This window comes from Streptomyces bluensis (assembly GCF_014650715.1).
Lineage (GTDB): Bacteria > Actinomycetota > Actinomycetes > Streptomycetales > Streptomycetaceae > Streptomyces > Streptomyces bluensis.
In genome coordinates this window covers 1-461,373 of record NZ_BMVM01000002.1, presented here as the reverse complement: position 1 = coordinate 461,373, position 461,373 = coordinate 1, and the positions used below count along the sequence as shown (strand labels likewise).

The following is a 461,373-nucleotide window of genomic DNA, read 5'->3' as shown; positions in this document are numbered from 1 at the left end:
CCCAGAAGGTGTCGCACCATGACAGTCGCCATCGACCGCGCGACCGGCAAACGCCGCGGTGAGCGGACCCCGCGCCCCGGTCCGCTGACGCGTCTGAAGCACACGTACCAGAAGTACTGGTACGCGTACGCCATGATCGCCCCCGTGGCCGTCGTGCTCGGCGTCCTCGTGCTCTATCCCCTGGCGTACGGCTTCTACCTGTCGCTCACCGACGCCGACAGCCTCAACTCGGCCCGCACCATCGGCGTCAACCGGATCGAGGCCACCTACACGTTCATCGGCCTCGACAACTACGCCGACATCCTGTGGGGCGACACCGCGTACGACCGGTTCTGGTCGCACTTCGTCTGGACCATCGTCTGGACCGCCGCCTGTGTGACGCTCCACTACGTGATCGGCCTTGGCCTCGCGCTGCTGCTCAACCAGAGGATCCGCGGCCGGACCCTGTACCGCCTCGTCCTGGTCCTGCCGTGGGCCGTGCCCACCTTCGTCACCGTCTTCGGCTGGCGCTTCATGCTGGCCGACACCGGCCTCATCAACTCGGCCCTCGACGCCCTCCACCTGCCGACCCCCCTGTGGCTGGAGGACACCTTCTGGCAGCGGTTCGCCGCGATCATGGTCAACACCTGGTGCGGCGTGCCGTTCATGATGCTCTCGCTGCTCGGCGGACTGCAGTCCATCGACACGTCCCTGTACGAGGCCGCCGAGATGGACGGCGCGAGCGCCTGGCAGCGGTTCCGGTACGTCACCCTGCCGGGCCTGAGGTCCGTCAGCTCCACCGTCGTCCTGCTCGGCGTGATCTGGACCTTCAACCAGTTCGCCATCATCTTCCTGCTGTTCGGCGGTACCGCCCCGGACGCCGACATCCTCGTGACGTGGGCGTACTACCTGGGCTTCGGCCAGCAGCCGCGCGACTTCGCGCAGTCGGCCGCGTACGGCATGCTGCTCCTCTCCGTCCTGGTCGTCTTCACCGCCTTCTACCGCCGCTGGCTGAACCGCGACGAGCCGCAGCTCGCGAACTGAGGCAGGAGATCTTTTGCCATGAGCACCACGACCCTCAAGACCTCCTCCGCGACGGACCCGGCCCCCTCCACCGCCGCGCCGCGCAAGGGGCGCCGACGCGGTGAGCGGAGCCCCGGCGCCCTGCTCGCCACGCACGGCGTCCTCGCCGTCGCGAGCCTCATCGCGCTCTTCCCGGTCGCCTGGCTGGTCTTCCTGTCCCTCGGCCCGGACAAGGACGACTACCTCCACCCCGGGCGGATCTTCGGGAAGATGACGCTCGACAACTACGTCTTCGTGCTCCAGGAGACCAAGTTCTTCGACTGGCTCACGAGCACGCTCGTCGTCTCGCTCGGCACCACGGTCATCGGCGTCCTGGTCGCCGCGACGACCGGCTACGCCGTGTCGCGCATGCGCTTTCCGGGCTACAAGAAGTTCATGTGGGTGCTTCTGCTGACCCAGATGTTCCCGATCGCCGTACTCATCGTGCCGATGTACCAGATTCTGTCGGAACTCCAGCTCATCGACAGTTACCTTGGCCTCATCCTCGTCTACTGCTCGACCGCCGTGCCGTACTGCGCCTGGCTCCTCAAGGGCTACTTCGACACGATCCCGTTCGAGATCGACGAGGCGGGGCGCGTCGACGGGCTGACCCCCTTCGGCACGTTCGCGCGGCTGATCCTGCCGCTGGCCAAACCCGGCCTGGCGGTGGCCGCGTTCTACAGCTTCATCACCGCGTTCGGCGAGGTCGCCTTCGCCTCGACGTTCATGCTGTCCGACACGAAGTACACCTTCGCGGTCGGTCTGCAGAGCTTCGTCAGCGAGCACGACGCACAGCGCCAGTACATGGCCGCGACAGCCGTGCTGGTCGCCGTCCCCGTCTCGGTGTTCTTCTACCTCGTGCAGAAGAACCTGGTGACGGGGCTGACGGCGGGCGGCACGAAGGGCTGACGTCCCCGGACCGGCTCCCGCGCGGACTCCCACGTGGACTCCCGCGTGCCGTGCCGCCCGGTCACCCCGCCCGCGACCCCGATGGCCCGAACCCGACCCCGAACCCGACCCCGACTACGCACCAAGGACGATATGAGCCAGCACTCCGCCGACCCTGCCCCGTCCCCGGCCCCCTCCTCGACGACAGCCGTCGCCACCGTTGCCGGACACCGCGACTGGTGGCGCGACGCGGTGATCTACCAGGTGTACCCGCGCAGCTTCGCCGACAGCGACGGCGACGGCATGGGCGACCTGGAGGGCGTACGCTCCCGCCTGCCGTACCTGCGCGACCTCGGCGTGGACGCCGTGTGGCTGTCCCCCTTCTACTCCTCGCCGCAGGCCGACGCCGGCTACGACGTGGCCGACTACCGCGCCGTGGACCCCATGTTCGGCAACCTCCTCGACGCCGACGCCCTGATCCGCGACGCCCACGCGCTGGGCCTGAGGATCATCGTCGACCTCGTCCCCAACCACTCCTCCGACCAGCACGAGTGGTTCAAACGGGCGCTCACGGAGGGCCCCGGCTCCCCGCTCCGCGACCGCTACCACTTCCGCCCCGGCAAGGGCCCGGCCGGCGAACTCCCGCCCAACGACTGGGAGTCCATCTTCGGCGGCCCGGCGTGGACACGCGTCACCGAACCGGACGGCACGCCCGGCGAGTGGTACCTCCACCTCTTCGCACCCGAACAGCCGGACTTCAACTGGGACCACCCGGCAGTCGGCGACGAGTTCCGCTCGATCCTCCGCTTCTGGCTCGACATGGGCGTGGACGGCTTCCGCATCGATGTCGCGCACGGCATGGTGAAGGCGGCCGGACTGCCGGACATCGGAGGCCACGACCAGGTGAAGCTCCTGGGCAACGATGTCATGCCGTTCTTCGACCAGGACGGCGTGCACGAGATCTACCGCGCATGGCGCCTGATCCTCGACGAGTACGCGGGCGAGCGCATCTTCGTGGCGGAGGCCTGGACCCCGACGATCGAGCGCACCGCGAACTACGTACGCCCCGACGAACTGCACCAGGCCTTCAACTTCCAGTACCTGAGCACCCACTGGGACGCCGCCGAGCTCCGCTCCGTCATCGACCGCACCCTGGACGCGATGCGCCCGGTCGGCGCCCCCGCCACCTGGGTGCTGTCCAACCACGACGTCACCCGCCACGCCACACGCTTCGCCAACGAGGCCGGCCTCGGCACACAGATCCGCTCGGCGGGCAACCGCGAGCTGGGCCTGCGCAGGGCACGCGCGGCGACGCTGCTGATGCTGGCCCTGCCCGGCTCTGCCTACATCTACCAGGGCGAGGAACTGGGCCTGCCCGACGTGGTGGACCTGCCCGACGAGGTACGCCAGGACCCCGCGTACTTCCGGGGCGCCGGACAGGACGGCTTCCGCGACGGCTGCCGGGTGCCGATCCCGTGGACGCGCGAGGGCTCGTCGTACGGCTTCGGAGCGGGTGGTTCATGGCTTCCGCAGCCGGAGGGCTGGGGCGACCTGAGCGTCGAGGCCCAGACGGGCGAGCCGGACTCGACACTGGAGCTCTACCGCACCGCGCTCGCCGCACGCCGCGAACAGCCCGACCTGGGCGCGGGCGACGCGGTGGAGTGGCTGAAGTCCCCCGAGGGCGTCCTCGCCTTCCGCCGCGGCGGCTTCGTGTGCGTCGCGAACACCACGAGCGAGACGGTACGGATCCCGGCGTACGGGCGTGTCCTGGTCGCGAGTGGTGAGGTGACGATCGCGTCGGCGGAGGACGAGGCGAAGGTGGCGGGGGATACGACTGTGTGGTGGGCGACGGACTGAGGATTGTCAAAAGGTCGGTCTCGCAACGACCCTCGGTTGCGCTTCAGGGTCCGCCGCCCGGTCGTGGGTGGCGGACCCTGCTGTGGGGGGAGCCAGGACGCTGAGCAAAAGCGTCGGCCGGGGCTTGGGGCGCCGAAGTGGGTTGTTGGCGTGCCCGTTCATGCGGCGAGGGCGAGCCTGTACCTGCGGGCGACGGCTTGGACGGCGTGGTGGAGGCCGTCGCCGCGCTGCCCAGTCCCGGAGGATCTTGTAGCTCTGTTCAGCGATACGCCCTGCCGCGTACATAGGCAATGACGAGGGTGATCGCGGTGATGGCGCACAGCAGCATGCCGAAGGTCAGGAAGGCGATGCCTGCCTCGCTGATGCCCGGTTCGGTGGTCACTATGGTCATGCCCTGACCGTCGTGGGTCCGGTGTTCCTTGTCCGGGTGGTCCGCGATGTAGAAGATCATCGCGGGGATCGCTGCCGCGCAGGCCGCGGCTCCTGCCAGCGGCCAACTGCCCGCCCGGCCGTACCAGGGGATCCGCGGTTTCAGAGCGACGTGCGGGCACTGTGTCAGCAGGGCGCGTCCCAGGTCGCCGGCGCGTTCGGTGAGCCCGTCAGCCCGGAGCCGGGTGCCGTCGTCGAGGTCGATCTCAATGCGGTAGCCGTTGCCGAGTCGGGTCGCAATGCCGTTCACCGCGTCGCCGTCGATGTGAAGCGAGGTGACGCGGGTCCAGGGCCAACCCGCGGCTCCCCGCTGGGATCCGTGGACCAGACCACCCTGGCGCACCTCGAAATACTCGCCGCGCTCGCCGCGCAGGGCCCGCGCGATCTGGGTCGCCGCGATCGCTATGGCGCCCAGCGCAAGGCCGAGCAGCAGACCGATCGCCCTGTTGCTGCCGGTCGACCCCTCGCCGGTTGCCGACCAGCCCCACACGCCCAGCCAGCCGGACGGGATGGCTATAAGCAGTGCGCAGCCTGCGTTCACCCATCGCTTCCGGTGGTCCACCGTGTGCCGGCTGACCAGCGGGCCGAGGCCGTCGAACGCGTTGGATCCTTCAGTCACCGGGGAAGTGAAGCATCCGAGCCGTCAGCTCCACAAGATCAGCTATTCCCGCGTAGCGGTTCCAACTGGCCCGCACGCTGATGGCCACCGCTCAACTCGCTGCCTCGCGCACCCAGCGCGTCGTCCTCACCCGTGACAGCCGGTCCGGACACCTGTTCCTCGATGCCGCCACCGGCGCCTGGGCGGTGGTGTGGGAGAGGCATGGTCGTGAATGGTCCGGCAGAGCCGCCAGTCCCGCATCTGGGGACGCCGTGACCGCGCACTACGCTCACACCCTCTACTTGCGGTCGAGGGCCCAAGAGTTCGTCGCGTCGCTGCGGGATGCCGACTCCGGCCAACGCAGTTCTCGGTGTACGGCGGCGGCCCGTCGATAGGTAAAACCGCAGATGCGACACATTTCCCGGATGTGTCACATCCCGGTAGGTGCACCACCCGGGAACGCGCGGCTATCGGTAGCGGCTGACGGATTCAGCCCGTGCTGAGCGGCTCGGCTCACTCGGATTCAAGTTGGTGGTCTGCCCAGACATAGCTGTCGGGCAGCAAGTCGGTGATGAGGACGGTTCGGGTGCGATCGTCTTGGCCGACGATGACCTTGAGGGTGGGGAAGTAGTCGAGAAGGACCTGACGGCACCTGCCGCACGGGGGAACGACTCCGCGGTCGCGGTCGCCCATGGCGACGATGGTGTCCAGCTCGTAGGCGCCCTGGGCGGCGGCCGTGCCGATGAGGACCAGCTCGGCGCAGGGGCATCCCGTGAAGTGGTAGGCGTTCACCGCGGTGATGATCCGGCCGTCGCCGGCCCGGGCCGCGGCTGCCATGGTGTGGTTGTCTCCCCGGCAGCGCGTGCGCGCGGTGTGGGCCGCGGCCTGGATGAGTTCGTGGTCGATGTGCTGGATCTGCGGTGTCATCTTCCCTCCATGGAATCAGTCGCGTGAGGTCTCGCTTCAACTGCGTCCAGAGGGTTGACCAGTTGGACAAGAGACTCATACCGTCTGCTCGACTGAAATATTTCAGTCGTCTTTCAGCAAGAACCTTCAATGCCATCCTCCACCCTCCATGGCACCTTCGACGAAGAAGGACCCCCACATGGCCAGCAGAATCCTCTCCGGCGCCCTCGCCCTGACGGCAGCGGCGGCCGCTCTTGTCATGTCCCCGACTTCCGCCCAGGCCTCCCCGCCGGGCAGCAAGGACGTCACCGCCGTCCTCTTCGAGTGGAAGTTCGACTCGGTGGCGAAGGAGTGCACGAACACCCTCGGTCCCGCCGGGTACGGCTACGTCCAGGTCTCCCCGCCCGCCGAGCACATACAGGGCTCCCAGTGGTGGACCTCGTACCAGCCGGTGAGCTACAAGATCGCCGGACGGCTCGGTGACGCGACCGCGTTCCGGAACATGGTCAACACCTGCCACGCGGCCGGTGTGAAGGTCGTCGTCGACACGGTCATCAACCACATGTCGGCGGGCAGCGGCACGGGCACGGGCGGCTCCTCGTACAGCAAGTACACCTACCCCGGCCTGTACTCCTCGTACGACTTCGACGACTGCACCTCGCAGATCACCAACTACCAGGACCGCTGGAACGTCCAGCGCTGCGAACTCGTCGGTCTCGCGGACCTGGACACCGGTGAGGAGTACGTCCGCTCGGCGGTCGCCGGCTACATGAACAGCCTGCTCGGGTACGGCGTCGACGGCTTCCGCATCGACGCGGCCAAGCACATGGACACCGCCGACCTCGCCACCATCAAGTCGCGGCTGACCAACCCGAACGCGTACTGGAAGCAGGAGGTCATCTACGGCAGCGGGGAGGCGGTGCAGCCCACCGAGTACACCCGCAACGGCGACGTCCAGGAGTTCCGCTACGCCTACGACCTCAAGCGGGTCTTCAACAACGAGAACCTCGCCTACCTCAAGAACTACGGCGAGGGCTGGGGCTATATGAGCAGCTCCGTCGCAGGAGTCTTCGTCGACAACCACGACACCGAGCGCAACGGCTCCACACTCAGCTACAAGGACAACGCCAACTACACGCTGGCCAACGTCTTCATGCTCGCCTGGCCGTACGGCGCGCCCGACATCAACTCCGGTTACGAGTTCTCCGACACGGACGCCGGCCCGCCGAACGGCGGCACCGTGAACGCCTGCTGGCAGAACGGCTGGAAGTGCCAGCACGCCTGGCCCGAGATCCAGCGCATGGTCGCCTTCCGCAACGCCACCCGTGGCGAGTCCGTCACCAACTGGTGGGACAACGGCGGCGACGCCATCGCCTTCGGGCGGGGCAGCAAGGGGTACGTGGCCATCAACCACGAAGCCGGCTCCCTGACCCGTACGTACCAGACCTCGCTGCCCGCGGGGACGTACTGCAACGTGCAGAACAACACGACCGTGACGGTGAACGGTTCGGGTCAGCTCACCGCGACCCTTGGCTCCAACACCGCGCTGGCCGTGTACGCGGGGAAGTCGAGCTGCTGAGCCGACCGGGTCCGGACGGTTCGCTGTCCGGACCCGGCCCCGGACCGGGACCTGGGCCCGGACTCGGTGTCGGTGCTGGTCGATCACCCGACATGGAAATTTCTTGCTGCCTGTTTCAAGACTCTTGCTGCAAGGCTTTCGTCGGCGATACGGTCGCGCGGGCGCCCGGCGCAGGAGCCGTGCCGCGGCGTGGGGCCGGACCTGTTCGAGCCGTCGTCGCAAGGAGTTCAGAGCTGTGATACCGAGATGGCCGGCGCCCCGGACGCGCCGTACGCACCGTGCCGGAAGAGTCGCGGCGGTCACCGCGGCCGTGACCGCGGGCGCCCTCGCCGCAGTCCTCGTCCAGCCCCTCGCGGCACGGGCCGGCACCCCGCCTCCGCCTCCGTCCGACGCATCCCTCGCGAAGGCCGCGAGCCGCCACGACCTCACTCGCGAGCAGTTCTACTTCGTCCTGCCGGACCGTTTCGCCAACGGTGACGCGTCCAACGACAAGGGCGGGCTGACCGGTTCACGCCTCAGCACCGGCTACGACCCCACCGACAAGGGCTTCTACCAGGGTGGCGACCTCAAGGGCCTGACCCGGAAGCTCGACTACATCAAGGGGCTGGGGACCACCGCCATCTGGATGGCACCCCTCTTCAAGAACCAGCCCGTGCAGGGCACCGGCAGCAACGCCTCCGCCGGCTACCACGGTTACTGGATCACCGACTTCACCCAGGTAGACCCGCACTTCGGGACGAACAAGGACCTGGAGAACCTGATTTCCAAGGCGCACGCCAAGGGGATGAAGGTCTTCTTCGACGTCATCACCAACCACACCGCCGATGTCGTCGACTATGAGGAGAAGTCCTACGACTACCTCTCCAAGGGCGCCTTCCCGTACCTGACGAAGGACGGCGAGCCCTTCGACGACGCGGACTACGCGGGCGCTTCCCGGTTCCCCGCGGTCGACGCCGCCGCCTTTCCACGGAAGCCGAAGGTCACCCGGGACACCAAGGTCCCGTCCTGGCTCAACGACCCGACGATGTACCACAACCGGGGCGATTCGACATACGCGGGGGAGTCGACGACCCACGGAGACTTCTCCGGCCTCGACGACCTGTGGACCGAGCGGCCCGAGGTCGTCGCGGGCATGGAGAAGATCTACCAGCGCTGGGTCAGGGACTTCGACATCGACGGCTTCCGGATCGACACCGTGAAGCACGTCAACATGGAGTTCTGGACCCAGTGGGCCACCGCCCTGGACGCCTACGCGGCCGGACAAGGGCGCGACGACTTCTTCATGTTCGGTGAGGTCTACTCCGCCGACACCTCCGTCACCGCGCCGTACGTCACCCAGGGCCGCCTCGACTCCACGCTCGACTTCCCCTTCCAGGACGCGGCACGGTCGTACGCCTCCCAGGGCGGCAGCGCCAAGAAGCTGGCCTCCGTCTTCGGCGACGACTACAAGTACACGACCGACAAGGCCAACGCGTATGAGCAGGTCACCTTCCTCGGCAACCACGACATGGGCCGTGTGGGGTACTTCCTCAAGCAGGACAACCCGAACGCGTCCGACGCCGAACTGCTGAAGAAGGACCGGTTCGCCAATGAGCTGATGTTCCTCAGCCGCGGCAACCCTGTCGTCTATTACGGCGACGAGCAGGGCTTCACCGGTTCCGGCGGTGACAAGGACGCCCGGCAGACGATGTTCGCCTCCCGTACGGCCGACTACCTCGACGACGACCAGATCGGCACGGACCGCACCCACGCCGACGACGCGTACGACACGAGAGCACCGCTCTATCAGCAGATCAGTGCTCTCGCCGAGCTCCGCAAGGCCAACCCCGCGCTCGCCGACGGTGTGCAGACGCAGCGGTACGCGGCTGACGGCGCGGGTGTGTACGCCTTCTCCCGTACGGACGCGAAGACCGGCACCGAATACGTCGTCGCCTTCAACAACGCCGAGGACGCCAAGACGGCCACCTTCGCGACCGGTTCGGCGGAGATGAGGTTCCGGGGCATCTACGGGACGGACACGTCCCTCACCAGCGGCTCCGACAGGACGATCACCGTCACCGTCCCGGCCGGCTCCTCGGTCGTCCTCAAGGCAACCGACGGGCTCGCCCAGCCCGCCACCAAGCCCACCATCGCCCTCAAGGCTCCGGCCTCCGGCGCCACCGGCACCGTCGAGATCAGCGCCGACGTCGCGGGCGGGCAGCTCAACCGCGTCGTCTTCGCCGCCCAGATCGGCAACGGGGAGTGGAAGACGCTCGGGTCCGCCGACCACGCGCCGTACAAGGTCACCCAGACCATCGGCAAGGACGTACCGCCCGGAACCGCCCTGCGGTACAAGGCGGTTGTGGTGGACTCCGCCGGCCGTACGGTGAGCGCGACCGCCGCTTCGGCCACCGGCACCCCGCCCGCCCCCGAAATCCCCACCGCCTCCTCCCGCGACTACGCGATCGTCCACTACAAGCGCGCCGACGGCGACTACGACGACTGGGGCCTGTACGCCTGGGGCGACCTCGCCGACGGAGAGGGGACCACCTGGCCCGACAGCCATCCCTTCACCGGCCGTGACGCGTACGGCGCCTTCGCCTACGTCAAGCTCAAGCCGGGCGCCTCGACCGTGGGCTTCCTCGTCATCGACAAGGACGGAAACAAGGACGTCGCCGCCGACCGTTCGATCGACGTCACGAAGACCGGTGAGGTCTGGATCGAGCAGGGCGAGGAGGCCGTACGCACGCAGAAGCCGACGGCCGACTACCCGGAGCAGGACACGACCAAGGCGGTCCTCCACTACCAGCGCGCCGACGGGAACTACGACGGCTGGGGCCTGCACGTGTGGACCGGTGCCGCGCAGCCCACGGACTGGTCGAAGCCCCTGCAACCGGTGAGGACCGATGCCTACGGCGCCGTGTTCGAAGTGCCGCTCACCGACGGAGCCACCAGTCTCGGTTACATCATCCACAAGGGCGACGAGAAGGACCTCCCCACCGACCAGTCGCTCGACCTCAAGGCCGACGGCCACGAGGTGTGGCTCCTGAACGGGCAGGAGAAGTACCTGCTCCCGCAGCCGGCCGGCTCCGCCGCCGCCCTCGACCTGACCACCTCCAAGGCGGTCTGGATCGACCGGAACACCGTCGCCTGGAACGGCGGCGACACCGCCGCGTCCACCCAGTTGCTGTACTCGCGCACCGGCTCGATCACGGTGAGGGACTCCACGCTGACCAGCGACGACGAGCGCTGGCTGCGGCTGGAGAAGGCCGGCCTCACCGACGCCCAGAAGGCCAAGTTCCCGCACCTGAGCGCGTACACCGCCTGGTCCGTCGACCCGCGCGACCGTGACCGGGTCCGGGAGGCCCTGCGCGGCCAGGTCGTGGCCTCGCAGCGGGCCGCGACCGGCGCGGTGCTCGCGGCGACCGGCGTCCAGATCGCCGGAGTGCTGGACGACCTGTACGACGGGACCGGCGCCGACCTCGGACCGGTCTTCCGCGACGGCCGTCCCACGCTCGCCGTGTGGGCGCCCACCGCGCAGTCCGTGTCCCTGGACCTCGACGGCACCCGTGTGCCCATGAAGCGGGACGACACCACCGGCGTCTGGGCCGTCACCGGCAGCGGGTCCTGGAAGGGCAAGCCGTACCGGTACGTCGTCAAGGTCTGGGCCCCGAGCGTGGGGAAGGTCGTCACCAACCACGTCACCGACCCGTACTCGCTCGCCCTGACGGCCGACTCCGAGCGCAGCCTCGTCGTCGACCTGGACGACCGGTCACTGGCCCCGAGCGGCTGGTCGTCGTACCGGAAACCCGAGGCGGTGCCGCTGAAGGACGCGCAGATCCAGGAGCTGCACATCCGGGACTTCTCCGTCGCGGACAGCACCGTGCCGGCGAAGGACCGGGGCACCTACCTCGCCTTCAGCGACAAGGACAGCGACGGCTCGAAGCATCTGCGGAAGCTCGCCGCCTCCGGCACGTCGTACGTGCACCTGCTGCCCGCCTTCGACATCGCCACCATCCCCGAGAAGAAGGCGGACCAGACGACCGTCGACTGCGATCTCGGCTCGTACGCCCCCGACTCCCCAGAACAGCAGGAGTGCGTGGCGAAGGCCGCCGCGAAGGACGCATACGACTGGGGGTACGACCCGTACCACTACACGGTCCCGGAAGGCTCGTACGCGACCGACCCGGACGGCACCCGGCGCACGGTCGAGTTCCGGACTATGGTCAAGGCGCTCAATGACGACGGGCTCGGGGTCGTGATGGACGTGGTCTACAACCACACCACCGCCAGCGGGCAGGCCGCCACCTCCGTGCTCGACAAGGTGGTGCCCGGCTACTACCACCGGCTCCTCGCGGACGGCTCGGTGGCCACCTCCACCTGCTGCGCGAACACGGCGCCCGAGAACGCCATGATGGGCAAACTGGTCGTGGACTCGATCGTCACCTGGGCCAGGGAGTACAAGGTCGACGGGTTCCGCTTCGACCTGATGGGGCACCACCCGAAGGCCAACATCCTCGCCGTGCGCAAGGCACTGGACGCGCTCACCCTCGACAAGGACGGCGTGGACGGCAAGAAGATCATCCTGTACGGGGAGGGCTGGAACTTCGGCGAGGTCGCCGACGACGCCCGGTTCGTCCAGGCGACACAGCGGCACATGGCGGGCACGGGTGTCGCGACCTTCTCCGACCGGGCGCGTGACGCCGTCCGCGGCGGCGGCCCCTTCGACGACGACCCGGAGGTGCAGGGCTTCGCGTCCGGGCTGTACACCGACCCCAACTCATCGGCGGGCAACGGGAGTCCGGCCGAGCAGCGGGCGCGGCTGCTGCACTACCAGGACCTGATCAAGGTGGGACTCAGCGGCAACCTCGCCTCGTTCGCCTTCACCGACACCAGCGGCAAGCGGGTCAAGGGCTCCGAGGTCGACTACAACGGCTCGCCCGCCGGGTACGCCGATGCCCCCGGCGACGCCCTCGCCTACGCCGACGCCCACGACAACGAGTCACTGTTCGACGCGCTCGCCTACAAGCTGCCGGCATCCGTGAGCGCGGACGACCGGGCCCGGATGCAGGTTCTCGCCATGGCCACGGCCGCCCTCTCGCAGGGCCCGGCGCTGTCCCAGGCCGGCACCGACCTGCTGCGCTCCAAGTCACTGGACCGCAACTCGTACGACAGCGGCGACTGGTTCAACGCCGTCCAATGGGACTGCCGCGACGGCAACGGCTTCGGACGCGGACTGCCGATGGCCGCCGACAACGCGTCCAAGTGGCCCTACGCCAAGCCGCTGCTGCGATCGGTCGCGGTGGACTGCGAGCAGATCCGTGCGACCTCGGCCGCGTACCGGGACCTGCTGCGGATCCGTACGACCGAGGACGTCTTCTCGCTCGACACCGCGGGCCAGGTGCAGGCGGCGCTGTCCTTCCCGCTCTCCGGCAAGGACGAGACACCCGGTGTCCTCACCATGGAACTCGGCGGCCTGGTCGTCGTCCTGAACGCGACGCCCGAGCGGCAGGAGCAGCGGATCGCGGACCTGGCCGGGACGGCGTACGCGCTGCACCCGGTCCAGGCCACGGGCGCGGACCCGGTCGTGAGGACCTCGTCCTACGCGGCGGAATCCGGGACGTTCGCCGTTCCGGGACGTACCGTCGCGGTCTTCGCCCGGGGCACGCGGTAGGTGCCGGCCCCGCGGTTAGGGTGAGCTCAACCGGTCCCACCACAGGAGTGCCCATGCCGCAGATCACCGTCGACTACTCAGCGCCGCTCTCCGAGGGCTTCGACCGGCGTGGCTTCGCGCTCGCCCTGCACGATACGGTGGTGAGGATCGCGGCCGCGAAGTACGAGGCGTGCAAGACGCAGTTCCGTGCGACCGAGGACACGACCGTGGGGCGGGACGAGGACGGTCATGTGGTCGTCCATGTGACGCTCGGGTTGCTGGCGGGACGTACGGAGGAGACGAAGGCGCGGCTCACCGAGGCGGTGCTGGAACTGCTCCGCACGCATGTGAAGCCCGGTGCGGGGGCGGCGTTGCACGCGTCGGCCGAGGTGCGGGAGCTGGACGCGTCGTACCGGAAGTTCGACGCGTAGCCCGCACCGAGCGCCGCCCTCCTGGGAGCGCCCCCTACCGGGGCGCTCCCAGGGCCACCAGGCGGCCCACCAGGTCCGTGAACGGGCCGTCCGTCGGCTCGTCCTTGAGCATCCGGCGCAGGAGGTCCGCCATCTCCTCGTCGTACGCGGCGCTCACCGCCGCCAACGCGGCGAAGTCGTGGACGAGTTGGACCTCAAGTTCCTGGCGCGGGATGCGGCGGCCGTCCAGCCAGATCAGGGCCGTGGACTCGGCGAGGGAGATCCAGGAGCGGATCACCAGCTCCAGCCGGGCGGGTGGGGCGTCGATTCTCAGGTGGGCGAGGATCTGTTCGTACGCGGCCTGCCGCACGCCGTCGATGAGCGCGTTGGTGCGGGACACGGCGTCCCGGGAGCGGGGGCCGTCCCCGGAGACCGCCGGGCCGCCACGCATCAGCGCCGAGAAGCCGGGCCCGTGCTCCTCGACGAAGTCGAAGAAGCGGCGCATCACGCGCAGCAGCCGGGCACCCAGGGGGCCCTCCTGCGGTTCCAGGAAGCGCGCGGTCAGTTCCTCGGAGGCGCGCTTCAACGCGGCTTCGTAGAGGCTGAGCTTGCCGGGAAAGTAGTGGTAGACCAGCGGCCGTGAGATGCCCGCCGCGGACGCTATCTCGTCGATGGAGACCTCGTCGGGTGAGCGTCGGCTGAACAGGTCGAGGGCGACGCCGATCAACTGCTGCCGCCGCTCCTCGACACCCATTCTGCGGCGAACCCCGGTTGGCATACGAACACCTTACCGATTGGATTCGGCCTTCAACGCATCAGATCGGCCAAGATTGTTCACACTTTCGGCGCACCTGGTCACCGAACGCGCTCACTTCAGTCCGGAGATCCGACGGCCGTCGTCCAGAGTGCCCTTCAACCTGGCCTGGGCACCGCGCTGCGCGCGCAGGGCCAGCACATTGCCCTGGGCGGTTCCGCGGATCCCGCCCGTCGCGGTGACCGAGGTCGTGTCCCCGCTGCCGGCGGCGAGCAGGTACCAGGTGCCCGCACCCGACTTCCACAGCACACCGGCGAGGAGGTGCGGGTCACGGGCGCCGCACGCGGAGGAGTCGTCGGCCTTGGCGACGACCGCTCCCCACCGTGCGGCCGGCGCGTGGAACTGGGCCAGCACCCGGGTGCCGCCACCCCGCCAGGTCTCGGCCCGCGTGCACACCCAGGACGCCGTCCCGGTCGCGTCGGGCAGCGCCTGCCGGGCGTACTGCCAGGCGTTCACGGAGCGCACCCCCTGCGACCGCGCGGCGGCGAGCGAGCAGGCATACGGTGACCAGGCCCCGAGCGCCTTCGACGCATCACGCGGCGCGGACGGCCGCCCGGTGGTCAGACGCGCGGGGGTCAGTTCGGCGAGGTCGGTCAGCAGCCGGGGGCCCGACGCGCCGCTCAACTGGAGCGCGTTCCACGAGCGGCACGCGCCCTGGTGCAGCGCGGGACTCGCGAACGCGCCCGTCACCCCGTCCGCCGACACCGGCAGCGCCGACGTCCCGCCGGCCGGCTTCAGCAGGTCCCGTACGGCCGCCTTCGTCACCCAGGGAGCCATCAGATAGCGGACGTTGCCGTCGGCCCGGTTGAGCACCACCGCGCTCGCCTCGGCGCCCGTCGCCCCGTCCACCCGCGCGAAGTCCAGCGCGGCCCCGCCCGTGCCGTCCTTCGGCTCGGCGTACCGCGCGATGCGCAGCCCGTCGTACAGCAGCACGACGCGTGCGGAGTCCACCACGCCCGCGTACAGCAGCTGTGGCGGCCCGGGCGGGGCCCCGGCCGGAGTGCCGGGGGTCGCCGAGACCTGCACGGACTTTCCGGGCCGTGCCCACACGGCGAGGGCCCGCCGTAGTAGCGCCTTGTCTTCGGTGAGCGTTCCGCGTGCGGGCCACACGGAGAAACCGGTGCGCGCGGACGTCTTCCAGGCGGATGCCGACGCGGTCGTCAACCTGCCCGGGTCCAGGGCGGCTTCGGCGGCCGGGTTCCGCGCGTACGGGGGTGCGGCCGCCCCGTCGGGGCCCCAGCCGTCCCCGGGCATGACGAACAGCGCCCCGCACACGACCGCCGCGGCCGTGGCGGCGAGCGCGGCCTTCATGTGCTGTCGGCGCCGCATCAGGTCGGTCGGCCTGGCCTGGAGCGAACAGGGGTCGAACTCGGGGGAGCCGAGCAGGGCGTCCTGAGGCGGTACGCCACCCGCTTCCTTCAGCGCGGTCCCCGGGTCCTCGACTCCGGCCGCGTCCAGCACCTTCCGTACGTCGGCGTCGGACAGCTTCTCCAGGCCCCGCAGGACGTACGCGGCCCGTGCCGGGCCCGAGAGGGCCGACAGACGCTGGTCCAGGGCGAGCTCGTCGGCGCCGCCGGAGCGCGGGAACAGGCGCAGGCCCCACACCTGCGGCAGCAGCGGGGGCAGTTGCGCGCGCTTGGGCCAGGGCCGGAGCCTCAGCGGGCGGCCGGCCTCCAGTGCCGTGCGCAGGACCTGGAGGCGGACGTAGCCGTAGCCCGCGCCGCCGTCGCTTCCCGTCGCCGGTGCCGGGATCGCGGACTTCGACGTACGGCCCCGGGGGAGTGCCCGCTGGGTGAGGGCGTGCGCCGTCAGGACCCGGCGGGTGCGGCCGAGGGCGGGCGGCAGTACGAGGTAGGCGAGCCGGACGAGGCGTGGGTAGTGCTCGACGAGCGCGGCCTCGGCCTGTTCGACGTCGACGGCCGGTTCGGTGGAGGGGGCTGGGGGGCGTGGGGCGACATCCTGTGACTGCACGTTCAGCAGAACGAGCGAATCGTTCGATGGTCACCTTGCCGTAAGCGTCGGAGCAGCGGCCGATTGAGCGCCGAGCGTGCGGGAGCCGTATCGAAGACAGGGCCCCCGCCGGGGCTCTCAGCGGCGTGGGCCGGAACAGGACCCGGGGACCCGGAGGTACGGACGAATGAGTGTGACGAGGCAGAGGCTCGCGGTGAGCGCGGCAGCGGCGGTCGCGGCCCTGACGATGCTGACCGGCTGCGGCTCGGACGACGGCGCGAGCGGGGGCGGGGAGAAGAAGCTTCCCGAGACCGCGACCGGGAGTCTGGAGCACATCGCGAGCGAGGTGGGCTGCAAGCCGGACATGCAGACGGACGCGGACACGATCCGCCAGGCCATCTGCAAGAACAGCGACGGCGACTTCAACGGCAGGTTCGTCCTCGCGACCTTCGCCACCGACCGCGGCCAGCGCGAGTGGCTCAACGGGGCCAAGGACTACGGCGGCTACTACCTCGTCGGCCGCAAGTGGGTCGCCGTCGGCGAGCAGAAGACGGTCACGGCGCTGCGCGGCCGGCTCGGCGGGACCATGGAGGAGGGGTCCGCCCACATGAACGGCGGTCACTGACCGCGCGGCAGGTTCGAGCAGGAGGTCCGGCCAGGCAGGCGAAAGCCGGCGGTGGGAATGTCCCACCGCCGGCTTTCCCGTGTGCTGCCGGGTGCGCTACTGGCAGTCCTGGCCGCTGTTGATGCAGTCGACCACCTGGTTCATCGTGTTCTCGTCGAAGAAGTTGATGAAGTCGTTGTGGTCGGTGATCGGCTTGTGCAGCTGGTCCGGGAAGGAATCCACCGCGAACGCGTTCTGGACCTGCCCGTTCTGGATCTGCGGGGCCTGAACGTCGTAGACCAGGCGGACCTGGAGCTGGGGGATGGCCTGGAAACCGTTGCCGCAGCTGCCGTCCTGCTGGACGAAGGCCACGTGCGTGCGGTGGTTGGCGCTGTCGATGTTCTGGCCGTCCCAGCAGCTCTGGAAGTTGGACGTCCGCACCACGGAGCTGCCCTCGGGGCAGATCGGGTACTTGTCCGTCAGCTGCCGGTCCTCGAAGCCGGTGCAGCTCCAGTTCGTGTTGGCGTTGGCGAGGCCGTTCACGAAGGACTTGGCGTCACCGGTGATGATGCGCAGGGCCGTCGGCATCGCCACGACATCGCTCGTCTTGTTGCCGACGAACTTCAGCTGTGCCTCGCTGGGCTCCAGGATCTGGCCGACGTTGCCGTCCTGGCCACCACCGGCGGCGTTCGCGTCGAAGTCGTCCTGACCGTTCTGCACACGCAGCACCGGCCAGAAGTACGACGACTTGTCGCCCTGGTTCTGGCAGCTGGTCTCCGCCCCCGCCAGGTCCTGGTCGCTCGCGAAGGCGTTGTTGCTCTGGTTGCCGACGTAGTCGTGCTGGTGCTGCGCACCGTTGCTGACACCCGGGGCGACGATCACGTTGTCCGAGTTGTGGAGGTTGTTGCTGTTGGTGCCACAGCTCGTGGTGAAGGTGCCGGTCGAACCGCTGTCGCCGTTCGCGGGGAGGCCGTTTCCGCCGACGCCCTTCGGGCCGCCGTTCGGCTGGACCTGGGTGATGTCCTGGAAATCGCCCGCGTCCGGACCGTTACCGCCCTGACCCTGGCCCTGGTCCTGGCCCTGGTCCTGACCGCCCTGGTCCTGACCCTGGTCCTGGCCACCCTGGTTCTGGCCCTGGTCCTGACCGCCCTGGTTCTGGTCACCCTGGTTCTGACCGTCACCCTGGTTCTGGCCTTCACCGGCGGCGGGCTGCTCGACCTGCTTGCCCTGGCACTCGGCGAGCTGGTCGGTTCCCTGCGGAGGCTTACCGCCCGCGCGCTTGATGTTGATGCCGATCCGGTCGATGGTGGCCACCCGCTTGGACTTCAGCGGGCTGAGGATGGCGTTGTTGACGTAGTTGGCATCCCCGGCCTGGGCCTGGCGCGTGTCCGCGAGGCGCTTGTAGGCCTCGGTGACCTGCTGGTCGAGCTTCGCCAGTTCCTGGTCGACGCCCTGCCGGGCCCCGTCCGGCACATCGGTGAGCTGCTGGCCGACATCCGGGCAGTCGATCGTCGCGACCTGCGCGGCCGCGGCTTTGATGTTGTTCCGGTCCGAGGACTCGCCCGCCGAGGCGTAGAAGTTCGCCCAGACCAGCCCACCTCCGGCGACCGCCAGCGCCGCGGATGCGGCTACGGCGCGCACGGCCAGCGGCGAACGACGTTTTCTTGTGTTGCGTCCCATGGAACTCCTCTGACTTCCTTGCGGGGCATCGAGGCGCCCGACAGGAGTGAAGCGGCTCCCTCACATACGCAAGCGGATCGTGGGGTGTTCAGAAACCCTGGAAAAAATCAGAAGCCCCTGCTTCCATTTCGGGCGCAACGGGTACAGAGACCCATGTTTCAACGGCAGTTGAGGGGGGTAGCGAGTCGACTTTTGACGGAAATTCAGCGGCCGTGATCCGAATACGCCAGCACCGCGAGCACACGACGATTGTCGTCGTCCGACACCTCAAGTCCCCATTTCGCGAAGATATTGGAGGTGTGTTTGGCGATAGCCCGTTCCGTCACCACAAGTCGCTCGGCTATTGCCGCGTTCGAGCGGCCCCTGCGCCATCAGTTCCAGCACACACCCGGTCCTTCAGCAGATACCCGATCCCGCCCGTGCCGTCGGCGAGCAACTCCCGCGCGTACAGCTGCCCCTCGTCCGTGCACGAGGGCGGCAGCCCGCGCCGATCCGCGCCCCGCCCCTGCCGTTGTCGGTGACCGTGATCCGTATCAGGCCGCCGTCCCCCGCCACCTGGTGCAGGTCGACCCGGATCCGGGTTCCGGCGGTCACGGGGTGAAGCCCCCGGTCAGGGGGTGGTGCCGGCTACACCCTCCGCCGCGGCGAGCACCTTCGCCTCCACCTGCGGGTCGAGGCCCTTGCTGGTCCGGTCCGGCCGCTGCGGCGCCGTGCCGCCGATCGCCCGCAGCCACGCCCAGGTGTCGGCGACGGTCTCGCCGACGGGACGGCACACGAGACCCGTCGCCAGCGCCCGTGAGACGTCCCCGCGGTGCAGGGCGTCGTACAGGGCACTGCCCGGCGGAAGCCACACCGGCAGCTCGACCCACGGCTCGATCCCGGCGTCCAGGACGACCTGCGGATCGGTCCAGCACAGCCGCGCGTCCCCGCCGGTGGCTTCGACGCACGCCGTCAGGAGTCCGCCCATCGTGGTGTGGCCGGGCGGGCCGACCAGGTTGTACGGGCCGCCGAGCCCCCTCTCCACCGCGCGGAGCGTCCAGTCGGCGAGGTCGCGTACGTCGATGTACTGAAGGGGCAGGTCGCGCGGGCCGGGCGCGAGGACCGGGCCGCCGCGGGCGATCCGGGTCAGCCACCAGGGCAGCCGGCCGACGTTCTCGTACGGGCCGAGGATCAGCCCGGCCCGTACCAGCAGCGAGTCGTCCGCGCCGAACGCCTCGACGGCGGCCAGCTCGCCGCCCCGTTTGTCCCGCGCGTACTCGGTCTGCCCGGCGTCGGCCGAAGCCCCCTCGACCAGCAGCGCGTCCTCGGCGGTCCCGCCTGCCGGGGGATAGGCGTACACCGAGCGGCTGGACACGTACGCGTACCGGCCGGCGCGGCCCCGCAGCAGCCGCGCCGCCTCCCGCACGGCCCGGGGCGCCGCCGACCAGGTGTCGACGACCGCGTCCCACGGGCCGCCGTCGGCGAGCGCGGCGAGCCCGTCGTCGGCGGTGCGGTCGCCGTGCAACGACCGCACGCCCGGCGGGGGCGCGTGCCGTCCCCGGTGGAAGACGGTCACCTCCCAGCCGCGCCGGAGCGCCGACTCCACGACGGCCCGCCCCACGAACTCCGTACCGCCCAGCACGAGAAGTCTCATGGCGGTGACTCTGCCCGGTGCGGCGGCGGGGCGGAACCGTATCTGCCGAGGGCAGACAGCGATCCTGCCGGGCACCCGGAGGGCACCCGGAGGGCACCCGGACAGGGGCCCGGCGCGGGCCGGCCCGGTCAGCGCCCGGTCGGCGGTGCGTACTTGTAGCCGACCCGGCGCACCGTCTGGATGGCCTGCCGGTGCTCGGCGCCGAGCTTGCGGCGCAGCCGGGCGATGTGGACGTCGACGGTCCGGCCGTCGCCCACGTGCCCGTAGCCCCACACCGTGGTGACCAACTGGTCGCGGGTGTGCACCCGGTGCGGGTGCGTCACCAGGTGTGCGAGCAGCTCGAACTCCAGGTAGGTGAGGTCGAGCGGGCGCCCGTCGACCTCGGCGGTGCGCTGCACGGTGTCGATCCGGACGAGGGTGTCGTCGGCGTCGTCGGCCCCGGCCGGGTCGGCCACGGAGGGGCCCGGCACCGCGAACGGCGGCACCGGCGGCTGCTGGTCGGCGGGTACGAGGACCAGGTAGCCGATCATCGGCGGCTGCCCCGGCAGCGTGGGCAGGGTGTGCTGCGGCGCGGGCAGCCAGGTGGCGCCGGGCGGCAGGAAGTCCGCGACGTGGACCACCTCGTCGCGGTCCACGGCACGCAGCCGCTGCCGTGCGGTGCCGTTCGCCAGGGGAGAGGCAGGGGTGGCGGTGGAGACGGAACGAGTGGTCGCCATGAGAGGTCAGCTCTTTCGCGCGAGAGGTTCGTCGGGAGGGCGACGGCCGCGAGTTCGTGGTCGGGCTCGTCGGGACGTACGTCGTGCGCTCCGGCCGAAGGTCCGGTGTGCGGTTTCAGCAGGCCAGCGCGTTCGTCGCGCGGCAACACACCCGGTCGAAGTCATGGTGCTGACGGGAAGGCCAGAACGGCTCAAGGTCATGGCGACCCGTCGCGGTGTCCTTCTGGTGGCTGGCCATGGGCCCATTGAAGCAGACACCGGGCCGGGGGAGGGAGGCTCCTCTCACTGCTCGGACGCTTTCGCACGTGAGGTGGACGACACCGGCCGTGTGAAGGGCGACACGAAAGGCAACGCGACGAGCAACGCCAAGGGGGCGCCCACCGTTCGCGGTGGGCGCCCCCTCACGGAGCCGGGGTGGATCAGACGTGGTCAGACCTGACCGGCCTTCTCCAGGGCGGAGCAGCAGGTGTCGACCAGCAGACGCGTCACGACGTACGGGTCGACGTTGGCGTTCGGACGGCGGTCCTCGATGTAGCCCTTGCCGTCCTTCTCGACCTGCCACGGGATACGGACCGAGGCACCGCGGTTCGAGACGCCGTAGGAGTACTTGTCCCACGGGGCGGTCTCGTGCAGACCGGTCAGGCGGTCGTCGATGCCCGCGCCGTAGTTCTTGACGTGGTCGAGCGGCTTGGAGCCCTCGCCGAGCGACTCGCAGGCGGTGATGATCGCGTCGTAGCCCTCGCGCATCGCCTTGGTGGAGAAGTTGGTGTGCGCGCCGGCGCCGTTCCAGTCGCCCTTGACCGGCTTCGGGTCGAGGGTGGCGGAGACGCCGAAGTCCTCGGCGGTGCGGTAGAGCAGCCAGCGGGCCACCCACAGCTGGTCGGAGACCTCCAGCGGGGACAGCGGGCCGACCTGGAACTCCCACTGGCCGGGCATGACCTCGGCGTTGATGCCGGAGATGCCGAGGCCCGCCTTCAGGCAGTTGTCCAGGTGGGCCTCGACGACCTCACGGCCGAAGATCTCGTCGGCGCCGACACCGCAGTAGTAGCCGCCCTGCGGGGCCGGGAAGCCGCCCTCGGGGAAGCCCAGCGGGCGGGAGCCGTCGAAGAAGGTGTACTCCTGCTCGATGCCGAAGATCGGCTCCTGTGCGGCGAACCTCTCCGCGACCTCGGTCAGCGCGGCGCGGGTGTTGGACGCGTGCGGCGTGAAGTCGATGTTCAGGACCTCGCACAGGACGAGGATGTCGTCACCGCCGCGGATCGGGTCCGGGCAGGAGAAGACCGGCTTGAGGACACAGTCGGAGGCGTGGCCCTCGGCCTGGTTCGTGGAGGACCCGTCGAAGCCCCAGATCGGCAGCTCGGCACCCTTGGCGTCGTCGGCCAGGATCTTGGTCTTCGAACGCAGCTTGGCCGTCGGCTCGGTGCCGTCGATCCAGATGTACTCAGCCTTGAAGCTCACGGGCCACATCCTTCGGGTGTGTCTTGACGTCGCAGTCATGCGGGTGCTGCGGCGGCGCTGCGGCAGGGGACGCGCCGCGTGGGAAGATGCCCGGAAGCCTGTCAACAGGCGGTTTCCCGATCATTGCCCATGTGTGAACCCCGTGTTACCCGGGGCTTCTGTGGGTGGGATCACGCCGTCGGTTCCCGCTCGTCGTCGGCGCCCGGGTCGCATGACCGCGTGTGGGCCCTGCCGCACCTCGCCGGGTGCGGCAGGGCCCACAACGCCCGCAAACAGCCGCCGGCCTGCGGCCGCGTCACCCCACCCGCTCGATGACGGCCCGCCGGATCAGGAACTTGCCGGGTTCCCTGACCTCCTCGAACGCGGCGTTGTTCAGCAGAACGCAGCTGCCGGAGACCGACGTGACCTCCACCGTCGTGGACTTGTCGTTGTCCAGGTTGGTGACCTTCAGCTTCGTACCGGCCGGGAACTGGTTGCTGGACGCGGCCGGGGCGCCGTCCTCACCGGAGAGGGTGACGGTGGAGCCGTTGCAGACCTGCTCCCCGGAGCCCTGGGAGCCTTCGGAGCCCTGGGGGTCCTGAGCCGACCCCCCGGTGCCCGCGGCCCCGCCGGTCTGTCCGGCTTGGGCGCCCTGGGAGTCCTGGGCGTCCTGGGAGTCCTGAGCCGACTCCCCGGGCACGCAGCCGGACGCCTCCTGCTTGAGCTCGATCTCGGCGATGACCGCCTCGCGGTTGGCGATCCGGGCCTCCGACTGGGCGTCGGGGTTGGCCCGTTGCCCCTCGATGAACCGCTGGTTGTTGCCGAGCGCGGTGGCCAGGCCCTGGCAGACGGTCGAGTCCGCGGCGGTCTGCGCGGCGTTCGACGTGGCCGCCATCGCGAAGGCCCCGCCTCCCGCCACGGCCACCGCGCTCACCAGCAGTGCGACCTTCTTCTTCGTACCGATCGTTCTCCTACGCGACATGCGCGCCTCCTGTCCCCGGCCGTCTCGGCGGCCGGATCGGGTGAGTACGCCGGTAGGTACGAGATCTCGAACGAAGTTACTCAACGGTTACGGGGGATCTCTCAAGTAACGTGCGTCACACGCCACTTGGCGGTACGGCCGGAGTCACCGCTCCAAAGCGTCACGAACCGCTTCCTCCGAGCGCGCCACCACCGCGCTGCCGTCGTCGGCGGTGATGATCGGCCGCTGGATGAGCCCCGGATGCTCGGCGAGCGCCCGCACCCACCGGTCCCGCGACGCGGCGTCCCGGTCCCACGTCTTCATGTCCAGTTCCTTGGCGGCGGCCTCCTGGGTCCGTGTGATGTCCCACGGCTCCAGCCCGAGCCGCGCGAGCACGTCCCGGATCTCGTCCTCGGTCGGTACGTCCTCCAGATACCGCCGCACGGTGTACTCGGCGCCCTCCGCGTCCAGCAGGGTGAGTGCGCTGCGGCACTTCGAACAGGCGGGATTGATCCAGATCTCCATGGGGGACACGGTACGCGCGGTGCGGCAGGGGTGGGTGAGAGCGTCCCGGGGGTGCGTCAATTCCCTTGCTCACCTGGGCTTTTGGCGGGCTTCAGGGCTCCTGATTGTCAGTGGTGGCCAGTAAAATGGAAGCAGTGTTCGAGGGTGTTTCCGGAGATCCCGGGCGACGCCCTGACCGCGACAGGAGGATGCCCGTGCCCGCTGCCGCACTGACGTCGAAGCCGTTGCCCACCCAGTCCACGGCCAGGAGGCCGGTCCTGCTCGACGTTCCGTACGCGCCCGTCGAGAAGCGCCCGCTGCCGCCCGGCCGCCCCCGCGAGTGGTACGTCACGCACAACCGCCGGCTGAAGGCGATGCGTCTCGCCATCGCCCTGCTCGACTCCGGCGTCCACGTCCCGAACCAGGCCCGCAACGAGACGATCCGCAGCACGGCCGAACTCATCGGCGTCCACCCGCCGTCCGATACGACGTGCCACATGGTGCGGGCGCTGATGCGCTACAGCCGCTGAGGCCACGCGACCCACGCGAGTCTCCGGTGCCGTCCGCTCCGCGGGGGTGGGCGGCACCGGTGTGTTCGGGTGCGGGGGTGGCACCGGAGTATGGGGGCACCGGAGCGTGCGGGCCCAGAATCACTGGCCCCGAAGTCGGTCCGATCGCAGCAGAGTTCCAGGGTTCCAGAGTTGGCCGGAGATCGCCCTAGCCGCACCGCCCCGGGCTCCATACGATTCGGTCGCTCCCGGTCTTCACAGCACCTTCACAGGCTGGGGGTGATGCCAGTGATGCCCCTGCATGTTTGGCATGCGCATGACCATTCTTGCCTCTTCGGTCCGTGACGGCCCACCGCGCACGCGCTGGGCCGCACCCCCCAATGGATGGGAGAACCATGGCTCGTGGGCTCCTCCTGAGCGGCGCGATCGCCGCTCTGCTCGCCACCGCGTTCCCGGCGCAGGCCTCGTCCTCGTCGTCGCCGATCTTCACCGACCCGCCCCCGGACAAGATCGTCATCAAGGTCGCCACGGTGAACGGCTCCGGCTGTCCCCAGGGCACCGCGGCGGTCGCCGTCTCCCCGGACAACACCGCCTTCACCGTGACCTACAGCGACTACCTCGCCCAGGTCGGCGGCGGCGCCGACCCCACCGCGTTCCGCAAGAACTGCCAGCTCAACCTGAACGTCCACGTACCCGGGGGCTTCACCTACGCCATCGCCAGCGCCGACTACCGGGGCTTCGCCTCCCTCCAGCGCGGCGCGAGCAGCACGCAGAAGGCCTCGTACTACTTCCAGGGCTCCCCGGACACGGCCTCCAGGACCCACCCGTTCAGCGGCCCGTACGAGGACAACTGGCAGGCCACCGACGAAACCGACTGGGCCCAGCTCGTCTGGGCGCCCTGCGGTGAGTTGCGGAACTTCAACATCAACACCGAGCTGCGGGTCAACAAGGGCACGTCACCGGCCAACAGCACCAGCTTCATGACCATGGACTCGACTGACGGTGACATCAGTACGGTCTACCACCTGGCCTGGAAGGAGTGTCCGGCGAAGTGACCGCAGGTCGTCCCCGGGCGCGTGCGGGACCGCGCAGGACCCGGGGACGACAGCACGCCTCAGCTGGAGGCCAACTCCCGCTCCAGCGGCGTCCGGAACCGTGGCGTGATCCGCGTCCCGGCCACCCACGCGCACAACCGTGCCGCCTCCGCCTCGACCGCCGTATGCGCCTCACTTCCCACGCCCTGCGTCTCCAGCAGCCGCCACACGATCTCACCGTCCGGACGCTGCGCCCAGCCGCCGACCACCCGGCCGTTCCACCACACCGTCGGCCCGACGTTGCCACTCCTGTCGAACAGGGCGGGGCGGAGGGCGGGCGCGAGGTACCAGTCGCGGTCCTGCCAGCCCATCGCCGTCGGATCCAGGGCCGGAAGCAGCGCGGCCCACGGCTCGACGGCCCCGGCGACCGGCTCCCCGTCCCCGTCCGCCACGTATCCCGTGCCCCCGTCGTCCAGCGACACGGCCTGCGCCCCGATCGCGGCGAGCGCCTTGCGGACATCGGTCACCCTCCAGCCGGTCCACCACTTCAGATCCGCCTCCGTGGCGGGACCGCACGCCGTGAGCCACCGCCGCAGCAGATCCGACTGTGCCCCGGCGGGCGGCAACTCCGGGTGCGGGGGCGCCACCGCCCAGCGGAACCGGGTCGACGTCCACGAGCCGAGCGGCCGGCCGCGCACCACCCTGCCCTCCACGCCCAGCACCCGCATGAGCCGGGACGACACGGTGTGCTCGTACTTCCCGCCCGCCCCGTGCGTGAACTGCTCCCGCAACCGCGGCTCGTCGTGCACGAGTTCGTTCACCGTGGCCTGCCCGCGCCGGGCGAGCGCGGCGAGCGTGGCCGCCTCGACCTCCGCGAGCCACTCGGGGGTCAGCCGTCCGTCGCTGCCCGTGGTCATGTCCTTGACCAGAGCGGCCCGCGCCCGCGCCGCGACCGTGAGCCCCGTCGAGGCGTGCACCACCGCGGCCAGCTCCGTCGGGAACACGAACACGGTGTGCCGCATCCCGTGCATCCGCACCAGCGACCGCTCCTCGTACAGCGCCCGGTCGAGCCCCGTCACCGTCCCGCCCGCGTCCTCCAGACGCGCCCCGACCGCCAGGTACACCGTCGCCGGGTCCGTCCCGTGCAAGGCCACCAGCGCCCCGGCCACCTCTTCCGGTGTGGCCGCCCGCGCGCCCGGTGCCAGCCGGTGCCGCAGCGCGAGCCGGACCCGCCGTTCCGCCGTCGTCACCTGCCGCAGCCGCTCACCCATGCCGTCCCCATCCCGTCCCCGTCCCCCTCCTCGTCACCGAGCCGGACAGCACGTTACGCGTACCGCTCCAGCAGCCCCGCCACATACGCCTCCAGCCGCGCCCCCAGCACCTGAGGGGTCAGGTCGGTGCGGCCGAGCTCGCGCCAGGGCCCCGCGAGCTTCGTGGCGTCCGGCGCGTAGCCCAGCGCGTCCAGCAGCCGCCAGTACAGGTGATCCGGGTTCTCCGCGAGGCGACGGCCGCCCTGGGCCTCGTACCGTGCGCGGAACCCGAGCCCGTGCTCCGGCCCGTGCAGCAGCGCGAGCGCCGTCGAGCAGTGGGCGACGTCGAGGTCAGCGGGTCCCCACGAGGTCTCCACCCAGTCGACGACGCCGGTGATCCGCAGGGTCTCGCCGGACCCGGTGAACAGCACGTTCCCGGGGTGGAAGTCCCGGTGCAGGAAGCAACCCTCGTACGCGGGCGCCGCGCGCCGGACCACGTCCACCGCTCGCTCCCACAGCTCGCCGCCGGGCGAGCCGACGCGTTCGGGAGACGTCCATGCCTGATACGTACGGGGTCGTTCGTCCGGTACGACCGCGTGGACCCGGGCCAGCTGACCGGCCAGCAGGTCAAGGCGGGGTTCGAGGTCCTCGTCATCGACCCTGACGCTGCCCGGCAGCAGGGACATCAACAGCGAGGGATGGTCGGTGTGTTCGGCGGTGGCGTCGACCGCGCACAGCTCTGGCACCGCGATGCCGTCGTACGACGCGAGCAGCGTGAGCACGGACGCCTCGCGGGCCAGCAGCCCCGGCGCGTGCCGCCGGAAGAAGGGACGCACGAAGGAGCGCAGCACAAGACCGGAGCCGTCGTCGAGGGTGAGCCGGCGTATCTGGGAGCTCCAGCCTCCGCGCAGAACCGTCGTGTCACGCACACCGCGCCCTCGCGGCAACTGCTTGGCCACCCACGCCCGCGTCGCCGTCCACCCCTCGTCCCCCAGACCCGTCAGCACGGCGTCCACGAACTCCCGCCGGTCGTCGGCATGATCACGGAGCCACAGTCCCAGCCAGTGCTCCGCGTCCGGGAGTTCGAGCCGGGTGAACTGGGCGCGGGTGGACAGGGCATCAGCCACCGCCTCGGTCACGGCCGGCGGGATGATGTCGTCCCTCCCGGGCACGGCGAGCACCGCCCGGCCGGAGTACTCCCGGAACGCATCCAGCGCCGGGGACGCCCGCCAGCCCTCAGGCGCCCGGATGATGGTGCTGAACTCCCCGTCGCCCTCCCCGAACGGCAATGCCCACGCCTCGGCGGCGTACACCGCGGGGGCGCACAGACCGATCGCCGCCACCCGCTCCCCGTAGTGCCGGGCGAGATCGGCCACCGTCTGCCCGCTCATGCTGAACCCGACGAGGACCAGCGGCCCGTCTGCGGGCACCCGTGCGTCGATGACCGCGGCGGCCTGCTCGAAACGCCGCCGCAGACTCAGTTCCCGCAGCTCACCCGTGCTCTCGCCGTGCCCCGAGAAGTCGAGGGCGAGGCCCCGGCAGCCACGCGCCACGAACTCATCGAGCAGGGGGAGCAGGCGTTCCTTGCTGCCGTTGATACCGGCGCCGTGCAACAGGACGACGGTGGCCGCCGGCTCCCGGCCACCGTCGTCACCGCTGTCCACTCCGCTGAGTCGTTCGCCGTCGTGGTCGTGCGTGAAAGAGGAGAGTCGGCTCATCCCCACATTCACTCACGGAGTGCCCCGGCCCACCGCGGTCGTGCCGCTCCACAAGCCGCTCTACGAGCCCGGAACGCCCCAGATCGGGAACCAGCGGCTCAGGTCGGGCTCGATGCGAAGGTCGTCCTTGAGCAGGGCGGACATCTGCAGTTCCAGCGCGTTGTCGCGTTTCTGCTGCCCGGGGAGCCTGCACAGGGGGTAGAAGGTGCCGCGCTTGTACAGGTAGACGATCTCCAGCCGCCTGTCCCCGCCGCCGTCCTCGAAGCTCACCACGGAGCACAGCAGCTGCGGCCCGAACCCGCTGCTCTCCAGGGCGCTGTTGACCGCGTGCAGATCACCCACGAGCGCGGGCAGGTCCTCCGGTCCGCGCCGGGAGACCAGCCACGAGTAGCCGTACTCGTCCCGCACGGCCTCGACGGGCGGCCCCTGGCGTTCCGTGTCCGCGTCGAGCAGCGCCTGTACCTCCTCGCGGGCCTCGGCGAACGCCGCGCCCTCCACGGTGGCGAAGCACACCGAGCCCGTTCCCGTGGGCGTGAAGGACGCCGCCGCCTGAAGCGTCACCGCCGCGGATGGCAGCGCGAACAACTGGTCGAGATCGGGCGCGACCGGTTTCGTACGGCCGAGAAGGACGTCCAGGAACCCCATGGGATCTCAGCCTGCCTTTCCGGGTGCCGCCGCTTCCCCCAGCTCGGTCGAGATCCGCGCCAGCTGGTCGAGCCGCTGCTCCAGGCTCGGGTGGGTGGAGAAGACGCGCTGGAAGACGGGCGAGTCACCGAGTGCGGGGGTGAAATAGAAGGCGTTGAACGCCTGCGCGGTCCGCAGGTCACGGGTCGGGATCCGGGCGATCGCCCCGTCCACCTTCGTGAGCGCGGACGCCAGCGCCGAGGGCCGCCCGGTGAGCAGCGCGCCCGCCCGGTCGGCGGCCAGCTCCCGGTACCGCGACAGGGTCCGGATGAGCACGAAGCTGATCGCGTACACGGCGATGGAGACGCCGATGACTGCCGCGAACACGGCGAGGGTGTTCTGGTCCTTGCGCCCGCGCGCGAACATCTGCGAGTAGAAGGCGAACCGTACGATCAGCCCGGCGATCACACCCAGGAAGGACGCCACGGTGATCACGGCGACGTCCTTGTGCGCCACGTGGGACAGCTCGTGCGAGAGCACGCCCTCCAGTTCGTCCGGCTCCAGCCGCCTGAGCAGCCCCGTGGTCACGCACACCACGGCGTGATCCTGGTTCCGGCCCGTGGCGAATGCGTTGGGCATGTCCATGTCTGCCACGGCGACCTGCGGCTTCGGCATGTCCGCCACCGCGCACAGCCGGTCGACGACCCCGTGGAGCTGCGGATACTCGTCCCGCTCCACGATCCGTCCGCGCATCGCGTACAGCGCGATCCGGTCCGAGAACCAGTACTGCGCGCCCAGCAGCGCGGCGGCGAACACGATGACCAGCACAGCGCTCTTCAGCAGCACGATCAGGACGCCTACGAAGGCCACGTACAGCAGTCCGAGCAGGAACACCGTGAGTACCATCCGCGCGACCAGTCCGCGGTCGCTCCGGAAACGGTTCACCATCTGTATCACCCCGCACTCAGGCACTCGTCCCTCTGCCAGTGTGCACCCGAAAACCACCATAGAGCGGCCGCGGCCGACCCCAGGTGGTGCAAAGAGCCCTTTGAGCTTCCCTGGGGGCTGCCGCCCCCAGACCCCCGCTGGCGGGTTGGGGCGGGACGGTTCCGGGGGACATGTGCGGGTGGGTGGGGGCTTCATCTGCCTGACGGCCTCGTCCTCAAGCGCCGGACGGGCTGGGGGCAGCCGGCATCGGCTGGAAATACCCAGCTGGAAGATCCCGGCCTCAGATGGAGAGCGCCGGCCCGGCCGGAAAGTCCCGGCCTCAGCCGGAGGGCCCCGGCGTCAACCGGGAGGTCCCAGTCCTGGTCGGCAAACCAGCGGCGCCCGCACATCCAGTCCCTGCGCCAGCCCCTCTGCCGTTTGAGGAGCGGGGGTCCGGGGGCCGGCCCCCGAAACCGGGGTCCGGGGCAGAGCCCCGGGAGAGATGGGGGTCCCAGGGGGCGGAGCGCCCTGGTTCGGGGTCGAAGGGGCGGAAACCCCTGGGGATGGGACGGGTAGGGGCGGCGGGGGCGAGGAGAAGCCGACGGGGCTCGGGGCAGCAGAAAGCCGTCGGCCGTGCCCCCCGGCGGGGGAGGGCACGGCCGACGGCTCACAGGGTGACCCGGCGCTCCAGGGCGGAGCAGACGGTCAGGCGACCCGGCGACCGCCCGGACCCGGGCGATATCACACGTCGAAGTACAGCTCGAACTCGTGCGGGTGCGGCCGCAGCTGAAGCGGAGCGATCTCGTTCGTGCGCTTGTAGTCGATCCACGTCTCGATCAGGTCGGCGGTGAAGACGTCGCCCTGGAGAAGGAACTCGTGGTCGGCCTCAAGGGAGTCGAGGACGGCCGGAAGCGAGGTCGGGACCTGCGGAACGCCCGCGTGCTCCTCGGGAGCCAGCTCGTACAGGTCCTTGTCGATCGGCTCGGCCGGCTCGATCTTGTTCTTGATGCCGTCCAGACCCGCGAGGAGCAGTGCCGAGAAGGCCAGGTACGGGTTGCCGGAGGAGTCGGGCGCGCGGAACTCGACCCGCTTGGCCTTCGGGTTCGACCCCGTGATCGGGATACGCATGGCCGCGGAGCGGTTGCGCTGCGAGTACACCAGGTTGACCGGCGCCTCGAAGCCCGGCACCAGACGGTGGTACGAGTTCACCGTCGGGTTGGTGAAGGCCAGCAGCGACGGGGCGTGCTTGAGGATGCCGCCGATGTAGTAGCGGGCGGTGTCCGACAGGCCCGCGTAACCGGCCTCGTCGTAGAACAGCGGGGAGCCGCCCTGCCACAGGGACTGGTGGACGTGCATGCCCGAGCCGTTGTCACCGAAGATCGGCTTCGGCATGAAGGTCGCCGTCTTGCCGTTCTTCCACGCCACGTTCTTCACGATGTACTTGAAGAGCTGGAGGTCGTCGGCGGCGGCGAGCAGCGTGTTGAACTTGTAGTTGATCTCGGCCTGGCCTGCGGTGCCCACCTCGTGGTGCTGGCGCTCGACCTGCAGACCGGCCTTGTTCAGCTCCAGGGAGATCTCGGCGCGCAGGTCGGCGAAGTGGTCGACCGGCGGGACCGGGAAGTAACCGCCCTTGTACCGGACCTTGTAGCCGCGGTTGTCCTCCACGGCACCCGTGTTCCAGGCACCGGCCTCGGAGTCGATCTCGTAGAAGGCGCCGTTGGCCTTCGTCTCGAAGCGGGCCGAGTCGAAGACGTAGAACTCGGCCTCGGGGCCGAAGTACGCGGTGTCGGCGATGCCCGTCGAGGCGAGGTACGCCTCGGCCTTCTTGGCCACGTTGCGGGGGTCACGGGAGTACTGCTCACCCGTGATCGGGTCGTGGATGAAGAAGTTGATGTTGACCGTCTTGTCGCGGCGGAACGGGTCGACGCGCGCGGTGGACAGGTCGGCGCGGAGCGCCATGTCGGACTCGTGGATGGCCTGGAAGCCACGGATCGAGGAGCCGTCGAACGCGAGCTCCTCGGCCGGGTCGAAGGCCTCTGCCGGCACCGTGAAGTGCTGCATCACACCAGGCAGGTCGCAGAAGCGGACGTCGATGAACTTGACGTCCTCGTCCGCGATGAACTTCTTGGCCTCGTCGGCGTTCTGGAACATCCAGCTCCTCCTACTCCCGACCGTCCGTGCCGGGGTGGTAGTTCGTTCGTGCGGCCAGTGCGGTGGCACACGCTGACCTCGACACTAGGGACGGGTGATTACTCGGGTGTGACCCGTTTGTTTCGTTCAAGTTAACCGACCCGGGCCCCGCCCACCCCACCTGTGAGGATCCCCGTACGAGGGAAGTACGGTGGTCGGGTGGACAAGAGGCAAGCACTCGGATCGTGGCTCTCCGGCCCCCGCGCGGCCGCCGAGGACGCGGGCGTCGACTTCGGATACCCCGGTGAGCAGTTGGGTCTCCCGGAGTCCGGATCGGGCTCGATCGCACGCCCCGGCCGACGGCTCGGAGCCCTCGCCGTCGACTGGGCTCTGTGCGTCCTGATCGCATACAGCTTGATCACCGACGGCTACGGCCAGGCTACCGGCAACTGGGCGCTGCTGATCTTCTTCGTGCTCCAGGTCCTGACCGTCGGCACGGTCGGCTTCACCCCCGGCAAGCGTCTCTTCGGCATCCGCGTGGTGGCCCAGGACACCGGCACGGTGAACCCCCTCCGGGCCCTCCTCCGCTCGCTTCTGCTCTGCCTCGCCATCCCGCCCCTCATCTGGGACCGCGACGGCAGGGGCCTGCACGACCGCCTGGCCCGGACGGTGGAGCTCCGCATCTGAGCGTGCACATCTGAGCAACGCATCTGAGCGTGCAAGGGCCCGGGAAACCTTTCGGTTCCCCGGGCCTCGAAGTCGCTCAAGAAAGCCTTCGGCGAAGCTCTCACCGACGTTTCGGAAGCTCTCACCGAAGCTTCGGACCACCCCGCGGCATCTTCATCCCCTTCGGCATGGGCCCCTTCGGCAACGGCATGTTGCTCATCAGGTCCCCCATCGCCCGCAGACGGTCGTTCGTGGCCGTCACCTGGGGCCCGGTCAGCACACGCGGCAGCTTCAGCATCGTGGTGCGGAGCTTCTTCAGCGGGATCTGGTCCTCGCCGGTGCCCACGATCAGATCGTGCACCGGCACGTCCGCCACGATCCGGGTCATCTTCTTCTTCTCGGCGGCCAGCAGGCTCTTCACCCGGTTCGGGTTGCCCTCGGCGACCAGCACGATGCCCGCCTTGCCGACGGCGCGGTGCACCACGTCCTGGCTGCGGTTCATCGCCACCGCCGGAGTGGTCGTCCATCCGCGGCCGACGTTGTCGAGCACCGCGGCCGCGGCACCCGGCTGGCCCTCCATCTGACCGAACGCGGCCCGCTCGGCCCGCCGCCCGAAGACGATCGCCGTCGCGAGGAAGGCGAGCAGGAAGCCGAGAATGCCGAGATAGATGGGGTGACCGATCAAGAAACCGATCGCGAGGAAGACACCGAAGGTGACGATTCCGACAGCCGCGAGTACAAGACCGATCTTCTTGTCGGCCTTGCGGGTCATCTTGTAAGTCAGGGCGATCTGCTTGAGTCGCCCGGGGTTCGCAGCGTCCGCTGCGGTTTCCTTCCTCGCCATGCCACGAAGTCTACGTGGCCCGCCAGGCGAGGACGACGGCGGTGCCAACGCGGAGCGGGACGCGGTGCGGTGGAGGTCAGAGTCGCTGCGAGGTGACGGCCTCGTCGAGGACTCGCTGGGAGGTGACGGCCTCGTCGAGGACCCGCTGGGCCTCGATCCGGTCCTTGGCACGACGGCGGTCCTCCAGGACGGAGGTCCAGGCGTTGCGGCGGGCGGTGCGCTGGCCGCGGCTCATGAGCAGCGACTCGACGGCACGGAGTGCATCGGTGAACGACGGGATCGCGGTGGCGCGGACAGGTGCGGCCTGCATGATGGAGGTCCTTCTCAGGGATGGCGGCTCTGGTCAGGGCTCTACGTGATGTGAAACCAGGGTCACTGAATGGTGTTACCAGGGCGTGACCGACCGGTCAAACGCCAATGAAACCTTGTCCTGCGGCCCTTGAACCTTGACGCGGCCCTGAGGGTGCCCCCTGTCTGCGGGGATGGTCAGAGCCGCGTCGTCCTGGCCACTACTCGACAGTAGCCGCTTGTGCGCAGATTCACACCTGGGGAAGTGGCACGCAGTGCCACCACCCGCGGCGGTGCGGTACGCGACGTACGCCCGTACGTCGGGTCGGGTCAGACGGCCTGGGACGCCACGTACGCGCCCCGCCGCTCGACCGCCATCCGGTACAGCCGGCCGGCCCGGTACGAGGAGCGCACCAGCGGGCCGGACATCACTCCGGAGAAGCCGATCTCCTCGGCCTCCTCCTTCAGCTCCACGAACTCGTGCGGCTTGACCCAGCGCTCCACGGGGTGGTGGCGGACGCTCGGGCGCAGGTACTGCGTGATGGTGACGAGCTCGCAGCCGGCGTCGTGCAGCTGCTGGAGCGCCTCGCTGACCTCCTCGCGGGTCTCGCCCATGCCGAGGATCAGGTTCGACTTGGTGACCAGGCCGTAGTCGCGGGCCGCGGTGATGACCTGGAGCGAGCGTTCGTACCGGAAGCCGGGGCGGATCCGCTTGAAGATCCGCGGCACGGTCTCGACGTTGTGGGCGAAGACCTCGGGGCGGGAGGCGAAGACCTCCTCCAGCAGCTCCGGGACGGCGTTGAAGTCCGGGGCGAGAAGTTCGACCTTGGTGTGTCCGTCCGCCCGCTCCGCGGTCTGCTGGTGGATCTGCCGGACGGTCTCGGCGTACAGCCAGGCGCCGCCGTCGGGCAGGTCGTCGCGGGCGACGCCGGTGACCGTGGCGTAGTTGAGGTCCATGGTGACCACGGACTCGCCCACGCGGCGCGGCTCGTCGCGGTCCAGGGCCTCGGGCTTGCCCGTGTCGATCTGGCAGAAGTCGCAGCGCCGGGTGCACTGGTCGCCGCCGATGAGGAAGGTCGCCTCGCGGTCCTCCCAGCACTCGTAGATGTTGGGGCAGCCGGCTTCCTGGCAGACCGTGTGCAGGCCCTCGCTCTTCACGAGGTTCTGCATCTTCGTGTACTCGGGACCCATTTTCGCCCGGGTCTTGATCCACTCGGGCTTGCGCTCGATGGGGGTCTGGCTGTTCCGGACCTCCAGGCGCAGCATCTTGCGTCCGTCGGGTGAGACTGCGGACACATCGGCTCCCTGTAGCTTTGATTCTTCGGCGTACACCAGGGTACGCCCGTACGGTTCTCGGCCTCCGAGGTGGGCAACCTTCGGCTTGCGGGTGGCATTCCCGTCCTGGGGGCGCTCGGCTCCTCCGCCCCCGCCGGGCTACACCGCCGCCCGCTCCACCTCGCGCGGCTTCGGTTCCGCGTTCTCCAGCACGTCCCGCAGGTGCCGCTCCACCACCGGCAGGACCTCCGGGATCGTCAGGTCCCGGCCCAGTTCGGCGGCCAGGGAGGTGACGCCCGCGTCACGGATCCCGCAGGGGATGATCCGGTCGAACCAGGAGTTGTCGGGGTTCACGTTGAACGAGAAGCCGTGCATCGTGACGCCCTTGGCCACCCGGATGCCGATCGCGGCGATCTTGCGGTCCTCGCGCCGCTGCCCGGCGTTGGAGGGCGCGTACTCGGGCCCGTTGAGGCGCGGGTCGAACTCCTCGTCGTGCAGTCGCGGGTCGAAGTCCAGGGACAGTCCGCCGAGCGCGGGCCGCTGGTCCACGGGGTCGCCGAGCACCCACACACCGCTGCGGCCCTCGACCCGGGTGGTCTCCAGGCCGAACTCCGCGCACGTGCGGATCAGGGCGTCCTCAAGGCGCCGCACATGGGCCACCACGTCCACCGGGCGCGGCAGCTTCTGGATCGGGTAGCCCACGATCTGACCCGGACCGTGCCAGGTGATCTTGCCGCCGCGGTCCACGTCGACGACGGGTGTGCCGTCGAGCGGCCGCTCGTTGTCGGCCGTACGCCGGCCCGCCGTGTAGACCGGCGGATGCTCCAGCAGCAGCACGGTGTCGGGTACCTCGTCCGCGAACCGCGCCGCGTGCACCCGGCGCTGTTCGTCCCACGCCACCTGGTACTCGACGGCCTCGGCACCGAACCCCATGCGGACGAACCGCAGCTCACTCACGGCAAGCGCCTCCCTGGAAGCACTGGACGCGTGCACAGCGCCGACCGCGCCACGCACTCGTCCGAGTATTCGTCGGCGCGCGATGCGTTCGTCATGCATGTACGCGCCCAAGCCACTGTACGCCCGGCCGATGCGCGTCAGCCGCACGGCCAATCTTCACCCGATCGTATGAATAGAAGGCAAAGAATGTGATCAGCCGCTCACTCTCCGCTACATTCACGCCGTTCACGAGGCCATAAGGGCTGCTCACCGGCAATCCGGGCACCTCGCCGAAGATCGGGAAGGCAGGAGACCGCACCGCACATGACGGAACGACCCCCGCAGCGCACCCCCAACCGCCAGCTCGCCGCCCTCATCGCAGAAGCGGGGTTCTCCAACGCGGGGCTGGCGCGTCGTGTGGATCAGCTCGGCCTCGAACACGGACTCGACCTGAGATACGACAAGACATCGGTCACCCGCTGGCTGCGCGGCCAGCAGCCCAGGGGCACGACGCCCGCGTTGATCGCCGAGGTGTTCACGCGCCGCCTCGGCCGCCGGCTCTCCGCCCAGGACCTCGGCCTCGACGCGTGCGCGCCCGTCTACGCGGGCCTGGAGTTCGCCGCGACCCCCGAGGAGGCCATCGACATCGTCAGCGGGCTGTGGCGCAAGGACTCCGGCAGCCACGCCGAGCTCCGGAAGATCGCGTTCACCCCGGCGGGGCTCGTCGTGCCCAGCCGGGACTGGCTGATCGGCCGCGCCGACGACCGGGTGGGCCGGGGCGACCCGGGCGCCGGGCGCATTCCCGCGCAGGGCCGCCCCGCCCCCAAGCTCCCGGCTCTGCCCGAGCAGGGGGGACTCCCGTCCCGGCAGCGCAGCCAGACCGAGCGCGGCCCCGGCCAGCGGGTCACCGCGGGCGACATCGCAGCCCTCCGCTCGGTGGGCGAGCTCTTCCGCGCCCTCGACCACGCCTACGGCGGCGGCCACGCCCGCCAGGCCCTCGTCCGCTACCTGGAACACGAGGCCGAGCCGATGCTGCGGGGCGCGTACGGCGAGCAGACCGGCCGCCGCCTCTTCGCGGCCGCCGCGGACCTCACCCGGCTCGCCGGCTGGACCTCGTACGACATCGCCGCCCACGGACTCGCCCAGCGGTACTTCGTCCAGGCGCTGCGGCTCGCGCAGGCGGCCGGGGACCGGATGTACGGGTCGTACGTGCTCGTGACGATGAGCCGCCAGGCCATCTACCTCGGTCACGGGCGCGAGGCCGTCCAGCTGGCACGCGTGGCCCAGCAGGGCGTCGGATCGTCGGCACCGCCCGTCGTCCAGGCGCTGCTGCACTCCGTGGAGGCACGCGGGCACGGTGTGCTCGGCGAGGTGCGGGCCTGCACCGCCGCGCTCGTCCGGGCCGAGCGGGCCCTGGAGGCCGCCCAGCCCGGAGACGAGGTGCCGTACTGGGCGCGGTTCTTCGACCAGGCCCAGCTCGCCGACGATTTCGGGCACTGCCACCGTGACCTCCAGCAGTACCGGGCCGCGGCCCAGCACGCCGAGCGCTCCCTGCAACTGCGCGCCCCCGGTTACGCCCGCAGCCGTCTCTTCTGCCGCGTCGTCCTCGCCTCCGCCCGGCTCGGGCTCGGCGAACTCGACCAGGCCTGCCAACTGGGCGCGGAGGCCGCCGGACAGGCGGCCGAGATGCGGTCGGTCCGGGCGGTCGAGTACGTACGCGACTTCGAGCGCCGGCTGGAGCCGTACCGGGACGCGGCACCGGTACGGGGATACCGGGACCGGGTGGCGGCGCTCGGGTAGGGGCAGGGCGTACGGCGGCGGGGGGCGCCCGGACCGGCCGGGCGCCTCACGCCGCCGTTTCGAGGGGCTCCACCCCTGAGTCCGGTTGCGTGTCCAGGTCCGTGAGGACGGCGTGGGCGGCCCGGCGGGCGGAGCGGAGGGCGCCCTGGACGGTGCTCGTGTCGCGGTGGTCCCCGCAGACGTACAGGCCGGCGAGCAGCCGTACCGGGCGCCGGAGGTCGTGCGGCGGGGGCATCGCGGGCACGGCCTCCGGGTCGTGGTGGACCGCGAGGAGTTCCCAGCGGGTCGTCGACGTGCCGTAGAGGCGGGCGAGCTGGGAACGGACCGTGGCATCCAGATGGGCCGGGTCCGGCAGCGAGCCCAGCACGGTCGAGGAGATCAGCGCGCGGCCGGCCGGGGCCCGGGACGGGTCGACCTGGCTGATGACCGCCGTGTGGGAGACCGGGCCGCCGCGGTCGGCGTCCAGGAGCAAAGCCGGTTCGGTGAGCGGCGGTTCGTCCGTGGTGTGGTGCAGGACCGTCACCGGGTGGAAGGCGGGGACGCGCAGACCGGGGAGGAACTCGGCGGCGGCGCGTGCGCCCGTGGCCAACAGGACGGCACGGCAGGGGAGTTCGCCGTGGTCGGCCGTGGTGACGGAGGTGGTGCTGATGGATGTCACCCGTACGCCCGTCCGCACGCTGCCCGGCGGGAGTGTGGTCGCGAGGAGCTCCGGGAGCGTGTCGGCACCGCCCTCCGGGAGGCACAGGCGGCCCGTCGCGAAGGAGTGCAGGGCGAGGTCGGCACACCGGCTGGAGGTGAGGAGCGCGGGGTCGGCGAGCAGCGCGGTGAGCAGGGGGCGCAGGAAACCGTCGACGGCGCGTGCCGGGAAGCCTCGGCTCACCAGAGCCTGGGCGGCGGGGAGTTCCGTCCGCGTGAGGAGCTGTTCGGGCGGGGTGGCGGCGAGCCGGGCGAGGGCGGCGGCCAGGCGGGTCTGGTCCGCCGGGGTGCCGAGGGGGCCCGGACGGGGCGTGCGCGGGGCGCCCTGGGCGCGAGACATACGGGGGGCGCTCGCGAGGGCGCGTACGGCGGTGAGTGCGCCCCTTGAGCTTCGGGGGGTGGCCGGAGCCGTGTCGGCGCGGTGAAGGTGTCCGCCCGCGTGCAACAGGAGTGCCGGGGCGAAGGGGTGCAGGACCAGGGAGCCCAGGGCGGGGATACGGGTGAGTTCCGGGTACGACGTCGACAGCAGCGGGGCCGAGCGGTCGAGGCGGAAGCCGTCGACCTTCTCGGTGGCCATGCGGCCGCCCACGGCGGGGGCGGCCTCCAGTACGGTGACGCTCAGTCCTGCGCTGGTCAGATGGTGGGCGGCCGCGAGGCCGGCGACCCCGGCTCCCACGACGATGACGTCCACGGTTTCCGCTTGGTGCGCCGACTCAAGCACGGGCCCCTCCCGAGGTCGCGCGGCTGCTGGAGACGTCATGCCCCCAACAGGCTTGTGGAATACCCGAGTTCGGGATGAGGGTAGGTGGCTGGGCGGTCGGGAGGAGTCGCGCGTCGCCCTCGCACGGACGCATGGGGGGCGCGTCGGATGCTTCGACCGGCGCCACAATCCAGCCCCTCCGGCGTTTGAGGAGCGGGGGTTCGGGGGCTGGCCCCCGAGACGAGGGCCGGGGCGGAGCCCCGGAGCCGGGGGTCCAGGGGGCGGAGCCCCCTTGGCGGGGTCGAAGGGGCGGAGCCCTTGGGGATGGGACGGGCAGGGGCGGCGGGGGCGGATCACACCCCGTGCGGCTCAGCGCAGCGCTGCCCGTACCGCCGACTCCACCGTCGGGAACGCGAACGTGAAGCCGGAGTCCAGAAGCCGCGCCGGGACGGCCCGCGTGCTGCCGAGGACGTCACCGGCGACCTCACCGAGGACGAGCCGGAGCGCGGGGGAGGGGACCGAGAAGAGCGTCGGGCGACGCAGGACGCGCCCCATCACGGCCGTCACCTCGCGGTTGGTCACCGGCTCGGGCGCCGTCAGGTTCACCGGCCCCGACAGCGACGGCGTGTCGATGAGGTGCCGGAGGGCGGCCACCTCGTCGTGCAGGGAGATGAAGCTCCAGTACTGACGGCCGTTCCCGAGACGGCCCCCCAGACCCGCCTTGAACAGGGGGAACAGCGGACCCCACGCCCCACCGCCCCGCGCCACCACCAGACCCGTACGGGCGAGCACCGTCCGGACGCCCGCCTCCCGCGCCGCCGCCGTCGCCTCCTCCCACTCCACACAGAGGGAGGGCAGGAACCCCTCACCGGGTGGCGCCGACTCGTCGACCGTCCGGTCCCCCGTGTCCCCGTAGAACCCGATCGCACTGCCGTTGACGAAGACACGCGGCGGACCGTCGAGCGAGGCCACCGCCTCGGCGAGCGCCGCCGTACCCAGCACCCGCCCGGCCCGGAGCCTCACCTTGTACGCCGCCGTCCAGCGGTGCGACGCCACCCCGGCCCCGGCGAGGTTCACCACCGCCGCACACCCGGCCAGCCCCGCCGTGTCCACCCGCTGGGCTTCCGGGTCCCACCGCACCTCGTCCTCGCCCTGCGGCGCTCGTCGTACGAGCCGGACCACGCCGTACCCGTCCGACCGCAGCGAGCGCGCCAGTGCCGAACCGATCAGCCCCGAAGCCCCGGCGATCGCGATCCGGGAACCGGGAGCCGGTGCGTCCTCGCCGTCGTCGCCCAGCGACGCAGCGGTGTCGAGGGGTTCGTCGCCGTCCAGTGGTGCGTCAGCGTTCATGGCACCATCCTGCCGGGTGCGCCACCGCACCACAGGTCGGACTCCGCCGGTCGCCGTACTGTGGCCCCCATGCCGGTTCCGTACATACGCTTCGCCCTCCACGACGACGAGGACGCACTCGCCCGCCTCGACCGCGTGACCTGGTCCACGCTGCACTCCGTCCAGCCGCGCCCCCAGCCGCCGTACGACCCCTTCTTCAACGAGCGGTTCGGGCCGCGGGACCATCTCGTCGCCGAACTCGACGGGAAGCTCGCCGGCTACATCCGGCTGGGCTACCCGAGCACCCTCGCCTGCAACTCCCATGTGCGGCAGATCCAGGGCCTCGCGGTCGCCGAGACGGCGCGCGGAGCCGGGGTCGGCCGGGCGCTGCTGCGGGCCGTACGGGAGGAGGCCCGGCGGCAGGGCGCACGACGGCTCACCCTGCGCGTCCTCGGGCACAACACCCCGGCCAGGAAACTGTACGAGTCCGAGGGGTTCGCGGTGGAGGGCGTCCTTCCCGAGGAGTTCCTGCTCGACGGGGCGTACGTGGACGATGTCCTGATGGGCTGTCACCTCTGACTCGGGTCCCCCCGCAGCGGTGCCCGTGCGCTACGAGGCGATCAACGCGCCCGTGTCCACCGGCGTCGTCGCGTTCCTCGCCTGCTGGGCGTCCCCCGCGATCTCGTTCACCGTGAGGACGTAACCCGTCTCGTCGTCGGAGGTGGAGCGGGCGAAGACCACGCCGTACACGCTGCCGTCGGGCTTGAGGAGAGGGCCGCCGGAGTTGCCGGGGCGGACGGTGGAGCGGATGGAGTAGATCTCGCGGGTGACCGTGCCCGTGTTGTAGATGTTCTGGCCGGTCGCGTCGATGCGGCTGGCGACCGTCGCCGCCTGGAGGTCGAGGCCGCCGTCCTGCGGGTAACCGGCGACGACCGCGGAGTCGCCGCGCCCGGCGGAGTCGTCGAAACGGAGCACGGGTGCGTCGAGGTCCGGCACGTAGAGGACCGCCACGTCCTTCTCGGGGTCGAACAGCACGACCCGGGCCTCGTACGGGCGGCCCACGCCGCCGACGCGGACGGTCGGCTCGTCGATGCCCGCCACCACGTGGGCGTTGGTCATCACATGCCGCTTCGCGTACACGAAGCCGCTGCCCTCGCGGCCCTGGCCGTCGGCCGCGCCCTCCACCTTCACCGTGCTGCGCTTGGCCGCGTTCGTCGCGCTCGCCGTGACGCTGTCCCCGGAGGGCTTGGCCACCTGCGCCGTCGCCTCGTTCTCGAACGGGTTGAAGACCTGTGGGAAACCCGCCTCGGTGAGCGCGGAGGTGGCGCGCGAGAACCAGGTGGGGGTCGTCTCCGGCATGGTGTTCTGCACGGCGCCGAGCAGCGCCGAGTCGCGAATGGCCTGGGTCACCAGCGGGGACGAGGACGCGCCCAGCACACTGGCGGCCACCCAGGCGACGATGAGGACGGCGACCGTGTTGGCCGCGGCCCCGCCGACTCCGTCGGCCACCCGGAGCGGACCGCGATCCAACTCCCGACGCAGCAGCAGTCCCAGGCGCCCCGCCAACTCGTGCCCGACCACCGCCGGCGCCAGCACCGTCACCACGGCCGTGAGCGTCGCCGCCGGGGTCCCCGCCGTCACCAGGCCCATCACCCAGGGCAACACCCATACGCCGACGACCGCGCCGCCCACGAACCCGGCCAGCGAGATACAGCCGGCGACCAGGCCACGGCGGTAACCGGACGCCGCGTAGGCCAGGATCACCAGCAACAGCAGGATGTCGAGCACGTCCACTCCACGCGCCTTTCTCTTGGGCCCCCTAGTACGCGTGGGGCGGGCCCGGTGATCAGGCAGGCTCGGGCGGACCGGCGGAATCAGCCACACGCGCCTGGACCTGTAGAAACGCCCCGGACCCGGGCGATGGTTCCACCGGATGGCGCACCCCACGTCGCGGCGGGGCCGGGCCGGGGGCCGGACCGAGGCCATGCGTGTCTTCCGGACGGCGCGAATACGGCGACCGCGACGGGGCGGATACAAAGGGGCGGGGGGCGGTACGAGCCGCTCCCGTACGACCGTCGGGGGCCGCACGACGGCGGGACGGCCACACGCATCCCGTGCGTGGTCCGGTCCCGGGAGGCCCCCCGCGCCCGGAGGCCGCTGTCAGGCCCTGAACCGCTCCCAGAGCCTGGGATAGCGCTGCGCGAGCACGGCCTCGTTCTCGAAGTCCACGGGAGTGCCCTCGGGTTCCGGCGGTGCGGGCGTGATACCGAGGTCCGGGGCGACGGTGCCGGTGAGCTGTTCGTACGCCTCGTCCGCCGCGTACCCCAGTTCCTCGCCGTCCCCGTCGACCTCGTCGTCGAAGTCCTCCAGGAGATCGGCGAGCGAGTCCGGATCGTGCACCGCGCCTTCGAAGACCTCCCGGCCCTGACCGATCAGCCAGCACCGGAAGAAGTCGAACACGTCGTCACCGGCCCCGTGGAGCAGCACCCACGCGGCACCCCACACATCCCACTGGTACGCGCGGTTGTAGCGGGACTCGAAGTGCCGGGCGAAGTCCAGCACCGCGTCCGGGTCCAGCTGGACGAGCCGCTCGACGAGCAGGTCGGCCTGATCCTCGGGGTCGCCCTCGGCGGCCTCCCGGGTCGTGTCCACCAGCTCCCAGAACTCCGTCTCGTCCATCACGGGACCAGCATCGGCCCTCCGGCGGAGGGACGCACCTGGACGGGGCCCACAGGTCCATGACCCCACACCCGATCGCCCCACGGCGTCACGAGCCGTACAGCTCCGCCAGACGCGCCGCGTCGTCCGTGAACCGTTTCCGCAGGGTCGCCGGGGACAGCACCTCCACCTCCGGGCCCAGGGCCGTGAGCTGGTCGTGGGCGACCTCCTCGGACTCCACCGGCAGCGTCACGGTCACCCGCCCCCGCTCGTCCGGGTCACCCGCGGCCGCCAGGGCCTCCCGGGCGGACCGCGGATCCACGGTGTACGCCAGCCGCCGTACGCCCTCCCCGGTCAGCCGCACCACGACCTCGGCACGCAGGATCGACCGCGCGAACTGCGCGGCCCGCTCCTCCCAGAAGGCCGGCAGGTCGAACTCCTCGTCCCGCGCGAAGCGCTCCTCGCGGACGGTCACCGCGGTGAACCGGTCGATGCGGTACACCCGGAACGAGGCCCGGGACGAGCCTGCGTCCGCCACGCGTGCGCACAGGTACCAGGCACCTGCCTTCAGGACGAGCGCGTACGGCTCCAGCTCCCGCTCGACCTCGTCGTCCCCGCGCCGGTAGCGGGCCGTGATCCGCCGGTCGTCCCACACCGCGTCCGCGACCGTAGGCAGCAGCTCGGGTGTCTCGGGCTCCTTGAACCAGGCGGGGGCGTCCAGATGGAACCGTTGCGAGGCCGTGCGCGAGGCGTCGCGGAGGGAGGGCAGGAGGGCGGCGGACACCTTGAGCCGGGCGGCCGAGGCGGCGTCCTCCAGCCCCATCTCCCGGAGCGCGGCCGGCACGCCGCTGAGGAACAGTGCCTCGGCCTCGCCGCGGGCCAGGCCGGTCAGCCGGGTGCGGTACCCGCCGATGAGACGGTACCCGCCGGCTCGCCCGCGGTCCGCGTACACCGGGACGCCGGCCTCCGACAGCGCCTGCGCGTCCCGTGTCACCGTCCGCTCGGACACCTCCAGCTCGCGGGCCAGTTCGGCCGCGGTCATGGACGGTCGTGACTGGAGCAACAGCACCATCTTGATGAGCCGGGCAGCACGCATGGGTTCATGATGCCGGAGGGGCTGGACATCCAGCCCCTCCGGTGTTCTGAGGCCCCTACGACCTCACAGTCCGTACCGCTCCCGTGCCTCCTTCACCGCCGTCGCCTTGGCCTCGCCACGCCGGGCGAGCTGGGCGAGGGCGGCGACGACGATCGACTGCGCGTCGACACCGAAGTGGCGGCGAGCCGCGTCGCGGGTGTCCGAGAGACCGAAACCGTCCGCGCCGAGCGAGGAGTAGTCCTGCTCCACCCACTGCGCGATCTGGTCGGGAACCTGCCGCATGTAGTCGGAGACCGCGAGGACGGGACCCTCGGCGCCCTGGAGTGCCCTGCGTACGTACGGCACGCGGTCCTCGCCCCGCAGCAGCGCGGCGTCCGCCTCCAGCGCGTCGCGCCGCAGCTCCGTCCACGACGTCGCCGACCAGACGTCCGCCGCCACGCCCCACTCCTCGGCGAGCAGCTTCTGGGCGTCGAGGGCCCAGTGGATCGCCGTGCCGGAACCCAGCAGCTGGATGCGCGGGGCGTTGGCCACGAGCGACAGCCCCGCCGACTCCGCCGTGTTGAAGCGGTACAGGCCCTTGACGATGCCCTCGTCGATCGCGGGCACCGCCGGCTTCGCGGGCTGCGGCAGCGGCTCGTTGTAGACGGTGAGGTAGTAGAAGACGTTCGGGTCCTCACCCGGCGCCGCCTCGCCGTACATCCGGCGCAGACCGTCCTTCACGATCACCGCGATCTCGTACGCGAACGCCGGGTCGTACGTCAGGGCCGCCGGGTTGGTCGCGGCGATCACCGGCGAGTGGCCGTCGGCGTGCTGCAGGCCCTCGCCCGTCAGCGTCGTACGGCCCGCCGTCGCGCCGATGAGGAAGCCGCGGCCCAGCTGGTCGCCGAGCTGCCACATCTGGTCGGCCGTGCGCTGCCAGCCGAACATCGAGTAGAAGATGTAGAAGGGGATCATCGCCTCGCCGTGCGTCGCGTACGACGTGGAGGCGGCGATGAAGTCGGCCATGGAACCGGCCTCGGTGATCCCCTCGTTCAGGATCTGCCCGTCCTTGGCCTCCTTGTAGTACATCAGCTGGTCGCGGTCGACCGGCTCGTACGTCTGGCCCTTGGGCGAGTAGATGCCGAGGGAGGGGAAGAGGCTTTCCATGCCGAAGGTGCGCGCCTCGTCGGGGACGATCGGCACCCAGCGCCTGCCGCTCTGCTTGTCGCGGACCAGGTCCTTGACGAGGCGGACGAACGCCATGGTCGTCGCCACGTTCTGCGAGCCCGAGCCCTTGTCGAAGGACGCGAACGCCTTCTCGGCCGGTGCCGGCAGCGGGGCGAGCGCGTGCGTACGGCGCGCCGGGGCGGGGCCGCCCAGGGCCGCGCGGCGCTCCTGGAGGTAGCGGACCTCGGGGGAGTCGGCGCCCGGGTGGCCGTAGGGCACGACTCCGTCGGCGAACTGCGCGTCGGAGATCGGCAGCTCCAGCAGATCACGCATCGACTTGAACTCGTCCACCGTCAGCTTCTTCATCTGGTGGTTGGCGTTCTTCGACGCGAAGCCCTCGCCGAGCGTGAAGCCCTTGACGGTCTGGGCGAGGATGACGGTCGGGGCACCCTTGTGCTCCACGGCCGCCTTGTACGCGGCGTACACCTTGCGCGCCTCGTGACCACCACGCGAGAGGTGGAAGCATTCGAGGATCTTGTCGTCGGACAGCAGCTTGGCCATCTCGACGAGCGCGGGGTCGGCCCCGAAGAAGTCCTGGCGGATGTAGGCCGCGTCGCGGGTCTGGTACGTCTGCACCTGCGCGTCCGGCACCTCGCGCAGACGGCGTACCAGCGCGCCGGTGGTGTCGAGCTGGAACAGCTCGTCCCAGGCGGTGCCCCACAGGGTCTTGATGACGTTCCAGCCGGCGCCGCGGAACTGGGCCTCCAGCTCCTGCACGATCTTGAAGTTCGCGCGGACCGGGCCGTCGAGGCGCTGCAGGTTGCAGTTGATGACGAAGGTCAGGTTGTCCAGACCCTCGCGGGACGCCAGCGCGAGCGCGGCCGTCGACTCGGGCTCGTCCATCTCGCCGTCGCCGAGGAACGCCCAGACATGGGACTGGGAGACGTCCTTGATCCCGCGGCTGGTGAGGTAGCGGTTGAAGCGCGCCTGGTAGATCGCCGACAGCGGGCCGAGGCCCATCGACACCGTGGGGAACTCCCACAGCCAGGGGAGACGGCGCGGGTGCGGGTAGGACGGCAGACCGTTGCCCCCCGCCTCCTGGCGGAAGTTGTCCAGGTGGGCCTCGGTCAGGCGGCCGTCGAGGAACGCGCGGGCGTAGATGCCGGGGGAGGCGTGGCCCTGGATGTAGAGCTGGTCGCCGGAGCCGGGAGCGTCCTGGGAGTCCTTGCCCCGGAAGAAGTGGTTGAAGCCGGTCTCGTAGAGCCAGGCGGCCGAGGCGAAGGTGGCGATGTGCCCGCCGACGCCGAGTTTCGAGGCCCGGGTCACCATCGCGGCCGCGTTCCAGCGGTTCCACGCGGTGATACGGCGCTCCATCTCCTCGTCGCCGGGCACTGCGGGCTCGGCGGCGGTGGGGATGGTATTGACGTAGTCGGTCTCAAGGAGCTTGGGCAGCGAGAGTCCGCCCGCCTCGGCGCGCTCCAGCGTGCGCCGCATCAGGTACGCGGCGCGGTGCGGCCCGGCCGCCTGGGTGACGGCGTCCAGCGAGGCCCGCCACTCGGCGGTCTCCTCGGGGTCGCGGTCCGGGAGCTGGTCGAGCTCGCTCGGCTGGATTGCGGTGGGGTCGGTCATTGCGCCGCCTTCCGGATGCGGAGGGGGGTTCCCTCATCGGTAAGGGGTGTGGGGGTGCCCTTCGTCTTGGCAGGACAGGGCGGAGGCTCTGGTGGGAGCCCGTCGGCGACTCTAACTCCCTGATCGATGATCGATCAAAGGGTTGAGAGGCAAAACCTCTTGATCACGAGAAAGTCGGCACGGGGTGCCTTCGGCAGCGGCACCGGGTGTCGTGGTCTGCCCGGAGTTTTCGCAGGTGAGGGCACATATGAGCGGCCGTGTGCTCCGCTCGCGGTACGGCGTGGTGCGATGCCTCATGCGTGCGTACGGGGTCTCCTGCGCGTGGCGCGACGCACGGCGCACGATGCCTTATGCACGTTATGCACGTGGCGCGCAGCCCAGCACGTGGGCCTTCACGATGTCGGCGATCCTCGGGTCACGCCTGCGGAACGCCGCCACCAGTTCCTCGTGTTCCTCGGCGTACGACTGCTGGACGGTACCGAGCCAGCGGATGGACAGGGCCGTGAACACCTCGATGCCCAGGCCCTCCCAGGTGTGCAGGAGGACCGAGTTGCCCGCGGCCCGCACCAGTTCCCGGTGGAAGGCGACCGTGTGGCGCACCTGGCCCGTGCCGTCCGATCTGCGGTCCGCCTCGTACAGCGCGGCGACGTGCGGCTCCAGCGCCGAGCAGTCCTCGGCCAGCTTCTCCGCCGCGAGCTCGGCCGCGATGGCCTCAAGACCGGCCCGGACGGGGTAGCTCTCCTCCAGGTCGGCCGCTGTCAGGTTCCGTACGCGTACGCCCTTGTTCGGCGCCGACTCGATCAGCCGGAGCGACTCCAGTTCCCGCAGGGCCTCCCGTACGGGGGTCTGGCTGACCTCCAGCTCCGTCGCGATCCGCCGCTCGACGATCCGCTCACCCGGCTTCCATCGCCCGCTCACGATCCCCTCCACGATGTGCTCGCGGATCTGTTCGCGCAGCGAGTGGACGACGGGCGCGGTCATGAGGGGCTCCTTAGCGAGGGGCCGCCCATCGGCCCCGGGGGCGTTTGACGTTTAGACAATACGGCCGTGCGTCCCCGCGGGAGAGGCGCAGAGGGACGCTTTGGTGCAGGTGAGACGAGACTTACACAGGGGCTCTGGCGCCGTGGCCCTCGCATACGACGGTGCCCCGCCCGGGGAAGCCCGGACGGGGCACCGTACTGACAGATGCACTGACAGACGCACCGACAGCGTGTACTGGCTACAGGCCGAGCTCCACCTCGAACTCGCCCGCCTCCAGGATCGCCTTGACCGCCGTCAGGTAGCGGGCCGCGTCGGCACCGTCCACCAGGCGGTGGTCGTAGGACAGGGTCAGGTACGTCATGTCGCGGACGCCGATGACCGTGCCCTCCTCCGTCTCGATGACGGCGGGGCGCTTGACCGTGGCGCCGATGCCGAGGATCGCGACCTGGTTCGGCGGCACGATGATCGTGTCGAAGAGCGCGCCGCGCGAGCCGGTGTTGCTGATGGTGAAGGTCGCGCCGGAGAGCTCGTCCGGGGTGATCTTGCTGGCCCGGACCTTGCCCGCCAGGTCGGCGGTGGCCTTGGCGATACCGGCGATGTTCAGGTCGCCCGCGTTCTTGATGACCGGGGTCATCAGGCCCTTCTCGGAGTCCACGGCGATGCCGACGTTCTCCGTGTCGAAGTACGTGATGGTGCCCTCGGCCTCGTTGATCCGGGCGTTGATGGCCGGGTGGGCCTTCAGCGCCTGGGCCGCCGCCTTCACGAAGAACGGCATCGGGGAGAGCTTCACGCCTTCGCGGGCCGCGAACGAGTTCTTCGCCTGGTCGCGCAGCCGCATCAGACGCGTCACGTCGACCTCGACGACCGAGGACAGCTGGGCCTGCTCGTGCAGGGCCTTGACCATGTTGTCGCCGATGACCTTGCGGATCCGCGGCATCTTGACGGTCTGGCCACGCAGCGGGGAGGCCTCCAGGACGGGGGTCTTCCTCGCCGTGCCGACGGCCGGGGCGGCGGCGGCCGGAGCCGGGGCGGCAGCGGCGGCCTTCGCGGCCTCGGCGGCGGCGATGACGTCCTGCTTGCGGATGCGGCCCCCGACGCCGGTGCCCTTGACGGTGGACAGGTCGACGCCGTTCTCGGCGGCGAGCTTGCGCACCAGCGGGGTCACGTAGGCGCCCTCGTCGGTGGCCTCGGCGGCGGCCGGAGCGGCAGGAGCCGGGGTCACGGGAGCGGGAGCGGGCGCGGCCGGCGCGGGAGCCGGTGCGGCCGGAGCCGCGGCCTGGGCCGGAACCGGGGCGGGCGCCGCAGGAGCGGCAGGCGCCGGAGCGGCGGGGGCCGGGGCCGGGGCAGCGGGGGCAGCCGGAGCCGGAGCCGGAGCCGGAGCCGGGGCGGCCGGGGCCGCGGGGGCGGCGGCGGCCGGAGCGGCACCCGGGGCGCCGATGACGGCCAGCTTGGCGCCGACCTCGGCCGTCTCGTCCTCACCGACCACGATCTCCAGCAGCACGCCGGAGGCGGGCGCCGGGATCTCGGTGTCGACCTTGTCGGTGGACACCTCCAGCAGCGGCTCGTCGGCCTCCACGGTCTCGCCGACTTCCTTGAGCCAGCGGGTGACGGTGCCCTCGGTGACCGACTCGCCCAGAGCCGGCAGGACCACGTCGGTGCCCTCGGCGGCACCACCGGCCGGAGCGGCGGCGGCAGCGGGAGCCGGGGCCGCGGGGGCCTCGGCGGCCGGAGCCGCGGGGGCGGCCGGGGCCGGGGCCTCGGCGGCGGCCGGAGCGGGGGCGGCAGCGGGCGCGCCCGTGCCGTCGTCGATGACGGCCAGCTCGGCGCCGACCTCGACCGTCTCGTCCTCGGCGACCTTGATGGACGCCAGCACACCGGCGGCGGGGGAGGGGATCTCGGTGTCGACCTTGTCGGTGGACACCTCCAGCAGCGGCTCGTCGGCCTCGACGCGCTCGCCCTCGGCCTTCAGCCAGCGGGTGACAGTGCCCTCGGTGACGCTCTCACCGAGCGCCGGAAGGGTTACGGAAACCGCCATGGTTTCGGTTGCTCCTTAGGAATTGCGGAAGTCTGTGTCGTCGCAGGTTGTCGCGCCCGAAGACTGAAGGTGTCAGTCGTGGGAGTGGAGAGGCTTGCCCGCGAGGGCCAGGTGGGCCTCGCCGAGCGCCTCGTTCTGCGTCGGGTGGGCGTGGATGAGCTGGGCCACCTCGGCCGGCAGCGCCTCCCAGTTGTAGACCAGCTGGGCCTCGCCGACCTGCTCGCCCATGCGGTCGCCGACCATGTGGACGCCGACCACGGCACCGTCCTTGACCTGGACGAGCTTGATCTCGCCCGCGGTCTTGAGGATCTTGCTCTTGCCGTTGCCCGCGAGGTTGTACTTCAGAGCGACGACCTTGTCCGCGCCGTAGACCTCCTTGGCCTTGGCCTCGGTGATGCCCACGGAAGCGACCTCCGGGTGGCAGTACGTCACCCGCGGCACGCCGTCGTAGTCGATCGGGACGGTCTTCAGACCGGCCAGACGCTCCGCCACCAGGATGCCCTCGGCGAAGCCGACGTGGGCGAGCTGGAGCGTCGGGACCAGGTCACCGACGGCGGAGATCGTCGGGACGTTCGTCCGCATGTACTCGTCGACGAGGACGTAACCGCGGTCCATGGCGACCCCGGCCTCCTCGTAGCCCAGGCCCTGCGAGACCGGGCCGCGGCCGACGGCGACGAGGAGGATCTCCGCCTCGAACTCCTTGCCGTCGGCGAGCGTGACCTTGACACCGTCCGCCGTGTACTCGGCCTTCTGGAAGAAGGTGCCCAGGTTGAACTTGATGCCGCGCTTGCGGAACGCGCGCTCAAGAAGCTTCGAGCTGTTCTCGTCCTCGACCGGGACGAGGTGCTTCATACCCTCGATGATCGTGATGTCCGAGCCGAAGGACTTCCACGCGGAGGCGAACTCGACACCGATGACGCCGCCGCCGAGGACGATCGCGGACTTCGGCACACGGTCCAGGACGAGGGCGTGGTCCGAGGAGATGATGCGGTTGCCGTCGATCTCCAGGCCCGGCAGCGACTTCGGCACCGAGCCGGTCGCGAGGAGGATGTGACGGCCCTGGACGCGCCGGCCGTTGACGTCCACCGAGGTCGGGGAGGACAGACGCCCCTCACCCTCGATGTAGGTCACCTTGCGCGAGGCGACGAGCCCCTGGAGACCCTTGTACAGGCCCGAGATGACCTCGTCCTTGTACTTGTGGACCGCCGGGACGTCGATGCCCTCGAACGTGGCCTTCACGCCGAACTGCTCGCTCTCGCGGGCCTGGTCGGCGATCTCGCCCGCGTGCAGCAGGGCCTTGGTGGGGATGCATCCCCGGTGCAGGCAGGTACCGCCGACCTTGTCCTTCTCGATCAGGGCGACGTCCAGGCCCAGCTGCGCCCCGCGCAGGGCCGCGGCGTAACCACCGCTACCACCGCCGAGGATCACTAGGTCGAAAACGGTGCTGGCGTCGTTCGCCACGTCACGTCCTCCATGCATGTGCGCCGTGCGCCGGTCACCCCGTAGGGACAAGGGGTCCCATTCGGGGGGTGACCGGGCGGTCGACTGGTGTCCGGCCGCTCTTTTTGCTTCGGCCCTTCGGTGGGGCCCTGTCCTGCCGTGCCCCATCTTCGCACTTGTCGGTGGCGTCCGGGACGCGGGGCCGCGGTGTGAGACACCACACGTACGGGGGCGCCCCTCAAGGGGCGCGGGGAACTGCGCGACCAGCCACACACGACCCGCAGTCGCCCAAAGACAAAAAGGACCGAGCTAGTGGGCGACGGAGCCTGCACGAAAGCCCCGCCGCCCAAGAAACGTCAGCCCAGATCCCCGGAAGCCGCCAGCTCGGCAACCCGCACCAGAGTCCGCACAGCGGAACCCGTACCACCCTTCGGCGTGTAACCGAACGGCGCGGACTCGTTGAAGGCCGGCCCCGCGATGTCCAGGTGGGCCCAGGTGATCCCCTCGCCCACGAACTCCTTCAGGAACAGTCCGGCGACCAGCCCGCCCCCGTACCGCTCACCCATGTTCGCGATGTCGGCGGTGGGGGAGTCCATCCCCTTGCGCAGATGGTCCGGCAGCGGCATGGGCCAGGCACCTTCACCGACCTCCACCGCGGCCTCGTACACCGCGGAACGGAACGCGTCGTCGTTCGCCATGATCCCGAACGTGCGGTTGCCGAGCGCCAGCATCATCGCGCCCGTCAGCGTGGCCACGTCGATGATCGCGTCCGGCTTGTCCTCGGAGGCCTTCGCGATCGCGTCGGCCAGCACGAGGCGGCCCTCGGCGTCGGTGTTGAGGACCTCGACGGTCTTGCCGCTGTACATGCGCAGCACGTCACCCGGGCGGGTCGCGGAGCCGGACGGCATGTTCTCGGCGAGGGCGAGCCAGCCGGTGACGTTGACCTCAAGGCCGAGGCGCGCGGCGGCGACGACCGCGGCGAACACGGCGGCGGCGCCGCTCATGTCGCACTTCATCGTCTCGTTGTGCCCGGCGGGCTTCAGCGAGATGCCGCCCGAGTCGTACGTGATGCCCTTGCCGATGAACGCGAGGTGCTTCTTCGCCTTGGCGGAGGTGTACGACAGCTTCACCAGACGGGGTGCCGACGCCGACCCGGCGCCCACGCCGAGGATGCCGCCGTAGCCGCCCTTCTCCAACGCCTTCTCGTCGAGCACCTGCACCTTGATGCCGTGCTCCTTGGCCGCGGCCTGCGCGACGGCGGCGAACGCCTCCGGGTTGAGGTCGTTCGGCGGGGTGTTGATCAGGTCGCGGGCGCGGTTCAGCTCCTCGGTCACGGCGGTGGCCCGCTCCGCGGCGGCCTTGTGGGCACGGTCGCGGCTCTTGGCGCCGAGCAGGGTGACCTCGGCGAGAGGAGCCTTGCCGTTCTTCGCCTTGGCGGAGTTGCCCTTGGTGGAACTGCCCTTGGCGGAGCCGCCGTTGCCGGAGTTGCCCTTGTACGTGTCGAAGGAGTACGCGCCGAGCAGCGCGCCCTCGCCGACCGCGGCGACATCGCCGGCGTCCGTGATCGGCAGCGCGAACGCGGCCTTCTTCGAACCGGCCAGGGCCCGGGCCGCGGCACCGGCCGCGCGGCGCAGCGCCTCGGCCTCGAACGACGTGTCCTTCTTGGGCTCGGCTCCCAGGCCCACCGCGACCACGAGCGGCGCCTTGAAGCCGGACGGCGCGGGCAGCTTCGTCACCTCGCCCTCGGTACCCGAGGCGCCCAGGGTCTGGAGGACGCCCGCCAGCTTGCCGTCGTACGCCTTGTCCACGGCCTCGGCGCCCGGCGCGACGACCAGGTCCCCGGACCCCGATGCGGAGCCCTTCGCGACACCGACCACGATCGCGTCGGCGCGGATGCCGGGCGCGGTGGCGGTGCTGAGAGTGAGAGCAGTCACGGTGGTGAAATCTCGCTTCCGGTTAAGTGTCAGTGGCCGAACGGATGGGTCGACCGGCCCTGTGGGCGACCCTAGGGCCGGTGTCGGGAGGGGCGCGCCCTTCGGGCGGACGACGCCACTCTCGGCACAGGCCCCTAGGGCCTGTTCTGAGTTCCCCGCCTGCGCCCCGACGCCCGGCACGCACGCTCGCCGCGCGGCGCCGCAGGACAGGTGGCTCCGCCACATGACCTGCGACACCGCACGCCGATCGCACGCACCGACCGCCGCTGCGCCCGCGCTTCGCGCGGACGACGGGGAACTCAGAACAGGCCCTGATCCGCGGTGTGCAGCAACCCCGACCGGCCGGGGGAACCGCGGTGCGCGGCAGCCCCGGGCGGCCGGGGATCCGTGGCGCGCGGCGCCCACGGCCGGACCGGGAGTGCCGGGGACGAGCCTAGCCCTGTGCGGCCCGTCGGACCTGGGACGCGGGGGCCGGTCGCGTACTCCCCGGACCTTCCGGGCCGCTTGCCGGGGCCTGCGGTCCGGCTGTTCGTGCTCGTGGCTCCAGCCTCCACGAACTCCCGGCCCCACCCGCACAGGGAGATCCCCATGGCTTCCCCGTAGGGGGATCCCCATGGCCCGGACTACCGCCGTGCCCGGCACCGGTAACCCCGGGAGATCATCTTTGGGGCACACCGCCCCACGTACGTACCCCTTCGTACCGCTTCGTCCCCCTTGGAGCCCAACCGGTGAAACGTCCGCTCGTCCTGTGCGCCCTGCTTCTGCTGCTCACTGCCTGCACGACCGCCCCCGACGACAAGCCGGAGGCCGGTGCCGACCGCTGGCGGCCCCGCCCCGGCACCGCCTGGCAGTGGCAGCTCAGCGGGCGCCTGGACACCTCCGTCGACGTGCCCGTCTACGACATCGACGGCTTCGACCACTCGTCCGGCACGGTCGCCGGACTCCACCGCGACGGCCGCAAGGTCATCTGCTACCTGTCGACCGGCGCCTGGGAGGAGTTCCGTCCGGACGCGGACGAGTTCCCCGAGTCCGTCCTCGGCCGCGGCAACGGCTGGGAGGGCGAGCGCTGGCTCGACATCCGCCGCACCGACGTCCTGGAACCCCTCATGGCCGCCCGCCTCGACATGTGCGCGGAGAAGGGCTTCGACGCGGTGGAGCCGGACAACATGGACGGTTACCAGAACCGCACGGGCTTCCGCCTGACGGCCGCCGACCAGCTCCGCTACAACCGGCTCATCGCCCGCCTCGCCCACGAACGCGGCCTGGCCGTGGGCCTGAAGAACGACCTCGCCCAGATCCCGCGGCTGGTCGACGACTTCGACTTCGCGGTCAACGAACAGTGCGCCCAGTACCGGGAGTGCGACGAGATGACGCCCTTCATCGAGGCGGACAAGGCGGTCTTCCACGTCGAGTACGAACTCGGCACCGACAGCTTCTGCCCCGAGGCCCGGCGGCTGCGGCTGAGCTCGATGCTCAAGAAGTACGAGCTGGGGGTGTGGCGGCGAGCCTGCTGAGAGCCGCCGTCCACGTCATCCCAAGTCATCCGGAGCCTTCCGGGCAAGTCAGCAGGAGTCTTCCGGAGTCATCCGAACGAGAGCACGACCAGCGTCGCCGTCGCCGCCGTCTCCGCCAGCGCGCCGAACACATCACCCGTCACCCCGCCGAAGCGGCGCGTGCAGTGCCGCAGCAGCGCCTCGGCGGCGGCACAGGCGAGGGCGACCGCGAGGACGACCGGGAGGGCCGTACCGAGGGCGGCGTCGTACGGCCCGAGGAGCGTGCTCACCCCGGCCGCGGCGCACACCACCAGGCCCGCCACGAGAGCCGCGTACCGTGCGGGCACCGTGCCCGCCACCGCCGCGCCCAGCCCCTCGGGCCGGGCCGGCGGCACGCCCGTGCGCGCGGCCAGGGTCAGGGCGAGCCGGGCCGTGGTCGCCGCGACGACGGCGGCGAGGGCGCCCCGGGCCCAGGACTGCCCGTACGCCTCGGCCAGTGCGGCGACTTGGGCGAGGAGTACGAAGACCAGGGTGAGGACGCCGAACGGACCGATGTCCGACTGCTTCATGATCCGCAGCGCGTCCTCGGCGGGTTTGCCGCTGCCGAGCCCGTCGGCCGTGTCGGCGAGGCCGTCGAGATGCAGGCCCCGGGTCAGGACGGCGGACACGGCGGTGGTGGCGACGGCCGCGAGCAGGGGGCCCGCGCCGAGCAGGAGCGGCAGCAGTCCGAGTGCGGCGGAGAGGAGCCCGACGACCAGACCGGCGACCGGCGCGCACAGCATCCCGGCGCGTGCGGCGTCACGGTCCCAGCGGGTCACGGTGACGGGCAGCACGGTCAGGGTGCCGAAGGCGAAGCGCAGGCCGTCGGGGACGGAGGGCGTGGACACCGGCGTGGACATCGGCGCAGGGTATCCGGCGGCTTCGGGGCCACCGTCGGCGGGCCATGGAGCGGGTGGCGGCAGAAATCGTGACTAAAGTGCGCATATGGGTCATTGGTGGTACCGGAACATCATCGAGCCGGGCAAACTCCCCCTCCTGCTCGCCCTCACCGCCTTCGTGCTGACGTTCGTGATCACCCGGGTCGTCACCCGCATGATCCGCGCGGGCAAGGGGCCGTTCCGCAACATCGACTCCGGCGGTGTGCACATCCACCACGTGGTCCCCGGGGTCCTGCTGATGGTGGCCGGCGGCTTCGGCGCGGTGGCGAGCGGGCGGCAAGGGGTCGGCCCCGCCCTGTGCGCGGTGCTGTTCGGGGTGGGCGTGGGCCTGGTGCTGGACGAGTTCGCGCTGATCCTGCACCTCCACGACGTGTACTGGACCGAACAGGGCCGCAAGAGCGTCGAGATGGTCGTGATGACGGCGGCTCTCGTCGGCCTGGTGCTCTGCGGCTTCCTGCCGTTCGGCGTCAACGACGTGGGCCGGCAGGAACTGGCGGACCGCGGCTCGGCGATCCTCAGCGTCAGCCTGAACTTCCTCTTCGCGTTGCTCTCCCTCAGCAAGGGCAAGGCCCGCGTCGCGCTCTTCGGCGTGATCGTCCCCTTCATCGCGGTGATCGGGGCGATCCGGCTGGCCCGCCCCGACTCGCCGTGGGCCAGGCGCTTCTACCGCCGCCGCCCGCGTGCCCGCGCCAGATCCCAGCTGCGCGCCTTCCACCACGACCGCCGCTGGGCGGGGCTGAGCCGCAGGGTTCAGGACTGGATCGGCGGCGCGCCCGACGGCCCGACCGAAGCGTCCGTGCACACCGCCGACCGCCGCTGACGCCACTTCGAGACCGCGCACAGCACCAGCACCGCCGCGATCGCCGCCAGGTGCTCCCTGCCCGCGAGGTTGTCCTTCAGCAGCAGCTCGACGACCATCGCCACGACCACCGCGGCCGTCGTGACGTACGCCCGGTAGCGGCAGCCCACGAACACGGCGAGCCCGACCGCGGCGGCCGACGGCCCGGTGTCCACGATCCGCCCGTCCGACGCGGGCAGCCCGAAGAACATGTCCGGGCCGAGGGCGACGCCCACGCACGCGTACAGCGTGCCTGCCAGCGTGGCGACGTACGCGACGGCGAGTGTCCGCCGACGGCCCAGGGTGATCTCCGCGATCCCGAACACGACCAGGATCTGCAGGAGTCCGCCCCACACCGGCAGGTCCAGGGCCGGTACGAAGAGGGAGAGCGGCGTGCGCAGCAGGGCGAGCCAGAGGGGATCGTCGGCGCGTACGGCACCGACGTCCTGAACGAACCCGTACCCCCACGACCGGCCGTGCACGAAGTGCAGGAGCGCGCTGAGGCCCACCGAGGCGAGAGCCAGCGGCACGGCCCTGAAGCGCTCGCGCGCCACCACCGGGCACACGGTGTCGTACAGCCGCCCCCACTCGGCCCGGACCAGCCGCACGAGGGCGCTGTCGCGGTCGCTCGACCGCGTACTCATCCGCCGGCCCTCATCCGCCGCGCCGACTCTCATGCGCCCGTCCTCCGTCGCCGTCCGGCCCGCCCTTGCTGCCTGCCGTGTGCGAAGACCGAACGGCGCGGGGGCAAGTTGAGCGGGACCGGAGTGATCCCGCTCTCGCGGGCGGTGACGGACCTCGTACCCGGTCCGCTCAACGCGATGGTAGGTCGGCGGCGGCCGTCGGATCAGCCGGCCGCGGGCGAATTCTCCTGCTTCTCCGGCTCCGGCTGTTCCTCCGGCTCCGGCTGCTTCTCCGGCAGCTCCGCCACCAGGGCGGCCGCCGCCTGGACCAGCGGCAGGGCCAGGAGCGCGCCCGCGCCCTCCCCGACGCGCACGCCGTGGTCGAGGAGCGGCTCGATGGCCATGCGGTCGAGGGCCTTCGCCTGGGCCGGCTCACCGCTGTTGTGTCCGGCCAGCCACCAGTCCGGCGCCCGGAAGGCGACCCGCTGGCCGACGAGGGCGCACGCGGCCGAGACGACGCCGTCCAGGATCACCGGGGTCTTGCGTACGGCGCTCTGGAGCAGGAAGCCCGTCATCGCGGCCAGGTCGGCGCCGCCCACCGTCGCCAACAACTGCAACTGGTCCCCGAGCACCGGCCGGGCCCGCCGCAGGGCGTCCCGCACGGCCGCGCACTTCCGCATCCACGCCAGGTCGTCGATCGGCACCCCGCCCCGCCCGGTGACGACGGACGCGTCCGTGCCACACAGCGCCGCCACCAGCACCGCCGCCGCGGTGGTCCCCCCGACGCTCACATCCCCGAGGACCACCAGATCCGTACCCGAGTCGGCCTCCTCGTCCGCGACCGCGACCCCCGCCAGGAACGCCGCCTCCGCCTCCTGAAGGGTCAGCGCGTCCTCGACGTCGATCCGCCCGGACCCGCGCCGCACCCGGTGCCGTACGACCTCGTCCGGCAGCTCCTCCGGGGCGCAGTCCAGCGCCATGTCCACCACGCGTACGGGCACGTCGAGCCGCCGGGCCAGCACCGACACCGGGCTGCCGCCGTCGAGCACCGCCCGCACCAGCTCGTGCGCCGAGCCCGCGGGCCGCGAGGAGACGCCGAGCCCGGCGACGCCGTGGTCACCCGCGAACAGCACCACACGCGGCCGGGTGACCGGCCGCACCGGCACGGAGGCCTGCGCCGCCGCCAGCCACTCGCCCAGGTCGTCGAGGCGCCCCAGCGCGCCCGGCGGCACGATCTGCCGCTCCCGCCGCGCCTCGGCATCGCGGCGCACCCCGCCGTCGGGGCGCTCGATCAGATCGGTGAAGTCGTCGAGATTAAGCGAGCTCATTCGCCGAACAGTACCGGCAGCGCTCGAACACGGCGGCGCCACATCAACGCCACGTCATTGCACCAGGGATGGTGATCCCCTACGTTCCCTTTGTTCTGGAATGTCACAAATCTGCTCGACGAGGCAGGAGCCGCGATGTCGTTCCACGAGCCGTTCCACGCGCCGTTCCACGAACCGCGCCGCGACGACTGCCCCTGGTGCGGTGCGCGGCGACTGCGCACCCGCGTCCGTACCCCCGATCCTGGGCGGCGCACCCCGGGCACGTTCGCGGTCGACGAGTGCCGGGACTGCGGCCACACCTTCCAGAACCCGCGGCTCACCGAGGAGGCACTGGCCGCCAGGGACACCCGCGGGCGCCCCGACCCCTCCGTCGAACGCGTCCTCGGCGCCCGCGGCATCCGGCGGCGCCACCGGGCCGCCGCCCGCGCGATGCTCCCGTACGCCGAGCCCGAGAGCTGGCTCGACGTCGGCACCGGTCACGGGCAGTTCCCGGAGATCGCGAAGGAGGTGCACGCGTACACCTCCTTCGACGGGCTCGACGCCACACCGCGTGTCCAGCGGGCCCGTGCCGCCGGGCGGATCGAGGAGGCCCACCAGGGTCTGCTCGCCGACCCGGAGATCACCGGCCGGCTGCGCGGACGCTACGACGTGGTCAGCATGGTCCACCACCTGGAGCACAGCCCCGACCCGCGCGCGGAACTCCGCGCCGCCCTCGACGTGCTCCGCCCCGGCGGCCATCTCCTCGTCGAAGTCCCCGACCCCGCCTGCGCGTTCGGCACGCTGCTCGGCACCTGGTGGGTGGCGTACGACCAGCCGCGCCATCTGCACCTGATGCCACGGCGGAACCTGGTGCGGGAACTCCAGGCGCAGGGCTGCGAGGTCGTCGCCACGGACCGGCGCGCCCCGCACATCCCGTACGACCTGACCGGCGCCCTCTGTCTGGTGCTGGCCCGCCTGCGCGCCCGTACGGCGCTGACCCGGGCCTGCGCGCCCCTCCTGGCCTCGGCCGCGGCCCTGGACATCGGGCTCGCCCCGCTGCTGAGCCGTACCCGTTTCTCCAACGCGTACCGGATCATCGCGCGCCGGCCGGCCGGCAGCCCCGCGACATCAACCACGTAGCGGCAGCGCCTGCCCCGCCACCACCAGCAGCACATGCTCGCACTCGCCTGCGAACGCCGCGTTCAGACGCCCGAGTTCGTCCCGGTAGCGGCGCCCCGACGCCGTCGCGGGGACGATCCCCGAGCCCACCTCGTTCGACACCGCGACGACCGTGCGGCGGGTCTCGCGGACGGCCTCGGTCAGTTCCCGCACCCGCGCCCGCAGCGCCCGTTCGCCCCCGCCGGCCCACTCGGCGTCGTCCCAGGCGTCGACGGAGTCCATCGCGTCGGTCAGCCACAGCGACAGACAGTCGATCAGCAGGGGCGGACCGTCGTCCTTCAGCAGGGGCACCAGGTCGCAGGTCTCGACGGTGTGCCACGAGCCGGGCCGCCGCTCACGGTGGGCGGACACACGGGCCGCCCACTCGCTGTCCTCGTTCCGCGTCCCGCCGGTCGCCACGTACAGCACGTCAGGGAAGGACTCCAGGCGCCGCTCGGCCTCCACCGACTTCCCGGACCGTGCCCCGCCCAGCACGAGGGTGCGCCGGGGCACCTCCGGTACGTCCTGGTACACGCCCACGGTCAGCGTCGTACCGTCCGGCACGGCCCGTGCCCCGGCCGCCGCCAGTCGCCGGCCGAGTTCGGCGCCGGGCGGCACATCGTGGTCGAGGTGCACGGCGACCACGTCGGTCGCCGGCCCGAGGGCCCCCACCGCCCGCAGCCGCGCCAGCGCGTCCGGCCGTCCCGCGACATCGGCGAGGACCATGTCGTACGACTCGGCGGACTGCCCCTCGATCCCCGCGGGCGCGGCGCCCGGCGGCAGGTACAGCAGCCGCTGCCCGTCCGGTCCCGTCACCGCGTACCCCGTTCCCGGCGTGTCCATCGCCACCGCCCGCACCCGATGCCCGGTCAGCAGCGCCAACTCCCTTCCGTCCGGCACCCGTCCGGGCTGCGGCAGCCCCGCCGGGACCTCGACCGCGGGCCCGCCGTGCGGATGGGAGAGCAGCACCTGCCGTACGCCGGCCAGCGTGTGCCCGGAGCGGGCCGCGGCGAGGGCGGCGCCGGGCGTCAGGTCGAGCAGCAGCGTGCCGTCGACCAGCAGCGCGGTCGCCGCGCGCGCGTCGGCACCCAGCGAGTGCGCGCAGGCCGCGCAGGGGCAGTCGGGGCGGGGGAGGCCCTCAGGGGCGCCGGTGCCGAGCAGTGTCAGTTCCACGGCCCCGATTTTCCCGTGTCGTTCGCGGTGCCCGCAGGTCTTGTGCGTCCGACCAGGCTCAGGGCCGCCACACCAGTCGAAGATACTCCGGGCCGGAACCGGATCTTGCTCGGTACTGTGTATCGGTACCGGGTGGATTCCTATGGAGGCTCACATGGCGGCATGGACGTGGCGGTTCGAGAAGGCCGACGGGGCGGAGGTCCAGCCCGCGGTGCAGCCCGACGACTTCACCACGCAGGGGGATGCCGAGTCCTGGATCGGTGAGCACTGGAAGACCCTGCGCGAGGGGGGCGCGGACCAGGTCCGGCTGTTCGAGGACACGACGCAGGTCTACGGGCCGATGAACCTGCACGCGGAGTAGCTCCGCCGCGGGCCGTTCTGCGGGCCGTTCCGCCGGTGCGGGGTGCGGGCCTTGCCTTGGGGCCAGGGCCCTGAGCCATCGAAGGCGCCCTAACCCCGCACCCCGCACAGGTGCAGCAGAGCCGCGACCCCGCGGTACGGATCCGTCCGCCCGGCCCGTTCCTCCGCCGCCAGCAGCGCGGCCATGTTCTCGGGGTTCTGAGGGACAGGGGCGTCGTCCGACGCGAGGTCCGTGAAGATCCGGACGCCGTACCAGGTGTGGAGCGGGGCGCCGATGCCCGCGAGGGCCGACGTGAGGGCGTTCAGACGGTCGGCGCGGACGTCGACACCCAGTCGATTCGTGGAGGCGGTGGTGTCGAAGGAGGCCAGCGCCGTCGCCCAGTCCCCGGCCAGTCCCGGCCGCATGGCGAGCGCGTCCCCGTTCCGTACGAGGAGCGAGATAAGCCCCCCGGGCGCCAGCATCCGGGCCAGGCCCGCCAGCAGCGCGTCCGGGTTCTCGACGTACATCAGCACCCCGTGACACAGCACCACGTCGAAGCTGCCCGGCAGGAAGTGCACGCCCGTGTCCCGGCCGTCGCTCTCGACCAGCCGGACGCGGCTGCGTATCCCCTCGGGCTCGGCGGCGAGGGCCTCCCGGGCCAGGGCGAGCATCGTCGCGTCCTGCTCGACACCGGTCACCTTGTGACCGGCCCGGGCCAGCCGCAGCGCCTGGGTGCCCTGGCCCATGCCGACGTCCAGGACCCGCAGCCGCTGCCCGACGGGGAACCGCTCGGTCATCTGCTCGTCGAGCTGCCGGGCCACCAGCTCCTGCCGTACGACATCACGCAGCCCGCCCGGCCCGCTGTGCCGGGTCTGAGCCGCGTCCTCGGAGAAAGACGTCGTGCTCAGGGCCGCTCTCCGCGCTTGACCTGCGGCTTCGGCAGCCGGAGGCGACGCATCTGGAGGGTACGCATCAGGGCGTAGGCGACGGCTCCGCGCCTGTTCTGGTCGGGGAAACGCTCGGTCAGCTGCTTCCTCAGCCGGAAGCCGATCCAGATCGAGTCGACCACGATCAGCACGATCACGAAGAGCCACAGCAGCAGCGCGATGTTCTGCAGCGACGCCACCCGCACCATGCTCAGCACGAGGATGATCACGGCCAGCGGCAGGAAGAACTCGGCGATGGAGAACCGCGAGTCCACGAAGTCACGCGCGAACTTCCGCACCGGGCCCTTGTCACGGACGGGCAGGTAGCGCTCGTCACCACCTGCCAGCGCCTGGCGCTGCTTCTCCAGCGCGGCCCGGCGCTCGTCCCGAGCGCGCTTGGAGGCCTCCTTGCGCGTCGTCGGCGTGTTGGCGACGCTGCGGCGCTGGGCCTGGGCCTCACTGCGCTTGGGCGTGGGGCGGCCCTTGGGGGCCTGCGGGTCACGGGTCTGGGGGGAGTCGGTCACCGGCGCCTTGTCGGCCGCACGGTCCTTCTCGCTCTTGGCACGGCTACGGAACACAAAACCCAAGGGTACGGGGTTCCCTGGCATGGACCGCAGCCGGGCGGGGAACGATCCGGCAACACCGCTCGTCAAGTAATGGGGACAGAGTGGCCTGAAAAGGAAGGCCGGCGGTGGCCCGCTCCGAGGGAGCCTGAGGAATTCGGGGACCTACTCCCGTACACAACCCCGGGAGACACCTACTCCCTACGCCGGAGCAGTGCCGTACGCAGTCGTCCTTGGGGATGAGCGCATCCGTCCCCGAACAGTGCGGTAATGGATGCAGACCCCGTACCGTGGGATCTGTTGTAGTCGCTGGAGCTGGAGTCCGTCAGAAGGGGGCGCGCGAAGCCCATGAGCGGTGTCATGAAGCGTATGGGGATGATCTTCCGCGCGAAGGCGAACAAGGCCCTTGACCGGGCCGAGGACCCGCGCGAGACCCTCGATTACTCGTATCAGAAGCAGCTGGAGCTGCTCCAGAAGGTGCGTCGCGGAGTCGCCGACGTGGCGACCTCGCGCAAGCGCCTGGAACTGCAGCTGAACCAGCTCCAGTCCCAGTCGTCCAAGCTGGAGGACCAGGGCCGCAAGGCGCTCGCGCTGGGCCGGGAGGACCTGGCCCGTGAGGCGCTGTCGCGCCGTGCCGCGCTCCAGCAGCAGGTGACGGACCTGGAGACACAGCACCAGACGTTGCAGGGCGAGGAGGAGAAGCTCACCCTCGCGGCCCAGCGCCTCCAGGCGAAGGTGGACGCCTTCCGCACCAAGAAGGAGACCATCAAGGCGACGTACACGGCGGCCCAGGCGCAGACCCGGATCGGCGAGGCCTTCTCCGGCATCTCCGAGGAGATGGGCGACGTCGGCATGGCCATCCAGCGGGCCGAGGACAAGACGGCCCAGCTCCAGGCACGAGCGGGCGCCATCGACGAACTGCTCGCCTCGGGTGCCCTGGACGACTCCTCCGGCATGGCCAAGGACGACATCCAGGCCGAGCTGGACCGGCTCTCCGGTGGTACGGATGTGGAGCTGGAGCTGCAACGCATGAAGGCGGAACTGGCGGGCGGCTCGTCCTCGCAGCAGCAGGCGATCGAGGGCGGTACGGGCACGGGGAACGCCTCCCGTACACAGTCCACACAGTCCCAGCAGGACACCCCGGAGACTCCGCGTTTCGACAAGCAGTGACCGGCTGACGGTCCGCGTCCCACGCCTGAGGAGGGCGACATGATCGTACGGATCATGGGGGAGGGGCAGGTGAGGCTGGACGACAGCCACCTCACCGAACTGAACAAGCTCGACGAGGAACTGCTGGTGGAGGTGGAGAGCGGCGACGGTCCGGGGTTCCGGCGCACTCTCCACGCCCTTCTGGACAAGGTCCGCGAACTGGGCACGCCTCTGCCGGATGACGCCCTGGAGCCCTCCGAACTCATCCTCCCGTCTCCGGACGCGAGCCTTGAGAAGGTCCGCGAGTTCCTGCACGAGGAGGGTTTGATCCCGGGCTGACCGCGGCGCCACCCGCGCGACGGTCTGATCCTCCGCCCCCGCCGCCGCCCCTACCCGTCCCAACCCAGGGGCTCCGCCCCTTCGCCCCACCAGGGGGGCGCCCCCTGGCCCCGGGTCGCCTCCGCCCCGGTCCCCCTTTTCGGGGGCTCGGCCCCGGCCCGCACCCCGGGCTCTGCCCGAACCCGCCTCGGTCGGGGCTCCGACCTGGCCCCGGCTTCGGGGCTGTGCCCCGACCTCATTGCGGGGTTGCGTCCCGGCTCCCCTTTGAGCCCGGTCCAGCGCCTTCCAGCCCGTCCGGCGTTCGAGGACGAGGCCGTTCAGGCCGATGTATGTCCCCCTCAGCCCCGGACGACTCACCAACCTCAGCCACTGCCCACCCCCCGAGAGGGTCTGGGGGCGAAGCCCCCACGAGGGTGCCCCAGCACCGGGTACCGCCGACACCCGTTCCGCCCCCGGCAGGGCCCCCGTACCGTGTGAAGGCGTGAGCACCCTCCTCCGCGCCCGCCACTGGCTGAAGGCGCACCCCCTGGCGCTGGACGCGGCGCTGGCGACCGCCGTGCTGGTCTGCATGCTGGCCGGTTCGTTCGTCGACCCGAACGCCGAGCGCGGCGCGAAATGGGGTGCCCGCACCCCGGACGCCCTCGGCGTCACCCTGATGACGCTGAGCGCGGTCGCCCTCGTCCTGCGCCGCCGCGCCCCCAGGACCGTACTGGCGGTCACCGTCGCCCTCTCCGTTGTCGCGCTCACGACCGGCGAGCCCCGCGCCCCGGTCGCGATGTCCGCCGTGATCGCCCTCTACACGGTCGCCTCCACCACCGACCGCCCCACCACCTGGCGCGTCGGCCTGCTCACCATGACCGTCCTGACCGGCACCGCCATGCTCGCCGGCCCCCTGCCCTGGTACGAACAGGAGAACCTCGGCATCTTCGCCTGGACCGGCATGGCCGCCGCCGCCGGAGACGCCGTACGCAGCCGCCGCGCCTTCGTCCACGCCATCAGGGAGCGCGCCGAACGCGCCGAACGCACCCGCGAGGAGGAGGCCCGCCGCCGCGTCGCCGAGGAGCGTCTGCGCATCGCCCGCGACCTGCACGACGTCGTCGCCCACCACATCGCCCTGGTCAACGTCCAGGCCGGAGTCGCCGCCCACGTCATGGACAAGCGGCCCGACCAGGCGAAGGAAGCCCTGGCCCACGTCCGCGAGGCCAGCCGCTCCGCGCTGGGCGAACTCCGCGCCACGGTCGGCCTGCTGAGACAGTCCGGCGACCCGGAGGCCCCGACCGAGCCCGCCCCCGGTCTGAACCGGCTCGACGAACTCGCCGACACCTTCCGCAACGCCGGCCTCCCCGTCGAGGTCGCCCGCTCCGACCTCGGCACCACCCTCCCGGCCGCCGTCGACCTCGCCGCGTACCGCGTCATCCAGGAAGCCCTCACCAACGTCCAGAAACACGCCGGACCCGAAGCGAAGGCCGAGGTCAGCGTCGTACGGGTGGGACCGAACATCGAGGTCACCGTGCTCGACAACGGCACCGAAGAACACAAGCCCGTCGAGGAAAGTGACGGTGGTGGCCACGGGCTGATCGGCATGCGGGAACGCGTCACCGCTCTCGGCGGCAGCTGCACCGCGGGCCCCCGCTACGGAGGCGGCTTCCGCGTCCATGCGATCCTGCCCGTCAAGACGAGTACCGCCCGGCCTGACGACACAGCGTGACCGCCGCGGGCAGGACCGTACGACCGTCCCAGCTCAGAGCGCCCCAGGCCCAGAGCGACCCAGCCCAGAACGACCCAGGCCGACGACCGGGGGAACACCACATGACCATCCGCGTCCTGCTCGCCGACGACCAGGCGCTCCTGCGCAGCGCCTTCCGTGTGCTCGTCGACTCCGAGCCGGACATGGAGGTCGTGGGGGAGGCCTCGGACGGGGCGGAGGCCGTGGAACTCGCGCGGGCGGAACGGGCCGACGTCGTGCTGATGGACATCCGCATGCCGGGCACGGACGGGCTCGCCGCCACCCGGCTCATCACCGCCGACCCCGCGCTCGCCCATGTCCGCGTGGTCATGCTGACGACGTTCGAGGTCGACGAGTACGTGGTGCAGTCGCTGCGGGCGGGCGCCTCCGGCTTCCTCGGCAAGGGCTCGGAACCCGAGGAACTGCTGAACGCGATCCGGGTCGCGGCGGGCGGCGAGGCGCTGCTGTCGCCCGCCGCCACCAAGGGGCTCATCGCCAGGTTCCTCGCCCAGGGAAACGGTGCGCAGGACGAGGGCCGCGACCCCGCCCGCTCCGAGCGCCTCGCCTCCCTGACCGGCCGGGAGCGCGAGGTCCTCGTCCAGGTCGCCGGCGGCCACTCCAACGACGAGATCGCCGAACGCCTCGAAGTGAGCCCACTGACCGTGAAGACGCACGTCAACCGGGCCATGGCCAAGCTCGGCGCCCGCGACCGGGCCCAGCTCGTGGTCATCGCGTACGAGTCCGGACTCGTACGCCCAAGGGTGGACTGAGCTCCACCCGGGCGTACTGCGGCCGGAGTACTGGCCGATCAAGGAAATGGACCTGGGGCCTACGAATCGGCGTCCCGGGATGGCTCATGGTGTAGGGGCGGGTCCTCACCTGTGCTTCACATGTGCCGGTGAGCTTCACCCGCGCCGTGCGCTTCGCGCTCGCTCACTCGCTTCTGCCGCTCCCAGAAGAAAGACCCTCACCCATGTCCTGGCTGTCCCGATTCAGCCTCGCACAACGGGCCCTGATCGGCCTGATGTCGATCATCGCGCTTGCCTTCGGGGCGATCGCGATACCTCAGCTCAAGCAGCAGCTGCTGCCCACCATCGAACTGCCCATGGTGTCCGTCCTGGCGCCGTACCAGGGCGCGTCACCCGACGTCGTCGAGAAGCAGGTCGTCGAGCCCCTTGAGGACAGCCTCGAAGCCGTCGACGGCATCACGGGCGTCACCTCCACGGCCAGCGAGGGCAACGCCCTGATCATGGCCTCCTTCGACTACGGCCCCGGCACCGACCAGCTCGTCGCCGACGTCCAGCAGGCCGTGAACCGGGTTCGCGTCCAGCTCCCGGACGATGTCGACCCGCAGGTCATCGCCGGTTCGACGGACGACATCCCGACCGTCGTCCTCGCCGTCAGCTCCGGTTCGGGCCAGGACCAGCAGGCCCTTGCCGACAAGCTGGACCGGACCGTCGTACCCGACCTGAAGGCCATCGACGGCGTCGGCCAGGTGACGGTCGACGGCGTACGGGACCTCCAGGTCGCCGTCACTCCCGACGACAAGAAGCTCGCCGCGGCGGGCCTCACGCCGGCCGCGATCGGCCAGGCCCTGCAGTCCGGTGGTGCGACCATGCCGGCCGGCTCGTTCGACGAGGGCGGCTCCAACCGCACCGTCCAGGTCGGCGGCGGCTACACCTCGCTGAAGCAGATCGAGGACCTGATGGTCACCGGTCAGGGCGGCCAGGGCGGCCAGGGCGGTCCGCGTGCCGCGAAGCCCGTACGCCTCGGTGACGTCGCCACCGTCAAGGAGCAGGAGGCCCGCGCCACCTCCATCACGCGCACCGACGGCAAGCCGAGCCTCGCCGTCAGCGTCACCATGGACCGTGACGGCAGCGCGGTCGCCATCTCGGACGCGGTCAAGGACGCATTGCCCGGCATGCGCAAGGACCTCGGCTCGGGCACGGACATCACCGTCGTCAGCGACCAGGGCCCGGCGGTTGCCAAGTCCATCAGCGGCCTCACGACCGAGGGCACCCTGGGTCTCGTCTTCGCGGTCCTCGTCATCCTGGTCTTCCTGGCGTCGATCCGCTCGACGCTGGTGACGGCGGTGAGCATCCCGCTCTCCGTCGTCCTGGCCCTGATCGTCCTGTGGACCCGCGACCTCTCCCTGAACATGCTCACGCTCGGCGCGCTCACCATCGCCATCGGCCGGGTCGTCGACGACTCGATCGTGGTCCTGGAGAACATCAAGCGCCACCTCGGGTACGGCGAGGAGCGCCAGGAAGCGATCATCAAGGCGGTACGGGAGGTCGCGGGCGCGGTCACGTCCTCGACGCTGACCACGGTCGCCGTGTTCCTCCCCATCGGCCTGACCGGCGGCATGGTGGGCGAGCTGTTCGGCTCGTTCTCGCTGACGGTGACGGCGGCGCTCCTCGCCTCCCTCCTGGTGTCGCTGACGGTCGTCCCGGTGCTGTCGTACTGGTTCCTGCGCGCCCCGAAGGGCACGCCCGAGGACGCCGAGGAGGCCCGCCGCCAGGCGGAGGAGAAGGAGGCGAAGAGCCGGCTCCAGCGCCTCTACGTCCCGGTCCTGCGCTTCGCGACGCGCCGCCGCCTGACGAGTGTGGCGATCGCGGTGGTGGTCCTGATCGGCACCTTCGGCATGGCGCCGTTGCTGAAGACGAACTTCTTCGACCAGGGCGAGCAGGAAGTCCTCAACGTCAAGCAGGAGTTGAAGCCGGGCACGAGCCTGGCGGAGACGGACGAGGCGGCGCAGAAGGTCGAGAAGATGCTCGCGGGCATCGACGGCGTCAAGGACTACCAGGTCACGATCGGCTCGTCCGGCTTCATGGCGGCCTTCGGCGGCGGTACGGACACCAACCAGGCGTCGTACACGGTCATGCTGGAGGACACGGCCTCGGCCGAGGCCGTCCAGGGCCGTATCGAGGAGGGGCTCGGGAAGCTCTCCGGGATCGGTACGACGACGCTCGCGGCCGGGGACGGCTTCGGCAGCCAGGACCTCAGCGTGGTCGTGAAGGCGGCCGACGCCGACGTGCTGCGCAAGGCCGCCGACGAGGTCCGCGACGAGGTCGCGAAGCTCGACGACGTCACCGATGTCACGAGCGACCTGGCGCAGAGCGTGCCCAGGATCTCCGTACGGGCCAACGAGAAGGCGGCCGCGGCCGGCTTCGACAACACCACCCTCGGCGCGGCCGTCGCCCAGGCGGTACGCGGCACGACGAGCGGCAAGGCGACCCTGGACGACACGGAGCGCGACATCGTCATCAGGTCGGCGAAGCCGGCGGACACGATGGACGAGCTGAAGGCCCTCCGTCTGGGTGCGGTGAAGCTGGGCGACATCGCGGACGTGAACCTCGTCGACGGCCCGGTCTCGATGACCCGTATCGACGGTCAGCGGGCGGCCACCATCACGGCGAAGCCGACGGGTGACAACACGGGCGCGGTGAGCGCGGACCTCACGGCCAAGCTGAACGCGCTGAAGCTCCCGGCGGGCGCCACCGCCGAGATCGGCGGCGTGTCGCAGGACCAGGACGAGGCGTTCACGAACCTGGGCCTGGCCATGCTGGCGGCGATCGCGATCGTGTTCATGCTCCTGGTCGCCACCTTCCGCTCCCTGATCCAGCCGCTGATCCTCCTCGTCTCGATCCCCTTCGCGGCGACGGGCGCACTCGGACTGCTGGTCGCCACGGGTACCCCGATGGGCGTCCCCGCGATGATCGGCATGCTGATGCTCATCGGCATCGTGGTGACGAACGCGATCGTCCTGATCGACCTCATCAACCAGTACCGCAGGCAGGGTTACGGCGTCGTGGAGGCGGTCATTGAGGGAGGCCGCCACCGCCTGCGCCCGATCCTCATGACGGCCCTGGCGACGATCTTCGCGCTCCTGCCGATGGCGATGGGCATCACGGGCGAGGGCGGCTTCATCGCCCAGCCGCTGGCGGTGGTGGTCATCGGCGGCCTGATCACGTCGACGCTGCTGACGCTTCTCCTCGTCCCCACGCTCTACGCCATGATCGAACTCCGCAAGGAGCGGCGGGCGAAGAAGAAGGCGGACAAGCGGGCGAAGAAGTCCGGCGAGCCCACCCAGCCGACGCCGACCGCGGACGAGCCGGAGCCCGCGGGCGTGTGACGGTGCTCTGAGTAGCTGACGGCCGGGTCTCGTACGGAGACCCGGCCGTCAGTCTCTTACTACTCAGACTTCACGAAGCCGACGAACGTGTCCCAGACGGCGGCTGGGACGACGAGTACGGGGCCGTGGGGCTTCTTGCTGTCGCGGACGGGGACGAGGCCGGGGAAGTCCTCGGTGATTTCGACGCAATCGCCCCCGTTGGCGTTGCTGTAACTGCTCCGGCGCCACTGGGCGGAGCTCAGCTCGGGGGTGTGTCGCATGGCTTGTAGTCCTCCATCGCCTGTCGGATCAGCTCCGCCGAGGTGGTCGGTGGGAGGGCGTTGGCGCGCAGTACTTCATAGTGCCGCCGCCACTTCTTCGCCGAGTCCCGGTCCTCGTAGAGGTGGCCGACCTCGATGCCCTCCTCGTAGGCCATGGTGGAGCTGTTGGGAAGCGTCAGCAGGGTCAATGTGCCCCCCAACAGGTAGTGCGCACCAGCGCCGAAGGGCATCACCTGGACCTTGCTGTCCGGAGTATCCACCTGTTCGAGCAGCCGGGCCAGTTGTTTGAACATGCATTCCCTGCTGCCGAGCTGTCGTCGCAGGACGGATTCGTCGATGATCGCCCAGCGCAGGGGGCGTTGGGCGGAGCGCAGCCGGTCCTGCCGTGACAGGCGTGCGTTGACGCGTTGCTCCACCTCCTCCGGGGTCAGGTCCTCTCGGAGGCTGAGCTGCGCGTGGGCGTACTCCTGGGTCTGCAACAGCCCTGGGACGACATGCGCCACAAAGGTTTCGACGACCTCCGCCTGGGCCTCGAAGTCCATGAACCGCCGGTACTGGTCCGGATGGGCCTCGCGCTTGGCCAGTTCGTACAGCCCGTGGAAGTGCTTGTCCGAGCCGAACGCCGCGTCCAGCCGGTCCGGCAGATCCGGCGGCGGCATCAACTCCGCCGTCTCGATGCGTGCGAGCGTGCTCTTGCTGGAGTTGACGATGCCCGCGAGCTGTACGAGTGACAGGCCCGCGCTCTCGCGGTGGCGGCGCTGCTCGGCGCCGAAGTAGTGGCGCGCGGACAGGTACGGGGTCAGTGTCTGCGGCTTGAACGTCATCGGTCTCGCCTTCCTGCGGTTGTCGTCCCGTTCTCAACGTCGGGACGGGGCACTCCTGTTGTGGCCATATGTCATACAGCGACGATGGCAACACAAACAGTAACGGCGTTCAGGTCCGCAAACGGACCGGTTCGAAGGGAGCGGCACAGATGGTGATGCGAGACGGAACGGGCACCCCCTTGCGGCTGCTGCCGTGGACCACGCCGGACGGACGCCCCTGCTACCTGAGCGCGGAGGATCCCGGCAGCCGACTGTCCCGCATGGCCGATGAGTTGGAGGCGGAGCTGCTCGGCTCGGCCGCGTACGTACTGGCCGCCGCAAGGCCGCTGCTTGACGAACCCGGAGTGGGGAAACGGGAGTTGCGCTTCACGGGCGTACGACTGGCCGAGGCGCTGGGGGATGCGTTGCGGATCGCGGAGAGCAGGGGCGCTCGGTTGTCGGAGGAGTGAGTGGCTCCTCTGCCTCGGACCTGTTGTCAGTGGCCTGCGGCATGATGCGAGGCATGTGACGGCCCGTACGGCAGAGGGTCCCGGAGGCCGTCGGCGACGAAGGGGGGTGCCGTGCGCAGGCCGGTCACAGGCGAGGTGCATGTTCACTACAGTCAGATCTATGTCGAGAGTGATCCGGACAGCGTGATCCCGGACCTCTCCGAGGCGTTCGCAGGCCAGAGCGCGGGGCTGTGCGGGGCCGCGTTCCCGGGTGTGCTCTGGCTGATCACCGGACTGCACACGGGCAGCGTCGGCTTCATCGTCGAGGTCCACGACGAGGCCCCTCCGCTGGAACCGGTCTGGGAGGACGTGGTGGAGGTGTCCTTCTGCCCGGTGTCGGAACGCACGAATTTGGTGCAGTGGGCGGGCGAGGCCGCATGGGACCTGGATCTCGCCCGGACCGACTACCGGGTGCGATACTGCGCCCGGGGGATGGACGAGGGACGAGCGCTCGACACCAGAGGGGCCGGGCAGCCACAGGCGGACAGCTACCTCCTGCAGTTCTGGCCCGCGCCGCCCCGACCGGACCGCGTGGTCCGCCAGACCTCGCGGAACGCCGCGTACTGGCACCGCTACGCGCGCGAACTTCCGCCACCACCCACACCCGAGCAGCGCGCCGAGACCGAACGCCTGGCCCGCCAGGCGGAGGAACGGGCCGCAGAGGAGCGGCGACTGCACCGCGAGCAGTGGGAGTGGGGCGGACGGCTGCCGAGCGAGAGGCTGCGCGGTGTCGGCGGCAATGTCCGCGGTCTGCTCCGCTTCGACAGCGACTTGGTGCACGCGCTTGATGCCGCGAGTCCCGAGGTCCAGCGTGCGGTGGCGTCGCTGGCCGCACGGCGGGCCTGCGAGGCGGCGGGCCTGACCGACGTGCCGTGGGTCTCCGAGGCGCTCACCGCGTTGACGGGGAGACGTCCGCTGCCGCCGCTGTTCGACGACGCGGCCCGGCTGCGGGAGACCCTGCGCTCCGACCCGCGGGTCCCGAAGCAGTCGGTGTTCGAGGCGATACCTCCCGAGCGACCGCCATACCGCCCACCGACGCCCCCGGCGGCGGCCGGGTGGAAGTGGGTCCCGGCCGTGGAGTCGGGGGACAACACGCGAAGGCGGCGGGGCCTCGGCCGGGCACTGGGCGCTTTGGTACCGACGGTGCCCGCCGACGAGAAGCTGACACCGACCGGAGCCGTGGGGCACGCCGCCGCCGTGGTGGTGCATGCCTCCGGCAATCCGCGCGGCCCCGAGCGGATCTCACAGCCGCACTTCGCTCTTCCCGCCGTGCTTGCCGCCGCCGAGCCCGCCCCGCTGAGGGCGGCACTGGACGCGGTGTGGCACGCGGTGAACACGTACGGCGAGCACTACCCAGCGCTGCTGGAGGAGATCCGGGTGGCGTGCGCCGAGCAGGTGGGGGAGTAGGCAAAACGCGGGCGCCCCTTCCGTAGGGGCGCCCGGCATCGGCGTACGGCGGTGGGAAGGACGCTACGGCAGTGCCAGCATCCGCTCCAGTGCCAGCTTCGCGTACGTCTCGGTCTCCTTGTCGACCTGGATGCGGTTGACGAGGTTGCCCTCGGCCAGGGATTCCAGGGCCCACACCAGATGCGGCAGGTCGATGCGGTTCATGGTGGAGCAGAAGCAGACCGTCTTGTCGAGGAACACGATCTCCTTGCCCTCGGGCGCGAAACGATTCGCCAGCCGCCGGACGAGGTTCAGCTCCGTGCCGATCGCCCACTTGGAGCCCGCCGGGGCCGCCTCCAGGGCCTTGATGATGTACTCCGTGGAGCCCACGTGGTCCGCCGCCGCCACGACCTCGTGCTTGCACTCGGGGTGGACGAGGACGTTGACCCCCGGGATGCGCTCACGCACGTCGTTCACCGAGTCGAGGCTGAAGCGGCCGTGGACGGAGCAGTGGCCCCGCCAGAGGATCATCTTCGCGGCCCGGAGTTCGTCGACGCTCACGCCTCCACCCGGCTTGTGCGGGTTGTAGACCACGCAGTCGGCCGGCGACATCCCCATGTCCCGCACCGCCGTGTTGCGGCCGAGGTGCTGGTCCGGCAGGAAGAGCACCTTCTCACCCTGCTGGAAGGCCCACTCCAGGGCCCGCTTCGCGTTCGAGGACGTGCAGATCGTGCCGCCGTGCCTGCCCGTGAAGGCCTTGATGTCCGCCGAGGAGTTCATGTACGAGACGGGGACGACCTGCTGGGCGATCCCTGCCTCCGTCAGCACGTCCCAGCACTCGGCGACCTGTTCGGCCGTCGCCATGTCGGCCATGGAGCAGCCGGCGGCCAGGTCCGGCAGGACCACCTTCTGGTCGTCGCTCGTCAGGATGTCCGCGGACTCGGCCATGAAGTGCACGCCGCAGAACACGATGTACTCCGCCTCCGGGCGCGCCGCCGCCTCCCGGGCCAGCTTGAAGGAGTCACCCGTGACGTCCGCGAACTGGATGACCTCGTCGCGCTGGTAGTGGTGGCCGAGCACGAAGACCTTGTCCCCGAGCTTCGCCTTGGCCGCGCGGGCGCGCTCCACCAGGTCGGGGTCGGAGGGGGAGGGCAGGTCGCCGGGGCACTCGACACCGCGCTCGCTCCTCGGGTCGGCCTCACGGCCGAGCAGCAGCAGGGCGAGGGGCGTCGGCTGTACGTCGAGCTCCTGGGTCTGGGCGGTGGTCACTGCACGCACCCTTTCTGTTCTGCGGCTCGCCGGTCCGGGATTCCGGACCGGCGGGACATGCGGGACACCGTTACGGCTTTTCGTCGAATTGACGCTATCTATCATAACCGCTTCACGTCACTTTGACGATGGCCATAGCGTCGATGTGACATGAATCCCGGCGGCCCGCTCGACGGCCCGGCCACGTCGGTTCGGAGCTTCGCCTGGCGGCTCGCGACCGCTCCCGTCCACAGGGCGCTGCCCGCTCCACGGCCCATGTGCGAGCATGAAGAGAGACGCGAAGGAAACCGCCCGGCCCGGAATGAATCCGCGGCCCGGCCGGTTGGACACGTCGGCAAGCAGTCTCCGTACAAACCGGGAGAGATGTAGATGTCCGTATCGGACGAGACCACCACCGTCACCGACGGCATCATCCTGACCGACGCCGCCGCGGCCAAGGTCAAGGCCCTGCTCGACCAGGAAGGCCGTGACGACCTGGCGCTGCGCGTCGCCGTCCAGCCCGGCGGCTGCTCCGGCCTGCGGTACCAGCTGTTCTTCGACGAGCGTTCCCTCGACGGCGACGTCGAGAAGGACTTCGACGGAGTCAAGGTCGTCACCGACCGCATGAGCGCCCCGTACCTCGGCGGCGCCACCATCGACTTCGTCGACACCATCGAGAAGCAGGGCTTCACGATCGACAACCCGAACGCCACGGGTTCCTGCGCCTGCGGCGACTCCTTCAACTGAGCCGCCCGCCCTTCCGGCGCACGCAGCGGGCGTACCCCGCACGCACCCAGCGCGTACGAAGGCGGCGTCCCCCTCCGACGGGGACGCCGCCTTCGCGTGCGTACCGGTGACCTACCTGGCGCTCGGCGCACGGTCGGTGAGGCTCCCCTTCGGGATCTCCTTGCCGTTCGTGCCCACGACCTCCCGGCCGTCGAGCGGCTTGTCCAGCCGCACCGTGCGCTCCATGGCCTTCGCGATCAGGATGCAGACCTTGCCGGACGGCTTCTCGGTCACGGTGACCGTCACCTTTCCGTTCGCCTCGTCCGCCGACGCCGAGTACTCGCCGCACACCCCGCCCCAGAAGCTCACGGTCAGGTCCTTGCCCTTCGCCGTGTAGCCCTCGACCGGGACGTTGCGTGTCTTCGGCGCCGAGCCCGAGGGCTCGCCCGGGGTGAGCGGCGACGGCGTGACCGACGACGGCGGCTCGGGCGCGGTCAGGTACGCCGGGTCGACCGCCGGGTGCGTCACCGTGAAGCCCGCGCCGGCCCCCTCCGGCCGCACCTGGAACAGCCAGGACGGCACGAGCACCGGCCGGCCCTCCGTGAAGCGCGCGGCCAGCCCGAAGACGGCGTCGTCGACGACGGTGACCGGCTCCGGTGCCGGAGCCGCGGTCGCCGCCTCGCACGAAGCCTCGTCCTCGCCCTTCAGTGGTACGGGACTGGCGCAACCGCCGATGCCCTTGCGTGTGCTGCCGCCGGTGGCCTGGCCCCGTCCGTTCATCAGGTCCAGCGCCTTGTCCGCGCCGACGACGGGGTACGTGTCCCCCTTGACCGGTGTCTTCACGTTGCCGCTGCCGCCGGTCACTTGGCCGTCGGCGCCGACCTGGATGCCGGTCGTCCAGCCGTACGTGGGCAGCCCGCCGACCTCGGGCTCGGCGTTCACCGTCCGGACGGCGCCCGCGACCTGGGTGGCGTCCAGCTTCGCCGCGTCCTGGCCGACGGCCTTGAGCACCGGGGCGGCCGCCTCCTTCGCCGCGGCCTCGCTGACCGGGTCACCCCCGGCCGCGGTGCCCGGGGCCGAGGCGCAGACGTCGGCCTTCCGGCAGTTGTCGGTGCCGGGTGCGTACCGGCTGAACGTCCACGTGCCCGGCGCGTCCTTGTTCACCTGGAGGCTCGGCCCGGAACCGTCCTTCGAAGCGCCCACCTTCCAGGTGCCGTCCTCGATCTTCGGGGTTCCCTCGACACCGAGGGCCTTCGCGAGGCGGGCCACCTCGGCCGAGGTCACGTCGCCGGCCGACCGGTAGACGGGCGCGGAGTCCGGGCCGGCGGGGAGGGTGCCGTCGGCGCGGTAGGTCACGCCGTTGGGGTGGGGCTCGCCGGGGGCGATTCCGTTCGTACCGCCCTCGGTGTAGCCGTCGAGGGCCAGCGGCGGGGGAGTGCCGTCGCCGGCCGGGGCACCGGAGTCGCTGCCGCCGCCGGAACCGCCGGTGGTGCTCGCGGTGAGGTAGGCCCCGCCGCCTCCGACGAGCAGCACCGCGGCCGCCACGGAGGCGATGAGCACGGAGGAACGCCCACGCCGGACCTTGGGCTCATCGTCGCCCACAGTGCCCTCGACGCCCTTGACCTCCTCGACGCCGTTGACCTCCTTGACTCCCTTGACCTCCTTGACGCCTTCGGTGGCGTCGGCGCTCACGTCGCTTCCGGCGGGCGAGGGGGCTTTTGGACCCGCGGGTTCCTCGGGGCGCGCGGGCTGCCCGGGGCTCGCAGGCTCCTCGGTGCCCTTGGCCCCGCCGCTGTCGCCCTTGGCCTCAGCGGCCTCGGTGGCGTCGGGTTTCGCGTCGTTGTCGGGTCGCTCGGTGCTCACCGCATCGCTCCTTCAGCTCCACAGCTGTCCCAGGTGACCCGGTCCTGCCAGGTAGGAGGGGCACGGAAGGGTCGTAAACCGGATCCCCTTCAAGGGGGACAGCGATGGGACGCGGCGGGGGAGCGCGCGGTTCCCTGTCCGGGCGCCCCCTGTCACTCAGTCGCCGTAGTCGGACATCGCGTCCAGGAGGCGGGCCGACGCCGGGGGCACCGTCACCCCGTGGATGAGTGACGGGGACACCGGGAGGGCAGTGATCCGGTCGGGGGCCGCCCAGTGCGGCGCCATCCGGGCACAGTCGCCGCGCAGGTCCGCGAGACCGCCTTCCGTGTCGAGCGGGGCGGAGCGGTGGACCTCGCGGTCCTTGAGGTTCGTCATGGCGGAAACCGTATGCACCGTCGGAGTGGAGGAAAAAGACCTACTATCGGGTAGTTTCTCCCGCTTCAGTGCGGGAGGGCAACCCGATAGCGTGAACCGTCAATCCCCTCACGTCGCAGGAGCGTGTCCTAGCCGTGCGTATCGCAGTCACCGGCTCCATCGCCAACGACCACCTCATGACCTTCCCCGGCCGTTTCGCGGACCAGTTCGTCGCGGATCAGCTGCACACGGTCTCCCTCTCCTTCCTGGTCGACAAACTCGACGTCCGCAGGGGAGGAGTCGGCGCGAACATCGCCTTCGGCATGGGGCAGCTGGGCACGAAGCCGATCCTCGTCGGCGCGGCGGGCCAGGACTTCGACGACTACCGGGCATGGCTGGACCGGCACGGCGTCGACACGGCCTCGGTGCGCATCTCCGAGACGCTGCACACGGCCCGCTTCGTATGCACCACGGACGCCGACCACAACCAGATCGGCTCCTTCTACACCGGCGCCATGAGCGAGGCCCGCCTCATCGAGCTGAAGACCGTCGCCGACCGGGTCGGCGGCCTCGACCTCGTCTCCGTCGGCGCGGACGACCCCGAGGCGATGCTGCGCCACACCGAGGAGTGCCGCTCCCGGGGCATCCCCTTCGCCGCGGACTTCTCCCAGCAGATCGCGCGCATGGACGGCGACGAGATCCGCATACTGCTGGACGGCGCGACGTACCTCTTCTCCAACGAGTACGAGAAGGGCCTCATCGAGTCCAAGACGGGCTGGACGGACGCCGAGATCCTCTCCAAGGTCGGCCATCGCGTCACCACCCTCGGCGCGCAGGGCGTGCGCGTCGAGCGGGCCGGTGAGGCGCCGATCGAGGTCGGCTGCCCCGAGGAGGAGCGCAAGGCCGACCCGACGGGTGTCGGCGACGCCTTCCGCGCGGGCTTCCTCTCCGGTCTCGCCTGGGGCGTCTCCCTGGAGCGCGCGGCCCAGGTCGGCTGCATGCTCGCCACGCTCGTCATCGAGACGGTCGGCACCCAGGAGTACCGGCTGCGCCGCGCCCACTTCATGGAGCGCTTCGCCAAGGCGTACGGCGACGAGGCGGCCTCCGACGTGCGGGCGCACCTGAGCTGAGGCGTACCGGCTCCGGCCCGGAGCCGACAGCTACGACAGCTACGACAGCCGGCGGACCACGTAGGCCGAACCCCGCTCCGCCGGCTCCTCACCCACGTACTCCTGCCCCCGCATCTCGCACCACGCCGGAATGTCCAGACGCGCGGCCTCGTCGTCCGACAGGACGCGGACCGTGCCGCCGACCGGGACGTCCCCGATGACCTTGGCCAGCTCGATGACGGGGATCGGGCAGCGCCTGCCGAGCGAGTCCACGACGAGGGCGTCCTCCCGCGCGGTCGCCGCGGGGGCCGTGACCGGGGCGCCCAGCTTCTCGCGGACCGCCGACACCGCACCCGGCAGGACGTCGAGGAACCGTTCGACGTCCTCCTCCGGTGTGCCCGGCGGCAGCGAGACGCGGACGTTGCCCTCGCTCAGCACCCCCATCGCCTTCAGCACATGGCTCGGCGTCAGTGTGCTGCTCGTGCAGGACGAACCGGATGAAACGGAGAAGCCGGCCCGGTCCAGCTCGTGCAGCAATGTCTCCCCGTCGACATAGAGACAGGAGAAGGTGACCACGCCCGGCAGCCGCCGCACCGGATCCCCCACCACCTCCACGTCGGGCACCGACCCCGGCACCCGCGCCCGGATCCGCTCCGTCAACTCCCGCAGCCGCACCGCCTCCTGGGCCGCCTCGGCGTGTACGGCCCGCAGGGAGGCCGCCGCCGCCACGATCGCCGGGATGTTCTCGAACCCGGCCGCCCGCCCCGACTCCCGCTCGTCCACCGGGCCCAGGGGCGCGAACCGCACCCCCTTCCGTACGACGAGCAGCCCGACGCCCGACGGCCCGCCCCATTTGTGGGCACTCGCCGCCAGCAAGGACCAGTCACCCTCCACCGGCCCCCACGGCAACGACTGCGCCGCGTCCACCAGCAACGGCACCCCGGCCCCACGGCACACCGACGCGACCTCGGCCACCGGCTGCTCCGTACCCACCTCGTGGTTGGCCGACTGCAGACAGGCCAGGGCCGTGTCGGGGCGGAGCGCGGCGGTGTACGCGTCGGCGGTGACCGCACCCGCGCGGTCGACACCGACCCGCGTCACCGTGCCGCCCGCCGCCTCATGCGCCTCCGCTGCATGCAACACCGAAGAGTGTTCGACGCTTGACACGACCAGGTGCGTCCCGGCCCGGCGACGCCCCGCCAGGGCCCCCGCGATCCCGGAATGCACCGCCCGCGTACCGGAAGCGGTGAACACCAACTCGTCCGGCCGGCACCCCACGGCCTCGGCCGCCGCCTCCCGCGCCGCGTCGAGCAACAGCCGCGCCCGCCGCCCCTCCCGGTACAGCCGGGCAGGATCGGCCCACCCCTCGTCCAGCGAGGCGGTCAGCGCCTGCCGGGCAACAGGATGAAGAGGAGCAGCGGAAGCAGCGTCGAAGTAGGCCACACAGCAACGCTAAGCGCCCTGGAGGGGTGCGGGGCTGTGACATTTGCGGCTCCGCCGCGTGGGCGCGAGGAACCACGACAAACCCGCACCCGCCATCCAACCCGAACTCCCGAGTTCTCAGGCGCCCACACGACCCGCCACGCGTTGCCCACCCCTCCCGCAAGCCGCCGGACGGCGTCCAGTAGGGTTTGGTCCGCATAAACATCAAACCCCTGCCCGACGCAGGGCGGCGACCGACCAGCGAGAAGGCCGCAGCCAACAGCGCGGGCGAGACTCTCGGGAAGGCGCTACGTGAGTCCCAACGGCTCCGACCGCTCGCCGCGGCGCCCGATGCGGCGGAAGCTGCTGCAGGCACTGACCGCGGGCCTGGTCCTGGCGACCGCCACCGGTTGCACATACAAGGACTTCCCCCGCCTTGGCATGCCCACCCCGACCACGGAAGAGGCTCCCCGGATCCTCTCCCTGTGGCAGGGTTCGTGGGCGGCCGCGCTCGCCGTGGGCGTGCTGGTGTGGGGGCTGATCTGCTGGAGTGCTTTCTTCCACCGGCGCAGCCGCACCAAGGTCGAGGTTCCCCCGCAGACCCGGTACAACATGCCCATCGAGGCGCTGTACACGGTCGTTCCGCTGATCATCGTCTCGGTGTTGTTCTACTTCACCGCCCGCGACGAGACGAAGCTCCTCGACACCTCCAAGAAGCCGGACGTCACGGTCAACGTGGTCGGCTTCCAGTGGAGCTGGTGCTTCAACTACGTCGCGGACGTCAAGGGTTCCACCGGCGACGCGAAGACCGACAAGAACCTGGACGCCGTCCCGGACAAGTGGAAGAAGCAGTTCCCGGCGAACGCGGGCGGCGTCTACACCTGCGGCACCCCCGGTGAGCGGAACCCGCAGACCGGCAACCCCGGCCCGACCCTCTGGCTCCCCGAGGGCAAGACGGTCCGCTTCATCCTCACCTCGCGTGACGTCATCCACTCCTTCTGGGTGGTGCCGTTCCTGATGAAGCAGGACGTCATCCCGGGCCACACCAATGTCTTCCAGGTGACGCCCAACCGTGAGGGCACCTTCCTGGGCAAGTGCGCCGAACTCTGCGGCGTGGACCACTCCCGGATGCTCTTCAACGTGAAGGTCGTATCTCCGGAGCGCTACGAGGAGCACCTCAAGAAGCTCGCTGAGAACGGCCAGACGGGCTACGTTCCGTCCGGTATCGAGCAGACGGGCCCCGAGAAGAACCGGGAGACGACCCAACTGTGAGCATCCTCAATGAACCTCAGGGTGCTGCCACCGCCGAAGGCTCGTACGAGAACGAGCTGCCGGTACGGCGCAGGCAGCCCGGCAACGTCGTGGTGAAGTGGCTGACCACGACGGACCACAAGACGATCGGCACGCTCTACCTGGTGACGTCGTTCGCGTTCTTCTGCATCGGTGGCGTGATGGCGCTCTTCATGCGCGCCGAGCTGGCCCGTCCGGGCACGCAGATCATGTCGAACGAGCAGTTCAACCAGGCGTTCACGATGCACGGCACGATCATGCTGCTGATGTTCGCGACGCCGCTGTTCGCGGGCTTCACGAACTGGATCATGCCGCTGCAGATCGGCGCGCCGGACGTGGCCTTCCCGCGGCTGAACATGTTCGCCTACTGGCTGTACCTGTTCGGCTCGCTCATCGCGGTGGGTGGCTTCCTCACCCCGCAGGGCGCGGCCGACTTCGGCTGGTTCGCCTACTCCCCGCTGTCGGACGCGGTCCGCTCGCCGGGCATCGGCGCCGACATGTGGATCATGGGTCTGGCCCTCTCCGGCTTCGGCACCATCCTCGGCGCGGTCAACTTCATCACCACCATCATCTGCATGCGCGCACCCGGCATGACGATGTTCCGCATGCCGATCTTCACCTGGAACGTGCTGCTGACCGCGGTCCTGGTCCTGCTCGCCTTCCCCGTCCTCGCGGCGGCGCTGTTCGCGCTGGAGGCGGACCGCAAGTTCGGCGCGCACATCTTCGACGCGTCCAACGGCGGAGCCCTGCTGTGGCAACACCTCTTCTGGTTCTTCGGCCACCCAGAGGTGTACATCATCGCGCTGCCGTTCTTCGGCATCATCAGTGAGGTCATCCCGGTCTTCTCCCGCAAGCCGATGTTCGGCTACATGGGCCTGATCGGCGCCACCATCGCCATCGCGGGTCTCTCCGTGACGGTGTGGGCGCACCACATGTACGTCACCGGCGGTGTGCTCCTGCCGTTCTTCTCCTTCATGACGTTCCTCATCGCCGTCCCGACCGGCGTGAAGTTCTTCAACTGGATCGGCACCATGTGGAAGGGCTCACTGTCCTTCGAGACACCGATGCTCTGGGCGACCGGCTTCCTGATCACCTTCACCTTCGGTGGTCTGACCGGTGTCATCCTGGCCTCGCCCCCGATGGACTTCCACGTGTCCGACTCGTACTTCGTCGTGGCGCACTTCCACTACGTGGTGTTCGGCACCGTCGTCTTCGCGATGTTCTCCGGCTTCCACTTCTGGTGGCCCAAGTGGACGGGCAAGATGCTCGACGAGCGCCTGGGCAAGATCACGTTCTGGACGCTGTTCGTCGGATTCCACGGCACGTTCCTCGTCCAGCACTGGCTGGGTGCCGAGGGCATGCCGCGCCGTTACGCCGACTACCTGGCGGCCGACGGCTTCACCGCGCTGAACACGATCTCGACGATCAGCTCCTTCGTGCTGGGCCTGTCGATCCTGCCGTTCTTCTACAACGTCTGGAAGACCGCCAAGTACGGCAAGAAGGTCGAGGTCGACGACCCGTGGGGTTACGGCCGTTCGCTGGAGTGGGCGACCTCCTGCCCGCCGCCGCGGCACAACTTCCTCACCCTGCCGCGGATCCGCAGCGAATCCCCGGCGTTCGACCTGCACCACCCCGAGATCGCCGCGCTGGAGCAGCTCGGCCACGGCGGCCCGGCTGCCGGTGAGCTCGCGGGCAGCGGCAAGGAGGCCGGCAAGTGAAGATCCAGGGCAAGATGTTCATCTGGCTGAGCGTCTTCGTCCTCGCCATGGCGATCGTCTATGGCGTGTGGTCGAAGGAGCCGGCCGGCACCACGGCGCTCTTCCTCGCCTTCGGCCTGTGCATCATGGTCGGCTACTACCTGGCCTTCACGGCCCGGCGGGTCGACGTCGGCGCGCAGGACAACAAGGAGGCCGACGTCGCGGACGACGCGGGCGAGATGGGCTTCTTCAGCCCGCACAGCTGGCAGCCGCTCGCGCTCGGCGTCGGTGGCGCGCTCGCCTTCATGGGCGTCGTCTTCGGCTGGTGGCTGCTGTACTTCTCGGCCCCGATCATCCTGATCGGCCTGTGGGGCTGGGTCTTCGAGTACTACCGCGGTGAGAACCAGAACCAGTAACACGCGCTGAGCGCCGAGGGAGCCCGGACACTCCGCCAGGAGGGTCCGGGCTCCCTCGTTCGCCCCACCGGATTCCCCCGTTCGGCCCACTCACCGTGCCGCTCCCGGGGGTCGTTCCTAGCGTGAGGGCATGAGCCACTCTCCGCGAACCCGCACGGTCGCCGGCCGCATAGTGCCGGCACTCACCCTCGGCATAGCCATGGCCGCCTGCACCTCAGGCGGCCACCCGCTCTCCGCCGATCCGTACGACGCGGCGGACCAGATCTCGTTCAACACCCCCACCGGCGACGACAAGAAGGCCGACCCCGACAAGCCCCTGGAGATCAAAGCCGACGACGGCGGGCGGATCACCGACGTCACGGCCGTGGACGCCGCGGGACGCTATGTCGCGGGCGAACTCGCCGCCGACGGCCGACGCTGGCACAGCACCTCCCCGCTCGCCGCCAACGCCCACTACACGGTCCGCGTGAGCACCGAGGACGGCGACGGCGCCGTCGGCCGCAAGGTCCTCGACCTCAACACCGGCAAGCCCACCACCACGAAGCGGCTGAACGTCACCTTCGGCCCCAATGCGGGCACCTACGGCGTCGGCCAGCCCGTCACCGCCGAACTCAGCGAACCCGTCAAGGACAGCGCCTCACGGGCCGTCGTGGAACGCGCCCTGAAGGTCCAGTCGACGCCCGCCGTCGAGGGCGCCTGGTACTGGGTGGACGACAAGAAGCTCCACTTCCGCCCCAAGGAGTACTGGCCCACCAACGCCACGATCCAGGTGCACAGCAACCTGGACGGCATCAAGGTCGGAGACCGCCTCTGGGGCGGCACGGCCAAGCCTCTGAAGCTCACCACGGGCGACCGCCTCGTCGCCGTCACGGACTCCGCGACGCACCGGATGACCGTCTACAGGAACGGCGAGGTCATCAGGGAGATCCCGGTGACCACGGGCAAGCCCGGCTGGGACACCCGCAACGGCGTCAAGGTCATCCTGGCCAAGGAAGGCACCGTGCGCATGACCAGCGCCGGCATCGGTGCCTCGGACTTCTTCGACCTGCTCGTCCACAATTCCGTCAGGGTCACCAAGAGCGGCGAGTACGTCCACGCGGCCCCCTGGTCCACCGGCTCACAGGGCTACGCCAACGTCAGCCACGGCTGCACGGGCATGAGCAGCGCGAACGCCCAGTGGTTCTACGACACCGTACGTGAGGGCGACATCGTCCAGGTCGTCAACTCGAACGGCGAGATGATGGCCCCCTTCGGCAACGGCTTCGGCGACTGGAACCTGCCGTGGGACAAGTGGCGCGAGGGCAGCGCGCTGGTGTCCGGACCGTCGGCCCACCGTGACCAGGCTCTCCGCCTGACCCCCGAACCGGTCTGACCGAGCCCCCCGGATCCGCCCCGAGCCCCCCGGATCCGCCCCGAGTCCCCGCGCCCCTCTCACAGGGGGCGCGGGGACTCGGGTCTGACCGTCTCAGGCGCTCAGCGCATGCCGCCGCAGCAGCGAAGCCAGCGCGTCCGCGAACTCCACAGGCTCGACCGGCAGGGTCACCGCCGCGTCGGCCCGGCTCCACGTGGCCAGCCACGCGTCCTGGGGCCGCCCGATCAGCAGAAGCACCGGAGGGCAGTCGAAGATCTCGTCCTTGATCTGCCGGCACACGCCCATGCCCCCCATGGGCACGGCCTCCCCGTCCAGGACGCAGACGTCGATCCCGCCCTTGTCCAGTTCCCTGATCACAGCACCCGGAGTGGCACACTCCACGAACTCGACCAAGGGAACGTCCGCCGCAGGCCGGCGGCCGGCGGCCAACCGCACTTGTTCGCGGGTGTTGGAGTCGTCGCTGTAGACCAGCACCGTGGCGGTCGGCTGCATTCTTCCTCCGAGACGTCAGCGTCGTACGGACAAGCACCGTTGCGCGGATGCTACTCCCTTGAACACCACGTCAACAGCGGTCCGCACACCCCGGACACTCCGAACGGCACCCCCGGGAGTGAGGGCGGGATAAGCGACCGACATAATGTCGGGCGTGGCGACAGCAACGACAGTAGATACCGGGCACGCGCACCCGTCGGTCAACCGGCCGAACCTCACCAGCGTCGGAACCATCATCTGGTTGAGCTCCGAGCTGATGTTCTTCGCGGCCCTCTTCGCGATGTACTTCACCCTGCGTTCGGTGACGGGGGCCGATTTCTGGTCCGGGAAGGCCGACGCCCTGAACGTCCCGTTCTCGGCGGCGAACACCACGATCCTGGTGCTCTCCTCGCTCACCTGTCAGCTCGGCGTGTTCGCCGCCGAGCGCGGGGACGTGAAGAAGCTCCGGATGTGGTTCGTCGTGACCTTCATCATGGGTGCGATCTTCATCGGCGGTCAGGTCTTCGAGTACACCGAGCTGGTCAAGGTGGAGGGCATCTCGCTCTCGTCCGACCCGTGGGGCTCGGCGTTCTACCTGACCACCGGCTTCCACGGCCTGCACGTGACGGGCGGTCTCATCGCCTTCCTGCTGGTCCTCGGCCGTACCTACGCGGCCCGGAGGTTCACCCACGAGCAGGCGACCGCCGCCATCGTCGTGTCCTACTACTGGCACTTCGTCGATGTCGTCTGGATCGGCCTCTTCGCCACGATCTACTTGATCAAGTAATCGGGCTGCCGTCCGCGGCGGACCCGTCGGCCGCGGCCAACCGATCACAGCCAGAAGCATCGACGCAGAAGATCCTGACACCGGGGTAATCCGTGAAAAAGCTCTCCGCACGACGACGCCATCCGCTGGCGGCGGTCGTCGTCCTATTCATCGCGCTGGCGGCCTGCGCGGGGCTGTACACCGCCTTCGCGCCCGCGGACAAGGCGCAGGCCGATGAGACCGCGCAGTCCCTCGCCATCGAAGAGGGCAAGAAGCTCTACGCCGTGGGCTGCGCCAGCTGCCACGGCACCGGCGGTCAGGGCACCTCCGACGGGCCGAGCCTGGTGGGCGTGGGTGCCGCGGCCGTCGACTTCCAGGTCGGCACCGGCCGTATGCCGGCCCAGCAGCCGGGCGCACAGGTCCCGCGGAAGAAGGTCATCTACTCCCAGGCGGAGATCGACCAGCTCGCGGCCTACATCGCGTCGCTCGGCGCCGGTCCCTCCATCCCGACCAAGGAGGAGTACAGCCCCGAGGGCGCGGACGCCGCCAAGGGCGGCGAACTCTTCCGCACCAACTGCGCGCAGTGCCACAACTTCACCGGTAAGGGCGGTGCGCTGTCCAAGGGCAAGTACGCGCCGACTCTTGAGGGTGTCGACCCGAAGCACATCTACGAGGCCATGCAGACCGGCCCGCAGAACATGCCGTCCTTCCCCGACACCACGCTGACGGAGAAGAACAAGCAGGACATCATCGCGTACCTCGACGCGGTCAACAGCGACAAGACCGTGGAGCCCGGTGGCCTCAGCCTCGGCGGTCTCGGTCCGGTCAGCGAGGGCCTGTTCGCCTGGGTCTTCGGACTCGGCGGGCTGATCGCCGTCGCCGTGTGGGTCGCCGCTCGGACCGCAAAGGCCAAGAAGTCATGAGTAGCCAAGACAATTCCGAAGAGAACCTGCCCGCAGAGCGGGAGCACGCGCCCAACGCGGTGAGCGTCGCGGACGAGAAGCACCCGTTCGCCGACCCGGGCCTGCCGCCCCACGAGCACCGCGTCCAGGACATCGACGAGCGGGCCGCCAAGCGCTCCGAGCGTACGGTCGCCCTGCTGTTCACGGTGTCCATGCTCGCCACCGTCGGGTTCATCGCCTCGTACGTCACGATCGGCGTCGACACGTCGGTCTACGTCTGGCCGATCGGGCACACCAGCGCGCTGAACCTCGCGCTGGGCTCCTGCCTGGGCATCGCCCTGTTCTGCATCGGCGCCGGCGCGGTCCACTGGGCCCGCACACTGATGTCGGACGTGGAGATCGCCGACGAGCGCCACCCGATCGAGGCCACGCCCGAGGTCAAGGCCAAGGTCATGGCCGACTTCAGGGAGGGCGCCAAGGAATCCGCGCTCGGCCGCCGCAAGCTCATCCGCAACACGATGTTCGGCGCGCTGGCCCTGTTCCCGCTCTCCGGCGTCGTCCTCCTGCGCGACCTCGGCCCGCTGCCCGGCACCAAGCTGCGCCACACGATCTGGTCCAAGGGCAAGCTGCTCGTCAACATGAACACGAACGAGCCGCTGCGTCCCTCCGACATCGCGGTCGGCTCGCTGACCTTCGTCAAGCCCGAGGGACTGGAGGAGCACGACCACGACTTCCAGACCGAGATCGCCAAGGCCGCGACGATGATCGTCCGCATCCAGCCGGACAACATCAAGGACAAGCGCGAGCTTGAGTGGTCCTACCAGGGCATCGTGGCGTACTCGAAGATCTGCACCCACGTCGGTTGCCCGATCTCCCTGTACGAGCAGCAGACGCACCACGTGCTCTGCCCCTGCCACCAGTCCACCTTCGACCTGTCCGACGGCGGCCGGGTGATCTTCGGCCCGGCCGGCCACGCCCTGCCGCAGCTGCGCATCGGCGTGAACGACGAGGGTTACCTTGAGGCGCTCGGCGACTTCGAGGAGCCCGTCGGGCCTGCCTTCTGGGAGCGCGGATGAGCACTACGACAACCCCCGAGTCCCGCTCTCGCGGGAAGGCACCCGCCGGAGAGCGGGTCGCCGACTGGGCCGACGGCCGCCTGGGAATCTACTCCCTGGCCAAGGCCAACATGCGCAAGATCTTCCCCGACCACTGGTCGTTCATGCTGGGCGAGGTCTGCCTCTACACCTTCATCATCATCATCATCACGGGTGTCTACCTGACGCTGTTCTTCCACCCGTCGATGAACGAGGTCACGTACCACGGCTCGTACGTCCCGCTGCAGGGGCAGCTGATGTCCGAGGCGTTCAACTCGACGATGCACATCTCGTTCGACGTGCGCGGCGGTCTGCTGATCCGGCAGATCCACCACTGGGCGGCGCTGATCTTCCTCGCCGGCATGTTCGTGCACATGATGCGCGTGTTCTTCACCGGCGCGTTCCGCAAGCCGCGTGAGGTCAACTGGCTGTTCGGCTTCCTGCTGTTCGTCCTCGGCATGTTCACCGGCTTCACCGGTTACTCGCTCCCGGACGACCTGCTCTCCGGCACCGGTGTCCGCTTCATGCAGGGTGCGGTCCTGTCCGTGCCGGTCGTCGGCACGTACCTCTCCTTCTTCCTGTTCGGCGGAGAGTTCCCCGGCGGCGACTTCGTGGCCCGGTTCTACTCGGTCCACATCCTGCTGCTGCCGGGCATCATGCTCGGCCTCGTGGTGGCGCACCTGATCCTGGTCTTCTACCACAAGCACACGCAGTTCGCGGGACCCGGAAAGACGAACAACAACGTCGTCGGCATGCCGCTGCTGCCGGTCTACATGGCCAAGGCCGGAGGCTTCTTCTTCCTGGTCTTCGGCGTGATCGCGGTCATCTCCGCGATCGCCACGATCAACCCGATCTGGAGCCTGGGCCCGTACCGTCCGGACCAGGTGTCCACCGGTGCCCAGCCCGACTGGTACATGGGCTTCTCCGAGGGCCTGATCCGTGTCATGCCCGGCTGGGAGATCAACTTCGCGGGTCACACGCTCGTCCTGGGTGTGTTCATCCCGCTGGTGATCTTCCCGCTGGTGCTGGTCGCGATCGCGGTCTACCCCTTCATCGAAGCCTGGGTCACCGGCGACAAGCGTGAGCACCACATCCTGGACCGCCCGCGCAACGCGCCGACCCGTACCGCCTTCGGTGTCGCGTGGATCACCTGGTACATGGTGCTGCTGATCGGTGGTGGAAACGACCTCTGGGCCACCCACTTCCACCTGTCGATCAACGCCATCACCTGGTTCGTGCGGATCGCGTTCTTCGTGGGCCCGGTCATCGCGTTCGTCATCACCAAGCGCATCTGCCTCGGCCTCCAGCGCCGGGACCGCGACAAGGTGCTGCACGGCCGTGAGACGGGCATCATCAAGCGCCTGCCGCACGGTGAGTTCATCGAGGTCCACGAGCCGCTCAGCCAGGAGCAGCTGCACACGCTCACCGCGCACGAGCAGTACATTCCGGCCCAGGTCGGCCCGGCCGTCGACGAGAACGGCGTCAAGCGCAAGATCAAGGCTTCCGAGAAGCTGCGCGCCAAGCTCAGCAAGGCGTACTACAGCGAGGACAGCCAGATCCCGAAGCCGACCGTCGAGGAGTACAAGGAGATCACGAGCGGCCACGGCCACCACTGATCGCTGCGCCCGCCACGCGCAAGGCGAAGGGCCCCGTCCGTTGTACGGACGGGGCCCTTCGCCATGCCGCGGGGCTGGATAGGGTGGACCCGTTGAGACTCGTGATCTGTTGATCCATGACCCAGGAGCGGTTTATGAGCGCTGTGACCCCCGCTGGAGGCGACACCGCGGCGGGCCGCTCATGGCCCGCGTTGCTGAACGGACTGCTGGACGGGCGTGACCTCACGGCGGACGACACCGCCTGGGCGATGGATCTGATCATGCGCGGCGAGGCGACGGACGCGCAGATCGCCGGGTTCGTGGTGGCGCTCCGGGCCAAGGGCGAGACCGTCGAGGAGATCGGCGGGCTGGTACGCACGATGTACGAGCATGCGAACGTGATCGAGGTGCCCGGCGAGACCGTCGACATCGTCGGTACGGGCGGTGACGGCGCGAAGACGGTGAACATCTCCACGATGTCTTCGATCGTCATCGCGGGGACAGGTGCGAAGGTCGTCAAGCACGGCAACCGTGCCGCCTCCTCCGCATCCGGCGCCTCGGACGTCCTGGAGAAGCTCGGCGTCAATCTCGAACTGACCCCGCAGCGGGTGGCCGAGGTGGCGGAAGAGGCCGGGATCACCTTCTGCTTCGCGATCAAGTTCCATCCGGCGCTGCGCCATGTGGGCGCCGCGCGGGGGCAGTTGGGTATCCGTACGGTGTTCAACGTCCTCGGGCCGCTGACCAACCCCGCGAAGGTGCGGGCGCAGGCGGTCGGGGTCGCCGATCCGCGCATGGCGCCCATCGTCGCCGGTGTCTTCGCCGAGCGCGGCAACTCCTCGCTGGTGTTCCGTGGTGACGACGGGCTGGACGAGCTGACGACGACGTCGACGTCCCGGGTGTGGGTGGTCCGGGACGGCAAGGTGACGGAGGAGACCTTCGATCCGCGGGACGTCGGCATCGAACTGGTCCCCGTGGAGGCACTGCGGGGCGGCGACGCGTCGTACAACGCGGATGTGGCGCGGCGGCTGCTGAACGGTGAGACCGGGCCGGTACGGGACGCTGTGCTGCTGAACTCGGCTGCGGCGCTGGTGGCGTTGAAGCCGGGGGATGGTCCACTCGCGCTCCAGATCCGCGCGGCCATGGAGAAGGCCGCGGAGGCGATCGACTCGGGGGCGGCCAGGCGGGTGCTGGAGCGGTGGGTCTCGACGAGTAACGCGTAGCGGACCAGGGTTTTCCTCGCCCCCGCCGCCCCTACCCGTCCCATCCCCCAGGGGCTCCGCCCCTTCGACCCCGCCCGAGGGGGCTGTGCCCCTTCAGCCCGGCTGAGGGGGCTGAGTTCCGTCAGCCCGGCTGAGGGGTTGCGTCTCTTGGCCCCGGCTGAGGGGGTTGCGTTTCTTGGCCCCCGGCTGAGGGGGCTGCTGCGCCCCTTCAACCGGGCTGAGGGGGGTGCGTCTCTTGGCTCCGGCTGAGGGGGTTGCGTTTCTTGGCCCCCGGCTGAGGGGGCTGCTGCGCCCCTTCAACCGGGCTGAGGGGGGTGCGTCCCTTGGCCCCGGCTGAGGGGGTTGCCTCCCTTCAGCCCGGGCAAGGGGGCTGTGCCCCTTGGCCCCCGGGCCCTCGGGTTTCGGGGCTGCGCCCCCGCACCCTCTTCGGGGCTCCGCCCCGGCCCCCGGGCCCCGTTTCGGGGGCCGGCCCCCGGGCCCCTGCTCCTCAAACGCCGGAGGGGCTGAAAGATCCAGCCCGTCCGGCGTTTGAGGACGAGGCCGTCAGGCCGACGAGCCACCCACTCACCCGTACACGAACCCGCCCACCCCATCCGCCAACGGGGGTCTGGGGGCGGCAGCCCCCAGGGACGGGACGGGCAGGGGCGGCGGGGGCGGAAGAACCCTGCGGTACCGGCCGTGCCGTCCCGCCATCCGGACACCCCCCTTGCGCCCGAATGACCGTGTGGCAGGATGCTGGGCAGGTCATGAGCGACAGTCACAAGGCCCCGGCCGGCTGTCCGGCAACCCTCCGTCCGTGGCGGGGTGCCCCGGGTGAAGACCAGGCCGTAGGCAGCGAGGTCTGCGGCAAGCGCGGACCAGGGAGCCTTCCGTGAGCAAGCGAATGCGATAGGGCCGCAGAGCCCCGCCTCCGCATTTCCTCTCTTTCATCCGACCCGTGCCGTGGTCACCCCAGCGCCCGTCGCGCCGTCCGGCACGGTCGGAATTCCGCCTGCCTCCACGGGAGTTCAGCCATGTCCCTCTCCACCCCCGCCGCCACGTCGTCCTCCGCCTCCACCCCCGCCGCCGACCAGCCCGTTTGCGCCCCGCTGCCCGTACTGGGACGGGACGTCACCGTCCCGCTCGTGACGGGCGGCGAAGTGACGTACGCCGCGCTGGACTACGCCGCCAGCGCCCCGGCCCTACAGCGCGTCTGGGACGACGTGGCCGCGTACGCGCCGTACTACGGCAGCGTGCACCGCGGTGCCGGGTACCTGTCCCAGCTGTCCACCGATCTCTTCGAGAACGCCCGCACCACCGTCGCCGAGTTCCTCGACTGCCGCGGCGACGACCAGGTCGTCTTCACCCGCTCCACCACCGACTCGCTCAACCTCCTCGCCGCCGCGCTCCCCGCCGACTGCCAGGTCTTCGTGTTCGAGACCGAGCACCACGCCTCGCTGCTGCCCTGGCGGGACGCCCACGTCACCTACCTCAACGCCCCCCGCACCCCGGAAGAGGCCGTCGCCACCGTCGAGCGCGCCCTCGCCGGCCGCGACCCCCACGGACCCGCCCTCGTCTGCGTGACCGGCGCCTCGAACGTCACCGGCGAGCTGTGGCCCGTCCGCGAACTGGCCGCCGCCGCGCACGCCCACGGCGCCCGCATCGTCCTCGACGCAGCCCAGCTCGCGCCCCACCACCCCGTGTCCGTACGGGAGTTGGACGTCGACTGGGTCGCCTTCTCCGGGCACAAGCTGTACGCGCCCTTCGGCTCCGGCGTCCTCGCCGGGCGCGCCGACTGGCTGACCGAGGCCGAGCCGTACCTCGCGGGCGGGGGCGCGAGCCGGAAGGTCTCCCGGCGTACGGACGGGGGAGTGGACGTGGAGTGGCACGTCAGCGCGGCCCGCCACGAGGCCGGGTCCCCGAACGTCATCGGCGCCTACTCCATCGCCTCCGCCTGCAAGGCCCTCACCGAGGCCGGGTTCGACACGCTGGTCGCCCGCGAGCAGTACCTGATCGACACCGTCCGCGCGGGCCTCGCCGAGGTGCCCCAGGTGCGCGTCCTGTCCCTCTTCGGGGACGACGCCCCGCGTGTCGGCGTCCTCTCCTTCGTCGTCGACGGGTGGAACAGCTCGCACTTCGCGGCCGCCCTCTCCGCCGAGTACGGCATCGGCGTACGGGACGGGCTGTTCTGCGCCCACCCGCTGGTGCGGACGCTCCTCGGCAGTGACCCGGAAGCCCAGGGCGAGTGCGGCGCCCCCGAGGCCGCGCCCGGCGAGAAGTCCCTGAACGCGATCCGGGTGAGCTTCGGAGCCGGAACGCCGGACGAGCACATCGAGCGTTTCCTGGGCGCCGTCAAGGAACTCGTCCGGGACGGCGCCCAGTGGAACTACCGTACGGAGGAGGGCCGTTGCGTGCCCGACACCTCCGCGTGAACCGGTAGCCCAGTGCCTGCCGCGCCTGCCGCGCCTGCCGGCAGCCGGGTGCCGAGCCGGATCATCCGCAGGGCGCGCTCCGTCGCGTCCGTGAGGAGTTCCGAGGCCCGGACCAGTGCCTCGGCCAGCGCCATCGGGGCGGGCAGGATGCCGTGGCAGGCGTCCACGCCCGGCACCTCGTGCGCGCCCTCGCCGAGCGTGCCCGCCAGGGCGAGTACCGGCCGCCCGTGCAGCTTGGCGCGGCGGGCCACCTCGGCCGGGACCTTGCCGCGCGGCGTCTGGTGGTCCAGTGCGCCCTCGGCGGTGACGACCAGGTCGGCGCGGGCCAGACGGGCGTCCAGGTCGAGGTGGTCCAGCAGCACCTCGAAGCGGGGGAGCAGGCGGGCGCCGAGGGCGGCGAGGCCCGCGCCCAGGCCGCCGGAGGCTCCGGTGCCGGGGCCGCCGTACAGGTCGGTGCCGCCCGGGGCCAGGTCGCGGGTCAGTACGTAGGCCCAGTGGTCCAGGCCCGCCGACAGCTCCTCCACCTGTGCGGGGGTCGCGCCCTTCTGCGGGCCGAAGACGCGGGCCACCCCGCGCTCGCCGCACAGCACGTTGTACGGGTTGCAGGCGACCAGCAGTTCGACGTCCTTGAGGCGCGGGTCCAGGCCCGAGGGGTCGATGTGGTGCAGGCGAATCAATTCCTGGCCGCCGAGGGGGAGTTCGAAGCCGTCCGCGTCGAGCAGGCGGGCTCCGAGCGCCTGGAGGGCGCCCGCGCCCCCGTCGGACGTACCGGAGTCGCCGCAGCCCACCAGGACGCGTCGTACGCCCTGGTCGAGGGCCGCGCGGATCAGCTCGCCGACGCCGTACGTCGTCGTGGCGCCCGGGTCGCGGAGACGGTTCGGGACGAGGGAGAGGCCCGCGACCGCCGCCATCTCGACGACCGCCGTGTCCCGGGAGCCGAGCAGCGCGAAGTGGGTGCCGACGGGCTCACCGAGCGGGCCCGTGGCGGGCAGGGCGACCAGCCGGCCCCCGGTCGAGGCGGCCAGCGCGGCGGCCGTGCCCTCGCCGCCGTCCACCAGGGGGATGAGGTCGATCCGGGCCTCGGGCACCACCCGGCGGACACCCGCCGCGATGGCGTCGGCGGCGGCCTGGGCCGACAGGGACTCCTTGAAGCCGCTGGGGGCCACGGCGATACGGCTGAGCATGGGACGACCTCCTAGCGGGTCAGGGGCACGCCGAGCAGCGGCCACACCGCTACGGCGAAGAGCAGGACGAGGGCGGCGGTCAGCGGCGCCAGGACGGCGGACAGACGCAGCAGGTCGCGCGGGGTGTACGTGGGCGTCCCGGGGATCTCGGCGAAGAGCGTGACCGGTTTCGCGGAGGCGGGGAGCGTGTGACAGAAGCCCGCCGCCGCGGTGGAGGCGAGGGCGGCCGCGACCGGATTGACCCCGGCGCCCACGGCCGCCGCCACCACCAGCGGAACCAGCACCGACGAGCGCGCCGAACGGGACTGCAGGACCAGGTGCGCCGCCGTGCTGACCACGATCACCACGATCAGGAACACGGCCGGCGACACACCCCCGGGGAGGCCGGAGACCAGCCACTTCGCCGCGCCCGAGTCGGCCAGGGCGACGCCCATCGCCATCGTCGCGGCCATGAACAGCAGCAACGACCAGGGCACCGTCTTCAGCGCGTCCTTCAGCCGTACGGTGCCCAGGGCCGGCGAGGACGCGACGACCGCGCCTATCAGGGCCACGACCGCGGGCGGCACCCGGTGGAGCGGCTCGGCGCACCACAGGACGACGACCGTGGCGAGCAGCAGCGCGCACCGGGACTCGGCCTGCGACCAGGGGCCGGTGACCGGGCGGTCGCTGTGCTGCTGGATCTGCTCGGCGGTGATGTGCACGGGACCTCGGCGGTCCGCGCGCCGGGTGGTCGTCAGCAGGACGGCCTCGGCCGCCAGATGGGAGGACACCACGGCCAGCGGCAGGCCGAGCAGCAGCCACTCCGTGAAGCCGATCCGGTCACCGGTCGCCTCCCACAGCACCGACACCGTGATCAGATGCGCACCCGCCCCGATCAGGGTCGCCACCGCCGACAGAAGGATCACGGTCGGAAACAGCAACGCCAGCATCACGACCAGTCGTTTCCGGTCGCTCAGCGCCTTGGCGAGGGCGAGGAACACCGGCAGCGCGAGCGCCGCGCGGCCCGAGGTGGCGGGCACGGCGAACGCCGTGACCACGAGCGCGGCCGTCGTCAGGTGCGTCAGCTGCCGTACGGTGCGCGCACCGCCCACCAGGAACACCGCCGCCCGCCCCGCCAGACCCGTCCGGCTCACCGCCGCCGCCAGTACGAACGCGCAGATCAGCAGCCACACGGTCGAGTCGCCCAGGGTGCCGAAGAGCGTGTCACTGCTGATCACCCCGGTGACCGTCAGCGCGAGCCCGGCGCCCAGCGCGATGTACGTGTCGTCGATCGGCGTGGCGATCCAGGCGCAGGTGGCCAGGGCGAAGACCGCGAGCGTGAAACGGGCGTCACCGCCGAGGCCGGAGAAGTTGCCGGGGACCACGAGCAGCGCGCACAGGGACATCGCCACACACAGGGCCACGGTCATACGGAGGTTCAGGGTCACGTCATCGAGGGTCCTGCCGGGCCGTGAGCCGTCGATGAGTCGCAGATGAAGGAAACTTCACGCCATGTCACGCAACCTCATGCGACCTCATACAAACTCACACAGCCTCATGCAAATCGGAAAATGCGCGCGGGCGTTCACCGGTTACGCCGGCAACCGGTACCCCATCCCGCGAACCGTCTCCACCTGCTCCGAGCCCAGCTTCTTCCGCAGGGCGCGCACGTAGACGTCCACGATGTTGGAGCCGGGATCGAAGTCGTAGCCCCACACGTGCGACAGGATCTGCTCCCGGGACAGCACCTGTCCGGGATGCCTCAGGAACAGCTCCAGGAGCACGAACTCGCGGGCCGTCAGATCGACCGTCCGCTCCCCGGACCGCGCCCGCCGCGTCCGCAGGTCCAGGCTCAGCGAACCGGACCGCAGCACCGTCACCTCGGGCGCGCGTGCCGCCGTACGCAACCGCAGACGCACCCGCGCGAGGAGTTCCTCGAAGCGGAACGGCTTGGTCATCCAGTCGTCGGCGCCGCCCTCCAGACCGGCCACGGTGTCCCGTACGGAGTCCCGCGCCGTCAGCACGATCACGGGGATGGTCACCCGGGCCTCCCGCAGTTCGCGCAGGACCGTGAAGCCGTCCCGGCCGGGCAGCCCGATGTCGAGGACGACCAGGTCGAAGCCGCCGGTCAGCGCGTACTCGTACGCGGCCTCACCGTCGCCGACCACGGTGGTCGTGAACCCGCCCGCGCGCAGGCCCTTCTCCACGAAGGCGGCGATGCGTTCCTCGTCCTCGACGATCAGAATGCGGTTCACGGGCGTGCTTCCTCCAGACTCAGGACGAAGGTGGCGCCGCCGCCCTCCGTGTCGTGCAGACGGACCCGGCCGCCGTGGGCCTCCGCGATCGCCCGCACGATCGACAGCCCGAGCCCGGCCCCCGAGCCCCGGGCGCCGCGCCGGGCGGTCCCGCGCCGGAACCGCTCGAAGATGACCCGGGCGTCCTGCGGCTGGACGCCGGGCCCACAGTCCACGACGTACAACTCGACGCACGAGCCGTCGGCGCGGGAGCCGATGCGGATGGTCTGGCCGGCCGTGGTGTGCTGCACGGCGTTCTGCGCGAGCTGGACCATCGCCTGGGTGATCCGCTGGGGGTCCAGCTCCACCTCCCGGTCGGCGACTTCGTCGAGCTGCCAGTCGCGCTCGCCGAGGGTGCGGGCCTTGACGTAGACATCGGCGGTCAGTTCGGCGAGCTGGACCGGCTCCGGGGTGACGAAGTCGGGCCGCTCGGCCTTGGCGAGCAGCAGCAGGTCCTCGACGATGCGGCTCATCCGGTCGAGTTCGTCGGTGACGAGGCGGACGGTCTCCTCCCGCTCGGCGGGGTCGTCGCCCATCAGCTCCAGATGGCCGCGCACGATGGTGATGGGGGTGCGCAGCTCGTGACCGGCGTCGTCGACGAACTCCCGCTGGGCGGCGAAGGCGCGCTCCAGCCGGTCGAGCATGGCGTTGAACGTCTCGGCGAGCGCGGCCACGTCGTCCCGTCCGCGCACCGGGATACGGCGGGTGAGGTCCTGCTCGGTGAGCTGTGCCGCCGCGGCACGCACCAGCCGTACGGGCTGCAGGATCCGCCCGGCGACCACCCACCCGATCCCGGTCGTCAGCACCAGCGCCACCCCGGAGATGGCGAGCAGTATGCGGAACACCTCGTCCACGCCCTCCTGTTCGCCTCCCGGGTGGAAGGCGACGACGAACGCGGCGTCCGGTTCGCTGCCATGCCGGGCGACGGCGACCTTGGCCCAGCGGATCTCGCCCGCCGCCCGGTGCAGGACGCCGGTGGAGTCGGGCGAGTCGTAGATACGGCGCCGGGCGTCGGCGTCCTGGTGCAGGGGCACGGCGACCGGGATGTCGTGGGGCGGCTGGATGATCTGCGCGGGACCACGGCCGTCCCGGCCCACCAGCCCGATCAGCTCCTCCTCCGGGTCGGCGTACTGCCGCTCCAGGAAGACGTACAGCAGCCGCCCCGGATCCGTGAACGGCCGGCCGGTCTCCGGGTCGAGGCCCCGCTCCTCGAAGTTGGCGAACTCACCGGCCTCCTGGGCGAGCAGCCCGCTCACCCGGTGCTCGACGTCCCGCAGCAGTATCGACCGCGTCGTGGCCGCCACCGAGCCGAGGGCGACGGCCATCATGAGCAGCAGCCAGAGCAGGATGCGGACGCGTGCCGAGAGCGACCGTCGCGGCCGGTCATCCGTCGTCGCCGGGCCCGTCGTCGTCATCGTCATCATCCGCAGAGCTGTCCGTCACCGGAGGCCGTGACACCACCTCGTCACTGGGCGCCGGCGTCGGCGTGGCCGGGGTGGACGCCGGCGAGGAGGGCGATCCGCTGTCCAGTTCCACCTTGGGCGGCACTTTGGGCGACTCCGGACGATCACTGAGGGCAAAACTGGTGGCGGCGATCCCGAGCGGAATCACCACAACAGCGGCGAGGGCCGCCATCCGACGAGAGAAGACCATGGGCACAGCCTGCGTCGGGCACCCGACAGCAAGGATGAGCGAAAGATGAGGAACTCTTCATCCGAGGGGAACTGGAGGTTTTTTAGGGGCGCGGGGCTGTGTCGATGTGCGGCTCCGCCGCGTGGGCGCGACAAGCCACAACAAACCCGCAGTCGCCGGACAACCTCAGCTATCGAGCCCGATCGCGAACGCAGCCTCAAGATCATGCTGCGAATACGTCCGGAACGCCACATGCGTATCCGTGGCCTCAACCCCAGGAATCTTGCTGATCCGCCCCGGAATCACATCAGCGAGATCATCATGGGCCTTCACCCGAACCATGGCGATCAAGTCGTACGTACCGGTCACGGAGAACACCTCGCTGACGGAGTCCAGCGCGGCGATCGACTCGGCGATCTCGGGGATCCGGTCCACGCTGGTCTTGATGAGCACGATCGCGGTGATCACGGCGGGTTCTCTCCCTCGGCGGCGGACGCTGCGGATGTCACTCTAGTCGGCCGCATGTACCGCACCCACGCGTAGGCGAAGCCCAGACCGAACCCCACGACGTGCGCCAGGTAGGCCACCCCGGGCCCCCGCGTGGCCTGGCCGGCGGCGACCCACTGGAGGGCCACCCAGAACGGCAGGGTCACCCACGCCGGAAAGCGCAGCGGAAGGAAGAACAGGAACGGGAAGAGGCTGGTGACCCGCGCTCGGGGGAACAGGTACAGAAACGCGCCGAGGACCGCGGAGATCGCCCCCGACGCCCCGACCAGCGTCTGCGACGAGTCGGCGTTGGCGGCCGCGTACCCCAGCAGGGCGAGGCAGCCGCAGCCCGTGTAGAAGAGGGCGAACTCGATGTGGCCCATCCGCTCCTCGGCCATCGCCCCGAAGACGTACAGGAACAGCATGTTGCCGAGGAGGTGGAGCCAGCTCCCGTGGATGAACAACGCCGTCACGGGGGTGAGCGCGGCCCGCGGGTCGGCGCCGATCAGTTCGACGGGCACGACCCCCCAGTGCCGGAAGTACGCCCGCTGGGCCGTGAGCAGCCCGTCCCCGGTGCCGTACCCGGCGTTCATCCCGGACGCCGGGCCGATCAGGAAGATCACGCAGCAGGCGCCGATCAGTCCGTACGTCACCGGCGCCGGGTGTTCCCGTAGCGCCAGGCCCGCCCTCGCGCTCCACTCGCTGATCACGATCAGAGCATGACGTAACCGGACCGAAGCGCACAGACCGCCTCGCCGCCATGGCCGGACGGGCGTCAGGTACCCGCCAGGCCGTAGGGTTACGACCCATACGCACCAGGGAAACTGGCGCATCACGGAGACTGGAAGGAAGAGCAGCCACGATGACGACGGTTCCCCTGCCGACCGACACCACGCGCTGGCGCTGCACGCTCTGCGGCAACCTCACGCGGTTCGACGTGACCCGCTCGTCGAAGGTCGTCGAGTACGTGCATCTCGACCTGGCCGGGGAGCCGAAGGTCGAGGAGCGTGAGGTGCTCAGTGAGACGATCGAGTCGGTGCGCTGCCGCTGGTGCAACGCCGTGGACCAGGTGGAACTCGTGGACAGGCCGGGAGCCGGCTCCTGACGGGAGCGGCCCCCGCAGAGGTACCGGTACAGGTATTGGGGTGACGGATGGTGGAGACCACAGGCGGGGGGCCGGGCGACGGCGCCGCTGAGGTGCTCGACCGTCCGCTGCCCGAAGGCGTGCGCCGACGCGTCGTGCAGATCGTGTCCGACGGATTCGGCGGGCTGACCGTGTCGGAACTGCCCGCCCAGCTCAGACAGTACGCCCGGTTCGCTCCCAACCGGAGAGCCAAGTTCGCGGGCAACGCCATGGCGGCGGCCCTGGAGGGCGACACACTGTTCCGGCAGCGCATCGGGGAGCGGCTCAGAGAGGCCCAGCCCGAGCTCGCCGCCGCCCTCGACTCGGGCACCCCGCCCCCGGCCGCGGACCCGCTGGACGTGGCGGCCGCGGCCTATGTGCTGCGCCCCACGGGCTGGGTGAAGCTGGTCACCGCGGCCGGCGAGGAGGCGCAGCGGGCCGACGCGGAGCGCGCGGACGAGGAGAGCCGCGCCGAACTGGAGCGGCTGCGTGCCGAGCTCGCCGAGGCCCGCGACCACACGAGGGCCGAGACCGAGCGGCTGCGCGCGGAACTGGAGTCGGCCAAGAAGGAAACGGAGTCGCTGAACCGCAAGCTGCGCGCCGCACTCAGCGACATCAAGCGCGGCGAGGCCGCGATGCGCAAGGTGCACAGCGAGATCGAGGCCGTACGCGCCGAGAGCCACGCCCAGGTGTCGGCCGCCGAGAGCGAGACCCGACGGCTCAAGGCACGGCTGGTGGAGGCCGAGGCGGCGTTGGAGGCCACCCGGCGCGCCGCGCGCGAGGGGCGCAGCGTCGAGGACATGCGGGTACGGCTGCTCCTGGACACCGTGCTGGACGCGGCGCAAGGGCTGCGGCGGGAGCTGGCGTTGCCGCCGGTGTCCGTACGGCCCGCCGAGACCGTGGACGCGGTCGAACCCGGCCGTATGACGCCGAAGGACATCGCCGCCCGCGCGCTGTCCGAGAACGACCCCGCGATCCTCGACCAGTTGCTCGCGCTGCCGCAGGCGCATCTCGTCGTCGACGGCTACAACGTGACCAAGACCGGCTATCCGCAGATGCCGCTGGAGAAGCAGCGCCTGCGGCTCCTCGGGCAGCTCTCGCAGCTCGCCGCGCAGACGAACGCCGAGGTGACGTGTGTGTTCGACGGTGCCGAGCTGGCCGCGCCCGTGCTGCTCGCACCGCCGCGCGGGGTGCGCGTGCTGTTCTCCAAACCCGGTGTCACCGCTGATGAGTTGATCCGCCAGCTGGTGCGCGCCGAGCCGCCGGGGCGTCCGGTCATCGTCGCCTCCACCGACCGTGAGGTGGCCGACGGGGTGGCCAGGGCGGGCGCCCGGCCGGTGGCTTCGGCGGTCCTGCTGAAGCGGTTCTCACGCGGCTGAAACGGTGCGGAAGTCCGCTCCCTCTTGAACGCGCGGCCTTTCTGATCCGTACATCCCATGGGTCGCGTAGGTCGCAAGCGTGAGCTGTGAAGGGGATTGCCCCAATTGGGCAATCCGTCACGCAACGTAGTGTCAACGGGGTATCACCGCACGTGAGTTGGCGGCAAAGAATGCTGTGCGTCACATACTTTTTTCACGTGAGGATTTGAACTGATCACAAGAACGTCACTAGGGTCTGGCTTCGAACCTCCGCTCGGTTGATCACTCATGGGGAGTGACGGTGGAGGGGCACCGCCCGCCGGTGTGTCGGTAGGCGGCTGAAGGAAGAAGGAGCTCGCCTCCGTGGCGTCCCACCGTCGACCGAAGCAGCCGAACCGCGCACGTGTCACCGTGCTCACCACCGCGGCTGCTGCCGCTGTGGCCCTTTCCTCGCAGGCCGCCAACGCCGCGCCCAGCGAGAAGCCGAGCAAGGACGAGGTCAAGTCCAAGGTCGACGCGCTCTACGAAGAGGCGGGGCTGGCCACCGACAAGTACAACGGGGCCAAGGAGAAGCAGAAGAAGCTCGAAAAGGAGATCGAAACTCTCCAGGACCAGGTCGCACGCGGCCAGGGCGAGCTCAACGACCTGCGTGAGGGCCTCGGCCTGATGGCCAGCTCCCAGTACCGGACGGGAGGCATCGACCCCTCCGTCCAGCTCTTCCTCTCCGCCGACCCGGACGACTACCTCGACAAGGCGTCCACGATGGACCAGCTGAGCGCTCAGCAGATCGATGCGCTGAAGAAGGTCCAGGACAAGCAGCGGGTACTCGCCCAGCAGCGCCAGGAAGCCGCCGGGAAGCTCAAGGATCTCGCCGACACCCGCGAGTCCCTGGGCGAGAAGAAGAAGCAAGTCCAGGCCAAGCTCGCCGAGGCGCAGAAGCTCCTCAACACCCTGACCGCCGAGGAGAAGGCGGCGCTGGCGGACGAAGAGCAGCGCGCCAGCCGCTCCGCCGGGGAACGCGTCCAGCTCGGCAACGAGGTGCCGGCCTCCGAGCGTGGCGCCGCCGCGCTCGCCGCCGCCGACACCCAGCTCGGCAAGCCGTACGTCTCCGGTGGCAGCGGCCCCAACTCCTACGACTGCTCCGGGCTGACCCAGTGGGCGTACGCCCAGGCGGGGGTCCAGATCACCCGGACCACGTACACGCAGCAGAACGACGGCCCGAAGATCGGTCGCAGCCAGCTCAAGCCGGGCGACCTGGTCTTCTTCAACAACCTGGCGCATGTCGGCCTGTACGCGGGCAACAACACGGTCCTGCACTCCCCGAAGCCGGGTGCCGTGGTCCGCTACGAGTCGATGAACACCATCGGTTCCTTCCAGTTCGGCGTCCGTATCTGACCGGCCCTCCGGCCGCTCCCCGCCGTTCGCGGTCCCTTCACGATCAAGACGCCGTAGCGCCCGAACGGGCGAATTACCGCGACCCGCGCTGACCCCCCGCCCCGCTGATGACCTGCGTCTGAAGCGGGGCGTCACGCTGTGTGCCCGTTGTGTCCCCGATGAGGTCTTTGGTCGGCACCGGGCCACGGGGCTACTGTCTGGCCGTTTCCCCCGCACAGGGAAACGGTCCGTGTCCGCCAGCGAAGGGAGAGCGGCTTCCCGTGGTGTCCCACCATCGCCGCCTTGTACCGCCCGGGTTCAACCGGGGCGCGAGCGCAGCGCTCTGCGTACTGTCCGCCGCGGCCGCGGCTCTCGGTGCCGTACAGGTCGGACCGGCCGCCGCCGCGCCGTCCGACGACACCCGTGCCGAGGTGGACCGCCTCTACGAGGAGGCCGAGCGGGCCACCGAGGCGTTCAACAAGGCCGACGAACGCGCCGACGCCCTGCGCAGGCAGGTCGGTGCCGCCCAGGACCGGATCGCCCGCCACCAGGAGCGCGTCAACACCATGCGGGAGGCGCTCGGTTCGCTCGCGGTCGCCCAGTACCGCGCCGGCGGGATCGACCCCTCGCTCGTCCTGCTGCTCACCGAGGACCCCGCCGGCTACCTCGACAGGGCCGCCGCCCTCGACCGGATCAGCGCCCACCACGCCGGGGAACTCAAGGACCTCCAGCGGGCCCTGCGCGACCTCGCCCAGGAGCGCGAGGAGACGGCCGGCAGGCTGAAGCGGCTGGAGAAGAGCCGCAGGGCCGTCGCCCAGCACAAGCGCACCGTCGAGCACAAGCTCGCCAAGGCCCGGCGGGTGCTCAACTCCCTCCCGGCCGAGGAGCGCGCCGAGTACGAGCGGGTCTCCCGCGCCGGCGGCACCGACCGGTCCCACCTCGCGGGCGCCGCCGCATCCAGCCCCCGCGCGGCCGCCGCCGTCGCCGCGGCCCGCTCCGCTGTCGGCAGGCCGTACGTGTGGGGCGCCAACGGGCCCCACGGCTTCGACTGTTCGGGCCTCATGCAGTGGTCGTACGCCCAGGCCGGCGTCGGGCTGCCGCGCACCTCGCAGGCCCAGCGGTACGCCGGCCGCCAGGTGCCGCTGTCCCAGGCACAGCCCGGCGATCTGGTCCTCTACCGGGAGGACGCCAGTCACGTCGGCATGTACGCGGGCAACGGCCAGGTCATCCACGCCCCGTACCCGGGCGCGCCCGTCCGCTACGACCCGGTCGGCATGATGCCGGTCTCGGCGGTCACACGGGTCTGAAACCGGCGTGCCCCCCGTGCTGTGGGTCACCGTACGATCGGGAAGGTGGCTGGTCGACGGCGTGCGGTGTGGGCAGGGCTGTCCTTGGCGTTCACCCTGGTCGTGGGCTGCGGGGGCGGCCCCGCGCCTGACGCCGCCCGGGCCGACGTCCAGCACGTGCTGGACCGGCGGGCGGCGGCCGTGCTGGAGCGGAACGCGTCGGCGTACCGGGGGACACAGGCGCCGGTGTCCGGCAGCCGGGACCACCCTGCCGCCGAGCCGGGCGAGTTCGCGAACCTGCGCGGCCTTCCGCTCGCGTCCTGGTCGTACCGCCTGACCGGCTTCCACCGCTCCGGGGACCGGGCGACGGCCGAGGCGGAACTCCGCTACCGGATACGGGGGTACGACAAGGCCCCCGTCACCGCCGCCCGCGCGCTGACGCTGACCCGCGACGACGGCTCCTGGTACGTCGCCTCCGACGAGCCCGCCGAGAAGGCCGCCGAGCAACTGTGGGAGCAGGGCGCCGTCCGGGCCGTGAAGGGTGAGCGCAGCCTCGTCCTCGGCGTCGGGCAGCCGGCCGCCGCGCTGCGCGGGTACGCGGCGCTGGCGGACCGGGCCGTGCCCGTGGTGAGCGAGGCGTGGGGCGACGACTGGGCGGGGCGGGTCGTCGTCCTCGTACCTCGGTCGCTGGACGGGATGGCCGGGCTGCTCGGGGCACCCGCGTCCGGGTACCGGGGGATCGCGGCGGTCACCACCGGAGAGACGGGAGGCTCCCGGAAGGCGCCCGCGGACCGGATCATCGTCAACCCCGACGCGTACGGCGTCCTCGGCGGCCTCGGCCGGCAGGTCGTGCTCACCCACGAGACCACCCACGTCGCCACCCGCGCGGCCACGACCGCGGCCACCCCCCTGTGGCTCTCCGAGGGCTATGCCGACTGGGTCGGCTACCGGGGGGCCGGGCGCACGGCCGTCCAGATCGCCCCGGAACTGCGGCGTGCCGTGCTGGAGGGCCGCGCACCGAGCCGGTTGCCCAGGGACGCGGACTTCGGCTTCGGCGGCAACGCGACACAGCTCGCGCAGGCGTACGAGAGCGGGTGGCTGGCCTGCCGGATGATCGCGGACCGCTGGGGAGAGGTCCGGCTGAACGAGTTCTACCGGGCCGTGGGGGAGCACGAGAGGCGCGCGGGCGCCGTGGAGGGCGCGCTGCGGGACGTACTCGGCACCACGCCGGAACGGTTCGCGGAGCAGTGGCGGGCGTATCTGCGGGCCCAGCTGGGCTGAGCCCTACTGGCCAGGGGCCGTGGGATCGAGCAGCCCGTCCGGCGATGGAGGACGTGGCTCCTCGGGCCGGCGAACCACCTGTTCGCGCCGGAGACCGACCGTGTCCTGCCACAGCTCCAGCGCGGCGAACAGCGTCGCGAGGACAAGAAGGCCGTTGCGGGCGAAGAGCAGGAGGACGCCCAGCCAGTCGCTCGCGACCACATGGTCGAACCAGACGGGGAACTCCAGCACGGTCAGCAGGCACGCGGCCAGGACGAGGTACGCGGGCACCGTCATCCGGCCGGCCCTGAAGCACAGGCAGACCGCCGCGAGCCCGACCAGCCACACCATGTACTGCGGGCTGATGACCCGGCTCGTGGTCGTGAACATCAGCACCGCCACGAAGGCCGCCTCCGCGAGTGTGTGCGGCGCGAACCGCGTGGCGCGCAGCCGCCACAGCGCCAGCCAGCCGAAGGCCGCCGCGCTCAGCAGCAGGGCCGCCGTGCTGACGACGTCGACGTACGGGCCGAGGAACTCGACCGAGCCGTAGTTGAGCAGCACCTGGCCTTCCCAGCCGAACTGGCGGGCCAGGTGGAGGACGAGCGCGCCCAGGGACTCGATCTCCGTGCCCCTGTCGCGCTGGAAGGTCAGGAAGGCGAAGGCGCCCGGCATCCAGGCCGCGAACAGCGCCGCCAGCGCCGAGCCGGTCACCGCGGCGGAGAGCCAGGCCGCGCGCTTCCTCGCCGCCACGAGCAGCAGCACCGGCCACACCTTCAGCAGCGCGCCGAAGGCCGCGAGCGCCCCCATCGCGCGGGGGTGACGCGCTCCGGCGAGCAGCGCGGCCACCGCGACCGCCGTCACCATCACGTCGTACCGGGCGTACACGGTCGGCCCGAGCAGCGCCACACCCACCACCCACACCCAGGCGCCGCGCCGTGCCCCGCCGAGGCGCGTGCCCGCGTACGACAGCAGTGCGAGGACCACCAGGTCGGACAGGAGGACGAGGGCGAAGAACGCCGGCGCGTAGCCCAGGAACGGCAGCAGGGCGGGGGAGAGGATCGCGAGCGCGGCGCCGGGCGGGTACTGCCACGTCACATCGCCCAAGGGGTAGGTGCCGCCGCGCAGGACCTCGTACCAGCCCTGGTAGATCACCGAGACGTCGGTCGTCACGTCCGGGCCGGGGAAGACGAGGACCTTGAGGACGAGGAGCAGCAGGAGCATTCTGGTCGCGGTCCAGGCCGCGAGGAGCCCGACCGGGAACCGCTGTGTGCCCGTCGCCGCCATGTCCACCTCCGTCCCCGCTCGTGTGTCCCCTGTGTCCAGTGTTTCCTTCTGTTGCACATGTGTTCCTTGTGTTCCCTGTGTGGGGACATGATCCCCCGTTCGTCGGCGAGAGGGCTCGTGGCGTGGCCGGGCCCGGCTGGAGGGAACCCGGTCAGGTCCGGTGCGGGGACCCGCCCGGTAGGGTCGGCGGCGAGATGCACAAGACCCTGATCGTGACCAACGACTTCCCGCCCCGGCCCGGCGGCATCCAGGCCTTCCTGCACAACATGGCGCTGCGGCTGGACCCCGAGCGGCTGGTCGTCTACGCGTCCACGTGGAAGCGGAGCCGGGAGGGCGTCGAGGCGACGGCCGCCTTCGACGCCGAGCAGCCCTTCACCGTCGTACGCGACCGGACGACCATGCTGCTGCCGACGCCGGACGCCACACGGCGCGCCGTGTCGCTGCTGCGGGAGCACGGCTGCACCTCGGTGTGGTTCGGGGCCGCCGCTCCGCTCGGTCTGATGGCGCCCGCGCTGCGCAGGGCGGGCGCCGAGCGGCTCGTGGCGACGACCCACGGGCACGAGGCGGGCTGGGCACAGCTGCCCGCCGCCCGCCGGCTACTGCGCCGGATCGGGGAGTCCACGGACACGATCACGTACCTCGGCGAGTACACGCGCTCCCGGATCGCGACCGCGCTGACCCCGGCGGCGGCCGGGCGCATGGTGCAGCTCCCGCCCGGAGTGGACGAGAAGACCTTCCATCCCGGCTCGGGCGGCGACGAGGTCCGTGCCCGCCTCGGCCTGACCGACCGCCCGGTCGTGGTCTGCGTCTCCCGGCTGGTCCGGCGCAAGGGGCAGGACACGCTCATCCGGGCGCTGCCCCGCATCCTCGCCCGGCAGCCCGGGACGGTGCTGCTGATCGTCGGCGGCGGCCCCTACGAGAAGGACCTGCGCAGGCTCGCGCACGAGACCGGGGTCGCCGGCTCCGTCCACTTCACCGGAGCCGTGCCCTGGGCGGAGCTGCCCGCCCACTACGGCGCCGGAGACGTCTTCGCCATGCCCTGCCGTACGCGCCGGGGCGGACTGGACGTGGAGGGGCTCGGCATCGTGTACCTGGAGGCCTCCGCGACGGGTCTGCCGGTCGTCGCCGGGGACTCGGGAGGGGCCCCCGACGCGGTCCTCGACGGTGAGACCGGCTGGGTCGTCCGCGGCGGCTCCCCGGAGGAGGCGGCCGACCGGATCCTCACCCTCCTCGACGACCCGGAGTTGCGGCGCCGTATGGGGGAGCGGGGCCGGGAGTGGGTCGAGGAGAAGTGGCGGTGGGACCTGCTGGCGGAGAGGTTGAAGCAGTTGCTCTAGCGGCGCAAGGGGTGCAAGGGGCGCAAGGTTCTTAAGGGACTAAAGGGATATCGCGTATCTCTGGTAAGGATACGGGCATCCGAGCATTCTGTGCGCATGACAGAAAACTTGACGCACCGTCAGCTTTCCCGTCGTCGTCTGCTCGGTCTCGCCGCACTGCAGTCGGCCGCCGCCCTCGGTCTCACCCGGGTGGGCCTGACGTCCGCGCACGCCGTGGAGCCCGAGGCCGTCGACAACGCGCCCGCCATCGTGATCGGCTCCGGCTACGGCGCCGCCGTGGCCGCCCTGCGCCTCGGTCAGGCCGGCATCCGCACGCTCGTCATCGAGATGGGCAGACTCTGGAACACCGCCGGCTCCGACGGCAAGGTGTTCTGTCCCACCAACGCGCCCGACCAGAGATCGATGTGGTTCCGCACACGCACCGAGGCGCCGCTCGCCACCTTCCTCTGGCTGGACGTCGTCAACCGGGACATCAGCCCCTACCCCGGCGTTCTCGACCGGGTCCGCTTCGCCAACATGTCCGTGTACGTGGGACGCGGTGTCGGAGGCGGCTCACTGGTCAACGGCAGCATGGCCGTCACCCCCCTCCAGTCGTACTTCGCCGAGCAGTTCCCCACCGTCGACACCGCGGAGATGTACGGCACGTACTTCCCGCGCGCCCGCTCCATGCTCGGCGTCAACACGATCGACCCCGCCTGGTTCGAGTCCACGGAGTGGTACCGCTTCACCCGGATCTCCCGCAAGCACGCCGAGAACGCCGGTCTGAGGACCACGTTCGTCCCGAGCGTCTACGACTTCGCCTACATGCAGCGCGAGGCCGCCGGCACCGCCACCAGGTCCGCGCTCGGGGCCGAGGTCATCTACGGCAACAACCACGGCAAGCGCAGCCTCGACAAGACGTACCTCGCCTCGGCGCTCGGCACCGGCAACGTCACGATCCACACCATGGAGCGGGCCAGGGGGATACGCAGGGAGAGCGACGGGACGTACGTCGTGACCGTCGACCGCATCGACGACACCGGCACGGTCGTCGAGACCAAGGAGTACGGCTGCACCTACCTCTTCCTCGGCGCCGGCAGCGTCGGCACCACCGAACTCCTGGTCCGGGCACGGGCGAAGGGCACCCTGCCCGCCCTCGACGCGAGCGTCGGCAGCGGCTGGGGGACGAACGGCAACGTGATGCTCGGCCGGGCCAACCACCTCTGGGACACCGTCGGGGCGAACCAGTCCACCATGCCCGTCATGGGCATCGACGACTGGGCGAACACCGCCAACCCGGTCTTCGCCGAGATCGCCCCGCTGCCCACGGGCCTTGAGCACTGGGTCAGCCTCTACCTGGCGATCACCAAGAACCGGGAGCGCGCCTCGTTCACGTACGACGCGGCGAGCGACTCGGCGAAGCTCGGCTGGAGCGCCGCCCAGAGCGCGGTGTCCGTCTCCATGGCGAAGAAGCTCTTCGACCGGATCAACGCGGCCAACTCCACGATCTACCGCTACGACCTGTTCGGCTCGCCCAGCAAGGTCTTCGCCGACGACTTCACGTACCACCCGCTGGGCGGCTGCGTGCTGGGGAAGGCGACCGACGGCTACGGGCGCGTGAAGGGCTATGCGAAGCTGTACGTCACGGACGGCTCGCTGGTGCCCGGGTCGATCGGGGTCAACCCGTTCGTGACGATCACCGCGCTCGCGGAACGGACGATGGCGCGGGTCCTGGCCGAGGACACCGCGGCATGAGGGCCGGCCGGGCGGGGATCGGACCGGTGACGGTGCGGCGGCCCAACTCCAGCGACAGGGCCGAGGCTCAGCCCCGGTAGATCGCCTCGATCTCGTCCGCGAAGTCCTTCGCCACCACGCTGCGCTTGAGCTTCAGCGACGGCGTGAGGTGGCCCGAGTCCTCGGTGAACTGGGAGGGCAGAATGCGGAACTTCCGCACCGATTCCGCCTTCGACACCGCGGCGTTGCCGTCGTCGACCGCCGACTGGATCGCGGCCACGAGGTCGGCGTCCTCGTGCAGCGACGCCGCGGTGGAGCCCGCCGGCTTGCCGTGCTCGGCGGCCCAGCGGCCCAGGAACTCCTCGTCGAGGGTGACCAGCGCGCCCACGAACGGCCGCCCGTCGCCCACCACCATGCACTCAGCGACCAGCGCGTGCGCGCGGATACGGTCCTCGATCACGGCCGGGGCGACGTTCTTGCCGCCCGCGGTGACGATGATCTCCTTCTTGCGGCCCGTGATCCTCAGGTAGCCGTCCTCGTCCAGGGTGCCGATGTCACCGGTGTGGAACCAGCCGTCGGCCAGCGCCTCCTCGGTCGCCCCCGGGTTGTTCCAGTACTCCTTGAACAGGTGCTCGCCGTGCAGCAGCACCTCGCCGTCGTCGGCGATGCGGATCACCGAACCGGGCAGCGGCTGGCCGACCGTGCCGATCTTCTGCCGGTCCCAGGGGTTGAAGGCCGTCGCCGCGCAGGACTCGGTCAGTCCGTAGCCCTCCAGGACCGTGAAGCCGATGCCGCGGAAGAAGTGGCCGAGGCGCTCGCCCAACGGGGCGCCGCCCGAGATGGCGTACTCGCCCCTGCCGCCGAGGACGGCCCGCAGCTTGCTGTAGACGAGCGTGTCGAACACCTTGTGCCTGATCTTCAGGCCGAGCGACGGCCCGGACGGGGTGTCCAGGGCCTTGCTGTACGCGATGGCCGTGTCCGCCGCCCTGTCGAAGATCTTGCCCTTGCCGTCCGCCTGCGCCTTGGCACGCGCCCCGTTGTAGACCTTCTCGAAGACCCGCGGGACACCGAGGATCAGCGTCGGCCGGAACGCGGCGAGCTCGTCGGTGAGGTTCTTGATGTCCGGCAGGTTGCCCAGTTTGATCGGCGCCATCATCGGCGCGATCTGCACCAGTCGTCCGAAGACGTGCGCGAGCGGCAGGAAGAGGAGCACCGAGCACTCACCGGTACGGAACAGCGGACGCAGCCGTTCCACGATGTTCCCGCACTCGGCGAAGAAGCTGCGGTGGGTGAGCACACAGCCCTTCGGGCGGCCGGTCGTGCCGGACGTGTAGACGATGGTCGCCGGGTCGTCGGCCTTGGCCAGCGAACTGCGCTCCTCGACCGTCGCGTCGGTGACGTCCAGGCCGAGGCGGCCCAGTTCCTCCACGGCGCCGGCCTCGATCTGCCAGACGTTCTTGAGGGCGGGCAGCCGGTCGCGCACGGACTCGACGGCGGCCGCGTGGCCGTCCTGCTCCACGACGCAGGCGGTCGCGCCCGAGTCGCTGAGGATCCACTGGACCTGCTCGGGCGAGCTGGTCTCGTACACCGGCACGGTCACGGCGCCCGCGGACCAGATCGCGAAGTCGAACAGCGTCCACTCGTAGCGGGTACGGGACATCAGCGCGACCCGGTCACCCGGCTGGACCCCGGAGGCGATGAGCCCCTTGGCGGCGGCCCGCACCTCGGCCAGGAAGACGGCGGCGGTGACGTCCTGCCAGGCATCGCCCACCTTGCGGGCGATCACGGCGACTTCGGGCTGCTGCGCGGCGTTTCTCCGGACGATGTCGGTGAGATTGCCGTCCGTGGGGACCTCGTACAAAGCCGGAAGGCTGAACTCGCGCAAGACTGCTGCTCCTCATAGGGCGCCGGCACCCGACTCTGCGTGCTGCGACGGTCGGTCCAGGACTCGGGCAGGTGCTCTCGGATTGAGTTGTTGAAATCCTGAGCACAACTGGACTGCCCGGACGTTACCCGTCGGTATCCCTTCTATGACAGGGGGTCGGGCGAGATGTTTTCTCCGTCACACGTCAATAGGCTTTCCTTCGCGCACAGTAGTCCACGGGATTCGCAACTGGCCAGTAACCACAAGCCCGGCCGCCCTTGTTCACTTTTGCGCCACGCCCCTACGCTTGATCACCATGGCATCCACACCAGGCGGTAACAGCAGGACGCGCGTCCACGTGGTCAGTGACGTGCACGGCAACGCGCGCGACCTGGCCCGTGCGGGCGACGGCGCCGACGCCCTGGTCTGCCTCGGTGACCTGGTGCTCTTCCTCGACTATGCCGACCACTCGCGCGGTATCTTCCCCGACCTGTTCGGCGTCGAGAACGCCGACCGGATCGTCGACCTGCGCACCGCCCGCCGCTTCGAGGAGGCCCGCGCGTTCGGCGCCCGGCTCTGGGCCGGGATCGGCTCGGACCGGTCCGCCGTGATCGAGAAGGCGATACGCAAACAGTACGCCGAGCTGTTCGCCGCGTTCCCCGCGCCGACGTACGCCACCTACGGCAATGTCGACATGCCGACCCTGTGGCCGGAGTACGCCGGACCGGGCACCACGGTGCTGGACGGCGAGCGCGTGGAGATCGGCGGCTGGACCTTCGGCTTCGTGGGCGGCGGCCTGCGCACCCCCATGCGCACACCGTACGAGATCAGCGACGAGGAGTACGCGGCGAAGATCGAGGCCGTCGGCGAGGTGGACGTGCTGTGCACGCACATCCCGCCGGAGGTGCCGGAGCTGGTGTACGACACGGTGGCGCGCCGCTTCGAGCGGGGCAGCCGGGCGCTGCTGGACGCGATCCGCCGCACCCGCCCCCGCTACGCGCTCTTCGGCCACGTCCACCAGCCGCTGGTGCGGCGGATGCGGATCGGGGCGACCGAGTGCGTGAACGTCGGGCACTTCGCCGGGAGCGGGAAACCCTGGGCACTGGAGTGGTGACGCCCAGGTGGGGTGCCGATGGCCGGGCGGGCGCGCGGTAGCCTTAGGGCCTTCTGACGCTGCACACGCGTGCGTACGACCCTCCCTCACCGGACCGCATCTGGAGGAGCCACGGCGATGGCGGAACACACCAGTTCGAGCATCACGATCGAGGCGGCACCGGCCGACGTCATGGACGTGATCGCCGACTTCGCCCGCTACCCGGACTGGACGGGCGAGGTGAAGGAGGCGGAGGTCCTTCAGACCGACGACCAGGGCCGGGCCGAGCAGGTCCGTCTCGTCATGGACGCGGGCGCCATCAAGGACGACCAGGTCCTCGGGTACACCTGGACCGGCGACCACGAGGTCTCCTGGACCCTGGTCAAGTCCCAGATGCTGCGCTCCCTCGACGGCTCCTACCTCCTCAAGCCGGCCGGTGCCGGGGCGACCGAGGTGACGTACCAGCTGACGGTCGACGTCAAGATCCCCATGCTCGGCATGATCAAGCGCAAGGCGGAGAAGGTCATCATCGACCGCGCTCTGGCGGGCTTGAAGAAGAGGGTGGAGTCGGCCCCGAAGTAAGGGGCGAAGCCCCCCCGGGGGCGCGGGTGCAGATGGGGGCCCGGGGCGCAGCCCCGAAAGGGGCGCGGGGCTGTGTCGATATGCGGCTCCGCCGCGCGGGCGCGACCAGCCACAGCAAACCCGCAGCCGCCCACCGACCCCAACCCGGCAGACGAGACGACCCGGCAGACGAGACGACCCGGCCCCAAGGCGGAGCCCATGCGCACCATCCTGATCACCGGCCCCGGCGGCGCCGGCCGCACGACGATCGCCGCGGCCACCGCCCTCAAGGCCGCCCGCGAGGGTACCCGCACCCTCGTACTCAGCGCCGACCGCACCGACACCCTCGGCGCGACGCTCGGCGTGCCCACGGGCGCCCGCCCGGTGGAGGCGGCCACCGGACTCACCGCGTGGCGGCCGGACGCCGCGGAGGGCTTCCGCGAGGACCTGGTCGCCTTCCAGGAGCGGGCCACCTCGGTCCTGGACCTCCTCGGCGCCTCCCGCCTCGACGCCGAGGAACTCACCCCGCTGCCCGGCGCCGAGGAGCTCGCCCTCCTGCGCTCCCTGCGCGACGCGGTGCTCTCCGAGGCGTACGACCTGCTCGTCGTCGACCTGCCCCCGGGCCCGCAGGCCGTCGCGCTGCTCGGGCTCCCCGAGGAGCTCCGCCGCTATCTGCGCCGTCTGCTGCCCCCGGAGCGGCAGGCCGCCCGCGCCCTGCGTCCCGTGCTCGGCCGCCTCGCGGGCGTGCCGCTGCCCGCGGAGTGGCTGTACGACACGGCCGCCCGCTGGGACGGCGAACTGGCCGCCGTGCAGACCGTCCTTGAGCAGCGGTCCACGACCGTACGGCTGGTCGCCGAACCAGGACCGAACGGCACCGACCACGTCCGCACCGCCACCGTCGGCCTCGCCCTGCACCGCCTGCGCGTCGACGTGCTCGTCGCCAACCGCCTCCTGCCCCACACCACGCACGGCGCCTGGCTGTCCGGCCTCGTCGCCCAGCAGCGCAAGGCCCTGGAGAGCTGGCGGGACGCGTACGACGGCGGGCCGGGCGTCCACGAGGTCGCCCACCTCGGCAGCGACCCCCGCGGCGGCGACGACCTCACCGCGCTCGACCTGCCCGGCGTCGACCCGGACCCCGCCCCGGTCGAGTGGCCCGTCACCGAACAGCCCGCCGACGAGGGCGGCGGCCGGTGCTTCGTCTGGCACCTCCCCCTGCCCGGCGCGGTACGCGACGAGCTGGACCTCATCCGGCGCGGCGACGAACTCGTCGTCACCGCGGGGCAGTTCCGCCGTATCGTCCAGCTCCCGTCGGCCCTGCGCCGCTGCACGGTGGACGGCGCGTCCCTGCGCGAGGGCGAGCTCAGGATCCGGTTCGCCCCGGACCCGGAACTGTGGCCCGCGGGACGGTGAACGACGCACCGCCGTTCGGGTAACGTCGAAGGTACGAACCGTAGGCAGGAGTCCGCCATGAGCGAAGAGCGCCCCACGTCCGACGACGCTCGCCGGAAGGCTCAGGACGAGGCGGTCGAAGAGGTGCACGTCACCGACCCCGACGCCTGGGCGACGGCGTGCGAGGAGGACCTCGCGGCGGAGAAGGCCCGGCGCCGCGCCCAGTACGGCCCGCCCCCGGGCTCGGCCGCCGAGGAGCTGCGCAAGCTGGTCGACGCCGTCACCGACAAGCTGTCCGGCATCCAGTCACCGCTGTTCGGCGCGGTCGCCTCGGGCACGGCCCAGCAGATGCTGAACCAGGCCGTCCGGCAGGCGAAGGCCGCCGTCGAGCCCGTCATCGAGCGCAACCCCGACGTCTTCGACCACCTGGCCGCCGCCGGCTCCGAGCTGCTCGCCGCGTACCGCTCGGCCGTCGAGGGCCAGGAGAGGCGCTGGACCAACCCCGACACCGACCGCCGCGACCAGGGCGACGGCCCGGGCCCCGGGGAGCGCATCGACTTGGACTGATGTCCCAGTTGAGGCCCTGCCGACAGGAACCCGGCGGCAGGGCCTCCGGTACGGTTGGCCATAGCGGGGCTCGACCGAAACTGAGGGATTCATGGGACTCACCATCGGCGTCGACATCGGCGGCACGAAGATCGCGGCCGGTGTGGTCGACGAGGAAGGCAACATCCTCTCGACCCACAAGGTGCCGACTCCTGGCACGCCCGAGGCCATCGTGGACGCCATCGCCGCCGCCGTCGAGGGCGCCCGCGCCGGACACGAGATCGTCGGCGTGGGCATCGGCGCCGCCGGCTACGTCAACCGCCAGCGGTCCACGGTCTACTTCGCCCCCAACATCGACTGGCGCCAGGAGCCGCTGAAGGAGAAGGTCGAGGCACGCGTCCACCTGCCGGTCGTCGTGGAGAACGACGCGAACGCGGCGGCGTGGGGCGAGTACAAGTTCGGCGCGGGCAAGGGCCACCGCAACGTCATCTGCATCACGCTGGGCACCGGCCTCGGCGGCGGCATCATCATCGGCAACAAGCTGCGTCGCGGGCACTTCGGCGTGGCCGCCGAGTTCGGCCACATCCGCATGGTCCCGGACGGCCTGCTGTGCGGCTGCGGCTCGCAGGGCTGCTGGGAGCAGTACGCCTCCGGGCGCGCCCTCGTCAGATACGCCAAGCAGCGCGCCAAGGCGACCCCCGAGAACGCCGAGCTGCTGCTCTCCCTGGGCGACGGCACACCCGAGGGCGTCGAGGGCAAGCACATCTCCATGGCGGCCCGGCAGGGCGACCCCGTGGCCGTCGACTCGTACCGCGAGCTGGCCCGCTGGGCCGGCGCGGGCCTCGCGGACCTGGCCTCCCTCTTCGACCCCTCCGCCTTCATCGTCGGCGGTGGCCTCTCCGACGAGGGCGAGCTGGTCCTCGACCCGATCCGCAAGTCCTACAAGCGCTGGCTGGTGGGCGGCAACTGGCGCCCGGTGGCCGACGTGATCGCCGCCCAACTCGGCAACAAGGCGGGCCTGGTGGGCGCGGCGGACCTGGCCCGGGAGCCGGACCCGACCATGTGAGGGCCGCTTTTCGCGGTACGTCGGTCCCGCGCCCTTCGGGGGGCGCGGGACCGCATGTGTGTACCCGTATCAGTACCCGACCAGTACCCGCACCCTCAGTCGCAAACGGACAAAACCCCGAGTTGGTGGACGTTCCCTCCTCGGGCCCGGCATACATTGATCCGTATGCCGACCCCGCCGCCACCGCTCCCCAACTCCCGTACCGCCCCTGACGGTTCCGCCGTCATCCGCGTCCTCAGCTACAACATCCGCTCCATGCGGGACGACACCGCCGCCCTCGCCCGAGTGATCACCGCCTGCGCCCCCGACCTGGTTCTGGTGCAGGAGGCCCCTCGCTTCTTCCGCTGGCGCAAGAAGCTGGCGCGGCTGGCGGCGGCCTCGGGGCTGGTGACCCTCGCGGGCGGCGCCACCGCCTCCGGCCCGGCACTGCTGTGCTCCCTGCGGGCGACGGTCGAGCGAACGGAGGACGTGCTTCTGCCCCTCACCCCCGGCCTGCACCGGCGCGGCTTCGCGACGGCGGTCGTACGGTTCGGCGGTGCCCGGCTGGGTGTCCTCAGCTGTCACCTGAGTCTGCAGAAGGACGAGCGGTACGAGCAGGGCGGCATGCTCCTCGACCGGCTCGCCGGGATGGGCGTGGAGCACGCGATCGCGGGCGGCGACCTGAACGAGCGCCCGAACGGCCGCACCTTCAGGCGCCTCGCCGCCGACCTCCAGGACTGCTGGGCCACCGCCCCCTGGGGAGCGGAGCACACCTTCCCTTCCGCCGACCCCCGCCGGCGCATCGACGCGATCCTCGCCACGCGGGGCGTCGAGGTGCTGGGCTGTGGGGTGCCTCATGGCCACCCGGGGGTCGCCGAGAGCGATCTGAGGGCGGCCACGGACCATCTGCCGGTCCTGGCCGCCCTCAGGGTGCCCGCGAGGTAGCCGGTCCACGCCGGGGTCAGACGACCGCGCCGCGCCCGGGATCGTCGTCGTCCTCGTCGTCGCCGTTCATCCGCGTCACCAGCGTGGCGAAACCGCCGAGGAAGCCGCCGATACCGAGGGTGGCCAGCCACCAGGTCATCTCCCAGCCGAGCAGGACCGCGAGCAGCAGCAGGACGGGCCCGCCGAGCACCCCGAGCCAGGCGAACTTGGCGGTCGCGTCGGCCGCGGGCAACGGGGGCGGCTCCGGCGGTATGAAATGGCCCTCGTCGTCCTCGTCGAAGTCGTCCTCGCTCGGCTCCGGCGCCTGGTAGTCGCGTGGGCCGCTGCCGACGCCGGGAGCGAACGTGATGGAACTGCCCAGCGGGGTGGTGGCCGAAGGCCCGGCCTCGTCGGTGGACTGGTCCGCGGGCTTGTCGGAGCTCTCGCCGGACTTCTTGTCCAGGCTCTTGTCCAGGCTTTTGTCCAGGCTCTTGTGCGAGCTCTTGTCGGAGGGCTTGTCGGACAGCTTCTCGGGGGGTTTTCCCGCCGCCTTGTCGGAGGTGCCGTCCGGCTCGGACTCCAGCAGCGCCAGGTCCTCCACCGAGCGGAACGGCCGGGCACCGGGCGGGTCCGGCGGCTCCTCGCCGTACCCGGCGACGATCGCCTGCCACGCCGCGTCCTCGTCGAACGGCACGTGCTGCTCGCCGCCCGGCTCGTCCGGCCCGCCCGACGACTTGTCGCGCGAGTCACCGCGGCGCTCGCCGGGGAGCGCGCCCTTCTCCTCCGGCTCGCGCTCGGAGTCGTGCTCAGCCACCAGTGGCCGTCCCTTCCTGTTGGCCCACCTGTCCCGCACCGGTCGTCCCCTTGCCGACGCCGGGCGCGAGCCGGGCGATGAACGCGTAGCTCTCCTCGAAGATCCGCTCCGCGTCATTGTCCAACGTCGCCACGTGATAGCTCTGTTCCAGCAGGACCTCCGTGACGTCCGTGGACGACACCCGGCTGAGGATGCGCGCGGAGTCGGCCGGCGGCACCACATGGTCCTCGGGGCTGCGCAGCAGCAGCATCGGCTGGGTCACCTGGGGGAGCTCGCCGTCGACCAGCCGGCAGAACTGCCGCAGGGAGTGCGCCGCGTGCAGCGGGACCCGGTCGTATCCGACCTCGACGGCGCCCTCCTTCTTGATGTCGTTGGTGAGACCCTTCGTCGCCCGGACGAGGTGACGGAGCACCGGGAGGGCGTACGCCGACAGGCCGTGCACCTTGTTCGCCGGGTTGACGACCACGATGCCGCTGACGCCGTCCCCGTGCTTCGCGGCCAGGCGCAGGGTCAGCGCGCCGCCCATGGAGAGGCCGAGGACGAACACCTGAGCACAGCGCTCGTGCAGGGCCCGCAGTTCGCGGTCCACCTCCGCGTACCAGTCCTGCCAGCCGGTGAGCTGCATGTCCTCCCAGCGCGTGCCGTGGCCGGGCAGCAACGGCAGGGCGACGGTCAGACCGCGCTCGGCGAGGTACCGCGCCCAGGGGCGCAGCGACTGCGGGGAACCGGTGAAGCCGTGGCAGAGAAGGACGCCGATCTCCCCGCCCTCGTGGCGGTAGGGGTCGGCTCCAGGAAGGACCGGCACGTCGGTCTCCTGTTCGGTGAGGTAAGGACCGGGAACGACAGCAGGCACAACAACAGACTCAACGACAGACTCAACGCCAAGTACAACAAGGGGACATGCCCCGGGGGCCTCACATCACCTCTGTGGTTGGCGGGCTTCGAGGTGTACTTCACCGTACGCGACCGCACTGACACCGACCAGGCCCTTCAGTCACTCGGCCCGTACCCCCGGCCTCCCCCAAAACTGTCCGATCCCGGCCCACAGGGGCCTTTGACAGCGCTCCGGGTTAAGGTCTGATCGACAGACACAGGAGGCACTCGGTTGTTGTACGGCGCGATGAAGGTTTCCGTCGGAGGGCCGCTGAAGCTTGCCTTCCGGCCCTGGGTGGAGGGCCTGGAGAACGTTCCGGCCGAGGGCCCCGCGATCCTGGCGAGCAACCATCTGTCCTTCTCCGACTCGTTCTTCCTTCCCGCGGTCCTCGACCGGAAGGTCACGTTCATCGCGAAGGCCGAGTACTTCACGACGCCCGGCATCAAGGGCCGTTTGACGGCGGCCTTCTTCAAGGGTGTCGGTCAGCTCCCCGTGGACCGCTCCGGCGCGCGTGGCGCGGGTGAGGCGGCGATCAAGAGCGGTATCGAGGTCCTTGAGCGCGGCGAACTGTTCGGCATCTACCCAGAGGGCACCCGCTCGCCCGACGGCCGCCTCTACCGGGGCAAGCCCGGCGGCCTCGCACGCGTGACGCTCGCCACGGGTGCGCCCGTCATCCCGGTCGCCATGATCGACACGGAGAAGATCCAGCCGCCCGGGAAGATCATTCCGAAGCTGATGCGACCCGGCATCCGGATCGGCAAGCCCCTGGACTTCAGCCGCTACCAGGGCATGGAGCACGACCGTTTCGTGCTCCGCGCGGTGACCGACGAGGTCATGTACGAAATCATGAAGCTCTCCGGCCAGGAGTACGTCGACGTGTACGCCACCGCTGCCAAGCGGCAGATAGCGGAGGCCGCGAAGGCGGAGAAACAGGCCGGGAAGGAAGCGGAGAAGGCCGACAAGGCCGACAAGGCCGCGAAGGCGGCGCTGGCCAAGGCCGAGCAGGACCAGGCGGAGAAGGAACGGGCCGAAAGGGAACGGGCCGAAAGGGATCGGTCCCAGAACGAGCGCTGAGCGGGAGCGGGAGCAGCGGTCCGGCTGCGGGACGGACACTTCCTCAGGGGTTGGGTGGCGAGCGCCCCGGAGGCGAACGGCCCAAAAAAGGGGGGGGCATGCCCAAGCGCGAGAGAGTCATGAGGATGTCGGTCGAGCAGCCGCTGTGGCGTGCCCTGACCGGCTACCGCATCCTGACGATGCTGTACGCGATCGGCCTCTTCGTCAGCACGAACGACGAGTTCGCCCGCCCCTGGGTGGCCATCGCCTACTACGCCGTGCTCGCCGTGTGGACACTGGCCACCCTGCCCAGGGTCGCGAACGCGGCCAACTGCACCAAGGGGTTTCTCGCCGCCGACCTCGCCATCGCGCTCGCCGGCATCCTGCTCACCCGCGTCGCCGACGCACCCGAGCGGATCGACGGCGGCAACCCCACGCTGCCGTCGATATGGACCGCGGGCGCCGTCCTGGCCTTCGCGATCAAGGGTGGCTGGCGGTGGGCGGCCTTCGCCTCCACCCTCGTGGCCGCCGTCAACATCGCCGAGCGCGGTGCCCCGACCCGCGACACCGTCCACAATGTGCTGCTCGTCTGCATCGCCTCCATCGCCATCGGCTACGTAGTCGAGGTCGCCCGCGCCTCCGAGCGCACCCTCGCCCGAGCCCTGGAGATCGAGGCCGCCACCCGCGAACGCGAGCGGCTGGCCCGCGACATCCACGACAGCGTGCTCCAGGTCCTCGCCATGGTGCAGCGGCGCGGCACCGCGCTCGGCGGCGAAGCCGCGGAACTGGGCCGGCTGGCGGGCGAACAGGAAATCGCCCTGCGCACCCTGGTGTCCGGAGGGCTCGTTCCCGTATCGCGCGTCTCGGAGGACGCGGCCCAGGGAGCGGTCGTACGGGCGGTGGAGGAGCCGGACGACCCGCACGATCCGAATGCGCCGCACGACCCGAATGCGCCGGACGCGCCGGACGGAGAGGCGCACGCGGTCGACCTGCGCGCCCTGCTCGCCCCCTACGCCGGCTCCAAGGTCACCCTCTCCGAGCCCGGCGCCCCCGTGCGGCTCCCCCCGCTGACCGTGCGCGAGCTGACGGCGGCTGTCGGTGCGGCCCTGGACAACGTCCGCAGACACGCCGGAGAGAATGCCCGTGCCTGGATCCTGGTGGAGGACGAGCCGGACGAGGTGATCGTGACGGTGCGGGACGACGGTCCGGGCATCCCGGAGGGGCGGCTCGCTCAGGCCGAGGGCGAGGGCCGGCTCGGCGTGGCCCTGTCCATCCGGGGCCGACTGCGCGACATCGGCGGTACGGCCGACCTGATCTCGGTCCCGGGACAGGGCACGGAAGTCGAACTGAAGGTACCCAAGGCCCCGCGGAAGCCGAAGGCTCCACAGCATTCGAAGGACGTGCGGGGGAAGGCGGAGAAGCGGTGACGGAGAGCAGGCAGACGCGGACATCCGGGGCACCCGGGGGACAGGACCAGCGGGACCCGATCAAGGTCATGGTGGTCGACGACCACCCCATGTGGCGCGACGCCGTCGCCCGCGACCTCACCGAGTCCGGTTTCGACGTGGTCGCCACGGCCGGCGACGGCGAGCAGGCGGTGCGCCGAGCCCAGGCCGCCGCGCCCGACGTCCTGGTCCTGGACCTGAACCTGCCGGCGAAACCCGGGGTGCGGGTGTGCAAGGAACTGGTGGGAGCGAACCCGGCGCTGCGTGTCCTCGTCCTCTCGGCCAGCGGTGAGCACGCGGACGTGCTGGAAGCCGTGAAGTCCGGGGCGACCGGCTACCTCCTCAAATCGGCCTCCACCGAGGAACTGATCGACGCGGTGCGCCGCACGGCCGTCGGTGATCCCGTGTTCACGCCGGGGCTCGCGGGCCTGGTCCTCGGCGAGTACCGCCGCCTCGCCTCCGAGCCCGCCCCCGCCGCGGGCGCCGACGAGCCCAAGGCACCGCAGCTCACCGAGCGCGAGACCGAGGTGCTCCGCCTGGTCGCCAAGGGCCTGAGCTACAAGCAGATCGCGGAACGCCTGGTCATCTCGCACCGCACGGTCCAGAACCACGTGCAGAACACCCTCGGCAAGCTCCAGCTGCACAACCGCGTGGAGCTGGTCCGCTATGCCATAGAGCGGGGGCTCGACGAGGCGTAAACAGTCCGATACACCCGGACGAGTGATCCCGACTTGATCAACTCACCCACGATTCACCGGAATTGACCATCTGCCCCATGTTGAAGTGACCTGGATCACTATTAGCGTGGCTGACGTCAGATGTGGTGCGTCCGCGACGCGCGTCGGCGCGCGTATGGCGATCAGGCAGCGTAGGGCGAAGGGACATTTCCATGCGGGTCGGAGTACTGACCGGAGGCGGCGACTGCCCCGGGCTCAATGCCGTCATCCGGGGCATCGTCCGCAAGGGCGTGCAGGAGTACGGCTATGACTTCGTCGGCTTCCGGGACGGCTGGCGGGGGCCGCTCGAAAACGACACCCTGCGGCTCGACATTCCCACGGTGCGCGGCATCCTGCCGCGCGGCGGCACCATCCTCGGCTCCTCTCGGACCAATCCCCTCAAGCAGGAGGGCGGGATCCGAAGGATCAAGGAGAACCTCGCCAAGCAGGAGGTCGAGGCGCTTGTCGCGATCGGCGGCGAGGACACCCTGGGCGTGGCCGCGCGCCTCACGGACGAGTACGGCGTCCCCGTGGTCGGCGTCCCGAAGACGATCGACAACGACCTCTCGGCCACGGACTACACCTTCGGTTTCGACACCGCGGTGGGCATCGCGACGGAGGCGATCGACCGTCTGCACACGACGGCCGAGTCACACATGAGGGTTCTGGTGGTGGAGGTGATGGGCCGCCACGCCGGCTGGATCGCCCTGCACTCGGGCCTCGCGGGCGGCGCGAACGTCATCCTCATCCCGGAGCAGCGCTTCGACGTCGAGCAGGTCTGTGCCTGGGTGACCTCGCGCTTCCGGGCGTCGTACGCGCCGATCGTGGTGGTGGCGGAGGGAGCCATGCCCAAGGACGGCGACATGGTCCTGAAGGACGAGTCCCTCGACTCCTTCGGCCATGTCCGTCTCTCCGGAGTCGGAGAGTGGCTGGCCAAGGAGATCGAGAAGCGCACGGGCAAGGAGGCCCGTACGACGGTGTTGGGCCATGTCCAGCGGGGCGGCACTCCCAGTGCCTTCGACCGCTGGCTGGCCACCCGCTTCGGGCTGCACGCGATCGAGGCCGTACGTGACGGGGACTTCGGCAAGATGGTCGCCCTGCGTGGTACGGACATCGTCCGGGTTCCCATCGCGGAGGCCACGGCCAAGCTGAAGACGGTCGACCCCAAGCTGTACGAGGAGGTAGGCGTCTTCTTCGGCTGACCCCGGCCCGCCGCCCGGCCGTCCCGGGGCTTTTCCTCGCCCCCGCCGCCCCTACCCCTCCCATCCCCGGGGGCTGCGCCCCCGGACCCCGCTTCGGCCTGAACGGCCTCGTCCTCAAACGCCGGACGGGCTGGATCGTTCAGCCCCTCCGGCGTTTGAGGAGCGGGGGCCCGGGGGCCGGCCCCCGAAACGGGGTCCGGGACGGAGCCCGAGGTGGGTGCGGGGCGGAGCCCCCAAGCCGCCCCGGGGGTTCCAAGGGGCGCAGCCCCCTTGGCCGGGGTCGAAGGGGCGGAGCCCCTGGGGATGGGACGGGTAGGGGCGGCGGGGGCGAATCAACCCCCGGCTACGAACGCGGCCGCACCGCCCCCGCACCCCGAACCCCCACACCCCGTACCCCGCGCAGGTCCCGCAGTCCCCCGAGCAACTCCCGCACCACCACCGCACCGTTCAGCGTCAACACCGACTCGGGGTGGAACTGGACGCCGGCGAACCCGGGCCCGCGCAGAGCGTGCACCTCACCGTTCGCGGCCCGGCTCACCTCGACCCCATGGGCCCTCAACTCCTCGGCCGTCTCGTCGTCGCAGTACGCCACGAAGCTGTTGTAGAAACCCACCGTCTCCGCCCGCCCGAACAGATCGATCTCCGTCTGGGCACCCTGGTACGGGACGCGCTTGCGCACGATCTCCAGCCCCAACTCGGCCGCGATCAGCTCATGACCGAGGCAGACACCGAGAACCCCGTGCCGGTGCCCTCGCACGACATCAGCCGCCAGCCCTCGCAGGAACCGCATCTTGGGGTCACCCAGGTCGGAGGGATCCCCCGGACCGGGCCCCAGCACGACCGGCCCCTCGTGCGCGAGCACAACCTCCCGCAACCCCGGCTCGTCGTATCGCCGCACCGTCACCTCCAGCCCGGACGAACGCAGCACGTGCCCGAGCATCGCGGTGAAGGTGTCCTCACCGTCGACGACCAGAGCGTGACCCTCAAGAACGTCGGACCGTTCCTGCATCCGCAGCCAGAACGGGGCCAGCGAGGCCCGCCGCCCGTCGAGCGCCGCGCGCACCCGGGGATCGTCCGACAGCCGCGACCGCACCCGCTCCTCCCGGGGCCGGCCGGGCCGCACGCCCAGCGCGGCCAGCACACCCGCCACCTTCGCGTGCGTCTCGGCGACCTCGCTCACGGGATCCGAGCCCCGGACGAGCGTCGCCCCCACGGACACCCTGAGGCGCCCGTCCGCGTCGATGTCGGCGGTCCGGATGAGGATGGGCGAGTCCAGGGTCTGGGTCCCGCCCGCATCCCGGCCGAGCAGCGCCAGTGCCCCCGCGTAGTACCCGCGCCCACCCACCTCGTGCCGTTCGATCACCCGGCACGCGTTCTGCACGGGCGACCCCGTGACGGTCGCCGCGAACATGGTCTCCCGCAGCACGTCCCGTACGTCCAGCGACGACCGCCCCCGCAACTCGTACTCCGTGTGCGCGAGATGGGCCATCTCCTTCAGCCGTGGCCCGACCACGACCCCGCCCATGTCGCCGACGGTGCACATCATCTTGAGCTCCTCGTCGACGACCATGGAGAGCTCCTCGATCTCCTTTCCGTCGGCGAGGAACTCCAGCAGGTGCTCCGGCGTCGGCCCCTCGGCCGGGTAGCGGTACGTCCCGCTGATCGGGTTCATGACGACGGTCCCACCGGACATACGGACGTGCACTTCCGGGCTCGCCCCCACCAGCGTCCGCTCGCCGGTGTGCACCACGAACGTCCAGTACGCACCCCGCTCACCCTCCAGCAGCCGCCGGAACAGAGCCAGGGCGTCGGCGCGCCGGAATCCGGGGATCTCACCCTCGTACGTCCGCCGGATCACGAAGTTCGCGCCCTCGCCCCGCCCGATCTCCTCACGCAGCACCCGCCCGACGATCTCCGCGTACTCCTCGTCATCGACGTCGAAGCCGCCGGCGCTGACGCGGACGTCGTGGGCGGGAAGCTGGGCCAGCGCGTCTTCCAGCGTCAGCGTGTGCGTCTCCTCGGGCGTGAGCACCACCAGCGGTGTCCCGTCGTCCCGTACGTCGAAGCCGCGCTCGCGGATCTGGCGGAAGGGCACCAGGGCCAGGCCCTCGCCGGGGAGGTCGGCGAGATGGTCGTACGTGGAGACCGGGCCGAGCAGCACCTCCACGGTGTTCTCGTCGTGGCCGGGGGAGCGGCGGCGGAGCAGGGCGAAGGGGCGGTCGTCGTGCGCGAGCTGTGCCAGGTCCATGGGTTTCCTCGTCCGTCCTCAGTCGATGTCGTTGTCGATGTCGGTATCGATGGCCGTATCGATGCCGGTGAGGAACGACCCCGGAAACGCCGAAGGCCGCCCCTCGGGCGGCCTTCGCGAAGTCTTGCGTACGCGCAGTCAGTGGGCCGCCGGGTGAGCGGTCCACCACCAGTTCTGGGTCGAAAGCGCGAACATGCCCGAACCGTACACCACACGAGGGCACCGCCATGCCCCGCAGCATCTCGCAGCGCGTAACCGTCGTCTCACTTGATGGGCACGGGCCGGTGGCCCTGACACAACCCCGTAATCTTGTGGCGTGACCGTGAACGCTAAGTCCAGCGCGAGCGCTGGCAACACCTGGCGAGACCTGCCCGCGGCGCAGCAGCCCGAGTACCCCGACCCCGAGGCTCTGCGCGCAGTCGTTGCGGAGCTGGAGTCGTATCCGCCGCTCGTCTTCGCGGGCGAGTGCGACCAGCTGCGCGCCCGGATGGGAGCCGTCGCCAGGGGGGAGGCGTTCCTTCTCCAGGGCGGCGACTGCGCCGAGGCCTTTGACGGGGTGTCCGCCGACCACATCCGCAACAAGCTCAAGACGCTGCTCCAGATGGGCGCCGTGCTCACGTACGCGGCCTCCGTGCCCGTCGTGAAGGTCGGCCGGATCGCGGGGCAGTACTCCAAGCCGCGCTCCAAGCCGACCGAGACCCGCGACGGCGTGACGCTTCCGACCTACCGGGGCGACTCCGTCAACGGCTTCGACTTCACCGGGGCGGCCCGCGTCCCGGACCCCGAGCGCCTGAAGCGGATGTACCACGCGTCCGCGTCGACGCTCAACCTGGTGCGTGCCTTCACCACCGGCGGCTATGCCGACCTGCGCCAGGTGCATGCCTGGAACCAGGACTTCGTGAAGTCGTCCCCGTCCGGGCAGCGCTACGAGCAGCTGGCGCGCGAGATCGACAACGCGCTGAACTTCATGCACGCCTGCGGGACCGACCCGGAGGAGTTCAAGACCGTCGAGTTCTTCTCCTCGCACGAGGCGCTGCTGCTCGACTACGAGTCCGCCCTGACCCGGGTCGACTCGCGCACCGGCCAGCTGTACGACGTCTCCGGACACATGGTGTGGATCGGCGAGCGCACCCGGCAGCTGGACGGTGCCCACATCGAGTTCGCGTCGAAGATCCGCAACCCGATCGGGATCAAGCTCGGCCCCACGACGACGGCCGAGGAGGCGCTGCGGTACATCGAGCGTCTCGACCCCGAGCGCGACCCGGGCCGGCTGACCTTCATCGTCCGCATGGGCGCGGACAAGATCCGCGACAAGCTCCCCGAGCTGGTCGAGAAGGTCACGGCCTCCGGCGCGGTGGTGGCGTGGGTCACCGATCCGATGCACGGCAACACCTTCGAAGCGGCCTCCGGCCACAAGACCCGCCGCTTCGACGACGTACTCGACGAGGTGAAGGGCTTCTTCGAGGTCCACAAGGGCCTCGGCACCCACCCGGGCGGCATCCATGTGGAGCTGACCGGCGACGATGTCACCGAGTGCGTGGGCGGCGGCGACGAGATCTTCGTCGACGACCTGCACCAGCGGTACGAGACGGCCTGCGACCCCCGGCTCAACCGCAGCCAGTCGCTCGACCTGGCCTTCCTCGTCGCCGAGATGTACCGGGACCAGTAGGGGCCAGTAGGGGACCGATACGGTGGCCAGTCGATACTGGCTCGGCGCGAGCAGTGGGGCGCGGATCACATACGATCCGCGCCCCCTTCCGCTTTCGCAGCCCTGATGGCGTGGGTAAGGTTAGGTTAGCCTCACTGATCAGGTGGGGCGGCGGCAGTGGTCCGTAGTTGTCCGGCGGGAGGTGAACCGCGTGTACGTCTGCAGTTGCTTCGGTGTCACGGAGCAGCAGGTCAAGCAGCACGCGGAGAGCGGTGCCTGCACCCCCCGCCAGATAGCGTCCGCCTGCAAGGCGGGTACGGACTGCGGTTCGTGCGTACGCCGGATTCAGGCGATCCTCGGCCGCGGGGCGTGCCCGAGCCGAGAGCTGGTCGACGGGGGCCGGCCGGTGCTGTCGGAGCTCGAACGGCTTGAGGAAGCCGCCTAGGCTTTCGTACTCGGCCCTAGCTCTCGGGCTGCTCGATCACCTGGGCGATGTAGAGCGCCTCGCCGAGCTTGTCCACCAGCTCCAGCTGGGTGTCGAGGTAGTCGATGTGGTGCTCCTCGTCCGCGAGGATCGACTCGAAGATGTTCGCGGACGTGATGTCGCCCTTGTTGCGCATCACCTCGATGCCGCGTTTGAGGCGGTCGATCGCCTCGACCTCGATCTGCCGGTCGGCCTGGAACATCTCGGTCACCGTCTGCCCGACCCGCACATGGAACAGCCGCTGGTAGTTCGGCAGGCCCTCCAGGAAGAGGATGCGGTCGGTGAGCACCTCCGCGTGCTTCATCTCGTCGAACGACTCGGCCCGCGTGTACTTCGCGAGCTTCGTCCAGCCGAAGTTCTCCTGCATCTTCGCGTGCAGGAAGTACTGGTTGATCGCGGTGAGCTCGGCGGTCAGCTGTTCGTTGAGGAATTCGATGACCTCGGGGTCGCCCTGCATCGCAGAGGCTCCTTCCAAGCGGGGACTGGCAGGTTGCCGCATGATCCCACCGCTGTCGAGGAGCGTCCAGTAAGTGCACGCTTAGCGAGTAAGGGCATGCTTCGTGCATTTTGTCCGAGTTGAGGTGGGGTGGGGTGGGTCATCTCCATCGTTCGGGGTCTGCCAGGATGGAGTCATGGGTCAGCCGGTGGAGCGTGAATCTGGAGATCGCTCGTCTGGGGAGCGCGCATCGGGGGGTGCGGAGCAGCAGCAGCTTCCGCCGGGGCAGCGGCTCCAGCGCGGCTGGCCGGTCACGCACTACGGACCTGTCCCCAGGTTCCGCTCCGAGCGCTGGGAGTTCCGGGTCTTCGGTGCCACGGCCGACGGTGAGAAGCGCTGCTGGACGCACGAGGAGTTCACGGCCCTGCCGTACGCCGCGGTCGTGGCCGATCTGCACTGTGTCACCAAGTACAGCATGCTGGGCGCCGAGTGGGGTGGCGTCCCGGCCCGTACGTTCCTGGAGATCGCCCCGCCCGCGCCCGGTGTCACCCATGTCATGGTGTGGGCCGAGTACGGCTACAGCTCCAACCTCCGGCTCGCGGACTTCGCCGCCGAGGGCACGATCTTCGCCACCCACAAGGACGGTGAGCTGCTCACCGCGGAACACGGCTTTCCGGTGCGGCTCGTGGTGCCCCATCTGTACGCCTGGAAAGGACCCAAGTGGGTCCGTGGCGTGGAGTACATGACCGCCGACCGGCGCGGTTTCTGGGAGGAGCGCGGCTACCACAACATCGGCGATCCCTGGCGGGAGCAGCGCTACTCGTACCAGGAAGAGCCCGGGGACGGCCCCGAGCTCTGACCCTGGCTCCGTGCGCGTTGCCGTGCGTCAGTGGTGGTACTGGTGCACTACCGCGTGGCCCTTGCCGCGGCCGATCATCCACTTGTTGACCGGTGTGGTCGCCAGGAACGCGATCACGAAGGCCAGGGCGAGCGCCCACCAGAAGAGGGCGTCCGCGAGGTGGGCGTCCATCGCGCCCGGGACCAGCAGGATCACGCCGTTGTCGACGAGCTCCATCACGGCGATCGACACCGTGTCCGCGGCGAGCGCGACACCGATCGCGGCCCTCAGGGGCAGGCCCGCCTTCGTGACGGCGTACAGCGTCAACGAGTAGCCGAAGATGAAGGCCAGGACGATCGCGAGGATCATCGTCGGTACGTTGTGCCAGGCCAGCGCGGTGCCGATCACCATGCCGAGGATCTCGCCGATGGCGCAGCCGGTGAGGCAGTGGAGCGTGGCCTTGGTGGCGGTGCCCCAGGTGGTCGCGCCTGGAGCGTGTCCCTCGTGGCTGTGGTGCGCGTGGCTGTCGCGTGCGGACGTGCCGTGCTCCATGGTGGCCCCCAGTGTCAGGTGACGGTTCCTGTCGCAGAACAGCAACCGTATACCCCCTGGGGGTATTCCTCAATGTGTTTGCCGCTGCCTGGATACCGCTAGCTCTCCCTGAGCTTCTTGAGCCGTTCCACGTCCGTCGCGTGGCCCACCTTGCCGCCGGGCGTCTCGATGATCAGGGGGACACCCTCGGTGGCGGGATGGGCCATGAGCGCACGGAACGGGTCCTCACCGATGTGACCGGAGCCGATGTTCTCGTGGCGGTCCTTGTGGGCGCCGACGACGTCCTTCGAGTCATTGGCGTGGATCAGCTTGAGCCGCCCTTCCCCGACGGTGTCCACCAGCAGGTCGAGGGTCTGGTGCATGCCGGTGGGCCCGGTCAGATCGTGGCCCGCCGCGAAGATGTGGCAGGTGTCGAGGCAGACGCCCAGCCTCGGGTGGGAATCGAGCGCCTCGAAGTAGGGCGCGAAGTCCCAGGTGCGCGAGCAGAGTGAGGCGCCCTGGCCCGCGGTGGACTCCAGCAGGAGGAAAGGGTCGTCGGCGTGGGTCAGTTCGTCGAGCAGCGGCAGCATGTGCTCGCGCACCTGTTTGAGGGCGACGGAGCGCTCCCGGCCACCGGTCGCGCTCCCGGTGTGGACGACCACACCCAGAGCGCCGATCTCCCGGCCCCTGCGCAACGAGTGGCGCAGTGACTGCACCGACTTCTCGACCGTGGCCCCGGTGTGCGAACCAAAGTTGATCAGGTAGGGCGCGTGTACGTACACGGGGATCGACTCGGCGGCACACGTCTCGCGGAACGCCTCGTCCTGCCGCGGATTTCCCGGCGGCGTCGCCCACCCGCGCGGATTCGCCACGAACACCTGCACGGTCTCGGCCTTGAGATCGTGAGCGTAGGAGAGCCCCACGGAATGCAGCCCACCGGCCACGGGAACATGGCTGCCCACGGGATTGCGAAGGTACTTGCTGGTCACTCACTCAGGGTGTCACGGCGGCTTGGGGCGACCGCCGGGGGATCCGGGGGGACTCGGGGGGTCCGGGGGACCCGGGCGCGGAGACCTCCAGGGCGCAGGCCAGGGAGCGCCTCCTGCCTGCGGCCGACCAGGCTGCGCAGGCCAAGGGGCCGTCGCCTCCACCCCCCGGCCCGACCCCGGAGGGACCCGTCAGCGGATTTCGATCGTGATCGTGGAGCCCTTGGGGGCCGTCTTCCCGCCCTTGACCGACTGCTTCTTGACCTCGTCGCCGAAGAGCCCGATCAGGCCCCGGGACTCGTCGACCCGGAAGCCGGCGGCTTCGAGCTTCTGCCTGGCCTCGTCCACCCTGTCGCCCACGACGTCCGGGACCTCGACCATCTCGGGGCCCTTGGAGATCGTCAGGGTGATCGTGTCGCCCTGGGCGGCCTCCTGGCCCTCGCCCGGCGACTGCTGCGCGACCTCGCCCTTCTCGAACTCGGAACTGATCCGCTCCCCGGCGATCTCCACCTTCAGACCGGCGTCCTCCAGCTCCGCCCTCGCGTCCTGGACCGACTCGCCCGTGACGTCCGGCACCTCCACCGGCGTGCCCTTGCTGACGGTCAGCGCGATGACCGAGCCGGAGCGGCGCTCCGTGCCGGCCTCCGGGGCCGTGCTGATCACAGAGCCGCTGGGGACCTCCTCGCTGAACGCCCGTGTGACCAGACCCGGTTCGAGGCCCTGCTGCCGCAGCCGGGACTTCGCCTCGTTCAGCCGGAAGCCCTTCGTGTCCGGCACCTTCACCATCTCCGGTCCCCTGGAGACGGTCAGTGTCACCGTGTCGTTGTCCCGTATCCGGGCGTTCGGACCCGGATCGGTGCGGATCACCTCGCCGCGCCTGATGGTGTCGCTGAACGCGTACGTGATCCGTACCCGGAGGCCCGCGGCCTCGATCCGCTGCTTCGCCTGCGCCTCGGGCTGCGTCAGCACCGCCGGGACCTTGGTGAACTGGCCCGAGTTGATGTACCAGACACCCGTGCCGGCACCGAGCACCAGCAGGACGGCCACGACGATCGCCAGCGGTCCGCGCCGGACAGCGGTGGCGTTACGCCGGGGCGCGACCGGAGGGCTCTGGAACCGGCTCGTCCGGTTCATCCCCTCGTCGTCGTTGACCGGCAACGGCCGGGGCACCGACAGCGAGCGCGGGATGACGCTCGTGCGGTCCTCGCCGTTGTGGTGCTCCCCGGCGATCGCCTGCGGCGGGACCGCGTCCAGCTGCTCGGCGCTCAGCGCGGCCCGCGCGTCCCGGGTCTGCGCGAGCAGCGCCACCGCGTCGTGCGGGCGCAGCTCGGGATTGCGGGCGGTCGCGGAGGCGACCAACTCGTCCAGCTCGTACGGCAGTCCGGGCACCGCGGCGGACGGCGGCGGCACGTCCGCGTTCAGCGCCTGGTAGAGCACCCGCGCGGGGGAGTCCCCGGAGTGCGGTTTGCCGCCGGTCAGCATCTCGTAGAGGACGACCCCGCACGCGTACACGTCGACCCGGGTGTCCGCCGTGCCGTGCTCCAGCTGCTCCGGGGCGAGGTAGGAGACGGTGCCGAGGACCTGGCCCGTGGTGCTCGTCACCGTGTCCACGGCCCGTACGAGACCGAAGTCCGCCACCTTGACCCGGCCGTCGTCCCCTATCAGGACGTTCTCCGGCTTCATGTCGCGGTGCACGAACCCGGCCCGGTGCGCGGCACCCAGCGCGGCGAGCACCGGCTCCAGGATGTCGAGCGCGGCCCGCGGCTGCAGGGCACCGCGCTCGCGCAGCACATCACGCAGGGTGCACCCGGCGACGTACTCCATCGCGAGGTAGACGTACGACCCGTCGGTGCCCTGGTCGAAGACACCCACCACGTTCGGGTGGGAGAGCCGTGCCACGGACTTGGCCTCGCGGATGAAGCGCTCGACGAACGTGCCGTCGGCGGCCAGTGTCGGATGCATCACCTTGAGCGCGAGCACACGGTCGAGGCGGATGTCCATGGCCCGGTAGACCGTGGCCATCCCGCCGACCGCGATCCGCGCGTCGATCCGGTAGCGGCCGTCGAGCAACTGGCCGACAAGCGGGTCCTGAAGGGTCGTGTCCACGCAGGTGAGTCTAGGGGCCGCCACTGTCGGCGTGCCGTCAGTCGCGTGGCGCGGGAGACGGAATGCAGCCGACCTGTGACTGTTCGCGGCGGCAGAGGCGGCTGACCGGCCCTGGGGGCGCCAGGAGCCGGAACCGGGTCAGAACGCGGGGCGCTCGGGGTCGAGTCGCGCGCGGCCCTCCGTCGGCGACGACGCCTCCGCGAAATGACGCCGCGGAATGCGTCCCGCACGGTACGCGAGCCGGCCGGCCTCCACCGCGTGCCGCATCCCCTGGGCCATGAGCACCGGTTCCTGGGCCCGGGTCACCGCTGAGGCGAGCATCACACCCGCGCACCCCAGTTCCATGGCGAGCGCGGCGTCGGACGCCGTGCCCGCTCCCGCGTCCAGAATCACCGGCACGCGCGCGTGCTCCACGATCAGCTGGAAGTTGTGCGGGTTGCGGATGCCGAGCCCGGAGCCGATCGGCGAGCCCAGCGGCATGATCGCGGCACAGCCCACGTCCTGGAGCTTCCGCGCCAGCACCGGGTCGTCGTTGGTGTACGGCAGCACCGTGAAACCGTCGTCGACCAGGGTCTCGGCGGCGTCCAGCAGCTCGATCGGGTCGGGCAGCAGGGTGCGCTCGTCGGCGATGACCTCCAGCTTCACCAGGTCGGTGCCGAGCGCCTCGCGCGCGAGCCGGGCGGTCAGCACGGCCTCGCCCGCGGTGAAACAGCCCGCCGTGTTGGGCAGGACGCCGATGCCCAGCCTGCGCAGCACGGACAGCACCGAGCCGTGCGCCTCGGGGCTCACACGGCGCATCGCGACCGTCGTCAGCTCCGTGCCGGACGCCACGAGCGCGCGCTCCAGGACATCGAGGCTCGGCGCGCCGCCCGTGCCCATGATGAGGCGGGACGAGTACGTCGTACCGCCGAGGACGAAGGGGTCGTCGGCCATGGGTCAGCCTCCTTGGACGGCGGTGAGGACTTCGACGCGGTCCCCCTCGGAGAGGGGAGTGGACGGCCACTGCGCGCGGGGGACGACGGTTTCGTTGAGCGCGGCGGCGACGCCCGACGGGGCCGCGGTGAGGGATTTCACGAGGGTGTCGAGAGCGGTGCCGGCGGCGATCCGCTGCCGCTCCCCGTTGACGAAGACGTGCACGCCGGTCGGGTCGCCGGAGCCGAGGTCGTTCATGCCGGCTGCTCCTCGATCGCGGCGGCACTGAAGCGCCGGGGCGTGAAGTCACGTGCTTCCTCGGGGAGTTCACCCGTGGTGAGCACATGCGCCATGACGTCACCGGTGACGGGGGTGAGGAGCACGCCGTTGCGGTAGTGGCCGGTCGCGAGGAGCAGCCCCTCGCACGCGGTCGGGCCGAGCAGGGGCGCGTTGTCGGGAGAGCCGGGGCGCAGTCCCGCGCGCGTCTCGGTGAGCGGCAGTTCGGTGATCCCGGGGACCAGTTCGTGGGCGTCGCGGAGCAGTTCGTACACCCCGCCCGCGGTGACCGTGGTGTCCCAGCCGAGTTCCTCGCTGGTCGCGCCCACGACCAGCTCACCGTTCTCGCGGGGCACCAGGTAGACGTGGCTGCCGCGGACCACGGCGCGCACGGTCCGGTTCAGGAAGGGCGCGTACCGCTTCGGCACGGTCAGCCGCAGCACCTGCCCCTTCACGGGCCGTACGGGCGGCAGGGCGTCGTCCGGGACGCCCGCCAGCCGCCCGCTCAGGCTGCCCGCGGCGAGGACGACCCGCCCCGCGGCGAGGTCGGTGCCGTCGGCGGCCCTGATCCCGGCAGCCCGCTCCCGGACGACTGACAGCCTCTCGGCCCACATCCGATGGAAGACCACCCCGGCGCGCTCGCAGGCCGCGACAAGCGCCCTGGCGAGCCGCCTCGGGTCGATCTGGTGATCACCGTCGACGCGCAGTCCGCCGCGTACGCCCGGCGCGAGCATCGGCTCCAGCCGGCGGCAGTCCCGTCCGCTCAGCCACTCCGACTCCAGCCCCGACTGCCGTTGCAGCGCGTGCAGTTCACGCAGGTGCGCGCGGTCGTCGGCGTCGAGCGCGACCGCGATCGTGCCGCACCGGCGGTAGCCGAGGTCCAGGCCCGTCACCTCGGTCAGCTCGGCCGCGAAATCCGGGTAGCGGCGCGCGGACGCCAGGTTGAGGCCCAGCAGCGTCTGCTCCCCGTAGTGCAACTCGGTCACCGCGGCGAGCATCCCGGCCGCCACGCGCGCGGCCCCGCCGCCCGGCTCGGGGTCCACGACCGCCGTGGCGAACCCGCGTTGCGCGGCCCGCCACGCCGTCACGAGCCCGATGACGCCGCCCCCCACGACGAGGACGTCTGCTGTACGTGTACGCGACATGGGCGTCCAGCCCCTCCCTTCGCCGGCATGACCCGGATCAGGTTCGTACGGTCGGAGGCCGCCAGCCTCCCTCTCAGCCCGGTGCGTCCGGGCTCCCGCGAGTGCTCTACGTTGGCCACCCTAGCCCGTGCCGTCCGCCCCAGTAAGGGAGCCTCCGCTCATGACCCGCCCACCCCACCGATCTCTCGACGGCCTCGTCCTCGCCCCCGTCGCGGACCAGGCCCCAGGTCAGGTGGGCACCCGCACCCGGTTCACCTACCACGAGAAGGACGGCGAGATCTGGGCCGAGTACGCGGGCGGCGATGTCGTACGGGGCCACCTCGTGGGTACGCGGGACGGTGACCGGCTGGACTTCCGGTACGTGCAACTGAAGCGGGACGGCACGACGTCGTCAGGGCACTGCGTCTCCCTCGTGACCGAGCTCCCCGACGGGCGTGTGCGCCTGGCGGAGACCTGGGAGTGGGAGTCGCAGCCGGGCAGCGGAACCAGCGTTGTGGAACAGGTCACGGAGCCCGGCCGCTGACTGACGAATTGTCAGGTGTCTATGGTGATCAGGTGAGCGAGCAGACCGAGACACGAGGGACCCGGCGGGTCGTCGTCGTGGGTGCGGGCATGGCCGGGGTGCAGACCGCGGTCGTCCTGCGGGAGAAGGGCTTCAGCGGCCCCGTCACGTTGATCGGCGCGGAGCCGCACCAGCCCTACGACAGGCCGCCGCTGTCCAAGGCCGTCCTGCTCGGCAAGGCCGAGGGATCCGCCTTCGACGTCGACTTCGAGGCACTCGGCATCGAGCTCCAGCTCGGCCGCGAGGTGCTCGGCGTGCGCCCGGGGGACCACGAACTCGACACGGCGACGGGCCCGGTCCCATACGACGTCCTCGTCCTCGCGACCGGTGCGGAACCGATCCGGCTGCCGGGCGCCGAGGGCGTGCCCGGCGTGCACCTGCTGCGCACCCTGGACGACGCGGAGCGCCTGCGGCCCGTCCTGGCCCGGCAGCACGACATCGTGGTCGTGGGGGCCGGCTGGATCGGGGCGGAATTCGCCACCGCCGCGCGCGAGGCGGGCTGCGCGGTGACCGTCGTCGAGGCCGCCGACCGCCCGCTGGCCGGGGCCCTGCCCGCCGAGGTGGCCGCCCCCATGGCCGCCTGGTACGCCAACAGCGGGGCGGTCCTGCGCACCCACGCGCGCGTGGAGCGCGTCGAGGACGGGACGGTGGTCCTGGACGACGGCTCGCGCGTGTCGGCGGGCGCGGTGGTCGTGGGCATCGGGGCACGCCCGGCGACGGCGTGGCTGAAGGACTCGGGCATCGAGCTCGGCACCTACGGCGAGGTGGTGGCCGACGACCACCTGCGCACCTCGGCGCCGGACGTCCACGCCGTCGGCGACTGCGCGTCCTTCCCTTCGGGAAGGTACGGCGAACGCCTCCTCGTCCATCACTGGGACAACGCCCTCCAGGGCCCGCGCACCGTGGCCGCCAACATCATCGGCGAATCCCCGGAGCCCTACGATCCGGTCCCGTACTTCTGGTCGGAACAGTTCGGCCGCTTCGTCCAGTACGCCGGCCACCACGCCTCCGCCGACACGACCGTGTGGCGCGGCGACCCCACGGGTGCCGCCTGGTCGGTGTGCTGGCTGCGTGAGGGGCGCCTGGTCGCCCTCCTCGCGGTGGGCCGCCCCAGGGACCTGGCGCAGGGCCGGCGGCTGATCGAGGCGGGCACGGCCATGGACCCGGAGCTGCTGGCGGACCCCTCGCGCCCGCTGAAGAACGCGACGGCGTAGCCGGGCGGCTCCGAGTGCCAGGAGGAACGGCCCCCGCGGCGTCGCCCACCCCCCCGGTCGGCCCACTCAAGGCCCGCGCCGGAGGTGGCTCGGCTACCGACTGTCAGTCCGGGATGGCAGTCTTGATGGCGTGACCGAGATTGACGCAAAGATCGATGCTCTCGTCCCCGCGTGGCTGACCCTCCCCGACATCGCCGAGATGCTCGACGTCGAGGTGACCCGCGTGCGGCAGCTGGTCAAGGAGGGCCAGCTCATCGCCGTACGCCGGGGCGAGAATCGCGCGCTGCACGTCCCCGCAGCCTTCATCGACGGGGACAAGGTCGTCAAGGGCCTGTCCGGCACCTTGACGCTCCTGAGGGACGACGGCTTCACGGTGGAAGAGATGCTGGAGTGGCTCTTCACCCCCGACCCGAGCCTGCCGGGCACCCCGGCCCAGGCCCTGAGCGAGAATCGCGGCACGGAGGTCAAGCGCCGCGCCCAGGCGCTCGCCGTCTGACGCTCGTCGCCCCAACCCACCACCCACATGCGCCGTCCGGCGTACGGGACACGGCCGGGTCCCGCCCAGCCGTGTCCCGTACGCCACCGACACATGGCCGCAGGCCGTACGCCGTACGCCATCGACAACGGGGGAGCCTCACCGTGCCCGACACCGCCCGCCGACAACTCGCCGACGCCCGCGTCTACCTCTGCACGGACGCCCGCAGGCGCCAGGGCGACCTGCCGGAGTTCCTGGACGCGGTCCTGGCCGGCGGCGTCGACATCGTGCAGCTGCGTGACAAGGGCATGGAGGCCGCGGAGGAGCTGGAGCACCTCCAGGTGTTCGCCGACGCCTGCCGGCGCCACAGCAGGCTCCTCGCCGTGAACGACCGGGCGGACGTCGCCCACGCCGTCCGCTCCGACGTGCTGCACCTGGGCCAGGGGGATCTCCCGGTCCCGGCGGCCCGCGCCGTCCTCGGCGACGACGTCCTCATCGGCCGCTCCACCCACGCCGAGGCGGAGGCCGCCGCTGCCGCCGTCCAGGACGGCGTGGACTACTTCTGTACCGGCCCCTGCTGGCCCACTCCCACCAAGCCCGGCCGCCCCGCCCCCGGCCTCGGCCTGGTCCGGTACACGGCGGGCCTCGCCACCGACCGTCCCTGGTTCGCCATCGGCGGCATCGACCTCGGCAACCTCGACGAGGTCCTCGACGCGGGCGCCCGCCGCGTCGTCGTCGTCCGCGCGATCACGGAGGCCGACGACCCCGGAGCGGCGGCGGCCGAGTTCGCCAAGCGGCTGCGCGCGGCGTAGCCCCCAAAGGCACTGGCTGTCGGCCCACTGTCCGAGGACTGGACAGCGAGTGGACGAAACGGGGCGAAAATCCCTGCTCTGGTTGGGGGACCGGCCCGGCCTGGCTAACCTGCCGGTATGGCCCTAGGAACCGCGTCCACCAGGACAGACCGCGCGGCTACCGTGCGTGACATGCTCGCCGACGGCAAGACCACGTACTCCTTCGAGTTCTGGGCTCCCAAGACCGAGAAGGGCGAGCGCAACCTGTGGAACGCCCTCCGCAGGGTCGAGGCGGTCGCCCCCAGCTTCGTCTCCGTGACGTACGGGGCGGGCGGTTCCACCCGTTCCGGCACCGTGAAGGCGACCGAGCAGATCGCCTCCGACACCACGCTCACCCCCGTCGCCCACCTCACCGCCGTCAACCACTCCATAGCCGAACTGCGCAACATCATCGGCCAGTACGCCGACGCCGGTATCCGCAACATGCTCGCGGTGCGCGGCGACCCGCCGGGCGACCCCATGGGCGAGTGGGTGCCGCACCCGCAGGGACTGACGTACGCGGCGGAGCTCGTCCGGCTCATCAAGGAGTCGGGAGACTTCTGCGTGGGCGTCGCGGCCTTCCCGGAGATGCACCCGCGGTCCGCGGACTGGCACACCGACGTCGGCCACTTCGTCGACAAGTGCCGGGCCGGTGCCGACTACGCGATCACGCAGATGTTCTTCCACCCCGAGTCGTATCTGCGGCTGCGTGACCGTGTCGCCGCGGCCGGCTGTACGACCCCGGTGATCCCCGAAGTCATGCCGGTCACTAGTGTGAAGATGCTGGAACGGTTGCCGCAGCTCAGCAACGCTTCGTTCCCGGTCGCCCTGAAAGAGCGGATCCTCACAGCCAAAGACGATCCGGCGGCTGTACGCTCCATTGGCATCGAGTTCGCAACGGAGTTCTGCGCGAGGCTGCTGGACGAGGGAGTCCCCGGACTGCACTTCATCACGCTCAACAACTCGACCGCGACGCTGGAAATCTACGAGAATCTGGGTCTGCACCATCCACCGCAGGCCTGAGACCTGAGCCGCGTACGACGTAAAGGGCAGAGCGGCCACGGCCGCAGGGAGAGTGGCGTACATGGGCTGGACGATCCTCTACATCGCGTTCGGCATCGTCGCGCTGTGGCTGCTCGGCGAGGTGCTGCTGCAGTACAAGGCACGGCTGCGTTGGCGGCTGCTCGCGTTCGCGGGCTTCCTCGGTGTCGTCCTCGGCGTCCTGATGGCCAACGTCGTGGTCATCGGCCTCGGCGCCGCTGCCTTCGCGGTCGGGCAGACGTTCGTCACGCTGTCCTTCCGCCGCGGCTTCGTGGCCGGCTGGGCCTTCAAGCGCCCGGATGAGGACGGCGGCGGCAGCAAGCGCCGTCGCCGCGAACCGGAGCCCGAAGAGCCCGACCTGGAGGTCTCCGACCTCCGGGCGACAACTGCCGGAACGTACCGCCAGGACGACGAGCCCGACGGCGACGACGATGTCTTCGCCCGCCCCCAGCGGCCCGAGACCCCGGTCGAGAGCACCGTCTACTCGCCGCAGCCCCTGCCCGACGAGACCGGCACCTACGGCGTCTACAGCGAAACCGCCTACGCGGCCGCCGCTCAGGCCCAGTCACAGCCCCAGTCCCAGGACCAGGCCTTCGGGTACGAGGGCTACTCGGGCTACGACCAGCAGCAGTACGGCTACGACCCGGCGCAGCAGCAGTACGCCGCCTACTCCGACCCGTACAACGGCGCACAGTCCTACGGCGGCGGCTATGACGGCCAGCAGGCGTACGGCCAGCAGGGCTACGGCCAGGACCAGTACGCCACCGGCGGATACGGCGAGACCCCGCCGGGCGGCGTGTGGGTCCCGCAGCAGCGCACCACCGACGACCCGCTCGGCGGCGAACTCCCGCCGGAGCAGCCCTATCCGTACCAGGGGAACGTCCAGGGCAACGGCCAGGGGAACGGCGGGGGCCAGAACGGATACGACGAGCAGCGGTACAGGTACTAGCGGCACCGGCAGCATCGGCGGCACCGGCACTTCGGTCGGCGCTACTGGGAACCCCGGAAGTCCTGTCCCTCCACGATCAGACCCGCGACCAAGGCGCCCGACATGCCCGCGTGCGGCAGACCACCGCCGGGGTGCGCCCAGCCGCCGACCAGGTAGAGCCCGGGGAAGCGCGTCGTGTTGGCCGGGTGCAGGAAACGGCCCTCACCCGCGGCCAGCGCCGGCGGGGGTACGGCACCGCTCTCGACGCCGGTCTCCTGGGCGCTGTGGCCCGGGGTGCGGACCTCGCGCCACAGGAGACGCTCGCGCAGCCGGGGCACGGCGGCCTCGGCGGCGGCGACGAGAAGGTCCGCGAACCGCTCGGCCGTGTCGCCCGACGCCCAGCCGGCTCCGGCCGGTGCCGCCGCCGACAGGACCACGGACTCGTGCGCGTCGTCCGGGCACAGAGCCGGGTCGTCCGGACGCAGGACGGTCACCGTGGGACCCGCCGGCTTGGCGGCGCCGGTGGGGCGGCTGAGGTGGTCCAACTCGGCCGTGCGGTCCGGTGCGTGCACGACCGTGCGATGCGCGGCACCGGTCTCGCGACGCCCGCGCAGGGCCAGCAGCACTGTGAACCGCCCGGGGCACGGCGACACCCGGTCGGGGCGGACGTCCCCGTCGTCCTGGAGCACATGCCCGGTCAGGCCGCGCAGCCGCACCGGGTCGACTCCCGCGACCACGTGGTCCGCCTCGGTGACCGTCCCGTCGGCGAGTTCCAGGCCGGCCGCCCGGCCGTCCTTCTCGACGATCCCGGTGACCTCGGCGCCGAAGACGAACTCCACCCGGCGCGCCAGGCACCGTTCGTACACCGCGCGCGCCAACTCCCGTATCCCGCCCCGCACATACCAGGTGCCGAAGGCGTGCTCCATGTACGGCAGCACGGCCGCGCTCGCCGGGGCGGTCCGGGGATCCAGACCATGCGCGAGCGCGTGGCCGTCCAGCAGGGCGATGAGCCGGGGATCGCGCAGCTCCCAGGCGGCGACCTCGTCCAGAGTGCTCGCCCGGCGGGTGCGCAGCAGGCGCCTGTGGGGCACCGCGGGGTACGGCTCGCGCTCGCCGAGCACCTGCCAGTCCGACCAGAGGGGCTCCTCCAGGAGGGGACGGCGCGTCCGGTCCCAGGCCTCGCGTGCCCGCACCAGGAAGTCACCCCAGCGGTCGCCCGCGCCCGATCCGAGGGCCGTGTTCAGCGCGCTGACCGTGCCGGCGCGTGAGGCGTTGGGCAGCAGGACGTCCGTGCCGTCCGGGAACACGTGCCGCGACGCCGGGTCGACCTGGACGAGGTCCACGCATTCCTCAAGGGGCTGCTTGCCCGTCTTGAGGAACAGGTCGCGGTAGACAGCGGGGAGCGGCAGGAGGCCGGGGCCGGTGTCGAAGGCGAAGCCGTCCCGCTCGTACCGGGCCACGGCGCCGCCGTACGTTTCCGTCCGCTCGTAGACCGTCACCCGGTGGCCCGCGATGGCCAGCCGGGCGGCGGCCGCCATCGCGCCCATGCCGGCGCCGATCACCACGATCCGTCCCATGCCGGCGACTTTATCGGCCACCACCGACACACGCCCGGCCGCCCTGGGATCCCGCCCCCGCCGCCCCTACCCATCCCCTCCCCAGGGGCCCCGCCCCTTCGCCCCCGCCGGGAGGCCACGCCCCCTGAAACCCCCAGCACCGCGGACCCCGGCCCCGGCCCACGCTGCGCGCACGAGCCTGGCGCCGACCTCGGGGATCCGCCCGAACTTGCCTCGGTCGGGGCTGCGCCCGAACCTGCCTCGGCGAGGGCTGCGCCCGGAGGCGCCTCGGGGCTGCGCCCGGACCTGCCTGGGGGCTTGGCCCTGGTCGGCTACTTGGGCGTTCGCGCTGGGCCTGTGCTTCGGGCTTGGACCTGGCGTCGGCCTCGGGGATCCGCCAGAACCTGCCTCGGTCGGGGCTGCGCCGATCCTGCCTCGGCGGGGGCTGCGCCCGGAGGCGCCTCGGGGCTGCGCCCGGACCTGCCTGGGGGCTTGGCCCTGGTCGGCTACTTGGGCGTTCGCGCTGGGCCTGTGCTTCGGGCTTGGACCTGGCGTCGGCCTCGGGGATCCGCCAGAACCTGCCTCGGTCGGGGCTGCGCCGATCCTGCCTCGGCGGGGGCTGCACCCGGAGGCGCCTCGGGGCTGCGCCCGGACCTGCCTGGGGGCTTGGCCCTGGTCGGCTTCTTGGGGGTTGGGGCCTGGCCTGTGCTTCGGGCTTGGGCCTGGCGTCGGCCTCGGGGATCCGCCAGAACCTGCCTCGGTCGGGGCTGCGCCTCGAACCTGCCTCGGCGCTGCGCCCGGAGTCGCCTCGGGGCTTGGCCTTGGCTGCCTCTTGGGGGCTGTGGTTGGCCCGTGCTTCGAGGTTGGGCCTGGTGCTCGTCTCCGGGCTGCGCCCGGACCGCCTCGGGGCTCGGCCCCTCGTCGGGGCAATGCCTTGCTTCCCGTTTCGGGGGCCGCCCGTCGGCCCCCGGTACTCGAACGCCGGAGTGGCTGGATTGTGCGGGCGGGGACGGTGCTTTGCCGGTTGAGGGCGGGATCTTGCGGCTTGGGGCTTTCAGCTGAGGCTGGGTGCCGCCAGCCTGTCCGGCGTTTGAGGACGAGGCCGTCAGCCGAATGAACCCCCGCCCACCCGCTCACAACCACCCACCCCATCACGCCACCTGGGGGTCTGGGGGCGGCGGCCCCCAGGGATGGGACGGGTAGGGGCGGCGGGGGCGAGATCCAAGTCCCCCGGCCCGCAGAGTACGGACGCGGACGCGATCGTCACCAGTCGGCAACGGTGCGTTCTGAGGATGAGCGCGGAGGGCTGAGTATCCGTACCTAGCCGATGAGTTGAGTACGCGCACGGATGGGCCCCGACCTGCGTGAACGAGAGAGTGGAGACACGGAAAGGGGCGCGGATCCGGCACCGCCGACACGGGGCGGCGGAACGGCTCCCGCCCTTGACCGCTCCTTCCGCCGATGAGCCACCACCGTTCGGCGGGAGCGAGGCACGGGGGGAATCCCGGGGCGACCGTACGGGGGAAACACGGGGGTACGGGGGTACGGGGGAGTACGGGGGTACGGGGGTACGGCGAAGCGCCGGTTCGAGGTGGCCCGCGGGGGACGCGGGTCACAGCGGACCGGCGCTTTCGTCGGTACCAGATACCAGCAACCCGGAACCCGGAACCCGGAACCCGGTACCCGGTACCCGGTACCAGCGTGAGTGGCTACCGCCTCCCGCTCACCCGCCCCTGGAGGAGCCGGGACAGCGCCGAGTGGACATCGTCCAGGGAACGCTCCGGCTGGAACGACTGCCAGTCCAGCGCGGCCACCAGAACCATGCCCACCAACGCGGCCGCGGTCAGCGGAACGTCGAGCTCGTCGCTCAGCTCACCGCGCTCCACACCCTCCCGCAGCACGCCCTCGACGACGGCGACCGCCTCCTGCCGGACGACCATCAGCGTGGACTGCCAGGCCCGGTTGGTGCGCCACAACTCGGCCACGTACAGCTGCGTGAACGCCGGATAGCGTTCGATGAAGACGAGCCCAGCGCGGATCATCGAGTCGAGCGCGTCGACCGTCCGCCCGCCGTCCTTCGCCGTCTTCTCCGCCGCCTCCCGTAGGGAGGCGGTGAGGAGTCCCACTCCGTGCCGCAGCAACTCCTCGAAGAGGACCGATTTACTGGCGAAGTTGTAATAGACGGTGCCCTTCGCGACCCCGGCCCGCTCGGCGATCTCGTCCACCGTGGTGGCGGAGAACCCCTGTTCCGCGATCAGGGTGACGGCCGCCTCGTAGAGCTTCTGCCGGGTCGCGGCACGACGGCTGCTGCCGCCGCCCGTGACGGTGCTGCTTTCCATGCCCCGATTCTCACAGCAGCCGGTGCCCCGCGCGGTCACAGACTCAAGCCCGGGTGCAACCGGTCGAGGGTCCACACCTGCCTGCGGCGGGCCGACACGGCGGTCAGCGCAAGGGCGCCCGCGGTGAAGGCCGCGAGGACGCCGCACGCCTGCCAGACCGGGGACAGATCGCCGCCGGTGACGAGCCTCCTGAGCGCCTCCACGACATAGCTCATCGGCAGGAAGGGATGGATCGCGTTGAAGAAGTCCGGGCTGGTCTGCACGGGATACGTGCCGCCCGCCGACGTCAGCTGCAGCATCAGGACGGCCAGGACGAGGATCCGGCCCGCCGCTCCGAAACGTGCGTTCAGCCACTGCACGATCGCCGCGAAGCACGCCGTCACCAGGAACAGGAAGCCCACCGTGCCGGCCGCCCGCGTGGGCTCAAGGCCGACGGCCCAGCGGAGCACCGCCATGAGGGCGGCCGTCTGCAGCACCCCCAGGGCGGCCACCGGCAGCCAGCCCGCCAGCGCGATCCGCCACGCCGAGGCGCCCGCGGCCAGCGCACGCCGGTTGAGCGGCTGGATCAGCATGTACGCCACCATCGCGCCCACCCACAGGGACAGCGGGATGAAGTACGGGGCGAAGCCGGTGCCGTAGTTGGGCGCCTTGTGCAGGTCCCTGGAGGCCAGCTGCACCGGGTCGGCCATCACCCGGGTGTGCTGGTCACGGTCCTGCCGGTCGTAGTCGGGGATCCGCTCCGCCCCGTCGCGCAGCCCACCGGCGAGCTTCCCGGAGCCGTCGGCCAGCCGGTACATGCCGCCCTTGAGATCGATCGCGCCCGACGACAGCTCACCGAGGCCCGTGTCCAGGTCCGCCGCGCCCGTCTGCGCCGTACCGAGGCCGGTGTGCAGCGCCCGCGCGCCCCTGGCGACCTTCGCGGCGCCCTCGCTGAGGGCGTTCACCTTGGAGACGGCGTCGTCGAGGTTCTCGGAGAGGCGGGGCGCCGCCTCGGCGAGGGCCCTGGCCTGTCGTTGGAGGGTCGCCAGGTCCTTGTCGAGGGCCTTCATGTCGCCGTCGTAGTCCCGCACCACCGCGTTGACGTCCGCGGCGAGCCGTGCCGCGTCGGAGGCCGCGTCCTTGGCCTTCTTCAGGTCGCCGCAGGCCGGATCGGGCACGAGTTGCTTCTCGCAGCGCCTCGCGTAGACACCGTTCAGCGTCTCGGACGCCGTACGGGTGCCGCTCTCCGCGGCCGGGGCCGTCTTCACGAAGGCGTCGAGATGACCGCGGATCACGCCCGCCGAGTCGGCCACCAGGGTGGCGGTGGAGGCGATCGTGCGACCGTCGTCCTTCAGGAACGGCCGTACCTGGTCCGCGGCCCCGCTCACCTTCCCGGCGAGTGCCCGGGTGCCGTCCGCGACCTGCCGGGAACCCTGCTCCAGGGCGTCGGCACCGCGGTCCAGCCTGCTCAGGCCGCTTGACAGCGCGCCGCTGCCCTCCTTGGCCTTCCTCAGGCCGTCCGCGAGGTCCTCGGAGCCCTTCTCGGCCCTCCCGATGCCGTCCCTGAGGTCGTCGGCGCCCTTCGCGGCCTTCTCCGTCTCGGCGTGAATGCCGGAGAACGAGACGAAGATCCGGTCCAGGAAGGACCGCGACGCCTTCGTGGACGCGGCCGTGCGCACCTCCGAGAACACCGTCCTGGAGATCTGCCCGACGACGTAGTTGTTCGCGTCGTTCGTACGCACCTGGAGGGTGCCCGTCTCGGGGGAGTCCCCGGAACTGGACGCGATCCGCTCGCTGAAGTCCGACGGCATGGTCAGCGACAGGTAGTACGTGCCGTCCTCGACGCCCTCACGGGCCTCCTCGGCGCTCACCTCGCGCCAGTCGAAGACGTCGCTGTCGAGCAGCCTCTCGGCGATGTCGTCGCCCGCTGTGAGTTTCTCTCCGCCGGCGGTCGCCCCCTTGTCGTCGTTCACCAGCGCCACGGGGACGCGGTCGAGGCGGCCGTACGGGTCCCAGAACGACCACAGGTACAGCGCGCCGTACAGCAGCGGCAGCAACAGCAGCGAGACCAGTGCCGCGCGCGGGAGCCTCCCCCTGCCGAACCGCCTGAGCTCAAGCGTGGCCAGCTTCGGCGAGCGCATCGGCCGTCCCCTCGTCATCGTTCCGTGCTGTGCTGTCGTTGCTGTCGTGCTGCCGCGTGGACACGACCACGGCGCCTTCAGGTGCCTCGCTGCACACCGCCACCACCGTGGTCCCGGTTTCGGCGACCGATCTCAACAGGGCCCATGCCTCGGCCCGTTCGGCATCCGAGAGCTTCAGGTCGGTGTCGTCCACGCCGAGAAGGCGGGGGCGGCCGATCAGAGCCAGGGCGACCGACAGCCGCAGCGCCTGAATCCGCTCCAGATCGCGTACGGCGGTCCGGGCGCCCTTGGGCAGCGCCGTCAGGTCGAGTCCGGCGGCGGACAACGCGTCGTCGATGCGGGCCTTCGCATCGGCGGCACGTTCGGCGCGCGGCCGCACGAGTTCCCGTAGGGAACCACGCACGGAACCCCCGAACCTCCGCTCCAGCAGCGCCCGTTCGCGCAGGTGCTCGCCGACGGTCAGGGCCGGGTCCAGCTCGGTGACCCCCGGGACGTGGGCGAGCGCGCTGATCCGGCGTACCGCGGACATGCCCCCGGGAAGCCGGTGCGGGCCGACCGCAGCGTGCCCCTCGCCGGGCTTCATCCGGCCGGTGAGGGCCAGCAGCAGACAGGTGCGGCCGGACCCGGACGGTCCCTGGATCACGACGAGCGAGCCGGGCTCCGCCTGGAAGCCGACTCCCCGGAACGCCCAGCCGCGCGGCCCCCTGAGCCCGAAGTCCGCTGCCCCGACGGCGATTCCCGCCGCTTCACGCGGCGCATCCGGCTCGTCCGTGCCCCTCACGTCGTCCCCATCCCACGTTTTGAACTGACTGGTCAGTGCAAAAGCTACTCCGAACCTGTGAGCGAAGCAAAATCCCAGGTCAGAACGGATTGTCAGTGCCATACCTCACGATGAGCACATACGGCCACAGTGCCGTCACACAGACGACAGGAGGTCCGTCATGGCCAGCCCCCACGCAGCCGCCGCCCCTCGGCGCCGCGCCACCGGCCCTGCCCCCTCACTGACCGGCCCGGCGAGCGACGTGCACCCCGTGCTCCGCCGGGCGACGGCCCCGCCCGCCGCCCTCGACCTGCTCGCCCAGGCCCGCGCCGGCCTCGACGAGGCGGCCGTGCTGGAGACTCCCAACGAGCGGTACGCGACGGCCCATCTGGCCGCCCTGCGCACCGCCGCCGCCGTTCTCGCCGCCCGGGGCCGCCCGGAGCCCACCGCGCGGCGCCGCGCCAAGATCCGGAGCGCCTGGGAGGTGCTTCCCGAGATCGCGCCCGAACTCACCGAGTGGAGCGCGCTGTTCGCCTCCGGAGCCGCCCGCCGCGCCCGCGCCGAGGCCGGCATCCGGGGCGCGGCGAGCGCGCGCGACGCGGACGACCTGATACGGGATGTGGCGATGTTCCTCCGCCTCGTCGAGCGCCTGCTGGTCCTCCAGCCCGTCCTGCCACAGCCCCGACGGGACAGGCAGGGCAGGCCGGACAGGCAGGACAAGCAGGACAGTCAGGATGGCGACAGGCGGGGCGGTCAGGACGGGGGGCCGGAGGTGCCGAACGCGGGCTGAGCCCCGCGGGACCGGCCGTGTACTCCGCGCCCCTGGGGTGACCTGGCACGGAAGCAGTCCCCAGGGCCCGCCTCCCCCGGCGCGGGACACACGGCCGGGTACGGCTACGGAGGCAATAGGGTGGGAGTACCCGCAACTCTCCGCCGTGACCCCCGCCCGGCGGAGGCAAGACCATCGCTCCGCCGTACAGCAGGCGGTGCCGCGCCGAGGAGTCAACTGCCGTGTCGGACCCGATGCGCCCACCCGTCTCCCACCACCGCCCTCAAACGGCGTCGCTACGCTCCGACCCCTCCCGACCCCGCGCCTCGCTCCGGACCGCCGTGGTCTGGGACGTCCTGAAGGACGCCCTCGACCGCCGGGTCAAGGCCACGGGCCGCGACGCGCACATCGGCCTCGACGTCCTGGACACCGGGGGCGGCAGCGGCAACTTCGCGGTGCCCGTGGCCCGCCTCGGCCACCGCGTCACCGTCGTCGATCCCAGCCCCAACGCACTGTTCGCGCTGGAGCGCCGCGCCGCCGAGGCCGGCGTCGCCGACCGCGTACGAGGCGTCCAGGGCGACGCGCACGGCCTCTTCGACGTCGTCGAGCGCGGCGCCTACGACGCGGTGCTCTGCCACGGCGTCCTGGAGTACGTGGACGACCCCGCCGAGGGCATCGGCAACGCGGTCGCCGCGCTGCGCTCCGAGGGCGTCCTCAGCCTGCTCGCCTCGGGTCTGGGCGGAGCGGTGCTCGCCCGTGCCCTCGCCGGGCACTTCAAGGAGGCCAGGCACGCGCTCGACGACCCGAACGGGCGCTGGGGCGAGGGCGACCCCGTCCCGCACCGCTTCACCGCCGGGCAACTGACCGAGCTCGTCGAGGGCGCCGGCCTCAGGGTCGCCGCGGTGCACGGCGTGCGGGTCTTCGCCGACCTCGTTCCCGGTGTGCTCGTGGACACCGAGCCGGGCGCCCTGGACGCGCTGCTCAAGCTGGAGGCCGCGGCCGCCGAGCTGCCCGCGTTCCACTCCGTGGCGACCCAGCTTCATGTGCTCGGTGAGACGCCGGTGGCCACCGAGGCCTGAGTGGCCTCCTGGGAAGCGTGCCTGATCAGGGGCTCGACGGCGGATGGAGTACGCCACAGGCCGCCCGATCCCGCGCTCGGAGCCGTATGATCGAGTGAGACCGTCCGGCATGACGGGCCGTTCACTGGGGCATGTACGCCTCAGTGAATCGGAGTGCCATGGCGGATTTCGGTTGGCGAATTGGCGTAGAGGGGCGGGTTTCACGGGGGCGATTCCCTGCCTATCCTGAAGAGGACCCCCCGGGTCGCCCCGGCGACCGCACGATGAGGAGGACTCCGTGCCGCTCTCGGAGCACGAGCAGCGAATGCTCGAGCAGATGGAGCGAGCGCTGTACGCCGAAGATCCCAAGTTCGCGACAGCGCTTGAGGGAAGCGGGCTGCGTACGTATACCCGACGACGGGTTTACCAGGCGGTCGCGGGCTTCCTGGTGGGTATCGCGCTCCTCATGGCCGGAATGGTCGCACAGCAGATCTGGGTCAGCGTGGTGGGATTCCTCGTCATGCTGGGCTGCGCGGTGCTCGCCGTCACCGGTTGGCGCAAGGCCCCCAAGCCCGGGGAGCAGCCGTCCGGCGCTCCCGGCGCCCGTCGACACCCACGACAGCGCCGCTCCATGATGGACCGCATCGAGCAGCGCTGGCAGCGTCGGCGCGACGAACAGGGCCATTAGACTCCGCCGCTCTGCCCATCACCACAGACGTGTCCGAGGGGTGACCACCCATATGGCGGTCACCCCTCCTGCACGCCCGGGAGCGGGGCCCCGGGACCGGGCGACTGCCTCCCGTCGGCGCTCTCTCCGTGCTCCGCGGGGAGCCCAGCCCCGTCGTGCTCCGCACCGGGCAGTTCCAGCCAGTCTCACCGCGCGAGGCCACTCGAAGCAGCAGCCGCCGCCGCAACACGACCGCGCGCCGCCCGCCAGGGTGGGCCCCGGCGGACGGCGCGCGGCGCGGTGCTCCCGTACTCAGCCGTTCTGGCCCGACGGGCGCCGCAGGGTCGGGCGGCGGGCCGAGACGTCGGCCTTGAGCGCCGCCCATCGGGCCGAGGCCGCCCAGACGACCCGGACGGTCGAACGCGGGGCCAGGAGCGCGCGCAGGCGGGTGGAGCGGCTGACGTGGGCCCCGAGCGAGTCCGCCACCCGGCGGGCGTCCTCCGCGAGACCCGCCGTGGGGTGGGGACGGGGAGCGTAGAGCACCTGTTCCACCGCCGCCGCCAGCCGGTGCACCGCCGCCGTGGCCCCCTCGTCCAGATGACCGAGGCGTACGATCCGCGCGGCGGCCTTGCGGGGCGTCTGGGAGTCGTCCGGTCCGATCCCGAAGTCCCAGGCCGTGTCGGTGACCTCCGCCCAGACCGCCAGCGTATGAGCCGCCACACCCTCCGGCGTACGGCCGTGGGCGCCGAGCCGTACGGCCCGGACCCGCATCCGCCACAGCATCGGCAGCAGCGGCACCGTCAGCATCGCGAGCACAGCCAGGGCGACGCCCAGGAACAGGAGCCACTGCCCGGGATCGTGGTCCGACCCCGCCGCTGCCGCCGGGGAGTCACTCGCACACGCCTGGAGCTGCTGCTCCCGCCCGGCGCAGCTCTCGCTCGCCGACGGCTCGGAGGACGGCGCCGTGGACGCCGACTGCGTGGGCCGGGCCACGTCGGGGAGACCGGTGCCGCCCGACGCCTCCGGCTGTGTGTACGACGGCGCGCTGCCGCGGTTCGGGGTCGGCTCGAAGCGGGTCCAGCCCACACCCTCGAAGTACAGCTCCGGCCACGCGTGCGCGTCCCGCAGCCCCACGGTCATCGAACCGTCCGGCTGCGGTGACCCCGGTGTGAAGCCCACCGCGACCCGCGCCGGTATGCCCAGCGAGCGGGCCATCGACGCCATCGCGAACGAGAAGTGGACGCAGAATCCCTCCTTGTCCCGGAGGAACCGCGCTATCGCGGTCGAGTCGCTGCCCACCTTCACCTGAGTGTCGTACGTGAACCCGCCGCTCACCGAGAACCAGTCCTGCAGCTTGACCGCCCGCTCGTAGTTGTTCGCCGAGCCCGCGGTCACCTCGCGCGCCGTCCGGGCGACCACCTGCGGCAGCGAATTCGGCAGTGCGGTGTACTCGCGCTGCAGAGCCGGCGGCGGCTGAGGCGCCGAGGACAGCTGCTCCGCGGTCGGCTGCACGATCAGGCTCCTGACCGTGTACCGCAGGCCGCGGGTGTTCTGCCCGTGGTCGCCGACGAGTGTGCGGCCGGTCGGCTCGTACCGCCAGTCGCCCGCGATGTCCACGCCGGTCGCCGGGTACGGCATCGGCAGCCAGTCCTGGCCGTAGTCCTTCGCCGCCGCAATCCGGGTCTCGATCTCGGTGCGCTTGACGTCGGGGCCGAGACCGAGCGGCGTCGGGAACGTCTCCGGCACGCCCTCGATGCGGCGCTGGGACGGCTTCCACGCGGTGCCGTCGAACTCGTCCAGGGCGACGATCCGCAGGTACAGGTCCTCGGTGTTCTCGGTGTTCGTGCGATAGGACATGACCTGGCGGTCCTCGTCCACGTTCAGGCTGTCGCGCAGCGACACCAACGGGTTCACCGCCGAGATCGTGCCGCCGCCCCCGGAGCCGGAACCCACTCCCGTGCCCGCGGCGCCCAGCAGCCCCCCGTCCAGTGTCGGCAGCGGCAGCAGGGCGATGCCCAGCGCGACCACGCCGATGCGCCGCCCGGTCCGGACCGGGGCCACCGCTCCGGCCGCGGAGTCCGCCCCCGGCCCGCGGGGCGCCCCGCCGAAGACGCGGCCCCACTGCGACAGCCGCTCACGGCCCTCGGCGAGAAGCAGCATCAGATAGCCGGCCGCCGCGACCACGAACGACAGCCACTCCAGGTCGTCGGACAATCCCGCGGCGACCGAGTACAGCGCGAGCAGCGGCAGACCTGCGGGCGCGGCGCTGCGGAAGGTCACCGCGAGGGTGTCCACCGCGAGCCCGATCACCAGGACACCGCCGACCATCATCAGCCTGATGCCGTCGGTCAGCGGCGCCGGGGTCGTGTACTTCCCGACGTCCTCCGCGCCCGTCTGCAGCAGCGTCCAGAACTGCTGGAACGCCTCCGGCCCTGGGATCAGCCCGACCAGGGCCTGCTGCCGGGCGAAGACCAGCGTGAGCAGCAGCAGCGTCACCAGTGCCTGCGCCGCCACGGTCAGCGGCCGGGCCAGTGGCACCCGCCGCGTCAGCGCCCCCACCACGGTCTGCACGCCGAGCAGGAGCGCCGCCTGCAGGATCCAGGACAGCTGATCGACCAGCGGCAGCAGTGCGCACGCCGACGTGAGAGTGGCGGCCCAGGCGCCCAGCGCCAGCCTCGCCCGACCGCTCATGACCGTCCCTCCGTACCGCTACCGCTACCGCCACCGCTGCCCGCGGTCGCGCCCGTGCGCTGCCGGTCCGCCTGGCGCCACAGGTCCGCCAGTCCGGCGCCCCGCGGCACGCTCAGTGCCGTCCAGCCGGCCTCCTGGAGCATGCGCAGGGTCTCCTCGCTGCGGTTCTTCCCACCCGGGGCGGGCACGTCGGTCGGCTCACGCCCCCATGTGTCGCTGTCCAGCAGGAAGGCGACCGCCCCTCCGCTGCGCTGGCGCATCCTGCCGACCACGGCCGCCTGCTCCTCGTCCAGGTCGCCGAGGAAGGCCACCAGCAGCCCCTCGTTCCCGCCGCGCAGCATGTCGTACGCCGACGAGAGCCCCGTGCCGTCGGAGTGGTCGATCACCGCGAGCGTGTCCAGCATCAGCCCCGCGGCGTCGGCCGACTCCTGGCTCGCGCCCGCGAACCCGCCGGTCCCCTCGCCGGGCACCGAGTTGCCCGTGTCCGTCAACAGACGTACGGAGAAGCCTCGTTCGAGCAAGTGCGCCAGCACCGACGCCGTGCCGGAGACCGCCCACTCGAAGGCCGAGTCCGGGCCCGCGCCCTCGAAGGCCAGTCCCCGGGTGTCGAGCAGCACCGAGCAGCGGGCGCGCTGCGGCTGCTCCTCGCGCCGCACCATCAGCTCGCCATACCGGGCGGTCGAACGCCAGTGCACCCGGCGCAGGTCGTCGCCGTGCCGGTACCCGCGCGGGATCACGTCGTCCTCGCCGGCCAGCGCCAGCGAACGCTGCCGCCCGTCGCCGTACCCCTTGGCCTCGCCGCTGAGCCGAACCGGCGGCAGCGGCTCCACGCGCGGGATGACCGTGAGTGTGTCGTACGCGGAGAAGGAGCGGGTCAGCTCGCACATCCCGAACGGGTCGGACAGACGCAGTTGCAGCGGCCCCAGCGGATAGCGGCCGCGCAGGTCGGAGCGCACGCGGTACGACACCTCGCGGCGGCCGCCCGCCTCCACCCGGTCCAGGACGAACCGGGGGCGCGGCCCCAGCACGTACGGCACCCGGTCCTGGAGCATCAGCAGACCCGTGGGCAACCGCGAGACGTTGTCCATCCTCAGATGGACGCGGGCCTCGGAACCGGCGGGCACGCGCGCGGGGGACAGGCGCCGGCTCCCGGCGACCCGGTAGCGGGTGCGGTACAGCACGGTCGCGCAGATCAGCGGCAGCACGGTCAGCAGTAGACCGACCCGGAGCAGATCGCCCTGCCCGAGGACGTACGCGCAGACGGCGGCGGCCACCCCGGCGGCCAGGAAGGAGCGCCCGCGGGTGGTGAGGCCGGCGAGCGTCGTGCGCAGGCCGCCCTTTTCCTGCTCCGGGGCGGGCGCCTGCGCCGGGGTGGTCATCCAAGCCTCCGCGGCTGCTGCGGATACACGGGCGCCCCTCGGCCCACGCCGAAACCGCTCTGCGGCTGGGGCGCGGACGGAACGGGCGTGCGCTGGATGATCTCCTGGACGACCTGCTCCGCCGTACGGCGGTTCAGCTGGGCCTGGGCGGTGGGCAGCAGGCGGTGGGCCAGGACGGCGACGGCGAGGGCCTGAACATCGTCCGGCAGCGCGTACTCCCGGCCGCTCAGCGCCGCGGACGCCTTCGCCGCGCGCAGCAGGTGCAGCGTGGCACGCGGGGAGGCGCCCAGTCTGAGGTCGGGGTGGGTGCGGGTGGCGCCGACCAGGTCCACGGCGTACCGCCGGACCGTTTCCGCGACGTGGACGCCCCGGACGGCCTCGATCAGCTTCACGATCTCGTGCGCGTGCGCCACCGGCCGCAGGTCCTCCAGCGGTGACGCCCCGCCGTGAATGTCGAGCATCTGCAACTCGGCCTCCGGGCTGGGGTAGCCGACGGAGACCCGGGCCATGAAGCGGTCGCGCTGCGCCTCCGGCAGTGGGTAGGTGCCCTCCATCTCGACCGGGTTCTGCGTCGCCACCACCATGAAGGGGCTGGGCAGGTCGTAGGTCTTGCCGTCGATCGTGACCTGGCGCTCCTCCATGGACTCCAGGAGCGCGGACTGTGTCTTCGGCGAGGCGCGGTTGATCTCGTCACCGATCACGATCTGCGCGAAGATCGCCCCCGGTTTGAACTCGAAGTCCTTCCGCTGCTGGTCCCAGATGGACACACCCGTGATGTCCGACGGCAGCAGGTCGGGCGTGAACTGGATGCGCCGCACGGAGCAGTCGATGGACCGCGCCAGTGCCTTGGCGAGCATGGTCTTGCCGACGCCGGGAACATCCTCGATCAGAAGATGTCCCTCGGCGAGCAGCACTGTCAGCGAAAGCCGTACGACCTCAGGCTTGCCCTCGATCACTTCCTCGACCGAACTGCGCACACGCTCCACAGTGCTGGTCAGATCCGTAAGGCTCGCTCGATCGTCATAGGTCGTCACCCGGCCCTCCTCGGCCCGTACTTACTCCGGGCCGACGCTCTGCGATGCGGACCGGCCCACCCCGAACACGGGCACCACGCGGGAAAAGTTCCGCGTGACGCCACACCCGCATTCTTGCTGCCGTTACCGATTCGTGTCACTCGCCTGTGGATAACTGGCCGCGATATGTAGGGGCTTGCAGTGCTTTGAGCACCAGGTTGTCAGCAAACCGACAGCTGGCCGGGCTGAGCGAGGTGAGCACGGCGGGCCGGTTCGACGTGGTTCAGGCCGGGTCGACCTCGCGCAGCAGACCCGTCCGCACATCGAAGACGAACCCGCGGACGTCGTCGGTGTGCGGCAGGAAGGGCGAGGTGCGCACGCGCTGCATCGACTGGCGTACGTCCTGGTCGACGTCCCGGAAGGACTCCACCGCCCACGCCGGGCGCTGGCCGACCTCCAGCTCCAGCTCGTTGCGGAAGTCCTCGGTGAGGGCCTCCAGACCGCAGCCGGTGTGGTGGATGAGGACGACGCTGCGGGTGCCGAGCTTGCGCTGGCTGATGGTGAGGGAGCGGATCACGTCGTCGGTGACGACTCCGCCCGCGTTACGGATGGTGTGACAGTCGCCCAGCTCCAGGCCGAGCGCGGCGTGCAGGTCGAGCCGGGCGTCCATACAGGCCACGACGGCGACGTGAAGGACGGGACGGGCGTCCATCCCGGGGTCGGTGAACGCGTCGGCGTACCGCTCGTTCGCCTCGACGAGGCGGTCGGTGACGGTGCCGCCGCCGGTTATGGCGTCCTCGGGCCCTGTGGGAAGCGATGCGGAAGTCGTCATACCCATGACGGTACTGGTCACGGCCGCCGCGGGCGCGCAGTGAGGCGCGACAAAGAACGCCGTCGCGGCTTGTTGTGGGGTAACCCACAGGCGTGGCACGGTTGCATCCATATGGGTGGTTACGTTCCGCTTGGTGCTTCGAACACGAGGCCTGTCGCGACGCGCAGGCCGGTTGATTGACCGCGGGAAACCGTGGACTAAAGTGACGCGGAGCGGGAGGCGAGGTTCCCCCTGCTGGACTGACATCCCAGGAGACCCGGCGATTTTCCGGTGTCTCCCCACGTGCGCGGCGCGCACGTACGGCTCGGCCTCCTCCCGTTCCCGGTCGGCTGACACCTCCGGCCCCGGCGGGCCTCCCCGTCACCGGGGTCACCCCCAGCGTCGGCCGGGGGAGGGCGGGGACCCGGCGGTGCGTACGGCCGCGCCGGACCTGAGAGGGCCCCTTGACCAACAGCCGCCACGTCCCCGTCATGCTCCAGCGGTGCCTGGACATGCTGGCCCCGGCCCTCACGGAGCCCGGCGCCGTCGTGGTCGACTGCACCCTCGGTCTCGGCGGCCACAGCGAGGCTCTGCTCACCCGGTTTTCCGAGGCCCGGCTCGTCGCCCTCGACCGCGACAAGGAGGCTCTGCGTCTCTCCGGGGAGCGACTCGCTCGCTTCGGCGACCGCGCCACCCTGGTGCACGCCGTCTACGACGAACTCCCCGAGGTGCTCGACCGCCTGGGCACCCCCCGCGTGCAGGGCGTCCTGTTCGACCTCGGTGTCTCCTCCATGCAGCTCGACGAGGCCGACCGCGGGTTCGCGTACGCCCAGGACGCCCCGCTCGACATGCGCATGGACCAGACGACCGGCATGAGCGCGGCCGAGGTGCTCAACACCTACCCGCCCGGCGAGCTGGTGCGGATCCTCAGGGCGTACGGCGAGGAGAAGCAGGCCAAGCGGATCGTCGCCGCGATCGTGCGCGAGCGGGACAAGGAGCCGTTCAGCAACAGCGCGCGGCTCGTCGAGCTGATCCGCGACGCCCTGCCGCAGGCTGCCAAGCGCACCGGCGGCAACCCCGCCAAACGCACCTTCCAGGCGTTGCGCATCGAGGTCAACGGCGAACTCACCGTCCTCCAGAGGGCGATCCCCGCGGCCGTGCGGGCGCTCGCCGTGGGCGGCCGGATCGCCGTCCTGTCGTACCACTCGCTCGAAGACCGGCTGGTCAAGCAGGTGTTCACGGCCGGTGCCACCTCCACCGCGCCCGCCGGGCTCCCCGTCGTCCCCGAGCGCTACCAGCCCCGGCTCAAGCTGCTCACCCGCGGTGCCGAACTTCCCACCGAGGAGGAGGTCGCGGAGAACCGCCGGGCCGCTCCCGCGCGGCTGCGGGGCGCGGAGCGCATCCGTGAGGACGGTGAGTGAGTCGTATGAGGAGGAGGGCGGTGAGGAAGGCGGTGGATTTCCCGGCACAGTCCGTCGGCCGAGGGGCCCGCTTGGCTGGTCGAGCCCACGCGGCGCAGCCGCATATCGCCGTCCGTTGGGAATCCGAACCCGCGAGGAGGGTGCGTGAGTAGGAAACCCGAACTGAGGGGCCGGGCCGCTCGGCTCGCGCGGCTCTTCCCCGCGGGACCGGCCCAGGCGGCCCGCACCCCGTTCGTCCTCCTCGTCGTGTTCCTCCTGGGCGGCGGCCTCATCGGCCTGCTCGTGCTGAACTCCGCCCTCAGCGAAGGGGCGTTCAGGCTCGGCGACCTCAAGGACGACACGAAGAGCCTCACGGACGAGGAGCAGGCCCTCCAGCGCGACGTGGACGCCTACTCGGCCCCCGACGCCCTCCAGCGCCGCGCCCGCGAACTGGGCATGGTCCCCGGCGGCGACCCGGTCTTCCTGAACCCCGACGGCACCGTCAGGGGCGTCCCCGCCCCGGCCGCCCCGGAGGTCCCGGCGGTCTCCCTCATGCTCGCGCCCAAGGTGACCGCGAGCCCGCCACCCACCCCCGCGTCCCCGTCACCCGCCCCCACGCCCGCCTCGGCGCCGGACTCCGCCGCCGTACCCCCCGCCCCGTCCGCACAGGCCGCACAGTCCCAGCACGCCCCGACGAACCCCGGCAGGTGACGGAAGTGTCCGACAGGGAACCGCCGCGCCGCCGCGTGCCCGCCCCCGCCGGGCCCGTACGCCCGGGCAACCAGCGCCGTCCCGGCGCCCGCCCCGCCCGCCGCCCGGCCGCGGCCCGGCCCGCCGGCCCCAAGGCCCTTCGGCTCGGCAGCCCCCGGCCGCGCCTGCGCATGGTGAGCCTCGCCCTGACCCTGGTGTTGATCGCCTTCGTCGTACGGCTGCTCCAGGTGCAGGCCGTCGATGCCGGCGAGTACACGGCCAGGGCCGAGCGGGACCGGTATGTGGGACACGTCCTGGCGGCCGAGCGCGGCGAGATCACCGACCGCGACGGCGTCGCCCTGGCGATCAGCGTCGACGCGAACGACATCACGGCCGACCCGACGCTGTTCACCCGTGAGCAGACGAAGATCGCCGACGCCCCCGAGCAGGCTGCCGCGCTCCTCGCGCCGATCCTCGGCCAGGACGAGGAGGCGATCGCCGCGAAGCTCAAGGCGAAGAACACCCGGTACGTGCTGCTCGCCCGCCGTCAGATGCCCGAGGTCTGGAAACAGATCAGGGACCTGAAGACGGCGCTCGCGAAGAAGGCCGGGACGGACCCCGGCACGGCCAATGTCCTCGCGGGCGTCTTCCAGGACCCCAGCAGCAAGCGCGTGTACCCGAACGGCGGCCTCGCCGCCGGGATACTGGGCTGGGTCAACTCCGAGGGCGAGGGCGGCGGCGGGGTCGAGCGGAAGCTGGAGAAGGAACTCGCCGGCAAGAACGGCGAGATCCGCTACGCCCAGTCCGGCGGCCGCCAGGTGCCCACGGTGAGCGCCACCGAGACACCCGCCGTGCCGGGCTCCGACATCGAGCTCACCATCGACCGCGACATCCAGTGGGCCGCCCAGAACGCCATCACCGAGCAGGTGAAGAAGTCCAAGGCCGACCGCGGCTACGTGATCGTCCAGGACACCCGGACCGGAGAGATCCTCGCCCTGGCCAACGCGCCCGGCTTCGACCCGAACGACCTCTCGAAGGCGAACGGCGACGCCCTGGGCAACGCGGCCCTCCAGGACGCCTACGAGCCCGGCTCCACGGCCAAGGTCATGTCGATGGCCGCCGTCCTGGAGGAGAACGCCGCCACCCCGCTGACACACGTCACCGTGCCCAACCGGCTGCACCGCGGCGACCGCCTCTTCAAGGACGACGTCGACCACCCGACCTGGTACCTCACCCTCAACGGCGTGCTCGCCAAGTCCAGCAACATCGGCACCATCCTGGCCACCGGCCAGCTGGGAGAGACCCAGAAGCAGGCCAACCAGGTCCTCTACTCGTACCTGCGGAAGTTCGGCCTCGGCAGCTACAGCGGCCTCGGCTTCCCCGGCGAGACGAAGGGCATCCTCGCGCCGCCGGACACCTGGTCCACCTCACAGCAGTACACGATCCCTTTCGGCCAGGGCATGTCCATCAACGCGATGCAGGCGGCGTCGGTCTACTCGACGATCGCCAACGGCGGCGTACGGATCGAGCCCACGCTCGTACGGGGCAGCAAGGGACCCGACGGACGTTTCACACCCGCCCCCAAGCCCAAGGAGACGCGGGTCGTGAGCGAGAAGACGGCGAAGACCCTCGCCAGAATGCTGGAGTCGGTCGTCGACGACGTCGAGGGGACCGGCACCAAGGCGCGCATCCCCGGCTACCGGGTCGCGGGCAAGACGGGTACGGCCAACCGCGTGGATCCGGCCACCGGGCGGTACCGCGGCTACACGTCGTCGTTCGCCGGATTCGCGCCCGCCGACAACCCGCGGATCACCGTCTACTGCGCGATCCAGAACGCCACCAAGGGCGGCTACTTCGGCGGCCAGATCTGCGGACCCATCTACAAGGAGGTCATGGAGTTCGCCCTGAAGACCCTCCAGATCCCGCCCACCGGTGCGAAGGCCGCGAACCTGCCCGTCGCGTTCAAGCCCTGATCAGCACCACCGGAAAGACCGACCAGGAACCAGCTCGTGACGATGATCACCCCCGACCCCGGGAACCAGACCCCACCCCGTCCCTCGCTTCGCTCTGGCGGGGGTGAGCCCGGTACGCTCACCGCCGTGCCACACGCTGATCAGTCCCAAACCACCCAGAAGGGTGTTCCCGTGACCTATCCGGGACCGCCGCGGCCGACGCGGGTCTCCGCCACACCCCTCGCGGAGCTCGCCGGCCTGCTGGGGGCCGTGCAGCCGGAGACCCCGGAGAACGCCGTCGAGGTCACGGGCATCACCCACGACTCGCGCGCCGTGCGCCCCGGCGATCTGTACGCCGCCCTGCCCGGCGCCCGTCTCCACGGCGCCGACTTCGTGACCCAGGCGGCCGGCCTCGGCGCCGCCGCCGTGCTCACCGACCCGACGGGGGCCGAGCGCGCCGCCGCCACCGGCCTGCCGGTGCTCGTCGTCGACGACCCGCGGGGACGGATGGGTGAGCTGGCGGCCACGATCTACGGCCACCCGGGGCACGACCTGCTCCAGATCGGCATCACGGGGACCTCCGGCAAGACCACGACCGCGTACCTGGTGGAGGGCGGCCTGAAGGCCGTCCGCAGCACCGGGCTGATCGGCACCGTCGAGATGCGCATCGGTGACGAGCGCATCAAGTCCGAGCGGACCACCCCGGAGGCCACCGATCTCCAGGCCCTGTTCGCGGTCATGCGCGAGCGCGGCGTCGAGGCGGTGACCATGGAGGTCTCCAGCCACGCGCTGGTCCTCGGCCGGGTCGACGGCTGTGTCTTCGACATCGGCGTCTTCACCAACCTCAGCCCCGAACACATGGAGTTCCACTCCGGCATGGAGGACTACTTCGGGGCCAAGGCGCAGCTGTTCACGCCGAAACGCAGCAGGCTCGGAGTGATCAACGTCGACGACGAATACGGCCGCCGGCTGGTCAAGGAGGCCACCGTCCCCGTCGTCACCTTCTCCGCCGAGGGGCACCCCGACGCCGACTGGCGCGCCGAGGACGTCACCGTCGGCCCGATGGACTCGACGTTCACCGTGATCGGCCCGAAGGACGAGCGGATCGCCGCGAAGTCGCCGCTGCCGGGCCCCTTCAACGTCGCCAACACGCTCGCCGCGATCGTCGCCCTCGCCGCCGCCGGCCTCGACCCCCAGACCGCCGCCGACGGTATCGCCGCCGTGCCGGGCGTACCGGGCCGCCTGGAGCGCGTGGACGCCGGGCAGCCGTACCTCGCGGTCGTCGACTACGCACACAAGACGGACGCGGTCGAATCGGTCCTCAAAGCGCTCCGCAAGGTCACCGAGGGCAAGGTGCACATCGTGCTCGGCTGCGGCGGCGACCGGGACACGACCAAGCGCGGCCCCATGGGTGCCGCCGCCGCCCGGCTCGCCGACACCGCCGTACTGACCTCCGACAACCCGCGCTCCGAGGACCCCCTCGCGATCCTCGCGACCATGCTTGAGGGCGCGGCGTCCGTACCGGCGCACGAGCGCGGTGAGGTCCAGGTCTTCGAGGACCGGGCCGCCGCGATCGCCGCAGCCGTGGCCCGCGCACAGCCGGGGGACACCGTGCTGGTCGCCGGCAAGGGCCACGAGCAGGGACAGGACATCGCCGGGGTGGTGCGTCCCTTCGACGACCGCCAGGTGCTTCGCGAAGCTATCCAGCAGACCCAGGGATGAACTTGTGATCGCCCTCTCTCTCGCCGAGATCGCAGAAGTCGTCGGCGGGCAGACGTACGACATACCGGACCCGTCGGTCCGGGTCACCGGACCCGTCGTCAGGGACTCCCGCGAGGCGGGCCCAGGCAGCCTGTTCGTCGCGTTCGTCGGTGAGCGCGTGGACGGCCACGACTTCGCCCGGCAGGTCGTCGAGACGGGCGCCGTCGCCGTGCTGGCGTCCCGCCCCGTCGGTGTCCCCGCGATCGTCGTCGAGGACGTCCAGACGGCCCTCGGTGCCCTCGCACGCCATGTCGTCGCCAAGCTCGGCACGACCCTCGTGGCCCTGACCGGCTCCGCGGGCAAGACCAGCACCAAGGACCTCATCGCGCAGGTGCTCCAGCGCAAGGCGCCCACCGTGTGGACGCCCGGCTCGCTCAACAACGAGATCGGGCTGCCCCTCACCGCGCTCGGCGCCACCGAGGAGACGAGGTTCCTCGTCCTGGAGATGGGAGCCCGTGGAATCGGCCACATCCGGTACCTCGCCGGCCTGACCCCGCCGAAGATCGGGCTCGTCCTCAACGTCGGCAGCGCCCACATCGGCGAGTTCGGCGGCCGCGAGCAGATCGCCCTCGCCAAGGGCGAGCTGGTCGAGGCGCTGCCCGAAGAGGGTGCCGCGATCCTGAACGCCGACGACCCCCTCGTACGCGCCATGGCGTCCCGTACGAAGGCGAAGGTGCTCCTTTTCGGAGAGTCCGGCGAAGCGGACGTACGCGCCGAGAACGTGCGACTCACGGACAGCGGACAGCCCGCCTTCCGCCTTCACACACCCTCCGGTGCAAGCGATGTGACCATGCGCCTGTACGGTGAGCACCACGTGTCGAACGCGCTCGCCGCGGCCGCCGTCGCCCATGAGCTGGGCATGTCCGCGGAAGAGATCGCCACCGCGCTCTCCGAGGCAGGCTCCCTCTCCCGCTGGCGGATGGAGGTCACCGAGCGCCCTGACGGCGTGACCATCGTCAACGACGCCTACAACGCGAACCCCGAGTCCATGAGGGCCGCTCTGCGCGCGCTCGCCGCGATGGGAAACGGGCGTCGCACGTGGGCGGTGCTCGGCAAGATGGCCGAGCTCGGGGGCGAGGCGCTCGCCGAGCACGACGCGGTCGGACGGCTCGCCGTCCGGCTCAACGTCAGCAAGCTCGTCGCGGTCGGGGGCAGGGAAGCGTCCTGGCTGCAACTGGGCGCATATAACGAGGGTTCGTGGGGTGAGGAGTCGGTGCACGTGTCCGACGCACAGGCGGCGGTCGACCTGTTGCGCAGCGAGTTGCGCCCGGGAGACGTCGTACTCGTGAAGGCGTCCCGGTCGGTCGGGCTGGAGAGTGTGGCGCAGGCGCTGCTGGACAGCGGTGTCGAGGGTGAGGTTGCCGCCCGATGATGAAGCAGATCCTGTTCGCAGGAGTCATCGGCCTGTTCCTGACGCTGATCGGCACTCCGCTGCTGATCAAGCTGCTCGCCCGCAAGGGCTACGGCCAGTACATCCGTGACGACGGCCCGCGCGAGCACCACAGCAAGCGCGGTACGCCGACGATGGGTGGCATCGCCTTCATCCTGGCGACGATCGCCGCCTACTTCCTGTCCAAGGTCTTCACGGGCATGAGCGACACGGAGACACCGCCCCCGACCTTCTCGGGTGTGCTGGTGCTCTCCCTGATGGCGGGGATGGGGCTCGTCGGCTTCCTCGACGACTACATCAAGATCGTCAAGCGCCGGTCGCTGGGCCTCAGAGCCAAGGCCAAGATGGCCGGCCAGCTGATCGGCGGCATCGCGTTCGCCGTCCTCGCGCTGCAGTTCCCGGACAGCCGCGGCAACACCCCGGCCTCCACGAAGCTCTCCTTCGTCCAGGACTTCGGCTGGTCCATCGGCCCGGTGCTGTTCGTGATCTGGGCGCTGTTCATGATCCTCGCCATGTCCAACGGCGTGAACCTGACCGACGGTCTGGACGGTCTCGCCACCGGAGCCTCCGTGCTGGTCTTCGGCGCGTACACGTTCATCGGCGTCTGGCAGTTCCAGGAGGCCTGCGCCAACGCGGCCACGCTGATCAACCCGCAAGCCTGTTACGAGGTACGAGATCCCCTCGACCTCGCCGTCGTCGCCGCCGCCCTCATGGGCTCCTGTCTCGGCTTCCTGTGGTGGAACACCTCTCCCGCCAAGATCTTCATGGGCGACACCGGTTCGCTGGCCCTCGGCGGCGCGCTCGCGGGTCTCGCGATCTGCTCCCGCACCGAGCTGCTGCTCGCGCTGCTCGGCGGCCTGTTCGTCCTCATCACGATGTCGGTCGTCATCCAGGTCGGCTCCTTCCGCCTCACCGGAAAGCGCGTCTTCCGGATGGCCCCGCTCCAGCACCACTTCGAACTCAAGGGGTGGTCCGAGGTCCTTGTCGTGGTCCGCTTCTGGATCATCCAGGGCATCTGTGTGATTGTCGGACTCGGCATCTTCTACGCGGGATGGGCGGCCGACAAGTGACGTCCCCGGAGGGCATGTCCTGGCAGGGCATGCACATCACCGTCGCCGGCCTCGGAGTGAGCGGCATCAGCGCCGCCCGCGCCCTGGCCGGCCTCGGCGCGTCCGTCGTCGTGGTGGACGGCGGCGACTCGGAGGTGCTCCGGGAGAAGGCCGCCGCCCTCGAAAGCTCCCTCGAAGGCGTCCGGGTGCGGCTCGGCGACGGCGACACCCTCCCCGAGGGCACCGACCTGGTCGTCACCTCGCCCGGCTGGAAGCCCACCTCCCCGCTCTTCGCCGCGGCCGCCGAGGCGGGCGTGGACGTCGTCGGCGACGTGGAGATCGCCTGGCGGCTCCGCGGCCCCGACGCGCCCCCGTGGCTGGCCGTCACCGGCACCAACGGCAAGACGACCACCACCCGGATGCTCGCCTCGATCCTGCGCGCCGCGGGCCTGCGCACGGCCGCGGTCGGCAACATCGGCACGCCGATCATCGACATCGTGCTGGGGGAGGAGGCCTACAGCGATCTCGACGTACTGGCGGTGGAGCTGTCGAGCTACCAGCTCCACTGGGCGCCCTCCCTGCGCGCCCACTCCGCCGCCGTCCTCAACCTCGCCCCCGACCACCTCGACTGGCACGGCTCCATGGAGGCGTACGCCGCCGACAAGGGCCGTATCTACGAGGGCAATCGTGTCGCGTGCGTGTACAACGTCGCCGACAAGGCCACCGAGGACCTGGTGCGCGAGGCGGACGTCGAGGAGGGCTGCCGGGCCATCGGCTTCACGCTGGGCACGCCCGGGCCGTCCCAACTCGGCGTCGTGGAGGGCATCCTCGTCGACCGCGCCTTCGTCGAGGACCGGCAGAAGAACGCCCAGGAGCTCGCCGAGGTCGCGGACGTCAACCCGCCCGCCCCGCACAACATCGCCAACGCCCTCGCCGCCGCGGCCCTCGCCCGCGCCTTCGGAGTGCCCGCCAAGGCCGTACGGGACGGTCTGCGGGCCTTCCGGCCGGACGCGCACCGCATCGAGCACGTGGCGGACGTGGACCAGGTCGCGTACGTGGACGACTCCAAGGCCACCAACACGCATGCGGCGGAAGCCTCCTTGGCCGCGTACGAGTCGATCGTGTGGATCGCCGGCGGCCTGGCCAAGGGAGCGACCTTCGACGAACTGGTCGCCAAGTCGGCACAGCGGCTTCGCGGTGCCGTGCTGATCGGTGCCGACCGCGGCCTGATCCGGGAAGCGCTCGCGCGACACGCGCCCGAGGTGCCCGTCGTGGACCTCGACCGGACCGACACTGGGGCGATGCTCGCGGCCGTCCAGGAGGCGCGCGCGCTCGCGCGAGCGGGCGACACGGTGCTGCTGGCTCCTGCCTGTGCCTCCATGGACATGTTCGTCAACTACAACAAGCGCGGGGACGCGTTCGCGGAGGCCGTCCGCGAACTGCGGTCTGGCGACGGCTGACCCGGGTCCGCCTTGCCTGGCGGCGGAGCCGGGCGAACCTGGAGGGTACGCGTGACACGGATGTGGCGGGAGTTTCGTCGGCGGCCGTCCGCCGGTGGTACGGCGCTGGGGGTCCCCGATGGTCAGTAGCCGTACCGGCCGTCCTCCTCTCCCGCGCGTCACCCGCCGGCCGCCCGTCGCCCGCCCCCCGCGCGACAACCCCGTACGGCGGCTGGTGACGCGGGCCCGACGGGCCTGGGACCGGCCGCTCACCGCCTACTACCTGATCCTGGGCGGCAGTCTGCTGATCACCGTCCTGGGGCTGGTGATGGTGTACTCGGCCTCGCAGATCACGGCGTTGCAGCTGTCGCTGCCGGGGTCGTACTTCTTCCGGAAGCAGTTCCTGGCCGCGACGATCGGGGCCGGGCTGCTGTTCCTGGCCTCGCGGATGCCGGTGAAGCTGCACCGGGCGCTGGCGTACCCGATGCTGGCCGGCTCGGTCTTCCTGATGATCCTGGTCCAGATCCCGGGGATAGGGATGGCGGTCAACGGCAACCAGAACTGGATCTCCGTCGGCGGCCCCTTCCAGCTCCAGCCCAGCGAGTTCGGCAAGCTCGCGCTCGTGCTGTGGGGCGCCGACCTGCTCGCGCGCAAGCAGGACAAGCGGCTGCTGACGCAGTGGAAGCACATGCTGGTGCCGCTCGTCCCGGTGACGTTCATGCTGCTCGGGTTGATCATGCTGGGCGGCGACATGGGGACCGCGATCATCCTCACGGCCATCCTGTTCGGCCTGCTCTGGGTGGCGGGAGCGCCCACCCGGCTCTTCGTGGGCGTGCTGTCCGTGGCCGCGCTGATCGGCGTGCTCCTCATCAAGACCAGCGACAACCGCATGGCGCGGTTCACCTGTCTCGGCTCCACCGACGTCGACCAGTGCTGGCAGGCCGCGCACGGCATCTACGCGCTGGCCTCGGGCGGACTCTTCGGTTCCGGCCTTGGCGCCAGTGTGGAGAAATGGGGCCAACTGCCGGAAGCGCACACCGACTTCATCTTCGCCGTCACCGGTGAGGAACTGGGCCTCGCGGGGACGCTGTCGGTGCTCACCCTCTTCGCGGCTCTAGGCTATGCGGGTATCCGCGTGGCCGGACGCACGGAGGACCCCTTCGTGAGGTATGCCGCGGGAGGCGTGACCACCTGGATCACCGCGCAGGCGGTGATCAACATCGGTGCGGTGCTCGGTCTGCTGCCGATCGCCGGAGTCCCCCTCCCGCTGTTCTCCTACGGGGGATCCGCCCTGCTGCCGACCATGTTCGCCATCGGGTTGCTGATCGCCTTCGCGCGCGAAGAACCCGCTGCGCGGGCGGCGCTTGCGATGCGGCAACCTCGCTTTGGTAGAAAGCGGGCTGGAGGCCCCAAGGGGCCTCGGAGACAGAACACGATGCGACGGCGCGCCTCGGCGGCGCGCTCGTCCGGAGAGCGGTGAATTTCGGTGCATGTCGTCCTCGCCGGTGGCGGAACCGCCGGTCACATCGAGCCCGCGCTCGCCCTCGCGGACGCGCTGCGCAGGCAGGACCCGACCGTCGGGATCACGGCCCTGGGCACGGAGCGCGGCCTTGAGACCCGACTGGTGCCCGAGCGCGGTTACGAACTCGCGCTGATCCCCGCCGTGCCGCTGCCACGCAAGCCCACGCCCGAGCTGATCACCGTGCCCGGCCGGCTGCGCGGCACGATCAAGGCCGCCGAGCAGATCCTTGAGCGCACCAAGGCGGACGCCGTCGTCGGCTTCGGCGGCTACGTCGCCCTGCCCGGCTACCTCGCCGCCAAGCGCCTCGGTGTACCGATCGTCGTCCACGAGGCCAACGCCCGGCCGGGCCTGGCCAACAAGATCGGTTCGCGCTACGCGGCCCAGGTCGCCGTCTCCACCCCGGACAGCAAGCTGCGGGACGCCCGCTACATCGGCATCCCGCTGCGCCGCTCCATCGCGACCCTGGACCGCGCCCGGATGCGCCCCGAGGCCCGTGCCGCCTTCGGTCTCGACCCCTCCCTGCCGACGCTGCTCGTCTCCGGCGGCTCGCAGGGCGCCCGGCGCCTCAACGAGGTGGTCCAGCAGGTCGCGCCGTACCTTCAGCAGGCCGGCATCCAGATCCTGCACGCGGTCGGCCCGAAGAACGAACTGCCGCAGGTGCACCAGATGCCGGGAATGCCGCCCTACATCCCGGTACCGTACCTGGACCGGATGGACCTCGCGTACGCCGCGGCCGACATGATGCTCTGCCGCGCGGGCGCGATGACCGTCGCCGAACTCTCCGCCGTCGGGCTTCCGGCCGCGTACGTCCCGCTGCCCATCGGCAACGGCGAACAGCGGCTGAACGCCCAGCCGGTGGTCAAGGCCGGCGGCGGACTGCTGGTCGACGACGCGGAGCTCACGCCCCAGTGGGTGCAGCAGAACGTCCTGCCCGTGCTCGCCGACCCGCACCGGCTGTTCGAGATGTCCCGCGCCGCCAGCGAGTTCGGCCGCCGGGACGCCGACGAACTGCTCGTCGGCATGGTGTACGAGGCGATCGCCTCGCGTCACCGCTAGGCACATGTGAGAGAAGGCAGGGGAGAGTGGCCGGACCGACTACCGCCGAGCGCGGCGCAGCAGAGAACCTCCGGTCCGGCCCGTCTCCCCTGAGGAAGCTCCCCGGCCCTCGTACGCTCATCATCCTTATCGTCACTCTGGTGTTGCTCGGTGCGGCGACCGCGTGGGTGCTCTACGGCTCCTCATGGCTGCGGCTGGAGCGCGTATCGGTCTCGGGGACGCGGGTCCTTACCCAGGCGGAGGTGGACGAGACGGCCGAGGTGCCCCTCGGAGCACCCCTGATTTCCGTCGACACCGATGCGATTGAGGCGCGATTGCGCCAGAAACTGCCTCGAATTGACTCGGTTGAGGTCGCCCGTGACTGGCCGCACGGAATCGACCTGAAAGTGGTCGAGCGCACTCCGGTTCTCATTGTCGAAAACTCTGGAAATGGGAGCAAGTACGCCGAAGTGGACGCCAAGGGCGTGCGATTCGCCACGGTTCCCGAACCCCCGAAGGGTGTGCCGGTGCTGGAAATGGAGCTCGCACGATCCGCCGGCCTGCCCCGCTTCGGCACCGAACGGCTGATGCGGGCCGCGGTCCGCGTCGCCGGTGACCTTCCGGCCGCCGTCGCCCGGGACACCCGGTTCGTCAAGGTCCGTTCCTACGACTCCATCTCACTGGAGTTGGCCGATGGCCGGACCATCGCGTGGGGCAGCCGCGAGCAGGGCCGCGCGAAGGCCCGTACGCTCACCGCGCTGATGAAAGCCGCCCCCGGTGCCCGGCACTTCGACGTGAGTGTTCCCACCGCCCCTGCGTCATCGGTGAGTTGACGCACATTCGCGCAGGCCAGCACCCTGGTTGGGCATCGCTACGGCTGATCACATAGGGTGAAAAGAAAAACGGGAGGTTCGGCGTGTTCGTTGAACGTGCGCCACTTGTCGACTTAGTGTCCTGTTCGGAAGAGTCCAGGGAACAGGCACACTGGTAACCCTAAACTTCAGGGTTAGGGTTCGGGTCGGCGATACGGACCGTCCCCATCGGCATCCGTCGTCACCCCGTGGGCAACCGCGAAGTGGCGACCCGTAAATCGAGGCGAGAGGCCTTCGACGTGGCAGCACCGCAGAACTACCTCGCAGTCATCAAGGTCATCGGTGTCGGCGGCGGTGGTGTCAATGCCATCAACCGAATGATCGAGGTCGGTCTCAAGGGTGTCGAGTTCATCGCGATCAACACGGACGCCCAGGCGCTGTTGATGAGCGACGCAGACGTCAAACTCGACGTCGGCCGTGAACTCACCCGAGGACTCGGCGCCGGGGCCAACCCGGCCGTCGGCCGCAAGGCCGCCGAGGACCACCGAGAGGAGATCGAGGAGGTCCTCAAGGGGGCCGACATGGTCTTCGTGACGGCGGGCGAGGGCGGCGGCACCGGCACCGGCGGCGCGCCCGTCGTGGCCAACATCGCCCGCTCGCTCGGCGCCCTCACCATCGGCGTGGTCACCCGCCCGTTCACCTTCGAGGGACGGCGCCGTGCCAACCAGGCCGAGGACGGAATCGCCGAGCTCCGAGAAGAGGTCGACACCCTCATCGTCATCCCGAACGACCGGCTGCTGTCCATCTCGGACCGCCAGGTCTCGGTCCTCGACGCCTTCAAGTCGGCCGACCAGGTCCTGCTCTCCGGTGTCCAGGGCATCACCGACCTCATCACCACGCCCGGCCTGATCAACCTCGACTTCGCCGACGTCAAGTCCGTGATGTCCGAGGCCGGTTCGGCCCTCATGGGCATCGGCTCGGCCCGCGGCGACGACCGCGCGGTGGCCGCGGCCGAGATGGCGATCTCCTCGCCGCTCCTGGAGGCGTCCATCGACGGCGCCCGTGGCGTGCTGCTCTCCATCTCCGGTGGCTCCGACCTCGGCCTGTTCGAGATCAACGAGGCGGCCCAGCTGGTGAGCGAGGCCGCGCACCCCGAGGCCAACATCATCTTCGGCGCGGTCATCGACGACGCCCTCGGTGACGAGGTGCGGGTCACGGTGATCGCGGCCGGCTTCGACGGCGGCCAGCCCCCGGCCAAGCGGGAGAACATCCTGGGCTCGGCCTCCTCCAAGCGCGAGGACCCGGCCCCCGTGCGGCCGTCCGAGAGCCGTCCGTCGTTCGGCTCGCTCGGCAGCGTCAAGCCGAAGGAGGAGCCGGAGGTCAGGTCGGAGCCGGCGAAGGACCTGTCGGTCTCGCCGCCGGTCCCGCCGTCCCGGTCCTACACGGACAGCGGGGCCGAGGAACTGGACGTGCCGGACTTCCTCAAGTGATAGGACAGCCCGGCTCTGTGACCTCGGCCAGTGGCGCCCACTTCGCCTTCACCGACCGGTGGGGCGGGGTGAGCGCCGCTCCGTACGAGGAGCTCAACCTCGGCGGGGCGGTCGGGGACGACCCCGACGCCGTGCGCGCCAACCGCGAACTGGCCGCCAAGTCGCTGGGCCTGGACCCCGCCGAGGTGGTCTGGATGAACCAGGTGCACGGGGCGGACGTCGCGGTGGTCGACGGGCCGTGGGGCTCCTCGGAGGTTCCGCGCGTCGACGCGATCGTCACCGCCCGGCGCGGACTCGCCCTCGCCGTGCTCACCGCCGACTGCACGCCCGTGCTGCTCGCCGATCCCGTCGCCGGGGTCGCTGCCGCCGCCCACGCGGGACGGCCCGGCATGATCGCCGGAGTCGTGCCCGCCGCCGTACGCGCCATGAGGGAACTCGGTGCCGAACCGTCCCGGATCGTCGCCCGCACCGGGCCCGCCGTCTGCGGCCGGTGCTACGAGGTACCCGAGGCGATGCGCGCCGAGGTGTCCGCCGTCGAGCCGGCGGCGTACGCCGAAACGAGTTGGGGCACGCCCGCGGTCGATGTGAGCGCCGGAGTGCACGCGCAGCTCGAACGACTGGGGGTGCGCGACCGGGAGCAGTCGCCGGTGTGCACGCTGGAATCGGGCGATCACTTCTCGTACCGCCGCGACCGCACCACGGGGCGACTCGCGGGATATGTCTGGCTGGACTGATGGACATGAAGGACCGTAGGGCTCAACTCGCCATGAACCTGGCGAAGGTGGAGGACCGCATCGCGGCGGCGTGCGCGGCGGCCGGGCGGAAGCGCGAGGAGGTGACCCTGATCGTGGTCACCAAGACCTACCCCGCCGGTGATGTGCGGATCCTGTCGGAGTTGGGTGTGCGCCATGTCGCCGAGAACAAGGACCAGGACGCGGCACCCAAGGCGGCGGAATGCTCGGATCTGCCGCTTACATGGCATTTCGTTGGTCAGTTGCAGACCAACAAAGTCCGTTCTGTGGTGCGTTATGCGGATCTCGTGCAGTCCGTCGATCGTTCCAGGCTTGTCACAGCTCTGTCCAAGGAGGCTGAGCGGGCCGGGCGTGAGGTGGGATGTCTCATCCAGGTCGCGCTCGACGCGGAGGAGAGCGGCCGCGGGGAGCGAGGGGGAGTGGGGCCTGGCGGAATCGAGGAGTTGGGCGACCTCGTCGCGCGCTCGCCGGGGCTGCGGCTCGACGGACTGATGACCGTCGCGCCGCTCACCGGGCCGTACGCGGGTCGCCAACAGGCGGCCTTCGATCGGTTGATGGATTTGTCGACTGTACTGCGCCGAGCTCATCCGGCTGCGAACATGGTCTCGGCAGGGATGAGTGCGGACCTCGAACAGGCCGTGGCGGCCGGGGCGACACATGTGCGCGTCGGTACGGCGGTACTCGGAGTCCGCCCCAGGCTCGGGTAACGTCGCCAAGAAGTCGGACCACAGCAGAAAATATGGTCATTCCCGCTGGTAGCGGGCATAACGACCTCGTGGATCGCGGGAACTCGGCAACTAGTCGGTCGATCCACCACAGAGCGGAGGACTCAGAGCATGGCCGGCGCGATGCGCAAGATGGCGGTCTACCTCGGCCTCGTGGAGGACGATGGGTACGACGGCCGCGGTTTCGACCCCGATGACGACTTCGAGCCCGAGCTCGATCCGGAGCCCGAGCGTGACCGCAGGCGGCATGAACCGTCTCACCAGTCACACCAGCCCCAACGGGACGAATCGGTAAGAGTCGTACAGCCCTCCGTGCAGCGCGAACCGGCGGCGCATTCCGCCTCGGTGCCCGCCGAATCGCCGAGACCTGCCCGGATCGCGCCCGTGGCATCCATCACACAAGAACGCCAGAGTCTGGAGAAGAACGCGCCGGTGATCATGCCCAAGGTCGTGTCCGAACGGGAGCCTTACCGGATCACCACGTTGCACCCACGGACTTACAACGAGGCCCGTACCATCGGGGAACACTTCCGTGAGGGCACCCCGGTGATCATGAATCTGACGGAGATGGATGACACGGACGCGAAGCGACTTGTCGACTTCGCGGCTGGTCTGGTGTTCGGTCTCCACGGAAGCATCGAGCGGGTGACGCAGAAGGTGTTCCTGTTGTCGCCTGCTAACGTCGATGTCACGGCGGAGGACAAGGCCCGCATCGCAGAGGGCGGGTTCTTCAACCAGAGCTGAGACGCACGACCGGAAACGAAGCACGTACAGGGGAGAGGGAAGCACGGATCATGAGCGTGGTTTGGCAGGTGCTCTATGTCGCGCTGATGTGTTTTCTCATCGTGCTGATCTTCCGGTTGGTCATGGACTATGTGTTCCAGTTCGCCCGCTCATGGCAACCCGGCAAGGCGATGGTGGTCGTTCTGGAGGCCACCTACACTGTCACTGATCCACCGCTCAAGCTTCTGCGGCGGTTCATCCCGCCGCTACGTCTCGGGGGCGTGGCACTTGACCTGTCCTTCTTCGTCCTAATGATCATCGTCTACATCTTGATCTCCGTCGTGAGCAACCTCGCGAGGTGACTGTGGACGATACGGTCTTGCCGACTGCCGATGACTACGTTGAGGTGAAGAGATGCCGTTGACCCCCGAGGACGTGCGGAACAAGCAGTTCACGACCGTCCGCCTCCGAGAAGGCTATGACGAGGACGAGGTCGATGCCTTCCTCGACGAGGTCGAAGCCGAACTGACCCGCCTGCTCCGCGAGAACGAGGATCTGCGCGCCAAGCTGGCCGCCGCGACGCGTGCCGCCGCGCAGAACCAGCAGAACATGCGCAAGCCTCCGGAGGGCCCCGGCCCTCAGGACCAGCAGCAGGGCATGCGCGGTCCGGGCGCTCCCGTCCCCGCCGGGATATCGGGCCCGCCGCAGCAGCAGATGGGTGGCCCCATGGGTGGTCCGCCCCAGCTGCCGAGCGGTGCCCCGCAGCTGCCCGCGGGTCCGGGCGGTCAGGGTCAGCAGGGTCCCGGCCCCATGGGTCAGGGACCGATGGGTCAGGGACCGATGGGTCAGGGCCCGATGGGCCAGGGCGGCCCGATGCAGCAGCAGATGGGGGGCCCGATGGGCGGCCCCATGGGTGGCCCCGGCGGTCCGGGTGGACCTGGTGGTCCGATGGGCGGCCCCGGTCTGCCCGGTCAGGGCCCCGGTGGCGACAGCGCCGCGCGTGTGCTCTCGCTGGCCCAGCAGACCGCCGACCAGGCGATCGCCGAGGCCCGCTCCGAGGCCAACAAGATCGTCGGTGAGGCGCGCAGCCGTGCCGAAGGCCTGGAGCGCGACGCCCGTGCCAAGGCCGACGCCCTGGAGCGGGACGCGCAGGAGAAGCACCGTGTCGCGATGGGCTCCCTGGAGTCCGCCCGCGCCACGCTGGAGCGCAAGGTCGAGGACCTGCGTGGCTTCGAGCGCGAGTACCGCACCCGGCTGAAGTCGTACCTGGAGTCGCAGCTGCGTCAGCTGGAGACCCAGGCCGACGACTCGCTGGCCCCGCCGCGCACCCCGGCGGCCGCCTCTCTGCCGCCGTCCCCGGCGCCTTCCATGGCCCCGGCCGGCGCGGGCGCCCCGTCGTACGGCGGCAACCAGACGATGGGCGGTGGCATGGGCAGCGGTGGTCCCGCCCCGTCCGCGCCCTCCTACGGCGGCCAGCAGCAGATGTCCCCGGCCATGACCCAGCCGATGGCTCCGGTCCGCCCTCAGGGCCCGTCCCCGATGGGCCAGGCCCCCTCGCCGATGCGTGGCTTCCTGATCGACGAGGACGACAACTGACGGCCTCTAGTACGCCTTAGGCGTCGGCAGCGTTCAGGACGAGGCCCCCGGAATTCCGGGGGCCTCGTCCTTTGCGTTGTCTCCCGATGTGGGGTCTGCCGAAAACCAGTGGGGCGCGCTTCTGTGCGCGGCTAGGGTGCTTCAAGCGCTGGGGCGCGTAGCGCAGATGGTTGTCGCGCCTTGACGGCATCTAGGAGGACGCCGGTTCGAATCCGGCCCGCCCCAGCGTGCCCGTCGCCCTTCCGTGCGCCGAAGGCCCCGCTCCCATCAGGGAGCGGGGCCTTCGGCGTCCCTCTCTAGCTGATCTTCCGGAGGCGGAACGTCAGCGACAGGCCCTCGTCCGTGAACGGCTCCCCGTACGTGTCGTCACCCTCGCCGGACGCGAAGTCCGTGGCCAGGACCTCGTCGGAGATCAGCCCCGAGTGCTCGTTCAGGGCCGCGCTCACCTCCGTGTCCGTGGACGTCCAGCGCAGCGCGATCCGGTCGGCCACGTCCAAGCCGCTGTTCTTACGGGCCTCCTGGATCAGGCGGATCGCGTCACGGGCGAGACCCGCGCGGCGCAACTCCTCGGTGATCTCCAGGTCCAGGGCCACCGTCGCACCCGAGTCGGACGCCACGGACCAGCCCTCGCGCGGGGTTTCGGTGATGATCACCTCGTCCGGGGACAGGGTGACCGTCTCGCCGTCGACCTCGACCGAGGCCGTGCCCTCACGCAGGGCCAGGGACAGGGCGGCCGCGTCGGCGTTGGCGATGGCCTTGGCCACGTCCTGGACCCGCTTGCCGAAGCGCTTGCCCAGCGCACGGAAGTTCGCCTTCGCCGTGGTGTCCACCAGTGAGCCCCCGACCTCGCTCAGCGACGCGAGGGAGCTCACGTTCAGCTCCTCCGTGATCTGCGTGTGCAGTTCGGGATTCAGCGACTCGAAGCCGGCCGCCGCCACCAGGGCGCGCGACAGCGGCTGACGTGTCTTGACGCCCGACTCCGCGCGCGTGGCACGGCCCAGCTCCACGAGCCGGCGCACCAGCACCATCTGCTTCGACAGTTCCGGGTCGATGGCGGACAGGTCCGCCTCCGGCCAGGAGGCCAGGTGCACCGACTCCGGGGCGCCCGGCGCCACCGGCACGACCAGGTCCTGCCAGACCCGCTCGGTGATGAACGGGGTCAGCGGGGCCATCAGCTTCGTGACCGTTTCGACGACCTCGTGCAGTGTGCGCAGCGCCGCCTTGTCGCCCTGCCAGAAACGGCGGCGCGAGCGGCGTACGTACCAGTTGGACAGGTCGTCGACGAACGCCGACAGGAGCTTGCCGGCGCGCTGGGTGTCGTAGGTGTCGAGGGCCTGGGTCACCTGGTCGGTGAGCGCGTGGAGCTCGGACAGCAGCCAGCGGTCCAGGACCGGGCGGTCGGCCGGGGCCGGGTCCGCCCCGGACGGCGCCCAGTTCGACGTGCGCGCGTACAGGGCCTGGAAGGCGACCGTGTTCCAGTAGGTGAGGAGCGTCTTGCGGACGACTTCCTGGATGGTGCCGTGGCCCACGCGGCGGGCCGCCCACGGGGAGCCGCCGGCCGCCATGAACCAGCGGACCGCGTCGGCGCCGTGCTGGTCCATGAGCGGGATCGGCTGCAGGATGTTGCCCAGGTGCTTGGACATCTTGCGGCCGTCCTCGGCGAGGATGTGGCCGAGGCAGACCACGTTCTCGTAGCTGGACTTGTCGAAGACCAGCGTGCCGACCGCCATCAGGGTGTAGAACCAGCCGCGGGTCTGGTCGATGGCCTCACAGATGAACTGCGCCGGGTAGCGGGCCTCGAACAGTTCCTTGTTCTTGTACGGGTAGCCCCACTGTGCGAACGGCATCGAACCCGAGTCGTACCAGGCGTCGATGACCTCCGGTACGCGGGTGGCCGTGGTGCCGCAGCCGTCCTGGGGGCACGCGAAGGTGACCTCGTCGATGTACGGGCGGTGCGGGTCGAGGCCCGACTGGTCGGTGCCCGTCAGCTCGGTCAGCTCGGTGAGGGAACCCACGCAGGTCAGGTGGTCGTCCTCGCAGCGCCAGATCGGCAGGGGCGTGCCCCAGTAGCGGTTGCGGGACAGGGCCCAGTCGATGTTGTTGTTCAGCCAGTCCCCGTAGCGGCCGTGCTTGACCGAGTCCGGGAACCAGTTGGTCTTCTCGTTCTCCTGGAGGAGGCGGTCCTTGACGGCGGTGGTGCGGATGTACCAGGACGGCTGCGCGTAGTAGAGGAGCGCGGTGTGGCAGCGCCAGCAGTGCGGGTAACTGTGTTCGTACGGGATGTGCCTGAAGAGCAGACCGCGCTGCTGGAGGTCTTCGGTGAGCTTTTCGTCCGCCTTCTTGAAGAAGACCCCGCCCACGAGGGGGACGTCCTCCTCGAACGTGCCGTCGGGGCGGACCGGGTTCACCACCGGCAGACCGTACGCCCGGCAGACCTTGAGGTCGTCCTCACCGAATGCGGGGGACTGGTGGACCAGGCCCGTACCGTCTTCGGTCGTGACGTATTCGGCGTTGACGACGTAGTGCGTCTCGATGTCCGCCGGGAACTCGACGAGCTCGAACGGACGTTGGTAGGACCAGCGCTCCATCTCGGAGCCCGTGAAGGTCTGCCCGGTGGTCTCCCAGCCCTCACCGAGGGCCTTGGCGACGAGCGGCTCGGCGACGACGAGCTTCTCCTCGCCGTTCGTGGCCACGACGTACGTGACCTCGGGGTGGACGGCGACCGCGGTGTTGGACACCAGCGTCCACGGCGTGGTCGTCCACACCAGGAGCGCGGCCTCGCCCGCGAGCGGACCGGAGGTGAGCGGGAAACGGACGTACACCGAGGGGTCGACGACCGTCTCGTAGCCCTGCGCCAGCTCGTGGTCGGACAGGCCGGTGCCGCAGCGCGGACACCAGGGGGCGACGCGGTGGTCCTGGACCAGCAGGCCCTTGGTGAAGATCTCCTTGAGCGACCACCAGACCGACTCGATGTACTCGGGGTCCATCGTGCGGTAGGGGTCGGTGAGGTCGGTCCAGTACCCCATGCGGGTCGTGAGCTCTTCGAAGGCGTCGGTGTGCCGGGTCACGGACTCGCGGCACCTGGCGTTGAACTCCGCGATGCCGTACGCCTCGATGTCCTGCTTGCCGCTGAAGCCGAGTTCCTTCTCGACCGCCAGTTCCACCGGGAGGCCGTGGCAGTCCCAGCCGGCCTTGCGGGCCACGTGGTAGCCGCGCATGGTGCGGAAGCGGGGGAAGACGTCCTTGAAGACGCGGGCCTCGATGTGGTGGGCGCCCGGCATGCCGTTGGCGGTGGGCGGGCCCTCGTAGAACACCCACTCGGGGCGGCCCTCGGACTGTTCCAGGCTCTTGGCGAAGATCTTCTGCTCGCGCCAGAAGTCGAGAACCGCGTGCTCAAGCGCGGGCAGGTCGACCTGGGCGGGCACCTGGCGGTACATCGGCGCTGTCATCAGCGAGCTTCCTCCAACGGACTTTCTGCCTTCCGTCGGAGGGACGAGAGCCTTGTTTCTCCGGACGCCGTGTGCGGCGCGCTCCCGCGGTACCACCCTCCTTGGCTCCTCGGTGCCTCGTGCGCACCGACGAACCCTCTCATTGGGGTCACGAAGCCGGTTCTACTCGCCGCTGGTGCGCTCCTGGCCGCTGTCCCGCCTGGCTCGCGTCGGCTTTCTTCCGGCGGCTCCGGGGTGATCTTCACGTCGCGCTCGCCCCCGGGCTTCCACCGTCCCCGGGTCGCTCATGGCTGCGTACGGCGCTACTCGTCCCCATCCACGCTTTTCGCTCCGCCCAGTGTACGGCGCCTCGGGGACAGCGGCCGACCGGATTTCCGAGCCCGTGGGGTGCTGGGGGCGGTGGCCGTGCGACCTGCGGGGTGACCCGAATGGCACCGGTCCGGCGTCCGGATCCTGGTAGGCCCGGCGGGGCGGATTACCCGGCGGGGAGCTGGGCACAACGCATGCAGGCTCGCCGCGAGGCATCCTTGGGGCGAGCGGATCGGGCGGTGTGCCCCGTTGCCGCGGGACTCAAGTCGATTTATCGTCCCAGCACGATTCGCGAGCAAGATCACAATTTGTGAAGGGGCCGCGACCATGGTGGCGAAGAAGACCGCCGTACAGCAGTCGGCGTCCGGGAGATCCACGGCCGCGGGTGCCTCCGGCGGGGCTGCGGCCAAGGGTGCGGGCGGCAGGAAGCGTGCGCAGAAGGCTCCTGGCGGGCGCGCGGCCAGGACGGCGAAGACGGGTCCGGAGAAGACGGGCGCGGCGAAGGCGGCTGGGAAAAGGGCGAGCGCTGCCACGAAAGCCGACAAGAAGACAGCCGCAAAGAAGGTCGCCAAGAAGGCTGCCGAGCGGACAGGGGCTGCGCAGGAGCCCACCAAGAGGCCGGGGACTGCGAAGGCGGCGGCAGCCAGAGCAGGTACGACGAAGGAGGCGGCCAAGAAGGCGGGAGCGGCGAAGACGGCCGCCGTCGAGGAAGGGATCACCGAGGCGGGTGCCGGGGAAGTGGGCACTACGGCGGCCAAGAAGGGGGCAGTCAAGAAGGCAGCGGTCAAGAAGGCGGCGGCCAAGAAGGCCGCGGTCAAGAAGGTGGGTACCAAGAAGGTGGCGACTTCGAGAGCGGCTGCTTCGAAGAAGGCGGGCGCGGAGGAAGGGGCCGGTACACCGGTGGGCGAGAAGGCGGTCGGCAGGAAGGCGGCGGCGAAGAAGGCCGCCGCGAAGCGGCCCGCTGCCAAGAAGAGCGCCTCCACGACGGGCGCGGCCAAGAAGAGCACGGCCAAGAAGGCGGGTGCGGCCCAGGCCGCGAAGACGACGGGAGGCACGACAGTGGTTGCGAAGAAGACTCCTGGCATGGCCACGGCGGCGAAGAAGCCCACGGCCGTACCCAAGGCACGGGTCGCGGCGGCGGAACCCGGCGAGCTCGCGGTGCGCCCCGGTGAGAACCCCTGGACTCCGGACGAGGTCGCCGAGGCCCGTGCGGAACTGCAGTCCGAGGCGATGCGGCTGCACGCCGAACTCGACAACTCCGAGCGCGCCCTCGCGGGCCTGATGCGGGACTCCGGGGACGGGGCCGGCGACGACCAGGCCGACACCGGCACCAAGAACATCACGCGCGAGCACGAGATGGCGCTGGCCCACAACGCGCGCGAGATGCTCGACCAGACCGAGCGTGCCCTGGAGCGGCTCGACACGGGCACCTACGGGCTCTGCGAGAACTGCGGCAACCCCATCGGCAAGGCGCGCATGCAGGCCTTTCCCAGGGCCACCCTGTGCGTCGAGTGCAAGCAGAAGCAGGAACGCCGCTATTGAGGGCCGACTGAGCGCGTGGTCCCAAGGGCGGTGTCGTACTCTCGTCCTCAGTCAGGAACCTAGGTTGAAGGACTCACGTGGCAGAGGCGGAGCGCATCATCGGTACGCCGGACATCCCCGAGTCGGCGGGAGCCGAACCGGAGCAGTCCGACGGGAAGGCGGCCTCGGACGAGCGGTCCGGCTCCGGGGAGGCGGAGGCCCCGGACGGGCCGTCGGCCGAGGTGCACCGGACGGCGGGTGAGGCCGAGCAGCCCAGGGGCCGGCGCCGGATCGCCGTGCTGTTCGCCGTCGCCGCGTTCGCGTACGCCCTCGACCTGATCAGCAAGATGATCGTGGTCGCGAAGCTGGAACACCACGAGCCGATCGAGATCATCGGTGAGTGGCTGAAGTTCGAGGCGATCCGCAACGCGGGCGCGGCGTTCGGCTTCGGTGAGGCCTTCACCGTCATCTTCACGGTGATCGCGGCGGTCGTGATCGTGGTGATCATCCGTCTCGCGCGGAAGCTCTACAGTCTGCCCTGGGCCGTCGCGCTCGGGCTGCTGCTCGGCGGCGCCCTGGGCAATCTCACCGACCGGATCTTCCGCTCGCCCGGCGTCTTCGAGGGAGCGGTGGTGGACTTCATCGCGCCCAAGGGCTTCGCGGTCTTCAACCTCGCCGACTCCGCGATCGTCTGCGGCGGCATCCTCATCGTGATTCTCTCCTTCCGGGGCCTCGACCCGGACGGCACCGTCCACAAGGACTGAGCCGCACGGGGCGGCCGGAGGTTGTCCACAGGCTCCGGTCGGAGGTGCCGGAGCCGTCCGGCATACTCGACGGGTGAGCACGATTCCCGAGATCCGTACCCTGCCCGTGCCCGACGGACTGGAGGGCGAGCGCGTCGACGCCGCCATCTCCCGCATGTTCGGGTTCTCCCGTACCAGGGCCGCCGAACTGGCCGCGGCAGGCAAGGTGCTGGTCGACGGCGCCGCGGTCGGCAAGTCCGAGCGGGTGCGGGGCGGGTCCTGGCTGGAGGTCGAGATGCCGCAGGCGCCCGCGCCCGTGCAGATCGTCGCCGAGCCGGTCGAGGGCATGGAGATCGTGCACGACGACGATGACGTGGTCGTGATCGTCAAGCCTGTCGGAGTCGCCGCCCACCCGAGCCCCGGCTGGACCGGCCCCACGGTCATCGGCGGGCTCGCCGCCGCCGGGTACCGGATCTCGACCTCGGGCGCCGCCGAACGCCAGGGCATCGTGCACCGGCTCGACGTGGGCACGTCGGGGTTGATGGTGGTCGCCAAGTCGGAATACGCGTACACGTTCCTGAAGCGCCAGTTCAAGGAGCGCACGGTCGACAAGCGCTACCACGCGCTGGTCCAGGGCCACCCCGACCCGACGAGCGGCACGATCGACGCGCCCATCGGCCGGCACCCGAACCACGACTACAAGTGGGCGGTCACCGCCGACGGCAAACCGTCCGTCACGCACTACGACCTCGTCGAGGCGTTCCGCGCCGCCTCGCTGCTCGACATCAAGCTGGAGACGGGGCGCACCCACCAGATCCGCGTCCACATGGCGGCCCACCGGCATCCGTGCGTGGGCGACCTGACGTACGGCGCCGACCCCACCCTCGCCAAGCGGCTCGGACTGACCCGCCAGTGGCTGCACGCGGTGCGGCTCGGCTTCGAGCACCCCGGCGACGGGCGGTGGGTCGAGTTCGAGAGCGACTACCCCGAGGACCTGCAGAGGGCCCTGGACCAGGTCCACGAGGAGACGTACGCGTGAGCCCGTCGCACGCGAGCCCCTCGTATGCGGTACGGGTCGCGGAGAACCCGACGGACCGCGAGGCGTGCTTCGCGGTGCGCAAGGAGGTCTTCGTCGTCGAACAGGGTGTCCCGCAGGACATCGAGTACGACGCGTACGACAGCGACGCCGTGCACGTGCTGGCCGTGCGGGACGACGGGGTGCCGCTCGGCACGGGCCGGCTGCTGTACGGGGAGGCGGCCGCGGCGAAGACAGACGGCGACCTCACCGTGGGCTCGCTCGGACGGCTCGCCGTGACGCGCGAGGCGCGCGGGCTGGGCGTCGGGGCCGCCCTGGTGCGGGCCGTCGAGGAGGCGGCCCGTGAGCGTGGGCTGGCGGCGGTGGATCTGCACGCGCAGACGCATGCGCTCGCGTTCTACGAGCGGTTGGGATATGAGGCGTACGGGGCCGAGTTCCCCGATGCGGGGATACCGCATCGTGCGATGCGGCGCCTTCTTTAGCTTGTGGCTCGGGTGCCTTGGCGGGTTGTTTCCCCGCCTGCCCGCCCCCTTCCTGGGGCTGCCGCCCCCACACCCCCGCACGAGGGGCGCGTCCGGTGTCCCGTGTTGACGTCGGTCGTTTCGCGAACCGGCTTTGTACGATCACCCCATGGCTCGCAACGTGGTGATCAGTGGTGGTGGTACGGGGATCGGCCTCGCGGCCGCGCAGGCCTTCGCCGCGGACGGGGACCGCGTGCTGTTGGTCGGGCGGCGGGGCGAGGTGCTGGAGAAGGCCGGAGTGCCGGGGGCGCTGACGTACGCGGCCGACCTCAGCAAACCTCGCGGCGTACGCGGGGTGGAGCGGTTCGTGGCCGCGGAGCTCGGCACCGTGGACGTACTGATCCACAGCGCCGGAGGCTCCGGACGGCTGGAGCCCACGGTGGACAGCGACGAGCCGCTCGACGTCGTCCTGCACGACTGGGCCATCAACTTCGGACTCAACACCCTGACCGCGGTGCTGCTCACGGAGGCGCTGAAGGACCGGCTGGCCTACCCCGGCGGCCGTGTGCTGTTCCTCAGCTCCATCGCCGCCTACCGCGGCTCGGGCAGCGGCGCCTACGCGGCGTCCAAGGCCGCCCTGCACCCGTACGCGTTCGATCTGGCACGGCAGTTGGGCCCGCGGGGCGTCACCGTGAACCTGGTGGCGCCCGGCTACATCGAGGACACCGAGTTCTTCGGCGGGGGGATGGACGAGGAGCGCAGGGCACGGCTCGTCGCGGAGACCTCGACCGGGCGTGCGGGTACGCCGGGTGACGTCGCGAGCACGCTGCACTGGCTCGCCTCGCACGCCGCCGGGCACATCACCGCGCAGGTCATCCAGGTCAACGGCGGTGCGGAGCACGGTCACTGAGCCACCGGGCGCCGGTGGGGCCCCGGGCCCGGCGTGCTCAGCCCCGCCCCGGTCCGGTTCTCGGTGTTTCGTGGACGCGGCCCCGTGTCACACGGTGCGGCACCCCGTCAGCCCGGCTGTGGTCGTGCCCCGGGGGCAGGACCGCGTCGGCCGTGTTGACGCGGGGGAGGGCGTAGGCGTGCTCCCGGGCGAGCCAGCCGATCAGCTGTTCGCGGACCGTGACCCGTACCGTCCACAGGTCGTCCGGGTCCTTCGCCGTCACCAGCGCCCGCAGTTCCATGGTGCTGGGGGTCGAGTCGGTGACGGTCAGGTCGTAGTGGCGGCCGTCCCAGGCCGGGCACTCGCGCAGGATGTCACGGAGCCTCTCGCGCAGGGCGGGCAGCGGGGCGCAGTGGTCGACGTGGAAGAAGACCGTCCCGGTCATCTGGACGCCGCCCCGGGACCAGTTCTCGAACGGTTTCGACGTGAAGTAGGACACCGGCATCGTGATACGGCGCTCGTCCCATGTGCGCACCGTCAGGAACGTCAGGGTGATCTCCTCGACCGTGCCCCATTCGCCCTCCACCACGACCACGTCGCCCAGCCGCACCATGTCGCCGAAGGCGATCTGCAGCCCCGCGAACAGGTTGCTGAGCGTGGACTGCGCGGCGATACCGGCGACGATGCCCAGGATCCCGGCCGAAGCCAGCAGCGAGGCGCCGGCCGCGCGCATCGCCGGGAACGTCAGCAGCATGGACGCGGCCGCCACCACACCGACCACCGCGGCGACGACCCGCATGATCAGCGTCACCTGTGTCCGCACCCGGCGTATCCGGGCGGCATCGCGGTGGGTACTCGCGTAGCGGGTGTACGAGGTCTCGACGATCGCGGCCGCGATACGGATCACCAGCCACGCCGTCGACCCGATGAGGACCAGCGTCAGGATCCGTCCGATGGCCACCTGGTGGTTCACGAGGAGGTCCACCTGGTCGTAGGAACTTCTCAGCGCGGCCGCGCACAGCACGAGCTGGAAGGGGACGCGGCCGCGCCGGAGCAGGTCCCACAGGGGCGTGTCGCTGTGCCGCTCGTCCGCCTTGCGCAGCAGGCGGTCCACGGCCCACCCGACGAGCAGGGCGAGCAGGACGGAGCCGCCGCCGACGATCAGCGGACGCAGTACGTTCTCCATGCCTCCGAACGTAACCGGCTCCACGGGGTGATGAACATGTGACTTCGCCCCCATCGTGGGTACGGCCCCGGCCACGGCCGCGGTACCGCACCACCGTGACCCCGCGCTGTCGTACCCGGCTGGCACCATGAACGCATGGACATCATGCTCTTCCACTCGACCCATGGCCTCAGACCAGCGGTGCGCGACGCCGCGGACCGGCTGCGCGCCGCCGGACACGAGGTGTGGACGCCGGACCTCTTCGCGGGGCGGACGTTCGACACGGTCGAGGAGGGCATGGCTTTCAAGGACGAGACCGGGAAGGACGAGCTGCTCAAGCGTGCCGTCCTGGCCGCCGCGCCGTACTCGGAGCGGGGACTCGTCTACGGGGGCTTCTCCTTGGGCGCCGCCATCGCGCAGACGCTGGCGCTCGGCGACGAGAAGGCCCGCGGGCTGCTGCTCCTGCACGGCACCTCGGACATCGCCGAGAACGCCTCGGTGGACGAACTGCCCGTCCAGTTGCACGTCGCCGAGCCCGACCCCTTCGAGCCGGACGACTGGCTGAGCGCCTGGTACCTGCGGATGCGTGCGATCGGCGCGGACGTCGAGGTCTACCGGTACCGGGGAGCGGGGCACCTCTACACCGACCCCGGCCTGCCCGACTACGACGCGGAGGCCGCCGAGGCCACCTGGAAGGCGGCGCTCGGCTTCCTCGACACCCTGTGACGGTCACACGGGGTCACACGGATCACACGGGGTCGTAGGCGCGCTCCACCTTCTGCGTGCCGCTGCGCGTGCGGTACGAGCGGGCCCAGGACGAGGTCGCGGCGGCCTTCGTGCGGTCGGAGAGCACGTAGTAGTCCATCTGCGCCCGCTCGGCCGTGATGTCCAGGACGCCGTAGCCGTGCCGGTCGGTGTCGACCCAGTGGACGTGCCGGTTGGCGGCGCGGATCAGCGGGGAGGCCAGCGCGGTGCCGGTGCCCTCGGGGACCTTGAGGATGTCGTCGATGTTGTCGGAGGTGACCGAGGTGACCACGAACTCCGTGGCGGCCGAGGCGGACAGCGGGTACGTACCGGCGTTCAGCGGCACGTCGTTGGCCCACGCCATGTGGATGTCGCCGGTGAGGAAGACCGTGTTGCGGATCGCGTTGTCGCGCAGATGAGCGAGGAGTTCGCGGCGGTCGTCGGTGTAGCCGTCCCACTGGTCGGGGTTGAAGGCGAGTCCCTCCCGGGGCAGTCCGAGGAGCTCGGCGAGCGGCTTCAGGAGGTCGGCGGTGAGCGACCCGATGGCGAACGGTGCGATCATCACCGAGTTGCCGACCAGCCTCCAGGTGGTGTCCGAGGTCTTCAACCCGCTCTTGAGCCAGTCGAGTTGGGCGCGACCGGTGATTGTACGGTCCGGGTCGTCCACCTGGCCGTCGCCGACCGACACCTGCTGTGAGCGGAACGAGCGCAGGTCGAGCAGCGAGAGGTCGGCCAGCTTGCCGAAGCGCAGCCGGCGGTAGGTGCTGCCGGAGACGGCCGGACGCACCGGCATCCACTCGAAGTACGCCTGCTTGGCCGCGGACCGGCGCGCCGCCCAGGTGCCCTCCGCGCCCTCGGTGTGGTTCTCGGCACCGCCCGACCAGGCGTCGTTGGCGATCTCGTGGTCGTCCCAGATGGCTATGACGGGGGCCGCCGCGTGCAGGGCTTGCAGGTCGGCGTCCGTCTTGTAACGGCCGTGCCGGGTGCGGTAGTCGGCCAGCGTGAGGATCTCGTGCGCGGGCGCGTGCGGGCGTACGACGGTGTCGCGCGTGCCGAACTCGCCGGTGCCGTACTCGTAGATGTAGTCGCCCAGGTGCAGCCATGCGTCCAGGTCGCCGCGCGTGGCCAGGTGGCGGTACGCGGCGAAGTGGCCGCCCTCCCAGTTGGCGCAGGAGACCACGCCGAAGCGCACGAAGGTCACGGCGGCGTCGGGGGCCGGGGCGGTGCGGGTGCGGGCGGCGGGGGAGTCGGTGCCGCCGGAGGAGAAGCGGAACCAGTAGTCGGTGGCGGGGGCGAGACCGCGGATGTCGGCCTTCACCGTGTGGTCGGTGGCGGCGGATGCGGTCGCCCGGCCCTTGGCGACGATGGTCGTGAACGCCTTGTCCAGGGCGACCGTCCAGCTCACCTCGACGTCCGGGCCGAGCCCGGAGCCGGGTACCGCCTCCGGTGCGGGCGTCACCCGGGTCCACAGCAGGACGCCGTCGGGCAGCGGATCGCCGGAGGCGACGCCGTGCAGGAACGCGGGCGCCTCGGCGGCACGGGCGGCAACCGCGGCGGCCGGTGAGGCCGCGAGGACCGCGCCTGCCGCGGCCGCCTTGACGACCGTACGGCGGCGCGGGCTGGGAGAGTTGGGGCCGGCGTGGGATCTGATGCGACTGGTCACGGCCGAGCAGATTACTGGTCGGTAAGTGAAGAGGTAAGGCAGACGACGCGAAGTGCGGGCGACTCGTGAAGAGTTCGCCCGCACTTCGGCCGTGCGTCACCTGACAGGCCGCCTGACGCGCCTCAGGCGCGGGTCACTTCGTGACGCCCGCGTCCTTGAGCGCCGTCTCCCACTGGGCGACCGTGGACGGGTTGTCGATCTTCTTGTCGTTGATCTTGATGGTCGGGGTTGAGTCCACGTCCTTGGCGTCGTCGAAGGTCTTGCTCATCTTCATCGCCCAGGCGTCGTAGGTGCCCTTCTCGACGGCGTTCTGGAACGTCTTGTTGTTTTTCAGCGCGTCGACCGTGTCGGCCACCTTGATCAGATAGCTGTTCTTGGCGAACTCGTCGGTCGACTCCTGCGGGTGGTACTTCGCCGAGTACAGCGCGGCCTTGTACTCCAGGAACGCGTCGGGACCGACGTTCAGCGCGGCGCCGAGCGCGCTCAGCGCGTTCTTGGAGCCGTCGCCGCCGAGATTGCCGTCGAGGAAGGTGCCGAGGGTGAAGGAGAGCTTGTAGTCGCCGTCCTTCATGCCCTTGTTGACGCTCTCGCCGACGGTCTGCTCGAACTGGGCGCAGGCCGGGCAGCGCGGGTCCTCGTAGAGGTGCACCGTGTTCTTGGACTTCGAGTCGCCGATCACGACGGTGGTGCCGTTCTTGCCCGAGGTGTTGGCGGGCGCGACCACCTTCGCGTCGGCGGCCTGCTCCCACTTCGTGGGCTTGTTGTTCTGCACGACGGCGTACCCGACGCCGCCCGCTATCGCGAGGACCGCGACCATCGAACCGGCGACGACGAGCTGTCGCCTGACCTTGGCGCGCTTGGCCTGGCGCTCGCGCTCCTGGCGCAGGCGCTCACGGGCCGCCCTCTTCGCCTCCTGGCTGTTCCGCTTGCTCATAGTGGTGATCTCCATGTGGGACGCGCACACGTCGTACGCGGGATACGTGTGGGGACTGGTCGTGCTCAGGTGCTGTCTCTCAGGCGACAGCGACCGAGCACGGCGGTCCACGCCGTCCCAGGGAGTGCGCGTACAGGAGGGTGCGCGCGGTGGCCGTACGGAGCACCGGGCGCGGCATCCGGCGCGCGGCCGGTACGAGCCGCACCGTCACCGCCGCGACGGCCATCAGCAGCGGCCGGAAGCCCGCCGCGACCGCGGCCCCGAGCAACTGGACCAGCGCCCGCTCGCCCCGTCGCAGCCACGCGGTGGCGAGGAGCCCTACGCCGATGTGCGCGGCGAGCAGCAGCCAGGCGGCGGCCGGGTCCGCGTTGTCGAGGAGGGCCGCGGCGTGGGAGGAGTCGCCGGTGACCCCGGCCAGCGGGGTGCCGACCTCGCCACCGCACAGGATGCCGAGGCCGACCTGGCGCAGCGGGCCGGTGACCGGGCCGCCGACCCGGCCGTAACAGGCGTGCTGGCCGGCCGTGAACAGCGTGTCGGCAGCCAGCTCCAGGGGGATCAGCAGCGCCGCGATCCTCCCGAAGCCGCGCTCGCGGCCCGCCAGCGCGTACGCGAGGACGAAGACGGCGCCGGCGAGGGCGGCCACCGTGGTGAGGGGCAACGGGACCCGGGACAGCAGCACGTGCGACGCGGTGCTGAGTGTCACGACGAGTGCCGTGAACAGCGCCGCGCGCACGGCTCTGAGGTGGGTCCCGGATATGTCCATACCGTTACAGAGTCTCCCATGGGCTCACGTAAAGGCCCCCTAAAGGGCACCTGTGAGCCTGCGGACCTACAGGCCGGGGATCCGGCCGTTGCGGAACAGGTCGACGAAGATCTGGTGGTCCGCACGCGCGCGTGCCCCGTACTCGTGCGCGAAGTCCACCAGGAGCGGTGCGAAGCCGTCCTCGTCGGCCGCGATGGCCGCGTCGATGGCCCGCTCCGTGGAGAACGGCACCAGGGACTGACCGGAGAGGTCGTCCGCCGCCGCGTGCATCGTGGCCGTCGCCCGCCCCAGGTCGCCGACGACCGCCGCGATCTCCTCCGGGTCGTCGATGTCGCTCCAGTCCAGGTCCACCGCGTACGGCGACACCTCGGCGACCAGCTGGCCCGCGCCGTCCAGCTCGGTCCAGCCCAGCCACGGGTCGGCGTGCGCCTGGAGGGCGCGCTGCGAGATCACCGTGCGGTGGCCCTCGTGCTGGAAGTAGTCGCGGATCGCCGGGTCCGTGACGTGGCGGGAGACGGCCGGGGTCTGGGCCTGCTTGATGTAGATCACCACATCGTTCTCCAGGGCGTCGGTGGCGCCCTCCAGGAGGATGTTGTACGACGGCAGGCCCGCGGAGCCGATGCCGATACCGCGGCGGCCGACGACGTCCTTCACGCGGTACGAGTCGGGGCGGGCGAGCGACGACTCCGGGAGCGTCTCCAGATAGCCGTCGAAGGCCGCCAGGACCTTGTAGCGGGTGGCCGCGTCCAGCTCGATGGAGCCGCCGCCGGGCGCGAAGCGGCGCTCGAAGTCACGGATCTCCGTCATCGACTCCAGCAGCCCGAAGCGGGTCAGCGAGCGGGCGTCACGCAGCGCGTCCAGCAGCGGGCCCTGGGCGGTGTCCAGCGTGAAGGGCGGCACCTCGTCGCTCTTGGCGCCGGTAGCGACGGCGTGGATCCGCTCGCGGTACGCGCCCGCGTACACCCGCACCAGCTCGGTGATCTGCTCGTCGCTCAGCGCCTTCGCGTACCCGACCAGTGCCACGGAGGCCGCGAAACGCTTCAGGTCCCAGGTGAAGGGGCCGACGTACGCCTCGTCGAAGTCGTTCACGTTGAAGATGAGGCGGCCCGTGGCGTCCATGTACGTGCCGAAGTTCTCCGCGTGCAGGTCGCCGTGGATCCACACGCGCGAGGTGCGGTCGTCCAGGAACGGGCCGCCGTGTGCTTTCCCACCCAGCCGCGGGGCGCTTTTCCCGCCGTCCCGCCAGGCGTTGTCCTGGTCCAGGTCGTGGTAGAAGAGGCACGCCGTGCCCCGGTAGAAGGCGAAGGCGGACGCGGCCATCTTCCGGAACTTCACACGGAAGGCGGCCGGGTCGGCGGCCAGGAGCTCGCCGAAGGCGGTGTCGAAGACGGCGAGGATCTGCTCGCCGCGTTGCTCGGCGCTGAGCTGCGGAACCGACATCGCTGGGTGCCTCCTGGTGCAGGTGGTGGTGCGTGACTTGGGGGACAGCTGCGTCTTCTGAGGGGAACGGATCTCCGCTCCCCTTCAACGTCCGACCGTACGCGGGAGTGCCCGCGACTCCTTGGACGAAGGTACGGGGGAGAGTCCTCCGAGTGTCAGTGCCGAGGCATAGACTTCGAGGCTGTCCCCTCGGACTGTCCGCAGCCTGTCGGGCTCCCGTCGACCGCTCTTCTCCCTGGAGGCCGAAGCCGTGTCAAAGCCGCCGTTCACGCACCTGCACGTCCACACCCAGTACTCGCTGCTGGACGGTGCCGCGCGGCTGAAGGACATGTTCAACGCGTGCAACGAGATGGGCATGACCCACATCGCGATGTCCGACCACGGCAACCTGCACGGCGCCTACGACTTCTTCCACTCGGCGAAGAACGCCGGGATCACCCCGATCATCGGGATCGAGGCGTATGTCGCACCCGAGTCGCGGCGCAACAAGCGCAAGGTCCAGTGGGGCCAGCCGCACCAGAAGAAGGACGACGTCTCGGCGAGCGGCTCGTACACCCACTTGACGATGTGGGCCACGAACCAGACCGGCCTGCACAACCTGTTCCGGCTCTCCTCGGACGCGTACGCCGAGGGCTGGCTGCAGAAGTGGCCCCGCATGGACAAGGAGTCCATCGCCCAGTGGTCCGACGGAATCGTGGCCTCCACCGGCTGTCCTTCCGGTGAGGTCCAGACCCGGCTGCGCCTGGGACAGTTCGACGAGGCACTGAAGGCGGCCGCGGACTACCAGGACATCTTCGGCAAGGACCGCTTCTTCCTGGAGCTGATGGAGCACGACCTCGAACTTGAGCGCCGGGTCCGTGAGGACCTGCTGGCGGTCGGCAAGAAGCTGGGGATCCCGCCGCTGGTCACCAATGACTCGCACTACACGTACGAGCACGAGGCGACGGCGCACGACGCCCTGCTGTGCATCCAGACCGGCAAGAACCTCTCCGACCCGAACCGCTTCAAGCTCGACGGAGGCGGCTACTACCTGAAGTCGACCGAGCAGATGTACGCCCTGGGATCTTCGGACGTCTGGCGTGAAGGCTGTGACAACACCCGGTTGGTGGCCGAGATGGTCGACACCACCGGGATGTTCGAGAAGCGCGACCTGATGCCCAAGTTCGACATTCCGGAGGGCTACACCGAGGTCACCTGGTTCCGCGAGGAGACCATGCGCGGCATGCACCGCCGCTTCCCCGGGGGCATCCCGGACGACCGTATGAAGCAGGTCGAGTACGAGATGGACACCATCATCTCGATGGGCTTCCCCGGCTACTTCCTCGTCGTCGCCGACTTCATCATGTGGGCCAAGAAGCAGGGCATCGCGGTCGGCCCCGGCCGGGGTTCCGCGGCCGGCTCGATCGTCGCCTACGCCCTGGGCATCACCGACCTCGACCCGATTCCGCACGGCCTGATCTTCGAGCGGTTCCTCAACCCCGAGCGCATCTCGATGCCCGATGTCGACATCGACTTCGACGAGCGCCGGCGCGTCGAGGTGATCCGGTACGTGACGGAGAAGTACGGCGCCGACAAGGTCGCCATGATCGGCACGTACGGCACCATCAAGGCGAAGAACGCCATCAAGGACTCCGCGCGCGTGCTGGGCTACCCGTACGCGATGGGTGACCGCATCACCAAGGCCATGCCCGCCGACGTCCTCGGCAAGGGCATCCCGCTCTCCGGTATCACCGACCCCAGCCACCCGCGGTACAGCGAGGCCGGCGAGGTCCGCGCGATGTACGAGAACGAGCCGGACGTGAAGAAGGTCATCGACACCGCCAAGGGCGTCGAGGGGCTGGTCCGGCAGATGGGCGTGCACGCCGCCGGTGTGATCATGTCCAGCGAGACCATCACCGACCACGTGCCCGTGTGGGTGCGCCACACCGACGGCGTGACCATCACGCAGTGGGACTACCCGAGCTGTGAGTCGCTCGGCCTGCTGAAGATGGACTTCCTCGGCCTGCGCAACCTGACGATCATGGACGACGCCGTGAAGATGGTGAAGTCCAACAAGGGGATCGACATCGATCTCCTGAGCCTTCCGCTCGACGACCCCACGACCTTCGAACTGCTCCAGCGCGGCGACACCCTCGGCGTCTTCCAGTTCGACGGCGGACCCATGCGCTCCCTGCTGCGCCTGATGAAGCCCGACAACTTCGAAGACATCTCCGCCGTCTCGGCCCTGTACCGTCCCGGCCCGATGGGAATGAACTCCCACACCAACTACGCGCTCCGCAAGAACGGCCAGCAGGAGATCACGCCCATCCACAAGGAGCTCGAAGAGCCCCTCACGGAGGTCCTGGACGTCACCTACGGCCTGATCGTCTACCAGGAGCAGGTGCAGAAGGCCGCCCAGATCATCGCCGGGTACTCGCTCGGCGAGGCCGACATCCTCCGCCGCGTGATGGGCAAGAAGAAGCCCGAGGAACTGGCGAAGAACTTCACCATCTTCCAGGCCGGCGCCCGCAAGAACGGCTACAGCGACGAGGCCATCCAGGCCCTGTGGGACGTGCTGGTCCCCTTCGCCGGCTACGCCTTCAACAAGGCGCACTCCGCCGCGTACGGACTGGTCTCCTACTGGACCGCCTTCCTGAAGGCGAACCACCCGGCCGAGTACATGGCCGCGCTGCTCACCTCGGTGAAGGACGACAAGGACAAGTCGGCGGTCTACCTCAACGAGTGCCGGCGCATGGGCATCAAGGTGCTGCCGCCGAACGTCAACGAGTCGGTGCACAACTTCGCCGCCCAGGGCGACGACGTGATCCTCTTCGGCCTGGAGGCCGTGCGCAACGTCGGGACGAACGTGGTCGACTCGATCATCCGCTCCCGCAAGGCGAAGGGGAAGTACGCCTCCTTCCCGGACTACCTGGACAAGGTCGAGGCGGTCGCCTGCAACAAGCGCACCACGGAGTCGCTGATCAAGGCCGGCGCCTTCGACTCGATGGGGCACACCCGCAAGGGCCTGACCGCCCAGTTCGAGCCAATGATCGACAACGTGGTCGCGGTCAAGCGCAAGGAGGCCGAGGGCCAGTTCGACCTGTTCGGCGGTATGGGCGAGGAGGAGTCCAGCGAGCCCGGCTTCGGACTCGACGTGCAGTTCACCGACGACGAGTGGGACAAGACCTATCTGCTCGCCCAGGAGCGGGAGATGCTGGGTCTGTATGTCTCGGACCATCCGCTGTTCGGGCTTGAGCATGTGCTGTCCGACAAGGCGGACGCGGGGATCGCGCAGCTGACCGGGGGTGAGCACGCGGACGGTGCGGTGGTGACCATCGGCGGGATCATCTCGGGGCTCCAGCGCAAGATGACCAAGCAGGGCAACGCGTGGGCGATCGCCACGGTGGAGGACCTGGCGGGTTCCATCGAGTGCATGTTCTTCCCCGCGACGTACCAGCTGGTGTCGACGCAACTCGTCGAGGACGCGGTGGTGTTCGTCAAGGGCCGCCTCGACAAGCGCGAGGACGTGCCCCGGCTGGTCGCGATGGAACTCCAGGTCCCCGACCTGTCGAACGCGGGCACCAACGCGCCCGTGGTCCTCACCATCCCGGCCACGAGGGTCACCCCGCCCATGGTCAGCCGCCTCGGCGAGATCCTCAGCCACCACAAGGGCGACAGCGAGGTGCGGATCAGGCTCCAGGGGCCGAGGAAGACGACGGTGCTGCGGCTCGACCGCCACCGGGTGAAGCCGGATCCGGCCCTCTTCGGCGACCTGAAGGTGCTGCTGGGGCCGTCCTGTCTCGCGGGCTGAGCGCCGCGTACTGACGTGCGTGAGGGGCGCATCCGGAAAGGGATGCGCCCCTCGCTGTGTGTGAGGGCCTCAACACCGATGGGCCGGGCCTCAGTTGTGGCCGAAGCTCTTCTGCTTCTTACGGGCGACGTCGGCGGGGCTGCCCTGCGGCTGCGACATCGGCGACTGCGACTCCGGCGAGTTCCGCTCCGCCTGCTCCTCGGCCTGCGGGCGGCGGTTCTGCTGGGCGTCCTGCTTGCGGTTCTTGTTCTTGGCCATGGTGCTCTGCCTCCTGTGGGGGATCTAGGGGCCAGGGCCGCGACCAGATTCACATAATCGGACACGTTGCGCATGTCGGATAATCACCGTGCGTGACAAGGTCTGTCCGGGCGGCCTGCGCCGATACGCCACGCCGATGATCGAGTTCCGAACGTTAACCTCCGCGCGGTCGGGCAGACTCGAAGGAAGCCCGAAGCAAACCTCCCGGAAAGAGGGTGGATCGCGTGGACCGCTGCATCGTCCTGGTGGACGCCGGGTATCTGCTCGGGGCTGCCGCCAGCCTGCTCGCCGGCGAACCCTCCCGCTCCCGGATCACCGTCGACCACTCCGCCCTCATCCAGGGGCTGCGCGAGCGCGCCGAGTCCGACACGGAACGGCCGCTGCTGCGCATCTACTGGTTCGACGGCGCCCCCGACCGCGTACCGCAGCCCGAGCACCGCAGACTGCGCGTGATGCCCCGGGTCACCGTACGGCTCGGCGCCCTGACCCGCAGCGACGGACGGTGGGCGCAGAAGGGCGTGGACGCCGCCATGCACGCCGAACTCACCGAACTGGCACGCAACCGGGCCTGCTCCGACATCGTGCTCGTGACCGGGGACGGGGATCTGCTGCCGGGCATGATGGCGGCCAAGGAACACGGAGTCGCCGTACACCTGTGGGCCGTACAGGCCGCGGACGGCGACTACAACCAGTCCGAGGACCTGGTCGCCGAGGCCGACGAACGGCGCGTGCTGGACCGGGCGTGGATCACTCAGGCCGTCCGGCCGAAGGACCTCGGCGGGGTGTGCGCGCCGCCGCCCGCGCCACGCCCCGAGATCGCCGCGATCCTGTCGGCCCCCTTGCCGGAGTCGGCGCTCGCCGCGTCCGAGCGGACCGCCGAGGAGACGGAGCACGAACCGGCGGCCGCCGGCTCCCACAACGGGACGCAGGAGCGGGCCCCCGCCGCTGCCTCCAAAGGGGTGCCGACGCCGAAGGACCTGGCGATCATGCGGGCGGCCGGAGCGCAAACCGCGCAGCATCCCGCGAACGCCACGCTGCGCTGGTCCTCCGACAAGGGGTGGGTGGACCGGCCCGGGGTCGTCGCCGAGCCGGCCGAGGCCGCGTCCATGCCGACGCTCGCACAGCTCACCACGGCCGAGCAGCGGTGGGCCGACCGGGAGGAGGACATCACCACGGTCGGCGGCGATCCGTACGAGGTGGGACAGGTCTTCGCGCGGCGCTGGATGGCGCGGCTGACGGAACAGTCGCATCTGCAGAAGCTGTCCGGGATGTATCCCCGGATCCCGCACCGGGTGGACGGAGAGCTGCTGCGCTACGCCGCGCGGTTCGGGCTGCTCGCCCACAAGGACGACCAGATCGACGAGCACGACCGGTATGCCATCCGGGCCGGGTTCTGGCGGGAGATCGACGTACGGACGGCGGCGGCACACGCTCCTGCCGGGGAGTGAGGGGAGCGGGGGGAGTGAACGGGGGCGGTCGGTCCTGCGGTCGGCTTCAGGACCCTTCGGCTGTGTGCAGCGGGCGCCCCGGGCGACGATCGGGGCGCGGGACCCCGTAGGCTCGTGCCTCGTGAGCACGCGCACGGAACCCGGGAGCCGACACGGCGGGGATGTGGTGTGCGCGGTGCGGGGGCTGACGAAGACGTACCCGGCGGTGCGCGGACGGCGCGGCGCGCCCGGGACGCCCGCCGTGCGGGCCAATGACGAGGTCGGACTCGATGTGCGGCGCGGGGAGATCTTCGGGCTGCTCGGGCCGAACGGGGCCGGAAAGTCCACGCTGGTCCGGCAGCTCACCGGGCTGATGCGGCCCGACGACGGCACCGTCGAGATCCTCGGGCACGACATCGTGCGGCACCCCGAGCGGGCCGCGCGGATCCTCGCCTACCTCGGGCAGGAGTCGACCGCGCTGGACGACCTGACCGTGTCGCTCGCCGCGGAGACCACCGGCCGGCTGCGCGGGCTCGACGTACGGCGGGCCAGGGACGAGCGGGACGCCGTGCTGGAGGAGCTGGGGCTCACGGACCTCGCCTCGCGGCCGATCAGGAAGCTTTCGGGCGGCCAGCGGCGGCTCGCCTGTTTCGCCGCCGTACTCGTCGGGGAACGGCCCCTGCTCGTGCTGGACGAGCCCACCACCGGCATGGACCCCGTCGCCCGGCGGGCCGTGTGGGCCGCCGTCGACCGGCGCCGGGCCGAACACGGCACCACCGTCCTGCTCGTCACCCACAACGTCATCGAGGCGGAGACCGTGCTCGACCGGGTCGCCGTCCTCGACCAGGGGCGGGTCATCGCCTGCGACACCCCGGCCGGCCTGAAGGAGAAGGTGGCCGGCGAGGTGCGGGTCGACCTGGTCTGGCGCGAACGGGCGCCGCTGGACGTCCCGGAGGTCGCCGCGCTGCGGTCCCGGGCCCTGGAGTCCGGGCGGCGCTGGACGCTGCGGCTCGCGCCCGAGGAGGCCCGCGCGGTCGTCGCGACGATCACCGGTGGCGCGGCCTTCGTCGCCCTGGACGACTTCACGCTCGCCACGCCGAGCCTGGAGGACGTGTATCTGGCGCTGGGCGGCAACGCACGAGGGCTGGTGAAGGCGTGAACGCAACCAGGGCCCTAGCCGTACGGGACCGGGCGGCAGCCGGAGCGAAGAGGAGCAGCCCGACGTGAGTGTCGTACCTGCGGAGGCCCTGCCGGGCGGAGCCCTGGCGGCGGAGGAACGCGCCGGGGGCCCGGCCGTGCTCGGGCCGCGGGCGCGGCTGTGGCCGTCGCTCGGCGCCGTGTACCGGGCGCAGCTCTCACGGGCGCGCGTCGCGCGGATTCCGCTGCTGTTCGTGGCGACCTTCCAGTCGATCGGCATCATGATCCTGATGCGGGGCGTCGTGGACGGCGGGGCCGAGGCTCAGGCCGTCGTCGCCGGGTCGTCCGTGCTCGTGGTCGCCTTCGTCGCGCTGAACCTGCTCGCCCAGTACTTCGGGCAGTTGAGGGCCGGCGGAGGGCTCGACCACTACGCGACCCTGCCGGTGCCGCCTGCCGCTGTCGTCCTGGGTGCGGCGGGGGCGTACGCGTCGTTCACCGTGCCGGGGACGGTGGTGACCGCGGTCTTCGGCTGTGTGCTCTTCGGACTGCCGCTGGGGAACCTCTGGGTGCTCGCCGCGGTGATCCCGCTCGCGGGGGCCGCGCTCGCCGGGCTGGGGGCGGCGCTGGGACTGCTGGCGCCGCGGCCCGAACTGGCGACGCTGCTGGGGCAGTTGGGCATGTCGGCGGCCTTGCTGCTCGGAGTCCTGCCCGCGGACCGGCTGCCGGATGTGGTGCGGTTCGCGCGTGATCTGCTGCCGTCGACGTACGGGGTGGAGGCGTTCGCGCGGACTTTCCGGGGCGACCCGGACTGGGCGTTCGTGCTCGGTGACCTGGCTGTGTGCGCCGGTGTCGGGGTGGCTTCGCTGGCGGTCGCGACCTGGGCGTACCGCCGGGCGGCCGTCCGGTGAGGCGCCGCACGAGTGCGCCTGGCACGATGTCAGGGTGACCGCACCGCTGACTCCGCCTCCGCCGCCGCACGAACCGTCGTACGACAGGTTCTCGCGCGGCGCTCGGCAGGCCTCACCCGTTCCCGTGATGCCGGCTCCTGCCGCTCATGACGTTGCGTACGAACAGGACGGTCCCGGGATGAAGACCGAAGTGCGGGAGGCCGCGATCATCACGGTGGGGGTGGCGCTCGCGGGGGTGCTGCTCGGGGTGCTGTGGTGGTGGCTGGCGCCGCACGTGCCGTTGGTCTCCGACGGTGAGGCGGTGTATCTGCGGGACACCGAGGGGGAGCAGGCCGTCGGGGTGGACGGGACGTTCACGCTGCTGGCGCTGGGCTTCGGCGCGGTGAGTGCGCTGGTGGTGTTTCTCGTACGGCGGCGTGGGGGTGTGCCGCTGGTGGTGGCGCTGGCGGTCGGGGGGCTGCTGGGGTCGGTGCTGGCGTGGCGGCTGGGGGTGTGGCTGGGGCCTGAGCAGAACGTTGTCGCGCATGCCCGGGAGGTGGGCAACGGGGTGACCTTTTCGGCGCCGTTGAAGCTTGGCGCGAAGGGGGCGTTGCTTGCCTGGCCGTTTGCCGCGCTCGTGGTGCACCTCGGGCTGTCGGCTCTGTTCGGGCCTCGTGATCCTGACCCCTTTGAGCAGCGTTTCGCGCAGGATCCGTATGGGGCGCCTCCGGCGTAGGCCGGTGGACGGCGGTCCGTCCGGGGGCGTGGTTTCTCGCCCCCGCCGCCCCTACCCATTCCCATCCCCTGGGGGCTCCGCCCCCAGGCCCCCGAAAGCGCGGCCCGGGGCCCGGCCCGAAGGCCCGGCCCGTGGCCGAGCCGAGAGGTGCGGTCGGGTGGTGGAGCCCGGAGGCGCGGACGGAGACTTGGCCTGGAGGGCCGGCCCCGGTGGCGGAACCCGAAGGCGCGGTCAGGGGCCGGGACCGAGGGGCCGTCCGGAGTCAGCCCGGAGGTACAGCCGGGGGCCGAGCCAAGCGGTGCGGTCGGGCGGTGGAGCCCGGAGGTGCGGGCGGAGACTCGGCCCGGAGGCGCGGTCCGATGGCGGAACCCGAAGGTGCGGTCTGGTGGCAGAGCCCGGAGGTACGGTCCGGGGGCACAGCCCGAAGGCCCAACCAGGGATCAGCTGGAGTTACGGCACCGGGGCTCAGCCCCGAGGTGCGGGTTGGGATCAGCCGGGAAACGCGGCCCGGGGCGGAGCCCCGAGGTGCGGGGCGGGATCAGCCGGGAAGTGCGGCCTGGGGCGGAGCCCCGAGTTGTGGGTCGGGGCTCCGCTGCGGAAAGCCGGGGGGCCGGAGCGGGGCCGGGGGCTGGAGGGCTGGAGGGGTGGGGGGTGGAGGTTCTGGGCGAGGGGGGTAATGCGGGCGGTGGCCGTGGGGGTTCCGAGCGGGTCTTTTTGGCGCGCCACCTGCGTTTGCGAAGCTTCTTCGACATGTCCTTCGTAGGTACCGGAGGACGGGGGAGCCGTCGAAGGGTCACGCACGGGCGATGGGCGCCGAGACCGCTTCCGTGAGGTGGAGGAGGTCCTTGGGGGACAGTTCGACCTCCAGGCCGCGGCGGCCGGCCGAGACGCAGATCGTGGTGTGGGTGTCAGCAGATGCGTCCAGGACCGTGCGGAGTCTCCTGCGCTGGCCGAGCGGGGAGATGCCGCCGCGGACGTAGCCCGTGGTGCGTTCCGCGAGGGCCGGGTCCGCCATGGCCGCGCGTTTGCCGCCCACGGCCGAGGCGAGGGCCTTCAGGTCCAGGGAGCCGGCCACCGGCACCACGGCGACGACCAGCGCGCCGTCCACGTCCGCCACCAGGGTCTTGAAGACGCGGTCCGGGGAGACGCCCATCGCCTCCGCCGCCTCCTCGCCGTACGAGGGGTGGGAGGGGTCGTGCTCGTAGGAGTGGACGGTGAAGTCCACGCCCGCTGTCGTCAGCGCCACCGTTGCGGGCGTGCCGCCCGATTGCTGCGGCTGCTTCTTCTGGTTCTTCTGCTTCTTCGCCAAAGTCCCGTGCCCTTGGATCAGTTGACCAGGTCTGTTGGTCAGGTCAGTTGAGGCTCGTCGGGCCGCGCGTCAGTTCCGACGCCGGCAACGACGGCAGACTACGGATGATGGCCGTCTCCGCGCGCAGGAGTTTCAGCTCGTCGCGCAGGCGTGAGGCGGTGTCCGGGGCCTGGAGGAGACGCTGTTTGGACGGGGTGTCGAGCATCATGGCCGCGGCGACCAGGTACGAGACCACCGCCGGCTCGTCCGGGAGGTCCGCACCCGTCGACAGTGACCGTTCCCGTGCTCCCGCCAGGCGCTTCTGGTACTGGCGGAAGGCGCGCAGGACGCCCTCCGCCAGCGCTCCCGCCTCGTCCCCCCGTTCCTCCGGCAGCTCCTCCAGCTCGGCCGTCAGGAACGGGCCCGACGCGTCCACCGACAGCAGCCGCACCCGGGTCGTACCGGTCGCCAGTACCTCGAACGTGCCGTTGTCGCGCTCCCGGATCGTCGCCGCGTCCGCGATGCACCCCACGGAGTGGAACGCACGGATCGGATCGTCGCCGAAGCCCGCCGTCGGGCCGCGCTCGGGCAGGGCCGTCTGGTCCGGCATGCCCGGTGCGCTCGGAGCGACCTCGTGGCCGTCGCGGATGGCGACGACGCCGAACCGGCGCGGTTCGGACTCGGGGGTCTTCAGCAGTTCGCGCATCATGGCGCGATAGCGCTCCTCGAAGATGTTCAACGGGAGCACGAGCCCCGGGAACAGCACCGAGTTCAGGGGGAAGAGCGGGAGCCGGACGGTGGTCACGACGCAAGAGCCTAATGGTCGTCGGGGCGGTGGGGGGCCGCGTGCTCACTCCTCGGGCACCGGGCGGCAGCGGACCGTGAGCGCAGCGGGATGCCGGACGCGACCTCCAGCCTTACGCCGTACCGCAGTTCGAGCAACTGGTCGAGCGGATCGTCCGGCACGAGGCCCCAGGTGAACGAGGTGGCGTACGGGCCGATCATCGCCGCCCCCCTCGGTGAGGTAGGCGAAGGCCGCCCGTGGCGGCAGTGCCCGTACCAGCGAGCCGGGGAGCGTGTCCCGGGCGGCCTGCGCGGCGAAGTCGAAGCAGGCCCCGGCCCACAGCCGCCCCCACCCGGTGCGGTTCACGCCGGAGCCCCGCCTGTGGCCGAGCGTGATCCGCCAGGGCACCGGATCGTGTGGCTCGGCCTCCGCGGCCGTCGATCGACGGGCCCGCATCGCACTGGAGTTCACCACGGGCGGGGGACTCGCAGCCGCGGGTCACCGCCAGGTCGGCCGCCGGTGTCCCGGATGCGTCAGTTGCGGCTCAGCAGCCGCGTCGCCCCCGCCGCCACCGTCGTCGCCAGCACCCAGCCCAGCAGGATCACCGCCGCGGCCAGCCACTGCCAGCCGCCGCGCAGCTGCCAGTAGCCCACCTGCCCCAGGTCGATGACCGGCAGGAGCAGGTCCAGGGCGAACAGGGAGGCGTTCCACGGCGGGTGCTCCCCTTCCTTGATCGGCGGGTGGTCGGCGTGCGAGAAGGCGATCGACGTGGCCGCCCACAGCACGGCCATCCACACGGCGGCCCGGCCCGGCCGGTATCCGTAGGCGACCGTCCAGTCCTGCGCGTACCCCCACAGTTTGGCCGCGAGGGGCAGGTTCTCACGGCGGTGGCGCTGCCTGGCGAGCAGCACCTCGCGGGCGTCCTCGTCCTCACCGCCGGCACGCAGCACCGTGGCGAGCCGCTCGTACGGCTCCGGGTTGTACTCGGCGGTCGCGGCGGCCACCCACTCCAGCCGTTTGACCAGCGGGAACGGGCCGCGCGGCACAAGGTTCTCGTACTGGAAGCCGCCCATCTGGAGGTTGCCCGGGCGCGGCCAGCTGTCCGCCCTGTCCATCAGGTTGACGATCCGGGCGCCCGACAGGACCACCTTGCCGCGCTCCGGGCGCTCCCCGAGGAAGCGCAGCTCGGGCACCTGGACGCGGCGCAGCGACAGCTCCTGCTCGTCGGTGAAGAGGAAGCGGGCCCCCTCCAGGTCGACCGCGTCGCCGAACCGCCCGTCGTCGAGGCGTATGCCGCCCTCGCAGGTGAACCGCTGCACCCTGGTGCCGCGCGCCGGTGTGGTCCCGCTGGTCAGGAGCGGATTGCCGACGCCCGCAGGGGTCATGTAGAGGGTGCGTCCGACCGTCAGCTGGGGTGCGTTGAGCGCCAGGCGGGTGTACTGGTTGGTCAGTTGCGCGCCGCGCAGGCTCAGCGACACGCCGATGCTGGCGCCGCGCAGGCTCAGCTCGCCGTGCGATTCGAGTATCTCGGCCTGCAGGTCCTGCCCGACGGTCATGCCGTCACCGGTGAGCGAGTGGCCGCGCCGGTCGCGGTAGACCACGGCCTGGTTGAGCAGCAGATCGGTGCCTATGTGCGCGTCGGTCAGCCGCACCCCGTTGTGGAACCGGCAGCGCGGCAGATGCAGATCGCCCTCGGTGTGCACCCGGGCCGCCTCCAGCCGGGGCACCGAGCAGTCGAGCAGCCGCAGCGTGGTGAACCGCGCCTCCGGCAGCCGTATCTCCTTCTCGAACCGGCAGCCCTTCATCTCCACGTACGGCGCGACCGTGCCGCCCGCCAGATCGAGGGTGTCCTCGATCTGGACGCCCACGAGCTTCAGGGCCGACACCCGCCCCGCCAGCGCGGGCGGCCCGTCCAGCAGCAGCCAGCACACGATCCGCGCCCGCACGGTCCGCTCGGGCCCCCAAGGGTGGCCGCCGTGCGGATCGTCCACCACGGTGTCCCCGGCGCGCAGGTCGTACACGCTGCCGTTGCGGAACGCCTGCCACATCCCGATCTCGGCGGCGGTCAGATCGTCCGGCAGGTCCCCGTCCCGGATGCCGGCACTCTCGGTCACGACTCGTCCTTCCTCCCCGTCTCTCGCAGGACTCACTCCCCAGCTAGCTCATGGTTTCGCACATACGTCCCATGCCCGCTGGGTGACTCTCTGAACACGAGACGTGAAGGTGATCTTCCAGGTTCCCCCGACCGTGTGTATCAGACACGGTGTGTATCAGACACTGATACGGGCGGACGGCGCCCGACCGGGGTCTGAGAGAATTGTCCCCGTGCTGCAACATCTCTCGCTGGCCCGAATCGATCTGCGCGGCGACGCCCTCCCCACGGGCCCCGCCCTGCGCGACCTGCTGCCCCGAGCCGACTTCGACGTCACGGCCGCCCTGGAGAAGGTGCGGCCGATCGCCGAGGCCGTGCGTCATCGGGGCGACGCGGCACTCATCGACTTCGCCGAGACGTTCGACGGCGTACGCCTGGAGTCCGTACGGGTCCCCGCCGAAGCCCTCGCCGACGCCCTGGAACGGCTCGACCCGGCCGTGCGCGCGGCCCTGGAGGAGTCCATCCGCCGCGCCCGCATCGTCCACCGCGAGCAGCGCCGCGGCAGCCACACCACCCAGGTCGTCCCCGGTGGCACGGTCACCGAGAGGTGGGTGCCGGTCGAGCGCGTCGGGCTGTACGCGCCGGGTGGCCGCTCGGTCTACCCGTCGTCCGTGATCATGAACGTGGTGCCCGCCCAGGAGGCCGGTGTCGGCTCCATCGCCCTCGCCTCGCCCGCCCAGGCCGACTTCGCAGGGCTCCCGCACCCGACGATCCTCGCGGCCTGCGCGCTGCTGGGTGTCGACGAGGTGTACGCGGCCGGCGGCGCCACGGCGGTCGCGATGTTCGCGTACGGCACGGAGTCCTGCCCGCCCGCCACCATGGTCACCGGCCCCGGCAACATCTGGGTCGCCGCCGCCAAGCGGTACTTCACCGGCCTCATCGGCATCGACTCCGAGGCCGGTCCGACCGAGATCGCCGTCCTCGCGGACGAGACCGCCGACCCGGTGCACGTCGCCGCCGACCTGATCAGCCAGGCCGAGCACGACCCGCTCGCCGCCGCGGTCCTCGTCACCGACTCCGTGGAGCTCGCGGACGCGGTCGAGAAGGAGCTCGATCCGCAGGTCGAGGCCGCCAAGCACAGCGAGGACCGGATCCGCCCCGCCCTCGCGGGCCGGCAGTCCGCGATCGTGCTCGTCGACGGCATCGACGAGGGCCTCAGGGTCGTCAACGCCTACGGCGCCGAACACCTGGAGATCCAGACCGCGGACGCGGCGGGGGTCGCCGAACGGGTCGTGAACGCGGGCGCGATCTTCCTCGGCCCCTGGGCGCCGGTGTCGCTCGGCGACTACGCGGCAGGCTCCAACCACGTCCTGCCCACCGGCGGCTGCGCCTGCCACTCCTCCGGCCTGTCCGTCCAGTCCTTCCTGCGCGGCATCCACGTCGTCGACTACACGAAGGACGCGCTGGCCGAGGTCGCGCACCACGTGGTGACGCTGGCGGAGGCGGAGGACCTGCCCGCGCACGGCGCGGCGATCAAGGCAAGGTTCGGCTGGAAGGTACCGGCGAGCAAGTGACCGACGTACGTATCGACGATCTCCCCGTACGGGACGAGCTGCGCGGCAAGTCCCCCTATGGAGCGCCCCAACTGGACGTCCCCGTACGGCTGAACACCAACGAGAACCCCTACCCGCTGCCCGAGCCGCTCGTCGAACGGATCACCGAGCGGGTGCGCGAGGCGGCCCGGAACCTCAACCGCTACCCGGACCGGGACGCGGTGGAGCTGCGCACCGAACTCGCCAGATACCTGACGAAGACCGGCCAGTACCCGGTCGGCCCGGAGAACGTCTGGGCGGCCAACGGCTCCAACGAGGTCATCCAGCAGCTGCTCCAGACCTTCGGCGGGCCCGGCCGCACGGCGATCGGCTTCGAGCCCTCGTACTCCATGCACGGGCTCATCTCCCGCGGCACGGGCACGGGCTGGGTCTCCGGCCCCCGTAACGACGACTTCACCGTCGACCTCGCCGCCGCCGAGAAGGCCATCGCCGAGCTCCGGCCCGACGTCGTCTTCATCACCACCCCCAACAACCCCACGGGCAACGCGGTCCCGCCTGAGACGGTCCTCGCCCTGTACGAGGCCGCGCAGGCGGCGAAGGCGGAGACCGCCGGGGCGATGGTGGTCGTCGACGAGGCGTACATCGAGTTCAGCCACGGCGACTCGCTGCTGCCGCTGCTCGAAGGCCGCCCGCGTCTCGTGATCTCCCGGACGATGTCCAAGGCGTTCGGCGCGGCCGGCCTGCGCCTCGGCTACCTCGCCGCGCACCCCGCGGTCGTGGACGCCGTCCAGCTCGTACGGCTGCCGTACCACCTGTCCGCCGTCACACAGGCCACCGCCCTGGCCGCCCTGGAACACACCGACACGCTGCTGAAGTACGTGGACCAGCTGAAGTCCGAGCGGGACCGGCTGGTCGGGGAGCTGCGCGCGATCGGCTACGAGGTGACCGAGTCGGACGCCAACTTCGTGCAGTTCGGGCGGTTCCCCGACGCCCACGCGGCCTGGCGGAGGATCCTCGACCGGGGCGTCCTGGTACGGGACAACGGCGTACCGGGATGGCTGCGGGTCACCGCGGGAACCCCGGCCGAGAACGACGCGTTCCTCGACGCGGTACGTGAACTACTGAGTTGTGTGGGGGACACCCCCACACCCCCGAAGGAGCACAGCGCATGACTCGCGAGGGCCGCCTCGGAAGAATCGAACGGACCACGAAGGAGACGTCCGTCCTCGTCGAGATCGACCTGGACGGCACCGGCAGGACGGAGATCTCCACCGGGGTCGGCTTCTACGACCACATGCTCGACCAGCTCGGCCGGCACGGTCTGTTCGACCTGACCGTGAAGACCGAGGGCGACCTGCACATCGACTCGCACCACACCATCGAGGACACCGCCCTCGCGCTGGGCGCCGCCTTCAAGCAGGCTCTCGGCGACAAGGTGGGGATCTACCGCTTCGGCAACTGCACGGTGCCGCTCGACGAGTCCCTCGCCCAGGTGACCGTCGACCTCTCCGGCCGCCCGTACCTCGTGCACACCGAGCCCGAGAACATGGCGCCGATGATCGGCGCGTACGACACGACGATGACCCGGCACATCCTGGAGTCCTTCGTCGCCCAGGCCCAGATCGCGCTGCACGTGCACGTGCCGTACGGGCGCAACGCGCACCACGTCGTCGAGTGCCAGTTCAAGGCGCTGGCGCGGGCCCTGAGGTACGCCAGCGAGCGCGACCCGCGGGCCGCCGGAATTCTTCCCTCCACGAAGGGCGCGCTGTAAGCCATGAGCGGACTGTCCACCGTCCTGATCGTCGTCGGGCTCTTCCTGCTCGGTGGCGTCTACTCCTTCGTCAAGCAGAAGATGCCCAAGGGGCTCATCGTGCTGCTCTCGATAGGCGCCGGGATGTGTCTCGTCGCCGGCGTCCTGCGGCTGGAGGTGTGGAATTGAGCAGCCCTGCAAAGCGCGTGGTCGTCTTCGACTACGGCTTCGGCAACGTCCGTTCCGCCGAACGTGCCCTCGCGCGCGTGGGGGCCGACGTCGAGATAACGCGCGACTACGACAGGGCCATGAACGCGGACGGCCTGCTGGTGCCGGGCGTCGGCGCCTTCGCCGCCTGCATGAAGGGCCTCACGGATGCACGCGGCGACTGGATCGTCGACCGCCGGCTGTCCGGCGGCCGCCCCGTGATGGGCATCTGCGTCGGCATGCAGATCCTGTTCGCCCGCGGTATCGAGCACGGCGTGGAGACCGAGGGCCTCGACGAGTGGCCCGGCTCCGTCGAACCGCTCCAGGCCGACATCGTGCCCCACATGGGCTGGAACACCGTCGAACCCCCGGCCGACTCGGAGCTCTTCGCCGGCCTGGACGCGGACGCGCGCTTCTACTTCGTGCACTCGTACGCCGTCCACCACTGGAACCTGGAGACCCACAACCCCGCCATGCGGGCCCCCAAGGTCACCTGGTCCACGCACGGCAAGCCCTTCGTGGCGGCCGTGGAGAACGGCGCCCTGTGGGCCACGCAGTTCCACCCCGAGAAGTCCGGCGACGCCGGAGCACAGCTGCTCACCAACTGGATCGGAACCCTGTAGACCATGGCCAAGCTCGAACTCCTCCCCGCCGTCGACGTCCGCGACGGCCAGGCCGTACGTCTCGTGCACGGTGAGTCCGGCACGGAGACCTCGTACGGCTCCCCGCTGGAGGCCGCCCTCGCCTGGCAGCGCTCGGGTGCCGAATGGCTGCACCTGGTCGACCTGGACGCCGCGTTCGGCACGGGTGACAACCGGGAGCTGATCGCCGAGGTCACCAGGGCGATGGACATCAAGGTGGAGCTGTCCGGCGGCATCCGGGACGACGCCTCCCTGGCGGCCGCCCTGGCCACCGGCTGCACCCGGGTGAACCTCGGCACGGCGGCCCTGGAGACCCCTGAATGGGTCGCCAAGATCATCGCCGAGCACGGAGACAAGATCGCGGTGGGCCTGGACGTCCGTGGCACCACGCTCCGCGGCCGCGGCTGGACCCGCGACGGCGGCGACCTGTACGAGACGCTGGAGCGCCTCAACAAGGAGGGCTGCGCCCGCTACGTCGTCACCGACATCGCCAAGGACGGCACCCTCCAGGGCCCGAACCTGGAGCTCCTGAAGAACGTGTGCGCGGCGACGGACCGCCCGGTGGTGGCGTCGGGCGGCGTGTCGTCGCTGGAGGACCTCCGGGCGATCTCCGGCCTCGTCTCCCTCGGTGTCGAGGGCGCCATCGTCGGGAAGGCCCTGTACGCGAAGGCGTTCACCCTGGAAGAAGCCTTGGAGGCTGTGTCGTCATGACGTCCGAAGCCGTTCGGCGCGTGCAGAGCGGAAGTCCCTGGGAAGAGAGTTTCGGTTTCGCACGTGCCGTCGCGGCGGGCGACCGCGTGCTGGTGGCGGGCACGACGGCCTTCAAAGGCAGTGTGCTGTACGGGGAGGGCGACCCGTACGAGCAGGCCAGGGTGGCGTTCACCAGCGCGGTCGAGGCGATCGGCGAGTTCGGGCTCGGCGTCGAGTCCGTGATACGGACCAGGATGTACCTGACGCACCAGCGGGACATCGACGACGTGGGGCGGGCCCACAAGGAGCTCTTCGACGCGGTGCGTCCGGTGTCCACGCTGCTGGTGGTGGAGGGCTTCGTCGACCCGCGCATCCTGGTCGAAGTGGAACTAGAAGCATTCAGAGCCCATGAGTAAGGAGCCGGCTTCATGACCCTGGCGGTCCGAGTCATCCCCTGCCTGGACGTGGACAACGGCCGGGTCGTCAAGGGTGTCAATTTCCAGAACCTGCGCGACGCGGGCGACCCCGTCGAAATGGCCAAGGTGTACGACGCCGAGGGCGCCGACGAGCTGACGTTCCTGGACATCACCGCGTCCTCCGGCAACCGCGAGACCACGTACGACGTGGTGCGCCGCACCGCCGAGCAGGTCTTCATCCCGCTGACCGTGGGCGGCGGCGTGCGGACGGCCGAGGACGTCGACAAGCTGCTGCGGGCGGGCGCCGACAAGGTGGGCGTGAACACGGCCGCGATCGCCCGCCCGGATCTGATCCGCGAGATCGCCGAACGCTTCGGCCGCCAGGTCCTGGTCCTGTCGGTCGACGCGCGCCGCACGGAGAGCGGTTCCTTCGAGGTCACCACGCACGGCGGACGCAAGGGCACCGGCATCGACGCCATCGAGTGGGCCCACCGGGCCGCCGAGCTGGGCGCGGGTGAGATCCTGCTCAACTCGATGGACGCGGACGGCACGAAGGACGGCTACGACCTGGAGATGATCTCGGCGGTCCGTAAGCACGTGTCCGTCCCGGTGATCGCGTCGGGTGGCGCGGGCAGGCTCGCCGACTTCCCGCCGGCCATCGCGGCGGGCGCGGACGCGGTGCTGGCGGCGTCCGTCTTCCACTTCGGCGATCTGCGGATCGGTGAGGTCAAGGAGACGCTGCGGGAGGCCGGGCACCCCGTTCGGTAGTTCGAGGCGTCACCCTTGGTAGTGAATCCGGTAGTGGTCGGGGTTTCGTGACGGTTATGGTGCTCGTATGCCTGGAATCACGATCGAGTTCACCGAGGAAGAGCTGGCCGAGCTGCGTGCGGAGGCCAAGGAGCAGGGTGTCGCCATCAAGCGACTTGCGCACGACATACTGACGGAGGACGTCGTGCGCAGGCGGCAGAAGCAGCGGTTCGTCGAGGGGGCGTCGAAGAAGGCCCGCGAGATCATGGCCGACTTCGAAGAGCGCTTCCCGGAGGGACTTCGGTGACGCTTTACGTCGACACCGGATGGGTCCTCAACATCCAGGTCAACGTCTCACCGCAGAACACGCCGATCCGCGACTGGGGCGCACTGCACGTCATGGTCGAGAGGCACAAGTACGAACGTATCGCCGGGGAACCCTATTACGAAGAGATCCCCACGCGGGCGGCGACATTCCTGCACACCGCTCTGAGGCTGCGGCCGTTCAGCGACTACAACGCCTCGATCGGCATCGCCTGTGCCTGGGAGTACATGGAGCAGTCCGGGATACCGTTCGATCTGCCGTACGGCGATGTCGCGAAACTCGTCGCCGACATCCGAAGCGACGAGGCCGACCTGACGGAAACCGCCCGCCTTCTGCGTGACTGGGCGGCGTGACGTTCAGATCCCCAGCTGCTTCGTCTCGTGCAGCTTCGTGATCGCGTCCTTGTCGCCGTCCAGCTCGACATCGGCCACCTGCTGCCGCCCGTACAGGAACAACAGCAGCTCCGACGGCTCGCCGGTCGCCGTGACGACCGGCGTGCCCCGGTGGGCGACCGCCGTCTGGCCGTTCGGGCGGCGCAGCACGAGACCGGTCGGGGCGCTGCGGCCCATCAGCCGGGCGGTGCGTTCCATGCGGGACCACAGGGCGTCCTGGAAGACCAGGTCCAGCTCGCGCGGGGTCCAGTCGGGCTGGGCGCGGCGCACGTCCTCGGTGTGGACGTAGAACTCGATCGTGTTCGAGGCCTCGTCGATCTGCTTCAGGGAGAAGGGCGAGAAACGCGGCGGGCCGGTGCGGATGAGCCGGATGAGCTCGTCGTACGGCTTCGAGGTGAACTCCGCCATCACCCGCTCCAGTCGTGAGGCGAGCTGCTTGACGAGGATGCCCCCGGCGGCGTCGGGGCGGCGCTCGCGCACCACCACGTGGGCGGCGAGGTCACGGGTGTTCCAGCCCTCGCAGAGGGTCGGGGCGTCCGGGCCCGACGCCTCCAACAGGTCGGCGAGGAGAAGTCGTTCACGCTTGGCATGGGTCGACATGCGGCAAGCCTACGACCGGGTGGCGTCTCCGCCCAGCGGAGACCGGGCCGACGCGTCGCCGGGCGGCACCCGAACCGGTCCGGCTTGTGGACAACCACGGGGAGTGTCGGCGGCGCGCGGCACAATGGCACCCATGACCAGCACGCCGTCCCCCACAGGGCCCAACGGGCCCGGCAGCCTCGATCCCGAGATCGCCGCGCGCCTCAGGCGCAGCGCCGACGGGCTCGTCCCCGCGATCGCCCAGCAGTACGACACCGGAGAGGTGCTCATGCTCGGCTGGATGGACGACGAGGCGCTGCACCGCACCCTCACCACCGGCCGCTGCACGTACTGGTCGCGCAGCCGCCAGGAGTACTGGGTGAAGGGCGACACCTCCGGCCACGTCCAGTGGGTGAAGTCCGTGGCACTGGACTGCGACGCCGACACCGTGCTGGTCAAGGTCGACCAGGTGGGCGCCGCCTGCCACACCGGCGCCCGCACCTGCTTCGAGGCCGATGTCCTCAAGGCCGTCGAAGGCGGCGCCGGTTCCGACGCACCGTCACAGGATCAGTAGGGTCGGCCGCCATGGACCTAGAGACGTTCCGCAAGCTGGCCGCCGACCGCCGCGTCATCCCCGTCAGCCGCAAGCTCCTCGCCGACGGCGACACCCCGGTCGCGCTCTACCGCAAGCTCGCCGCCGAGCGCCCCGGCACCTTCCTGCTGGAGTCCGCGGAGAACGGCCGCTCGTGGTCCCGGTACTCCTTCGTGGGCGTCCGCTCCGCGGGCACCCTCACCGAGCGGGACGGCCAGGCACACTGGCTGGGCACCCCACCCGTCGGCGTCCCCGTCGACGGCGACCCGCTCGCCGCCCTGCGCGCCACGATCCAGGCCCTGCACACGCCCCACGACCACGCCTCGGGCCTGCCGCCCTTCACCGGCGGCATGGTCGGCTACCTCGGCTACGACATCGTGCGCCGCCTGGAGAAGATCGGCCCCGGTGAGCACGACGACCTCCGGCTGCCCGAGCTGACGATGCTGCTCACCAGCGACCTGGCCGTCCTCGACCACTGGGACGGCACGGTGCTGCTCATCGCCAACGCCATCAACCACAACGACCTGGACACAGGCGTGGACGAGGCGTACGCGGACGCGGTCGCCCGCCTCGACGCCATGCAGGCCGACCTCTCCCGCCCCGTCTCCCAGCCCCCGGCCCTGCTCCCGCCCTCCGAGCTCCCCGAGTACACCGCCCGCTGGGGCGGCCCCGACTTCCAGGAGGCCGTCGAGGACGTCAAGGAGCGCATCCGGGCCGGCGAGGCCTTCCAGGTGGTCCCGTCCCAGCGCTTCGAAACACCGTGCACGGCAAGCGCGCTGGACGTCTACCGCGTCCTGCGGGCGACCAACCCCTCCCCGTACATGTACCTGTTCCGCTTCGACGGCTTCGACGTCGTCGGCTCGTCCCCCGAAGCCCTGGTCAAGGTCGAGGACGGGCAGGCGATGGTGCACCCCATCGCGGGCACCCGGCACCGCGGCGCCACGCCCCAGGAGGACCAGGCCCTCGCCGACGAACTGCTCGCCGACCCCAAGGAGCGCGCCGAGCACCTGATGCTCGTCGACCTGGGGCGCAACGATCTGGGCCGTGTGTGCGAGCCCGGCTCGGTCGAGGTCGTCGACTTCATGTCCATCGAGCGGTACTCGCACGTGATGCACATCGTGTCGACCGTCACCGGGCGTGTCGCCCAGGGCCGTACGGCCTTCGACGTGCTGACCGCCTGCTTCCCGGCCGGCACGCTCTCCGGAGCGCCCAAGCCGCGCGCGATGCAGATCATCGACGAGCTGGAGCCGGCCCGCCGCGGGCTGTACGGCGGCTGCGTCGGCTACCTGGACTTCGCCGGCGACTCCGACACCGCCATCGCCATCCGCACGGCCCTCCTGCGCGACGGCACCGCCTACGTCCAGGCGGGCGCCGGCATCGTCGCCGACTCGGACCCCGTCGCCGAGGACACCGAGTGCCGCAACAAGGCGGCGGCGGTGCTGCGCGCGGTGCACACGGCGAACCGGCTCGGGTCCTTCTGACGGATCTCCGTGGAGGAGGAGCGGCGTCCGGTGCGGCGAGGGTGCGTGCCGGGCGTCGCGACGCCGCGGAGATCCATCAGAAGGGCCCTTGGTCAGCAGCGGCCGTGAACCCCGCGTGAGGGGGCGCGAGTGCGGCAGGCGATAGTGGAGTACGTGACCGCACTACCTCACCCCCGTTCCGAACCCGCACGCGGCCGTGCCGGGCGACGAAGCCTCGCCGTCGCGCTGCTGTCCGGCGCGCTCGGCGCGGCCGTGGCACTGCTCGCCTCCCGGCAGCGCTGGTCGGAGGCCACCACCTTGGTCGCGGGCGGCGACTTCACGCTGACCGCCCAGGGCAGCGAGGTCACCGGCGTCCCCGCGGCCCTCGCCATAGTGAGCCTCGCCGCGCTCGTCGCCGTGTTCGCCGTACGCAGGGCCGGGCGGGTCCTCGTCGCGGCGCTGCTCGCGCTCTCCGGCGCGGGCACCGTCGCCACGGCCGTGCTGGGCGCCACCGACAGCTCCGCGCTCGACGAGAAGGCCGCGCAGGCCTCCGGCGACACCTCCGCCACCGTCGACGCGCTCAGCCACACCGCCTGGCCCTACGCCGCGGCCATGGGCGGCGCGCTGATCCTGCTCGCCGGGCTGATCGCCCTGCGGTACGGGAAGCTGTGGCCCGCGATGTCCGGCCGCTACGAGCGCGACGGGACGCCCCGGCCGCGCAAGACGAAGCCCGTGGACCCGGACCGGCCCGAGGACCTGTGGAAGGCGCTCGACCGAGGCGAGGACCCGACGGGCGCGTAGAGCCCAGGCCTCTTCGCGGCGTCGGCGTAGGTCCGCGCCCCGAGGAGAGACCCCCGCTCAGGGCGTTCGCCCGCGTACGGGACAATGGACGGCGAGCGTCCGACTCACACACGCATCGCTTAAGCAACGAGGAGCAAGCATGGCGGGCAGCAGCCACGGTCACACCCCGGCCGCCTGGACCGGTGTCACCATCACAATGATCGGTTTCTGCGTCGCGGGTGCCTTCATGGTGATGGCCAACCCGCTGGGCTTCTGGGCCGGCATGGTGATCACGGTCCTCGGCGGTGTCGTCGGCGGCATCATGCGCTCGATGGGTCTGGGCCAGCAGAAGCCGGCGCAGCCCGTGCGGCACGTCGCCAAGCCCGAGGCGGCGCGCGAGCCGGCCACCGCCGAGAACTGAGCCCCCACCACGGTCTCGTACCCGTACGGCTCCGGGAGGGGCGGACCCGGTCGCAGTGGCGCCGGATCCGCCCCTCCCGCGTGCCGTGCGGCCCGCACCGGGCAGAATGCGTGATGTGAACACCGAAAGCCGCGGGGTGACACCGTCGCACGAGGTCCCGAGCGGCGCACGTACGGGCGCACGCTCCGTGCTGGGGCGCCTGGCCGTGCCCGCCGGGGTGCTCGCGGCCGTGACCGGTGCCTTCGCGTACGTCGGGGCCGTGGACCCCAATGAGCCCGGGCACTACCCGGTCTGTCCGCTGCTCCGCCTCACCGGCCTGTACTGCCCGGGCTGCGGCGGCCTGCGCGCGGCGCACGCGTTCGCGCACGGGGACCTCGGGACGGCACTCACCGACAACGCGCTGGCCGTGCTGGGCTTTCTGGCGTTCGCGGCCGGGTGGACCGTTTGGGTGGTCCGCGCGGTGCGCGCACGGCCGATGCGGATCGAACTGCCGCCGGTGGCGCTGTGGTCGCTCGGCGCGTTGACGCTGGTCTTCACCGTTGTCCGGAACCTGCCGTTCGGTGGCTGGCTGCATCCTTGATCACAGGGCGAACGTCCAGGTAGAGGGACCGGCGTCAACCGGATGCGAGGCATACGCCCTCCTGCGGATACCATCGCAGTGACCCCGAACAGCCTGAACAGCTCGAACTGCTTCAGCCGCTTCAACCGCCCACCGTCAGGAAGGGGGCCGCTCGCGTGAGTGTGCTCGACGAGATCATCGACGGAGTCCGTGCCGACCTCGCGGAGCGGCAGGCGCGCGTCGGCCTCGACGAGCTCAAGGAGCGCGCGCTGAAGGCCCCGGCGGCCAAGGACGGCGTGGCCGCGCTGCGCGGTGACGGCGTGAAGGTGATCTGCGAGGTCAAGCGCTCCAGCCCCTCCAAGGGCGCGCTGGCCGCGATCGCCGACCCGGCGGCTCTGGCCGCCGACTACGAGGCGGGCGGCGCGGCGGTCATCTCCGTCCTCACCGAGCAGCGCCGCTTCGGCGGCTCACTGGCCGACCTGGAGGCGGTACGGGCCCGCGTCGACATCCCCGTCCTCCGCAAGGACTTCATCGTCACCTCGTACCAGCTGTGGGAGGCCCGCGCGTACGGCGCCGACCTGGCCCTGCTGATCGTCGCGGCCCTCGACCAGCCCGCCCTGGAGTCCCTCGTCGAGCGTGCCGTGTCCATCGGGCTCACACCGCTCGTCGAGGTGCACGACGAGGAGGAGGTCGACCGGGCCGTGGACGCGGGCGCGAAGGTGATCGGCGTCAACGCACGCAACCTGAAGACCCTGGAGGTCGACCGCGCCACGTTCGAGCGGGTCGCCCCCGAGATCCCCGACAGCATCGTCAAGGTCGCCGAGTCCGGTGTCCGCGGCCCGCACGACCTCATCGCGTACGCGAACGCCGGCGCCGACGCCGTGCTCGTGGGCGAGTCCCTGGTGACCGGCCGCGACCCGAAGACGGCGGTGTCGGACCTCGTGGCCGCGGGCGCCCACCCCGCGCTGCGGCAGGGCAGGGGCTGACGCACACCATGGCCGTCCGCCGCGCACCGGCCCGACGGCACCGGGGGAGCACACGCTCGACCGGCGCCGTCGTCCTGGCCTGCGTACGACCGGCCGACCCCTACGCCCGCCTGGCACGCGGCTGCCGGCCGCGCGGCTGCCGGGCGCCCGCGCGCCGCGTCCACGGTCGCCGCGTCCGCTACGTCATCGGTGACGAGCCCGGCCAGGTCAACGGGATGCGATGGCCCGGGCACGTACGTGCGTGCACTCCACGGGTGGGCTGAGCCGAAGCCGGCCGGCCCGGCCCCGGGGAGTCTGTTTCTCGCCGTCGTCGGCTCGCAGGGCCCGACGGGGTGCGCGCGTACGTGGCTACCGTGACCGTGTCCGACCTGTAACCGGGGCTCAAAGCCCCCGCGAGGTAACCGCATGTCCAGCGAGTTCTTCATCCCCGACCCCGAGGGCCGCGTCCCCAGCGCCGAGGGGTACTTCGGCGCGTACGGCGGCAAGTTCATCCCGGAGGCGCTGGTCGCCGCCGTGGACGAGGTCGCCGTGGAGTACGACAAGGCGAAGGCCGATCCCGAGTTCGCCCGCCAGCTCGACGACCTGCTCGTGAACTACACCGGGCGGCCGAGCGCACTCACCGAGGTGCCGAGGTTCGCCGAACACGCCGGTGGCGCCCGAGTCTTCCTGAAGAGGGAAGACCTCAACCACACCGGATCCCACAAGATCAACAACGTGCTCGGTCAGGCGCTGCTGACCAAGCGCATGGGCAAGACACGCGTCATCGCCGAGACCGGCGCCGGACAGCACGGCGTGGCGACGGCGACCGCGTGCGCCCTGTTCGGGCTCGAATGCACCATCTACATGGGCGAGATCGACACCCGGCGCCAGGCCCTGAACGTGGCGCGCATGCGCATGCTCGGCGCCGAGGTCATCGCCGTGAAGTCCGGGAGCAGAACACTCAAGGACGCCATCAACGAGGCCTTCCGGGACTGGGTCGCCAACGTCGATCACACCCACTACCTGTTCGGGACCGTCGCGGGCCCCCATCCCTTCCCCGCCATGGTGCGTGACTTCCACCGGGTCATCGGTGTCGAGGCGCGGCGCCAGCTGCTGGAGCGCGCCGGGCGGCTTCCCGACGCCGCCGTCGCCTGCGTGGGGGGCGGTTCCAACGCCATCGGCCTCTTCCACGCCTTCATTCCCGACACCTCCGTACGCCTCATCGGGTGCGAGCCCGCCGGGCAGGGCGTCGAGACCGGGGAGCATGCCGCGACCCTGACCGCGGGTGAGCCCGGGATCCTGCACGGGTCGCGGTCGTACGTCCTGCAGGACGAGGAAGGGCAGATCACCGAGCCGTACTCGATCTCGGCCGGGCTGGACTACCCCGGCATCGGCCCCGAGCACTCCTACCTCAAGGACAGCGGCCGCGGCGAGTACCGCGCGGTCACCGACGACGCCGCGATGCAGGCACTGCGCCTGCTCTCCCGCACCGAGGGGATCATCCCGGCCATCGAGAGCGCCCACGCGCTCGCCGGTGCCCTGGAGGTCGGCCGGGAGCTCGGCGAGGACGGGCTGATCGTCGTCAACTTGTCCGGCCGGGGCGACAAGGACATGGACACGGCCGCCCGGTACTTCGGCCTGTACGACACCGACGCCACCGTTGCCGCGGACGCCGACGCGGGCGCCGCCGAGATCGAGGGGGACGCCCAGTGAGCGGCAACGTCCAGCTGCTGAGTGACACCCTGGCGGGCGCCAGGGCGGAGGGGCGGTCCGCGCTCATCGCGTACCTCCCCGCCGGATTCCCGACCGTCGACGGCGGGATCGCGGCGATCAAGGCCGTCTTCGAGGGCGGTGCCGACGTCGTTGAGGTGGGCCTGCCGCACAGCGACCCCGTCCTTGACGGGCCCGTCATCCAGACCGCCGACGACATCGCCCTGCGGGGCGGCGTCAAGATCGCCGATGTCATGCGCACGGTCCGGGAGGCCTACGAGGCGACCGGGAAGCCGGTGCTCGTGATGACGTACTGGAATCCCATCGACCGGTACGGGGTGGAGCGCTTCACCGCCGAGCTCGCCGAAGCGGGAGGGGCCGGGTGCATCCTGCCCGACCTCCCCGTCCAGGAGTCGGCCCTCTGGCGGGAACACGCGGAGAAGCACGGGTTCGCCACGGTCTTCGTGGTCGCGCCCAGCAGCAAGGACGCCCGGCTCGCCGAGATCACGGCGGCGGGCTCCGGCTTCGTCTACGCGGCCTCGCTGATGGGCGTCACGGGGACCCGCGAGTCGGTGGGCGCGCAGGCGCAGGACCTGGTCCGGCGCACCAGGGCCACCACCGACCTGCCCGTCTGTGTCGGGCTCGGTGTCTCGGGCGCCGCGCAGGCAGCCGAGGTCGCCGGCTTCGCCGACGGGGTGATCGTCGGTTCGGCCTTCGTGAAGCGGATGCTGGACGCCCCGGACGAGGCCGCCGGCCTGGAAGCCGTACGGACCCTGGCGGGCGAGCTCGCCCAGGGCGTGCGCGGGACGGCGTGACGGACTGCGCACGGGGCTCCGCGAGAGGCCGGTGTCGCACGAGGCCGTGACACGCGGTCGTTCGCGCACGTGACGGACAATCCGCTCACTCGAACGAGTGGACCTGGGGCCGGGGAGGCGCTCTGCGTCTCCCCGGTTCGTTCTGCCGGATGTGAGCGAGAACAACCGTCAGGGAAAGCGCACCGCACGCGAGAGGCTGGCGGCGGAGCGAGAGAAGCAGAAGGCCGCGGAGAAGCGCCGCCGCGTACTGGTCGTGGGCGCCTCCGTGGTGTGCGTCCTGGGCCTGGCCGCGGGGATCGGCGCCCTCGCCGCGAACGCCGGCAAGGACGGCGCGGACCAAGCCTCGGGCCCGGTCGTGGGGCCCTCGGGAGCGCAGGGCAAGAACGGCCTGGTGATCCCCGTCGGCAAGGACACCGCCAAGTCGACCCTCACGGTGTGGGAGGACTTCCGCTGCCCGGCGTGCAGGTCCTTCGAGGACACCTACCGTTCCACGATCCACCGGCTCACGGACGCCGGAAAGCTCAAGGTCGAGTACCGCCTGGCGACACTGATCGACGGGAACATGGGCGGCAGCGGTTCGAAGAACGCCGCCAACGCCGCCGCGTGCGCCCAGGACGCGGGCAAGTTCGCGGCGTACCACGACGTGCTGTACAAGAACCAGCCCCCCGAGGCGGAGGACGCCTTCGCCAAGGACGCCACGCTGGTCGAGCTGGCGAAGAAGGTCGACGGGCTGGACACGCCCGCCTTCCGCCGGTGCGTCGAGGACGGCACGCACAACGGCTGGGCCGTGAAGTCGAACGAGGCTTTCCGGAAGGGCCGCTTCTCGGGCACCCCGACCGTGCTCCTCGGCGGCAAGAACATCTACCAGGACCAGTCGATGACCCCGGCGAAGCTGAAGCAGATGGTCGAGGCGAAGTACGGCGGATGAGGCCCGTCCGCCGTGGTGCGGCGGGCGGTGGCGTTATGGAGCCGTAGCCGGGCGGGTTGCCGCGGTGCCTGTCCGGCAGGGTAGCGTCGACCTTGCCATGGACCTTGTTGAGCTTGCCTTCATTCCGAGCCCGTCGCGCGGGGTGCTGTACCTGGGCCCCGTGCCGCTGCGCGGCTATGCGTTCTGCATCATCATCGGCGTCTTCGTGGCCGTCTGGCTCGGCAACAAACGCTGGGTCGCCCGCGGTGGGCGGGTCGGCACAGTGGCCGACATCGCGGTCTGGGCCGTGCCGTTCGGCCTCGTCGGCGGACGGCTGTACCACGTGATCACGGACTACGAGCTGTACTTCAGCGAGGGCCGTGACTGGGTGGACGCCTTCAAGGTGTGGGAGGGCGGTCTCGGCATCTGGGGCGCGATCGCGCTCGGAGCGGTGGGTGCGTGGATCGGATGCCGCCGCCGCGGCATCCCGCTGCCCGCGTACGCCGACGCCGTCGCCCCCGGCATCGCCTTCGCGCAGGCCATCGGACGGTGGGGCAACTGGTTCAACCAGGAGCTGTACGGCCGCCCCACGGACCTTCCCTGGGCCGTGAAGATCACGTCCTCGACGGACGGCCGGGTCCCGGGTACCTACCACCCGACCTTCCTCTACGAGTCCCTGTGGTGCATCGGCGTCGCGCTCCTGGTCATCTGGGCCGACCGCCGCTTCAAGTTCGGGCACGGCCGGGCGTTCGCGCTCTACGTCGCGGCGTACTGCGCAGGCCGCTTCTGGATCGAGTACATGCGCGTCGACGACGCCCACCACATCCTCGGTCTGCGGCTCAACAACTGGACCGCGATGTTCGTCTTCCTCCTCGCGGTGCTCTACATCGTCCTCTCGGCGCGGATGCGGCCGGGGCGCGAGGAGATCGTGGAGCCGGGCGCCTCCGGCGGCGGTGAGGATGACGCGGGGGAGACCGCGAAGAAGGCGGACGGTACGGAGCGGGCGGACAAGGCCGACGCGTCCAAGTCCGAGTCCGGGTCCACATCCGAGTCCGAGGCCGACTCCGAGCCCCATGAGGAGCCTGAGAAGGCGGGCGCCGTGAAGCCCGCTGGCAGCGCGCCCGAGAAGGAGCCCGAGACCGAGTCGGCCAAGAAGAGCTGATCTCGACGGTATGTGTAGGGGGCGCCGTATCCACGTGGATACGGCGCCCCTCACGTTTTCGCCCCCGCCGCCCCTACCCGTCCCATCCCCGGGGGCTGCCGCCCCCGGACCCCCGCTTGTCGGCCTGAGCGGCCTCGTCCTCAAGCGCCGGACGGGCTGGAAATCCAGCCCCTCTGTGGGCGAGGGACAGTGTGCGGTGGGCGGAGGCCACGACCGCGGCGTCGACGAAGCAGCCGTTCGGGAGAGCCTGGGCGCCGGGCTCCTCCGCCGCGGCCTGGAGGATCTCCTCGGCCGACTCGATCTCCTCCCGCGTCGGCAGGTACGCCCGTTCGATGACCGGAAGCTGGCGGGGATGGATGGCCGTGCGACCGAGGAAACCGAGGGCGCGGCCGTGAGCGCAGGAACGGGCCAGGCCGTCGAGGTCCCGGGTGTCCGGGTAGATCGACTGGGCGGGAGGCGGGAGGGACGCGGCCCGTGCGGCCAGCACGACCCGGGAACGCGGCCAGTCCAGGGCCGAGTCGGACCGTACGCCGAGTTCGGCCCGGAGGTCGGCCTCGCCGAGGGCGATGCCCTTGAGCGCGGGGTGGGAGGTGGCGACGGCGTAGGCCTGTTCCACGCCCAGGGCCGTTTCCAGCAGGGCGTACAGCGGGATCGCTCCGCCCTCGGCGGGGGCGGACTCCTCCGCCACGCGGACGACCTGCGCGGGGGACGTCACCTTCGGCAGACGCAGGCCCGAGAGGCCGGGGAGAGGGGCCAGGGTGGTGAGGTCCGCCGCCGCGGGCGGGGTGTTCAGGGCGTTCACACGGACATGGACCGGGACCGGCGGGGGCTCGGCGAGCAGCTCGGCGGTGGCCGTGCGCGCGTACTCCTTGCGGTCCGGGGCCACCGCGTCCTCCAGATCGACGACGACCACGTCCGCTCCGGAGGCGAGGGCCTTGGCCACCACCTCCGGGCGGTCGCCGGGGGCGTACAGCCAGGTCAGGGGGTAGTCCTCCGTCACAGGGCGCCTTCCGAACGCAGCTCGGCGAGGTCCGTGTCCGTCAGCCCGAGCTCGGTGAGGACGGCCTCCGTGTCGGCGCCGTGCGGCCGGCCCGCCCAGCGGATCGCGCCAGGGGTGGAGGACAGGCGGAAGAGGACGTTCTGCATGCGCAGAGGGCCCAGTTCGGGGTCGTCGACGGTCGTGATGGTGTCGAGCGCCTCGTACTGGGGGTCCCGCATCACGTCCCGTACGTCCTGGATGGGGGCCACCGCCGCCTCCGCCTTCTCGAAGGCCTCGATGACCTCTTCCCGGGTGTGGCGGGCGATCCACGCTCCCACCGCCTGGTCGAGGACGTCCGCGTGGCGGGCCCGGCCCGTGCCCGTCGTGAACCACGGTTCGGCGGTCAGTTCGGGGCGGCCCACCAGCCGCATCACCCGCTCCGCGACCGACTGGGCCGAGGTCGAGATCGCGACCCAGCGGTCGTCCGCCGTGCGGTAGGTGTTGCGGGGCGCGTTGTTCTGGGTGCGGTTGCCCGTACGGGGCTGGACATGGCCCAACTGGTCGTACCAGAGGGGCTGCGGGCCCAGGACCGTGAGGATCGGCTCGATGATCGCCATGTCGACCACCTGGCCCTCACCCGTGCGTTCGCGGGCGGTGAGCGCGGTCATCACCGCGTACGCCGTGGTCAAGCCCGCGATGGAGTCGGCCAGGCCGAACGGCGGGAGCGTCGGCGGGGCGTCCGGTTCGCCGGTGATCGCGGCGAAGCCGCTCATCGCCTCCGCGAGGGTGCCGAAGCCAGGGCGGCGCGCGTACGGGCCGTACTGGCCGAAGCCGGTGACCCGGGCGAGCACCAGACGGGGGTTCGCGGCGCTGAGGTCGGTCCAGCCGAGGCCCCATTTCTCCAGGGTGCCCGGGCGGAAGTTCTCGATGATCACGTCGGCCGTCGTTGCCAGCCGCAGCAGCGTCGTGCGGCCGCCCGGCTTGGACAGGTCCAGGGTCATCGTGCGCTTGTTGCGGCCGAGGAGCTTCCACCACAGGCCCACGCCGTCCTTCGACGGGCCGTGGCCCCGGGACGGGTCCGGTCTGCGTGGATGCTCGACCTTGATGACCTCCGCGCCGAAGTCGCCGAGCATCGTGGCGGCGAGGGGGCCGGCGAAGAGGGTCGCGAGGTCGAGGACGCGCAGGCCGGACAGCGGCGCGGGCGTCGCGTTCACTTCGTGCATCGAGGTGTCGTCTCCCGGAGGGTGAGCTGGGCGAGGGCGTCGAAGCCGATGCCGTTGAAGTCGGCGACGGAGGTGGCGAGCCGGTTCTTCAGGGGCAGGGTCCAGCGCTGCGGCAGTCCGGCGGGGTCTCCGGCGAGGAGACCCGCGATGCTGCCCGCCGTCGCGCCGACCGAGTCGGTGTCCAGGCCGCCCGACACCGCACGGCAGATGGAGCCGGTGAAGTCGCCGTCCGCATGGGTGAGGGCGGCGGCGAGCAGGGCGGTGTTGGGGACGGCGTGGACCCAGTGGTAGTCGGCGTGGGTGAGGTGGAGCCGGTCGACCACTGTTTCGAAGTCCCGGTGATCCTGGGCCAGTTGGATCGCGTGGCGGACCGCTCCGGCCAGACGGGAGCCGGGCGGCACGACCCGCAGTCCGGTGCGCAGGCAGTGGTGGACGTCGTGGGTTCCGGCGGCGGCCTCGGCGATGACGGCGGCGGCGAACATGGCCGCGTAGACGCCGTTCGCCGTGTGGGTGAGGACCGCGTCGCGGTGGGCCTGTCCGGCCGCGGTCGCGGGGTCGCCCGGGTGGGTCCACCCGTGGACGTCGGCGCGGATGAGGGCGCCGATCCACTCACGGAACGGGTTGCGGTGGCGGGCCGTGCGCGGTGGGGCGATGCCGCTGAGGAGGTTGCGGTAGGCGACGCGTTCGGCGGTGAAGGTACGGCCCGCGGGCAGTTCGTCGAGCCAGTGCCGGGCCACGTCGGCGGTGGTGAACCCGGGGCCGTGGCGTCGCAGCAACAGCAGGTTGAGCAGGGGGTAGTTGAGGTCGTCGTCCTCGGGCATGCCGTCGATGTTCTCGGCGAGGGAGGTGGTGGCCGAGCGGCGGTTCCAGGGGTGGGCGGCCGCGAGGTCGGCGGGCAGGCCGCGGGCGGTGAACCAGGTGTTCAAGGGCCAGTTGCCGGTGGCCCGGGCGAGCGCGCGGATGGCGTGGAGGGGGAGCTTTTCCACGGGTTTGCCGAGGAGACAGCCCGCGGCCCGGCCGAGCCACGCGGCCTCCAGGCGGGCGAGGTGGCCGGCCGGGACGTGCCGGTCCTTCGCGGTCGGCCACTCGGGGCACAGGGCGCGGATCCCGTCGAGCTCCGTCGGCTCCGTCTCCCGCAATCCGCTGGGCAGATCGGCCAGTTCGTCCAGCAGGTCCTCGGCGAGCAGCCGCAGGTACGGCGACACGGGCTCCGGTGACGCGCCGTCGCGGTGCGGGGCCGGCGGGCCCCCGGCCGCGGTCCAGCGCGCGGCGATCGCCGACGGCTCGCGGCCGTCCTGGGCGGCCTGCCGCAGTTCGTGACCGAGGAGGTCCTCCGGCTGCACCCAGGTCAGGCGCAGGGCGGTCACCGGCCGGCCGCCAGGGTCGCGAAGGCGTCCTCGTGCGCCCTCCGGCGCTGTACATCCCGTTCGAAGACCTCGCGCGCCACCTCCGCGAGGACCGCCGCCGGGGTGTGCAGGTCCAGACGGCTGGCCTCCGCGACCTGCTTCGCCCAGTCGGGGGGAACGTCCGAGCCGAGCGCGCCCGCGAGGGCACCGGACATCGTGGCGATGGAGTCGCAGTCGCGGCCGTAGTTCACCGAGCCGAGCACGGCGTGCCGGTAGTCGCCGCGGGCCACCACCAACATGCCCAGCGCGATGGGGAGTTCCTCGATGGCGTGCAGCCGGGAGGGGCGGCGGGCGCCCAGCGAGGGGGAGCGGTAGTCGGGGCCCACCGTGTCGTACGGGGTCACCGCCTCGCGCAGTGGCTTCAGCGCCGACTCGAAGTCCGTGTGGCGGGCGGCGACTTCGCAGACGGTCTCGATCGCGGCACGGGTGCCGTCCTTGGCCAGCGACAGACAAGCCGCGACCACCGAGTCCGGGGTCGCGCCCGGCGCGCACGCCGCCGCCACGGCCGCCGCGAACACCCCGGCCGCCTCCCTGCCGTACGACGACTGGTGGGCGCCCGCCACGTCGAGCGCCTCGGCGTACGCGCCGCGCGGATTGGCCGCGTTGACCAGTCCGACCGGCGCCATGTACATCGCGGCACCGCAGTTGACGATGTTGCCGACTCCGGCCTCGCGCGGGTCGACATGGCCGTAGTGGAGGCGGGCCACCAGCCACTTCTCCGCGAGGAAGATCCGCTGCAACGGCAGTGCCTCCGTTTGGAGTTCGGGGATCCAGCGCGGGGTCGTCATCAGGTCGGGGACCAGGTGCCCGGCGACGGCGTACGCGTCGAGGTGGTCGCGGACCGTGGCGTACACGCGGATCAGCGCGTGGGTCATGAGGGTGTCGTCGGTGACGTGTCCGTCGCCCTTGTGGTATGGGGCGATGGGGCGGGCGGTGCGCCAGTTGTCGCCGTTCCAGGGGCCGACGACGCCGTGCACACGGCCGCCGTGGCGTTCGGTGATCTGCTCGGGGGAGTAGCCCTCGACGGGGCCCCCGAGGGCGTCGCCGACGGCCGCGCCGACCAGGGCGCGGGTGATGCGTTCGTCCAAGGCCGGGCTCGCTTCCCGTTCATACGGAGTGTCGTGTGTGGGTGTTGGTTCTGACGTCGTATCTGAAGTGCGCTTCATGTCCGAATCATTCACCTGGGGCGGCCAGTTCCGTGGCTGCGAGGAGTTCGGCGAGGTGTACGAGATCCGTACCGGTGAGGCGGGGCAGCGCGCAGCCGGAGAGGGTGCGGCAGGCGTCCCGCCATGTGGCCGGGATGGCGGTGTCGCCGCCGAGCGCGCCGGTCAGGGCGCCGACGAGGGCGGGGGCGGAGTCGGCGACACGGGACAGGCAGGCGGCGGCGGGTACGGCCTCGGCGATCCGGCCGCGGGCGGCGGTGGCGAGCGCCAGGGCGACGGGGACGGTCTCGGCCGCCGCGATGCCGTAGCTGTAGACGTGGTCGACGATCTGGTGCTCCAGGAGGGGCACGAGAGCGAAGGTTCCTTCGCTTGCGTGGTCCTGGGCGAGGCGCACCGCGTGCCGGGCGTTGCGGCCGATCTCCGTCTCCGCCGGAAGCTCGGTGAGCGCCGCCGCCACACAGGCGTCCACGTCCGCGCCGTCGAGCGCGAGCGCGAGCGCGGCGCCCATGGCGCGGGCGCCGTGCACGCCGTCGCCGTCCTGCGTGTAGCGCGCGTCGAACTCGGCCAGCTCGGCGGCGCGTTCGGGGTCCCCGGTGTGGGCGATGGCGAGCACACAGGCTCGTACGCAGGCGGCGTCGTCGAAGTAGTGCGGGTTGTCGTGACCCGTGGCGGGCGGGCGCAGTCCGGCGGCGAGGTTGCCGAGTCCGGCGCGTACGGAGATGCGGGCGCGCAGCGGCAGGACGGCCGACTCGACCTCGGGTGCCCGCTCGGCGGCGGCCGCGACCTCGCTGGCGACGGCGTTCCAGGACAGGTCGATCGCCGCGCGCATCCGCCGGGCCCGGCTGAGGTCGCCGAGCGCACCGCAGTCCCCGGCCCGCAGCACGGCCTCCGCCGCGAACACCGCCCACTCCGCGTCGTCGGAGGGCCCGAGCCTGAGCGGTTCCGGCGGCTGGTTGAGCGCGATGGGCACGGGCAGCGTGGTGGTCGCGTTCTGCTCGGCGAACGTGTCCAGTTCGCGGGTGAGCCGTCGTGTCCACTCCGGCATCCGGGCGGCCCGGTGCCGCGCGGCGGGCCACCCGGCGGCGTCACCGGCGGCGAGCCCGAGGAGGAGGCCCTGAATGCGGTGGCCCTCCGGGGGGTGCGTGGTCGTGTCGGCCTCGGCTTCGCCTTCGGCCGGGTTTTGATTCCCGCCCGCACCGCCCGTGCGGCTTTCGTCTTCGGGTGCGGGTGGCCCCTGTGGGGCGGTCTCGTCGTTGGCGGCTGCGGGTCCGAGTGAGGCTCCGGTTGTTCCTTCGTCCCATGGCGCGAGTGCTGTCACGGCCTTACCTCCTTCTCGCCCCCGGCGAGCACGTACAGTCCGGGCGCCCACTTGGGAGACTCGTCCGGGGTCAGCAACTCCGCGATGTCCAGGACGTGGTGGCCCTCCATCGAGGGCAGGCAGCTGCCCCGCGCCGGGCCGATCGCCGCCGCCCAGGCCGGCGGGATCGCCGAGACGCCCCGGGTGGCGCCGGCCAGCGCGCCCGCGACGGCCGCCGTCGTGTCGGCGTCGCGCCCCATGTTGACGGCCGTGAGCACCGACTCCGCGAAGTCGCCGTCGGCCGCCGCGTACGCGCCGAAGGCCAGGGCGACGGCCTCCGGTGCCAGGTCCGTCCAGGGGTAGCCGCCGATCACCACGGCGGAGCGGACCGCGCGCTCGCCGAGATGGGCCGCCGCCACCGCCCGGCGCAGGGAGCGGGCGGTCCAGGAGTCGTCCGGGACGACCGCCAGGGCCGAGGCGATCACGGCGATCGTCGGGGCGCCCCCCATCGCGGCCGCCACGCCCGCCGCGACCGCCTGGCCGCCGTAGATGCCCTCGCCGTCGTGGCTCACCGAACCGTCGATGGCGACCAGCCGGGCCGCTTCCGCCGGGCGGCCCGCCGCGAAGACACCGAAGGGCGCGGCCCTTATGGCCAGTCCGTCGCTCCACGCGTGCCGGTGCTGGGCGGAGATCGGTGCGGCGAGGCCCCGGCGCAGGTTCTCCAGCGTGCCGCGCTCGCTGAAGCCCGCGCCGCGGAACGGGCCCTCGTCGCGGTCCGCGATCCACTGGTGCCAGGCCGACTCCACGTGCCGGGCCGTGAGCGCCGACCCGTGCCGGGCCAGCAGCAGCCCGGAGAAGATCGCGTACTCGGTGTCGTCCGTGCCGCAGGGGCGCTCGGCCACGTACCCCGTGATCCGGCCCCAGCGCGCACGGATCTCCGACGGCTTCATGTTCTCGGCGGGTGCGCCGAGCGCGTCCCCGACGGCGAGCCCGAGCAGCGCGCCGCGCGCCCGCTCGCGCAGACCGGTGGCGTCCCCGGGCGCCGGGACCGAGGGAATGCAGGCGATGGCAGCCATACGATGCCTCTCTGAGGGCCTGAGCGACTCCAGGGAAAGTCCGGGTACGTCCCCGTGCCGTCCGGCACGCACCCCGGCGACGCCGAGAGCACGCACCGAACGACGCGGGAACGCACGCGTACGTCCCCGGCACCGCTGAGCCGCGAGTAGTTGATCCGCTCTTCGGATCTTTGCCACACCGGGCGCCCCACCGGCTTCCGGAATCCCCGCCAATCACCCGGTCGACATCTGTGCGGAACCCTGTACGAATGAGCGGACGACGGTGTGTGTTGCCTTGAAACCACCGGCCCGCATCCTGAGATGCGCAGGTAAGTACGGCCTACCTTGCTGGCAGGAGCGATTTTCCGCGCGTACGTTCGGGTGTTGAAGAGGACTGAAGAGAGTCGACGGCATCCGAGGGGGACCTGAATCGTGGCCATCATCGAAACCGAGGCGACGCTGCACGAAGCGCACCGGGACAACCACACGCACCGGGACGTGAACGGTGGCTGGCTGCGTCCGGCCGTCTTCGGGGCCATGGACGGGCTCGTGTCCAACCTGGCCCTCATGAGTGGAGTCGCCGGAGGGGCCGTCGGACAGCAGACGATCATCCTTACCGGACTCGCGGGGCTCGCCGCGGGGGCCTTCTCCATGGCCGCGGGTGAGTACACCTCGGTCGCCTCGCAGCGCGACCTCGTGCAGGCCGAACTCGACGTCGAGCGGCGGGAGTTGAGGAGACATCCGGAGGACGAGGAACAGGAGCTCGCCGCGCTCTACGTCAGCCGGGGCGTCGAGCCGGAGCTCGCGCGGAAGGTCGCCAGGCAGCTGTCGCACGATCCCGAGCAGGCACTGGAGATCCATGCCCGTGAGGAACTGGGCATCGATCCCGGCGATCTGCCCTCACCGACCGTAGCCGCCGTCTCGTCCTTCGGTTCCTTCGCCCTGGGCGCGCTGCTCCCCGTGCTGCCGTACCTGCTCGGCGCGACGGTCCTGTGGCCCGCCGTGCTGCTGGCGCTCGCCGGGCTCTTCGGATGCGGTGCGGTCGTGGCCAGGGTGACGGCACGGACCTGGTGGTTCAGCGGGCTGCGGCAGCTCGCGCTCGGCGGTGCCGCGGCGGGTGTGACGTACGCTCTGGGCAGTTTGTTCGGTGCGGCCCTATGATGAGTCGGCTCTGGGGCGGCTCTCTACCTATGCGGGAGGCCGCATAAGTAGTCGTTACCAGACGGTTTCGAATGCTTAACCACTGGGCATGAGCCGTAAGCGCCGCCGGGCAATGACGCTCGCTCCGCACTCCATGGTGGGTGACGCCCTCCTCTGTACATCCCGAGCCGACGGGCATTGATCTGTCCGTCCGGCTCCCCCTGACTCCGCCGCCGCGCGCGGTACCCGCGCCGCGCGCCAGCGGCGTCCCGCATGTTGGAACGAACTGTCCCGGTTCCCGAGAACCGTTCCATCATGTAACCTGCACGAAATTTTGCGCAGAGGGCCAGCGTCGTCCCTCGGCACCTGCTATATGCCACTGACGACGACGGGAGAGCCGATGCGTACGCCGCGCCAGCCGTCCCAGCACTCCGCGAATGGCCAGAAGTGGTCGTTCATGGATGCTCGCCCTGCTGCGCAGGGTATGTACGACCCCCGCAACGAGCATGACGCGTGCGGCGTCGGCTTCGTCGCGACCCTCACCGGCGAGGCGTCCCACACCCTGGTTGAACAGGCCCTCACCGTGCTGCGCAACCTGGAGCACCGCGGTGCCACCGGCTCCGAGCCCGACTCCGGCGACGGCGCCGGAATCCTCTCCCAGGTACCCGACGCCTTCTTCCGCGAGGTGGCCGGATTCAAGCTGCCCGAGGCCGGCGCCTACGCGGTCGGCATCGCCTTCCTCCCGGACAACGGGGCCGAGGACGCCGTCTCGCGGATCGAGACGATCGCCGCCGACGAGGGCCTGACCGTCCTCGGCTGGCGCGAGGTGCCGGTCGCCCCCGAACTCCTCGGCGCCACCGCCCGCTCGACGATGCCCGCCTTCCGCCAGCTCTTCGTGACCGACGGCGTCAGCACGGGCATCGACCTCGACCGCAAGGCCTTCGTGCTGCGCAAGCGCGCCGAGCGCGAGGCCGACGTCTACTTCCCGTCGCTGTCCGCGCGGACCATTGTCTACAAGGGCATGCTCACCACCGGTCAGCTGGAGCCCTTCTTCCCGGACCTGTCCGACCGCCGGTTCGCGTCGGCCATCGCGCTGGTCCACTCGCGCTTCTCGACCAACACCTTCCCGAGCTGGCCGCTCGCCCACCCGTACCGCTTCATCGCGCACAACGGCGAGATCAACACGGTCATGGGCAACCGCAACTGGATGCGCGCCCGCGAGTCCCAGCTGGTCTCCGACCTGTTCGGGCCGCAGGAGAAGCTGGAGCGGATCTTCCCGATCTGCACGCCCGAGGCGTCGGACTCCGCCTCCTTCGACGAGGTCCTGGAACTGCTCCACCTCGGCGGCCGCTCGCTGCCGCACTCCGTGCTGATGATGATCCCGGAGGCGTGGGAGAACCACGACTCCATGGACCCCGCCCGGCGCGCCTTCTACCAGTACCACTCCACGATGATGGAGCCCTGGGACGGCCCGGCCTGCGTCACCTTCACCGACGGCTCCCAGGTCGGTGCCGTGCTGGACCGCAACGGCCTGCGCCCCGGCCGCTACTGGGTCACCGACGAGGGCCTCGTCGTCCTCGGCTCCGAGGTCGGCGTCCTCGACATCGACCCCGCCAAGGTCGTCCGCAAGGGCCGCCTGCAGCCCGGCCGTATGTTCCTCGTCGACACCGCCGAGCACCGCATCATCGAGGACGACGAGATCAAGGCCCAGCTCACCGCGGAGAACCCGTACGCGGAGTGGCTCGATGCCGGAGAGATCGAGCTGTCCGACCTGCCCGAGCGCGAGCACATCGTGCACACCCACGCCTCGGTCACCCGCCGCCAGCAGACCTTCGGGTACACCGAGGAGGAGCTGCGCGTCCTCCTCGCGCCGATGGCCAAGGCCGGCGCCGAGCCCATCGGCTCGATGGGTACGGACTCGCCGATCGCGGCCCTCTCCGAGCGCCCCCGGCTGCTCTTCGACTACTTCACCCAGCTGTTCGCACAGGTCACCAACCCGCCGCTGGACGCCATCCGTGAGGAGCTCGTCACCAGCCTGCGTTCCTCGCTGGGCCCGGCGGGCAACCTGCTGGAGCCCACGGCCGCGTCCTGCCGGTCGGTCACCCTGCCCTTCCCGGTGATCGACAACGACGAGCTGGCCAAGCTCATCCACATCAACGCCGACGGCGACATGCCCGGCATGAAGGCCGCGACCCTCTCGGGCCTGTACCGGGTGAGCGGCGGCGGCCAGGCGCTGGCCGCCCGCATCGAGGAGATCTGCGCCGAGGCCGACGCCGCCATCGACAACGGCGCCCGCCTCATCGTCCTCTCCGACCGCCACTCGGACGCCGAGCACGCACCCATCCCGTCACTGCTGCTCACCGCGGCCGTCCACCACCACCTCATCCGCACCAAGCAGCGCACCCACGTGGGCCTGCTGGTCGAGGCCGGTGACGTCCGCGAGGTCCACCACGTCGCGCTGCTCATCGGCTACGGCGCCGCGGCCGTGAACCCGTACCTGGCGATGGAGTCCGTCGAGGACCTCGTCCGCGCGGGCACCTTCCTGCCGGGCATCGAGCCCGAGCAGGCCATCCGGAACCTGATCCACGCCCTCGGCAAGGGCGTCCTCAAGGTCATGTCCAAGATGGGCATCTCCACCGTGGCCTCCTACCGCGGTGCCCAGGTCTTCGAGGCCGTCGGTCTCGACGACGCCTTCGTGGAGAAGTACTTCAACGGCACGGCCACCAAGATCGGCGGCGTCGGCATCGACGTCATCGCCCAGGAGGTCGCCGCCCGCCACGCCAAGGCGTACCCGGCCTCGGGCATCGCCCCGGCGCACCGCGCGCTGGAGATAGGCGGCGAGTACCAGTGGCGCCGCGAGGGGGAGCCGCACCTGTTCGACCCGGAGACGGTCTTCCGCCTCCAGCACTCCACGCGCAGCGGTCGCTACGACATCTTCAAGAAGTACACCGACCGCGTGAACGAGCAGTCCGAGCGCCTGATGACGCTGCGCGGCCTGTTCGGCTTCAAGAGTGACCGGCAGGCGATACCGCTGGACGAGGTCGAGCCGGTCTCCGAGATCGTCAAGCGGTTCTCGACCGGCGCGATGTCGTACGGCTCGATCTCCCGCGAGGCGCACGAGACGCTCGCCATCGCCATGAACCAGCTGGGCGGCAAGTCCAACACCGGTGAGGGCGGCGAGGACCCGGAGCGCCTGTACGACCCGGCGCGCCGGTCGAGCATCAAGCAGGTCGCCTCCGGCCGCTTCGGCGTGACGTCCGAGTACCTCGTCAACGCGGACGACATCCAGATCAAGATGGCCCAGGGCGCCAAGCCCGGCGAGGGCGGCCAGCTGCCCGGCCACAAGGTGTACCCGTGGGTGGCGAAGACCCGGCACTCCACGCCGGGCGTGGGGCTCATCTCCCCGCCGCCGCACCACGACATCTACTCCATCGAGGACCTGGCCCAGCTGATCCACGACCTGAAGAACGCGAACCCGCAGGCGCGGATTCACGTGAAGCTGGTGTCGGAGGTGGGCGTCGGCACGGTCGCCGCGGGCGTGTCGAAGGCACACGCGGACGTCGTGCTGATCTCCGGCCACGACGGCGGTACGGGTGCTTCCCCCCTGACCTCGCTCAAGCACGCGGGCGGCCCCTGGGAGCTCGGCCTCGCCGAGACCCAGCAGACGCTGCTGCTCAACGGCCTGCGCGACCGCATCGTCGTACAGACCGACGGCCAGCTGAAGACCGGCCGTGACGTGGTCATCGCCGCGCTGCTGGGCGCCGAGGAGTTCGGTTTCGCGACCGCGCCGCTCGTCGTCTCCGGCTGCGTCATGATGCGCGTCTGCCACCTGGACACCTGCCCGGTCGGCATCGCCACCCAGAACCCGACCCTGCGGGAGAGGTTCACCGGCAAGGCCGAGTACGTCGTGAACTTCTTCCAGTTCATCGCCGAGGAGGTCCGCGAGATCCTCGCCGAGCTGGGCTTCCGCTCGATCGAGGAGGCCGTCGGCCACGCCGAGACGCTCGATGTGACCCGCGCGGTCGACCACTGGAAGGCGCAGGGCCTGGACCTGGAGCCGCTGTTCCACGTGCCCGCCCTGCCCGAGGGCGCGGTGCGCCACCGGATCGTCCCGCAGGACCACGGCCTGGAGAAGGCGCTCGACAACGAGTTGATCAGGCTCGCGGCGGACGCGCTGGCCGCTCCGGACGCGACGGACGCCCAGCCGGTGCGCGCCCAGGTCAAGGTCCGCAACATCAACCGCACCGTCGGCACCATGCTGGGCCACGAGGTGACGAAGAAGTTCGGCGGGGCTGGGCTCCCCGACGACACGATCGACATCACCTTCACGGGCTCGGCGGGCCAGTCGTTCGGCGCCTTCCTGCCACGCGGTGTGACGCTGCGCCTGGAGGGCGACGCCAACGACTACGTCGGCAAGGGCCTCTCCGGCGGCCGGGTGATCGTCCGTCCCGACCGGGGCGCCGACCACCTCGCCGAGTACTCGACGATCGCGGGCAACACCATCGCGTACGGCGCGACCGGCGGCGAGCTGTTCCTGCGCGGCCGTACGGGCGAGCGGTTCTGCGTCCGCAACTCCGGCGCCCTGGTGGTGTCCGAGGGCGTGGGCGACCACGGCTGCGAGTACATGACCGGCGGCCACGCGGTGGTCCTCGGCGAGACGGGCCGTAACTTCGCGGCCGGCATGTCCGGCGGCATCGCCTACGTGATCGACCTGAACCGCGACAACGTCAACGCCGGCAACCTGGGCGCGATCGAGGCCCTGGACGACACCGACAAGCAGTGGCTGCACGACGTGGTGCGCCGCCACGCGGAGGAGACCGGCTCGACGGTCGCCGAGAAGCTGCTCGCGGACTGGGACGCGTCCGTGGAGCGCTTCAGCAAGATCATCCCCAGCACGTACAAGGCAGTGCTCGCCGCCAAGGACGCCGCCGAGCGAGCCGGTCTCTCCGAGACCGAGATCACCGAGAAGATGATGGAGGCGGCGACCAATGGCTGATCCCAAGGGCTTCCTGAACCACGGCCGCGAGGTCGCCACGTCCCGCCCGGTCGGCGAGCGCGTCAAGGACTGGAACGAGGTCTACGTCCCCGGTTCGCTGCTCCCGATCATCTCCCAGCAGGCCTCGCGCTGCATGGACTGCGGCATCCCGTTCTGTCACAACGGCTGCCCGCTGGGGAACCTGATCCCTGAGTGGAACGACTACGCCTACCGCGAGGACTGGGCGGCCGCGTCGGAGCGCCTGCACGCGACGAACAACTTCCCGGAGTTCACCGGCCGTCTGTGCCCCGCGCCGTGCGAGTCGGCCTGTGTCCTGGGCATCAACCAGCCGGCGGTCACCATCAAGAACGTCGAGGTCTCGATCATCGACAAGGCGTGGGAGTCCGGCGAGGTCGCCGCGCGGGCGCCCGAGCGCCTGTCCGGCAAGACGGTCGCGGTCGTCGGGTCCGGCCCGGCGGGTCTCGCCGCCGCCCAGCAACTGACCCGGGCCGGTCACACGGTCGCGGTGTACGAGCGCGCGGACCGCATCGGTGGCCTCCTCCGTTACGGCATCCCCGAGTTCAAGATGGAGAAGCGGCACATCAACCGCCGTATCGAGCAGATGCGTGCGGAGGGCACCCGCTTCCGCACGGGCATCGAGATCGGCCGCGACCTCAAGGCGACGGACCTGCGCAAGCGGTACGACGCGGTCGTGATCGCCGCGGGCGCCACGACGGCCCGTGACCTCCCCGTCCCCGGACGCGAGCTCAAGGGCGTCTACCAGGCGATGGAGTACCTGCCCCTGGCCAACAAGGTCCAGGAGGGCGACTACGTGGCCCCGCCGATCTCGGCCGAGGGCAAGCACGTGGTGGTCATCGGCGGCGGCGACACGGGCGCGGACTGCGTGGGCACCGCCCACCGTCAGGGCGCCGCCTCGGTGACCCAGCTGGAGATCATGCCGAAGCCGGGTGAGGAACGTGCCGCTCACCAGCCGTGGCCGACCTTCCCGATGCTCTACAAGGTCACCTCGGCCCACGAGGAGGGCGGCGAGCGCGTCTACTCCGTCTCGACCACCCACTTCGAGGGCGACGAGGACGGCAACGTCCAGTGGCTGCACCTGATCGAGGTCGAGTTCGTCGACGGCAAGCTGACCCAGAAGCCGGGCACGGAGCGCAGGATCCCCGCCCAACTGGTCACCCTCGCCATGGGCTTCACGGGCACGGACCGCGAGAACGGTCTCGTCGACCAGTTCGGCCTGGACCTCGACGAGCGCGGCAACATCGCCCGCGACGCCGACTTCCAGACCAACGTGCCGGGCGTGTTCGTGGCGGGCGACGCCGGCCGTGGCCAGTCGCTCATCGTGTGGGCCATCGCGGAGGGCCGCTCGGCGGCACGTGGGGTGGACCGCTTCCTCACGGGCGCGAGTGACCTGCCGGCGCCGATCCGGCCTACGGATCGGGCGCTGACGGTCTGACGGTCCGACAGACGTCCCGTACAACGGCGTACGGAACACGCGACGCCCACCCTTTGTCCCCGACCGGACGTTGGGTGGGCGTCGCACTTTTCGCCCCCGCCGCCCCTACCCGTCCCATACCTGGGGGCTGCCGTCCCCCAGACCCCCGCTTGTCGGCCTGAACGGCCTCGTCCTCAAGTGTCGGAGGGGCTGGAAATCCAGCCCCTCCGACACTTGAGGAGCGGGGTCCGGGGCGGAGCCCCGGGATGGGACGGGTAGGGGCGGCGTTCGCCTCCGCACGCCAGGCCTCGGTGAAGCCGGGGTCGAGGCCTTCGTGGGAGTCCGTGCCGTCCACCTCGCGCAGTGCGGGGAGGTACGTGGCGAGGCCGTTGTCCGGGTGGGACTTCGTGTAGCGCTCGACCAGGACGCGCAGGTCGTGGGTGCCGGTGCAGAAGCTGATGATGCCGGCGGTGTAGCCGCAGCCGTCTCCGATGTCCTCGATGGAGCCGTACGTGGTGCGCCAGTCGAGGGTCGATTTCTCGGCACTCGCCACCAGTTTCTGGGCCAGTTCCTTCTTTTCGGGGGCGGCCAGGCCCGGGGGCGCCGCGGCGATCACCTTCTCGTCGGCGGCGCGTTCGGCCTCGGCCCGCGCCTTCGCGTCCTGGCGGGCCCGCTCGGACGCGGGCACCCGGCTCCCCGGCGTGAGGTGCTCGCGCGCCTCCGGGTGACTCAGGCCGTTCCGTTCTTCAGCGCTGACGCCATCCCCACCGCCAGGAGCACCAGCACGGCCAGCAGCACCACGCACGCCCCTGCCTGCACCAGCGTGCGGCGGCCGCCGCGGGGTGCGTAGGCGAAGGCCAGGGCCACCGCCGAGCCCGTCAGCAGGCCGCCCAGGTGGCCCTGCCAGGAGGTGATCGCCGCGGAGAGGACCAGCCACAGGAGCAGGCCCGCCATGAAACGGTTGACGCTCCGCGGGTCGGCACCGAGGCGGCGGGCCAGGACGTAGTACGCGGCGCTCACGCCGAAGAGCGCGCCCGACGCCCCCACCGTGCTCGTCGTGGGTGCCAGGAGGAGAACCAGGACCGAGCCGCCCAGCGCGGACAGCCCGTACAGGGCGAGGTAGCGGGACCGGCCGAGCTGCGACTCCACCACCCGACCCACGTTCCACAGCGTGACCATGTTCATCACGATGTGCAGGATCCCGAACGTGCCCTGGGTGGGCGGAAGGTGCAGGAACGCGCCGGTGAGCAGGCGGTCCCACTCGCCGTTCACGACGCCCTCGGGCGAGAAGCCGGCGGGGTAGGTGTCCTGCCAGACGTAGTGACCGCCGTCCGGGCCGGTCAGCCCCGCCCCCAGCATCGAGAAACGGTCCAGTATCTCCGGGCGGACCACCTCGGCCAGGTAGGCGAGGACGTTCAGCGCGATGAGGGCGTACGTCACGAGCGGCGCCGTGGTGATACGCCCGCCGAACGCCGTGCGCGCCTCCCGGACCGAGCGGGCTCCCTCCCGCACGCACTCCACACAGTGGTGCCCGACGGCCGCCTCCCGCATGCAGTCCGGGCAGATGTACCGGTCGCACCGTGTGCAGCGGACGTGGCACTCCACCTTGGGGTGGCGGTAGCAGGTGGTGACGGCGGACTCGGACGGCGAATCGGGTTCCACTGCCGGCTCCTTGCGGTGTGCGGGTCTGACGGTGAGCCGGTGGGGACGGCGGCGAACACATACGGAGCCGAACACAATACGGCGGCGAACAAAATAGCGAACGCCGGTGACCGGAGCGAGGGAAGGGGGTGGTGTGGCGATAGCCTCGGCGTCCCGTACCAGCCCCGAAGGAGTCCGCATGGCCGCGATCAGCCTCAGCAAGGTCGAGGAGACCGCGCCCGCACTCGTCAGCCTCTACAAGACCGCCGGTGTCAGCCTGGCCAAGCACGGGCTGAACGGGCAGCGGGCGGCGGTCTACCTCGTCGTCGACTACTCCGGGTCGATGCGACCGTACTTCCGGGACGGCAGCGTGCAGGCGCTCGCCGACCGCGTGCTCGGTCTGTCCGCGCACCTCGACGACGACGGGACCGTACCCGTCGTCTTCTTCTCCACCGACGTCGACGCCGTCGCCGACATCGCCCTCGCCGACCACCAGGGCCGTATCGAGCGCATCGTGGCCGGGCTCGGGCATATGGGCAAGACGAGTTATCACCTGGCCATGGACGCCGTCATCGACCACTACCTCGACAGCGGTTCACCGGACCCCGCTCTCGTCGTCTTCCAGACCGACGGCGGGCCGATCAGCAAGCTCGCGGCGGAACGGTATCTGTGCAAAGCGGCCCGGCTGCCGCTGTTCTGGCAGTTCATCGGGTTCGGCGATCCGGACAGCAAGCAGTTCGATTTCCTGCGCAGGCTCGACGAGCTGGCGGTGCCGGGCAGGCGGGTCGTCGACAACGCCGGGTTCTTCCACGCCGGTTCGGATCCCGGGCGGGTCTCCGACGGGCAGCTGTACGACCGGCTGGTGGGTGAGTTCCCGAAGTGGCTGGTTGCTGCACGGGCCCAGGGCATCGTGGCGTAAGCGCAGAAGCAGCTGAGGCACCTCAGCGCCGGGGGCGCGGTGTGAGCGTGTGATCAGAAACGGGGAGTGGCCCCCATTTACATCGTGGGCCGTGCGTGCCACCCTGAGGGCAACCGACGGGAGGGCGGGCGACGACGTATGGATGGCGCGCGATCGGTCAGAGAGAAGGGCCGCGGACGAGGCCCCACGGCGGGCACGGGGGAACGGCTCGCGGACTGGGCCGACGGGCGCCTGGGGGTCTACGCGCTGGCGAAGGCCAACCTGCGCAAGGTGTTCCCGGACCACTGGTCGTTCATGCTCGGCGAGGTCTGCCTCTACAGCTTCCTCATCCTGATCCTCACGGGCGTCTATCTCACGCTCTTCTTCGAGCCGAGCGGCGTCGAGGTCGTCTACAACGGCTCGTACGAGCCCCTCAACGGCGTCATCATGACCAGGGCGTACGAGTCCACGCTGGAGATCAGCTTCGATGTACGCGGCGGACTGCTGATCCGGCAGATCCACCACTGGGCCGCGCTCGTGTTCGTCGCCGGGATGCTGGTGCACATGATGCGGGTGTTCTTCACCGGTGCGTTCCGCAAGCCGCGCGAGCTCAACTGGCTGTTCGGCTGGACCCTGTTGATGCTCGGCCTCATCACCGGCCTGACCGGCTACTCGCTCCCCGACGACCTGCTCTCCGGCACCGGCGTCCGGTTCGCGCAGGGCGCCATCCTGTCGATCCCGATCGTGGGGACGTACCTCTCCTTCTTCCTCTTCGGAGGGGAGTTCCCCGGACACGACATCATCTCGCGGTTCTTCCCGATCCACGTGCTGCTGCTGCCCGGGATCATGCTGGGCCTGGTCGTGGCCCATCTGGTCCTCGTCTTCTACCACAAGCACACGCAGTACCCCGGGCCCGGACGGGACCAGAAGTCCGTGGTCGGTATGCCGTTCATGCCGGTCTACATGGCCAAAGCCGGCGGCTTCTTCTTCCTCGTCTTCGGCGTGCTGTCGCTGATGGGGGCGATCGCGACGATCAACCCCGTGTGGGCCTTCGGACCGTACCGGCCCGACCTGGTGACGACCGGCGCCCAGCCCGACTGGTACCTCGGCTTCTCCGAGGGGCTGATCCGGGTGATGCCGGGGTGGGAGATCAACGCCTTCGGCCACACACTGGCCCTGGGCGTCTTCATCCCCTTCGCGCTCTTCCCGCTGATCATGCTGGCCATCGCCGTGTACCCGTTCATCGAGGGGTGGATCACCGGGGACAAGCGTGAGCACCACCTCCTGGACCGGCCGCGCAACGCACCCGTGCGCACCGCGCTGGGCGTGGCCTGGCTGAGTCTGTACGGGGTGCTGCTGATCGGCGGCGGCAACGACATCGTGGCCACGCATCTGCACCTGTCGATCAACTCCATCACCTGGTTCGTGCGCATCGGGTTCTTCGTGGTGCCGGTGCTGGCCTTCGTCGTCACCAAGCGGATCTGCCTGGGGTTGCAGCGCCGCGACCGCGACAAGGTGCTGCACGGGCGGGAGACCGGCGTGATCAAACGGCTCCCGCACGGCGAGTACGTCGAGATCCACGCGCCGCTCTCCCGGGAGCACCTGCACACGCTCACCCAGCATGAGCAGGCGCCGCCGTACGAGACCGGGCCGCGCGTCGACGCGAACGGCGTGGTCCGCCGGGTCAAGGGCTCCCAGCGGCTGCGCGCGCGCCTCGCCCGCGCCATGTACGGGCCGGACAGCCACATCCCGAAGCCGACCGCCGAGGAGTACCGGGAGCTCACGAGCGGCGACCACCCCCACTGAGGACCACCTCCCGGCACTCGCCCGGCGTGCCCCACGCCGTCCGCAGGGCACGGGCTTTGGTGAGCCAGAGCGACAGGTCGTACTCGGCGGTGTAGCCGATCGCACCGTGCAGTTGCAGGGCCGTGCGCGCGGTCGCGTACGCGGCCTCGCAGGCGGTGACCTTGGCGGCGGCCACATCGCCCGGGTCCAGCGTGACCGCCGCGCCGAGCACCAGCGGGCGCGCGAACTCCAGCGCCACCTTCGCGTCGGCCAGCCGGTGCTTCACCGCCTGGAACGAGCCTGTGGGCACGCCGAACTGGGTCCGCTGCCGCACATACGCCACCGTCCTGTCGAGCAGCGCCAGCCCGACCCCGAGCGCCTGCGCCGCGGTGGCGAGCCGGGCCCAGAGGAGGGCGTGGGCGAAGCACGATGAGGCGGCGAGGAGTTCGCCGCCGGGAAGCAGGAGTGTGAGGCGGCGAGCCGGGTCCAGGGAGCGGCGGACGGGCCCGTGCCCGGGGGCGAGGCGCAACGCGCCGTCGGCGGTCAGGGACAGACGGGTCGTGGCTGTGTCCCCGTCGAGGGCGTACGACCCGGCACGCGCCACGGTCGCCGTCGACTCGCCCGTCACCAGCGCCGGGACCCGGCGCTTGGCGGGACCCGGGTCGTCCAGCCCGGTGAGCAGAACGGTCGCCGTCACGGTCTCCACCAACGGGCCCGGAACGGCATGCCTCCCCAACTCCGTGAAGGCGACCGCGAGTTCGACAGGCAGCGGACCCACCCCCTCGTACGCCTCCGGAGCGGCCAGCGCGAAGACCCCCGCCTGAGCGATACGGCGCCACAGAGCGCGGCCCGTGGCCTGATCACCGCGGCTCCAGTCCCGTACCACCGACGGCGTGTCCGCGGCCGTCAGCATCGCGTCCAGCGAGTCGGCGAAGGCCCGCTGCTCAGTGGTCAGGAGGAAGCGCATCTAGCGGCGGCCCTTCGGGAGGCCGAGCAGGCGCTCGGCGATGATGTCGCGCTGGATCTCGTTCGTGCCGGCGTAGATCGGGCCCGCCAGGGAGAACACATAGCTCTCCGACCAGTCCGTGCCCGCCAGCTCGCCCTCCTCGCCCAGGAGATCGAGGGCCGTCTCCTGCACGGCGATGTCGTACTCGGACCAGAAGACCTTGTTCAGGCTGGACTCGGGGCCGAGCCGCTCACCCTCGGCGGAGCGGGAGGCGGCGGCGTACGTGAAGAGCTGGTAGGCGCGGGCCCCGATGAGGGCGTCGGCGACGCGGTCACGGGCGAGCGGATCCCGGCCGCGCTCCCGCCAGAGCGCGGCCAGGCGGTCGGCGGCCGCGAGGAAACGGCCCGGGGAGCGGAGCGTGAGCCCACGCTCGTCGGCGGTCGCCGACATGGCGATGTGCCAGCCCTGGCCCGGCTCACCGACCACGTCCTCGTCGGGCACGAAGACCTCGTCGAGGAACAGCTCGGCGAAGGCGGGCTTGCCGTCGAGGCGGCCTATGGGACGGACGGTGACACCGGGCGCGCGCAGGTCGAACATCAGGTAGATGAGCCCCTGATGGGGCTTCGGGGTGTTCGGCTCGCTGCGGAACAGGCCGAACGCCCGGTCCGCGAACGCCGCCCGCGACGACCACGTCTTCAGCCCGCTCAGGAGCCAGCCGCCGTCGGCGCGCACCGCGCGCGAGGTGAGCGAGGCCAGATCCGAACCGGCCTCCGGCTCCGACCAGGCCTGCGCCCACACCGTCCGCCCCGTCGCCATCGGCGGCAGCGCCCGCGCGCGCTGCTCCCGCGTGCCGTGGGTGAAGAGCGTGGGGGCGAGGAGACTGATGCCGTTCTGACCGACCCGGCCGGGGGCGCCCGCCGCGTAGTACTCCTCCTCGAAGACCAGCCAGCGGACGATGTCGGCTCCCCGGCCCCCGTACTCCTCGGGCCAGGACACCACCGACCAGCGGTCCGCCGCCAGCTCGGCCTCCCAGGCGCGGTGCGCCGCGAAGCCCTCCTCGGTCTCCAGGGAGGGCAGCGGCTCGGCCGGCACATGGGCGTCGAGCCAGGCGCGGGCCTCGGCGCGGAACGCCTCGTCGGCGCGGGAGAGCGTCAGGTCCACGGTCACCGTCCTTCGCTGTCATGCGTCGTCGTTCTTCCCTGCCATTCTTCCCTAACAAGTGTTTGGTAGGTTAGCGTGGCCCTATGACAGACGTCGAGAGTCCGGCGTACGTGCCCGGTCACGGACTGTTGCGAGGGCGCACCGCGGTGGTCACCGCGGCCGCGGGCGCGGGGATCGGCGGGGCCACCGCGCGCCGGTTCCTTGAGGAGGGCGCGCGGGTCCTGATCAGCGACGCGCACACCCGGCGGCTCAAGGAGTACGAGGAGGTGCTGGCCGGGGAGTTCGGCGAGCACGCCGTCGGCGCGCAGCCGTGCGACGTCACCGACGAATCCCAGGTCCGGGGGCTCTTCGACACTGCCCGGAGCCGGCACGGCGGGCTCGACATCGTGGTCAACAACGCGGGACTCGGCGGTACCTCCCCGCTCGTCGACATGACCGACGAGCAGTGGTCGCGAGTGCTGGACGTGACGCTGAACGGCACGTTCCGGTGCATACGGGCCGCCCTGCGGGCCTTCCGTGCGTCAGGTGTGAGCGGCCGCGGCGGAGTCATCGTCAACAACGCGTCCGTGGCCGGCTGGCGCGCCCAGGCCGGACAGGCCCACTACGCCGCCGCCAAGGCGGGCGTCATGGCGCTGACCCGGTGCGCGGCCGTGGAAGCCGCCGAGTACGGGGTACGGGTCAACGCGGTCTCGCCGAGCCTCGCCATGCACCCGCACCTCGTGAAGGTGACGACCCCGGAACTGCTCGCCGAGCTGACCGCCCGCGAAGCCTTCGGGCGGTATGCCGAACCCTGGGAGGTGGCCAACGCGATCGTCTTCCTGGCGTCCGGGTACTCGTCCTACATGACCGGCGAGGTCGTCGCCGTCAGCAGCCAGCACCCCTAGGGCCCTGGGACCACAATGTGTCCGTGCCTACCAAGAAGAAGCCCCAGGTGACCGCCGTACCGGAACGGCGGCGCGAACTCCTCGACACCGCCGCCGAGGTCTTCGCCGAGCAGGGTTACAACGCCACCACCGTCCGCAAGATCGCTGATCACGCGGGGATGCTCGCGGGCAGCCTCTACTACCACTTCGACTCCAAGGAATCGATGCTGGAGGAGATCCTGCGGACCTTCCTCGACGAGCTCTGGGACGGCTACGACGCGGTCCTGGACTCCGGGCTCGGGCCCCGGGAGACCCTGGAGGCCCTGGTCACCGAGTCCTTCCGGGAGATCGACCGGCACCGCGCCGCCGTCGCCATCTACCAGAAGGAGTCCAAGCAACTCGCCCCGCAGGAGCGCTTCGCGTTCCTCGCCGAGTCGCAGCGCAAGTTCGAGAAGGCGTGGCTGTCCACGCTGGAGCGCGGGGTCGCCGCCAAGGTCTTCCGGGCCGACCTCGACATCCGGCTCACCTACCGGTTCGTGCGCGACACCGTGTGGGTCGCCGCGTCCTGGTACCGGCCCGGCGGACAGCACAGCCCGGAGGAGATCGCCCGCCAGTACCTGTCGATGGTGCTGGACGGAATCGCCGTACGCGAATAGCTGTTCCAACTGTTGAACCCAGGGAGCCGACATGGCCGAGGCCTACATCGTCGAAGCGGTCCGTACGCCCGTCGGGCGGCGCGGGGGAGGCCTGGCCGGGGTCCACCCGGCCGACCTCGGGGCGCACGTCCTCAAGGAACTGGTGACCCGCTCCGGGATCGACCCGTCCGCGGTCGAGGACGTCGTCTTCGGCTGCCTGGACACCGTCGGGCCCCAGGCCGGCGACATCGCCCGCACCTGCTGGCTCGCCGCCGGACTGCCCGAGGAGGTGCCGGGCGTGACCGTCGACCGCCAGTGCGGCTCCTCCCAGCAGGCCGTGCACTTCGCCGCGCAGGCCGTGCTGTCCGGCACCCAGGACCTGGTCGTCGCGGGCGGCGTCCAGAACATGTCGATGGTCCCCATCGCCTTCGCCTCCCGCCAGGCCGCCGTACCGCTCGGCCTCACCGAGGGACCCTTCGCGGGCAGCGAGGGCTGGCGCGCCCGCTACGGAGACCAGCCCGTGAACCAGTTCGCCGGTGCCGAGATGATCGCCGCCAAGTGGGGCATCAGCCGCCGCGACCAGGAGGAGTACGCCCTGCGCTCCCACCAGCGCGCGGTCCGGGCCATCGACGAGCGCCGTTTCGAGCGCGAAACCGTCCCGTACGGGGACGTCACGGCCGATGAGGGCCCGCGCCGCGACACCTCGCTGGAGAAGATGGCCGCCCTCAAAGCGGTGATCGACGGCGGCACCGTCACGGCCGCCTGCTCCTCCCAGGTCTCCGACGGCGCCGCCGCGCTGCTCCTCGCCTCCGAACGGGCCGTACAGGAGCACGCGCTGACCCCGCGCGCCCGCGTCCACCACCTCTCCGTGCGCGGCGAGGACCCCATCCGTATGCTCACCGCCCCCATCCCGGCGACCGCGCACGCCCTGAAGAAGACGGGCCTCTCCCTCGACGCCATCGACCTCGTCGAGATCAACGAGGCCTTCGCGCCCGTCGTCCTGGCCTGGCTGAAGGAGACCGGGGCCGACCCGGACAAGGTCAACGTCAACGGCGGTGCCATCGCCCTCGGCCACCCCCTCGGCGCCACGGGCGCCAAGCTGATGACGACGCTCCTCCACGAACTCGAACGCACCGGTGCCCGCTACGGCCTCCAGACGATGTGCGAGGGCGGGGGACAGGCGAACGTGACGATCATCGAGCGACTCTGAGCGCCTCCAGGGACTTCAGCACCTCCTCCGCCTCCGCCATGATCCGGTCCACCAACTCCGTGCACGACGGCAGGTCGTCGATCACCCCGGCGACCTGCCCCGACGCCATCACCCCGAGATCCGTACGGCCCTGAACCATCGACGCCTTGAGGAGCATCGGGGTATTGGCGGCCAGGAGAACCTGGCTCCAGGTGAGGTCCCTGCCGTGCCGCAGGGCCAGCCCGTCGCGCACCATCCGGGACCAGGACAGCCCGGAGACCTTACGGAAACCAGCCGCATGGCGCACCGCCCGAAGGAGCGCTCTCACACGTCCGGACCTCTCCAGGGCATCCACGAACCCCGTCCGCAGCATGCGGTGCGGCAGCCCGTCCACGGCCGTGGTGACCGTGACGTCCCGGACGGTCGCCGCGAGGTACGCGGCCTTCACGCCGTCCGGGACCGTCGAGTCTGCGGTCAGCAGGAACCGCGTGCCCATGGCGATCCCCGCCGCCCCGAACGCCAGCGCCGCCACCAGGCCCCGCCCGTCGTGGAAACCGCCCGCCGCCACGACCGGTATGTCCACGGCGTCGACCACCTGGGGAAGCAGCACCGTCGTCGCCACCTCCCCGGTGTGCCCGCCGCCCTCGCCGCCCTGCACGATCACCGCGTCCGCACCCCACGCCGCCACCTTCTCCGCGTGCCGGCGGGCACCTATGGAGGGGATGACGACCACACCGGCGTCCTTGAGCTCGGCGATCAGCTCCCTGGACGGCGCCAGCGCGAACGAGGCCACACGCGCACCCTCCTCGATGATGATCCGCACCCGGTCATGGGCATCCCCCGCGTCGGCCCGCAGATTCACCCCGAACGGCGCGTCCGTGCGGGACCTCACCTCCCTCGTGGCGTCCCGCAGCTGGTCGAGCGTCATCGTCGCGGACGCCAGGATGCCGAGCGCGCCCGCGTTCGCCGCGGCGGAGACCAGGCGGGGGCCCGCCACCCAGCCCATGCCGGTCTGCACGACGGGATGACGCACTCCCACGAGCCGGGTGAACGCGGTGTCCATCAGCGGACCGCCTCCCCGGCCGTCGCGGGGTTCGGGACCTCCCGCTCCCGGGTGCCCTTCGGGTCGAGCACCTCACGGATCAACCGCAGCTCTTCCGGCGTCGGTTCACGCGTCCAGGGAAGGTCATCGGGAACCGTGAGCTCGAATCCCGTCGCCTCCCGCACCTGCGCCGCCGTCACCCCCGGGTGCAGCGAGGCCAGGCGCATCGAGTGATCCGGCGTGGCGAAGTCGAAGACCCCCAGGTCGGACACCACGCGGGGGATGCGGTGGAAACGGCCCGCGACCGGATGCTCGGCCACACGGTCGTATCCCACCCCGCACACCATGTCGACCCGCTCGACGAAGACCCGCCGGGAGTGCCTCGGTATCCAGTAACTGGTCGGGTTGTTGAGCGTGTTGACCGGTGCACCCCGCACCCCGAGCAACTGCCGGCGGGGCTTGGTCCAGTCTCCGATGCACGCGATGTTCTGGTTGCCGTACCGGTCGATCTGGCTCGCGCCCATCATCACGTGCCGTCTGCCGCCGGTGACCAGGGTCAGGTGCCTGCGGTACGGCAGCCAGCCCTCCGGCGCACCGTCCGGACCGACGAGTATCGCCTCACCGTCGGTCAGCAGCAGTTCCGGGGCGAAGGTCAGCCGGGCCAGCCGCGCACCCACGGAGGGGATCAGGCCCATGGGGCTCGCGAGGATCTCGCCGGCACCGCGCCAGGCCTCGGCGCAGGCGATCACGCAGTACTCGGCCCGGGTCACGGCCGTCATGTCCCCTCCTTCTCCATGGATGCCTTCTGCTCCTCGTGCGCTTTCTCCTCGTGCCCCTTCTCCTCGTTCGCTTTCTCCTCGTGCGCCGTCTTCCCCTTCTTCTCCTCCGTCTCCTCGCGCTCCTTGCGCCAGGCCTGTACGGCCCGCTGGTAGTGCTGCTCGTCCCCGGTGAGGAACCGCTCGGCGAACTCCGGCCAGGGGGTGCTCGCGTAGTACCGCTGGAACTCCTCGTCCCGGCCGTAGTCCGGGACGCACGAGGTGAAGTGCGCCCCGTTCGGAGCGTCCACCACTCCGTGCACCGTGTGCCGTCCCACCAGCAGCGTTTGGGGCGCCGCCTCCTTCGTCAGCTCCGCTGTGTCCACGATGCGCTCGCACGAGATGTACGCGCGGTCGGCCGCCTCGCAGAACAGGTCGTCGAAGTACGGGTCCGGGCCCAGGTACTGCCCGTTGCCCAGCCGGTCCGCGCGGTTCAGGTGGACGAGCGCCGCGTCCATCCGCAGGGCGGGCATGGCGACGAGCGTCTCGCCGTCCTCGTACGGCGAACGGACCGTCCGTAATCCGGGATTGACCCGCATCACGTCCGAGCCGATACCCGCGCGCACCGGTATGAAGGGCAGCCGGTTCGCGGCCGCGTGCAGGCCCCACATGAACATCGCCTCGTCGACCTCCATCAGCTCGAAGGCTCCGCACTCACGGGCCGCGCGGTAGTGCGGTTCGAGCGGGATCGAGTCGAGGGTCGCGAACGCGGCGACCAGCTTCCGTATACGTCCGGCGGCCGCGAGCATGCCCACGTCCGGGCCGCCGTACGAGACGACCGTGAGATCGGTGATCCCGGAACGCAGCAGCGCCCGCACCAGCGCCATCGGTTTGCGGCGTGAGCCCCAGCCGCCGATGCCGAGGGTCATGCCGCTCTCCAGCCGGGAGACGGCCTCGTCGGCGGTCATTGTCTTGTCAGCCATGGTCACCCACCTGCGCCCCGTCCTTCCCGAAGCCGTCCCGGACCCGGTCGCCCACCCCGCTGAGGCTCGCCTCGAAGGTGAAGCCCTGCTCGAAGCGGTAGCTGCGGCGGACGTCGACGGGGTCGATGCCGTTGATGGCAGCCTTGGCGAGCCGGATCAGCCTGCCGTCCTTGGCGGCTATCTCGCGGGCCAACTCCAGCGCGGCGCCGCGCAGCTCGCCGCGCGGCACGACCCGCCAGACCGACCCGTGCGTGGACAACTCGGCCGCGGTCGCCGTGCGCGACGTGTAGTACAACGCGCGCATCAGGTGCTGGGGGACCAGCCGGGCCAGGTGCGTGGCCGCGCCCAGCGCGCCGCGGTCCAACTCGGGCAGGCCGAACGTGGCGTCGTCGCTCGCCACGATCGCGTCCGCGTTCCCCACCAGGCCTATCCCGCCCCCCAGACAGAAGCCGTGCACCTCCGCGACCACGGGCACCTCGCACTCGTACACCGCGGCGAAGGCCTCCGCGCAGCCCTCGTTGGCACCCGCCAGGGCCGGGCCGCCCTGCGCCTGTATCTCCTTGATGTCCACCCCCGCGTTGAATCCGCGCCCCTCGGCCGCCAGCACCACACAGCGGACATCGGCATCGCGCCCGGCCGCGCGCACGGCCCCGGCCAGCTCGAACCAGCCGCGCACCGGCAGCGCGTTCACCGGCGGGAAGTCGACCGTGACGACGGAAATCCCCTTCTCCGGGGACGAGGTGGAGACACCCATCAGCTCATCAGCTACCTTTCCACCAAACGTTTGTTAGGTTCGCTGTCGAAGGTAGCAGCGAACGGAAGCCCGCGGGAGAGCCTGTGGATAACTCCGCACAGCGAGCAGGACCACAGCAAGCCGGAAACCCAGCCGGGCAGCCGGCAGGACCACAGCCAGCCGCACAGCCGGCAGGACCACAGCAAGGCCGCACAGGGCTCAGGGGCAAGCTCGCCCTCGTCACCGGAGGCACCCGTGGTGTCGGCGCCGGGATCGCGCGGGCCTTCGTCGAGGCGGGTGCCCACACCGTCGTCTGCGCCCGGCGGCCCCCCGAAAAGCCGGTCGAGGGAACGGAGTTCGTGCCCGTGGACGTACGGGACCCCGATTCCGTGCACCGCCTGTTCGACGGCCTGCCCCGGGTCGACGTCCTCGTGAACAACGCGGGCGGTTCCCCCTACCGCCCCCTGGCCGACGCCGGTACCGCTACCGCCGCCCGGCGTCACGCCCGCGTCATCGAGCTCAACCTCACCGCGCCGCTGACCGTCTCGCTCGCCGCGTACGAGCACCTCGCACGGGCCGGGGGCGCCATCGTGATGATCGGCAGTGTGAGCGGGGCCCGTCCCTCGCCCGGGACGGCGGCGTACGGCGCGGCCAAGGCGGGACTGGAGAACCTGGCCCGCTCGATGGCCGTGGAGTGGGCGCCGGACATCCGCGTCAACACCCTCGTCGTCGGCATGGTCCGCACCGAACTGTCCCACCTGCACTACGGCGACGAGGGCGGCATCGCGGCCGTCGCCCGCACGGTCCCGCTGGGGCGCCTCGCCGAGCCCTCCGACATCGGCGCAGCCGCCGTATTCCTCGCCTCGGACGCCGCCGCGTACATCACCGGGGCCTCGCTCCTCGTCCACGGCGGCGGCGAACGGCCGGCCTTCCTCGACGCCGCGACCGTCAACCACCGGACCGGAAAAGGAGAAGCGGGATGAACGCACGCCGGATCTGTGAGGGGCGCGTGGTCATCGTCACCGGCGCGGGGCGCGGACTGGGGCGCGCCCACGCCCTCGCGTACGCCGCCGAGGGCGCCCGTGTCGTCGTCAACGACCTCGGCGTCGGCCTCGACGGGACACCGGGGCCGGACAGCCCGGCGTCCCGGGTCGCCGACGACATCCGCGCGGCCGGTGGCGAGGCGGTCGCCCATGGCGGCGACATCGCCACGACCGAGGGCGCCGTGTCCCTCGTGCGCACCGCGCTGGAGACGTACGGCCGGCTCGACACCCTCGTCAACAACGCCGGGTTCCTGCGCGACCGCATGCTCGTCAACCTCGACGAGGACGACTGGGACGCCGTCGTCCGCGTCCACCTGAAGGGGCACTTCCTGCCGCTGAAGCACGCGGCCGCGCACTGGCGCGCGGAGGCCAAGGCCGGCCGGACACCGGTGGCCCGGGTCGTCAGCACCAGCAGCGGCGCGGGCCTGCTGGGCTCGGTCGGTCAGGGCAACTACAGCGCGGCGAAGGCCGGCATCGTCGGGCTGACCCTGGTCGCGGCGGCAGAACTCGGGCGCTACGGGGTCCAGGTGAACGCCATCGCTCCCGCGGCCCGTACCCGTATGACGGAGCGCACCTTCGCCGAGACGATGGCCGCACCCGACAGCGGCTTCGACACGATGGCCCCGGAGAACGTGTCGCCGCTGGTCGTGTGGCTGGGTTCCGCGGCGAGCGCGGGTGTCACCGGGCGGGTCTTCGAGGCCGAGGGCGGCCGCATCACGGTCATGGAAGGCTGGCGACCGGGACCGACCGCCGACAGGGGAGCCCGCTGGACGCCGGCCGAAGCGGGCGAAGCGGCCCTCAAGCTCCTGGCGGAGGCGGAGCCTCCGGGGCCGGTGTACGGGGCCGGGTGACGTCGGCGTCGACGACGGGCCGTTCACACCACACGAACATCCTCGATACGGGCGCTCTCGGTGTCCGCCGCCTCCAGCAGCTCCACGATCTCCGCGTGGCCGGTCTGCTGGTCGTTGCCCGCGACCGTCCGGTCACCGGTGCGGAGTTCGACCACGCGGTGATGCCGCCGTCCTCGGGGACGCGGTGGGTCGTCACTTCGTGTCCCGGTCCGTACGTCCGCTCCAGCCCGGCGCGCAGCTCCGACGCCACGTCCAGCGTCAGCCAGCGGCGCGCCTCCGCCAGGGCATCCGCGCGCGCGTGGGCGCCGTGCTCCAGGAGGGCGCGCACGCACGAGGGGGAGCCTCGGCGGGCCGCCGCCACCAGTGGGGGCTCGCCCGCCGGGGTGGGGCGGTCCGGGTCGGCGCCGTGCTCCAGGAGGGACGCCACCACGTCGGTGTTGCCCCGCTGCACCGCCCACGCCAGCGCGGTGAAGCCCAGCTCCTCCTCCAGGTCGGGCGTCGCCCCGGCGGCCAGCAGGGCGCGGACGACCTCCGTGTGGCCGCCGCAGGCCGCTCCGCACAGCGGGGAGTCCGTGCCGGCGCTGAGACGGTCCGGGTCGGCGCCCGCCGCCAGGAGCAGGCGCGCGATGCCGGGCCTGTCGCTGACCGTCGTCAGGTACAGGACCGACTGGCCGTCCCCGTCCGTCGCCTCCGGGCTCGCACCGGCGCGCAGCAGCCGTACGACCGCGTCCTCGTCACCCTCGTACACCGCCGTGAAGAGACCTGGTCCGGTCGGCTGCTCGTGCTCGTTCATGGCGTCCGAGCCTCGCTCGCCCGGCCCCCTTCAGGCAACGGCTCAAGAGGCTCATAGGGACCTGACCTGATCCGGTATGCCTCACGTGTCGCACTCCAGCACCGTCCGGCACAACCCGCAGCGGGCGCGGACCCGGCCCCGGACGGGGACTCTGATGCGCTGGTGGCAGGTGGGACAGGGGAAGGACACGCGCAGCGGGCCCTGGCCGTCGGGTGTGAACGCGTACGGAACCCCCGGCAGCGGGCCCGGCGGACGGGAGCCCTGGGCGTACCGGTGGTCCTGGGCATGGCGCCGGTCCCTGGCGTAGCGGCGGCGGCCCGCCCAGCCGGCGGCCGTCAGCGGGGGCTGCTGCTCGTCGCGACGGGCCTGGGCCGCGCCCCTGGTGTACGCGGTGTACGCCTGCGGACTGGTGAACCAGACCGACGGGTCCTCGCCGAACAGCGCCGCCCGCTTCGCGAGCACATAGCCGAACTCCTCCGGGGTGAGGTAGCCCAGCTTCTGTGAGGAGGCCCGGTCCTCCCGGAAGGCGTCCAGCAGGAGCCAGCCCGCGCCCAGGTATGTCGCCGCCGTGTCCGTGAGGATCTCGTTGTCGCGGGTGCCGGGGAACGACAGGCCCAGACGGTGCAGGTAGACGTGCATGACCTCGTGGGCGAGGGCCGCGCCGATGTCGCGGCGGTGGGTGCGGAAGCGGTCGTTGAGCTCGATGAAGTACTCGGGGCCCGCGGTCAGCTCGACGTTCGCCGCATGGGCCATCTCGCGGAAGCTGATGATGATCCGGGTGTCCGGCAGCCGGTAGTGCAGGACGATCTCACGGGCGACGCGCTGCGCGCCCAGGTGCAGGTCGTCCGTGTCGCAGAACGCCACGTCGACGGGCGCCAGACTGGTGGCGAAGCTGTGGATCGTGTCGTACGACAGGCGCTTGTACAGAGCGGTGATCGACTCCCGTACGGTGTCCAGGTGCGGGTAGCCGTGCTCAACAGGTCCGCCGTTCGCCACGTCAGCACCCCCACGACGCCTCGGTACGCCTCCACTCTAAGTCGACGGCTGTGCGTGCCGACGGGTTGATGACCGGCGCGCGGTGGCGCGTTTTCGCCCCTTGTGGCCCGCGGAGGCGGATCTTCATACTTCACACAACGTTCTGACAGGGACCTGACCGTCATCTGAGGTGTGCCATGTCGGTCGACATGTCATGAGCCTGACATCAGCGCGCGCAAGGTTCGCCCCCCACGAAAGGACAGTCCGTTGAAGAAGCTTGTCTCCTTCCTCAAGAGAGCCGCGGTCGCCGGTGCCGCCGCCCTCGCCGTCATCAGCCTCCAGCCGGTCAGCGCGAGCGCCGCGCCGTCCCCGGTCGTGGGCGGAACCCGTGCCGCGCAGGGCGAGTTCCCGTTCATGGTCCGGCTCTCCATGGGCTGTGGAGGCGCCCTCTACACCCAGCAGATCGTGCTGACCGCCGCTCACTGTGTGAGCGGTTCCGGCAACAACACCAGCATCACCGCCACCGCGGGTGTCGTGGACCTCCAGTCCACCAGCGGCCGCGTCCAGGTGCGCTCCACCAAGGTCCTCCAGGCGCCCGGCTACAACGGCACCGGCAAGGACTGGGCGCTCATCAAGCTCGCCCAGCCGATCAACCTGCCGACCCTGAAGATCGCGACGACCACGCAGTACAACACCGGTGACTTCACCGTCGCCGGCTGGGGCGCGGCAACTGAGGGCGGTGCCCAGCAGCGCTACCTCCTCAAGGCCACCGTGCCGTTCGTCAGCGACGCCACCTGCAAGGCCTATGGGGGTCTCTACGACGACCTCGTCGCGGGCGAGGAGATCTGCGCCGGTCTCCCGCAGGGCGGTGTCGACACCTGCCAGGGTGACTCCGGTGGCCCCATGTTCCGCAAGGACAGCGCCGGCGCCTGGATCCAGGTCGGCATCGTCAGCTGGGGCGAGGGCTGCGCCCGGCCCAACGCCCCCGGTGTCTACACCGAGGTGTCGACCTTCGCGTCGGCCATAGCCCAGGCGGCGTCCACCCTGTGACACGCCGTGCACGCTGTGACTCCGCGTCCGCACTGTGACGCACGGGGCGCCCGCGACCGAGGTCGTGGGCGCCCCTCGCAATGATCACGCCAGACCCGCGGCCCGGGGAGCTACCGCGAGACCGGCCGCAGTGAGGGCAGCCCCGGCGGCACCGAGGACGTGCGCTTCCGCAGGCCACCGGCGGCCTCCTGAAGCTCCAGCACCCACAGGTCGTTCACGCCCTCGCGCAGCACAGGACCGGGCACGTACAGCGCGTTCTGCGGTCCCACCGACCAGTAGCGGCCCAGGTTGAAGCCGTTGACCCAGGCGAAGCCCCGCGTCCAGCCCGGGAGTTCGAGGAGCGCGTCCCCTGCCCCCCGCACCTCGAACGTGCCGCGGTACAGCCCGGGGGCGCCCTCCTCGGGCAGTTCCCGGAACGGCACACCCTCGACGTCGTCCAGCGCGTCGACACGCAACCCACGCGCGCGTACACCGTGCACGAACGCCCGCTCGTGCAGGACACCCCCGGTGATGCCCTTCGGCTCGCCGAGCCGGGGACCGTAATTGGCCCTCCCCAGGGACTCCACCCACAGCTCCACGCGCGCGGGACCCGCGACGGGCTCCTTCAGCTGGGGATCGTCCTCCGTGAGCACCCCGGCCCGCTCCCCGTCGACGTACACCACGGCGAGGTCGCGCAGCCCGCGCGCGAGCAGCGGGTACGGCTCCCGGGGCCCGGGGATGTCCACGCAGTAGTGCACCAGGCCCCGGTCCACGTCCAGATCCTCGAAGGTGGGCGGCATCCGCCGCTCGACCGCCGGACCGCCGCGGGCCTCCAGGACGTCCTCCAGCGGCGCCCACGCGGTGAGTCGCGCCGTGGCGGCCTCACCGAGGACCGCGGGCGGGGGCGGTACGTCCGGCAGAGGGCCGTCCGCGTACTCCGCGAGGATCTCCCTCAAGCGCCAGAACTTCTCGGTGGGGCGCCCGTACTCGTCGATCGGCGCGTCGTAGTCGTACGACGTGACGTCCGGGTGCAGCGTCCCGTCGTGCAGGACGCCGCCGCCCCGGTTCGCGCCCGCCCAGCCCGCGAAGTTCGTCCCGCCGTGCGCCATGTAGAGGTTCACCGAGGCACCGCACTCCAGGATCTCGCGCAGCGACCGGGCGGCGTCCTCGGCGTCGCGTGCCGCCTGCTCCCCGCCCCAGTAGGTGAACCAGCCGCACCACCACTCCATGCACATCAGCGGGCCCGTGGGGCGGTGCCGGCGCAGCACGTCGAACCCCTCGCGTGCGCGGGACCCGAAGGTGACCGTCGCGAGCAGCCCCGGAACCGAGCCACCGGAGAGCATGTGGTCCTCCGGACCGTCCGTGGTGCACAGCGGCACCGTCACGCCCTCGGCGACCAGCAGATCGGCCAGCCGGCGCAGGTACACCTGGTCGGTGCCGTAGCTGCCGTACTCGTTCTCGACCTGCACCATGATCACCGGCCCGCCCCGGTCGATCTGCCGCGGCACGACCTCGCCCAGCAGATGCCGGAACCAGCGCTCCACCGGCTGAAGGAACCGCTCGTCCCGTGTGCGCAGCTCGCCCGTCACCCAGTGCGGCAGCCCGCCGTTCTCCCACTCCGCACAGATGTACGGGCCCGGACGCACGATCGCCCACAGCCCCGCCTCCCGGGCCGCGTCCAGGAACCGGCCCAGCTGCCCCACCTCGTGGAACTCGCCGGGACGCGGCTCGTGCAGGTTCCACGGGACGTACGTCTCCACACAGTTGAGGCCCAACGCCCGCAGCATCGCCAGGCGGTGGCCCCACTGCTCCTCCCGCACCCGGAAGTAGTGCAGCGCACCCGACAGCAGCCGCACCGGGCGCCCGTCCAGCAGGAAATCGCTGTCTCCGACACTGAATTCGCCGTCTCCGACCCTGGATTCGCTCATGGCCCCACCCTCGCCCCTGGCGGTGGGCCCGTCCATGGACAAAGATCGACGACGCTTGGACGAAAGTGAGGACACCGTGGACGCAGCCAGGCGCGCCTACCACACCTGGATGCGGTACTTCACGCCCGGCCCGGCCCTCCACCGGCTCGGCCTCGCGTGCCTCGGCGTCGGACTGCAGTACGGCGAGCTGCCCACCGTCGGGCCCCGCACCCTCGACCACCACGTGGCCGTCGTGATCGGCGCGGGCGGCGGCTGGTTCCGGGCCGGCGACGGCCCCCGCGTCGAGGTCACCGCGCCCGTCCTGCTCTGGCTCACCCCCGGCGTCCCGCACCACTACGGCCCCGACCCGCACTGGGACGAGAGCTGGGTCGCGTTCACCGGACCCGCGACCGAGGCGTACACCGAACTCGGCTGCATCGAACCGAACCGGCCCGTGGTGCCCCTCTCGGACGCCTCCGGCGCCCGCGCCGTCATCGGCCGCATCGCCCGCACCGTCCAGCGCGACACACCCCTGCCCGAGGTGGCGGCCGGCGCCGCCCTGCACGAGCTCCTCGTCACCCTGCGCGGCGCCCGCGCCGACCTCGCCCCCGACGGAGACCGGCTCCTGCAGGCCCTCGCCCGCGACGCCTGCCGGCCCCTCTCGGTCGCCGAACACGCCGCCCGGCTCGGCATGACCACCGCCGAACTGCGCACCGCCGTCCGGCGCGGCGCGGGCTGCAGCCCCAAGGACTACCTCCTGCGCATCCGGCTGGACCGCGCCAAGGAACTGCTCGCCTCGACCGACCTGCCCGTCGCCGCCGTGGCCCGCCGCGTCGGCTACGACGACCCGGCCTACTTCTCCCGCCTGTTCACCCGCCGCGTCGGCGTGGCCCCGGTCCGCTTCCGCACCCAGGAGAGCCGCCCGGCGATCGAACAACCGCACGCCCCGTAGGGTGACGCCCATGACCACCAGCAACACCGGCACCGGAGAAGTCGACCCCGCCGTCCGCGCCGAACTCGCCCGGCTGCGCCAGAGCATCGACAACATCGACGCCGCCGTCGTCCACATGCTCGCCGAGCGCTTCAAGTGCACCCAGCAGGTCGGCCACCTCAAGGCCGAACACCGGCTGCCGCCCGCCGACCCCACACGCGAGGCCCAGCAGATCGCCCGGCTGCGCACCCTCGCCGAGAACGCCAACCTCGACCCGGCATTCGCCGAGAAACTCCTGAACTTCATCATCGCCGAGGTCATCCGCCACCACGAGCGCATCGCGGACGACGCGGTGAACGGCGCATCCGCCACGGGCGGTGACACCACGCCCGCCAGCTGAAGCCCGGCCGGCGCGCAGGCCGAGGGCACCCGGACACAGCGCGCGGCGCGCAGCGCGAGGCGCACGGCGCTCGGGCAGAAGCAGGCGGCGCTCAGGGCGGGACAGACGGCAAAAGCACACGCAGCACCGAACACAGACCTGAGCCGGCGGGGACGCACCACGCACCGGGGGCGCACACGCGAAGACGGCGAAGGGCAGCGGACAAAAGCCGTGTACCGGCCCGCCCCTGTGCCGTGTCAGTGGCATCAGGCAGCATGTCCTGCATGTCCGTACTGACGCGCGACGAAGCGCAGACCCGTGCCAGGCTCCTCGACGTCCACCGCTATCAGATCGACCTCGACCTGACACACGGCGACGAGCTGTTCGTCTCCCGCACCGCCATCCAGTTCACGGTACGCGGGGACCAGAAAGCCACGGACACGTTCGTCGAGCTCAAGCCCGAAGAACTGCGTCACGCCGTCCTCGACGGACACCACCTCGACCTGGACACGTTCACCGAGAACCGGCTGCCCCTCAAGGACCTGACCACCGGCGAGCACGAGCTGCGCATCGACGCCGTCATGCGCTACTCCCGCACCGGCGAGGGCATGCACCGCTTCACCGACCCCACCGACGGCGAGACCTACGTCTACACGCAACTCGCCCTGGACGACTGCAAGCGCGTCTTCCCGGCCTTCGACCAGCCCGACCTCAAGGCCGTCTTCGAACTGTCCGTGACGGCCCCCGACAACTGGAAGGTCATCGCCAACGGCGTCACAGAGCAGCGGGAGGACGGCACCTGGCACGCCGCCCCCACACCGCTGATCTCCACCTACCTGGTGGCCGTCGCCGCCGGGCCCTGGCACTCCGTGCGCACCGAACACCGCGGACTCCCCTTCGCCCTCCACTGCCGCCGTTCCCTCGCACCCCACCTGGACGTCGACGCCGACGAAATCCTCGACATCACGCGCGCCTGCTTCGACCGCTACCACGAGAAGTTCGAGGAGCCGTACCCCTTCGACTCCTACGACCAGGCATTCGTCCCCGAATTCAACTTCGGGGCCATGGAGAACCCCGGCCTGGTCACCTTCCGCGACGAGTTCCTCTACCGCTCCGCCGTCACCGACACCGAGCGGCAGACCCGCGCCATGGTCATCGCCCACGAGATGGCCCACATGTGGTTCGGCGACCTCGTCACCCTCAAGTGGTGGGACGACATCTGGCTGAACGAGTCCTTCGCCGAATACATGGGCTACCAGACCCTCACCGAAGCCACCCGCTTCACCGACACCTGGGTCGACTTCGGCGTCGCCCGCAAAGCCTGGGGCTACGACGCCGACCAACGCCCCTCCACCCACCCGGTCGCCCCCGAAACCGTCGACGACACCGCCTCCGCGCTGCTCAACTTCGACGGCATCTCCTACGCCAAGGGCGCCTCCGCGCTCCGGCAACTCGTGGCCTGGCTCGGCGAGAAGAACTTCCTCGCCGGCATCAACACCCACTTCGCCCGCCACCGGTTCGGCAACGCCACCCTCGCCGACTTCATCGACTCCCTCGCCGACGCCACCGACCGCGACGTGCACGCCTGGGCGGCCTCCTGGCTGCGTACCACGGGCGTCGACACCCTCACCCCGAAGGTCACCCCGGCCGACGACGGCACCTACACCCTCACCACCGAGCGCCACGGCAGCCGCCCGCACCGCGTCGCCGTCGGCCTCTACGACCCGGACCCCGGTGACACCGGCCGCCTCGTCCTGCGCGAACGCCTCCACCTCGACATCCCCCAGGACACCGCCGAGCCGATCGGCAAACGCCCCGCCCTGCTCCTGGTCAACGACGGCGACCTCACCTACGCCAAGGTCCGCTTCGACCCCGAATCCTTCACCGCCATCCGCGACAACCTGTCCGCACTCCCCGACGCGCTGACCCGCGCCGTCGTCTGGAACTCCCTGCGGGACACCGTCCGCGACGGCGAACTGCCCCCCACCGCCTACCTGGAGACCGCGCGCACCCATCTGCCCCTCGAAACGGACGTGTCACTGGTCCAGGGCGTCCTGTCGTTCGCGTCGGCCCAGATCACCGACCGCTTCCTGACGGACACCGACCGGCCCGCAGCCCTGTCCACCCTCACCACCCTGTGCCGCGACCTGATCCGCCGCACCGAGGACGGCTCCCACCCCGGCCTGCGCCTCACCGCCGTACGCCACTTCATCGACGTCGCCGCCCACCCCGACACCATCGCCGCCTGGCTCGCCGACGGCACCGTGCCCGGCGGTCCCGAACTCGACCCCGAACTGCGCTGGCGCATCCTGGGCCGCCTCGCCGTCCTCGGCGCCACCGACGAGACCGCGATCGCCGCCGAGGCACAGCGCGACCCGAGCGCCACCGGCCAGGAGGGCGCCGCCCGCTGCCGCGCCGCACTGCCCGACCCGGAGTCCAAGCGCACCGCCTGGGAAGCCATGTTCGCCACCGACGACCTCTCCAACTACCTGTTCACAGCCACCGCCCAAGGCTTCTGGCAGCCCGAACAGGCCGAGGTGCTTCAGGAGTACGTGGAGCGGTACTTCACCGACGCGGTCGCCCTCGCCGCCCGCCGCGGCCCCGCCATCGCCGACGCCGCGGGCCGCTGGGCCTTCCCCGTGCACGCCGTCAACGCCGAAACCCTCCGCCTCGGCGAGCAGTGCCTCCGCACCTCCGACCCGACCCCATCCCTGCGCCGCAAGCTGACGGACCAACTGGACGACCTCGAAAGGGCCTTGAGGGTAAGGGAGACCGACGCCCCGTAAGGGGCGCGGGGAACTGAGCGACAAGCCGCACACCCCGCACACAACCCGCAGACATCCACCGGCAGAGACCTCAACCGCGCTCCCCAACAGCACCCTCACCCGCGCGGCATCGTTGTACCCGGCATGAGCACCCCGCCCCTCGCCTCAACCGCCGGAGGCACCACGCTGGGGCAGTTGCTCCACACAGTGCTGCGCGCCCTGAGCGAGGGCACCCACGCGCGAGGCGGCCCCCTCCCCAAAGGCGGGCCGCAGGCCGTCACCGCACGCGTCCGGGCCGCCGTCGGCGAGGTACTCCCACGCCAAGGCGACCCGGACGCACTCCACACCCTCGTCCACGCATTCGCCGCAGGCGCCGCCGACCCCGCCGACCCCCTGTGCACGGCCCACCTCCACTGCCCGCCCCTCGCCGTCGCGACCGCCGCCGACCTCGCCGCCTCCGCCCTCAACCCCTCCCTCGACTCATGGGACCAGGCCCCCGCCGCCTCGGCACTGGAGACACTCGTCACCAGAGCACTCGCCGACGAACTGCACGCGGGCGACGCCCTCGTCACCACCGGAGGCACCGAGTCCAACCAACTCGCCCTCCTCCTCGCCCGCGAAACCCGGCACGCCCCAGAACCCCTCCAGCTCGTCTGCGGCGCCAACGCCCACCACTCCCTGCGCCGCGCCGCCTGGCTCCTCGGCCTCCCCGAACCCGTCGTCGTCCCCACCCCCGACGGCATCCTCACCCCCGCCGCCCTCGACGACGCCCTCGCTTCGCTGCCCCGCCCCGTCCTCGTCACCGCAACCGCCGGCACCACCGACGCCGGGCTCATCGACCCGCTCCCCGGCCTCGCCGACCTGTGCGCCGCCCGAGGCGCCCGACTGCACGTGGACGCCGCATACGGCGGAGGACTCCTCCTCAGCGACCACCACCGCCACCGGCTGCACGGCCTCGACCGCGCCCACACCGTCACCCTCGACCTGCACAAACTCGGCTGGCAGCCCGCCGCCGCCGGACTCCTCGCCGTACGCGACGCCGCCGACCTCGCCGTACTGGCCCACCACACCGACTACCTCAACGCCACCGACGACACCGCGGCCGGACTGCCTGACCTGCTCGGCCGGTCCCTGCGCACCACCCGCCGCCCCGACATCCTCAAAATCGCCGTCACCCTCAAAACCCTCGGACGCGAGGGACTCGGCGCGCTCATCGACCAGGTCTGCGCCCTCGCCGCCGAATTCGCCGCACTCGTGGACACACACCCCGGCTTCGAGCTCTACGCCCCACCCACCATCAGCACCGTCTTGTTCCGGCCCACCGGAGCGACCGACGCCGCCGTGGCGGACATCCGCCGCCAACTCCTCCACGACGGTCGGGCCGTCCTCGGACGCGCCGCACCCGACGGCCGGCTCTGGCTCAAAGCCACCCTGCTCAACCCTCACACCCGGCCCGGCGACCTGGCCGCACTCCTGAAACTCGTGGAAGGAAACACCCCCACATGACCACACCCCCACCCCACGAGCCCGAAGCCCCCCGCGACCTCGTGGGCATCGGCATCGGCCCCTTCAACCTCTCCCTCGCCGCCCTCGCCCACCCGCTCGCCGAACTCGACGCCGTCTTCTACGACCAGCACCCCGCCTTCCACTGGCACCCCGGCCTCCTCATCGAGGGCACCACCCTCCAGGTCCCCTTCCTGGCCGACCTCGTGACCCTCGCCGACCCCACCAGCCCCTGGTCATTCCCCAACTACCTCAGGACCCGCGACCGGCTCTTCCCCTTCTACTTCGCCGAACGCTTCCACATCCAGCGCGCCGAATACGACGCCTACTGCCGCTGGGTCAGCGACAACCTCCCCGGACTACACTTCGGCCACCAGGTCGACGCGGTCCGCTGGAACCCCGAACACGACCTGTTCGAGATCGACTTCACCCGCCTCCACGACGGCGCAGACGAACCCGCAGGCCGCACCTACACCAAAAACGTCGCCCTCGGCATCGGCACCGCCCCCCACGTACCCGACCCCCTCACACCCCTCGTCGACGCCCCCGGCGTGCCCGTCATCCACGCCGCCGACTACCTCGACGAACGCGACCGCCTCCTCGCCGCCGGCCACGTCACCGTCATCGGCGCCGGCCAGTCCGGCGCCGAGATCTTCCTCGACCTCCTCCGAGCCCGCCCCGCAGGCCACGAGCGAATCCACTGGCTCGCACGCACCGAGGCATTCGCGCCCATGGAGTACTCCAAACTCGGCCTGGAGCACTTCACACCCGACTACACCCGCTACTTCCACGCCCTCACCGAACAAACCCGCGACCGGCTCGTCGCCGCCCAATGGCAACTCCACAAAGGCATCGCGGCCCCCACCCTGGCCGCCATCCACGAAGAGCTCTACCACCGCACCCTGCACGGCGGCTGGCCCGACGCCGTCCTCACACCCGGCGTCCTCGTCCGCACCGCCGGCCGGCTCTCCACCAACCAGGTCGAACTCCACCTGGAGCACCTCCAGCAAGGCACCCGCTCCCGCCTCACCACCGACGCCGTCGTCCTCGCCACCGGCTACCGCGAACGCCCCGCCGACCGCCTCCTCGCCGGCCTCGACCCCTACCTACGCCGCGACAGCTCCGAGCGGCCCCGCGTCGACGACCGCTTCCGCCTCGTCCTCGACCCCGCGATCACCGACTCCGGCCGCCACATCTACGTACAGAACGCCGCACTCCACGCCCACGGCGTCGGCACCCCCGACCTCGGCCTCGCCGCCTGGCGCAGCGCCACCATCCTGAACGCCCTCACCGGCAAGGAACCGTACCCGCTGCCCGACCGCACGGCCTTCACCACCTTCGGCCTCGCCCCACGGCAACCACAGGTCCCGCCCGCACACCAGGAACAGACCCCCACCCCGCTCGCCGACCACAGCTGACCCCACGGCAAGGGCCCCAAAACCCTTCGAGGTCCGGGGCCTCGACCCCGGACCTCCAGAAAGCCGGCACTCTAGAAGACCGGCGTGCCGTCCCGCGTCAGCTTCCAGTCCACCGCCGCGAACTCAGCCGGGTCGATGGACCCCTTCGCCTTCACCCAGGCGATCATGATGTTGCGGATCTCGTCCGAGTCCGACCACACCTGCCGGGCCCCGGCGACATGCGGGAAGTTGCCGCCACCGTTCGCCCGGTAGTTGTTCACCGCGAACACGAACTGCTGCGCGTCATCCAGCGGCGCCCCCTCGAACCGCACGTTCGTGACGCGCGACCCGGCCGGCCTGGCGATGTCGATCTCGTACGTCAAGCCGCTGACCACGTCATAGTTGTAGTCCGGCGTACCGTTCGCGTTCGTCAGCTTCGCCGGGTCCACCGCCGTACCCGCGGCCGTCTGCACGAAGTAGTTCGCCGAGAACTCCAGGTACGCCTTCATCTGCGCACCCGTCATCAGACGCGCCTCCAGCGTGTTCTCGTACACATACAGACCCGCCACATCCCGGATGGTGACCTCGCCCGCCGGAATGACCGCACTGCGCGAGAACGCGGCGGCCTGCGACAGCACCGGCAGCGCCGCATACTCCGTCCCCGCCAGCGCCTGCTTCACCGTGTCGGCCTGAATATGGTTGATCAGGTCGATGATCGGCACATCCTTGTAGGGCGCCTCGGCCGACCTCATCTCCGCGGCATTGGTGCCGATGACCTGATTGACGTACGCCACGACCTTCTCGTGCTCATCGGCGAGCAGCTTCGTGATCTCCGGGTCCTCCTCCACCACGTTGGAGTTCAGGACCCGCGCACCCGCCTTCTCGACCGCCCAGCGGCCCTTCTCCCAGACCAGCTCGAAATCGAACCGCGTCAGACGCTGACCCCACTTCAGCGGCTCGGAAAGCAGGACCTGCTTACCGGTCTCCTTGTTGGTGACGAAGTACTCCGGGATCTCCGCGTGCGCATGGCCCACCAGAATCGCGTCGATCCCCGGCACCTGCTCCGCCACCAGCCCCGCCGCGTTCTCCACGTACGGCAACTGGTCACCGTAGGACGACGTACCCGACGACCCGCTGTGCGCCGACACGATGACCACGTCCGCGCCCATCGACCGCAGCTTCGGCACCCACTTCGCCGCCTGCTCCTCCAAGCCCGGGAACGTCATCTTCCCCTGCACGTTCGCCTTGTCCCAGATCGCGATACCCGGGTTCGTCAGGCCCAGCACCGCCACCTTCACCTCACGGCCGAACGGGGTGCGCAACCGGTGCATGCTGTACGGAGGAAAAGCGGGCCGCAACGTCTTCGCGTCCAGCGCGTTGGCGCCGAGCAGCGGGAAACGGCACTGCTCCTCGAACTTCCGCAGTAGCGGAATGCCGTAGTTGAACTCATGGTTGCCCAGGGCCGCCGCGTCATAGCCGATGGCGTTCATGGCCTGCGCCATCGGGTGCACCGGACCGCCCTTGGCGGTGATCGGGTCAACCTTGGCGTAGTAGTACGACAGCTGGGTGCCCTGAATGGTGTCGCCCGCGTCGATCAGGAGCGTGTTACGGCGGCCCTTCTCCTCACGCACCTGGTTCACCAGGGTGGAGATCTTCGCCAGGCCGATGTCGTTGTGGGCCTTGTCGTCGAACTCCTGGTCCGTGAAGTAGTCCCAGTTGAAGACGTTGCCGTGCAGGTCCGTCGTACCCAGCACCGTGAACGCGTACCGCTGCGGCCGCGTGCCCCCACCCTGCACCTCATCAGCCGCCCGGGCGCCCGGCGCAGCGACCGCGCCGGTCAGCGCGACGCCCGCGCCGGTCACGGCGGACTTCTTCAGGAACTTCCGGCGATTCAACGGCATGACGGGCACTCCTCGGGGGAAGAACTCAGGACCAGAGACCTGGACCAACTGCAACAACGCGCGTAGACAACGCGCGAAGATTCTGGCCCGCTCACGACGGGCCGCAACAGACCTTCCAGGTTGCGATCTGGTGACCTGCGCCCCACCCAACCGGGTCACGAGTGACAGAGTGGGACGTATGACCTCCACACCCGAGGAACCCCCGACCCCCGCACCGGACGATCGCCGGCCCACCGCCGCCCCCTACGGCACCCCCGACGCCCCCCGCATCGCCGTCCGCGGCGAAGCCCACCTCGAAGTCGATCCCGAGATCGCCCGCATCGGCGTCACCGTCAGCGCCCGAGGCAAGGACCGGCGAGCCGCCCTCGACGACCTCACCCGCCGCAACGCCACCGTGCTCGACCTCGTCAAAACCTACGGGGACGCCGTCGAGCGAGTCGAGACCGGCGCCTTCTCCATCACGCCCGAACTGACCAAACACGGCCGCGGCGAACGCGTCCACGCCTACCACGGCCGCGTCCACATCACCGCCGAACTCACCGACTTCACCGCACTCGGCGAACTCACCACCCGCCTCGCCGACCTGGAACTCACCCGCGTCGACGGCCCCTGGTGGACCCTGCGCCCCGCCTCACCCGCCCACCGCCGGGCCCGCCAGCAAGCGGTCCGCGAAGCCGTCCTACGCGCCCGCGAATACGCGGAAGCCCTCGGCACCACCCTCGACGCCCTGATCGAACTCGCCGACATCGGCGCCGAGAACACCCAGCCGCCCTACCCACCCACCCCCGGCCGCATGCGATCCATGGCATACGGGGCGGACGCCGGGGAAGCAGCCGCCCCCCTCGACCTCGAACCCCAGCGGCAGCACGTCTACGCCCAGGTGAACGCCCGCTTCACCATGGCACCGCCCCGCCTGTGACACACCCCCCCGGAACCGCGTCCGGGATGCTCATCCGAGCACCCCGGCGCACACTTCAAACCTTGTCAACTACCCTTAATTCAAAGGTCGTTGAGCAGTCATGACCGGCCAACTCCCTACCGGTCGGTAAGGCCTACGCTCGAATCATGCGCCGAGCAAAGATCGTCTGCACACTGGGGCCCGCCACCGACTCCTACGACCAGATCAAGGCCCTGGTCGACGCCGGAATGGACATCGCCCGCCTCAACCTCAGCCACGGCACCCACGCCGAACACGAGGAGCGCCACCGGCGCGTGCGCAAGGCCGTCGACGAGACCGGCCGCAGCGTCGGCATACTCGCCGACCTTCAAGGCCCGAAGATACGACTCGGCACCTTCACCGAAGGCCCCGTACTCCTTGAACGCGGCGACACCTTCACCATCTCGGTCGAGAAGGGCATCCAGGGCGGCCACACCACCTGCGGAACGACGTACGAGGGACTCGCCACCGACGTCACCGCCGGTGAGCGCATCCTCGTCGATGACGGCAAGGTGTGTCTGGAAGTCACCTCGATCGACGGCCCCCGCGTACACACCACGGTCATCCAGGGCGGCATCGTCTCCGACCACAAGGGCCTGAACCTGCCCGGCGTCGCCGTCTCCGTCCCCGCCCTCTCCGACAAGGACGAGGCAGACCTCCGCTGGGCCCTGCGCACCGGCGTCGACATCATCGCGCTGTCCTTCGTCCGCAGCGGACGCGACATCGACGACGTCCACCGCATCATGGACGAGGAGGGCCACCGCCTCCCCGTCATCGCCAAGATCGAAAAACCACAGGCCGTCGACACCATCGAGGACATCGTCCTCGCTTTCGACGGCATCATGGTCGCCCGAGGCGACCTCGGCGTCGAGATGCCCCTCGAACAGGTCCCGATCGTCCAAAAACGCGCCATCAAGCTCGCCAAGCGCAACGCCAAGCCCGTCATAGTGGCGACACAGATGCTCGACTCAATGATCGACAACTCCCGCCCGACCAGGGCCGAGGCATCCGACGTGGCGAACGCCGTGATCGACGGCACGGACGCCGTGATGCTCTCCGGCGAGACCAGCGTCGGAAAGTACCCCATCCCAACCGTCCGCACGATGTCCCGCATCGTCGCGGCCGCCGAGGAGGACATCCTCGCCAAGGGCCTGCCACCCCTCACCGAACACAACAAACCCCGCACCCACGGCGGCGCCATGGCCCGCGCCGCCGCCGAGATGGGCGACTTCCTCGGCGCCAAGTTCCTCGTCGCGTTCACACAGTCCGGCGACACGGTCCGCCGCCTGTCCCGCTACCGCTCCCCGATCCCACTGCTCGCCTTCACCCCCGACCCGGCCACCCGTTCCCAGCTCACCCTCACCTGGGGCGTGGAGACCTTCCTCGGCCCCTACGTCGACTCGACGGACGCCATGGTCGACCAGGTCGACGAGCTGCTCCTGAAGCACGGCCGCTGCAAGAAGGGCGACACCGTGATCATCACGGCGGGCTCGCCTCCGGGGGTTTCCGGCACGACGAACATGGTGCGGGTGCACCACATCGGGGAGGACGACCGTCCGAGGTAGGGCGCGCCGGGGGTCAGTACTTGGGGCCTACGTGGGTGTCCATGAGGGCGACGGAGGCTTTGCGGGCGATGGAGATGTTGTGTGAGTTCGCTTGCTTCCAGTCAACCCCGACCGTGTCGAGCGTTGCCGTGAAGAGCCGGATGATGTCGGCCGACTTGTTAGTGAAGAAGTACCGGGGGTATTCATAGCGCTTCTGCTCACCGGCAACCAGGCGGGTGGTCCAGTTGGTGATGCGACAGCCGTCGGAGTGGATGAGGCCGCGGATGAACTCCCACGGATGGGCGTCGACGATCTCCTGCTGCCAGGGTTCGAGGGCGATAGTGCGTTGATGCTTCTTGCCGGGCCCGTGTTGAGGGAAGAGGCAGGGCCAGTGCTTGCTTGAGCAACCGACGGAGACGTGGCCTTGGGCCCGGACGCGGCACACGCTGTTGTCGGGACGCACCGAGAGGATGGCTGCCTCGCAGGCCTCGATGAGGCCGGGCCAGGCGTTGGCGCACGCGATACGGAGGATGTATACGCCCTTTCGATGGCGGCTGATGCAGCCGTCACCGAGGTAGAGGCCCAGCAGGTAGGAGTAGGCGGCCGGCCCGTCGGGCGGGCCGGGGGCATCCCTGCACCTGGGGCACGGGGGGCCCGTGTTCATGAGCGGTTCGATGCGTACTTGCCAGGAGCGGATCGCGGCCCGTGAGATGCCGGTCTCCTTACTCACTGAGTTCAGGCTGCGTCCTTGCGCGACGAGAGCCAGTGCTCGTTTGCGTGTGCCCATGTCGTACATGCGGACACTCTGTGCGACTGATCGTGAGTGCGTGCAGCAAAAAGCGGATGTTCACGAGAACGTGGACATCCGCTTTCCTGTGGTGACCTTGGCATCCAAGGAAAAGTGCCCCGAGTCGGATTCGAACCGACGCTGTATGGGTTTTGAATCCATGGCCTCTACCGCTGGGCTACCGGGGCCCCTTCAAAATGAAGGTCAGCGGTTACCCGCTGTGTCACCACCTTACCGCAGCTAGGTACGCTCTTGTCAGCAGTACCCCTGCCCCGCAACAAGGAGCCCACGTGACCGCCCCCGAGTCGCCCCAGACCGCCGAAGACGACGACAAGTCGCACGTGCCTCCGCTGACGACCCGTGTCGTCATCGCCGAGGACGAGGCGCTGATCCGCCTCGATCTCAAGGAGATGCTCGAAGAAGAGGGCTACACCGTGGTCGGTGAGGCGGGCGACGGTGAGCAGGCCGTCGAGCTCGCCCGGGAGCACCGGCCCGACCTCGTGATCCTCGATGTGAAGATGCCGAAGCTCGACGGTATCTCGGCGGCCGAGAAGATCGCCGAGGAGTCCATAGCGCCGGTTCTGATGCTCACCGCCTTTTCCCAGCGTGACCTGGTGGAGCGGGCCCGGGACGCCGGAGCCATGGCGTACCTGGTCAAGCCGTTCAGTAAGAGCGATGTCGTTCCGGCCATCGAGATGGCGGTGTCCCGTTTCAACGAGCTGCGGCAGTTGGAGAACGAGGTCGCCGATCTCACCCAGCGGCTGGAGACCCGGAAGCTGGTGGACCGGGCGAAGTCGGTGCTTCAGACCGAGTACGGCCTGACGGAGCCGGCCGCGTTCCGGTGGATTCAGAAGACTTCTATGGATCGTCGTATGTCCATGCAGCAGGTCGCGGAGGCGGTCATCCTGGATGCGGAGGAGAAGAAGGCCGCCAAGGGCTGACCTCCGGGTCACATAAGTAACGCAAGCCACGTGTGTCACGTATGACGTGAGGCCCGCGCTCCCGGAGTAGGGGGCGCGGGCCTCACGTCGTGTGGTGGGAGGGGGTCAGTCCTCGCCGAGGTAGGCCTTGCGGACCGACTCGTCGTGCAGCAGGTCCTGGCCCGTGCCCGAGAGGACGATTTTGCCGACTTCCATGACGTGGCCGTGATCGGCCAGGGAGAGGGCGGCCTGGGCGTTCTGCTCGATGAGCAGGATGGTGGTGCCCTGGGCCTTGAGCTCCTGGATGGTTGCCATGATCTTCTGCATCATGATCGGGGAGAGGCCCATGGAGGGTTCGTCGAGCATGAGCAGTTTGGGCTGGGACATGAGGGCTCGTCCCATGGCGAGCATCTGCTGTTCGCCGCCGGAAAGGGTGCCCGCGGCCTGTTTCCTGCGTTCTCCGAGGATGGGGAAGAGGTCGTAGGCGCGCTGTATGTCCTTCTCGATGCCTTCTTTGTCGGTGCGGAGGTAGGCGCCGAGGCGGAGGTTGTCCTCGATCGTCATGCGGGGGAAGATGTGCCGGCCCTCGGGGGAGTGGGCCAGTCCGAGCGAGACGATCTTGTGGGCGGGGATCTTTCGGAGCGACTTGCCGTCGAACTTGATCTGGCCGCCGAGTGGCTGGAGTAGACCGGACAGGGTGCGCAGGGTCGTGGTTTTTCCGGCGCCGTTGGTGCCGATGAGGGTGACGACCTCGCCGGCTTCGACCTTGAACGAGATGCCTTTGACGGCTTCGATCTTGCCGTAGGCGACCCTGAGGTCCTCGACCTCAAGCAGTGCGGTCACTTGGCGTCCCCTTCTGTGGTGCTGTGCGCCTCGGCTTCCGCGGCCTCGACCTCGGCGACTTCTTCCTTGCCGGGGGCGCCCTCGAAGGGTGTGCCGAGGTAGGCGGCGATGACGCGTTCGTCGGCCTGGACGACCTCGGCGGGGCCTTCGACGAGTTTTTCGCCCTGGACGAGCACGGCGACCCGGTCGCAGAGGTTCATGATGAACCGGATGTCGTGCTCGATGACGAGGACGGCGGTGCCCTGGTCGCGGATGGCGAAGACGAGTTCCTCGGTGGCGCGTGTCTCCTGTGGGTTCATGCCGGCGGTGGGCTCGTCGAGGAGGAGGAGGCCGGGTTCGCTGGCGAGGGCGCGGGCGATTTCCAGCTTGCGCTGTTCGCCGTAGGGGAGGTTGCGCGCGAGGTGGTCGGCCTTGGCGGCGAGTCCGGTGAATTCGAGGAGTTCCATGGCTCGGTCGCGTGATTCCTCTTCGGCCTTCTTGAAGCCGGGGAGGCGCAGGAGGGCGGACCAGAGGCCTTCCTTGGTGCGTGTGTGGCGGCCGACGAGCACGTTTTCCAGGACGGTCATGTTGGCGAAGAGCCGGATGTTCTGGAAGGTGCGGGCGATGCCTGCCTGGGTGACCAGGTGCGGTTTGGGCGGGAGCACCGTGCCTTTGTAGGTGACGGTGCCCTCGGTGGGGATGTAGAGGCCGGTGAGGCAGTTGAAGAAGGTGGTCTTTCCGGCGCCGTTGGGGCCGATGAGTCCGACGATCTCGCCGCTGCCGACGGTGAGGTCGACGTTGCGTACGGCGGTGAGTCCGCCGAAGCGCATGGTGACGCCGCTGGCGTCGAGCACCGTGGTTGTGGTGGTCATGGTGGTTGTCATGGCGGTCACGCCCCTGCCTTGGCGACGCCGGTCGCGCCTTCGGGCAATGGCTTGTCCTCGGGTACGTCGAGCTGTCCGGTCTCGTGGAATTCGAGTTGCTTCCTGCGGTCGGCGACGAGGCCCTCGGGCCGGAAGCGCATCAGGAGCATCAGTGCGAAGCCGAAGAGGAGGAGCTGGTATTCCTGCATGAACTGGAGCTTGGCCGGGATGAGGTAGAGGAGTGCGGCGCCGATGAGGGGGCCGCTGATGGTTCCCATGCCGCCGAGGATGACGGCGGCGAGCAGGAAGGCCGAGTTGGGTGGTACGGAGCCGGCGAACTGGTACTGCTCGGGGGTGATGCTGTAGGACACGTGGGCCTGGACGGTGCCGGCGAGGCCGGCGAGGGCTGCGCCGAGTGCGAAGGCGAGGAGCTTGAGGCGGAAGCCGTTGATGCCCATGGCGGTGGCTGCGGTCTCGTCCTCGCGGATGGCGACCCAGGCCCGGCCGATGCGGGATTCCGCGGAGCGGCGGAAGACCAGGACGACGATGGCTGTGAACAGCAGCATCAGGAGGTAGTAGTTGCCGGACCGGGTGAGTTCGGTGCCCAGGACGTTGTGGGGGAGTCCGAGGTTGAAGCCGAAGAGTTCCAGGTCCGGGATGTTGGGGATGCCGTTGGAGCCGTTGGTGACGTCGGGTCCGCTGTTCCCGTTGAGGTTGTTCATGGTGATGCGGAAGATCTCACCGAACCCGAGGGTCACGATGGCGAGGTAGTCGCCGCGCAGCCGCAGGGTGGGGGCTCCGATGACGACGCCGAAGATGAGTGAGGCGGCGGCGCCGGTGAGGACGGCTGCCCAGAACGGGAACTGGACGCCGATGGTGGACTGGGGTGAGCCGGAGACCAGGGCTGCGGCGTAGGCGCCGACGCCGAGGAAGGCGACGTAGCCGAGGTCGAGGAGGCCTGCGAGGCCGACGACCACGTTGAGGCCGAGGGCGACCGTGGCGAAGATCAGGATGTTCGCGCCGATGAGGGCGTACTGGTCGTTGCTCTGGGTGAAGGGGAAGCAGATGGCGGCGACGAAGGCGGCGGCCATGGTGACGTTGCGGTGTTTCGCGGTGAGCGCCGAGAGCTGTTTGATGAGTCCGGCGCGCAGGACGGCGGTGAAGCCGAATCCGGCGGTGATCAGGAAGCCGATGAACAGTTCGGAGTACTCGGTGCTGATGCCGTAGGAGAAGACGTACAGTCCGATTCCGAAGCCGGCGGCGATGATCAGGATCTCTGCCCAGGAGGGGAGTTCCTTGGCGCGGCCGGGTTCGGGGGCGCTGAGCGAGTGGCGGATCCTGCCCCACAGGTGGGGGGATTCGTCGCGGTCGTAGCCGTGGTCGGCCGGGAGGCCGAGGGCGCCGATCAGGGCGAGGAGGGCTCCGATGCCGGAGATCCAGGCGCCGGGTTCGAGGTTGACGAGGCCGCCGAGTTCGTAGGAGATGGCGCCTATGGTGTAGCCGGTGGTGCCCAGGACGCCGAGCGCGAGGAGGCGGGTGGGGCTGTTGGTGCCGCCGGGGGTGAGCCAGCGCAGGCCTCGGATTCCGTAGCCGGAGAGCGCGAACAGTGCGGTCAGTGCGGCCGATATGAGGGTGAGGACCTGTAGGCCGCCGGGGTAGCCGGTGACGGTGAGATTGCCGGGGAATTCGTCGGTCCAGGTCCAGGCGAGGAAGGTGCCGGCGAGGGCGATGACGGAGCCGGTGACCGCTGTGGCGCGTGCGGCGGCGGGCGGCATCGGGATGATGGGGGTGGGTGCGGTGGTGGCGGACTTCGTGGTGTCCGTGGCCGTGCCGTTGGTGGTCTTGGTGGTGTTCGTGGTCATGGGTATCACGCCCGATCCGCGACGCGTTCGCCGAGCAGGCCCTGTGGCCGGAACAGCAGGACGAGGATGAGCAGGCTGAAGGCCCAGACGTCCTTCCAGGCGCCGCCGCCGAAGAGGTCCATTCCGGGGATGTCGCCGATGTAGCCGGTGGCGAGGGATTCGGCGACGCCGAGGACGATGCCGCCGAGCATGGCGCCGTAGATGTTGCCGATGCCGCCGAGTACGGCGGCGGTGAAGGCCTTGAGGCCCATGAGGAAGCCCATGCGGAAGCCGACCTGGCCGTTCTTGAGGCCGTAGGCGACGGCGGCGATGGCGGCGAACGCGGCGCCGATGGCGAAGGCCATGACGATGATGCGGTCGGTGTTGATGCCCATCAGTTTCGCGGTGTCGGGGTCCTGGGCGGTGGCCTGCATACCGCGGCCCGAGCGGGTCTTGGTGACGAAGAGGCCGAGGGCGAACATGCACAGCGGGGCGGCGATGAGGACGAAGAGGTCACCGCGCTGGATGCTGGCACCGAAGACGTCGATCGGGCCGCCTTCGAACTGCGGGAAGGGGTGGTCCTTCTTCGCGTCGGGGTACCACATCCATACGACCTGCTGGAGGACGATGGAGAGGCCGATGGCGGTGATCAGGGGTGCGAGTCGTGGTGCGCCGCGCAGTGGCCGGTAGGCGAAGCGTTCGGCGGCGGTGGCGACTGCGACGGAGACGATGACGCCGCCGAGGATCATGAGGGGGACTGCGGCGCCGAGGGCGAAGCCGTCGGGCATCCACAGGTAGACGGTGAGGGCCCCGAAGCCCCCGACCATGAAGATCTCGCCGTGGGCGAAGTTGATGAGCTGGACGATGCCGTAGACCATCGTGTAGCCGATCGCGATGAGACCGTACATCGCGCCGAGGATGAGTCCGTTGGCCAGCTGTTGCGGCAGTTCGTTCACCGCAGGGCCTCCGTGGGAGTGTTTTCGGATATGGCGCCGCGCGGGAGCGCTGGTGGGCGCTCCCGCGCGGCCTGGATCACTGTGGGGTGGGGGAGGTGCTGTCTGTTCGTCCCCTGCTCAGCTCAGCTTGGGCGAGCCGCTGAACTCGGGCGCCCAGGCGTCGTTCTTGATCTTGTATGCGGTCATCAGTTTGTTCGTGGTGTCACCGAACTCGTCGAAGGAGACGGTGCCGGTGACGCCGTCGAACTTGACCTTCGCCATGGCGTCGAGGACGGCCTTGCGGCCGTCGGACGGGAGCTTGCCGTCGTTGCCCTCGACGGCCAGCTTGACGGCCTCGATGAGGGCCCAGGTCGCGTCGTAGGTGAGGCCGCCGTAGGCCTCGTAGGCGTCCTTGTAGCCTGCTTCCTTGTAGTTCTTGATGAACTCCTTGGCGGAGTCGAGCTGCTCGACCGGCTTGCCGACGGAGGTGGCGAGGTCGCCCTCACCCTTCTTGTTCAGCTTCGGGAACTCGGCGGAGTAGATGCCGTCGCCGCCCATGAGGGGGATGTTCTGGCCGCTGTCCTTGAGCTGCTGGCTCAGCGGGGCGGCGGCGGGGTACTCGCCGCCGTAGTAGAGCGCTTCGGCCCCGGTCTTCTTGATCTTGGCCACGACGGCGTTGAAGTCGCGGTCGTCGGGGTTGATGTTGTCGGTGCCGACGATCTTGCCGCCGAGCTTGGTGTAGTTCGCCTTGAAGGAGGCGGCGAGGCCGGCGCCGTAGGTCTTCTGGTCGCTGATCAGGTAGGTCTTCTTGATGCCGGCCTTCTGGAAGAGGTATTCGGCGGCGAAGGCGCCCTGGACCTCGTCGGTGGTGGCGGTGCGGAAGAAGGTCTTGAACTGGCGGACCGAGTTTCCGGTCTTCCAGCCGTCGCCCTGGGTGAGTTCGGTGCCGGTGTTGGCCGGGGAGACCTGGGTGAGCCCGGCGTCGTTGAACGGCTTCTGCATCGACTGCGAGACGCTGGAGTTCAGCGGGCCGACGACGCCGAGGACGTCCTTGTTGCTGATGTACTTCTGGGCGTTGGCCTGGCCGACGGACGGCTGTGCCTGGTCGTCGAGCGGTTCGAGCTTGAACTCGATGCCCTTGACGTACTCCGACTTGTTGGCCGTCTTCACGGCCAGGTCGGCGGAGTTGCGGATGCCGAGGCCCAGAGCGGACAGGTCACCGGTGAGCGGGGCGTCGACGCCGAGCACCACGGTCGTCTTGTCCCCGCTGCCACCGCTGCTGCCTTCGTCGCGCGACCCACAGGCGGTGAGTGTGAGCGATCCCGCCGCGAGCGCGGCGGTGATGGCTATGAGCGAACGTTGACGCACGAATCAGGTCCTTTCCCTGGCACGGAGGCTCCCTCTGGAGCCCGCCGAGTCGAGCGCTGGACCGAAGTTGCTTCGAATCCGTCGGCGCGGTGACTGGGCGTGACTCTAAGCGTGTGCAGGGAACGTGGAGGAGGGTCTGACCCATGCTGTGACGTTCTTGTTATGACACGACGTAATGCAGAGCGGTACTCGCCGGGTGGATGAGAGGAATTCGGACCGATTCGCCCTGTCCGCATAGTGAGAACCCGCAGCGTTTGCCGGGATCCCCTCAGGAGTGTTCGGGGGTTTTGGTGATGTCCTGAAAGTGTTGCTGTTTGCTACGCGAAAGGCCCGAGTGGGGTCGTGCGGGCAGGGATCACCCGGGGGTGAATTCGGTGACGTGTATTGCCTGCGTATTACGCAGCGTTACGGCGAGGAAAGGGGTCCGGCGATTTCCGGCACTTGGCTCATTCGGTGCGGTGTACGGCCGGGGCGGCTCCGTGCGCGCCGCGTCCGCTCATCGGGGGCCGGCGGGCGGGGCGCCGGGACTGACCGCATCGGGTGTCCGGTGCGGCGATCAGCAGGTTCAGCCCGGGCGCCCGGCCCGGTGTCGTCCCCGTCAGCCCGCCGGGGGGACGTACTGGGCGTCGCCCGGGTTCACGTCCCGCAGCATGCAGGTCAGACGGGCGCTGCACACCCGCTTGCCCTGCTCGTCGCTGATGACGATCTCGTACGTCGCCGTCGAGCGCCCCCGGTGCAGCGGGGTGGCCACGCCGGTCACGAGCCCGGACCGGACGCCGCGGTGGTGCGTGCAGTTCAGGTCGACGCCCACGGCTATCTTCGAGCTGCCCGCGTGCAGCATGGAGCCGACCGAGCCCAGGGTTTCGGCGAGCACGGCGGACGCGCCGCCGTGCAGCAGCCCGTACGGCTGGGTGTTGCCCTCCACGGGCATCGTGCCGACGACGCGCTCGGGCGAGGCCTCCACGATCTGCACGCCCATGCGGGTCCCCAGGTGTCCTGCCGAGAACATGGCGACCAGGTCGACGCCCATCGCCGCGTACTCGTCGATGACTTCCTGCGGGAACTTCACGTGGTGCTCCTCGCCCATGGGTCCTGGCTCCGTTTCGTCAGGGATCTCGTCGTGGGCGACCGGCTCCGGGCCGAACACCCACCCCGTGACTGAGCGAACGCTCAGTCGGTTCCCGATTGTTCCAGACGGACCACGACGGACTTGCTGGCCGGGGTGTTGCTGGTGTCCGCGGTGGCGTCCAGCGGCACGAGGACGTTGGTCTCCGGGTAGTACGCGGCCGCGCAGCCCCGGGCTGTCGGGTAGTGCACGACGCGGAAGCCGGGCGCCCGGCGCTCCACTCCGTCCTTCCACTCGCCGACCAGGTCGACGTAACTGCCGTCGGCGACCTTCAGTTCGGCGGCGTCCTCGGGGTTGACCAGCACGACCCGGCGGCCGTTCCTGATGCCGCGGTAGCGGTCGTCCAGGCCGTAGATCGTGGTGTTGTACTGGTCGTGCGAGCGCAGCGTCTGGAGCAGGAGGCGGCCCGGGGGAAGCTCCGGGTACTCGACCGGTGCCGCCGTGAAGTTCGCCTTGCCGGTGGCGGTCGGGAAGCGGCGCTCGTCCCGTGGGGCGTGGGGGAGCGCGAAGCCCTCGGGACGGGCCACGCGCGCATTGAAGTCGTCGAAACCGGGGACCACGCGCGCGATGCGGTCACGGATCGTCGCGTAGTCCTTCTCGAACTCCTCCCACGGCGTGCGGCTGTCCTCGCCGAGCACACGGCGCGCCAGGCGGCACACGATGGCCGGCTCGGACAGCAGGTGGTCGCTCGCGGGCTCCAGACGGCCGCGTGAGGCGTGCACCATGCCCATGGAGTCCTCGACGGTCACGAACTGCTCGCCGCTGCCCTGGAGGTCCCGCTCGGTGCGGCCGAGCGTGGGGAGGATGAGTGCACGCGCGCCCGTGACGGCGTGCGAGCGGTTCAGCTTCGTCGACACGTGCACCGTCAGGCGGGCGCGGCGCATGGCCGCCTCGGTCACCTCGGTGTCGGGTGACGCGGACACGAAGTTGCCGCCCATCGCGAAGAAGACCTTCGCCAAGCCGTCGCGCATGGCGCGGATGGCCCGGACGACGTCGTAGCCGTGTTCCCGGGGCGGCGCGAAGCCGAACTCCTTCTCCAGGGCGTCCAGGAAGGCCGGGGCGGGCCGTTCGAAGATGCCCATCGTGCGGTCGCCCTGCACGTTCGAGTGGCCGCGCACCGGGCACACGCCCGCGCCCGGGCGGCCGATGTTGCCGCGCAGCAGCAGGAAGTTGACCACTTCGCGGATGGTGGGCACGGAGTGCTTGTGCTGGGTGAGGCCCATGGCCCAGCAGACGATGGTGCGCTCGGAGGCGAGGATCATGCCGAGGGCTTCGTTGATCTTCTCCTGGGTGAGGCCGGTCGCGGTGAGCGTCTCCTCCCAGTCGGCGGCTCGGGCGGCCTCGGTGAACTCCTCGTATCCGTGCGTGTGTTCGCGGACGAACTCTTCGTCGACCGCGCCGTCCGTCGCCAGGATCAGCTTGTTGAGGAGGCGGAACAGCGCCTGGTCGCCGCCGATGCGGATCTGGAGGAACAGGTCGGTGAGGGCGGCTCCCTTGAGCATGCCCTGCGGGGTCTGCGGGTTCTTGAAGCGCTCCATGCCCGCTTCGGGCAGCGGGTTCACCGTGATGATCCGCGCGCCGTTCGCCTTCGCCTTCTCCAGGGCGGAGAGCATGCGCGGGTGGTTCGTGCCCGGGTTCTGCCCGGCCACGATGATCAGGTCCGCCTTGTAGAGGTCGTCGAGCAGGACGCTGCCCTTGCCGACGCCGAGGGTTTCCGAGAGGGCCGACCCCGACGACTCGTGGCACATGTTGGAGCAGTCCGGCAGGTTGTTCGTGCCGAACTCGCGGGCGAACAACTGGTAGAGGAACGCGGCCTCGTTGCTCGTACGCCCCGAGGTGTAGAAGAGGGCCTCGTCGGGGCTCTGCAGGGCTTTCAGTTCCTCCGCGACGATGTCGAAGGCCCGGTCCCAGGACACCGGCTCGTAGTGCTCGCCCCCTTCGGGGAGGTACATGGGGTGCGTGAGCCGGCCCTGCTGGCCCAGCCAGTAGCCGCTGCGGGTGGCGAGGTCGGCCACGGTGTGGGAGGCGAAGAACTCCGGGGTGACCCGGCGCAGCGTGGCCTCCTCGGCGACCGCCTTCGCCCCGTTCTCACAGAACTCCGCCGTGTGCCGGTGTTCGGGCTCGGGCCAGGCGCAGCCGGGGCAGTCGAAGCCGTCCTTCTGGTTGACGCGGAGCAGGGTGAGCGCGGTGCGCCTGACGCCCATCTGCTGCTGGGCGATCCGCAGCGAGTGCCCGACGGCGGGCAGTCCGGCGGCCGCGTGCTTCGGTCCGGCGACCTGCGGCGCGTCCTGGACCGGATCGCCCTTCGGCGGCTTGGTTGCCATCGCACGCTCTCCTTCGACTGCGGGTGAAGCACGGTTTTCGACTACGGGGTGACGTACCGTCTTCGATCCTCGCACGTGTCAGTGACAGCGATCATCGGAGGGCGGAAGGGCGGAAGGGCGGAAGGGCGGAAGGGCGGAAGGGCGGAAGGACGGCCGCGGAGGCCGGACCGCGGCATCGCCCGCGACTCTCCGTGCCGGGGCAAGTGCCCATCGTGCCGGGGCCGGCACCCCGGGGTTCCGGCCGGTGGTGACCGCCGGGGACAGGTGCCCGTCCAGGCCGGCCGGGGCCGAGTGTCAGTGGCTCGTGGCAGGATCGGGGGCGTGGCAGAGACAGCATCGAAGAAGACCGAGAACACCCCTGGCGGCGGCCGTCCCCGGCTCATGCTCATGGACGGGCACTCGCTGGCGTACCGCGCGTTCTTCGCGCTGCCCGCGGAGAACTTCACCACCGCGACGGGCCAGCCGACGAACGCGATCTACGGCTTCGCGTCGATGCTGGCCAACACGCTGCGCGACGAGGCGCCCACGCACTTCGCGGTGGCGTTCGACGTCTCCCGCAAGACCTGGCGCTCCGAGGAGTTCACGGAGTACAAGGCGAACCGCTCGAAGACCCCGGACGAATTCAAGGGCCAGGTCGAGCTGATCGGTGAGCTGCTCGACGCGATGCGCGCCCAGCGTTTCGCGGTCGACGGCTTCGAGGCGGACGACGTCATCGCCACGCTCGCCACCCAGGCCGAGGCCGAGGGCTTCGAGGTCCTCATCGTCACCGGCGACCGCGACTCCTTCCAGCTGGTCTCCGAGCACACGACGGTGCTGTACCCGACGAAGGGCGTCTCCGAGCTCACCCGGTTCACTCCCGAGAAGGTCTTCGAGAAGTACGGGCTGACGCCGGCGCAGTACCCCGACTTCGCGGCGCTGCGCGGCGACCCGTCGGACAACCTGCCGGGCATCCCCGGCGTCGGCGAGAAGACCGCCGCGAAGTGGATCAACCAGTTCGGTTCGTTCGCGGAGCTGGTCGAGCGCGTCGAGGAGGTCAAGGGCAAGGCCGGGCAGAATCTCCGCGATCACCTGGAGGCGGTCAAGCTCAACCGCCGCCTCACGGAGATGGTGCGCACCGTCGAACTGTCCAGGACCGTCGGCGACCTGGAGCGCGTGCCGTACGACCGCAAGGCCGTCGCGATGATCCTGGACACCCTGGAGATCCGTAACCCGTCACTGCGTGAGCGGCTGCTGGCCGTCGACCCGGGGGCCGAGGAGGTGGACGTCACCCCGGTCGGCGACGGCGGTGTCGAGCTGGACGGCGCGGTGCTGGGCGCGGGCGAGCTCGCCCCCTGGCTCGCCGAGCACGGCAAGGCGGTCCTCGGTGTGGCCACCGTCGACTCGTGGACGCTCGGCGCGGGCGCGGTGGCCGAGGTCGCGCTGGCCGCGGCCGGGGGAGCGGCCGCCTGGTTCGACCCGACCCAGCTGGACGAGGCCGACGAGAACGCGTGGGCGGCCTGGCTGGCGGACCCCGCCAAGCCCAAGGTCCTCCACAGCGCCAAGGGCGCGATGCGGGTCTTCGCCGAGCACGGCTGGACCGTGGAGGGTGTCACGATGGACACCGCCCTCGCCGCCTACCTGGTCAAGCCGGGCCGCCGCTCCTTCGACCTGGACGCGCTGTCCCTGGAGTACCTCCACCGGGAGCTGGCCCCCGCCGCCGCGGCCGATGGTCAGCTGGCCTTCGGCACGGACGAAGGCGCCGAGGCGGAGGCCCTGATGGTGCAGGCCCGCGCGGTCCTCGACCTGGGGGAGGCGTTCGGGACGCGGCTGGAGGAGGTCGGCGCGGCGGACCTGCTGAGGGACGTCGAGCTGCCCACCTCCGCGCTGCTGGCGCGCATGGAGCGGCACGGCATCGCGGCGGACAGGGCTCATCTGGAGGCCATGGAGCAGATGTTCGCGGGCGCTGTGCAGCAGGCCGTGAAGGAGGCGCACGCGGCGGCCGGGCACGAGTTCAACCTGGGCTCGCCCAAGCAGCTCCAGGAGGTCCTCTTCGGCGAGCTGGCCCTGCCGAAGACGAAGCGCACGAAGACGGGCTACACGACCGACGCCGACGCCCTGGCCTGGCTGGCCACCCAGACCGACAACGAACTGCCGGTCATCATGCTCCGCCACCGCGAGCAGGCGAAGCTGCGCGTCACGGTCGAGGGCCTCATCAAGACCATCGCGGCGGACGGCCGCATCCACACCACGTTCAACCAGACGGTCGCCGCCACGGGCCGCCTGTCGTCCGTGGACCCGAACCTCCAGAACATCCCGGTCCGCACGGACGAGGGAAGGGCGATCCGCCGAGGCTTCGTGGTCGGCGAGGGCTTCGAGTCCCTGATGACGGCGGACTACAGCCAGATCGAACTGCGGGTGATGGCCCACCTGTCCGAGGACGCGGGCCTGATCGAGGCGTTCACGTCGGGTGAGGACCTGCACACCACGGCGGCCGCGCAGGTGTTCGCCGTCGCCCCGTCGGCGGTGGACGCCGAGATGCGCCGCAAGATCAAGGCGATGTCGTACGGCCTGGCGTACGGGCTGTCCGCGTTCGGCCTGTCCCAGCAGCTGAACATCGAGGCGGCCGAGGCCCGCGCCCTGATGGACGCCTACTTCGAGCGCTTCGGCGGTGTACGGGACTACCTGCGCCGGGCGGTCGACGAGGCCCGGGCGACGGGTTACACGGCGACGCTGTTCGGGCGCCGGCGCTACCTGCCCGATCTCAACAGCGACAACCGCCAGCGCCGGGAGGCGGCCGAGCGCATGGCTCTGAACGCCCCGATCCAGGGCACGGCCGCCGACATCGTCAAGATCGCCATGCTGAACGTGGACCGCGCGCTGCGCGAGGAGGGCCTCACCTCCCGCATGCTCCTCCAGGTCCACGACGAAATCGTCCTGGAGATCGCCCCCGGCGAGCGCGCCAAGGCCGAGGAGCTCGTCCGCCGCGAGATGGCGGGCGCCGTCCGTCTGAGGGCGCCGCTGGACGTCTCCGTCGGCTCGGGCCCGGACTGGGAGTCCGCCGCGCACTGAGCGATCCGAGCGCCGCCTGCGCCTTGGCGCGCGACGTCGGCGCCACACCCGGCATCATCGCGACCAGGGCCCGGCACCACCAGGTGCCGGGCCCTCAACTCGCTCCCACGTCATCCGACTGGTAGCCACCCGGCGTCCTGGGAACCGTCACCCACGTGGCCCCCAACAGGGCGCCCGGTCGGGCGCGCGGCGCAAGGATGCGGGCATGGGCATACGCATGCTTCGCCGCCGTACCGCTACGACCGTCGGCGTACTCGTCTCGGCGTGGTTCCGACGGGCACCCGTCTACGCGCCCGGCGCCAGCACAGCCCGTATCCCCGAAGACGTCACGATCTTCCGCTCCTCACGCGACCTCGCCCGCGCAGCCGAACAGGCGTCCACGGCGATCTCACGAACAACCCCACGGCCCTGAGGGCGGGGCCGGCCAGGAACGGCGTGCGCTCAGCGGGCCACGCGCTCCACAGCGGCATCGTCGGAGGACGCGGGCAGCGGGCGCCACACCCTGACCCCGACCCCGTACAGCACCAGCCCGAGTGCGAGCCCCGCTCCGGCGCCGAAGCACAGGGGGGGAATCGCCTCGTACGGCTTGGCGATGGAACCCCAGTACTCCCACCACCGGGTCACCCGCTGCGCCGCGGCCGCCACTGTGCATCCCCCGATCACGATCCCGGCCACCCAGCGGTCCGCCACGGACAGCGCGGGCACGCCCACGGGTCCTCGATCCGGCTGTCGGCGCAGGGCCAGTAGCACGAAGACCAGGATCACGGCCGCGGCCACGGCCGAGCCGCCGTACTGCAGGTACCAGTAGAGCGGCGAACCCGCGATCTCCTGCCCCAGCACCGGCAACAGCCGCGTCCCCCACCGGTCGAGGTGCGTGAACGCGTCCCAGACGACATGCGTCAGCGCGCCGAGAGCCGCCGAGACGTACCACCACGCCACCTCGGATGGGCGTGGACGCCCGCCCAGCCGTTCGTGTCCCGTCCGACCCGTCCCGCACCCCACCAGCGCCGCCACCCGGCCCTGCCGCCCCCGGGGCAGCAGGGCCACCAGCGGTTCGCGCAGGACCAGCCACACCCCCACCAGGGCCCAGGTGACGAGGACGTCCACGGTGAGAACCCCCGTGAAGGAGTGGGTGAAGTCCCCGAACTCCATCGCTCCGGGCAGCACACCCGCCGCGTAATAGGTCATGTCGGGCGCGAACGAACCGGCGACGAGCAGCGAGGGCACCAGCGGCCCACGCCCGGCCCCGTCGAGACGCACGGCGGGCAGGACGGCGGCCGCGTGGCTGAGCGTGAAGGGCAAGTAGTCCCCCTGTGACTGGTATTGGCCGGGCGCCCCGGACCGGCGATCACTGCCCGCCAGTATGCGCGACACGGCGCCGCCCGCCCCCAGGGCATCCGATCCCGGTGGAACGGATATGGCCAACCGGTGAATAACGGGCACGAACGGGTGCCCCCGCGGCGGAAGTTGTCGTAGGGTCGCCTGGGCCCCGGTGCGGGGAAGGCGATCGAACACCGGTGGCAGAGCAACCGAAGAGGGACGTCGACAGTCCTGACACACGGCACCACAGGGAACGCGAAGACCAACGTCCGCGGGAGGGATTCACTCGATGTCGGCGCAATTCGGCAAGAGGCTGCGCAAGGGAGCGGCGACCACCACGGTTGCCGCGATCGCGGTCGCGGCACTGGCCGCCTCCCAGGCACCGGGAGTGACCACCGACAGCGCCGGCAGACGACAGGCCACGGACGCATCGGCGCCCGACGCCGCGTCCGGCGCCGACGACACCGCGACCGGCAACTCGCGCTACTACACGGACCTCCCGCCCCTCGACAGCCCCACGGCCACGCCCGGCACGGACGGCGACACCCCGGACAGCACGGCCGGCGCCGAGCGCGGCATCCCCGCGACCGTCCTCGACGCCTACAAGAAGGCCGAAGCGGCCCTGCGCGAGTCCAAGCCGGGCTGCAACCTGCCCTGGCAGCTCCTCGCCGCCATCGGCAAGGTCGAGTCGGGCCAGGCCCGCGGCGGCCGTGTCGACGACGACGGCACGACGTACTCGAAGATCCTCGGCCCGGTCCTCAACGGCGGCCAGTTCGCCAACATCCGCGACACCGACAACGGCGCGTACGACGGCGACAGCACCTATGACCGGGCGGTCGGCCCGATGCAGTTCATCCCGTCCACCTGGGAGTGGGCGGGCCGCGACGGCAACGGCGACGGCCGCAAGGACCCCAACAACATCTACGACGCGGCCCTCGCGGCCGGCAACTACCTGTGCCGGTTCGACTGGGACCTGTCCGACCAGAGGGACCTCAGGCGCGCGATCCTCAGCTACAACAACTCGACGCACTACCTGAACACAGTGCTGTCGTGGCTGGAGTACTACCGCAAGGGCACCCACGAGGTCCCGGACGGCACCGGCACGCTGCCCCGGAACCCGAGCGACGGCGGCACCTCCGGGTCGAGCACCAACCCCAGCCCGTCGCCGAGGGGCACGCAGAAGCCGACGCCTCCCAAGGACAGCGCGGACACCCCCGAGCCGCCCGGCAACCCGGGTACGGGCGGCGAAGATTCCGGCACTCCCGCCCCGCCGAGCACACCCCCCGGCACCACACCCCCCGCCACCACACCCCCGAGCACGACACCGCCCACGCCCACCGACACGGTGGATCACCTGGAGAACGCGGGCACCGGGACGCTCACGGCCATGGCCGGCGACGCGTTCGCCGGGAAGGTCGCCGTCCGCACCGAGACCAAGGCCGGCCAGGCCGTGGCGAAGGTCAGGGTCCGCTTCACCGTCGTCGGCGACACGGACGCCACGTTCACCGGTGGCGAGAGTGTCGCCACGGTCGTCACCGACAGCGCCGGCACGGCCACCGCGCCCCCGCTGCAGGCCGGCGAGAAGACCGGCGGCTTCACGGTCCGCGCCACCGTCGTGGGCCGCGAGGTGCCCGGCCTGGACTTCAAGGCGACCGTCACCGCCCGCCAGGCCGACGCCCTCGCCCGCACCACCGACACCGCGCTGACCTGCGTCCCGGGCGGCGAGTTCGCCGAGCAGGTCGAGGTGAAGGCCACATACAAGGGCGGGGTCGCCGACGGTGTCGCGGCCACCGCCACGCTCATCAAGTCGGTGTTCAACCCGGCCGAGAACGACAAGGGCCCGTACTTCAAGGACGCCGACGGCAAGACCGTCCGCACCCTCACGGACCTCACCACCGACAAGGACGGCCTGCTGAAGCTCCCGAAGCTGTACGCCGACGACACGTCCGGCACGTTCCTGCTCCGCATCACGACCACGGGCGGCGCGACGCTCACGGTCGAGCTGAAGGTCGCGGCGGCCGAGTCGGCGTCGCCCAGCCCCAGCGCGTAACCCCGGCCACGACGGTCACCACAGCGACGGCGCTCCTCCACGAAGAGGAGCGCCGTCGCTGTGTGTGCGACGTGTTCTCATCTCGCCCGGCCGTTGCTACGGTGCCCGCGCTGACGGTGTATCAGTCGGATATCGCTTCGTGTCCGCCGGGAGGTTCGCATGCGCGCTCTTGCCGCCGCCGCGACCGGTCTCGCCCTCGCGCTCGCCCTGGTGTTCGCGATCACGGCGATGGGCTCACCGACGGGCGGGACCTCACCGAAGCCGCTGCTGACGACGGTGCCCGCACACCCGTAACTCCCCGGGACGGAGGCCGAGATGCGCCGCAGGACCAGCCTGATTCTGCTCGCCCTCGCCGTGTTCTTCGCGGCGCTGTCCCCCCTGGTGCGCTGGTACGCCTTCCCGCGCCTGGCCAAGATCCCGGCCAACCAGTACCAGGACATGGTCCTGGAGGCGAAGGACGCGACCCTCCTCGACTACGGCACGATGAGGGCGAAGAAGGTCCCCAAGGTCACCATCGTGCAGACCCTCAAGGGCAACGTGGAGGCCTCCGAGAAGATCGAGAAGACGGCCGGCCGGGACGTCGTCGTCTGGGACGGGCTCTCCTACGTGCAGGGCCCGGACGGTGCGATGGTCTCCAAGGTCCCCGAACGCTACGTCTTCGACGCCCACACCCAGGAACCGGTGCACACCAAGAGCGAGATGGTCGACGGCGACCCGGTGAAACGCGAGGGCCTGGAATTCAAGTGGCCGTTCCTCACGGAGAAACGGGACTACGAGTACTTCGACGCCCAGGCACGGGTCACCGCGCCCATCCACTACAAGGGCACCCAGGACTTCCGCGGCATCGAGGTCTACTACTTCGAGCAGACCATCCCCTGGACCAAGGTGCCCTTCCCCAAGACCATGCCCGTCCAGGGCATCACCCCGGAGTCGGTCGCGAGGACGGGCACGACCCGCTGGTACACCACCGTCCGCAAGTTCTGGGTCGAGCCCCTCACCGGCGCCCCCGTGTACGGCGAGGAGATCCACAAGGAGGAACTCCGCGGCGGCACACTCCTGGGAGGCCGCGAGAAGGTGACGGCCTTCGCCGGGCACGTGAAGATGCGCGAGGACTACATCAGGTCGACCGCGGACCTGGTCGAGTCCAACCGGACGCTGGTGCTGCTGATGACCTCGTACCTGCCGTGGGGCTTCCTCACCCTCGGTGTCCTGCTGCTGTCGCTCTCCCTGTACCTGGAGGCCCGCGGTCGCGGCCGCGGGGAACCGGAGCCCTCGGAAACCGCGGCGCCGCAGCCGGTCAGCGCCTGAGCCGCGCGTTCGTGTACCGGGTCGGCTCGGCGGTCGCCGGGTCCTCGGGCCACGGATGCTTCGGGTACCGGCCGCGCAACTCCGCCCGCACGGCCCTGTACCCGTCCTTCCAGAAGGACGCGAGATCGGCGGTGACCGCAGCGGGCCGTCCGGCGGGGGAGAGGAGATGCACGAGGACCGGGACACCGGCCGGCGCGGGCGACTCGTGGAGTCCGAACATCTCCTGCAACTTTACGGCCAGCACAGGCCGTTCGGGGTCCGCGTAGTCGATCCGGATTCTCGACCCACTCGGTACGGTGATCCGCTCCGGGGCGAGCTCGTCGAGTCGAACGGCATCGCCGGAGGCCCACGGCAGCAACCGTCCCAGTGCCTCCCCGGCGTCCACCCGCGCCAGATCGCCGCGACGCCGGGCACGGCTCAGCTCCGGCTCCAACCACTCCTCCACGCGCGCGTGGAGGGCGTCGTCGGAGACCTCGGGCCACGGCTCGCCCAGGTGCAGCCGGAGAAACGCGAGCCTCTGCCGCAGCCGCTCGGCGTCCGGGGACCACCGCAGCAGCCCGAACCCCTCCTCCCGCAGCCCGTCGAGCAGCGCCGCCCGTACGAGCCCGGGGTCGGCGTCCCTGAGGGGGCGCACCGCCAACTCCACCGCCCCCAGCCGCTCGACCCGCCGAGCGACGACGTCCCCGTCGGCCCAGCGAACCTCCTCGCCGACGGCACGCAGCGGCGCCGCCGCGCGCCGGGCCACCTCCTCGTCCACCGCGGCGGCGAGCCGCACGCGCGCGTGCCCGGAGCCGACCGGCCGGTCCGCGACGGCGACAGCCAGCCACGGGAGACCACGCAGGGACGAGCCGTCCCCGACGTCCGCCCGCGTCCCGGAGACCATGACGTACGACCCGCCCTGCGCCCTGGCCACCCGCTCGGGAAACGCGAACGCCGCCACGAGCCCGACGGCGGCGTCGTCCGTGAGCGCGGGGCCGGCCGCGGGCCCGGACCCCCGGAACACGTCCGCCGCCGCGGCCCGGAGCCGCCGCGTCTCCGCCCGCCAGCGCCCCGCGTACGCGTCACCGCCACGCCGGGCCGTCCGCAGCGCCGCGGCCAGATCGTCGCCGTACTCGCGCGGCGCCTCCTCGCTGAGCAGGGCGACGACCTCGGCCGCCCGGTCCACGCCGACCTCGGATGCCGCGTCCAGCAGCGCCCGCGCCAGCCGCGGGTGCAGCCCGAGCCGGGACATCCGCACGCCGCGCTCCGTGACCCGCCCGTCCTGGTCCACGGCCCCGATCCCCGACAGGACGTCCCGTGCCGCCGCCATCGCCCCGCCCGGCGGCGGGTCGGGCAACGCCAGCCCGGCAGCGTCCGGATCGCCCCAGCAGGCCGCCTGGAGGGCGAACGTGGTGAGATCGGCCAGTTTGATCTCGGGCGCGGGAAACCGCGGCAGACGCATGTTCTCGGCCTCCGCCCAGCAGCGGTACGCGGCGCCCGGAGCCTCGCGCCCGGCACGCCCCGCCCGCTGGCGCCCGGCCGCCTGAGAGGCCCGTACGGTCGTCAGAGCGCTGAGCCCGCGCGCGTGGTCCACCCGCGGCTCCCGCGCCAGCCCGGAGTCCACCACCACCCGCACGCCCGGAACCGTCAGCGACGACTCGGCCACGGACGTGGCCAGCACCACCCGGCGGCGCACCCCGGGCGACAGCACGGCATCCTGAACGGCCGCGGACGCCCGCCCGTGCACCTGGAGCACCTCGATGCCGCCCTCCAGGTCCCCCAATTCCCCGGCCACGCGCGCGATCTCCCCGACCCCGGGGAGGAAACACAGGACATCGCCCTCCCGCTCCACCAGCGCCCGCCGCACCACCGACGCCACATGCGTCAGCAGCGCCGGGTCCACACGCATGCCGTGCGGCGGCCGCACGGGACGCACCGGTGGCGCCCACACGACCTCCACCGGGTGCGAGACGCCCTCCGCCTCCACCACCGGCGCGTCGCCCAGCAGCCGGGCCCAGCCCTGCGCGTCGGTCGTGGCGGACGCGGCCACCAGACGCAGCTCGGGGCGGAGCGCGGCCCGTACGTCCAGCAGGAACGCCGCCACCGTGTCCGCGTCCAGATGCCGCTCATGGCACTCGTCGAGCACCACGACGTCCACGCCCGCCAGTTCCTGGTCGCGCTGCAACCGCTGCAGCAGCAAGCCCGTCGTGACGACCTCCACACGCGCGCGTGGCCCCACCACCCGCTCGCCGCGCACGCTGTACCCGACGCTCTCGCCGACCTTCTCCCCGAGCAGCCATGCCATCCGCCGTGCCGCTGCCCGTGCCGCGATACGGCGCGGCTCGGCGACGACGACACCCCGTGCGGGCCCGTCACCCACCAGACCGGCCAGCACCAGCGGAACGAGGGTGGTCTTCCCGGTGCCGGGCGGCGCCACCAGAACGGCGGAGCCGTGCCCCTCCAGAGCGTCGCTCAGCTCGGGCAGGGCACGTCGTACGGGCAGCGCGTCCAGGGCGTCGTAACGGATCACGCCCCAAGTGTCGTACGGCCGTCAAAGCCGCCCTCCACGCGCGCGTGCGGCTCGGTTCGGCTCAGTCGCGTTCGCACACGAAGATGGCCGTCCCCGGGATCAGGTGCCCGCGCAGCGGGGACCAGCCGCCCCACTCGGCGGTGTTCCAGGCGGGCCACTCCGGCTCGACCAGGTCGACCAGGCGGAAACCGGATACCGCGATGTCCCGCACCCGGTCGCCGAGGGTGCGGTGGTGCTCGACGTACACCGCACGGCCCTGCTGGTCCTGCTCGACGTACGGCGTGCGGTCGAAGTAGGAGGCGGAGACGCTCAGCCCCTCCGGGCCCGGTTCGTCGGGGAACGCCCAGCGGATCGGGTGAGTGACCGAGAAGACGAAGCGGCCGCCCGGACGCAGCACCCGGCGCACCTCCCGCAGCACCAGCACGGGGTCGGCGACGAACGGCAGCGCGCCGTACGCCGAGCACGCCAGGTCGAAGGACGCGTCAGCGAAGGGCAGGGTGCCCGCGTCGGCCTGCACCAGGGGGAAGGTTCCACCGATGCGCAGCGCGTGCTGGAGCTGGCGGTGGGAGAGGTCCAGCGCCACCGGACGGGCGCCCTGCGCGCCCAGCCAGCGCGAGCACTGGGCGGCGCCGGCGCCGATCTCCAGGACGTCCTTGCCCTTCAGGTCCTCCGGCGGCCCCAGGAGCTCCGCCTCCACCTCGTCGAGGCCCTCAGGACCCCACACGAAACGGTCGTCCCCGAGGAAGGTGCCGTGCTCGACCTGGTAGTCGTCCGCGTTCCGGTCCCACCAGCCCCGGTTGGCACGGGAACTCTCCGCGACTCCCGCCGCACGCCGGGTCGCCTCGGGGTCGAAGTCATCGAGCTCTTGGATGATCGGCTCCCTCGTCGTAATCTTCCGTCCCTGCTACCGGCATCGGTGGTGTCACGGAAGGGGCGTGCCGGGCCTGCACGGGCTCGGAACACCGTCCGGTGCACGGCATGCGGTTGCCGCCGTGTGTGCTCCTGTGCCGGGAATGGGGCGATCCGCCCCGGGTGTGGGTCTTCGTGCGTTGACCCTGCCCGGCTGCCCCCGTATGCTACAAGTTGCGCTGCGGGCCTGCGCGCCTCAGACGGAGCAGGCTGCGCTCGCATCTGTTGTATGTCCCCTCGGTTGTCGAGGCGCCACCGGTATTTCCGGTGTGGCGCTTCCTTGGCTGTCCGGCTTCTGCAGAGCGAAACGGGCTCCCGGCGTAAGCAGTGCCTACGACTTCAATGTCCGTACCGGAGCCCTTTCCCACATGACGAGCAGCACCGAGACCACCGCCACCACCCCGCAGGTAGCGGTCAACGACATCGGTAACGAGGAAGCCTTCCTCGCCGCGATCGACGAGACGATCAAGTACTTCAACGACGGCGACATCGTCGACGGCGTCATCGTGAAGGTCGACCGGGACGAGGTCCTGCTCGACATCGGTTACAAGACCGAAGGTGTCATCCCGAGCCGCGAGCTCTCGATCAAGCACGACGTCGACCCGAACGAGGTCGTTGCCGTCGGCGACGAGATCGAGGCCCTCGTCCTCCAGAAGGAGGACAAGGAAGGCCGCCTGATCCTCTCGAAGAAGCGCGCCCAGTACGAGCGTGCCTGGGGGACCATCGAGAAGATCAAGGAAGAGGACGGCATCGTCACCGGTACCGTCATCGAGGTCGTCAAGGGTGGTCTCATCCTCGACATCGGCCTCCGTGGCTTCCTCCCGGCCTCCCTGGTCGAGATGCGCCGCGTCCGCGACCTCCAGCCGTACGTCGGCAAGGAGCTTGAGGCGAAGATCATCGAGCTGGACAAGAACCGCAACAACGTGGTCCTGTCCCGCCGCGCCTGGCTGGAGCAGACCCAGTCCGAGGTCCGTCAGACGTTCCTCACGACCCTTCAGAAGGGTCAGGTCCGCTCCGGTGTGGTCTCCTCGATCGTCAACTTCGGTGCCTTCGTGGACCTGGGCGGCGTCGACGGTCTGGTCCACGTCTCCGAGCTGTCCTGGAAGCACATCGACCACCCGTCCGAGGTCGTCGAGGTGGGCCAGGAGGTCACCGTCGAGGTCCTCGACGTGGACATGGACCGCGAGCGCGTCTCCCTGTCGCTGAAGGCGACCCAGGAAGACCCGTGGCAGCAGTTCGCCCGTACGCACCAGATCGGCCAGGTCGTGCCCGGCAAGGTCACGAAGCTGGTTCCGTTCGGTGCGTTCGTCCGCGTGGACGAGGGCATCGAGGGCCTGGTCCACATCTCCGAGCTGGCCGAGCGCCACGTGGAGATCCCGGAGCAGGTCGTCCAGGTCAACGACGAGATCTTCGTCAAGGTCATCGACATCGACCTGGAGCGTCGCCGGATCTCGCTGTCGCTGAAGCAGGCCAACGAGTCCTTCGGTGCCGACCCGGCCGCGGTCGAGTTCGACCCGACCCTGTACGGCATGGCCGCGTCCTACGACGACCAGGGCAACTACATCTACCCCGAGGGCTTCGACCCCGAGACCAACGACTGGCTCGAAGGCTACGAGAAGCAGCGCGAGGAGTGGGAGCGCCAGTACGCCGAGGCGCAGACCCGCTTCGAGCAGCACCAGCAGCAGGTCATCAAGTCCCGCGAGGCGGACGCGCAGGCCGCTGCCGAGGGTGGCGAGGCCGCCGCTCCGGCCGCGTCCGGTGGTTCGTACTCCTCGGAGGGTCCGGACAACTCCGGCGCCCTCGCGTCGGACGAGGCCCTGGCCGCGCTCCGCGAGAAGCTCGCCGGCGGCCAGAGCTGAGTGCTCACCGCTAGGCGGTAACCGCTGAATCAGGGCCCGTACCCAGTGGGGTGCGGGCCCTGAGTCTGTTGTGCGCCGTGAGCCCAGCGCGGAGGCGGACGCTTACCTCTTCAACGAGGCGACCGGCATGACAAAGCCGATGCGTTACCGGACGGCCAAGGCCGATGTGTACGGCCATGTCGCCGAGTTGCTCGCCAAGGCCACCGACAAGGGCGCCCTGGACGGTGAGTTGACGGGCCGGCAATGCCGACAACGCCGACAACGCCGACAACAAGGAGAGGCTCATCGATGTCCGCCCAGTGGCTCTTCCGGACACGGTCCCGTCCCCCGTACGGATGAAAAGCCTCTGAGACGAGGGCCTGACGGGTGCGGGCGGGAATGCCCGCACCTCGCCCTACGTTGTGCAGTACGGACACGAGGAGGAGCGGTCACAGTGCTTGATCCGCAGGGTTTGTACGCATGGGAGCCGAAAGGCCTGGCAGTCGTCGACATGGCGCTCGCCCAGGAATCGGCCGGTCTTGTCATGCTCTACCACTTCGACGGATACATCGACGCGGGCGAGACCGGCGACCAGATCGTCGACCGGCTTCTCGGCTCGCTGCCCCACCAGGTCGTGGCCCGATTCGACCACGACCGCCTGGTGGACTACCGCGCCCGCCGCCCGCTGCTGACGTTCAAGCGCGACCGCTGGACGGGCTACGAGGAGCCCACGCTGGACGTGCGGCTCGTGCAGGACGCCACCGGTGCGCCCTTCCTGCTGCTGTCCGGCCCCGAGCCCGACGTCGAATGGGAGCGCTTCGCCGCGGCCGTCCAGCAGATCGTGGAGCGGCTCGGCGTCCGACTGTCGGTGAACTTCCACGGCATCCCCATGGGCGTCCCGCACACCCGTCCCGTGGGCCTCACCCCGCACGGCAACCGCGTCGAGCTCGTCCCCGGCCACCGCAGCCCCTTCGAGGAGGCGCAGGTCCCCGGCAGCGCGGAGTCCCTCGTCGAGTACCGCCTCATGGAAGCCGGGCACGACGTCCTGGGCGTCGCCGCGCACGTGCCGCACTACATCGCCCGCTCCGCGTACCCGGACGCCGCGCTGACGGTCCTGGAGGCCATCACCGGAGCGACCGGCCTGGTGCTGCCCGGCGTCGCTCACGCCCTGCGCACGGAGGCGTACCGCACGCAGACCGAGATCGACCGGCAGATCCGCGAGGGCGACGAGGAGCTCGTCTCGCTGGTCCAGGGCCTTGAGCACCAGTACGACGCCGCCGCGGGCGCCGAGACACGCGGCAACATGCTGGCCGAGCCCGCCGACATCCCCTCCGCGGACGAGATCGGCCGCGAGTTCGAGAAGTTCCTGGCGGAGCGGGAGGGCGACGGCGGCTGACCGGATAGGCTGGCCGGGAGCCGCGCCCCGCATCTCCCCGGCCGACGCGGGGGTTGTCCGGTGGGCTTGACCGGCGGCACCGGAGCCGGTGATTCGCCCCCGCCGACGCGGGGTTCGTGTGGGGAGGCGCGGTCATGCTGTCCGTTGGTCTGACCGGGGGTATCGGCACCGGCAAGAGCGAGGTGTCGCGGCTGCTCGTCGAGTGCGGTGCCGTGCTGATCGACGCGGACCGCATCGCACGTGAGGTCGTCGCGCCCGGAACTCCCGGGCTGGCGGCGGTCGTCGACGCGTTCGGCGAGGACGTGCTCGCCCCGGACGGCAGCCTCGACCGCCCCCGGCTCGGCTCCATCGTCTTCGCGGACGCGGAGCGGCTCGCCGTGCTGAACGCGATCGTGCACCCCCTCGTGGGCGCACGGTCCCGCGAACTCGAAGCAGCCGCCCCCGAGGACGCGGTCGTGGTCCACGACGTCCCGCTCCTCGCCGAGAACGGACTCGCCCCGCTGTACGACCTCGTGGTCGTCGTCGATACGAGTCCCGAGACCCAGCTCGACCGGCTGGTACGCCTGCGCGGCATGACCGAGCAGGACGCCCGTGCCCGCATGGCCGCCCAGGCGACCCGCGAGAAGCGCCTGGAGGTCGCGGACATCGTGATCGACAATGACGTACCCCTGGAGGAGCTGCGGCTGCGCGTACAGGACGTATGGACCGAGCTCGCCCGCAGGGCGCGGGAGCGGGAGCCACGGCAGCCGTCCCAGGAATAGCGCCCCTCCACGAGGGCGTTGAACCGTGGCAGCAAGGGAAGGGATCAGCCGTGCCCGAGAACAGCGGTTCCAGCGGACGTACTCCGGAGACGCACGTCATCGACTTCCGCGCCGCCGAGCAGCTGCTGGCGGCCGGCGACCCACGGGGTGCGGTGAAGCTGCTCGACGGAGTCATCGCCGTACACCCGGAGAACACGGCGGCCCGGCTGCTGCGCGCGCGTGCCTTCTTCGCCGCCGCGCAGCTGCGGCCCGCCGAACTGGAGTTCACGATCGTCCTGGAGCGCGAGCCGGACAACGCGTTCGCGCACTTCGCGCTCGCCCGCACCTATCAGCGCCAGAGCCGGCCGGACCCGGCCAAGCGTCACTTCCGTCTCGCGGCGGCACTCGATCCGAACCCCGAGTACCTGGAAGCGGCACGTTTCGACGCGTGACGGCGACCTGACGTCGCCCTAGCGGTGGTGGTGCTCCGGAGGCCGGTAGGGCGGTACGTCGCGGCCGGGCTGGTAGTGCGGACCCTGGCGGATGTGTCGCACGATCATGGTGAGGTCGACGCTGACGATCAGCCACAGCACACCGCAGGCGATCGCCCAGCCGGGCCGTCCCACGAGCGAGAACGCGACGGTCCCCACGATCGCCCAGATCAGCCCCCACACACTCAGCCAGAGGCGCAGCCGCAGGGCACTGCGCGCTGTCATCGGTTCACTGCCCGTACGCATCCGGATCACTGCTCCTACTCGGAAACGTACTCTTCGACCGGCCTGATCTCCAGGAGACGGCGCCCGATCGGGCGGGGAGACGATGGCGTTCGGTTTCGGGGGCGGATCACACCGAACGGATTCACTCTATCGGGTGACCATCTGGGGGAACGGGCGGGCGGAACCGGTCCGTTGAACGGGCATGACCATTCAGATGCGTGAGGGGTACGAGGGGACCGGACCCGGAGCGATCACTCCGGACGGTTGCGCGGTCGAGCTCTATTCGCGCCTGCCGGTGGGGGAAGAACCGGAGGTGATCGCCGGCGTGGCGCCCGCCGGGGCGCACATTCTCGAACTGGGCAGCGGGGTGGGCCGGATGACCCACCCGCTCCTGGAGCGGGGATTCACCGTCACGGCCGTGGACGAGTCGGCGGAGATGCTGGAGCGGGTGCGTGGGGCCCGCACGATATGCAGCCCGGTTGAGAAGCTCGACCTGGGCGAGAAGTTCGATGTGGTGCTGCTCGCGTCGTTCCTCGTGCACAACGGGGACGACGAGGTGCGGCGGGGGATGCTCAGGACCTGTCTGCGGCACGTCGCGGACGACGGCTTCGTGCTCATCCAGCGTGAGGGAGAGGACTACCACACGAACGTGCCCCGCGAGCGGGTCGATCCCAGCGGTTTCACCGTGCGAATCCTGTCGTCCGAGCCGGCGGGGGACGGGGTGAACTCGGTGCACGTGGAGTACGTCTTCCCGGACGCCGTCTGGACCCAGACGTTCCGGGCACGACCACTGACCAGGGAACAGTTCGAGGAGGCGCTGGAGGAAGCGGGGCTGAGGGTGGACCGGTATGTGACGGAGGACGGGATCTGGGTGAAGGCGGTGCCGGTGGGGTAGCGCCGCTGGTCTATGAAGGCCTCGGTCGGTCGTCCCGGTCGCTCTGACCGCCTGGGCCCGCCGTCACCACACGGCCGGGCTGGTGCGGCTGGCCTGGCACAGGGTTTGACTGCCGGGCGCGCGGTAGCCCGGCTCTGCCGGGACGTGCTGCGTCGGGGGCCTCCGGGTGAGCTGGGGCGCCCGACGGTTCGTGGGTGCCGGTGCCGGTGCGGGTGCATGTGTGCGCTCCGCGAGGCCTCCGGGGTGGCCGGTCCCCGATCAGCGGGGTCCGGGGGAGCCGGCCGGTCCGCTGCCTCGGCCGCCGAGTGGGCCCGGTCCGCTCAGGGCGCGGAGGCGTTCGATCTCGCGGCGGTCGCGCTTGGTGGGGCGGCCCGTGCCGCGGTCGCGGATACCGGCGGGCGCCATGGCCTCGCGGGGCGGGGGCGGTGGGCTGTTGTCGACGTAGCACTCCACCGCGACCGGGGCGCCGACCCGCTTCCGGATCAGGCGTTTCACGACGACGATCCGCTCGCGGCCCGCGTGACGCAGCCGTACTTCGTCGCCGACACGGACCGAGTAGGCGGGCTTGACGCGTTCGCCGTTCACGCGGACATGCCCTCCGCGGCAGGCGGCAGCACCCATCGAGCGGGTTTTCACGAGGCGGACGGACCAGATCCAGCTGTCGATCCGCACGCTCTCGCCACTCGCCGGGCGAGCGGCCTCGGCGGCAGCCGCGGCGTCGGCCGAGCCGCGCGCACTCCGCTCGCCGGACGCGCCTTCCGCACCCGCGGCGCTCGTGTTCTCGTCCGCACCCTCAGAAGCCATGTCTCCGACCTTAACGCCGGAGGGCATGCCGCTCGGCGGGATTTTGGCCTGTACGCCGCCGTCACCGGGTTCGCCGACCACCGGCCGTACCGTGGAGGCATGGACAGCGGCCTGGCCGAACTCGACGCGCGGATCACCGGGTGCAGGGCGTGCCCGCGGCTGGTCGCGTGGCGGGAAGAGGTGGCCCGCACGAAGCGGGCCACCTTCGCCGAGTGGACGTACTGGGGGCGACCGGTGCCCGGGTTCGGGCCGGCTGACGCGTCCTTGCTGATCGTGGGCCTCGCACCCGCAGCGCACGGGGGGAACCGGACGGGACGGATGTTCACCGGCGACCGGTCGGGGGACGTGCTGTACGCGGCGCTGCACGATGTGGGACTGGCGTCACGCGGGACCGCGGTGAGCGCCGACGACGGCCTGGAGCTGTACGGAGTGCGGATCACCTCACCTGTGCACTGCGCCCCGCCCGCCAACCGGCCGACACCGAGGGAGCGGGACGCCTGCCGCCCATGGATGATCAGTGAGCTGGAGTTGCTGCGGCCGACGCTGCGGGCCGTCGTGGTGCTCGGGGCCTTCGGCTGGCAGGCCGTGCTGCTGGCGCTCGCCGGCGCCGGATGGGACGTGCCCCGGCCACGACCCGCCTTCAAGCACGGGGCACGGATCATGCTGGACGGACGCCCGCGCCCGCTGGACGTCTTCGGTTGCTTCCACGTCAGCCAGCGCAACACGTTCACGGGCCGACTCACCCCCGCGATGGTGCGGGACGTCCTGCGGACGGCGGCCGACTGCGCGGGGCTGCCCACCATGCCGTCCAAGCGGTAGCGGCGGTGCCGCACGAGCCGTGGCGGCGGCCCCGGACCCGGAAATGGGATCCCTGAATCGTGAAACGCGGCCCCGTACCCGCGAAATATCGGGCTGCTGACGCTGACCCCCGGCATTTAGGCTCTTGCGATGGGCCTGTATCCGGAGATCGAACCGTACGACCAGGGCATGCTCGACGTGGGCGACGGCAACCACGTGTACTGGGAGGTCTGCGGCAATCCGCGGGGCAAGCCCGCAGTGATGCTGCACGGCGGACCCGGTACGGGCAGCAACCCCTACTTCCGGCGCTATGTCGACCCGGACGCGTATCGCGTGGTCCTGCTGGACCAGCGCGGCTGCGGGCGGTCCACGCCGCACGCGAGCGCGTACGACACCGACATGAGCGTCAACACGACGCCGCACGTCATCGCCGACCTGGAGCGGCTGCGACAGCACCTGGGGATCGAGCGATGGCTGGTGTGGGGTGTGTCGTGGGGGTCGGTGCTCGGACTGCGCTATGCGCAGACGCACCCCGGTGCCGTGTCCGAACTGGTCCTGACCGCAGTGGGGACCGGAGCCAATCGCGAGGTGGCCCTGATGACCAGGGGGCTCGGGCAGTTCTACCCCGAGGCCTTCGAACGGTTCGTCGCCGAGTTGCCCGAGGGCGAGCGCGACGGGAACCTGGCGGCGGCGTACAACCGGCTGATCGAGTCGCCCGACCCCGAGGTGCGGGCGAGGGCGGCACGGGCCTGGACCGACTGGGAGACGGCCATGGCACCCGCCCCGCCGCGTTCGATCCCTGACTTCGAGGACCCGGTGTACCGCATGGGCTTCGCCCGCACGGTCACGCACTACTGGGGCAATGACCACTTCCTCGGCGAGGGCAACGAGGAAGGCGTGGTCCTGCGGGACGCGCCGCTCCTGAAAGACATCCCCGGCACCATCGTCCAGGGCAGCCTCGACCCCGGCAACCTCCTCGGCACCGTGTGGCTTCTCCACCAGGGCTGGCCCGGCAGCGAGTTGGTCCTCATCGATGAGGTCGGGCACAACGCGGGCGCGCCGGGCATGGTGGACGCACTGGTGGCGGCCACGGACAGGTACGCGGCCCGGGGTGTTTGACCGCTGCCGCGTTTGAGGAGCACCTCACGCTACCGGCGGGCGGGTGCCCGTTCGCCCGCCGACTGCACGAACTGCAACGTCAGCGGCCGCCACGCCTTCGCCCTTCACCCGACGGCTGGACGACCACGATGTCTGGGCGGCGCCGATCACCGTACGAGTGGTCACCGTTCTCCTTCCGGGCCGGGCTCCGCGCCCGCGCCACCTTCGCCCCGCGCGTGACGGTCGTCGTCCTCGGCCGTGTGACCGTCGCCGTCGAGTTCCGTGCCGAAGAGATGCCGCATCGTCGACCGGTAGTTCGTCCGCACGTGGGCCAGCGCGTGTGCCCGGGCCCGTGCCGGGTCGCCGGAGGCGATGGCCTCGTACAACTCGCGATGTTCGACGAGGAGTTGGGGCCATTCTTCGTTCCGGCGGGTCATCCAGCGCAGGCGGCCCGCGACGGGTTCCAGGGAGGCGACCAGCAGATGGTTGCCCGCCATCGCCACGATGCGGTCGTGGAGGCGGCTGTTGACGTCGGTGATCGTCTCGGCGTCCCCCGACTCCGTCGCGGCGGCCGCCAGGTCGAGGAGTTCCTGGACCTCGGCCAGGTCCTCGGGTGTCGCGCGTGCCGCGGCGAGTCCGGCGGCGTAGACCTCCAGTGCCTCGCGCAGTTCGAAGAGTTCCTGCACGTCGTTCGCGGTGAGGCGGCGGACGACCGTGCGGCGCGGTGTCTCGAAGTGGACGAACCCCTCGCCGACCAGTGCGCGGATCGCTTCGCGGACCGGGACGCGGGAGACCCCGAAGCGGTCGGCCAGCTCCCGTTCGACGAGTCGGTCACCGGGGCGGAGGCGGCCCGCGATGATCTCCTGCCGCAGGTTCGCCAGGACACGTTCCCGCACGGCGCCCAGGGGTTCGACCTTCGTCATGGACCCCATCTTCGTCGACTCCGGGGCTGATTTACGAAGCGGTAACAGGAGCGATACCGGTCGGAACTGTTGACGGGTGCACCATGACGGAGTTTGGTATACCAAAATTCGCGCACGGTCAGCTCCTCGAAAACGGTCCCCGCAAGCAGCACTCCACAGCCAGTCCTCCTGGTCCCCCTCGCTCATGGAGGCCCCGTGTCCCTCGCCGACCCGGCCCAAGCAAGCGGCACAGCCGCATTCGTCCCCGATCCCCGGCTCACCAACGAAGACCTCGCGCCCGCGGGCAAGCGCAACTGGAAGGTCTTCGACCTCTTCGCGATGTGGATGTCGGACGTCCACAACCTCGGCAACTACACGTTCGCCGCGGGCCTGCTGGTACTCGGTATGAACGTGTGGCAGGTTTTCACGTCCCTGCTCGTCGGCTTCGTGCTCATCTACATCGGCATGAACCGGATGGGACGGATAGGCCAGCGACACGGTGTGCCCTTCCCCGTCATCAGTCGCATCAGCTTCGGCGTCTGGGGCGCCAACATCCCGGCGCTGATCAGGGCTGTCATCGCCATCATGTGGTACGTACCTCGCGTCCGTCGCCGTCAACGTGATGCTGCTGGCGGCCTGGCCGGGCCTGGAGTCCTGGACGCACAGCTCCTTCCTGGGGCTGGACGCGCTCGGCTGGGTCTCCTTCATCTCCCTCTGGATCATTCAGGCGCTGATCATCAGCCAGGGCATGGAGTCGGTGCGGAAGTTCCAGGACTTCTGCGGGCCGGCGATCTGGATCGTGATGATCGCCCTCGCCGTGTGGATCCTGGCCAAGGCCGGCTGGACCATCTCGCTGACGTCGACCCCGCACCCGGTCTCCGTTGGTGAGCAGTGGCGGCAGTGGTTCGGCGCGATCGGGCTGATCCTCGCCACGTACGGCACCCTGATGCTCAACTTCTGCGACTTCTCGCGCTTCGCGCCCGACTACCGGACCGTGAAGCGGGGCAACTTCTGGGGCCTGCCCATCAACTCCACGGCCTTCGTGGTCGTGTCGGTCATCGTCACGGCCGGCTCGCTGGAGGTGTTCGGCGAGGCCATCACCGACCCGGCGGAACTCGTCGCCAAGGTCGGCAACACCTGGGTGCTGGTCCTGGCCGCCCTGACCTTCGCCATCGCCACCATGGGCGTCAACATCGTCGCCAACTTCGTCTCGCCCGCGTACGACCTCGCCAACGTCTGGCCGCAGAAGATCACGTTCAAGGTCGGCGGCATGATCAGCACGGTCGCCGCGCTGGTCGTGACCCCGTGGAATCTCTTCTCCAATCCCACCGTCGTCAACTACTTCCTCGGTGGCCTCGGCGCCTTCCTCGGCCCCCTGTTCGGCGTGATCATGCTCGACTACTTCTGGGTCAAGCGCGGCCGTATCGACGTCGATGAACTCTTCAACGCCGAGCCCGGCTCCCGCTACTACTACCGCAAGGGCGTCAACCCCAAGGCCCTGTGGGCGTTTCTGCCGGCCGCGGTGGTGTCGGCGGTGCTCGCGCTGGTGAAGGACTTCAGCGCCGTCGCCCCGTACTCCTGGTTCATCGGAACAGCCCTGGCCGCCGGACTGTACGCCCTGCTCTGCCGCCCGGAGCGCGCCGCGGCCGATGTGTCTGCCGCCGCCGAGCCCGCCACCACGGAAGGCTGAGTGTGCGCATCGTCGTCACCAACTGCAACACCACGCAGGAGATGACCGAGGAGATCGTACGAGGTGCCCGGGCCGCCGCAGGCCCGGGCACCACCGTGACCGGACTGACCCCGGACTGGGGACCCGAGTCCGCGGAAGGCTGGCTGGACAGTTACCTCTCGGCCGCCGCCGTCCTCGATTTGCTGCGGACGTACGAAGTGCCGTACGACGCCGTCGTCATGGCCGGGTTCGGTGAGCACGGACGCGAGGGCGCACGGGAGCTCGTGGACGTGCCCGTCGTTGACATCACCGAGGCCGCCGCCCACTTCGCGTGCCTGCTCGGAAGGCGTTACGGGGTCGTCACCACACTGGAGCGGTCCTGCGGGCAGATCGAGGACAGCCTGGAGACGGCCGGGGTGGGGCGGAACTGCGCCGCCGTGGTCGGCACCGGGCTCGGCGTCCTCGACCTGGGGGACGGCAGGCGCACGGAGGAGGCGTTCGTGGCCGCCGCCGAACGGGCGCGTGAGGCGGGTGCCGAAGTCCTCGTGCTCGGCTGCGCGGGGATGACCGGGCTCCAGCGGACGGTCGGGGAGAAGCTGGGCCTCCCCGTCGTCGACGGGGTGGGCGCGGCCGTGAAGCTCGCCGAGTCGCTGGTGACACTCGGGCTCACCACCAGCCGGGTGGGGAGCTATGCCAAGCCGCTGCCGAAGCGGCGGACTTGGGGGCGCAACGGGCACACTGGGCACATCGGGTGTGCCGGCGACTGAGGAGCCGCCGGCGAGTTCAGGGGTCGGCTCCTGGGGAGGACCCGGTCACTCCTCGGCGTGCTCGGGCACGACCGCGGTCGCCGTGATCTCCACGAGTTGGCCCGTGTAGCCGAGGCAGGCCACGCCGAGCAGGGTCGAGGAGTGCGGACCGGTGCGGAGACCGGACGCCTCGACGACCTCCCAGACCGCGGAGAGGACCGTCGGCTCGCCGCTCACGACGTACACGTCCGTCGACACGACGTGCGCGAAGTCACTGCCGACCGCGTGCAGTTGTTCGCCGAGGTTCGCGAGGACCTGCTCGGCCTGCCGCACGGGATCGCCCGCGCCGACCAGGTTCCCGTCGGCGTCGAGGGGGACGGAACCGGCCAGGAACGCCAGCTTCGTCCCCGCCTCGACGACGGACGCGTGGGAGTAGACGGGCGGCGGGAAGAGGCTGGGGACGGTGACGCGCTGAATCATGGAAACTCCCAGGGGTGGATCGATTTTTCCGATCATGCGAGCCCTGTGACACCGTCGCATCCGAATTTCGTCCAGCATTTCGTCCAGCCACGCGGCCGCCACGCACGACCTGCCTCCTCCCTCGTCACCCCTCGGTGAACTGCGCCGTTCCCAGCGTCGCGAACCACTCGCGTATCTGCTTCTCGTCGTCCGTCGCGGCGAGCGAGAGGAGCAGCAGGAGCCTGGCCTTCTGCGGGGTCAGGTCCTCGGCGCCGATGACGCCCGTGGTGCTCGTCGAGCCGTACACCGCGCCGGAGCCGGTGCGGGTGGTCGAGGCGAAGATGACGCCCTTCTTGACGGCCTCCGTGCGTGCCGTCGACATCGCGGGCGAGATGCCACCGGCACCGGTGCCCGCGGTGACGATCCCGTCCGCTCCGGCGTCCGCGAAGGCCTTGACCGCCTCGCCGCCCGCGTCCTGGTACGAGTACGCGATCTCGACCTTGGGCAGCGCCTTGCCGTCCTTGGCGATCCGGTCCAGGTCGAAGGGCGTGGGCCAACTCGACCTGCCGCACGACTCGACGCGGGCCGGCGCCCGGTTCAGGCGGATGTTGTCCTGGTCGATGACACCGAGCCGACCGGAGGAGCCGCTGGTGAACGTGTCCATGCGGAGCGCGTCGGTCTTGCGGACCTCACGTGCGGCCTGGACCTCGTCGTTCAGCATCACGACGGTGCCGTAGCACTTGGTCTTGCGGCTCGCGGCCAGCTTGATCGCGTTGTAGAGGTTGGCGGGCGCGTCGGTGCCGATGACGGTCCACGGGCGCATGGACCCGGTCAGGACGATGGGCTTGTCGCTGCGCACGGTGAGGTCGAGCCAGTACGCGAACTCCTCCATGGTGTCCGTGCCCGTCGTCACCACCACCGCGTCGCTCTTCTTCAACGCGGCGTCCACCGAGGCGGTGAGCTTGCGGTAGTCGGCTATCGAGTAGCCGCTCGATCCCTTGTTCCCGAACTGTTGCGTGGTGACCTTCGCGAGCCCGTCCATCTCGGGCCGCAACTCGTCCACCATCTTTGAGATGGTGAGCTTGCCCGACTGGTAGTCCTGGAACGACACACGGTCCGTACTGACGCCGGAGATCGTGCCTCCGGTGCCGATCACCGCCACCTCGGGCAGGTTTCCGTTCCCGTTGCCAGGCTGTGCACTCGCGCTCGACAACGCCGCCACGGCGGCCATGGCGAACGTACTGAGCAGAGCGGCGGTGCGATGGGCGATTCTCACGTTCGGTATCCCTCATGAGTTGACATGGTGCGAAGAGGCCGGCGGCTGACGGTGGTGACTGATCCAGACCGTCTGTCACCGGGTGTCCCTCATGGGTGCGTCCCTCATTCGGGCTTCCGTCCGCTGCCGTCCGTCCGCGACCGTAAGAAGTGGGTTTTTCCTGCGCATTGCATGCACGTGTCAGTCGTCGTTCTCTCAGAGCCCGAACAGGCGGCCTTCACCGAAGGTGACAGGGCAGAGCAGAGGGGAGGCCGCCAGACGTTCGTGTATTCGTGTACGCGCAGGGCTTGATCATTTTTCATGAGCCCGGAGCGTAGGGATGCCCTCACACCAACCGCCCGGTTCCGCCGAAGAGTGCACCGCACACTTCACCAGGGCGGGGCAGCACCTCCTCCTGCCACCGCCGCAACACGCCCGCGCGCCCGCAGCCCGGTGAGCGACACGTAACGCCGCCCGTCCTCCTCATAACCACCCATGGCCATCTCCCCCGTAGCACAGCAGCACTCAACACCTGGGGCCATCACGCTGTGTGACGGCATCTCTCAGTGAAGCGCGCACCACTGACAATCGGCCGGGTGGCGGAGTCACGCCGGCTGAGCGTGATTTATTGGCTCGCGCAACGAGGGTCGCAAGTTACCGTTGACATTCGGACGTGCGATGAAGGGGGCCGGGTGGAAGCCGAGTTGACGAGTCTGGCGGTTGCGGGTGCGACGGCGCTGGTGACGCAGATGGTGACCGACGGGTGGGAACAGGCACGTGACCGTGTCGTCGCCTTCTTCACACGGGGCAGGGATGGCGAAGGTGAAGTCGTCCAGGCAGAGCTGGAGGAGTCCCGAGCGGATCTCGTCGCCGCGCGGGACGCCGGCGACGAGGAGACGGCGGCCGACGTGCGCGACGAGTGGCGCCTCCGCCTCCGCCGCATTCTGCGCGCCGACCCGTCGGCGGCCGTGGAACTCCAGGCGTTGCTGGACGAACTGAGGCCCCCGCAGGACCAGCCCAAGGGCACTGTCCACAACACCATCAGTGGGGGCGTACAACACGGCACTGTCATCCAGGCCCACACCATCGGTGACCTGACCATCGGTGAGCCCCGGCCATGACCGCGGACACGGGTGACGAGACCGTACGTGCCGCCCCGGACAGTACCGTGGACGACGACACCTTCCTCACCCACGTCACCGACCGCCTCGCCGCCCTCCCCACCATCCATGCCGTCGCCCTCGGCGGCTCCCGCGCCCAGGGGACCCACACTCCGGAGAGCGACTGGGACCTGGCGATCTACTACCGGGGCCCCTTCGACCCGGCCGACCTCCGTGCCATCGGCTGGGAGGGCGAGGTCTCCGAGATCGGCGGCTGGGGCGGTGGGATCTTCAACGGCGGAGCCTGGCTGACCATCGACGGCCGGCGCGTTGACGTCCACTACCGTGACCTCGACGTCGTGGAACACGAACTCTCCGAGGCCGAATCCGGCCGCTTCCACGTGGAGCCCCTCCTCTTCCACCTCGCCGGCATCCCGAGCTACCTGCTCGTGGCCGAACTCGCCGTGAACCGCGTACTGCACGGCGACCTGCCCCGCCCGGCCACGTACCCGGAAAAGCTCCGAGTCTCCGCCGCCGAACGCTGGTTCGGCTCGGCCCGCGCCACCCTCGGGTACGCCAAGGCCAACCACGCCCCCAAAGGGCGCCTCACGGAAGTAGCCGGTGCCGTCGCCACCGCCGCCGTACAGGCCGGGCACGCGCTCCTCGCGGCACGCGGAAAGTGGGTGACGAACGAGAAGCGGTTGCTGGAGCGGGCGGGGCTGCGGGGGGTCGACGGCATCGTCGGCTCGCTCTTTGGCGAGCCGGGCCAGGATGCGCCGGTCCAGGCTGTTGTGGCGGCTGAGTCGCTCTTCGAGTCATTGAGGCTGAGGGCGGGCGGCGAGTAGCAGCGGAGCAAGTAAAAAGTACGCAGCTCACACGGCAGACAGCCAGCGCGGGCACGGGGCCCGTGTACGCGCGGCTGCGGCGACGGAGCTCCGTGACCAGTGCCGTCGCAAGCAGTGGCTGCAGGACCAGGCCGATCCCGGCATGTCCATCAGCCCCGGTAACCCCGGAGTATGGGTGCAGAAAGGCCACATCCAGCACATCACTTTCGTGGCCGATCAGGTGATGCGCGCCTGACTGCTGAAGCCTTCGGCCGCCCACGCGTGTGATCGATCTGCCACCACGCTCGGCCTTGCGTTCATAAAGAACTTGGCTTTTCCAGGCATCGTCACATCCCGGTAACACGGTCTGTCCGATCCTCCCCGGTACGGGACCTACCGTGGAGACCACCAATCCCCGCCCGGCCACCGTCGCCCGAAGGCGCACCCCCCGCCCTCGACCCGACAGGAGCCCGACACGTGTCCCGCCTCGTGCTTGCTGTGCCGCCCTGGCTTGCTCATGCTCTGCGTGCGCAAAGGGGGCCCGTGCCCTGGAGCGCCGTGACCAGGGGTGCGCTGGCGGCCGGGCCCCTGTTGCTCGTGGCCGTACTCCTCGACCGGGCCTCCGTCGGGGTCGTCGCCGCACTCGGGGCCATGCTTGCCGGAATCAATGACCGGCCGGGGAGCCGGAGGGCCTCGGTCAAGCGGATCGGGGTGCCGGCGCTCGTGGGGGCCGGGGGGCTGGTCGTCGGGACGTACGCCGGGGAGCATGCGCATGCCGTGGTGCTGACCCTCGTGCTCACCCTGCTCGGGCTTCTCGCCGGGAGCGTCAGTGCCATCGGGCCCGTGGCGTCGGGGGCCGGCACGCAGTTGCTCGTCGCCGCGGCCATCGGGGCCGGGATGCCCCTGCCCGAGAGCGGGTGGGAGCGGGCGCTCGCCTTTGTGGCTGGTGCGGGGTGGCTGCTCACCCTACGGCTCGTGCTGCCCACGCCCGGGGCCGTCGCCGGGGACTCGCGGCTGGAGTTCTGGCTCGACTTCCGGTTCGACGGGGAGCGGGACGCCGTCGCCAAGGTGTACGACGCCATCGCCGAGCTGCTCGTCGCGACGGGTACGTCCGAAGCCAGCGGCCGGCGGGCCGCGCTCACTGCCGCTCTCGATCACGCCCAGGACGCCCTCGCCGGGCCCCGGCTGCGGCGGTACGCGAGTTCGGCGACCGAGCGGCGGCTCCACGCCCAGTACGCCGCAGCGCTGCCCCTCGCCGAGGCGGCGACCGCGCTCGCGTGGGCGGGGGAGGCCGTGCCCGGCCGTGCCGCGGAGGGGCCACGGCGCCTCGCTGTCGCCGTGCGGGCCAACGCGCACACGGGACCGCTGCCCGCGCCCGCTCGTTCCGCGCCCGCCCTGCGGGCTCTGGACGACGCGCTGTTGCAGGCCGCCGAGGCGTTCGACCGCGGGGGCGACATCCAGGAGGAGGGGCGCCTGCACCGTCGGCGCCGTACCGCCACGTCACTCGTCCACCTTGCCCTCGGGGCCGGTGGGCGTGAGTACGGGATGCGGGTCGCCCTGTCCTTCGGGGCCAGTGCCGCCGTGGCGCAGGCTCTTCACCACGTCCACTGGTACTGGCTCCCCGCCACGGCTGTCTTCCTGGTCAAGCCCGACCTCGGGCCGCTCGCCTCGCGGGTGCTGAACCGCGCCGCGGGGACCGTGCTGGGGGCGGTCGTCTTCGCCGGGTTCGCCGCCGTGCTGCCGCGGCCCGAGGGCCTGATCGCGCTCGTTGCCGTCAGTGGTGCGCTGATTCCCGTCGCCACACGGCACTTCGCCGCGCAGACGGCCGTCGTCACCGTGCTGGTGCTCGCCCTGGTGATGGTCGGCGGGGAGCCGCAGGCGTCCTGGAGCCGGATCGGCGAGACGCTGCTGGCCTGCGCCATCGTGCTGATCGTCGGTCATCTGCCGATGCCCGGGCAGCGCGGTGGCGGGGTGCGGGCCAGGCTGGCCAAGGCCGGGGCCGCCGCGTACGCCTACCTCGCGCACGTACTCAGCGAGTCCGATGACCGCGCACGGCGGTGGACCCTGCGCCGCGAGGCCTATCGCACGCTCGCCGAGGCCCGCGCCGCGATCGACCTCGCGGCGGCCGAACTCCCCGCCCTGGCCCGTCACACGCAGGGCACCGGCGACGTCGCGGCCACGCTCGAACGCATCGTCGACACGACCACGGCCTACGCCGTCCATCTCGACGACACGGGACACCTCACACCCCAGGACACCAAGCGGCTCACCGAACTCCTGGACGAGCTCACCGAGCGCAGCAAGCGGGCGGGGCTGGGCCGCCTGCTACCGGCGGCCGAGCAAGGAACACTGCCGGGGCTGCGTGCGGCAGGCTAGTGCCCCGGCAGGCAACGTTTGCCCGTTAAGGAGCGGCGTCCGGTGCGGCGAGTGGGGGCGCCTCCCACGCCCTTAAGGCAGTGGGGGAGCGTGCCGGGCGTCGCGACGGGGCGAACGTTGCCTGTTGGGGCACTAGACGCCATCTCGCGCTGAGCCTCCCGCGGATGTGTCAACTACGTCTCATTACTGTCACGTCAAGAGCCGTTCACCCCAGGGAGGGCGTTTAACTCTACGACTACTGGCTTCACATGGAGGTGCAGGGTGAACGGGCGAACAGTGCTGGAGCGCTTCCCCGCCGGAGGGCCGCGCGGTTCCTGGCCGGCGGAGGAGTTCGCGCAGGCGCGCCGCCTGGAGGGCCAGGCCGCGGAGGTCGTCATGGACCTCGCCACCGACACGTTTCTGGTGATCGTGCGCGGAGCCGACTCCGGAGAGTGACCCTTCTGCGCCGTCGAGGCCCAGCGCATCGTGCGATACCGCGGCCGCCCCGGATCCGTAAGACCCGCGCCGGATCCGTAAGCCCCGCGCCGGATCCGTCAGCCCGCCCCCCTCGTCGGCACCTTCGCCGTGAACTGCTCCGCCTGGAGCGAGTACAGCTCCGCGTAGACGCCGCCCATGGCCAGGAGTTCCTCCGGGGAACCGGACTCCACCAGGCGGCCCTGGTCGAGGACGTGCACCAGGTCGGCATGGCGCACCGAGGCCAGACGGTGCGTGATGAGGATGACCGTCTGACCCGTGCCCGCCAGAGCGCGGATCTTCTCGAAGACCTCCAGCTCGGCGCGGGCATCGAGGGCCGCGGTCGGCTCGTCCACGATCAGGATCTGCCCGCGCCGGTAGGCCGCCCGCGCGATGCCCAGCCGCTGCCACTGGCCCCCCGAGAGCTCGTGACCGCCACTGAAGCCCCTGGCCAGCAGCGTGTCCAGGCCCCGCGGAAGATCGGCCACCACGTCCTGGGCACCCGCTTCGGCGACCGACGAGGACACGCGTTCGTCGGTCGGCGCCGCCGACGGGCGGCCCAGCGCGACGTTCACGCGGGCCGTGAACGGCCACCGTTTGAAGTCCTGCGCCACCATCGCGATGCGTTCGGCGAGCTGCTGCCGGTCGGCGTTCGCCGCGTCCACGTCGTCCCACAGGATGCGGCCCCGGTCCGGCGCGTACAGCCCGGCGAGCAGTTTGACCAGGGTGGTCTTGCCCGAGCCGTTCTCCCCGACGAGCGCCACGATCTTGCCGAGGGGCACCGTCAGCGTCACATCGCACAGAGCGGGCCGGGCCGCCTTGCCGGGGTATGTGAAGGTGACGCTCTCCAGGCGTATCTCCCGGGGGTTCGCGGGCAGCGGGGCCCCGCCCACCGGGATCGCGCGCTGGGCCGCCTCCACGTACAGGCGCTGCATGTCGCCCACGAACAGGGCCTCCTCGTGCAGGGAGTTGACCTCCAGGACGAGGGCGTCGAGGCTGGCGGAGCCGGTGCGGATGGCGATGACCGCCGTCCCCACCACGGAGAGCGCCATGGCACCGGCGAGCAGCAGGCCGCCGAGCGTCGCGTAGGTTGCCACGGTCGCGATCCCCGTCCAGGCAGCGGCGACCAGTCCGGTACGGGCCGCCAGGCGGGCCAGGCGCTCCTGCTCGGCCTCCGCCGACTCCGACATCGAGCGGAAGTGGCGCAGCAGGAACGGGCCGACGCCGTGCACGCGGACCTCCGGAGCCGCCTCGGGCTCGGTCAGCAGGCTGCTGATCAGGTGCCCCGCGCGCGCGTGCTGTATCCATGTGTGGAAGGACTCGTAACGTCGCCGGGCGATGGTCAGGGCACTCCAGGCGCTCGGCAGCGTCATGGTGACGAGCAGCGGGAGCAGGGCCGGGTGCAGCACGGTCAGTACGCCCGCCGCCGCGACCAGCGAGATCATCGCGTTCACCACGCGCGCGGAGTAGGAGATCATCCGGCGGGCCGACTGGGCGCCGTACTTGGCGGTGTCGAGCAGCTTGTGGAAGGCGTCGTCCTCGATGGCGGCCAGCTCCACGGCCGCCGCCCGCTCCAGGTACAGCTCGGTCGCCACGCGCTCGACCTTGGGTTCCAGGCGGCCGGTGCCGTACGTCGAGGCGGCGCGCAGCAGCGCGGCCAGCAGCATGACGGCGGCGAGGGCGGTGAGGGCCGGAGCGGCGCCCCGCAGCCGGTCCTCGACCGGACCGCCGGCGATCAGCCGGGCCAGGACGGTGTTGACCGCCAGCAGGCTCACCGCCTGGGCCAGACCCCGGCCGACCTCAGCGGCCAGTACGGTCCGGGCGGCGCGCCGGTCCGCCTGCCAGGCCAGCCGGAAGCTGGAGGCGAGGAGCGACGGCAGCCGCCTCACCATGGCGCGGAGGTTCAGCTCCGGGAACGCGTCGGCGTGCTGCGACCAGCCCATGTCGTACCGGAGCGGCCCGCCGAAGAGGAGCACCTCGGAATCGGAGGCCTCCGGCGGCTCGCCGTCCTTGCCACCTGCGTGCGCACGTGTGTCCGAGCCGGCCGCTTTCCTCACCCTGGGCCTCCCCCGATCGTCGACGGACGGCCACTATCGCGGGGCCGACCGCAGGGGACCAGAGCGCGCGGTCGTCTCACGGCGGCCCATACGGGGCGCGCCGGGCGCGAGCCGCTGTACGCCGCGCCTGTGCGCGGGGAGTGCGGGCCGGGGCGGGGCAGAGAGGTGGGGCGCTCAGGCGTGGGGGAGAGGGAGAGCGAGAGGGAGCGGTGGGCCGGAAGGTGGTGACGGTCGCACGGCTCGGAGGACCGGAACGCCCCCGACCCGAGATCCGCCCGCCACCACCGGCCCGGCGAACAGCGCTCACGACCCCCCGCGGCGGATCCCCGCTCACGCGCTGATCGGCCGCGACCAGGTGGGCGTCGTCCCCGTCACTCGGCACAGGGCCAGGTAGAGCGGTATCGGCGGGGTGTACGGGATCGTGCCGGTGGGCTTGTGGATGAGGTCGGGGGCGGCAGGGGTGTCGGGCAGGACCGCGCCCGTGGTGTACCGGACGGGTGCCGGCCACTCCAGGGCGTAGTCGGAGTCGGAGGGGACGAGCCACCACCAGTGCGCCCCGTCGGCGTACACGCACCCCACACGCGGCAGCCGCGGCAGTACCTCGGGGCCCAGTTCCGCGGGCACCCCGACCGCGTCGCAGCCCATGGGGGCGGTCATGCCCTCGGGCAGCACGAGCCGTCGGAGCGCCTCGGGCGGCCGCTGACAACGCCGGAGGCGGACCAGGGTGTCCAGGCCTACCACCGGGGCCGTACGACCCGTCGAATCCGCACCCGTCGATGTCCTCACACAGTCCCCCGCTCTCGGCCTCGCCGGGCCGCGGGGACCGTCACGGCCCCCGTCCTGTGCGCCGCCTCCACCCCGTTGCCGCGGTCCTCGGCCGGTGGTTTCTTCGCGCTCCAGCCCAGGTCGGACCGGGCGGCCGTGTCCCGGCTGCGGCGGTCCGCCGGGGGCGGCACCGTGTTCAGACGGCGCGCGGTGTCCGCCGGGTGCGACACCTCCGAGGCATGCTGAGCCGGGACGACACCACGGGGCACATCCGCCCAGACCAGCAGCCCCGGGCCCGCGTCCTGCGCGCCCCAGGCACGGCACATGGCCTCAATGAGAAGAAGACCTCGCCCGTGCTCCTCCTCGGGCCGCTGCGGCGTGGGGTGCGGCTCGCCCGGAGCGCGCCCCTCGTCACGTACGGCTATCCGGACGAGGTCGTCACGGTCGTGCAGCTCGCAGACGACCCGACGGCCGGCCGCATGCACGATGGCGTTGGTGACCAGCTCGGAGACGACCAGCGCGGCCGTGTCGCAGGTGTCCTCGCAGAGGGCCCAGCCGGACAGCCGGGCGCGCGTCAACCGCCGGGCGTGAGCCACGGAACCCGGGTGCGCGGCCAGCTCGAAGCGGAACCGGCGCTCGGTGGCCGCGTCGGGGCGCACCCGGGCCGCAGGTCCGGCAACGAACCGGTCTGCGGTGGCATCTGTTCCTAAGGGCGCAGGCGGAATCACGTTAGCCACTATCTCCTCGCCTCGAACACTTGGCAAGTGTCACTCTGAAAATTGCAGAGTGCGGTGTGACTCTCCGAACGGTCGTGGCACACTGCTCGGTAACAGCACGTGACGCGGCGCCAGTTGGATCCCTGCACGAGTGCACAGGTGTGTGAGCACGTCAACACGCATGGGCACGGCAAGGCTTCGGACGGGCGCCGCAGGGCTGTCGAGACCAGGAGGAGCAGGGCTTACGGGGCCAGGAGGAGGTGCGCGGTGAGCGAGCCGCGGTCCGCACCGACGGTCGGTCAGGTCGTCCTCGGCCGACGTCTGCTGGATCTGCGGGAGCGGGCGGGCCTGAAACGCGAGGAGGCCGCAGGCATCCTGCGTGTCGCACCCGCCACGGTCCGCCGTATGGAGATGGCGGAGGTCTCGCTCAAGATCCCGTACCTCCAACTCCTGCTGAAGGCATACGGCATCTCCGACGAAGAGGCGGAGGGCTTCGTCCAGTTGGCCGAGGAGGCCAACAAACCCGGCTGGTGGCAGCGGTTCCACGACATCCTGCCGGGCTGGTTCTCGATGTACGTCAGCCTGGAGGGCGCGGCGAGCACCATCCGCTCGTACGAACCCCACTTCGTGCCCGGACTGCTGCAGACCGAGGAGTACGCCCGTGGCGTCCTGGAGTCGGGCGCCATCGGGCAGACCAGCCCCGAGGACATCGAGCGTCATGTGGCGCTGCGGATGCGGCGGCAGGGCCTGCTCACGCGTGAGGACGCACCCCGCTTCTGGGTCGTGATGGAGGAGACGGTCCTGCGCCGTCCCGTCGGCGGCCCCGAGGTCATGCGCGCCCAGATCGACCGGCTGCTCGACGCCACGAGGTTGCCCAACGTGACGCTGCAGATCGTGCCGTTCGACCGGGGGCCGCACCCGGGCACGTACGGGCCCTTCGTGCTGTTCCGATTCGCCGTGCCGGAGCTTCCCGACATGGTTTACAGCGAGTACCTGACCGGCGCCGTCTACCTGGACGCACGCCACGAAGTGGCAACCCACCTCGAAGTCATGGACCGCATGGCGGCCCAGGCCGCCACAGCACATCGCACGAAGGAGATCCTCCGGGATCTCCGCAAGGAGCTGTGAATGGATCGCATCAAGCCCCAGTCCCGCAAGCAGCAGTCGCACATGCGCGTCTACAACGGCATGCCTGCCCGGGATCTGGGCAGCGAGGGCTGGCACAAGCCCTGGAGCGGTGGCAACGGCGGCAACTGCCTGGAGGCGATGAAGCTCGCCGACGGCCGGATCGCCGTACGCCAGTCCACCGACCCCGATGGTCCGGCGCTGATATACACGCCCGACGAGATGAACGCGTTCATCGAGGGAGCGAAGGCGGGGGAGGCCGACTTCCTGCTGTCTTGAGTCCTTTGTTTACTCAACTTTCCTGATTTTGATGATGAACTGAGCGTGGGATTGGTGGAATTGATCGCCAACTGCCGCACCGACGACTTATGGAGTGCCTCATGACCGGGCAGGGCCCCCTGAAGCTCGACACGAGCAAGCCGCATCCGGCACGGACGTACGACTGGTTCCTCGGCGGCAAGGACAACTACCCCGTCGACGAGGAACTGGGCCGCAAGATGCTCGCCCTCGACCCGCGGACGCCGGTGATGGCCAAGGTCAACCGCGCGTTCATGCACCGCGCCACGCGCTGGCTGGCCGAGAACGGGATCCGCCAGTTCCTGGACATCGGCACGGGCATCCCGACCGAGCCCAACCTGCACCAGATCGCCCAGCAGGTCGCGCCGGACGCCCGCGTCGTGTACTGCGACAACGACCCGATCGTGCTGGCCCACGCGGCGGCCCTGCTGCGCGGCACGCCCGAGGGCGTGACCGAGTACGTGCAGGGCGACGTGCGGGAGCCGGACGCCATCGTGGAGCGGGCCAAGGAGGTCCTGGACTTCAACCGGCCCGTGGCGCTCTCGCTCGTCGCGCTGCTGCACTTCGTCACCGACGAGGACGGCGCGTACGACCTCGTGGAGCGGCTGCTGTCCCAGCTGCCGTCGGGCAGTTGTCTGACGGTGTCGCACGCCACGGCGGACTTCACTCCGGAGAAGTCGAAGTCGGCGGTCGAGACCTACCGGGCCGGTGGCATCAACCTCGCGCTGCGTTCCCGCGACGAGGTCGGCCGCTTCTTCCAGAGCCTCGAACTCGTCGATCCCGGTGTCTCGCTGGTCACCGACTGGCACCCCGAGCTGGGCGAGCCCGTGCCGGGGCAGGACGACGACGTCATCCCGGGGTACGGGGCGGTGGGCCGCAAGGTGTGACGTCGGGCCCGCGCGGTGTGCGGAGCCGGCTCTGGCCGCTCCGCACACCGCGCGGTGCCTCGTCCGGCGGCCGAGCAGCGATCACCGCGACCAGGTACAGGTGGTTCCTCGGGGTTCGCCCCGCTCGACGGCGACGCGAAGCACGCCGCTACGGACGTTCTGCTGACGAGAGAGCCCCGGCCCCAGGGCTACGCCGTCATGGGCCGGTCATACGGCCCGATCGGCGCCGGAAGCCGCGTCGCTCCCGTCAGATGGCGGTCCACGGCGGCCGCCACCGCCCGTCCCTCAGCGATCGCCCACACGATGAGGGACTGCCCACGGGCGGCATCGCCGGCGGCGTACACACCGGGCATGCCGGTCGCGAAGTCCGCGTCACGGGCGATCAGACCGCGCCCGTCGAGCGTGAGACCGAGTTGGTCGATCAGCCCGTCCGCCCGGTCCGGTCCGGAGAAGCCGAGGGCGAGCAGGACGAGGTCCGCCGGGAGCGTGCGCCCGGTGCCCGGCACCTGGCGTCGCTGCGCGTCCACCTCGACCAGGTGCAGCGACCGGACCTGCCCGTCCGGGTCCCCCGTGAAGCGGAGTGTCGACGCCGCGAACAACCGGACGTCCGCGTCCGCCGCGGGCGCCGTCCCCAGGTCGCGTGCCTCCTCATGCGCCGCCGAGAGCCGGTAGATCTTCGGATACGTCGGCCACGGCTCGGCGTCCTCGTCGCGCTCGGCCCCCGGCAGCGGGTAGATGTCCAGCTGGGTCACCGACGCCGCACCCTCCCGCACGGCCGTCCCCAGACAGTCCGCCCCGGTGTCGCCGCCCCCGACGATCACCACGTGCTTGCCGGCGGCCGACAGCGGTGACACCTCCAGATCCCCCTCGCACACCCGGTCGGCCAGCGGCAGGTACTCCATCGCCTGATGGACACCGTGCAGTTCCCGCCCGGGCACGTCCAGTTCCCGCCACGCGGTAGCGCCGGTGGCGATCACCACCGCGTCGTACCGTGCCCGCAACTCGGCCGCCCCGATGTCCCGCCCGACCGCGGTCGACGTACGGAACTTCGTCCCCTCGGCCAGCATCTGTCCCAGTCGGCGGTCCAGGTGCCGCTTCTCCATCTTGAACGCCGGGATGCCGTACCGCAGCAGCCCGCCGATCCGGTCGGCCCGCTCGAACACCACCACGGTGTGCCCGGCCCGCGTCAACTGCTGGGCCGCCGCGAGCCCGGTGGGTCCCGAGCCGATCACCGCGACCGTCCGCCCGGTGAGCCGGTCCGGCGGCCGGGGCGGCGCGAAGCCCTCCTCCCAGGCACGGTCGGCGATGGCCACCTCGACGTTCTTGATGGTGACCGCGGGCTGGTTGATCGCCAGCACGCACCCGGCCTCGCACGGGGCGGGGCACAACCGCCCGGTGAACTCCGGGAAGTTGTTCGTGGCGTGCAGCCGGTCGCTCGCCGCCCGCCAGTCCTCCCGCGAGACCAGGTCGTTCCACTCGGGTATCAGGTTCCCCAGCGGACAGGCGTCATGGCAGAACGGTATGCCGCAGTCCATGCAGCGGTCGGCCTGCTTGCTGATGATCGGCAGCAGGGCCCCGGGAACGTACACCTCGTCCCAGTCCCGCACCCGCTCCTCGACAGGCCGACGAGGCCATTCCTCACGTGAGGTCTTCAGGAAACCCTTGGGATCGGCCATGGCCGTGTCCCCTTACGTCACATACGTGTACGGCATGGCCGTACGACCGGGCGGACTACGGACTGCGGACTGCGACTTTCGGTCTCCGGTCTGCGCGAGGCCGTACGCCTTCGGGCGGCACTCTGCTTTCCGCCACGATACGTCGCCGACGTCGCATCCGCCCCGGCCGGGCACAGGCCCGTTCGCTCCAGGCATGCGAGCCGGCCTTCTCTTGTCAGGCTGCCCGAGTGGCGCACGTCTACCCGCCTCAGGTCAGGGCGAGTATGTACGAGATCGCCGCGGCTGCCGAGGCGACGCCCCGGACGTGATTCCACGTCGACCACTGGCTCACGTACGTCGGCCAGTACGCCGCGGCCTCCGGTGTGCCCGCGTCCAGCTTGGCCAGGGCCTCGTTGCGCGGCACGTTCGCGACAGTGGTGACCCCGAAGCAGCCGAACAGATACAGCACACTCCCCACCAGCAACTCCACCGTCCCTTCGTCCGGCCACAGCACGAATGTGACCACGGCCAGCACGGCGCAGAGCACCGCCGACCCGACGAACACGAGCATGAAGGCCGGCCGCACCGCCGCGACGTTGATCGCCTGCATCGCGGCCACGCCCTGTGCGGGCGGCAGCGCGGCGATCCCCCTCATCACGAACGTCGAGAACCCGCAGAAAACCCCGGCGACCAGACCCGTCCCGAGCACACCCAGCACCGTCAGCACGAAGTACGGCCCATCGATCATGTCCACTCCCGCCTCATTCCCCCGATACAAGAGCCTGACCGGCCTTTGACGTCACTCCCCGTACTTCCCGTACCCCCCGTACCTCCTGTACTCCGTGTACTTTCCGTGCTCCCGGTCATCCCCTTTCGTCCCCGCCGTCCCTGCCCTCTCCGGCCTCCCGCCACTCCCGCAACGTCCTCTCCACCACCGGTGCGATCCGCCGCCGTGCCTCGTACCGGGGCACCCCGCTCATCCGGAACCGGTCGTACGGCGTGTCCAGATGCCGCACGGAGGCGATGACCGCCGAGGTCACGGCCGCCTCGGACAGCGCCCGCCCCGCGGCGCTCCGTCCGACCCGCCCGCTGCCGCGCACCGAGGCGTGCGCCGCGATGGCCCCCGCCCGCCCGGCGGGGCACCCGGGAAACAGCCGCCGGATCTCCGTCGCGAACGCGTCCATGAACCGCGCGTCCTCCGCCGCCCGCCGCCGCGCGTCGCGCACCCGGCGCCGTCGCCTCGCCTCCGCGTCCGCCAGGCACCGATCCTCGGCCCGGGCGAGCGCCGCCTCCTCGACCAGGACACCCTGCCGCTCGTACCGGCTCCGCCGCCGGTCGAACCGCACCACCACCGCGGACAGTGAGCTCTCCTCCCACGACCTCCGCGTCAGCGCGGTGTCACCCCGCGGGAGGAACACCAGATGCCCGAGATCCACGCAGTCGAGACACCGCGGCACACCGTCCTCCAGCACCAGCAACGCCAGCGGCCCGCTGCGGCACTCGGCGCAGTGCTTCTTCCTGAGTGCCTGGATCACGACAAGCCCGGTGCGGGCCGGGGGAGTTGCGCGTGCTGCCATATGCGGTTCCTTCCCGGCTCGACCTGCACGTCACCCGGTTCACGTCACCTGGTTCACGTCACCACGGCGCGTCTCCGTTCCCCGGCTCCTCTCCGCCCGTGCCGCACCCGCGGCGTCCGCCTTCCGCCCCTGACCGCCTTCAGGACCGGGCGGCCTCGCGGGGCATCATGGGCCGTGTGCGACTCGAAGCGATCACCTGGGAGCGGCTCGGCGACCTCCTCGCCGACCGCATGCTCGACCTGAAGCCGGGCGACGGCAGCCCCTGGCCCCGCATCGCCTTCGACGGAGCTCCCGCCGCCGGCCCCGGCGGGCTCGCCCAGCGTGTTTCCGATGCACTGCGCGTGCGCGGCCGGCCCTCGCTCGTCGTGGGCACGGAGGGTTTCCTGCGTCCCGCGTCCCTCAGGTTCGAGCACGGGCACGAGGACGTGGAGTCGTACTACGGCGGCTGGTTCGACACGGCCGCCCTGTGGCGCGAGGTCTTCGGTCCCCTCGAACCCGGCGGCGACGGTCGTGTCCTGCCCGACCTGTGGGATCCCGTCACCGATCGAGCCACCCGCAGTCCCTACGTCCAACTTCCGCTGGGTGGGCTTCTGTTGCTGCATGGTCCTCTCCTCTTGAAGCACTGGTTCCCGTTCGACCTGTCGGTCCACGTCCTCCTCTCGGCGGGCGCCCTCCGCCGCCGTACCCCCGAGGCCGAGCACTGGACGCTCCCCGCCTATGAGCGCTACGCGGCGGAAACCGACCCGGCGGCGACGGCCGATGTCCTGGTGCGCGCCGACGACCCACGGCACCCCGCATGGAGCGGCTGAGCTCGGGGCGCCGCCCTCCGGTAACGGCCGACGATCTTCGCGAAGCATTTGTATGCACGTACGTCTGAACCCTGGGGCCGGGTGAGGCCCCCGGCCCTCGACGGGCGCGGCTGGTCGGCCGGAGTCGTGGCGCTCCGGGTGCGTCCCCCTGGCGGCGCGGCGAGAATGTAGGGGGTCGGGACTAGCGGTGCGTCCCGCACCGCGCCGGCCGTCCGGCACCAGGAGGCACCTCATGACCACCGCCGGAGACATCATGCACCGTGGCGCCCAGTGGATTCCCGCCCACGAGACCCTGGACCGTGCCGCGCAGCTGATGCGCGAGCTCAATGTCGGAGCTCTGCCCATCAGTGACGAGAACGAACGGCTCTGTGGCATCCTGACCGACCGCGACATCGTCGTGGGCTGTGTGGCCATGGGCCACGACCCGTCACGTGTCACGGCGGGCGAGATGGCCAAGGGCACACCGCGCTGGATCGACGCGAACGCCGATGTCAGCGAAGTGCTCCGGGAGATGACTGGGCATCAGATCCGTCGGCTTCCTGTCATCGAGAACAAGCGCCTCGTCGGCATGATCAGCGAGGCCGACCTGGCCGAGCACCTGCCCGAGGAGCAGATCGGGGTCTGGGTCGAGAGCGTCTACGCGAAGGGCGCCCCGGGCTGACTCCGTCGGCTCGCGCCAGGGCTGACTCCGTCGGTTCACGTCGTCCACGTCGGTTCACGTCGGTCGGTCCATGTCGGTCCATGTCGGTCCGCTGAGGGCGCGCCCTCGCCCGGGTCTGCGGACGGGTCGAGGTACCACCCCTCCGCTCCGGGCGGGGGAGGTCACAGCCAGCCGTTGTGCTTGAAGCCTCGGTACAGGGCGGTGCAGGCGACGGCTATGACCACCCAGACCATCGGATAGCCGAGCTTCCAGTGCAGCTCCGGCATGAAGTCGAAGTTCATGCCGTACACCCCGCAGACCATCGTCGGCACCGCGATGAGTGCCGCCCACGCCGTGATCTTCCGCATGTCCTCGTTCTGCGCGACGCTGACCTGCGCGAGATGTGCCTGCAGGATCGAGTTCAGCAACTCGTCGAACGCGGCTATCTGCTCGGTGGCCCGCAGCAGGTGGTCCGAGACGTCCCGGAAGTAGGCCTGGATCTCCGGGGCGACCACCCGCTCGGGCCGGGTGGCGAGCTCCAGGAGCGGGCGGGTGAGCGGGGCCACCGCCCGCTTCAGCTCCAGCAGTTCGCGCTTGAGCTGGTAGATGCGCCCCGGGTCCACCCGCGCGCCGTTCTCCGCGAACACGTCCGTCTCGACCTGGTCGATGTCCGCCTGGACGGAGTCCGTGACGGTCAGATAGTCGTCCACCACGTGGTCCGCGATCGCGTGCAGCACCGCGGCCGGCCCCTTGGTGAGCTGCTCGGGGTTCGCCTCCAGTTCCTCGCGCAGCGGCCCGAGTGAGCCGTGCCGGCCGTGCCGCACCGTGATCACGAAGTCGTGGCCGACGAAAACCATGATCTCGCCGGTGTTCACCACCTCGCTGGTCGCGGTCAGCTCCTTGTGCTCGACATAGCAGACGGTCTTGAACACAGCGAACAGCGTCTCGCCGTAGCGCTCCAGCTTCGGGCGCTGATGGGCCTCGACCGCGTCCTCGACCGCCAGTGGGTGCAGCCCGAACAAGTCGGCGATGCCCGCGAACTCGCGCGCCGTCGGCTCGTGCAGCCCCAGCCAGACGAAGCCGTCACCGGTCTCGCGGACATGCTTGACGGCGTCGGCGAGATCACGGCCGCCGGGTACACGCTCCCCGTCCTGATACGTCACACAGTTGACCACCGCGGAGCCCAGCGGGGAGCGGGCCGGGTGGCTGAGATCGACACGGACGCGGCGCCGTGCCAGCCGTGCCACCCCGCGCAGGCCGCCGACCTTGCCGAGGCCCGTGACCTTTCGCAGATTCCCTGCCATGGACATCTGGATCTCCTCGCGTGGATCTCTCCTTGTGTGCGCAGTTCGCCTCCTGGACGCGCCGCACTCTGCGCCTTGCCGTGGCCAGTCTGCCAGCATGAATCGAGTGACGAGTAAGCCTGTGGGAACGGAACACTCCGCTTCGCTTCCCGGTTGGCAGGTCGGCTGGTCCCTTGGTTTTCGGCGTGTGTGCGTGCCTGCCCAGTTGCTGCTGGAACGGAGGGGGGAGGAGGAGGCCGTGACGGCGTCAATGTGCTGCCATGGCAGGCAAATGGGATGATCGCGGCATGACGCGAACCGACGGGTATCTTCTCGACAACCAGCAGGCCGAGGCGGGCGAGCGCTTCGATGCGTTCGCCACCCTGTTCGATCCCGTGACGTTCCGGCACCTCCAGGGTTTCGGTATCGGGTCGGGCTGGAGCTGCTGGGAGGTCGGCGCGGGCGGCACCTCCGTGATCTCCTGGCTCGCCAAGAAGGTGGGTCCGACCGGCAAGGTACTCGCGACCGACATCGACACCTCGTTGGTGGCCTCGGCGGCCCGCCCGCCGGTCGAGGTCCGCGTCCACGACGTGGGCGCGGACGAACTGCCCGGGGAGGGCTTCGACCTCGTGCACGCCCGGCTCGTCCTGGTCCATGTGCGGGACCGGGAGCGAGCTTTGCGTTCCATGGTCAAGGCGCTGCGGTCCGGTGGGCGGATCCTGATCGAGGACGCCGACCCGGCCCTGCAACCCCTGCTCTGCCCCGATGAGTACGGCCCGGAGCAACAGCTGGCCAACCGGCTGCGCCAGGGCTTCCGCAGCCTGCTCTCCGAGCGTGGCACCGACCTCGCTTACGGCCGCAGACTGCCGCGGCTGCTCCGGGAAGCCGGTCTCTGCGGCGTCCAGGCCGACGCGTACTTCCCCGTCGCCTCGCCCGCCTGCGCCGCCCTGGAGTCCGCGACGATCCGGCAGGTCCGCGACCAGCTCGTCTCGTCGGGTCTCGCCACCGACGAGGAGATCGACCAGCACCTCGCCAACGTGGCCACCCGCACCATGGACCTCGCCACCGCGCCGATGATCTCCGCTTGGGGAAGGAAGGCGTAGGGCCGGGGCGGGAGCCCCTCACACCATGAGGCCGAGGGGTCTCGCGTGTCACTGCCCGTTCGCCACGGGCGGCCGCCCGCCCACCCGTTGCACCGCCAGCGCCCCGGCGCGGCACCCCTCGCCCGCCGCCTCCTCGGGGCCGGCGCCCGCGAGCAGGGCTGCGAGGAAGGCTCCCGTGAAGGCGTCGCCGGCTCCCGTGGTGTCGCGGGGCGTCGCGGGGGCGGCGGGCACGCGCGCGTGGACGGTGCCGGACCGGGCCACCAGCGCTCCGTCAGCGCCCTGCTTGGCGACCACCAGGGGAACGTGGCGGCTCAGCTTGGCCGCCGCGTCCGACGGATCGGGCAGGCCCGTGAGCAGACACGCCTCGTCGCGGCTGGGCAGCAGTACGTCGATCCCCTCGACGAGCTCCAGGAAGCGGTTCACGCCCAGCTCCGTGAGAAAACCCGCCGACGCCGGATCCAGGCTCACCGGCACGCCACGCGCACGTGCCGAGCCCAGAGCGGCCGCCACCAGAGCCCGGCTCGACTCGGAGAACAGCAGATAGCCCGACAGATGCAGCCGGGCGACCCCGTCGAGCAGCGTGTCCGACCAGTCACCAGGGGCGAGCCGCAGGGACGCCCCACTGTCCGTCAGGAACGTCCGTTCGGCCGCCGCCTCCGTGTCGACCAGGCAGATCACCGTTCCGGTCGGTGCCACCGGGTCGACGACGAGGAGTGGCCGTACGCCACAGGCCGTCAGCTCCTGTTCGTGCCACGCGGCCGCGTCCGTGCCCACCCGGCCGAGCAGCCGTGCCTCCGCACAGCCCCAGTGAGCCGCCCAGCACGCCACGTTGGCGCCCGCACCACCGGGAAGGGTCCGCACCGACGCGGCGGTGTCGGTCCCCGACGCGAGCGGTCCACGGTGCCGGGCGACGATGTCGGTGACCACGTCCCCGACGACCAGCAGGGCCCCACCCGAAGGAGGCGTGCTCGCACCCGACGGCTCCTCGCCCCGCTCGGCAGGCGCCGGAGCCACGCCCCGGCCTTCCACGCCCCGCCTCCTCCGCAGCCCGCCCGGACCGGTCACACCCCGGCCCAGGCCGCCGAGATACGGGCCGCGAGCCGGACATTCCCGCGTACCGCCGCCAGGTTCGCGCTCAGCGACGCCCCATCGGTGTGCCGTACCAGATAGTCGAGCAGGAACGGCGTGACCGCCTGACCGGTGACACCCTCCTCCTCGCACGCGCGCAGTGCGTCGGCGAGCACGCGCGCGTGAAGCCCGGGATCGAGCTGTTCCTCCTCGGGTACGGGGTTGGCGACGATGAGCGCCGACTCCGGCCCGCCGAGCGCGTCCTGCGCGCGCATGACCTCCGCCACCCGCTCCGGTGACTCCAGCGTCCAGTCCACCGGATGCCCCGAGTCGGACAGGTAGAAGCCGGGGAAACGGTCCGTGCCGTACCCGGCGACGGCGACCCCCAGCGTCTCCAGTCGCTGCAGCGTCGCCGGCACGTCCAGAATCGACTTCACGCCCGCGCACACCACCGTGATCCGGGTGCGCGCCAGCAACCCCAGATCGGCGGACTCGTCCTGGCTCACCGTCCACTCCCGGTGCACGCCGCCGAGCCCACCCGTCGCGAACACCCGTACGCCCGCGAGGGCCGCGAGCAGCGCGGTCGCCGACACGGTGGTCGCACCGGTCACTCCTGAGGCCACCGCGAGCGGCAGGTCCCGGTGACCCAGCTTGCGGATCCCGTCCTCGTTCGCGACCCGCTCCAGCTGCTTCTTGTCCAGGCCCACGTGGGGCCGCCCGTCGAGCACGGCGATCGTCGCCGGGACGGCGCCCTCCCGTCGCACGACCTCCTCCAGCTCCAGCGCGACCTTCAGGTTGCGCGGGCGAGGCAGCCCGTGCGCGATGATCGTGGACTCCAGGGCCACCACGGGACGGCGCGCGTCAAGCACCTCCCTCACCTCTTCGGACACCACCAGCACCACGTGCCTGCCTCCTGTCTCCCGGTTCTCCCTCATCTCTGGCGGGCGGTGCGCCCGGTCAAACCCTTGTGGCTTGATCGCCGCGGTCGCGCGGTGCCAGGGCGCCGCGCCCGCCACGAGCCAGGACACGGACACGGGCAAGAAGATCTTAGGCCGCAAGCGAAGCACCGCCGCGGACGGCGGCTACCGCTAGCACTTCGTCGAGCACGCCGCCACCCTCGGCGTCTCACCGGCCAGGCCGCCATCTCCTGGCGCGACCCGAAAACGACCTTTGAGTACGGCGTTGGGCGCACCGCTGTGTCATATCCTCCCGCTACGGTCTCCCCATGACTCCTGAGACGCCGGACTGGGCAAGTCCCTTTCGTGACAAGGCCATTGCGCGAGGTATCCCCGCCGATGATGTGGAGCGGTGGTTAGACACCGCTCGCCCCTTCGTGGTGCTGAGGCGGCACGGTGGCGGGGACGAGGACGGACCGGTCGTGGGCCGGTTCGGCGGTCCACTGCTGCTTCCGGCCGACATCCCGAACCCGTTCCACCCTTTCCTCGCCTCCATCGACCTCGCGGCGCTGCCCGCCGACGCGACGGACCTCCCGCTGCCTCCCGACGGCCACCTGCTGCTGTTCGCCTTCGTGGAGGACGAAGATGGCGACTTCACTCCCACGGGCAGCGGCAGCGTGGTGTACGTCCCCGCCGGTACGGCCGTGGAGGAGCGGGACAGGCTTGACTGGGCCTGGTCCGACGAGGACGAGTACCAGGAGACGGTCAAGGCGTTCCAGCAGGGTCCGCTGAGGGCGACGACCCACATGTCGCCGCCGTACTACGGGCTGGTCGAACTCCCCCAGGCGCCGCGGTGGGAGCCGCTCCCCGGGCATCCCCGCTCCGAGGAACTGGTCGAGGTGTGGAAGAGCACCCACGGTGACATCGCTACCTGGGGGTCACTCCAGATCGGCGGATACGGGACCGAGGAGATCACCGATACTGATCCGGTCGCCGGTGCCGTGTCCGATGCCCTGCGGGCGGTGAAAGCGGGCCGGCGGGAAGCGACGGATACCGATTCGGGTGACGTCTCGGACTGGGTGCTCCTCGCGGACTGGCACAGCGGCGTCGACGGCTGGGAAGGCGCCACCGTCCACTGGGCGATCCAGCGCGATGATCTGGCCAGGCGGCGCTTCGACCGTGTGTTCACCACGGTCTTCTGGAACCCGTGACCCCCATTCCCCGGCACTCGGCCCCCCGGAGTCACGATGCGCCGACAGCCGGTGTCAGCCGAACCAACCAGGATCCCCGGCCTCGATGAACTCCTTGAAGCGGCTCCCGAATCAGCGCGTCGGCCGCGAGCGCACCGCCTCCGCTGAGGCGCTGGAGGCCGAGTTGGACCAGCGGTACCGGTCCGGGGCAGGTGCGGATCAAGGTCGCGGCGGCCGACGTGAACTGGTCGGACATGGCGGTAGGACATCGACGACGACGATCCGGAACCCGGCGACCCGCGGGTCGCCGCGCAGGCTGGTGCGATGCGGGTGGACGAGCGGGCGGACACCGTCGGCGGGAACGTAGTCGACCCAGGCAGTTCGGGGACCTCTCAGTCTCAGAACAACGGCTCCGGAAGCACCCCTTCCAGCGCCAGCAGCTTCCGCTTGGTCTCCAGGCCCCCTCCGAACCCGCCGATCCCACCGCCGCTCTCGACGACCCGGTGACACGGCACCACGACCGGCAGTGGATTCGAGCCCATGGCCATGCCCACCGCCTGGGCCGCCCCCGGCTGTCCCACCCGCCGGGCCAGGTCGCCGTAGCCCACGACCGAGCCGTACGGGACGCCGGACGCCAGCTCACGCAGCACCTGGCGGTTGAAGCCGGAGATCAGCGACCAGTCCAGGGGCAGGTCGAAGCAGCGCCGCTCACCCGCGAAGTAGGCCGCGACCTGATGTATCGCCTCGGTCAGCAGCGGGGAGTCCGGCACCTCGACGGGCTCGGTGCCGAACCGGGACGCGAGCCGGCCGAGCGCCTGGTCCCGGACGGCGTCCGTGGCGTGGAACACGACGTTGACCAGGCCGTCGCGGGTCGCGGCCAGCAGCAACGGGCCGATGTCCGTGCCGACCACGGCCCACACGACCCGCTGTTCGTTCTGCCCATGGCTGTTCATGCGACCCACCGTACGGCGCGCCACTGACAACGCCCGGGGCATGGGACGCAGACGCACGTCCACGCCCCGGCACGCCCCGGCATGTCCCGGGGGAAGCCGTCCCCAGCGGTTCCTTTCGTCAGCCCTCCGTCGCCTCCCGGACGACGTCGGGCTTGTTCGTGATGATGCCGTCCACGCCGTACCCGGCGACGCGGCGGGCGTTGTCCGCGTCGTCCACGGTCCAGGTGAGGATCTCCATCGGCCTGCCGTGCGGCCCGTCGAACGCCTGGATGGCGGCGACGTAGCTGCGGGAGATCGTGGTGTACGACGGGTTGATCTGGTCGGCGAACGTCGCGTACTCGGGCAGGTCCGTGAGCGCCGGAGTGCCCAGGAAAGCGGTCTTGACGCCAGGACGCAGCTGGTGAACCGTCCGCACGGTGTCGGCGCTGAAGCTCTGGACGACCAGACTGCTCTTGAGACGCGCCGGGTTGAGCCAGCCCTCGTTGCTCAGCACCTTGAGGGTCTCCCGCTCGATACCGGGGTAGAGGGCGGGATTCTTGATCTCCAGGACGAGCTTCTGGTGGTTGCGCGACACACGGTTCATGTACTGCTTCAGGGTCGGCACGCGCGCGCCCGCGTACCGGGAGCCGAACCAGCTGCCCGCGTCGAGCCGCGCGATCTCCGCCGCGGTGAAGTCCAGCACGTTCCAGGGTGCCCGGCCGGGGAAGACCTCCTCCACGTTCGTCGTGCGGGCCAGTGAGGCGTCGTGGAGGACGACGAGTTCGCCGTCCTTGGTGCGCTGGACGTCGTTCTCGACCCAGCGGAAGCCCATCTTGGCCGCCTTGTCGACGGCTGCCAGGGTGTTCTCGGGCGCGTAGGCGGAGGCTCCGCGGTGGGCCACCACGAGCGGGCTGCCGCTCACGCCGGAGGCCTGGGCGGGGGAGGTGGGAAGAAAGAGGACGGTGGCCCCCATGAGCGCGGTGGTCGCGGTGGCAAAAGCGCGCACGTGCATGCGTACTCCTCGCGTCGAGCGGTCACGGACAGCTCCAGAGTGACAGCACAGGGTCAACGAGAGGGGGGTGCAGGATGGCCACGAATTGAATGGAGTTGCCCAAATCCGCTCACCAGCACCGCACAAGTGGGGCAGAGCCGTGTTTCTTTGCCGGAAAATCGTTCGACCATTCCGGTGGGGGTCATACTCTCTGCTCACCCCTGACTGTTGTCGGCGGTTCCGGGGTGGGGGGGGGCATTTCAGGGAACACGTGATCCAACAGGGTGGGAGGGCAGCCGCGCATGCAGGGCACGGTCGACGGCTTCAGCTACGGACTTGTCACGCCGCTCGTGGCCTACCTCATGGCCTGCCTCGGCGGTGCGCTCGGCCTGCGCTGCACCACCAGATCGATGCTCGTCGCCGGGCGCTGGCGGGCCGGGTGGCTCGCCATGGGCGCGGCGGCGATCGGGTCCGGCATCTGGACCATGCACTTCATCGCCATGATGGGCTTCACGGTCCGGGAGACCCCGATCCACTACGACAAGCCGACCACGTTCGCGAGCCTGGCCGTCGCGATCGTCATGGTCGGTATCGGAATCTTCATCGTCGGCTACAAGAGAGCGACAGGAACGGCTCTCTTCACCGGCGGCACCATCACCGGCCTGGGCGTGGCTTCCATGCACTACCTGGGCATGGCAGGCATGCGCCTCAACGGAAAGCTCACGTACAACACCTTCACCGTGTCGGTCTCGGTCGTCATAGCCGTCGTGGCCGCCACCGCCGCCCTGTGGGCGGCCGGACAGGTTCGCGGATTCCTGTGGAGCGTGGGCGCCAGCCTCGTCATGGGCCTCGCCGTCACCGGCATGCACTACACGGGCATGGGCGCCCTCAGCGTCCACCTGCACGGCGCCGCCGGCAGCACCCCCGGCGGCGAGTCCCCCGCCACGCTGCTCGCACCGATGATGATCGGCCCGCTCGCCTTCCTGCTCCTCGCCGCCGTCGTCGTGATGTTCGACCCGCTGATGATCATGGGCAGGCCCACCACCTGGAGCTCCACCGAGCGGCGCCCCGGTATCCCGGCCCACGCCACCGCCGCCCACCTCGGCAGGCGCCCCACATCCAGCTCCCGCCGGCACCACCAGCGCCCCCGGCGGTCGAGCTCCCGCACCCCGCAGAACTGGTGATCAGGGCCCGTTGTCAGTGCGGGGTCGTACGGTGGATTCCATGCGGCCCGTATCAAAGATCGAACGCACGGTGGCGCCCTTCGAGGTCGTCAGCCCCTACCAGCCGAGTGGCGACCAGCCCGCGGCCATCGCCGAGCTCGCCCGGCGCATCGAAGCAGGTGAGAAGGACGTCGTCCTGCTGGGTGCGACCGGTACCGGCAAGTCCGCCACCACCGCGTGGATGATCGAGAAGCTTCAGCGCCCGACCCTCGTGATGGCGCCGAACAAAACCCTGGCCGCCCAGTTGGCGAACGAGTTCCGCGAGCTCCTGCCGAACAACGCCGTCGAATACTTCGTCTCGTACTACGACTACTACCAGCCAGAGGCATACGTCCCGCAGTCGGACACGTACATCGAGAAGGACTCCTCGATCAACGAGGAGGTGGAGCGCCTGCGCCACTCCGCGACCAACTCGCTGCTCACCCGCCGCGATGTCGTCGTGGTCGCCTCGGTGTCCTGCATCTACGGCCTCGGTACTCCACAGGAGTACGTGGACCGCATGGTCCCCCTCAAGGTCGGCGACGAACTCGACCGTGACGATCTGCTGCGCCGCTTCGTGGACATCCAGTACACGCGCAACGACATGGCGTTCACCCGCGGCACCTTCCGGGTCCGCGGCGACACGATCGAGATCTTCCCGGTCTACGAGGAGCTGGCCGTCCGCATCGAGATGTTCGGCGACGAGATCGAGGCGCTCTCCACGCTGCACCCCCTCACCGGCGAGGTCATCAGCGACGACGAGCAGCTGTACGTCTTCCCGGCCTCCCACTACGTCGCGGGCCCCGAGCGCATGGCGCGCGCGGTCAACGACATCGAGAAGGAGCTGGGGGAGCGCCTGGCCGAGCTGGAGAAGCAGGGCAAGCTCCTGGAGGCCCAGCGTCTGCGCATGCGCACCACGTACGACCTTGAGATGCTCCGCCAGATCGGCTCCTGCTCCGGCGTGGAGAACTACTCGATGCACTTCGACGGCCGCCTCCCCGGCTCCCCGCCGAACACGCTGCTGGACTACTTCCCGGACGACTTCCTCCTCGTCATCGACGAGTCCCACGTCACCGTGCCCCAGATCGGCGCGATGTACGAGGGCGACGCGTCCCGCAAGCGCACCCTCGTGGACCACGGCTTCCGGCTGCCTTCCGCCCTCGACAACCGCCCGCTCAAGTGGGAGGAGTTCCAGGAGCGCATCGACCAGACGGTCTACCTGTCGGCGACTCCCGGGCAGTACGAGCTGTCCCGCTCGGACGGCCAGGTGGAGCAGATCATCCGCCCCACCGGCCTCGTCGACCCCGAGGTCGTCGTCAAGCCCACCGAGGGCCAGATCGACGACCTGGTGCACGAGATCCGGACGCGCACCGAGAAGGACGAGCGCGTCCTGGTCACCACGCTCACCAAGAAGATGGCCGAGGACCTCACCGACTACTTCCTCGAACTCGGCATCCAGGTCCGCTATCTCCACAGCGACGTCGACACCCTGCGCCGCGTCGAACTGCTCCGTGAGTTGCGCTCCGGCGAGTTCGACGTCCTGGTCGGCATCAACCTCCTCAGGGAGGGCCTCGACCTTCCGGAGGTCTCCCTGGTGGCGATCCTCGATGCCGACAAGGAGGGCTTCCTGCGCTCCGGAACCTCCCTCATCCAGACCATCGGCCGCGCGGCGCGCAACGTCTCCGGTCAGGTCCACATGTACGCCGACAAGATCACCCCGGCGATGGGGAAGGCCATCGAGGAGACCAACCGCCGCCGGGAGAAGCAGGTCGCGTACAACAAGGAGAAGGGGATCGACCCCCAGCCGCTCCGCAAGAAGATCAACGACATCGTGGCGCAGATCGCCCGCGAGGACGTCGACACGGAGCAACTCCTCGGCACCGGCTACCGCAAGGGGGCGGACGGCAAGGGCGCCAAGACCCCCGTTCCCGGCAAGGCGGCCAAGGGCGCCAAGTCCGCCAAGGCCAAGCGCAAGGAAGCTGTGCCGACCGACCGTCCGGCGGCCGAACTCGCCGAGCAGATCGAGGAGATGACCGAGCGGATGCGTGCGGCGGCCGCCGACCTCCAGTTCGAGATCGCCGCCCGGCTGCGCGACGAGGTGTCCGAGATGAAGAAGGAGCTGCGGCAGATGCAGGAGGCGGGTCTGTCCTGACGGCCCGCCAGGGGGGAGAGGGTACCGGGAGAGGGCTGCGCGCCACCGGAGTGGGCGCGCTGTGTTGCAAGACCGACACAAAGTGCGACCCAGGTTCGGCACCGTCCGCGCCGAACCATAGGGTGCTGGACAACCGCGGACTCCGCGGCAACAGGGGAAAGTTCGAGAGGGGACAGCGCGTGACGGTCAACATGACCAAGGGGCAGGCCATCAGCCTGCAGAAGAGCGACGGGGGCACGCTGACCGCGGTGCGCATGGGACTCGGCTGGCAGGCCGCCCCGCGGCGTGGGCTGTTCGGTTCCCGTACCCGGGAGATCGACCTCGACGCCTCGGCCGTGCTGTTCGCGGACAAGCAGCCGGTCGACGTCGTCTTCTTCCGCCACCTCGTCAGTGACGACGGCTCCGTGCGTCACACGGGCGACAACCTCGTCGGAGGTGTCGGCCAGGGCGGCGACGACGAGGCCATCCTCGTCGACCTGGCGCGTGTCCCGGTCCACATCGACCAGATCGTCTTCACCGTGAACTCCTTCACGGGCCAGACCTTCCAGGAGGTGCAGAACGCGTTCTGCCGCCTGGTCGACGAGACCAACGGCCAGGAGCTGGCGCGCTACACGCTGGACGGCGGCGGCAACTACACCGCCCAGATCATGGCGAAGGTGCACAGGGTCGGCCAGGGCTGGAACATGACGGCCCTCGGCTCCCCGGCCAACGGCCGCACCTTCCAGGACCTGATGCCGGCGATCCTGCCGGCCCTGTAGGCAGCCCGACGCACAGCGCACACAGCGACACAGGGGGACGAAGGCGATGACGGCCGAGCTGGTCCGGGGGCAGAACCATCCGCTCCCCGAGGTCCGACTGGAGGTCCGCGTCTCGGCCGGCAAGCCGATCGTGGCCGGTGCCACGCTCAGCGACGAGCACGGCAAGGTGCACGGAGCGGACTGGGTGGCCCACCCGGGCGCGCCCACGCTGCCCGGCCTCAAGGTGTCCAGGCAGGCGGCGGCCGACCACCGTCTCGCCGTCGACCTGGACGCCGTGCCGCAGGCCGTGCACCGGGTGAGCGTGCTGCTCGCGCTGCCGTCCGGAGTCGGGGGCCCGGTCCGGTTCGGGGCCGTCGCCGCTCCCTTTCTCGCGGTCACCTGCCTCGACGGCACCGAGGTCGCCAGTTACACCATCACCGGTCTGGACTCCGAGTCGGCCGTGGTGGCCCTGGAGCTCTACCGTCGGCAGGGCGCCTGGAAGGTCCGCGCGGTCGGCCAGGGGTACGCGGGCGGCCTCGCGGAACTCCTCACCGACCAGGGCTTGCCGGAGGCCCGGCAACTCGCGGGCAGCATCAACGAGGCGGTGGCCCAGGGGCTCGCCCGCGCGGTGGCGGCGCCCCCGCCGCGGACCCCCGACGCCGACCGTCACCGGCACGCCGCCGCCCCCGCGCCGGGCCCTGACCAGACCCACGGCGGCGCCGCACACCAGGGCACCTCCGGGAGCGCATCGCCGCAGCAGAGCCCCTACGGCACCTCGGAACCCCAGGGTGCCGCCTCCCCCTACTCGACGGCAGCCGCCCAGGACGCCTCGTCGCCCTACACGGTCGGCCCGCAGGAACCCGCCCGATCCGATCACGGCGCGGGATCGCAGCCGGGCCCCGCGCCGACGGACCCGCCCGCCGCAGCCACTGCGGGCGGCCCCATCAACTACACGCACCCGGGTCGGCGGACCGCGGCGCCTCCGCCACCACCACCGACCGCGCCTCTGGGCCAGCCAGGACAGCCCACGCAGCCCGTCGCCGGTGACGCCACCGGCTGGTCCATGGACGAGCGCCTCTACAACCAGGTGTGGGGCATGTTCGAGGACCTGGCCCGCACCACGGCCGCCTACCGCAGCGCCGTCGACTTCGCCGACTCGCGCATGGAGCAGGAGCTCGACAAGGTCCTGTCCGACCCGCGCAGCCGCATCGGCGGCCAGGGCGACGCCGCGCGTGAGGCGGCCCGCGCCAAGCACACCCAGCTCCTCGACCGCGCCAGGGAAGCCTTCGACCGGGACCTCGCCCAGCTCAGGGCTGAGGCGGACGTCGTCGAGCCCGCGCTGCCCCCGGCGTACGCGCGCTGGGACAACCCTGTCTGGCACGGCTACCGGGTCCCGATGGAGACCCCCATGGCCCTGCGTCTGGGCGACCTCCACCTGCCCGAGAGCGACAACCTGAGAATCCCGATGCTGGTCCGCCTGCCGCTGGAGCGGGGCCTGTGGATCGACAGCGGCCCGGAATCCGGCCACGCATCGTTCGCCGACTCCGGCGAACTGCGCGCCCTCGCCCTGGAGACGGCGACCGCACTCGCGGCGCGGATCCTCGCGGTCCATCCGCCGGGCGAGTTCTCGGTGCACGTCATCGACCCTGCCGGTACGGGCGCGTCCGCCTTCGCGCCGCTGGTGCAGACCGGTGTGCTCGCGGCTTCGCCCGCCGTCGGCGCCGCGGGCGTGGCCGACGTGCTGGCGCGGCTCACCCAGCGCGTCGACCTGGTGCAGATGGCGGTGCGCGGTGGCGCGCCCGACGCACTGCCCCCGGGTATCGACCCGTCCGAACAACTGCTGATCGTCAACGACTTCCCGCACGGCTTCGACGACCGGGCCGTCACACAACTGCGTTACCTCGCGGACGAGGGCCCGGCCGTGGGGGTGCACCTGATGATGGTCGCCGACCGTCAGGACGCCGCCGCGTACGGGCCGTTGCTCGACCCGCTCTGGCGTTCGCTGCTGCGACTCACTCCCGTGCCCGACGACCACCTCGCCGACCCCTGGGTGGGGCACGCCTGGACGTACGAGCCGGCGCTCGTCCCGGCGGGCAGCCAGGTCCTGCAGCACGTCCTCACCCAGGTCGCGACGGCTCGCCGCTCCTGGAACCGTTGACCCGACCGAGCGATGCGCCAAGCCTGGCCAAAGCCTGTTTGACCAGCAGTTTTGGATCTTCTTTTACCAGCCGCTTTACCTTTCCTTGGTGATTCGAGTACTCTTTTCCGTACGGAGGGGAGTACTCCCTACCAGTTGCGGCGTACCCGTCAATACGGATCTGGCCAGATCCCGGGGCGTCGGCCCGGCGGCACCAGGCGTGTCAGACGCCAGCGGTGGCACGGGTGGAAGAGACCTCCGGCAGCGACGACGCTGACTTTGCCGTTACGTACTGCCGGAGGCGCAGTGGATGTTTCCACGACCCTGTGGGTCCTGACCATCGTGGGCCTTGCCGCCCTCATCGCGGTCGACTTCTTCATCGGCCGCAAGCCCCATGACGTATCAATCAAGGAAGCCGGGATCTGGACGATCGTCTGGATCGTCTTGGCCGCGCTCTTCGGACTCGGCCTGCTCGTCTTCGGCGGCGGCCAGCCCGCCGGGGAGTTCTTCGCCGGCTTCATCACCGAGAAGTCGCTGAGCGTCGACAACCTCTTCGTCTTCGTCCTGATCATGGCGAAGTTCTCGGTGCCCTCGCAGTACCAGCAGCGCGTACTGCTGATCGGCGTACTGATAGCCCTCGTGCTCCGCGCGGTCTTCATCGCCGCGGGTGCCGCGATCCTCTCCAGCTTTGCCTGGGTCTTCTACATCTTCGGAGCCTTCCTGATCTACACCGCCTGGAAGCTGATCCAGGAGGCCAGGGCCGACGAGTCCGAGGAGGAGTGGGAGGAGAACAAGCTGCTCAAGGCCGCCGAGAGGCGCTTCGGGGTCGCGGACCGCTACCACGGCACCAAGCTGTGGATCGAGCAGAACGGCAAGCGCGTCATGACGCCGATGCTGGTCGTGATGCTCGCCATCGGTACGACGGATGTGCTCTTCGCGCTCGACTCCATCCCGGCGATCTTCGGTCTGACCCAGGACCCGTACATCGTGTTCACGGCCAACGCGTTCGCGCTGATGGGCCTGCGCCAGCTGTACTTCCTCATCGGCGGCCTGCTGAAGAAGCTGGTCCACCTCTCCTACGGCCTGTCGGTGATCCTCGGCTTCATCGGTGTGAAGCTGGTGCTGCACGCCCTGCACGAGTCCGGGGTCCATGTCCCCGAGATCTCCATACCGGTCTCGCTCGGTGTGATCTGCTCGGTCCTGATCGTCACCACGATCACCAGCCTGATGGCTTCCAAGAAGCAGGCGGCGGCCGAGGCGGCGCAGAAGGAGACCGAAGGTGCTCCGCAGGACAGCGTCGAGGCCGGACGGCCTCAGGCGTAGCGACAGTAAGCACCGGGAGCGGTGGCCGCATTGCCGGCCACCGCTCCCGGTGCTTGCCGCCGTAGTGTTCGTCTCAGTCGGCAGTCGCGGCGGTGGGCGCCTGCGTCACCCGGCCGCTGCCTCGCCGGCGGTGGTTTCTGCCGCGACCACCCGCACCGGTCGCGTCTCCGGCAGCAGCGCGAAGCAGCCGAGGCTCAGCAGAGCGATCCCCGTCAGATACGCGGCCACACCCCAGGGAGTCCCCTCGCCCTGGGCCACGGCCGTGGCCACGATCGGTGTCAGCGCGCCGCCGAGCACTCCGCCAAGGTTGTAACCCACGGCGGCCCCCGTGCAGCGCACACGGGGCTCGTACAGCTCCGGCAGATACGCGGCGATCACGGCGAACATGGTGATGAACGCGAGCATCGCCACCAGGAAGCCGAAGAACATCAGCAGCGGCTCACCGGTCGCCAGGAGACTCACCATGGGGAACATCCACAGTGCGGTCGCCGTACAGCCGACCAGACACATCGGCCGCCGGCCGAACCGGTCACCGAGCATCGCCGCCAACGGCGTCAGCGCGCCCTTCACGACCACGGCGGCCATGATGCAGGCCAGCATGACCGTACGGTCCACGCCGAGCCGTTCGGTGGCGTACGCGAGGGACCAGGTCGTCACCGCGTAGAACACGGCATACCCGATCGCGAGCGCCCCCGCCGTCAGCAGCACCAGCCGCCAGTGACCGCGCGCCACTTCGGCGAGCGGTACGCGCGCGTGGTCGTCGATACCGAGAAACTGAGGGCTCTCGGCGAGCGAGGAGCGCAGCCACAGCCCGGCGAGGGCCAGTACTCCCGCCGCACAGAACGGCACCCGCCAGCCCCAGGCCGCGAACTGGGCGTCCGACAGCGTCGCCGACAGCAGCAGCATCACGCCGTTGGCCAGCAAGAACCCCACCGCCGGGCCGACCTGGGGGAAGCTCGACCACAGCCCGCGCCGCTCGGCGGGCGCGTGCTCCGCCGTCAGCAGCACCGCACCACCCCACTCCCCGCCGAGGCCGAGCCCCTGCAGGAAACGCAAGCCGAGCAGGAGCGCGGGCGCGGCCACACCGATCGAGTCGTACGTCGGGACACAGCCGACGGCGACCGTCGCCGCGCCGGTCAACAGCAGCGAGCCGACGAGGACCGGTCGTCGCCCGTGCCGGTCCCCGATGTGCCCGAACAGCACCGATCCCAGGGGACGTGCCACGAAGCCGACGCCGAAGGTCGCGAAAGCCGCGAGTATGCCCGCCACCGGCGAGAACGTCGGGAAGAACAGCGGTCCCAGGACCAGTGCGGCCGCGGTGCCGTACACGAAGAAGTCATAGAACTCGATGGCCGTCCCGGCCAGCGAGGCGGACGCGAGCCGCAACATGGAGGGCGGTTTCACGGTGTGTGCATGGCGCATGCCGCGTCAACTACCCACGGTGATCGCCGGTTACGGGGGCGCACGGTGGCTCGTACGACGTGAGTAGGTCTCAGTACGTCACCGTGATGCGCCGGGCGGGTTTGTTCGCGCGAATCACGCCCCCATGGAGGATGACGACCGGTCATGTCCGGGGCGTATATCCGCTGCGCGCGCAGGACGGCCTCCCGCTCACTGCTCGGGAACGGTAGGCGGGAGTCGTCATGTGGTCCGGGCCCGTGGCGTGTCAGTACACCGTGATAGACCGGGTCTGAGCAGCGGCCTCCACCGGGCCGCTCCCGCCCACCGGACCGGAGGAACCGTGCCTCGCACCCTCGCCAACGCCCCGATCATGATCCTCAACGGGCCCAACCTGAACCTCCTCGGCCAGCGCCAGCCCGAGATCTACGGCTCCGACACGCTCGCCGACGTGGAAGCCCTGTGCGCCAAGGCCGCGGCCGCGCACGGCGGCACGGTGGACTTCCGGCAGTCCAACCACGAGGGCGAGCTCGTCGACTGGATCCACGAGGCGCGCCTGAACCACGCCGGCATCGTCATCAACCCGGGCGCCTACTCGCACACCTCGGTCGCGATCCTGGACGCGCTCAACACCTGTGACGGCCTGCCCGTGCTGGAGGTCCACATCTCCAACATCCACAAACGCGAGGAGTTCCGGCACCACTCCTATGTCTCGCTCCGCGCGGACGGGGTCATCGCGGGCTGCGGGGTTCAGGGATACGTGTTCGGGGTGGAGCGCGTCGCGGCGCTGGTGGGGGCCGGGCAGGAGGGCGCCTGACCCGGCACACGGACCGGGTCGGGTCCGCGGGCCCCGTTCAGAGACGTCCGGCGTCCATGACCCGCCGCAGGAAGCGCCGAGTGCGCTCCTGCCGCGGCTCTCCGAAGACCTGCTCGGCGGTGCCGCGCTCCAGCACCACACCGCCGTCCAGGAAGCACACCTGGTCCGCGACCTCGCGGGCGAAACCCATCTCGTGCGTCGCCAGCACCATGGTCATGCCCTCGCCCTTGAGATCCCGGACGACGGTGAGGACCTCGCCCACGAGTTCGGGGTCGAGGGCGGCGGTGATCTCGTCGAGGAGGAGCAGCCGGGGCCGCACGGCCAACGCGCGGACGATGGCGACCCGTTGCTGCTGCCCGCCGCTCAGCCGGTCGGGGTACTCGCCCGCCTTGGCGCCGAGCCCGAGCCGCTCCAGCAGCTCCCGGGCACGCTCCTCGGCTTCCGCGCGGGCCACGCCGTGGACGCGGCGGGGGGCGAGGGTGATGTTCTCCAGGACGGTCATGTGCGGGAAGAGGTTGTACGCCTGGAAGACCACGCCGATCCGGCGGCGCACGGCGTCCTGGTCGGCCCGCGGGTCGGTGATCTCCTCACCGTCCAGCCAGATCGCCCCGTCGTCGATCTCCTCCAGGAGGTTGGCGCAGCGCAGTAGCGTCGACTTGCCGGACCCGGAGGCGCCGATCAGCGCGGTCACCGTGTGCGGGGCGACCTCCAGATCGACATCGCGCAGGACGACCGTACCGCCGAAGGTTTTGCGGACGGACTCCATCCGCAACACCGAGGACTGCTCCGCAAACTCACTCATGGCGTGCCTCCCTGGGCCCGGCGCCGGTCCATGCGGGCCGTGACCCAGTCCGTGAAGCGGGTCATCGGGATGGTCAGCGCGACGAAGACGAGCCCGGCGACGATGTACGGCGTGTAGTTGAGGCTGCGGCCCACGATGATGTCGGCCGCGCGCACGGCGTCGACCGCGCCGCCGATCGACACGAGCCCGGTGTCCTTCTGCAGCGACACCAGGTCATTGAGCAGCGGCGGCACCTGGCGGCGCACCGCCTGGGGGAGGACGACATGCCGCAGTGCCTGCCGGTTGGTCAGGCCGAGAGAGCGTGCCGCCGCCCGTTGCGAGGGGTGCACGGACTCGATGCCGGCGCGGAACACCTCGGCGACGTACGCCGAGTACGTCAGCGTCAGTGCGGTACCGCCCAGCAGCACCGGGTCGACGGTCACGCCCTGCAGCCGCAGAGCCGGGACGCCCAGGACGACGATCATCAAAGTGATGATGAGCGGTAGTCCGCGGAAGAAGTCGGTGTACGCGGCGGCCAGCGCCCGCACAGGGAAGAAGACCGGGCCGGGCAGGGTGCGCGCGATGGCGATGAGCATGCCCAGGACGAGCACCGCGGCACCGCACACCAGCAGCAGCCGGACGTTGAGCCACAGGCCTTCGAGGACCTGAGGGAACGCCTCACGCGCGTACTCCCAGTTGAAGAAGGTCTCCCTGGTACGTGGCCAGCCGGGCGCGTTGACGACGATCAGGTAGAGCAGCGCACCTGTGCCCAGGGTCGAGAGCGCGGCGATCGCCGTCGCGCGGCGGGCACGGGCACGCTTGTAGGCCTCGCGCTCGATCCGTCGCGGGGAGGGGACGTACGCGCCGTGCCCGTCCCGCGTGCCGCCCGGATTGTCCTGCCCGGACTGCTCCTTCACGACCGTCACTTGAGCACCGGGGCGTCGACGGCGTCGGACAGCCACTGCTTCTCGATCCGTGCCAGCGTGCCGTCCTCGCGGAGGGCGTCCACGGCGTCCGTCACGCACGACGTGAGCGCGCTGCCCTTGTCGAGGACGAGGCCGAACTGCTCCGGCGTGCCACCCCGGTTCTCGAACTGCCCCACGATCCTCGCGTCCGTCACCTCGGCCGCGGTGATGTAGAAGGCGGTCGGCAGGTCCACCACGACGGCGTCGACCTGGCCGTTCTTCAGCGCGGCCTTGGCCTGGTCGTTCTTCGCGAAGGCGGCGGCGTCCTGACGGGGCCTCACCACATCGTTGATGGAGGCGAGGCTGGTGGTGCCGACCTGGGCGCCCAGCTTCACATCCTTGAGGCCGGCGATGCTCGTGGCCTTGGCGGCCTTGGAGTCCTTCAGCGCGACGACGGCCTGGCGCACGTCGTAGTAGCCGGACGAGAAGTCCACGGCGTTCTTGCGCTCCTCACTGATCGACACCTGGTTGATGTCGAAGTCGAATGTCTTCTCACCGGGTGCGAAAGCCTTGTTGAAGGGCACGGTCTGCCAGACCACGTCGGCCTTGTCGTACCCGAGTTGCTTCGCCACGGCGTAGGCGACGGCTGACTCGAAGCCCTCGCCGCTCGCGGGATCGTCGTCCTTGAACCAGGGTTCGTACGCCGGTTTGTCGGTCGCGATCGTCAGCTTGCCGGACGTCGCGGTGTTCAACTCGCCCTTGGCGCAGGTCTCCTGGGCGGATCCGGAGGCCTTGTCGGAGGCGTTGTCGTCCGGCTGCGGGGCGCAGCCCACGGCGGCGGCGAGCAGGGCGACGGTGGCGGCGTAGGCGGCGCGGCGCAGGGCGCGAGGCGTTCCAGGGACGGCATGCATGGCGGGAGGGTGACAGTGAGGCGTCCCGTTTGTCGAGGTCACGGCGGCATTTGTCCGCATATCGAGAACGTGTGTTGCTGTTTCGTGAATGCTGGACGAGAAACCCAGAGGGGCCGCCGGCCGAGGGCGGGGCTTGAGCGGCCGGCGGCCCATACCGCGCAGGAGCCGTCATCCTGTGCGGACCACTTCCAGTGGACTGCGCCATTGACTGCGCCGGGAGCGCGCGAAGGGCACCAGCGTGTGCGGTCGGTTCACACGGGGCGCGTGCGGCGTGTGCTCGGCAGTGTGCGCCGGGGTCGTGCACCAACTGCCGCCCCGGCATCGGGGACTTCAGGGGTGGGACCGCCAGGGGTCACCAGCCCCGTGCGTGCCACTCCGGAAGGTGCGGACGCTCCGCGCCCAGCGTCGTGTCGTTGCCGTGGCCGGGGTAGACCCACGTCTCGTCCGGGAGCGCGTCGAAGATCTTCGTCTCGACGTCGTGGATCAGACGGGCGAACGCCTTCGGGTCCTTACGTGTGTTGCCCACACCTCCCGGGAAGAGGCAGTCCCCTGTGAACACATGGGGGTGCCCGTGCGGGTCGTCGTAGACGAGCGCGATCGAGCCGGGGGTGTGGCCCACCAGGTGGCGTGCGGTCAGCTCGACGCGCCCCACCCGGATCGTGTCGCCGTCGTCGACCGGGACGTCGGTCGGCACCGGGATACCGTCGGCGTCGTCCCGGCCCGCGTACGTACGCGCGCGCGTGGCCGCCACGACCTCGGCGAGCGCCTGCCAGTGGTCGCCGTGCTGATGCGTGGTGACGACGGACGCGATGCCGTCGTCGCCGATCAGCGTGAGCAGCGTGTCCGCGTCGTTCGCCGCGTCGATCAGCAACTGCTCGTCGGTGGCCCGGCAGCGCAGCAGGTACGCGTTGTTGTTCATCGGGCCCACCGCGACCTTGGAGATCATCAGGTCCTGAAGTTCGTGCACATCCGCAGGGCCGCCGACCGTCACCGCTCCGCTGTACGTCATGGCCGCAAGCCTATAGCGGGGGCAGCGACGGGATCGCTCCTCCCTCGACGTGCAGTGCGGAGCCGTCGCGGCGGCCCGCCAGCCACCCGAGCAGGTCGGCCCGGTGGCCGCTGACCGTGAGCGCGGGAAGGGGTGGCTCGTAGCCGCTGGCGAGCTGGTCCGCGGAGACGGACTCGACGGCTCCGCTGGGGATCGCGCTCCCGTCGTCCTGTTTGATCAGCAGCGCGGGGACGTCGGGGTGGCCGCGGAACCGGGCGGCCAGGAAGTCGATCTCCCGCTGCGTGAATTCCTCCGGCAGGTCCTCCAGGTCGTACCCGATGCCGAGGTCCACATGGTGGAGCTCCACCTCGATCCAGCGCCGGAACGGAACCCTCGCGGCCTGGTCGGTCACGCCGTTGCGCAGCTCCACGGTGCGTGACCAGTCCGCGAAGACGGAGGCGGTCTCCTGGAAGCGGTCCGCGCTGTCGCGCACGTCGGCGAGCTGGACGTCCAGGGCGCGCGGTGCGTCCCGCTCGATGTCGGCGTCCCGGGCGGCCCCGGAGGCGTACATGGGGCGCCCCTGGAGGACGTTCACGAGGGCGTCCGCGTTGCGGGCGAGGTGGGCGAGGATGTGGCCCCGGGTCCAGCCGGGCAGTCGTGACGGTTCCGCGACGCGAGCGTTGTCCAGTTCGGCGGCTGCGGTGAGGAGCCGCTCGGTCGCGTCACGTACAGAGGCCAGGTCGTGTGCGTGATCCATCATGGCGCCGACCCTAGCTCCGCCACACGATGGGGTGAAGGATACGGGCCGATCCAGCAAATCGAATGCACGTGCTATATGGTCGGGTGCGGCGTCGGGCATGCTGGAAGGCCCGGAATTGTTGTCAACGGGGAAACAGGACCGGCGCTGTCAGTGGCTCCCCCTAGTCTGTGAAGGGCGGGGGCCCCGCCCCTGCTACTTCACTCAAGAAAGGTGCGGACCGGCGTGGCCGACCGTCTCATCGTCCGTGGCGCGCGCGAGCACAACCTGAAGAACGTCTCGCTCGACCTGCCGCGTGACTCGCTCATCGTCTTCACGGGCCTGTCGGGGTCGGGCAAGTCCTCGCTGGCCTTCGACACCATCTTCGCCGAGGGGCAGCGCCGCTACGTGGAGTCGCTGTCCTCGTACGCACGGCAGTTCCTCGGCCAGATGGACAAGCCGGACGTGGACTTCATCGAGGGTCTGTCCCCGGCTGTCTCCATCGACCAGAAGTCGACCTCGCGCAACCCGCGCTCGACAGTCGGCACCATCACCGAGGTCTACGACTATCTGCGCCTCCTCTTCGCGCGCATCGGCAAGCCGCACTGCCCCGAGTGCGGCCGCCCGATCTCGCGCCAGTCGCCGCAGGCCATCGTCGACAAGGTCCTGGAGCTGCCGGAGGGCAGCCGCTTCCAGGTGCTGTCGCCGCTGGTCCGCGAGCGCAAGGGCGAGTTCGTCGACCTCTTCGCGGACCTCCAGACCAAGGGCTACTCACGCGCGCGCGTGGACGGCCGGACCATCCAGCTGTCGGAGCCGCCGACGCTGAAGAAGCAGGAGAAGCACACCATCGAGGTGGTCGTCGACCGCCTGACCGTGAAGGACTCCGCCAAGCGCCGCCTCACCGACTCCGTGGAGACCGCCCTCGGCCTGTCCGGCGGCATGGTCGTGCTCGACTTCGTCGACCTCCCCGAGGACGACCCCGAGCGCGAGCGCATGTACTCGGAGCACCTGTACTGCGCGTACGACGACCTGTCCTTCGAGGAGCTGGAGCCCCGTTCCTTCTCCTTCAACTCGCCCTTCGGCGCCTGCCCGGACTGCACCGGTATCGGCACGCGTATGGAGGTCGACCCCGAGTTGATCGTCCCGGACGAGGACAAGTCACTCGACGAGGGCGCCATCCACCCCTGGTCGCACGGGCACACCAAGGACTACTTCGACCGCCAGATCGGTGCCCTCGCGGACGCCCTCGGATTCCGGACGGACATCCCCTACGCGGGCCTCCCGCAGCGCGCCAAGAAGGCCCTGCTCCACGGCCACAAGACGCAGATCGAGGTCCGCTACCGCAACCGGTACGGGCGCGAGCGCGTGTACATGGCGTCCTTCGAGGGTGCCGTCCGCTTCATCAAGCGCCGGCACAGCGAGGCCGAGAGCGACGCCAGCCGTGAGCGCTTCGAGGGCTACATGCGCGAGGTGCCCTGCCCCACCTGCCAGGGCACGCGCCTGAAGCCGATCGTCCTCGCGGTCACCGTCATGGAGAAGTCGATCGCCGAGGTCTCCGCGATGTCCATCAGCGACTGCGCGGACTTCCTGGGCGAGCTGAAGCTCAACGCCCGCGACAAGAAGATCGCCGAACGGGTGCTGAAGGAGGTCAACGAACGGCTGCGGTTCCTGGTCGACGTCGGCCTGGACTACCTCTCGCTGAACCGCGCGGCCGGCACCCTCTCCGGCGGCGAGGCCCAGCGCATCCGCCTGGCCACCCAGATCGGCTCCGGCCTCGTGGGCGTGCTGTACGTCCTCGACGAGCCGTCCATCGGCCTGCACCAGCGCGACAACCACCGGCTGATCGAGACCCTGGTCCGCCTGAGAGACATGGGCAACACGCTCATCGTCGTCGAGCACGACGAGGACACCATCAAGACCGCCGACTGGGTCGTCGACATCGGTCCCGGCGCGGGGGAGCACGGCGGCAAGGTCGTGCACAGCGGTCCCTTGAAGGAGCTGCTGGCCAACGCCGAGTCGATGACCGGGCAGTACCTGTCCGGCAAGAAGGAGATCACGCTCCCCGACATCCGCCGCCCCGTCGACCCGGGCCGCAGACTCACCGTGCACGGCGCCCGCGAGAACAACCTCCAGGACATCGACGTGTCCTTCCCCCTGGGCGTTCTCACGGCGGTCACGGGCGTGTCCGGCTCCGGCAAGTCGACACTGGTCAACGACATCCTGTACACGCACCTGGCCCGCGAGCTGAACGGCGCCCGGACCGTGCCCGGGCGGCACACGCGCGTGGACGGCGACGACCTCGTCGACAAGGTGGTCCACGTCGACCAGTCGCCCATCGGCCGGACCCCGCGCTCCAACCCGGCGACGTACACCGGGGTCTTCGACCACGTCCGCAAGCTGTTCGCCGAGACGACCGAGGCGAAGGTGCGCGGCTACCTGCCCGGTCGCTTCTCGTTCAACGTCAAGGGCGGCCGCTGCGAGAACTGCTCCGGTGACGGCACCATCAAGATCGAGATGAACTTCCTGCCGGACGTGTACGTCCCCTGCGAGGTCTGCCACGGGGCGCGCTACAACCGGGAGACCCTGGAGGTCCACTACAAGGGCAAGTCCATCTCCGAGGTCCTGGACATGCCGATCGAGGAGGCCCTCGGCTTCTTCGAGGCCGTGCCCGCGATCGCCCGCCATCTGAGGACGCTCAACGACGTCGGCCTCGGCTACGTCCGGCTCGGCCAGCCCGCACCCACCCTGTCCGGCGGTGAGGCGCAGCGCGTCAAGCTGGCCAGCGAACTGCAGAAGCGGTCCACCGGGCGCACGGTGTACGTCCTCGACGAGCCGACCACCGGTCTGCACTTCGAGGACATCAGCAAGCTCATCACGGTGCTGTCGGGCCTGGTCGACAAGGGCAACACGGTCATCGTCATCGAGCACAACCTCGATGTCATCAAGACCGCCGACTGGGTCGTCGACATGGGCCCCGAGGGCGGCAGCGGCGGCGGCCTCGTCATCGCCGAGGGCACGCCCGAGCAGGTCGCCGGGGTCCCGGCCAGCCACACGGGCAAGTTCCTGCGGGAGATCCTGGGCGCCGAGCGCGTCAGCGACGCCGCCCAGGTGAGGGCTCCGCGCAGGGCCGCCGCCAGGAAGACGGTCGCGGCCACACAAACGGCCAAGAAGACGGCGACGGCGAAGACCGCCAACAGCACGGCGAGCAAGAAGGCCGCCGCGGCCACGAAGAAGACGCCGCCCGCGAAGAAGACCGCGAAGACCACGAGGACACGCAAGGTCTGACCGGGCTCACCGGGCTCACCGGGACGCGCGAGGCGCGAGAGACGCACACCAACGGGCGGCGTCCCGCGGGAACTCCCCGCGGGACGCCGCCCGTTGTGCGCTGACCCCCACCCGCCGAAGAGCCGACAGCGAGTGCGGCAGTGCGGTGACGGTCACAGATCGCCCAGTTCGGTGGCGTACGGCGGTTCCGCGCCGGCCCGGGAACAGGTGATCGCAGCCGCACGTGCCGCGAACCGCAGGAGTCGCCTCCAGCCGTCGGCACCCAGACCCGCCAGCGCCTCGGACGACAGGGCGTCCCACGCGGACAGGCCGTGCAGCAGGGCCGCGTTGACCGTGTCGCCCGCACCGATGGTGTCCACGACGTCGACGCGTTCGCCGGGTACGGAAGTCTCGGCGCCGTCGCGGGTGAAGGCCGTCAGCCCGTCGCCGCCGTGGGTGATCACGACGGCCGAGGGGCCGGAGGCCAGCCACTCGCGCGGAGTGCCGCCGAGCCACCGGGCGTCCTCTTCGGAGAGCTTCAGCAGGGACACCGACGGCAACCAGCTCTTGAACCGGGCCCGGTAGGCGTCCGCGTCCGGGATCAGCCCTGCCCGGATGTTCGGGTCGAGCGCGGTGAACACCCCCTGCGCGGCGGCGGTCCGCATCAGCTCCTCGTACGCGCTCGCGCCGGGCTCCAGGACGAGCGAGCAGGTACCGAAGGAGACCGCCCTCGTGCCGGCGGGCAGGCGATCGGGGGCCTCGAACAGGCGGTCCGCCGTGCCCTCCACGTAGAAGGAGTACGCGGCCGAACCGCCGGCGTCTATGGAGGCCACGGCGAGGGTCGTGGGCTCTGTGCCGCGCTGCACGGGCGTCACCTCGACACCCGCCGTGCGCAGCCCGTCCAGCAGCGCCTCACCGAAGGCGTCGCGCGAGACACGGGAACAGAAGGCGGTGGGCGAGCCGAGGCGGCCGAGGGCCACCGCCGTGTTGTAGGGCCCGCCGCCGCGAGCGGGTTGCAGGCCCACGAGGGCGCCCGCACCCTGCGGCACCAGGTCGATCAGGGCCTCACCGGCGACGACGATCACGAGGGGGATCCTTTCTCGGAACTCTCCGGACACGGGGTGCTCTCCTGGCTCCCCGGACAGCCGCACGAACCGCGGTGGACGAACGTGGAGGGGAGCCGGACGGTGCGGGCCGGGTGCTCCGGCGCGGCGAGCCGCTCCAGCAGCAGCCGCAGGGCCTGCGCGCCGATCTCCTTGCTGGGCTGGGCGATCGCGGTGAGCCGTGGATGGAACAGATCCGCCCACGCGAAGTCGTCGAAGCAGCACAGCGCGACATCGCCGGGGACGGACACGCCCAGCTCGCCCATGGCACGCAGGGCGCCGATGGTCATGGCGTTGTTGCCGGTGACGAGCGCCGTCGGCGGGCTCGACCGGGTCAGCAGCTCACGGGTGACCCGCCGGGACACCTCCGCGTCGGAGTCACCTCGGGCCACGAGCCGCTCGTCGTAGGGGAGTCCCGCGGCCCGGAGTCCCCGCCGGTACCCGGTGATCCGCTCGCCCGTGGTACTGAGGCCGGGCAGTCCCGCGACCAGCCCGATACGCCGGTGACCGAGGTCGGCGAGATGTCTGACCAGCCGTGCCATGGGCGCGGTGTTCTCGGTGCAGACCTGATCGAAGCGGAACGGGTCGCCCTCGGGTGGGGTGACCAGCCGGTCCAGGAACACGGTCGGAACGTCGTGCCGGCGGAGGTAGTCCAGGAGCCCCTCCGGCCGTGCCGAGGGCGCGACGACCAGGCCGTCCACCCGCCGCTCGTGCAGGAGCTGGACCACCTTCCGCTCGTGCTCCGGGTCGTCGTGCGGATCGGCGATCAGCAGGCTGTAACCGTGCTCCAGCGCGCCGGCCTCGACGCCCTGGAGGATCTCCGTGAAGTACGGGTTGCTGACCGCCGACACGGCGAGCCCGATGGACCGCGTCCGCGAGGTCACCAGGGAACGGGCCAGGGTGTTGGGCGTGTAGCCGAGCGCCTCGATGGCGTCGAGGACCAGTTGGCGGGTCCCAGGGCGCACCGCGCGCGTGTTGTTCACGACGTGCGAGACGGTCGCCACGGACACACCCGCGTGCTGTGCGACGTCGACCATCGTGGCCACGACCGTTCCCCTCCTGGATCCAGTGGACTGCCCGGGCCGGAAGCTATCGCATTCGAGGCAGGACGTAAACGTTTACGCAAGCGTTTACGTGTGCAGCCGCAGACGCCCGCGCATGCAGGCGGCTTCAGCGGGAGGGAGAGGTGCCGGGACAGGTCACTCCCAGTCCCAGCCGATGCCCAGGATCCCGGAGCGGACACGGGGCTCGACCAGGTGGACCGAGCGGTGCCGGCGGTTCAGGACCAGCTCGTGATGGCCGCTGCGCGGGGCCGCCGCCGTGTGCTGGGTGAAGCGGTGGCAGCGCACGGGCAGGGCCCGCTCGTCGAAGTCGACCTGGAGCGCGTACTGCCCGCCCGAGCAGCCGAACCCGCGGACGTACTCGTGGGACACCCCGGCCGTGCCGTCCTCGACCCGGTACCGGAAGAGGCAGGTGTCCCCCGTGCGCAGCCGGATGTCGAAGAGCAGCTCCGCGACCAGCACCCCGGTGTCGTGGTGCCACCGCACACGCCCGGTGCGGCAGTTCTCCAGGGCGCGCACGGTCATGCGCTCCGGCGCGCATCCCGGGTCACCGTGGTGTACCGCCACATAGCGGTCCACGCCGTCTTTATGGGCCCGCACTATGTGGTGGGACTCGCGGGCCAGCAGTTCACGGCCCGGCCCGATCCATACCCGTTCGTGGTGGCCGATGGTGTGCAGGCCGTCGTCGAGCGACGACTCCAGTTCGGCCAGGAGCTGCTCCAGTACGCCCGACGCCTCGACGAGGGAGCGGTACGAGCGGCCCGCCGGACGTTCCGGGCCCAGGCGTTCCTCGGTCTCCGCGAGCAGCCGGATCAGCGACTCGTCGGGGACATGGAGGATCTCCTCCAGGGCGCGCACGGCCCGCAGGGACTCGGGACGCTGGGGCCGTCGGGCGCCCTGCTGCCAGTAGCTCAGGCTGGTCACGCCGACCTTGACCCCGTAGCGCGACAGATGGTGCTGGACGCGCTGCAGAGGCAGCCCGCGCGCGGCGATGGCGGCGCGCAGGGCGACATGGAAAGGGCCGCACCGCAAGGCCGTCTCCAGTTCCTCCGCGGTGAGGTCCGCCTCCGTCGTGAGGACGTCCGCGTGCTGTGTGCCGTGCCGCATGCAGGGGCCTTTCTGTCCGGGGGTTCGACGGCTGCTCGGACCGTTCGCGTGCGTCTGGTCGGGCGCCCGGTGGGCGCCGGGGCTCGGTGCGCCGGCGCTCCGTGCCCGCGTGTGGGCTGTTCACCGCGCCGGGCCACCCCGCATTGAAGCGTGTTGACCATGCTCCGACAACACCTGGTGCGCAATACCCGCTCACTCGTCGGGCCGCGGGTGATCCGCCGGTGACCCCGGTTCCGGCTCCAGAGGCTCGCGGATGGCGCCGACGCCCCACGCCACGTCCTGACCGTCAGGGCCCCCTGGCCTTCCCGGAGCCGGGCCGGTACGGGGTATGAGCGAGACGGGTGAGCGGGGTCCGCGGGGACGGCGGGGCTCTGTCCACAGGCCCGCCGCGATGTCGGTCCCCGCCAGTAGGGTGTGGAACATGGCCGACCCCTCCAGCTACCGCCCCAAGCCGGGACAGATCCCCGACTCACCCGGGGTCTACAAGTTCCGTGACGAGCACCGCCGGGTGATCTACGTCGGGAAGGCAAAGAGCCTGCGCCAGCGCCTGGCGAACTACTTCCAGGACCTGGCGGGCCTCCACCCGCGCACCCGCACCATGGTCACCACGGCCGCGTCGGTGGAGTGGACCGTGGTGTCCACGGAGGTGGAGGCCCTTCAGCTGGAGTACTCCTGGATCAAGGAGTTCGACCCCCGGTTCAACGTCAAGTACCGCGACGACAAGAGCTACCCGTACCTCGCGGTCACCATGAACGAACAGTTCCCGCGCGTACAGGTGATGCGCGGTCACAAGAAGAAGGGCGTGCGCTACTTCGGGCCGTACGCGCACGCGTGGGCGATCCGCGACACCGTGGATCTGCTGCTGCGCGTCTTCCCCGTCCGTACGTGCTCGGCGGGCGTGTTCAAGAACGCGGCCCGCACCGGCCGGCCCTGCCTTCTCGGCTACATCGGCAAGTGCTCGGCCCCCTGTGTCGAGCGGATCTCCCCCGAGGACCACCGCGAACTGGCTGAAGAGTTCTGCGACTTCATGACCGGACGCACCGGCACGTACCTGCGCCGGCTGGAGAAGCAGATGAGGGAGGCCGCCGACGAGATGGAGTACGAGCGGGCCGCCCGCCTGCGCGACGACATCGAGGCCCTGAAGAAGGCCATGGAGAAGAACGCGGTCGTGCTCGCCGACGCGACCGACGCGGACCTGATCGCGGTCGCCGAGGACGAACTGGAGGCGGCCGTGCAGATCTTCCATGTGCGCGGCGGGCGCGTCCGCGGCCAGCGCGGCTGGGTCACCGACAAGGTCGAGGCGGTCACCACGGGTGACCTCGTCGAGCACGCCCTCCAGCAGCTCTACGGCGAGGAGACCGGAGACGCCGTCCCCAAGGAGGTGCTGGTCCCCGCGCTGCCCGACCCGGTGGACCCCGTCCAGCAGTGGCTGACCGACCGCCGCAGCTCCCATGTGTCGTTGCGCATCCCGCAGCGCGGCGACAAGAAGGCCCTCATGGAGACCGTGCAGCGCAACGCCCAGCAGGCGCTCGCCCTGCACAAGACCAAGCGCGCCTCCGACCTGACCACCCGCTCGCGAGCGCTGGAGGAGATCGCCGAGGCCCTCGACCTGGACAGCGCGCCCCTCAGGATCGAGTGCTACGACATCTCGCACCTCCAGGGCGACGACGTCGTCGCCTCCATGGTCGTCTTCGAGGACGGCCTGCAGCGCAAGAGCGAGTACCGCCGCTTCCAGATCAAGGGCTTCGAGGGCCAGGACGACGTCCGCTCCATGCACGAGGTGATCACCCGCCGCTTCAGGAGGTACCTCGCCGAGAAGGAGAAGACCGGCGAGTGGACCGACGGCGAGAACGCCGACGACAGCGAGCGGCTCCACGACCTCAAGGACGACGAGGGCCGCCCCAAGCGCTTCGCCTACCCGCCCCAGCTCGTCGTCGTGGACGGCGGGCAGCCGCAGGTCGCCGCCGCCCGCAGGGCCCTCGACGAGCTCGGCATCGACGACATCGCCGTGTGCGGTCTCGCCAAGCGCCTGGAGGAGGTCTGGGTACCCGACGAGGACGACCCGGTCGTCCTGCCCCGTACCAGCGAGGGCCTGTACCTGCTCCAGCGCGTCCGCGACGAGGCCCACCGCTTCGCCATCACCTACCAGCGCACCAAGCGGGCCAAGCGCTTCAGGGCCGGCCCCCTGGACGAGGTGCCGGGCCTCGGCGAGACCCGCAAACAGGCACTGGTCAAGCACTTCGGCTCGGTGAGGAAACTGCGGTCCGCGACGATCGACCAGATCTGTGAGGTCCCCGGCATAGGCCGCAAGACGGCCGAGACGATCGCCGCGGCCCTCGCCGGCGCCGCCCCGGTCGCACCCGCCGTGAACACGGCCACCGGAGAGATCATGGAATACGAGGCAGACGAGACAGGCGGGGCGCCCGAGACGACGGCGGGCCCCTCGGGGGAACCCGTGTCCGCGGGCGCCCCGGGCGAACGACGGGGGCAGGAGACATGACCGAGCACGACATGCGCGAACAAGAGCACCAGGAACACACGGCACGGCGCGAGGAAGCCCCCACGCAAGAGGGAGAGCACGCCTCCCAGCGCCCAGCGCCCCAGGAAGACGGAGCAGACGTGAGTACGGGCATCGAATCGGCCGGGGTCCCCGAGGCGGCCATCCCCGAGCTGGTCATCATCTCCGGCATGTCCGGCGCCGGACGTTCGACGGCCGCCAAATGCCTTGAGGACCTCGGCTGGTTCGTCGTCGACAACCTGCCGCCCGCGCTGATCCCCACCATGGTGGAGCTCGGTGCCCGCTCCCAGGGCAATGTGGCGCGGATCGCGGTCGTCGTGGACGTCCGCGGCCGCCGCTTCTTCGACAATCTCCGCGAGTCCCTCGCGGACCTCGCGGCGAAGCACGTCACCCGGCGGATCGTGTTCCTGGAATCCTCCGACGAGGCCCTGGTCCGCCGCTTCGAGTCCGTGCGCCGCCCGCACCCCCTCCAGGGCGACGGCCGCATCGTCGACGGCATCGCCGCCGAGCGGGAGCTGCTGCGCGAGCTGCGCGGGGACGCCGACCTGGTGATCGACACCTCCAGCCTGAACGTGCACGAGCTGCGCGCCAAGATGGACGCCCAGTTCGCCGGCGACGAGGAGCCCGAGCTGCGGGCCACCGTCATGTCCTTCGGCTTCAAGTACGGCCTCCCGGTGGACGCCGACCTGGTCGTGGACATGCGCTTCCTGCCGAACCCGCACTGGGTCCCCGAGCTGCGCCCCTACACCGGGCTCAACGAGGAGGTGTCCAACTACGTCTTCAACCAGCCCGGAGCCAAGGAGTTCCTCGACCGCTATGCGGAGCTGCTCCAGCTCATCGCGGCCGGTTACCGCCGCGAGGGCAAGCGGTACGTGACCGTCGCGGTCGGCTGCACGGGCGGTAAGCACCGCTCGGTCGCCACCTCCGAGAAGCTCGCCGCCCGCCTCGCCTCCCAGGGCGTGGAGACCGTGGTCGTGCACCGCGACATGGGCCGCGAATGACGGGACGTGCCGCTCTGCGGCTGAGCAGGCTGCGGCGGGTCGGCCAGGAGGAGCGAGGGGGCAGGCCCGCCACGGCCCGCGGCGGGCGGGTACGCCGCCGAGGCGCCCAGCCCAAGGTGGTCGCGCTCGGCGGCGGTATGGGCCTGTCCGCCTCGCTCGCCGCGCTGCGCCGGATCACCGGCGACCTCACGGCCGTCGTCACCGTGGCCGACGACGGCGGCTCCAGCGGGCGCCTGCGCGACGAGCTGGGTGTGCTCCCGCCCGGCGACCTGCGCAAGGCGCTGGCCGCGCTGTGCGGCGACGACGACTGGGGCCAGACCTGGGCCCGCGTCATCCAGCACCGCTTCCAGAGCCAGGGCGACCTGCACGACCACGCGGTCGGCAACCTGCTGATCGTCGCCCTCTGGGAGAAGCTCGGCGACCACGTCCAGGCCCTCGACCTGGTCGGCCGGCTCCTGGGCGCCCAGGGCCGGGTGCTGCCCATGTCCGCCGTACCCCTGGAACTCCAGGCGCTGGTCAAAGGGCACGATCCGCAGCGCCCGGACGACGTCGACACCGTACGGGGACAGGCGACCGTCGCGCTCACGCCCGGCGAGGTGCAGTCCGTGCACCTCGTGCCGCACGACCCGCCCGCGGTCCCCGAGGCCGTCGAGGCGGTCCTGGACGCGGACTGGGTGGTGCTCGGACCGGGCTCCTGGTTCTCGTCGGTCATCCCGCACCTCCTCGTGCCCGAGCTGCTCGGCGCCCTCACCCAGACGAAGGCGCGCCGGGTGCTGTCCTTGAACCTCGCGCCGCAGCCCGGAGAAACCGAGGGCTTCTCCCCGCAGCGTCATTTGGAGGTTTTGGCACGACACGCCCCTAAACTCGCCCTGGACGTGGTGCTGGCCGACACGGCCGCCGTGCCCGACCGCGCGTCGCTCACCGACGCGGCCAAGCGGTTCGGCGCCGCGGTCGAGCTGGCCCCGGTGGCCCGGACCGACGGCTCGCCGCGGCACGACCCGGAGCTGCTGGCCGCCGCGTACGACCGTATTTTTCGGATGCATGGAAGGATCGGCCCATGGCGATGACGGCAGCGGTGAAGGACGAGATCTCCCGGCTACCCGTCACCCGGACCTGCTGCAGAAAGGCGGAGGTCTCGGCGATCCTGCGGTTCGCGGGCGGGCTGCACCTGGTGAGCGGCCGCATCGTGATCGAGGCGGAGCTGGACACGGCGATGGCGGCGCGTCGGCTCAAGCGGGACATCCTGGAGATCTTCGGGCACAGCTCCGAGCTGATCGTGATGGCACCCGGCGGACTGCGCCGCGGCTCCCGCTACGTGGTGCGGGTCGTCGCGGGCGGCGACCAGCTGGCCCGCCAGACCGGGCTCGTCGACGGCCGGGGCCGCCCCATCCGGGGCCTGCCGCCCCAGGTGGTCTCCGGGGCGACCTGTGACGCGGAGGCGGCCTGGCGCGGGGCGTTCCTGGCGCACGGCTCGCTGACCGAGCCCGGCCGCTCGTCCTCCCTGGAGGTGACCTGCCCGGGTCCGGAAGCCGCGCTCGCCCTGGTCGGCGCGGCCCGCCGGCTGTCGATCGCCGCGAAGGCCCGCGAGGTACGGGGCGTGGACCGGGTCGTCGTCCGGGACGGCGACGCGATCGGCGCGCTCCTCACTCGTCTCGGCGCCCACGAGTCCGTGCTGGCCTGGGAGGAGCGGCGGATGCGCCGCGAGGTCCGCGCCACGGCGAACCGCCTCGCCAACTTCGACGACGCCAACCTGCGCCGTTCGGCCCGCGCGGCCGTGGCCGCCGGAGCCAGGGTGCAGCGCGCCCTGGAGATCCTCGGCGACGAGGTGCCCGAGCACCTCGCGGCCGCGGGCCGCCTCCGCATGGAGCACAAGCAGGCCTCCCTGGAGGAGCTGGGCGCGCTCGCCGACCCGCCGCTGACCAAGGACGCCGTCGCGGGCCGTATCCGCCGGCTGCTGGCCATGGCCGACAAGCGGGCCGCCGATCTCGGCATCCCCGGCACCGAGTCCAACCTCACCGAGGAGATGGCCGACAACCTGGCGGGATGACTGCTCGTCAGACGAGATCCCGGGCTTTGCCGACACGCCGGTGCCGTCGCCCACGTGGGGCGTAGGACACCGGCGTTCGGCGTTCTTGGGAACTCGGTTCCGGCCCTGACGCACCCTTGACTCGATCATGAACTGTCATGAGCCTGGCAGCGTTCGCCGCTGTGGCGAACCACTGCAAGGGGGGTTCATGAGACGAAAAGCGAGACCGATCCTCGCTGTTGGCGCACTCCTGCTCGGCGGCGCGGGACTCGCACCCATCGCCCATGCCGCGCAGGCGAGCGGTTCTCCCGACGGGGAAGAGGTCAAGGTCTACCGAGCCGAGGTCACCCGGCAGCAGATACCCCTGCTGCTCGCGGCCGGCCAGGACAGTCACGAACTCGGCGAACAGGCGCCCGACAAGGGCACGGCCACCGTCGAGGTCTACCTGACCGACAAGCAGGCCGAGGGGCTGGTGCGGAAGGGCGTCGACCTCAAGGAGCACACGCTCACGGCGAAGGCACGCGCGCGCGTGGCCGCCGCCGGGGACGGGGTCTACCGGCCCTACAGCGGGGCGGGCAACCTCAAGGAGGAGATCGTCCGGACGGGCCAGGAGCACCCGTCGCTCACCAAGGTGGTCTCCATCGGCAAGACCCTCCAGGGACAGGACATCCTGGCGCTCAAGCTCACCAAGAACGCCAAGAACAGCAAGGACGGCGCCAAGCCGTCCGTCCTGTACATGTCCAACCAGCACGCGCGCGAGTGGATCACGCCGGAGATGACCCGGCGCCTGATGCACCACTACCTGGACAACTACGGGACCGACAAGCGCATCAAGAAGATCGTCGACTCGACCGAACTGTGGTTCGTGCTCTCCGCCAACCCGGACGGCTACGACTTCACCCACCAGGCCGACGGCGACCGCCAGTGGCGCAAGAACATGCGCGACAACAACGGCGACGGCCGGATCACCATCGGCGACGGCGTCGACCTCAACCGCAACTTCGCCTACAAGTGGGGCTACGACGACGAGGGTTCGTCCCCCTTCCCCACCAGCCAGACCTACCGCGGCGCCGGCCCGAACTCCGAGCCCGAGACGAAGGCCCTCGACGCCTTCGAAAAGCGCATCGGCTTCAAGTACGGCATCAACTACCACTCGGCCGCCGAACTGCTCCTCTACGGAGTCGGCTGGCAGGTGGCCACCCCCACCCCGGACGACGTGCTCTACAAGTCCCTCGCCGGCATACCCGAGAACTCGGCGATCCCGGGCTACCACCCGCAGCTCTCCTCCGAGCTCTACACGACCAACGGCGAGGCGGACGGCCACGCGGCCAACGTCAACGGCACGGCGATGTTCACCCCGGAGATGTCGACCTGTGAGACGGCGTCCAACGCCGACCCGGACGACGCCTGGGAGGCCAGGGACTGCGGGTCGATCTTCACCTTCCCGGACGACGAGAAGCTGATCCAGCAGGAGTTCGAGAAGAACATCCCGTTCGCGCTCTCCGTCGCCGAGTCCGCCGCGAAGCCCGACCAGCCGAAGTCCTCGGTCGGCATCGACGCCCCCGACTTCACCCCGGCGCCCTTCACCACGTCGTACTCGCGCGGCGCCGACCAGGAGGTCTCCGTCGTCGTACGGAAGTCCGTGCGCGACAAGGAACTCAAGTACCGCGTCAACGGCGGCCGTACGCACGACATGGCGCTCACGCCCTGGAAGGGCGGCGAGACCTACGGCGGTGAGGACAACCTGTACTTCGACGAGTACCGGGCCAAGGTCGCGGACGGCGACCCCGGCGACAAGGTCGAGGTCTGGTTCACCGGCGAGACGAAGAGCGGCAGGCCCACCTCCAGCGAGCACTTCACGTACACGGTCGCCGAGCGGCCCAGGGCGGACACCCTCGTGGTCGCCGAGGAGGGCGCGGCCGCGACCCAGGCACAGACCTACGTCGACGCGCTCAAGGCCAACGGCAGGAAGGCGATCGTCTGGGACGTCGCCGCCCAGGGCGCGCCCGACGCGCTCGGCGTTCTCGACCACTTCACGACGGTCGTCCACTCCACGGGCGCCGCTCGTCCGGGCAACGCCACCCAGCTCGAACTGCGCGCCTTCCTCAACGAGGGCGGCAAGCTGATCGAGGCGGGCGAGAGCGCCGGCGGTTCCGTCGACCTCGGCGGGGGCACCCTGTCGAACGACTTCAGCCAGTACTACCTCGGCGCCTACACCCGTACGTCCCTGCCCAACGCCGGCGCCTTCGCGGGCAGCGGCAAGCTCGGCGGCGTCACGGGAACGCTCGGCGACGCGCCCGGCAATCCGCTGAACGCGGCCGGATCGTTCAGTGTCACCTCGGACGCCCTGCCGCTGGAGACGTTCCCGCAGTTCGAGAGCGCCGGCGCGGGCCAGTACCCCGGGACCGTCAACCCGTTCGGCCCGTACGCGGGCACGTCCATGGCGGCCGTCACACACAGTGACTACGCCTGGAACCGCCTCACCCGCACCATCGACCTCACCTCCGTGAGCGCCGCCGACAAGCCCGCCCTGCGCACCCAGCTCCTGTGGGACACCGAGGACGGCTACGACCACGCGGTACTGGAGGCGCGTACGGCGGGGGCGGACGACTGGACCACGCTCCCGGAGGCGGGCGGCGCCACCTCCACGGCCGTGCCCGCCGAGTGCGGGGCCGGGTACCTCCTCCAGGCCCACCCGGCCCTGAAGCGGTACCTGACCCTGGGCGACGAGGGCTGCACGCCCACCGGCACCAGCGGGTCCTGGAACAGCTTCACCGGAGCCTCCGACGGCTGGCAGCAGGTCGAGTTCGACCTGTCCGCATACGCCGGGAAGACGGTCGAGGTCTCGATCGGCTACATCACGGATCCCGGTTCCGGCGGCCGCGGCGTCCTCGCCGACAACGCGTCCGTCGTCATCGGCGGCACGGCCGGTCAGGCCGAGGGCTTCGAGACGTCCCTGGGCGCGTGGAGCACACCCGGACCGCCCGCGGGCAGCCCGGCGGTCATCAAGGACTGGGGCCTGTCCGGCGAGTTGTTCACCACGTACGGAGCGGTCACCACCGGGGACACCGTGCTGCTGGGCTTCGGCCTGGAACACGTCACCGCGGCCGCCGACCGCACGGCTCTGGTGGGCAGGGCGCTGGCCGCGCTGAAGGGCTGACACCCGCGGTCACCGGCGGTCACCGGCCAGGGTCCGGCGTCCGATATCTGGTAATCAGCCTGCGAAAACAGGGCGGTCCGTACCTCTACTGGCTGGTACGGGCCGCCCTGTCGTGTATAGGGCGTGCTTGATGCCACTCCCACCGCCTCAGGGAGGTAGGGTCGTATGCGGTCGGGGACATCCCATACAGCTCGCCGGTCTCGAAACCGGCGTACCAACGAGGAGATCGGTTCGTGACGATCCGCGTAGGCATCAACGGCTTTGGCCGCATCGGTCGTAACTACTTCCGCGCGCTGCTGGAGCAGGGTGCAGACATCGAGATCGTGGCTGTCAACGACCTGGGTGACACCGCGACCACCGCTCACCTGCTGAAGTACGACACCATCCTGGGCCGTCTGAAGGCCGAGGTGTCCCACACCGAGGACACCATCACGGTCGACGGCAAGACGATCAAGGTTCTCTCCGAGCGCAACCCCGCCGACATCCCCTGGGGCGAGCTGGGCGTCGACATCGTCATCGAGTCGACCGGCATCTTCACGAAGAAGGCCGACGCCGAGAAGCACCTCGCCGGCGGCGCCAAGAAGGTCCTCATCTCGGCTCCGGCCAAGGACGAGGACATCACCATCGTGATGGGCGTCAACCAGGACAAGTACGACCCGGCGAACCACCACGTCATCTCCAACGCGTCCTGCACCACCAACTGCGTGGCGCCGATGGCGAAGGTCCTCGACGAGAACTTCGGCATCGTCAAGGGCCTGATGACGACGGTGCACGCGTACACGAACGACCAGCGCATCCTGGACTTCCCGCACAAGGACCTGCGCCGCGCCCGTGCCGCCGCCGAGAACATCATCCCGACCACCACCGGTGCGGCCAAGGCCACCGCCCTCGTCCTGCCGCAGCTCAAGGGCAAGCTGGACGGCATCGCGATGCGCGTCCCGGTCCCGACCGGCTCGGTCACCGACCTCGTCATCGAACTCGACCGCGAGGTCACCAAGGACGAGATCAACACCGCCTTCCAGAAGGCCGCCGAGGGTCAGCTGAAGGGCATCCTTGAGTACACCGAGGACCAGATCGTCTCCTCGGACATCGTCAACTGGCCGGCCTCCTGCACCTTCGACTCCTCCCTGACCATGGTCCAGGGCAAGCAGGTCAAGATCGTCGGCTGGTACGACAACGAGTGGGGCTACTCCAACCGCCTCGTCGACCTCACGGTCTTCGTCGGCGGCCGGCTCTGAGGCCCGGAGCAGGCACTTCGATGTGAGGCAGGGCTCGGTCAGCGCACCGCCGCGCTGACCGGGCCTGTTTTTTGCGGCTAATCCGCCGCCGCTCTCGCGGACCTGGTTGCTCGCCATCGTGGTTCCTCAATTGATGGCTGAGGCATCCGCAGGAAATACCAGAGCCCCCTCAGGAGTCACTGAATGAAGACAATCGACGAACTCCTCGCCGAAGGCGTCGGCGGCAAGCGGGTCTTCGTCCGCGCCGACCTGAACGTGCCGCTCGACGGCACCGTCATCACCGACGACGGCCGCATCCGCGCCGTCGTCCCCACCGTCAAGGCCCTCGCCGAGGCGGGTGCGCGCGTGGTCGTCGCCTCGCACCTCGGCCGCCCCAAGGGCGCCCCGGACCCGGCCTTCTCGCTCGCCCCGGCCGCCGCCCGCCTCGGTGAACTCCTCGGCACCGGCGTGGAGTTCGCGACCGACACGGTCGGCGAGTCCGCCAGGACCACCGTGGCGGCCCTGACCGACGGCCAGATCGCGGTCATCGAGAACCTCCGCTTCAACCCCGGCGAGACCTCCAAGGACGACGCCGAGCGCGGCGCCTTCGCGGACCAGCTGGCCGCCCTCGCCGACGTCTACGTGGGCGACGGCTTCGGCGCCGTGCACCGCAGGCACGCCTCCGTGTACGACCTCCCGGCCCGTCTGCCGCACGCCGCCGGCTACCTGATCGCGAGCGAGGTCACCGTCCTCAAGAAGCTCACCGAGGACGTCCAGCGCCCATACGTCGTCGCGCTCGGCGGTGCCAAGGTCTCCGACAAGCTCGCCGTCATCGACCAACTGCTCGGCAAGGCCGACCGCATCCTCATCGGCGGCGGCATGGCGTACACCTTCCTCAAGGCCAAGGGGTACGAGATCGGCACGTCGCTCCTCCAGGAGGACCAGCTCCCGGCGGTCACCGAGTACATCGAGCGCGCGGAGAAGACCGGCGTCGAGCTGGTCCTGCCCGTCGACGCGCTCGTCGCGCCCGCCTTCCCGGACCTGAAGACCAAGGCTCCGGCACACCCCACCGCCGTCGCCGCGGACGCCATCCCCGCCGACCAGCAGGGCCTGGACATCGGTCCGGAGACCGGCACGCTGTACGCCTCGAAGATCACCGACGCCGCCACCGTTTTCTGGAACGGCCCGATGGGCGTCTTCGAGCACCCCGATTTCGCCGAGGGCACCAAAGCGGTCGCCCAGGCACTCGTCGACTCCAAGGCCTTCACGGTCGTCGGCGGCGGAGACTCCGCCGCGGCCGTGCGCATCCTGGGCTTCGACGAGACCGCATTCGGCCACATCTCGACCGGGGGCGGCGCCTCCCTCGAATACCTTGAGGGCAAGACGCTCCCCGGCCTCGCCGCACTGGAGGACTGAACCACATGACTGCCACTGCCCAAGGGCGAACGCCGCTGATGGCGGGCAACTGGAAGATGAACCTCAACCACCTTGAGGCCATCGCCCACGTCCAGAAGCTCGCCTTCGCCCTGGCCGACAAGGACTACGAGGCCGTCGAGGTCGCCGTCCTGCCGCCCTTCACCGACCTGCGCTCCGTGCAGACCCTGGTCGACGGCGACAAGCTCAAGATCAGGTACGGTGCCCAGGACATCTCGGCCCACGACGGTGGCGCCTACACCGGCGAGATCTCCGGCTCGATGCTCGCCAAGCTCAAGTGCACCTTCGTGGCCGTCGGCCACTCCGAGCGCCGCCAGTACCACAACGAGACCGACGAGCTCTGCAACGCCAAGGTCAAGGCCGCCTTCAAGCACGGCATCACCCCCATCCTGTGCGTCGGCGAGGAACTGGAGGTCCGCGAGGCGGGCAACCACGTCACGCACACGCTCGCCCAGGTCGAGGGTGGCCTGAAGGACATCACGGCCGAGCAGGTCGAGTCGATCGTGATCGCCTACGAGCCGGTCTGGGCCATCGGCACCGGCAAGGTCTGCGGCGCCGCGGACGCCCAGGAGGTCTGCGCGGCCATCCGCGGCAAGATCGCCGAGCTGTACTCGCAGGAGGTGGCCGACCAGGTCCGCATCCAGTACGGCGGGTCCGTCAAGGCCGGCAACGTCGCGGAGATCATGGCGCAGGCCGACATCGACGGTGCCCTGGTCGGGGGCGCCTCCCTGGACGCCGACGAGTTCGTCAAGATCGTGCGGTTCCGCGACCAGTAAGTGTGCGGTGGCGGCGATCCGTCGTACCCTTGCGGGGGCCGACAGGCATGAAGGACCATGCCGCCCGGCCCCCGTCGTCGATATCAGTCCGAGGAAGTTGGTCCAGCCGTGGTTATGGGGTTCTCGATCGCCCTGATCGTCTTCAGCCTGCTGCTGATGCTGCTGGTGCTGATGCACAAGGGGAAGGGCGGCGGCCTCTCCGACATGTTCGGTGGCGGCATGCAGTCGTCCGTCGGCGGCTCCTCGGTCGCCGAGCGCAACCTCGACCGGATCACCGTGGTGGTCGGTCTGCTGTGGTTCGCGTGCATTGTCGTACTCGGCATCCTGATGAAGGTCAACAACTGACCGACAGGCCCCTGGTACGGCACCGCGTCACAGACGCACCAATCCGCACGTAAAGCCCCATGCTCGGTACGCGCCCAATCGCGCGGCCTATCATGGGGCTTGCGTCTTGGGTGCGGGGTGTAACTCCAATCACTGGACGCGCGTTGGGCCTTACGTAGACTGAGGCGCTCGCGGCGAAGCGTCACGCCGACTCGCTTCGCGGCACCATCACGCAGGGAGTTACGACCGTGGCAAGTGGCAACGCGATCCGAGGAAGCCGGGTCGGGGCGGGGCCGATGGGCGAGGCCGAGCGCGGCGAGTCCGCCCCCCGGCTGCGCATCTCCTTCTGGTGCTCCAACGGGCACGAGACCCAGCCCAGCTTCGCCAGCGACGCGCAGGTTCCCGACACCTGGGACTGCCCCCGCTGCGGCTTTCCCGCAGGACAGGACCGGGACAACCCGCCGGACCCGCCGCGCACCGAGCCGTACAAGACGCACCTCGCGTACGTACGGGAGCGGCGCAGCGACGCGGACGGCGAGGCCATCCTCGCCGAGGCGCTCGCCAAACTGCGCGGCGAGATCTAGAAGTTGCGAAGCGGCCGGGCACCAGGTGCCCGGCCGGAGGCGTCCGGCGCGAGACGGCGAACCGGCCACGCACCCCCGAACTCTCGTTTCCCCAGCTCACTCTCCGTTGTCAGTGGCACCCTCTAGGGTTTGTGCATCGATGACTCATGAGGGGGGACATGTGACGAGGGGCGGGCAGGGGGCCACGGCGCCCTGGGGCGGAGTGTTCGCGCGGCTGTGGAGCGGTGCCGTGCTCTCCAGTTTCGGCGACGCGCTGCGTGCGGCCGCGCTGCCCCTGCTCGCCGTGACGCTGACCGACGAGCCCTTGCTCATCGCGTCCGTCGTGGCCTGCGGCTATCTGCCCTGGATCGTCTTCGGGCTGCTCGGGGGCGCCGTCGCCGACCGCGTGGACCAGCGGCGCGCGATGTGGACGGTGGACGCGGTGCGTGCGCTGCTGGTCGGGGCCTTCGCACTGGCCGTCGCGCTCGGGCACGCCTCGATCGCCCTGCTCATCGCGCTGGCCTTCACGCTGACCGCTCTCCAGACGCTCTTCGACAACGCCTCCACTGCCCTCCTGCCCGCCGTGGTGGACCGCGAGGCCCTGGGCAGCGCGAACGCCCGGCTCATGACCGGCCAGCGGATCGCGGGCGGCCTGCTGGGCGGGCCGCTCGTGCCGTTACTGATGGCGGTGGGGGCCGCCGTCCCCTTCGCGGTCAACGCCGGCACCTTCCTCGCGGCGGCCGCGCTGGTGGCCTCTTTGCCGACCCCCGCATCCGACCGGAAGCCGAGACGGGCGGGCAGCACCCTGCGCCGCGAGATCGCGGACGGGCTCCGCACCCTGTGGCGCGACCACGCCCTGCGCGGCCTGTGCGCCGCCACGGCCCTCTGCAATGTCGGTATGGGCGCACAGCTCGCCACCCTGGTCGTCCTCGTCACCGGCTGGCTGGAGGCGGGCCCCGCCGGCTACGCGGCGGCGGGCGCCGCTGTCACCGTGGGCAGCCTGGCCGGGGGAGTGGCGAACCGCCGGCTGGTGGCGCGCCTCGGCCGGCTGAGAGCCGTGCTGCTCGCCGGCGCCGTGCAGATCGCGGCCCTCGTCGTCATGGGCACCGTACGCAGCCTGATCGTGCTGGTGGGCGCGCTGGCGGTGTTCGGGCTCATGGGCATGGTGTGGAACGTCAATACGACGACCCTGATGCAGGAGCGCAGCCCCGCCGAGCTCCTGGGCCGGGTCAGCTCGGCCTTCCGGACCCTGTCCTTCGCCGGAGTGCCCCTCGGCGCCCTGCTGGGCGGAGCCGTCGCCACCGCGTGGGGACTGAACACCCCGCCCCTGCTCACGGCAGCGTTCTTCGTCCTCGCCGTCATCGCGCTGATACCCGGGCTCAAGGCGAACGTACTTGTTGTTGAACCGGACGACGGCGGGACGGCGGTTCGTGTTACGCCGTGATCAATTAGGTTCGAGGTACGCAGGCAGGACACGAAAGAAGGCTGAAGTCCGAGATGAACGCAGACAGCCGTACCAGGCTCAATCAGACGCCCGAGTGGCAGGCACTGGCCAGGCACCGGGAGGAACTGGGCGACGTCCAGCTGCGCGAGCTGTTCGCCGCCTCTCCCGGCCGCGGCGCCGGATACACGCTCGCGGTCGGCGATCTGCACGTCGACTACTCCAAGCACCTGGTCACCGATGACACGCTGCGGCTGCTGAGGGAACTGGCCGCCGCGACCGACGTGTTCGGGCTGCGCGACGCCATGTTCCGCGGCGAGAAGATCAACATCACGGAGAACCGGGCCGTGCTGCACACCGCACTGCGCGCGCCGCGCGACGCGGTGATCGAGGTCGACGGGGAGAACGTCGTGCCCGGGGTGCATGCCGTCCTCGACAAGATGGCGGCCTTCGCGGAGAAGGTCCGCTCCGGAGAGTGGACCGGGCACACCGGCAAGCGCATCAAGAACATCGTCAACGTCGGCATCGGCGGCTCCGATCTGGGCCCGGCGATGGCGTACGAGGCGCTGCGCTCCTACACCGACCGCGGCCTCACCGTCCGCTTCGTGTCGAACGTGGACGGCGCCGACCTGCACGAGGCGGTGCGCGACCTCGACCCGGCCGAGACGCTGTTCGTCATCGCCTCGAAGACGTTCACGACGATCGAGACGATCACGAACGCGACCTCGGCACGCGACTGGCTGCTGACGGGGTTGAAGGCCGGCCAGGAGGCGGTGGCCAGGCACTTCGTGGCGCTGTCGACGAACGCCGAGAAGGTGTCGGACTTCGGTATCGACACGGCCAACATGTTCGAGTTCTGGGACTGGGTCGGCGGGCGGTACTCGTACGACTCGGCGATCGGCCTGTCCCTGATGATCGCCATCGGGCCGGACCGCTTCCGGGAGATGCTCGACGGGTTCCGGCTGGTCGACGAGCACTTCCGCACGGCTCCCGCCGAGTCCAACGTGCCGCTGCTGCTCGGCCTGCTGGGTGTCTGGTACGGCAACTTCCACGACGCGCAGTCGCACGCGGTGCTGCCCTACAGCCACTACCTGTCCAGGTTCACGGCGTACCTCCAGCAGCTGGACATGGAGTCCAACGGGAAGTACGTCGGCCGGGACGGGCAGCCCGTGGAGTGGCAGACCGGACCGGTGGTGTGGGGGACGCCGGGGACCAACGGGCAGCACGCGTACTACCAGCTCATCCACCAGGGCACGAAGCTGATCCCGGCGGACTTCATCGGTTTCGCCGAGCCGGTGGCCGACCTGCTGCCGGGTCTGGTCGCCCAGCACGATCTGCTGATGGCCAACTTCTTCGCCCAGACCCAGGCGCTGGCCTTCGGCAAGACGCCGGACGAGGTGCGGGCCGAAGGGGTCCCCGAGGAGCTGGTGCCGCACAAGACGTTCAAGGGCAACCACCCGACGACCACGATCCTCGCGAAGGAGCTCACCCCGTCGGTCCTCGGGCAGCTCATCGCGCTGTACGAGCACAAGGTGTTCGTGCAGGGCGCGATCTGGAACATCGACTCCTTCGACCAGTGGGGCGTCGAACTCGGCAAGGTCCTCGCCAAGCGCGTCGAACCCGCCCTGACCGAGGGCGCTGAGGTGCCGGGTCTGGACGCGTCTACGACGTCCCTGGTCGCCACGTACCGGCAGATGCGCGGCCGGTAGACGGATCGGTGACCGTGTGACGCGGGTGGCGGGCGTCGTCCCGGCGGTGCCGCCACTCCGCCGCGCGCAGGCAAGCCGGCGTCGCCCGTAGAGGCCCAGGCACACGGAAAGCCCCCAGGAACACGAAGCGCCCCAGGCACGCGGAGAGCCCCGGGGACACGGAGAGCCCCAGGCACTCGGCCTGGGGCTCTCCGAAACAGCCACCCCGAACAGAGGGGCGCGGGGCAGTGGTGCTCAGGGCGACGCGGGCGGATACAGCGACCGCGGCAGCTGCGATGCCGCCGCCGCGTCCAGCAGCCACAGCGTGCGGGAGCGGCCGTACGCCCCCGCCGCCGGGGCCTGGACCTCGCCCGCGCCCGAGAGGGCGATCGCCGCGGCCTGGGCCTTGTCCTCGCCGGCGGCCAGCAGCCACACCTCACGTGCCGCGCGGATCGCGGGAAGCGTGAGGGTGGTCCGGGTGGGCGGCGGCTTGGGGGCCCCGTGCACGCCGACCACCGTCCGCTCGGTCTCCCGTACCGCGGGCAGCTCCGGGAAGAGGGACGCCACATGGGTGTCCGGGCCGACGCCCAGCATCAGCACGTCGAAGGTGGGGACGGCCCCGTGGTTCTCGGGGCCCGCGGCGCGCGCCAGCTCCTCCGCGTAACCGGCGGCCGCCGCGTCCACGTCGGCGCCGTACAGGCCGTCCGACGCGGGCATGGCGTGCACGCGCTTCGGGTCCAGCGGCACCGAGTCCAGGAGTGCCTCGCGGGCCTGGGTGACGTTGCGGTCCGGGTCGCCTTCGGGCAGGAACCGCTCGTCGCCCCACCACAGATCCAGCCGCCCCCAGTCGATCGCGTCCCGGGCGGGAGCGGCCGCGAGGGCGGCCAGCAGGCCGTTGCCGTTGCGGCCGCCCGTGAGGACCACCGAGGCGTAACCGCGCGAGGCCTGGGCGTCCACGACCTTCGTGATCAGCCGGGCCGCGGCGGCCTGCGCCATCAGTTCCTTGCCGTGGTGCACGACCAGCTGGGGAGCGCTCATTTCGTGGCCGCCTTCTTGACCGGGGGCATCTGCGCGGGCGACGGCCGGTCGCCGTCGTCGTCCCCCGAGGACGACGGAGAGGCGGGCGGCAGGGCCGGCGCGGACGACCGGGCGGGGGACGCGACCGGGTCGGCACGCTCCGACAGCGGCCCGGAGGAAGCGGCCGAGTCCGACACCGACAGGGACGGGGCGGACACCGCCGACGACGCGGGAGCCGGGATCCTCGGCACGCTGGGCGGGCTCCCGCCCAGCCGGTCCACACCGAACCGCAGCGCCGACGCGTACGTGTCGTCCGGGTCGAGCCGCCGCAGCTCCTCCGCGATCAGCTCGGAGGTCTCGCGCCGCTTGAGCGCCACCGCGCGGTCCGGCTGGCCCTGCAGCGCCAGCGTGGCCATCGCCCCGTCCGGCCGGTGCAGCGCGATGGGACCGCAGGTCGTCTCCAACTGCACCCCCGTCAGACCGGGGCCGGCGGAGACCCCGCGCCGGACGTGCACATGGAGCCGGTCGGCGAGCCACATGGCCAGCAGCTCGACGCTCGGGTTGAACTCCTCGCCCGTCACCTCGGCGGAGATGACCTCGCAGGACACCTGGTCGAGGGCGGCGGCCAGCACGGAACGCCACGGAGTGATCCGGGCCCACGCGAGGTCGGTGTCGCCCGGCTCGTAGCTCTCGGCACGGGCCCGCAGCTCGTCGATGGGCTTCTCCGTCGAGTAGCTGTCGGTGACCCGGCGCTGGCCCAGGGCACCCAGCGGGTCCTTGGCCGGGTCGCGCGGTGCGCCCACGGGCCACCAGACCACCACCGGGGCGTCCGGCAGCAGCAGCGGGAGCACAACGGACTGGGCGTGGTCCGACACCTCGCCGTACAGCCGCAGCACGACCGTCTCTCCGGTGCCCGCGTCCGCGCCCACCCGCACCTCGGCGTCGAGCCGGGACGACGTACGGTCGCGGGGCGAGCGCGAGACGCGCCGGATGACCACGAGGGTGCGCGAGGGGTGCTCGCGCGAGGCGTCGTTGGCGGCCTTGAGAGCGTCGTAGGCGTCCTCCTCGTCGGTGACGATGACCAGGGTGAGCACCATGCCGACGGCGGGCGTGCCGATGGCGCGGCGGCCCTGCACCAACGCTTTGTTGATCTTGCTGGCCGTGGTGTCGGTGAGGTCTATCTTCATGGCCGGCGCCAGCTCCGTCCGTCTCGCTGAAGCATCTGGTCCGCCTCGACCGGACCCCAGGTGCCCGCCGGGTACTGCGCGGGCCTGCCGTTCTTCTCCCAGTAGTCCTCGATCGGGTCGAGGATCTCCCAGGACAGCTCGACCTCCTCGGTGCGGGGGAAGAGGTTCGAGTCCCCGAGCAGGACGTCGAGGATGAGGCGCTCGTACGCCTCCGGGCTGGACTCGGTGAAGGACTCGCCGTACGCGAAGTCCATCGACACGTCCCGGATCTCCATGGAGGTGCCGGGCACCTTGGAGCCGAAGCGGACCGTGACACCCTCGTCGGGCTGGACACGGATGACGACCGCGTTCTGGCCGAGCTCCTCGGTGGCGGTGGTGTCGAAGGGGGAGTGCGGGGCGCGCTGGAACACGACCGCGATCTCCGTCACCCGGCGGCCCAGGCGCTTGCCCGTCCGCAGGTAGAAGGGGACGCCCGCCCAGCGGCGGTTGTCGATCCCCAGCTTGATCGCCGCGTAGGTGTCGGTTTTCGAGTTGCGGTCGATGCCGTCCTCTTCGAGGTAGCCGATGACCTTCTCGCCGCCCTGCCAGCCGGCCGCGTACTGACCACGCACGGTGTCCCGGCCGAGGTCCTTGGGCAGCCGCACCCCGCCGAGCACCTTGGTCTTCTCGGCGGCGAGCGCGTCCGCGTCGAAGGACGCGGGCTCCTCCATGGCGGTCAGGGCCATCAGCTGGAGCAGGTGGTTCTGGATGACGTCACGGGCGGCCCCGATGCCGTCGTAGTAGCCGGCGCGGCCGCCGATGCCGATGTCCTCGGCCATCGTGATCTGCACATGGTCGACGAACGACCGGTTCCAGATCGGTTCGAACATCTGGTTGGCGAAGCGGAGCGCCAGGATGTTCTGGACGGTCTCCTTGCCCAGGTAGTGGTCGATGCGGAAGACCTGGTCCGGGGCGAAGACCTCATGGACGATCGCGTTGAGCTCCTTCGCCGACTCCAGGTCGTGGCCGAAGGGCTTCTCGATGACCGCGCGACGCCAGGAGTCGCTCGTCTGGTCGGCCAGTCCGTGCTTCTTCAGCTGCTGGATGACCACGGGGAACGCGGACGGCGGCACGGAGAGGTAGAACGCGAAGTTGCCGCCCGTGCCCTGTGCCTTGTCCAGCTCCTCGATCGTCTCGCGCAGCCGCTCGAACGCGTCGTCGTCGTCGAAGGTGCCCTGGACGAAGCGCATGCCCTGGATGAGCTGCTGCCAGACCTCCTCGCGGAAGGGCGTGCGGGCGTGCTCCTTGACCGCGTCGTGGACCTCCTGCGCGAAGTCCTCGTTGGCCCACTCGCGGCGGGCGAAGCCGACGAGCGAGAAGCCCGGCGGCAGCAGTCCGCGGTTGGCGAGGTCGTACACGGCGGGCATCAGCTTTTTACGTGACAAATCGCCTGTGACGCCGAAGATGACCAGGCCCGACGGCCCCGCGATACGCGGGAGCCGTCGGTCTGCGGGGTCACGAAGCGGATTCGCTCCGGTACCGGAAAGCGGGGCCAAGGTCTCAGCCCTCCGAGGGGGCGAGGCGCTCAAGCTCCGCCTCGGTCGACTTGAGCAGGTCGTTCCACGACGCCTCGAACTTCTCGACGCCTTCGTCCTCCAGGAGCTGCACCACGTCGTCGTAGCTGATCCCGAGCTTCTCGACCGCGTCGAGGTCGGCGCGGGCCTGCTCGTAGGTGCCGCTGATGGTGTCGCCGGTGATCTCGCCGTGGTCCTCGGTGGCGACGAGAGTGGCCTCCGGCATGGTGTTCACCGTGTTCGGGGCGACCAGGTCGTCGACGTACAGGGTGTCCTTGTACGCCTTGTCCTTCACACCGGTCGAGGCCCACAGCGGACGCTGCTTGTTGGCGCCCTCGCCCTCCAGCGCGCTCCAGCGGTCGGAGGCGAAGACCTCCTCGTACGCCTGGTAGGCAAGCCGTGCGTTGGCGACGCCGGCCTTTCCGCGGACGGCCTTGGCCTCGGGCGTGCCGAGCGCGTCGATCCGCTTGTCGATCTCGGTGTCCACACGGGACACGAAGAACGACGCCACCGAATGGATCTTCGAGAGGTCCAGGCCGCGCGCCTTGGCCTTCTCCAGGCCCGTGAGGTACGCGTCCATGACCTCGCGGTAGCGCTCCAGCGAGAAGATCAGCGTCACGTTGACGCTGATGCCGAGGCCGATGACCTCGGTGATCGCGGGCAGACCCGCCTTCGTCGCCGGGATCTTGATGAGCGTGTTCGGGCGGTCCACCAGCCAGGCGAGCTGCTTGGCCTCGGCGACCGTCGCCCGGGTGTTGTGTGCCAGGCGCGGGTCGACCTCGATGGAGACCCGGCCGTCCTGGCCGCCGGTGGCGTCGAACACCGGGCGCAGGATGTCCGCGGCGTCCCGGACGTCCGCCGTGGTGATCATGCGGATGGCTTCCTCGACGGTCACCTTGCGGGCGGCGAGGTCCTGGACCTGCTGCTCGTAGCCGTCACCGCCGGCGATCGCCTTCTGGAAGATCGAGGGGTTGGTGGTAACGCCCACGACGTGCTGCTGGTCGATCAGCTCGGCGAGGTTGCCGGACGTGATCCGCTTGCGCGACAGGTCGTCCAGCCAGATCGCGACGCCTTCCTCGGAGAGGCGCTTCAGTGCGTCTGTCATGGAAAATGCATCTCCTACGTGTCGTATACGGGCGTCAGCGCTGGGCGGCGGCGATCGATTCCCGGGCGGCCGCCGTGATGTTGTCGGCAGTGAAGCCGAACTCGCGGAAGAGGACCTTGCCGTCGGCCGAAGCGCCGAAGTGCTCCAGCGAAACGATGCGGCCCGCGTCCCCGACATACTTGTGCCAGGTCAGTCCGACCCCGGCCTCGACCGCGACCCGCGCCTTCACCGTCGGCGGCAGGACGCTGTCCCGGTACCCCTGGTCCTGCTCCTCGAACCACTCCACACACGGCATGGACACCACCCGCGTCGGCACACCATCGGCCTGGAGCCGCTCACGCGCCTCGACGGCCAGGTGCACCTCGGAACCGGTCGCGATCAGGACCACCTGAGGTTCACCGTCTTCGGCGTCGAAGAGGACGTAACCGCCCTTCGCCGCACGCTCGTCGGCCTCGTACACCGGCACGCCCTGACGGGTCAGCGCCAGACCGTGCGGGGCGCCCTTGCCGAACTCCTTGGTGTACCGCGTGAGGATCTCCCGCCAGGCGATGACGGTCTCGTTCGCGTCCGCCGGACGCACCACGTTCAGCCCCGGGATCGCCCGCAGGGAGGCGAGGTGCTCCACCGGCTGGTGGGTGGGCCCGTCCTCGCCCAGACCGATGGAGTCGTGCGTCCACACATACGTCACCGGCAGGTGCATCAGCGCCGACAAGCGCACCGCGTTCCGCATGTAGTCGGAGAACACCAGGAAGGTGCCGCCGTAGATACGGGTGTTGCCGTGCAGGGCGATGCCGTTCATCTCCGCGGCCATCGCGTGCTCACGGATACCGAAGTGGACCGTGCGGCCGTAGGGGTCGGCCTCCGGCAGCGGATTGTCCGCGGGCAGGAACGAACTCGTCTTGTCGATGGTGGTGTTGTTGGAGCCGGCGAGGTCGGCGGACCCGCCCCACAGCTCCGGGATCACCGCGCCGAGCGCCTGCAGCACCTTCCCGGACGCGGCACGCGTCGCGACGCCCTTGCCGGCCTCGAACACCGGCAGCTGCGACTCCCAACCCTTGGGCAGCTCACCCGCACTGATCCGGTCGAACTCCGCGGCCCGCTCGGGATCGTTGCTACGCCACTCCTGGAGCTGCTTCTCCCACCGGGCACGCACCTCACGGCCGCGCTCGCCCAGCTGCCGGGTGTGGGCGAGGACCTCGCCGGCCACCTCGAAGTGCTGGTCCGGATCGAAGCCGAGGACCCGCTTGGTGGCCGCGACCTCCTCCTCGCCCAGCGCCGAGCCGTGCGCGGCCTCGGTGTTCTGCGCGTTCGGGGCGGGCCAGGCGATGATCGACCGCATCGCGATGAACGACGGCCGGTCCGTGACCGCCTTCGCCGCCTCCACCGCCTCGAACAGGGCGGCCGGGTCGAGGTCGCCGTCCGGCTTCGGTTCCACCCGCTGCACATGCCAGCCATAGGCCGCATACCGTGCGACGACGTCCTCGGAGACCGCCGTCTCGGTGTCACCCTCGATCGAGATGTGATTGTCGTCCCACAGCAGGACGAGGTTGCCGAGCTTCTGATGCCCGGCCAGCGAGGACGCCTCGGCGGAGATGCCCTCCTGGAGGCAGCCGTCACCGGCGATCACGAAGATGTGGTGGTCGAAGGGAGACTCCCCCGGCGCCGCGTCCGGGTCGAACAGGCCCCGCTCGTAACGGGCGGCCATCGCCATGCCCACCGCGTTGGCGACACCCTGCCCCAGCGGGCCGGTCGTGGTCTCCACACCCGCCGTGTGCCCGTACTCCGGATGCCCCGGCGTCTTCGAACCCCACGTACGGAACGCCTTCAGATCATCCAGCTCCAGACCGAAACCGCCCAGGAACAGCTGGGTGTAGAGGGTCAGGGACGAGTGGCCCGCGGACAGCACGAACCGGTCACGGCCCGTCCACTGCGGATCCGCAGGATCATGACGCATCACCTTCTGGAACAGGGTGTACGCGGCGGGCGCGAGGCTCATCGCCGTACCCGGATGGCCGTTACCGACCCTCTGGACGGCATCGGCGGCCAGGACACGGGCAGTGTCGACGGCCCGCGTGTCCAACTCGGTCCACGCGAGATTTGTAGTGGTCGGCTTGGTGCTCACCCTGGGTCAGGGCTCCTCTCCACATGTTCATGCCGGTGTCTCGGCGGCACCGGCCGCTGTCGAGCCTACCCCCGGAAGAACGCGCATTTTTTCGAGTCATTCCTGAGTCATTCCACAGTCATTCCAGACTGCCGGGGCCGTCCCGGATTCGCCTCCCGACCGGCGGATTCCGCATGTTGAGACCCATGGGTTCCGTAGTCGACACGTGAATACGGAGTACGACGTCTGAGCGCTCAATCGAGTGGCATTCGGCTCCTTCCGCGACAGGCGGCACACCCCTCGCGGAGGGTGCGGGTACCCTCCCCGCCCGCGGTCTCCCCAACACGACCCCACCCCCACGAAGGGCGCGGTTCGGGCAGCGGATACAGTTCCGTGAGTACGCGCGAGCCTTTACCGGCTGTTCACACCGGTGCTCGCTGGGATGTCTCTGTCAGGGGTGTACGTGACGGCCGTCGAATCCCGTCCACCGGGAGTGCTATCCGGGGCGAGCAGCACGGGCAGCAGCCGGGGCCAGCGGCCGTTCGGGGCCCGCGTCAAAGCGTTTGTGGCACTGACCAAGCCGCGGATCATCGAGCTTCTGCTGATCACCACGGTGCCGGTGATGTTCCTGGCGGAACAGGGCGTACCGGACCTGAAGCTGGTGCTGCTCACCTGCGTCGGCGGGTATCTGTCCGCGGGCGGCGCGAACGCGCTGAACATGTACATCGACCGGGACATCGACGCGCTGATGGACCGCACCTCGCAGCGGCCGCTGGTCACCGGCATGGTGAGCCCCCGCGAGTGCCTGGTGTTCGGCATCTCCCTCGCGGTCGTCTCCACCCTGCTGTTCGGTCTGACCGTCAACTGGCTGTCGGCCTGGCTCGCGCTGGGCGCGCTCCTCTTCTACGTCGTCGTGTACACGATGATCCTGAAGCGCCGTACCTCGCAGAACATCGTGTGGGGCGGCATCGCCGGCTGCCTCCCGGTGCTGATCGGCTGGTCGTCCGTCACCAACTCCATGTCGTGGGCGCCGGTCATCCTCTTCCTGGTGATGTTCTTCTGGACGCCGCCGCACTACTGGCCGCTGTCCATGAAGGTGAAGGACGACTACGCGCGCGTGGGTGTGCCCATGCTGCCGGTCATCGCCTCCAACAAGGTGGTCGCCCAGCAGATCGTCATCTACAGCTGGGTGATGGTCGCGGTCTCCCTGCTGCTCACCCCGCTCGGTTACACGGGCTGGTTCTACACGGCGGTCGCGCTGGTGGCCGGCGGTGTGTGGCTGTGGGAGGCGCACGGTCTCAAGAATCGCGCGAAGGCCGAGGTGACGGGGGCCAAGCTCAAGGAGATGCGGCTGTTCCACTGGTCGATCACGTACGTGTCGATCCTGTTCGTGGCGGTGGCGGTGGATCCCTTCCTCCGGTGACACCCGGTTCGCCGCCGACGGGCGGGTTGCGTGGTCAAGGCCACGCACCCGCCCGTCGCCGTTTGTTCTACTCGTGGGTAGCATCCTGGCCATGGCAGACACACAGCAGGCCGACGAGGGCACGGGCGCCAGGAAATCCACGAAGGCCGAGCGCACGGCGGCCCGGCTCGCCAAGCAGATCGGCTCCTTCTCCAAGGCGCACGGCGGGGCGGAGGCGCAGGTCGCGTACATCGGCCGGCGCGGCGCCCGCATCGTGCTGGTCGGCGAGGACGGGGGCTGGGGCGACCTCATGGCCCCCACGTACGCCATCGCCGAGCAGGCCGTCAAGAGGGCCGGGGTCGTCGTGCACGAGGATTTCGACGGCGACCTCGCGGCCAAGGTGAAGACCGGCCCGTACGAGTGGACGCGGATGGCGGGCATCCAGCTCGGCGGCCCCAGCAACGATTGAGGGGCGCGGGGCCGCATCAATATGCGGCTCCGCCGCGTGGGCGCGACCAGCCCCCCACGACCCGCAGCCGCCGAACCAGACGCACCCACGAACGATCGCTCCCACGGTCCGTCACGTGAGAGCAACACCCAGCCACCGGTTCACCCGTTAGGACCTGTAAGCCAGCGCAGCGTCTACGCGGGAGAGTCCGGATGATCGAAACGCCGTCCCTGGTGGACCAGTACTGCCACGGCGTGCTGCGGACGGAGTTGGGTCTCGGCACGTTCGAGGCCCAGCTCGCGGGCGGCGAGGGCCTGCCCGCGCCCGGCACCACGTTCTTCGACACACAGACCGGCTTCGCGGTACGCCGCTGGTGCCCGCCGTTGCTCGGCCTGGAGCCGCACTGCCCGCCCGCCCGCTACCTCGCACGACGCCGCGAACTGGGCGTCATGGAGGCCGGGCGGCGGCTGCTGCGGGGCAGCGGCATCACCACGTACCTCGTCGACACGGGCCTGCCCGGCGATCTCACCGGGCCCGGCGAGATGGCCTCCGCGGGCGCGGCCGAGGCCCACGAGATCGTCCGCCTCGAACTCCTCGCCGAGCAGGTCGCCGACACCTCCGGCACGGTCGAGTCCTTTCTCGCCAATCTCGCGGAGTCGGTGCACGGAGCCGCCGCGAACGCGGTCGCCTTCACCTCCCTGGCAGGCGCACGGCACGGTCTGGCGCTCGCGCCCGAGCCGCCCGGGCCCGGGGAGGTGCGGGGCGCGGCCGGGCGCTGGCTCGCGGACCGGCGGGTCGGCGGCGCGCTCACCGACCCGGTCCTGCTCCGCCATCTGCTCTGGATCGCGGTCGCCTCCGGCCTGCCCCTCCAGATCCACGCCGGCCTCGGTGAAGCAGGCCCGCGCATCGACAGCGCGGACCCGGTCCTCCTCACCGACTTCGCCCGTGCCACGGCCGGACTGGGCACCGATCTGGTCCTGCTGCACGGCTACCCCTACCACCGCCACACGGCCCACCTCGCCGGGGTCTTCCCGCACGTGTACGCCGACCTGGGCGCCGAGCTCGTCCGCACGGGGGCGCGGGCGGCGGCCGTCCTCGCCGAGGTCCTGGAACTGGCCCCCTTCGGCAAGCTCCTCTTCTCCAGCGGCGCCCGCGGCCTGCCCGAACTCCATGTGGTGGGCGCCCGGCTGTTCCGTGAGTCGCTGGCGCGGGTGCTGGGGACGTGGGTGGCCGAGGGCTCGTGGTCGCCGGCGGACGCGCAGCGGGTGGCGGGACTGATCGCGGCGGGGAACGCGCGGCGGGTGTACGAGCTGGAGAAGTGACCAGAACGAGGGAGAAGCGATGAGAGTGGGGGGAGAGACCGCACACTGCTCTCATGACCCGAAGCGACGCGACCGACCGCCTCCTCGACCGCTTCCTCACCGAACTGCGCGACCTCGCTCCCGTCGCCGTATGGGCCCACGGTTCGCTCGGTGGCGGCGACTACCAGGAGGGCCGCAGCGATCTGGACCTGATCGCGGTCCTGGACGACCCGATCACGGCGAGAACCGTCTGGCGGGTCGCGCTGCTGCACGCCCGTCTGCGCAACGAGCCGCTCGTCGCCAAGCTGCACTGCACCTATCTGACACCAGGAAAGGCCGCCGGTGCGGAGCGTCGGCACCTCACCTGGGCGCACGAACAGCTGTTCAAGCGGCCCGTCACCCCGGTGACCCGGCGTGAGGTGCACACCTTCGGGCTGGTCCTGCACGGCGAGCCGCCCGAGGGCCTGCTCCCGGCCGTGCCGGACAGCGAGCTGAACGCCTTCGTGGTACGGGACCAGAGGGAGTTCTGGCGCCGGGCTCTGGACAGGACCGACGCCTGGACTCAGGACATCTGGGTCGACCTGGGGCTCGTCACCCACGCCCGGGCCGCGGTCACCCTGAAGGACGGGCGGCTGATCACCAAGAAGGAGGCACTCGACCTGCTGCCCGGCCTGGGCGCTCCCGTCGAGGTGGTCGAGGACGTCAGACGACGGCGCTATGACAGCCGGGGCGCCGCACCGAGCGAGGAACCGGGCGAGGAACCGGGCGAGGAGTGGGCGGCCCGCAGGTCCAGGCTGACCAGGGAGTACCTCGCCCCGGCGATCGACGCACTCGTACGGGACCACGCATGACTCGTACGGGACCACGCACAACCCGTGCGCGACTGCGCGTGGCTCACGCGCGCGTGGGGACCGCTTCCGCCGACGGCCCCGGCACGTCCGCCATGACCTCCGGCCGCTCCCGCAGCGACAGCAGCACCCGCAGTGTGGCGATCCACACCAGGCAGGAGCCCAGCATATGCGCGCCCACCAGCACCTCGGGCAGGTCGGTGAAGTACTGGACGTAGCCGATGACGCCCTGCGCGAGCAGGACCAGGAACAGGTCGCGGGTGCGGTGGAGCGGGCCCTCGGGGGCGTCGACCGCCTTGAGGACGAACCACAGGGCGAACGTCAGGGTGACCACGATCCACGCCAGGACGGCGTGCAGCCTGCTGACGTTCTCCCAGTCCAGCGGCATGCGCTCCACGTCGCTTGAGTCGCCCGCGTGCGGGCCCGCCCCGGTCACGACGGTGCCGACGGCGATCAGCAGGACCGTCGCGGCGACCAGGACCCACACGAGCTGCTGCACGGCCTTGCCGGCCAGCGGGCGTGGTGCCGTGTCACTCTCGCGCGTGCGCTGCCACATCACGGTCGCGACCGCGATGAGTGCCGTGGAGAGCAGGAAGTGGGCGGCGACCGTGTACGGGTTGAGACCGACCAGGACGACGATGCCGCCGAGGACCGCGTTGCCCATGACGACCCAGAACTGGGCCCAGCCCAGCCGCGTCAGGCTCCGCCGCCACGGCTTCTGCGAGCGGGCGGCGACGATCGCCCAGCCGACCGCGGCGCACAGCACGTACGTCAGCATGCGGTTGCCGAACTCGATGGCGCCGTGCACGCCCATCGCGCTGGTCGCGGTGAGCGAGTCCTCGGTGCACTTGGGCCAGGTCGGGCAGCCGAGTCCGGAGCCCGTCAGACGGACGGCACCGCCGGTGACCACGATGACCACCGACATGACGAGCGCGGCGAGGGCCGCCCGCTGAACCGTGCTGGGGGCCGGTGTCCAGCGTCCGGCGATGAAGGCGAGGGGGTTGCGCACGAAGGCTGTGGCGTCGGCGAGGGTCACTTTTGGCACGCGCCCCATGGTATGCCGCCGCTTGTGCACGGTTTCACGAGGGGGTGGCCCAGTGGCCCTCTTCGGCCCGGGGGCTCACTCCCAGCGGAAGAAGCGCGCCGCCGCACCCAGTCCGAGCACCGCCCACACGGCCAGGATCCCGAGGTCGCTCCACGGCATCCCGGTGCCGTGCTGGAGGACGCTGCGCAGGCCGTCCGACAGGGCCGAGATGGGGAGCAGCCCGAGGACGTTCTGGGCCGCCTCCGGGAACCTGTCCAGCGGCACGATCACACCGCCGCCCACGAGCAGCAGCAGGAAGACCAGGTTCGCCGCCGCCAGTGTGGCCTCCGCCTTGAGCGTGCCCGCCATCAGCAGGCCGAGCCCGGAGAAGGCGGCCGTGCCGAGGACCAGGAGCAGGACCACGGCGAGGGGGTTGCCGTGCGGGGACCAGCCCAGGGCGAAGGCGATCACCGTGAGGAGGACCACCTGGAGGATCTCCGTGACCAGCACGGAGATCGTCTTGGCGGTCATCAGCCCCCAGCGGGGGAGCGGTGACGAGGCGAGCCGCTTGAGCACGCCGTAGCGGCGCTCGAATCCGGTGGCGATGGCCTGGCCGGTGAACGCCGTCGACATCACGGCGAGTGCCAGGACTCCGGGTGCGAGGAAGTCGACGGTCTCACCGGAGCCCGTGTCGACGATGTCCACGGTGCTGAACAGAGTGAGCAGCAGCGTCGGGATCACGACCGTCAGGAGCAGCTGCTCTCCGTTGCGCAGCAGCATCCTCGTCTCCAGCGCCGCCTGCGCCCCGATCATCCGCGACAGCGGGGCCGCCCCCGGCTTCGGCGCGTACGTCTTCGCGGTACTCGTACGCGCGCTCTCACTCACGCTCATGCGCGCAACTCCTTGCCAGTGAGCTCAAGAAAGACGTCTTCGAGGGTGTGCCGCTCCACCGAGATCTTCTCCGGCATCACCCCGTGCTGCGCGCACCACGAGGTGACCGTCGCGAGGAGTTGCGGATCGACCTTGCCGACGACGCGGTACGCGCCCGCGGTCAGCTCCGCCGCGGCGCAGTCCGCCGGGAGCGCCTTCAGCAGGGAGCCGACGTCCAGGCCGGGCCGCCCCGTGAAACGCAGGGTGTTCTCGGCGCCGCCCCGGCACAGCTCCTCGGGGGAGCCCTGGGCCACTACGCGGCCGGCGTCGATGATCGCGACGTCGTCGGCGAGTTGCTCGGCCTCGTCCATGTAGTGGGTGGTCAGGATGACCGAGACGCCGTCCGCGCGCAGGTCGCGCACCAGGTCCCAGGTCGCCCGGCGGGCCTGCGGGTCGAGTCCGGCGGTCGGCTCGTCGAGGAAGACCAGTTCGGGGCGGCCCACCACGGCCATGGCGAGGGCGAGGCGCTGCTGCTGGCCGCCGGAGAGCCGACGGTACGTGGTGCGGCCGCAGGAGCCGAGGCCGAGCCGCTCGATCAGCGCGTCCACGTCCAGGGGGTGGGCATGGAGCTTCGCCACGTGGCGCAGCATCTCGTCGGCCCGCGCGCCCGAGTAGACGCCGCCGGACTGGAGCATGACACCGATGCGCGGGCGGAGCTCAGCGGCCTGCCGCACGGGGTCGAGGCCCAGCACGTGGACGGTCCCCGAGTCAGGTTTCCGGTATCCCTCGCAGGTCTCGACCGTGGTCGTCTTGCCCGCCCCGTTGGGGCCGAGCACGGCGGTGACGCCCGCTCGGGCCACCAGGTCGAGGCCGTCCACCGCGGTCTTCCCGCCGTACCGCTTGACCAGGGAACGGACCTGGACCACGGGCTCACTCTGCATGGGCGCCAAGTCTAGGGACGCGAGCGGGGCGCCGGACGGGCGGGGGCGAAGATACCCTTCTCCTCCGTTCGCGCAGGTCAGCTCGGGTACCGGCCCAGCAGGCGGCTTAGGTATGCCTAAGTGATGTACGGCACCGTCGGGCGGTCCGGACGTGGCTTGCTCCGCTCTCGGGAATTACGCAACAATGGCGTTGTGAAAAACGTCGGCGAGGCTCGGGGAACCCCCAGGGGTGCCCCCCAGGAGGAGCTCGCGGCTGGGTTGCGCTCGGACCGTTCCACGCGCAACCGGGTCGCGCGGTCCATCCTGGACCACGGCCCGTCGACCGTCGCCGCGCTCGCCGAAAGGCTGGGCCTCACCCAGGCCGCCGTGCGGCGCCACCTCGACGCGCTGGTCTCCGACGACGTCGTGGAAGCCCGCGAGCAGCGGGTCTACGGCGCGCGGACGCGCGGCCGGCCCGCCAAGGTGTTCGCCCTGACCGACTGTGGCCGGGACGCCTTCGACCAGTCCTACGACAAGCTCGCCGCGGACGCCCTCCGGTGGATCGCCGAGCACGAGGGCGGCCAGGAGGCGGTCGCCGCCTTCGCCCGCGCCCGCCTCGCCGCACAGGCCGGGGCGTACCGCGAGGCGATCGAGGCCGCCGCCCCCGAGGAGCGCACCGAAGCCCTGGCCAAGGCCTTGAGTGTGGACGGGTACGCTGCCACTGCGCGCAGCGCGCCCCATCCGCAGAGGGGCGAGCAGCTCTGCCAGCACCACTGCCCGGTCGCCCATGTCGCCGAACAGTTCCCGCAGCTCTGCGAGGCGGAGACCGAGGTCTTCTCCCAACTGCTCGGCACACATGTCCAGCGACTGGCGACCATCGCGCACGGCGACGGCGTCTGCACGACGTTCATCCCCAAAGCTGGACACGCCGCACAGGCGTCCCAGTTTTCCCAGAACGACCAGCAAGACCACACCGCATCTGCAAGCACGGCCGGGAGGAACCCCGCATGACTCTCCCCACGGAGACTGCCCACCCTGAGCTTGAGGGCCTGGGCACGTACGAATACGGCTGGGCCGACTCCGACGTAGCCGGTGCCGCAGCGAAGCGCGGCCTGAGCGAAGCGGTCGTCCGTGACATCTCCGGCAAGAAGTCGGAGCCGGAGTGGATGACCAAGCTGCGCCTCAAGGGCCTGAAGCTCTTCGAGAAGAAGCCCATGCCGAACTGGGGCTCGGACCTGTCGGGCATCGACTTCGACAACATCAAGTACTTCGTGCGCTCCACGGAGAAGCAGGCGGAGTCCTGGGAGGACCTGCCCGAGGACATCAAGAACACGTATGACAAGCTCGGCATCCCCGAGGCGGAGAAGCAGCGCCTCGTGGCCGGTGTCGCCGCCCAGTACGAGTCGGAGGTCGTCTACCACCAGATCCGCGAGGACCTGGAGGAGCAGGGCGTCATCTTCCTCGACACCGACACCGCGCTGAAGGAGCACCCGGAGCTCTTCAAGGAGTACTTCGGGACCGTCATCCCCGCCGGTGACAACAAGTTCGCGGCGCTGAACACCGCCGTGTGGTCCGGCGGCTCGTTCATCTACGTGCCGAAGGGCGTGCACGTGGAGATCCCGCTCCAGGCCTACTTCCGCATCAACACGGAGAACATGGGTCAGTTCGAGCGGACCCTGATCATCGTCGACGAGGGTGCCTATGTGCACTACGTCGAGGGCTGCACCGCCCCGATCTACAAGAGCGACTCCCTGCACAGCGCGGTCGTCGAGATCATCGTCAAGAAGAACGCCCGCTGCCGCTACACGACCATCCAGAACTGGTCGAACAACGTCTACAACCTGGTCACCAAGCGCGCCGTCGCCTACGAGGGCGCGACCATGGAGTGGATCGACGGCAACATCGGCTCCAAGGTGACGATGAAGTACCCCGCCGTCTACCTGATGGGCGAGCACGCCAAGGGCGAGACCCTCTCCATCGCCTTCGCGGGCGAGGGCCAGCACCAGGACGCGGGCGCCAAGATGGTCCACATGGCGCCGAACACCTCGTCCAACATCGTCTCGAAGTCGGTGGCGCGCGGCGGTGGCCGTACGTCGTACCGCGGTCTGATCGAGATCGGCGAGGGCGCCCCGGGCGCGAAGTCCAACGTGCTCTGTGACGCCCTGCTCGTCGACACCATCTCGCGCTCGGACACCTATCCGTATGTGGACGTCCGCGAGGACGACGTGTCCATGGGCCACGAGGCGACCGTCTCCAAGGTCTCCGAGGACCAGCTCTTCTACCTGATGAGCCGCGGCCTGAGCGAGGACGAGGCGATGGCGATGATCGTGCGCGGCTTCGTCGAGCCGATCGCCAAGGAACTGCCGATGGAGTACGCACTGGAGCTCAACCGGCTGATCGAGCTGCAGATGGAAGGCGCGGTCGGCTGACCCGCCGCCCGTCCAGTAGCCAGCGGCCCGCCTCCGGGCGGGCCGAGGACCGCAACACGTAGGAAAGAGAGCAGACCGACAGCCATGGCTGAGGCCCAGAACATCCCGGTGGGCTCCACCACCGCCGGCTCGATCGCCGTTGCGGCCGAGTCGACCGTCGCCACGCGCATGAGCGCGCCGCCCTCCTTCGACGTGGCGGACTTCCCGGTCCCGCACGGCCGCGAGGAGGAGTGGCGGTTCACCCCGCTGGAGCGCCTGCGCGGCCTGCACGACGGCACCGCCGTCGTCAACGGCACCGGTGTGAAGGTGGACGTCCAGGCCCCCGAGGGCGTCATCGTCGAGACCGTCGGCCGTGACGACGCGCGGATCGGCAGGGCCGGCACCCCCGTGGACCGCGTCGCCGCCCAGGCGTACTCGGCGTTCGAGAAGGCCGGCGTGGTCACCGTCCCCAAGGAGACGGTGCTCACCGAGCCGATCCGCATCGCCGTGCACGGCGAGGGCGGGGTCGCCTACGGCCACCAGGTCATCGAGCTGGGCGCCTTCGCCGAGGCCGTCGTCGTCATCGACCACACCGGTGACGCCGTGCTCGCGGCCAACGTCGACTACCTCCTGGGCGACGGCGCCAAGCTGACCGTCGTCTCGGTCCAGGACTGGGACAAGAAGGCCGTGCACGTCGGCCAGCACAACGCGCTGGTCGGCCGGGACGCGTCCTTCAAGTCCGTGATCGTCACCTTCGGCGGCGACGTCGTACGCCTCCACCCGCGCGTGCAGTACGCGGGCACCGGCGGCGAGGCCGAGCTGTACGGCCTGTACTTCACCGACGCCGGCCAGCACCAGGAGCACCGGCTCCTGGTCGACCACAACACCCCGCACTGCAAGTCGAACGTCGCCTACAAGGGCGCGCTCCAGGGCGACGACGCGCACGCGGTGTGGATCGGTGACGTGCTGATCGAGGCCAAGGCCGAGGGCACGGACACCTACGAGATGAACCGCAACCTGGTGCTGACCGACGGCGCCCGCGTCGACTCCGTGCCGAACCTGGAGATCGAGACCGGCGAGATCGTCGGCGCCGGCCACGCCTCGGCGACCGGCCGCTTCGACGACGAGCAGCTCTTCTACCTGATGGCCCGCGGCATCCCCGAGTACGAGGCCCGCCGCCTCGTCGTCCGCGGCTTCTTCGCCGAACTGGTCCAGCAGATCGGCGTCGACGACATCGAGGAGCGCCTCCTCGCCAAGATCGAAGAGGAGCTGGAGGCGTCGGTCGCATGACTGCCCCGTCTACGTTCCTGCGCGCCTGCGCGCTGAGCGAGCTGGAAGAGGGCACCCCGAAGCGGGTGGAACTCGACGGCACGCCCATCTCGGTCGTCCAGACCGAGGGCGAGGTCTTCGCGATCTACGACATCTGCTCGCACGCGAACGTCTCGCTCTCCGAGGGCGAGGTGGAGGACTGCCAGATCGAGTGCTGGCTGCACGGCTCCAGCTTCGACCTCCGCACCGGCAAGCCGTCCGGCCTTCCCGCGACGCGCCCCGTCCCCGTATACCCCGTAAAGATCGAAGGGGACGACGTACTCGTCTCCCTCACCCAGGAGTCCTGAGGCACCCATGGCAACGCTTGAAATCCGAGACCTGCACGTCACCGTCGAGGCCGACAACGCCACGAAGGAGATCCTCAAGGGCGTCGACCTCACCGTGAAGCAGGGCGAGACGCACGCCATCATGGGCCCCAACGGCTCGGGCAAGTCGACCCTCGCCTACTCGCTCGCGGGTCACCCCAAGTACACGATCACCAGCGGCTCCGTGCTGCTCGACGGCGAGGACGTCCTGGAGATGTCCGTCGACGAGCGCGCCCGCGCGGGCCTGTTCCTGGCGATGCAGTACCCGGTCGAGGTGCCCGGCGTCTCGGTCTCCAACTTCCTGCGCACCTCCGCCACCGCCATCCGCGGCGAGGCCCCCAAGCTGCGCACCTGGGTGAAGGAGGTCAAGGAGGCCATGGAGCGCCTTTCCATCGACCCCTCCTTCGCCGAGCGCAACGTGAACGAGGGCTTCTCCGGCGGTGAGAAGAAGCGTCACGAGATCCTCCAGCTGGAGCTGCTCAAGCCGAAGGTCGCGATCCTCGACGAGACGGACTCCGGTCTGGACGTCGACGCGCTCCGCGTGGTGTCGGAGGGCGTGAACCGCGTCCGCGAGAGCGGCGAGGTCGGCACCCTGCTGATCACCCACTACACGCGCATCCTGCGCTACATCAAGCCCGACCACGTTCACGTGTTCGCCGCCGGCCGGATCGCCGAGTCCGGCGGCCCCGAGCTCGCGGACAAGCTGGAGAACGAGGGCTACGAGGCTTACACGAAGGGTGGCGCATCCGAGTGACGCAGTTGCCGGGCCTCCTCGACACCGAGGCGATCCGCAAGGACTTCCCCGTCCTGGACCGGCAGGTCCACGACGGCCGGAAGCTCGTGTACCTGGACAACGCGGCGACCTCGCAGAAGCCGCGCCAGGTACTGGACGCCCTGAGCGAGTACTACGAGCGCTACAACGCCAACGTCCACCGCGGTGTGCATGTGCTCGCCGAGGAGGCCACGGCGCTGTACGAGGGCGCGCGGGACAAGGTCGCCGCGTTCATCAACGCGCCCAGCCGCGACGAGGTGATCTTCACCAAGAACGCCTCCGAGTCGCTGAACCTCGTGGCGAACATGCTGGGCTGGGCCGACGAGCCCTACCGCGTGGACGCCGAGACCGAGATCGTCATCACGGAGATGGAGCACCACTCCAACATCGTGCCGTGGCAGCTGCTGTCGCAGCGCACGGGAGCGAAGCTGAAGTGGTTCGGCCTCACCGACGACGGTCGCCTCGACCTGTCCGACATCGACGAGATCATCACGGAGAAGACGAAGATCGTCTCCTTTGTGCTGGTGTCGAACATCCTGGGGACGGTCAACCCGGTCGAGGCGATAGTCCGCCGCGCGCAGGAGGTCGGGGCCCTGGTCCTGATCGACGCCTCGCAGGCCGCGCCGCACATGCCGCTGGACGTACAGGCCCTCCAGGCCGACTTCGTGGCCTTCACCGGCCACAAGATGTGCGGCCCGACCGGCATCGGCGTGCTCTGGGGCCGCCAGGAACTGCTGGAGGACCTCCCTCCGTTCCTCGGCGGCGGCGAGATGATCGAGACGGTGTCGATGCACTCGTCGACGTACGCACCGGCTCCCCACAAGTTCGAGGCGGGCACCCCGCCGATCGCGCAGGCGGTCGGCCTGGGCGCGGCGATCGACTATCTGTCGTCGATCGGCATGGACAAGATCCTCGCCCACGAGCACGCGCTCACCGAGTACGCGGTGAAGAAGCTGAGCGAGGTCCCCGACCTGCGCATCATCGGCCCGACCACGGCCGAGGACCGGGGCGCGGCGATCTCCTTCACGCTCGGTGACATCCACCCGCACGACGTGGGCCAGGTCCTCGACGAGCTGGGCATCGCGGTCCGGGTCGGCCACCACTGCGCCCGCCCGGTCTGCCTGCGGTACGGAATTCCTGCGACCACGCGAGCGTCGTTCTATCTGTACTCCACGCCGGCCGAGATCGACGCTCTGGTCGACGGACTGGAGCACGTACGGAACTTCTTCGGCTGAAGGGCGTGCTGAAACCGTGAAGCTGGACTCCATGTACCAGGAAGTCATCCTGGACCACTACAAGAACCCCCATGGGCGTGGTCTTCGGGATGGCGACGCCGAGGTGCACCACGTGAACCCGACGTGCGGCGACGAGATCACCCTCCGTGTGAAGTACGACGGCACGACGATCGAGGACGTCTCGTACGAGGGCCAGGGCTGCTCCATCAGCCAGGCCTCGGCCTCCGTGCTGAACGACCTCCTCGTGGGCAAGGAGCTGGCCGAGGCACAGAAGATCCAGGAGACGTTCCTGGAGCTGATGCAGTCCAAGGGCCGTATCGAGCCCGACGACGCGATGGAGGACGTCCTGGAGGACGCGGTCGCGTTCGCCGGAGTCTCCAAGTACCCGGCCCGAGTCAAGTGCGCCCTCCTCAGCTGGATGGCGTGGAAGGACGCGACGGCCCAGGCCCTGGGCGGAGCCGACGCCGAAAGGAAGACGGCATGAGTGACACCGTGGAGATGAAGCCGGCCTCGGAGGAGGAGCTCCGCGAGGCCCTGATGGACGTGGTCGACCCCGAACTGGGCATCGACGTCGTCAACCTCGGCCTCATCTACGGCATCCACGTCGACGACGCGAACATCGCGACCGTCGACATGACCCTGACCTCCGCGGCCTGCCCGCTGACGGACGTCATCGAGGACCAGGCCAAGTCCGCCACGGACGGCCTCGTCAACGAACTCCGCATCAACTGGGTCTGGATGCCCCCGTGGGGCCCCGACAAGATCACGGACGACGGCCGGGAGCAGCTCCGCGCGCTCGGGTTCAACGTCTGAGAACACCCGCTCATCGCCTACAGCACTGTGGCCCCCGGCGCGCTGCCGGGGGCCACAGTCGCACCGCCAGACGGGGCGTCAGCTGTTCGACATGCGGTGCGTCAGCTGCTCAGGGCAGAGACTCAGGCCAGCCCGTCCACCAGGCGGAACGCCGTGTCCGACCAGTACAGCCGGCTGTTCTCCATCGGGTCGAGACGGAGGACGAAGTCCTTGTGGCGGAGGAAGCGGCCAGGGTAGTTGACGGACTCCAGCATGATCGCGTCCGTGTGGAAGGAGCGGCGGGGGCAGAACGTGGCGTCCTGCTTGAAGAGCTGCGAGCCGTCGTTGCGGTCGACGCGGAGGCGGAAGTTCTGGTGGCGCGCGTAGCGGCCGTCCTCCATGCGGAAGGAGTAGCAGGAGGAGTCCGCGAGGCCCGAGACGACCTGGAAGGTGGAGTCCTCCCGGGTCTCGCTGCCGCTGCGTGAGCTCACCCGGTCCAGCTGGATCACTCCGCTGCGCAGGTGCCAGTAGCGGTCCGGGTAGTTGACGGCCCGTATGGACTTCCACGACGAGGCCGAGGGCTTGGAGGAGGACGGCGGCTTCTTGCTGGGAGCCGCCGACTTCGACGGCTCCGGCTCGGCCTTCGCGCCGCCCTGTGGCGAATCGGACGCGGCCGGGCTCTTCGACGCGGTGGCCTGCGGTGAGGACAGACCGCTCTTGCCGACCGGAGCGGCGGGGGCGACGGTGGGCACGATCGGCTCCTCGGCCGCCGTCGTGCGGGCCGTGCGCTCCCGAGCGGAGGCCTCGGTGCGCGGTTCCTGCAGGGCTATCGCTGTCACACTGCCTAACAGGACCGCCATGGCGAGTGCGCCGGCCGCCCAGAGCCGGCGTGTGCCCGGAACCCGGGTCTGATCCGGTGATTCACCGGTTTCCCACACCTTCGGGGGCGAACTCCAGGGCACGGGGAGGTTGTCCGGAGTGAATCCGGGTTTTTCATCTGGCATGCGCGGTTCCCTCAGCGTCGCCACAGGCGTACGCGAAATCGTCGTCCGGAGTCGTCAGACGTCCGGTATCGGCACAGGAGGAAAAAAGGGGGTCACCGACACGCGGAACGGCTGTGGCCGCGACTACCGGGTGGGTGACCGGTGAAACAGTAGTGGAACTCGTAGGGAGCGGGCAGCCCTTTCAGCGAGCGGGTTCTCAGCCAATCCCGGTCTGGCTGGCGCGAGTTGAGGCTTTGCGTCACATTCACATCCCTTTCTCGGGGTGCTCCCGCGGGGGTGAAGCGGCTCAGCGCGAGATGTTCGGCCGGCGTACGCGCGCGATATGTACGGTCGTACGCATCGATCCGTACACTCCTCCCCATGGGATACGTACTGCTCTGCGGAGCCATCGCCGCGGAGGTGGTCGCCACGACCGCCATGAAGTACAGCGACGGTTTCAGCAGGCTGTGGCCCTCGCTGCTCACCCTCTTCGGGTACGCCGTGTCCTTCGTGCTGCTTGCGCAGACCCTGAAGACGATGGCGATCGGCACGGCGTACGCGATCTGGTCCGGGGTGGGTACCGCGACCGTCGCCCTGATCGGGTTGGCACTCTTCGGGGAAGGCCTGGGCATCGCCAAGGTCGCCGGGATCGTGCTGATCATCGGGGGAGTGGTGGTGCTGAACCTCGGAGGCGCGCACTGATGCCCCGCCGGTACGACCCCGAGCGGCGCCAGCGCATCATCGACGCCGCGATCCGGGTCGTGGGTGCGCGCGGCCTCGCCGGACTGAGTCACCGCACGGTGGCCGTGGAGGCGGATGTGCCGCTCGGCTCGACGACGTACCACTTCAAGACCCTCGACGAACTGATGATCGCCGCGTTGCGTCAGGCCAACGAGGGCTTCGCCAAGGTCGTTGCCGCGGGCGGGGCGCTGGAAGACTCCCGGACCGATCTCGCCGGTGAGCTCGCCGCGCTGACCGGGGAGTGGCTCGCGGGCGACCGTACGAGTGTGGAGCTGGAGTACGAGCTCTATCTCGCGGCCCTGCGCCGTCCCGCGCTGCGGCCCGTCGCGGCCGAGTGGGCCCAGGACTTCGCCGAGCTCATCGCCCGTCGTACCGATCCGGTCACCGCCCGGGCCCTGGTCGCCCTGATCGACGGTATCTGCCTACAGGTGCTGCTGACGGGGGCGCCGTATGACGAGGAGTACGCGCGGGAGATGCTGGGGCGTGTGATGCGGTGATGCGGTGACGGGGGGTCGGTACTGGCGGGCGTGCGGGGCGTGCGGGGCGTGCGTGTTGCGGGGCGTCCGGTTTCGCCCCCGCCGCCCCTACCCGTCCCGTCCCCAGGGGCTCCGCCCCTTCGACCCCGCCAAGGGGGCTCTCCCCCCTGGAACCCGCGATTTCCGGGGCTCTGCCCCGGTCCCCTCTCCGGGGTTCCGCCCGACCCCCCCAGCCTCTGGGCTCTGCCCCCTGGAACCCCGATTCCGGGGCTTCGCCCCGGACCCCGTTTCGGGGGCCGCCCCCGGGCCCCCGCTCCTCAAAGGCCGGACGGGGGGCGGATTCCCAGCCCGTCCGGCGTTTGAGGACGAGGCCGTTCAGGCCGACAGCGGGGGTCTGGGGGCGGAGCCCCCAGGGATGAGGCGGGTAGGGGCGGCGGGGGCGAGAAAACCCAGGTGCGTGCCCGGGGCCGCCCGCGGGCGCGACCGGCACATGAGACGGCCCTGCCATCGGTTCGCTTCCTTGACCCCCCGCCGGTTAGGTTGCCCTCATGACCGACACGACTGCTCCTCGCACCACCGGCGCCGTGGCCGCCGGTCTCGCCACGATCGCCGCCGACGGCACCGTTCTCGACACCTGGTTCCCCGCGCCCGAGCTGACCGACGCGACCGCCGAGGGCCCCGGCCCGGCCGGCAGCGAGCGGCTGTCCGTCGAGAAGGCCGTGGAACTGCTCGGTGAGGGTGCCGCGAAGGCGATCGGGCCGGACGCCCGCCGGGGCGTCGAGGTGGTCGCGGTCCGTACGGTCATCGCCTCCCTCGACGAGAAGCCGATCGACGCGCACGACGTCTACCTGCGTCTCCACCTGCTGTCGCACCGGCTCGTCAAGCCGCACGGCCAGAGCCTCGACGGCATGTTCGGCTTCCTCGCCAACGTCGCCTGGACCTCGCTCGGCCCGGTCGCCGTCGACGACATCGAGAAGGTCCGGCTCAACACGCGGGCCGAAGGGCTGCACCTCCAGGTGACGTCCGTCGACAAGTTCCCGCGTATGACGGACTACGTCGTCCCGAAGGGCGTCCGTATCGCCGACGCGGACCGTGTGCGGCTCGGTGCGCACCTCGCCGAGGGCACCACCGTCATGCACGAGGGCTTCGTGAACTTCAACGCGGGCACCCTGGGAACCTCGATGGTCGAGGGCCGCATCTCCGCCGGTGTCATCGTCGGCGACGGTTCCGACATCGGAGGTGGCGCCTCCACGATGGGTACGTTGTCGGGTGGCGGCAACGTGATCATCGCCATCGGCGAGCGTTGCCTCATCGGCGCCGAGGCGGGCGTCGGCATCGCGCTGGGTGACGAGTGCGTCGTCGAGGCCGGTCTGTACGTCACCGCCGGCACCCGCGTCACCATGCCCGACGGGCAGATCGTCAAGGCCCGTGAGCTGTCCGGTGCCTCGAACATCCTGTTCCGCCGCAACTCCATCACCGGCAAGGTCGAGGCCCGCCCGAACAACGCGGTCTGGGGCGGCCTGAACGAGATCCTGCACAGCCACAACTAGCGGCCACGACCAGCGGCCACGACCAGTGCGGGCTGCTGTCAGGCGGCGACCAAACCCTCGTACGCCGCCAGCAGCCCGTCGGCCGCCTCTCGGCCGGCGGGCCGCAGCGGCGCCCGGACCGGGCCGGCGGGCAGCCCCAGCCGCCCGAGCAGCGCCTTCGCCGTCACGGTGCCGGGCAGGCCGGAACCCATCATCAGCTCGGTCAGCGGGATGGTGAGTCGCTGGCGGCGGCCGGCCTCGGCCGTGTCCCCCGCGTCGAACGCGTCGATGATCGCGCGGAAGTGACGAGGCGTCACATTAGCGACGGTACTGACGTACCCGCTCCCGCCGATCGCGTACAGCGCCAGCACGTACTCGTCGCAGCCCGTGTAGTACGCCATCTCCGTCCGGGCCAGCACCTTCTGGGTGCCCAGCAGGTCGTACGCGCAGTCCTTGACCGCCACGATCCGCGGGTGCTCGGCCAGCCGGATCATGGTCTCCGGCTCGATACGGGTGCCGGTGCGGCCGGGGATGTCGTACAGCGCGAGCGGCAGCCCGCAGGCGTCGGCGAGCTCGCGGAAGTGGGCCTCGACGGCGTCCTGCGGGGGCCTGCTGTAGTACGGCGTGACCGCCAACAGACCGTCCGCTCCCGCCTTTTCTGCTGCGAGGGCGAGCTCCACGGTGTGCCGTGTGTCGGCCGTCCCGACGCCCGCGACAATGTGGGCACGCGCCCCGACCGCCTCGCGGACCGCACGTACGAGCTCCGCCTTCTCCGTGTCCGACGTGGTGGGCGACTCGCCCGTCGTACCGGACAGGACCAGACCGTCGCAGCCTCCGGCCACCAGCCGGTCGGCCAGCCGCTGCGCGCCGTCGAGATCCAGCGCGCCCTCCGCGGTGAAGGGCGTGACCATCGCGCAGAGCGCGCGGCCGAAGGGGGCGGGGCGTGGCGTCGTCATGAGGGTAGTGTCGGCACGGCCACGGTGAAGATCTACTTAATTCTTCTACGAGATGTTGGGCAGAGCTGCTACGCGGACGCGGCGTGTGCCCTCGACGTACAGCGAGAGGCCCTGGTGCGAAGCCGTCCCTTTTGGGTCACCATGGCAGGACGGTCAGCAACGTCACGTCATGTCATGGTCATGGGAGGCGTCATGAGGCTCGGCAAGGCACTCGCCACGGGGGTCGCGGAGGAGCGGGACCAGCCGTACGAGGAGGAACTGCGACTCCCCGAGGAGAGCAGGGAGACCGAGGGGGCCGAGGCGTCGGAGGCGGCCGCGGCTGAAGAGGTACCGGTCGCGCGATGAGGCTGCGGCTCCCCGAGGAACGTCCGGCGGAGCCGCCGACCGGATACAAGATCGCCCACCCGATGCTGTCCCAGGACGGCACCCGGGCCGGTTTCACCGGGGTGTCGCTGGGTGGCGCGCTGCCGTACGGAGTCCTCGACGAGGCCCGGTGCGTCTACGGACTCAGGCACCGTGCTCCCGCGCGCCTGTGCGACTGCGGCTTCCACTGTGTGCACGACCGGGCGGCGGCCGAGGCGCTGCTGTGCACCGGCGAGCACCGCGCGGCCGTGCTGCTGGAGGTCGCCGTGCTCGGTGCCTACATCCGCTTCGAACTCGGCTTCCGGTACGCCCGCCAGCGGGTGAGGCGTGCGACGGTCGGGCCGTGCGCGTGCGGCGCGGCGGCCGTGGCCCTGGCCGACGCCGGCTGGGGGCGGCCGGGCTGGCGCGCCCTGGCCGCCGCGTGCGCGGGCTGCGTCCGCGGTCGTCCGTCGGTGTCGCTCGCCTCCTTCGCCCGGCTGGCGGGGGAGGGGCTGCGGGTCCGGGCGGCTGCGGTCAGCGCGGGCGCGGTGAGTACGGGCGCGGTGGCGGGCGCATCGTGCGGCGCAGAACTGGGCGTCCCCGAACTCGTCGCGGAGGCGGCGCTGCTCCAGGCGCGGCTCGACTGGTTCCAGAGCCAGTTGGTCAGGCTCGGTGAACGCGGACCCGGGGCGCCGCCGGAAGGGCCGCCTCCGCAGGGGTAACGCCGCCTGGGACGGGTACTCGGCGCACCCCGGACGAGAGGAGGCGGGACACAGTGACCGGGACCCTGGACACCAGGCCCGCACGACCCACGGCGGCCGAGCACCACTCCGTCGGTGAACTGGTCGGGCAGGCCACCGAACAGCTCTCCACGCTTGCACGACAGGAACTCGCTCTCGCCAAGGAGGAGCTGGCCGCGAAGGGACGCCGCGCGGGCCGTGGCGGTGGGCTGCTGGGTACGGCCGGCGCCCTCGGCTATGTGGGCCTGATGGCTTTGGCGGGCGCCGCCGTCGCCGCGCTGGCGCTGGTGCTGCCCGTGTGGGCCGCCGCGCTCATCGTCGCGGGGGCGCTCTTCGTGATCGCGGCCGTGCTGGCGGCGACCGGGCGCGCCCAGCTGCGCCGCGCCACGCCGGCCACGCCCGCGCAGGCCATCGACAGCCTCAGGGCGGATGTCGAGGAGATCAAGGGAAGGGCACACCGATGACCAGCACCTCCGGCGGCTCGGCTGGTTCGATTGGCCCGGCTGGTTCGAGGGGAATGCCACAACCTCCTCGCTCGGCCGGGGCCAAAGGGCCCGACGAGCTGCGGCAGCAGATAGCGATGACACGTCATCAGCTCGGTGACACCGTTGAGGAACTGGTCGCCAAGACCGACGTGAAGGCGCGGGCACGGGCCCAGGTGGCGGATCTGAAGGGCTCCGCCTCCCATGCGGCGCACTCCGTGCGGGAACGGGTGCCGCGTGTGACGCGGGCCGTGGTGATCGGCGGTGTGGGCGTCGCCGCGGCGGCGGTCGGCGCGGTGACCTGGCGGCAGCGCGAGGCGTCGCGGGCTGTGATGTGGGGGCGGCGGCGTCGGGCTGTGATGTGGGGGCGGCGTCGGTCTTCCTCGGCTTCGGCGCTCCGCCGCGACGTCGCGCGACGCATTCAGCGGATTAGGCGCTCGTAGCGCGTGGGGTTCCTGGGCGGCCGGGGTGCGGGGGTGGCCTGGTGCGAGGGTGGCCCGGTGTGGGGGTCGTCGTGGGGGTCGCCCCCCGCCACACCCTCCCGTCCGCACACTCCGCACCTGCCCTGCCTGCCTCCGGGCTTGACCTGAATCTTGGTTGAGGTTGGAGGGTGGTCGGTACACGCACCCGTACCGACAGCCGGAGGCCGGCATGACCCGTCGTACCCAGGCACACCCCCAACTCGACAATCCCAAGGTGGGGGCACCCTTCTTCAGCACCTGGAAGGTGGGAACGCCCCTGCGGCAGCGGCAGACCGTGGAGGCGATCGCCGCCACCTGGGAGCGGCGGCCCTGGCCCGTCGAGGGGCTGCTCGGCTACTACGTCTACACAGGGCTGGACGGCTCAACCCTGCTCCACTACTCGCAGTGGGCCGACGAGCAGGCGTACGAGGCCTTCGCGCGGACCCGGCGGCAGGAGCGCAACGACGAGATCGACACCGCCGTGCCGGGTATCGAACGCCAGAGGCTCGGGCGGTACCGGCGCTACCGCGCCCTGACGCGGGACGAGGCCCCGGTGCCGGGCTGCATCGTGATCGTCGATGTGGAGTTCGAGGGCCCTGACCCCGACCGGCAGCGCGCCTGGGTCGACGCCGTCCTCGGGGCGCTCGACAGCGAGCCCGACCCGCACCCCGGCGGCATCTCCGCCCACTTCCACCTCGGCACCGACGGCACCAGGGTCCTCAACTACGCCGAGTGGGAGACCGCCCAGGCCCACATCGACGCTCTCGCCGCACCCGGCGACGGAATCGGTACGCCGGCGGCCCAAGCGCAGTGGGAGCGGGTGCGGACGTGGCCCGGACTGAAGAGCAGCACGGTCAGTCGGTACACGTACGCCCTCGGTCTCGTCCCTGACTGACCCGCCCGCATCCGCGAGGGTCCCGGGCCGGTGCTGTCATGGCCGGTGCCGGGCGTGGTGCGGGTGGTGAGGCGGGGGTTCGGGGCGCCGTTTGCCGCTGGGCATGACCGGGTGCCGTCCGAGGACGATGACACCGCTGACCACCGCGACCACCGCGGCCGCCTGCAAGGCCAGTGCGCCGGGCGTGGTGCGCAGCTCGTCGTGGAGGAAGCCGATGCCGCAGCCGATGCCGCTCAGGGGCTCGGCGGCGGTCAGCGCGGGCAGGGACAGCCGCAACGGCCCGGCCTCGAAGGCACTCTGCACCAGGAGCAGACCCACCACCGCCAGCGCCAGCACACCCCAGGGCTGCCACGAGACGAGCAGTCCGGTGATTCCCCTGTCACCGAGGATGCCGCCGGAGACGCGGGTGAGCGCGTCCTGGAGCCCGTAGAGGGTGCCGGCCGCGGCGGCCAGGAGGGGCGGCCGGTACAGCAGTCGCAGGTGCCGGGCGATGCCCACGAGGATTCCGGCCAGACCCAGGACACAGGCGATCACCAGCCACTGCCGCAGCGCGCCGACCTGGCCCTGGCCGCTGTGCGGCTGCCCCGCCAGGATGAAGACCGCCACCCCGCCGCTGAGGGCGAGTGCTCCCAGCCATCCCGACCAGCCCAGCGGTTGGTCGCCCATCCATCGGGCGAGAGCCATCGCGAAGAGCAGGTTCGTGGTGAGCAACGGCTCGACCTGGGCGAGGCCGCCGTGTGTCAGCGCGATCGCCCCGAGGATCTGGCCCATGACCATGCAGCCGATGCCCGCCAGCCACAACGGCACCCGCACCAGGTCCAGCAGCAGTCGGTAGGACAGCATCAAGGACAGCGGTTCGCGTTCGGCCGCGTGCTGCTGGAGGACGAACCCGAAGCCCAGCAGACACGCGGCGGGAAGGCTGTAGAGGTACACCACGGCCAGTCATCCTCCTGCCTGGACCGAGCGAAGGCTCTGGACTGCCGGAGCCCGGCCAGGACCGTTCCGCAAAGTCACCCACGTGGCCTATCGCCGTGCCGTCGTGTGCCGGCCCCGGGGAACCATGACGGCACCTCGCTCAGAGGGCGGTCACCTCGTCGGTTCCGCGCGGGCCCGGCCCGTCCGCGCCGGTTCCAGGACGGCTCGCGCACCGCGGGTGCGCGCGTCGCCGCACGTTTGAAAGCCGTGAGCTCCGGCTACCCCTCGATGGTCGTTGTCATCGCCGGACGCGCGGGAACGGCCGGGACGGAGAGGTGCGCTCGCGGGTGGTCGGCGGACTCCGACGCCGTACCGGACCCCATCGGTCAAGGAGGTCACCTTGGGACGCTCCACGGCGGATCCGTACCCGGCCGCGTCCGCTCTCCTGCCAGGCACTGTGCCCATGACAGGCGTGGCGCTCGTGACGGGTGCCTCCTCCGGGATCGGGGCGGCTGTCGCGCGGGCCCTGGCGAAAGAGCGGTGGGCGCTGCTGGTCTCCGGACGTGACCGGGTCCGGCTGGACAGGGTGGCGCACGAGACGTCCGGCGTCGCGATTCCCTGCGACCTGTCCGGCGCCGAGGGCGCCCGCCAGTTGGCCGACCGGGCCCTTCGGCGGGTTCCGGCCCTCGATCTGCTCGTCGCCGCGGCCGGTGTGGGCTGGGCCGGACCGTTCACCTCGATGCCCAGCAGTGAGGTGGACCGGCTGCTCACGGTGGACCTGGCCTCGGTGGTGCATCTGGTCCGGCAGGTCCTGCCCCACATGGTGGAGCGGCGCCGAGGCCGGCTGGTGCTGATGGGCTCCGTCGCGGGGTGCGTCGGCGTACGGGAGGAAGCGGTGTACTCCGCGGCGAAAGCGGGACTCGGCGCCTTCGCCGACGCGCTGCGGTACGAGCTGAAGGGAACCGGCGTGCGGCTGACCCACGTCGTGCCAGGGGTGGTGGACACTCCCTTCTTCGCCCGGCGAGGGGTGCCCTACTGCCGTAGGCGCCCGCGTCCGATCCCGCCCGAACGGGTGGCCGCGGCAGTCGTCGCGGCGGTGCGTAGGGAACGTCACGACGTGTTCGTGCCTGGCTGGCTCCGTGTGCCGGTCGCGGTTCGGGGCCTCGCGCCCTCCTCGTACCGGCGTCTGGCGGATCGGTTCGGCTGAACGCGGCGACAGCGCGCCGTGCGGGAGCCAGGGGCGCAGGCGCAGCGCGGCCCGAACGCCAAGGGAACCCAAGGGAACCCAAGGGACGCCGAGGGATGCCAAGGGACACCAAAGGACGCCAAAGGAGACGGACATGCGGGTCGGTGTGGATCGGGGCCGGTCGTGGGGCGCGGCCGTGGCCGTCGTCCCGGCACTCGTCGCCGCGGCCCACATCGTGCCCGCCGGGACCTGGCTCTCCGGCCCGCGGCGCGCATGGCTGCCTGCTCTGGCGGGCGTCGGCCGCCGCGACCATGTCGCGCTCACCTTCGACGACGGGCCCGATCCCCGCTCCACCCCTGCTTTCCTGGCCGCGCTGGACGAGCTGTCGGTCCGAGCCACGTTCTTCGTGATGGGTGAACAGGTACTGCGGCACCGGCGGTTGAGCCACGCCATCGTCCGGCGCGGTCACGAACTCGCCGTCCACGGCTGGACGCACAACCGCCCATGGTGGCCGGCGCCGGGCAGAGAGGCCCGACAGCTGGCGCGAGCCGCGCACGCGGTGGCGGAGGTGTCCGGCGCACCTCCCACCTGGTACCGGCCCCCGTACGGCATCCTGACCGGTGACCGGCTGCTGGCCGCGCGCCGCACCGGGCTGCGCCCGGTCCTGTGGACCGCCTGGGGCCGCGACTGGAACGCCCGGGCCACCGCCGAGTCCGTGGCGACGACCGTCCTGGCGGACCTGCGGGGCGGCGGCACGGTGGTGCTGCACGACACCGACCGCCAGGCGGCACCGGACTGCTGGCGGGCGGCGCTGGCCGCGTTGCCCGGTCTGGTGGGCGCGTGCCGGGCGGTTGGCCTGACGATCGGGCCGCTCGGTGAGCACGGCGTCGGGAGTCGGCACCCGCCGAGGAGGCGGGAGCCCGGTGATCCGTACGTCGCGGGCCGGGGCGCGCACGAGTAAGCGGCCAGGCCGTACGCCCGACGCCGCCGTTGAACGGTCAGGTCTGTCCGCAAGCGCAGAGTCGTTCCAGCGGGCCCACGACGTCACCCCGGAAGAGGCAGCGGTCGGCGGGGGCCCGGCGACCGGGGACCGGGCCGTCCGAGGCGAGGCGGTCCAGGGACCGCATCAGCTGCCATGAGTCGGCGGCGTACTCGGTCAGGCCCAGTGCCGCCATGCGGCGTGCCCCCTCCGCCCCATGGCCCGGGATCGGACGGTACGCGACGACCGGGACACCGACGGCGAGTGCTTCCAGCGCCGTCTGCCCGGCGGCGTTGTCGACCAGTGCCACGCATGCCGCCATCAGGCCCGGCATGTCGTCCACCCAGCCCATGGCGAGCGTTCCCGGCACCTTCGACAGGAGCCGGCGCATGCGCTCGTTCCGCCCGCACAGGACGACCGGCAGGTAGCCGGCGCCGACCAGGAGCCGCGCCGTCGCGTCGAGCCGGCTTCCCACCCCCCACGCGCCCGCGGACATCAGCACGGGCGGGCGCCCGTCGCCGGCCGTGAGCCGCCGCCAGTACGCCTCGCCGGCCGGCTGCGGGCGGAAGCGGTCCGGCAGCAGCGGACCGCAGGCGACGGCGGGTCGTCCCAGGCGGTGCCGCACGTCCCGGGCGATCTGCGCGGTGAGGCACAGGTGGAGATCGTTGCCCCGGTGCAGCCATTGGCGGTGGACGGCGAAGTCGGTGATGACCACCGCGCTGGGCACCGCGAGCCGTCCGCGGGCCCGCATCCGCCCGGTCAGCTGGGCGGCGAGGTGGAAGACCGGGACGACCGCGTCGGCGTGACTGCCCGCCACCCGCTCACGCAACCGGTCCTCGGCGAGCGCCACGAGCGGCGCACTCCCCGGCTGCGGACGGGGACCGGCGCCGCCGCGGAAGAAGGCGGCGTAGATGCCCGCGTACAGCAGGGGGGCATGCCGGACCGTCGCGTGGTAGAAGCCCCGCAGCCCGGCCCCGATGCGGGCGGGGAGCAGCTCCAGTACGTCCGTGTGCACCGCCTCGTGCCCGGCCAGGCGCAGGCGCCGGGCCAGCTCGGCGGCCACCGCGTCGTGGCCCGATCCCATGCTCGCGCTGACCACGAGGAGGCGGCTCACGGCAGACGCCGCACAGGCACGGTGGCGGCGCCCCGTCCGGACACGAGAACGTGCGGGGACAGGCAGGGCGCCGGAAGGCACGGGCACTGGCAGAAGCACCTCTGCGGCATGGTCACCTCGTATCGAGCACTGAGCAGCAGTTCTCCGCGGCCCCGGCCGCCCAACAGTCACCGACCGCACCGACCGCACCGACCGCACCGACCGCACCGACCGCACCGACCGCACCGACCGGGATCCGCCCGTCGCACGGAGCCGTTATGGGAAGATTTATCACCGTGCACGGCAGTTTGGTCTGTGTTCACTCTGCCCACCTCCGTCCCTCCATCGGCTGTACGGCGGCCGCTCGGCGGGTCTTCCCGTCCCCCGTGAACGACAGGCACTCGCATGAACGCGCTCACCGTCGTCATGGCCCTGCTCTCCGCGCTGTCCAACGCGACGGCGTCCGTCCTGCAGCGCCGGGCCGCCGTCGAGCCCGACGACGTCTCCGGCCGCGGTGTCAAAGCGGCGACGGCCCGTCTGACGGAGCTCCTGAGGCGTCCGTACTGGTGGGCCGGAGCGACGGCCCTGGTGCTTTCGGCTGTCTTCCAGGTCATCGCCCTTGATGCCGGGCAACTGTCAGTGGTGCAGCCGCTGCTGACCACCGAACTGCTGTTCACCCTGCTCGTCGGCGCCGCCGTCTTCCGGTCCCGTCCCGGCGCGGGGACGTGGCGATCCTTCGTGATGCTCGCCGGAGGGCTGGCGGTCTTCCTGCTCAGCGCCTCCCCGTCACCCGGAGTCGAGCGGGCCGGCGACTGGCGCTGGCTCGCCGTCGGAGGCGGGCTGGCGTGCTGTGTCGCCGTCCTGCTGGCGGCCGCCCGGCGCGTGCACGGGCCCCTGCGGGCCGCGCTGCTCGGCGCCGCGACCGCTGCCTGCTTCGCGGTCACCGCCGCGCTCATCAAGGAGGTGACCGGGCGATTTCCGGGAGGACCCACGGCGGTCCTCACCACCTGGCACACCTACGCCGGTGCCGCTACCGGCCTGCTGAGCGTGCTGCTCCTCCAGTGGACGCTGCGGGCCGGCACCCTGGCCGCCTCCCAGCCGGCCCTGGCCCTGGGGGACGCCCTGATCAGTGTCACCCTCGGCGGCCTGCTGTTCGGGGAGAGCATCGCCCTGGGCTGGCGCGTGCTGCCCGAAGTGGTGGGCGTCGGCCTGATGGCGATGGGCATCGTCGGCCTGACCCGGTCGCCCGTGGTGGCCGGCGACCGAAGCTGGGACGAGGTGGAACCGTAGTCGACCCCCGCGCCTGTGCGGCTTCCCCTCACCGAGCGATACCGAAAACTTAATCCGTCTGGACAAAAAAAGTTTTCGGTGCGAAGGTGGAGCCATGTTGGACGTGACCGTGATCGAGGACCCGGCGGCGGCCGCCGCCTCGCTGGACCCCGTACGGGCCCGGCTGCTCGCCGAACTGGCGACAGGGCCCGCGTCGGCCGCCATGCTGGCCGGCCAGGTCGGCCTGCCCCGGCAGAAGGTGAACTACCACCTCAAGGCGCTGGAGCGGCACGGTCTGGTCGAGTTGGCGGGCGAGCGCCGCAAGGGAAATGTCACTGAGCGGCTGATGCGGGCGACCGCCGCGTCGTACGTCATCTCGCCCCTCGCGCTCGCCGCCCTCCAACCCGACCCGGACCGCTTCCGGGACCAGCTCTCCGCCCGCTGGCTGCTCGCGCTCGGCGCCCGGCTGGTCCGGGACGTCGGCACCCTGATCAGGGGCGCCGCGAAGGCCCGCAAGCGGCTCGCGACCTACGCGCTCGACGGCGAGGTGACCTTCGCCTCGGCGGCCGACCGGGCCGCCTTCATCGAGGAGCTGACGGCCGGCGTGAGCGCCCTCATCCGCAAGTACGACGCCGCCGACGCCGAGGGTGGCCGCGGCCACCGGATCGTCGTCGCCGTCCACCCCACGGTCAAAGCCGGGACCGGCGAGCCCCGGGCAGCGGAGCCCGAGACCCCGGAACTCACCCGGAACTCCCCCGATGACACGAACACCTGACGCACAGGAGCCCGCCATGTCCAAGGAATTCGAGATCGCCCGCGAGTTCGAGGTCGACGCCACGCCCGAGCAGGTGTGGGACGCGTTCACCAGCGGCACCGGCGGCTGGCTGTGGCCGATGGAGGCCCCCGAGCCGCGCGAGGGCGGCACGGGCCCCTTCGGATCCGACGTGACCGTCTGGGACCCGCCGCACCGGTACACCAACCGCGTCGAGAACGTGGAGGGCATCTCCGAGCAGACCCTCAACCAGCTCGACTACACGATCGAGCCGCGCGACGAGGGCCGCCGCGCCTGGGTGCGGTACGTGCACAGCGGCATCTTCGTCGACGACTGGGACAACCAGTACGACGGCGCCAGCAAGCACACCGACTTCTATCTGCACACCCTGCGCCAGTACCTGACGCACTTCGCCGGCCGCCCGGTCACCGCCTTCGCCACCTTCGACGGACCCGAGGCGTCCAAGGCGCCCGACGCCTTCGCCGCCGTGGGACGGGCCCTCGGAGTCACCGAGGACACGCCCGCGGGGACCCGGGTGACGGTCCAGGGCGCCGACGCCGTGGTCGACTTCCGCAACCCGTACTTCATCGGACTGCGCACCGACGACGCCCTCATCCGCTTCTTCGGACGAAACCACTGGGGCGCCCCGGTCGGCGTCAGCGTCCACGACTTCGCGCCGGACGCCGACGCCAAGGCCGACGAAACCGCCTGGCAGGGCTGGCTGAACGGGGTGTTCAGCCGGCCCTGAGCCCCAGGGCCCTTGGGCCCCGGGCCGTCAGCGGCTACGGCCGCAGCCGCAGCACCTGCGGGTCGTGGTCGCTGATCTGGTCGTTGAACTCCGAGTTGATGTGCACGCTGTCGTACGTGAACTCGGCGGAGCTCCGGATCGACGGGCTGATCAGGATCTGGTCCAGCACCTGGCTGTTGCCCTGGTAGTCGTAGGTGTAACGCTCGCTCTTCGGCAGGGACTTGATCGCCGACCAGAGGGCGCCACCGTCCTCCAGGAGCCGCACGGTGTCGGAGAACTCGAAGTCGTTGATGTCGCCGAGGGCGATGACGTCCGCGTCCTTCTGGGCCGCCAGGATCTTCTTGGCGAACGTGTTCACCGCGGTCGCCTGAAGGTGGCGCTGGGTCTCCGAGCTCCGCTTCGGCGGCTGGTACTGCGAGTGCAGCGCCTGGTCGCCGCCCTTCGACGCGAAGTGGTTCGCGATCAGGAACACCGTCCTGCCACGGAAGGTGAACTCGCCGACGAGCGGCTTGCGGCTGTTCTTCCAGGCGTCGCCGGCGGGGTCGATCCGCCCCGGGGAGGCCGTCAACTGCGCCTTGCCATGCACCTTCGTCACACCGACCGCGGTGGTCGCGTCGCCGCCGGCGCGGTCGGTGAAGGAGACCCGCTCGGGGTTGAACAGGAACACCTGGCGGATGTTGCCGCCCGGCTCGCCGCCGTCCGCGAGGTCGACCGGGTCGACGGACCGCCAGTCGTACGTCGGGCCGCCGGCCGCCGCGATCGCCTCGATCAGCTTCTTCACCGTCTGGTCGGCGGCGACCGTACCGTCGTTCGTCGCGCCGTTGTTGTCCTGGATCTCCTCCAGGGCCACGATGTCGGGCGACTGGAGGTTGCTCACGATCGCCTGCGCGTGGTCGGCGAAGGTGCCGTCGGACGGGTCCAGGTTCTCGACGTTGTACGTCGCCACCGCCAGCTCGCCCTGCGCCTGCTTGCGGGTGGTCTCGCGCTTCAGGCCGCCCTGCTCGATGGTGCCGAGCCGGTCGGCGACGAGGGTGTAGCCGCCGAACTGGCTGTAGTCCAGCGGCCCGGCCGTCGTGCCCTTCAAGGTGTCGCCGACATTCGCCTTCGGGAAGTCGGCGGCCGCGCCCAGCGACTGGATCTGCAGCCGGCCGGTGTTCTGCGAGGTGTACGAGCCGTAGACGGTGCCGCCGCGCCGCGTCGCGTTCTCGCCCGGCTTCACCGTGACCCACAGCTCGGCGTACGGGTCGGTGGCCGTCACCACACGGGTGTCGGCGACCTGGACGTTCATGCCCTCCAGGGACTCGTAGTAGTCCAGGGCGTACTTCGTGGGCTCCAGGGTGAGGCCGTTGATCGAGCCGCTCGCGGCCGTGTCACCGTTCGGTGTGTACGCGTCCGGCACCGACTCCGCGTCGATGACCGTGGCGGCCGGAACGGCGTTGCCGCTGGAGACCACCGTCACCGTCGGGCGGGAGATCTGCGTCAGGGACTGGTTTCCGGACGACGTGCCGCCCGGTACGTATTCGGCCACCGTGCCGGAGACGGTGACCGAGTCGCCGACGGCGACGTTCGGGGTGGAGCCGGTGAAGACGAAGACGCCCTCACTCGTGGCCGGGTTGTCGTCCGGCTCGGTGTCCTGCATCCAGAAACCCCGCGACGAGCCGTAGGTCCGCACGCCGGTGACGATGCCCGCCACGTCCGTGACCTGCTGGCCGGCCAGCGGGGATATTCGGGTGCTGCCCTGGATGTCGTGGATGCGCACGGTGCCCGCCTGGGCGGTGCTGGTGACCACCAGGGCGGACGCCGCGGAACAGGCGGCGACGACGGTGAGCGCGGCGATGCGTACGGTTTTCCTGCTCGGCAAGGGAGATCCCTCCGGGGACGTGCGTGGGTCTGCGACAGGGGTGAATCCAGGGACGAACGCAACCGGTGGGGCGGTGGCGACGTGCGTAGAGACGGGGCCGGCAGCCGTGTGCGGGTGCTGCCCACGAATTTCTACGCGCGTCAATCTCCTGCCTGGTCAGGCCGGGTGTCAAGGTTTCAGCCATGTACGGCTCGTGACGGGACCGTGAACCGGGCGGCTTGGGTGGAAATCCGTCTAGGCTGAGCCGTTGCCGGGTGTTACGGGGTGGTCACCGGGGCGTGTGTGTCCGGAGGCGGCCGTGGTACCCGGTACGCGTACTGCCGGCCCTGTTTGTTCGTGCTTGACTGCTCATAGTGCCGTACGTGCCGTGGAATCCTGGCTCACGGTGTCGTGGCCCGGGTGTCGAGGCGCCCGTCCTGTTCGTCCGGAGGAGAAACCAGCCGATGTCAGACAGCTCTCCCCTGCCCCCGGTGCGGCTGCACTCCGAAGCGGAGCTGGCGCGGGAGGCGCTCGCCACACCCCTCCTCTCACGCGCCGCGCGGCTGGCCCGCTGGGCCGGACCGGAGACGCGTGTGGGCGCCGGAGGTGAGCTGATCGACGACCAACTCCCGCAGGCGGCCGCCGAACTGGGCCTCACGGGCGAGGACGCGGCCGCCTTCGCGAGCGAGGCATGGCGGGTGGCCGTCGACACCGGCCTCGTGGAGATCGTCGACGAGGAGGAGGGCACCGTCACCGCGGGCGCCGAGCTGCGCATGCTCACCTCCGGCGGGCCCCGGGACGTGCTGGGTGTCTGGCTCGGGGCGCTGGAGACCGTACTGGCCGACGCGGCTGTGCCCGAGCTCGACGACCTCGTCGACGCCATGGCCGAGGGCGGCCCGGTCGACCTCTCCGGGCTGGACTGGGATCCCGAGGCGGAGGCGGAGTTCCTCGACGGGGTGCTCGGCAACCTCTACCTGCTGACCGTGAGCGAGGACGGGCCCGGCGACGGTCCGGTGCCGCTCCCGGCCCTGGCGGCGTCGGTGATCATTCCCGACGACATGGGGGAGCCCACCAACGACGTGCTGGAGCAGGTGTCGGACGCGATGATGCGGCTCGACGACCAGTTCCGGCTGCTGGAGCCGGCCGGGCTCGTCGCCTACCAGCCCGTCGACGAGGCGCTCATGACGGATGCGGAGGACGGCGCCCAAGACGCCGCGGGGGACGCCGAGGGGGATGCCTCCCCCTCGGTCGACGACGCCGACGTCACGCGCTACGGGATGGTGCGGCTCACCCCGCTCGGGCTGTACGGACTGCGGGCCCGGCTGCTGGAGGCCGGTGTCCCGGCGCCCGCCGTGGGGGATCTGGCGGACAAGGGCGCCGACGCGCTCCTGGACGGCACGGCCGCCTTCCCCCAGACGGCCGCGCGGGCGGAGACGGAGCAGTGGCTCGCCCGCCGCGAACCCCTCGCCGCGGCCCGTGAGCTGCTGGCGGCCGCGCGGGGCTCCGACCCGGGCGCCCCGCTCCGGCGCCTGCGCTGCCAGCAGGCGCTGTCCCTCGTGGGTTCCCTCGCCGAGCCCGCGCTCCGTGAGGTCCTCGACGACGCGGAACTGGGCGGGCTCGCCCGGGTCTGGCTCACCGAGCACGGTGCCGCGGACGTGCCCCCGCCGCCCGAGTCCATGGTCTTCTGGCTCACCATCGACACGGTGGCCGCGCAACTGGCCGCCGAGGGCAACTCGGCGGAGCTCCAGGCCCTCGTCGAGGGCCTCGCCCGGCAGCACAGCGGCTTCTTCACTACGGCCTGGCGCGTCGACCACCCCGCGACCGCGGACGTCCTGGAGGCCATGGGCCGCCTCCACCCCGACAAGAAGGTCGCCAAGGAGGCCCGAAAGGCGGCGTTCAAGGCGAGGTCGCAGCGCGGGGAGTGAGCGAGGGGAAGCAGCGCGGGGCGAGATATGTCAGGGCAACGCCTCGGCGTCGTCCCGTGTTCAACCGTCGTTCAGGGACGAGCGGGACGGTGTGCCCGCAACGGGTCCGCCACCCTCCACGGCATCCTCCCCGTCACAGGAGACACCATGTCGCTCACCCGCAGGGACTTCGCCGCACGCTCCGCGATCACCGGCGCCGGCGTCGCACTGGCCGGCAGCGTAGGCTCCCTCGCCTCAGCTCCGAACGCCCTCGCGTCCACCGACACCGAGAACGCGGGGGAGGGGACGGCGGAACAGCACGGTGGCGGAGTCGGCTACGGGCCGCTGATCGCCGACCCCAAGGGCATCCTCGCGCTCCCCGCCGGATTCACGTACAAGATCATCACCTACAGCGGCAGGACCAAGCTGGAGTCCGGCGAGGTCACCCCCTCCAACCACGACGGCACGGCCGCCTTCCCCGGTCCCCGCGGCACCACCCTCCTCGTCAACAACCACGAGCTCAAGGGTCCCCGCAGCAAGTGGACCTACCCCGTGCCGCTCACCGAGGGCCTCGTGTACGACCCGGCCGCGTCCGGCGGCTGCACGGTCGTCGAGGTCCGCCCCGACGGCCGGGTCGCCGAATGGGTCGGCATCGCCGGTACCTCCACCAACTGCGCCGGCGGAAGCACCCCCTGGGGTACCTGGCTCACCTGCGAGGAGAACTCCGACAAGGCCGGCGTCAACGGCATGACCAAGGACCACGGCTACGTCTTCGAGGTCGACCCCGGCGACCGGCGCGCCAACCGCGAGCCCAAGCCCCTGAAGTTCTTCGGCCGTTACGACCACGAGGCCGTCGTCATCGACCCCAAGCGCGGCCACGCCTACCTCACCGAGGACGCCTCCGGCCCCAACGGCCTCTTCTACCGCTGGACCCCGCCGAAGGGCTTCGAGCACGGCCCCGGCAGGTTCCGTACGCTCGCCGACGACGCGGGCGTCCTCCAGGCCCCCAGGTGCTACGACTCCGGCGGCCGTTACGTCGACGACCTCTCCCGCGCCACGAAGATCGGCACGGTGTACGGCGTCGACTGGGTGGACGTCCCCGACCGCGACGCGAAGACCGTCGACGTACGCAAGCAGTTCGGCGCCGGTGAGATCACCCGGGCCCGGAAGCTGGAGGGCATGTGGTGGGGCGACGGCGGCGCGTACCTCGTGTCCTCGTACGCCCGTGAGGAGAGCCCCGTCCAGCACGACGGCCAGGTCTGGTTCTACGACCCCAGGCGCCGCACCCTCACGCTGAAGGTCCTGCTGGGTGTGAACCCCGACCCCTCGAAGGACGGCGGCTTCGACGGCCCGGACAACATCACCGTCTCCCCGTACGGCGGCTTGGTCATCGCCGAGGACGGCGAGGGCATTCAGCACCTCTTCGGCGCCACCGACAGCGGCCGGACGTACCCCATCGCCCGCAACGACCTGAACATCGGCACCGAAGAGGAGCCGGAGTACAGCGAGTTCGCCGGCGTCACCTTCTCGCCCGACGGAAAGACCCTGTACGCCAGCATCCAGACCCCCGGCATCATGCTCGCCATCACCGGGCCGTGGAAGCGGCAGCGTAAGTGACGGATGGTGGGCCGAGGGCACACCTCGGCCCACCGCCCGCCACCGGGCGGGCCACGGCCTTGTGCGCACCTGGGCCGACATCTAACATTTCAGTTATGACCGCCCTGCAGCCCGTGCGCCGCACCCTCCTCAGGGACCGCGCCTACGAAGCGCTCCGGGACGCCATCGTGGCCGGGGAGATCGAGCCCGGCACGGTGGTGCGGGACGCGGATCTCGCGGAGCGGCTCGGGCTGTCGCGGGCGCCGGTGCGCGAGGCGTTCTCCCGGCTCGTCGACGAGGGGCTGCTGGAGAGCAAACCGCAGAGCTACACACGGGTGACCCCGGTCGTGGCCTCCGACGTGCGGGACGCCGCGGCCGTGGTCGGGGCCATGCACGAGCTGGTCACACGGGTCGCCGTGCCCCGGCTGTCCGCCGCGGACGTGACGTCGATGCGATCGGCCAACGAGCGGTTCGCGCAGGCCGTGCACGCCGGCGACGTGGACACCGCCCTGCGCGCCGACGACGAACTGCACGACGTGCTCGTACGCGTCAGCGGCAACCGGGCGGCCGCCGCCACCATCGCCCGCTACACCCCGCTCATCCGCCGGCTGGAGCGACGACGCTTCGGCGAGGGCGGCGCCTGCCGTTCGGCCGGGCTGCACGAGCAGTTGATCGGGGCCTGCGCCGCGGGTGACGTGGACGAGGCGGTCCGCGTCACGGCGGAGATCTGGCGCAGCCTCGGGGGCGTGGACACGCTCGACGGCAACCCGGCGGCCGCCGCCGAAGAGGCCCACTGACCCAGGGAGGCTCCCTTGTCCCTTTCCTCCTACGAGCGTTACCCCCTTCTCTTCGGGCCGTCGCCCGTGCACAGCCTGGACCGGCTCACCGAACACCTCGGCGGCGCCGCCCTCTGGGCCAAGCGCGAGGACTGCAACTCCGGTGTCGCGTACGGCGGGAACAAGACCCGCAAGCTGGAGTACCTCGTCGCCGACGCCCTCGCGCAGGGCTGCGACACGCTGGTCTCCATCGGCGGGGTGCAGTCCAACCACACCCGCCAGGTCGCCGCGGTCGCCGCCCGTGCCGGACTCAGGTGCGTGCTGGTGCAGGAAAGCTGGGTGGACTGGCCGGACGCGGTCTACGACAAGGTCGGCAACATCCTCGTCAGCCGCCTCGCCGGAGCGGACGTACGGCTGGTGAGGGCCGGCTTCGGCATCGGCTTCAAGGAGAGCTGGGAGCAGGCGCTCAGGGAGGTCGAGGACGGCGGCGGCAAGCCGTACGCCATTCCGGCCGGCGCCTCCGACCATCCCCTCGGTGGACTCGGCTTTGCCGGGTGGGCCTACGAAGTCGCCGAGCAGGAGCGGGAGCTGGGGGTCTTCTTCGACACGGTCGTGGTGTGCTCCGTGACCGGTTCCACGCAGGCGGGCATGGCCGCCGGGTTCGCCGCGCTTCAGGAGGCGGGCGGCCGACCCCGGCGCGTGCTCGGCATCGACGCCTCCGCGGAGCCCGCCCGCACCCGCGAGCAGATCGCCCGCATCGCCCACCGCACCGGCCGGCTCATCGGCGTACGCAGGGAGTTGACGGAGGCGGACATCGAGCTGGACGAGCGGTACCACGCGGGCACGTACGGCGTGCCCGACGAGGCGACCCTGGACGCGATGCGCCTCGCCGCCCGCACCGAGGGCATGATCACCGACCCCGTGTACGAGGGGAAGTCCATGGCCGGGATGATCGACCTGGTGACCCGGGGCGAGATCGGCCGGGACTCCACCGTCCTCTACGCCCACCTGGGGGGACAGCCCGCGCTGAACGCGTACAGCGCGCTGTTCTGAGACTCTCGGCAGCCGCCGCGGTCGGGGGCCTGGGGCATCGCCTTCGTGCTGCCCAGGGCCCGTACCGCAGTTGCCGGATACAGTGCACAGCGTGTGGGCCGACAACCAGCAGCGGGAGCCGCGTACCGACCAGCCTGACGGCCCGCGCCGCCGGGCCACGATCCACGATGTCGCCCGGCTGGCCGGAGTGTCACGCCAGACGGTCTCCCGGGCGGTCAACGACAAGGGCGAGATCGACCCGGCCACGAAGGAGCGGGTACTGGAGGCGGCCCGCCTGCTCGACTACCGGCCGAGCCGGTTCGCGCGAGGACTCGTCCGCAAGGGGGCGGTGACGGCGGGTCTGGTGATCCCGGACCTGATGAACCCGTTCTTCCCCGAGGTGGCCGCCGGTGTGCTGGAGGCCGCCGAGCAGCGCGGCTGGCAGGTGGTGGTGTGGGACACCCGCACCGACGACACCAGGGAGCGCGAGGCGCTCGACGTGCTGTCCCATCAGGCGGACGCGGTCGTGGGCTACTTCAGGAACGAGGACGACATCCTCGCCCGGCACCTCGGCGGTGTGCCGCTGGTCCTGCTGGAGCGCGGCCCGCAGCAGACCCGCTTCGCGGCGGTGGGCATCGACGCCGCCGCCGGCCTGGAGCAGGGCATCGCCCATCTGGTCCGCGCGGGGCACCGCAGGATCGGCATGCTGGACGGCGACCGGCGCGACGTGCCCGGCCCCCGGCGGGAGGCATTCCTGGCCGAGATCCGGCGGCACGGCCTGTCCGTCGACGAGAGCTGGGTCGTGATGTGTCCCGAGCACAGCGTCGCGGGCGGTGAGGCGGGCATGGCGCGACTGCTGGACTCCCGGCCCGAGGTCACCGCGGTCTTCGGTTTCAACGATCTGATCGCCATCGGCGCGATGCGTGCCGCCCGGCGGGCCGGGCGGCGGGTACCCGACGACCTGGCCGTCATGGGCTTCGACGGACTCTCGCTGGGGGAACTGGTGGAGCCCGCCCTGACCACTCTGCACCTCGACAAACGGCAGCTGGGACGGCTGGCCGTCGAGCAGGTGGCCCGGCTGCGCGCGGGCGAGGGGCCGTTGAACGGCGCGGACGCGTGGGTGCGGCCCGAGTTGGTGGTACGGGGCTCGGCGTAGCGCCTGGCAGGTGGATCCGGTCGGGTTCGCAGCGGCTGCCCCATCGCGGCCGTGGTTGAGTGCGGGTTCGTTGTGGCTTGTCGCGCCCACGTGGCGGAGCCGCATATCCCAGAGAGCCCCGCGCCCCTGAAGGCCGGGGCGTACCCGGCATCACCCCCGCGGGCACGGTCAGGCGTTTCAGCGCATGCACCCGAAGTGTCGATATGTCGGCCCATTGGTCTCAACACATCGGCCACGTACGTCCCTTGACACTGGTTTTCGGCCGCCCCGATACTCGACGGCAACGTTCACGTGAACGCTCACGAACCCCCGAGACGCTGTCGGCCCGAGCCCAGGTCCACCCGCCGACATCGTTGTCTTCAGCTTCACCCACCTGTCAGCGGGCCCGAGGGCGCCATGCCCTGACCGAGCCGTGCCCCGGAAAGTGAGTGCGCGCCCATGGAACACCGAACGATGACCCGCAGAAGGCTGCTGGGGGTCTCCCTGGGCGGCGCCGCTCTCCTGGGAATGTCGGGATGCGGCGCGAGCAGCGGCTCGGCCTCCGCGGGCACCGACCACCTCAGCCTCTGGTACTGGAAGGGCTCACTGAGCGACACCCTGCTCGCCACCGCCAAACGCGGCGTCCCCGGTATGCCGGGGCTGAAGGTGCAGGGCTCGCAGATCCCCGACGGCGACATCGACTCGAAGGTGCGGACCAGCCTCGCCGCCCGCGCCTATGTACCGGACATCACGGTCGCGAACTCCGACAACCTCGCCACGTTCTTCCCCGACGAGAACGAGTTCCTGGACCTCAGAACGCTCGGCGCGGAAGCGGTCCGGGACAGGTACCTCGACTGGAAGTGGAAGAGCTGCTTCACCCCATCGGGCCGGATGATCGGCTTCCCCCTCGACGCCGGCCCCACCGCGCTCTACTACCGCAGGGACCTCTTCCAGAAAGCCGGACTGCCCCATGAACCGCAGGACGTCGCCGAGGAGATCCCCACCTGGGAGAAGTTCATCGCCGCCGGGCGGACGCTGCGGGCCAAGGCGCCCGGCAAGCCGTACCTGGTGAGCAACATCGGCAACGTCTTCCAGCAGGTTCTGCTCCAGAGCCCCCAGCAGTTCGTGGACGCCGACAACCGCTTCATCGGCGACCAGCAGCACGTGCGGCGCGCCTGGGACCTCTCCGTGGAGCTCCTCCGCCGGCGGCTCAGCGCCGGGATCACGGACGGGACGCCCGACTTCAACGCGGCCATGAGCGGGGGCCGGGTCGCCACGATGACCACGGCGGTGTGGGCCATCAACGGCCTGAAGGACACCGCGCCGAAGACCTCCGGGACCTGGCGGCTGACCACCATGCCGGACGGCCCGGCCAACTACGGCGGCTCGTACCTGACCCTGACCCGCTACTGCCGGGACCCGGAGGCGGCCTTCGCCTTCCTGACATGGCTGCTCAGCCCGGCCAACCAGCTCAAGAGCTACCAGGAGATGGCCCTGTTCCCCACCACCCCGGCCTCCTACGCCGACCCCGCGATGCACACGCCCGACCCCTTCTTCGGCGGTCAGCAGCCCATCGATGTCTTCGGCCCGGCCGCCCAGAAGGCCCCGGTCGTCTACTTCAGCCCGTACGAGGAGAGCGCCAACACCCCGTTCTTCCAGGAGCTGACCAACGTGGAAATGCTCGGCAAGAACCCCGACAGGGCCTGGCGGGACGCGGTGAACACCGCCGAGACCACGCTGTCCCGGCTGGGGGTGAGCTGACATGGCCACCGTTCTCGACCCGACGGGCGCGCCGGCGGCAGACGAGCGGCGGGCCTCCCGCCGGGGCCGGTCCACCGCCCCGGGCGGACGCAGGCGCCATGTTCCGCCGCTCCTCGCCGTCTCCCCGTTCTATGTGCTGTTCGCCGTCTTCGGCACCTTCCCGGTGCTCTACTCCCTCTACCTGTCCTTCCAGGACTGGGACGGCATCGGCGACATGCGGTTCGTCGGCCTGAAGCAGTACGGCTGGCTGCTCCAGGACTCGGTGTTCTGGCACTCGGTGCTCAACACCTTCCAGATCTGGTTCCTGTCCACGGTGCCGATGCTGTTCCTCGCCCTGGTGCTCGCGTTCCTGCTGCACTCGCAGGTCCGCTTCACCGGCGCGTACCGGGTCGCGTACTTCATCCCCAACGTCACCTCGATGGTCGCCATGACCATCGTCTTCGGCTCGGTCTTCGCCCAGGCGGGCCTGGCGAACTCGGTGCTCAGGGCCGTCGGCCTCGACGGGGTCGGCTGGCTGTCCTCGGAGTGGGGCATCAAGTCGTCCGTCGCCATCATGATCATCTGGCGGTGGGTCGGTTACAACGCCCTGATCTTCCTGGCGGGCCTCCAGGCCATCCCCACCGAACACTTCGAGGCCGCCCGCGTCGACGGCGCGAACAGCCGGCAGACCCTCTTCCGGGTCGTGGCGCCGCAACTGCGCCCGGTGATCCTCTTCGCCGCCGTCACCTCCACCATCAACGGCCTGCAGATCTTCACCGAGTCGCAGGTGCTCTTCCAGTCGACCGACATCGGAAGCACGGGCGGACCCGGCCAGGAAGGGATGACCATCGTGCTCTATCTGTGGCAGAAGGCCTTCAAGGAGCACCAGTTCGGCTACGGGGCGGCCATGGGCTGGCTCCTCTTCGCGATCATCGCGATCTTCACGATCATCAACTGGCGGCTGGTGTCGGGCTCCGACCGCGACGACCGCCGCCCCGGCATCGCCGGTCTGCTGCGACGCAAGGGGGTCCGCGATGGCCGCTGACGACAGGACGACCAGCAACGCGGGCATCGGCATCGGCTCCGGCAGCAGGCTCACCCGGATCTGCGTCCGCGCGGCGCTGCTCCTGGGCGTGCTGATCTCGCTGTTCCCCTTCTACTGGCTGGTGGTGATGGCCTCCGGCACCACCCAGGACATCTACCGCTACCCGCCCAAGCTCGTACCGGGCCCGCACCTGCTGGACAACATGCGGCGCGTGCTCGACACCGTCGACTTCTTCGGCTCCCTCTTCAACACGATCGTCGTCGCCGTGCTCGGGACCGCGCTGGTGCTGTTCTTCGACTCGCTGGCCGCGTTCGCCTTCGCCAAGTACGAGTTCCCGGGCAAGAAGTTCCTCTTCGGCATGCTCCTGGTCACGTACATGATTCCCGCTCAGCTCTCCCTGGTGCCGCAGTTCGTCACCATGGCCGAGTTCGGGTGGGCCGGTTCGCTGAACGCACTGATCATCCCCAGCGCGGCCAACGCCTTCGGCATCTTCTGGATGCGTCAGTACGCCCAGAACTCGCTGCCCGACGAACTGCTGGACGCCGGACGGATCGACGGCGCCGGTTTCTTCCGGCTGTACTGGACGGTGGCACTGCCGCTGTTCCGGCCGGCGCTCGCCTTCCTCGGCATCTTCACCTTCATCGGCCTCTGGAACGACTACATCTGGCCCCTGGTCGTCATGATCAACCCGGACAAGGTCACCCTTCAGGTCGCCCTCGCGAACCTCAACGTCCTGTACAACTCCGACTACTCCCTCGTGATGGCCGGGGCGCTGATGAGTGTGATCCCGCTGATCGTCGTGTTCCTGATCGGGGCGCGGCACTTCCTGAGGGACCTGGCCGCGGGGGCGACGAAGATGTAGGGGTACGACGCCCCGGACGGACGCGGCGGTACGCGCCGGGCGCCCCCGCAGTGGGGGCGCCCCGGACGTCGTAGTGGGGTGGGGTGGCTGGGCGGCTGAGGAAATGGCTAGAGGGCCTGGGCCGCCGGCTTGACCATCCCCTTCACCGTGCGGGACTTCACGAAGTCGCCCATCGCCGTCATCTCCCACTCGCCGGAGAACTGGCGGATCATCTTCGCCATCATCACACCGGTCTGCGCCTCGGCGTTGGTGAGGTCGAAGCGGACCAGCTCCTCACCGGTCGCGGCGTCCAGGAGGCGGCAGTAGGCCTTGGCGACCTCGGTGAACTTCTGCCCGGAGAAGGAGTTGACCGTGAAGACCAGACCGCTGACCTCCTGGGGGAGCCGGCCGAGGTCGACCGTGATCACCTCGTCGTCACCTCCGCCCTCACCCGTGAGGTTGTCGCCGGCGTGACGGATCGCGCCGTTCAGGATCTGGAGTTTGCCGAAGTAGCAGCTGTCGATGTGGTTGCGCTGCGGGCCGTACGCGATGACCGAGGCGTCCAGGTCGATGTCCTTGCCCCGGTACGCCGGCTCCCAGCCGAGGCCCATCTTGACCTGGGAGAGCAGCGGGCGGCCGCCCTTGACCAGGGACACCGTCTGGTTCTTCTGGAGGCTGACGCGCCCCTTGTCGAGGTTGATCTTGCCGGTGCCCGGGGGCGGGGCGGCGGGCGCCGGGGGCGCGGCAGGGGGCGGGGGCGTGGTGACCCCGGGGGCCATGGGCGGGGCGGCGGGCGCCTGGGCGGGCGTGGGGGCCGGTTCCTCGACCGTCACGCCGAAGTCCGTCGCGATGCCCGCCAGGCCGTTGGCGTACCCCTGGCCGACCGCTCGGGCCTTCCACGCGCCGTTGCGCAGGTAGATCTCGACGACCACCAGGGCCGTCTCCGTGCCGAGCTGGGGCGGGGTGAAGGTGGCCAGGACGGAGTTGTCGTCCGCGTTGCGAATCGTCGCCGTGGGTTCGATGCCCTGGAAGCTCTGGCCCGCGGCGTCCGGGCTCGCGGTGACCACGATCTTCTCGATGCCCGGGGGGACGGCGGTGGTGTCGACCGTGATCGCGTCGGGGCTGGTACCGCCGCCGGAGCGGTACGTCACGCCGGGACCTGAGGGCTGGTTGTAGAAGATGAAGTCGTCGTCGGAGCGCACCTTGCCGTCGGCGGTGAGCAGCAGGCCCGATACGTCGAGCCGCACCGGGGCGGCGACGTCCACCGTCACGCGGGCGGTGGGGAGAGGGATGTTCGAGCCGGGGGTCATAGCTGTCATGCCGGGTGAACGATCCAGCCCGCTTTACCGTTCCCTTACCCTCGCTTGCCCAGAGGCCGTTCGGGTCAGGTCTGGGGGCTGCCGCCCCCAGACCCCCGCTTGTCGGCTTGAACGGCCTCGTCCTCAACCGCCGGACGGGCTGACAGTCAGCCCCTCCGGCGTTTGCTGGAACCGCCCCGCCCGGCCGGCCTTACGGCACCACCACGATCTTCCTCCCCACCCCGGACGCGAACTGTTCCAGTGCCTGGGGGTAGCTCGTCAGGGGCAGACGGTCGCTGATGAAGATCTCGGGGTCGAGGACACCCGCCGCGAAGAGTTCGGCCGCCCGCTCGAAGCTGTGCAGTACCGCCATCGAACCCGTGATGGTGATCTCCTGGTTGTAGATGCGGTACGGATCGATCGTCACCCGGGTCGCGTAGTCCGCCACCCCGAACTGGAGGAACGTCCCGGCCTTGGCCACCCGGTCCAGGCCGTCCTGGATCGCGGCGGCGTTCCCCGTCGCGTCCACCACCACGTCCCAGCCCTGTGGCCGGTCCAGTTCGTCGGGGTTCGCCGCGGAGGACGAAACGCCCAGCTTCCTGGCCGTCTCCAGGCGGGACGGGTTCACGTCCACCATGTCCACACTGGCCGCCCCCGTACGCTTCGCGAGCTCCAGCATCATCAGCCCCATCGTCCCCGAGCCGTAGATCAGCACGTGCGCGCCCAGACGGGACTGGAGCACGTCGTAGCCGCGGACCGCGCAGGACAGGGGCTCGATCAGGGCCGCGTCCTGGGTGCGGATGTGCTCGGGGAGCCGTACGCAGTTCGCCACCGGCGCCACCGCGTACTGTGCCGCACCGCCCGCCGTGGTCACCCCGATCGCGGCCCAGCGTTCGCAGAGGTTGTTGTGGCCGTTGCGGCAGTACCGGCACTCGTAGCAGTACAGCGACGGGTCCACCGCCACCCGGTCGCCGACCGACACCTCCGTGACCTCGGCTCCCACGCCGACGACCTCGCCGGCGAACTCGTGCCCCGGCACGATGGGCAGCTTCGGCGCGAACTCGCCCTGGAGAATGTGCAGGTCGGTACCGCACAGGCCGCAGGCCGCCACCTCGACGACGACCTCACGAGGACCGGGTGTCGGGTCCGGGACCTCGGAGACGACAGCCTTGCCCACGGACTCGATGACGGCGGCCTTCATTTCACGGCTCCCAACGACAGGCCCTGGACGAGTTTGTCCTGGGCGGCGAACCCCGCGGCGAGCACCGGCAGGGAGATGACGAGCGACGCGGCGCACACCTTCGCCAGGAACAGGCCCTGGCTGGTGATGAAGCCGGTCAGGAAGACGGGGGCCGTTTCGGCGACGACGCCCGTCAGCACGCGTGCGAAGAGCAGTTCGTTCCAGCTGAAGATGAAGCAGATCAGTGCGGTCGCCGCGATGCCCGGCGCCGCGATCGGCGCCACCACGCGTGCGAGGATCGTCGGAAGCCGCGCGCCGTCCAGGTGCGCGGCCTCGATGACCGCCACGGGCACCTCCGCCAGGAACGACTGCATCATCCAGACGGCGATCGGCAGGTTCATCGACGTGTAGAGGATGACCAGCAGCCAGATGTTGTCCAGGAAGTCCGTGCTCTTGGCGAAGAGATAGATGGGGAGCAGGCCCGCCACCACCGGCAGCATCTTCGTCGACAGGAAGAAGAAGAGGACGTCCGTCCATTTCTTCACCGGGCGGATCGACAGCGCGTACGCCGCGGGCAGGGCCAGCAGCAGGACGCACAGCGTCGACGCCAGTGACGCCACTGTGGAGTTGATGAGCGCGGGCCACGGGCTCGCGCCGCCGCCCACGCCGAAGAACTCGCGGTAGCCGTCGAGGGTGAGGGCCGCCGCCCAGGACGGCGGGTTGGTCGCCGCGTCCGCCTCCGAGTGGAAGGACGTCAGGGCCATCCAGGCGATGGGGAGGAAGAACAGCAGGCCGATCAGCCAGGCGGCCACTCCCAGGCCCGCTCCCCGGACGCGCCGGGAACGTACAGGTGCAGCGCTCGCGGTACTCATGCGCGGGACGCCTCCTCGCGGAACAGCGACGAGACCACGCGCAGCGCGAACGTCGCGATGATGATCGAACCGATGACGACAAGGACGCCCGCGGCTGAGGCGAGGCCGTTCTCGTGGGCCTGGTAGAAGGTCTGGTACACGGTGTAGGGGAGGTTCGCCGTGCCCAGGCCGCCTGAGGTGATGGTGAAGACCGCGTCGAAGTTCTGGACGATGTAGATCGAGCCGAGCAGGGCGCCCAGTTCCAGGTACCGGCGCAGGTGCGGCAGCGTGAGGTGGCGGAAGATCTGCCAGTCGCTCGCGCCGTCCACGCGGGCGGCCTCGATCTGCTGGTGGTCGCGGCTCTGCAGCCCCGCCAGCAGGATCAGCATCATGAACGGCGTCCACTGCCAGATCAGGGAGGCCTCGATCGCGAGCAGCGGGGTGTTGGAGATCCAGTCCGGCTGCGGGCCGCCGACGTAGTGCAACAGGCCGTTGAGCAGGCCGTATTCGGGGTTGAAGAGCACATGCTTCCAGAGCAGGGCCGCGGCCACGGGGACCACCAGGAAGGGGGCGATCAGGAGGGTGCGGACGATGCCCCGGCCCCGGAAGCGGCGGTCCAGGAGCAGGGCGAGGCCGAGGCCGAGCACCAGGCTGGCCAGGACCACGGTGACCGTGAGGAGGACCGTCGTCCAGACCGAGCGGCGCAGGTCCGCGTCGGTCAGGACCTGTTGGTAGTTGGCGAAGCCCGCGAAGCTGCGCGCGTCGGGGTAGAGGGAGTTCCAGTCGAAGAAGGAGATCACCAGCGTCGCCACGAACGGCAGCTGGGTCACGGCGATCATGAAGATCAGGGCGGGGAGGAGCGGGCCCCTGGTGGCCCAGGCGCGCAGGCGCGTCGCGGGTTTGCCCGCCGTCTGCGCGGGGCCCGCTGTGGCCATCGGTGCTGTCGTGGTCGCGGTCATCGTCCCTCGTACTCCTCGGAGATCTGCTCGGCGAGCGCCTGCGCCTTCTTCAGGGCCGACTCGACGGACTGGCGTCCGGCGATGGCCGCGCTGATCTCCTGGGAGACCTTGGTGCCGAGGTCGGTGAACTCGGGGATGCCGACGAACTGGATGCCGGGCGCGGGGCGGGGCTGCACTCCCGGGTCGGTGGGCCGGGCGCCCTCGATGGCCTCCTTCGTCATCTCCTGGAAGGCGGAGGCCTCCTTGACGTAGGCCGGGTTCGTGTAGGTCGACGCCCGCTTGCCCGCGGGCACGTTGGACCAGCCGATCTGGTCGCCGACCAGCTGCTCGTACTCCTTGCTGGACGCCCAGGAGACGAACTCCCAGGCTTTGTCGGGGTTCCTGGACGCCTGCTGGATGCCCCAGGCCCAGGTGTAGAGCCAGCCGGAGGACTTCGTCTCCTGGACCGGCGCCGGTGCGTAGCCGATCTTGTCCTTGACCGGGGACCCCGCGGCCTCCAGGGAGCCGGCCGCGGACGTGGCGTCGTACCACATGGCGACCTTGCCCTGGGTCATGTTGTTCAGGCACTCGGCGAAGCCGGACTGGGCGGCGCCGGACTCGCCGTGCTCGCGGACGAGGTCGACGTAGAACTTGGTGGCCTTCTGGAACTCGGGGGAGTTGAGGCGCGCCGTCCAGTCCTTGTCGAACCAGGTGCCGCCGAAGGTGTTGACGACGGTGGTGAGCGGGGCCATCACCTCACCCCAGCCGGGGAGTCCCCGCAGGCAGATGCCCTTCATGCCGTCCTCGGCCCCGTCGGCCTTCGCGGCGAGGTCCGCCACCTGCTGCCAGGTGGGCTGCTCGGGCATGGTCAGCCCCTTCTCGGCGAACACGTCCTTGCGGTACATCAGGAAGGACGATTCGCCGTAGAACGGCTGTCCGTACGTTTTGCCGTCGTCGCCGGTCAGGGACTGGCGCATCGGCCCGAGGATGTCCTTCTCGTCGAAGGCGGTGTCCTTGGCGACGTACGAGTCCATCTCGTGCAGCCAGTCGTTGCGGGCGTAGATCGGTATCTCGTAGTTGCTGAGTGTGGCGACGTCGTACTGGCCCGCCTGGTTGGCGAAGTCCTGGCTGATCTTGTCGCGGACGTCGTTCTCCGGCAGGACGGTGAAGTTCACCTTGATGCCGGTGTCCTTGGTGAAGTGGGCGCGGGTGAGCTTCTGCAACTCGACCATCTGCGGGTTGTTGACCATCAGTACGTTGATGGAGTCGCCGCCGGAACCCGTCCCGCCGGCTCCGGTCCAGCAGCCGGAGAGCAGCGGGGCGAGCAGCGTCCCTGCGGCGGCCGCGACAATCACGGTGCGCGGCCTCCGTCGGCTCGGGATTCGCATGGATCGCTCCTGGGCGTATGGGGGGATAAGGGGTAATAGGAGGAGAACGTGGGCGTGGAGTGCCCTGGGGAATCGGTGTGGTTTTCGCACGAAGGGGGGTGGGTCGGTTCGGATTTCAGACGCGTATGACCTGGGGTCCCAGCAGCGAGTACCGGTGGGCCTCGGACGCGGGCAGCAGCGTGCTCGTGACGATCGCCTCCAGCGCGCCGATGTCCGCGAACCGGCAGAAGCTGACCGCGCCGAACTTGGTGTGCACGCCGGCGAAGACCGTGCGCCGGGCGGCCCGGACGGCCTGGGCCTTGACCTCGCTGACCGCGGGGTCGGGGGTGGTGAGTCCGTGGTCGCGGGAGATGCCGTTGGCGCCGATGTACGCCAGGTCGACGACGAACCCGGAGAGCATCTTCGTCGTCCAGTGGTCGACGGTGGCGAGGGTGCCGGGGCGCACCCGGCCGCCGAGGAGCAGCACGGTGGTGTTGCCTGCCTCCGCGAGGGCTCCCGCGGTGGCGAGGGAGGCGGTGACCACGGTCAGTGGCCGGTCCCTGGGCAGTGCCTCGGCGATGAGCTGCGGGGTGAAGCCCTCGTCGACGAAGACCGTCTCGGCGTCCCCGACCAGTTCCGCCGCCGCGGTCGCGATCCGCCGCTTCTCGGGGACGTGACTGGTGGCGCGGAAGGCGAGCGTCGTCTCGAACCCGGCGCTCTCCACCGGATAGGCCCCGCCGTGAGTGCGGCGGACCAGGCCGTGGTCCTCCAGGGCGCGCAGGTCGCGCCGTACGGTCTCCTTGGCGACGCCCAGTTCGGCGGCGAGCTTGGTGACGTCGACCGAACCCGCGCGGCGGGCGGCCTTGACGATCTCGCGCTGTCTTTCTTCCGCGCTCATGGCCGACACCTGCTCTCCCTGCTTCGGCGACAGCTCCGTTGCTGCCCGTTCGGGCCCGGTAGGACCCATGGGGGAAGTTCTACAGCTGGTGTGCGTCGCTGACCAGGCTTGTTGCGCGCCCGATGGTGCCCGGCTGTGCCCGTTTCGCGCGGTGACCGCCCGCCTCGGACCTGGGATGTGCGTGAGATCGGGCAGGAGCGGTGCCCGAATGCCGGGGCGGGCGGGCCCGTTCGGTGCCCGCCCGCCCCAGGAGCGCCTCTCGTCACGGCGCCGGTACGGCTGGATCGCGTCGGTGTGGCCGGCCGTCAGGGCGACCGGGTGGGCCGTCAGTACGGCCAGATGGGCGGCTCGCTCACGAAGTGGCCGCCGAGGTAGGCGTGCGCCACGTTCTCCGGGTCGAGTTCACCCTGCTCGGCGATCAGCTTCTCGGCGTACGGCTCGGAGTCGTCCTGCGGTGCGTAGCCGAGGGCTCGGGCGGTCGTCAGGTCCCACCACAGGCGGGTGTTGGCGGAGGAGCCGTACACGACGGTGTGCCGCACGTCCTCGGCGGTCAGGGCCGCGTGGAAGAGGCGGGCGCCGTCCTCGGGGCTCATCCAGACCGACAGCATGCGCACGCTCTTGGGCTCCTTGAAGCAGGAGCCGATGCGTACGGAGACGGTCTCCATGCCGTGCCGGTCCCAGTAGAGCTGGGCGAGGTCCTCGCCGAAGGACTTGGACAGGCCGTAGAAGGTGTCGGGGCGGCGCGGGGTGTCGATGGGGATCAACGCGCCCGTGTCAAAGGGGGCTTCGCCCTGGGGGCGGGGCGTGAAGCCGACGGCGTGGTTGGAGGAGGCGAAGACGATCCGCTTGATCCCCTCCTCACGGGCGGCCTCGTACAGGTTGTACGTGCCCTCGATGTTCGCCTTCAGGATCTTCTCGAAGGGGGCTTCCAGGGAGATGCCGGCGAGGTGGATGATCGCGTCGACGCCTCGTACGGCCTCGCGGAGGGCACCGGTGTCGGCGAGGTCGGCGGTGATCGCGTCCGGTTCACCCTCGATGGGGCGCACGTCGAGGAGGCGGAGTTCGTAACCGTACTCCGGGAGCAACTCCCGCATCAGGGTGCCGAGTCCGCCGGCGGCGCCGGTGAGCAGAACGGTGCGGGGAGCGGGCATTCTCGGGTCTCCTTGAATCACCGGAAGCGCGGTGTGCATCAGCCAGACGGGCGTAGTGCGCATGTGCGTACCACATTCACATGCGTGGACACGCTAGGGAGGTGCGGTCTCGTGAGTCAAGGGGGCGCGATGGCGGGAAATCCCCTGGTGTGTCGGGGTTGGCGCGCTTGACCGGTCCGAAGGGGGCGGCTTAGCGTGGGCGAGTTCAGAAATATGGACACCGATCAGAGACATGGACCTGGGAGAGCCCGTGACCTCAGCCCCCCTCGCCGCTCGGCTCAACATCCCCAGCGGGCCGCTGTTCTTCCCCGTCACGGCCTACGGCCAGGACGGCGCGGTCGACCTGGACGCGTACCGCACGCATGTGCGCCGGGGTGTCGACGCCGGTGCCGCCGCCGTCTTCGCCTGCTGCGGCACCGGCGAGTTCCACGCGCTCGCTCCCGAGGAGTTCCAGGCCTGCGTCCGCGCCGCCGTCGAGGAGACCGCGGGCCGGGTGCCCGTCGTGGCGGGCGCGGGGTACGGGACCGCGCTCGCCGTGCGGTACGCGCGGCTCGCCGAGGAGGCCGGGGCCGACGGGCTGCTCGCCATGCCGCCCTACCTCGTACAGGCGCCCCAGGAGGGCCTGCTGCGGCACTACCGGGACCTGGCGGCGGCGACCCCGCTGCCGCTGATCGTCTATCAGCGCGACAACGCCGTGTTCACCCCGGGAACGGTGGTCGAACTCGCCCGCACCGAGGGGATCATCGGCTTCAAGGACGGTCTCGGCGACCTCGACCTGATGCAGCGGATCGTGAGCGCCGTACGGAGCGAGGTCCCGGGCGAGTTCCTGTACTTCAACGGCCTCCCGACGGCCGAACTGACGGGGCTCGCGTACCGGGGTATCGGCATCACCCTGTACTCGTCCGCGGTGTTCTGCTTCGCTCCGGAGATCGCCCTCGCCTTCCACAAGGCGCTGAACACGGGCGACGACGCGACGGCCGAGCGCCTGCTGGACGGCTTCTACCGGCCGTTCGTCGAACTGCGCGCCCAGGGGCGCGGCTACGCGGTGTCCCTGGTGAAGGCCGGAGTACGGCTGCGCGGACTCGACGTGGGGGAGGTCCGGCCGCCCCTGCGCGAACCGACCGAGGATCATGTCAAGCAGCTCGCGCAACTGATCGAGCGCGGGTACGCGTTGCTCTGAGCCAGGCCTGGAGGAGGACATAGTGAAGGCGTCGGCGTTCGTCTACCCCTGGGACGTCAACGGGGACCCGTCGGCCGGGGAGTTCATCGCGGGGCTCGGGGTGCGGCAGGCGACGCTCGCCTCCGCGTACCACTCCACGCGCGCGCTCACCTCCCGGCACCCCCGGCACCGGATCGTCACGGCCGAGCACGCCGCCGTGCTGTACCCGCCGGACGAGGCACGCTGGTCGGGGCGGCGGCTGCGGCCGTACGCCGCCGGTCAGTGGGCGCCCGGGGACGCGTACGGGGAGGCGGCCGAGGCACTGGCGGCCGCCGGCCTGGAGGTGCACACCTGGGTCGTGCTCGCGCACAACTCCCGGCTGGGCGCCCAGTTCCCGGACACGTCCGTGGTCAACGCGTACGGCGACCGCTACGGGTGGGCGCCGTGCGTCGCGCAGCCTCAGACGCGGCAGTACCTGGTGGACCTGGCCGTCGAGGCGGCGGTGCGGCCGGGGGCGCGGGGCACGGAGCTGGAGTCGCTGGGCTGGTACGGGCTCCCTCACCTCCACGCGCACGACAAGACCGGTGGGGTCGCCCTCGGGGAGGCCGGGACGTACCTGATGTCGCTGTGCTTCTGCGAGACGTGCCGTGAGGGGTACGGAACGCGGGGGCTCGACGCCGACGCGTTGGCGGCGGCCGTCCGGGACGCGCTGGAGCCGTTGTGGCGGGGCGCGCCCGACGACGGCGGCTGGCCGGCGGTGGAGAAGCTGCTCGGCGAGGGCCGGGCGGCGGGCACGCGTGCGTGGCGCGATGACATCGCCCGCACGCTTCAGGAAACGGCGGTCACGGCCGTCCGGGCCGCCGCACCCGAGGGCTTCCAGGTGCTGCTGCACGCGGATCCGGTCACCCACCACGTGGGCGCGAACCCGGGCGTCGATCCCGCGCACATCCTGTCCGTCGCGGACGGCGTGGTCGTGCCCTGCGCCGGTGGGCCGGGGCTGTTGACGCCGTTCGCGGAGCAGGGCCGGGAGGGGGCGGTCCTGGCCGCGAACCTCCCGGTGGTGTCCGGGATGGGCGGGAGCCCCGGGACGCTGGGGGCGGACGCGGTCCGCGCGGCGGACCTCGGGGCGACCGAACTGCGGCTGTACCACGCGGGTTTGGCGTCGGACGAGGATCTGGTGGCGGTGCGGGAGGGGCTGGCGGGGTTGGGATGAGGCCCGTCACGGCGCCGACGGGCCGGTGACCCGGACGCGTCGCAGGTACCAGGCCGGCAGGAGCGTGGCCAGCCCCAGACCGGTCAGCAGCGCCTGGAGATCCACGAGGTCGACCAGGCTCGCGCCCACCGCCAGACCGATCGCGGTGGGCGCGAACAGCAGCGTGTTGGCGGTGGCGGCCACGCGCCCCAGCAGCGGCCCCGGAGTCTCCCGCTGCACCGCCGTGAGCGCCGCGATCAGCACGCACGGCAGGCCCGCCCCCACCGCCGCACCGGCCCCCAGGGCCACCGCGTCGGACGGAACCGCCCGCAGCCCCACCGCGACCGCCGTGAGCGCGATCCCGCACGCCGCGAAACGGCGTGCGCCGAGGCGCCGGATCAGTGGACCCGAGACCAGCCCGACGGCCACGGAGCCCACACCCTGGGCGACGGACAGCACACCGGCGTACGCGGGGGAGCGCCCGAGACCGTCGACGACGGCGTAGACCGTGGCGCCGTGGACGCCCGAGAGGAACATCGTGGCGCCGCCCGCCAGTACCAGGGGGCCGAGACTCCGGTGGCCCCGGAGGAAGTGTGCGCCCTCGGCGGTCCGCGCCCGCCAGGCCACCGTGGGCGGTTCGGGTTTCGGCTCGTGCACGCGGACGCACGCGTACAGCGCCGTGGCGCACACGAACGTCACCGCGTCCAGCAGCGCCACACTCGCGCCGCCGTACGCCGCGTAGATGCCCGCCCCGGCCAGCGGAGCCACCAGCTTCATGCCCTCGTTGGCCGTCATCCGCAGACCGTTGAAGTCGCCGAGCAGGGACGGGTCCACCGCGGTGGCGACCAGTGCCGCCTCGGCCGCGTCGTGGACGACACCCGCCGCGCCGTACACGAGCAGAACCGCGAGGAGCAGCCACAGGCCTTCCGCGGAGTCGACGGCGAGGAGGGTGAGGAGGAGCGCCGCCAGGGCGAGGTTCGTCCAGATCAGGAGCGGCTTGCGGCGGGTACGGTCGGCGAGGGTGCCGAGGAAGGGGCCGAACAGGGTCGGTGCCCACATGGCCAGCATGGACAGCGCGGCAAGCCCGTTCGACCCGGTGAGGTCCTTGACCCAGATGCCGGACGCCAGCCACAGCGCGGACGTGCCGAAGCCCGAGACCACGACCCCGGCCAGGTAGAACCCCGCGTTGCGGTCCCGCAGAACGCGCACCAGGGTCCACGAGGGCCACGCCTCCCGTGGCGCCCCTGACGCCCCTGTTGTCTTGGTTGTCATGCCTGGTCATCGTGGTGCTAAGGACCTGGAGGGCGGATCGGGCAGGTGCCCTAGAAAGCCGGGGAGGCGGCTTCGCGCGGTGAGTTCCGCGTACGGTGGCCGGTGGCAGTGGCGAGACGGGGGTGGGGCATGTCGGGGGCGGGGCGGCGCGGCCGGTCACGCGGTGAGCTGATCAGACAGCGCACCCAGGCACGGTTCGTGGGCCGGCGGGCGCAGTTGTCGCTGTTCGCGGAGAACCTGGCGAAGGATCCGGAGTCGGCGCAGGACCCGGCGGAGTTCCTGTTCCACGTACGCGGGGTGGGCGGGGTGGGCAAGTCCACGCTGCTGCGCCAGTGGCAGGAAGCGGCCCGGAGGGCGGGCGCGGCGACAGCGGTCGTGGACGAGAGCGACGTCCACGGAGTGCAGCAGGCGCTGACGGAGCTGGCCCGGCAACTGGCCGAGCAGGCGGGACCGTTCAAGGAGTTCGACCGGGCGGCCGAGCAGTACCGCCGGGAACTGGAGGCGGCCGCCGAACCAGTGCCCGGGGAGGGTGAGGCCTCGGTGTCGAGCAGGGTGCTGACCCAGGCCGCGCTGGGCGGCGCGTCCTCACTGATCCCCGGGGCCGGGGCGGTGACCGCGATGGTGAACCCGGACACCGCGGCCCAGGGGCTCGACCGGCTCCGGGCCGGAGCCCGGGCCAGGGGCCGCCGGGTGCGTGCCGGGGACACGGCCGTGAACCGGGCGTTCGTCTCCGAGCTGGAGCGGCTGTGCGGCCGGTACCCGTGGGTGGTGCTGTTCCTCGACACCTGGGAGCAGACCGGACGCTATCTGGACGGATGGCTGCGGGACCTGCTGAAGGACACGTTCGGTCCGCTGCCGACCAATGTGATGGTGGTGCTCGCCGGGCGTGACGAACTCGCCGAACGGGAGTGGGCACCGCTGCGGGCGATGGTGGCGGACGTACCGCTGGAGGTGTTCAGCGAGGCGGAGACACGGGCGCTGCTGGCCGCACGAGGGGTGACGGAGCCCGACGCGGTGGAGGCGGTCGTGCGCCTGTCGATGGGGCTGCCGCTGTTCGTGGAACTCCTGGCGCTCACCCGGCCCGGAACGGCCGAGGACGTCGACGCCGACGGGGACGCGGTGGACAGGGCCGTCGCACGGTTCATGGAGGGAATCAGCGACGAGCGGCAGCAGCAGACGGTGCTGGCGTGCGCGCTCGCGCCCCAGCTGAACGAGGACGTCTTCGCCGCCGCCGCACCGCGGGAGGGGCAGGAACTGTGGGGCTGGCTGTGCGAGCAGCCGTTCGTCAGCGGTCGCGGCGACTTCAAGCAGTACCACGCCGTGGTGCGGGCGAGCATGGTGCGCCAGCAGCGCACCCGTTCCCCCCAGCGCTGGACCACGGCCCACCTCCACCTGGCGGCCGCCCACGGCACCTGGCGCACCGAAGCCGAACAGGGCCTCTCCGAACCCAGGCGTTGGGGCGACCCCCGGTGGCGCCGGCACCACCTGGACGAGACGTACCACCGGCTGTGCGCGCACCCCGCCGCCCATCTGCCGGCCGCCCTGGGGCAGGCCGTCCACGCCGCCGGACAGGACACGGAGATCCTGCAGCAGTGGACCGACAGACTGGGACAGGCCGCCCGCGACACCGCCGATCCGGCCCTTCTCTCCTGGGCCGAGCGCCTCCGGCACGCCGTCGCCGACGACGAACCCTGCCTCGCCGCCCTGACGGCCCTGCTGACCCATGGCGGGCTGGACACGACCGCGCGTGCCTGGGCGCACACCTACCGAGGCAGACACCTCTATCTGGCCGACCGCGACGACGAAGCGGTGACGGAACTGGACCGGGCCGTCACCATCGACCCCGGCAATGCCCGCGCCTGGGGCTACCGCGGTGACGCCCATTGCTCGCTCGGGCATCTCGACCAGGCGGTGAGCGACCTGACGACCGCTCTGGAGCTCGACCCCACGTACGCCTGGTCCCTCGGCCAGCGTGGGGAGGCCCACCGGCAGGCAGGCCGCCACGACGAGGCCGTCGCCGACCTCACGGCCGCTCTCGACCTCGATCCCTCCCTCGTCTGGGCCCTCGCCTTCCGCGGCGAGGCCCACCGCGCGGCGGGCCGCTTCGACGAGGCCGTCAACGACTTCACCGCCGCGCTGGACCGCGAGATCGCATTCGCCGCGGAGGTTCTCTCCTACCGCGCCGAGGCGCATCAGCAGGCCGGGCGCTACGACGAGTCCGTCGCCGACTTCACGGCCTCGCTGGAGCTCGACCCCACCTACGCCTGGGCGCTCGCCCAACGCGGGCGGTCCCATCGGGCCGCCGGCCGTTACGAGGACGCCGTCGCCGACTTCACCGCGGCTCTCCAGCTCACCCCGGCCCTCGCCTGGGCGCTCGCCGAACGCGGGGCGGCCCACCAGCAGGCGGGCCGTCATGACGAGGCCATCGCGGATCTCTCCGCCGCGGCGGAGCTCGACCCCCCGTACGCCTGGGCCCTCGCCCAACGGGGCGAAACCCATCGACTGACCGGCCGTTTCGAGGAGGCCGTAACCGACTTCACGGCTGCTCTCACCATCAATCCCGCGTATGCCTGGGCTCTTGCCCATCGTGGGGAGGCGCACCGGGAGGCAGGGCGTTTCGACGAGGCCGTCTCCGACTTCACCGGTGCGCTGGAACTGGACCGCTGGGACTGGGCTCTGGCGTCGCGTGGTCAGGCTCATCGGCAGGCCGGTCGCTATGACGAGGCCGTCGCCGACCTGTCGGCCGCCGTGGAGCTCGACCCCGCGTACGACTGGGCTCTCGCCGAACGCGGGGAAGCCCATCGGCAGGCCGGGCGTTTCGAGGAGGCCGTGGCCGACTTCACGGCGGCGCTGGCTCTCGATCCCGCGTACGACTGGGCTCTCGCCCATCGTGGGGAGGCGCACCGGGAGGCTGGGCGTTTCGACGAGGCCATCTCCGACTTCACCGGTGCGCTGGCCCTGAATCCCGACCTGGTCTGGGCTCTGGCGTCGCGTGGTCAGGCTCATCGGCAGGCCGGTCGCCCGGACGAGGCGGTCGCCGACCTCACGGCCGCTCTCGACCTCAGCCCGTCCTACACCTGGGCCCTCGGAGAACGCGGACTGGCCCATCGGCGGGCAGGGCGCTTCGAGGAGGCGGTCGCCGACCTCACGGCTGCTCTCGCCCTCAGACCGTCCTACACCTGGGCTCTCACGGAACGCGGGGAGCTCCACCAGCAGGCCGGCCGCTACGAGGAAGCCGTCGCCGATTTCACGGCCGCCCTGGAACACGACCCGACCCTCCCGTGGGCCCTCGGCGGACGAGGTGTGGCTCACCGGCAGGCGGGCCGGTACGCGCGGGCGCGCGAGGACCTGGAGCAGGCTCTCGCGTCCGAGCCCGACGACCTCGGCTTGCTGTTCGCGAAGGCCATGCTGGACACCGTGACGTCGGGACTCGACGCATGCGTGGAGCAGTGGAGCGCACTGTTCGCACGGGCGACCGAGTCGCTGGACGAGGACGACATCAGGCTCGCGGCGCTGTTCCGGGCGATCCTCCTCGAAAGGGAGGACACCCTCGCCGAGGCCACGGAAGCCTTCCTCGACGGAGATCCGGACGCCGACACCGTCAAGGACCTGCTCAACTACCTGGACGAACTCTCCGGTGTGGACGGCGAACCGGGCCACCGCGCGCAGGAGTGCCGCCGACTCGTCGCGGCCCGCACCGCTGCCTGACGGGACGCGGGCGGACGCTCCGGCATCGCGATAGCAAACAGCGCAAGTACCTCGTGGATTCGCTGCCTGCGTACGTCATCTCAACTTCCTCTGTGAGAAGCATTGACGAAACACAGGGCCGCTCCTACCTTCAACGCGTCGTACTTCGTACGTCATATATGAGACGCGATATGTGAGATCCGAGAGATCCGAGAGGCGCGCATGACCTCTGTGCCCACCCCGATCCCCTCCCGCACGCAGTTCGTGCTGGAAGGGATCAAACACCGCATCCTCACCGGGAAGCTGACGCCGGGCCAGGCGCTCGTGGAAACCGAACTCGCCGCGCAGTTCGGGGTCTCCAAGACGCCCGTGCGCGAGGCGCTCAAGACCCTGGCCGGGACGGGGCTCGTCGTGATGAGCCAGTACAAGGGCGTCACGGTGCGCATGGTGGACGCGGACATGGCACGCGAGGTGTACGACGTCCGGCTGCTCCTGGAGCCGGAAGCCCTGCGCCGGGCCGTACGGCGGGGCGCCGGACTGGAAGCGGCGCGGGACGCGCTCGCCCGCTCCGACCAGGCCGCCGACACGGCCGAACGCTCCCTCGCCAACCGGGAGTTCCACCGCGCCCTCTACACCTCCTGCGGCAATCCGCTGCTCGGCCGGATGCTCGACGAGGTGCGGGACCAGGCCGCGCTCGTCTCCGCGGTCGCCTGGGCCGCCAACCCCTCCTGGGAGCGCGAGGCCGCCGAGCACCGCGAGATCCTGCGGCTCGCCCTCGACGGCGACGCCGACGGAGCCGCCGGCGCCCTCCACGCGCACATCGCGTCGTTCGTCCAGCGGGCCTTCCCCGAGGCCCACGAAGAGGAAGGCCATCAATGAGCAGCGTGACGTACGAGACCCAACGGGCGGCCCTGGCCGACGTCGTGGCGATCCCGGTGACCCCGTTCGCCGAGGACGGCAGCGTCGACCAGGACACCCACCGGGCCCTGCTGCGTCGACTGCTCGACGGCGGGGTCAGGACCCTCACACCGAACGGCAACACCGGTGAGTTCTACGCGCTGACCCCCGCCGAACGGCAGCTCGTCACCGAGCTGACCATGGACGAGGCGGGCGACCGGAGCGCCGTCCTTGTCGGGGTGGGGCACGACGTGCCCACCGCCGTGGCCTCCGCCCGGCACGCCCGTGAGGCCGGCGCGCAGATGGTGATGGTCCACCAGCCCGTCCACCCGTATGTGTCGGAGACCGGCTGGGTCGACTACCACCGGGCCATCGCCGAGGCCGTGCCCGAACTGGGCGTCGTGCCGTACCTGCGCAACGCGTCGCTGCCGGGCGCCCGGCTCGCCGAACTCGCCGACGCCTGCCCGAACGTCATCGGGGTCAAGTACGCCGTACCGGACGCCGCCCGGTTCGCCGCCTTCGCGCGGGACGCGGGGCTCGACCGCTTCGTGTGGGTGGCGGGGCTCGCCGAGCCGTACGCGCCCTCGTACTTCTCCGCGGGCGCCACCGGCTTCACCTCGGGTCTCGTGAACGTCTCCCCGGCCGTGTCCCTGAACATGCTCGAAGCACTCCGGTCCGGGGACTATCCCGCCGCGATGAAGGTGTGGGAACAGATCCGCCGCTTCGAGGAACTGCGTGCCGCGGGCGCGTCCGCCAACAACGTGACCGTGGTCAAGGAGGCCCTCGCCTCACTCGGCCTGTGCCGCCGCGACGTCCGGGCACCGAGCAGGGTGCTGCCCGAGGACGAGCGGGCCGAGGTCGCCGCCATCGCCGCCGGATGGTCGATATGACGAACCCGGAGAAGGGCGCCGAGAAGCGCCCCGAGGAGTACAGAAGCCACCAGTGGTACGGCACCGACGGGCTGCGCTCCTTCAGCCACCGCGCCCGCACCCGCCAGCTCGGCTATCTGCCCGAGGAACACCTGGGCAAGCCGGTCATCGCGATCCTCAACACCTGGAGCGACATCAACCCCTGCCATGTGCACCTGCGTGATCGCGCGCAGGCGGTCAAGCGGGGCGTGTGGCAGGCGGGCGGCTACCCGCTGGAGTTCCCGGTGTCGACGCTGAGCGAGACCTTCCAGAAGCCGACCCCGATGCTCTACCGCAACATGCTCGCGATGGAGACGGAGGAGCTGCTGCGGTCGTACCCGGTGGACGGGGCGGTCCTGATGGGCGGCTGCGACAAGTCCACGCCCGCGCTGCTCATGGGGGCCGCGTCCGTCGACCTGCCGACCGTGTTCGTGCCCGCCGGGCCCATGCTGCCGGGCCACTGGCGCAACGAGGTCCTCGGCTCCGGCACCGACATGTGGAAGTACTGGGACGACAAGCGCGCCGGGCTCATCGGCGACTGCGAGATGCAGGAACTGGAGAGCGGCCTGGCCCGCTCGCCCGGTCACTGCATGACCATGGGCACGGCGTCCACGCTCACCGCGGCGGCCGAGGCGCTGGGGGTCACCGTGCCCGGCGCGTCGAGCATCCCCGCCGTCGACTCCGGACACGACCGGATGGCCGCCGCCTCCGGCCTCAGGATCGTCGAACTCGTCCGCAGGGACCGGAAGCTGTCCGAGATCCTCACCGCGGACGCCTTCGAGGACGCGGTGACGACCGTCCTCGGACTCGGTGGCTCCACGAACGCCGTCATCCACCTCATCGCCATGGCCGGCCGCGCCGGAGTCCCGCTGACGCTCGACGACTTCGACCGCGTCGCGCGCACGGTGCCGGTGCTGGCCAACGTCCGGCCGGGCGGACAGACCTACCTGATGGAGGACTTCCACTTCGCGGGCGGGCTCCCCGGCTTCCTGTCCCGGATCACCGACCTCCTCCACCTGGACCGGCCGACGGTGTCGTACGACACGATGCGCGAGCAGCTCGACGGCGCGCTCGTCCACAACGACGCCGTCATCCGCACCCGCGAGAACCCGGTCGCGAAGGAGGGCGGGGTCGCCGTGCTGCGCGGCAACCTCTGCCCGGACGGCGCGGTCATCAAGCACATCGCCGCCGAGCCGCACCTGCTCAGGCACACCGGCCCCGCGGTCGTCTTCGACGACTACAGGACGATGCAGCGGACCATCAACGACCCCTCCCTGGGCATCACCGCCGACAGTGTGCTCGTGCTGCGCAACTCCGGGCCCAAGGGCGGCCCCGGTATGCCCGAGTACGGGATGCTGCCCATCCCCGACCACCTGCTGAAGCAGGGCGTCCGCGACATGGTGCGGATCTCCGACGCCCGGATGAGCGGCACGAGCTACGGCGCGTGCGTGCTGCACATCGCGCCCGAGTCGTACATCGGCGGGCCGCTCGCGCTCGTACGGACCGGGGACAGCATCACCCTCGACGTCGAGGCGCGCACCCTCCACCTCGACGTGGACGACGAGGAGCTCCAGCGCCGCAGGGCCGCGTGGACGCCGCCGCCCGAGCGGTACGAGCGCGGCTACGGCGCGCTCTACAACGAGCAGATCACGCAGGCCGACACCGGCTGCGACTTCGCCTTCCTGGCCCGGCCGGGCACCGTGCCGGACCCGTACGCGGGCTGAACACCGCACCACCGCACCACCGGATCACCGCACCACCACACCAAGGCCGCTGTTCCTCGCGGTCCGGACCTCGAACACCGCAAGTGAAAGCGCTTGCCAACACGGCACGGGCACAAGCCGCACGGCACCGCCACACGCCACACGGCGCAGCGCACCGCACCACCGGCTCGACCCGCACACCCGAGAACGGAGACACAGTCATGGCCCAAGCCGCAGCCGTGGCGAAACAGCCCGCGCCGCCCCGGCGGCGTCGCGGATCGGCCACGCCACGCAGGCTCCCGTATCTGCTGATCGCGCCGGCAGCCCTGCTGATGCTCGGCTTCATCGCCTACCCGGTCATCAGCGTCTTCTACTACAGCCTGCAGCACTACAACCCCACCAAGCCCTGGCGGAACGGTTTCGCGGGCTTCGACAACTTCGTCCACGCCTTCACTCAGGACCCCCAGTTCTGGGACACGCTGGTCTTCAGCGCCAAGTGGGTCGTGGTCGAGGTCGGGTTGCAGCTGCTGTTCGGCCTGGCCCTCGCGCTGATCGTCAACCAGAGCTTCGTGGGCCGGGCGCTGAGCCGCGCGATGGTCTTCTCGCCGTGGGCCGTCTCCGGCGTGCTGACCTCCGCCATCTGGGTGCTGCTCTACAACTCCCAGACGGGCATCACCCGTTACCTCGCTGACCTGGGCATCGGCGAGTACGGCACCAGCTGGCTCTCCGACACCTCGACCGTCTTCCCGGCCGCGGTCGTCGCCGACCTGTGGCGTGGCGTGCCCTTCTTCGCGATCCTCATCCTCGCCGACCTCCAGTCCGTCTCGAAGGACCTGTACGAGGCCGCCGAGGTCGACGGCGCTGGCCGCATCCGGCAGTTCGTCCACATCACGCTGCCGCACCTGAAGGACGCGATCATCCTGTCCACGCTGCTGCGCGCGGTGTGGGAGTTCAACAACGTCGACCTGCTCTACACCATGACCGGCGGCGGACCAGCGGGGGCGACGACCACCCTCCCGCTCTACATCGCCAACACCTCCGTCGACGCCCACAACTTCGGCTACGCGTCCGCCCTCACCACGGTCGCGTTCGTGATTCTGCTCTTCTGCTCGATCGTCTACCTGCGGTTGAGCAAGTTCGGAGGCGAGGACAAGTGATCACCAAGGACGCCGAGATCAGCGACGCCCCGGTGGCCCCCGCCCCCGAGGCCGAGGAAGCCCCGCGCCGGCCGGACAAGCGCCGGCGCGCCTGGGACGAGGTCCCGCGCTGGCAGATCTACCTGCCGCTGTCGATCTACCTGCTCTTCACGCTCATCCCCTTCTACTGGATCCTGCTGTTCGCGCTGCGCGAGCCCGGCTCCACCTCCCTCGTGCCGTGGCCCATCACGTTCGAGCACTTCGAGAAGGTGTGGACGGAGCGGTCCTTCGGGACCTACTTCCAGAACAGCGTCCTCGTGGGCGTCGCCACCCTGTTCATGACCACGATCGTCGCCCTCGCCGGCGGCTACGCCCTGGCCCGCTTCAACTTCCGGATCAAGCGCGCGTTCATGCTGGCGCTGCTGTGCTCGCAGTTCGTCCCGGGCGCGCTGCTTCTCGTCCCGCTGTTCCAGATCTTCGCCGAGCTGCGGATGATCAACTCCCTGGGCAGCGTCATCATCGCCGAGACCGTCTTCCAGCTGCCGCTGTCGATGATCCTGATCAGCGGGTTCATCAGAAACGTGCCGTACTCGCTGGAGGAGGCCGCCTGGGTCGACGGCTGCAACCGGTTCACCGGCTTCCGGGTGGTCGTGCTGCCGCTGCTGCGGCCGGGCCTGATCGCCGTCGGCTCCTTCGCCTTCGTGCACTCCTGGAACCACTTCCTGTTCGCGCTGATGTTCCTCAGCAACCAGGACAAGCAGACCATCCCCGTCGGCCTGAACACCCTGCTCAGCGCCGACAGCGTCGACCTGGGCGCGCTCGCCGCGGGCGGCATCATCGCCGCCGTCCCCGTCGTGATCGTGTTCGCCTTCATCCAGAAGTGGCTGATCACCGGCTTCAGCGCGGGGGCGGTGAAGGGATGAGGCGACTTCCGGGCAGGAGCCGACTTCCGGGCAGGAGCCGACTTCCGGGCACGAGCCTGCTTCCGGGCACGAGGCGCCTCCCGTTGCTCGCCGTGGCCGGGGTGCTGGGCCTCACCCTCAGCACCCCCGCCGGGGCGGAGGCCCGCGACATCAGCCGTGACACGCTCGCCGCGAACGACGGCTGGGCGGCGGCCGACGGCGGCACCACAGGGGGTTCCACCGCCGACGACGCCCACGTCTTCACCGTTCGCGACCGCAGTGAGCTGGTCCGGGCGCTCGACGGAGGCAGCGCCACCCCGAAGATCATCCGGATCGCGGGCACCATCGACGCCAACACCACCGACGACGGCGACACGCTGGACTGCGACGACTACGCGACCGACGGATACGACCTGAAGAAGTACCTCGCCGCGTACGACCCGCGCACCTGGGGCTCCGCCAAGCCCAGCGGCCCCCAGGAGGAGGCCCGGCAGGCATCGGCCGCCCGGCAGGCGGAACGGGTCGAGCTGGCCGTCGGGTCCAACACCACCATCGTGGGGCTGGGCGACAGGGCGGTGCTGAAAGGCGCCGGCCTCCAGCTCAGGGGCGCGGACAACGTGATCATCCGCAACCTCGAACTCCGCGACGCCTACGACTGCTTCCCCGTCTGGCAGCCCAACACCGGCGGCCTCGGCGACTGGAAGACCGCGTACGACAACATCTGGCTGCGCGGCGCCACCCATGTGTGGATCGACCACGTCACGCTGTCCGACAAGGGCCACCTGGACCAGGACGAGCCCACCTACTTCGGCCGCAACTACCTGCGCCACGACGGCCTGCTCGACATCACCAACGAGTCCGACCTGGTGACGGTGTCCTGGAGCCGGTTCGCCGACCACGACAAGGCGATGCTCATCGGCAACGGCGACACGGCCACCGGCGACCGCGGCAAGCTGCGCGTCACCCTGCACCACAACGAGTTCGCAGGCGTCGTGCAGCGTGCGCCGCGCGTCCGCTTCGGGCAGGTGCACGTCTACAACAACCGCTACGTCGTCCCCGGCGACGCGCACGACTACCGGTACTCGCTCGGCATCTCCACCGAGTCCGCCGTCCACGCCGAGAACAACGCCTTCACCACACCCGGCCACATCGAGGCCGCCGACCTCGTGAAGAGCTGGAACGGCACGGCCTTCCACGCCACGGGCACGCTCTTCAACGGTTACCCCGTCGACCTGCTGACCATCTACAACGCGTACAACTCCGGCAGCGAACGCGACCTGACCCCCGACGTCGGCTGGACACCCACGCTGCACGGTGAGATCGACAGCGCCCGGCAGGCGGACCACGAGGTCGCCCGCGGCGCGGGCGCGGGGAGGATCCGATGACCACTCCGACGGCCTCGAAGCGCTCCGGCGCCGCCCCTCTGCCCGTCGTCCTGGCCGGCGCCCGGGGCCATGGCCGCTGGCACCTGGCCAACATCCGCCGTCTGCAGGACAAGGGCATCGTCCGGCTCGCCGGTGTCTGCGAGCTGACGCCGCTGACCGCCGGGGAACTGGACGGCCTGGGCACGCCCGAGCAGTCCGCCGACTTCGGCGCCCTGCTCGACTCCACGGGTGCCGCGATCGCCGTGATCTGCACACCCATCCCCACCCACACCGACCTCGCGCTCACCGCGGCCCGGCGGGGCGTCCACCTCCTGCTGGAGAAGCCCCCGGCGCCGTCGTACGCCGAGTTCCGCCGCATGGCCGACGGGATCGCCGCGGCCGGGGTGGCCTGCCAGATCGGCTTCCAGTCGCTGGGCTCGCACGCCGTGCCCGCGATCCGCGAACTGGTCGCGAAGGGCGCGCTCGGCGAGGTGGTCGGCGTCGGCGGCGCCGGGGCGTGGGCGCGCGACGAGGCGTACTACCGACGCGCCCCCTGGGCGGGCAAGCGGCGCCTGAACGGGGTCGACGTCATCGACGGTGCCCTCACCAACCCGCTCGCCCACGCCGTCGCCACCGGGCTCGCGCTCGCCGGGTCCACCCGCGCCGAGGACGTCACCGGCATCGAGACCGAGCTGCTGCGCGCCAACGACATCGAGTCCGACGACACCTCGTGCGTGCGGATCACCACGGCCGGCAGCGGCCGCGTCACCGTCGCCGCCACCCTGTGCGCCGAGCACCCGGACGAACCGTACGTCCTCGTGCACGGCACCAGCGGTCGGATCACCTTCTGGTACAAGCAGGACCGCGTGCTCGTCCAGCGGGCCGGGCACGGGCCCGAGGAGATCGAGTACGGCCGCACGGACCTGCTGGAGAACCTGGCCGCGCACCTCACCGACGGCACCGAACTGCTCGTCACACCCGAGGCGACGGGCGCCTTCATGAAAGTCGTCGAAGCGATTCGACAGGCGCCGGACCCGACCCAGCTGCCCGCCGACGCCTGGCAGCTCGTGCCCGAGGAGAACCGCCGCGTCGTCCACGGCGTCGACGGCCTGGTCGCCGCGGCCGCCGACACCCTCGCCCTCTACTCCGAGCTGGGTGCCTCCTGGGCCCTCCCCACAGCTTCAGCGAACGAGGTGAGCACATGACGAACAACGACTCGCTGGTCCTGCGCATCGCGGGCCGCCCGGTCGGCCGCTACACCACCCGGCCCGAGCTGCCCCCCAGACTCTCCCCACGCCCCTATCTGCACCCCGTCACCACCCTGTCCGGTACGGCCGTCACCGAGTTCAGCCCGGCCGACCACCTGCACCACCTCGGCGTCGGTGTCGCCGTTCCCGACGTCGAGGGGCACAACTTCTGGGGCGGACGCACCTTCGTCCGCGACCGGGGCCCGACCGAGCTCGACAACCACGGCTCGCAGCGGCACACCGCCTTCCAGCTCAGCGACCCCGACGGCTTCGTCGAGGAACTGCGCTGGGTGGCGGCCGGAGGCGAGCTGCTGCGCGAGCGCCGTACGGTCGCGGCCACCGAACTCACCGACTCCGCCTGGGCGCTGGACTTCACGTTCTCGCTCACCAACACCACCCCGGGCCCGCTGTCCATCGGCAGCCCCGCCACCAACGGACGGCCCGGCGCGGCGTACGGCGGCTTCTTCTGGCGCGCCCGCAAGGAGGCTGCCGCGCCGCGGGTGTTCACCCTGGACAGCGAGGGTGAACCGGAGGTCCACGGCACCCGCGCCGACTGGCTCGCCCTCGCGGGCAGCACCTGGACGCTGGTCTTCGCCGGGGCCACCGAGCAGACCCGCAAGGACCCGTGGTTCGTGCGCACCGAGGAGTACCCGGGAGTGGGCTCCTCCCTCGCGCACGACGAGCGGGTGCCGATCGAGCCGGGCGAGACCGTCGTACGGCGGGTCGTGACCGTCGTCGCCGACGGTGTCCTCCCCCGGACCGAGGCGGCGGCGCTGGTCCGCAAGGCGGTGAGCCCATGAGCACGCCCCCGGTCACCGGCGGCGCGCCCGCCTTCACCGCCGACCTCGGTGACGGCACCTACCGCAACCCGGTCCTCAACGCCGACTGGTCCGACCCCGACGTCTGCCGCGTCGGCGACGACTACTACCTCACCGCGTCCAGCTTCGGCCGCGCCCCCGGCCTGCCGCTGCTGCACTCCCGCGACCTGGTCAACTGGACGCTGGTCGGGCACGCCCTGCAGCGCCTGGAGCCCGCCGCCGGGTTCCGCGTCCCACGGCACGACTGCGGGGTGTGGGCGCCCGCCCTGCGGTACCACCACGACCGGTTCTGGATCTTCTGGGGCGACCCCGACCAGGGTGTCTTCCAGGTCAACGCCCCGGAGATACGCGGCCCCTGGACCCGCCCGCACCTGGTCAAGGCGGGCAAGGGACTCATCGACGCCTGCCCCCTGTGGGACGACGAGACCGGCGAGGCGTACCTGGTGCACGCCTGGGCCAGGTCCCGCTCCGGGATCAAGAACCGGCTCACCGGGCACCGGATGCACCCCGACGGCACCAGCCTGCTCGACGAGGGCAAGGTGATCGTCGACGGGGACCGGATTCCGGGCTGGTTCACGCTCGAAGGGCCCAAGCTGTACCGGCACGACGGATGGTTCTGGATCCTCGCCCCCGCGGGGAGCGTGGAGACCGGCTGGCAGGGCGCCTTCCGCTCCCGCGACTTCTTCGGCCCCTATGAGGAGCGGATCGTCCTGGAGCAGGGCGACACCGACGTCAACGGTCCCCACCAGGGCGGCTGGGTACGCACCCAGGCAGGGGAGGACTGGTTCCTGCACTTCCAGCAGCGGGGCGCGTACGGCAGGGTCGTACACCTCCAGCCCATGCGCTGGAACAGGGACGGGTGGCCGGTGATGGGTGACGAGGGAACCCCCGTCACCGTTCACCGCAAGCCCGCCCTGCCGCCGCAGCCGCCCGCCGCGCCCGCCACCGACGACGACTTCCCCGGCGGCCGCTTCGGACGCCAGTGGCAGTGGACCGCCAACCCCGAGGACGGCTGGGCCACCCAGCACTCCGGCGACGGGCTGCGGCTGACCTGTGTACGGACGGACGACGCGCACGACCTGCGCAAGCTGCCGAACGTGCTCACCCAGCGGCTGCCCGGCACCCCGGCCACCGTGCAGGTGGAGCTCAGGCTCGACAGCGAGGAGGAGGGCGCCGGGGCCGGGCTCGCCGTCCTCGGCGACGCGTACAGCTGGATCGGGCTCCAGCGGGGCACGGACGGGAACGTGCACCTGGTGCACCGGTTCGGCGAGTTGGTCGCCGACCGGGAACGGGACGCCGCCCACCCACGGCCGGCCCCCGAGGCGAGGGCCCTGCTGCGGATCGAGATCGGCGCCGGGGCGCGCTGCCGCTTCTCGTGCGACGTCGGGGACGGCCGTGGCTTCCAGCCCTCGGGGCAGGTCTTCGCCGCCACCCCCTGGCGCTGGGTCGGCGCCCTGCTCGGCCTGTTCGCGGTCGCGCCCGCCGGCGGGGGACACGCCGGGACGGCCACGTTCACACAGTTCCGGATCACCCCCTCGTAACCCACCCCACCCGTACGCCTGTTGGGAGCCGCGATGACGCACCTCCATGGCAAGCACCTGCCGGGACCCGAGCGCGGACCGGGCCCGGGCAGGATCCTGGCCACCGTGATAGGCCTCGTGGCCGCGCTGGGCCTCGGCGCGGTCGGGGAGGCCGGTGCCGCGCCCGTGGACCGGGCCGCGGCCACCGTGAACCGCCTGAGCGACCGGGCGCACGGGTTCGCCTCCCTCGCCGGCGGTACCACCGGTGGCGAGGGAGGCGAGGTGGTGACGGTCACCGACCAGGCGTCCCTGGAGAAGTACGCGGCCGCCGAGGAGCCGTACGTCATCCGGGTCGCCGGCACGATCAAGGCCGAGCCCTTCGGCGCGAACGTCGTCGTCGCCTCGGACAAGACCATCATCGGAGTCGGTACCGAGGGAGAGCTCGTTCAGGGCGAGTTCCACCTCAACCCGGGCACCCACAACGTGATCATCCGGAACCTCACCATCCGGGACTCCGCGATCGAGGGCAACTGGGACTGCAAGGACACCGACTTCGACGGCATCCAGATGGATTCCGTGCACCACGTCTGGGTCGACCACAACCGCTTCTCACGGATCTGCGACGGCCAGCTCGACATCCGCAAGGACAGCGAGTACATCACCGTCTCCTCCAACCAGTTCACGGACAACAACAAGACGTTCGGCATCGGCTGGACCCCGAACGTGAAAACGCAGATCACCATCGACCACAACTGGTTCCGCAACACCAAGCAGCGCAACCCGTCCGCCGACAACTGCGCCTACGCGCACCTCTACAACAACTACGTGTCGGCGCAGCTCGCGGACGGTGACCCCGTGTGGACGTACGGGAACTGGTCGCGCGGCCGGACGAAGATGGTCATCGAGAACAGCTACTACGACGGCGTCCAGCACCCCTACCAGGCCGACTCCACGGCCGAGTTGGTGCAGCGCGGGTCGATCCTCAGGAACACGACGGGCCGGCAGGACGAGTGGGGCGCCGCCTTCGACCCGAAGGACTTCTACTCCTACCGGCTCGACCCGGCCGCCGCCGTCCCCGCACTGGTCACCCGCTTCTCCGGGCCCCAGGAGCAGCTCGGTCGCTGAGCTCGCCCGATGACCCCACAGCCCCCACAACTTCACAGCAAACCCTCGTTGGATCCAGAAGAAGAGAGCCGTTCAATGAAGATCAGCATTCGCAGAAGCAGGCGCGCCGCCGTGGCCGTCGCCCTGGGATCCGTCCTCGCCCTGACCGCCACCGCCTGCGGTGACGACGGCAGCGGTGCGGGCGGCGACCAGGGCGCCGAGGGCAGCGGCAAGGGCGAGATCGTCTTCTGGGACAACAACGGCGGTGTCCGCACCGACATCTGGAAGGAGATCATCGCCGACTTCGAGAAGGCGAACCCGGACATCAAGGTCAAGTACGTCGGGATCGCCGCCACCGAGTACCAGTCCAAGGTCGACACCGCCCTCCAGGGCGGCGGCCTGCCGGACGTCGGGGGCGTCGGCGCGGCGATGATCGCCGGTTTCGCCGCCCAGAACGCGCTGGAGCCGCTGGAGGACCGCCTCGCCAAGTCCCCCCTCGACGGCAAGATGAACAAGAGCATGGTCGAGTCGTTGAAGGCCGCGGGCGGCGACGACAAGCACCTGTACTCGATCCCGACCTCCGCCAACAACGGCGTCCTCTACTACCGCACCGACCTGTTCGAGAAGGCAGGCCTGGACGAGCCGACCACCTGGCCCAAGTTCTTCGACGCCGCCGAGAAGCTCACCAACAAGGGCAAGAACGAGTTCGGCTACACCATCCGCGGTGGCGCCGGCTCCATCGCCCAGGCGCTGGACGCGATGTACGGGCAGTCCGGCATCACCTCGTTCTGGGACGCCGACGGTAAGAAGACCACGGTCAACGACCCGAAGAACGTGGCGGCCCTGGAGAAGTACGTCGCCCTCTACAAGAAGGTCACCCCGGCGGCCGACCTCAACAACGACTTCACCAAGATGGTCGCCCAGTGGGACTCCGGCACGATCGGGATGCTGAACCATAACCTGGGCTCCTACCAGGACCATGTGAAGGCGCTCGGCACCGACAAGTTCCGGGGCATCCCGCAGCCCGTCGGGCCCGGCGGGAAGCGGGTGCAGGTCTCCAACCCGATCGACGGGCTCGGAGTGTTCAAGGCCTCCAAGAACAAGGAGGCCGCCTGGAAGTTCATCGAGTTCGCCAGCTCGAAGGCGGAGAGCTCCAAGTTCAACGAGTCCGCGGGCCAGGTCCCGGCGAACACCGAGGCCGCGAACGACGAGTGGATCGCCAAGGCCGAGCCGACGAAGCTGGCCGCCGACGCGCTGTCCGACGGATCCACGACGATCGTGCAGCTGCCGTACTACCTGCCGGACTGGAACACGATCTCCAAGACGGACAACGAGCCGAACTTCCAGAAGGTCATGAACGGGTCCATGAGCGCGAAGGACTTCCTGGACACGATGGCCGACCAGCTGAACGCGGCCCAGTCGGAGTGGAACGAGCAGAAGGGCCAGTAGCCCTCCGGACCCCGCGCCCCTTCAGGGGGGCGCGGGGCACCCCCCTGTGAAAGGCACCACTGAACCCTTCCTCCACTACGCCTGTTGAGAAAGGCACCCCCGTGTCGCTCACCCGCAGACAGGTCACCACCGCGGCGCTCGCCGCTGTTCCCCTCTCCGTCGCGGCGACGCCCCACGCGGCCGCGGCCGCGTCCGGCTCCCGGCCCGTCCGGACGATCCACCTCGCCGGCGACTCCACCGCCGCCCAGAAGTACGCCGACGCCGCCCCCGAGACCGGCTGGGGCATGGCGCTTCCCTTCTTCCTGAGCAAGGACGTGGTCGTCGCCAACCACGCGGTGAACGGCCGGAGTTCGAAGAGCTTCATCGACGAGGGGCGGCTGGACGCCGTCCTCGGCGCGATCGGGCCCGGCGACTTCCTCCTTGTCCAGTTCGGGCACAACGACTCCAAGGCCGAGGATCCCACCCGCTACACCGAGCCCTGGACGACGTACCAGGACCATCTGCGCCAGTACGTCGACGGTGCGCGGGCCCGGGGCGCGCGGCCCGTGCTCGCCACCTCCGTGGAACGCCGGCGGTTCGACGCCGAGGGCAACGCCCTGCGCACCCTCGGGGACTATCCGGCGGCCATGCGCGCCCTCGCGGAGGAGGAGGGCGTCGCGTTGCTCGACATCGAGGCGCTGTCGTTCGCGCTGTGGCAGAGGCTCGGTGTCGAGGAGACGAAGAAGTACTTCAACTGGACCGCCACCGAGCAGGACAACACGCATTTCAATCCGCCGGGTGCGATCGCTGTCGCCCGGCTCGTGGCGGGCGAGCTGCTGCGTCGTCGCGTGCTCGCGCACCAGGACGTGCGACGGCTGGACGACGAGATTCCGGGCTCCTGGATCAGCTGGCCCGAGGCGTAGCCGCATACCGGCACAGCCCTTTCCTCCCCCCGTTCTTGAAAGGAACCGCACACATGGCTCCCCGTGTCTGGCATGCCCATGCCGTCACCTGCACCGCCCTCGTCCTCGCCGTCACCGGCACACCCGCCCACGCCCAGGACCGCGACCTCGGCCGCGAGACCCTCGCCGCGGGCGACGGATGGGCCTCCGAGGGCACCGGCACCACCGGTGGTTCGGCCGCCGACGCCGCGCACGTCTTCACCGTCACCACCTGGGACGAGTTCAGAGCCGCCCTCAGGGACGGCGGGAACGCGCCGAAGATCATCAAGGTCAAGGGGATGATCGACGCCGTGTCCGAGGGCTGTGACGCGTTCGAGGCCGACGGGTACGACTTCCAGCAGTACCTCGCCGACTACGACCCGGCCGTCTGGGGACACGACACCCCGGTCAGCGGTGAGCAGGAGGACCTGCGGGCCGCGTCCGCGGCCAACCAGGACCAGACCATCAAGGCGAGCGTCCCCGCCAACACCACCATCGTCGGTGTCGGGAAGGGCTCGGGCATTCTCGGCGGCAGCCTGCAGATCAAGGGCGTCGACAACGTCATCCTCCGCAACCTCACCATCGAGGCCCCGGTCGACTGCTTCCCGCAGTGGGACCCGACGGACGACAACAAGACCGGCGCCTGGAACTCCGAGTACGACGGCGTGGTCGTCTACGGCTCCACCCACGTGTGGATCGACCACAACACGCTCACCGACGGCCGCTACCCGGACAGCACCCTGCCGTCGTACTTCGGCAAGGTCTACCAGCAGCACGACGGCCTGGTCGACATCGTGCGCGGCGCCAACCATGTGACGGTGTCCTGGAACTCCTTCAAGGACCACGACAAGACGATGCTGATCGGCAACAGCGACAGCGCCGGCTCCACCGACTCGGGCAAGCTCAAGGTCACGCTGCACCACAACCGCTTCGAGGGCATCGTCGAGCGCGCGCCACGCGTCCGTTTCGGCCAGGTCGACTCGTACAACAACCACTTCGTGGTGACCGCGAGCCAGAAGTTCGGCTACGTCTTCGGCATCGGTGCCTCCTCGCAGCTGTACGCCACGGACAACGCCATCTCCCTCCCCGCCTCCGTCAGCGCCGCCAAGACCCTGAAGAAGTGGAGCGAGGCGCCGCTCACCGCCGAGAACAACTACGTCAACGGGAAACTGACGGATCTCATCGCGGTCCACAACGCCGAGATCCCGCAGGAGACCCTCCAGTCCGGCGCCGGGTGGACGCCGAGCTTGCGCACCAAGGTCGACTCGCCGCGGGCCGTGCCCGGGATCGTCGACCAGCGCGCGGGCGCCGGAAAGGTCTGCTGAGCATGGACACACCCGTAGTCGGCAGACGGTCGTTCGTGGTCGCGAGCGTCGGGGCGGCGCTCGCCCTCGGAGCGGGCGGAAACGCCCACGCGGGCGGACGCTCTCCCTTCGGACGGTACGGGTCGCCGTCGGCGCGGCTGACCGAGCGGACCCTGTACGTCCACCCCGGCGGGCTCGGCGACCACACCACCGTCCAGGCCGCCGTGACCGCGGCCGAAGGCAGCGGACACACCCTGGTCATCGCGCCGGGCACGTACCGCGAGACGGTCGTGGTGAGCGTCGCGCACACCGGGATGACCTGGATCGGTGCCTCCGGCGACGCCCGGGACGTCGTGGTCGTGTACGACAACGCCGCCGGCACCCCGAAGCCCGGCGGCGGCACCTACGGCACCAGCGGATCGGCGACCACCCTCGTCCAGGCCGACGGGTTCACCGCGCGCGACATCACCTTCGCCAACGACTGGCTCCGCGCCGACCATCCCGGGATCACCGGCACCCAGGCCGTCGCCCTCAAGGTGCAGGGGGACCGTTCGGCGTTCGAGCGGTGCCGGTTCCTCGGGCACCAGGACACGCTGTACGCCGACTCGATGGCGCTCGGCACGTACGCCCGCCAGTACTTCCGGGACTGTTACGCCGAGGGCGACGTGGACTTCGTCTTCGGGCGGGCCACCGCCGTCTTCGAGCGCTGCCACTTCCGCACTCTGATCCGCACGGACCTGACCGGGGCCCCGTACGGTTTCGTGTTCGCGCCGTCCACCGCGGTCGCCAACCCGCGCGGCTACCTGGTGACGGGGAGCCGTGTCACGAGTGAGGCGCCGGACGGCTACTACAAGCTGGCCCGCCCGTGGGTGCCCAGCTCCGACACCACCGCCCGGCCCATGCTGACCGTGCGCGAGACCCGTCTCGGGGCCGGCATCGACGCGGTGGCGCCCTACGGCACCATGTCCTCCGGCTACCCCTGGCAGGACCAGCGGTTCGCCGAGTACCGCAACACCGGGCCCGGAGCGGTGATCACGGTCCCGGAGGACCGGCCCCAACTCACCTCAGCCGAGGCCGAGTCGCACACCCGGGAGGCGTACCTCGGGGACTGGAGGCCGTATGAGTGCCCCTGACCGGGTGGGCCGGCGGGCGTTCGTGGTGGGAACCGGGGCGGCGGCGCTGCTCGCCGGTTCGGGAGCCGGAGCCGGAGCGGGGAGCGCCGCCGCGGCGGAGCCGGGCGTCGTGGCGGAGGCGGGCGTCGTGGAGGGTGCGCTGCCCGACTTCCATCCCCTGCTCAAGGAGGAGCTGCGCTTCCCGCTCGCCTGGGGCACCTCCCCGATCCGGGACTTCCGGGCCTGGCGGCGGGCCGCCCGCGCGAAGGTCGAGGAGCACCTGTTCGTCGGGCCGGACGACGGCACGCCGTACGCGCCCGAGTTCGGAGCGCGTGCCGAAGCCGACGGATACACCCGGGAGTCGGTCACCCTCGCCCTCACCCGCCACGAGCGGGTCCGCGGCGCCCTGCTCACCCCGCACGGCACCGGACCGTTCCCGGCCGTGCTGCTGCTCCACGACCACGGCTCGAAGTTCGACATCGGGAAGGAGAAACTGGTCCGGCCCTGGGGCGACGGCGAGGCCCGGCTCGCCTCCGCGCAGGCGTGGGCCGACCGCTGCTTCAGCGGCCGGTTCGTCGGCGACGAGCTGGCCCGGCGCGGATACGTCGTCCTCGCCCTGGACGCGCTCGGCTGGGGCGACCGGGGACCGATCACCTACGAGCAGCAGCAGGCGCTCGCCAGCAACCTCTTCAACCTGGGCTCGTCGCTGGCCGGGCTCATGGCCAGGGAGGACGTGCGCGCCGCCGCCTTCCTGGCCGGGCTGGACCGGGTGGACCGGCGGCGGGTCGCGGCCGTCGGGTTCTCCATGGGCGCCTTCCGCGCCTGGCAGACGGCCGCGCTCAGCGACGACATCGCCGCCGCGGCGAGCGTGTGCTGGATGACCGGGCTCAAGGAGGTCATGGTGCCCGGCAACAACATCACGCGCGGCCAGTCCGCGTACCACATGCTCCATCCCGGACTCGCCCGGCACCTCGACTTCCCCGACGTGGCGAGCATCGCCGCTCCCCGGCCGATGCTCTTCTTCCACGGCGCCCAGGACTCCCTGTTCACGGCCGAGGGAGTCCGGGTCGCGTACGAGAAGCTGGGCGCCGTCTGGCGCTCACGTCACGCCGGGGAGCGGTTGCACACCAAGGTCTGGCCGGACCTCGGTCATGTCTTCGCCGACCGTATGCAGGACGAGGTCTTCTCCTGGCTGGACTCCGTCCTGTGAGCGTCTGAGCGAGGGCGCTCAGCGCCTCACCGGCCTGATCGACTCCAGGGTCGGCACCACCGGAAGGATCGTGCCGTCGGCCGCGAACTTCATACGGTCGATCGTCGTCTCCCGGTGGGTGCCGTCCCCACCGGGCTTTCCGGGCCCGTTCAGGGCGAACCGGTGGTACACCATGTACCAGTCGTCCGTGCCGGGGGCGTTGACCACCGAGTGGTGGCCCGTGGCGAGGATGCCGTACTCGGGGCGCTTGGACAGGATCGTGCCCCGCTTGGTCCACGGGCCGAGCGGGCTCGGGCCCGTCGCGTACGCCACGTGGTAGTTCTCGCTGCGTGTGTCGTCCTCGGACCACATGAAGTAGTACGTGCCCTTCCGCTTGACCACGAAGGAGCCCTCCCGGAAGTTGTCCGGGGTGATGTCCCGTACCTCGCTCGCGTCGAACGACACCATGTCGTCGTTCAGCGGGACGACATAGCCGTGTCCGTTGCCCCAGTACAGGTACGACTGCCCGTCGTCGTCCGTGAACACCGCCGGGTCGATCATCTGGCCCTTCAGCGACCCGCCCTTGGCGACCAGGGGCTTGCCGAGCGCGTCCTTGAAGGGACCGGCGGGGGAGTCGGCCACGGCGACACCGATCTGCTGCTCGGCACAGAAGTAGAAGTAGTACTTGCCGTCGCGCTCGGCGATCGCCGGGGCCCAGGCGTTCCTGTCGGCCCAGGACACGTCGGGTCCCAGGTCGAGGATCACTCCGTGGTCCGTCCAGTTGACCAGGTCCTTCGACGAGAACGCCTTGAACCGGGTGCCGCTCCAGCCGGGGAAGCCGTCCGTCGTCGGGTAGATCCAGTAGCGGCCGTCCATGTACGTGACGTCGGGGTCGGCGTAGAGGCCGGGCAGGACCGGGCTGCGGGTCGGTACCGCCTCGACGGTCCAGACGCGCCTCGTGCCGTCCGCCGCCGTGACCGTGTACGTCTGAGGCGTGCGGAAGTCGCGGGGCGTACCGGACTTGGGGCGCACCGTCGCGCCCTCACCCAGCCACAGCTTCGGCGCGAGCCGCTTGAGCGCTGCCTTGTCGAGGTCCGGCTCCATGGGCAGGACGACCTTCGAGGTGCCCTCGCTGACGACCGCGTACCCCTTCTGGCCCTTCACCGTCGCGTCCACGACCGACGTGGGGCTCACCGGGTACGCGGCCAGCAGCCGGTCATACTCCTCCTGTGTCACCGGCATCACCGTGCCGTGCCGCGGGCTGGCGGGCAGTTGGTAGTTCTCCGACATGGTCCACTTGCCCGAGTCGAGGTCGGTGGTCTCGAACGGGACGTAGCCGCGGCCGCCGTACTCGTCGATGAACAGGTACCACTTCTCCTCGGTGTTGGACTTGAACACCGTCGGGCCCTCACCGCGGTCGATGGAGCCGCTGCCGATGCAGTCCGAGACGAAGTCGTACGAGGTGTCGGTGAGCGAGGACGACTTCTCCGCGGTGATGAACTTCGAGCACGGGCTGGAGGAGGTGGGGTCCCGCTCGTCCTTGGTGTAGCGGTAGTACGTGCCCTGGTGCTTGACGACCGTCGAGTCGATGACCGAGTAGCCGGGGTCGTCCCACACCTTCGGCTCGCTGAACGTGCGGAAGTCCTTGGTCGTCGCGTACAGCATCTTGTTGTACGTCGAGCCCGTGTGGTCCGGGTCGTCGTCGGCGTACAGCTTCGACGCCCAGAAGACGACGAACTCACCGAGGCTGTCGTCCCAGTAGGCCTCGGGCGCCCAGGTGTTGCCCGCGTTGTCCGGGGAGACCTTCACCAGGCGCTGGTCGGTCCAGTTCACCAGGTCCGTGGATTCCCAGACCATGATCGACTTGCTGCCGTGTCTCTGGACCTGGTCCCAGCTGCCGCTGCTGTTCTGGTACATGCGCAGATCGGTCGCGATCATGTAGAACCTGTCGCCCTCGGGGGAGCGGATCACGAACGGGTCGCGCAGGCCCTTCTCGCCGATGGTGGAGGTGAGGACCGGTGTGCCGCCGTTCAGCTCCCGCCAGTGCAGCGGGTCGTTGCCACGGCTGAGCGCGTAACGGATCTGCTCGCCGTCCGAGGTGCCCTCACCGGTGAAGTAGGCGAAGAGATAGCCGGCGTACGGGGGTTTCTTCACGGACCGTTCCGATGGTGTGGGGGCCTGGGCCGAGGGCTGTGCCGTGGACTGCGCCGCCCCCGGTGGCGCCGCCAGCAGGCTCAGGAAGAGGGCCAGGAGGGGGAGCAGGAGCGTACGGGCGGTGGGACGCATGACACATCCTGTGTGAGTCTGGTGATTTCTGTTGGATAACAGCTTCTGGAGTCTCACCAGTGGGGGACGGCGCGTCAATCGGTGTGTGCGCGACGAACCCGAGCGAAAGTTTCGATCGCTTTCGTCTGGACCACGGCGGCACCTCACGACCGAGCCCCCGCCGGTCGTCACCGGCGGGGGCCCTGTGCGGGTGAGCGGCTACCTGTAGGTGATGTCGGACGACGAGTAGAGGCAGTTGGTGCTGTCCGGCCCGGTGCCGACAGCCGTGGTGTTGTTGTACTTCTGGCAGGGGACGACCTTGCGGCCGGCGTCGTTGAGGATCGTGATGCCGCGCAGCGTGGCGACGTCGTTGCGGTTGACGTTGATGCCGACGAGCCGCGCGGTGGAACCCGTTCCGGTCACCTCGATATTGCTGAGGTTCACCTTGCGCGTGTACTGCGTGGAGCAGTCACCGCAGGAGCGGTACAGCGTCTTGAACTCGCTGACGGCGAAGTTGGAGATGTTCACGGTGCCGGGCCCGTTGTGCTGGAAGACCTTGTCGGCGGCCTTCTTGGCGCCGCCGCCGGTCACCGTGTAGGTGCTTCCGCCGCGGAAGGTCGCGGCGTCCTCGCCGACGTCCTCCCACCACACGTTCTGCAGCGTGCAGTCGCCCTCGCAGTGGATGCCGTCGGCGCCGGGCGCGCCGATGATCACGTTCTTCAGCGTCGCGCCCGCCGCGAGCTTGAAGATCGGGTCCTGGCCCTCTTCCTGGCCGTCACCCGCCAGGTCGCCGCTGCCGTAGTAGCGCACCATGCCGCCGTCCCTGACGCCGGACACGGAGATGGTCGAGGACACGGGCTGGCTGGAGGTGGGGGTCGGCCAGCTCGCCGCGCTCGCGGTGGACAGCATGGAGCCGCTGACGAGGGTGGTGCCGGTCAGCGCGAGCGCGCCGAGGCCGCCGACGAGGGCGTGCCGCCTCAACGCTCGGCGGCGGTGGTGGTGCTCGCGGTGCTCCGTACGTGACGTCATGTCGCGTTCCTTCGGTGGGGGGATCAGAGCTGCTTGCGACTGCTGGTCGCCACCGCGCGGGAAAGGGTTGCCGGGTGCCTCAGGCCTTTTTCCGGCCGACTTCACGTGTCGTCGCCGCCGCGGGCGAAGTCGCCGCCCACGGCGTACTGTTCGCCGTCCGCCCTCGCGGTCATCGCGTACCGGTCGCCCCTCGCGTCCCGTCCGCCGCGCGCGTGGTCGTACTGGCCCGCGAAGACGAACTCGCCCTTCGGCACCGTACGGCCCTCCTTGAGGACCCACCGGTAGACGAGGAAGCCGTCGTCCTCGCCGACCGTCAGGGTGAAGTCCTCCTCGGGCAGCGAACGCCAGGCGCCGGCGGAGTTGACCCCCTCGGTCAGGGCGATGCGCAACTCGACGGTGAGCGCGGTGAGTTCCTCGCCGGTCCGCAGGGTCAGGTTGCTCTGCGCCCAGAAGTCGTTGCTGTGCGGGTCGACGGAGCCGTCGGACCAGACGGGGCCGTCCTCGGTGTCCGGCTTCTTCGGTTTGTCCGGCTTCTCGGGCTTCCCGGGCGGGGGAGCCGGGGCGGAGTTCTCCGGGGCCGGGGTGCGTGAGGGCGTGACGCTCGGCTTCCTGTCCCGGTTTTCGGCCGAGGGGGACGGGTCCGGCGTCACCGGCGGCCGCGACGGCGCGTCCGGCGATGACGTCGGGGTGGGGGACACCGCGACCGTCCGGTCCGCCGGCTCGTCGTCCTTCACCGCCGAGGCCACCGCGTAGCCGCCCACCGCGAGGAGACCCGCGACCGCGGTCGTCGCGCCCACGACCCGGGCCCAGCCGGCCGGTGGCGGGTGCGCCGGGCGCTTGGGGCGGGCCTGGCCGGCCATACCGCGCTCGACCCGGGCCAGGATGCGGGCGCGGTCGGGCTCGTGCGCCTCGCCCGCTTCGCGCAGGCGGGCGTGCAACTCCTCGTGCACGTCCCGCATCTCTTTCATCGGTTCCTTCCTCCGGCGGCCCCGGACACCGCCCGGTGGATCTGCCGCGGTGCGTCCTGCGAGCCGAGCAACCGCTGGAGTTCGGCCATCCCCTTGGAGGTCTGGCTCTTCACCGTACCGACCGACACACCCAGCGCGAGCGCGGTGTCCTTCTCCGAGAGGTCGAAGGAGTGCCGCAGCACCACGCACGCCCGCTTGCGGAACGGCAGCCGGCGCAGCGCCTCCTGAACGTCGATCATGCCGGGCACGTCGGGGATCTCGGTCTTCTCCTCACGCTGCGACCAGAACAGGGTGTTCCGGCGGCGCTCGCGGACGGCGCTGCGGATGCGGGTACGGGCCAGATTGGCGACCACGCCGCGTGCGTACGCCACCGGATGGTCGGCCGCGCGCACCCGGTCCCAGCGGTGCCAGAGGGCGAGCAGCGCGTCCGCCGCGAGGTCGTCCGCCGCGTGCGCCTCACCCGTCAGCAGCTGGGCCAGCCTGGCCAGTTCGGCGTAGTGCCGCTCGAAGAAGGCGTGGAACTCCGCAGAGGCTGCGTCGTCGACGACCGTGCCCACGGGCGACCTCTCCCCTCACTGCGGCTCCTTGCACCCGGCGGGTCGTATGTCATGTAACTGACAGACTGCCCTGTGGCCGGCAGGAGTGAACTGACAGGCGTGACGCCATCTTGCAGGCAAAACTCCGCATCCGTAACACGGAGAAAACCTGAAGCGAGTTCAACGAGGCAACAATCCAGCCAGCGTTCTCCGCATCCCGCACGCACCTCACGAGGAGTACCGCCATGTCCGAAGCACAGCAGGCGGCCGACCGGCCGAGCGCAGCGCCACCCGGGGCGAACAGCGTCGATCGCTTCTTCAGGATCACCGCCCGGGGCTCCACCTTCGCCCGGGAGATACGCGGCGGCTTCGCCACCTTCTTCACGATGGCGTACATCCTTGTCCTGAATCCCATCATCCTGGGAAGCGCCAAGGACAAGTTCGGGCACCAGCTGGAGGGTGCCGAACTCGTCACCGCCACCGCGCTCGTGGCCGCGGTGATGACGATCATCATGGGCGTGGGCGGCAACCTTCCTCTCGCGCTGGCCGCCGGCCTCGGCCTCAACGCCGTCGTCGCCTTCCAGATAGCCCCGCTGATGAGCTGGGCCGACGCGATGGGCCTGGTGGTCCTCGAAGGCCTGCTCATCTGCGTGCTGGTGGTCACCGGGCTGCGCGAGGCCGTCATGCACGCCATCCCGCAGTCACTCAAGCAGGCGATCAGCGTCGGCATCGGCCTGTTCATCGCCTTCATCGGCTTCGTCGACGCCGGGTTCGTCAGCCGTATACCCGACGCCGCCAACACGACCGTCCCGGTTCAGCTCGGCGCGACGGGAGCGCTGTCCGGCTGGCCCCTCCTCGTCTTCTGCCTCGGCGTGCTGCTGACCATCGGTCTGCTCGCCCGCAAGGTCAGGGGCGCGATCCTGATCAGCATCCTCGTCATGACGGTCCTCGCGATCGTGATCGACTCGGTCGCCGACATCAAGAGCTGGGGCCTGACGACGCCGAAGGTCCCCGACGACATCGTGGCCGCGCCCGAGTTCGGGCTGCTCGGGAACTTCAGCCTGTTCGGCGCGTTCGGCGAGACCACCGTCATCACGGTCGTCCTGCTGGTCTTCACCCTCATCCTGTCCGACTTCTTCGACACCATGGGCACGGTCGTCGGCATCAGCGCCGAGGCCCGACTCCTCGACGAGCAGGGCAGGGTGCCGAACCTAGGCCGGGTCCTGCTCATCGACGGTGCGGCGGCGGTCGCCGGCGGCGCCTCGTCCTCGTCCTCGGCGACCTCGTACATCGAGTCGGCGGCGGGCGTCGGCGAGGGGGCGCGCACCGGCTTCGCCAACCTGGTCAGCGGCGGTCTCTTCGCCTGTGCGCTGTTCCTGACCCCGCTGCTGACCATCGTCCCGATGCAGGCCGCCGCCCCGGCGCTCGTCGCGGTCGGGTTCCTGATGATGACCCAGGTCAAGCACATCGACTGGGACAGGTACGAGATCGCCATCCCCGCGTTCCTGACGATCGCCGTGATGCCGTTCACCTACTCGATCACCAACGGCATCGGCGCGGGCTTCGTCGCCTATGTCCTGATCAAGACGGTGCTCGGCAGGGCCAGGCAGGTGCACTGGCTGCTGTGGGGCACCTCGGCGCTGTTCCTGGTGTACTTCGCGATCGACCCCGTAGAGCAGCTGCTCGGGGCGAAGTGACCGCCGGTCCCGCCTGACGGCGACGGGCCGCCCCCGGGGGGAAGAGGGCGGCCCGTCTGCCTGTTCAGATGGTCTTCGCAGAGCGGAGGTTCACTCCCGGGGCTCAACTCCTCAGCGCCGCCTGCATCATGGCCTTCGCCACCGGGGCCGCCAGCCCGTTGCCGCTGACCTCGGAGCGGGCCGCGTCGGACTGCTCGACGATCACCGCGACGGCGACCTCCTTGCCGTTCGTGTCCGACTTCGCGTACGAGGTGAACCAGGCGTACGGCGTCCGGCTGTTGTTCTCGCCGTGCTGGGCCGTACCGGTCTTGCCGCCGACGGTGGCCCCGGAGATCCGTGCGTTGCCGCCCGTGCCCTTCTCCACCACGGTCCGCATCGCGGACTGGAGCTGCCCGGCCGTGGAGGAGCTGACGATCTCCTTCGTGCCGGCCCTGCTGTCGTAGTCCTCGATCACCCTGCCCTCGGCATCACTGGTCCGCGACACCATGTGCGGTGAGACCAGCTTGCCGCCGTTGGCTATGGCCGCCGAGACCATCGCCATCTGGAGCGGGGTGGCGGTCACATCGAACTGTCCGATGCCCGACAGAGCCGTCTGCGCCTTGTCCATGCCCGAGGGGTACACGCTCTCGTACGCGCGCACCGGCACGTCCTGCGCGGTGTCGTTGAAGCCGAACCTCTCCGCCATCGCCCTGACCTTGTCCTGCCCCAGGTCGACGGCCATCTTCGCGAAGACGTTGTTGCACGAGTACTGCAGCGCCACCCGGATCGAGGCGTTCTCACACGGGGCGTTCGGGTTCTCGTTCGTCAGCTCGCGGTGCGTGAGGGGCAGCGTGTACGGGTCGGGGCTGTCGGTCCTGGTGTCCACCGACGCGTACAGCCCGTCCTCCAGCGCGGCGGCCGCGACGACCAGCTTGAACGTCGACCCCGGCGGCAGGGGCTGCCGGAGCGCGCGGTTGACCAGCGGCTTGTCGCCGTCCTTGGTCAGCTTCCGCCAGGCGTCCCCGTCGGCCGTCCCGCTGATCGTGCCCGGGTCGTACGACGGTGTGGAGACGACCCCGAGGATCTTCCCGGTCGCCGGGTCGAGGGCGACGGCCGCGCCCTTCTTGCCGCCGAGCGCCTCGTACGCGGCCCGCTGCACGTCCGGGTCGATGGTCGTGATCACGTCGCCGGGCGCGGCGCGCTCGTTGGTGAGGACGTCCAGCGGGTTCTTCAGCCGCGTGTCCGTGCCGTCGAGGAGGTCCCGGTAGACGCCCTCCAGCTGCGTCGCCCCGTACACCTGCGAGCTGTAGCCGGTCACGGCCGCGTACAGCGCTCCGTCCTTGTACGTGCGCTGGTACGCGAGGTCACTCCCCGAGGTCCGCTTCGAGCCGGTGATCGCGTCGCCGGCCACGATGATGTCCCCGAGCGGCCGCGCGTACTGCGCCATCACGTTCCGCCGGTTGTTCTTGCTGTCCGCGAGCGCCCGGCCTTCGTAGAACTGCACCCAGGTCGCCCGGACCAGCAGGGACAACACGAGCAGCAGCGTGAAGACGGCGGTCCGCCTGATCGTCTTGTTCATTCCGCCCGGAAAGACGTACGGGATGCCGCCGAACGTTCCTTCCGTCCGGTTTTCTCATCGTTTCTTCAGGGTCAGAGTCTGCGTGTCGCGAGGGTCAGGCGGTCACGGGCGTCGAACAGGGCGTCCTTCACCATCTGCTCGTGGGCGGGGGTGAGGCGGGCCACCGGCACCGAGCAGCTGATGGCGTCGCGGGCGGGCGTGCGGTACGGGATGGCCACGCCGAAGCAGCGCAGCCCCAGCGTGTTCTCCTCGCGGTCCACGGCGAAGCCCTGCTCGCGGACCTGGTGGAGCTCCTCGATGAGCTTCTCGCGGTCGGTGATCGTGTGCTCGGTCAGCGCGGGGAGGGTCTCCGGGAGCATCTTGCGGACCTGCTCGTCGGTGTGGGTGGCGAGCAGGGCCTTGCCGAGCGAGGTCGAGTGGGCGGGCAGACGGCGGCCCACGCGCGTGAAGGGGCGCAGATAGTGCTGGGACTGGCGGGTCGCGAGGTAGACGACGTTCGTGCCGTCGAGGCGCGCCAGGTGGATCGTCTCCGTCGTGTCGTCCGAGAGGCGGTCCAGCGTCGGCCGCGCCACGGCCACCACCTCGTCGCCGTCGATGTACGAGGTGCCGACCAGCAGCGCGCGCACCCCGATGCCGTACCGGGTGCCCGTCGCGTCCGTCTCGACCCAGCCCAGGTCGACGAGCGTGCGCAGCAGCATGTAGAGGCTGGACTTGGGATAGCCCACCGCTTCCTGCACGGCCGCCAGGGAATGCATGCCGGGGCGGCCGGCGAAGTACTCCAGCAGTTCCACCGTGCGTACCGCGGACTTGACCTGTGCCCCGCCGCCCGTCTCGCCTGCCGACATCGCCTGTGACCCCTTCGTTCGACGAGAAGCTGAAGATATAGTCTCCAACAGCATATTCATCATCAGAGACGGCGTTCAGTATATCGAACGGCCCTGGTGGTGACGTGACAACTGCGGCAGATCAAGCGGCATGCAAGAGCGGTATTCGATGTGGAGGGACCCGCGGTGGCAGCAGCACCAGTCTGGAGTGTCGACCCCCGAACCGGGAAGCAGCGTGAACAGGTTGCGGTGGAGGCCACGGCCCAGGAGGTGGACCAGGCCGTCCGTGCCGCCCACGCCGCGCGCGGTGCCCTCGCCGACCGCACCGTCCGCGCCGCGTTCCTGCGCTCCGCCGCCGACCAGCTTCAGGCAGCCAAGGACCACCTCGTCGAGGCCGCCGACGCGGAGACCGCGCTCGGCCCGGTCCGGCTCACCGGCGAGCTCGCCCGCACCTGCTACCAGCTGCGGGCCTTCGCGGACATCGTCGACGAGGGCGCCTTCCTCGACGTGGTGATCAACCACCCCGACGACACGGCGACCCCGCCGATCCCGGACCTGCGCCGCTACAAGGTGCCGCTGGGCGTCGTGGCCGTCTACTCCGCCTCGAACTTCCCGTTCGCCTTCTCGGTCGCGGGCGGCGACACGGCGAGCGCGCTGGCGGCGGGCTGCCCCGTCGTCGTCAAGGCCCACCCCGACCACCCGGCGCTGTCCGAGATGGTCGCGGCCGCGCTGCGGCGGGCCGCCGCCGAGCACGACATCCCCGCGGGTGTCCTCGGTCTGGTGCACGGCTTCGACGCGGGCGTCGAGCTGGTCAGGCACCCGCTGGTCGCGGCGGCCGGTTTCACCGGTTCCGTACGGGGCGGCCGCGCCCTCTTCGACGCGGCGGCCGCGCGTCCGGTGCCGATTCCGTTCCACGGTGAGCTGGGCTCCCTGAACCCCGTGCTGATCACCGAGGCCGCGGCCACCGAGCGCGCCGAGGCCATCGGGGCCGGGCTCGCGGGCTCGATGACGCTGGGCGTGGGCCAGTTCTGTGTGAAGCCGGGGCTGGTGCTGGCACCGACCGGTGCGGCCGGTGACCGGCTCGTGAAGTCGCTCACCGACGCGGTCAGCGACGTCGAGGCCGGGGTACTGCTGGACCACCGCATGCGGGACAACTTCATCGCCGGTGTCGCCGAGCGTGCCGAACTGCCCGACGTGGAGTCGCCGGTCACCGCGGGTGCGGGCAGTGAGCACACAGTGAGCCCGGGTTTCCTGACCGTCGCCGCGAGCAGGCTGGCGGCCGAGGGCGAGCACGATCTGCTCCTGGAGGAGTGCTTCGGGCCGCTCACCGTCGTGGTGCGCTACGAGGACGAGTCCGAGGCGAACGCGGTGCTCTCACGCCTGCCGGGCAACCTCACGGCGACCGTTCATCTGTCGGCCGAGGAGGCCGCGGGCGAGGGCCGGGGGGCCGAGATCCTCGCCGAGCTGACGCCGCTCGCGGGACGTGTGCTCGTGAACGGCTGGCCGACGGGGGTGGCCGTCGCTCCGGCCCAGCACCACGGAGGGCCGTACCCGGCCACCACCTCGACGTCCACGTCCGTGGGCGGGACCGCCATCGAGCGGTGGCTGCGGCCGGTCGCCTATCAGGGCGCACCCGCCGCCCTGCTGCCCGCCGAACTCCGCGACGACAACCCGCTGGGGCTGCCGCGGCGCTTCAACGGCCGGCTGGAGAGGTAGTCCTCCCGCACCGCCTGGGACACCCCTGAGAACACGCGGTTTCCCGCGCCCCCGAAGCGGGGCGCGGTACCGCACCTGACTGGGGGACCTGGGACACTCTCCCAATGGACGTGAAGATTCCCGAGCTTTCCTTTCCCTTGCGCACCTACGGTCCCGACGGGCACTGGTCCCACGAGGACGGTGTGCTCAGCGGGTGGGCAGGGGCGCGGGAGGACCGGTTCGTGCCGCCCACCGGTGACGCGCTGGAGCCCGCGTCGGACGCGCCGCGGCTGCTGGGCGCGCCGGAGGGGGACTTCCAGCTGATCGCCCGCGTCACGGTGGGCTTCGCGGCCTCCTTCGACGCGGGTGCCCTCTACGTCCATGTGGGCCCGCGGGCCTGGGCGAAGCTGTGCCTGGAGTACTCGCCGGACGTGCCCACGGTCTGCACGGTCGTCACCCGTGGTCACTCGGACGACGCCAACTCCTTCACGGTGGAGGGCAGTTCCGTCTGGCTCCGGGTCAGCCGCACCGGCCGGGCCTTCGCCTTCCACGCCTCCCGCGACGGGAAGCAGTGGACCTTCGTCCGGCTGTTCACCCTCGGCGACGAGGAGCCGACGTCGGCGGCGCTCGTCGGCTTCATGGCCCAGTCACCGGTGGGTGAGGGGTGTGTGGTCACGTTCGACCACATCGAGTACCGCGACGCCTGGCCGGACGGACTGCGCGACGGCAGCTGAGGACCGGGGGCCATGCGGCGGCAGGGGGAATGAACCGGGCTGCTTGAAGGTTCATCCAGCGAGAGCGAGGGGGCGCAGCCGTCTTTTCGCCCCCCGTGACCTCTGCGTCCCCGTGACCCCTGCGACCTGGAGAGAGCCGCCATCATGCGCGTCGAGATCTGGAGCGACATCGCCTGCCCCTGGTGCTACGTGGGCAAGGCCCGCTTCGAGAAGGCGCTCGACGCCTTCCCGCACCGCGACCAGGTCGAGGTGGTGCACCGCTCCTTCGAGCTCGACCCGCACCGCGGCAAGGGCGACATCGAGCCCGTCCTGAAGATGCTGAGCCAGAAGTACGGCATGAGCGAGGCGCAGGCGCAGGCAGGGGAGGAGAACCTGCGCGCCCAGGCCGCCGCCGAGGGCCTGGCGTACCGTACCGAGGGCCGCGACCACGGCAACACCTTCGACATGCACCGCCTCCTCCACCTCTCCAAGGAGCGCGGTAGGCAGGACGCGCTGATCCAGATCCTGTACCGCGCGAACTTCGCCGACGAGCGCTCCCTCTTCGCCGACGCCGACGCGTATCTCGTCGAGCTCGCCGTCGAAGCCGGCCTCGACGCGGACGAGGCCCGTGAGGTCCTCGCCGATCCGCAGGCGTACGCCGACGAGGTGCGCGCCGACGAGCGCGAGGCCGCGCAGTTCGGCGCGAACGGCGTACCCTTCTTCGTCCTCGACCGCACGTACGGCGTGTCGGGCGCCCAGCCCGCCGAGGTCTTCGCCCGGGCCCTGACCCAGGCGTGGGGCGAGAGGCCGCCGCTCCGGCTCGTCGCGGACGAGGACGCCTCGGGGGATGCCTGCGGGCCGGACGGGTGCGCGGTGCCTCCGGCGGGGTGAGGTGTGCGGGGAGCGCCGTTGGGGTGCGGTTGTCTGCGGCGTGCGGGGTTGTTCGTGGCTTCTCGCGCCGTTCCCCGCGCCCCTTTCGGGGCGCGGCAGCCCAGGTCATGGCGCTTGCATAAGCATCGCTTCGGGGAACCAGACAAAACCTCTCAATGGACGGTGAGAACCGAGGGCCTCAGAGTGGACCCATGGAGACCTTCGAGAGCGTCGTCAAAGCCGAGTTCGCCCCGAAGAACACGTACCTGAACACCGCGAGCACCGGGCTGCTGCCGGCCCGCACGGTGGACGCCATGCGGGTCGCCGTGGAGTCCGCCGCCGTCGGCAGGCCCACGGACATGTTCGCGGACGTGGAGGCTGCTCGCGCCTGCCTCGCCCGGCTGCTCGGGGTTCCCGGCCGCCGGGTGGCCGCAGGGGCCTCCGTCGCCGTCTACAGCGGCCTGATCGCCGCCTCGCTGCCCGAGGGCGCCGAGGTCCTCACCGCCGAGGCCGACTTCGCCTCCGTGGTGAACCCCTTCCACATGCGCCCTGACCTGAAGGTGCGCTCGGTCCCACTGGAGGGGATCGCGGAGTCGGTGCGCGCCGGTACCGCGCTCGTCGCGGTCAGCGCCGCCCAGTCCGCCGACGGCCGCATCGCCGACCTCGACGCGATCCGCGAGGCGGCCCGCACCCATGGCGCGCGGACGTACGTCGACGTCTCGCAGGCGGCCGGGTGGCTGCCCGTCGACGCGAAGGCGTACGACTACGTCGCCGCTGTCGCCTTCAAGTGGCTGGTCTGCCCGCGCGGCGCGGCCTTCCTGGTCGTCCCCGAGGACCTCGGCGGACTCACCCCGTTCTTCGCCGGCTGGGTCGCGGGAGAGCACCCCTGGGACAGCTGCTACGGCCCCGTCGAGGAACTCGCCCACTCCGCCCGCCGGTTCGACGAGAGCCCCGCGCTGTTCTCCTACACGGGCGCGCGGACCTCACTCGCACTCATCGAGGAACTGGGCGTGGAGAACATCCGGAAGCACGACCTCGCCCTGGCCGAACGCTTCCTCACGGGGCTCCGCACGCTGGGCCACGCGCCCGTCCCCGCGCCCGGCTCCCCCATCGTCTCCGTGCCCGGACTCGGCCACCGCCAGGCGGAACTGAGTCGCGCCGGAGTCGAGGTGTCCGACCGCGCGGGCCACTTGAGGGCGGCCTTCCACCTGTACAACACACCCGCCGACGTCGACCGGCTCCTCGACGTCCTGTCCGGCTGACCCACCGGCCCGGCACCTCACGGGGAGGTGCCGGGCCGGTTCAGCCGTACTCGGTGGGTCACTTCACGGGGGTGAAATCCCTTGCCCCGATGAACTCGGGCCGGCGCACCGGTGCCGCGAACGGCTCGACCGCCGCGTTCTCCACGCTGTTGAACACGATGAACACATTGCTGCGTGGGAAGGGCGTGATGTTGTCGCCGGAGCCGTGCATGCAGTTGCAGTCGAACCAGGTCGCCGAACCGGCCTTGCCCGTGAACAGCTTGATGCCGTACTCACCGGCCATGGCCGTCAGCGCCTCGTCGGACGGGGTGCCCGCGTCCTGCATCTGGAGGGACCGCTTGTAGTTGTCCTCCGGTGTGGCCCCCGCACACCCGAGGAACGTCCGGTGCGACCCCGGCATGATCATGAGGCCGCCGTTGGTGTCGTAGTTCTCGGTCAGCGCGATCGACACGGACACCGTGCGCATGTTCGGCAGACCGTCCTCCGCGTGCCAGGTCTCGAAGTCGGAGTGCCAGTAGAAGCCGCTTGCCCCGAAGCCCGGCTTGACGTTGATCCGCGACTGGTGGACGTACACGTCCGAGCCGAGAATCTGCCGCGCCCTCCCGACGACGCGCTCGTCGCGCACGAGGTTCGCGAACACCTCACTGATCCGGTGCACCTCGAAGACGGACCGGATCTCCTTCGACTTCGGCTCGACGATCGAGCGCTCGTCGGCGCGGATCTCCGGATCGGTCATGAGCCGCTCCAGCTCGGCGCGGTAGAGGGCGACCTCGTCCTCGCCGATGAGTTCCCCGATGGCGAGGAAGCCGTCACGTTCGTACGCCTGGAGGTCGGCGAGCGAGATCGGGCCGGGCGTGCCGGGTGCGCCCCAGACGACCGGGTCCTGGCGCGGCACGGACACCTCGGTGGCACCCCGGCTGGGGTAGAGGTCGGGGACGGCGGTGGGCGTGGACGTCATGGTCATGGTGAGTCAGGCCTCCTCGGTCAGCAGCGGGTAGACGCCGTTCTCGTCGTGGTCCTCCCGTCCGGTCACGGGGGGATTGAAGACACAGATGCAGCGGAAGTCCTGCTTGATCCGCATCGTGTGCCGCTCGTGACCGTCGAGGAGGTACATGGTTCCGGGCGTGATCGTGTACTTCCGCCCGGTCTCGTCGTCGGTGAGTTCGGCCTCGCCCTCGACGCACACGACGGCCTCGATGTGGTTCGCGTACCACATGGACGTCTCCGTACCCGCGTACAGGACCGTCTCGTGCAGCGAGAAGCCGACCTTCTCCTTGGCCAGCACGATGCGCTTGCTCTCCCACGTACCGGACGCCGCTCTGACGTGCCGGTCGGTGCCTTCGAGCTCTTGGAAAGAACGGACGATCACGGTGCTGTGACGCCTCCTCGGTGTGGTGGGTGTGGTGGTCGTGCCCTGTGGGGGTGGTTCAGACGGTTTCGCGGACGGCGCGTGCGAGGGTGCGCAGACCCTCGTCCAGCTCGTCGGGCGTGATGGTGAGCGCGGGGAGCAGCTTGACGACCTCGCTCTCCGGGCCGGACGTCTCGATGAGCAGCCCGAGCTCGAAGGCGCGCTTGGCGACCCGGTCCGCGCGGTCCTTGTCATGGAACTCGATGCCCCACACCAGCCCGCGTCCGCGGTACTCCTTGACGTCGGCGACGTTCTCCTCGGCGATGGAGACCAGCGCCTGCTCGACCTGCTCGCCACGCCCACGGGTCTGCTTCTCCATGGCGGAGCCGTCGGCCCAGTACGTCTCCAGGGTCGCGGCGGCCGTCACGAACGCCGGGTTGTTGCCGCGGAAGGTGCCGTTGTGCTCGCCCGGCTCCCAGATGTCGAGCTCCGGCTTGAACAGGCACAGCGACATGGGCAGCCCGTATCCGCTGATCGACTTGGACACGGTGACGATGTCCGGTGTGATGCCCGCCTCCTCGAACGAGAAGAAGGCGCCGGTCCGTCCGCAGCCCATCTGGATGTCGTCGACGATCAACAGCATGTCCTGGCGGTGGCACAGGTCCTGCAGCGCCCGCAGCCACTCCGGGCGGGCCACGTTGATGCCGCCCTCGCCCTGCACGGTCTCGACGATCACGGCGGCGGGTTTGTTGAGCCCGGAGCCCTGGTCCTCCAGGAGCCGCTCGAACCACAGGAAGTCCGGAACCTGGCCGTCGAAGTAGTTGTCGAACGGCATGGGCGTGCCGTGCACCAGCGGAATCCCGGCGCCGGCCCGCTTGAAGGCGTTGCCGGTCACGGCGAGCGAGCCGAGGGACATCCCGTGGAAGGCGTTGGTGAAGGAGACGATCGCCTCCCGTCCCTTCACCTTCCGCGCCAGTTTCAGGGCGGACTCCACGGCGTTGGTACCGGTCGGGCCCGGGAACATGACCTTGTACGGCAGGTCACGCGGCCGCAGCACCAGGTTCTGGAAGGCTTCCAGGAAGGCACGTTTGGCGGTGGTCGACATGTCGAGCCCGTGGGTGACGCCGTCGCGCTCCAGGTAGTCGATCAACGCCCGTTTCAGTACGGGGTTGTTGTGGCCGTAGTTGAGTGATCCGGCACCGGCGAAGAAGTCCAGGTACGCGTGGCCGTCCTCGTCGTACATACGGCTGCCCTGCGCGCGGTCGAAGACGGTGGGCCAGCCGCGGCAGTAGCTGCGCACCTCCGACTCCAGGGTCTCGAAGACGCTCAGGTCGGGCTGGGTGATGGTCACGGCGAATCGCTCCTAGGTGCGTGGGGGGAGTGCAGGAGGTGGGGTGGTGGAGTGGGAGTGGGGGGAGAGGAACGGGGCGGGGTGGGGTGGGGCGATGGATCACACGGACAGCGGGCCGATGCGGTGGAGGACCTCCGGCTCGTGGGAGCCGTCCGGGAATTCACCCGCCTCGAACAGCACATCGCGCTCGACGGTCGCTCCGTGCCGGGCGGCGTACGAGGCGAACAGGCGCTCTGACGCGGTGTTGCCCGGTGTGATGGTGGTCTCGACGGTGGTCAGCGGATGCTGCCGGGCGACCCGGACCGTCAGCCCGTCCAGCAGTGCGGCGGCGACCCCGCGACCCCGCTGGGCGGCGTCGACGGCCACCTGCCACACGAGGAGGGTGTCCGGGCGCTCGGGCCGGAGGTATCCGGTGACGAAGCCGACCGGCCGTCCGTCCTTCGTGTCCCGCGCCACCGCGGAGGTGCCGGCGAAGTCACGGCACCACAGCAGGTAGCTGTAGGAGGAGTTCAGGTCGAGGGTGCGGGAGTCCCGGGCGAGGCGCCAGAGCGCGGCGCCGTCCGCCGCGTCGGGACGGTCGATCCGTAGCCCCTCCGGCATTTCCAGGAATTCCGCGGGCAGTTCCGACAGGTTCGGCAGGTCTGCTGGTGCGGCAGTCATGCAAATTGAATTTACCGAGCGAAACTTGAAATTGCATCGCCGGTCGGGGTTACGTACGCGTCCCTCATGTGTTATTACGCGGGCGCATGCGGCCGCGCGAGAAGGCTTCAAGAGGTGCCGTTTTGACCGGATATTGGGGGAGGAATGGGGCGCGATGTGGGGTCGGTCACACCGGCGTAATCCTCACGAGATCTGCGCGAATTGCACCGGTTGACGTTCGCGGAATCTTTGCGTTTAGGCACCGCAAAAGCGGGCAGAAGAATACGGGAAGCTGTGCTGAATTGGATTACTGTATTTCGGTGAGTGATGCGGGTGAATTTCCTGCATCTCTCAGGCTCCGGTGACTCCGTCGATGCGCTCGCGGACGATGTCCGCGTGGCCGTTGTGGCGCGCGTACTCCTCGATCATGTGGATCAGGATCCAGCGGAGGCTGACCTCCAGGCCGGCCATCGGGCCGTCCACGATCCGCCCCGTGTCGTCCAGGGAGCGTCCCGCGCACAGCTCCTCACCGCGCGCCACCTCCTGGCGCCACACCGCGAGCGCCTCGTCGATGCCGCGCTCCGGGGCGAGCTCGTAGCCGGTCGGGCCGAACAGGCCGGGTACGTCCTGGCCGGCCAGGACGCGCTGGAACCAGTTGCGTTCCACCTCGGCGAGGTGCTGTACGAGTCCCAGCAGGGTGAGTTCCGAGGGCTCGGCCGATGCCGTCCTCACCTGGGCGTCGTCCAGTCCCGTGCACTTCAGTGCCAGCGTGGCCCGGTGAAAGGCGAGCCAACTCTCCAGCATGGGCCGCTCGTCACCGGTCATGAGGGGGATGGGGCGGCCGTCGGGGAGTGTCCGGGGAATGTTGCCGGTGTTGTTGTTCATGCTGGGGAGCATGACAGAAGGGGCTGGTGGGGGGAGGGCGGGGCGAGAAAGCGACCCGTCGGTCCGGCTACGCCCCCCACGCCTCCTCCGCCGCCCCCCGAGCCGCCTCCACGTCCACCGAGACACCCGACTCCCTCAGCGCACTCCCCAGCGCGGCAAGGGCGGACCGGACAACCCCCACGGAGGCATTCGGACCGTAGTGGTTCACCCGGATCATCTCCTTCGCGAGGTCACCGCCACCGGCGGCCAGCGGCACGGACGGATCGACGGCCAACGCCTTCGCGACCACCTCGGACGCGTCGACCCCCGCGGGAACCCGCAACGTCGTGGCCACCGGAGCCGCGTCCCCGGGCTCGTGCACATACGGCTCCATCCCCCCACCCAGCGCGAGCGCCCCCGCCCGGGTGGCCGCCGCCGCGGACGTGTGCCGGGCCATCACCACGGCCGGCCCCTCCGCCTCGATCCGCTCCACACACGCCTCCAGCGCGAGCATCTCCAACTGGGCCGGGGCATGGAGCAGGGTGCGACGTCCGCCGTCGATCCACCGCTCCTTCCAGTCCAGCAGCGAGAGGTACGAGCGACGCGGCGCCCCGGGGTTCGCCGCCATCCGGGTCCAGGCCCGCTCGCTCACCGAGATCGCCGACACGCCCGCCGGGCCGCCCATCGCCTTCTGCGCCCCGATCACGCACAGGTCCACACCCCACGCGTCCGGCAGCACCGGCTCCGCCCCGATCGAGGCGACCGCGTCCAGGTAGAAGAGCGCGCCGTGCTCCCGGACCACCGCACCGATCCCGGCCACCGGATTGGTGTTCCCGGTCGCCGCCTCCGCGTGCACCAGCGACACGAAGTCGATCGACGGATGCTCGGCGAAGGCGGCACGGATCTGGTCGGCGGTGACCGCCGCGTGGAAGGGCACCACGAGGTCGATCACGGTGGCCCCGCAGTCCCGCAACCAGTTCCCGAAGGTCTGCCCGTAGGGGCCGGTGATCACGTTCAGGGCGGTCGTGCCGGGGCCGGCGGCGCCACGGATCGCGCCCTCCAGCGGCAGCAGCGCCTCGCCCTGCGTGATCACCACGTCCTGCTCGGTGGCCAGCAGCCGTGCCACCCGGTCCTCGATCGCGGCGAAGTGCGCCGCGCTCATGGGGGCCAGATCCAGAAAGGGGTGCGTCACGGGGGTGCTCTCCTCGCTCAGGGGTAGGCATGGGCCTGGTCCGCATGTGCATGCGGACCACGTTCGAGCGTAACCGCGCGAGCTGTGCCAAGAAGTCGCAGGTAGTGCGGCTCGATGACCATGGGAATGATTTGAGGGCCTCCAAGGCTTCCTTATAATCAGAACCCTTCGTTTCCTCACAGGAGGTCCCCGTGAACACGGTCCTCGGACGCCGGACCCGCATCCTGGCCGCCACCACCGCGACGGCCGGACTGCTGTTCGTCGCCGGCTGCTCCTCGGACGACGACAGCGGGGGCAGCGGCAAGCAGACCGCCGCCGGCGGGGTCACCCTGGCCAAGGCCGGTCAGCTCACCACCTGCACCCACCTGCCGTACCCGCCGTTCCAGTCGGAGATCGACGGCAAGGTGCAGGGCTTCGACGTCGCGCTGATCGACCTCGTCGCCGCGGACCTGGGCGTGAAGCAGGAGATCGTCGACACGCCCTTCGAGAACTTCAAGACGGGCGCGTTCCTCAACTCCGGGCAGTGCGACCTCGCCGCCGCCGGTATGACGATCACCGAGGAGCGCAAGAAGAACGTCGACTTCTCCGACCCGTACTTCGAGGCCACGCAGGCCGTCCTGGTCGACAAGAAGAGCGGCATCGGCTCCTTCGCCGACCTCAAGGGCAAGAAGCTCGGCGCCCAGGCACAGACGACCGGCGAGGACTACGCCAGGGACAAGGGGCTCGACCCCGTCTCCTTCGAGTCCTCCGACGCCGTCCTGAACGGGCTGCGCACCGGTCAGGTCCAGGCCGTCGTCATCGACTACCCGGTGGTCCAGGGCTGGCTGAAGGACAAGGCCAACGCCGGCGCCTTCGAGGTCGCCGACAACATCAACACCGGTGAGCAGTACGGCTTCACGGTCAAGAAGGGCAACACCAAGCTCCTCGACGCCATCAACAAGGCGCTGGGGGAGGCGAAGACCGACGGCACGTACAAGAAGCTGTACGAGCAGTGGATCGGCCCCTACGACGAGAAGGCCGCGAACGCCGCGAACGCCGAGAGCGCGGGCTCCGCGTCGCCGTCCGCCTCATGAGTGAGACGAAGACACGCAAGCCACGCGAGCCGGAGCCACGCGATCCGCTTCAGCCACGCAAGGCCGGACTGACCCGGCGGCAGAAGCGGGCCGTCTCCCGTGGCCTCCAGTACGCCGTGTTCGTCGCCGCCGTGGCCGCCCTCGTGGTCACGGCCGACTGGGGCGGGCTGCGGAACCAGTTCGCGCAGTCCGACCTGGCCGGGCAGATGTTCCCGGACATCATCACGCTCGCGCTGAAGAACACCGTGCTCTACACGGTGTCCGGCTTCGTCTTCGGCCTCGTGCTCGGCATGGTCGTCGCGCTGATGCGGCTGTCGTCCGTGGGCCCGTACCGCTGGGTCGCCGGGATCTACATCGAGATCTTCCGGGGGCTGCCCGCCCTGCTGATCTTCATCTTCGTGGGCGTGGCCGTACCGCTCGCCTTCCCGGGCACGGAGATCCCCGGCGGCACGTACGGCAAGGTCGCTCTGGGGCTCGGACTGGTGGCGGCCGCGTACATGGCGGAGACGATCCGCGCGGGCATCCAGGCCGTGCCCAAGGGGCAGATGGAGGCGGCCCGTTCGCTGGGCTTCTCGCACATGCGGGCCATGGTCTCGATCGTCATCCCGCAGGCCTTCCGCATCGTGATCCCCCCGCTGACCAACGAACTGGTGCTGCTGTTCAAGGACTCCTCACTGGTGCTGTTCCTCGGTGTCACCCTTGAGGAGCGTGAGCTGGCGAAGTTCGGCCGCGACCTGGCCAGCCAGACCGCGAACTCCACGCCGATCCTGGTCGCGGGCCTGTGCTATCTGCTGGTGACGGTGCCGCTCGGCTTCGTCGTACGACGCCTTGAGGCCAAGGCGGGGGAGGCCACCCGATGACCACGAACGCGGAGACGACCACGAGCACGGGGACGACCGCGGGCGCACCCGAGATCCGGGTGCGCGGCCTGCACAAGTCGTTCGGCGACAACGAGGTGCTGCGCGGCATCGACCTGGACATCCGGCAGGGCGAGGTCGTCTGTGTCATCGGCCCGTCCGGCTCCGGCAAGTCGACCCTGCTCCGCTGCGTGAACCTGCTCGAAGAACCCACCCGGGGGCAGGTCTTCGTCGGCGGCACCGAGGTCACCGACCCGGATGTGGACATCGACGCCGTACGCCGCCGTATCGGCATGGTCTTCCAGCAGTTCAACCTGTTCCCGCACCTGACGGTGACCGAGAACCTCACCCTGCCGCAGCGCCGTGTGCTGAAGCGCGACAAGGCGGAGGCGGCGCGGGTGGCCGCGGAGAACCTTCAGCGGGTGGGGCTGGCCGAGAAGGCGGCCGCCTACCCCTCCTCCCTCTCCGGCGGCCAGCAGCAGCGCGTCGCCATCGCCCGCGCGCTCGCCATGGGCCCCGAGGTGATGCTGTTCGACGAACCGACGTCGGCGCTCGACCCGGAACTGGTGGGCGATGTCCTGGCCGTCATGCGCATGCTCGCGAACGACGGCATGACGATGATGGTCGTCACCCACGAGATGACCTTCGCGCGGGAGGTCGCCGACCGGGTCGTCTTCATGGACGGCGGGGTGATCGTCGAGGAGGGCGCACCGGAACAGGTCATCGGCGACCCGAGCCACGAGCGGACCCGGCACTTCCTCTCCCGCCTCCTGGACCCGGCGATGGCCGAGGTGGGGGAGGCACCGGAGCGGCTGGACAAGGCGGACGGCTAGCTCATTAGGGTGCAGTACATGAGTGATCGCGCGGTGCTGCACGTGAAGGGGCGGGTGCTCGTCGGGCCCGACGACGTCCGGGACGAGCTCTGGGTCGTCGACGGGAGGATCGCGTACGACCGTCCCGCCGGTGCCCGTGACGTCCGTACCGTCGAGGGCTGGGCGCTGCCCGGCCTGGTCGACGCGCACTGTCACGTCGGCCTCGACACCCACGGCCCCGTCCCCGAGGACGTCTCCGAGAAGCAGGCCCTCACCGACCGTGACGCGGGCACCCTGCTGATCCGGGACGCGGGCTCGCCGTCCGACACCCGCTGGATCGACGACCGCGACGACCTGCCCAGGATCATCCGCGCGGGCCGGCACATCGCGCGCACACGCCGCTACATCCGCAACTTCGCGCACGAGATCGAGCCGGAGGAACTCGTCGCCTACGTCGCGAAGGAGGCCCGGCGCGGCGACGGCTGGGTCAAGCTCGTGGGCGACTGGATCGACCGGGACCTCGGCGACCTGTCCGCCTGCTGGCCCCGGGAGGCCGTCGAGGCGGCGATCGCGGAGGCCCACCGCCTGGGCGCCCGTGTCACGGCCCACTGCTTCGCGACGGACTCCCTGCGGGACCTGGTCGAGTCCGGCATCGACTGCATCGAGCACGCGACGGGCCTCACGGAGGACCTGATCCCCCTCTTCGCCTCCCGCGGCGTCGCCATCGTCCCCACCCTCGTCAACATCGCGACGTTCCCGCGCCTCGCGGACGGCGGCGAAGGGAAGTTCCCGCGCTGGTCGGCGCATATGCGACGGCTCCACGAACGCCGCTACGACACGGTGCGCTCCGCGTACGACGCCGGGATCCCGGTGTACGTCGGCACGGACGCCGGGGGCTCGCTCGCCCACGGGCTGGTGGCCGCGGAGGTCGCCGAGCTGGTGACCGCGGGCATCCCACCGGTCCAGGCCCTGTCGGCCACGGCGTGGGGCGCCCGGCGCTGGCTCGGCCGGCCGGGGCTGGACGAGGGGGCACCCGCGGACCTGGTGGTCTACGACGGGGACCCGCGCGCCGACGTACGGGTGCTGGCGGCGCCGCGACGGGTGGTTCTGAACGGCAGGGTGGTCGGCTGAGTGACTGTGGAGAACGTGCGTGTCATGGGATTCGAAGATGCGCACGGAAAACCCACGTAGGGGTGAACTCCCGTCAGATTGCTGACGGTTCACTCTTCGTACGCGATTCTTACGGGGTCCCACAGCGTTCTCTTCCCAGGAGATCCCACCCTTGAACGGCAACAACTTCCGCCTGCCCGCACGCCGTCTGGCCGCCACCGCGGCGGCCACGGTCATAGCCGCCGGCCCCGCGGCCCTGGCCGGCGCGGGCGCCGCCCACGCGACCGAGGACGAAGGTCGTGCGAGCGCCGTCGTCCTGCGCACCGGGCTCGACGTGTCCCTCGTGAACAAGGCGGTGAACGTCCCGCTCTCGGTCTCGCTCAACGAGGTGCAGGCACCGGCCGACGCCGACCGGAGCACGCTGAGCGCGCGCCTGGACGGGGTGGACGGAGGCCAGTCGTTCACCGTGCTGCGCGCCGACGTGGCCACGGCGAAGGCGACGGCGTCCGCGACGAAGGCCGAGGGCCGCACCGAGCTCGCGAACGCGAAGATCCACGTGCCGGGCCTCCCCCTGCTGTCCCTGATCGAACTGGAGGGTGTGACGTCCCGCGCGACGTGCGAGGCGGGCGAGAAGCCGGTGGCCGAGTCCAACCTTGCGGGCGGGGTGACGGTACTCGGCAAGAAGGTGACGGTGTCCGCGGACGGTACGACGGAGGTGAAGGTCCCTGGCGTCGGTGAGGTCGTCCTCGACATCTCCCGTAAGGAGACCACGTCCCGTACGGCCGCCGCGACGGCCCTCGAACTCAAGGTCTCCGTGAACCCGTTGGAGCTGAACGTCGCGGAGGTGGAGGGCACGGTCACTCTGGCGAGCGCGACGTGCGAGTCCCCGGCGGCGGCGTCCTCGACGTCCGACGCAGGCTCCGACACCGGCTCCGACACCGGGTCCGACTCCGACTCCGGCTCCGGGCCCGCGTCCGAGGTGAAGCCGCAGGGAGCCGCCTCCGAGTCCGACCTCGCGGAGACCGGGGGCAACTCGATGACGCCGTACATCGCGGGCGGGGCGGTCGCGTTGCTCGCGGCGGGCGGCGGCGCGGTGGCGCTGGCGCGGAGGGCCAAGGGCTGAGACTCCGGGGTTTTCCTCGCCCCCGCCGCCCCTACCCGTCCCATCCTTCCCTGGGGGCTGCCGCCCCCAGACCCCCGCTCATCGGCCTGAACGGCCTCGTCCTCAAACGCCGGACGGGCTTGGTGGTGCCTGGCCGCGACTGGAAATCCCCAGCCGGAAGACCGCAGCTCCAGCCGGAAGACCGCAGCTCCGGCTGGAAGACCCCAGCTCCGGCCCCGCCCGGAAGGTCTCAGCTCCGGTGGGAGGACCTCGGTCCGGTGAGGAATTCCGGTTGGGAGGTCCGGTCGTGTTGGGAGGTCCCTTGCCCGGGTGGGAGGGTCGCGGCCTGGTTGGGTGTCCTGGTCGGGTCGGGAGGGTCCTCGCCCCGGCGGGAGGGGCCCGGCCCGGTTGGGAACCCCCGGACCTGTTGTGGAGGAGCCCTGCCCAGGGGGGAGGGGCCCGGCCTGGGCGGGAATCCCCGGACCTGTTGTGGAGGAGCCCTGCCCAGGGGGAGGGGCCCGGCCCGGTTGGAAATCCCCGGACCCGTTGTGGAGGGGCCCTGCCCAGGGGGGTGCCTCTATGTCTTTCGTCAAGCGAGGCGTGGGGTCCGGGGTTCGTAGAAGG

401 protein-coding genes, 2 tRNA genes, 6 pseudogenes and 2 riboswitches are annotated in these 461,373 nt (G+C 70.7%); of the genes and pseudogenes, 237 read left to right on the top strand and 172 right to left on the bottom strand.

The annotated features are described in order from the left end of the window. Positions 1–18: 18 nt before the first annotated feature. The 3 genes from IE262_RS07225 (at position 19) to IE262_RS07215 (ending at position 3,786) form a co-directional block, all read left to right on the top strand. Positions 19–1,023, top strand: coding sequence for a carbohydrate ABC transporter permease (locus IE262_RS07225; RefSeq protein ID WP_189872134.1), 1,005 nt, complete (start codon positions 19–21; stop codon positions 1,021–1,023). 18 nt (positions 1,024–1,041) lie between these two features. Then, positions 1,042–1,950, top strand: coding sequence for a sugar ABC transporter permease (locus IE262_RS07220; protein ID WP_189872132.1), 909 nt, complete (start codon positions 1,042–1,044; stop codon positions 1,948–1,950). A 132-nt stretch (positions 1,951–2,082) separates the two neighbouring features. Next, positions 2,083–3,786, top strand: a complete 1,704-nt coding sequence (locus tag IE262_RS07215) for a glycoside hydrolase family 13 protein (protein ID WP_189872130.1) — start codon at positions 2,083–2,085, stop codon at positions 3,784–3,786. A 158-nt stretch (positions 3,787–3,944) separates the two neighbouring features. Here IE262_RS07215 and IE262_RS40515 read toward each other — a convergent pair. The 3 genes and pseudogenes from IE262_RS40515 to IE262_RS07205 all read right to left on the bottom strand — a co-directional run. Beyond that, positions 3,945–4,044: pseudogene (locus IE262_RS40515) on the bottom strand (IS5/IS1182 family transposase); the annotation flags it as partial. 1 nt (position 4,045) lies between these two features. Beyond that, complete coding sequence (locus tag IE262_RS07210) at positions 4,046–4,834, bottom strand: hypothetical protein (protein WP_189872128.1); 789 nt, start codon at positions 4,832–4,834, stop codon at positions 4,046–4,048. 492 nt (positions 4,835–5,326) lie between these two features. Next, on the bottom strand, positions 5,327–5,740 hold the full coding sequence (locus tag IE262_RS07205; RefSeq protein WP_189872126.1) for a cytidine deaminase family protein: 414 nt from the start codon (positions 5,738–5,740) through the stop codon (positions 5,327–5,329). A gap of 178 nt (positions 5,741–5,918) precedes the next feature. On the opposite strand from IE262_RS07205, the gene IE262_RS07200 reads away from it, so the two are divergent. The 3 genes from IE262_RS07200 to IE262_RS07190 all read left to right on the top strand — a co-directional run bounded on the left by IE262_RS07200 (position 5,919) and on the right by IE262_RS07190 (position 13,361). Continuing rightward, the gene (locus IE262_RS07200) at positions 5,919–7,298 is read left to right on the top strand and encodes an alpha-amylase (protein ID WP_189872124.1); all 1,380 of its coding nucleotides are present in this window, start codon (positions 5,919–5,921) and stop codon (positions 7,296–7,298) included. A gap of 235 nt (positions 7,299–7,533) precedes the next feature. After that, positions 7,534–12,951 carry a pullulanase-type alpha-1,6-glucosidase gene (pulA, locus tag IE262_RS07195; protein ID WP_189872122.1) on the top strand — a complete coding sequence of 1,806 codons (5,418 nt, stop codon included), beginning with the start codon at positions 7,534–7,536 and terminating at the stop codon, positions 12,949–12,951. A 53-nt stretch (positions 12,952–13,004) separates the two neighbouring features. Continuing rightward, positions 13,005–13,361: a 5-carboxymethyl-2-hydroxymuconate Delta-isomerase gene (locus IE262_RS07190; protein ID WP_134032174.1), complete on the top strand. Its 357-nt coding sequence runs from the start codon at positions 13,005–13,007 to the stop codon at positions 13,359–13,361. 34 nt (positions 13,362–13,395) lie between these two features. On the opposite strand, the gene IE262_RS07185 is transcribed toward IE262_RS07190, so the two are convergent. Next, positions 13,396–14,118: a TetR/AcrR family transcriptional regulator gene (locus IE262_RS07185; RefSeq protein ID WP_134032177.1), complete on the bottom strand. Its 723-nt coding sequence runs from the start codon at positions 14,116–14,118 to the stop codon at positions 13,396–13,398. A 90-nt stretch (positions 14,119–14,208) separates the two neighbouring features. Then, the gene (locus IE262_RS07180) at positions 14,209–16,125 is read right to left on the bottom strand and encodes a hypothetical protein (protein WP_189872120.1); all 1,917 of its coding nucleotides are present in this window, start codon (positions 16,123–16,125) and stop codon (positions 14,209–14,211) included. Between the two features lie 166 nt (positions 16,126–16,291). On the opposite strand from IE262_RS07180, the gene IE262_RS07175 reads away from it, so the two are divergent. Continuing rightward, positions 16,292–16,729: a hypothetical protein gene (locus tag IE262_RS07175; RefSeq protein WP_189872118.1), complete on the top strand. Its 438-nt coding sequence runs from the start codon at positions 16,292–16,294 to the stop codon at positions 16,727–16,729. A gap of 96 nt (positions 16,730–16,825) precedes the next feature. Here the strand turns inward: IE262_RS07175 and IE262_RS07170 are convergent, their stop codons facing one another. From IE262_RS07170 to IE262_RS07140, 7 genes and pseudogenes are all read right to left on the bottom strand, one after another. Beyond that, positions 16,826–18,388: a DUF1996 domain-containing protein gene (locus IE262_RS07170; protein ID WP_189872116.1), complete on the bottom strand. Its 1,563-nt coding sequence runs from the start codon at positions 18,386–18,388 to the stop codon at positions 16,826–16,828. A gap of 203 nt (positions 18,389–18,591) precedes the next feature. After that, positions 18,592–18,869 (bottom strand): annotated as a pseudogene (locus IE262_RS07165) (response regulator transcription factor); the annotation flags it as partial. 129 nt (positions 18,870–18,998) lie between these two features. Then, entirely contained in the window at positions 18,999–20,021 is a 1,023-nt protein-coding gene (locus tag IE262_RS07160) for an NAD-dependent epimerase/dehydratase family protein (RefSeq protein WP_189872114.1), read from the bottom strand. A gap of 128 nt (positions 20,022–20,149) precedes the next feature. Next, positions 20,150–20,737, bottom strand: a complete 588-nt coding sequence (locus tag IE262_RS07155; RefSeq protein WP_189872112.1) for a winged helix-turn-helix domain-containing protein — start codon at positions 20,735–20,737, stop codon at positions 20,150–20,152. 429 nt (positions 20,738–21,166) lie between these two features. Continuing rightward, positions 21,167–22,195, bottom strand: a complete 1,029-nt coding sequence (gene glnII / locus IE262_RS07150; RefSeq protein WP_134032194.1) for a glutamine synthetase — start codon at positions 22,193–22,195, stop codon at positions 21,167–21,169. 295 nt (positions 22,196–22,490) lie between these two features. Then, positions 22,491–23,156 carry an SCO2207 family protein gene (locus IE262_RS07145; protein ID WP_189872110.1) on the bottom strand — a complete coding sequence of 222 codons (666 nt, stop codon included), beginning with the start codon at positions 23,154–23,156 and terminating at the stop codon, positions 22,491–22,493. A 144-nt stretch (positions 23,157–23,300) separates the two neighbouring features. Further along, positions 23,301–23,660, bottom strand: a complete 360-nt coding sequence (locus tag IE262_RS07140) for an arsenate reductase family protein (protein ID WP_134032201.1) — start codon at positions 23,658–23,660, stop codon at positions 23,301–23,303. A gap of 194 nt (positions 23,661–23,854) precedes the next feature. On the opposite strand from IE262_RS07140, the gene IE262_RS07135 reads away from it, so the two are divergent. After that, positions 23,855–24,169, top strand: coding sequence for a hypothetical protein (locus IE262_RS07135; protein WP_134032204.1), 315 nt, complete (start codon positions 23,855–23,857; stop codon positions 24,167–24,169). Positions 24,170–24,543: 374 nt separating this feature from the next. Next, the gene (locus IE262_RS07130; RefSeq protein ID WP_189872108.1) at positions 24,544–25,203 is read left to right on the top strand and encodes a DUF4360 domain-containing protein; all 660 of its coding nucleotides are present in this window, start codon (positions 24,544–24,546) and stop codon (positions 25,201–25,203) included. Positions 25,204–25,262: 59 nt separating this feature from the next. Here the strand turns inward: IE262_RS07130 and IE262_RS07125 are convergent, their stop codons facing one another. The 5 genes from IE262_RS07125 to glnA all read right to left on the bottom strand — a co-directional run bounded on the left by IE262_RS07125 (position 25,263) and on the right by glnA (position 31,852). Then, positions 25,263–26,453 (bottom strand): winged helix DNA-binding domain-containing protein, encoded by a 1,191-nt coding sequence (locus IE262_RS07125; protein WP_189872106.1) that lies wholly within the window; start codon positions 26,451–26,453, stop codon positions 25,263–25,265. Positions 26,454–26,506: 53 nt separating this feature from the next. Next, on the bottom strand, positions 26,507–28,150 hold the full coding sequence (locus IE262_RS07120) for an alpha/beta fold hydrolase (RefSeq protein WP_189872103.1): 1,644 nt from the start codon (positions 28,148–28,150) through the stop codon (positions 26,507–26,509). A 60-nt stretch (positions 28,151–28,210) separates the two neighbouring features. Next, on the bottom strand, positions 28,211–28,795 hold the full coding sequence (gene pspAB / locus IE262_RS07115; RefSeq protein ID WP_134032217.1) for a PspA-associated protein PspAB: 585 nt from the start codon (positions 28,793–28,795) through the stop codon (positions 28,211–28,213). Between the two features lie 6 nt (positions 28,796–28,801). Then, a complete protein-coding gene (gene htpX, locus IE262_RS07110) occupies positions 28,802–29,722 on the bottom strand; it encodes a zinc metalloprotease HtpX (RefSeq protein ID WP_189872101.1) in 921 nt (306 codons plus the stop codon). Positions 29,723–30,442: 720 nt separating this feature from the next. Next, a complete protein-coding gene (gene glnA / locus IE262_RS07105; protein ID WP_134032223.1) occupies positions 30,443–31,852 on the bottom strand; it encodes a type I glutamate--ammonia ligase in 1,410 nt (469 codons plus the stop codon). A 198-nt stretch (positions 31,853–32,050) separates the two neighbouring features. Between glnA and IE262_RS07100 the strand changes: the two genes are divergently transcribed. Then, complete coding sequence (locus IE262_RS07100) at positions 32,051–32,518, top strand: RDD family protein (RefSeq protein WP_134032226.1); 468 nt, start codon at positions 32,051–32,053, stop codon at positions 32,516–32,518. A gap of 121 nt (positions 32,519–32,639) precedes the next feature. Here the strand turns inward: IE262_RS07100 and IE262_RS07095 are convergent, their stop codons facing one another. The 4 genes from IE262_RS07095 to lipB all read right to left on the bottom strand — a co-directional run bounded on the left by IE262_RS07095 (position 32,640) and on the right by lipB (position 35,861). Continuing rightward, entirely contained in the window at positions 32,640–33,341 is a 702-nt protein-coding gene (locus tag IE262_RS07095; RefSeq protein ID WP_189872099.1) for a DUF4191 domain-containing protein, read from the bottom strand. Between the two features lie 76 nt (positions 33,342–33,417). Further along, on the bottom strand, positions 33,418–33,651 hold the full coding sequence (locus tag IE262_RS07090; RefSeq protein WP_134032232.1) for an SCO2195 family GlnR-regulated protein: 234 nt from the start codon (positions 33,649–33,651) through the stop codon (positions 33,418–33,420). Between the two features lie 308 nt (positions 33,652–33,959). Beyond that, positions 33,960–34,925, bottom strand: a complete 966-nt coding sequence (gene lipA / locus IE262_RS07085) for a lipoyl synthase (protein ID WP_134032235.1) — start codon at positions 34,923–34,925, stop codon at positions 33,960–33,962. Between the two features lie 138 nt (positions 34,926–35,063). Continuing rightward, a complete protein-coding gene (gene lipB, locus IE262_RS07080; RefSeq protein WP_134032238.1) occupies positions 35,064–35,861 on the bottom strand; it encodes a lipoyl(octanoyl) transferase LipB in 798 nt (265 codons plus the stop codon). A 303-nt stretch (positions 35,862–36,164) separates the two neighbouring features. Here lipB and IE262_RS07075 point away from each other — a divergent pair, with 303 nt between their 5' ends. Further along, positions 36,165–37,640 carry an NsdA family TPR-like regulatory protein gene (locus IE262_RS07075; RefSeq protein WP_189872097.1) on the top strand — a complete coding sequence of 492 codons (1,476 nt, stop codon included), beginning with the start codon at positions 36,165–36,167 and terminating at the stop codon, positions 37,638–37,640. Between the two features lie 46 nt (positions 37,641–37,686). Here the strand turns inward: IE262_RS07075 and IE262_RS07070 are convergent, their stop codons facing one another. Together IE262_RS07070 and IE262_RS07065 are read right to left on the bottom strand one after the other, a co-directional pair. Then, entirely contained in the window at positions 37,687–39,057 is a 1,371-nt protein-coding gene (locus IE262_RS07070; protein ID WP_189872095.1) for an NAD(P)/FAD-dependent oxidoreductase, read from the bottom strand. A gap of 348 nt (positions 39,058–39,405) precedes the next feature. Then, positions 39,406–40,386 (bottom strand): TIGR01777 family oxidoreductase, encoded by a 981-nt coding sequence (locus IE262_RS07065; RefSeq protein ID WP_189872093.1) that lies wholly within the window; start codon positions 40,384–40,386, stop codon positions 39,406–39,408. Between the two features lie 69 nt (positions 40,387–40,455). On the opposite strand from IE262_RS07065, the gene IE262_RS07060 reads away from it, so the two are divergent. Further along, positions 40,456–40,944: a GNAT family N-acetyltransferase gene (locus IE262_RS07060; protein WP_189872091.1), complete on the top strand. Its 489-nt coding sequence runs from the start codon at positions 40,456–40,458 to the stop codon at positions 40,942–40,944. A gap of 30 nt (positions 40,945–40,974) precedes the next feature. Here the strand turns inward: IE262_RS07060 and IE262_RS07055 are convergent, their stop codons facing one another. The 8 genes from IE262_RS07055 to IE262_RS07020 all read right to left on the bottom strand — a co-directional run bounded on the left by IE262_RS07055 (position 40,975) and on the right by IE262_RS07020 (position 53,284). After that, a complete protein-coding gene (locus tag IE262_RS07055; protein WP_134032259.1) occupies positions 40,975–42,159 on the bottom strand; it encodes a MarP family serine protease in 1,185 nt (394 codons plus the stop codon). A 366-nt stretch (positions 42,160–42,525) separates the two neighbouring features. Beyond that, on the bottom strand, positions 42,526–43,044 hold the full coding sequence (locus IE262_RS07050) for a DUF4240 domain-containing protein (protein WP_189872845.1): 519 nt from the start codon (positions 43,042–43,044) through the stop codon (positions 42,526–42,528). Positions 43,045–43,132: 88 nt separating this feature from the next. Next, positions 43,133–44,119 (bottom strand): helix-turn-helix transcriptional regulator, encoded by a 987-nt coding sequence (locus IE262_RS07045; protein ID WP_189872089.1) that lies wholly within the window; start codon positions 44,117–44,119, stop codon positions 43,133–43,135. Positions 44,120–44,182: 63 nt separating this feature from the next. Beyond that, positions 44,183–46,894 (bottom strand): pyruvate dehydrogenase (acetyl-transferring), homodimeric type, encoded by a 2,712-nt coding sequence (gene aceE, locus IE262_RS07040; protein WP_189872087.1) that lies wholly within the window; start codon positions 46,892–46,894, stop codon positions 44,183–44,185. A 357-nt stretch (positions 46,895–47,251) separates the two neighbouring features. Further along, positions 47,252–47,875: a GntR family transcriptional regulator gene (locus tag IE262_RS07035; RefSeq protein ID WP_134032267.1), complete on the bottom strand. Its 624-nt coding sequence runs from the start codon at positions 47,873–47,875 to the stop codon at positions 47,252–47,254. A gap of 238 nt (positions 47,876–48,113) precedes the next feature. After that, entirely contained in the window at positions 48,114–49,910 is a 1,797-nt protein-coding gene (gene sucB, locus IE262_RS07030) for a 2-oxoglutarate dehydrogenase, E2 component, dihydrolipoamide succinyltransferase (protein ID WP_189872085.1), read from the bottom strand. A 72-nt stretch (positions 49,911–49,982) separates the two neighbouring features. Continuing rightward, on the bottom strand, positions 49,983–51,371 hold the full coding sequence (lpdA, locus tag IE262_RS07025) for a dihydrolipoyl dehydrogenase (RefSeq protein ID WP_134032273.1): 1,389 nt from the start codon (positions 51,369–51,371) through the stop codon (positions 49,983–49,985). A 335-nt stretch (positions 51,372–51,706) separates the two neighbouring features. Next, the gene (locus IE262_RS07020) at positions 51,707–53,284 is read right to left on the bottom strand and encodes a leucyl aminopeptidase (RefSeq protein WP_189872083.1); all 1,578 of its coding nucleotides are present in this window, start codon (positions 53,282–53,284) and stop codon (positions 51,707–51,709) included. Between the two features lie 728 nt (positions 53,285–54,012). Between IE262_RS07020 and IE262_RS07015 the strand changes: the two genes are divergently transcribed. Then, positions 54,013–54,798, top strand: coding sequence for an endo alpha-1,4 polygalactosaminidase (locus IE262_RS07015; protein WP_189872082.1), 786 nt, complete (start codon positions 54,013–54,015; stop codon positions 54,796–54,798). 68 nt (positions 54,799–54,866) lie between these two features. Here the strand turns inward: IE262_RS07015 and IE262_RS07010 are convergent, their stop codons facing one another. Next, positions 54,867–55,676 (bottom strand): adenosylcobinamide-GDP ribazoletransferase, encoded by an 810-nt coding sequence (locus IE262_RS07010; RefSeq protein WP_189872081.1) that lies wholly within the window; start codon positions 55,674–55,676, stop codon positions 54,867–54,869. 85 nt (positions 55,677–55,761) lie between these two features. Between IE262_RS07010 and IE262_RS07005 the strand changes: the two genes are divergently transcribed. Further along, positions 55,762–56,535, top strand: coding sequence for a hypothetical protein (locus IE262_RS07005; protein WP_189872080.1), 774 nt, complete (start codon positions 55,762–55,764; stop codon positions 56,533–56,535). Here IE262_RS07005 and IE262_RS07000 read toward each other — a convergent pair. After that, a complete protein-coding gene (locus tag IE262_RS07000) occupies positions 56,466–57,197 on the bottom strand; it encodes a hypothetical protein (protein ID WP_189872079.1) in 732 nt (243 codons plus the stop codon). The two genes, IE262_RS07005 and IE262_RS07000, sit on opposite strands and share 70 nt — an antisense overlap. Positions 57,198–57,400: 203 nt before the next feature. Next, positions 57,401–58,504 (bottom strand): nicotinate-nucleotide--dimethylbenzimidazole phosphoribosyltransferase, encoded by a 1,104-nt coding sequence (gene cobT / locus IE262_RS06995; RefSeq protein ID WP_134032288.1) that lies wholly within the window; start codon positions 58,502–58,504, stop codon positions 57,401–57,403. A 135-nt stretch (positions 58,505–58,639) separates the two neighbouring features. Between cobT and IE262_RS06990 the strand changes: the two genes are divergently transcribed. Beyond that, positions 58,640–59,623 carry a class I SAM-dependent methyltransferase gene (locus tag IE262_RS06990; RefSeq protein WP_189872078.1) on the top strand — a complete coding sequence of 328 codons (984 nt, stop codon included), beginning with the start codon at positions 58,640–58,642 and terminating at the stop codon, positions 59,621–59,623. On the opposite strand, the gene IE262_RS06985 is transcribed toward IE262_RS06990, so the two are convergent. Next, positions 59,612–60,814, bottom strand: coding sequence for a bifunctional adenosylcobinamide kinase/adenosylcobinamide-phosphate guanylyltransferase (locus IE262_RS06985; RefSeq protein ID WP_189872077.1), 1,203 nt, complete (start codon positions 60,812–60,814; stop codon positions 59,612–59,614). The genes IE262_RS06990 and IE262_RS06985 overlap by 12 nt on opposite strands. 154 nt (positions 60,815–60,968) lie before the next feature. On the opposite strand from IE262_RS06985, the gene IE262_RS06980 reads away from it, so the two are divergent. Continuing rightward, the gene (locus IE262_RS06980) at positions 60,969–61,175 is read left to right on the top strand and encodes a hypothetical protein (protein WP_134032298.1); all 207 of its coding nucleotides are present in this window, start codon (positions 60,969–60,971) and stop codon (positions 61,173–61,175) included. A gap of 89 nt (positions 61,176–61,264) precedes the next feature. On the opposite strand, the gene IE262_RS06975 is transcribed toward IE262_RS06980, so the two are convergent. Next, complete coding sequence (locus IE262_RS06975) at positions 61,265–61,975, bottom strand: class I SAM-dependent methyltransferase (protein ID WP_189872076.1); 711 nt, start codon at positions 61,973–61,975, stop codon at positions 61,265–61,267. An 83-nt stretch (positions 61,976–62,058) separates the two neighbouring features. Next, complete coding sequence (locus IE262_RS06970; protein ID WP_134032304.1) at positions 62,059–62,688, bottom strand: DUF3043 domain-containing protein; 630 nt, start codon at positions 62,686–62,688, stop codon at positions 62,059–62,061. A gap of 303 nt (positions 62,689–62,991) precedes the next feature. Here IE262_RS06970 and IE262_RS06965 point away from each other — a divergent pair, with 303 nt between their 5' ends. The 5 genes from IE262_RS06965 (at position 62,992) to IE262_RS06945 (ending at position 69,992) form a co-directional block, all read left to right on the top strand. After that, positions 62,992–63,813 (top strand): PspA/IM30 family protein, encoded by an 822-nt coding sequence (locus tag IE262_RS06965; RefSeq protein ID WP_189872075.1) that lies wholly within the window; start codon positions 62,992–62,994, stop codon positions 63,811–63,813. 39 nt (positions 63,814–63,852) lie between these two features. Then, positions 63,853–64,131 (top strand): PspA-associated protein PspAA, encoded by a 279-nt coding sequence (gene pspAA / locus IE262_RS06960; protein ID WP_134032310.1) that lies wholly within the window; start codon positions 63,853–63,855, stop codon positions 64,129–64,131. A gap of 481 nt (positions 64,132–64,612) precedes the next feature. Then, positions 64,613–65,839 carry a sensor histidine kinase gene (locus IE262_RS06955; RefSeq protein ID WP_189872074.1) on the top strand — a complete coding sequence of 409 codons (1,227 nt, stop codon included), beginning with the start codon at positions 64,613–64,615 and terminating at the stop codon, positions 65,837–65,839. A gap of 101 nt (positions 65,840–65,940) precedes the next feature. Further along, positions 65,941–66,627: a response regulator gene (locus tag IE262_RS06950; protein WP_189872072.1), complete on the top strand. Its 687-nt coding sequence runs from the start codon at positions 65,941–65,943 to the stop codon at positions 66,625–66,627. 203 nt (positions 66,628–66,830) lie between these two features. Further along, complete coding sequence (locus IE262_RS06945) at positions 66,831–69,992, top strand: efflux RND transporter permease subunit (protein WP_189872070.1); 3,162 nt, start codon at positions 66,831–66,833, stop codon at positions 69,990–69,992. A gap of 59 nt (positions 69,993–70,051) precedes the next feature. On the opposite strand, the gene IE262_RS06940 is transcribed toward IE262_RS06945, so the two are convergent. Then, positions 70,052–70,252 (bottom strand): DUF397 domain-containing protein, encoded by a 201-nt coding sequence (locus IE262_RS06940; RefSeq protein ID WP_189872068.1) that lies wholly within the window; start codon positions 70,250–70,252, stop codon positions 70,052–70,054. Then, the gene (locus IE262_RS06935; RefSeq protein ID WP_189872066.1) at positions 70,231–71,076 is read right to left on the bottom strand and encodes a helix-turn-helix domain-containing protein; all 846 of its coding nucleotides are present in this window, start codon (positions 71,074–71,076) and stop codon (positions 70,231–70,233) included. Before IE262_RS06935 ends, IE262_RS06940 begins: the two co-directional genes overlap by 22 nt. A 149-nt stretch (positions 71,077–71,225) precedes the next feature. Here IE262_RS06935 and IE262_RS06930 point away from each other — a divergent pair, with 149 nt between their 5' ends. Beyond that, positions 71,226–71,525 carry a hypothetical protein gene (locus tag IE262_RS06930; RefSeq protein WP_189872063.1) on the top strand — a complete coding sequence of 100 codons (300 nt, stop codon included), beginning with the start codon at positions 71,226–71,228 and terminating at the stop codon, positions 71,523–71,525. Positions 71,526–71,636: 111 nt separating this feature from the next. Next, positions 71,637–72,971, top strand: a complete 1,335-nt coding sequence (locus tag IE262_RS06925) for a hypothetical protein (protein ID WP_189872061.1) — start codon at positions 71,637–71,639, stop codon at positions 72,969–72,971. Between the two features lie 63 nt (positions 72,972–73,034). On the opposite strand, the gene nadA is transcribed toward IE262_RS06925, so the two are convergent. Next, on the bottom strand, positions 73,035–74,219 hold the full coding sequence (nadA, locus tag IE262_RS06920) for a quinolinate synthase NadA (protein WP_189872059.1): 1,185 nt from the start codon (positions 74,217–74,219) through the stop codon (positions 73,035–73,037). A gap of 369 nt (positions 74,220–74,588) precedes the next feature. Between nadA and IE262_RS06915 the strand changes: the two genes are divergently transcribed. Continuing rightward, complete coding sequence (locus IE262_RS06915; protein ID WP_134032368.1) at positions 74,589–74,945, top strand: HesB/IscA family protein; 357 nt, start codon at positions 74,589–74,591, stop codon at positions 74,943–74,945. A 111-nt stretch (positions 74,946–75,056) separates the two neighbouring features. Here the strand turns inward: IE262_RS06915 and IE262_RS06910 are convergent, their stop codons facing one another. Both IE262_RS06910 and IE262_RS06905 read right to left on the bottom strand, forming a co-directional pair. After that, positions 75,057–76,787: a hypothetical protein gene (locus IE262_RS06910; protein WP_189872057.1), complete on the bottom strand. Its 1,731-nt coding sequence runs from the start codon at positions 76,785–76,787 to the stop codon at positions 75,057–75,059. Between the two features lie 156 nt (positions 76,788–76,943). Then, positions 76,944–77,162 carry a hypothetical protein gene (locus IE262_RS06905; RefSeq protein WP_189872055.1) on the bottom strand — a complete coding sequence of 73 codons (219 nt, stop codon included), beginning with the start codon at positions 77,160–77,162 and terminating at the stop codon, positions 76,944–76,946. 134 nt (positions 77,163–77,296) lie between these two features. Here IE262_RS06905 and IE262_RS06900 point away from each other — a divergent pair, with 134 nt between their 5' ends. Continuing rightward, the gene (locus IE262_RS06900) at positions 77,297–78,271 is read left to right on the top strand and encodes a carbohydrate kinase family protein (protein ID WP_189872053.1); all 975 of its coding nucleotides are present in this window, start codon (positions 77,297–77,299) and stop codon (positions 78,269–78,271) included. A gap of 39 nt (positions 78,272–78,310) precedes the next feature. Here IE262_RS06900 and IE262_RS06895 read toward each other — a convergent pair whose 3' ends face one another. Then, positions 78,311–79,693 carry a cysteine desulfurase/sulfurtransferase TusA family protein gene (locus tag IE262_RS06895; RefSeq protein WP_189872051.1) on the bottom strand — a complete coding sequence of 461 codons (1,383 nt, stop codon included), beginning with the start codon at positions 79,691–79,693 and terminating at the stop codon, positions 78,311–78,313. A 291-nt stretch (positions 79,694–79,984) separates the two neighbouring features. Here IE262_RS06895 and ctaC point away from each other — a divergent pair, with 291 nt between their 5' ends. The 4 genes from ctaC (at position 79,985) to IE262_RS06875 (ending at position 84,447) form a co-directional block, all read left to right on the top strand. Continuing rightward, a complete protein-coding gene (gene ctaC, locus IE262_RS06890; RefSeq protein ID WP_134032381.1) occupies positions 79,985–80,944 on the top strand; it encodes an aa3-type cytochrome oxidase subunit II in 960 nt (319 codons plus the stop codon). After that, positions 80,941–82,680, top strand: a complete 1,740-nt coding sequence (gene ctaD, locus IE262_RS06885; protein ID WP_189872049.1) for an aa3-type cytochrome oxidase subunit I — start codon at positions 80,941–80,943, stop codon at positions 82,678–82,680. The genes ctaC and ctaD overlap by 4 nt, the downstream gene beginning before the upstream one ends. After that, entirely contained in the window at positions 82,677–83,075 is a 399-nt protein-coding gene (locus IE262_RS06880) for a cytochrome c oxidase subunit 4 (protein WP_134032387.1), read from the top strand. Before ctaD ends, IE262_RS06880 begins: the two co-directional genes overlap by 4 nt. 130 nt (positions 83,076–83,205) lie before the next feature. Next, positions 83,206–84,447: a L,D-transpeptidase gene (locus tag IE262_RS06875; RefSeq protein ID WP_189872047.1), complete on the top strand. Its 1,242-nt coding sequence runs from the start codon at positions 83,206–83,208 to the stop codon at positions 84,445–84,447. Between the two features lie 93 nt (positions 84,448–84,540). Here IE262_RS06875 and IE262_RS06870 read toward each other — a convergent pair whose 3' ends face one another. Further along, complete coding sequence (locus IE262_RS06870; RefSeq protein WP_134032392.1) at positions 84,541–84,939, bottom strand: response regulator; 399 nt, start codon at positions 84,937–84,939, stop codon at positions 84,541–84,543. A 145-nt stretch (positions 84,940–85,084) separates the two neighbouring features. Here IE262_RS06870 and ctaE point away from each other — a divergent pair, with 145 nt between their 5' ends. The 6 genes from ctaE (at position 85,085) to IE262_RS06840 (ending at position 92,906) form a co-directional block, all read left to right on the top strand. Further along, a complete protein-coding gene (ctaE, locus tag IE262_RS06865) occupies positions 85,085–85,705 on the top strand; it encodes an aa3-type cytochrome oxidase subunit III (RefSeq protein ID WP_134032395.1) in 621 nt (206 codons plus the stop codon). 92 nt (positions 85,706–85,797) lie between these two features. Further along, positions 85,798–86,607: a cytochrome bc1 complex diheme cytochrome c subunit gene (gene qcrC, locus IE262_RS06860; protein WP_134032398.1), complete on the top strand. Its 810-nt coding sequence runs from the start codon at positions 85,798–85,800 to the stop codon at positions 86,605–86,607. Further along, a complete protein-coding gene (gene qcrA / locus IE262_RS06855) occupies positions 86,604–87,662 on the top strand; it encodes a cytochrome bc1 complex Rieske iron-sulfur subunit (protein ID WP_134032401.1) in 1,059 nt (352 codons plus the stop codon). Before qcrC ends, qcrA begins: the two co-directional genes overlap by 4 nt. Beyond that, the gene (gene qcrB / locus IE262_RS06850) at positions 87,659–89,296 is read left to right on the top strand and encodes a cytochrome bc1 complex cytochrome b subunit (protein ID WP_134032404.1); all 1,638 of its coding nucleotides are present in this window, start codon (positions 87,659–87,661) and stop codon (positions 89,294–89,296) included. Before qcrA ends, qcrB (IE262_RS06850) begins: the two co-directional genes overlap by 4 nt. A 134-nt stretch (positions 89,297–89,430) precedes the next feature. Continuing rightward, positions 89,431–90,495: an anthranilate phosphoribosyltransferase gene (gene trpD, locus IE262_RS06845; RefSeq protein WP_189872045.1), complete on the top strand. Its 1,065-nt coding sequence runs from the start codon at positions 89,431–89,433 to the stop codon at positions 90,493–90,495. Positions 90,496–91,237: 742 nt separating this feature from the next. Then, positions 91,238–91,354: riboswitch (SAM riboswitch) on the top strand. A 154-nt stretch (positions 91,355–91,508) separates the two neighbouring features. Then, complete coding sequence (locus IE262_RS06840; protein ID WP_189872043.1) at positions 91,509–92,906, top strand: aminotransferase class V-fold PLP-dependent enzyme; 1,398 nt, start codon at positions 91,509–91,511, stop codon at positions 92,904–92,906. On the opposite strand, the gene IE262_RS06835 is transcribed toward IE262_RS06840, so the two are convergent. From IE262_RS06835 to IE262_RS06805, 7 genes are all read right to left on the bottom strand, one after another. Beyond that, positions 92,861–94,090: a glycerate kinase family protein gene (locus IE262_RS06835; RefSeq protein ID WP_189872041.1), complete on the bottom strand. Its 1,230-nt coding sequence runs from the start codon at positions 94,088–94,090 to the stop codon at positions 92,861–92,863. The genes IE262_RS06840 and IE262_RS06835 overlap by 46 nt on opposite strands. 11 nt (positions 94,091–94,101) lie before the next feature. Then, positions 94,102–95,517, bottom strand: coding sequence for an SLC13 family permease (locus IE262_RS06830; protein ID WP_189872039.1), 1,416 nt, complete (start codon positions 95,515–95,517; stop codon positions 94,102–94,104). A gap of 144 nt (positions 95,518–95,661) precedes the next feature. Next, positions 95,662–96,324 carry a response regulator transcription factor gene (locus IE262_RS06825; protein ID WP_134032418.1) on the bottom strand — a complete coding sequence of 221 codons (663 nt, stop codon included), beginning with the start codon at positions 96,322–96,324 and terminating at the stop codon, positions 95,662–95,664. After that, complete coding sequence (locus IE262_RS06820; protein WP_373304983.1) at positions 96,321–97,778, bottom strand: sensor histidine kinase; 1,458 nt, start codon at positions 97,776–97,778, stop codon at positions 96,321–96,323. Before IE262_RS06820 ends, IE262_RS06825 begins: the two co-directional genes overlap by 4 nt. Beyond that, positions 97,747–98,016 carry a small secreted hydrophilic protein gene (locus IE262_RS06815; protein ID WP_134032953.1) on the bottom strand — a complete coding sequence of 90 codons (270 nt, stop codon included), beginning with the start codon at positions 98,014–98,016 and terminating at the stop codon, positions 97,747–97,749. Before IE262_RS06815 ends, IE262_RS06820 begins: the two co-directional genes overlap by 32 nt. A 165-nt stretch (positions 98,017–98,181) precedes the next feature. Beyond that, positions 98,182–98,463 carry an Lrp/AsnC family transcriptional regulator gene (locus IE262_RS06810; RefSeq protein ID WP_131565796.1) on the bottom strand — a complete coding sequence of 94 codons (282 nt, stop codon included), beginning with the start codon at positions 98,461–98,463 and terminating at the stop codon, positions 98,182–98,184. Next, positions 98,460–99,191, bottom strand: a complete 732-nt coding sequence (locus IE262_RS06805) for a rhomboid family intramembrane serine protease (RefSeq protein WP_189872037.1) — start codon at positions 99,189–99,191, stop codon at positions 98,460–98,462. Before IE262_RS06805 ends, IE262_RS06810 begins: the two co-directional genes overlap by 4 nt. Positions 99,192–99,343: 152 nt before the next feature. On the opposite strand from IE262_RS06805, the gene IE262_RS06800 reads away from it, so the two are divergent. The 5 genes from IE262_RS06800 (at position 99,344) to IE262_RS06780 (ending at position 104,903) form a co-directional block, all read left to right on the top strand. Beyond that, on the top strand, positions 99,344–99,586 hold the full coding sequence (locus tag IE262_RS06800; protein WP_134032424.1) for a hypothetical protein: 243 nt from the start codon (positions 99,344–99,346) through the stop codon (positions 99,584–99,586). 47 nt (positions 99,587–99,633) lie between these two features. After that, on the top strand, positions 99,634–100,983 hold the full coding sequence (locus tag IE262_RS06795; protein ID WP_134032427.1) for an NYN domain-containing protein: 1,350 nt from the start codon (positions 99,634–99,636) through the stop codon (positions 100,981–100,983). A 342-nt stretch (positions 100,984–101,325) separates the two neighbouring features. Further along, a complete protein-coding gene (locus IE262_RS06790; RefSeq protein ID WP_189872035.1) occupies positions 101,326–102,357 on the top strand; it encodes a C40 family peptidase in 1,032 nt (343 codons plus the stop codon). A 263-nt stretch (positions 102,358–102,620) separates the two neighbouring features. Then, the gene (locus IE262_RS06785; protein ID WP_189872841.1) at positions 102,621–103,643 is read left to right on the top strand and encodes a C40 family peptidase; all 1,023 of its coding nucleotides are present in this window, start codon (positions 102,621–102,623) and stop codon (positions 103,641–103,643) included. 45 nt (positions 103,644–103,688) lie between these two features. After that, positions 103,689–104,903 (top strand): hypothetical protein, encoded by a 1,215-nt coding sequence (locus IE262_RS06780; protein WP_229877133.1) that lies wholly within the window; start codon positions 103,689–103,691, stop codon positions 104,901–104,903. 3 nt (positions 104,904–104,906) lie between these two features. Here the strand turns inward: IE262_RS06780 and IE262_RS06775 are convergent, their stop codons facing one another. Continuing rightward, positions 104,907–106,166, bottom strand: coding sequence for a glycosyltransferase 87 family protein (locus IE262_RS06775; protein ID WP_189872837.1), 1,260 nt, complete (start codon positions 106,164–106,166; stop codon positions 104,907–104,909). A gap of 194 nt (positions 106,167–106,360) precedes the next feature. Here IE262_RS06775 and IE262_RS06770 point away from each other — a divergent pair, with 194 nt between their 5' ends. Both IE262_RS06770 and IE262_RS06765 read left to right on the top strand, forming a co-directional pair. Continuing rightward, positions 106,361–107,503, top strand: a complete 1,143-nt coding sequence (locus tag IE262_RS06770; RefSeq protein WP_134032432.1) for a glycosyltransferase family 4 protein — start codon at positions 106,361–106,363, stop codon at positions 107,501–107,503. Between the two features lie 96 nt (positions 107,504–107,599). Next, positions 107,600–109,237 (top strand): GMC oxidoreductase, encoded by a 1,638-nt coding sequence (locus IE262_RS06765; protein ID WP_189872033.1) that lies wholly within the window; start codon positions 107,600–107,602, stop codon positions 109,235–109,237. Between the two features lie 67 nt (positions 109,238–109,304). Here IE262_RS06765 and IE262_RS06760 read toward each other — a convergent pair whose 3' ends face one another. Then, complete coding sequence (locus IE262_RS06760; protein ID WP_134032438.1) at positions 109,305–111,101, bottom strand: AMP-dependent synthetase/ligase; 1,797 nt, start codon at positions 111,099–111,101, stop codon at positions 109,305–109,307. Between the two features lie 295 nt (positions 111,102–111,396). On the opposite strand from IE262_RS06760, the gene IE262_RS06755 reads away from it, so the two are divergent. The 6 genes from IE262_RS06755 (at position 111,397) to IE262_RS06730 (ending at position 116,659) form a co-directional block, all read left to right on the top strand. Continuing rightward, positions 111,397–112,194, top strand: coding sequence for a metallophosphoesterase family protein (locus IE262_RS06755; RefSeq protein ID WP_189872031.1), 798 nt, complete (start codon positions 111,397–111,399; stop codon positions 112,192–112,194). 117 nt (positions 112,195–112,311) lie between these two features. After that, entirely contained in the window at positions 112,312–112,755 is a 444-nt protein-coding gene (locus IE262_RS06750; RefSeq protein ID WP_134032444.1) for an SRPBCC family protein, read from the top strand. 198 nt (positions 112,756–112,953) lie between these two features. Then, positions 112,954–114,144 (top strand): ArsA family ATPase, encoded by a 1,191-nt coding sequence (locus IE262_RS06745; protein WP_189872029.1) that lies wholly within the window; start codon positions 112,954–112,956, stop codon positions 114,142–114,144. Positions 114,145–114,201: 57 nt separating this feature from the next. After that, complete coding sequence (locus IE262_RS06740) at positions 114,202–114,690, top strand: DUF5304 domain-containing protein (RefSeq protein WP_134032450.1); 489 nt, start codon at positions 114,202–114,204, stop codon at positions 114,688–114,690. A gap of 91 nt (positions 114,691–114,781) precedes the next feature. After that, positions 114,782–115,735, top strand: coding sequence for an ROK family glucokinase (locus tag IE262_RS06735; protein ID WP_134032453.1), 954 nt, complete (start codon positions 114,782–114,784; stop codon positions 115,733–115,735). A 165-nt stretch (positions 115,736–115,900) separates the two neighbouring features. Continuing rightward, a complete protein-coding gene (locus IE262_RS06730) occupies positions 115,901–116,659 on the top strand; it encodes an endonuclease/exonuclease/phosphatase family protein (RefSeq protein ID WP_189872027.1) in 759 nt (252 codons plus the stop codon). Between the two features lie 16 nt (positions 116,660–116,675). Here the strand turns inward: IE262_RS06730 and IE262_RS06725 are convergent, their stop codons facing one another. Continuing rightward, positions 116,676–117,452: a hypothetical protein gene (locus tag IE262_RS06725; protein WP_189872025.1), complete on the bottom strand. Its 777-nt coding sequence runs from the start codon at positions 117,450–117,452 to the stop codon at positions 116,676–116,678. Continuing rightward, positions 117,445–118,257, bottom strand: coding sequence for an alpha/beta hydrolase (locus IE262_RS06720; protein WP_189872023.1), 813 nt, complete (start codon positions 118,255–118,257; stop codon positions 117,445–117,447). Before IE262_RS06720 ends, IE262_RS06725 begins: the two co-directional genes overlap by 8 nt. Before the next feature lie 315 nt (positions 118,258–118,572). On the opposite strand from IE262_RS06720, the gene IE262_RS06715 reads away from it, so the two are divergent. The 4 genes from IE262_RS06715 to IE262_RS06700 all read left to right on the top strand — a co-directional run bounded on the left by IE262_RS06715 (position 118,573) and on the right by IE262_RS06700 (position 122,742). Continuing rightward, positions 118,573–119,400, top strand: a complete 828-nt coding sequence (locus IE262_RS06715; RefSeq protein ID WP_189872021.1) for a lysophospholipid acyltransferase family protein — start codon at positions 118,573–118,575, stop codon at positions 119,398–119,400. Positions 119,401–119,498: 98 nt separating this feature from the next. After that, entirely contained in the window at positions 119,499–120,806 is a 1,308-nt protein-coding gene (gene macS / locus IE262_RS06710) for a MacS family sensor histidine kinase (protein WP_189872019.1), read from the top strand. A 68-nt stretch (positions 120,807–120,874) separates the two neighbouring features. Continuing rightward, positions 120,875–121,522: a response regulator gene (locus tag IE262_RS06705; RefSeq protein WP_134032964.1), complete on the top strand. Its 648-nt coding sequence runs from the start codon at positions 120,875–120,877 to the stop codon at positions 121,520–121,522. A 191-nt stretch (positions 121,523–121,713) separates the two neighbouring features. Further along, positions 121,714–122,742: a 6-phosphofructokinase gene (locus IE262_RS06700; RefSeq protein WP_134032463.1), complete on the top strand. Its 1,029-nt coding sequence runs from the start codon at positions 121,714–121,716 to the stop codon at positions 122,740–122,742. A 343-nt stretch (positions 122,743–123,085) separates the two neighbouring features. On the opposite strand, the gene IE262_RS06695 is transcribed toward IE262_RS06700, so the two are convergent. Together IE262_RS06695 and IE262_RS40510 are read right to left on the bottom strand one after the other, a co-directional pair. Continuing rightward, positions 123,086–124,990 carry an anthranilate synthase family protein gene (locus IE262_RS06695; RefSeq protein WP_189872017.1) on the bottom strand — a complete coding sequence of 635 codons (1,905 nt, stop codon included), beginning with the start codon at positions 124,988–124,990 and terminating at the stop codon, positions 123,086–123,088. 138 nt (positions 124,991–125,128) lie between these two features. Further along, positions 125,129–125,185 carry a trp operon leader peptide gene (locus tag IE262_RS40510; protein ID WP_078912442.1) on the bottom strand — a complete coding sequence of 19 codons (57 nt, stop codon included), beginning with the start codon at positions 125,183–125,185 and terminating at the stop codon, positions 125,129–125,131. Between the two features lie 121 nt (positions 125,186–125,306). On the opposite strand from IE262_RS40510, the gene IE262_RS06685 reads away from it, so the two are divergent. After that, the gene (locus IE262_RS06685) at positions 125,307–126,659 is read left to right on the top strand and encodes a class II 3-deoxy-7-phosphoheptulonate synthase (protein WP_189872015.1); all 1,353 of its coding nucleotides are present in this window, start codon (positions 125,307–125,309) and stop codon (positions 126,657–126,659) included. Positions 126,660–126,840: 181 nt separating this feature from the next. Beyond that, on the top strand, positions 126,841–127,083 hold the full coding sequence (locus IE262_RS06680) for a (2Fe-2S)-binding protein (RefSeq protein WP_134032473.1): 243 nt from the start codon (positions 126,841–126,843) through the stop codon (positions 127,081–127,083). Positions 127,084–127,099: 16 nt separating this feature from the next. On the opposite strand, the gene bfr is transcribed toward IE262_RS06680, so the two are convergent. Next, entirely contained in the window at positions 127,100–127,579 is a 480-nt protein-coding gene (gene bfr, locus IE262_RS06675) for a bacterioferritin (RefSeq protein ID WP_134032476.1), read from the bottom strand. 175 nt (positions 127,580–127,754) lie between these two features. On the opposite strand from bfr, the gene IE262_RS06670 reads away from it, so the two are divergent. Then, positions 127,755–128,417: a sulfite oxidase-like oxidoreductase gene (locus IE262_RS06670; protein WP_189872011.1), complete on the top strand. Its 663-nt coding sequence runs from the start codon at positions 127,755–127,757 to the stop codon at positions 128,415–128,417. 27 nt (positions 128,418–128,444) lie between these two features. On the opposite strand, the gene IE262_RS06665 is transcribed toward IE262_RS06670, so the two are convergent. The 6 genes from IE262_RS06665 to thiO form a co-directional block, all read right to left on the bottom strand. Further along, complete coding sequence (locus tag IE262_RS06665; protein WP_189872009.1) at positions 128,445–128,948, bottom strand: DUF4396 domain-containing protein; 504 nt, start codon at positions 128,946–128,948, stop codon at positions 128,445–128,447. Positions 128,949–129,046: 98 nt separating this feature from the next. Beyond that, complete coding sequence (locus IE262_RS06660) at positions 129,047–129,916, bottom strand: deoxyribonuclease IV (RefSeq protein ID WP_189872007.1); 870 nt, start codon at positions 129,914–129,916, stop codon at positions 129,047–129,049. A 189-nt stretch (positions 129,917–130,105) separates the two neighbouring features. Further along, positions 130,106–132,019 carry a Stk1 family PASTA domain-containing Ser/Thr kinase gene (pknB, locus tag IE262_RS06655; protein ID WP_189872005.1) on the bottom strand — a complete coding sequence of 638 codons (1,914 nt, stop codon included), beginning with the start codon at positions 132,017–132,019 and terminating at the stop codon, positions 130,106–130,108. Between the two features lie 138 nt (positions 132,020–132,157). Further along, positions 132,158–132,952 (bottom strand): thiazole synthase, encoded by a 795-nt coding sequence (locus tag IE262_RS06650; RefSeq protein ID WP_134032491.1) that lies wholly within the window; start codon positions 132,950–132,952, stop codon positions 132,158–132,160. A gap of 3 nt (positions 132,953–132,955) precedes the next feature. After that, positions 132,956–133,189: a sulfur carrier protein ThiS gene (gene thiS, locus IE262_RS06645; RefSeq protein WP_373304979.1), complete on the bottom strand. Its 234-nt coding sequence runs from the start codon at positions 133,187–133,189 to the stop codon at positions 132,956–132,958. Beyond that, a complete protein-coding gene (gene thiO / locus IE262_RS06640) occupies positions 133,186–134,352 on the bottom strand; it encodes a glycine oxidase ThiO (RefSeq protein ID WP_134032494.1) in 1,167 nt (388 codons plus the stop codon). The genes thiS and thiO overlap by 4 nt, the downstream gene beginning before the upstream one ends. Continuing rightward, positions 134,350–134,461: riboswitch (TPP riboswitch) on the bottom strand. It overlaps the preceding gene by 3 nt. A 51-nt stretch (positions 134,462–134,512) precedes the next feature. Here thiO and IE262_RS06635 point away from each other — a divergent pair. From IE262_RS06635 to IE262_RS06610, 6 genes are all read left to right on the top strand, one after another. Then, positions 134,513–134,875: an avidin-fold protein gene (locus IE262_RS06635; RefSeq protein WP_134032497.1), complete on the top strand. Its 363-nt coding sequence runs from the start codon at positions 134,513–134,515 to the stop codon at positions 134,873–134,875. A 32-nt stretch (positions 134,876–134,907) separates the two neighbouring features. After that, positions 134,908–136,128, top strand: coding sequence for an NAD(P)/FAD-dependent oxidoreductase (locus tag IE262_RS06630; RefSeq protein WP_189872003.1), 1,221 nt, complete (start codon positions 134,908–134,910; stop codon positions 136,126–136,128). Positions 136,129–136,258: 130 nt separating this feature from the next. Further along, positions 136,259–136,624, top strand: coding sequence for an Rv2175c family DNA-binding protein (locus IE262_RS06625; RefSeq protein WP_134032503.1), 366 nt, complete (start codon positions 136,259–136,261; stop codon positions 136,622–136,624). A gap of 143 nt (positions 136,625–136,767) precedes the next feature. Beyond that, complete coding sequence (gene thiE / locus IE262_RS06620; RefSeq protein ID WP_134032506.1) at positions 136,768–137,415, top strand: thiamine phosphate synthase; 648 nt, start codon at positions 136,768–136,770, stop codon at positions 137,413–137,415. 117 nt (positions 137,416–137,532) lie between these two features. After that, positions 137,533–138,456, top strand: a complete 924-nt coding sequence (gene metF, locus IE262_RS06615; RefSeq protein ID WP_134032509.1) for a methylenetetrahydrofolate reductase [NAD(P)H] — start codon at positions 137,533–137,535, stop codon at positions 138,454–138,456. 61 nt (positions 138,457–138,517) lie between these two features. After that, positions 138,518–139,423 carry an SCO2102 family sporulation regulator gene (locus IE262_RS06610; RefSeq protein WP_189872001.1) on the top strand — a complete coding sequence of 302 codons (906 nt, stop codon included), beginning with the start codon at positions 138,518–138,520 and terminating at the stop codon, positions 139,421–139,423. Positions 139,424–139,464: 41 nt separating this feature from the next. Here IE262_RS06610 and IE262_RS06605 read toward each other — a convergent pair whose 3' ends face one another. From IE262_RS06605 to IE262_RS06590, 4 genes are all read right to left on the bottom strand, one after another. Continuing rightward, positions 139,465–140,979, bottom strand: a complete 1,515-nt coding sequence (locus IE262_RS06605) for a phytoene desaturase family protein (RefSeq protein ID WP_189871999.1) — start codon at positions 140,977–140,979, stop codon at positions 139,465–139,467. Between the two features lie 1,688 nt (positions 140,980–142,667). Further along, positions 142,668–143,297, bottom strand: coding sequence for a TetR/AcrR family transcriptional regulator (locus tag IE262_RS06600; RefSeq protein WP_134032514.1), 630 nt, complete (start codon positions 143,295–143,297; stop codon positions 142,668–142,670). A 35-nt stretch (positions 143,298–143,332) separates the two neighbouring features. Next, a complete protein-coding gene (locus IE262_RS06595; RefSeq protein ID WP_189871997.1) occupies positions 143,333–145,417 on the bottom strand; it encodes a YhgE/Pip family protein in 2,085 nt (694 codons plus the stop codon). Then, positions 145,389–146,198, bottom strand: a complete 810-nt coding sequence (locus IE262_RS06590) for an ATP-binding cassette domain-containing protein (RefSeq protein WP_373304978.1) — start codon at positions 146,196–146,198, stop codon at positions 145,389–145,391. The genes IE262_RS06595 and IE262_RS06590 overlap by 29 nt, the downstream gene beginning before the upstream one ends. Positions 146,199–146,358: 160 nt before the next feature. Between IE262_RS06590 and IE262_RS06585 the strand changes: the two genes are divergently transcribed. From IE262_RS06585 to IE262_RS06575, 3 genes are all read left to right on the top strand, one after another. Then, positions 146,359–146,967: an SAV_6107 family HEPN domain-containing protein gene (locus tag IE262_RS06585; protein WP_229877132.1), complete on the top strand. Its 609-nt coding sequence runs from the start codon at positions 146,359–146,361 to the stop codon at positions 146,965–146,967. 221 nt (positions 146,968–147,188) lie between these two features. Next, entirely contained in the window at positions 147,189–148,025 is an 837-nt protein-coding gene (locus IE262_RS06580) for a class I SAM-dependent methyltransferase (RefSeq protein WP_134032523.1), read from the top strand. Between the two features lie 277 nt (positions 148,026–148,302). Beyond that, a complete protein-coding gene (locus IE262_RS06575) occupies positions 148,303–148,692 on the top strand; it encodes an SCO2097 family morphological protein (protein WP_131569623.1) in 390 nt (129 codons plus the stop codon). A gap of 291 nt (positions 148,693–148,983) precedes the next feature. On the opposite strand, the gene IE262_RS06570 is transcribed toward IE262_RS06575, so the two are convergent. The 4 genes from IE262_RS06570 to IE262_RS06555 form a co-directional block, all read right to left on the bottom strand. Further along, positions 148,984–151,362, bottom strand: coding sequence for a transglutaminase TgpA family protein (locus tag IE262_RS06570; RefSeq protein WP_189871993.1), 2,379 nt, complete (start codon positions 151,360–151,362; stop codon positions 148,984–148,986). Next, positions 151,359–152,741 carry a DUF58 domain-containing protein gene (locus IE262_RS06565; protein WP_189871991.1) on the bottom strand — a complete coding sequence of 461 codons (1,383 nt, stop codon included), beginning with the start codon at positions 152,739–152,741 and terminating at the stop codon, positions 151,359–151,361. The genes IE262_RS06570 and IE262_RS06565 overlap by 4 nt, the downstream gene beginning before the upstream one ends. Continuing rightward, positions 152,738–153,775, bottom strand: coding sequence for an AAA family ATPase (locus IE262_RS06560; protein WP_134032532.1), 1,038 nt, complete (start codon positions 153,773–153,775; stop codon positions 152,738–152,740). Before IE262_RS06560 ends, IE262_RS06565 begins: the two co-directional genes overlap by 4 nt. A 262-nt stretch (positions 153,776–154,037) precedes the next feature. Continuing rightward, a complete protein-coding gene (locus IE262_RS06555) occupies positions 154,038–154,586 on the bottom strand; it encodes a beta-class carbonic anhydrase (RefSeq protein ID WP_134032536.1) in 549 nt (182 codons plus the stop codon). A gap of 443 nt (positions 154,587–155,029) precedes the next feature. Here IE262_RS06555 and rsmH point away from each other — a divergent pair, with 443 nt between their 5' ends. The 17 genes from rsmH (at position 155,030) to IE262_RS06470 (ending at position 173,126) form a co-directional block, all read left to right on the top strand. After that, the gene (gene rsmH / locus IE262_RS06550) at positions 155,030–155,986 is read left to right on the top strand and encodes a 16S rRNA (cytosine(1402)-N(4))-methyltransferase RsmH (RefSeq protein ID WP_134032539.1); all 957 of its coding nucleotides are present in this window, start codon (positions 155,030–155,032) and stop codon (positions 155,984–155,986) included. Positions 155,987–156,130: 144 nt separating this feature from the next. After that, the gene (gene ftsL, locus IE262_RS06545; RefSeq protein WP_189871989.1) at positions 156,131–156,676 is read left to right on the top strand and encodes a cell division protein FtsL; all 546 of its coding nucleotides are present in this window, start codon (positions 156,131–156,133) and stop codon (positions 156,674–156,676) included. Between the two features lie 5 nt (positions 156,677–156,681). Then, complete coding sequence (locus tag IE262_RS06540; RefSeq protein ID WP_308432728.1) at positions 156,682–158,628, top strand: peptidoglycan D,D-transpeptidase FtsI family protein; 1,947 nt, start codon at positions 156,682–156,684, stop codon at positions 158,626–158,628. Between the two features lie 36 nt (positions 158,629–158,664). Continuing rightward, positions 158,665–160,329, top strand: a complete 1,665-nt coding sequence (locus IE262_RS06535; protein WP_189871985.1) for a UDP-N-acetylmuramoyl-L-alanyl-D-glutamate--2,6-diaminopimelate ligase — start codon at positions 158,665–158,667, stop codon at positions 160,327–160,329. Between the two features lie 4 nt (positions 160,330–160,333). After that, the gene (locus IE262_RS06530; RefSeq protein ID WP_134032552.1) at positions 160,334–161,740 is read left to right on the top strand and encodes a UDP-N-acetylmuramoyl-tripeptide--D-alanyl-D-alanine ligase; all 1,407 of its coding nucleotides are present in this window, start codon (positions 160,334–160,336) and stop codon (positions 161,738–161,740) included. Beyond that, the gene (gene mraY / locus IE262_RS06525) at positions 161,737–162,828 is read left to right on the top strand and encodes a phospho-N-acetylmuramoyl-pentapeptide-transferase (protein WP_189871983.1); all 1,092 of its coding nucleotides are present in this window, start codon (positions 161,737–161,739) and stop codon (positions 162,826–162,828) included. Before IE262_RS06530 ends, mraY begins: the two co-directional genes overlap by 4 nt. Beyond that, the gene (murD, locus tag IE262_RS06520; RefSeq protein ID WP_189871981.1) at positions 162,810–164,267 is read left to right on the top strand and encodes a UDP-N-acetylmuramoyl-L-alanine--D-glutamate ligase; all 1,458 of its coding nucleotides are present in this window, start codon (positions 162,810–162,812) and stop codon (positions 164,265–164,267) included. The genes mraY and murD overlap by 19 nt, the downstream gene beginning before the upstream one ends. Before the next feature lie 118 nt (positions 164,268–164,385). Further along, entirely contained in the window at positions 164,386–165,726 is a 1,341-nt protein-coding gene (gene ftsW, locus IE262_RS06515) for a putative lipid II flippase FtsW (RefSeq protein ID WP_134032558.1), read from the top strand. 6 nt (positions 165,727–165,732) lie between these two features. Beyond that, on the top strand, positions 165,733–166,824 hold the full coding sequence (murG, locus tag IE262_RS06510) for an undecaprenyldiphospho-muramoylpentapeptide beta-N-acetylglucosaminyltransferase (protein WP_189871979.1): 1,092 nt from the start codon (positions 165,733–165,735) through the stop codon (positions 166,822–166,824). A gap of 26 nt (positions 166,825–166,850) precedes the next feature. Continuing rightward, complete coding sequence (locus IE262_RS06505) at positions 166,851–167,636, top strand: cell division protein FtsQ/DivIB (RefSeq protein WP_189871977.1); 786 nt, start codon at positions 166,851–166,853, stop codon at positions 167,634–167,636. A gap of 278 nt (positions 167,637–167,914) precedes the next feature. Then, the gene (gene ftsZ, locus IE262_RS06500) at positions 167,915–169,105 is read left to right on the top strand and encodes a cell division protein FtsZ (protein ID WP_189871975.1); all 1,191 of its coding nucleotides are present in this window, start codon (positions 167,915–167,917) and stop codon (positions 169,103–169,105) included. Then, complete coding sequence (gene pgeF / locus IE262_RS06495; RefSeq protein WP_189871973.1) at positions 169,102–169,839, top strand: peptidoglycan editing factor PgeF; 738 nt, start codon at positions 169,102–169,104, stop codon at positions 169,837–169,839. The genes ftsZ and pgeF overlap by 4 nt, the downstream gene beginning before the upstream one ends. Next, positions 169,839–170,564 (top strand): YggS family pyridoxal phosphate-dependent enzyme, encoded by a 726-nt coding sequence (locus tag IE262_RS06490; protein WP_189871971.1) that lies wholly within the window; start codon positions 169,839–169,841, stop codon positions 170,562–170,564. Before pgeF ends, IE262_RS06490 begins: the two co-directional genes overlap by 1 nt. 129 nt (positions 170,565–170,693) lie before the next feature. Further along, entirely contained in the window at positions 170,694–171,326 is a 633-nt protein-coding gene (locus IE262_RS06485) for a cell division protein SepF (protein ID WP_189871969.1), read from the top strand. Between the two features lie 50 nt (positions 171,327–171,376). After that, positions 171,377–171,667, top strand: a complete 291-nt coding sequence (locus IE262_RS06480; RefSeq protein WP_131566303.1) for a YggT family protein — start codon at positions 171,377–171,379, stop codon at positions 171,665–171,667. A gap of 52 nt (positions 171,668–171,719) precedes the next feature. Next, positions 171,720–172,901 (top strand): DivIVA domain-containing protein, encoded by a 1,182-nt coding sequence (locus tag IE262_RS06475; RefSeq protein WP_134032580.1) that lies wholly within the window; start codon positions 171,720–171,722, stop codon positions 172,899–172,901. Positions 172,902–173,051: 150 nt separating this feature from the next. Then, positions 173,052–173,126 (top strand) — tRNA-Ala (locus tag IE262_RS06470). A 71-nt stretch (positions 173,127–173,197) separates the two neighbouring features. Here the strand turns inward: IE262_RS06470 and ileS are convergent. After that, positions 173,198–176,350 (bottom strand): isoleucine--tRNA ligase, encoded by a 3,153-nt coding sequence (gene ileS / locus IE262_RS06465; RefSeq protein WP_134032583.1) that lies wholly within the window; start codon positions 176,348–176,350, stop codon positions 173,198–173,200. A gap of 636 nt (positions 176,351–176,986) precedes the next feature. Here ileS and IE262_RS06460 point away from each other — a divergent pair. From IE262_RS06460 to IE262_RS06440, 5 genes are all read left to right on the top strand, one after another. Beyond that, positions 176,987–178,201 (top strand): TraR/DksA family transcriptional regulator, encoded by a 1,215-nt coding sequence (locus IE262_RS06460; protein WP_189871967.1) that lies wholly within the window; start codon positions 176,987–176,989, stop codon positions 178,199–178,201. A 77-nt stretch (positions 178,202–178,278) separates the two neighbouring features. Next, the gene (gene lspA, locus IE262_RS06455) at positions 178,279–178,944 is read left to right on the top strand and encodes a signal peptidase II (protein WP_189871965.1); all 666 of its coding nucleotides are present in this window, start codon (positions 178,279–178,281) and stop codon (positions 178,942–178,944) included. Positions 178,945–179,017: 73 nt separating this feature from the next. Then, positions 179,018–179,962 carry an RluA family pseudouridine synthase gene (locus IE262_RS06450; protein ID WP_134032589.1) on the top strand — a complete coding sequence of 315 codons (945 nt, stop codon included), beginning with the start codon at positions 179,018–179,020 and terminating at the stop codon, positions 179,960–179,962. Then, the gene (locus IE262_RS06445) at positions 179,959–180,441 is read left to right on the top strand and encodes a GNAT family N-acetyltransferase (protein WP_134032592.1); all 483 of its coding nucleotides are present in this window, start codon (positions 179,959–179,961) and stop codon (positions 180,439–180,441) included. The genes IE262_RS06450 and IE262_RS06445 overlap by 4 nt, the downstream gene beginning before the upstream one ends. Before the next feature lie 148 nt (positions 180,442–180,589). Beyond that, positions 180,590–181,330 (top strand): SDR family NAD(P)-dependent oxidoreductase, encoded by a 741-nt coding sequence (locus IE262_RS06440; protein ID WP_189871962.1) that lies wholly within the window; start codon positions 180,590–180,592, stop codon positions 181,328–181,330. A gap of 37 nt (positions 181,331–181,367) precedes the next feature. Here IE262_RS06440 and IE262_RS06435 read toward each other — a convergent pair whose 3' ends face one another. Continuing rightward, positions 181,368–182,495, bottom strand: coding sequence for a mechanosensitive ion channel family protein (locus IE262_RS06435; RefSeq protein WP_189871960.1), 1,128 nt, complete (start codon positions 182,493–182,495; stop codon positions 181,368–181,370). Between the two features lie 135 nt (positions 182,496–182,630). Here IE262_RS06435 and IE262_RS06430 point away from each other — a divergent pair, with 135 nt between their 5' ends. Continuing rightward, positions 182,631–183,200, top strand: coding sequence for a dienelactone hydrolase family protein (locus tag IE262_RS06430; protein ID WP_134032601.1), 570 nt, complete (start codon positions 182,631–182,633; stop codon positions 183,198–183,200). A 22-nt stretch (positions 183,201–183,222) separates the two neighbouring features. Here the strand turns inward: IE262_RS06430 and IE262_RS06425 are convergent, their stop codons facing one another. From IE262_RS06425 to IE262_RS06410, 4 genes are all read right to left on the bottom strand, one after another. Beyond that, positions 183,223–184,881, bottom strand: a complete 1,659-nt coding sequence (locus tag IE262_RS06425) for an alkaline phosphatase D family protein (protein WP_189871958.1) — start codon at positions 184,879–184,881, stop codon at positions 183,223–183,225. Between the two features lie 133 nt (positions 184,882–185,014). After that, positions 185,015–185,815 (bottom strand): DsbA family protein, encoded by an 801-nt coding sequence (locus tag IE262_RS06420; protein ID WP_134032606.1) that lies wholly within the window; start codon positions 185,813–185,815, stop codon positions 185,015–185,017. A 79-nt stretch (positions 185,816–185,894) separates the two neighbouring features. Beyond that, complete coding sequence (locus tag IE262_RS06415; protein ID WP_189871956.1) at positions 185,895–186,578, bottom strand: hypothetical protein; 684 nt, start codon at positions 186,576–186,578, stop codon at positions 185,895–185,897. A gap of 66 nt (positions 186,579–186,644) precedes the next feature. Next, on the bottom strand, positions 186,645–188,018 hold the full coding sequence (locus IE262_RS06410; RefSeq protein ID WP_134032610.1) for a DUF2252 domain-containing protein: 1,374 nt from the start codon (positions 188,016–188,018) through the stop codon (positions 186,645–186,647). 250 nt (positions 188,019–188,268) lie between these two features. Between IE262_RS06410 and dnaE the strand changes: the two genes are divergently transcribed. Continuing rightward, positions 188,269–191,808: a DNA polymerase III subunit alpha gene (dnaE, locus tag IE262_RS06405; protein ID WP_189871954.1), complete on the top strand. Its 3,540-nt coding sequence runs from the start codon at positions 188,269–188,271 to the stop codon at positions 191,806–191,808. A gap of 90 nt (positions 191,809–191,898) precedes the next feature. Here dnaE and IE262_RS06400 read toward each other — a convergent pair whose 3' ends face one another. Further along, the gene (locus IE262_RS06400; RefSeq protein ID WP_166681573.1) at positions 191,899–192,066 is read right to left on the bottom strand and encodes a hypothetical protein; all 168 of its coding nucleotides are present in this window, start codon (positions 192,064–192,066) and stop codon (positions 191,899–191,901) included. Positions 192,067–192,290: 224 nt separating this feature from the next. Here IE262_RS06400 and IE262_RS06395 point away from each other — a divergent pair, with 224 nt between their 5' ends. From IE262_RS06395 to IE262_RS06380, 4 genes are all read left to right on the top strand, one after another. Next, positions 192,291–193,514: an NYN domain-containing protein gene (locus IE262_RS06395; protein WP_189871952.1), complete on the top strand. Its 1,224-nt coding sequence runs from the start codon at positions 192,291–192,293 to the stop codon at positions 193,512–193,514. A gap of 121 nt (positions 193,515–193,635) precedes the next feature. Further along, positions 193,636–194,652 carry an ABC transporter ATP-binding protein gene (locus tag IE262_RS06390; protein ID WP_229877131.1) on the top strand — a complete coding sequence of 339 codons (1,017 nt, stop codon included), beginning with the start codon at positions 193,636–193,638 and terminating at the stop codon, positions 194,650–194,652. A 64-nt stretch (positions 194,653–194,716) separates the two neighbouring features. Next, positions 194,717–195,538, top strand: coding sequence for an ABC transporter permease (locus IE262_RS06385; RefSeq protein WP_189871950.1), 822 nt, complete (start codon positions 194,717–194,719; stop codon positions 195,536–195,538). Between the two features lie 34 nt (positions 195,539–195,572). Beyond that, positions 195,573–196,253, top strand: a complete 681-nt coding sequence (locus tag IE262_RS06380; protein WP_134032623.1) for an AAA family ATPase — start codon at positions 195,573–195,575, stop codon at positions 196,251–196,253. A gap of 793 nt (positions 196,254–197,046) precedes the next feature. Here the strand turns inward: IE262_RS06380 and ybaK are convergent. The 4 genes from ybaK to IE262_RS06360 form a co-directional block, all read right to left on the bottom strand. Next, complete coding sequence (gene ybaK, locus IE262_RS06375) at positions 197,047–197,562, bottom strand: Cys-tRNA(Pro) deacylase (RefSeq protein WP_189871948.1); 516 nt, start codon at positions 197,560–197,562, stop codon at positions 197,047–197,049. A gap of 43 nt (positions 197,563–197,605) precedes the next feature. After that, the gene (locus IE262_RS06370; RefSeq protein ID WP_134032628.1) at positions 197,606–198,346 is read right to left on the bottom strand and encodes an LON peptidase substrate-binding domain-containing protein; all 741 of its coding nucleotides are present in this window, start codon (positions 198,344–198,346) and stop codon (positions 197,606–197,608) included. Positions 198,347–198,357: 11 nt separating this feature from the next. Beyond that, on the bottom strand, positions 198,358–198,546 hold the full coding sequence (locus tag IE262_RS40340) for a hypothetical protein (protein ID WP_134032631.1): 189 nt from the start codon (positions 198,544–198,546) through the stop codon (positions 198,358–198,360). Between the two features lie 312 nt (positions 198,547–198,858). Beyond that, positions 198,859–200,439, bottom strand: coding sequence for an oxidoreductase (locus IE262_RS06360; RefSeq protein ID WP_134032636.1), 1,581 nt, complete (start codon positions 200,437–200,439; stop codon positions 198,859–198,861). 211 nt (positions 200,440–200,650) lie between these two features. Between IE262_RS06360 and hisD the strand changes: the two genes are divergently transcribed. The 10 genes from hisD to IE262_RS06310 all read left to right on the top strand — a co-directional run bounded on the left by hisD (position 200,651) and on the right by IE262_RS06310 (position 207,099). Beyond that, positions 200,651–201,991, top strand: a complete 1,341-nt coding sequence (gene hisD, locus IE262_RS06355) for a histidinol dehydrogenase (protein WP_229877130.1) — start codon at positions 200,651–200,653, stop codon at positions 201,989–201,991. Beyond that, positions 201,988–203,142 (top strand): histidinol-phosphate transaminase, encoded by a 1,155-nt coding sequence (locus IE262_RS06350; RefSeq protein ID WP_189871946.1) that lies wholly within the window; start codon positions 201,988–201,990, stop codon positions 203,140–203,142. The genes hisD and IE262_RS06350 overlap by 4 nt, the downstream gene beginning before the upstream one ends. Continuing rightward, entirely contained in the window at positions 203,139–203,741 is a 603-nt protein-coding gene (gene hisB, locus IE262_RS06345; RefSeq protein WP_134032642.1) for an imidazoleglycerol-phosphate dehydratase HisB, read from the top strand. The genes IE262_RS06350 and hisB overlap by 4 nt, the downstream gene beginning before the upstream one ends. A gap of 3 nt (positions 203,742–203,744) precedes the next feature. Next, positions 203,745–203,909 (top strand): CG2302 family histidine operon protein, encoded by a 165-nt coding sequence (locus IE262_RS06340; RefSeq protein ID WP_165935107.1) that lies wholly within the window; start codon positions 203,745–203,747, stop codon positions 203,907–203,909. Then, positions 203,906–204,550, top strand: a complete 645-nt coding sequence (gene hisH, locus IE262_RS06335; RefSeq protein WP_189871944.1) for an imidazole glycerol phosphate synthase subunit HisH — start codon at positions 203,906–203,908, stop codon at positions 204,548–204,550. The genes IE262_RS06340 and hisH overlap by 4 nt, the downstream gene beginning before the upstream one ends. A 3-nt stretch (positions 204,551–204,553) precedes the next feature. Then, positions 204,554–205,279, top strand: a complete 726-nt coding sequence (gene priA, locus IE262_RS06330) for a bifunctional 1-(5-phosphoribosyl)-5-((5-phosphoribosylamino)methylideneamino)imidazole-4-carboxamide isomerase/phosphoribosylanthranilate isomerase PriA (RefSeq protein WP_134032648.1) — start codon at positions 204,554–204,556, stop codon at positions 205,277–205,279. Next, positions 205,276–205,674 carry a RidA family protein gene (locus IE262_RS06325; protein ID WP_189871942.1) on the top strand — a complete coding sequence of 133 codons (399 nt, stop codon included), beginning with the start codon at positions 205,276–205,278 and terminating at the stop codon, positions 205,672–205,674. The genes priA and IE262_RS06325 overlap by 4 nt, the downstream gene beginning before the upstream one ends. Positions 205,675–205,686: 12 nt before the next feature. Next, positions 205,687–206,442 carry an imidazole glycerol phosphate synthase subunit HisF gene (gene hisF / locus IE262_RS06320; protein WP_134032654.1) on the top strand — a complete coding sequence of 252 codons (756 nt, stop codon included), beginning with the start codon at positions 205,687–205,689 and terminating at the stop codon, positions 206,440–206,442. A 67-nt stretch (positions 206,443–206,509) separates the two neighbouring features. Beyond that, positions 206,510–206,728, top strand: a complete 219-nt coding sequence (locus IE262_RS06315) for a hypothetical protein (protein WP_134032657.1) — start codon at positions 206,510–206,512, stop codon at positions 206,726–206,728. Next, a complete protein-coding gene (locus tag IE262_RS06310) occupies positions 206,725–207,099 on the top strand; it encodes a hypothetical protein (protein ID WP_134032659.1) in 375 nt (124 codons plus the stop codon). Before IE262_RS06315 ends, IE262_RS06310 begins: the two co-directional genes overlap by 4 nt. A gap of 3 nt (positions 207,100–207,102) precedes the next feature. Here the strand turns inward: IE262_RS06310 and IE262_RS06305 are convergent, their stop codons facing one another. After that, complete coding sequence (locus tag IE262_RS06305; protein WP_189871940.1) at positions 207,103–207,738, bottom strand: TIGR03085 family metal-binding protein; 636 nt, start codon at positions 207,736–207,738, stop codon at positions 207,103–207,105. 133 nt (positions 207,739–207,871) lie between these two features. Here IE262_RS06305 and hisI point away from each other — a divergent pair, with 133 nt between their 5' ends. From hisI to lgt, 11 genes are all read left to right on the top strand, one after another. Then, positions 207,872–208,291: a phosphoribosyl-AMP cyclohydrolase gene (gene hisI / locus IE262_RS06300; protein ID WP_134032665.1), complete on the top strand. Its 420-nt coding sequence runs from the start codon at positions 207,872–207,874 to the stop codon at positions 208,289–208,291. 11 nt (positions 208,292–208,302) lie between these two features. Further along, positions 208,303–209,790, top strand: coding sequence for an anthranilate synthase component I (locus tag IE262_RS06295; RefSeq protein ID WP_189871938.1), 1,488 nt, complete (start codon positions 208,303–208,305; stop codon positions 209,788–209,790). A 144-nt stretch (positions 209,791–209,934) separates the two neighbouring features. Continuing rightward, the gene (locus IE262_RS06290; protein ID WP_189872829.1) at positions 209,935–210,570 is read left to right on the top strand and encodes a TIGR02234 family membrane protein; all 636 of its coding nucleotides are present in this window, start codon (positions 209,935–209,937) and stop codon (positions 210,568–210,570) included. Between the two features lie 139 nt (positions 210,571–210,709). Then, positions 210,710–210,970 carry an HGxxPAAW family protein gene (locus IE262_RS06285; protein WP_134032671.1) on the top strand — a complete coding sequence of 87 codons (261 nt, stop codon included), beginning with the start codon at positions 210,710–210,712 and terminating at the stop codon, positions 210,968–210,970. 106 nt (positions 210,971–211,076) lie between these two features. Beyond that, a complete protein-coding gene (locus IE262_RS06280; RefSeq protein ID WP_134032674.1) occupies positions 211,077–211,550 on the top strand; it encodes a DUF2752 domain-containing protein in 474 nt (157 codons plus the stop codon). Between the two features lie 155 nt (positions 211,551–211,705). Then, positions 211,706–212,515, top strand: a complete 810-nt coding sequence (gene trpC / locus IE262_RS06275; protein ID WP_134032677.1) for an indole-3-glycerol phosphate synthase TrpC — start codon at positions 211,706–211,708, stop codon at positions 212,513–212,515. Between the two features lie 8 nt (positions 212,516–212,523). Beyond that, positions 212,524–212,778 carry a tryptophan biosynthesis modulator TrpM gene (gene trpM / locus IE262_RS06270; protein ID WP_229877129.1) on the top strand — a complete coding sequence of 85 codons (255 nt, stop codon included), beginning with the start codon at positions 212,524–212,526 and terminating at the stop codon, positions 212,776–212,778. A gap of 142 nt (positions 212,779–212,920) precedes the next feature. Next, on the top strand, positions 212,921–214,207 hold the full coding sequence (gene trpB / locus IE262_RS06265; protein ID WP_189871936.1) for a tryptophan synthase subunit beta: 1,287 nt from the start codon (positions 212,921–212,923) through the stop codon (positions 214,205–214,207). After that, positions 214,204–215,019, top strand: coding sequence for a tryptophan synthase subunit alpha (gene trpA, locus IE262_RS06260; protein WP_189871934.1), 816 nt, complete (start codon positions 214,204–214,206; stop codon positions 215,017–215,019). The genes trpB and trpA overlap by 4 nt, the downstream gene beginning before the upstream one ends. Positions 215,020–215,170: 151 nt before the next feature. Continuing rightward, the gene (locus IE262_RS06255) at positions 215,171–215,947 is read left to right on the top strand and encodes a DsbA family protein (RefSeq protein ID WP_189871932.1); all 777 of its coding nucleotides are present in this window, start codon (positions 215,171–215,173) and stop codon (positions 215,945–215,947) included. Between the two features lie 97 nt (positions 215,948–216,044). Next, positions 216,045–217,088, top strand: a complete 1,044-nt coding sequence (gene lgt, locus IE262_RS06250) for a prolipoprotein diacylglyceryl transferase (protein ID WP_189871930.1) — start codon at positions 216,045–216,047, stop codon at positions 217,086–217,088. 73 nt (positions 217,089–217,161) lie between these two features. Here lgt and IE262_RS06245 read toward each other — a convergent pair whose 3' ends face one another. The 6 genes from IE262_RS06245 to IE262_RS06220 are packed head-to-tail and all read right to left on the bottom strand — an operon-like array spanning position 217,162 to position 224,232. Beyond that, positions 217,162–218,088 carry an HpcH/HpaI aldolase/citrate lyase family protein gene (locus IE262_RS06245; RefSeq protein ID WP_189871928.1) on the bottom strand — a complete coding sequence of 309 codons (927 nt, stop codon included), beginning with the start codon at positions 218,086–218,088 and terminating at the stop codon, positions 217,162–217,164. Next, positions 218,085–219,290: a CaiB/BaiF CoA transferase family protein gene (locus IE262_RS06240; RefSeq protein WP_134032695.1), complete on the bottom strand. Its 1,206-nt coding sequence runs from the start codon at positions 219,288–219,290 to the stop codon at positions 218,085–218,087. The genes IE262_RS06245 and IE262_RS06240 overlap by 4 nt, the downstream gene beginning before the upstream one ends. After that, positions 219,278–220,657: an ADP-ribosylglycohydrolase family protein gene (locus IE262_RS06235; RefSeq protein WP_189871926.1), complete on the bottom strand. Its 1,380-nt coding sequence runs from the start codon at positions 220,655–220,657 to the stop codon at positions 219,278–219,280. The genes IE262_RS06240 and IE262_RS06235 overlap by 13 nt, the downstream gene beginning before the upstream one ends. Then, positions 220,654–221,862, bottom strand: a complete 1,209-nt coding sequence (locus IE262_RS06230; RefSeq protein ID WP_189871924.1) for an ADP-ribosylglycohydrolase family protein — start codon at positions 221,860–221,862, stop codon at positions 220,654–220,656. Before IE262_RS06230 ends, IE262_RS06235 begins: the two co-directional genes overlap by 4 nt. Positions 221,863–221,869: 7 nt before the next feature. After that, complete coding sequence (locus IE262_RS06225; protein ID WP_229877128.1) at positions 221,870–223,177, bottom strand: ADP-ribosylglycohydrolase family protein; 1,308 nt, start codon at positions 223,175–223,177, stop codon at positions 221,870–221,872. Then, positions 223,174–224,232 (bottom strand): ADP-ribosylglycohydrolase family protein, encoded by a 1,059-nt coding sequence (locus IE262_RS06220; protein ID WP_134032704.1) that lies wholly within the window; start codon positions 224,230–224,232, stop codon positions 223,174–223,176. The genes IE262_RS06225 and IE262_RS06220 overlap by 4 nt, the downstream gene beginning before the upstream one ends. 411 nt (positions 224,233–224,643) lie before the next feature. Between IE262_RS06220 and IE262_RS06215 the strand changes: the two genes are divergently transcribed. The 3 genes from IE262_RS06215 to IE262_RS06205 all read left to right on the top strand — a co-directional run bounded on the left by IE262_RS06215 (position 224,644) and on the right by IE262_RS06205 (position 231,800). Further along, positions 224,644–225,372, top strand: a complete 729-nt coding sequence (locus IE262_RS06215; protein ID WP_134032707.1) for a VIT1/CCC1 transporter family protein — start codon at positions 224,644–224,646, stop codon at positions 225,370–225,372. Between the two features lie 379 nt (positions 225,373–225,751). Continuing rightward, on the top strand, positions 225,752–230,347 hold the full coding sequence (gltB, locus tag IE262_RS06210) for a glutamate synthase large subunit (RefSeq protein WP_189871922.1): 4,596 nt from the start codon (positions 225,752–225,754) through the stop codon (positions 230,345–230,347). After that, the gene (locus IE262_RS06205; protein ID WP_189871920.1) at positions 230,340–231,800 is read left to right on the top strand and encodes a glutamate synthase subunit beta; all 1,461 of its coding nucleotides are present in this window, start codon (positions 230,340–230,342) and stop codon (positions 231,798–231,800) included. Before gltB ends, IE262_RS06205 begins: the two co-directional genes overlap by 8 nt. A gap of 268 nt (positions 231,801–232,068) precedes the next feature. Here the strand turns inward: IE262_RS06205 and IE262_RS06200 are convergent. Both IE262_RS06200 and IE262_RS06195 read right to left on the bottom strand, forming a co-directional pair. Beyond that, positions 232,069–232,467 (bottom strand): annotated as a pseudogene (locus IE262_RS06200) (chitosanase); the annotation flags it as partial. A 41-nt stretch (positions 232,468–232,508) separates the two neighbouring features. Beyond that, positions 232,509–233,441, bottom strand: coding sequence for a rhomboid family intramembrane serine protease (locus tag IE262_RS06195; RefSeq protein WP_189871918.1), 933 nt, complete (start codon positions 233,439–233,441; stop codon positions 232,509–232,511). A 178-nt stretch (positions 233,442–233,619) separates the two neighbouring features. On the opposite strand from IE262_RS06195, the gene IE262_RS06190 reads away from it, so the two are divergent. Both IE262_RS06190 and qcrB (IE262_RS06185) read left to right on the top strand, forming a co-directional pair. After that, on the top strand, positions 233,620–234,339 hold the full coding sequence (locus IE262_RS06190; RefSeq protein WP_189871916.1) for a vWA domain-containing protein: 720 nt from the start codon (positions 233,620–233,622) through the stop codon (positions 234,337–234,339). A 138-nt stretch (positions 234,340–234,477) separates the two neighbouring features. Then, complete coding sequence (qcrB, locus tag IE262_RS06185) at positions 234,478–236,124, top strand: cytochrome bc1 complex cytochrome b subunit (RefSeq protein WP_189871914.1); 1,647 nt, start codon at positions 234,478–234,480, stop codon at positions 236,122–236,124. Here the strand turns inward: qcrB (IE262_RS06185) and IE262_RS06180 are convergent. Continuing rightward, positions 236,099–237,070 carry an acyl-CoA dehydrogenase family protein gene (locus tag IE262_RS06180; protein ID WP_189871912.1) on the bottom strand — a complete coding sequence of 324 codons (972 nt, stop codon included), beginning with the start codon at positions 237,068–237,070 and terminating at the stop codon, positions 236,099–236,101. The genes qcrB (IE262_RS06185) and IE262_RS06180 overlap by 26 nt on opposite strands. Continuing rightward, positions 237,071–238,210 carry an acyl-CoA dehydrogenase family protein gene (locus IE262_RS06175; protein ID WP_189871910.1) on the bottom strand — a complete coding sequence of 380 codons (1,140 nt, stop codon included), beginning with the start codon at positions 238,208–238,210 and terminating at the stop codon, positions 237,071–237,073. A gap of 83 nt (positions 238,211–238,293) precedes the next feature. On the opposite strand from IE262_RS06175, the gene IE262_RS06170 reads away from it, so the two are divergent. The 3 genes from IE262_RS06170 to IE262_RS06160 are packed head-to-tail and all read left to right on the top strand — an operon-like array spanning position 238,294 to position 240,918. Continuing rightward, a complete protein-coding gene (locus IE262_RS06170) occupies positions 238,294–239,094 on the top strand; it encodes an SDR family oxidoreductase (RefSeq protein WP_189871908.1) in 801 nt (266 codons plus the stop codon). A gap of 23 nt (positions 239,095–239,117) precedes the next feature. Then, positions 239,118–239,729 (top strand): TetR/AcrR family transcriptional regulator, encoded by a 612-nt coding sequence (locus IE262_RS06165; protein WP_134032733.1) that lies wholly within the window; start codon positions 239,118–239,120, stop codon positions 239,727–239,729. A gap of 31 nt (positions 239,730–239,760) precedes the next feature. Then, positions 239,761–240,918, top strand: a complete 1,158-nt coding sequence (locus tag IE262_RS06160) for an acetyl-CoA C-acetyltransferase (RefSeq protein WP_189871906.1) — start codon at positions 239,761–239,763, stop codon at positions 240,916–240,918. On the opposite strand, the gene IE262_RS06155 is transcribed toward IE262_RS06160, so the two are convergent. Genes IE262_RS06155 through IE262_RS06140 form a run of 4 tightly spaced genes read right to left on the bottom strand, consistent with a single transcriptional unit; the run spans position 240,902 to position 244,431 of the window. Continuing rightward, complete coding sequence (locus IE262_RS06155; RefSeq protein WP_189871904.1) at positions 240,902–241,960, bottom strand: NAD(P)H-dependent flavin oxidoreductase; 1,059 nt, start codon at positions 241,958–241,960, stop codon at positions 240,902–240,904. The genes IE262_RS06160 and IE262_RS06155 overlap by 17 nt on opposite strands. Beyond that, positions 241,960–242,718: a CoA-transferase subunit beta gene (locus tag IE262_RS06150; protein ID WP_189871902.1), complete on the bottom strand. Its 759-nt coding sequence runs from the start codon at positions 242,716–242,718 to the stop codon at positions 241,960–241,962. The genes IE262_RS06155 and IE262_RS06150 overlap by 1 nt, the downstream gene beginning before the upstream one ends. Then, positions 242,715–243,677, bottom strand: a complete 963-nt coding sequence (locus tag IE262_RS06145; RefSeq protein WP_229877127.1) for a CoA transferase subunit A — start codon at positions 243,675–243,677, stop codon at positions 242,715–242,717. The genes IE262_RS06150 and IE262_RS06145 overlap by 4 nt, the downstream gene beginning before the upstream one ends. Continuing rightward, positions 243,670–244,431 carry an enoyl-CoA hydratase family protein gene (locus IE262_RS06140; protein ID WP_189871899.1) on the bottom strand — a complete coding sequence of 254 codons (762 nt, stop codon included), beginning with the start codon at positions 244,429–244,431 and terminating at the stop codon, positions 243,670–243,672. The genes IE262_RS06145 and IE262_RS06140 overlap by 8 nt, the downstream gene beginning before the upstream one ends. Positions 244,432–244,628: 197 nt before the next feature. Here IE262_RS06140 and IE262_RS06135 point away from each other — a divergent pair. Beyond that, a pseudogene (locus tag IE262_RS06135) lies at positions 244,629–245,393 on the top strand (SDR family oxidoreductase); the annotation flags it as partial. After that, the gene (locus IE262_RS06130; protein ID WP_134032751.1) at positions 245,390–246,304 is read left to right on the top strand and encodes an SDR family oxidoreductase; all 915 of its coding nucleotides are present in this window, start codon (positions 245,390–245,392) and stop codon (positions 246,302–246,304) included. The pseudogene IE262_RS06135 and the gene IE262_RS06130, both read left to right, overlap by 4 nt. Here the strand turns inward: IE262_RS06130 and IE262_RS06125 are convergent. Together IE262_RS06125 and IE262_RS06120 are read right to left on the bottom strand one after the other, a co-directional pair. Further along, positions 246,252–247,097 carry an ankyrin repeat domain-containing protein gene (locus IE262_RS06125; protein WP_229877126.1) on the bottom strand — a complete coding sequence of 282 codons (846 nt, stop codon included), beginning with the start codon at positions 247,095–247,097 and terminating at the stop codon, positions 246,252–246,254. The genes IE262_RS06130 and IE262_RS06125 overlap by 53 nt on opposite strands. An 81-nt stretch (positions 247,098–247,178) precedes the next feature. Then, positions 247,179–248,093 carry a hypothetical protein gene (locus tag IE262_RS06120; RefSeq protein ID WP_134032757.1) on the bottom strand — a complete coding sequence of 305 codons (915 nt, stop codon included), beginning with the start codon at positions 248,091–248,093 and terminating at the stop codon, positions 247,179–247,181. Positions 248,094–248,339: 246 nt separating this feature from the next. On the opposite strand from IE262_RS06120, the gene IE262_RS06115 reads away from it, so the two are divergent. Further along, positions 248,340–249,122, top strand: a complete 783-nt coding sequence (locus tag IE262_RS06115) for a S1 family peptidase (RefSeq protein ID WP_134032760.1) — start codon at positions 248,340–248,342, stop codon at positions 249,120–249,122. A 110-nt stretch (positions 249,123–249,232) separates the two neighbouring features. Here the strand turns inward: IE262_RS06115 and IE262_RS06110 are convergent, their stop codons facing one another. Then, positions 249,233–251,029, bottom strand: a complete 1,797-nt coding sequence (locus IE262_RS06110) for a glycoside hydrolase family 35 protein (protein ID WP_189871894.1) — start codon at positions 251,027–251,029, stop codon at positions 249,233–249,235. A 109-nt stretch (positions 251,030–251,138) separates the two neighbouring features. On the opposite strand from IE262_RS06110, the gene IE262_RS06105 reads away from it, so the two are divergent. From IE262_RS06105 to IE262_RS06085, 5 genes are all read left to right on the top strand, one after another. Continuing rightward, positions 251,139–251,960, top strand: coding sequence for a helix-turn-helix domain-containing protein (locus IE262_RS06105; protein ID WP_229877184.1), 822 nt, complete (start codon positions 251,139–251,141; stop codon positions 251,958–251,960). 10 nt (positions 251,961–251,970) lie between these two features. Further along, complete coding sequence (locus IE262_RS06100) at positions 251,971–252,339, top strand: chorismate mutase (RefSeq protein ID WP_134032769.1); 369 nt, start codon at positions 251,971–251,973, stop codon at positions 252,337–252,339. 254 nt (positions 252,340–252,593) lie between these two features. Further along, positions 252,594–255,104: an aminopeptidase N gene (gene pepN, locus IE262_RS06095; RefSeq protein WP_189871892.1), complete on the top strand. Its 2,511-nt coding sequence runs from the start codon at positions 252,594–252,596 to the stop codon at positions 255,102–255,104. Between the two features lie 123 nt (positions 255,105–255,227). Beyond that, positions 255,228–256,589 carry a pyridoxal phosphate-dependent decarboxylase family protein gene (locus IE262_RS06090; RefSeq protein WP_189871890.1) on the top strand — a complete coding sequence of 454 codons (1,362 nt, stop codon included), beginning with the start codon at positions 255,228–255,230 and terminating at the stop codon, positions 256,587–256,589. Then, positions 256,586–258,004, top strand: a complete 1,419-nt coding sequence (locus IE262_RS06085; RefSeq protein WP_189871888.1) for a lysine N(6)-hydroxylase/L-ornithine N(5)-oxygenase family protein — start codon at positions 256,586–256,588, stop codon at positions 258,002–258,004. Before IE262_RS06090 ends, IE262_RS06085 begins: the two co-directional genes overlap by 4 nt. Before the next feature lie 71 nt (positions 258,005–258,075). On the opposite strand, the gene IE262_RS06080 is transcribed toward IE262_RS06085, so the two are convergent. Continuing rightward, positions 258,076–259,884, bottom strand: a complete 1,809-nt coding sequence (locus IE262_RS06080; protein ID WP_189871885.1) for a bifunctional metallophosphatase/5'-nucleotidase — start codon at positions 259,882–259,884, stop codon at positions 258,076–258,078. Between the two features lie 178 nt (positions 259,885–260,062). On the opposite strand from IE262_RS06080, the gene IE262_RS06075 reads away from it, so the two are divergent. Together IE262_RS06075 and pyk are read left to right on the top strand one after the other, a co-directional pair. Further along, a complete protein-coding gene (locus IE262_RS06075; protein ID WP_189871883.1) occupies positions 260,063–260,803 on the top strand; it encodes an SIMPL domain-containing protein in 741 nt (246 codons plus the stop codon). A gap of 146 nt (positions 260,804–260,949) precedes the next feature. Then, on the top strand, positions 260,950–262,386 hold the full coding sequence (gene pyk, locus IE262_RS06070) for a pyruvate kinase (protein ID WP_189871881.1): 1,437 nt from the start codon (positions 260,950–260,952) through the stop codon (positions 262,384–262,386). Between the two features lie 13 nt (positions 262,387–262,399). Here the strand turns inward: pyk and IE262_RS06065 are convergent, their stop codons facing one another. Then, on the bottom strand, positions 262,400–263,161 hold the full coding sequence (locus tag IE262_RS06065; protein WP_189871879.1) for a helix-turn-helix domain-containing protein: 762 nt from the start codon (positions 263,159–263,161) through the stop codon (positions 262,400–262,402). 106 nt (positions 263,162–263,267) lie between these two features. After that, positions 263,268–263,340, bottom strand: a tRNA-Leu gene (locus tag IE262_RS06060). 102 nt (positions 263,341–263,442) lie between these two features. Here IE262_RS06060 and IE262_RS06055 point away from each other — a divergent pair. Further along, positions 263,443–264,093: an ANTAR domain-containing response regulator gene (locus tag IE262_RS06055; protein ID WP_189871877.1), complete on the top strand. Its 651-nt coding sequence runs from the start codon at positions 263,443–263,445 to the stop codon at positions 264,091–264,093. Positions 264,094–264,198: 105 nt separating this feature from the next. Here the strand turns inward: IE262_RS06055 and IE262_RS06050 are convergent, their stop codons facing one another. The 7 genes from IE262_RS06050 to IE262_RS06020 all read right to left on the bottom strand — a co-directional run bounded on the left by IE262_RS06050 (position 264,199) and on the right by IE262_RS06020 (position 273,351). Beyond that, positions 264,199–264,915, bottom strand: coding sequence for an ABC transporter ATP-binding protein (locus IE262_RS06050; protein WP_134032798.1), 717 nt, complete (start codon positions 264,913–264,915; stop codon positions 264,199–264,201). Next, positions 264,912–265,778 carry an ABC transporter ATP-binding protein gene (locus tag IE262_RS06045; RefSeq protein WP_373304977.1) on the bottom strand — a complete coding sequence of 289 codons (867 nt, stop codon included), beginning with the start codon at positions 265,776–265,778 and terminating at the stop codon, positions 264,912–264,914. The genes IE262_RS06050 and IE262_RS06045 overlap by 4 nt, the downstream gene beginning before the upstream one ends. Positions 265,779–265,783: 5 nt before the next feature. Next, positions 265,784–267,619 (bottom strand): branched-chain amino acid ABC transporter permease, encoded by a 1,836-nt coding sequence (locus IE262_RS06040; protein ID WP_134032805.1) that lies wholly within the window; start codon positions 267,617–267,619, stop codon positions 265,784–265,786. A 5-nt stretch (positions 267,620–267,624) separates the two neighbouring features. Further along, complete coding sequence (locus tag IE262_RS06035) at positions 267,625–268,554, bottom strand: branched-chain amino acid ABC transporter permease (protein WP_189871875.1); 930 nt, start codon at positions 268,552–268,554, stop codon at positions 267,625–267,627. A 117-nt stretch (positions 268,555–268,671) separates the two neighbouring features. Next, positions 268,672–269,901, bottom strand: a complete 1,230-nt coding sequence (locus IE262_RS06030; protein ID WP_134032811.1) for a branched-chain amino acid ABC transporter substrate-binding protein — start codon at positions 269,899–269,901, stop codon at positions 268,672–268,674. A 598-nt stretch (positions 269,902–270,499) separates the two neighbouring features. Further along, positions 270,500–270,988, bottom strand: a complete 489-nt coding sequence (locus IE262_RS06025) for a hotdog fold thioesterase (RefSeq protein ID WP_134032815.1) — start codon at positions 270,986–270,988, stop codon at positions 270,500–270,502. 83 nt (positions 270,989–271,071) lie between these two features. Further along, on the bottom strand, positions 271,072–273,351 hold the full coding sequence (locus tag IE262_RS06020; RefSeq protein WP_189871873.1) for an FdhF/YdeP family oxidoreductase: 2,280 nt from the start codon (positions 273,349–273,351) through the stop codon (positions 271,072–271,074). Between the two features lie 321 nt (positions 273,352–273,672). Here IE262_RS06020 and polA point away from each other — a divergent pair, with 321 nt between their 5' ends. After that, positions 273,673–276,399 (top strand): DNA polymerase I, encoded by a 2,727-nt coding sequence (gene polA, locus IE262_RS06015; protein WP_134032821.1) that lies wholly within the window; start codon positions 273,673–273,675, stop codon positions 276,397–276,399. A 205-nt stretch (positions 276,400–276,604) separates the two neighbouring features. Continuing rightward, on the top strand, positions 276,605–276,811 hold the full coding sequence (locus IE262_RS06010) for a hypothetical protein (protein ID WP_189871870.1): 207 nt from the start codon (positions 276,605–276,607) through the stop codon (positions 276,809–276,811). Between the two features lie 29 nt (positions 276,812–276,840). On the opposite strand, the gene IE262_RS06005 is transcribed toward IE262_RS06010, so the two are convergent. Further along, positions 276,841–277,701: a DUF4184 family protein gene (locus IE262_RS06005; RefSeq protein WP_189871869.1), complete on the bottom strand. Its 861-nt coding sequence runs from the start codon at positions 277,699–277,701 to the stop codon at positions 276,841–276,843. Positions 277,702–278,008: 307 nt separating this feature from the next. Here IE262_RS06005 and IE262_RS06000 point away from each other — a divergent pair, with 307 nt between their 5' ends. The 3 genes from IE262_RS06000 (at position 278,009) to pgfA (ending at position 281,077) form a co-directional block, all read left to right on the top strand. Next, positions 278,009–279,769, top strand: a complete 1,761-nt coding sequence (locus tag IE262_RS06000) for a lytic transglycosylase domain-containing protein (RefSeq protein ID WP_189871867.1) — start codon at positions 278,009–278,011, stop codon at positions 279,767–279,769. A gap of 159 nt (positions 279,770–279,928) precedes the next feature. Beyond that, complete coding sequence (locus tag IE262_RS05995) at positions 279,929–280,063, top strand: SPW_0924 family protein (protein ID WP_134032833.1); 135 nt, start codon at positions 279,929–279,931, stop codon at positions 280,061–280,063. A gap of 21 nt (positions 280,064–280,084) precedes the next feature. Continuing rightward, on the top strand, positions 280,085–281,077 hold the full coding sequence (gene pgfA / locus IE262_RS05990; RefSeq protein WP_189871865.1) for a cell envelope lipid trafficking protein PgfA: 993 nt from the start codon (positions 280,085–280,087) through the stop codon (positions 281,075–281,077). Here the strand turns inward: pgfA and hrpB are convergent. Both hrpB and IE262_RS05980 read right to left on the bottom strand, forming a co-directional pair. Next, positions 281,067–283,586 carry an ATP-dependent helicase HrpB gene (gene hrpB / locus IE262_RS05985; RefSeq protein ID WP_189871863.1) on the bottom strand — a complete coding sequence of 840 codons (2,520 nt, stop codon included), beginning with the start codon at positions 283,584–283,586 and terminating at the stop codon, positions 281,067–281,069. The two genes, pgfA and hrpB, sit on opposite strands and share 11 nt — an antisense overlap. 61 nt (positions 283,587–283,647) lie before the next feature. Beyond that, positions 283,648–284,478, bottom strand: coding sequence for a class I SAM-dependent methyltransferase (locus tag IE262_RS05980; protein WP_189872824.1), 831 nt, complete (start codon positions 284,476–284,478; stop codon positions 283,648–283,650). 385 nt (positions 284,479–284,863) lie between these two features. On the opposite strand from IE262_RS05980, the gene rpsA reads away from it, so the two are divergent. The 4 genes from rpsA to IE262_RS05960 all read left to right on the top strand — a co-directional run bounded on the left by rpsA (position 284,864) and on the right by IE262_RS05960 (position 288,921). Next, a complete protein-coding gene (rpsA, locus tag IE262_RS05975; protein WP_134032844.1) occupies positions 284,864–286,354 on the top strand; it encodes a 30S ribosomal protein S1 in 1,491 nt (496 codons plus the stop codon). A 433-nt stretch (positions 286,355–286,787) separates the two neighbouring features. Then, positions 286,788–287,729, top strand: a complete 942-nt coding sequence (locus tag IE262_RS05970) for a PAC2 family protein (protein WP_134032847.1) — start codon at positions 286,788–286,790, stop codon at positions 287,727–287,729. 134 nt (positions 287,730–287,863) lie between these two features. Then, positions 287,864–288,490, top strand: coding sequence for a dephospho-CoA kinase (gene coaE, locus IE262_RS05965; protein ID WP_189871861.1), 627 nt, complete (start codon positions 287,864–287,866; stop codon positions 288,488–288,490). A gap of 50 nt (positions 288,491–288,540) precedes the next feature. Continuing rightward, complete coding sequence (locus IE262_RS05960; RefSeq protein ID WP_189871859.1) at positions 288,541–288,921, top strand: tetratricopeptide repeat protein; 381 nt, start codon at positions 288,541–288,543, stop codon at positions 288,919–288,921. Positions 288,922–288,939: 18 nt separating this feature from the next. Here the strand turns inward: IE262_RS05960 and IE262_RS05955 are convergent, their stop codons facing one another. Continuing rightward, on the bottom strand, positions 288,940–289,206 hold the full coding sequence (locus IE262_RS05955) for a DUF6343 family protein (RefSeq protein ID WP_134032856.1): 267 nt from the start codon (positions 289,204–289,206) through the stop codon (positions 288,940–288,942). 181 nt (positions 289,207–289,387) lie between these two features. On the opposite strand from IE262_RS05955, the gene IE262_RS05950 reads away from it, so the two are divergent. Further along, entirely contained in the window at positions 289,388–290,080 is a 693-nt protein-coding gene (locus tag IE262_RS05950; protein WP_229877125.1) for a class I SAM-dependent methyltransferase, read from the top strand. A gap of 258 nt (positions 290,081–290,338) precedes the next feature. On the opposite strand, the gene IE262_RS05945 is transcribed toward IE262_RS05950, so the two are convergent. Further along, positions 290,339–290,884 (bottom strand): RNA-binding S4 domain-containing protein, encoded by a 546-nt coding sequence (locus IE262_RS05945; protein ID WP_189871857.1) that lies wholly within the window; start codon positions 290,882–290,884, stop codon positions 290,339–290,341. A gap of 99 nt (positions 290,885–290,983) precedes the next feature. Here IE262_RS05945 and IE262_RS05940 point away from each other — a divergent pair, with 99 nt between their 5' ends. Together IE262_RS05940 and pip are read left to right on the top strand one after the other, a co-directional pair. Continuing rightward, positions 290,984–291,703: a uracil-DNA glycosylase gene (locus IE262_RS05940; RefSeq protein WP_189871855.1), complete on the top strand. Its 720-nt coding sequence runs from the start codon at positions 290,984–290,986 to the stop codon at positions 291,701–291,703. 129 nt (positions 291,704–291,832) lie between these two features. Beyond that, positions 291,833–292,801, top strand: coding sequence for a prolyl aminopeptidase (pip, locus tag IE262_RS05935; RefSeq protein ID WP_189871853.1), 969 nt, complete (start codon positions 291,833–291,835; stop codon positions 292,799–292,801). Between the two features lie 161 nt (positions 292,802–292,962). Here the strand turns inward: pip and IE262_RS05930 are convergent, their stop codons facing one another. Next, positions 292,963–293,712, bottom strand: a complete 750-nt coding sequence (locus tag IE262_RS05930) for a GntR family transcriptional regulator (RefSeq protein WP_229877124.1) — start codon at positions 293,710–293,712, stop codon at positions 292,963–292,965. Between the two features lie 186 nt (positions 293,713–293,898). Between IE262_RS05930 and IE262_RS05925 the strand changes: the two are divergent. Together IE262_RS05925 and IE262_RS05920 are read left to right on the top strand one after the other, a co-directional pair. Next, positions 293,899–295,372: pseudogene (locus IE262_RS05925) on the top strand (NCS1 family nucleobase:cation symporter-1). 2 nt (positions 295,373–295,374) lie between these two features. Further along, positions 295,375–296,118: an aspartate/glutamate racemase family protein gene (locus tag IE262_RS05920; protein ID WP_189871851.1), complete on the top strand. Its 744-nt coding sequence runs from the start codon at positions 295,375–295,377 to the stop codon at positions 296,116–296,118. A gap of 45 nt (positions 296,119–296,163) precedes the next feature. On the opposite strand, the gene IE262_RS05915 is transcribed toward IE262_RS05920, so the two are convergent. Both IE262_RS05915 and IE262_RS05910 read right to left on the bottom strand, forming a co-directional pair. Next, positions 296,164–296,577: a RidA family protein gene (locus tag IE262_RS05915; RefSeq protein ID WP_189871849.1), complete on the bottom strand. Its 414-nt coding sequence runs from the start codon at positions 296,575–296,577 to the stop codon at positions 296,164–296,166. A 124-nt stretch (positions 296,578–296,701) separates the two neighbouring features. After that, positions 296,702–297,832: an asparaginase gene (locus IE262_RS05910; RefSeq protein ID WP_229877123.1), complete on the bottom strand. Its 1,131-nt coding sequence runs from the start codon at positions 297,830–297,832 to the stop codon at positions 296,702–296,704. Between the two features lie 671 nt (positions 297,833–298,503). Here IE262_RS05910 and IE262_RS05905 point away from each other — a divergent pair. From IE262_RS05905 to IE262_RS05890, 4 genes are all read left to right on the top strand, one after another. Next, complete coding sequence (locus IE262_RS05905) at positions 298,504–298,932, top strand: hypothetical protein (protein ID WP_189871847.1); 429 nt, start codon at positions 298,504–298,506, stop codon at positions 298,930–298,932. Next, entirely contained in the window at positions 298,929–299,756 is an 828-nt protein-coding gene (locus IE262_RS05900) for a nucleotidyltransferase domain-containing protein (protein WP_189871845.1), read from the top strand. Before IE262_RS05905 ends, IE262_RS05900 begins: the two co-directional genes overlap by 4 nt. A gap of 456 nt (positions 299,757–300,212) precedes the next feature. Then, a complete protein-coding gene (locus tag IE262_RS05895) occupies positions 300,213–302,111 on the top strand; it encodes an FUSC family protein (protein ID WP_189871843.1) in 1,899 nt (632 codons plus the stop codon). Between the two features lie 261 nt (positions 302,112–302,372). Then, complete coding sequence (locus IE262_RS05890; protein ID WP_166681813.1) at positions 302,373–302,546, top strand: DUF8839 family protein; 174 nt, start codon at positions 302,373–302,375, stop codon at positions 302,544–302,546. A gap of 98 nt (positions 302,547–302,644) precedes the next feature. Here IE262_RS05890 and IE262_RS05885 read toward each other — a convergent pair whose 3' ends face one another. From IE262_RS05885 to IE262_RS05875, 3 genes are all read right to left on the bottom strand, one after another. Beyond that, positions 302,645–304,507, bottom strand: coding sequence for an ABC transporter ATP-binding protein (locus IE262_RS05885; RefSeq protein ID WP_189872820.1), 1,863 nt, complete (start codon positions 304,505–304,507; stop codon positions 302,645–302,647). Positions 304,508–304,951: 444 nt separating this feature from the next. Then, the gene (locus tag IE262_RS05880; RefSeq protein WP_229877122.1) at positions 304,952–305,407 is read right to left on the bottom strand and encodes a hypothetical protein; all 456 of its coding nucleotides are present in this window, start codon (positions 305,405–305,407) and stop codon (positions 304,952–304,954) included. Beyond that, positions 305,404–306,123, bottom strand: a complete 720-nt coding sequence (locus IE262_RS05875) for an ATP-binding protein (RefSeq protein ID WP_189871841.1) — start codon at positions 306,121–306,123, stop codon at positions 305,404–305,406. Before IE262_RS05875 ends, IE262_RS05880 begins: the two co-directional genes overlap by 4 nt. 246 nt (positions 306,124–306,369) lie before the next feature. Between IE262_RS05875 and IE262_RS05870 the strand changes: the two genes are divergently transcribed. The 3 genes from IE262_RS05870 (at position 306,370) to IE262_RS05860 (ending at position 308,411) form a co-directional block, all read left to right on the top strand. After that, positions 306,370–307,230: a Sco1979 family transcriptional regulator gene (locus tag IE262_RS05870; protein WP_189871839.1), complete on the top strand. Its 861-nt coding sequence runs from the start codon at positions 306,370–306,372 to the stop codon at positions 307,228–307,230. Further along, the gene (locus tag IE262_RS05865; RefSeq protein ID WP_134042016.1) at positions 307,231–307,506 is read left to right on the top strand and encodes a DUF397 domain-containing protein; all 276 of its coding nucleotides are present in this window, start codon (positions 307,231–307,233) and stop codon (positions 307,504–307,506) included. It begins immediately after the preceding gene. Between the two features lie 101 nt (positions 307,507–307,607). Continuing rightward, positions 307,608–308,411, top strand: coding sequence for an SAM-dependent methyltransferase (locus tag IE262_RS05860; protein ID WP_134042014.1), 804 nt, complete (start codon positions 307,608–307,610; stop codon positions 308,409–308,411). Between the two features lie 188 nt (positions 308,412–308,599). Here IE262_RS05860 and IE262_RS05855 read toward each other — a convergent pair whose 3' ends face one another. From IE262_RS05855 to IE262_RS05845, 3 genes are all read right to left on the bottom strand, one after another. Continuing rightward, on the bottom strand, positions 308,600–310,087 hold the full coding sequence (locus IE262_RS05855; RefSeq protein WP_189871837.1) for a glutamate synthase subunit beta: 1,488 nt from the start codon (positions 310,085–310,087) through the stop codon (positions 308,600–308,602). A 247-nt stretch (positions 310,088–310,334) separates the two neighbouring features. Continuing rightward, the gene (locus IE262_RS05850; protein WP_134042010.1) at positions 310,335–310,814 is read right to left on the bottom strand and encodes an anthrone oxygenase family protein; all 480 of its coding nucleotides are present in this window, start codon (positions 310,812–310,814) and stop codon (positions 310,335–310,337) included. A gap of 115 nt (positions 310,815–310,929) precedes the next feature. Next, on the bottom strand, positions 310,930–311,643 hold the full coding sequence (locus tag IE262_RS05845; protein ID WP_189871835.1) for a DUF2293 domain-containing protein: 714 nt from the start codon (positions 311,641–311,643) through the stop codon (positions 310,930–310,932). A 167-nt stretch (positions 311,644–311,810) separates the two neighbouring features. Between IE262_RS05845 and IE262_RS05840 the strand changes: the two genes are divergently transcribed. Then, entirely contained in the window at positions 311,811–312,452 is a 642-nt protein-coding gene (locus IE262_RS05840; RefSeq protein ID WP_189871833.1) for a nucleoside/nucleotide kinase family protein, read from the top strand. A 232-nt stretch (positions 312,453–312,684) separates the two neighbouring features. Further along, a complete protein-coding gene (locus tag IE262_RS05835) occupies positions 312,685–313,113 on the top strand; it encodes a CBS domain-containing protein (RefSeq protein WP_134042003.1) in 429 nt (142 codons plus the stop codon). Positions 313,114–313,274: 161 nt separating this feature from the next. Here IE262_RS05835 and IE262_RS05830 read toward each other — a convergent pair whose 3' ends face one another. Then, positions 313,275–314,402 (bottom strand): magnesium and cobalt transport protein CorA, encoded by a 1,128-nt coding sequence (locus tag IE262_RS05830; protein WP_134042001.1) that lies wholly within the window; start codon positions 314,400–314,402, stop codon positions 313,275–313,277. Positions 314,403–314,683: 281 nt separating this feature from the next. Between IE262_RS05830 and IE262_RS05825 the strand changes: the two genes are divergently transcribed. Continuing rightward, complete coding sequence (locus IE262_RS05825; protein WP_189871831.1) at positions 314,684–315,478, top strand: methyltransferase domain-containing protein; 795 nt, start codon at positions 314,684–314,686, stop codon at positions 315,476–315,478. 48 nt (positions 315,479–315,526) lie between these two features. On the opposite strand, the gene IE262_RS05820 is transcribed toward IE262_RS05825, so the two are convergent. Both IE262_RS05820 and IE262_RS05815 read right to left on the bottom strand, forming a co-directional pair. After that, on the bottom strand, positions 315,527–316,492 hold the full coding sequence (locus IE262_RS05820) for a carbohydrate kinase family protein (RefSeq protein ID WP_189871829.1): 966 nt from the start codon (positions 316,490–316,492) through the stop codon (positions 315,527–315,529). A gap of 47 nt (positions 316,493–316,539) precedes the next feature. Continuing rightward, on the bottom strand, positions 316,540–317,448 hold the full coding sequence (locus tag IE262_RS05815; protein ID WP_229877121.1) for a pseudouridine-5'-phosphate glycosidase: 909 nt from the start codon (positions 317,446–317,448) through the stop codon (positions 316,540–316,542). Between the two features lie 323 nt (positions 317,449–317,771). Between IE262_RS05815 and IE262_RS05810 the strand changes: the two genes are divergently transcribed. After that, entirely contained in the window at positions 317,772–318,653 is an 882-nt protein-coding gene (locus tag IE262_RS05810) for a DUF1963 domain-containing protein (protein ID WP_189871827.1), read from the top strand. A gap of 377 nt (positions 318,654–319,030) precedes the next feature. Here IE262_RS05810 and IE262_RS05805 read toward each other — a convergent pair whose 3' ends face one another. Both IE262_RS05805 and IE262_RS05800 read right to left on the bottom strand, forming a co-directional pair. After that, positions 319,031–319,585: a methylated-DNA--[protein]-cysteine S-methyltransferase gene (locus IE262_RS05805; protein WP_134041991.1), complete on the bottom strand. Its 555-nt coding sequence runs from the start codon at positions 319,583–319,585 to the stop codon at positions 319,031–319,033. A 118-nt stretch (positions 319,586–319,703) separates the two neighbouring features. After that, positions 319,704–320,576 (bottom strand): glycerophosphodiester phosphodiesterase, encoded by an 873-nt coding sequence (locus IE262_RS05800; RefSeq protein WP_189871825.1) that lies wholly within the window; start codon positions 320,574–320,576, stop codon positions 319,704–319,706. A 281-nt stretch (positions 320,577–320,857) separates the two neighbouring features. Here IE262_RS05800 and IE262_RS05795 point away from each other — a divergent pair, with 281 nt between their 5' ends. The 5 genes from IE262_RS05795 (at position 320,858) to IE262_RS05775 (ending at position 328,106) form a co-directional block, all read left to right on the top strand. Next, entirely contained in the window at positions 320,858–321,739 is an 882-nt protein-coding gene (locus IE262_RS05795; protein WP_134041987.1) for an MHYT domain-containing protein, read from the top strand. 40 nt (positions 321,740–321,779) lie between these two features. Continuing rightward, entirely contained in the window at positions 321,780–323,909 is a 2,130-nt protein-coding gene (gene uvrB, locus IE262_RS05790; RefSeq protein ID WP_189871823.1) for an excinuclease ABC subunit UvrB, read from the top strand. Between the two features lie 179 nt (positions 323,910–324,088). Further along, entirely contained in the window at positions 324,089–324,667 is a 579-nt protein-coding gene (locus IE262_RS05785; protein WP_189871821.1) for a TerD family protein, read from the top strand. Between the two features lie 46 nt (positions 324,668–324,713). After that, the gene (locus IE262_RS05780; RefSeq protein ID WP_189871819.1) at positions 324,714–326,804 is read left to right on the top strand and encodes a TerD family protein; all 2,091 of its coding nucleotides are present in this window, start codon (positions 324,714–324,716) and stop codon (positions 326,802–326,804) included. A 285-nt stretch (positions 326,805–327,089) separates the two neighbouring features. After that, on the top strand, positions 327,090–328,106 hold the full coding sequence (locus tag IE262_RS05775) for a TerC family protein (protein WP_134041979.1): 1,017 nt from the start codon (positions 327,090–327,092) through the stop codon (positions 328,104–328,106). Positions 328,107–328,211: 105 nt separating this feature from the next. Here the strand turns inward: IE262_RS05775 and IE262_RS05770 are convergent, their stop codons facing one another. Next, a complete protein-coding gene (locus tag IE262_RS05770) occupies positions 328,212–329,495 on the bottom strand; it encodes an MFS transporter (RefSeq protein WP_189872817.1) in 1,284 nt (427 codons plus the stop codon). Positions 329,496–329,847: 352 nt separating this feature from the next. Here IE262_RS05770 and aroQ point away from each other — a divergent pair, with 352 nt between their 5' ends. Next, the gene (gene aroQ, locus IE262_RS05765) at positions 329,848–330,321 is read left to right on the top strand and encodes a type II 3-dehydroquinate dehydratase (RefSeq protein ID WP_134041977.1); all 474 of its coding nucleotides are present in this window, start codon (positions 329,848–329,850) and stop codon (positions 330,319–330,321) included. A 37-nt stretch (positions 330,322–330,358) separates the two neighbouring features. Here the strand turns inward: aroQ and IE262_RS05760 are convergent, their stop codons facing one another. The 5 genes from IE262_RS05760 to IE262_RS05740 all read right to left on the bottom strand — a co-directional run bounded on the left by IE262_RS05760 (position 330,359) and on the right by IE262_RS05740 (position 334,666). Further along, the gene (locus IE262_RS05760) at positions 330,359–331,123 is read right to left on the bottom strand and encodes an amino acid ABC transporter ATP-binding protein (RefSeq protein WP_229877120.1); all 765 of its coding nucleotides are present in this window, start codon (positions 331,121–331,123) and stop codon (positions 330,359–330,361) included. Beyond that, positions 331,120–332,028, bottom strand: a complete 909-nt coding sequence (locus tag IE262_RS05755) for an amino acid ABC transporter permease (protein WP_134041975.1) — start codon at positions 332,026–332,028, stop codon at positions 331,120–331,122. Before IE262_RS05755 ends, IE262_RS05760 begins: the two co-directional genes overlap by 4 nt. Then, entirely contained in the window at positions 332,025–332,918 is an 894-nt protein-coding gene (locus IE262_RS05750) for an ABC transporter substrate-binding protein (protein ID WP_189871817.1), read from the bottom strand. The genes IE262_RS05755 and IE262_RS05750 overlap by 4 nt, the downstream gene beginning before the upstream one ends. Positions 332,919–333,270: 352 nt before the next feature. Then, positions 333,271–333,927 carry an MBL fold metallo-hydrolase gene (locus IE262_RS05745; RefSeq protein WP_189871815.1) on the bottom strand — a complete coding sequence of 219 codons (657 nt, stop codon included), beginning with the start codon at positions 333,925–333,927 and terminating at the stop codon, positions 333,271–333,273. A 10-nt stretch (positions 333,928–333,937) separates the two neighbouring features. After that, positions 333,938–334,666: a maleylpyruvate isomerase family mycothiol-dependent enzyme gene (locus tag IE262_RS05740; RefSeq protein ID WP_134041969.1), complete on the bottom strand. Its 729-nt coding sequence runs from the start codon at positions 334,664–334,666 to the stop codon at positions 333,938–333,940. Positions 334,667–334,888: 222 nt separating this feature from the next. Between IE262_RS05740 and uvrA the strand changes: the two genes are divergently transcribed. Next, complete coding sequence (uvrA, locus tag IE262_RS05735; RefSeq protein WP_189871813.1) at positions 334,889–337,927, top strand: excinuclease ABC subunit UvrA; 3,039 nt, start codon at positions 334,889–334,891, stop codon at positions 337,925–337,927. 152 nt (positions 337,928–338,079) lie between these two features. Here the strand turns inward: uvrA and IE262_RS05730 are convergent, their stop codons facing one another. The 3 genes from IE262_RS05730 to IE262_RS05720 all read right to left on the bottom strand — a co-directional run bounded on the left by IE262_RS05730 (position 338,080) and on the right by IE262_RS05720 (position 341,177). After that, positions 338,080–338,991, bottom strand: coding sequence for a carbohydrate kinase family protein (locus IE262_RS05730; RefSeq protein ID WP_189871811.1), 912 nt, complete (start codon positions 338,989–338,991; stop codon positions 338,080–338,082). Beyond that, a complete protein-coding gene (locus IE262_RS05725; RefSeq protein ID WP_134041963.1) occupies positions 338,988–340,055 on the bottom strand; it encodes a LacI family DNA-binding transcriptional regulator in 1,068 nt (355 codons plus the stop codon). The genes IE262_RS05730 and IE262_RS05725 overlap by 4 nt, the downstream gene beginning before the upstream one ends. Before the next feature lie 153 nt (positions 340,056–340,208). Then, positions 340,209–341,177 carry a hypothetical protein gene (locus IE262_RS05720; RefSeq protein ID WP_134041961.1) on the bottom strand — a complete coding sequence of 323 codons (969 nt, stop codon included), beginning with the start codon at positions 341,175–341,177 and terminating at the stop codon, positions 340,209–340,211. A gap of 421 nt (positions 341,178–341,598) precedes the next feature. Between IE262_RS05720 and uvrC the strand changes: the two genes are divergently transcribed. From uvrC to pgi, 12 genes are all read left to right on the top strand, one after another. Continuing rightward, positions 341,599–343,677: an excinuclease ABC subunit UvrC gene (uvrC, locus tag IE262_RS05715; RefSeq protein ID WP_189871809.1), complete on the top strand. Its 2,079-nt coding sequence runs from the start codon at positions 341,599–341,601 to the stop codon at positions 343,675–343,677. Further along, the gene (gene rapZ, locus IE262_RS05710; RefSeq protein ID WP_134041957.1) at positions 343,674–344,696 is read left to right on the top strand and encodes an RNase adapter RapZ; all 1,023 of its coding nucleotides are present in this window, start codon (positions 343,674–343,676) and stop codon (positions 344,694–344,696) included. Before uvrC ends, rapZ begins: the two co-directional genes overlap by 4 nt. After that, positions 344,693–345,763 (top strand): gluconeogenesis factor YvcK family protein, encoded by a 1,071-nt coding sequence (locus IE262_RS05705; protein WP_134041955.1) that lies wholly within the window; start codon positions 344,693–344,695, stop codon positions 345,761–345,763. The genes rapZ and IE262_RS05705 overlap by 4 nt, the downstream gene beginning before the upstream one ends. Then, on the top strand, positions 345,754–346,743 hold the full coding sequence (whiA, locus tag IE262_RS05700; protein ID WP_134041953.1) for a DNA-binding protein WhiA: 990 nt from the start codon (positions 345,754–345,756) through the stop codon (positions 346,741–346,743). Before IE262_RS05705 ends, whiA begins: the two co-directional genes overlap by 10 nt. Positions 346,744–346,930: 187 nt before the next feature. Further along, a complete protein-coding gene (locus IE262_RS05695) occupies positions 346,931–349,882 on the top strand; it encodes a M14 family metallopeptidase (RefSeq protein WP_189871807.1) in 2,952 nt (983 codons plus the stop codon). A 233-nt stretch (positions 349,883–350,115) separates the two neighbouring features. Beyond that, positions 350,116–351,120 (top strand): type I glyceraldehyde-3-phosphate dehydrogenase, encoded by a 1,005-nt coding sequence (gap, locus tag IE262_RS05690; RefSeq protein WP_134041949.1) that lies wholly within the window; start codon positions 350,116–350,118, stop codon positions 351,118–351,120. A gap of 183 nt (positions 351,121–351,303) precedes the next feature. Beyond that, complete coding sequence (locus IE262_RS05685) at positions 351,304–352,515, top strand: phosphoglycerate kinase (RefSeq protein WP_134041947.1); 1,212 nt, start codon at positions 351,304–351,306, stop codon at positions 352,513–352,515. Between the two features lie 38 nt (positions 352,516–352,553). Then, the gene (gene tpiA, locus IE262_RS05680) at positions 352,554–353,309 is read left to right on the top strand and encodes a triose-phosphate isomerase (RefSeq protein ID WP_189872813.1); all 756 of its coding nucleotides are present in this window, start codon (positions 352,554–352,556) and stop codon (positions 353,307–353,309) included. 114 nt (positions 353,310–353,423) lie between these two features. Next, the gene (gene secG / locus IE262_RS05675; protein ID WP_009300451.1) at positions 353,424–353,654 is read left to right on the top strand and encodes a preprotein translocase subunit SecG; all 231 of its coding nucleotides are present in this window, start codon (positions 353,424–353,426) and stop codon (positions 353,652–353,654) included. Positions 353,655–353,881: 227 nt separating this feature from the next. Continuing rightward, positions 353,882–354,217 (top strand): RNA polymerase-binding protein RbpA, encoded by a 336-nt coding sequence (locus IE262_RS05670; RefSeq protein WP_003957010.1) that lies wholly within the window; start codon positions 353,882–353,884, stop codon positions 354,215–354,217. A gap of 139 nt (positions 354,218–354,356) precedes the next feature. Further along, on the top strand, positions 354,357–355,640 hold the full coding sequence (locus IE262_RS05665; RefSeq protein ID WP_189871805.1) for an MFS transporter: 1,284 nt from the start codon (positions 354,357–354,359) through the stop codon (positions 355,638–355,640). 53 nt (positions 355,641–355,693) lie between these two features. After that, a complete protein-coding gene (pgi, locus tag IE262_RS05660) occupies positions 355,694–357,346 on the top strand; it encodes a glucose-6-phosphate isomerase (RefSeq protein WP_189871802.1) in 1,653 nt (550 codons plus the stop codon). Between the two features lie 234 nt (positions 357,347–357,580). Here the strand turns inward: pgi and pgl are convergent, their stop codons facing one another. From pgl to tkt, 5 genes are read right to left on the bottom strand one after another with little or no spacing between them, the layout of a single operon-like run. Continuing rightward, complete coding sequence (gene pgl, locus IE262_RS05655) at positions 357,581–358,363, bottom strand: 6-phosphogluconolactonase (RefSeq protein WP_134041938.1); 783 nt, start codon at positions 358,361–358,363, stop codon at positions 357,581–357,583. Continuing rightward, positions 358,360–359,529, bottom strand: coding sequence for a glucose-6-phosphate dehydrogenase assembly protein OpcA (gene opcA / locus IE262_RS05650; protein ID WP_189871801.1), 1,170 nt, complete (start codon positions 359,527–359,529; stop codon positions 358,360–358,362). The genes pgl and opcA overlap by 4 nt, the downstream gene beginning before the upstream one ends. After that, positions 359,526–361,064: a glucose-6-phosphate dehydrogenase gene (zwf, locus tag IE262_RS05645; protein ID WP_134041934.1), complete on the bottom strand. Its 1,539-nt coding sequence runs from the start codon at positions 361,062–361,064 to the stop codon at positions 359,526–359,528. Before zwf ends, opcA begins: the two co-directional genes overlap by 4 nt. A 4-nt stretch (positions 361,065–361,068) precedes the next feature. Beyond that, the gene (tal, locus tag IE262_RS05640) at positions 361,069–362,187 is read right to left on the bottom strand and encodes a transaldolase (RefSeq protein WP_189871799.1); all 1,119 of its coding nucleotides are present in this window, start codon (positions 362,185–362,187) and stop codon (positions 361,069–361,071) included. 34 nt (positions 362,188–362,221) lie between these two features. Continuing rightward, the gene (tkt, locus tag IE262_RS05635; protein ID WP_189871797.1) at positions 362,222–364,309 is read right to left on the bottom strand and encodes a transketolase; all 2,088 of its coding nucleotides are present in this window, start codon (positions 364,307–364,309) and stop codon (positions 362,222–362,224) included. Positions 364,310–364,745: 436 nt separating this feature from the next. Between tkt and IE262_RS05630 the strand changes: the two genes are divergently transcribed. The 4 genes from IE262_RS05630 (at position 364,746) to IE262_RS05615 (ending at position 368,290) form a co-directional block, all read left to right on the top strand. Further along, a complete protein-coding gene (locus IE262_RS05630; protein WP_166681814.1) occupies positions 364,746–365,711 on the top strand; it encodes a heme o synthase in 966 nt (321 codons plus the stop codon). Positions 365,712–365,802: 91 nt separating this feature from the next. Then, positions 365,803–366,159: a hypothetical protein gene (locus IE262_RS05625; protein WP_134041926.1), complete on the top strand. Its 357-nt coding sequence runs from the start codon at positions 365,803–365,805 to the stop codon at positions 366,157–366,159. Positions 366,160–366,350: 191 nt separating this feature from the next. Next, positions 366,351–367,460, top strand: a complete 1,110-nt coding sequence (locus tag IE262_RS05620) for an amidohydrolase family protein (RefSeq protein WP_189871795.1) — start codon at positions 366,351–366,353, stop codon at positions 367,458–367,460. A gap of 53 nt (positions 367,461–367,513) precedes the next feature. Beyond that, a complete protein-coding gene (locus IE262_RS05615) occupies positions 367,514–368,290 on the top strand; it encodes a nucleotidyltransferase domain-containing protein (RefSeq protein ID WP_134041924.1) in 777 nt (258 codons plus the stop codon). Between the two features lie 43 nt (positions 368,291–368,333). Here the strand turns inward: IE262_RS05615 and IE262_RS05610 are convergent, their stop codons facing one another. The 3 genes from IE262_RS05610 to IE262_RS05600 all read right to left on the bottom strand — a co-directional run bounded on the left by IE262_RS05610 (position 368,334) and on the right by IE262_RS05600 (position 371,122). Further along, positions 368,334–369,341, bottom strand: coding sequence for a COX15/CtaA family protein (locus tag IE262_RS05610; protein ID WP_189871792.1), 1,008 nt, complete (start codon positions 369,339–369,341; stop codon positions 368,334–368,336). 66 nt (positions 369,342–369,407) lie between these two features. Next, entirely contained in the window at positions 369,408–370,202 is a 795-nt protein-coding gene (locus IE262_RS05605) for an ABC transporter permease (protein ID WP_189871790.1), read from the bottom strand. Next, positions 370,199–371,122, bottom strand: a complete 924-nt coding sequence (locus tag IE262_RS05600; protein ID WP_189871788.1) for an ABC transporter ATP-binding protein — start codon at positions 371,120–371,122, stop codon at positions 370,199–370,201. The genes IE262_RS05605 and IE262_RS05600 overlap by 4 nt, the downstream gene beginning before the upstream one ends. 192 nt (positions 371,123–371,314) lie before the next feature. On the opposite strand from IE262_RS05600, the gene IE262_RS05595 reads away from it, so the two are divergent. From IE262_RS05595 to IE262_RS05560, 8 genes are all read left to right on the top strand, one after another. Further along, positions 371,315–372,112: a helix-turn-helix transcriptional regulator gene (locus IE262_RS05595; protein ID WP_189871786.1), complete on the top strand. Its 798-nt coding sequence runs from the start codon at positions 371,315–371,317 to the stop codon at positions 372,110–372,112. Beyond that, positions 372,109–373,530 carry a Fe-S cluster assembly protein SufB gene (gene sufB / locus IE262_RS05590; protein ID WP_134041914.1) on the top strand — a complete coding sequence of 474 codons (1,422 nt, stop codon included), beginning with the start codon at positions 372,109–372,111 and terminating at the stop codon, positions 373,528–373,530. Before IE262_RS05595 ends, sufB begins: the two co-directional genes overlap by 4 nt. Before the next feature lie 84 nt (positions 373,531–373,614). Continuing rightward, on the top strand, positions 373,615–374,799 hold the full coding sequence (gene sufD / locus IE262_RS05585; protein ID WP_189871784.1) for a Fe-S cluster assembly protein SufD: 1,185 nt from the start codon (positions 373,615–373,617) through the stop codon (positions 374,797–374,799). Further along, positions 374,796–375,125 (top strand): bifunctional 3-phenylpropionate/cinnamic acid dioxygenase ferredoxin subunit, encoded by a 330-nt coding sequence (locus IE262_RS05580; protein WP_134041910.1) that lies wholly within the window; start codon positions 374,796–374,798, stop codon positions 375,123–375,125. Before sufD ends, IE262_RS05580 begins: the two co-directional genes overlap by 4 nt. Positions 375,126–375,132: 7 nt before the next feature. After that, positions 375,133–375,897 (top strand): Fe-S cluster assembly ATPase SufC, encoded by a 765-nt coding sequence (gene sufC / locus IE262_RS05575; protein ID WP_134041908.1) that lies wholly within the window; start codon positions 375,133–375,135, stop codon positions 375,895–375,897. Next, entirely contained in the window at positions 375,894–377,150 is a 1,257-nt protein-coding gene (locus IE262_RS05570; RefSeq protein ID WP_134041906.1) for a cysteine desulfurase, read from the top strand. The genes sufC and IE262_RS05570 overlap by 4 nt, the downstream gene beginning before the upstream one ends. 16 nt (positions 377,151–377,166) lie before the next feature. Next, complete coding sequence (gene sufU / locus IE262_RS05565) at positions 377,167–377,634, top strand: Fe-S cluster assembly sulfur transfer protein SufU (RefSeq protein ID WP_134041904.1); 468 nt, start codon at positions 377,167–377,169, stop codon at positions 377,632–377,634. Further along, a complete protein-coding gene (locus IE262_RS05560) occupies positions 377,631–377,963 on the top strand; it encodes a metal-sulfur cluster assembly factor (protein WP_030745090.1) in 333 nt (110 codons plus the stop codon). Before sufU ends, IE262_RS05560 begins: the two co-directional genes overlap by 4 nt. A 122-nt stretch (positions 377,964–378,085) precedes the next feature. Here IE262_RS05560 and IE262_RS05555 read toward each other — a convergent pair whose 3' ends face one another. Beyond that, positions 378,086–378,781, bottom strand: a complete 696-nt coding sequence (locus IE262_RS05555) for an AbfB domain-containing protein (RefSeq protein ID WP_229877119.1) — start codon at positions 378,779–378,781, stop codon at positions 378,086–378,088. A 525-nt stretch (positions 378,782–379,306) separates the two neighbouring features. Here IE262_RS05555 and IE262_RS05550 point away from each other — a divergent pair. From IE262_RS05550 to dapD, 3 genes are all read left to right on the top strand, one after another. Beyond that, complete coding sequence (locus IE262_RS05550; protein ID WP_189871780.1) at positions 379,307–379,627, top strand: DMT family transporter; 321 nt, start codon at positions 379,307–379,309, stop codon at positions 379,625–379,627. Beyond that, positions 379,627–380,163: a TetR/AcrR family transcriptional regulator gene (locus IE262_RS05545; protein WP_189871778.1), complete on the top strand. Its 537-nt coding sequence runs from the start codon at positions 379,627–379,629 to the stop codon at positions 380,161–380,163. The genes IE262_RS05550 and IE262_RS05545 overlap by 1 nt, the downstream gene beginning before the upstream one ends. Before the next feature lie 527 nt (positions 380,164–380,690). Beyond that, a complete protein-coding gene (gene dapD / locus IE262_RS05540; RefSeq protein WP_189871776.1) occupies positions 380,691–381,692 on the top strand; it encodes a 2,3,4,5-tetrahydropyridine-2,6-dicarboxylate N-succinyltransferase in 1,002 nt (333 codons plus the stop codon). Positions 381,693–381,730: 38 nt separating this feature from the next. On the opposite strand, the gene dapA is transcribed toward dapD, so the two are convergent. Next, positions 381,731–382,627: a 4-hydroxy-tetrahydrodipicolinate synthase gene (gene dapA, locus IE262_RS05535; protein ID WP_189871773.1), complete on the bottom strand. Its 897-nt coding sequence runs from the start codon at positions 382,625–382,627 to the stop codon at positions 381,731–381,733. Positions 382,628–382,819: 192 nt separating this feature from the next. On the opposite strand from dapA, the gene IE262_RS05530 reads away from it, so the two are divergent. The 5 genes from IE262_RS05530 to IE262_RS05510 all read left to right on the top strand — a co-directional run bounded on the left by IE262_RS05530 (position 382,820) and on the right by IE262_RS05510 (position 385,547). Further along, complete coding sequence (locus tag IE262_RS05530; RefSeq protein ID WP_166681812.1) at positions 382,820–382,972, top strand: hypothetical protein; 153 nt, start codon at positions 382,820–382,822, stop codon at positions 382,970–382,972. Next, the gene (locus IE262_RS05525; RefSeq protein WP_189871771.1) at positions 382,969–383,691 is read left to right on the top strand and encodes a hypothetical protein; all 723 of its coding nucleotides are present in this window, start codon (positions 382,969–382,971) and stop codon (positions 383,689–383,691) included. The genes IE262_RS05530 and IE262_RS05525 overlap by 4 nt, the downstream gene beginning before the upstream one ends. Positions 383,692–383,744: 53 nt before the next feature. Next, positions 383,745–384,173 (top strand): phage holin family protein, encoded by a 429-nt coding sequence (locus IE262_RS05520; RefSeq protein WP_134041888.1) that lies wholly within the window; start codon positions 383,745–383,747, stop codon positions 384,171–384,173. Then, positions 384,170–384,634: a DUF3618 domain-containing protein gene (locus IE262_RS05515; RefSeq protein ID WP_134041886.1), complete on the top strand. Its 465-nt coding sequence runs from the start codon at positions 384,170–384,172 to the stop codon at positions 384,632–384,634. Before IE262_RS05520 ends, IE262_RS05515 begins: the two co-directional genes overlap by 4 nt. A 208-nt stretch (positions 384,635–384,842) precedes the next feature. Continuing rightward, on the top strand, positions 384,843–385,547 hold the full coding sequence (locus IE262_RS05510) for an antibiotic biosynthesis monooxygenase (RefSeq protein WP_189871769.1): 705 nt from the start codon (positions 384,843–384,845) through the stop codon (positions 385,545–385,547). Positions 385,548–385,583: 36 nt separating this feature from the next. Here IE262_RS05510 and IE262_RS05505 read toward each other — a convergent pair whose 3' ends face one another. Continuing rightward, on the bottom strand, positions 385,584–386,483 hold the full coding sequence (locus IE262_RS05505) for a DMT family transporter (RefSeq protein WP_134041882.1): 900 nt from the start codon (positions 386,481–386,483) through the stop codon (positions 385,584–385,586). Positions 386,484–386,925: 442 nt separating this feature from the next. On the opposite strand from IE262_RS05505, the gene IE262_RS05500 reads away from it, so the two are divergent. Both IE262_RS05500 and IE262_RS05495 read left to right on the top strand, forming a co-directional pair. Beyond that, positions 386,926–387,669: an SDR family NAD(P)-dependent oxidoreductase gene (locus IE262_RS05500; RefSeq protein ID WP_189872811.1), complete on the top strand. Its 744-nt coding sequence runs from the start codon at positions 386,926–386,928 to the stop codon at positions 387,667–387,669. 133 nt (positions 387,670–387,802) lie between these two features. Then, positions 387,803–388,609, top strand: a complete 807-nt coding sequence (locus tag IE262_RS05495) for a polysaccharide deacetylase family protein (protein WP_189871767.1) — start codon at positions 387,803–387,805, stop codon at positions 388,607–388,609. 37 nt (positions 388,610–388,646) lie between these two features. Here the strand turns inward: IE262_RS05495 and IE262_RS05490 are convergent, their stop codons facing one another. Then, positions 388,647–389,711 (bottom strand): MGDG synthase family glycosyltransferase, encoded by a 1,065-nt coding sequence (locus IE262_RS05490; RefSeq protein WP_189872809.1) that lies wholly within the window; start codon positions 389,709–389,711, stop codon positions 388,647–388,649. A gap of 414 nt (positions 389,712–390,125) precedes the next feature. Here IE262_RS05490 and IE262_RS05485 point away from each other — a divergent pair, with 414 nt between their 5' ends. The 3 genes from IE262_RS05485 (at position 390,126) to IE262_RS05475 (ending at position 392,509) form a co-directional block, all read left to right on the top strand. Further along, positions 390,126–391,010 (top strand): DMT family transporter, encoded by an 885-nt coding sequence (locus IE262_RS05485; RefSeq protein ID WP_189871765.1) that lies wholly within the window; start codon positions 390,126–390,128, stop codon positions 391,008–391,010. A 94-nt stretch (positions 391,011–391,104) separates the two neighbouring features. Then, positions 391,105–391,764, top strand: coding sequence for an ArsR/SmtB family transcription factor (locus IE262_RS05480; protein WP_189871763.1), 660 nt, complete (start codon positions 391,105–391,107; stop codon positions 391,762–391,764). A 16-nt stretch (positions 391,765–391,780) separates the two neighbouring features. Continuing rightward, the gene (locus IE262_RS05475) at positions 391,781–392,509 is read left to right on the top strand and encodes an SRPBCC family protein (protein ID WP_189871761.1); all 729 of its coding nucleotides are present in this window, start codon (positions 391,781–391,783) and stop codon (positions 392,507–392,509) included. A gap of 34 nt (positions 392,510–392,543) precedes the next feature. Here the strand turns inward: IE262_RS05475 and IE262_RS05470 are convergent, their stop codons facing one another. Continuing rightward, positions 392,544–394,370, bottom strand: coding sequence for a DUF8508 domain-containing protein (locus tag IE262_RS05470; protein WP_189871759.1), 1,827 nt, complete (start codon positions 394,368–394,370; stop codon positions 392,544–392,546). A 443-nt stretch (positions 394,371–394,813) separates the two neighbouring features. Here IE262_RS05470 and IE262_RS05465 point away from each other — a divergent pair, with 443 nt between their 5' ends. The 8 genes from IE262_RS05465 to IE262_RS05430 all read left to right on the top strand — a co-directional run bounded on the left by IE262_RS05465 (position 394,814) and on the right by IE262_RS05430 (position 404,439). Beyond that, positions 394,814–396,274, top strand: a complete 1,461-nt coding sequence (locus IE262_RS05465; RefSeq protein WP_189871757.1) for a hypothetical protein — start codon at positions 394,814–394,816, stop codon at positions 396,272–396,274. Between the two features lie 147 nt (positions 396,275–396,421). Further along, a complete protein-coding gene (locus IE262_RS05460; protein WP_189871755.1) occupies positions 396,422–397,870 on the top strand; it encodes an alkaline phosphatase PhoX in 1,449 nt (482 codons plus the stop codon). Between the two features lie 95 nt (positions 397,871–397,965). Next, positions 397,966–398,646, top strand: coding sequence for a GntR family transcriptional regulator (locus IE262_RS05455; RefSeq protein ID WP_189871753.1), 681 nt, complete (start codon positions 397,966–397,968; stop codon positions 398,644–398,646). Positions 398,647–398,661: 15 nt separating this feature from the next. Beyond that, positions 398,662–399,678 carry a 1-aminocyclopropane-1-carboxylate deaminase gene (locus IE262_RS05450; RefSeq protein WP_189871751.1) on the top strand — a complete coding sequence of 339 codons (1,017 nt, stop codon included), beginning with the start codon at positions 398,662–398,664 and terminating at the stop codon, positions 399,676–399,678. Between the two features lie 91 nt (positions 399,679–399,769). Then, positions 399,770–400,813 carry a LacI family DNA-binding transcriptional regulator gene (locus IE262_RS05445; RefSeq protein WP_189871749.1) on the top strand — a complete coding sequence of 348 codons (1,044 nt, stop codon included), beginning with the start codon at positions 399,770–399,772 and terminating at the stop codon, positions 400,811–400,813. Positions 400,814–401,266: 453 nt separating this feature from the next. After that, positions 401,267–402,553, top strand: a complete 1,287-nt coding sequence (locus IE262_RS05440) for an ABC transporter substrate-binding protein (protein WP_189871747.1) — start codon at positions 401,267–401,269, stop codon at positions 402,551–402,553. Between the two features lies 1 nt (position 402,554). Continuing rightward, positions 402,555–403,577 (top strand): carbohydrate ABC transporter permease, encoded by a 1,023-nt coding sequence (locus IE262_RS05435; RefSeq protein ID WP_189871745.1) that lies wholly within the window; start codon positions 402,555–402,557, stop codon positions 403,575–403,577. Then, entirely contained in the window at positions 403,567–404,439 is an 873-nt protein-coding gene (locus IE262_RS05430) for a carbohydrate ABC transporter permease (protein ID WP_134041856.1), read from the top strand. Before IE262_RS05435 ends, IE262_RS05430 begins: the two co-directional genes overlap by 11 nt. Before the next feature lie 107 nt (positions 404,440–404,546). On the opposite strand, the gene IE262_RS05425 is transcribed toward IE262_RS05430, so the two are convergent. The 7 genes from IE262_RS05425 to IE262_RS05395 all read right to left on the bottom strand — a co-directional run bounded on the left by IE262_RS05425 (position 404,547) and on the right by IE262_RS05395 (position 412,101). Next, a complete protein-coding gene (locus IE262_RS05425) occupies positions 404,547–405,728 on the bottom strand; it encodes a TerD family protein (protein WP_189872807.1) in 1,182 nt (393 codons plus the stop codon). Positions 405,729–405,927: 199 nt separating this feature from the next. Further along, positions 405,928–406,917: a zinc-dependent alcohol dehydrogenase family protein gene (locus IE262_RS05420; RefSeq protein WP_189871743.1), complete on the bottom strand. Its 990-nt coding sequence runs from the start codon at positions 406,915–406,917 to the stop codon at positions 405,928–405,930. Then, positions 406,914–407,768 (bottom strand): carbohydrate ABC transporter permease, encoded by an 855-nt coding sequence (locus IE262_RS05415; protein ID WP_134040755.1) that lies wholly within the window; start codon positions 407,766–407,768, stop codon positions 406,914–406,916. The genes IE262_RS05420 and IE262_RS05415 overlap by 4 nt, the downstream gene beginning before the upstream one ends. Then, positions 407,765–408,706, bottom strand: coding sequence for a carbohydrate ABC transporter permease (locus tag IE262_RS05410; protein WP_134040754.1), 942 nt, complete (start codon positions 408,704–408,706; stop codon positions 407,765–407,767). The genes IE262_RS05415 and IE262_RS05410 overlap by 4 nt, the downstream gene beginning before the upstream one ends. Beyond that, a complete protein-coding gene (locus tag IE262_RS05405) occupies positions 408,703–410,073 on the bottom strand; it encodes an ABC transporter substrate-binding protein (RefSeq protein WP_134040753.1) in 1,371 nt (456 codons plus the stop codon). The genes IE262_RS05410 and IE262_RS05405 overlap by 4 nt, the downstream gene beginning before the upstream one ends. A gap of 115 nt (positions 410,074–410,188) precedes the next feature. Beyond that, a complete protein-coding gene (locus IE262_RS05400; protein ID WP_134040766.1) occupies positions 410,189–410,959 on the bottom strand; it encodes a DeoR/GlpR family DNA-binding transcription regulator in 771 nt (256 codons plus the stop codon). Positions 410,960–411,276: 317 nt separating this feature from the next. Further along, positions 411,277–412,101 (bottom strand): NAD-dependent epimerase/dehydratase family protein, encoded by an 825-nt coding sequence (locus IE262_RS05395; protein ID WP_189871741.1) that lies wholly within the window; start codon positions 412,099–412,101, stop codon positions 411,277–411,279. A 250-nt stretch (positions 412,102–412,351) separates the two neighbouring features. Here IE262_RS05395 and IE262_RS05390 point away from each other — a divergent pair, with 250 nt between their 5' ends. Both IE262_RS05390 and IE262_RS05385 read left to right on the top strand, forming a co-directional pair. Then, entirely contained in the window at positions 412,352–413,281 is a 930-nt protein-coding gene (locus IE262_RS05390) for a 5-dehydro-4-deoxyglucarate dehydratase (RefSeq protein WP_189871739.1), read from the top strand. A 22-nt stretch (positions 413,282–413,303) separates the two neighbouring features. After that, on the top strand, positions 413,304–414,473 hold the full coding sequence (locus IE262_RS05385; protein WP_189871737.1) for a hypothetical protein: 1,170 nt from the start codon (positions 413,304–413,306) through the stop codon (positions 414,471–414,473). Positions 414,474–414,479: 6 nt separating this feature from the next. On the opposite strand, the gene IE262_RS05380 is transcribed toward IE262_RS05385, so the two are convergent. Beyond that, positions 414,480–415,724: an MFS transporter gene (locus IE262_RS05380; protein ID WP_189871735.1), complete on the bottom strand. Its 1,245-nt coding sequence runs from the start codon at positions 415,722–415,724 to the stop codon at positions 414,480–414,482. A 129-nt stretch (positions 415,725–415,853) separates the two neighbouring features. Here IE262_RS05380 and IE262_RS05375 point away from each other — a divergent pair, with 129 nt between their 5' ends. From IE262_RS05375 to IE262_RS05300, 16 genes and pseudogenes are all read left to right on the top strand, one after another. Further along, positions 415,854–419,432, top strand: a complete 3,579-nt coding sequence (locus IE262_RS05375) for a tetratricopeptide repeat protein (protein ID WP_189871733.1) — start codon at positions 415,854–415,856, stop codon at positions 419,430–419,432. A gap of 201 nt (positions 419,433–419,633) precedes the next feature. Further along, the gene (locus IE262_RS05370; protein WP_189871730.1) at positions 419,634–420,290 is read left to right on the top strand and encodes a GntR family transcriptional regulator; all 657 of its coding nucleotides are present in this window, start codon (positions 419,634–419,636) and stop codon (positions 420,288–420,290) included. Further along, entirely contained in the window at positions 420,287–421,198 is a 912-nt protein-coding gene (locus IE262_RS05365) for a dihydrodipicolinate synthase family protein (protein ID WP_134040746.1), read from the top strand. Before IE262_RS05370 ends, IE262_RS05365 begins: the two co-directional genes overlap by 4 nt. Next, positions 421,195–422,940: an L-arabinonate dehydratase gene (gene araD / locus IE262_RS05360; protein ID WP_189872805.1), complete on the top strand. Its 1,746-nt coding sequence runs from the start codon at positions 421,195–421,197 to the stop codon at positions 422,938–422,940. Before IE262_RS05365 ends, araD begins: the two co-directional genes overlap by 4 nt. A 200-nt stretch (positions 422,941–423,140) precedes the next feature. Continuing rightward, complete coding sequence (locus IE262_RS05355) at positions 423,141–424,076, top strand: carbohydrate ABC transporter permease (protein WP_134040745.1); 936 nt, start codon at positions 423,141–423,143, stop codon at positions 424,074–424,076. After that, positions 424,073–424,978 carry a carbohydrate ABC transporter permease gene (locus IE262_RS05350; RefSeq protein WP_134040744.1) on the top strand — a complete coding sequence of 302 codons (906 nt, stop codon included), beginning with the start codon at positions 424,073–424,075 and terminating at the stop codon, positions 424,976–424,978. Before IE262_RS05355 ends, IE262_RS05350 begins: the two co-directional genes overlap by 4 nt. Beyond that, positions 424,975–426,342, top strand: coding sequence for a pectate lyase family protein (locus tag IE262_RS05345; RefSeq protein WP_189871728.1), 1,368 nt, complete (start codon positions 424,975–424,977; stop codon positions 426,340–426,342). Before IE262_RS05350 ends, IE262_RS05345 begins: the two co-directional genes overlap by 4 nt. Further along, complete coding sequence (locus IE262_RS05340) at positions 426,339–427,526, top strand: Gfo/Idh/MocA family protein (protein ID WP_189871726.1); 1,188 nt, start codon at positions 426,339–426,341, stop codon at positions 427,524–427,526. The genes IE262_RS05345 and IE262_RS05340 overlap by 4 nt, the downstream gene beginning before the upstream one ends. Next, positions 427,523–428,368, top strand: coding sequence for a DUF6807 domain-containing protein (locus IE262_RS05335; RefSeq protein ID WP_134040741.1), 846 nt, complete (start codon positions 427,523–427,525; stop codon positions 428,366–428,368). The genes IE262_RS05340 and IE262_RS05335 overlap by 4 nt, the downstream gene beginning before the upstream one ends. Continuing rightward, a complete protein-coding gene (locus tag IE262_RS05330) occupies positions 428,365–429,927 on the top strand; it encodes a glycoside hydrolase family 43 protein (protein ID WP_189871724.1) in 1,563 nt (520 codons plus the stop codon). The genes IE262_RS05335 and IE262_RS05330 overlap by 4 nt, the downstream gene beginning before the upstream one ends. Before the next feature lie 33 nt (positions 429,928–429,960). Next, a pseudogene (locus IE262_RS05325) lies at positions 429,961–431,025 on the top strand (pectate lyase family protein); the annotation flags it as partial. A gap of 81 nt (positions 431,026–431,106) precedes the next feature. Next, a complete protein-coding gene (locus tag IE262_RS05320) occupies positions 431,107–432,459 on the top strand; it encodes an ABC transporter substrate-binding protein (protein WP_189871722.1) in 1,353 nt (450 codons plus the stop codon). Between the two features lie 101 nt (positions 432,460–432,560). Then, positions 432,561–433,361, top strand: a complete 801-nt coding sequence (locus IE262_RS05315) for a rhamnogalacturonan acetylesterase (protein ID WP_134040737.1) — start codon at positions 432,561–432,563, stop codon at positions 433,359–433,361. Between the two features lie 53 nt (positions 433,362–433,414). Then, positions 433,415–434,704 (top strand): pectate lyase family protein, encoded by a 1,290-nt coding sequence (locus IE262_RS05310; protein WP_189871720.1) that lies wholly within the window; start codon positions 433,415–433,417, stop codon positions 434,702–434,704. Between the two features lie 2 nt (positions 434,705–434,706). Continuing rightward, entirely contained in the window at positions 434,707–435,816 is a 1,110-nt protein-coding gene (locus IE262_RS05305; protein WP_189871718.1) for a pectinesterase family protein, read from the top strand. Next, positions 435,803–437,005, top strand: coding sequence for a dienelactone hydrolase family protein (locus IE262_RS05300; protein ID WP_189871716.1), 1,203 nt, complete (start codon positions 435,803–435,805; stop codon positions 437,003–437,005). Before IE262_RS05305 ends, IE262_RS05300 begins: the two co-directional genes overlap by 14 nt. Positions 437,006–437,023: 18 nt before the next feature. Here IE262_RS05300 and IE262_RS05295 read toward each other — a convergent pair whose 3' ends face one another. From IE262_RS05295 to IE262_RS05280, 4 genes are all read right to left on the bottom strand, one after another. Continuing rightward, complete coding sequence (locus IE262_RS05295) at positions 437,024–439,270, bottom strand: glycoside hydrolase family 43 protein (protein WP_189871714.1); 2,247 nt, start codon at positions 439,268–439,270, stop codon at positions 437,024–437,026. Positions 439,271–439,468: 198 nt separating this feature from the next. Next, complete coding sequence (locus IE262_RS05290; protein ID WP_189871712.1) at positions 439,469–440,278, bottom strand: pectate lyase; 810 nt, start codon at positions 440,276–440,278, stop codon at positions 439,469–439,471. Between the two features lie 101 nt (positions 440,279–440,379). Then, a complete protein-coding gene (locus tag IE262_RS05285; protein ID WP_189871709.1) occupies positions 440,380–441,246 on the bottom strand; it encodes a hypothetical protein in 867 nt (288 codons plus the stop codon). Continuing rightward, positions 441,243–441,803, bottom strand: coding sequence for a SigE family RNA polymerase sigma factor (locus IE262_RS05280; RefSeq protein ID WP_134040731.1), 561 nt, complete (start codon positions 441,801–441,803; stop codon positions 441,243–441,245). The genes IE262_RS05285 and IE262_RS05280 overlap by 4 nt, the downstream gene beginning before the upstream one ends. Positions 441,804–442,027: 224 nt before the next feature. Between IE262_RS05280 and IE262_RS05275 the strand changes: the two genes are divergently transcribed. Continuing rightward, positions 442,028–443,479 carry an NCS2 family permease gene (locus tag IE262_RS05275; RefSeq protein WP_189871707.1) on the top strand — a complete coding sequence of 484 codons (1,452 nt, stop codon included), beginning with the start codon at positions 442,028–442,030 and terminating at the stop codon, positions 443,477–443,479. A gap of 103 nt (positions 443,480–443,582) precedes the next feature. Here IE262_RS05275 and IE262_RS05270 read toward each other — a convergent pair whose 3' ends face one another. Continuing rightward, entirely contained in the window at positions 443,583–445,037 is a 1,455-nt protein-coding gene (locus tag IE262_RS05270) for a peptidoglycan D,D-transpeptidase FtsI family protein (RefSeq protein ID WP_189871705.1), read from the bottom strand. 71 nt (positions 445,038–445,108) lie between these two features. After that, positions 445,109–445,882, bottom strand: a complete 774-nt coding sequence (locus tag IE262_RS05265) for an IclR family transcriptional regulator (protein ID WP_134040728.1) — start codon at positions 445,880–445,882, stop codon at positions 445,109–445,111. 165 nt (positions 445,883–446,047) lie between these two features. On the opposite strand from IE262_RS05265, the gene IE262_RS05260 reads away from it, so the two are divergent. The 4 genes from IE262_RS05260 (at position 446,048) to IE262_RS05245 (ending at position 450,401) form a co-directional block, all read left to right on the top strand. After that, entirely contained in the window at positions 446,048–447,577 is a 1,530-nt protein-coding gene (locus IE262_RS05260; protein WP_134040727.1) for an aldehyde dehydrogenase (NADP(+)), read from the top strand. Between the two features lie 104 nt (positions 447,578–447,681). Then, complete coding sequence (locus IE262_RS05255) at positions 447,682–448,290, top strand: DUF1349 domain-containing protein (protein ID WP_134040726.1); 609 nt, start codon at positions 447,682–447,684, stop codon at positions 448,288–448,290. A gap of 144 nt (positions 448,291–448,434) precedes the next feature. Beyond that, on the top strand, positions 448,435–449,160 hold the full coding sequence (locus IE262_RS05250; protein WP_189871703.1) for a DsbA family oxidoreductase: 726 nt from the start codon (positions 448,435–448,437) through the stop codon (positions 449,158–449,160). A 191-nt stretch (positions 449,161–449,351) separates the two neighbouring features. Further along, on the top strand, positions 449,352–450,401 hold the full coding sequence (locus IE262_RS05245) for an aminotransferase class V-fold PLP-dependent enzyme (RefSeq protein WP_229877116.1): 1,050 nt from the start codon (positions 449,352–449,354) through the stop codon (positions 450,399–450,401). Positions 450,402–450,459: 58 nt separating this feature from the next. On the opposite strand, the gene thpD is transcribed toward IE262_RS05245, so the two are convergent. The 6 genes from thpD to IE262_RS05215 all read right to left on the bottom strand — a co-directional run bounded on the left by thpD (position 450,460) and on the right by IE262_RS05215 (position 455,795). Then, on the bottom strand, positions 450,460–451,359 hold the full coding sequence (gene thpD, locus IE262_RS05240) for an ectoine hydroxylase (RefSeq protein ID WP_134040763.1): 900 nt from the start codon (positions 451,357–451,359) through the stop codon (positions 450,460–450,462). A 12-nt stretch (positions 451,360–451,371) separates the two neighbouring features. Next, positions 451,372–451,770 carry an ectoine synthase gene (locus IE262_RS05235; RefSeq protein WP_134040723.1) on the bottom strand — a complete coding sequence of 133 codons (399 nt, stop codon included), beginning with the start codon at positions 451,768–451,770 and terminating at the stop codon, positions 451,372–451,374. Between the two features lie 58 nt (positions 451,771–451,828). After that, positions 451,829–453,100 (bottom strand): diaminobutyrate--2-oxoglutarate transaminase, encoded by a 1,272-nt coding sequence (gene ectB, locus IE262_RS05230; RefSeq protein ID WP_189871699.1) that lies wholly within the window; start codon positions 453,098–453,100, stop codon positions 451,829–451,831. 99 nt (positions 453,101–453,199) lie between these two features. Continuing rightward, complete coding sequence (gene ectA, locus IE262_RS05225) at positions 453,200–453,760, bottom strand: diaminobutyrate acetyltransferase (protein ID WP_134040721.1); 561 nt, start codon at positions 453,758–453,760, stop codon at positions 453,200–453,202. Positions 453,761–454,090: 330 nt separating this feature from the next. After that, positions 454,091–454,624 carry a DinB family protein gene (locus IE262_RS05220; protein WP_229877115.1) on the bottom strand — a complete coding sequence of 178 codons (534 nt, stop codon included), beginning with the start codon at positions 454,622–454,624 and terminating at the stop codon, positions 454,091–454,093. A 67-nt stretch (positions 454,625–454,691) separates the two neighbouring features. Next, entirely contained in the window at positions 454,692–455,795 is a 1,104-nt protein-coding gene (locus IE262_RS05215; RefSeq protein WP_189871695.1) for a pyridoxal-phosphate-dependent aminotransferase family protein, read from the bottom strand. Positions 455,796–455,986: 191 nt separating this feature from the next. Here IE262_RS05215 and IE262_RS05210 point away from each other — a divergent pair, with 191 nt between their 5' ends. The 5 genes from IE262_RS05210 to IE262_RS05190 all read left to right on the top strand — a co-directional run bounded on the left by IE262_RS05210 (position 455,987) and on the right by IE262_RS05190 (position 460,770). Then, the gene (locus IE262_RS05210) at positions 455,987–456,868 is read left to right on the top strand and encodes a transporter substrate-binding domain-containing protein (RefSeq protein WP_189871693.1); all 882 of its coding nucleotides are present in this window, start codon (positions 455,987–455,989) and stop codon (positions 456,866–456,868) included. Continuing rightward, positions 456,865–457,728 carry an amino acid ABC transporter permease gene (locus IE262_RS05205; protein ID WP_189871691.1) on the top strand — a complete coding sequence of 288 codons (864 nt, stop codon included), beginning with the start codon at positions 456,865–456,867 and terminating at the stop codon, positions 457,726–457,728. Before IE262_RS05210 ends, IE262_RS05205 begins: the two co-directional genes overlap by 4 nt. Beyond that, positions 457,725–458,558, top strand: coding sequence for an amino acid ABC transporter ATP-binding protein (locus tag IE262_RS05200; protein WP_189871689.1), 834 nt, complete (start codon positions 457,725–457,727; stop codon positions 458,556–458,558). Before IE262_RS05205 ends, IE262_RS05200 begins: the two co-directional genes overlap by 4 nt. Before the next feature lie 18 nt (positions 458,559–458,576). Continuing rightward, positions 458,577–459,668 (top strand): amidohydrolase family protein, encoded by a 1,092-nt coding sequence (locus IE262_RS05195; protein ID WP_134040715.1) that lies wholly within the window; start codon positions 458,577–458,579, stop codon positions 459,666–459,668. 151 nt (positions 459,669–459,819) lie between these two features. Beyond that, entirely contained in the window at positions 459,820–460,770 is a 951-nt protein-coding gene (locus tag IE262_RS05190; RefSeq protein WP_189871687.1) for an SCO1860 family LAETG-anchored protein, read from the top strand. The last annotated feature ends 603 nt before the right edge of the window (positions 460,771–461,373 follow it).

Excerpts from the sequence above, each read along its gene's own strand:
- IE262_RS05900 (WP_189871845.1), top strand. The coding sequence starts at position 298,929 with ATGACCGCGGACACGGGTGACGAGACCGTACGTGCCGCCCCGGACAGT.
- IE262_RS05945 (WP_189871857.1), bottom strand. The coding sequence starts at position 290,884 with ATGGCTTCTGAGGGTGCGGACGAGAACACGAGCGCCGCGGGTGCGGAA.
- gltB (WP_189871922.1), top strand. The coding sequence starts at position 225,752 with ATGCGTACGCCGCGCCAGCCGTCCCAGCACTCCGCGAATGGCCAGAAG.
- IE262_RS05460 (WP_189871755.1), top strand. The coding sequence starts at position 396,422 with ATGTCGCTCACCCGCAGGGACTTCGCCGCACGCTCCGCGATCACCGGC.
- IE262_RS06440 (WP_189871962.1), top strand. The coding sequence starts at position 180,590 with ATGGCTCGCAACGTGGTGATCAGTGGTGGTGGTACGGGGATCGGCCTC.
- IE262_RS07000 (WP_189872079.1), bottom strand. The coding sequence starts at position 57,197 with ATGAGTACGCGGTCGAGCGACCGCGACAGCGCCCTCGTGCGGCTGGTC.
- IE262_RS07185 (WP_134032177.1), bottom strand. The coding sequence starts at position 14,118 with ATGCCAACCGGGGTTCGCCGCAGAATGGGTGTCGAGGAGCGGCGGCAG.
- IE262_RS06870 (WP_134032392.1), bottom strand. The coding sequence starts at position 84,939 with ATGCAGCCGACCGCCACGGTGCTGGTCTACAGCGACGACTCCAACACC.
- IE262_RS05625 (WP_134041926.1), top strand. The coding sequence starts at position 365,803 with ATGGCAGACACACAGCAGGCCGACGAGGGCACGGGCGCCAGGAAATCC.
- IE262_RS05340 (WP_189871726.1), top strand. The coding sequence starts at position 426,339 with ATGACCACTCCGACGGCCTCGAAGCGCTCCGGCGCCGCCCCTCTGCCC.
- secG (WP_009300451.1), top strand. The coding sequence starts at position 353,424 with ATGGGGTTCTCGATCGCCCTGATCGTCTTCAGCCTGCTGCTGATGCTG.
- IE262_RS05500 (WP_189872811.1), top strand. The coding sequence starts at position 386,926 with ATGACAGGCGTGGCGCTCGTGACGGGTGCCTCCTCCGGGATCGGGGCG.
- uvrC (WP_189871809.1), top strand. The coding sequence starts at position 341,599 with ATGGCCGACCCCTCCAGCTACCGCCCCAAGCCGGGACAGATCCCCGAC.
- IE262_RS05860 (WP_134042014.1), top strand. The coding sequence starts at position 307,608 with ATGACCGGGCAGGGCCCCCTGAAGCTCGACACGAGCAAGCCGCATCCG.
- IE262_RS05830 (WP_134042001.1), bottom strand. The coding sequence starts at position 314,402 with ATGTCCATGGCAGGGAATCTGCGAAAGGTCACGGGCCTCGGCAAGGTC.
- tal (WP_189871799.1), bottom strand. The coding sequence starts at position 362,187 with ATGACAGACGCACTGAAGCGCCTCTCCGAGGAAGGCGTCGCGATCTGG.
- IE262_RS06145 (WP_229877127.1), bottom strand. The coding sequence starts at position 243,677 with ATGGCTGACAAGACAATGACCGCCGACGAGGCCGTCTCCCGGCTGGAG.
- IE262_RS06475 (WP_134032580.1), top strand. The coding sequence starts at position 171,720 with ATGCCGTTGACCCCCGAGGACGTGCGGAACAAGCAGTTCACGACCGTC.
- IE262_RS06745 (WP_189872029.1), top strand. The coding sequence starts at position 112,954 with ATGCGCACCATCCTGATCACCGGCCCCGGCGGCGCCGGCCGCACGACG.
- IE262_RS07215 (WP_189872130.1), top strand. The coding sequence starts at position 2,083 with ATGAGCCAGCACTCCGCCGACCCTGCCCCGTCCCCGGCCCCCTCCTCG.
- IE262_RS06670 (WP_189872011.1), top strand. The coding sequence starts at position 127,755 with ATGGGTCAGCCGGTGGAGCGTGAATCTGGAGATCGCTCGTCTGGGGAG.
- IE262_RS05285 (WP_189871709.1), bottom strand. The coding sequence starts at position 441,246 with ATGAAAGAGATGCGGGACGTGCACGAGGAGTTGCACGCCCGCCTGCGC.
- IE262_RS05685 (WP_134041947.1), top strand. The coding sequence starts at position 351,304 with ATGAAGACAATCGACGAACTCCTCGCCGAAGGCGTCGGCGGCAAGCGG.
- IE262_RS06875 (WP_189872047.1), top strand. The coding sequence starts at position 83,206 with ATGAGCCACTCTCCGCGAACCCGCACGGTCGCCGGCCGCATAGTGCCG.
- IE262_RS05795 (WP_134041987.1), top strand. The coding sequence starts at position 320,858 with ATGCAGGGCACGGTCGACGGCTTCAGCTACGGACTTGTCACGCCGCTC.
- IE262_RS07095 (WP_189872099.1), bottom strand. The coding sequence starts at position 33,341 with ATGGCGAGGAAGGAAACCGCAGCGGACGCTGCGAACCCCGGGCGACTC.
- hisI (WP_134032665.1), top strand. The coding sequence starts at position 207,872 with ATGACCAGCACGCCGTCCCCCACAGGGCCCAACGGGCCCGGCAGCCTC.
- IE262_RS06915 (WP_134032368.1), top strand. The coding sequence starts at position 74,589 with ATGTCCGTATCGGACGAGACCACCACCGTCACCGACGGCATCATCCTG.
- IE262_RS06650 (WP_134032491.1), bottom strand. The coding sequence starts at position 132,952 with ATGGCCGACGACCCCTTCGTCCTCGGCGGTACGACGTACTCGTCCCGC.
- IE262_RS06110 (WP_189871894.1), bottom strand. The coding sequence starts at position 251,029 with ATGAGCGAATCCAGGGTCGGAGACGGCGAATTCAGTGTCGGAGACAGC.
- ftsW (WP_134032558.1), top strand. The coding sequence starts at position 164,386 with ATGGTCAGTAGCCGTACCGGCCGTCCTCCTCTCCCGCGCGTCACCCGC.
- whiA (WP_134041953.1), top strand. The coding sequence starts at position 345,754 with ATGGCGATGACGGCAGCGGTGAAGGACGAGATCTCCCGGCTACCCGTC.
- bfr (WP_134032476.1), bottom strand. The coding sequence starts at position 127,579 with ATGCAGGGCGACCCCGAGGTCATCGAATTCCTCAACGAACAGCTGACC.
- IE262_RS07075 (WP_189872097.1), top strand. The coding sequence starts at position 36,165 with ATGACGGAACGACCCCCGCAGCGCACCCCCAACCGCCAGCTCGCCGCC.
- IE262_RS06155 (WP_189871904.1), bottom strand. The coding sequence starts at position 241,960 with ATGGACACCGCGTTCACCCGGCTCGTGGGAGTGCGTCATCCCGTCGTG.
- IE262_RS40340 (WP_134032631.1), bottom strand. The coding sequence starts at position 198,546 with ATGATCGGCCCGTACGCCACCTCGTTCACCTGGGGCCTCGTGCCGGAC.
- IE262_RS07120 (WP_189872103.1), bottom strand. The coding sequence starts at position 28,150 with ATGAGCCGACTCTCCTCTTTCACGCACGACCACGACGGCGAACGACTC.
- IE262_RS06490 (WP_189871971.1), top strand. The coding sequence starts at position 169,839 with ATGGACATGAAGGACCGTAGGGCTCAACTCGCCATGAACCTGGCGAAG.
- IE262_RS05845 (WP_189871835.1), bottom strand. The coding sequence starts at position 311,643 with ATGGCAGCACGCGCAACTCCCCCGGCCCGCACCGGGCTTGTCGTGATC.
- IE262_RS05475 (WP_189871761.1), top strand. The coding sequence starts at position 391,781 with ATGTCCAAGGAATTCGAGATCGCCCGCGAGTTCGAGGTCGACGCCACG.
- IE262_RS06295 (WP_189871938.1), top strand. The coding sequence starts at position 208,303 with ATGGACCTAGAGACGTTCCGCAAGCTGGCCGCCGACCGCCGCGTCATC.
- IE262_RS06065 (WP_189871879.1), bottom strand. The coding sequence starts at position 263,161 with ATGTACGACATGGGCACACGCAAACGAGCACTGGCTCTCGTCGCGCAA.
- IE262_RS05310 (WP_189871720.1), top strand. The coding sequence starts at position 433,415 with ATGGCTCCCCGTGTCTGGCATGCCCATGCCGTCACCTGCACCGCCCTC.
- sufB (WP_134041914.1), top strand. The coding sequence starts at position 372,109 with ATGACTCTCCCCACGGAGACTGCCCACCCTGAGCTTGAGGGCCTGGGC.
- IE262_RS06025 (WP_134032815.1), bottom strand. The coding sequence starts at position 270,988 with ATGGGCGAGGAGCACCACGTGAAGTTCCCGCAGGAAGTCATCGACGAG.
- IE262_RS06410 (WP_134032610.1), bottom strand. The coding sequence starts at position 188,018 with ATGTCGGTTCCGCAGCTCAGCGCCGAGCAACGCGGCGAGCAGATCCTC.
- IE262_RS06905 (WP_189872055.1), bottom strand. The coding sequence starts at position 77,162 with ATGACGAACCTCAAGGACCGCGAGGTCCACCGCTCCGCCCCGCTCGAC.
- IE262_RS05345 (WP_189871728.1), top strand. The coding sequence starts at position 424,975 with ATGAGGCGACTTCCGGGCAGGAGCCGACTTCCGGGCAGGAGCCGACTT.
- IE262_RS05805 (WP_134041991.1), bottom strand. The coding sequence starts at position 319,585 with ATGAACAGCCATGGGCAGAACGAACAGCGGGTCGTGTGGGCCGTGGTC.
- IE262_RS06815 (WP_134032953.1), bottom strand. The coding sequence starts at position 98,016 with ATGGTCTTCTCTCGTCGGATGGCGGCCCTCGCCGCTGTTGTGGTGATT.
- sucB (WP_189872085.1), bottom strand. The coding sequence starts at position 49,910 with ATGGCGGTTTCCGTAACCCTTCCGGCGCTCGGTGAGAGCGTCACCGAG.
- IE262_RS05800 (WP_189871825.1), bottom strand. The coding sequence starts at position 320,576 with ATGCACGTGCGCGCTTTTGCCACCGCGACCACCGCGCTCATGGGGGCC.
- IE262_RS06750 (WP_134032444.1), top strand. The coding sequence starts at position 112,312 with ATGGCGGAACACACCAGTTCGAGCATCACGATCGAGGCGGCACCGGCC.
- araD (WP_189872805.1), top strand. The coding sequence starts at position 421,195 with ATGACGAACCCGGAGAAGGGCGCCGAGAAGCGCCCCGAGGAGTACAGA.
- IE262_RS07175 (WP_189872118.1), top strand. The coding sequence starts at position 16,292 with ATGAGTGTGACGAGGCAGAGGCTCGCGGTGAGCGCGGCAGCGGCGGTC.
- IE262_RS06010 (WP_189871870.1), top strand. The coding sequence starts at position 276,605 with ATGGGCATACGCATGCTTCGCCGCCGTACCGCTACGACCGTCGGCGTA.
- IE262_RS06565 (WP_189871991.1), bottom strand. The coding sequence starts at position 152,741 with ATGACCACCCCGGCGCAGGCGCCCGCCCCGGAGCAGGAAAAGGGCGGC.
- IE262_RS06075 (WP_189871883.1), top strand. The coding sequence starts at position 260,063 with ATGACCTCCACACCCGAGGAACCCCCGACCCCCGCACCGGACGATCGC.
- thiS (WP_373304979.1), bottom strand. The coding sequence starts at position 133,189 with ATGAACGACCTCGGCTCCGGCGACCCGACCGGCGTGCACGTCTTCGTC.
- IE262_RS06020 (WP_189871873.1), bottom strand. The coding sequence starts at position 273,351 with ATGGCAACCAAGCCGCCGAAGGGCGATCCGGTCCAGGACGCGCCGCAG.
- IE262_RS05265 (WP_134040728.1), bottom strand. The coding sequence starts at position 445,882 with ATGTCGGCAGGCGAGACGGGCGGCGGGGCACAGGTCAAGTCCGCGGTA.
- IE262_RS06585 (WP_229877132.1), top strand. The coding sequence starts at position 146,359 with ATGGCCAGCCCCCACGCAGCCGCCGCCCCTCGGCGCCGCGCCACCGGC.
- IE262_RS05930 (WP_229877124.1), bottom strand. The coding sequence starts at position 293,712 with ATGGGGTCCATGACGAAGGTCGAACCCCTGGGCGCCGTGCGGGAACGT.
- IE262_RS07090 (WP_134032232.1), bottom strand. The coding sequence starts at position 33,651 with ATGCAGGCCGCACCTGTCCGCGCCACCGCGATCCCGTCGTTCACCGAT.
- IE262_RS06220 (WP_134032704.1), bottom strand. The coding sequence starts at position 224,232 with ATGGCTGCCATCGCCTGCATTCCCTCGGTCCCGGCGCCCGGGGACGCC.
- IE262_RS06415 (WP_189871956.1), bottom strand. The coding sequence starts at position 186,578 with ATGGACATATCCGGGACCCACCTCAGAGCCGTGCGCGCGGCGCTGTTC.
- murD (WP_189871981.1), top strand. The coding sequence starts at position 162,810 with ATGGGCGGCCGACAAGTGACGTCCCCGGAGGGCATGTCCTGGCAGGGC.
- IE262_RS06205 (WP_189871920.1), top strand. The coding sequence starts at position 230,340 with ATGGCTGATCCCAAGGGCTTCCTGAACCACGGCCGCGAGGTCGCCACG.
- IE262_RS05745 (WP_189871815.1), bottom strand. The coding sequence starts at position 333,927 with ATGACGTACAGCGGAGCGGTGACGGTCGGCGGCCCTGCGGATGTGCAC.
- dapD (WP_189871776.1), top strand. The coding sequence starts at position 380,691 with ATGACCGACACGACTGCTCCTCGCACCACCGGCGCCGTGGCCGCCGGT.
- pgfA (WP_189871865.1), top strand. The coding sequence starts at position 280,085 with ATGCGCCGCAGGACCAGCCTGATTCTGCTCGCCCTCGCCGTGTTCTTC.
- IE262_RS06340 (WP_165935107.1), top strand. The coding sequence starts at position 203,745 with ATGAGCGGACTGTCCACCGTCCTGATCGTCGTCGGGCTCTTCCTGCTC.
- IE262_RS06085 (WP_189871888.1), top strand. The coding sequence starts at position 256,586 with ATGACCACACCCCCACCCCACGAGCCCGAAGCCCCCCGCGACCTCGTG.
- IE262_RS06775 (WP_189872837.1), bottom strand. The coding sequence starts at position 106,166 with ATGGCGGCGACGGGCACACAGCGGTTCCCGGTCGGGCTCCTCGCGGCC.
- IE262_RS06105 (WP_229877184.1), top strand. The coding sequence starts at position 251,139 with ATGCGGTACTTCACGCCCGGCCCGGCCCTCCACCGGCTCGGCCTCGCG.
- IE262_RS05270 (WP_189871705.1), bottom strand. The coding sequence starts at position 445,037 with ATGAACAAGACGATCAGGCGGACCGCCGTCTTCACGCTGCTGCTCGTG.
- IE262_RS06125 (WP_229877126.1), bottom strand. The coding sequence starts at position 247,097 with ATGAACGAGCACGAGCAGCCGACCGGACCAGGTCTCTTCACGGCGGTG.
- IE262_RS06800 (WP_134032424.1), top strand. The coding sequence starts at position 99,344 with ATGACGACGGTTCCCCTGCCGACCGACACCACGCGCTGGCGCTGCACG.
- metF (WP_134032509.1), top strand. The coding sequence starts at position 137,533 with ATGGCCCTAGGAACCGCGTCCACCAGGACAGACCGCGCGGCTACCGTG.
- IE262_RS05305 (WP_189871718.1), top strand. The coding sequence starts at position 434,707 with ATGGACACACCCGTAGTCGGCAGACGGTCGTTCGTGGTCGCGAGCGTC.
- IE262_RS05510 (WP_189871769.1), top strand. The coding sequence starts at position 384,843 with ATGACCCGTCGTACCCAGGCACACCCCCAACTCGACAATCCCAAGGTG.
- IE262_RS05855 (WP_189871837.1), bottom strand. The coding sequence starts at position 310,087 with ATGGCCGATCCCAAGGGTTTCCTGAAGACCTCACGTGAGGAATGGCCT.
- IE262_RS05995 (WP_134032833.1), top strand. The coding sequence starts at position 279,929 with ATGCGCGCTCTTGCCGCCGCCGCGACCGGTCTCGCCCTCGCGCTCGCC.
- IE262_RS07160 (WP_189872114.1), bottom strand. The coding sequence starts at position 20,021 with ATGAGACTTCTCGTGCTGGGCGGTACGGAGTTCGTGGGGCGGGCCGTC.
- IE262_RS05480 (WP_189871763.1), top strand. The coding sequence starts at position 391,105 with ATGTTGGACGTGACCGTGATCGAGGACCCGGCGGCGGCCGCCGCCTCG.
- IE262_RS07155 (WP_189872112.1), bottom strand. The coding sequence starts at position 20,737 with ATGGCGACCACTCGTTCCGTCTCCACCGCCACCCCTGCCTCTCCCCTG.
- IE262_RS06045 (WP_373304977.1), bottom strand. The coding sequence starts at position 265,778 with ATGACAACCACCATGACCACCACAACCACGGTGCTCGACGCCAGCGGC.
- IE262_RS06305 (WP_189871940.1), bottom strand. The coding sequence starts at position 207,738 with ATGTCGACCCATGCCAAGCGTGAACGACTTCTCCTCGCCGACCTGTTG.
- IE262_RS05525 (WP_189871771.1), top strand. The coding sequence starts at position 382,969 with ATGAGGCTGCGGCTCCCCGAGGAACGTCCGGCGGAGCCGCCGACCGGA.
- rpsA (WP_134032844.1), top strand. The coding sequence starts at position 284,864 with ATGACGAGCAGCACCGAGACCACCGCCACCACCCCGCAGGTAGCGGTC.
- IE262_RS05220 (WP_229877115.1), bottom strand. The coding sequence starts at position 454,624 with ATGAACAACAACACCGGCAACATTCCCCGGACACTCCCCGACGGCCGC.
- IE262_RS06770 (WP_134032432.1), top strand. The coding sequence starts at position 106,361 with ATGCACAAGACCCTGATCGTGACCAACGACTTCCCGCCCCGGCCCGGC.
- IE262_RS05275 (WP_189871707.1), top strand. The coding sequence starts at position 442,028 with ATGTCCGAAGCACAGCAGGCGGCCGACCGGCCGAGCGCAGCGCCACCC.
- sufD (WP_189871784.1), top strand. The coding sequence starts at position 373,615 with ATGGCTGAGGCCCAGAACATCCCGGTGGGCTCCACCACCGCCGGCTCG.
- IE262_RS06635 (WP_134032497.1), top strand. The coding sequence starts at position 134,513 with ATGACCCGCCCACCCCACCGATCTCTCGACGGCCTCGTCCTCGCCCCC.
- IE262_RS07220 (WP_189872132.1), top strand. The coding sequence starts at position 1,042 with ATGAGCACCACGACCCTCAAGACCTCCTCCGCGACGGACCCGGCCCCC.
- IE262_RS06400 (WP_166681573.1), bottom strand. The coding sequence starts at position 192,066 with ATGGCCAAGAACAAGAACCGCAAGCAGGACGCCCAGCAGAACCGCCGC.
- IE262_RS06315 (WP_134032657.1), top strand. The coding sequence starts at position 206,510 with ATGCCTGGAATCACGATCGAGTTCACCGAGGAAGAGCTGGCCGAGCTG.
- opcA (WP_189871801.1), bottom strand. The coding sequence starts at position 359,529 with ATGAAGATAGACCTCACCGACACCACGGCCAGCAAGATCAACAAAGCG.
- IE262_RS06940 (WP_189872068.1), bottom strand. The coding sequence starts at position 70,252 with ATGCGACACACCCCCGAGCTGAGCTCCGCCCAGTGGCGCCGGAGCAGT.
- pspAA (WP_134032310.1), top strand. The coding sequence starts at position 63,853 with ATGATCGTACGGATCATGGGGGAGGGGCAGGTGAGGCTGGACGACAGC.
- htpX (WP_189872101.1), bottom strand. The coding sequence starts at position 29,722 with ATGGTGAACCGTTTCCGGAGCGACCGCGGACTGGTCGCGCGGATGGTA.
- IE262_RS05245 (WP_229877116.1), top strand. The coding sequence starts at position 449,352 with ATGGAGACCTTCGAGAGCGTCGTCAAAGCCGAGTTCGCCCCGAAGAAC.
- IE262_RS06080 (WP_189871885.1), bottom strand. The coding sequence starts at position 259,884 with ATGCCGTTGAATCGCCGGAAGTTCCTGAAGAAGTCCGCCGTGACCGGC.
- IE262_RS06230 (WP_189871924.1), bottom strand. The coding sequence starts at position 221,862 with ATGAAGCGCACTTCAGATACGACGTCAGAACCAACACCCACACACGAC.
- IE262_RS06420 (WP_134032606.1), bottom strand. The coding sequence starts at position 185,815 with ATGAGCAAGCGGAACAGCCAGGAGGCGAAGAGGGCGGCCCGTGAGCGC.
- IE262_RS06990 (WP_189872078.1), top strand. The coding sequence starts at position 58,640 with ATGTCGTTCCACGAGCCGTTCCACGCGCCGTTCCACGAACCGCGCCGC.
- IE262_RS07140 (WP_134032201.1), bottom strand. The coding sequence starts at position 23,660 with ATGGAGATCTGGATCAATCCCGCCTGTTCGAAGTGCCGCAGCGCACTC.
- IE262_RS05295 (WP_189871714.1), bottom strand. The coding sequence starts at position 439,270 with ATGCGTCCCACCGCCCGTACGCTCCTGCTCCCCCTCCTGGCCCTCTTC.
- IE262_RS07045 (WP_189872089.1), bottom strand. The coding sequence starts at position 44,119 with ATGCGTGCTGCCCGGCTCATCAAGATGGTGCTGTTGCTCCAGTCACGA.
- IE262_RS06970 (WP_134032304.1), bottom strand. The coding sequence starts at position 62,688 with ATGCCAGGGAACCCCGTACCCTTGGGTTTTGTGTTCCGTAGCCGTGCC.
- IE262_RS05255 (WP_134040726.1), top strand. The coding sequence starts at position 447,682 with ATGGACGTGAAGATTCCCGAGCTTTCCTTTCCCTTGCGCACCTACGGT.
- IE262_RS06700 (WP_134032463.1), top strand. The coding sequence starts at position 121,714 with ATGCGGGTCGGAGTACTGACCGGAGGCGGCGACTGCCCCGGGCTCAAT.
- IE262_RS06765 (WP_189872033.1), top strand. The coding sequence starts at position 107,600 with ATGACAGAAAACTTGACGCACCGTCAGCTTTCCCGTCGTCGTCTGCTC.
- thpD (WP_134040763.1), bottom strand. The coding sequence starts at position 451,359 with ATGACGTCCACGCCCACCGCCGTCCCCGACCTCTACCCCAGCCGGGGT.
- IE262_RS06950 (WP_189872072.1), top strand. The coding sequence starts at position 65,941 with ATGACCATCCGCGTCCTGCTCGCCGACGACCAGGCGCTCCTGCGCAGC.
- IE262_RS05610 (WP_189871792.1), bottom strand. The coding sequence starts at position 369,341 with ATGGGGCGCGTGCCAAAAGTGACCCTCGCCGACGCCACAGCCTTCGTG.
- IE262_RS06695 (WP_189872017.1), bottom strand. The coding sequence starts at position 124,990 with ATGGACCTGGCACAGCTCGCGCACGACGACCGCCCCTTCGCCCTGCTC.
- IE262_RS06430 (WP_134032601.1), top strand. The coding sequence starts at position 182,631 with ATGGACATCATGCTCTTCCACTCGACCCATGGCCTCAGACCAGCGGTG.
- pgi (WP_189871802.1), top strand. The coding sequence starts at position 355,694 with ATGAACGCAGACAGCCGTACCAGGCTCAATCAGACGCCCGAGTGGCAG.
- IE262_RS06605 (WP_189871999.1), bottom strand. The coding sequence starts at position 140,979 with ATGGGACGGATCGTGGTGATCGGCGCCGGCATGGGCGCGATGGCGGCC.
- hisF (WP_134032654.1), top strand. The coding sequence starts at position 205,687 with ATGACCCTGGCGGTCCGAGTCATCCCCTGCCTGGACGTGGACAACGGC.
- IE262_RS05290 (WP_189871712.1), bottom strand. The coding sequence starts at position 440,278 with ATGACGTCACGTACGGAGCACCGCGAGCACCACCACCGCCGCCGAGCG.
- IE262_RS05770 (WP_189872817.1), bottom strand. The coding sequence starts at position 329,495 with ATGTTGCGGCTCGCGTCCGCCTCGCTGGCCGGGACGGCCATCGAGTTC.
- IE262_RS05705 (WP_134041955.1), top strand. The coding sequence starts at position 344,693 with ATGACGGGACGTGCCGCTCTGCGGCTGAGCAGGCTGCGGCGGGTCGGC.
- IE262_RS07035 (WP_134032267.1), bottom strand. The coding sequence starts at position 47,875 with ATGACCGCGCCCGTCGTCCACTCGCTGCGCGAACAGATCCGCGAGCAC.
- IE262_RS06285 (WP_134032671.1), top strand. The coding sequence starts at position 210,710 with ATGGCGGGCAGCAGCCACGGTCACACCCCGGCCGCCTGGACCGGTGTC.
- IE262_RS06835 (WP_189872041.1), bottom strand. The coding sequence starts at position 94,090 with ATGCTCAGCCGTATCGCCGTGGCCCCCAGCGGCTTCAAGGAGTCCCTG.
- qcrB (WP_134032404.1), top strand. The coding sequence starts at position 87,659 with ATGAGCACTACGACAACCCCCGAGTCCCGCTCTCGCGGGAAGGCACCC.
- IE262_RS07010 (WP_189872081.1), bottom strand. The coding sequence starts at position 55,676 with ATGTCCACGCCGGTGTCCACGCCCTCCGTCCCCGACGGCCTGCGCTTC.
- IE262_RS05885 (WP_189872820.1), bottom strand. The coding sequence starts at position 304,507 with ATGGGCTGGTCGCAGCACGCCGACGCGTTCCCGGAGCTGAACCTCCGC.
- IE262_RS07200 (WP_189872124.1), top strand. The coding sequence starts at position 5,919 with ATGGCCAGCAGAATCCTCTCCGGCGCCCTCGCCCTGACGGCAGCGGCG.
- IE262_RS05435 (WP_189871745.1), top strand. The coding sequence starts at position 402,555 with ATGGCCACCGTTCTCGACCCGACGGGCGCGCCGGCGGCAGACGAGCGG.
- IE262_RS06965 (WP_189872075.1), top strand. The coding sequence starts at position 62,992 with ATGAGCGGTGTCATGAAGCGTATGGGGATGATCTTCCGCGCGAAGGCG.
- priA (WP_134032648.1), top strand. The coding sequence starts at position 204,554 with ATGGCCAAGCTCGAACTCCTCCCCGCCGTCGACGTCCGCGACGGCCAG.
- IE262_RS05485 (WP_189871765.1), top strand. The coding sequence starts at position 390,126 with ATGAACGCGCTCACCGTCGTCATGGCCCTGCTCTCCGCGCTGTCCAAC.
- qcrA (WP_134032401.1), top strand. The coding sequence starts at position 86,604 with ATGAGTAGCCAAGACAATTCCGAAGAGAACCTGCCCGCAGAGCGGGAG.
- IE262_RS06040 (WP_134032805.1), bottom strand. The coding sequence starts at position 267,619 with ATGACCACGAACACCACCAAGACCACCAACGGCACGGCCACGGACACC.
- IE262_RS05720 (WP_134041961.1), bottom strand. The coding sequence starts at position 341,177 with ATGCGGCACGGCACACAGCACGCGGACGTCCTCACGACGGAGGCGGAC.
- IE262_RS05665 (WP_189871805.1), top strand. The coding sequence starts at position 354,357 with ATGACTCATGAGGGGGGACATGTGACGAGGGGCGGGCAGGGGGCCACG.
- IE262_RS06610 (WP_189872001.1), top strand. The coding sequence starts at position 138,518 with ATGGGCTGGACGATCCTCTACATCGCGTTCGGCATCGTCGCGCTGTGG.
- IE262_RS06190 (WP_189871916.1), top strand. The coding sequence starts at position 233,620 with ATGGCCGCGATCAGCCTCAGCAAGGTCGAGGAGACCGCGCCCGCACTC.
- IE262_RS06595 (WP_189871997.1), bottom strand. The coding sequence starts at position 145,417 with ATGCGCTCGCCGAAGCTGGCCACGCTTGAGCTCAGGCGGTTCGGCAGG.
- IE262_RS07225 (WP_189872134.1), top strand. The coding sequence starts at position 19 with ATGACAGTCGCCATCGACCGCGCGACCGGCAAACGCCGCGGTGAGCGG.
- IE262_RS05425 (WP_189872807.1), bottom strand. The coding sequence starts at position 405,728 with ATGACCCCCGGCTCGAACATCCCTCTCCCCACCGCCCGCGTGACGGTG.
- IE262_RS06740 (WP_134032450.1), top strand. The coding sequence starts at position 114,202 with ATGAGCGAAGAGCGCCCCACGTCCGACGACGCTCGCCGGAAGGCTCAG.
- IE262_RS05865 (WP_134042016.1), top strand. The coding sequence starts at position 307,231 with ATGGATCGCATCAAGCCCCAGTCCCGCAAGCAGCAGTCGCACATGCGC.
- IE262_RS05440 (WP_189871747.1), top strand. The coding sequence starts at position 401,267 with ATGACCCGCAGAAGGCTGCTGGGGGTCTCCCTGGGCGGCGCCGCTCTC.
- IE262_RS06485 (WP_189871969.1), top strand. The coding sequence starts at position 170,694 with ATGGCCGGCGCGATGCGCAAGATGGCGGTCTACCTCGGCCTCGTGGAG.
- IE262_RS07125 (WP_189872106.1), bottom strand. The coding sequence starts at position 26,453 with ATGGGTGAGCGGCTGCGGCAGGTGACGACGGCGGAACGGCGGGTCCGG.
- IE262_RS06280 (WP_134032674.1), top strand. The coding sequence starts at position 211,077 with ATGCGTGATGTGAACACCGAAAGCCGCGGGGTGACACCGTCGCACGAG.
- pip (WP_189871853.1), top strand. The coding sequence starts at position 291,833 with ATGGGCCTGTATCCGGAGATCGAACCGTACGACCAGGGCATGCTCGAC.
- IE262_RS06180 (WP_189871912.1), bottom strand. The coding sequence starts at position 237,070 with ATGCGCTTCCTCCTGACCACTGAGCAGCGGGCCTTCGCCGACTCGCTG.
- pspAB (WP_134032217.1), bottom strand. The coding sequence starts at position 28,795 with ATGGGGTTCCTGGACGTCCTTCTCGGCCGTACGAAACCGGTCGCGCCC.
- rapZ (WP_134041957.1), top strand. The coding sequence starts at position 343,674 with ATGACCGAGCACGACATGCGCGAACAAGAGCACCAGGAACACACGGCA.
- IE262_RS06090 (WP_189871890.1), top strand. The coding sequence starts at position 255,228 with ATGAGCACCCCGCCCCTCGCCTCAACCGCCGGAGGCACCACGCTGGGG.
- IE262_RS05695 (WP_189871807.1), top strand. The coding sequence starts at position 346,931 with ATGAGACGAAAAGCGAGACCGATCCTCGCTGTTGGCGCACTCCTGCTC.
- IE262_RS06480 (WP_131566303.1), top strand. The coding sequence starts at position 171,377 with ATGAGCGTGGTTTGGCAGGTGCTCTATGTCGCGCTGATGTGTTTTCTC.
- IE262_RS05335 (WP_134040741.1), top strand. The coding sequence starts at position 427,523 with ATGACGAACAACGACTCGCTGGTCCTGCGCATCGCGGGCCGCCCGGTC.
- IE262_RS06460 (WP_189871967.1), top strand. The coding sequence starts at position 176,987 with ATGGTGGCGAAGAAGACCGCCGTACAGCAGTCGGCGTCCGGGAGATCC.
- IE262_RS06840 (WP_189872043.1), top strand. The coding sequence starts at position 91,509 with ATGTCCCTCTCCACCCCCGCCGCCACGTCGTCCTCCGCCTCCACCCCC.
- IE262_RS05195 (WP_134040715.1), top strand. The coding sequence starts at position 458,577 with ATGAGTGATCGCGCGGTGCTGCACGTGAAGGGGCGGGTGCTCGTCGGG.
- IE262_RS06140 (WP_189871899.1), bottom strand. The coding sequence starts at position 244,431 with ATGGGTGTCTCCACCTCGTCCCCGGAGAAGGGGATTTCCGTCGTCACG.
- IE262_RS05780 (WP_189871819.1), top strand. The coding sequence starts at position 324,714 with ATGACGGCCGAGCTGGTCCGGGGGCAGAACCATCCGCTCCCCGAGGTC.
- IE262_RS05615 (WP_134041924.1), top strand. The coding sequence starts at position 367,514 with ATGACCCGAAGCGACGCGACCGACCGCCTCCTCGACCGCTTCCTCACC.
- IE262_RS06930 (WP_189872063.1), top strand. The coding sequence starts at position 71,226 with ATGGTGATGCGAGACGGAACGGGCACCCCCTTGCGGCTGCTGCCGTGG.
- aceE (WP_189872087.1), bottom strand. The coding sequence starts at position 46,894 with ATGACCGACCCCACCGCAATCCAGCCGAGCGAGCTCGACCAGCTCCCG.
- trpD (WP_189872045.1), top strand. The coding sequence starts at position 89,431 with ATGAGCGCTGTGACCCCCGCTGGAGGCGACACCGCGGCGGGCCGCTCA.
- IE262_RS05370 (WP_189871730.1), top strand. The coding sequence starts at position 419,634 with ATGACCTCTGTGCCCACCCCGATCCCCTCCCGCACGCAGTTCGTGCTG.
- IE262_RS07005 (WP_189872080.1), top strand. The coding sequence starts at position 55,762 with ATGGGTCATTGGTGGTACCGGAACATCATCGAGCCGGGCAAACTCCCC.
- IE262_RS07190 (WP_134032174.1), top strand. The coding sequence starts at position 13,005 with ATGCCGCAGATCACCGTCGACTACTCAGCGCCGCTCTCCGAGGGCTTC.
- IE262_RS06755 (WP_189872031.1), top strand. The coding sequence starts at position 111,397 with ATGGCATCCACACCAGGCGGTAACAGCAGGACGCGCGTCCACGTGGTC.
- IE262_RS05420 (WP_189871743.1), bottom strand. The coding sequence starts at position 406,917 with ATGAAGGCCGCCGTCATCGAGTCCGTGGGCAAGGCTGTCGTCTCCGAG.
- macS (WP_189872019.1), top strand. The coding sequence starts at position 119,499 with ATGCCCAAGCGCGAGAGAGTCATGAGGATGTCGGTCGAGCAGCCGCTG.
- trpM (WP_229877129.1), top strand. The coding sequence starts at position 212,524 with ATGGCCGTCCGCCGCGCACCGGCCCGACGGCACCGGGGGAGCACACGC.
- IE262_RS06715 (WP_189872021.1), top strand. The coding sequence starts at position 118,573 with ATGAAGGTTTCCGTCGGAGGGCCGCTGAAGCTTGCCTTCCGGCCCTGG.
- IE262_RS05330 (WP_189871724.1), top strand. The coding sequence starts at position 428,365 with ATGAGCACGCCCCCGGTCACCGGCGGCGCGCCCGCCTTCACCGCCGAC.
- IE262_RS06820 (WP_373304983.1), bottom strand. The coding sequence starts at position 97,778 with ATGACGACGACGGGCCCGGCGACGACGGATGACCGGCCGCGACGGTCG.
- IE262_RS05205 (WP_189871691.1), top strand. The coding sequence starts at position 456,865 with ATGAGTGAGACGAAGACACGCAAGCCACGCGAGCCGGAGCCACGCGAT.
- IE262_RS07060 (WP_189872091.1), top strand. The coding sequence starts at position 40,456 with ATGCCGGTTCCGTACATACGCTTCGCCCTCCACGACGACGAGGACGCA.
- IE262_RS05835 (WP_134042003.1), top strand. The coding sequence starts at position 312,685 with ATGACCACCGCCGGAGACATCATGCACCGTGGCGCCCAGTGGATTCCC.
- IE262_RS05455 (WP_189871753.1), top strand. The coding sequence starts at position 397,966 with ATGACCGCCCTGCAGCCCGTGCGCCGCACCCTCCTCAGGGACCGCGCC.
- IE262_RS06705 (WP_134032964.1), top strand. The coding sequence starts at position 120,875 with ATGGTGGTCGACGACCACCCCATGTGGCGCGACGCCGTCGCCCGCGAC.
- IE262_RS05850 (WP_134042010.1), bottom strand. The coding sequence starts at position 310,814 with ATGATCGATGGGCCGTACTTCGTGCTGACGGTGCTGGGTGTGCTCGGG.
- IE262_RS06100 (WP_134032769.1), top strand. The coding sequence starts at position 251,971 with ATGACCACCAGCAACACCGGCACCGGAGAAGTCGACCCCGCCGTCCGC.
- IE262_RS06150 (WP_189871902.1), bottom strand. The coding sequence starts at position 242,718 with ATGACGGCCGTGACCCGGGCCGAGTACTGCGTGATCGCCTGCGCCGAG.
- IE262_RS05950 (WP_229877125.1), top strand. The coding sequence starts at position 289,388 with ATGACCATTCAGATGCGTGAGGGGTACGAGGGGACCGGACCCGGAGCG.
- IE262_RS05550 (WP_189871780.1), top strand. The coding sequence starts at position 379,307 with ATGGGATACGTACTGCTCTGCGGAGCCATCGCCGCGGAGGTGGTCGCC.
- IE262_RS05530 (WP_166681812.1), top strand. The coding sequence starts at position 382,820 with ATGAGGCTCGGCAAGGCACTCGCCACGGGGGTCGCGGAGGAGCGGGAC.
- IE262_RS05515 (WP_134041886.1), top strand. The coding sequence starts at position 384,170 with ATGACCAGCACCTCCGGCGGCTCGGCTGGTTCGATTGGCCCGGCTGGT.
- qcrB (WP_189871914.1), top strand. The coding sequence starts at position 234,478 with ATGGATGGCGCGCGATCGGTCAGAGAGAAGGGCCGCGGACGAGGCCCC.
- IE262_RS07065 (WP_189872093.1), bottom strand. The coding sequence starts at position 40,386 with ATGAACGCTGACGCACCACTGGACGGCGACGAACCCCTCGACACCGCT.
- IE262_RS06570 (WP_189871993.1), bottom strand. The coding sequence starts at position 151,362 with ATGAGCGGTCGGGCGAGGCTGGCGCTGGGCGCCTGGGCCGCCACTCTC.
- IE262_RS05760 (WP_229877120.1), bottom strand. The coding sequence starts at position 331,123 with ATGAGTGAGTTTGCGGAGCAGTCCTCGGTGTTGCGGATGGAGTCCGTC.
- IE262_RS06600 (WP_134032514.1), bottom strand. The coding sequence starts at position 143,297 with ATGGAAAGCAGCACCGTCACGGGCGGCGGCAGCAGCCGTCGTGCCGCG.
- IE262_RS05200 (WP_189871689.1), top strand. The coding sequence starts at position 457,725 with ATGACCACGAACGCGGAGACGACCACGAGCACGGGGACGACCGCGGGC.
- IE262_RS05825 (WP_189871831.1), top strand. The coding sequence starts at position 314,684 with ATGACGCGAACCGACGGGTATCTTCTCGACAACCAGCAGGCCGAGGCG.
- hisB (WP_134032642.1), top strand. The coding sequence starts at position 203,139 with ATGACTCGCGAGGGCCGCCTCGGAAGAATCGAACGGACCACGAAGGAG.
- IE262_RS05300 (WP_189871716.1), top strand. The coding sequence starts at position 435,803 with ATGAGTGCCCCTGACCGGGTGGGCCGGCGGGCGTTCGTGGTGGGAACC.
- IE262_RS05810 (WP_189871827.1), top strand. The coding sequence starts at position 317,772 with ATGACTCCTGAGACGCCGGACTGGGCAAGTCCCTTTCGTGACAAGGCC.
- IE262_RS06000 (WP_189871867.1), top strand. The coding sequence starts at position 278,009 with ATGTCGGCGCAATTCGGCAAGAGGCTGCGCAAGGGAGCGGCGACCACC.
- mraY (WP_189871983.1), top strand. The coding sequence starts at position 161,737 with ATGATGAAGCAGATCCTGTTCGCAGGAGTCATCGGCCTGTTCCTGACG.
- IE262_RS07130 (WP_189872108.1), top strand. The coding sequence starts at position 24,544 with ATGGCTCGTGGGCTCCTCCTGAGCGGCGCGATCGCCGCTCTGCTCGCC.
- ileS (WP_134032583.1), bottom strand. The coding sequence starts at position 176,350 with ATGACAGCGCCGATGTACCGCCAGGTGCCCGCCCAGGTCGACCTGCCC.
- IE262_RS05320 (WP_189871722.1), top strand. The coding sequence starts at position 431,107 with ATGAAGATCAGCATTCGCAGAAGCAGGCGCGCCGCCGTGGCCGTCGCC.
- IE262_RS07205 (WP_189872126.1), bottom strand. The coding sequence starts at position 5,740 with ATGACACCGCAGATCCAGCACATCGACCACGAACTCATCCAGGCCGCG.
- IE262_RS05600 (WP_189871788.1), bottom strand. The coding sequence starts at position 371,122 with ATGCAGAGTGAGCCCGTGGTCCAGGTCCGTTCCCTGGTCAAGCGGTAC.
- IE262_RS06730 (WP_189872027.1), top strand. The coding sequence starts at position 115,901 with ATGCCGACCCCGCCGCCACCGCTCCCCAACTCCCGTACCGCCCCTGAC.
- IE262_RS06945 (WP_189872070.1), top strand. The coding sequence starts at position 66,831 with ATGTCCTGGCTGTCCCGATTCAGCCTCGCACAACGGGCCCTGATCGGC.
- IE262_RS06240 (WP_134032695.1), bottom strand. The coding sequence starts at position 219,290 with ATGCACGAAGTGAACGCGACGCCCGCGCCGCTGTCCGGCCTGCGCGTC.
- IE262_RS05405 (WP_134040753.1), bottom strand. The coding sequence starts at position 410,073 with ATGCGAATCCCGAGCCGACGGAGGCCGCGCACCGTGATTGTCGCGGCC.
- IE262_RS06735 (WP_134032453.1), top strand. The coding sequence starts at position 114,782 with ATGGGACTCACCATCGGCGTCGACATCGGCGGCACGAAGATCGCGGCC.
- glnA (WP_134032223.1), bottom strand. The coding sequence starts at position 31,852 with ATGTTCCAGAACGCCGACGAGGCCAAGAAGTTCATCGCGGACGAGGAC.
- ectA (WP_134040721.1), bottom strand. The coding sequence starts at position 453,760 with ATGACTGCCGCACCAGCAGACCTGCCGAACCTGTCGGAACTGCCCGCG.
- IE262_RS05375 (WP_189871733.1), top strand. The coding sequence starts at position 415,854 with ATGTCGGGGGCGGGGCGGCGCGGCCGGTCACGCGGTGAGCTGATCAGA.
- IE262_RS05355 (WP_134040745.1), top strand. The coding sequence starts at position 423,141 with ATGGCCCAAGCCGCAGCCGTGGCGAAACAGCCCGCGCCGCCCCGGCGG.
- IE262_RS05955 (WP_134032856.1), bottom strand. The coding sequence starts at position 289,206 with ATGCGTACGGGCAGTGAACCGATGACAGCGCGCAGTGCCCTGCGGCTG.
- coaE (WP_189871861.1), top strand. The coding sequence starts at position 287,864 with ATGCTGTCCGTTGGTCTGACCGGGGGTATCGGCACCGGCAAGAGCGAG.
- IE262_RS05915 (WP_189871849.1), bottom strand. The coding sequence starts at position 296,577 with ATGATTCAGCGCGTCACCGTCCCCAGCCTCTTCCCGCCGCCCGTCTAC.
- pyk (WP_189871881.1), top strand. The coding sequence starts at position 260,950 with ATGCGCCGAGCAAAGATCGTCTGCACACTGGGGCCCGCCACCGACTCC.
- IE262_RS07170 (WP_189872116.1), bottom strand. The coding sequence starts at position 18,388 with ATGGGACGCAACACAAGAAAACGTCGTTCGCCGCTGGCCGTGCGCGCC.
- thiO (WP_134032494.1), bottom strand. The coding sequence starts at position 134,352 with ATGTCGCGTACACGTACAGCAGACGTCCTCGTCGTGGGGGGCGGCGTC.
- IE262_RS05495 (WP_189871767.1), top strand. The coding sequence starts at position 387,803 with ATGCGGGTCGGTGTGGATCGGGGCCGGTCGTGGGGCGCGGCCGTGGCC.
- IE262_RS05490 (WP_189872809.1), bottom strand. The coding sequence starts at position 389,711 with ATGGGATCGGGCCACGACGCGGTGGCCGCCGAGCTGGCCCGGCGCCTG.
- IE262_RS05365 (WP_134040746.1), top strand. The coding sequence starts at position 420,287 with ATGAGCAGCGTGACGTACGAGACCCAACGGGCGGCCCTGGCCGACGTC.
- IE262_RS05840 (WP_189871833.1), top strand. The coding sequence starts at position 311,811 with ATGGGCCGTGTGCGACTCGAAGCGATCACCTGGGAGCGGCTCGGCGAC.
- IE262_RS06555 (WP_134032536.1), bottom strand. The coding sequence starts at position 154,586 with ATGACGACTTCCGCATCGCTTCCCACAGGGCCCGAGGACGCCATAACC.
- IE262_RS05740 (WP_134041969.1), bottom strand. The coding sequence starts at position 334,666 with ATGATGGATCACGCACACGACCTGGCCTCTGTACGTGACGCGACCGAG.
- IE262_RS05415 (WP_134040755.1), bottom strand. The coding sequence starts at position 407,768 with ATGAGTACCGCGAGCGCTGCACCTGTACGTTCCCGGCGCGTCCGGGGA.
- cobT (WP_134032288.1), bottom strand. The coding sequence starts at position 58,504 with ATGAGCTCGCTTAATCTCGACGACTTCACCGATCTGATCGAGCGCCCC.
- IE262_RS05545 (WP_189871778.1), top strand. The coding sequence starts at position 379,627 with ATGCCCCGCCGGTACGACCCCGAGCGGCGCCAGCGCATCATCGACGCC.
- sufC (WP_134041908.1), top strand. The coding sequence starts at position 375,133 with ATGGCAACGCTTGAAATCCGAGACCTGCACGTCACCGTCGAGGCCGAC.
- IE262_RS05430 (WP_134041856.1), top strand. The coding sequence starts at position 403,567 with ATGGCCGCTGACGACAGGACGACCAGCAACGCGGGCATCGGCATCGGC.
- IE262_RS05750 (WP_189871817.1), bottom strand. The coding sequence starts at position 332,918 with ATGCATGCCGTCCCTGGAACGCCTCGCGCCCTGCGCCGCGCCGCCTAC.
- trpB (WP_189871936.1), top strand. The coding sequence starts at position 212,921 with ATGTCCAGCGAGTTCTTCATCCCCGACCCCGAGGGCCGCGTCCCCAGC.
- IE262_RS06980 (WP_134032298.1), top strand. The coding sequence starts at position 60,969 with ATGGCGGCATGGACGTGGCGGTTCGAGAAGGCCGACGGGGCGGAGGTC.
- IE262_RS05580 (WP_134041910.1), top strand. The coding sequence starts at position 374,796 with ATGACTGCCCCGTCTACGTTCCTGCGCGCCTGCGCGCTGAGCGAGCTG.
- pgl (WP_134041938.1), bottom strand. The coding sequence starts at position 358,363 with ATGAGCGCTCCCCAGCTGGTCGTGCACCACGGCAAGGAACTGATGGCG.
- IE262_RS06160 (WP_189871906.1), top strand. The coding sequence starts at position 239,761 with ATGGCCGAGGCCTACATCGTCGAAGCGGTCCGTACGCCCGTCGGGCGG.
- IE262_RS05560 (WP_030745090.1), top strand. The coding sequence starts at position 377,631 with ATGAGTGACACCGTGGAGATGAAGCCGGCCTCGGAGGAGGAGCTCCGC.
- IE262_RS06665 (WP_189872009.1), bottom strand. The coding sequence starts at position 128,948 with ATGGAGCACGGCACGTCCGCACGCGACAGCCACGCGCACCACAGCCAC.
- IE262_RS06795 (WP_134032427.1), top strand. The coding sequence starts at position 99,634 with ATGGTGGAGACCACAGGCGGGGGGCCGGGCGACGGCGCCGCTGAGGTG.
- IE262_RS05605 (WP_189871790.1), bottom strand. The coding sequence starts at position 370,202 with ATGAGCGTGAGTGAGAGCGCGCGTACGAGTACCGCGAAGACGTACGCG.
- pepN (WP_189871892.1), top strand. The coding sequence starts at position 252,594 with ATGTCCTGCATGTCCGTACTGACGCGCGACGAAGCGCAGACCCGTGCC.
- IE262_RS05410 (WP_134040754.1), bottom strand. The coding sequence starts at position 408,706 with ATGACCGCGACCACGACAGCACCGATGGCCACAGCGGGCCCCGCGCAG.
- IE262_RS06170 (WP_189871908.1), top strand. The coding sequence starts at position 238,294 with ATGACAGACGTCGAGAGTCCGGCGTACGTGCCCGGTCACGGACTGTTG.
- IE262_RS05465 (WP_189871757.1), top strand. The coding sequence starts at position 394,814 with ATGTCAGACAGCTCTCCCCTGCCCCCGGTGCGGCTGCACTCCGAAGCG.
- IE262_RS05380 (WP_189871735.1), bottom strand. The coding sequence starts at position 415,724 with ATGACAACCAAGACAACAGGGGCGTCAGGGGCGCCACGGGAGGCGTGG.
- ctaE (WP_134032395.1), top strand. The coding sequence starts at position 85,085 with ATGTCGGGCGTGGCGACAGCAACGACAGTAGATACCGGGCACGCGCAC.
- IE262_RS07050 (WP_189872845.1), bottom strand. The coding sequence starts at position 43,044 with ATGGACGAGACGGAGTTCTGGGAGCTGGTGGACACGACCCGGGAGGCC.
- IE262_RS06435 (WP_189871960.1), bottom strand. The coding sequence starts at position 182,495 with ATGGAGAACGTACTGCGTCCGCTGATCGTCGGCGGCGGCTCCGTCCTG.
- IE262_RS06130 (WP_134032751.1), top strand. The coding sequence starts at position 245,390 with ATGAACGCACGCCGGATCTGTGAGGGGCGCGTGGTCATCGTCACCGGC.
- lgt (WP_189871930.1), top strand. The coding sequence starts at position 216,045 with ATGGACCTTGTTGAGCTTGCCTTCATTCCGAGCCCGTCGCGCGGGGTG.
- IE262_RS07145 (WP_189872110.1), bottom strand. The coding sequence starts at position 23,156 with ATGTCGCGTAGGAGAACGATCGGTACGAAGAAGAAGGTCGCACTGCTG.
- IE262_RS06935 (WP_189872066.1), bottom strand. The coding sequence starts at position 71,076 with ATGACGTTCAAGCCGCAGACACTGACCCCGTACCTGTCCGCGCGCCAC.
- dapA (WP_189871773.1), bottom strand. The coding sequence starts at position 382,627 with ATGACGACGCCACGCCCCGCCCCCTTCGGCCGCGCGCTCTGCGCGATG.
- IE262_RS05250 (WP_189871703.1), top strand. The coding sequence starts at position 448,435 with ATGCGCGTCGAGATCTGGAGCGACATCGCCTGCCCCTGGTGCTACGTG.
- IE262_RS05395 (WP_189871741.1), bottom strand. The coding sequence starts at position 412,101 with ATGCCCGCTCCCCGCACCGTTCTGCTCACCGGCGCCGCCGGCGGACTC.
- IE262_RS05620 (WP_189871795.1), top strand. The coding sequence starts at position 366,351 with ATGATCGAAACGCCGTCCCTGGTGGACCAGTACTGCCACGGCGTGCTG.
- tpiA (WP_189872813.1), top strand. The coding sequence starts at position 352,554 with ATGGCGGGCAACTGGAAGATGAACCTCAACCACCTTGAGGCCATCGCC.
- IE262_RS05940 (WP_189871855.1), top strand. The coding sequence starts at position 290,984 with ATGGACAGCGGCCTGGCCGAACTCGACGCGCGGATCACCGGGTGCAGG.
- IE262_RS06325 (WP_189871942.1), top strand. The coding sequence starts at position 205,276 with ATGACGTCCGAAGCCGTTCGGCGCGTGCAGAGCGGAAGTCCCTGGGAA.
- uvrB (WP_189871823.1), top strand. The coding sequence starts at position 321,780 with ATGCGGCCCGTATCAAAGATCGAACGCACGGTGGCGCCCTTCGAGGTC.